We start from the raw sequence: 461,373 nt of genomic DNA, 5'->3' as shown, positions 1-461,373 counted from the left end.
CCGAGACTGCAGGTCTTGCGTCCTCTCACTTCCCATTCCGTGCGGATAAGGTTGGCACGATCGGTACGCCGCTTGCAGGGCTTGAGATCAAGATCACCGATGAAGGTGAGCTTCTCATTCGCGGGGACGCTGTGACCAAGGGATACTACAAGGATCCTGAGCTGACTGCTGAAACCATTGAAGATGGCTGGTTCCATACTGGTGACAAGGTTGAGCAGGATGCAGATGGGTTCTTGCGTATTACGGGCCGTGTGAAGGAAATCTTCAAATCCTCCAAGGGCAAGTACATTGCGCCGGTGCCGATTGAGGCCATGCTGTTTGACAACACGTATGTTGAGCAAGCCTGTGTGATGGGGTCCGATTTGGCGCAGCCTGCGGCGGTGGTGTTCCTCTCCAGCGAGATGACTCATGGTCTGTCGCGCGAAGAGGTGCGTACCAGCCTTGAAGAGACCTATCACAGCATCAACAGTGCCGTTGAAAGCCATTTGAAACTGAGCTCCATCATTGTCGCAAACGACATGTGGACCATTGAGAATGGTTATCTCACCCCGACCATGAAGATCAAAAGAACACGCCTTGAAGATCGCTATCAAGAGGTGGTGCAGGGTATGCCTGATCGCCCGGTGGTTTGGGAAGATGAATGCGGTGCTGCGGCTGGTGCGCCGGCCTGAAAGACTGACAATGGTTTGGGGTGACGCGGTCACCCCAAACCGGGAATTTTGAGGCGAGGGCCTCTGTTTGAATAAGCCGCGTAAGTGGCAGGGAGAATTTGGAATGAGCAATGAACCGTCCCGTTACGCATCAGTCCTGCGAGATGGGTTGTTTGATGGACAAACAATGATTGTGACTGGGGGAGGCAGTGGCATTGGTCGCTGTATCGCCCACGAACTTGCAGCGTTGGGCGCTCATACCGTTCTCCTTGGCCGCAAGCAGGCAAAGCTTGATGCGGTGGCTGATGAAATTTGTGAGGATGGCGGCGAGGTTTCAACTCACTCGCTGGACATTCGTAATGAAGAGGCTGTTGGCGAAACTGTTGCCAAGATTGTCGCGGAGCGTGGTGTGATCCATGGCCTCGTGAACAATGCGGGTGGGCAGTATCCAAGCCCTGCGGCCTCTATCAAGAAGAAGGGCTTTGACGCGGTTGTTGAGACCAACGTCACAGGCGGCTTTTTGATGGCGCGCGAAGTTTACAATCAGGGAATGCGTAAGAGCAAAGGCGGATCCATTGTCAATATCGTTGCGGATATGTGGCGCGGTATGCCGGGTATGGCGCACTCTGGTGTGGCACGGGCCGGTATGCAGAACCTGACCATGACGCTGGCTGTTGAATGGGCCGAGGCAGGTGTGCGGGTGAATGCGGTTGCCCCGGGCTGGATCGCGTCTTCCGGCTTTGACACTTACGACGAAAACTTCATCAAAACCATGTTTGCGCGGATGGCGGACAACAACCTCGCTCGTCGTCTGGGCACGGAAGCTGAGGTTGCCTCTCTGGTGAACTTTCTGCTTTCTCCGGGAGCTGCGTTCATGACTGGACAGTGTATTGGTGTGGATGGTGGAGCGCCGCTCTGGACCAACCTGATGCCGGTTGGCGACAACGCAAATATGAAGGAATACCAAGGGTTTCATCGCTATGAGAAGCCTAGGGCCCTTAAAGCTTGGGAGAAAGACAAATGCCCAAGTTAACCTCCTCAATCGATAGCGGCAGTGCTGCGTTTGCTCAGAATAAGGCCTTCATGGAAGCTCTCATTGAGGAGTTCCGTGGGTATGAGGCAAAGGTTCGGGAGAACTCCGAGAGCAAGCGCGGGAAGTTTGAAAAGCGTGGTCAGTTGTTGCCGCGGGATCGTGTGAGCCTGCTGCTGGATCGTGGATCTCCGTTTATGGAAATCTCCACGCTGGCTGGCCTGAAGATGCATGACGATGACGGCAAGAAGAATGTTGCTGGTGGCGGCTCGATTTCCGGTATCGGTTATGTTGCTGGAAAGCGCTGTCTTGTGGTGGCGACGGACTCTGCGATTAAAGGTGGCTCTATCTCTCCGATGGGCCTGAAGAAGACGCTTCGCCTGCAGGAAATCGCCAAAAAGCAGAAACTGCCGATTGTTGCGCTGACGGAAAGTGCTGGTGCGAACCTCATGTACCAGTCCGAGCTGTTTGTTGAAGGCGGACGGGCGTTTGCCAATCAGGCGCGTATGTCTGCGGCAGGCATTCCGCAGGTGACGGTGGTGCATGGGTCTTCGACGGCTGGTGGTGCGTATATGCCGGGGCTGTCGGACTACACTGTTGTGGTGCGCGGCAAGTCGAAGATCTTTCTGGCCGGTCCTCCGCTGCTGAAAGCGGCAACGGGTGAGATTGCGACAGATGAAGAGCTGGGTGGTGCGGAGCTGCATTACAACACAGCTGGCACAGCGGAATACATGGCAGAGGATGATGCGCACGGCGTCGAGACCGCGCGTGAGATTGTTGACCATCTGCCTTGGGATGCGCCGGTCGAGGCGGAAGGCGGCAAACAGCCGTTTTATGATGCCACGGATCTGCTGGGCATCGTGCCTGAGGATGCCAAGAAACCGTATGATGTGCGCGAGATTATTGCTCGCATCACGGACGGCTCTGACTTCCTTGATTTCAAGAAGGAATTTGGCGGAGCCACGGTTTGTGGTCATGCCCGCATTGACGGGCAGGCTGTTGGCATTTTGGGCAATAACGGCCCGATTGATCCGCAAGGTGCGGTGAAGGCGGCTCAGTTTATTCAGCTGTGTTGCCAAAGCAATACGCCGCTGCTGTTTCTGATGAATACCACTGGCTATCTGGTGGGCCGGGATGCGGAGACAGGCGGGATCGTCAAGCATGGGTCCAAGATGATCCAGGCGGTTGCCAATGCCACAGTTCCTAAAGTGACCATTGTGGTTGGTGGTGCCTGGGGTGCTGGTAACTACGGCATGTGTGGCCGTGGGTTTGACCCTGATTTCATCTGGTCGTGGCCATCGGCCAAAGTTGGTGTGATGGGACCGGAGCAGGCAGCGACGGTGATGAAGATTATCACCGAAGAGAAGTTTGCGAAGATGGGACAAGAGATTCCAGATGGCATGACTGACCAGATGGCTCAGAAGATCGTTGACCAGATGTCACCAGAGACCACAGCGCTGTTTGCGACGGCGCGGCTTTGGGATGATGGGATCATTGATCCAAGAGACACGCGCCGCGTTGTCTCATTGGCCCTATCTGTTTGTGCAGATGCCAGGAAACGTCAGCTTAATCCAACAGCATTCGGGGTCGCGCGCGGCTAGGCAGAGCAGCGCCATTCGGCTCTTTGAGTCCAGTTCAACATGAGGGTTTCACGATGGAATATACTGAAGAACATCGGAAAATGAAAAGTGCGGTGGTCAAGTTCGTCGAGGCCGAAATCAACCCGCATGTGCCGGAATGGGAAGAGGCAGGAATCTTTCCAGCTCATGAACTTTTCAAGAAAATGGGTGATCTCGGTTTTCTTGGTGTCAACAAGCCAGAAGAGTATGGCGGGATGGGCCTTGATTACTCCTATCAGGCCATGACCATTGAAGCGCTGGGCGCATGTGCCTGTGGTGGTGTGCCCATGGCAATTGGCGTGCAAACGGACATGGCAACCCCTGCGCTCTCTCGCTTTGGATCTGATGAGCTGCGCAAGGAGTTTCTGACCCCTGCGATTGCTGGTGACATGGTGGCTTGTGTTGGCGTTTCTGAAGCCCATGCCGGGTCTGATGTGGCGAACATCAAGAGTAACGCGATGAAGGATGGTGATGATTACATCATCAACGGCTCCAAGATGTGGATCACCAACTCCACGCAGGCGGACTATATGTGCATGCTGGTGAACACCAGTGAGGGACATAAGCACCAGAACAAATCGCTGATTGTTGTGCCGATGGACAGTGCTGGCATCACCAAGTCGGATCGCCTGAATAAGCTGGGTCAGCGCTCTTCTGATACGGCGCAGATCTTCTTTGATGACGTGCGTGTTCCTCAGCGCAATCTGATTGGCACTGAGGGTGCTGGTTTTATGTACCAGATGCTGCAGTTCCAGGAGGAACGCCTGTGGTGTGCCTTATCGCTTGTTGATGGCATGGACCGCATCATTCAGCTGACGGAAGATTATTGCCGTGAGCGTTCAGCCTTTAACCAGAGCATTCTGGACTTTCAGGTGGTGCACTTCCGTCTTGGTGAATTGCGTACTGAAGTGGAGTTGCTGCGTGCGCTTTCTGAGAAGTGCGTTGAATCCATGGTGCGTGGTGAGAACGTGACACGCCTTGCTTCTATGGCGAAGCTGAAGGCTGGCCGTTTGTCTCGGGAGCTTGCGGACTCCTGTCTGCAGTTCTGGGGTGGCATGGGTTACATGTGGGACAGCCCTGTGAGCCAGTTCCTGCGGGATAGTCGCCTGACGTCCATTGGTGGCGGTGCAGATGAAGTGATGCTCTCTATCATCTCCAAGCTGGATGGCACTTTGCCAAACCCAAAGAAGAACCGTGCAATGCAGAAGGAAGCGGCTGAATAAGCTGCTTTCGCAAGCCTGACTATCTTGGCACTGTGAAGGGAATTTTCGATGTTTGATAGCGTCCTGGTCGCCAATCGGGGGGAGATTGCCCGCCGAGTGTTCCGCACTGCGCGGCAAAAGGGCTATCGGAGTATTGCTGTTTATTCCGAGGCTGATGCAACGGCTCCTCATGTTGAAGACGCTGATATTGCAGCGTGTATTGGCGGAGCAACACCAGCAGACTCCTACCTGAATATTGAAGCTATATTGGAAGCTGCCCGTAAAACCGGCGCACAGGCTGTGCATCCGGGATATGGGTTTCTGGCAGAAAACGCAGAGTTTGCGCGCGCTTGTGCGGATGCTGGGTTGGTCTTCATTGGTCCGCCTGCGGAAGCGATTGAGTTGATGGGCTCCAAGCGGCTGTCCAAACTGCGGATGATTGAGGCGTGCGTGCCGTGTGTGCCGGGATATTCTGGTGCGGATCAGTCTACGGAGACATTGGCTGCAGAAGCGGCGCGTATTGGCGTGCCGTTGATGATCAAGGCGTCTGCTGGTGGCGGTGGGCGCGGTTTGCGTTTGGTTGAAGACCTGAGTGGGCTTGAAGACAAGCTGGCGGCTGCGGCTTCAGAAGCTGAAAATGCTTTTGGCAATGGTGAGCTTATTCTTGAGAAGGCGGTGATCAATCCGCGCCATGTCGAGATTCAGGTGTTTGCTGATAATCATGGCAATGTGGTGCATCTGGGTGAGCGGGACTGTTCTGTGCAGCGTCGCCACCAGAAGGTGATTGAGGAAGCGCCGGGGCCGTCGGTTACGCCGGAAATCCGCGAGGCAATGGGGCAGGCTGCTGTTGATGCGGCGCGGGCCATCGGCTATCGCGGGGCAGGGACCGTTGAGTTTTTGTTGGCTGTTGATGGCAGTTTCTACTTTATGGAGATGAACACCCGTTTGCAGGTGGAGCATCCGGTGACGGAAGAAATCACTGGTCAGGATCTGGTTGCCTGGCAGCTGGATGTTGCTGCTGGAAAGCCTTTACTGCTGAGCCAGGAGGATATTTCCTTTACTGGCCATGCCATGGAGTTGCGTCTCTATGCAGAGGATGCTGATGCTGGTTTTCTGCCGCAGACGGGTACTGTGCTGGCGTGGAATGGCAATGATCTTTCCGTGCGCGTTGATAGTGCCATTGAGCAGGGCAGCGAGATTTCATCCTACTACGACCCAATGATTGCCAAGCTGATTGCGCATGGCAGTGATCGGGATGAAGCACGGCGTAAGCTGCTGCGCGGGCTGGATGAGCTGGTTCTGCAAGGGCTGGTTCACAATGGCTCCTTTCTGAAGAGTGTGTTGCAGGATGATGTGTTTGCAGCTGGCAAAGCAACGACGGCGTTCCTTAATGATCGTGAACTTGGCTCTGTTGCAGCTGATGCAACGCGAGAGCTCATGCGGGATCTTGCCGTGTGTTTGTTTGCTCGCAGCAAAGGCCAAAGCCGCTGGACGACAGCGACACCTCTGCCTGTAAGGATCAAGCTGGATGGTGAGGAAATCTTTGTGCGGGACGACCTGCGGGTTCTTACAGGTGAAGATCGCGGCAGCATTGTTTTTGAAGCGGACGGCGTTCGTCGCTCTGCCTTTGTGAGTGAAGCGCCTGAAGGGGGGCTTTGGATCTCGTTGGAAGGGCAGACGCAGTTCTTCGAAGAGCAGAGTTTCAGCTCCAAGAAAGAAGACAATTCGGCTGCATCCAGCTCGATTATTGCACCGATGCCGGGAGCTGTTGTTGCTTTGAAGACAGAGCAGGGCGCACAGGTCTCCAAAGGAGATGTGCTGCTGGTTCTGGAAGCGATGAAGATGCAGCACGAGCTGACGGCACCGCGTGATGGTGTTGTTGCTGAACTTGGGACGCAGGAAGGTGCGCAGGTGAACAGCCGTGATGTGCTGGTTCGTCTGGAAGAAGAGACCGCCTGAGATCTTCTGCCAGTGATTTTGTGCCAGTGATTTTGTGAATGACCCGCAGGTTTTGCGGAGGAGAGTATGATGAGTTTGAGTCTTCCTGACTTCGGATTGAAGCGCAAGTCCACCATGTTCAACGAGGAGCATGAGGCTTTTCGTGATGTGCTTTCCCGTTTCATTGCCAAGGAGATCACTCCTTACGTCGCCCAGTGGGATGAAGCCAACGAGTTTCCTCGTGAGCTTTACAAAAAGGCGGCGGATGTTGGGTTGCTCGGCATCATGTTTCCTGAGGAGTATGGCGGGACGGGTATCGATTATCCGTTGTCTTATCTTTCTGCTGTTGAGCTTGGACGTGCGGGGAGTGGAGGCATCAATGCGGGCTTGATGAGCCACACCATTGGCACACCTCCAATTGCGCACCTTGGGTCTGATGAGTTGAAGGCGCGGGTGATCCCGGCAGTTTTGGCAGGCGAGAAAATTTCGGCGCTTGCTATCACTGAGCCAGGTGGTGGGTCAGATGTTCAGAACCTGAAGACGGTTGCCCGCCGTGAGAACGGTCACTACGTCCTTAATGGTGAGAAGACCTTCATCACCTCTGGTATGCGTGCGGACTACTATACGGTTGCGGTGCGGACTGGCGATACAGGCATGGGCGGTATTTCGCTGATGCTGGTTGAGAAGGGTATGGAAGGCTTTACGCAGACGCCGTTGCACAAGATGGGATGGTGGGCCTCTGACACTGCAACGCTGCATTTTGACAATGTGAAAGTACCAGTCGAAAACCTGATTGGCGGAGAGAATGCCGGCTTCATGGGCATCATGATGAACTTCAACAATGAGCGCCTGTTCCTTGCCTCTGCTTGTTACGGCCACATGCTGGGTGTGTTTGAAGAGGCGCTTGACTGGGCGAAGCAACGCGAGACGTTTGGCAAGCCGCTCATTTATCGTCAGGTCATCCGGCACAAGTTTGTTGATATGGCGATGAAGATGCAGGCCGTTCGGGCGGTGCTGGAAGAGCTGGCGCAGCGGCTGCAGTTGGGCGAAAGCCCGATCACCGAGATCTGTATGGCGAAGAACCTTGCTACCAGTACGCTGGAATATGTGGCCAATGAGTGCCTTCAGATCCTTGGTGGTGCAGGTTACATGCGCGGAACCAAGGTTGAGCGCATTTACCGTGAGACCAAGGTGATGACGATTGGTGGTGGTTCCTCTGAGATCATGAAGGATCTGGCCAGCCGGCAAATGGGTATCTAAGAAATCTATGCGCATTAAAAAAGCCCCGCTCATGAGCGGGGCTTTTTCTATTGTTTAGAGTCTGGTGCGTTCATCTACATTCCACACCAGACTCTAACTTTTTTGTTGGAGAGAATTCATATCGTTTGATTGAAGCCAATCAAACGGAACGCGCTCTAAGCACTTTCTTTAGAGACTGATTGTGCCATCTCATTTGGCGTTGCGCCGGAGATACCCAACTCTCCAAGGAGACTGTCGACCAATGGAGCCTGAGAGCGGTATCTCAGGGCTGAGTTGACCAACTGATCGGATAGACCGGCAGACCCTTCTGCTGGTGTTCCGTTTGCTGCTGGTGCTGCACCACCCAGACCATCGACCTGAAGGATTTTGATCTCGTCGATGTTCTCCATTGGCTTCACGCTCTCGCTGATGACCTGTGGCAGAGCTTCGATCAGAGCCAGTTTGACCTGCATGTTGATTTGCTCTGGTGACAGGAGGTTGGATGCCTCGTTGAGGATACGCTTACCCTCTGCTTCCACTGCAAGGCGGAGTTTGTCAGCTTCTGCACGGGTCGTGACGGCGTCGGCTTCCGCGTTTGCCGCAATACGGATCTGATCCGCATCTCCGCCTGCTTTCAGACGAACAGCTTCTGCATGGTCTTCCGCAGCTTGCTTTTCTGCTTCCGCACCAACTGTGACGGAGATTGCGGAGCGTTCTGCATCCTGAGCTGCCTGAACCAGATCGACCTGTTTCTGACGTTCGGCCACTTCGATCTCACGAGCGGTGATAACCTGTTCTTCAGCTTTGATAGCAACTGCACGGGCTTCGTTTGCAGCTGCATCAGCATTGGAAAGCGCCTTGGATTTTTCTGAAACTGCTATAGAACGGTCTTGCTCGATTAGTTCAAGGACCTTCTCTTTTTCGATGCGCGTTTCTTCGAGTGCGCGGTCCTTGAGAATTTCCTGCTCTTTGACCTGACGCTCGGATGCGATTGCTGACTGGCGGATTTCCAGCTGTGAAGTGATATCTGCCTGCTCTGCATCACGGCGACGCTCAGCTTGTTCCGTGGCAATCAATGCTTGTTGCTTGGCTTTGCGGATTTCCAGATCACGCTGCTGTTCCAGTGAAGCGTATTCTTCCTCACGGGCGATTTCGAGCTTATGTTGCTCGGCTTCAAGGTTTTTGCGGCGGATCAGAACTTCTGTGTCCTGCTCAATGTCGTTGCGCTTTCTGCGGCGCTCTTCAATTTCCTGAGTGAGCTTGGTCAGACCTTCCGCATCGAAGGCGTTGTTTGGATTGAAGTATTCCATGCGGGTCTGGTCAAGACCGGTCAGGGAGACGGATTCCAGCTCAAGGCCGTTTTTCAGCAGATCTTCGGAGACAGCTGCCTGTACCTTTTGAACGAAGGAAACGCGCTGTTCGTGCAGTTCTTCCATTGCCATTTCAGCAGCCACGGCGCGCAGAGCATCGACGAACTTGCCTTCAATGAGGTGCTTCAGGTCTTCCGGGTGCATGGTGCGAATACCGAGGGTTTGTGCGGCATTGGCAATGGATTCGATGGTTGGCTGAGCGCGTAGGTAGAACTCGGCGACCACATCAACACGCATTCTATCGCGGGTGATTAGTGCTGCTTCATCGGCTCTGCGCACTTCAAGGCGCAAGGTGTTCATATTCACCTGAATGATGTCATGAAGGACCGGTAAGACAATTGCGCCGCCGTTCATGATGACTTTTTGTCCGCCAAAACCAGTCCGTACAAACGCGACTTCTTTTGAAGAGCGAGTGTAGAGGCGGGAGAAGACAATGCCGATTGCGAGAAGGGCAATAAGGACAACAGCTGCCAGGACGAGCATCTCAGTCAGTCCAGTTGCTGACTCCAAGGCGGAGTTTTGATTTTCTGTAAACATATTGGGCCTCAAATAGAGAGATTAATCTGCAAGCGTGTCTGAGCGAGGTGATAAATTTTTGTGTGGGTTTGCAATTGCTGTGAAAAGGGAGCCTTTTAAGCCGACAAGCAAGACCTCGTCTCCCTGCATTAATGTGATGTCTGGCTGGTCTGGAATGACCTGCACGTAATGTCGTGTGCCAAAAGTATCCGTGACGCGGGCTTCTGCCTGCAAAGCCATGGTCGCATTGCCAAGTGTCAGGACTGCAACTTCGCCCACCAAGTTGTTTCGTGAGCGTGCGTCTGTCTCTTCCTTGGGCATGATGCGGCCAATGGCATGACCAGTTGTGGCGGTGAACCAGAAGCTGACAATCACTGTTGGGATGAGCGCCATCCAGAAGGGGATTGATGAGCCTAAGACAGATGTAGCGGTGTACTGTATCAGCACACCTATGATGCCGAAGCTGGTAAGCAGGATAATCAGCAAGACAATGAACGGGACCTTGCCCACGGCCAGCCATGCCAGAAACCCTTCGACAGGGCCAAGGCCTACTGCGTCAACCGAGACGTCGGCATCAATGTCTGCGTCTATATCGATGTCGGCATCGATATCCAGATCCGGCAGTACATCATCGACCAGACCGGAAAGAGAAAGTCCGAACACCATGCCGACAACTTCGAGCAACGCCAGAGCGAGCATGACGAAAATGGCGAGCGTGAAGAGATAGGTCTCGCTTGAAAAAAGTAGTTGTGCCAATTCATCCCCCAATGAACACTATGATTGCCGGTTGCTGTTATTCCAGTTCAGCTTCCAGCGCAGCAAGGCGCTCTTCTACGCGGTGGTCGCGGGTCATCTGATCCAGCTTTGCGAGCTTTGCATCGTCACCCATACTTCCTGAGTTTACGACACTCGGTACTCCTGTAGCCGCTTTCATTGCACGATCAAATGCAGAGTTGGCATTGTCAACGGCTGTATTGAGCTTGTGATCGCTGCCTCCATCTGCGGTTGCGCTTTGTGATGTTGCAGCATTTTTTTGCGTTATGTAAGCGTCCAGTTGGTCTGACATTTCGCGCTTGCGGCCCTGAAGAGCGAGGATGGAGTTGTTGAGCTCCTGTTCTTCATCACCAGCGTCGGCAATTGTCTTTTCCAGAACTGGAATTTGCGCTTCCAGATCCATCTGACGGGCAACAGCCGCGCGGGCTAGATCCTTCTCGCCAGCGCGCAGGGCAATGGCGGTTTTCTCGGAGAGTTCTTCGTGAGACTTGTTGGTCTCTGCGAGCCTCTGGCTTGCTACGTGCTTTTTGACGGCTGCTTTGCCAAGAGCGTCGCGGACGTCTTCAACAGCGCCGTCGAGTTCACGAATAGCCTGTTTCATTACTATGTCAGGTGCAGTGCTTTCGACGGCATCAACAATGGAGTTGGCAGTTCCGGAAACCAGACGACCGACGCGAGATAAAAGAGATTCAGACATTGAGTCCTCCAGTATTACTTCGAGTTTAAACGGTTGCGCAAAAGTTCAGTGGAGCTGCGCATATCATCGACAAGCTCTTTGAAGAGTTCTGGGTTTTGCAGGCGTGGATTACGTCTCAATCCGGCCTGAAGCACCAACTCAATGAGCTCAAAAAAATCTTCTGTAACTGCAGCTTCTGCGTCCTTCAGGTCTGTTTCGCCAGCTTTGCCAGCCAATTCCCCGAGAAGGAGCGGAAGACGATCAGTCAACAAACGTAGCACGTCAGACTGGCGATCGCTTTGGTCGAGCATATCGCTTGCTGGCTTTACCAGTTTCCGCGCTGCAAATGTGTGCGTGCCATCGCCCAATGATGCGAAGCTGTTTTCCGGTGCGGCTATGAGTGCCCGGATTTTATCACTTGGCGTTTTGGCTTCCGGAAAGTTCAACCGGGCCAAGCGCTCCGATTCCTCTTGCGTTAATCGCACGCTTAACGAAATGGATCTTGATGGCATGTAGCACCTTTGCATTACAAATGTAGTTCTAATGTAATTGCAATTTCTGATTGTTCAAGAGGGTAAGCTAAAGTTTGTTGATTTGCAGAAAATGACATTGACTAAAATGCGAGTGCTAGTTGGTTTTTTGGTGAATGAATTTTGAGATCTCACAGCAGCTGTCTGGATTGGTCTTCTTCAGGAAGGATGATGTTGGATAAGGTGAGATTTCAAAATGGCGAACTCGCGTGAGGATAGGTGTTATTGCGGCGTGGCAGGTGAACGTGGGGCTGGCGAGTTTGGTGATGCTGTGGAGCGCCTGCATGTGCGCAAGAGTTTGATCCCAGAGGGGGATAACACTGCCTTTGAGCGGATCATGGGTGTTTCTGACATCTTCCCCATCAACTACCTCAGCCGTGGGGTCGCTGCTGCACGGTCTATCTGTAAGGTTCAGCTCTATCGGGGTGGACGTATTCCGGCAGGGGCAGGGTCTGGCTTTCTGGTTGGGCCGAACCTGCTCCTGACCAATAACCATGTGATCCGGTCGCGCCAGTCTGCAGCGCAGGCTTCGGCTATCTTTCAATATGAGATGGATGAGGATTTTTCGCTTGGGCGGTCTGCCGAGTTCTCGGTTACGGATGAGATCTTCTTCACCAGCGCGAGTGACAATCTGGATTTTAGTTTTGTCTCAGTCGAAGAGGGGAATAAAGAGGCCAGATCCCTCTCTGACTTCGGATCTTTGAAGCTGCTGCCTCAATCTGGTAAGGCGGTGAAAGGTGAGGCTGTTTCAATCATTCACCACCCCAATGGCGGGCTGAAGAGCCTTTCGCTTCGCAACAGTCAAATCCTGAGCGTCCATGACCACTTCATAACTTACTCAAGTGATACGTTGCCGGGTTCTTCTGGTGCGCCGGTGCTGAATGACCAATGGTTGCCAGTGGCTTTGCATCACCGCAGTATTTCTCATCCATCCAATCGAAACCGCTGGATTGCGAACCGCGGTATCCGGATCAGTGCAATTCTCACCAACCTGAAGCTGCATGCGTCAAAGCGCAACACCGACGCAATGAGGATTACTGAGCGTCTTGGTTTGTAATTATGTAGCAAGATCAGTGCACTAACCAAAGTGTTATGTTGATATACGTAGTTCAAAGTGACTAATGGGCATAACGTATATATCAATCCTCTTTTTTCAGAATGCTGCTAGATAAGCGTCCATAAATAGAAGAATAAATCTACATGATAGATCGATGCAAAGCTCCGGCGTTATAAGCAAAACAATTTTAGGACTTCTGGGAAGCGTACTCTTTGGTGGCGTGGCTGTTGCACAAGTGTGCCCAACCGCAGACACGATGAAAACCGGAATGGTCCTCATAAACAGCAATATTCCCGCACGTTTGTTTGTTCGACTTGAAAAGGACGGGCAGATTACAGAGCTGCATTTGAATGAGCGATATGTGGTGGTGCGTGACCAGATACATGTTCATGAGAAGGGCTTGTTCCTTTCCTATGAACGAGGGGCTCACATCAATCGGACTTACGTGCCAGATATACCGTTTGCTGAGTTCTTTCCGCTTGAAGTTGGTAAGGTCTGGACAGCATCCATTGATGTGTTTGAGAACGAAGACCTTGTACGCAGAGACGTGCCCTACAAGTTTTCCGTTGGTGAGCCTGACCGCTTGCAGGTTGGGAGCTGCGCCTACGATGTACTTGATGTGACGCTTGAAACCGTCAGCGCAGAGGGTGAGGATATTGTTACCAAATATGCCTACAGCCCTGAGCTTGGGACCATCCTTAGAGGGGAAGGCAAGCATCTTTGGACATCCGAAAACGATGTGATGCAGTTTGATGAGCTGCGCGTTGTCCGCAACAAGCTGGTGCAATAAGCAAAAGGGGAGACCAAAGCCTCCCCCTGAAGAAGTTTAAGCTAGGACTTCGCGGCTGATCAGTTCCTTCATGATTTCTGAGGTACCGCCGTAGATGCGCTGGACGCGGGCGTCTACGAAGGCGCGGGAAACGCCGTATTCTCTCATGTAACCGTAGCCGCCGTGGAGCTGGAGGCAGCCATCTACAACGCGGCCCTGCATTTCTGTTGTGCCGAGTTTAGCCATGCTGACGGTGGTGTTGTCGAGCTTGCCTTCCAGGAACATGCGGCAGCATTCGTCAACGAACGCGCGGTGGGTGCGGACGTCGGTTGCCATTTCTGCCATTTTGAAGCGGGTGTTCTGAAGGGTAGCAACCGGGCGACCGAAGGCCTGACGTTCTTTGACGTAATCAGCCGTCATTGCCAGTACGCCTTCGGCACCTGCAACAGCGCCAACAGCGAGGGTAAGTCGTTCGCGTGGGAGCTCATTCATCATGATGTGGAAGCCAGCATCCATTCTGCCGAGGCAAGCGCTGGCCGGGACGCGAAGGTCCTCAAAGAAGAGCTCGGATGTGTCTGAGGAATGCAGGCCGATCTTGTCGAGGTTCTGACCGCGTTTGAAGCCCGGGTTGTCTGCATCAACGAGGAATAGGCTGGTTCCCTTGGAGCCGGAGACATCCAGATTTGTGCGGGCAACAACGATCACAACATCTGCATGCTGGCCGTTGGTGATGAAGATTTTGCTGCCGTTGATGATGTAATCATCGCCGTCTTTGCGTGCGATTGTGCGGATGCCCTGAAGATCAGAACCTGCTGCAGGTTCAGTCATTGCAATGGCGCCGACGCACTCGCCTGTCACCATCTTTGGCAGGTACTTTTGCTTCTGCTCTTCACTGCCGTGATTGAGGATATAAGGGGCAACAATATCGGAATGCACGCTGAGAGAAACGCCCAGACCAGAACAGTTGGCGCGGGTGAATTCTTCAATGATGACCATGGAAAAGAGGAAGTTGGTGCCGAATCCGCCATATGCTTCCGGGGTGTCTACAGAGAGCAGGCCCTGTTCGCCCATCTTGTTCCAGATGTCGCGCGGGAAGATATCTGCCTTCTCCCATTCGTCGTAGTGCGGGAGAATCTCTGCTTCGATGAACCGCTTTACATTATCGCGAAAAAGCTCAAGTTCACCTTTCAGGTCTTCGTCAATCATATCCATCCCTTTGTATTTCAAGCAGAAACGACGCTCTCCCAAATTCATCTCCCAACAGCGATTTAGGGTCGTTTCTTTACGTATACGGCAAGCCTAAGGGAGGTGATCAATCTGCGCAACTGGCGATGAGTATTAGGCGATTGGCATAATTGCTGTTGGTTGTGACTTGACTCTCCAAAACTGGCATTTATATATTAGTGAAAACTAAATTAGAAAACATACATTTTGACCATGGTATCGCGCATGCGTTGGTCAGTTTCTCCATCAACCGAACTTTCCTCTGCAGGGGAAAGAACGAGTATAAAACATGACTGAGTTTACCCCATATGCCTCGTTAGCCGGAGGCGTTTTAATCGGCTTGTCTACGGTCATCCTGTTGCTCGCCAATGGGCGGATTGCGGGGATTAGCGGCATTTACAGCCGTTTGTTTGAAACGGGTCCGCTTGCCAATGGCAAATCGGCCTGGGTGCATGGTGAGAAGGGCTGGCAACTGTCGTTTATTGTTGGGATCGTTCTTGCGCCTCTGCTGCTGATGGCAGGGGGATTTGAGATTGAGCAAGTGTTTACAGGAGACTTGACGCTGATCGCGATTGCGGGGGCTCTTGTGGGATTTGGCTCGGTGTTCGGAAGTGGATGCACGAGTGGGCATGGTGTTTGTGGTTTGTCGCGTCTGTCTGTTCGTTCGCTGGCCGCGACGATCACCTTTATGTCGGTCGGCATTGCCGTTGTGTTTGTCCTTCGCCATGTGGTGGGGGGATAACATGCAACGGATTATCGCTGGTTTTTTGGCTGGCCTGACCTTCGGGGCGGGGCTGGTTGTTGCGGGAATGAGCAATCCTTTGAAGGTGCAAAACTTCCTTGATGTGTTTGGAAATTGGGATCCAAGTCTCGCCTTTGTGATGGGCGGCGCCATTCTGGTGGCTTTTCCGTTTTTCCGTCTGGCGCGCTTTCTACCGCGTCCGTTTGTGGCGGATGACTTTCGGATTCCGACGTTTCAGCAGATCGATAAACGGTTGATTTTTGGGTCAGCTACATTTGGTGCGGGATGGGGATTAATCGGTCTGTGTCCGGGTCCTGCACTGGTTTCAGTTTCATTGCTGTCGCCTCAGGCGATTGTGTTTGTTTTATGCATGACGGCGGGGATGCTGGTCGCGAGACTGGTTGCCAACCTCTCAATGCGAAGAGCGTTGAAAGAGGCCTGATCTGTCATGTGTTTCATTGATAAATCATGGATTTAGGTGGGAGAAAGTTATGAGCAGCTATCCTGTGCAGATGGATCAGAAAGTGGAGATCAAGGATTTCTTTGATCCGGTGTCGAACACCATTACTTATGTGGTGACAGACCCGGAAACAAAGGCATGTGCGGTCATCGACAGTGTGATGGATATCGACTATCCGGCAGGGCGCATCAGCTTTGAGCATGCCGATGAAATCATTGCGTACATCCGCGAAAATGATTTGAAGCTGGAATGGCTGCTCGAAACCCATGTGCATGCGGACCACCTGTCTGCTGCGCCGTATATTCAGCAGAAGCTGGGCGGCAAGATTGGTATTGGTGAGCAGGTGACAGTTGTTCAGGGCGTGTTTGGTAAAGTGTTTAATGCAGGCACTGAGTTTGCACGCGATGGCAGCCAGTTCGACAAGCTGTTTCAGGACGGGGATACCTACCAGATCGGGAATCTGAAGTGCTTTGCGATGCATACGCCGGGGCATACACCAGCGTGCATGGTGCATGTGATTGGTGATGCGGCGTTTGTGGGGGATACGTTGTTCATGCCGGACAGCGGCACTGCACGGGCTGACTTCCCGGGTGGGGACGCATCTGTGCTGTATGCTTCCATCCATAAAGTGTTGAGTTTGCCTGACGAAATGCGTTTGTTCATGTGCCATGACTATGGTGCGAATGGGCGTGAGATTTTGTTTGAAACAACCGTTGCAGCTGAGAAAGCTGAGAACATTCACGTAGGTAATAGTACTAGTCGTGAAAAGTTCGTCGAAATGCGCGAAACTCGGGATGCAACGCTTGATGTGCCTATCCTGATTGTGCCGAGCATTCAGGTGAATATGAGAGCCGGTCGTTTGCCTGAGGCAGAAAACGAAACCGGTCAAACCTATTTGAAAGTGCCAGTCAATGTTCTCTAATCTACTTCAGAAAATTTCAGGCGGTGGTGGTGGCCAGCTGCGTGCGCGTCAACTTACCGAGGATTATTGGGTTGCCGGGCAGCTCTATCCTGAGGACATGGAGAAGGCACGTGAGCAGGGTTTCCGGTCTATCGTCTGTAACCGACCGGATGATGAAGCACCGAACCAGCCGACTTATCTGGAGGTTTCTGGAGCAGCTGAAGAGCAGGGTCTGGAGCACATTTACATTCCAATCGGACCGGGGACAGATTTTGCTGAAGCGGGTCAGGAACTGATTGATTTTCTGGCGGAAGCGCCTAGGCCTGTTTTGGCGTATTGCCGGAGTGGGAACCGGTCTACCATGTTGTGGCGCTCGATTAATATGTAAGCGTTGCCAATCGGTTAGATTTTATAATGCCAGTGAGGGAGACCTTGCTGGCATTTTTCGTAGGTGGTGGGGTTTGGGCTGGCTGGAGGGGGATAAGCTTTAAACGTTGAGGGCGATGACGCCCAATGCGATCAAAGTGATGATGGTGGCTGTGATGCGTACGCCGAGGTAGTTTCGCGATGTGATTTCAAGGTTCTGGAGATAGAAATCAACAAACAGCATGCCTGAGAACAGGATGATAAGTCCGAGAATGAAGATGATCGGAGCGGTAAACAGGAACAAGCACCAGCCGGAGAGTGCGACAAAGTTGCTCCATAGCAGCAACCATGCACGCCTTGGATGAGGGGCGATGAAGAACATGCCCCATTGGCTTCCCGCCATGAAGGAGAGGATGACAAGGGCGTACAAACTTACTGCGATGACAGTTGCGCCAACCAATGGGAGAAACGAGTAACCTACTGATAAACCTATAGCTCCGGCGATAAACGGAATGGTTCCGGCCAGAGCAAGGCATGCGTAGAGCAGGGGCAGTTCTCGGTTCATTAGGTTTCAGTCCAGCTCATTTCTACTCCTGATAAAGGCTAGCGGCTAAGGCTGAAGGTAGTCCTGATACGAAGTTGCTCTTTTGAATGAACTGCTCAATACCTTAAGGGCATAACCAGCGAAGGTGCCCGCCATGCAGCAAGAGATACTCACCACAGCCCGAATGATTGCAGAGGAGGCTGGTGCTTATGCTCTTGAGGTCTTTCATGACCGCGACAAGCTGCAGATTGGTAGCAAAGGCTTGTTGGATTACGTGAGTGAAGCGGACTGTGAAGTTGAGCGGCGCATCAAGCAGGCGTTGAGTGAAGCCTTTCCCGAGCATGGCTTTAAAGGGGAAGAAACGGGTGGTGAGCTGGAACCTCCGTGCTGGGTGATTGACCCGATTGATGGGACGACCAACTACCTTTATGGGCGGCCAGACTTTTGTATTTCCATGGCTTTTGTTGATGAGCAGGGACCAGCGGTTGCTGTTGTCCATGCGCCTTTTCACCGCCGGACGATTTATGCCGCACGGGGGATAGGGGCGTTTGAGGATGGCAAGAGATTGCGACCCAGACAGGCCTGTGACCATGAACTGGTGGTGAACCTGTGCTTTAACTACAAGCAGGAGAATAACCTCGATTTCCTCAACAAGGTCAATCGGCTGGTGTCAGAGCAGCATCAAATCCGTATTTGCGGGTCTGCAGCATGGGCATTGTGTCAGGCGGCGACGGGGCAGGTGGATGGCGCATACAATGGCTGCGTGAACAGCTGGGATGTGCTGGGCGGCCAACTCATTTGCGCTGAGGCGGGTCTTGAAGTTGCGCCTTACGTTTATGAACAGGGTAGCGTCTACGCCTATCCGAAGGGCTCTGTGCTTTCAGATATTCTAGTTCCCTACCTTTAGGCGAGGGCCTCTGGAGCGGGGATAACTGCTTTGCGTTGTTTTGTGCGTTCGTTTGCGTTGAATGCGTTTTTTCTGCGTTGCTCGGGGTTTCTGGTCCTGTGGTAGACGGGCAGCCCGTTTTGCTGGCTGCCCGAAAAGTTATTCCCGCCACTCTGTGCTGCGCTAGGTTGGTTTGAGGGCTACTTTCTGTCGGTGTTCCTTTTGCATCATGTAGAGAGCAGAGAAGATGATGAGTGCTGCGCCGATGAGGGTGAAGGTGTCTGGTAGCTCGGAGAAGAGGACAAGGCCGAGCAGGGCGGCGTAGATTAAGGCGACGTACTGGATTGTGCCGACTATACTGGCTTCGCCCAGCCTCAGGGCTTTGATTATGATCCACTGACCCAAGGTGGCGGTGAGTGCCATGGTTGTAAGCAGGAGCAAGCCGTAAAGATCTGGTGTCTTCCAAAGCCAGAACATGGGAAGGCCGGACATGAGGCCAACAAAGATCGCCTGATAGGCCAGTAACGTCGGCGTGGATTCTGTTTGCGAAAGCTTACGAACACATATGAGAGCAACAGCAGCGCCAAGTGCACCCAAAAGAGGGATGAGGGTGTAAAGGCTGGCAAAGCCGTTGAGACCGGGACGCATAACAACAAGTACGCCGCTGAAACCTAGCAGGATGCCAAGCACGCGGGTTCTGGTGAGCGCTTCTCCGAGGAATAATGCTGCCAGAAGTGCCACAAAGAAAACCTTCGCAAAACCGAGGGTGGTTGCTGTTGTGAGTGGGAGAACGGTGACTGCCCAAATGCCGGAGGAAAGTGCAATGAATGACCCTGTCAGACGGACTGCATGCTGGAGGGGGTTCTCTGTTTTAAACCCGTGTGGGAAACTATGCAGAAGGACTGGCAACGCCGAGGCGAAGACAAAGCACTGCCGAACAAACAAGATTTGCAGAATATGATAGTCCGTGGCCGCGATCTTAGCGAGTGCGGTGGTGAGGACGAACAATGCGGTTGCAAGGAGCGCCCAAAGGGCACCTTTGATGTTGTTTGACATGGGAAGATTGCCAATATATTAAATTTGAAAATATGGTAACTTGGTACCAATATACTATGTTGTGTTGTGATGTAAACTAATCAGCTTGTCGCAGTTTGCTCATCGCTGCCTGAGAGAGGGCCATGGCGTTGAGGGGCTTGTAGGGGCGAGCTAGGAGCTAATGTGGCTGAGCATAAGATTGAACGGGTGCAGACCGGAGTGCGGCTGGAAAAACGAGTGCTGAAGGTGCTCAAAGCCGTGGCGGCTCATCATGAGATGGGGCTGGGGGATCTGGTTGAAGGCATCGTGCTGCACAGCTTTGAAGGCAAGGCGCCTTTTGGTCCGGAGACGCTGGCCTTTATCGCAAATATGCGCGAGGCCTATGGGCTGGATCTGACTGCAGAAGACAGCCACAAGCTGATTGAGGCGGAAGAGTAGAGCGCTTTGTTTTGGGGAGGTCGCGGTACTCGGGAGGTACCTCGATGCGACCTGCGCCGAATGGAATGCAGCATGCTCCCAGATTGGCCGGGAGCATGCGTTTCATCGTGGTTACTTGTTCAGGAACGGGCGTAGCTTGCCGGCCAGCTCTTCTGGATTGTTGAAGTGCGGGAAGTGGGCCGCTTCTTCAATGCGTTCTAGCTTTGCCTGCGGGATTGCATCCTCATAGATCTCTGAGACTGCGAGTGGCTGGAAGTCTTTATCGCCATGGATGATCAAGGTATCAGCGGTGATGTTGCCCATATGTGAGCTCCAGTCATGGCGTCTGCCAAGGCCGAAGAACTGGGCGCGGGTGTACCAGCTGCCGAAGAGATCCTGTGAGATTGGTGGGGCGCCTTTGATGGTGTCGCCCGTGGCTTTGATGAAGTACGGCAGGAAGTCTGCATCCAGCTGTTGCAGGCTGGCTTCATCTTCTTTGAAGACCTGACCAAGGTCCAGATAACGGCGCTGCCATTTGTCGTAGGCTTTGTGGTCCCGCTCTGGCAGGAGCTCACGAACGTTCTCAAACAGGCCTTTGTTGCCAGAGGGGAAGATGAGCAGGTCTGCCGGGTTCAGCAAAACGAGCTTGTCGACATTCTCAGGGAACTCGGCGGCATAGAGGGAGGCGAGCAGGGCGCCGTAGGAGTGGCCCATGAGGATGAGTTTGTCATCGCCCAACAGTTTGCGGATGCGTTCAATATCTGCCAGTTGCTGAGAGATGCCGAGGGTGCTTTCCAGCAGTTGGATCTTTGTCCATGTGCTGTCTTCTGCGGGGAAGCGGTCGAAGGGGCGTGTGGAACGGCCTACACCGCGCTGGTCGTAGTAGTTGACGCGGTACTCGTCTGCGAGCAGGTCAAAACCCGGTGCGCTTGCCATTGTTGGAATGCCGGGGCCGCCATGAATGAAGAGGATGTTACGGCCTTCTCCGGTTGAGAAGTGTTTCAGCTTCACATCTGGTGCGACTTCCCAGAAGTCGTCGGAGATGCCGACGGGGGTCAGGTCAGTGCGCTGGGCAACGGTGCCCGGCTTGAACATGGGTTGTTGCATCATCCACCAGACAACAGCGCCGCCGATAGCAAACAGCAAGCCAACCAGAACAACGAGTAACAGAAGCATCTTTTTGCCGCTTACCCTCATAAAATCACTCCTTCATTGCAGCGGAGCCCAATGAATCATATGTGCACCCATCCGGTCTATAGCGAAGAGAACGTGCACGGCCAAATTTGTAGTATCAGGACTGTACTCAATTGAATTTGCACGTGCTTCGCAATTCTTGCGGAATTTGGCTCATGAATGGGTTTTGTAGCTTTTGTTCCGAAATCAGACTTTGTCTGACATATTCATGCGTCAATCGCGTTTGGAATGACCTGAAATTACATTTTCTTGCGCTTGCCTACGAAAAATCTCGTATTTCTCTTGCGATCTCTGGTTGAAGCGTGTTTTCTAATTCGCGTGAATATTTCTTGTTCACTTCATTACACCAGTCGAGCGTCCTTTTTGATTTTCCGGTGACTGCTCAGACTTCTCATAGTGTTTGGGGCAGACGATTTTATGGCGCTTATGCGCTGTAGAGTATCCTGTCTCTCGTATATTTTCCCGGGGGGGCTATGACGCTTCTATCTTCCATTACAAAATTGGCGACAGCTGCAGCTATTGTTGGCGGCGCGGCGCTGTTCTCTGGTCAGGCTTTGGCGCAGGACCTTAAGTTCTTTACCATCGGCACTGGCGGTACAGCTTACACCTACTACCCGGTTGGCGGTATGATTGCCAATGCGATCTCCAATCCTCCGGGCTCTCGTGCCTGTGATGCTGGTGGGTCTTGCGGTGTACCGGGTCTGATTGCTTCTGCTGTTTCTTCCCGTGGTTCCGTTGATAATGTGAATGCGATCAACTCCGGCCTGCGTAACTCTGGTTTCGCACAGTCTGACGTTGCTTACTGGGCGTTTTCCGGTACCGGCACCATGGAAGGCAAAGAGCCGATGAAGGATCTGCGTTCCATCGCAGCGTTGTTCCCAGAGCATATTCATCTGATTGCAAAGGCTGACAGCGGCATCAACTCTGTTGCTGACCTGAAAGGCAAGCGCGTGTCTCTGGATGAGCCGGGTTCTGGCACATACACGGATGCGAACCTGATCCTTGCAGCTTATGGCCTTTCCACCTCTGACATCACTGCTGAAGCGCTGAAGGGTTCTGCTGCGGCGGAAGCACTGCGCAACGGCAAGGTTGATGCGTTCTTTGTGGTTGCTGGTTTCCCAACCGGTGCTGTGGTTGAGCTGGCGTCTGCTGAAGACATCAAGATCGTTCCGATCACAGGTCCGGAAGCTGAAAGTCTGGTTGAGAAGTACGGCTTCTTTGCAAGCTCCGACATTCCATCTGGTGCCTACCAAGGTGTTGATGCAACAACAACTTTGACCGTTGGTGCACAGTGGATCACCAGTGCGAAAGAAGATGACGAGCTGATCTACAACATCACCAAAGCGATGTGGAACGACAAGACCCGCAAGCTGCTGGATGTTGGCCATTCCAAAGGCAAAACCATCACCATGGAAACTGCAACGGACGGTCTTGGTGTGCCGCTGCATCCGGGTGCTGAGCGTTTCTACAAAGAAGCTGGCCTGATCAAGTAAGGTCTGGTTGCCTTTGATGATTTTGCGGTGCCCGGTAGACATCTGCCGGGCGCTGCTGTTTTCAATCTAAATGAAACGCAGGGCTGATGTCTCAGGATACGACAGATCAATCCCTTGAGGATCTGGAACGGAAATACGATCCAGACCTTACCTTCCGAGCGGCTGGTCCGGTGCTTGCTGTTGTTATAACAGCGGCACTTGTTGCCATGTCGCTCTATCATTATTACGCGTCCGGCTTCGGGCTTATTCGAGAGCTTGTCCATCGCGGCATTCACCTCTCGTTTGTGCTGGGGCTGGTGTTTGTTCTTTTCAGCTTCATCAAGAGCACGAGCAGTCAGCCTGCACCTTCCACATGGTGGCGCCCGAGTGGTGTGCATCTGTGGGATATCGTGCTGGCAGTGATGGCTGTGGCTGCGGCAATGTATTTGCCATTGTTGCCAGCTGAGGCGGTTGCCTCCCGTGTTGGGGCTCCTGCGCCGATTGATGTGTTTATGGGCACCGTGCTGCTGGTGCTGGTGCTGGAAGCTGCGCGCCGGTCCGTTGGGCCAACGCTGCCGCTGATTGCGCTGATCTTTGTTGGCTATGCGGTGTTTGGCATGTACGCACCGGGCGCTCTGCGGCATCCGGGGGCGAGCTGGACGGGGCTTATCAATCATCTTTACATGACGAACCAGGGCATTTACGGCATCGCCATTGGGGTGGTTGCCAAGTATGTGTTCCTGTTTGTTTTGTTTGGAGTTTTGGCCACTCGCATTGGCCTTGGGCAGTTGTTTATCGATCTGGCCTCGGTGATTGCCGGACGCTATGCAGGCGGGCCAGCCAAGGTTGCGATCTTCTCCTCCGCCATGCTGGGTACGATTTCCGGCAGTTCCATTGCCAACACGGTGACGACAGGCTCGCTCACTATTCCTGCGATGAAAAAGGTTGGTTATCCGCCACACTTTGCGGGGGCTGTTGAAGCGACGGCATCAACGGGCGGGCAGATTACGCCGCCGATCATGGGGGCGGCTGCCTTCATCATGGTGGAGTTTCTGGAGATCCCATACCGCGAGGTGCTGCTTGCGGCGATGTTCCCGGCGATGCTGCATTACTTCGGCATCTTCGTGATGGTGCATCTGGAAGCCAAGCGCCTTGGTTTGCGTGGTTTAACCAAGGATGAGCTGCCGAAAGCATTGGTGGTGATGAAGCAGCATTGGCTCTCCGTGATTCCGCTGGGCATTCTGGTTTATTTGATCATCTCCGGCAAAACACCGGATTTTGCAGCGGTTTGGGGGATTACCGCTTGTGTGGTTGTTGGGATTTTAAACCCGCATAACCGGATGGGTATCAAAGACCTGATTGAATCGCTGGCAACGGGTGCCAAGTACTCGCTTGCTGTTGGGGCTGCCGCTGCGGCTGTTGGCATTATTGTTGGTGTGGTGACGTTGACGGGAACGGGCTTCCGGCTTTCGTTTGTGGTGACACAGGCGGCGTCTGATCTGGGTGGGTTTATTGCGTCCGGTATGCTTGCGGAGTATGTGACGCAGAATGGGCTGACGCTGTTCTTCACCCTGCTGTTTACGGCAGTTGCCTGCATCATCATGGGTGCGGGTATTCCGACAACGGCGACCTACATCATTCTGGTTTCCATTGCTGCACCTGCGCTTGCTTTGCTGGGCGTTCAGCCGCTGGTGGCGCACTTCTTTGTGTTCTACTACGGGGTACTGGCGGATATCACGCCGCCTGTGGCGCTGGCTGCTTATGCCGGGGCTGGTATTGCGGGGGCGAACCCGTTCAAGACAGGTAACACGGCGTTTCGTCTTGGTATCGCAAAGGCGCTTGTACCATTTGTGTTCGTTTACTCTCCAGCACTGCTGTTGGTGACGCCGGAGTTCACCTGGTACGATCTGACCGTAACACTGGCGGGTGCCATGTGTGGCATTGGTCTGCTGGGTGTGGCGTTCTCTGGCTATATGCTGGCTGGTCTGAATAAGCTGGAGCGGTATTGGACAGCCTTTGCGGCAATGTTCTTCGTTGCTCCGGGCTTGCAAACCATGGCCATCGGCGGTGTGCTTATGCTGCCTGTTGTGGTGCGGCAGGTGATGGCACGCAAGAACCAGCAACTGATGACGCAAGACGCTTAGCGGCGATGTTTTATGAGTGAGATAGCCCCGCTGGATGAGTTAGTTCGGCGGGGTTTTTAGACAAGGATATATTTTGGAGAGTGCTTATATATTCAAAGAGAAGTCGTGGGAACCTGTCGTCGAATGCGCAGGAGACACTCTGATCTATTCCATGCCAGTCTCTAGTGGTTTTCATGATAAGAACTTCAAGTTATTGATTTCTAGAGAGGAATTTGAGGTACTCAAAAGCGATGAAGAACGCCGGTATTTTCTGTATGCAGTTCTTCACAGCAGATACCAGATGCATCCGCCGTGCAGCGATCTTCTAGTTGATCACCATATCCAACTAATTTTGCTTGGTGTGGTGCCTGAAGTTGAAAGGTTATTGAGCTTACGAGATGCAGAGAGTAACGGTGCAGTTTCAAGTCTTGCCCAAAATTACTTGGGGCGTGACCTAAAGTTCCTTAAGAAAGGCTTTTGGTTCAAAAAACGATATGCTTTCTGGCCTTTCTCGAGATAGTATTGGCTGCGTCGCAATGACTAATCAAAACACCCCGCCGGATGCACCAATCCGGCGGGGTGTTTTGATTATGCGGCTTCGGTTGCCTCCTCCGGGTAGGCTTCTTTGATCCGGTTGGCGTAGGCGACAAGGTTGGGGAACTGCTCGACGGTTTTTTTCCAGCCGGAGAAGGGCAGGTTGGAGAGGGTGCAGAGGATCTGCGCGCCTACGGCAGCATCAGCAAAGCATGGACGATTGCCGAGCAGGTATGGTTTGTCACCGAGCTGAGTAGAGATGGCCTGCAGATCTGCGCGGCCCAGTGCGAGGCGCTCTTCCCATGTGTGCTGGCCGTAGCCGTGGTTGTTGACTTTGGCGATGACGCTTTTGCGAGACTCGTTTGCAAGGGAGCTGCGCATTTCCGGTGGCAGGATACCGAAGAACTGATCTTCTATGACAGCAAAGTTCTCATCTGGCAGCCAGCGGGTGCAGACGGTTACGAAGTACAATGAATGCTCAGCCATACGCATGAAAGCGTGGGCAACAGCCAGCTCTGCCTCAGAATAACCACCTGAGAAATCGGCGTTATAGTTGATCACCAAATGCCGTCTGATGAACTCGGAATCGGCGATGAGCTCTTCTTGGTCCTTCATCACTGGCAGCTTGCCTTTGGGGGCGGTTTGCAATGCTGCCGGTCCTTCCAGTACATCATAGGAGAGGCCTGCCATGGCGAGCAGGATGTCTACTTTCAGGCAAAACGGGCTTGCACTGACACCATCGAGTTTTGCGCTGAATTTGTGGTTTGTGAGCATTTGCTTTCTCCGCTTGTGTTTCGTGGGAGATTGGTAGCAAGGTGCTACTGACAGCATGGTGTCAGGAGTGTTTAGTAAATGGAAATTTATTGGAATAAACTGACGTCAAACTAAAATGCTTCTTCCCAATGTTCTACATCGCTTAGCCTTTTTGCAATCCTATTTTTGCAGTCCTTGGTTGTGACAAATGGGTCAGTTTCTGAGAGGATGATATATGCAAGTTTTGCTTCTTCATACTCTTCAAACTTGAAGGTGCATCTGAAGTCAACTCGTAGTCTTTTGTTATTGTGGGTCTTGAGTGCGGTTGTTGATGCAGGGTTAAGTACTTTTATTAATGCCAAGAGATCAGCCGGTAGAACTTCGTTCAGGCAGTTGAAAACATCTCCATTTGAGTTTTCGAAGAGGATCTTTCGCGAAGTGGTGCCTGATTTTTTTACTTGGACCGCCATTTCAACGTAAGGTTTCCAATAGGACCTGCAAATGTCATCAGCGGCATGAACTTGCAGGGTTGGCAATATACAAAAGCTTGCAATGCTAAGCGGGATTAATAGTTTGGAATTCATCTATTACCTCGAACTGAAAGTGCAAAATGATCAGACTAGTTTTTGTAGTCTAACAAGTAAATGATAGTGAAGGAATATGCGTAGAGCAGATCGGTTGCTGCAGGTCGTTCAACTGTTGCGGCGTCATCGAGGGCCGGTGACAGGGGATGCCATGGCGGAGGAGCTGGAGGTTTCTGTTCGCACGCTTTACCGCGACATTGTCAGCCTGCAATCGACTGGTGTGCCGATCCGCGGTGAGGCTGGTGTCGGCTATGTGCTGGATGAAGGGTATGATCTGCCGCCGCTGATGTTCAACAGTGATGAGCTGGAGGCGGTGATGATGGGGCTGCGCCACGTGCAGGTGCGTGGGGATGAACAGCTTATTCGCACGGCCAGTGATGTGATTGCCAAGATAGCAGCGGTGCTTTCTCCAGAAGCGCGGGATGAGTTTATTGAAGCGCCACTGTATGCGCCGGATGTGGGTGTGGAACCTATTCCCTCCGCGCGCATTGAGCTGAGTGACGTGCGCAAAGCGATCCGCGGGCAAAACAAACTGCGTCTTATCTATGAGGATGCGCAGGGCGAAATGAGTGAGCGTCTCATATGGCCGCTGAGCCTGACGTTCTTTGCGCAATCACGGATGATCGTGGCGTGGTGTGAGCTGCGCAAGGACTTCCGCGCGTTCCGGACAGACCGCGTGGAGCAGATGGACGTACTGGAAGAACGCTACCGCGAAAACCGCGTCGCCCTGCGAGACCGCTGGTGGAAAATGGAACTGGCACGGCGGGAGAGAGTTGCGGCGGAGAAGGCTGCTCTACGGATGTAATTTATACACCTTCAGGTTGTGTTTGGTTGTTTTGTAAGTAAGAATGAGGGCGTTTTGAAAATGCTATTAATTGCGTGCGGAATTCGCTTTGAATTATGCGATCTGGAACAGCCTTCTTTTGCTTGTTGCCACCTTTGCTTACACGGGGTTTGCTGAGCTGCTTATTATCGGGCGTGATGCTGAGAGATATTTCCGTTTTAACAAACGAGTACGAGTGCTGTTGTTTGCCGGTGCAATGACAGTATCGATTGGAACGACGCTCTGGGTGCTTGTTAACTACGGTTTTGCTGAGCAAAGCATGTACAGGGCGAATGGTTACCTGATCTTCTTTGCAGGTGTTTCCAGCTCATTTCTCGCTTATCTGGCGCTCTATCTGATTTATAAGTTTGTCGAGGATATCTTCAATTGATGAGAAGAAGCATCGCCTCTCCCTTCATGCTCACTCCGCCACCACTGCAGTGCCGTGAGAAACTGTGTCTCCGGGGAACTGGATCACGGTGTCGTTCTGGGTCAGGCCGGAGCGGACTTCGGCCATGTCCTGGTTGAAGGCGCCGATTGTCAGGAGTTGGAGTTGGGCTTTGCCACTGACGACTTTGAAGGTGGCCCAGTCGTTGCCTTCGCGGAAGAGGGCGGTCATGGGAATGAGCAGGACGTTTTGGCCGTGCCATGTCTCAATGGCGGCGCGCAGGTGGAAGCCGTGGCCGAGTTCCAGAGCCGGGGTGTCCAGATCCAGAATAGCGTTGACGCGTTGTTCTTCGATGCCGAGGGCTGAGACCTTGGTGAAGCCAGCCGGGTCAATGCGGCGGACGGTTGCTTTCAAGGTGTTGCCTCCCCAATCGACTAATGTTGCCTTTGCACCCTCTGTGATTTTGACTGCTTCAGTGGAAAGCAGGTCGACGACCACCTCGATATCTGCTGGGTCACCCAGTTCCATCAATAATGCGCCGGATTGGATGGTCTGCTCGCTTTCGACTGCCAGATTGAGGACGACACCGTTGATAGGGGTGATCATGCGGACGGCCAGCTCTTCAGACCGTTCGGGGTCTAGGGCGATGTGAGGCTCTATCAGGCGGGCTTTGGCGCTTGCAAGATCGCTGTTTCGCTGGGCGATTTGAGCTTCTGCGCTTTGCACTTTGGCGGCTTTCAGAGTGACGTCGATTTCCACGCGCTCCAATTGAGCGTCAGAGATGGTTTTGGAGCGGTTGAGGCGTTGGGCGCGGATGAGCTCTGACTTGGCCAGTTTGTGCTCTGCCTTGGCGGAGGCGAGCTCAGCTTCTGCCAGTGTGATGGCAGCCTTGGCGGTTTCAACGCCTGCCAGTGCCTCTGCTTTGGTGCGGGCGTTCATGAACGGGGTCGTGAGCGGATTGATGGTGGCAACGGTTGTTTCGCCGCGAGATACCTTGTCGCCGACTTCCAGCAGAGAACGGTCCACCCGTCCGGCGATGGGCGCGGAGATTTTGTAGATCTCTTTGACGCGGGTTTTGCCGTCTTCTTCCACAGTGACAATCAGGTCGCCACGGGTGACCTTAGCTGTTTCAACGGAGATTGGCTTTTCCTGCATGGCCCAACCAATGAGGAGGAGAACGAGCAGGGCGACAGCAATATAGGCGCCTCGTTTGACGTATTTACCGTTCATTCCTATTCCCTCGTTTTTAAGGTTTTGATGAGATCAAGCTTGCCCACACGGCGGCGCACGATAAGCGCACAGGCCAGTGCGGCAGTGAGAATGACAAAGCTGGCGATGGCGTAGGTGCTGGGCAAAACAACAAGTGGCACGCGGAAGAGATCGCTGGCGAAGCCCTGTATCATGCCTGCTGCCATGCCGTAGCCGATGAGCCAGCCCATGGGCTGTGCCAACAGAACGATCATGGCCATTTCCACCAGAATGACGTGGAACACTTCCTGCTTGGAAAAGCCGATGACGCGCAGGCTGGCGAGCTCGCGACCTCGTTCTGACAGCTGAATGCGGGCGGCGTTGTAGACCACGCCAAAGGCCACGATGACCGCGATGGTGATGTATGCGACCAGCATGGAGTTGACGCTCTGGTCCATGAGTTCACGGAACTTTTCGCGCGAGAGCATCTGCATGGCGATGCCACCAAGGCCCGGTGTTTCTTTCACGGCATTGTAGAGATCGTCGAGGCGTGTGCGGTCGATGTTGATGGCCAGATCAGAGATGCGCGGGCCTGTGGGCACAAGGGCGTTCAGCGCGTCGATGTGCATGGAGGCAGAGATGCCCATGTAACTGGTGACAGTGCCGGAGACGCGCACCTGCCGCAGGATGGAATTGTGCTTGGTGAGCTCAACTTCCACCATCTCACCCGGCTTTACACCCAGCTGGTTTGCAAGGTGGGTTGGCAGCATGAGGCCTGTACGAGGCATCTGGATGGCGCGCTCGTTGAGGTCCAAAATGCGAGAGAGGTTGGCATTGGTGGGACGGCCTGTGATCGCAACACGTTTCTCTCGTGAGCCAAAACGCAAGATGACGGGCTCGCGTCGGTAAGCCTCAGCGGTGAGAACGCCGGGCAGTCGCATGATGTCACCGAGCACGCTGGGGGCTTTGTCGTCGGCGAGTGTCAGGCGGGCATCTGCGGTTTCTGCTTTGTTGAAGGCCACATTGATCATGTGGTCCATGGAGTTGGTCAGGAACAGGGCTGAGACGAGCAGAGCGAGCGCGAAGGAGACGCCAAGGCTGGTGAGCAGGCTGCGCACCGGATTGTGCAGGAGATGACGCAGGCCCATAGTACTGAGCTGGGACAGGAGGCGCACGCGCTTTGACTTGAGCGAGAGGAAGCTGCGGAATCGCGGTGGAGCGGGGGGACGCATGGCGACTGCGGGTGGCAGGCGTGCAGCCTTCATGATGGATGAGAATGCACCGCCTAAAGCTGCGATTAGCGAGATAGCAGCTGCGATGAAGTAGAGTTCTGGGCTGTCATCGAACACGAGGAATGGGAACGAGAAGTATTGGGCATACATCTGCGTCATCAAGCGGCCCATGTAATTGCCTGCAATTGATCCAATGCCGACGCCGAGGAAAGCGATGATTGAGACCAGTTTGGCATAGTGGCCTGCAACGGACCAAGAAGAGTATCCGCAGGCTTTAAGGAGGCCGATTTGCTCGCGTTCCAAAGCGATCAGGCGGGATAGGATCATGTTGACAAGGAAGGCAGAGACCAGCAGGAATATGGGTGGCAACACTTTCGCCATGGCGGAGAGCTGGGTGAGTTCCGCATCCAGAAACGCATGCGATTGTTGGTCTTTGCGCTTATACGCGCCAGTGCCGCCGTATGGTTTGAGGAGGCGGTCGAGTTTTTCCAGAACACATGGCGTGCAGGCGCCTCTGAGTAGTCTCAAGGAGATGTCGTTGGCTGCGTTCTTCATGCCGAACAGGCCTTCCATGGCGGATTGGGCCATGAAGAAGACGGCGAAGCGGCGGTCGTCGGGGACCAGATCTCCCGGACCGAGGGCGTAGATGAACTCGGGCGAGAGGATGATGCCGGTGATTTCGAGGTTGAGCTTCTTACCGTTCAAGGTTGCGCTGAATGTGTCTCCGGGGTTGAGGCTATGAGCTTTGGCGAAACGTGAGTCGAGGGCGACCTGGTTGGTTCGGGAGCCTTCCGGCAAGCGACCTGTGCGTAAGTAGAGGCGGTTGACGGCGGGCTTTCTGCCTGAGGGCAAGGAAAGCGCGATGCCAGCGGCGGGTTCTGCCATCTGCGGAATGTCGAGGATGGCGGAGCGGACAATGCGCATTTCGACGGCGGCAACACCATCAATGGCTGCGATGCGCTCTTTCAGGTGATCGGGTGCGCGGACGGCCTGTGCGAAGATGTGGCCGAAGCGGTATTGATCGTAATAGGTTTCCTGGGTCTGGCTGAGGGAGCGGTAAGCGCCTTGTGCGAGGATCAGCGTCATCACTCCGCACGCCATGACCAAAGCAATCGCGAGCACTTGCGCCCACAGGCGTTTCAAGTCACGGATGACTTTTCGGTCAAGGACGGGCAGAGCTACCATGCAACCTCCGACGGTTGCTTGGGCCTCTCGTTTTCGTGCGTGCTCTCGATTGCGCCGTCTTTGAAGACATAAACACGGTTTGCCATTTGCTGGATTGCCGTGTTGTGGGTGATGATTGCGGTGGTCGTGCCAAGTTCCAGATTGATGCGCTGCAGGGCTTCCAGAACCAGCGTGCCGGTTTTGGTGTCGAGTGCACCAGTGGGTTCATCACAAAGCAGGACTTCTGGCCGTTTGGCGATGGCGCGGGCGATGGCGACGCGCTGCTGTTCACCGCCGGACATTTCCGCCGGGAAGTGAGAGGAACGGTTGCCGAGGCCGACCAGTTCCAACGCTTCCTGCGGGTCCATTGGGTTCCTGGCGATTTCGGTTGTCAGAGCCACGTTTTCCCATGCGTTGAGGCTGGGAATGAGGTTGTAAAACTGGAAGACGAAGCCGACGTAATCGCGCCGATAGCGGGTCAGTTCGCTTTCGCTGAAGTCCGTCAGGTTCTTGCCCATGAACGAGACTGTGCCGGAGGTGGCATTGTCGAGACCGCCGAGAATGTTCAGGAATGTGGATTTGCCGGAGCCGGATGGTCCGAGCAACACAACCATTTCGCCTTCAAAGAGTGTCATGGAAACACCCCGAAGTGCGTGCACCTCAACCTCGTTTGTGGTGTAAGTCTTGGTTACATTATCGGCAATGAATACTGGCGCTGGCATAGGGGCCCTAACCTGAATGTGCAGCTACATTACACTATAGCCTCAATTTCAAGTTGTATGGCAATGATCCCACTCAAGGAATTGAGTAAATTCCCTAGGTCAGGTGCTGCTGCGTGGCGGAGCGCCTACAGATTTGCGGAAAATAAGTTCCGGGTGCCACAGGCATTGCAGCTCTTTGATGTGTGTGCCCTTGAGGTAGTTCATTGCCATGATCGCGATCTCCCGACCTGCGTCGCGCAGTGGAGAACGGGTGACGGTCAGTGGCGGGTTCATGTCAGATGCTTGTGCGAGAGGCACGTTGTCATCATGGGCGACGATGGAGACTTCCGAACCAATCTTGATGCCGAGTTCGCTACAGGCTCTGTACGCTCCTTTTGCCATGACCACACTTGAGCAGAGCAGGGCAGTCGGGCGGTTTTCGAGCAGTAAGATTTCCATGGCGAAGGTGTAGCCGTTTTCCTCTGACATCGCGCCTGCACGCATATAATCCGGGTTTGGCGTGACGCCTCGTTCTTTCAACGCATCCTGCCAGCCGTTGAGGCGGTCAATGGCGTAGACACGGTTTGGATGGCCGTTGAGGATCGCGATCTTGTCGTGGCCCATTTCCAGCAGCATCTTTGTGGGCTCGTGGAAGACGCCGTAGTTGTCGATGTCGATGTACGAGTAGCTGTCACAGGTGGCAGTGCGGCCATGGACGATGAATGGCATGTTGAGGTCTTGCAGAAGACGGATGCGCTCTTCACTCAGATCCACATTGGACAGGATCACCAGATCAACAGTGCCTTTTTCCGCAAAGCGGCGGTAGACGTCCACTTCTTCACTTTGCGAGGAGGAGATCATGATGTCGTAGTCAAGCTCGGATGCCTTCTCAGAAAGACCTGTCAGAAACTCGATGAAATGCGGATCGAGAAACATGTTCATGTCAGTGGGGAAGGCGATGCCGATCACGCAGGAGCGTCCGGTTGCCAGACGGCGTGCGTTGACATTGGGGCGATAGCCATAGGTCTTTGCTGCTTCTGAGACCCGGTTTCGGGTGGCAAGAGACACGTCAGAATACCCGTTCAGAGCTCTGCTGACTGTGGTTTGTGAAAGGCCGAGATGACTGGCTAAACTCTTAAGATTCATAATAATTCAATGGCTCAAACTTGCTGTGCGCCTTGTTTATAGCCCCTTTTTCTCCCGCATGCTTGTGTGAAAGCTAGCCCAGAAGTCTCCCTAAAATCCAGTAGGACCTTTGTCTTTTCCAAAGCGCTTTGGGGACGGTAACGGAGTCAGTGGAAAACTGATATTTTTCAGAGATGCAGTAAAATACCACATATGATGGGCTCTAAACTTAGGAGAATTCAGCTGTTTCGTGGGTGGTGCGTTGCAAAATATGGTGCCAGATGGACAGCCTCACAAAAGTTCCTACGGATTTTTACTATTGACTTAGACCGGTGACTAAACTTTGCTTGTCTCAAAGCGCTTTGGGAATCTTTTGAAAGATGACCAGTGTTTGGGGAGCCCTTCGCTCTGGAGGGGTAATTAATGGCCGGACAACGATTGGGAATTCGTTGAATCAAGGGCCATGGACGAAACAGGGAGGCGTCCCATTATGGGTATCCGTCGTACATTATTAGGTTCTGCTGTTGCTATTGCTGGTATGGCTGGCGTTGCGGGTTATGCAATGGCTGCTGAAGTTACCGTTGTTTGCGGGAGCGTTGGTCAGGGCGCTAAGCTCTGTAAAGGTGCTGCAACCGAGTGGGCTAAAGAAACTGGCAACACCGTTAAGTTTTTCGCTGCACCTGCATCATCTACCGAGCAGCTGGCGCTGTACCAGCAGATCCTGAGCTCTGGTTCTTCTGATATTGATGTTTTCCAGATTGACGTTATCTGGCCTGGTATTCTGGGAAGCCACCTTGCTGATCTGAAGCCATATTCCAATGGCGCAGAAGACATGCACTTCCAGCCAATCGTTGCGAACAACACCTACAAAGGCAAGCTGGTTGCTATGCCTTGGTACACTGATGCTGGCCTGCTGTTCTACCGCAAAGACCTGCTCGAAAAGCATGGTGAAAAAGCTCCTGAAACCTGGAGTGATCTGACCGCAAGCGCGAAAAAAATTCAGGATGCTGAACGCGCCGCTGGCAACAATAAAATGTGGGGCTTTGTTTATCAGGCTAAGGCTTATGAAGGTCTGACCTGTGACGCTCTTGAGTGGGTCGACAGCTTTGGCGGCGGCGATGTTGTGAACGCTGATGGTGATATTACCATCAACAACGAAAAAGCTGTAAAAGCTCTGTCTCTTGCAGCAAGCTGGACCGGCACAATTGCACCTTCTGGTGTTCTTTCCTATCAGGAAGAAGATGCACGCGGTGTGTTCCAGTCCGGTAATGCAGTGTTCATGCGTAACTGGCCTTATGCATGGTCTCTCGGTCAGGCTGACGATTCTCCGATCAAAGGCAAAATCGGTGTGATGGCTCTGCCTAAGGGTGGTGAAGACGGAAAGCAGACCGGTACTCTTGGTGGTTGGCAGCTTGCTGTTTCTAAATACTCCAAAGACCCAGAAGCAGCTGCAAGCCTTGTAATGCACCTGACCAGTAAAAAGAGCCAGAAACAGCGCGCTATTGAAGGGTCTTACAACCCAACCATTGCTGAGCTGTACACTGATGCAGATGTTCTTGCAGCAAGCCCGTTCATGGGTCAATTGAAAGACACCTTCACCAATGCTGTGGCACGTCCATCTCGTGCAACTGGCTCTAACTACAACAAAGTTTCCAATGCATTTTACAATGCAGTGCATGACGTGCTTTCCGGTAAAACCGAAGCAGAGGCATCCCTTGCGAAGCTTGAAAAGAACCTGAAACGCATCAAGCGTAAAGGCTGGTAAGTCTCCTCCCTAGACTTGCGATCTGTGTTGCGGCCTCCCGATGGCCGCAACACTGAACCGAGCTCCTGGGTGGTTCCTTGGAGTTTCCCTGAAATAAAGAAACCAAGGATCAGAGGATGACCCTTGCTCTTCAGCAGGATGGTATAGCCACTCGTAAGGCAAAACGCTCCAATCTGAGTTCTGCCAGATTGCGCGCCGCGTGGCTTTTTCTCGCCCCCATGATGATTGCTTTGGCTGCTGTTGCAGGCTGGCCGTTGCTTCGCACCATCTGGTTGGGTTTTACCGACGCAAACCTCACAGATCTCAGCCAATCTCAATTCATCGGCTTTGAGAACTATCTCTCGTATTATGACGGAGAGGCTTATGGCGTTCTCGTTGATGCCGAGTGGTGGAATGCGGTTTGGAATACTCTCTGGTTTTCTGTCATCTCTGTTGGTTTTGAAACTCTATTCGGGCTTCTCATTGCGTTGATCCTGAATGCAGAGTTCAAAGGCCGTGGCCTTGTGCGTGCTGCGGTTCTGATCCCCTGGGCGATCCCGACTATTGTTTCCGCCAAGATGTGGGGCTGGATGCTTCACGACCAGTTTGGTGTGATCAACGAAATTCTGCTGAGTGTCGGCATTCTGTCTGAGCCGATTGCCTGGACGGCTGATCCTTCCACCGCGATGTGGGCCGTGATCATGGTGGATGTCTGGAAAACAACACCGTTCATGGCGCTGCTGACCCTTGCTGCCCTTCAGATGCTTCCGGGTGATATCTATGAGGCCGCCCGCGTGGACGGCATCAATCCAATCCGTGTGTTCTTTAAGGTGACGTTGCCGCTGATCCGTCCAGCGATCATTGTTGCTGTGATTTTCCGCAGTCTTGATGCGCTGCGTGTGTTTGATCTGATTTACGTGCTGACGTCCAGCTCCACCTCGACCATGTCCATGTCAGTCTATGCAAGGCAGCAACTGGTTGATTTCCAGGAGGTTGGCTATGGCTCTGCGGCTGCGACGCTGCTGTTCATTGTGATCGCTCTGCTGACGACCATTACCGTGGTGGCAGGCGGGCTGAAATCCGGTGAAGGAGAACAATCATGAACAGGCAGATGAAGTCTATTCTGTTTTACACACTCGTTGTTGTGGTCGTGATTTTCTCGGTCTTCCCGTTCTATTACGCGATTGTCACGAGCTTTCGCAGTGGGCAGGAGCTGTTCAACCCGTCCGTGTTCCCAACATCCTTCACGACGGGGAACTATTTCTCCATCTTCAAAGAACAGCCGTTTGGCCTCAATATTCTGAACTCGGTGATTGTGGCGACCTCGGTTGTGATCCTGTCGCTGATTATCGCAGTGACGGCATCTTATGCGTTGGCTCGCATCCACTTCCGTGGACGTGGCTTGTTGTTGATGACAATCCTGTCAGTCTCCATGTTCCCACAGGTGGCGATCCTTTCTGGCATGTATGAGCTGATCCGTTCCATAGGACTTTACAACTCTCTGCCGGGTTTGATTATCCCGAACACGGTGTTGACCCTGCCGTTTACTGTGTGGGTGCTGACCACCTTTATGAAGGAGCTGCCGAAGGAACTTGAAGAGGCTGCTGTTGTTGACGGGGCTTCTCCGCTGACCATTGTACGCCGGATCTTCCTGCCGCTGATGTGGCCTGCGATGGTGACCACTGGTCTGCTTGCCTTCATCGGTGCGTGGAACGAGTTCCTCTTCGCACTCACCTTTACTCTATCCAACGAAGTTCGCACCGTGCCTGTGGCGATTGCCCTGATGTCCGGCGCAACTGAATACGAGCTGCCATGGGGCAATATCATGGCTGCTTCTGTACTAGTGACCGTCCCGATCGTGGTCCTAGTCCTGGTGTTTCAACGAAAAATCGTCGCTGGTCTTACAGCTGGTGCGGTTAAAGGATAACTGGAATGAACCTCTCTACCCCAATAAATGAAAATACAAGCCATCGCGTTCTGGCGAACGATCCGGATTGGTGGCGGGGCGCAGTCATTTATCAAATCTATCCGCGGTCTTTCGCAGATAGCAATGGCGATGGCATTGGTGACCTTCCAGGCATTACAGAGAAGTTGGACTACATCTCCGATCTTGGTGCCGACGCGATTTGGATTTCGCCTTTCATGAAGTCGCCAATGGATGACTTTGGATATGACGTTTCTGATTATGAAGACGTTGATCCAATGTTCGGCTCTCTGGACGACTTTAAAGAGCTGATTGCCAAAGCGCATGGCAAGGGCATTCGTGTGCTGATCGATCTGGTGATCTCGCATACTTCTGATCAGCATGAATGGTTTGTTGAAAGCCGCAGCAATAAAACCAACAGCAAGTCTGACTGGTATGTGTGGGCTGATCCAAAGGCTGATGGGTCTCCGCCAAACAACTGGCTGTCCATCTTTGGTGGTTCTGCCTGGCAGTGGGACAGCCGTCGTTGTCAGTACTACCTGCATAACTTCCTGCGTTCTCAGCCGGATTTGAATTTCCATTGCGAAGAAGTGCAGCAGGCTGTGCTTGATGCAGGTCGGTTCTGGTTGGAGCTGGGTGTTGATGGGTTCCGTTTGGATACCGTGAACTTTTACGTTCATGACAAGCAGCTGCGTGACAACCCGCCTTATCCGGATCCGGATAGTCTTGCGGATGTGACTGGCGTGAACCCTTATGCGTTCCAGGACCACAAGTTCGACAAGTCGCAGCCAGAAAATCTGCCGTTCCTTGAGCGTTTGCGGGCTGTGATGAACGAGTATCCGAACACCACCACTGTTGGTGAGATTGGTGCGGGGCATGAAGCCAGCGAGATCATGGCGCAGTATACCTCTGGTGAGGGACGTCTGCACATGGCGTACAGCTTTGATCTGCTTTCCAACACGCCAACTGCAAAGTATGTGCGTGAGCGGGTGACCAACCTGCAGAACATTGTGACTGAGGGTTGGCCGAGCTGGGCGATGTCCAACCACGATGTGAAGCGTATGGGGTCGCGGCTTCCTGCTGATGTTGATCCTCAGGTGGCCACGCCAGCTTTGATGGCGTTGAGCGCATCGCTGCGTGGTAGCCCATGCATTTATCAGGGTGAGGAACTGGGCTTTAAAGAAGCTGATGTGGCTCTGGAAGACCTGCAGGATCCTTATGGCATTGAGTTCTGGCCTGAGTACAAAGGTCGTGATGGGTGCCGGACGCCGATTGCATGGACCAAGGACGGTGGTTTCACCACTGGCAAGCCTTGGCTACCAATGGCGCAAGACCATCTGGAACACAGTGCGGAAGCTCAGGCTGGAGATGAGGCTTCTCCTCTTCGCCGGACAGCGAAATACCTGCAGTGGCGTAAGGACCAGAAGGTTCTGCAAAAAGGGTCTTTGGATTTTGTTGATCTGGGAGAAGATGTGCTGGCGTTTGTGCGTGAGCATGAAAGCGAGAAAGTGCTTTGCGTCTTCAACCTGACAAATAATGATATGCGTGTTGCTCTGGGTGCGTACAGCTCTGCTGCGTTGCTGGAGGGGCATGGATTTAGTGCGGAAATGGACGGCGAGGCACTCAACCTGCCTGCATGGCAAGTGGCTTACTTGCAAATCTCAAAGAACTAAGCTGAGGGCAACACCATGGCAGATGTAACACTCAAGGGTATCGTCAAGGACTTCGGGTCAACCCGCATCATCCACGGCGTTGATTTGCAGATCAAAGATCGCGAGTTGATCGTGTTTGTTGGGCCATCCGGCTGCGGTAAATCGACTTTATTGCGCCTGATTGCAGGGCTTGAAGATATCACTGATGGTGACATGTTCATTGACGGAGATCTGGTGAACCAGCGCTCTCCTAAGGAACGCAAGATAGCCATGGTGTTCCAGAGCTATGCTCTTTATCCGCATATGAATGTTTATGAGAACATGGCGTTTGGCCTTGAGCTCTCCAAGCATTCAAAAGAGGATATCAAAGACAAGGTGATGGAGGCGGCTCGTATCCTTGAGCTGACTCCGTTGCTGGAACGTAAACCGAAGCAACTGTCTGGTGGTCAGCGTCAGCGTGTGGCGATTGGCCGTGCGATTGTTCGTAATCCTAAGGTCTTCCTGTTTGATGAGCCGCTCTCCAACCTTGATGCGGCGCTGCGTGTGCAGATGCGTATTGAGATTGCCAAGCTGCATCAGGACATGGACGCCACCATGGTGTACGTGACCCATGATCAGGTGGAGGCAATGACGCTTGCAGACCGGATTGTGGTGCTGAACGCTGGCCGGATTGAGCAGGTTGGTAGCCCGCTTGAGCTGTACCATCGTCCACGCAACAAGTTTGTGGCTGGCTTCATCGGATCGCCGAAGATGAACTTCATTGAGGCGCAGGTGACAAGTGTTGCTGAAGACGGTGTTGAGCTGTCGGTTATCGGCTCTGATCCTGTGAAGGTTGTCGTTGATCCGACTGGCCTTGCTGTTGGCGATAAGGTTGAGTTTGGTATTCGTCCCGAGCACATGGGCAGCGGAACGGAAGGCGAGCTTTCCGGGAAGGTCGAGGTTATTGAGGAACTTGGTGAGAGCCACTTCCTGCATGTGCGCTTGACCGATGGTTCTTTGATCACCGTTCAGGGCAGGGGTGATGCTACTGCGAAGGCTGGCGAGAGCTGCAAAGTGAAGCTGGATTGCAGCCATGGGCATGTGTTTGGCGGTGACGGATTCGCGTTTTCTAAATTGGGGACGTTAGGTCAACATGAAAAGACTGCAGCTCTTGAGGGTGCGTGATAAATAAAATTGCTCACAGGCTCACTCCAATTTGGCATAGTGTTCCAGCGCTGCACCTTGTGTGCAGCGTTTGCTTTTTCTGAGATGCCTCTTCAATTCTTAAAACGATTAAATAGCTGATTTTTTTAGACTGAATCAGGCCTGATCATACCAATTGACTAGTCCGATAGGGGAGGTTGGATTACTGGCAGAAACCGCAAGGTTAGCCGTCCAGGATCAAGCAGAGATTGAGCTGGTGCATGGTATTCTTTGGCTGAGCTCAACCAAGGGTACTTGTTCCCTTTCTTAAAAAGTGAAAGAATTTAATCAGTGATTGCACTTAGATGCGGTTACAATTCTTTCGCCTTCGCGCGACTAACGATGTGAAGGCATTTTATAAATAGGGGAGCATTTTTAAATGCAATTTAAGCGTAGTCTTCTCTCGCTGACGCTTGCTGCAAGCGTGGCGATGCCAATTTCCGGCGCTATCATCTCTGAGGCTGGTGCTGCAACACCACCTAACATGCTCATTGTTGCTGGCCGTATTGACGATATCATTTCCCTTGATCCGCAGGAAATGTTTGAGTTTTCCGGTACGGACATGGCGAACAACATGTATGACCGTCTGGTACAGCTGAACCCAGCTGACCTGTCCAAAGGTTATGAGCCAGGTCTGGCAACAAGCTGGGAAATCTCAGAGGATGGCAAGACCTTTACTTTTAAAATGCGTGACGGCATCAAGTTCCATACTGGCAACCCTGTTACCGCAAAGGATGCTGAGTATAGTATTCGCCGCGCAGTTGCGATGAAGAAAACACCGTCGTTCATTCTTACGCAGTTTGGCTTCACTCCTGAAAATATGAGTGAGACAATCAAAGCCGTCGATGAGAACACCTTCCAGATTACGACAGATAAGAAGTACGCTCCTTCTTTCGTACTGAACTGCTTCACCTCTGCAATTGCTTCTATCGTTGATAGTGAACTGGTTAAGTCCAATGAAGTTGATGGCGACTGGGGTAACGGCTGGCTGAAAACAAATTCTGCTGGTTCTGGCGCATTTAAGCTGCAGAGCTGGAAGCCAAATGAGTCTTATTCTCTGACTGCTGTTCCAGGCTACTGGCGTGGTGAAGTTGCGATGAAGCGCGTCATCGTGCGTCACGTGATGGAATCTGCTTCTCAGCGTCTGATGCTGGAAAAAGGCGATGTTGATGTTGCCCGTCAACTGTCTCCAGAAGATATTGCTGCGATCTCCACCAATGAAGACCTGAAGGTTGAAGACACGCTCCGTGGTCGTCTGATGTACATCTCTTTCAACCAGAAGGATAAGGCGCTGTCCCATCCAAAGGTTGCGGAAGCTCTGAAGTATCTCGTTGACTACAAAGGCATGACCGGTTCCTTCCTGAAGGGGCAGTACACAATCCAGCAGGCGTTCCTTCCGCAGACCTATATGGGCGAACTGAAGGACACTCCATTCTCATTGAATGTTGAGAAAGCTAAAGAGCTGCTCGACCAGGCTGGTTATGCCGATGGTTTCGATGTTGAGTTCATCGTTCGTAATGCGACTGAGCGTGTTGAAATTGCTCAGAGCTTGCAGAACACCTTTGGTCAGGCTGGCATTCGCGCCTCTATCACACAGGGAACTGGCAAGCAGATCCTTGGTCGTTACCGCGCACGTGACTTCCAGATCTACGTAGGTGCATGGGGTCCGGATTACCCAGATCCACACACAAATGCTGATACCTTTGCAAACAACCCGGATAACTCCGATGAAGGTAAGCATGTTGGTAAACTGGCATGGCGTAACGCTTACCCAGCAACAGAACTGACCAAGCTGACCGATCTGGCTGTACAGGAAAGTGACCGCGAAAAGCGTGCTCGCATGTACGTGCAAGCTCAGAAGACCTTCCAGAAAGAAGCTCCATTCTCAGTTATGTTCCAGCAGATTGAGCAGAACTCAATGGCTGCAAACGTAACCGGCTTCAACCCGGGTGGCGCTATCACTGGCGTATTCTTCTGGCCTGTAAAAAAATAAGATTGGCTAATCACAAATGAGCATCGCTGACTCTACAGCGACTGTGGCGCGGCGAGGGTTTACCTCGCCGCTCTACAAGATTTTAAAAGGTTTAATCGCTGGCCTTTTCTCCATTGCCATCACTATGGTGGGGCTTCTTTTCGTCACCTTCATTATTGCGCGTGTTATGCCAGTCGACCCGGTCCTCGCGGTTGTTGGTGAGCGTGCTTCTCAGGAAATCTATGAAGCTGCCTACAAAGCCATGGGTCTTGATCAGCCGCTTTATGTGCAGTTTTTGCTGTTCTTGAAACAGGTGGCGATGGGTGACTTCGGGATGTCGACGCTGACAGCGCGGCCCGTTGTTGAGGATATCGTCCGCGTTTTCCCGGCTACATTAGAGCTTGCAACTCTTGCGACGATCGCTGGTGTTGGTATTGGTGTGCCGATGGGAGTTTTGGCTGCTGTGAATGAAGGCCGCTGGCCTGACCAGCTGATCCGCCTTGTTGGCCTGTTTGGCTATTCCATGCCGATCTTCTGGTTTGGCTTGATGGGTCTCTTGATTTTTTACGGTGTTCTTGGCTGGGTTAGTGGCCCGGGTCGTATTGACATCTATTATGAAGACATTGTTCCTGTTGTTTCGGGCATGATCCTCATCGATAGCCTGATCGCAGGAGAGATTGAGATCTTCTGGAATGCGGTGAGCCACATCATTCTGCCTGCAAGTATTCTCGGCTATTATTCTATTGCTTACATTTCCCGTATGACCCGCTCGTTCATGTTGGAACAGTTCTCTCAGGAGTACATCACCACCGCGCGTGTGAAGGGTGTTTCTGAGACTGCTGTGATCTGGCGTCATGCGCTGCCGAATGTGATGATCCCGCTTATTACAGTGATCGCGCTTTCCTATGCGAACCTGCTGGAAGGGTCTGTGCTGACAGAGATTATCTTCTCATGGCCGGGTCTGGGCAACTACATCACCAATGCTCTGCTTTCTGCCGATATGAATGCGGTGCTGGGTGGAACAGTTGTGGTTGGTGCTATCTTTGTGGGCCTCAATCTCTTCTCTGACTTCATGTACAAAGTGGTTGATCCGAGGGCACGATGACAACAGCACCTGTAAAATCTAACGTGCCTGACAGAGCTGGCTTGAAAGCATGGCTCTCCTCTGATGCACCTACATCCCGCGGACATGCGCGCGCTGTGCAATTTTATATGGGGTGGATGAAACTCTATGAAAACAAGCTCGCGTTTCTCGGGTTCCTGATTATTCTGAGCCTGGTTCTGATGGCGATTTTTGCGCCTCTGCTGGCAACAACTGAGCCAAATGCCCAAGATCTTGCCAAGCGTTTGACTGCGCCGGGGGTGGATGGTCACCTGCTTGGAACTGATGAGCTTGGCCGTGATATCTGGAGCCGCCTCGTTTACGGATCTCGTATCACGCTTCTGATCGTGGGCATCGTTGCGTTCACAGCTCCGGTTTTCGGTTTGCTGATTGGAACTGTTGCGGGTTACCTGGGCGGCTGGGTTGATCAGGCGCTTATGCGTTTGGTTGATATCTTCCTGGCGTTTCCCAAGCTTATTCTGGCGCTTGCCTTCGTTGCTGCGCTTGGGGCTGGTATCGAGAGTGCGATTATTGCGATCAGCCTGACGGCATGGCCTCCGTATGCGCGTATTGCTCGCGCTGAAACGCTGACCATTCGTAATGCGGATTACATCAGCGCTGTGCGTTTGCAGGGGGCTGGTGTCATGCACATCATCATCGGGCATGTGTGGCCGTTGTGCCTGTCCTCCATCATCGTTCGTGTGACGCTTGATATGGCTGGTATTATTCTGACAGCTGCCGGCCTTGGTTTCCTTGGTCTTGGTGCCCAGCCTCCAGAGCCTGAGTGGGGTGCAATGATCTCTGCTGGTCGCAAGTTTATTCTGGATCACTGGTGGGTTGCTGCCATGCCGGGTATGGCGATCTTTATCGTGTCTTTGGGCTTCAACCTGTTGGGTGATGGTCTGCGCGATATTCTTGATCCGAAAAAGAGCCAGAGCTAGGGGAGAGAACCATGAGTGATACGCTTTTAAGCGTTGAGGACCTTTGGGTTCGTTTCCCAACACGTAGCGGTACCGTTGATGCGGTTCGTGGTATTTCGTTCTCTGTCGGGCGTGAGCGCGTTGGCATTGTGGGCGAAAGTGGCTCCGGTAAATCTATGACCGGGCGGAGTATTTTGCGTCTGATCCGGTCTCCGGGGCAGATGGAAGCCAAGTCGATTATGTTCAATGGTGAAAATCTGCTGGACTATTCGGAACGACAGATGCGGAAGATCCGTGGGCACCAGATCTCCATGGTGATGCAGGATCCGAAGTTTTCACTGAACCCTGTTCACACGGTTGGCAAGCAGATTTGTGAGGCTCTTCGCCTGCATACCAAGTCCTCTCGTCTTGAGGCTCGTCAGGGCGCTCTGGAGATGCTGGAGGCTGTTCAGATCCGTAATCCTGAGCGTGTGTTCGACTCCTACCCGCATGAGCTTTCAGGCGGTATGGGGCAGCGTGTGATGATCGCGATGATGCTGATCACCGATCCAAAACTGCTGATTGCTGATGAACCGACCTCTGCATTGGACGTGACTGTGCAGATGAAGGTGCTGGCGATTATGGACAAGTTGGTGCAGGAGCGCGGGATGGGGCTGATTTTCATCAGTCACGATCTGAACCTTGTCTCCTCGTTCTGTGACCGCATCATCATTATGTACGCTGGACGTATTGTGGAGACCTGTAAGGCCAGTGAGCTGCATAATGCGACACATCCTTATACACGTGGGTTGCTGAACGCGTTGCCACGCATTGAGGAGCCCAAGGGGCGCCTTGAAGCTCTGCAACGTCAGGACAGTTGGAAGCAGGAGGTCAGTGTCGATGCCCGGGTCTGATAGTGCTGTGATGGAACGTAAGCCATGGCTTGCGGAAGCAACAAAGAATGCTCGCCTCGAGATTAAAGACCTCAACGTCTATTTCGGTGAGGGAGCGGATCGCTTTCAGGCTGTCAAGAATGTGAGCGTCAAGGTTCAGCAAGGCGGCAGTTTTGGTATTGTCGGTGAATCTGGTTCAGGTAAATCAACTGTGTTGCGCGCTGTGTGTGGGCTCGTTGAGAGCTGGGATGGTGAGATCGATATTGATGGTGCACCTGTCTCACATAAGCGCGATAAGGCTTTCGCCCGTAAGATTCAGATGGTTTTTCAGGATCCCTATGCGTCCTTGCATCCACGCCATACTGTAGACAGAGTTTTGTCAGAACCCCTGAAATTACATGGGTTTGATGATGTTGATGGTCGTGTGCTTCGGGCTTTGGATGATGTGGGGCTTGGCGCCGATTTCCGTTTCCGGTATCCGCATCAGCTTTCCGGTGGCCAGCGACAGCGTGTGGCTGTTGCACGTGCTTTGATGTTGGAGCCGGAGATCCTGTTATTGGATGAGCCAACTTCAGCGTTGGATGTGTCTGTGCAGGCGGAAATTCTGAACCTGTTTGCTGATCTGCGTAAGGAGCATAACCTTACTTATGTGATGGTGACGCATGATCTGGCTGTGGTTGCGCATATGTGTGATGAGATTGCCGTGATGCAGCATGGTGAGGTTGTTGAGGTGATGGATGTGGAAGCGATGCGAAGCTCCACACCAGAGACAGCTTACACACAGGAGCTGCTTAAAGCCTCCATGGGGTATGATGCGGAGTTCTTCGGCGACAGCTGATCTGCAAGGCATATGACGAGACCTGAAAGCCCCGCCCATGTGGTGGGGCTTTTGTTATTTAGACTATATCGCCCAAGTCGTTGGGCGAGAGTCTTTGCCGAAGGGCAACGACACATTGTGAATTTCTGATAGGTCTCTGATTCTCTTTGCGTCTTTTTTTGATCTCACACTGGGTCGCTTCCACCTCTTCCTGAAGCAAATTTCCTTTCAGAAAACGGTTAAAAACTAACTCGTTGGTGGAGAAAAACGTAGCGCCTATATGATAGTTGGAACTCATGTGCAGAAAATGGCTTACACCAATGAGTTCACTGTGAATTTCTTAATGTTTTCTGTTATAACCAACCGGCTTAATCCTACGAGTACATAAGCTGAAACACTCGCAGATTGGCTTGGGTGTTTTCTAATTGATCTACGGTGTCTTCTTTGAGAAGTCTTGACGAAAATCTTATTTCCCATATTCCTCCGTTCCGAAAGCTGGAACGCGTTGATATCAGAGAGATTTTGGACGCAGCGACGCCAAAGCGTTTCAGCGCGGGTCAGGCTATTTTCGAAGAGCATGAGCCAGCGGAGCGGTTTTTCCTGCTGTTGGACGGTCATGTGCGCGTTATTCGCACCACGGCTTCCGGAGATCAGGTGATTGCGCGTCACATCGTCAGTGGCGAGCTTATGGGCATTGCCTCCGCAATTGGCAGGACGACTTACCCAGCCAGTGCTGTGGCGATTGATGACTGCCTTGTGCTGTTCTGGCCAACAAGTCTCTGGAAGACGTTTGTCGAAAAGTACGATGGATTTGCGACGGAAACCTACAAAACCGTCGGAGAGCGTATCTCTGAAGCGAACAACCACATTCTGGAACTGGCAACACAGCAGGTTGAGCAGCGTGTTGCACGTGCTTTGCTGAGGCTTGCAATCCAAAGCAGCCGCATCACCGATGAGGGAATGGAAATTGATTTTCCTCTCACACGCCAGAATATCTCTGAGATGACAGGTACAACTTTGTACACTGTGAGCCGTTTGCTAAGCGCTTGGGAAAAACAGGGAATTGTGAATAGCGGGCGCAAAAAGGTCATCGTGACGGAGATGAATAAGCTGAAGACTCTGGCTGATTTGGACCCAATGGCTGACTCTTGAGTACCGTTGAGCGATTGCCTGAGTGTTACTAGGCATAAATACCAGTATTCTCGATTTTATATCCTCTTGTTTTTAAATGTGTTTTTCTCCTATATCCGGTAATTACCGAATAGGTTGTTCTAGCACAAACTTCCCCAGTGGCGTCAATTTTATCATCTTCGGGACCGTAACCACGATAGGATTCCGTAGATGTCAGAATTCCTTACAAAATCGCGGGCACGAAATATTTTTTATGGGGGATCCTTATTCTTCATAGGCATATTTGCCGTGCTCTCAATCGACAGCCACCTTTACGTCGTCAATGAATCGACTTCAAAAGCTGATCTCACTGACGAGGTTGTCCTCGGAAAGCACGTTTGGGAAAAGCATGCTTGCATCAACTGCCATACGTTGCACGGGGAAGGCGCTTACTTTGCTCCTGAAGTCGGCAATGTGATGACACGTTGGGGCGTGCTGGATGATCCGGATGATGCAGCTGAGACCCTTGGCTCTTGGATGGAAGCTCAGCCGAGCCGCATCGAAGGTCGTCGCCAGATGCCTTTCTTCGATCTGACCAAAGAAGAAGTCCGCGGCCTCTCTGAATTCTTGCGTTGGGCTGACAAGACCAACACGCAAGACTGGCCACCGAACGACGCTGGTTAAGGGGTGGTATTATGAAATACAGTTCTCAAAAAGTCGCGTATGCCTACTTCGTAGCTGCGCTTGGCCTATTCGCAATCCAGGTTCTGGGCGGTTTGCTCGCTGGCTGGATTTATGTTGCACCTAACTTCCTTTCGGAGTTGCTGCCGTTCAACATCGTTCGCATGTTGCACACCAACGCACTGATCGTCTGGCTTCTGCTGGGCTTCTTTGGTGCGGCTTACTTCATCATCCCGGAAGAGAGCGAACGTGAGATCCACTCCGTTAAGCTCGCTTACATTCAGCTGATCATTCTTGTGGTTGGTACACTGGGTGCTGTTGTCAGTTACATCATGGGCATCCATGAAGGCCGTGAATTCCTTGAGCAGCCGCTCTGGGTTAAAGTCGGCATTCTTGTTGCTGCGTTGATCTTCCTCTTCAACATCTCAATGACTGTGTTGAAAGGTCGTAAGACTGCGATCACAAACATTCTGGTGATTGGCCTTTGGGCTCTTTCCCTGCTGTGGCTGTTTGCATTCTACAACCCAGACAACCTGAGCCTTGATAAAATGTACTGGTGGTACGTTGTTCACCTTTGGGTAGAAGGTACCTGGGAACTTGTGATGGCTTCCATCCTTGGCTTCCTGATGCTGAAACTCACCGGTGTTGACCGCGAAGTGATCGAGAAGTGGCTCTACATCATCGTAGCGACTGCTCTGTTCTCCGGTATTCTTGGTACAGGACACCACTATTATTGGATCGGCTTGCCCGGCTACTGGCAGTGGATTGGTTCCGTCTTCTCTACTCTGGAAGTCATACCATTCTTCCTGATGATGACCTTCTCCTTCGTCATGGTCTGGAAAGGTCGTAAGAACCATCCAAACAAAGCAGCTCTGCTGTGGTCACTTGGTTCTGCAACTGTCGCGTTCTTCGGCGCTGGCGTATGGGGCTTCCTGCATACTCTGCACGGTGTGAACTTCTACTCACACGGTACGCAGATCACTGCAGCGCATGGTCACCTTGCCTTCTTCGGCGCATACGTTGCTCTGAACCTTGCGATCTTCACTTACGCAATGCCATTGCTTAAGGGTCGTAATCCATACAACCAGGTTCTCAACATGGGCAGCTTCTGGCTCATGACTGGTGGTATGTCCTTCATGACCTTCGTGCTGACGTTTGCTGGAACCATCCAGACACACATGCAGCGTGTTGTTGGTGAAGACTTCATGTCCGTACAGGACCAGCTGACAGTGTTCTACATCATGCGCTTTGGTGCTGGTGCAGCTGTTGTGATTGGTGCTCTGCTGTTCATCTACTCCCTGCTCGTACCGCGCAAGGAATTGTTTACAGCGAACTCTGGTTCCAAACCAACGACCGGTAGTACTCCTGAAGCCCAAGCAGTTCTGGAAGGTGGTCGTTAATGACTGTACAGAACCACGTTTTTGATGTGCCCTATTATCAGCCTATCGCCGATGAATGTGCATTATTTGAAACGGCTTTTAACAAAGGTCTGCCCCTTCTTTTGAAGGGGCCGACGGGCTGCGGTAAAACCCGCTTTGTGGAACACATGGCCGCAAAGCTGGGTCGCCCGATCTACACCGTGGCTTGCCACGATGATCTTTCCGCAGCAGACCTAATTGGTCGTTACCTGCTTAAAGGCGGCGTGACTGAGTGGGTTGATGGCCCGCTGACCCGCGCTGTTCGCGAAGGTGCGATCTGCTATCTTGATGAAGTGATTGAAGCACGGAAAGACGTTGCGGTTGTTTTGCACCCGTTGACTGATAACCGTCGTCGTCTCATCATTGAGAGAACTGGCGAAGAGCTGCAAGCTCCACCGAACTTTATGCTCGTTGCCAGCTACAACCCCGGCTATCAGAACGTTCTGAAGCAGATGAAGCCTTCCACACGGCAGCGCTTCCTTTCAACCACCTTCGATTTCCCTGATGCGGAAACTGAAGTGCAGGTTGTTGCTAAAGAAAGCGGACTGGATGTTGAGCGTTCCAAATCCTTGGTTCGTCTTGCCGGCCATATCCGTGGTCTTTCCAGCCTGGATCTGGAAGAGGGTGTTTCCACTCGCTTGCTGATTTATGCTGCATCCCTGATTGCTGGTGGTATGCCAGTCGAGAAAGCACTGCAATACTCTGTTGTTGAACCATTGAGTGATGAGCCTGATGTTCAGGTTGCGCTTCGTGATTTGATCGCAGTTGTTTACGGGTGAGCCTGATGAAAGAGCAAATACTGGAGTTTTTAGAGCCTGAAGAAGCCGTAGGTAATCTGTGGCATGATTATGCTTCAAGCCTGGGTGCTCCAGTGCACCATGAGGATATGGAGGTCGAGCTGGCTAAGCTTCGCACCTCCGTGCAAGTGGTGTTTCGCGGGTTAGGTGGTGAAGCTAAAGTCGAGATCAGTCAAGCTCCGGCGACGGCTTCAACCTACCGCATGCCCGTAAAGCGTAAGCTTGGCAACGCTGCAGAAACAATCTTTCTGCCAGAGTTTGACGGCGAGCGTTTGAGGCTTCCTCCGGTTCTTGGCGTGTTTCCTAAGGCAGAAATGAACCGGGCCCATTACATCTGGCTTGCTGCATTTGCAGCGAACTGCGATGTGCAGGCAAAGCCAGAAGATCCATTACAGGCGGATGTTCAGGCATTGGCTTTGGCCAAACAAGCGATTGAGCGTGTTTGGGAAAAGTGCGTTGGTCTTCATGATTTTTTCCGTCAGTCCTGCGAATTCCTTTTACAAACCCGCAAGCGTCCAAGTCTTCCTGAGTGGGAAGCTGCGGTTGAAGCTATCGTTCTGGAATTGCTGGGTGGGCCGCGTGCCGTTTCCAGCACAAGCGCTAGCATCCGCAAGGCGATGGAATGTGTTGATGAGCGTTGGAAGCTGAAAGCTCCTAACGGCTATTGCCCCTTTGCGCCTGTGCCGATCTGGGTATCGAGCGAGTTGGTTAATGGTGAACGAGGCGAAGAGCGCTCGGATGAGCAAGCTCCGCCAACGCCGCAAGGATCAAGTGCTACAACGAAACGCAAGGCAAAGCGTGAAAAACGCGAGCAAGCGGATCGTAAAGACAGTTTTATTCTACACCGGTTTGAGGCCATCCTCTCCTGGGTAGAAAGCATGAACCTCAATCGTAGTACCGATGATGACGAAGAGGAAAATGCGCAGAAAGCTGCTGATGACCAAGATTATATCAGCCTTTCGAAAAATCAGCGGAAAGCAGCGACGCGTTTGCGTTTGCACCTGGACTTGTCTCCAGAAGATGCAGACCACGAACGCCTTTCCGACAAGTTCACATATCCTGAGTGGGATCACCGTCAACGTAAGTTTTTGGAAGATCATTGTCGTGTTCTGGAGAAGGATGCCGAGCCCGATTATGAGAGCGTGCTGCTGACTGATCCTTATCATAAGCGCCGTATTCGTCAGGTGAAACGCCAGTTTGAAGCCTTGCGTCCAAAGCGGATCATGCAGATGCGGCAGGCTGAGGGCAGCGAGCTGGATCTGGATGCTTTGGTGACGGCTCAGGTTGATCTGAAAGCTTCGGGTTATGCATCAGACCGTATTTTTCAGGATGCACGTGCTGTTGAGCGCGATCTTTCCGTAGCTATGTTGCTTGATACATCCCGTTCTACCGAAAGTGCGGTTGGTGATTCCAGTGTTATCGAGATTGCGGGGGCCGCACTTGCTGCTCTGTCTGGTGGTATTGATGCAAGTGGGGATCATCTTGGTGTCTGGGGGTTCTCCTCCCTGAAGCGAGATCGTGTTTTCATGAATAAAGCCAAAGACTTCAATGAACCGATGACTGATCAGGTGATCGCGAAGATTGGGTCGCTCAAGCCTTGCTATTACACCCGGTTGGGAGCGGCAATCCGGCATACAACTGCGCAGCTTGCCTTGCAGCAAACACAGCGGAAGCTTTTGCTTGTACTAACAGATGGAAAGCCGAACGATCTTGATCACTATGAAGGTATTCACGGCATTGAAGACAGCCACATGGCTGTTCGTGAAGCCCGCAAACAAGGCATGGCCGTTCATGGTGTGATTGTTGATGAGGATGGGCAGGATTGGTTTGCCCGTATCTTTGGCAAAGGTGGTTATACGCTCTTCCCAAATCCGGAGCGTCTTACACGCGCGCTGCCGGATATCTATAGAAGCCTGACAAGGGAGTATTAGATTATGAAGCTTTTCTATATGGTTATGGGCTTTATGGCAGGTCTGCTGCCTTTGTCCGCAATGGCTGCAATTTCTGGATACCAACGTCCTGTGCCTCAGCCACAAAGTGCGACTGCTGAGCTGTGGTTTGGTTTCGCTACCGTTATGCTGGTTGTCTCACTTTATGTCGTGCACAGGGTTGTAAAAGGCAGATGAGCGAAGAAGACCTCAGCAATCGCATCAGTGTAAGAAGGCTGGCACTCTATCTTTACCCGCTGGGTATTGGCGCGGTCGGTATCAACCTTTTCTTCTTGTCGCTGATTTTTTCATGGGTTGGATGGCCGGTGATGTCACCTTACATGGCGATGGCTGGTGGCGTTGTTTTGGGTTATCCGTTTGCGTATCCCTTTGCAAAACATATCCGGTACCTCATGGATAAATCGGATGGTTTGCTGGACTGATTAACTGCTTTGCGAGCATCGGAAGTCGAGCGCGATCTATATAGATCGCGCTTTTTTTTTTGTGCGCAGTGTTCATCTGATTGTTCTGACTGACAGTTTTATCAATTCAGAAGCAAAAATTAATATGCCAGCATAGTGTTGTTCTGCTGGAGTTGTGCTGAGTTCCATCTGATTTGGTGTTTCCTGACAGGAGAGACAACAGTTGCGAGCGTCTGTTGCCCCAATATCGCTAGCTAGTTTGATGAAGCAGGGCCGCCTTCTGCTTGCATGTCTTTGTTTTTGCGCGGTTTTCAATGGTATTGCGCAAGCGCAGAATTCTCGCTGGCCACTGAACTGGGGTGATTGGGAGACGGCGACCGGAGATTGGGGCGGATACCGGACGAAACTCAACGATATGGGTATCGATCCAGAGCTCAATTACACCCATGATATTATGGCAAATCCGGTTGGCGGCGAACGGCAAAGTGCTGCTTATGCAGGTGCGCTTGATGCAAGTATCGACTTTGATCTTCAAAAACTGCTGGGTTTGAATGGAACCAGCTTTAGCTTTGGTTTGTATCAAGGTTTGGGGCGGGATCTATCCGGCGAAGATATCAATAATGTTTTTGATGTTGCGCAGATCTTTATCGGAGATGTTTTCGGCATTTCGCAGATGAACATTTTGCAGAGGCTTGCGAATGATCGAGTGGAGATTGCGATAGGCCGCCTCTCTACGGGGACTGACTTCGCTTACAGCGATGCGTTCCCTCTCTACGTGAACAGTGGTGTCAACGGGAATCCCGTACAATTGTTGGAAAACTTGCCGTCGTTTACGACACCTCCTTTCAGTCAATGGGGTGTTAGAGGAACGCTTAAACCGCAGGAATCCCTTTATCTTTCTGTCGGTGCTTATAATGCGGACCTGAATGCGCAGGACAACGACAGTCAGGGACTTAACTTTAAGTTCAATCCTGAAGACGGTGTACTGGTGATTGCAGAAGGTGGTGTTTTGGTCGGGCAGGAGAAGACCAGCGCTTATTTACCGGGGCGGTATATGCTTGGTGGTTATTATGACACCAGTGACTACACGCCATTTACCGATGCCAATGCGACGGAAGAGGGTAACTGGGGGCTATACTTCATTGCGAACCAGATGGTTTATGAAGAGCAAGCGGATCAAGGTCTTAATCTTTGGGGGCTTTTTACATTTGCGCCACAACAAAGCATCAACAGTTTGCCTTATGGAGTGAGTGGTGGCGCTTACTACAAAGGGCTGCTTGATAGCCGCGATAATGACATCACGGCAGGTGCATTTTATCTTGGTTTCTTCAGCGATGATTTGCCGGGACAGACCTTTGAACTGGTGTTTGAGATCAACCATCGTTTCCAGTTTACGGAATGGTTCTATACGACAGTTGATGGGCAGTATGTGGTGAACCCAAATGGACAGACAAATATCTCTGATGCGTGGGTTGTTGGCTTCGAAATGTCCGTTGATTTTTAGGTCCAAAGACGTTGTTTTTTCAGAAAAATAGCTCGTTTTCGAGAGTGCAAATCACTTGCAAAAACCATCCATGCACGACAAAGAAAAAGTACGTGGAAATCCACTGTAATCTTTGTGTTTTTGTGTGCGCTCACTCGTTCTGCAAAGTGCTCTGGCCTTCAGAAAAGCAATACAAAATTTCAGCTTTAAAATAGTTGGTTTCAGGCCTGAATTTTGAGGTGCTCTGATGAACGCACTGACTTTACTTCAGGAATCACTAAATTAGTTTAGTTTGAAGTAATTTGAAATATGGATAAAAGCTAAATTATCACGGAAACGTGAGATGTAAACTCAAGTTAAATTTAAATCTTGAGTTATTCGTACTAGTATTTCTGAAGCATTCAATTTGATTGCAATCAAAATACAAAAGTAATCTCGTTGATATATTTTTCTCAGTTCAGTTGAAAAGTTGATTCTATCATGCAAACGCAGATGGGAAGGCGGCATTTTCTTGGTATGTCCAAGTATGCGGAGGATAAGCCGTGTCCGCCTTACAGTATTGGTAAAGTTGAATTTTCCGGTGTATGCACCGGTTGCGGTGACTGTGTTTCGGCGTGTCCTGAAAAGATCCTTCGAATTTCTGAGCGGAGTAGGTTGGCTGTTGTCGATTTTGGAGTGGGACCCTGCACCTTCTGTGAAGCGTGCGTCGACGTTTGCAAAGAGGGAGCACTGGTCAAGACCGGAGCCGCACCTTGGGCAATGAAAGCAACGATCGGCTCTAACTGCCTTTCTTATCAAAAGATTGCGTGCCGGGCTTGCGCTGACTTTTGTGAGTTGAGGGCAATCCGATTTCATCTTGGCCTGGGTGGCCAGCAAATTCCTGATTTGGACAGTGAAGCCTGTACCGGGTGCGGTGCCTGCCTTGTTGCCTGTCCCAATGGATCCATCGAAATGCGCGAAATTAAACTCCAAGAGGAGGTTCTATGAACATTTGTGGCGTTCTCGTTAGTTGTTTAGCGGGACAAACCCAAGAGGTTTCTGAAGCATTGTCCGCCCTGCCGGGCGTGGAAGTTCATATCACCAAAGAGGATACAAGCCAGCTCGTTGTGACTGCAGAGGATACGGAAGAGTCCTTCGCTGATCAGCAGGTGCTAGAAATTCACCGGACGCCGGGCGTCGTATCCGCTGCACTTACCTATCATCAATTCGAACCAAACACCGACCCTGACTTGAAGGCGGCCTAACGGGAGGCAAAACATGTCAATCACGGCATCTCGCAGAGATATTATAAAGTCAGCAGCGGTTGCAGCAACTGCTTCTGCGGCTGGCATCGCTTTACCAAAGTCCGCCGGGGCTCAGGGAAAAGCCTCCGATATACGCTGGGACAAGGCTGTTTGCCGCTTTTGCGGAACAGGCTGCTCTCTCCTTGTAGGTGTTAAAGACGACCGTGTTGTCGCCACACAAGGTGATCCTGATGCGCCAGTGAACCGCGGCTTGAACTGTATCAAGGGCTACTTCCTTTCCAAGATCATGTACGGCAAGGATCGCCTGACAACGCCGCTTCTTCGCAAAACCGCTGGCGTTTATGACAAGCATGGTGAGTTTGAGCCTGTTTCCTGGGATGAAGCTTTCACTGTCATGTCCGAGAAGTTCAAGGACGCATTGAAGGAAAAAGGCCCAACTGCAGTTGGTATGTTTGGCTCTGGTCAGTGGACCATCTGGGAAGGTTACGCTGCTTCCAAGTTTATGAAAGCTGGTCTGCGTTCCAACAACATTGATCCGAATGCCCGCCATTGCATGGCATCGGCTGTGGCTGCTTTCATTCGTACCTTCGGTATTGATGAGCCAATGGGTTGTTATGATGACATGGAGCTCGCCGATGCATTCGTGCTTTGGGGCTCGAACATGGCTGAGATGCACCCAATCCTTTGGTCACGTATTACCGATACCCGTCTGACCAAGCCGGGCTGTGAAGTTCATGTGCTCTCCACCTTCGAGCATCGTTGTTTTGAACTTGCTGACAACGGCATGGTGTTTACGCCACAGACGGATCTGGTGATCCTCAACTTCATCGCCAACTACATCATTGAAAATGATGCGGTGAACTGGGACTTCGTCAACAAGCACGTCAACATCACCAAAACCGCGACAGATATCGGTTACGGTTTGCGTCCGAATGATCCGCGCGAGCAGGCTGCCGAAAATGCAGGCTCCGGTAAGATCTCCAAGATTGACTTTGAGGAATATAAGCAGCTCGTTTCCAAGTATACGCTTGAGTATGCAGAAGAAATGTCTGGCGTTCCGGCTGAAAAGCTTCTGAAGCTGGCGAAGATCTATGCTGATCCTAACCGCAAGGTTATGTCTCTTTGGACAATGGGCTTTAATCAGCACTCACGCGGCAGCTGGGTGAACAGCCTTTGCTACAACATTCATCTTCTCACTGGTAAGATCTCTGAGCCTGGCAATGGTCCATTTTCTCTGACGGGTCAGCCATCTGCATGTGGTACTGCCCGTGAGGTTGGAACATTTGCGCACCGTCTGCCTGCAGACATGGTGGTCAAAAATCCGAAGCACCGTGAAATCTGTGAGACTGCCTGGAAAATTCCTGAAGGAACAATTCCTGCCAAGCCTGGTTACCATGCAGTTCTGCATCACCGCATGCTTAAAGATGGCAAGCTGAATGCCTATTGGGTTCAGTGCACGAACAACCTGCAAGCAGCCCCTAATATGAATGAGGAAGGCTGGCCGGGGTATCGTAATCCTGAGAACTTCATTGTTGTCTCTGATCCATACCCAACCGTTACAGCAATGGCTGCTGATCTTATTCTGCCAACGGCCATGTGGGTGGAAAAAGAAGGAGCCTATGGTAACGCAGAGCGCCGTACCCAGTTCTGGCGTCAGCAGGTGAAAGCTCCGGGTGAAGCCATGTCAGATGTCTGGCAGGTTATGGAGTTCTCCAAGTACTTCAAGACAGAGGAAGTCTGGCCTGAAGAACAGCTCGCCAAAATGCCTGAGTTGCGCGGCAAGACACTCTTTGAAGTGCTTTATGCAAACGGTGTTGTCGATAAGTTCCCGGTCTCTGAAGTCAAAGAAGGCTTCAATAACCATGAATCCGAAGACTTCGGCTTCTACGTTCAAAAAGGACTGTTTGAAGAATACGCCGGATTTGGGCGTGGTCATGCGCACGACTTGGCTGACTTTGACGTCTACCACAAAGCACGCGGTCTCCGCTGGCCAGTGGTTGATGGCAAGGAAACACTTTATCGCTTCCGCGAAGGATACGATCCTTACGTTAAAAAAGGCGAGGGCGTTAAATTCTACGGTAAGCCTGATGGTAAGGCGAACATCATCTTTGCGCCTTATGAACCGCCAGCAGAAGTGCCAGACAACGAGTACGACCTCTGGCTCTGCACCGGGCGTGTGCTGGAACATTGGCATACAGGTTCCATGACTCAGCGCGTCCCTGAGCTTCACCGGGCATTCCCGTCTGCTGTTCTGTTCATGCATCCGCAAGATGCACGGGAACGCGGCCTTCGTAGAGGGCAGGAAGTCACTATCTCTACTCGTCGTGGTGAAGTGCTGACGCGGCTTGAAACCAGAGGCCGGAACAAGGTTCCAAAAGGCTTGGTTTACATGCCTTTCTTCGATGCAAACCAGTTGGCCAACAAGCTTACACTTGATGCCACTTGTCCGATTTCGAAAGAAACCGACTACAAAAAGTGCGCTTGTAAGGTGGAAAGCGCTTAGAGCAACCCTCTGAGCAGCAATGGATAAGAACCATGTCTGATCTCAAAAAGACAGGCCTCAGCAGTGCAAAGCGTCGCCAGTTTCTTGGCGACGCGGCCCGCACAGCGTGTGGCTGCGCTGTTGCTGCGACGTTTCTGACGGTCTATCAGGCGCAGGCTAAGGCTTTTCCCGCCGACGCCATCAGACCGCCCGGAGCTCTTCCTGAAGATGAGTTTTTGAGTGCGTGTGTGCGATGCGGACTGTGTGTTCGCGATTGCCCATATGACACGCTGAAACTCGCCGAGCTTGGTGAAACTGGCCCGGCAACAGGAACGCCATACTTTACAGCCCGCGATGTGCCTTGTGAAATGTGTGAGGATATTCCTTGTGTTGCTGCCTGTCCGACAGGAGCACTGGATCATTCTCTTACTGATATCGATGATGCTGATATGGGTGTGGCTGTTCTGATCGATCAGGAGAACTGCCTCAACTTCCTCGGTTTGCGGTGTGAGGTTTGTTATCGGGTTTGCCCGCTGATTGATGAAGCGATCACGCTCGAAATGACACCAAACACGCGGACCGGTAGTCACGCAGTCTTTTCGCCAACAGTCTATGCAGACGTCTGCACAGGCTGTGGCAAATGTGAGAAGTCGTGTGTTCTGCCGGAATCTGCGATCAAGGTTCTTCCTCGCCGCATTGCCAGAGCTGAGAGTGCTGAGCACTACCGGCTTGGTTGGGAGGAAAAAGCCAAGGCAGGAAATGCGTTGGTACCCGGTGTGATTGATCTACCTGATCGTGTGCCGGATGCTGGTGGATTTGAGCCCGTATTCCAGCCAGGGAAGGGGCGGCCATGACTACTCATGCATTAGACGCTCATGTACCAAAAGAGAAGAAGAGAAGCTGGGTGCTGCGCAACAGATTTCTGTTGCTCAGACGGAGCACGCAATTGCTCATTCTGGCTCTCTTCCTTGCAGGGCCATGGGCTGGCCTCTGGATTGTTAAAGGAACTCTGACCTCCAGCATGACGCTGGATATCCTTCCTCTGACAGATCCGTTCCTGCTGCTGCAGACTATGGTGACAGGACATTGGCCTGAACTGACAGGTTTGATTGGTGTTGCCCTTGTGGTTGGCTTCTATGCCGTCTTTGGCGGTCGGCTGTATTGCTCATGGGTTTGTCCCATGAATGTGGTGACCGACAGTGCCAATTGGCTGCATCGCAAGCTTGATCTGAAGAAAGGATGGCAGCCGAAAAAGCATACCCGATATTGGGTGCTGGCAATGACGCTGCTGGTTGCTGCCGGATCTGGCTCTCTTGCTTATGAGCTGGTTAATCCTGTGACCTTGCTGCACCGCGGATTGGTGTTCGGCATGGGGTTTGCCTGGGCTGCGGTGCTGATGGTGTTCTTGTTCGACACCTTTGTGTCCCGGCATGGCTGGTGTGGGCATCTTTGTCCTATGGGAGCTGTCTATGGGCTGCTCAACACCAGGAGCTTGCTGCGGGTTTCTGCAAAAAACCGGGATGCCTGTGATGACTGTATGGACTGCTTCGAGGTTTGCCCTGAGATCCACGTGATCTCTCCGGCTTTACGAGGCAAAGGGGATGACACCCCGCTGATTGTAAATCGAGACTGCACGTCTTGTGGTCGCTGTATCGACGTATGCGATCTGGATGTTTTCAGTTTCACCCATCGTTTCGATACTCAACTTATTCAACCTACTTCAATCGAACCGGGCCCCCGCGATCCGGTCACGACCAAAGCTATGGGAGGTCACAAATGAAAACGGGAGTGCCTTGGAAGGCTATCACCATTATGGCGGTTATGCACCTTACCGGCTTTGCTGCCTTGAACGCACATGCAGAGGGGGTAAAGTCACTGAGGGGTGTACAGGTTGATGAACCTGTCTTCGTCGAGCCGATTGCTCGTCCGCAAAATACTCGGGTGAACCGTGAGTTTCGCCAGCAACCACCATTGGTGCCACACAAGACTGAGGCTTATCAGGTTGATCTGAAAGTCAACCAATGCCTGACGTGCCACGACTGGGCGAATGCAGGTGAGAAAAAAGCACCAACCCTGTCCATGACACATTATGCAGACCGTGAAGGACGTCAGCTGGACCGAGTTGCAGGTACACGCTGGTTCTGCACGCAATGCCATGTTCCTCAAGTCGATGCTGATCCATTGGTGGAGAATGAATTTACTCCGTCAAGCGAACGCTAGATGGCACTTCTGACTGGAGGAATTTAATATGAGCAATCAAGGCGCTATTCCCAGTAATGATCAGGGACCTGGCTTGTTCAAACGGATCTGGCGGTTTTTGAGGCATCCTGCAACGACAATTTCTGCAGGCGCTCTGTTGCTGATTGGTGTTGTTGTCGGTGTGGTTTTTTGGGGTAGTTTCAACTGGTCCATGGAGATGACAAATACCGAAGAGTTCTGCATCGGCTGTCATGAGATGGAAGCAAATGTTTATGCGGAATATACCGAAACAGCCCATTATGCGAATGCATCTGGTGTACGGGCAACGTGCCCAGACTGCCATGTGCCGAAAGAGTGGGTGCACAAGGTGGTTCGCAAAGTACAAGCTTCCAGAGAGCTATATCACAAAGCTCTGGGCTCCATCGATAGTCCGGAGAAGTTTGAGGAGAAACGTCTTCAACTGGCAACCAATGTTTGGACTGCAATGAAGAAAACTGACAGCCGCGAGTGCCGCAACTGTCATGAATTCAACTCCATGGACTTCGTTCTTCAGGAAGGTCGTGCCTCTGCCGCTCACTCTGATGCATTCAAGGAAGGCAAGACCTGTATTGATTGCCACCAGGGCATCGCTCACAGCCTACCAGCCAACGCGCTGGAAGCTTACAAAGAGAAAGTCTCTGCTGTTTATGATTAGGCATCGCTTAGGCTAATTGCATGGGACGCTAGAGTAGTAACCCACCTTTGAGAGTTCTCGAAGGTGGGTTTTTCTTTACTCCTACCAAAGTAAGTGAAGCGAATCAGCTGTTGAAGAAACTGCTGATTGTCATCTGCTCGAAGCTCTCATCTGTGTCGTTGCTTGATCCAAATCAAATGAGGCAAGGAGAAGCAGCCTGAGATGTGTTTAAAATGACACAAATATGAGTATTTTACTCATGTATTTTACTTAGGTGGACATTTTTACATTGATAGATTTCTCAACTCAATAATATGAGTAATTAACTCATATTAAAGGTTGTAGGGATGTCCAAGGGTTTTGTCTCCGGCTTGATGACCGGAATCTGCTATCTTGCACTGCAGTCAGGTGCATATTCTCAGGAGCAAACAGAGCCACAAGAGCTCGGGCCAATTGTCGTCACAGCTTCGCGTAGTGAGCAAAGTCTGGATGAGGTCACCCGCTCCGTCGCTGTGGTTGAAAGCGAGCAGATTGAGCGATCTGTTGCGGATAGCGTAACTGAAGTTCTGCGTGATGTGCCTGGTATTAAGATTATCGATAGCAAGGTTGCAGGTATGAAGCGGATCAGCATTCGTGGTGAAGAGTCTTCGCGAAATGTTGTGCTCGTAGATGGGCAAGAGATCTCTGATCACACTTCTTATGGTGCTGTATTCCTGATTTCTCCGTCTGATATCGAACGCGTTGAAGTCGTGAAAGGGCCGGGCTCGGTCCTACATGGCTCAAAAGCTATCGGCGGCGTTGTAAATATTATCACTAAGAAGGGTGCCGATCGTGCCGTGCAGGTTGAGGTCGGAACAGCCTTCGATTCCTCTACTGATGGTATTACGGGTTTCAGCTCAGCTGCTGGTACTGTTGATCAGTGGGACTATCGGTTTTCTGCTAGCAAATCCAAACATGGTGATCGCGAAACAGCAGATGGTACGCTGGAAGGCAGTGCTTTTGAGAACCAGAGTGTAACTGCCTATGTTGGTTATACTGGTGAACAACACAAATTTAGTATCAAGGCTGAGCGATTTGAGCAGGAAAGTGAGGTTTACACTGATCCGGCGAGCATCGGAAGTACGATGCGGCACTTTGATATGGACTTGCCAAAGCGTGATCGGTCTAAAGTTGGGTTATTCTATGACTTTACTGATGTAAATGAGAGTATTGCTAAGATCCAGTTAGATGGATATGTCCAGCAGATTGATCGTGTGGCTCTGGTAGACTATGAGCTAGCCCCTTCTGGAGCCGTTATGAAGCGTAAGAATAAGACTGAGAGCAAACTGCTTACATTCGGTCTGAATGGGCAGATTGATCTGACCCTGTTTGATAACGTGTTGACCTCAATCGGCTTCCAAGCTGTCCAAGATCAGTTGGATAAAGATAGCTTCAGTACTGGAACGAATACTTTCGGCATTCCTGGACCTGTTTTCCCGGTGAATATTACAGAGCGAGATGAGGCCAAACTTACGACTTTGTCTGCGTTCCTTCAAAATGAGTGGGATCTGAATGATGATCTTACGCTGACCGCTGGTGGCCGTTATTACTTCGTCACTAGTGAGAATAAAGGTACAGCGGGTGATCGTGATGAGAGTGATCAGGCATTTGTGGGGGCCTTGGGTGTAAACTATACGGGCTTTGAGAATTTTGCACTAAGAGCGCATGTGTCTCAGGGATATGTATATCCGACACTCCTACAAAGTACGCTGGGCTCAGTATTTTCTCCTGCTGGAAAAATTTATGGCAATGCTGACCTTGATCCGGAAACGTCAGTGACCGCAGAGATTGGTGCGCGTTACGACGGCGGGAACTTGATTGTTGATGCGAGCGCGTTTTATACCGATGCGAAGGATTACATCACATCGGTTAATTGTGATGCAGCAGTTCATGGTTCAAAGTGTACTGCAAACTCAGATATTTACGTGAATATTGATGCGGCTAAGACCTGGGGTCTTGAACTTGCTGCTTCCTATCAGTTTGCTGAGCTGGCAGTCACTCCATATGCCAATATCACTTTGATGCGGCGTCAATTTAGCTCTGGAGCAACCAACACCTTTGATACAGACACGCCGTTGGTATCTGGCCGTTTAGGCGTGATGAAGTCTTGGGCCTTTGATAACGGCGTTGAAGCCTATGCTGATCTTTACAGTCGATTCTCCAGCGAGCATCGGCAGAAGAGTAGCAGTGGTATTGATGAAGAGGATGGTTTTGCCACGCTTAACCTAGCAGGCGGCTTTTCCTACGACTTCGATGAAAAGCGCACGTTAAAAATGCAAGCAGCTGTCGAGAACATCTTTGACCAAGACTATAAACCGTCTGTCGAAGAACTAACTGCACCGGGCCGGGCGTTTAAACTTTCTGCGAGTGTCATCTTCTAATTTTCAAAGCCCTGCCCTTATTGCGGCGGGGCTGTATTTAAAGGATATCATCACATGAAAACCGTGCTTCTCATGTTTCTGCTAAGCTCAGCGGGGGCGAATGGTGAGGTGGGTGCTTCCTACGTTGAAAAAGACAGTGTTGAGGAATGTCAGCAAGGCATTGTTGCGCTGAAAGAAATTTTAGCGGAGCCACGCTTTAAGATCCATTATGCTGGTTGCCACCAAAGCTCTGCCCATATCTCCGAGTTTGAACATCCGGGTGCTGATGATGAAGGCGATAAGCCGGAGCGGTTCGTTTATCTCAACAGGATAGAAGAAGGTCAGTTGCTCGTTTCTGAGGCTGATAGCCTTTCCAGTTGTGAGGCGAGTATAAACAAAGGCGAGAGTTGGTGCGCTGTGAGCACGCAGAAGTTGTTGCGGCAGTAGTTAGACCTATGCTTTGCTCCTCCCATGTGAATTCTAATGTTGCTTTGGGGGGAGTGCGAATGACATCTCAAGAAAAGACAGTCTGGATTATTGGGGCAACTTCAGGGATTGGTGAGGAGCTTTGTAAGCTTTATGCGGATGATGGCTGGCAAGTTGTTGTGAGTGGCCGCCGCGTTGAGCGACTTGAGACGCTGAAAGAAACCTATGCTGGGGTGACGAGCTTACCGCTCGATGTGACGGATAATGAACAGATAGTTCAAGCCGCCCACGACTTTGGTGAAAATGCCAGCCTGCCTGATTTGACACTTTATTGCGCTGGCGTCTTCCACATTGGTGGCCTTTCGACGCTAACTGACGACGTGTGCGTCAATGCGATGGACACGAACTATTTCGGTGCAGTGCGGACCATACATAACTTGTTCCCACTGCTGAAAGAACGTGGCTCCGGGCAAATTGCCATTATTTCCTCGCTGAGCGGGTATGGAGGGCTGCCTTACGCTGCAAGTTATGGCCCTACAAAAGCTGCGCTCATCAATCTTTGTGAAGCGCTTAAGCCGAGTTTTGACCGGGCGAACCTCTCTCTTTCTGTTATCAATCCCGGGTTTGTAAAGACCGCGATGACTGAAAATAGCAAGTTGCCTATGCCTTTTATCGTGAGTGCAGAAGGGGCTGCCAAACGGATCAAGAAAGGGCTTGACCGTAAGAGCTTTGAGATTGCGTTCCCGTTTCCGCTTGTTGCGGCTTTGAAACTGCTTCGGTTTGTCCCTTATTGGGCATATTTCCGACTGGTTGGTCTTACAGCGGGTAAGCGAAATTCTTCATAGAGATAAGATTAGGAAGGTTGGAGATGGGGTGATCTCTGACCCTCCTTGGTTTCAGGTGCATGTGTCATTGCTTGCTGTAGCTCGGGTAGAAATGCCCAGATCTCTCGGTTGAGTTTCACAAGCTTCTCGATTGCATTTCCCATTTGTGTGATGCGCGCGTCGTCCACTGCCTTGATTTCACCGAGCTGGATCTGTCCGTTCTTGCGTTGGATGCGCATGGAATGGGTATGCGTGATTTCGCCTTGCTGGTTCTGTTTGAAAGTTGCGTGGCTAAACTCATTTCTTAGCCGGGTACTTTCGTTGAAGATGCGAAGAATGCGACGTAGCTTCTTTTTCAAAGCCACATCTTTCAGCTTTGCGTCGGCAAGACGTTCTATCAGCTCCAGCCTTGCTCTCGTTGTGTTGAGAGTGCCGAAGACTAGTGTTGCGGTGAGTTCGTCGGTCTGCATGAGATGCTGCAGGATGTAGATGAACGTGCTCTCATTGTTGGACCAGCTATAATTGATGTTCCCAATCAAAGCGAACAGGAGGTTGCGCCGCCCGGCTTTGTTGGGTGCAATTCTATCAAGCTCGTCAAAGTCAGGTGAATGGGAGATTTGATCGTGCATAAAGCGCGCCTGTCTGAGAATACTCGTTTTACAGCCTATAATTACGTTTCTAACGCTAGGGTAGCAAAGCTAAGGCGTTATTTATAGAGCGTGACGGGCAGGTTTTGCTTGGTGACTCTTTGATTGAACGTCTGAGGAGTGTTGGTGAAGTAAATGAGGCTTAGATTTGATGATTCCTGAGATTTAAAGGAGCATAAGCCACAGTGACTGAAGATATTCTTGAATTACCTGTGAAGAAATTTATGCGATGTGGGATGTGTATTACTGGGCGGATTGTGTCTTTAAATTAGAGTATCGCGTTCTTTTATTAGTCGGCAAAGTTTGGTTATAAACCTATAACTTTTACACTCAAACAGTGTTTAAGCTACCTTGAGAATTCACTGCATATTACATAGGTCACTGAAAACCTATTTCTTGATCAGGTTGCTATGTGATTTAGATGACACTGTCATTATTGAGACCAATAAACACTTCCCTGTTAGGAGTGCCTACCTGTTTTTTAGTGATATTTAAAACAATAATTTGCAAATACTAACGTTAATTAATTATTAATATCCTAGAATGCCATAGTAATTATTGTCTAGTTCAATTGAATGTATTGTTGATTGTTACCAGATATTACTCTTGGTTTGTCTGTTTTTTAGGCCGTGGTATAGCTTCCGCCGCTTCCAAGAAGAATATTATTTCTTATTTATTGGAAGTTTTGTTTGGAGGAATGGAGTCTATTCGTTTTAGCAAGAGCATTTAGTTAGTAATTAAGCCAGAATTCCAGAACCAGCGCATATTTTATCGGTTACTTCGTTTTCTGAAGCCGACGTGTTGTTTAGCGTACAGATTTTACATTTGTGCGATCTGGAATCTTGCGTCCAAATTCGGGGTTATCCGAGTTTATAAGCCATGTGCTTGTTCTGATCTTTGATCAAAAAGCTAAATCGAAAAGACAGCCTTCAAATCATGGAATGAAACATTTTTTCAATCCTCAGGAGAACCTGTGGCAACCAGCTGACGCAAATGATCGGCTTCTTGCAGGGCAGTTCTCCGAATATTTGGAGACGATATGTCTGGTTACAATCCATTTACTGATGGCACTGATACGCGTATCCGCGCGGAACAGGATAACACGCTCGGTGATAAGGATGTCGTTGAGCACAATGGTGACAGTAGCGCTGAGGTGCTTAATGACGGTTCGTTAGATCAAGAGGTCTTAGTGAACCGTGATGATCTGATTGATACAATTGCACAGGCTGGCGATGGCATTCAGGATATTAACGCTGCACTACAGATTGGCGACGACCTGACCGTTGATGCGAGCTCTTCCGCTTCAGCGAATGGCCAAGGTGTTGCGCTTGCCTTTGATCAGGGTATCGCGACCGGTGCGAACCTGCAGAGCAACGATGTCTCCGGCAGTGTAACTGGTGGAAATTTTGATGCATCTTCAGTTGGTGGTGACGGAACCGGTGTGAATGCGCATCAAGCCGGTGCGACTGCAGAAGATAATGACACAGACACACTCCTTCGTGCAAACCAGTCCAATTTCGCGAATGATCTTGATACGCTCGACAATGTTACAGTTACGAACGACGGTAATGCTGAACAGCGTGTGAAAGTGAAAGGCGGCGACGCTGACTCCGGGAACGGCATCATTGGTGCTGGACCAACTGATATTGCTGGCTCTAACGTTGGTGTTGGCGATGATGAAAGCATCACTGGTTCTACTGCTGCGCAAGCAGATGCTTCTGGCCTGGCGCGGAGCTTTAATCAGACACTACAGACTGGCAGCAACCAACAGGGCAACAATGTCGATCTATCGATCACAGGTTCAGATGTAGATGTTTCTGGTGCTGGTGGATCTGGTGCGGAAGCTGTTGTCGGTGGGACTGACTACACTTCTGGTAACTCAGATACCAACACTCGTGGGCGTGTCACTCAGTCGAATGAACTGAATGATGGCGTTGGTAGTGGTTTTGGTGGTGGCAACATTGACGGTGCTATTGCAAATCCTGAAGTTGCCAATCTTGATGACTCTTTGCAGGTTGTTAAAGCCAAAGCAGGTAATGCATCTAGTGATGATGGCATCAATTCAATTGACCATATCGGATCATCTGCGTCTGTTGGTGGTGACGGAAGTGTAAGCGGCAGTGCTGTTGCATCTGCTTCAGTAAGCGCTGTTGGTGTTGGTTTTCAACAAGATATTTCTGCAGGCAGCAATGCCCAAGGCAACTCTGCAAGTCTTAACATTACAGGTACTGGCGTTGGCCAGGCGACCTCTGGTGAAGATAATGCGACCGCCGGTATTCAAGTTGATGCTAGTGCCAATCCTCAATATAAAGATTCTGAAACTGGCACGAATGCTCGGTTTAATCAGTCTAATGATGCTTACGATGCCGACGCAGTTTTAGATCCTAGTCTTCATAATGAGGGACATTCCACTCAGAAGGTTGAAGCCTACGGTGATGATGCGACCGCTGGTGACGGTATTGACATGAATGGTGGCCGCCTAGGTGCGGAACACGTAGTCGATGATGGTTCCATCACTGGTTCGACGCTTGCCAAGTCTGACGCTTTGGGCGTTGCTGCAAGCTTTGAACAGAAAGTCAGCACTGGTGGTAACTCACAAAGTAATGCCTCTGAGTTAGGTGTAACTGGAGCAAATCAGGTTACTGCTTCTGCTGGTGAGGACGGTGCCACTGCGTCTCTAAATGCTGACAACCCATCAGTTTACGGCGATCACAGAACTGGGACACGCACTGAAAGTAATCAGTCTAACGCGCTTGGCGATAAAGATGAGATTGATGATGCGAATGTTTGGAATGAGCACGATAGCTCACAAAGTGCAGATGTAACTGGCGGCATCTCGAATGCTGGTAACGGTATCTCGTTTGATTCTGGTACTTCTGCTGCAGTGCATAGTAACTTTGACATGAGTGGATCTGCTGCGGCTTCTGCAAATGCTCAAGGTGTCGCACAGTCCTTTACGCAATCATTGACCACAGGCGGAAACGCCCAAGGTAACTCTGCTGAAGTCTCTGTGACTGGCGCAGAAATGACGGCCTCGATTGCTGGTGAAGACAATGCTGGTGCTGCTGCAGGCCCTGTTTCGCTTTTGGCTGGCAGTGGTGACACCAACACAAACACCCGATCCTTCCAGTCTCAAGAAAATGAGATGTACGAAGGCGACACTTTGTTCAGCCCTGATGTCATCAACACTGGTGGAGCAGATGCGGTGCAAACCGTCACAGTTGATGCTGGCAGTGCGACCGCAGGTAACGGTATTGAAGCTCTTGGTGGTAATCTCGGTCCTGATACCGTTGGTGATGATAGCTCCATCTCCGGCAGTGCTTCTGCAAGTGCGAATGGTGTAGGCGCTGCGATCAACTTTGGGCAAACGCTCAAAACTGGTGGCAATGCTCAATCAAACTCTGTCGATGTCGATATTACTGGTGGTAACAAAGCTGTTGCAGCAGCTGGTGAGAGCGGAGCTACTGCTGGGTCTGAGCCGATTGCACCTGTCGATCATGACACCACAACAACCTCGTGGAGTGATCAGAGCAATCAGCTTGGTGATGTTGATGAAATCGAGCATGCGGACGTCACTAACTGGGGCCATAGCACTCAGAGTGTTGATGTAGACGGTGGAACTGCTTCCTCTGGAGCTGGTATTGTTCAGACTGGTGGTAGCTCAACCAACATTGATGGAAATGAGAGCATCTCAGGCTCCAGTTCAGCATCTGCTGACGCGACAGGTGTTGCTCAGTCCTTCACTCAGACGCAGTTGACAGGTGGTAATGCTCAAAGCAACTCTGCATCTGTTTCTGTCACAGGCGCAGATGTAAATGTTGCTTCTGCTGGTCAGGACGTCGCGGAAGTAAACGGTACTTGGGTTGGAACTACGAACACCGATAGTTTTTCAGGTGGCCTACAAGGTAACACTGCTTACGATGGCGATACCATCTGGGATAGTGATGTTCGTAACTTCCATGATTCCACTCAAGATGTGACTGCTACTGGTGGAACTGCAACTGCTGGTGATGGCATTGCATCCAGTGGGGATGGTCAAATTGGTGCTCAAGGTGCTCCTGGTGTTGCGGAAGACAGCAGCATAAGTGGCCTTTCCAACGCTGGTGCTGATGCTACGGCTTCTGCAGCATCGTTTGAGCAGGTTCTTAGTTCAGGTAGCAATGGACAGAGCAATTCTTACGATGCAAGCATTGTAGGTGCGAACTCTGGCGTTGCTGCATCTGGCGAAGACAATGCAACACTTGGCCAGTTTGGTCAGGCAGCAGCTGCCGGTCAGTCTGATACCGACACAGCAGCTGGTGCGTGGCAGGAAAACACGCTTGGTGACAAGGATACCATTTCTGATGCTGATGTCGTAAATCGCGACATGGTTGATCAGGATGTCTCTGCTTCAGGCGGAACAGCCACAAGTGGTGCTGGCATCAGTGTTGCCGACTGGGATGGAGATGTTGGAGCTGCGAGTGTTGGAGATGACTCTTCCATCACTGGTGTTACGCAAGCAACTGCGGATGCGTCTGCTTCTGCGTCTTCCATGAACCAGAAGCTGTTTTCTGGTGGTAATGCTCAGAGTAATGATCTTGATCTGAGCGTAACTGGTGGAAGCAGTAATGTTCAGTCTGCCGGCGAAGACTCCAACGTAGCATTTGCATCTGTAACTGGTACTGGTCCAGCTAACAACGGCGGTGTAGATTCAACCGACTCCCTCCTTGGCGGGTATCAGAGCAATACCATTTATGATGGTGACAGTATTTCTGATGCGGATGTTGTTAACTACTCTAATGTTGAGCAGGATGTTACCGCAACAGGTGGTACTGCGAGTGCTGGTGTTGGTTCCGGTGGTATTGATGGCACAGATGTGAAGGGTGCGTTGAACGTTGGTGACAATGCTTCTCTCACTGGTAAAGCCTTGTCGTCTGCTGATGCTGTTGCGGAAGCCTCAGCATTCAACCAGGTAATATCTACCGGTGGTAATGCGCAGGTAAACTCTGCAGATGTCGATATTGTTGGAGACAACAAGAATGTCATCTCTGTTGGTGATGACAGTGAGGGTGGTGCTTCGAACTCAATTCGATCTGGCACCGTTGCTGGCAATGCTGACAGCCTTGCCTTGTTCTCACAAAACAACACTGCTGGTGACAATGATCACATTGACGAAGCCGATGTCGAAAACTTCGATGAGTTAACTCAGACTGTTACGGCAATTGGTGGTGATGCTGACTCTGGTGATGGTATTACAGATCCAGTGAGTTCGTTCGTTGCTAATGGTTCTGTTGGTGATGACTACACCGTGACTGCGGAAGCTGTTGCTTCTGCGGATGCTACGGCGAAGACATCTGCCTTTAACCAGAGCCTGTACTCAGGTGGTAACAAGCAGGTCAACTCGACTGAGCTGGATGTTACAGGTCAGAACGATACGCTTCTCTTCACAGGAGAAGATGACGGTCTGGGTGCATTGGACATCACACCTTCTGGCAGCCCAGATGTTGGTGGCGGCTTCTTTGGCAATCTGGATGCGAATGGCACTGACACCATCTTCGGTGCAGAGCAGGCAAATGCATTGTATGATCAAGATACGATCACCAATGTTGAAGTTCATAACCATGGAACGCTTGATCAGACTATCGTTGCTGATGGTGGTCAGGCCATGTCTGCGGATGGCATTCACGATGCAGAAAGTCTCTTCGACTTCGGTACTGGTGACGATTACAGCGTGACGGCTTCTACGGCTGCGACTGCTGATGCTCTGGGTGTGGCGAATGCCTTTAACCAGACTATCGTCATGGGTGCGAACGTTCAGGCCAATGCTGTTGATGTCAACGTCGTGGGCGGTTCCTCAACCGTGAACGTGGTTGGCGAAGACGACCTTGCATAATCCAAACTAAACAAGATCTGCGCGGAGTGATCCGCGCAGATTGTTTTATATATCCATATGAAATTGTTAGGATATTTTATGCTGTCGCAGGCTATAAATGAATTGAGCTGGCACTTTATCGGCTACATGAAGATTTTTGATAGTATCGCTACAGCTGAACAGAGCTTTGACGAAGCACGGTTTGCCCAAGACACTATTGTGATTACTCCGGTGGAAGTGGTTTATTCTCGCGGAGGTACCACAGACCTTCCCTATGAAAAGTTCTACAGTCTTCCATCGCTTTTGCCAGAAATTAGCGCGCTGTCACAAGCCCGTCTCCCATATTCGGTTGAGACGCTCGTAAATGCTTCTGAGCTTGTTCCACCTTCTGAAGTTGTACTGTTTGAAGACGGTACGGGCCCAGAGCTGCCGCAAGGTGGAGATAGCGGTCAATCACTGGACTACACGTATACTATCACCTTCACTTATCGCGATATTTATGCGCCGGACATTGAAATAAACCTCGCTCAGGAAAACGCCCTGACGGATGATGATTTGCTTTTGTCCAAAAGTGAGTTCGGGGATGATATTCCTGAGTGGAACTCAGATGAGGTGTTGGATCAACTGCTTGATGTAGCGAGTGACATTGAGCTGGATACACTTGACCAGATTTTTGATGATGGTGATGCGCAAAGTGCGGCTGATGCCATTGGCGAGATGCTGGTTCAAAGAGCGGAGAATGATGCACCAAATCCTTCTTTTACAAGTGGTGAGGATATTGGTGAACTGCCTGAGGACGAGCAGGCAGAAGACGACACCTCTGAAGATGAACAGAGCGATAGCAGCTATGTAACGACCGGTGACAATGAAGCGGTCAATGTTGCCTCAATTGTGGACCTGAGCGAGTTGAAATGTTCGACTGTTGTGATGGGGGACTACTACGCCACAAACTCGATCATTCAGAGCAACCTATATTATGGTCCTAGAGATCAGCCCGCGGACACTGTGGTCGGTCAGGGACTTGATGAGACGGTTGTCTTCAATGATGCCAATGTGACGTCCGAAGGCGAGTACATTATCTCCTCTGCGGTTACTTACGACAACCCTGACTACTCCATGAGCGTTGATGTGGTCAGTGGCAATTTTTATGATCTGAATATTGTTAATCAGAAGAATTTTCTTTCTGATGATGACTGCGTTTCATATCAGTTGAACAATAGTGGGTATTATGTTCAGACAGGTGACAACACCCAGGTCAACGCGGCGCAGTTGATTGATAATATTCAGAATTACGATGTGATTGTTGTTCTTGGAAACTACTATGACGTCAACTACATCAGTCAGAAAAATATCCTCTTGGATGCCGATTATGTTGATGCGACTGACGTATCTATCAATGGGACCGGACGGCACAATGTGCTGACCAATGAAGGTACGATCAAGAACATTGGTGGCGGGTCGCTGATGAAACCGATGACCTCTGAGGTAAACGGTTTGGTGGATGCGATGGATGGTCGGGCAGGAGACTACGAGTATACCGCCTCTTCAGCGACAGTTGGGTTGCCGATCTTACCAAGCACTGATCTGAAAGTTCTCTACATCACTGGCGATTATTACCAGATCAACGCGATCGAGCAGATCAATGTTCTTTCGGATGCGGACTATGTGAAGATCCATGAAGAGCAAGAGGGTGATGGTGTTCTCACGCAGGTTATTAATGGTGAGGTCGTTGAAGATGATCAAGATGGTTATCTGGACACTTCAAGCAACAAGACGAGCAACAAAGCAACCATCATCGATTATGATAGTCAGTCGGGCTTTCAATATTTGGATGGCGAATACTCAGAGGAAGACATTGTTATAAAAGTCAATATCGTAGTCTCTGAAGAAGATGATCTCGAAACAGCATTGAATGAAAATACAGATCTGGTTTCGGAAGTTGTTGCATTTACTGGCAATGACGGTGGTAGCGAAACCGGAACGTCGCCCGCGTTTGTTCCTTATGCGGGTGAGAGTGACATGGTCTCCGATATACTTGTTTGATTTTAATAGGTTTTTATAGAGAGAATATATGTTTAAAGCTCGAACGACAAAGAACAATAGCCGGCAACGTGGGGGGCAAGCGAGCAAAACATTGCAGGTGGATGGTGTTCAACAAGAGCCTGTACATGGAGAAAAACTCGCCAGCCAAAAGGGCAATTTCGCCTCCAGGAAGAATGGGGGGCCCTATGAAGATATCGATTTTCGCAAGTTGATGCAGAATGGATTGGCGCGTGCCAAGGTAAACCTGCTTTATGTTGGCTTCTTCTCGTTTTGCGCCAGTCTTCTCATCCTGTCTGTTCCAATTTACTTATTCCAGATTTCAGACCGTGTTTTGACGAGCCGGAGTGTTGATACTTTGGTGATGCTGACAGCCATCGTTATTGGGCTTGTGCTTGCACATGTGCTGTTGGATATGTTCCGGCGTTTTATGCTGATGCGGGTTGCTGTTGATGTTGAAACACGCCTTGGCGGGCCTGTGTTGAGTGCAGCGGCGCGAGCGTCTCACAACGGTAGTAGTCAGGAATTTCAGGCTCTTTCCGACCTTCAGCAGTTGCGAAGTTTTCTGACTGGTTCGGTTCTTCTGACCATCATGGATGCGCCGGTTGCTCCCATTTATCTGTTCGTTGTTTATCTGGTTCATCCGCATTTAGGGATGATTGTGACGACGACTATTTTATTGCTCCTTGTGCTTGCAAGGATCAATCAGAAGTTGACAGCCGTTCCATTTGGAAAGGCCAATGCGTTTTCTTCGCGTGCCAATCTGCAAGCCGAAGCAATGGCACGGAATGCGCAGGTCATGAATGCGATGGGGATGATCCCGGAAGGCGTGATTATTTGGGGTAAAGAGACTGCAGAGTCTTTGAAAGCGCAGATAATGGGACAGGACCGAAATGTCTTGATTTCGGCGATCTCAAAATTCATCCGCCTGTCAACGCAAATCACGATGCTGGGTTGGGGGGCATGGCTTGCGCTCTCAAATGAAATTACCGGAGGGATGATTATTGCGGCTTCTATTATTGGCGGTCGTGCGTTGGCTCCGGTTGAAGGCATTATTGATGGTTGGAAAAGTTATGTGGGCGCTAAAAGTGCATATGGGCGTATTCAGAAGCTGCTCCATACTTCGCCCCTCAATGTACATAGGTTGCGCCTGCCGAATCCTGCGGGGCGGTTGAGCGTCGAGCGCTTGCTTTTTGTTCCGCCGCCCAACAAGCGGGTGATCTTGAATGGTATTTCGTTCCAGCTTTCTCCCGGTGAATCTTTGGCGGTGGTTGGAGCTTCGGGTTCCGGCAAGAGCACGCTTGGGAAGATGTTGGTTGGTTCCCTTATTCCAACGGCCGGTAATGTACGCCTTGATATGATGGATCTGCGGAACTGGGATAGCCGGCAACTTGGTGAAAACATTGGGTATCTGCCACAGGATGTGCAGCTTTTCCCTGGTACGATCAAAGAAAATATTGCTCGTATGAACCGTGAAGCCAAAGATGAAGATGTCTTCAAAGCTGCGCAGATGTCGGACATTCATGAGATGGTTTCGCAGTTTTCGCAGGGTTATGAGACTCAAGTTGCTATGGATGGTGCGCCGCTTTCTGGTGGGCAGCGTCAGCGTATCGGATTGGCACGCGCGTTTTACAATAATCCGCGTTTGCTGGTGCTAGATGAGCCGAACTCTAACTTGGATACAATCGGGGAACAGGCACTCGCTCAAGCTCTTGAACGCGCCAAGCAAGATGGCATGACTGTTATTGCTATTACTCAACGGCCTGCTTTGCTTCGTTGTGTCGATAAGATCATGATGCTGAAAGATGGGACAGTTGCTGCCTTTGGCAGCCGCGATGAAGTGATGCCATTGATAACTGGTAAGCGGCCCGGCATTTCTCAGCATCAAAATGCACCGGGGCATAATCTGCCAGCAGCACAACCAGCTGAATAGTCTAAGCTTTTTTATTTGGTGATTTTTATGTCTACTAGAGCTCTTATACTTGATGGAAGTTGGTATGAGGATGTGCCCCGCACAACTCGTGCGCCTATGTTGGCTAGTTTTATCGTTATTGCCTTTACATTTGCCGGATTTGGGTATTGGGCTTCCAGTGCCCCTATGGCAGGGGCTGTAGTCGCCTCAGGCTCTTTTGTTGCCACTGGGCAAAACAAGATCGTGCAGCATTTCGAAGGTGGGATCATCAAGGAAATCCTTGTGAAAGAAGGGGATGTGGTTGCTGCTGGTGCTGTACTAGTGAAACTTGATGAGACAGCGGCAAAAGCTAACCTTGAACGTTTATTGATCCGGCAGGCACGCCTTCAAGCTATTCAGGCGCGTTTGACGCAAGAGGCCAAAGGTCAGAAGTCATTGGTGTTGCCGAAGGAGCTTTTAAGCACTGCACAGGAGCCCAAGATTAAGAGTATCATTCTGAACCAGTCGCTGACCTTCAAAGCCAGAACTCGAAAACTTCAGAGTGAAATTGATATTTTCACGCAAGGTATTGATGCGCTTAAGGAGAGGATACAAGGTGGCCAATCTCAGCTTGTTGCGGTGAAAGAGCAGATGGAGCTTTTTCAGGAAGAGCTGGATTCCAAACAGAAAATCCTCGGAAAAGGCCTCATTCGGAAATCTGACGTACTTCGAATTCAACGCTCACTTGCAAATCTCAAAGGTGAGGAAGGTCGTATCCTTGCTGAGATTGGAGATGCCACCGAACGTATCGCCAGGGCAATGGCACAAATCGTTAGGGCGGAGAATGAAGCCTCGCAAACCGCTGTTGGGGAGCTCCAGGTTGTTAATGCTGACCTGGATGATGTGAGTGAGCAAATACGTGCTGCGCAAGATGTTTTGCAACGCGTTGAGATCGTAGCGCCTGTGCGTGGGATTGTGGTTCGGATGCGTTATCACACGGCAGGTGGTGTAGTTGAGAGTGGTAAGGATCTAATGGAAATCCTACCTCTTCAGGATGAGCTTATTATTGAAGCATCAATCCAAACCACTGAGATCGACAACGTGAAAGAAGGGCAGAAGGCAATGGTTCGCCTGACGGCTTTGAACCAGCGTATTACACCTATGTTGGATGCAAAGGTCGTATACGTTTCAGCGGATGCGTTGCGAAGCGAGGATCCGATGAGTGTCTCAGCTGATGTATATAAGGCGCGTGTGAAGTTAGATCGTGAGAAAATTCCTGCATATCTAAACTTCAAAGCAACTCCAGGTATGCCTGCGGAAGTGTACATCACAACGAGAGACAGAACCTTCTTCGATTATCTCATGGAGCCCGTTCGCGACAGCATGTCGAGGGCCTTCAGGGAGCCGTAGCACAGGTGTAGTTTAGGGGCTTGTTGGGTTAAGCAGGTTCAATGATATGGCCTGTCTGTGAGACTATACTTCTTGGTAGAAAGTTTAATGCTCAGCAGCCTCTACTAAGAATGATTCAAAGGAGAATAGTAGGTCTGTACCTGCTTTCTTCATGAGACTCACTTTTGTTACTGCACTCTTATTTGCTTATTTGCTTAATTGTGCGGGTGTGCTAGCTTTAAGTGAGTGTATGTAGATCTATATTCACAACTGTTTAGTGCAATTTGAAGAAATTTTTTTATTGTGTTCTCAATGTTTCAGTAACTAATTAGGCAGTCCTTTGATTTGTTGTAGAAATCCCTGCAAACTGCCGCTTACGTTAGCTTTATTTCGTCGATGAAGGAAACTAAAGCGTCTGTGCACTGGCGGTGGACGATTGGTGTATGCCGATAGGTAAATAGAACCACAAGTTTGATACTAGGCATTTAATGATAACTATTTGGCATTTCTTAACACTGTCTCCTTAAGCGAAGATAACCATGGGGTGAATTTGTTCAACTGCTGCGGGTGTTTGTTGCCTTCGGCAGTTAGGCTCGTGGTGGTAGCTGCATGACAACAATCGTTATTGTCGATGACAGGGCAATTAATAGAAGTATCTTTGAAAAGCTTGCTCTCGCTGTAGATGCATCTGTCAAAGTGCACTGCTTTGCTTCGCCGGTTGATGCTCTCGAATACATGGAGAGCAGCGTCCCCGATTTGATTATTACCGACTACAGCATGCCGGAGATGGATGGTGCTGATCTAACGCAAAAGGTGCGCGCGCTTGAGCATTGCAGTGATGTACCGATCGTCGTCATCACCGTGTTTACGGATCGCTCGTTTAGAATTCGTGCGCTGGAGGCGGGCGCAACTGATTTCCTACAAAGTCCGGTTGACCATAATGAGTTCGTCAGTCGAGCCAGAAACCTACTTGCTCTGCGAGAAGAGCAAAATGCGGTCAAACGTCATGCACGCTTTCTTGAGCAGGAACTGGTCAACGTTGAGCAGCAGAGCAAGGAAGCTCTGCGAGACTCCCGTGAACAGCTGGCGCAGGTGATTGATAGCGTTCCGGCTATGATCACGACCAGCACACGAGATGGGCTTTGTGCGTTCTCGAATGCGGCTTGGGCGTGCTTTCTGGACTCGACCACAGCAGAACTTGTAGGTGAGGATACCTACGGCAAGTTTGATAAGTTTACACGTGAGAGAAATCGCCGTTTGGACCGCAAGGTTTTCATTACGGGCAGAGCTTTGCCGCCCTATGAAATTGAACAGCGAAACCATGCTGGTGATATCTTTCACTTTATCGTTACAAAAAGCCCTCTACTGGACGTTGATGGGAACACAACGCATGTTGTGACGACTGCGACCAATATTTCTGATCGCAAACGAGCTGAAGCGCACTTGCTTCATATTGCGCACCACGATGCGTTGACGGGTTTGCCAAACAGAACCATGCTTGGTGAGCGCATTGATGAAGAGATCTTCCAGTGCCGAAACAGCGGTCGTAGCTTTGCGCTGCATTTTATCGACCTGGATCGCTTTAAATCGATCAATGATGCTTTGGGTCACCGTACAGGTGATCGCCTCCTGGAGGTGCTTGCAGAGCGTTTATTGCGCTGTGTAGATGGCTCGGACCTGGTTGCGCGACTGGGGGGTGACGAGTTTGCTATTCTCCAGACTGATTTGAAGAGTTCAGAGGAGGCGCTGCGCTTTGCACAGCATTTGGTGAGTGTGGTCGAAGAGCCGTTCCATATCAGCGGGCGAGAGCTTCAGACGAGTGCCAGTGTCGGGATTACCAAATACCCTGAGGATGGTCTTAACAGCGAAGAGCTACTGCGTTGCGCAGATATGGCCATGTACCAGTCTAAAGCTGATGGTGGAAACACGTTCCACCTGTTCTCGACGAAGATGGATCACCACGTCAAAGAAACTGTCGCGTTGGAAGCCGAGCTGCGGAATGCCATTGAGCATGATCAGCTGGAGCTGTTTTATCAGCCGCAGATTGATTTGCGGACCCAAGAGATAGTTGGTGCTGAAGCTCTACTGAGGTGGAACCGACCAGATTATGGTGTGGTCGCTCCAAACGTCTTCTTGGGAACAGCTGAAGAAGTTGGTCTTATCCTGCCAATCGGTGAATGGGTGATTTTTGCAGCTTGTCAGCAGGCAAAGAAGTGGCTGGACCTAGGGGTGGCGACACCTCGGATTGCTGTGAACATTTCGCCGACACAATTTCGCAAACAGAACGTACCGCAGCTTTTGAAAGATGCTTTGGTTTCCTGCAGTTTGCCACCGGATAAACTTGAGATTGAGATTACAGAGAACATCGTTCTGCATGGTTCTGAAGCAACCGTGCGCGATTTGCGTGAGATCCGCGAGATGGGTATTGCGGTTTCGATTGATGATTTTGGAACGGGTTATTCCTCCCTCGCATACCTGAGCAGATACTCCGTTGATTGCCTGAAAATTGATCGGTGCTTTACGCGAGATATGATGACGGATCCGAACAACACGGTCATCATCAAGGCAATTGTTGGTTTGGGTAAGAGCCTCGATCTCTCCATCATTGCAGAAGGTGTCGAGACCCGGGAACAGGCTGAGTATCTCACCGATGCAGGTTGTGAAATGGCGCAGGGCTATCTGTTTGGCAAGCCAGCCCCTGCTGATGATTTTTTACGTCTCCTAGAAGAACAAGCGACAAACTTGCAAGGGAACGGGCAGCAGAGAGCGTTGGCTGGGGCGGAGTTTGAACTATGAACGACAATAGAAAAACGAAGCTGCAGCTGCTCCCGTTGAGCGGATTAAAAGATCTATATAAGCGCATCATTCAGTTGGGTGGCGGTGAAGGCGAGATGTCTCTGAACCGTTTTATGTTCACTTTGCTGATCACGCCTTATCTTGCTTCCAACATCACTTTTGGATCTCATGAGAATTTCCAAACCAATGTCATCATGACCACGTTCGGTGTTGGATCTCTAGTACTGCTTGCTCATTTGCTCTACTCGCAGAACATCAGTTCGCTTCGTCGCGTTCTCGCGATTTTTCTAGATGTCGGAGCGGTCTCTGCCGGGCTGTATGTGGGAGGGGAATACCTTTCAATCCTGTTCCCTATCTATCTTTGGGTGATCTTCGGTAACGGTTTCCGGTTTGGGTTGGATTATCTGGCATTGGCAACAATTGCCTCTGTGAGTGGGTTTGCAGTGGTGTTGACAACCCCATACTGGCAAGGTGAGTTCATTCTTGGCCTGGGTTTGCTTGGGTGCCTCGTTGTGGTGCCGCTCTATGCAAGCAAGCTCATCAGATCGATGACTGCAGCACAGCAAGCTGCTGAAACTGCTAATAGAGCGAAGACACAGTTCCTCACCGCTGTCAGTCATGAATTGCGGACACCGTTGAATGCGATCATCGGCATGGGAGATCTGATTCAGGATACGCAGTTGGACGCTGAGCAGCGGGATATGGCGAAAACCATCAAGTATTCCGGTAGCTCGCTCCTTTCCATGATCAACGGTATCCTTGACTTTAGCCGGATTGAAAGTGGCCGTATGATTGTCAGTCAGACGGTCTTTGACATGAACTCGATCCTGCGTGAGGTGACACAGATTGTGCAGGGGCAAGCGCGCGGTAAAGGGCTGATCATCTCGCGCTACGTGGATAGTAACTTACCTCCGCTCCTCGTGGGTGATGCACGTCATATCCGCGAAGTTTTGCTGAATATTGCTGGCAATGCTGTCAAGTTTACCGAAGAAGGCTCGGTTTCCATTCGCGCAGTTTGCAAGGAAACTGATGGTGGGGAAATTCGACTGCAGCTGGAAGTTAAAGATACCGGTATTGGCATTTCTGAAGATGCTCAATCGCGCATTTTTGACCGTTTTACGCAGGCTGATGACAGCATCGTGGATCGGTTTGGCGGGACAGGTCTTGGCCTTTCCATTGTGCGCGAGGTTGTCCGTGCGATGGGCGGTGAGGTGTTTGTCACCAGCCAGCCGGGGCAGGGCAGCACCTTTGTCATTGAGCTGAAAGTAGGCCGTGCCGTAAGTGACGAGACAATTCGGCTTGAAGTGGAAGATGGGGCTGTTGCTATTGTCTCCAAACGTAAGGATCTGCGGGATGTTTGCGCTGCTTCTTTGCAGGATTGTGGCATTGAGCATGAGTGTTTTGAGACAGTTGGCAGTGCCTTCAGTGCCTTGCGTCAACAAACGTCCAGTGATGGCGGCAAGATTGTTCTCTTCGTTGGTGAAGATGTTCTGGCAGCGACGTCGGATAGCCTGCACTATGCACTGAAATCGACTGGTCACCATCACAACGTCAATCTGATTCCAGTTTACTCAGCTGCATCGGAAAAAGAGTGCGAGGACGTTTTCCAGCCAAGTATTGTTTCTTCGATCAAAGTTCCGGTTTCCACGCAAGCGGTTGCCTGGGCTCTAAGGGCCGCAGGTGCGGAAGATGCGAAATCTGGCATGGAGCTTAAGGAAGAACTGCAAGCTTACTTCAGTCGCTATATTGGGCTGAACATTCTTGTTGCTGAAGACAACAAGACCAATCAGCGTGTTATTGAAAAAATCCTGCAAAAGGGCGGTCATACCTGCAAACTTGTCAGCAACGGCGAACTGGCCCTGGATGAGTTGGAAGATAACTCTTACGATCTGGCGATCATGGATATCAATATGCCGGTGCTGAACGGTATTGAAACCATCAAGTTGCATCGTATTACAGAACTTGGACAGGATCGCCTTCCGATCATAGCGCTCACAGCAGATGCAAGTCGCGCGGCTGCGCGAAATGCGCAGGAAGCTGGAGCGGATGCATGTGCCACCAAACCGATCGAGCCGCAAAAGCTTCTGACATTGGTTGATGATGTGATTGCAGAAAGTGGCGTTTACGAAAACATCACCCGCAAGAAGATTGCTAATAGTCAGGTAACGTCAATTTCCGAGCATCCTCGGTTTTCCTCTGAAGTTTCCTCTGGGATCGACTATGCAAGCCTGTCACAACTGAGAACACTTGGTGGTCTGGATTTCGTTATTGCTGTGATTGAAGATTATCTGAAAGACACCACACAGCTGCATCGCGATATTAAAGTTGCATTTGATGCTCGGGATGCAGAGCTATTTCGGGCAAGTGCGCATGCGCTTCGTTCTGCTTCAGTCAACCTTGGGGCGACGGAAGTTGCTAAACTGAGTGATGACATGGAGAACTTGCCTGCGCCGCAAATGCCGATCTTAGGTGAAGACATGCTGCGTAAGCTGTCAGGCAAGATAAAGCGTGATCATGAAAACCTGACCAGATATCTACAGCAGCTCAAGCAGGAAGGAAGTAATCCTATCAACCGCTTGAGCACACTGGATTTTTCTTAGAGCCAGTACAACTCTAGAAAGCTTGTTTACGTACAGATGGAGCACCGAGACGATCCTGAGCTTTTGTCAGGCGCTCCATCTTTTTCAAGTCTTGGTCGGACAAAGACATAGCGGCATCGACCCAGATCTCTACGACGTCAATCAGTTCTTCATAAGCAACAGGCTGAACGGTACGGCCTGCGCGGTAAATGGCAGAGTGAGCGGTGTGTTTGCGTGCGTTCTTGGTGATGTACTGCTGAACCGCAAACGGTGCTTCGCCTTCTTCTACAACCTCATGAACAATTCCCATTTCATGAAGCTCTTCAGCTGAGTAGAGACGACCACTCATAAGCATTTTTTCTGCAACACGGCCATCGACCATGCGTGACAGGAAGCTGTAAGCACCCATGCCTGGGAACAGATTGAACAGAACCTCCGGCAGTCCGAATTTGGCTTGACGTTCTGCGATGATCACATCGCAAGAGAGTGCGGTTTCAAATCCACCACCTAATGCATCTCCCTGAATCATACCGATCGTGACGATTGGCAGGTTTGAAGAGATGGCGTTGCGGTAAACAACATCAATGCAATCAACGGCATACTTGTGAAGCTTCTCGCGGTCTTTTTCTCGAATAAGCTGGATGAACAAGTTAAGATCACCGCCGAGATTGTAAACACCCGGAATGCGAGATGCGACGACCTTGAAGTTGATCGGGCACGGGTCAGCTGGTTGATAAGTCTCAAAAAGACGCTTCATCACGGCTTGTGACTGTGCAAGTTCGCTCAGTAACTCAGGTGTAAAACAAGGACGCCCTTCGCTTTTCATATAAAGCCAAAGAGCTTTTGTTGTTTCGTCGAATTCCAGATCAACCCAATTCAACTGAACAGACGCAAATTGCTGTGCAATTGAAACAGCGGCGACATCCACAACTGGATGTGTGCCAGACTTTAAGGATGGCTTTGTTGTTCCAATTAAGGAAGGAAAGTTGGATCTATGCCCCGTTAGATCAGACATCTCAGCCCCTACAAAATTTGCCTATGCGTTACAGTGGTTTTGGCACACCCCAGATCAGTCTATTTTTTGCTTTCGACTGTATTATGTGCAATCAAACATGGTAAATAATATATTAATACCAATATGTATGTCGAGTAAAAAAGTTTTTGCACTGCGTGTCTGAAGTAGTTACCCAGCGTCATTGTGACTAAAATTTTAGCTTTATTGTTAACCATGAATATTAACTGTTGGACTCTTAAAGCTTATAGATATGATTACTTAAGAGTTGGAGTGGGGGTTCCCAATAGGTAATATGAAACTAAGCTGAAGCTTGTAGTAAACAATTCAGTTATAAGTGGAAATGGATCGCGCATATACAAGCAAAAATAATCATCAGTTTTAGATCTCTCAAATTGTTACTTAAATCAAAGTATAATATTTAAAATATTAGTAATTCATACATTGCGAAAACTAGCTATCGTTTGCTTGTTGCTTGTTTTGTGAGCTGAGCAGACAATGTTCTCTGATTGAGATAGCGTATTTTATCACATGTTCTTCGTGCATAAGATCATCTTATGGACCTTGTGAGAAATCTGAGTTCCACATAAAATATAATAAATACAATAGTTTATGTGATGTATAGGGCGCTTTGTGGAATTGTTGTCGTTGATTGCTGCTATCACGATTTGCGGTTGCAATTATCAGGCTTAACTAATTTTTCTAAGATGTTTTGCCTAAAAAACCGGCATTTATATGCTTGATGAACTTTTACCGTCATAAGTATCGAATTTTTTGCACAAAGCGTGGAAAACTGCTGAATTACGCTGATTTTGAGGTGTTAAACAGCAAATCACTTGTCCGGCTTTACTCAAAATATGACCTCTCTTAAGCATCAATACTGTGAGGGCTGAGGCTTCTCCTGCCAACTTTGTTATGTCTATGAAGCGGGTGCTTGCGACAGTTTGCGTTCATCCGTCAGAAACGGTGAGTGTTTTTGTAAAAGCTACGTTGAAATGTGAAAAACACGCTCTCTTTTATCCATTCGCGCATCTTGCTTCATGGTCACTTTGAGCAACGTATTCGCAGCAGCATGGACATGATTGAGCTGCGGCACCAATGCTTCGTGCTAAGTCAGATGGAGGCTCTTGTCCCGAATGCTTGACTGAGCTTGTGAAAGGGAATGGGGTAGTGAGAAGGGGCGAGGTCGCAGGGTGAGTTTCTCTAAGTATTTGGAGTGAGAGAATGAGGGCATAACTGCGTCTCTGTATGACGCCGCAAGACAACGTGTCTCAGGGTGGAGGCTTGACCTATTTGTTGGGTATGGCTTCGTTGTTCTTTGCGCTCTACCTTTTTGGGGAGTTTGATGGGCTGCCTTGAGGAGAGAAATGCAGATGCGTTTGCGCCTGGTGCTTGGGGATCAGCTGAGTTTGTCTCTTCCCAGTCTGTGTGATGCCAAGCCGGGTGAGGATGTGATCTTGCTGGCGGAGGTGCGCGAGGAAGCGACTTATGTTCGTCATCACAAGAAGAAGATTGCGTTTCTGTTTTCGGCGATGCGCCACTTTGCTGAGGCGTTGAGGTCTCTGGGGCATCGCGTTGTTTACGTGAACTACGATAGCCCGGAGAATACGGGCAGCCTGTTTGGGGAAGTCCTTCGATTGATGGAGGCTGAAACTGTTTCTGAACTCATTGTAACGAAGCCTGGTGAATACCGCCTGCTGGATGAGATGGAGAGTTGGCAGGAGCGACTAGGTATGCCGGTTGAGCTGCGTGAGGATGACCGCTTTCTCTGTTCTACTGAAGGTTTTCAAGAGTGGGCATCCGGGCGCAAGAGCTTACGGTTGGAGTACTTTTATCGAGAGATGCGACGTGACCATGCCTTCTTGATGGAGGGTGACAAGCCACTGGGTGGACAGTGGAATTATGATCATGACAATCGCAAGAAGGCACCAAAGGAGTTGGGTGTGCCAGCTCCTTTTTCTGTTGAGCCAGACAGGGTTACAGAGGAGGTGCTGGCACTTGTTGCGGACCAATTTCCCGAACACTTCGGTGATTTACAGCCGTTTTCGCTTGCGGTCACGCGTGAGGATGCACTTAAGGCATTGGACCAGTTTGTTGCTGAGCGTCTCGGCAAGTTTGGGGACTATCAAGATGCGATGGTTCAGGGCGAACCCTGGATGTTTCACAGTCACATCAGCTTCTACCTCAACTGCGGCTTGTTGCTTCCTCTCGAATGTGTTCGGGCAGCGGAACGAGCGTATTTTGATGGAACTGCTCCGCTGAATTCTGTTGAGGGCTTTATCCGGCAGATTGTGGGCTGGCGGGAGTTCATTCGGGGGATCTATTGGCTCTCTATGCCTGACTATGCAGGACTGAATTATTTTGAGGCCTCTCGAAATCTGCCTGAGTTCTACTGGACTGGAGAGACACAGATGAATTGTCTGCACCAGTGTATTGTTGAGACAAAAGCGAATGCCTACGCGCACCACATTCAGAGGTTGATGGTGATTGGGAATTTCTCGTTGCTTACTGGGCTTGCCCCCAAACAAGTGAGTGAGTGGTATCTCGCAGTTTATGCAGATGCTTATGAATGGGTTGAGTTGCCCAATGTGAATGGAATGATCCTGTTTGCGGATGGCGGGCTGTTCGCTTCAAAGCCATATGCAGCCAGTGGTGCTTACATCAACAGAATGTCGAACTACTGTGAGCACTGCTCTTATTCTCACGCTACGAAGACGGGTGAGAAAGCTTGTCCCTTCAACTACCTTTATTGGAACTTTCTGGATCAGAATGAAGAGAAGCTCCGAGGCAATCCCAGAGTCTCGATGATCTACCGCAGCTGGGACAAGATGAGCGACAGCAAGAAGAACGAGATCAGAAGTGATAGCCGTCGTTTTCTTGCTCAATTGGATGGGACGCAAGCGTGATCTGAAAGTTTCCTCGCTGCGTAAGATCAATCAGAGAGGGCGTTATGGCAGAACATGAGAAGCTTGTTTGGATCATTGGAGCGAGTTCCGGCATCGGAGCAAGCCTTGCTCTTTTGTATGCGCGTTCTGGATCTCAAGTTATTATCAGTGCGCGGAATGAGAAGAAGCTTCAAGCTGTTGCTCAGGATGCCAGCAATGTTGAAGTGATGCCACTTGATGTGACTGATCGAGTGCAAGTTGCTGAGGCGTTGGAACGTTTTCAGCAGACCGGCAAACTGCCTGATCTCACGGTGTACTGCTCAGGCGTCTACTTTCCCGGTGGCATTGATGTGCTGAGTGAAGAGCACTCTGTGGCTTCCATGGATACGAATTATTTTGGTGCTGTGCGTGTGATTGCGGGGCTCTTTCCGTTGCTTAAACAGCAGGGGAATGGGCACATCGCAATTGTCAGCTCATTAAGCGGTTATTGCGGCCTTCCCAACGCTGCCTGTTACGGGCCAACCAAGGCCGCACTGATCAACCTTTGTGAAAGTCTGAAGCCTGACTTTGACAAGGCTGGGATTGACCTGTCACTTGTCAATCCGGGCTTTGTAAAGACACCCATGACTGACAAGAACACCTTTGAGATGCCGTTTCTTCTGGAACCAGAGCAGGCTGCCAAGGATATCTATAATGGGCTTGAGAAGCGTAAGTTTGAGATTTACTTCCCGTTCCGTCTTGCCGCTATCATGAAGATCCTGCGCTTGTTGCCATACGCTCTCTACTTTCCGGTTACGAGAAGGATGAGTAAACGATGACTGAGAGACCTGATCTGGAGGCTACTGCAAGACAGTATGCGCTTTTCTTTGAAGAGGTTACGCCGGAACGTATCGAAGACGTTCATGAACTCATCAGTGATGATGTGCACTTCATTGATCCCTTTAATGATGTGAAAGGGCGTGCCAACTTCGAAAAGGTCTTTCACAAAATGTATGAGGATGTTCAGGAACCGCGGTTCAAGATACTCGATTTGGCCTGGTCTGGTGATCTGTGTTTCATGCGTTGGGATTTTACCTGCAAGCAAAAACTACTTGGCAACTGGGGCGTGCGAGGTGTGACAGAGGTGCATTTTGATAAGGATGCAAAAGTTTGTGCGCACTATGACTACTGGGATGCTTCACGCCATTTCTATCGCAAGCTGCCGGTTATTGGTGCGATGATCAGGTGGATTGCTTCGCGTGCTGCGATCTAAAGGATTGGTTGGGCCTGTCTGGCCCAACTTCATCTTCTTCAACCTGGTTTCCTAATCTGAAACAAACCAACATTGATGGTTCCCTCAGCAAAGCCAGCTTCACAATATGCCAGATAATAATGCCACATCCGCTTGAAGCGGTTGTCGTAGCCCAGCTTGGCAATTTCTGGCCAACTCTGGAAGAATGACTCTCTCCAACGGACGAGTGTTTTCTCGTAGTCAGCGCCGAAGAACTCGCGCGTCACGAGTTGCAGTTTTTGTTGTTCAATTTGTCTTGCAAGTTCCTTGGCTGAAGGCAGTAAGCCTCCTGGAAAGATGTAGCGCTGAATGAAATCAACGTTCTTGCGGTAACAATGGAACTTTTCGTCCGAGATGAGAATTGCTTGAATGACAGCGGTACCACCCGGCTTTAAACGGGACTTCAGCTTTTCAAAATAACCGGCCCAGTTCTCTTCACCTACTGCTTCGATCATCTCGATTGAGACAATGGCGTCGTACTGTCCTTCCGTTTCGCGGTAATCGCGGAGTTCAAAGGACGCACTTCCCTCAGTTTCTTTGGATTGAAGGCGGGATTGGGCAAATCTGAGCTGTTCTTGTGAGAGCGTGATGCCGTGTACATCACGACCGGCGGTGCATGCATGTTCAGCAAAACCGCCCCAGCCACAGCCAATTTCCAAAATCTGCTGGTCTGGCTGTGTGTCGGTCATTTGCAAGACACGGTCGTACTTTCTGCGCTGTGCTTCTTCGAGTGTTTCGTGCTGTTTAAGCTTGTAGGCAGATGAGTACGTCATGGTTTCATCGAGCCACTGGCTGTAAAAGTCATTGCCAAGATCGTAGTGGAACGCGATGTTGCGTTTGCTGCCGTTCAAGGTGTTTGCATTTGCCAAGTGACGCAGGCGTGCGAATGCGCGTGAAAGGAAGCCGCGCTTGGTAACGGACTGCATTATCTGTTTGTTGGCCACCAGCAAATCGAACAGGGACCTCAGGTCGCTGCATTGCCAATCTTCTTCCAGATATCCTTCGGCCAGTGCGAGTGAGTTACCGGAAAGAAGCTTCCATAAAAGGCGAGTGTTTAAAATCTTTACGGTTACGACCGGACCTTTCCCGGACGGGTTGCCATAGGAAAGCATTTGATCATTGGGAAGGATGATCCACAAATGACCTTCTGAGAGACGGTGGAGCACACGGTCCAGCAATGTCTTCCAGAGTTTTGAGGAGAGGTTAAGCTCCGTCATTCTTGCGTGGGTTAATGGACTGAGGGAGGAGTGATCTCTGAGTGTCATGGTTGTCTCCCTGAGTGAATTTTTGTCTTTTTGAGTGCTGGAGCTTGCTTGTGCATACCCGTTACGATGGATGCAGGCGGTGATGGTCGCTTGTAAAAGCGGGCACCTTTGATCCAGAGCTTTAGAGCTTCAAAATGAATGAGGCCGAGGATTTTTGCCGAATTTTGGAAGTATTGCAGGCCAATCTTCAGGAGGTGCGTGGTTGTTGCTGCCTTTTGTTTTCCCTGAAAACTAGCGGTTAATACAGGCGTGCTGTCCTGTGTCAGCCGTATGATGAGTGACACATGATCTGTTGGAGGACGCGCAACAAAATGATAGTGGCCGGAGACTTCCAGAAACGGTGACACATGGAAGTTTTTTGGGCATGAGTGGCGGTAGGCCTGTTCAATGCCTTGATGTTTAGATGGCGCTATTTCAACGGCGTAATGGTGCATGTCACCAAAGGTGTTTCGAACCTGATAAAGAATGGCTTCCAATCTGCTCTTCGAATAGCAGTAAAACACACTGATTGGATTGAAAGCTCTTCCTAAAAATCTGGGGTAGGCGAGGAGCCGTATTTGCTCCGGAATGGTGGTTATCTGCGCTTGTTTCAACACAGCTTCTACATAGTCGCGCAGGGATGAATGACCATCTTCCATGTGATCTGATGGATGGAAGCTGAATAGGTTGAACCGGTCAACGGACAGTAGGCGTGACATCCGGTTCACGTCCTGCAATCGGTCGATGTCGATTGAGAAGGAAACAGCCTTATAACTGAGTTTGTGTTTGATCTGATCATGACGGCAGTGCACGACATCGCCCAGGTAGATCCTGAGCGGTGCATTTGTGGATTTCTGCTGTCGTCTTGTCAGGATCATTCCGCAGCCTCCTGATAACTTCCGTAGGGCCAGTCTTCAGGCAGGCCGATACGTTCGTTCGGATTTTCGCATGTCCATGGTCGCTGTACGTCGCCAAGTGCTTCGGCCACGGCCAATCCAGACTGCAATCCGTCCTCATGGAAGCCACAACCCAGGTAAGCCCCGCAGAACCAAGTCCGCCTTTCTCCCTGAATTTGCCAAAGTTGCCTTTGAGCGGACAATGCAGTTTGGTCAAAAACGGGGTGAGAATATTGGAAGGTTCGCAATACGGAACCTTCAGCAGGCTGATGGCTTGGGTTGAGGGTGACAAACACATCCTCAGAGGTGTTCAGTCTTTGAAGGGCATTCATCCAATATGTCACGCACAGAGCATTATTTCCCATCTGGTTGCCGATGAAGTTCCATGCGGACCAAGTTGTTTTGCGTTTCGGCATGAGGGAAATGTCGCGATGCAGAATGGCGATGTTTCGCTGATACCGGATTGATCCGAGGATCTGGCGTTCAGCCCGAGAGGCGTTGCCTTCCGCATTGAGCAGTGCAAGTGCCTGATCTGAGTGACAGGCAAACACGACATGGTCGTAGGAGGTTGGCTGACCGTTTCTCGCATAGACTGTGATTGATCCGGGTTTGCGCTGAATATTTGAAATGCCAGCATTCAAAATGATTTTGCCGGAAATCTCTGAGGCGAGTTTTTGAACGTAGTTGCGCGACCCGCCTGAAACTGTGCGCCATTGTGGTCTGTCGCGCACTTGCAAGAGGCCATGATTGTTGCAAAAGCCGATGAAAGCGCGGAATGGAAACTGCAGAAGTTGCTGTGGGGGCATGGACCAGATGGCTGCTCCCATAGGAAGCAGGTGTTCATTAATGAAAGTGGCTGAGTAGTTGTTTTGGCTGAGATAGCTGCCTAGTGATGTTGACTGGAGTTTTGGATCAACAGCGTCTTGAGGTGCTTCCTTATAAAAGCGGAGTGTCTGCGAAATCATGCGCAGGAAGCTGGGGCGGAAGAGGTTAGATTTCTGGGCGAACAGTCCTTTTAAACCTGAGCCAGAATACTCTCGCGATCCTTGCTCCAGAGAAACTGCGAAGGACATCTCGGTTGGGTCCGTCTGAACATCCAAGTGATTGAAGAGTGCAGTTAGATTGGGATAGGTTTTCTCGTTGTAGACGATGAAGCCGGTATCTACGGCGACGTCTTCGCCGGCAATTTTCACATTCTGTGTGTTGGCATGCCCGCCAAGGCGATCATCTTTTTCATAGACATCTACATTGTGGCTTTTCGAGAGAAGCCAAGCTGCGGAAAGGCCGGCAATTCCACTCCCAATGACTGCGATTTTCATAGCTCACATCCAATCTAAAGTTTCTCTTTTTAGGAGCGTTGATTGGAAATGGATCACCTTAGGCAGGAAAAAGTGATCCAATTGACAAACTGTTTGGTAAAAAGATTGTGTGAGACAATTTGGCGGTTTGCAGAGCGATGATTACGATGCAGCTTCAAAATAATGATGGTGAGAGCGAGAACAGCCTGAGTTCCTCAGATTTAAGCGCTTTGCTTTTATCTCTTGGTCAGGAGCGTTCGCGGGAGATCTTCCGACAGCTCTTCGAGTTTTTCGCTCCGCGTCTCAAGACTTACTTTCTGAAAGGTGGAGCAACTTCGGAGCTTTCGGAGGAGCTGGTTCAGGAAACTTTTGTCATCGTTTGGCGGAAAGCAGAGATGTTTGATAGTCGTAAGGCTTCCGCATCGACCTGGATTTACACGATTGCCCGTAATCTTCGGATTGATCGATTTCGTAAAGAGCGGCGGTATCTTTACAAAGATGATCAGTTTTTTGCCAATGAGTTGGTTGGAGAAGAGACTCAGATTGACGACCATCACCAATCACAACTCAGCGAACGGGTGAAGAAAGCTCTTCCCCTTTTGCCGGCGGAGCAATCGACCATTATCAAATTGGCGTTTTATGAAGATGCCAGCCACTCAAAAATTGCTCAGTACTTGGAACTGCCGCTAGGAACTGTCAAATCCCGGATGAGGCTGGCTCTGGCGCGTTTACGGAAACTTTTGGAAGGGGTGGACCTATGATCAACCATCACCTCAGCGATGAAATTGTATGGGCCTATGCGACTGGCTCTTTGCCGGCAGGTCATGCGTTGCTTGTCTCCTGTCATCTGGAGCTTTGCCAAGGGTGTAAGGCCCGCGTGGCTGAAGCGGAAGTTCTTGCAGGTGCTATGCTTCAAACGGGCGAGCAGCAAAAACCTTCTGACGACATGTTCGATCTTCTGATGGCCCGAGTTGAAAATGAACCAACCCTACCTGCGGGCGCATATCTGGCCGAGCCCAAGCCCGAGAAGGGCGTGCCATCGGCGCTTTGGGATGTGCTGGGGCATGGGTATAGCGGCATTAAATGGAAGATGGTTGGCCCGGGGATCAGACAGTTCATCTTGCCGATCAAGTCAAGTGAAGGCGAGAGTGCTCGCTTGCTGAAACTGTCTCCGGGTTTTGTCACACCTGAGCATTCACACCACGGATCAGAAATGACGTTGGTGTTGCAAGGGTCCTTTAGCGATGAAACCGGACGCTATAAGATTGGCGATGTTCAGGAAGCAGACGAGCATGTACATCATCAGCCAATCGCAGATACAGAAGAAGACTGCATCTGCCTTGCTGTGACTGACGCACCGTTGGACTTCAAAGGCTTCTTTCCCAAACTTCTGCAGCCACTCTTCGGGATATGATGTGATGTTGTGGCTGTAGCTGTTCTGGGCTGCTTTTGGGTGAGTTGACCTGAGAAATTTTCATAAGAAAGAATAGGCATAGCGTTGTGTTTTGTCTGCGCATAAGGTGTGGGGCCTGTTGCATGGAGCGCCGATGTTTTACCTCAGGTTTGTCCTCGCTGTTGTTGCTTTGTCTCCTGCTTTATTGCTTTTGAGTTGCTCCAGCGACAAGGTGGAAGAGATGCAAGCGCCGTTGAATGATGTTTCTCGCTGGGGCGTCCAACTGCAGGATATTGAGATCAAAAAAATTCATAGATCAGATCTTGATCTTGTGGTGATTGATTACTCCAAGGATGGCACTGCGCAGGGGCGGTTTTCCAGTTATGAAATTGCAAAGGCCAAAGAAAAACCGGATGGTTCGAGACGTCGTGTGCTTGCTTATCTCAGCATAGGTGAAGCAGAGGATTATCGGGATTACTGGAAAGATACCTGGCAGGAGAGCCCTCCCAAATGGCTTGGTGATGAAAACCCCAATTGGCCCGGTAATTACACCGTCAAATTCTGGCAACCAGAATGGCAAGGCCTCATCATGGCCTATCTCAAGCACATCATTTCTGCCGGATATGATGGTGTGTATCTGGATGGTGTTGATGTTTTCCAGCGGTATGATGAGCGTGATCTAGCGCAGGCCAGAATGGCGAAGTTTGTTGGCAAAGTTTCCAGGCTGGCGAAAGCGCAAGAGCCCGGGTTTATTATCGTTGCTCAGAATGGAGAAGAGCTGCTGAGGTTTCCAGAGTATCGCGATGAGATTGATGGGATCAGCAAGGAAGATTTGCTTTATGGCGCCTATAAAGATGGAGCCCGTAATAGCCCTCAACTGATTGATTGGAGTTGGGGTTTTTTAGCTGAAGCGCGCAGGGATGGCTTGTCTGTCTTCGTAATCGAGTACCTGGAGGATGGAGGCAAGCGCAGGCGTGCGCGTGAAGAACTTGATGAGTTGGGCGTGATTTCTCTCTTTACCCGCAGGCCTTTGGATACGTTGGTCGCCTTTTAACGAAGAGCTTCGTACCAGGTGTTGGGTCTCAAGGAGAGCCGTGCTTGAAAGAAGATGTGCTGGTCCAGCTTTCTGAAGGCATTTTGCAATGTCGCCACAGCGAGGAAACTTGCGGTCAGGCAGGCGACGAAGTAGCCGAAGCCAAGATATTCCCGAGGAAGAAACAAGGTTGCATAGGTGCAGGTGGCGTTGAGCACTAAAAACGCGAGCTGCAGCAGCATATTCTCCATGTTTTTATTGATGAAAATGAGTGTTGTTGACGCTGCGAAAAACAGGAATTGAAAGAGCACACTGATTGCCGCAATTCGGATAATCGCAGCTTGTCGGTATTCGAAATTCAGATATTCGACCACCATTGGAGAGAACAGAACTAGCAGCGCGCAGAGCGCTAGCTGGATTAGTGTGATGCGTCCCAATGTATAGATTGCTTCTGTTTTCAGGTTTTCTGATTTCTCGCGGATCTCAACAAGGGTGCCGTGTCCCGTGATTGTTTGGATGTAGGATCTGAAGTTTCGAAAGAAGTTGGTTTCGGCCTCAATCAAAAACAGCGCCAATGGCGGGATAAGAAGAAGCTGGGCTATGAATATTGAGCTGTCATAGGCGGGGGCATGCCGTAGGCCGCTGGGCAGAAGCTGGCTCTCAGCACTTTGCCAGATGATGACTTTGTCGACCCATAGGGCACTGATGTTGAATATTGCGGCCAATGTGAGGGGCCAGTAACGCTTCATGGCCCCTGCAACGTATGCCAGCGTTGCTTTGAAAGCGTAGTGTGATGTGGGGAAGGTGAAGAGGACTTCGATTGAAAGCCAGAGAAAACACAGCAGGAAACCCAGACTGAAGGCGCTCAACAAATGAAACTCTCTGGGGTTATGTGCTGTGCTGTAAATGATGAGACCGGTTGTCAGAAGTAAACCTGTTGCAAAAGAGAGGCTGACGCTTCTGTAGCTTTGCAAGCTTGAGCTAAAGCCAAGGGCAATCCAGAGCAGGCTGGCGATTACGCAGGAAATGATGATGCTTATCACGTCATGAAGGGGGACATTCAGGAGCATTATCAGGATTGGTGCACAGACAATTGCAGTCACCAATGCGCAGACATAGAGTGCGCCTAAATAGATTTGCGGAATAAGATGGAATTTTCTGAAATATATGGCGTCTGAGGCCATCCTTATAGCGATGATCAAGACGGGTGCGCTTGTGAGAAGCGATAGGCCGAGGATGTAAATCAGTTTTGTTCTGAAGCCGGTGAGCAGCGGCAAGCCTAGTTTCTGTTCAGTGAGAAGTGAGATGAACAGGACACACAGAATGAACATGAGCCAAGGGCCTGCGATGACCATGCTTGCATGGAAGACAGCCCGTACATGAGACGACAGATCGCCTTTGTGAGTTAGACGTTGCAGCTCAAAGCCGATGCCTGCCATTCAAAGTCTCCGGTTCCGTGAGGTGATCTTAAGTTTTATGCAAGCAAGTGCTTTGCTTTTGGGTGCTGTGTTTCGAAGTTTCGCTCATACAAGTCTCTGTAGGATTTGAGTGCTTGCTGCTCGTTGTAATCACGCTCTATGCGTTGCCGCAGCTGGGCTCCGTATTGCTGGCGAAGCTGATCGTCTCGGAGTAGTTTAGCCATGGCTTGTGCCGTTGCGGATGGGGACACGAGCTCTGTGATGATGCCGCCGGACCCGAGTGGGTGGGGATCATCTGCTCGCCCCTCCAGAACCTCTCTGCATGAGCCAACATCTGTTGCAACACAGGGAATTCCAGCGGCTCCTGCCTCTAGAAGAACGAGGGGTTGGGCTTCGCTCAAACTGGTGAGTGCGACGAGGTCGACGGCAGATAGGTACTCGGCGACGTTGACCGGGCCTGTGAATGTGATTGTTTCTTCTAGATTCAGCTGCGCTGTAAGCTTCTGACATTCCTCGAAGTAGGTGGGCTCTTCGTCTGTTGGGCCCAAGATGAGAGCAGTCACATCAGGTAGTTCATTTCTCAACAAGCCAACGGCATGAATGAAGCTTTTAACGTCCTTGATTGCGACCACACGCCCAATGAGTGCTACGGTTGGCTGGTGGTTGTTGTAGCCCGCTTGTATTGCCTTGAATTTGTTGAGGTTGATCCCGTTGGGGATGACTTGCATTTTGCTTTGGCAAGCTCCCTGAGACAGCTGCATCAGCTGGTTGTCTTTGTATAGTGTGGTGATATCTGAACAGCTGTTGTAGCAACATCTCGCAAATGCTTCGAAGGCCGAGATCCAGAGATCACGCAGGTCGAGGCGAGGGTCATCCAGCGAAAACCCTTTATTGATGCTGTCTTCGATCCAGTCTGCAAGCAGGATCTCAATGCGGCGTTCGTTGGTGTAGATGCCGTGCTCGGTGATGATTGCCGGTGCATGTGTGCTCAAAGCTGCTCTTGCTGCAAAGAGGCCAGCGTATCCCGTTGAAATGGTGTGGTAGACCTTGGCTTGTGGCATGGGGGCTTTGAGGATTGCGAACAAGCCGCCGAATAGTGTGTACCAAGCCCAGAAGAAGTGATGGAATGAGGTCTCTGGCAGAATTTCCTCGTACATCTGGCAGATGACGTTCCATGTGAGATCTGAGTTTGTCAGCTGGTTTATGGACCAGGGGTGCTTTGTGGAGTTTACGAGACGATCAAGATCATACAAGCGGGCTTTGTTGCCGTTTTTCAGGAAGGCGCGAAGCTCTCTTGAGATGCCTTGTGTGCTGGATGAACTGTAATCTGGTGCGGGTTCGGGATCGTGGATATCGAAGAGAGCGAGCTTCTGATAGTGCTTCACATTTGGGGGTAATTTGTATTTGGGTGTACCGTTTTGTGAGCTGGAGAGAACCGCAACAACAGAGAAGGTGAGATCTGGCAGGCCTGAGATAAGCCAATTGATCCAGGAGGATACGCCTCCCGCAACATAAGGGTAGCAGCCCTCAACGATTATGCAGACGTCTGTTGTTGACGAAGAATGCATACTACTCACCCTCTCAGTTGACCAAGGCCTGTTCGTGTGCGGGCAGAACTGCTCTTCGTTCAAGCCTTGTTTTTATTCGCTGGTTCATTGCACAGGCTTCCAGATCTTTGACGCGCGTTAACTGCTTCAGGCAAAGCTGTGCCTCTTTGAGAGCTTCTTTTTGAATGAGCCGGTCTGCACGCAAGAGGGTTAGGGCTTTCTCAGCTTCGGGGCGTACATCCGTTTTCAGGAACTTGCGCAGCGTGGATGTCATTTGTTTTCGCTGGGATATGTCGATGAGCTGAGAGAGAGCTGCAGCCTGTAAACGTGTGATTGCGTCACGTCGTTGCTCTGTTGATGCTTCAGCAGGGAGTGTGACGATCTCTGAGATATCGTTTTGAAAGCGTTGCTTGAGTTTGGTGTAAACAGCGGCTGCCTGAACGCGGATCTCGGGCTTTTCGTTTTTGAGTGCAGCCTGAAGGAATTCCAGCAACTCGGGCTTATATTTGAGCGTAATTATGGAAAGAGCTCTTTTGATATCCTGAGTGTTTCCTGAAGCAAAGATTTTCTGGAATGGCTTCGGTGAGCCATGTGTCATGTCCAGCGACCGGTTGCTTATGATCTTGCTGAAAACGTCGGCCTGCCTGGTTGGCGTATCTTCAAGCGCAAGAGTTGTGTGCCATCTGGCAAGCTTGGCGGTTTGTCTTCTGCCATCCAATTGCATCAGGACAGAAGCTAGCAATCCTCCAAAGGGGCCAAACAATGCGAAGAGAAAGATGCCATAATCAAAAAGCGCAAATCCGATGCTGTGTATGTTTCTCATGAGCAGAAGGCAGAGCATTACCGACAGGCAATGAAACGCAATAGCAGGACCGATTACCTTGGAGTTTTGGCCGATCTGCGAGACGAACCAAGCCTCGATAATCGTTGCGGTTATGACGACAACCGGCAGCAATACTATTGAGAGGCTGAAAGGTTGCTTAGTGGTTGGCGTATCGAGCAACGTATCCTGAACCATACTAGATCACCGAGTTGTCGAACCTGTTGCTCGTTTGGGGAGCGTTGATCGAATAGAAGGCGACGAGGTTATCTGGTGCTGGTGTTGTGTTGTGGTGAAGGAGGCTGTTTGAGATTGCGCTACTGATGGCTTCTAACAGCACAGTGGAGTCTTCTTCGAGCAGGTGCGCTTCCAGTTGATGGAAGATGATTGCTCCTTGTGGTGTCCTGGTGTCCGTCTGTGTGCCGCTGGAGCTTGGAGTTCCAAATAGAAACACCAGACTCCCTTTGGGTGTGTGAGACCTGATCAGTCTTTTATCATTGGCCAGAGAGATTGGTTTAGCTGTGTCCGGATGGTGGATCAGCCATGCTTGTTCTTGCTGTTCACGCGAAGGTTTCAGTTCAGATGATGTCGTGATGTTGGAATGGATAAGACCGAGGCGCTCATTTGAGCACTTGAAGAGGCTGTATCTGGTCGTGCCGATCAAGTTGGCGAGAATATTGTCCAGCTGTTTGGTGTTGCTTTGAATATCCAAAGTACTCAGCCTGTCAATTGCCCTGCACACGCTCACCGGGCTTGTGGTTTCCATCGAAGCAATACGACTTTGCAGGTTTTCGGCTTCAAGCGTGAGTGTGGTGCAGTAATCAGAGATTGTGTCTCGTTGTCCCAGGGCATGGGCCAACTGGCTTTGGAGCCTTTGATTTTTGCGAAGCAGTGATGTCCTGAACTCCCCGAAGATAATAGCTGTCAGAAGCCAGAGGGTTGGTTCCAAACCTGTATTTGTGAAGTACTCAAAGAAGCCTTGCCCGCCCATAGTTTGTGGTGGGATGTACCAAAGAGTGACTGCAAGTGCTGTCAGAACTGCAAGAATTCCGGAACGGGTTCCGAGAATGGAGCTGGCAATCAGTATCGGGATCCATACAGGGCTCGGCGAGAGGTTCCAGAGTGAGAGTTCGGGATGCAGCGTGGACAGTACCGGGAAGGGGAGGAACAGCAGGAAGACTTCCAAGACGTGGTATCGCTTCTCGGGTGCACGTTTTGTTTTCTTCTTTTTATGATGTCCAGTGTTACTTGAAAAATACTGATCCGAATACATCACGAATAAATAGTCCTATTGTCAAAAGTATCAGTATAGATTGTGTTTAAAATCTTTGTTTATGCCGGGAATATTTACTTGCTGTTTTATTTATATTCAACTCTATGGAAAGTTAGGGTATTAAGTTCGGGGTTGGATATAAAATGATTTGTTTGCAATAAGTATACAGTCTTAAATTACTTATTGGTGTCTTCAGGGTGCGTGAAGTGCGTAACGATTGTTCTTTGTACTCCTTCTTTATTGAAGGTAAGTGGCAATTGTTTTTAGGTGGAATTACTAGGCAGGTTCGCGCTCTTATTTTCTACGGTTTTGCGCTGTTTTGCTTTGTATGTTTCATCAATAATTCGCAGGCAGGTTTGGTGAAGCGAGAGATTATCGGGTTGTACGATAGCCTTCGTGAAGCGGAGCCATCTGCAACGGCAATACATGATTTTCTTGAGATGCCATTGAACCATCTTGGTTATTCGATCCGGTATGTTGACGTGAATGCGGGTTTGCCGAAGGTGAGCCAAGCGGAAAACGCGGCGGCTGTTGTGAGCTGGTTTCAGGGTGCATTGGTTGATCCTGCTTTATATTTTGAGTGGGCTGATAAGCAGGCGAGTTCTGGACTGCAGTTTCTTGTGTTTGGTGAGACCGGAATTCGTGATCTGGAGGAAGAAGGGGCAGCGTTGAATCTGTTTCTGCGGCATCTGGGGCTTCGGTTTGAGACGGGTTTTGTGATGCTGACAAGCGCCTCGTCAGAGCTTCGTCTGGATTCAGAACTGGTTGCCTTCGAGCGGCCCTTTTACAAGATACTTCCGGGATACTCACTGGTTACGCGCATATCCCCAGATGGGCTGTCGATTGCTTCCGTTCTGCCGCCCGTGCATGTCGCGGCGGAGAGAACACAGTTGGCGTTTATTGGAGCTGGAGGAGCTTATGTTCAACCCGGATTTGCGATTGCCACAGACGATGTACTTAACCGGCAGAAGTGGCTTATTGATCCGATTGGATTTCTTCAACGGGCGCTTAAACAGGAGCGCTTTCCTATTCCGGATACGTCGACGCTGATGGGGCGCCGAATTTACTTTTCGCACATTGATGGCGATGGTTGGAATAACGTCTCTTATTCCTCCAAGTATCAGGGACAAAAGGCATTATCCGGCGAAGTGATGCTGCGAGAGCTGATTGGGCCGTACCCTGATTTACCTGTCACTTATGGTCTGGTGACAGCGGATGTTGATCGGAGTGAGGGAGGGGATGATCGCAGCGTTGGGCTGGTCAAAGAGTTGTTTGCTCTCCCGCAGGTGGAAGTGGCCAGCCATACCCATTCCCATCCGTTTCACTGGGCTTTCTATCGAGATTATGACCGTGCAAAAGAGCTTGCGCTTATTCGTGAGAAGAATGTTGCAAAAGAGCCTACAGCTGAGGGACCTGTGAGCTGGCTCTCCAAGCGTTTCTTTGGTGAAAGTGGCAAGGCTTTTTTCAAGACTTATCTGGCGCAGAATGTGTCTATGCCGCGTTATTACATGCGCAAACCGTTTTCGCTTGTGGGAGAGATCGGAGGTTCTCTTTCTCAGGCCGAAAGCTTTGCGCCGAGTGGTAAAAAAGCGAAGTTGTTCTTGTGGTCTGGTGACACGCAGCCGTTTGAGGAAGCGCTTGCGCATACTCGTAAGCTTGGTGTTTACAACATGAATGGCGGCGATACGCGGTTTGACCGTGACTGGCCTTCTTTGAGTTATGTGGCCCCCTTATCCCGCCAGGTTGGCGCAGAGCGGCAGATCTATGCTGTCTCCAGCAACGAGAACACATATACGAATGACTGGACGGGGCCATTCTACGGATTTTCGCAGTTGCATCAGACCGTTGATAATACTGAGAGCCCGATCCGGCTGAGGCCCTACAATGTGTATTACCACGCCTATTCTGCGGAACATGATGCATCGCTGCGAGCGGTTCGGAAGCATTTGGATCGAGCGCGTGATGGGGCTTATTTGCCGATCTTTGCCTCGCAGTATGCTGCTATTGCAAATAGCTTTTTTGGGGTGAAGCTCTACCAGACGAGTGATCACAGCTGGCTTGTTTTGAATCGAGAGCGTCTTCAGTCGTTTCGCTTTGATGATGCAGAGCAGTGGCAGATTGATTTGGCGAAGAGCAACGGCGTTATTGGCTCAAAGCACCACCAGAACTCGCTGTATGTTTCGCTGGATCCGGCGGTTCGTGTTCCGGAGATTGTGCTGAAATCATCGCACAGTACAGGCGATGAGCATGTTGCCAGCATCACGGAAGCCCGGTGGCAGGTTTACGACTGGGTGCATAAGCCTTGCCGCATTGGTTTTCGTGCTTTTGGGTTTGGAGCTGGGGAGTTTCAGTTTCGTGGCCTGTCTTCGAGTCTTCATCGGCTGAAGGTGAGGAGAGAGGATGAGCTTATCTTGAGTGATGACGTTCAGGCTTTGCCGGATGGATCTTTGCGTTTGGATTTGGCTGTATCCGGGATGGAGCCGTTAGACATTTCATTGACATGTAAAAACTGGGCTTCGACGGCACGCATGGCGACGATGAGGAAGCAGCCATGATCCGCTTCCTCAAGTATTTGTCGCTTTATCTGCTGTTTATGGGGATCGGTTATGCGCTTGTTCCGGGGCAAACAGAGAAGATTGCTGTTCAGATCAAAGAGCAAAAGTATCATGAGGCTCGGGAGCATTTGCTGGCCTCATTTGAGGAGAATGACAGTAGCCCGGAGGAGTATCTTCAGCTGGCTGAGATTGCAGAGCAATTGGGGTTTGTTGAGGAAATGCACCGCATGCACGAGGCGTATATTGAACGCTCTCCCGATGACCTTTGGGTGTTGCGCAAGATTGAGCTCTACCATCGATTGGCAGGTGACTTTCGAGGATATGTGGAAACCTTAAAGGCGGTCGCACGGTTGAGCGCTGAGCCTGAGGACCGTGACAAGCTGCTCTCCACGTTGCAGTTTGAGGGGCTTTATGAGGAAGAGCTCTCAGAGCTTTCCTTCTTTGACGGTAAAGGAGTGTTGACACCTCAACAACTTGGCCGGTTGGGCATGTTGCATTTTCAGGGGGAGAGGATGGAAGTGGCTGCGGCGGCTCTTGCCAAGCATCACGAAAGTGCTCCTTTAACCCCCAAGCATTGGCCTGCACGTCTGGCTTATTTTCATAGCCTGCTTGAAATCGGTGACTTTCTGAAGGCCGAAAATGTTGCTCTCAGTTTGCGAGAGACGAACGAGCCTTGGGCTGACTTTGATTTCCGGAGCGAGTTTTTGCGGTATGGCCGCGATGAGTACATGCGGGAGGTTGAGGTGCCTGAGGGGCTAGCTGCGATTTTATCTTGTGTCATCAGGCCCAAGGAAGGCGATCAAGACTGTCCATGACATCGTGGTTTGCTAGGCTTTGGCTAATGCTTTTGAAGATGCATCAGCCTCAGTTGTTGGTGTCTTTACTGCTCTCAGTTACGCACTGCCGCGGATGACCAGTTCGGGTTCTACCACGACGGACATTTCCTGCTGATCCGGGTCTGCAAGGCGGGCTTCCAGTGTGTTCATGAGGTTTTGGACAATCTCGTCGATTGGATTGGTTGCTGCAGTCAGATCAAAGCAAGGCCAGGCAGCCATTGGCATGTTGTCTGATCCTACGACGGCGACATCTTCCGGAACACGCAGGTTCAATATGGATTTTGCTGCATTCAAAACCCCAAGAGCAGCAGCATCCGAGACACAGTAAAAGGCGTCGGGCGGATTATCGCTTTGCAGGAGGCTCAATGCGGCCTGCAGGCCGCTTTCGAAATCGAACCGGGTTTGTGAAATGCCGTGGGGTTGAAGGCCAGCTTCGCCCAGTGCTTCCAGATATCCTTCGCGTCGACCTGTGTCTGCTGTGATGCCTTCAATACCGCCGATGTAAGCGATCTTTTTACATCCGCGTTTGATTAGGTGCCGCGTGCCAAGCAGACCGCCGCGCTTGTAGTTTAACCACACACAGTCTGCACCTTTGACCATTGGTCCCAGCCCTGTGTAGATCAATGGCACGTGCATTTTCTTGCTGTTTTCGATCACTTGCAAATCAACTGTGCCGGCTCGCACGATGGCCGCTGAAACTGGATACATTAGTGCTTTGCCCAGAGTCTCGGCAATGTTTTCTTCTTCCTCGGAGCGTATTTGCAGGGCCCATTTTCCGCGTTTTTGCAAGGCGGTCGACAGGCGGTTGAAGAAATCTTTATCGTACATGCCATCGGTGTTTCCGAAGACGACAGCGACCAGATCTGATTCTTGTTTGATGAGGGAGCGTGCAAGTGCGTTGGGGCGATACCCCATCTCAGAAGCGACTTTTAAAATGTGATCGCGAGTCGCTTTGTTGAGGCGATTCTCTGCTGTGAACGCACGGGAAACAGCAGAGACAGAAACGCCTGCGGCACGTGCAACATCTTTACCTGTCAGTCTTTTCATCGCTTCTTACTATCTTAGATGATTGTCATTTTAACGTCAAAGAAGTCGCTTAGAAGACCTCTATTGCAATCGATTGCCAAAACTCATAGCATAATGCTTTGGTTGCTTAAAGGGGGGCAAGTTTCCGGAATGGTTGGCGTAGGAATCGAAATCGAAAAGCTTTGTGTTGGTTACGACAAGACCCGTGTTCTTCATGACATTGATCTTGAAATCAACTCTTCTGAGTTTGTTGCGCTGCTGGGTTCATCTGGCTGCGGAAAGACAACTCTTCTGAAAAGTCTCTCCGGTTTCATCAAACCCATGTCGGGGCAGATCCGCGTTAACGGGAATGATGTTGCACAGTTACCACCCGAGCAACGCAACATGGCGATGGTGTTTCAAAGTTATGCGCTCTGGCCTCATATGACGGTTCGTCAGAACATGGGGTATGGCCTGAAGCTGCGTGGGATGTCCAAGGAGCAAATCAACCGGAAGGTTGATGAGCTGTTGACGCTGCTGGGACTTGCTGACTTTGGGGACCGCAAGGTGCCCAACCTTTCTGGGGGTCAGCGTCAACGTGTGGCTCTTGGCCGGGCACTGGCTGTCGATTCCCCGATCCTGTTGCTGGATGAGCCGCTTTCCAATCTTGATGCACGCATTCGCTTGTCCATGCGGCATGAGATCCGTTCTCTGCAACAGCGTATGGGTTTGACGGCAGTGCATGTGACCCACGACAGGGAAGAGGCGATGGTGATGGCCGATCGCATTGTTATTCTCAATGGAGGGCACGTTGCGCAGGTGGGCACACCGCTGGAAGTTTATGAGCAGCCAAAGTCCAATTTTGTTGCGACCTTTATGGGCGCTGAGAACGAAATTGCCCTCAATGTTGAGCGTGCAAATGGAACTTTGAGCATTGCAAGGCAGGAGGCCGTCAAGGCTGCCAGCTTAAGCGTTTCAAACGAGATTGGTGATGGAGGTGTGAACTGGCAGGCATCAGCTGCCGGATCTGTACGGGGGCGTTTCCGCTCCAGTGCAGCACATTTGCGTGCCGATGAAGCCGTACCTGAGGGGCATTTGGCTCTGGCGGGTAGGGTGACACAACTCAGCTATCCGGGGGGGGTATTTCGCTACGAAATAGAAAGCGCCGGGCAGCTCTACATGATCGACGATCCTTGTCGATATGCGGTTGGCGATGTGGTGACGATCTGCGTGCCAGCTGGTGGGCTTCACCTTTATTCCGAGGCGGCCTGACACCTTTTTAAACGTGAATAGAACTTTTTTCTCAACGATCTTAACCCAGGAATTTTGAGTGATGACACTTAAGTCAGTTCTTACAGGTGCAATCTCAGGTGCTGTGATTGCTGTTGCTCTGCCTGCGTCGGCTGAAACCCAGCTGAACGTGATTACCGGCGGCTCCCAGAACATGGTTGAATATGTGACCGATTATCTGGGCCCGCTTTTTGAAGAAAAATACCCAGGCGTGAAAGTTCGCGTCACTGGGACCGGCCCGGGAGATGCTGGTTCTCAGAAAATTCTTGAAAAGCTGGAAGCACAGTCTGCTGCGGGTAAAGAGCAGTGGGACATCGACGTTATTGTTGCTGCGCAGAAGAAAACCGGCGAGATGAAAGAAAAAGGCCTTTTGGCTGATTTCCGCGACAACATCGAAACCGGCAAAATGGTGACGCGCGCGACGGCTGAAAATGCGCTTGGCGTTTATGTTGGCGGCTATGTGATGCCAATGTTCCATAGCCAGACGGCGATTGCTTACAACCCGGCTTTGGTGCCAAACCCACCTGAGTCTTATGACGAGCTGCGTGCATGGGTAGAGAAGTACCCAAAACAGTTCGGCTATAATGGCATCAAAAACGGTATGTCCGGCGTCGCGTTTGTGACTGGCTGGATGTACACCTACGCTGGCGATACCAAGACTTTGCAAAGCGGTCCGTATGATCCGGCGAAGAAAGACACCTGGGCGCAGGCTTATGCTGATCTGAAAGCATTCAACGAGAACGTGACTTTCACTCCGGGTAATGCTGGTACTCTGGACATGTTGAACCGTGGTGAGATCGTCATGGGTCCGGTTTGGGTCGACATGTTCTATTCCTGGCAGGGCGATGGCCGTATTCCACCAAACCTGAAGCTGAAACTGATTGCACCGGGTATGCCTGGTCAGCCTTACTACTATGCAACTCCAGCGAAGGCTGCGAACAAAGATCTGGCTGAAAAGTTCATCGAGTTGGCAACCAGCCCTGCTGTGCAGGCTGAAGGCATTGTGAACCGCTTCAACTGGTACCCAGGCATCGATGCAGACCATGTGAAAGCAGCTTTGGATGAGAAAGTGTGGACCAAGCTGTTCACTGACGTCACACCTCTTGAACTTGCTCAGAAGGGTAAACCGTTCCCGATTGGCCCTTACTTTGACGACATCAAAGAAGGCTACGAGAAGCAGGTTTCTAACTAAGCACATCTGAGAGAAACCGGGAGAGGCGGCCTGTCTCTCCCGGCATGTTTGGTTTTGGTGAGAGGTGGTGTCCATGAGTGGACAAAGTATGTCAGTTGGGCCGGGTCGGATGGGAGCAATATTACTTGTTGCACCCGCATTGTTGATGATCGGCTTTTTGTTTGTTTATCCCTTTGGCTATTCTGTGGTTTCAGCCTTCACAGACAATGGCGAAGGCAGCTGGCATATCGCCAATTTTACCAAGGCTATTGAATTCTATTCCAAAGATATTCTGTTCACGATTGTGATTGTCAGCCTGTCTACGGTTGTTATCGGCGTGCTGGCTGTTGCAATTGCGGGCTATCTGACGCTTGGCGAAAACCCGACGGCTGTTGCAGTCCTCAAGTGGCTTTATCGGTGGCCGTTGTTTATTCCGTTTATTGTGAGTGCGCAGTTGATGCGCACCTTCTTGGCAAAGAACGGGATGATGAACAACATCCTCACAAGCTCCGGCATCATTGAGCCATTGGCCGCCCAGAGCTATCTGGACTGGCGAGGGATTGTGATCACCTTTGTCTGGAAGCAAACGCCGTTTGTAGCGCTGCTTGTTGCGGGTGCTATGGCTTCCATTGACCGCACGACTATTGATGCTGGCCGTATCTTCGGAGCCTCGCGCCTGCGCATTCTGATTGAGCTCGTGGTGCCGCAGATTGCGACGACCCTGATGGTTGGGTTGATCCTGTCTTATGTGGTGATGCTGTCTGTTCTTTCTGTGCCACTCATGATCAACGCGCAGTCGCCGACTATGCTGACTGTTGATATGGCGTGGCGGATCAATTCCTACGGTGACTATGGGGTCGCTAATGCGCTGGGCATCATGTCCTATCTGTTCACCGGGGTGGTTGCGTGGTTCTATCTGCGTCAGAGCCTGAAAGATAAGGGAGCATAAGATGATGCAAGCTGCTCTTTCTTCCACTTGGGTGCGCACAGTTACCCGCGTTCTCACCATGAGCCTGCTGGCTTTTGCTATCTTTGGCCCAATCACCAACATGCTTTTGTGGGCTGTTGCTGAGGTTTGGTACTTTCCTTACAAGCTGCCTTTGGAGTACGGCTTTTCCTTCTGGGAACGGGTTTTCCGCCCTGAGGGCAATGCGACTGAAGCCTTGTTCTCCAGCATCTGGATTGCGCTGCTGACTGTGGTGGTGAGTCTGGCGATTGCCATTCCAGCTGGATATGCTCTGGCGCGTGGGAAAATGCCTTTCCGCTATCTCATCATGCTGCTGTTTCTATTGCCGCAGGCCTTTCCGGCGGTTGCTGTGCATATGAATGTTGCGCGCATTTTCTATGGGTTGGATCTGACTGGTTCAGTTGCTGGTGTTGTGCTGGTTCACGCCAGCCAGGGGCTTGTGTTGGCAGTGTGGATTGCAACGGCTGCCTTTGCTGCTGTGGATGCGGAACTGGAAGCTGCTGCGCGTAACATGGGGGCAGGGCGATGGCGCACGTTTGCCGATGTGACATTGCCTCTGGCTTTGCCGGGCGTTATGGCGAGTGCGATCTTTGTGTTCCTTATCTCCATGGACGAGTTCACCGGAACCTACTTTGTTGGTGCGCCGGACGTGGTGACGCTGCCGATGTTGCTGTTTACCTCCAGCATGGAAGGCAACTACCAGATCGCGTCCATCTCCTCTCTCATCCTGCTGGTGCCATCCGTCGGCTTCATGCTGTTTATTGAGCGGTTCCTGAAAGCGGACGTGCTTGCGAAGGTGGGGAACTGAGGGCGTTAATTACCTCAAGTTCTGCACTCAGAACCCAAAGCGGCGGCTTACGGTTTTATGGTTGCCGCTTTTATTTCGTTTGATTGAATTTATTTATTTTTCGGCTACTTACGTGATAACCGGGTCGTTACATCTGCTGTGAGATGTTCCGGAGATGTATCCTTCATAGGTGTAGTCGAATGTTTCAGCCTTTTTCACGGTTCAACCACCTCTTAATTTTGATCGGATACGATCAGAACCTCTCCCAGGTCTCGTAATAGTGGTCAGGCAAGGCTGAGTGATGCCGATGGAAATGAATGCACTGCTTGTACTTCTCATTGAAGACGACATGGATCTGGCGGCCACTGTTGGTGATTTTTTGTCTTTCGAGAATATCGAATGTGACTTTGCCTTTAATGGTCAGGCAGGCCTCGATAGCGCACTGAAAAATCAATATGATCTTATTTTGCTTGATCTCACGCTTCCTAAGGTTGATGGGCTATCGGTTTGTCAGCAGTTGCGGGCACAGAACATCACCTGTCCGATCCTCATGCTGACCGCGCGTGATGCGGTGAGTGATCGTGTTGCCGGATTTGAAGCGGGTGCGGATGACTACCTGATCAAGCCCTTTGCCTTTCCTGAGCTGGCGGTGCGTATTCGTGCTTTGCATCGCAGGAGTAAAGGCCATTGCAACGCAGTCACAATCGGGGATCTGGAAGTCAATTTGAATGCCCGGCAGGCGGTGCGAGCTGGGCGTCAGTTAAAGCTGTCACCGACTGGATGGATCTTGCTTGAGCAATTGGTTCGCAGCACCCCCAATGTTTTGAGCAAACAAGAGCTTGAGAGAGCTGTTTGGGGTGACCAGGTACCTGCCAGTGACAGTCTTAAAGTGCACCTTTATAAACTTCGCCGCCAAGTCCAGCGCCCTTTTGAAACGCAGCTTTTGCATACAATTGCGGGCTCCGGCTTTGTATTGAGGCCCTGAGGGAAGTGTCAGATGTTTCTATTTAGGCGAAAAAGAAAGAAGGCAAAGACCCTGAAGAGGGAGCTGCGCAACTGGCTGCTTGCTTTCGTTGGTTTGCTTGTCATCGTCTATACGATCGGTCTGTTTTCTTATCTGATTGCTGGGTTGAAGTTATCAAACAAGGTTGAGTTAAAGGGCTTTATCGTTGCCTACGAAAAAGCGCTGGAGAAACAATCTGAATACCGCCCTTCTCAAGATGCGAGGATCTTCTCTACCTTTAAGTATGAAGACCTGCCAGAGAAGGTAAAAAAGGCTTTTCCAAAGGATGAAATTGAACTTGGCCATGCGGAAGTCGAGCCAATTGGTGAGAACGGGGATGCTCCAGAAGTTGTCATATTTTTCTTAGCTGAGCGTCTTAGTGATGGCCGTACGCTCTATGTGGTTCGTATGTTGAAATTCAATAAGGATCTGGAAACAGGGGGGATCTTGAATTTTGATTTTCTTGAGCGTGTGATGTTTATTGGTGGCGCGACGATCCTTGTACTGGTGTTTTTGCTGTCGCAATTCCTCAACCGACGTATCAATCGGCGTATCGCTGCCTTACAAGAGTGGGCTGACACGTTGAATGAGACGAGTGCCGTCGAGCGGCGGCCAGATTTTCATTATGACGAACTGAATAAAATTGGTGACCACCTGAGCAATGCTGCACGGCGACTGGGGCGTTTTGTGGAAAGAGAACATTCGTTTTTGCGTCATGCGAGCCACGAGTTGCGGACCCCAATTACGATCATTTCTGGCAGCACCAGTGTCATGGAAAAAATTGCGACAGATGACAAACAACGCAAAGTAACAGCACGGATTAAACGTGCCAGCCATTCGATGGAGACCATTGTTGCGACGCTCCTCTGGCTGGGGCGAGAACAGGAACCGAACCCGGACCTTGAGAAAGTGGATCTATCGGCACTTCTGGATGAAGTGATCGAAGACCATAAATATTTGCTTTGCGGAAAGGGCATTGTGCTGAACGTGAACCTTCCAGCTCTTACGATTGATGCACCCAGAGTACCGCTGAGTATTATTGCTGCCAACATTATTCGAAATGCATTCCAGCACACACAACATGGTCAAATTGACATTTCGATCAGTGCTCAGGATATCGTCATTTGCAACCAGACTGCGGACCTTTCCGAACAGGAGAGCAAGATTGTCTTTGAGGAGAGCTATGGTGTCGGTCTTTCGCTCATTCGCCGGATTGCACGCCGTTTAAACTGGACTTTTCAGATAGAGCAAGTTGGCGATCACGTTACGACTCGTTTAACTTTCTAGTGAATACATTTGCGATATGCATATTTTTGATTGTTGTTATTTTATAGCAAGTTACGCCGTTACCCTGCGATAATCCTCACTGAGTTATTTCTCCCCTAAGAATTTATAGGGGATAGGACATGCGGTCTTTATCGCACATGCTCATTTTTGCAGCATCGGGTATTTTGCTGGCAAGTTGCACAACCGGGCTGAGCCCTCAGCGGACAACGTTTACGGAAGAAATGGCCGTGAAACAGACACCCGCTGAGTGGAATCAAGGTGTGTCGCCTCAAGCGCAAAACCTTTCGTCACTGCTTGCGTTGAGTAGTGATAAGAAGCTGAACACACACGTGGATGCGGTGTTGGCAAACAACATCTCTCTTCGTCAGTCAGTGCTTGATTTGCAAAAGGCAGAGCTGGAGCGAGATAAGACATCTGGTTCACTCTGGCCAACACTAACATTCAACAGCAGCACGGATCGACAACGCTCAAAATCTGCCCAAGGAACGTCCTATGCCAACTCTGTTGGCGGAGACCTCACCATCAATTGGGAAGCTGATCTTTGGGGCAAACTTTCTGATCGCGCGCGTGCATCTGGCCGGAGCCAAACCGCGAGCGAGCATGATTTGCAAGCAGCGCGGGCTTCCCTTGCAGCACAAGCAATGCGGAACTGGGTGGAGCTCACTGCACTTGAAAAACTGGCAGATCTGGATCGTTCCCGCATTTCCAGCCTAGGTAATACTGAGCAGATTATCTCTGATCAGTTTACGCGTGGCATCGGAGAGTTGAGTGACTTAGAGGCGGCGCGTTCTGCCACTGCTAATGCGCAATCTGACCTGGCTGATCGTAAGTTGCAGATTGATCAACTCAAACGGCAAATGCAGGTTGCTGCCAGCCAGATGCCGAATACTCATTTTCGAACTGGTAGCTTGCTCCCCAACGTCAAGCTGCCTAAAGGCGCCATGCCAGCCACCACACTTGGACGGCGGCCAGATCTTTTAGCTGCTTATGAGCGGGCTGCAGCTGCGGACCTGCAACATAAGGCGGCTTATAAGGACTTGCTTCCGTCTTTTTCTGTCAACTTTACTGCAAGCGATCAATCCGCAAGTCTTGCAGATTTGTTGAATGGTGGTCCGGCATGGCGTCTCCTTGGTTCTCTGTCTGCACCAATACTGGATGGCGGCAACCGCCGGCTCACAGCAAAACAAGCTGATCTGGATGCTGCCCGCCTTTGGCTGACTTACCGTCAGACGTTATTAACGGCTGTTATGGAGGTGGAAAATGGCCTTCAGAATGAACAAACATTACGTAGCCGTGAGCAGATTCTAGGCCGAGCGCTGAAACATTCTCAAAGCAACTATGAGCAATACGAGCGAAGGTATCGTGATGGCCTGACCGATATCGTGACCTTGCTGTCGGCGGAGCGTGATGCATTTGCTGCCCGACAGGCGGTGGTCAACATCCGCAGCAGCAGAATGCAGAATCGTGTTGATCTGGCTGTTGCTTTTGGCATCGGCCTCTAGGCGGGCACTTTTATTCCTTCTCAAACTAACAAGCAGTTCCCAATATGCGTAGTACCCTTCGACCATTTTTGGCTTTCGGAGCATATCCTTCGAAAGCACTTCAGGCTGTTTGCCTTTCGATGCTGGCTCTTCTGGTTGGGTTGGCAGCTTCACAGCCTATTATGGCACAGGAAGCCACAACACCTACTTTGCCACGGCCTTTGGTTTCAGTGGTCACACGAGAGGCCAGCCCCGAGGCTGTTGAGTTTACAGTCTTTGGTGCTGTGAGTGCGCACTATCAGCAGCAATTGACGAGTGAGGTGACGGGCCGGGTTGTGGGTCTATCCTCGCAACTCGAACCGGGTTTGATGCTCAAAAAAGGTGATGTTCTGGCTGAGATTGAAGATAGCAGCTATCGGGCAGCACTGGCGACTGCTGAGGAAAATGTTGCTAGTTCAGAGCTCTCCTTGCTGCAGGAAGAGCAGCGCGGCAAGCAAGCGGAACTGGATTGGGAACGGGCGAACATCAAAGGAAGAGAAGCTTCTCCGCTGGTTTTGCGAAAACCGTTTTTGAAGCAGGAGCAATTGAAGCTCAAAGCTGCTGCTGCCAATCTGGTAGAAGCACAGCGTAACCTTGCAAACACCCGCATTGTAGCTCCGTTTGATGCTGTCGTGATCTCGCGGAGCATTGCGCCTTCCAGCTACGTTACTGCAGGTACGCAAATTGCCGAGATTTATTCGACCGACACATTGGATGTTGAGGTGGCTCTGACGCCTGTTCAATGGCAATTGCTGCTGACCGAGAAGGGTAATTCTCTCAGTGTCAATGAGATATCGGCACGCGTGTTGAATGAGGCTGGTGTGGAATGGCCCGCCAAGATCACTTCAATTGGGGCAACTGCGAATGCTCAAACACGTCAGCAATCCTTGCGATTGCAGATTGAACCTCGCAATGCACAGGGCACTGTCATGCGCCCGGGTACATTCGTGCGTGTGATGCTCATCGGACGAGAGATTCCAGACATAGTCATGGTTCCAGCATCCGCCATAACCTCTCAAGGGTATGTCTGGACAGTTTCTGATGACAGCCAGCTGGAGCGGCATCTTGTGACGCCTTTGTTTACTCGTGTTGACGAGGTGGCTCTGGATGTGAGTGCGTTTCCGTCTCGCGGGCCCTGGGAGATCGTGGTGAACCCGATCAGTCGTTATCTGCCACAGCAGATTGTAACCACTCAGGCTGCGGAGTAAGCCATGCAACAGAGTAACCATAAAGGGTGGATCGCCTGGTTTGCGCACAACCCGGTTGCGGCGAACCTGCTTATGATCTGCATTTTTGTTGCTGGTGTTTACACGGCAATGAACATTCGCACTGAGGGTTTCCCGGGATTTGAAGCCAATCAAGTCACCATCAGCGTTGAATACAAGTCAGGTGCTGCGCAGGAAACCGAACGTGGTGTGACGGAGAAGATTGAGCGTGCATTGACGGGGACCGAAGGTATTAAAAAGGTCACCAGTACCTCCACGGCGAGCAACTCTTCGATTGTAATTGAAAAGTCTTCCGGCACTGATCTGGATAAGCTTCTTTCGGACATCAAAACCAAGGTGGATGCTGTTTCTCTTCCTTCCACTGCTGAAAAGCCAGTTGTGGTGCGCGCGGAGGAGATTGAAGACGCCATTCAAATTGAGCTCTATGGTGATGCGGATCCAGACGTTCTGGATACTGTTGCACGACGTATCAAAGATCGCTTACTTGAAGATGCACTGATCCCTTCTGTCACCATCAGTGGCGAGCGGATACAGGAGATATCGATTGAAGTGCAAGAAGAAGCATTGCAACGGTACAAGCTCAGCTTCGATGAACTGGTTCGACAGGTTGGCAACTTCTCGCTCATTTCTCAGCAAGGCAGTTTGAAGAGTGAAAACGGTAGGATCCTAATCAAAGCTGACAGGCAGGGTTATTTTCTGCAAGACTTTGAAAGCATTCCGGTTGTGACTCTTTCTGATGGCACCGTTGTGCGATTGCAGGATGTTGCAAAGATTACGGATGCTTACACGGATGATCGCTCAATCTACCGCTATCAAGGACTACCTGCCAGAAAGCTGAGCGTGCAGCTGATCGGGAAAGCCAATCTTATTCCTGCTGCAGTGCGAGCACGTGAAATTATCAATGAGGTTGAAGCCGAAGACAGCTTGCCCACGAACATCAAGTTTGATTTTTGGGAGGACGAGAGCGAGAACATCTCAGACCGTCTTTCGCTGATGATGAAAAACGGCCTGATGGGGATGGGGCTTGTACTTGTCACTCTAGCGCTATTTCTCAACTTACGTACGGCTTTTTGGGTTGCGATGGGACTACCAATCGCTTTCGCTGGCGCACTCACTTTGATGGGAGATTCCTTTTGGGGGATGACACTCAATGAGATGACCACGTTTGGGTTCATCATTGCGCTTGGTATCGTGGTTGATGATGCGATTGTGGTTGCTGAGAGCGCGCATAGTGTGACTGAGAAAGAAGGCGATGGGATTGATAACGTCATCAAGGGCGTCAAACTGGTCGCGACACCTGCAATCTTTGGCGTGCTGACAACAATTGCTGCTTTCTACCCAATCACGCTGGTGACTGGACGGCTGGCGGAAGTGTTCTCGGTGTTCTCTTGGGTGGTGGTCTTCTGCCTTGTGTTTTCGATCATTGAATCCAAGTTCATTCTGCCTGCGCATCTGGCTCATCTGAAGCATAATGCAAAGCCTGCTAATCCGCTTTCTCGTGGTTGGAAGGTTATTCAGAACGCTGTCAGCGGCGGCTTGGAGCGGTTTAAGCAAAGTGTTTATCGCCCCTTGGTGAAGCTCAGCCTCCGAATGCGTTATCTGTCTGCCTTGTGCTTTGTGGTGCTCTTTGTGGCGGTGGTCTACATGGTGCCCTCTGGGATTGTGCGTGTTGTGTTCTTCCCAGAGATCCCACGTCAAATCGTGACTGCGACCTATAAAGGCGAGCCTGACCTTGGTTATGGGCGACTGTTTGCTGAAGCGAACCGGATTGAAGCGGCGGCTCATGAATTGAAAGCGCAGCTGGATGCTGAAGTAACGTCTGGTGTTTCTCCGATCACTGGCATTGAGATGCAGGCCAGTGACGATGGAAACGTGACTGTGCTGGCAATTGCTACACCGCCAAGCGAGCGTGACATTACCGCAAATGAGATTGCAGAGCGGTGGCGTAAGCTGGTTGGGCCTGTTGAAGGGGCGCAAACGATTAAGTTTGCGGCTGATGACTTTGATTTTGCTGATTTCAGAGTAGAGCTACTGCTGGATGATGTTGATCAGTTGATTGCGGCTAGCCAGTACGTTGAGGATAGGTTCTCAACCCAGAACGGTGTTTTGTCGGTTACCAATGATTTCAGGGCTGTGCGTGGGCGATTGAATATTGAGCTCACTGATTACGGACGCTCCGTTGGCCTGACGACCTCTGCCATTTCTGAGCAGGTGTTTCAAGCTATCGGCGGCGCAGAGATACAGGAGTTCCAGCGGAACCAGCAAGAAGTTAAGGTGAGGGTGCGTTACCCAGAGGCGCAGCGAAGCTCTGCTGCAGCCTTGCAAACGCTCTATGTTCGCACTCCGGCTGGTGATCCTATCTTGCTGTCCTCCGTTGCAAACTTGCATTCTGACCTGACTGTAGATGAGATCTATCGCAGTTCACGCAAACGGGTGGCGACGCTAGATGCGCAGATCAATAAAGACGAGATAGCTGCTGATGCATTGGTTACCTATTTCAATCAGAAAATCTTGCCAGAACTACAGGCAATGTATCCCGGTGTTGCCGTTGATTTTGGGGGAGAGGTTGAACAACAACGGGAAGCAATTGGTGGTTTGATGACCGCCTTTGGAATTACGATCATCGCGATCTATGTTCTGCTTGCGGTGCCGCTCAAGTCTTATACCCAGCCGATTGTGGTCATGATCGCTATTCCGTTTGGTATTACGGGAGCGATTATCGGGCACTGGATTGTTGGTATCCCTGTTTCCATCCTCAGCATCAACGGGATACTTGCTCTCAGCGGTATTGTGGTGAACGACAGTCTGCTTCTGGTTTCTGCCTTTAATGACAACAGGGCTGTCGGTATGCCAATGCGTCAGGCTCTTGTTGCAGCAGGAACTCAGCGCATGCGTGCCGTGATCCTAACCTCGACGACCACGTTTGCCGGGCTGGCACCAATGATCTTCGAAACTGCTGAACAGGCTCAGTTCCTCATTCCTGCAGCGGTGTCCTTGGGCTTTGGGATTCTATTCGCAACCTTGATCACCTTGTTCCTGATCCCAACGTTCATGATGATCCTGGCTGATGTCGGGAGATTGAAAGCGGGGTTGATGAGGCTGTTCTCTCCAAGGCCAGAAGCTCTGAAAACACCTGAAGTTTCGGTTGTAGGTGAGTGAATGCAGGAAGCCTGAGGTTGATCTCAGTTAAGAATACTAGTGCAAGCAAACGGTGTAAGCTGTTTGCTTGCTTTTTTGCATGGCATCACTAGAACTAAGAAACTTGAGTGCAATAATCATAATAATGTTGTGCTATTAGGTGATAAAGATATTTGATCAGTTTGGCTGCAGAAGTTGCCGCACTCCTCCTTTCTGGGAAAAGAATATGCTGAAAAAAGCAATGAATGCGTTTGTGTTTGCGATCACCTACGGTGCACTTACTCTTGCCAGTGAAGCTGCTTCTGGGCAGAGCGGAGGCAATGAAAGTAAACTGGCTGAGAAGGTTCCGGTTGAGCTTTTGATGACAGATCATCCACTCGTGGATACGGTCTGGGATTTGAAAACAGGCAAGCAAATCTCTCAGGCTGAACTGTGGAAGCGTGCTGCTGACAAAGATCATATTTTGGTTGGCGAAAAACACGACAATCCGCGGCATCATGAAATTCAAGCTGAAGCTGTCAAGCAAATGGGTGGTGCTGGCCGTAACCCATTTATTGTTATGGAGATGATTGAGCCAAAGTATCTTAAGTGGTTGAAAGAGCTTAAGCCTGAAGATGTTGCAGGATTAGCCGAAAAGCTGGAATGGGAACAGCGCGGTTGGCCAGCATGGCATATGTATGAGCCGATCTTCAATGAAGCGGCAGAGTTTAGCATGCGTGTTGTGCCAGGGGCACCTGAACGGGAGCTGCTTCTTAAGGTCGGTCAAGGGAAGCAACCTTCTGAAGAAAACGCCAAGAGCCTCAGATGGAACCAGCAATATAGTGAAGAGCAGAACAACAGTCTGCTGGATGAGCTTGAGCGCTCGCATTGCGGCGTTGTTCCTCGCGAGAGCCTAGGACCAATGGTTGGGATGCAACGCATCAAAGATGCTTCGATGGCATCGTTCATGCGGACAGCAAAGAACTCTGAGCGTGGTTCCATTCTGATTGCAGGGAATGGCCATACCCGTAAGGACCGCGGTGTTCCATGGTGGCTTGATAGCAAAGATAGCACACTGAATCTTGCGGCTGTGGAGGTGGGCGCTGGCAAAGATCAACTGAGCGACTACAGCCTCGCTGATGTAAACCGGTTTGATTACGTCTGGTTCACCGGCAGAGTAGAGACGACTGATCCTTGCGAAAAGTATGCTGAACTGCTGGAAAAAATGGGTAAGAAGCATTCTCCGAAGAAATAGCATTCAGGGTTGGCTTGAGGTTTAGTGAACTGGTTGTAAGCGAGAAGCAACAAGTTATCAGCAGTGCAAGTTAACTGGAAAAAAGGCTGCAATTACAGAACTGCTACAATTTGAATTGACATGTTCTATTTATGCAACTCTAGATGGTGCTGTTTTGTCAGTTCTAATTTTGGTTATGGAATGAAGTATACACATTCGTTTGTTTTAGGTTTGGCCCTGCTTGTTGCTGGTTGCCAAACGGTGACGGTTCAGCAAGTCCAATCAAATAAAAAGCCAACTGTCGCGCATAAAAAGCTTCTTGTTGAAGCAGTAAAAGAGAATTTCTACGACCCTTACAGTATCAGAGATGCAGAGCTCTCTAACCATATGAATTTTCCGAATGGACATAGCGGGTATTGTGGTCGGCTGAACGCGAAGAATTCTGTTGGTGGTTATAGTGGGCGTCAGTATGTGCGGGTTGTGATCAGGAGTGGTTTTATCACGTTCTATCAACCTAACAGCTACTGGTGTAAAGCAAACCAAAATCAGATTAAGTGGAACAGGTTCCGGGAGTTGGAGAAACTCTAGTTCTATTGCTAAATCTCTGAGGGTGCGTGTCTGGCGCACCTTTTTTGTTTGATGAGATTTAAACACCCCCGTGTATGGGGATTAGAGACATTAATCTTGCTTTTAAGAAACTCCTTAAAGAGCCGTTGCAACTAAAAGCAATCGTATCCAGCTAGAAAGTCGTCTAGTCGAGAACAAAAAAGACACCTTGCGGTGCCTTGTCGTCTCGATCTTCGTTTGAAGAGAGATGGTAGCGAGGGAGGGACTTGAACCCCCGACACGCGGATTATGATTCCGCTGCTCTAACCAACTGAGCTACCCCGCCATCCGGTGCGCTATGTTGCGGTGTTGACCGCCGCGCTGTGAAGGGGTGTATAAGGCCACAGAGGTGTGGCGTCAAGCGTTCTTAGGTAAGTTTTGTGGAAATATGATCTCTTGTGAAAAACTCCATGAAAACCTAGGGTTAATGCCAATTTCGTAGAGCAATAACTGCCAGTTGCAGTTGTCAGGAACAAGAAAATCTCATTTTTTGCTAAGTTGGAAATTCCGGAGTGGCTTTTCTGGGATCTGTGGAGTGATGTCGTGTTGGAGTTGAGCAAGGCACAAGCTGGAGAGATCAAAATAAAACGCCCCGGTGACGGTCAGGTCAGGCGGGGCGTTTTGAATAATTCGGTCAGTTTGGCAATGCTTTAGCTTGCAGGAAAGCCTGCCGCTTCCCAGCCTTTTCCGAGTAGTGCTTTGAGGGCTGTTTCTGCGCCTTCCTGCTTTTCGGCACGCTGAATCCAACCGCCGCCGAGAACACGCGCTTCCTGGCCGTCTTTGTCGAAGAAAACGCAAGCCTGTCCTGGGGCCACGCCGAATTCGCCTGCTACTAGCTCGACAAAAATGTTTTCGCCACTCTTGCGCAGAATGGCTTCTGTTGGTGGGCGGGTAGAACGCACCTTTGCATAAACTGTGATGCCGTCTTCCGGCAGATCATCCAGCGTACCTGGGCCAATCCAGTTTACTTCGCGCAGCAGCAGGTTGTGGGTTGCTAATGCTTCTTGCGGACCGACAATCACGCGTCGCCCATCTGCATCCAAATGCACAACATAGAGAGGATCGCCTGTTGCAACACCAATACCGCGGCGCTGACCGATGGTGTAATGGATGATGCCGTTGTGTCGGCCAAGAACGCGGCCATCTACATGCACGATATCACCCGGTTCTGCCGCGTGTGGGCGAAGCTTGGCAATAACGTCTGTGTAGCGGCCTTCTGGCACAAAGCAGATGTCCTGACTGTCATGCTTGTCAGCAATTGCCAGTCCAAACTCATGTGCAAGTTCGCGGACTTCTGGTTTGGTCATGCCACCTAATGGGAAGCGTAGGAAATCTAGCTGTTCCTGCGTTGTTGCGAATAGGAAGTAGCTTTGGTCACGGTCCAGATCGACAGGACGGAACATGGCAAGCTGGTTGCCTTCCATGCCTGTGCGGACATAGTGGCCTGTGACCAGAACATCAGCGCCCAAATCCTTTGCCGTTTCCAGTAGGTCTTTGAATTTGACGGTCTGGTTACATGTTACGCATGGAATAGGTGTTTCGCCATTGATATAGCTGTCCGCGAAGCGCTCGATGACCTGCTCTTTAAAGCGGGATTCATAATCCAGAACGTAATGCGGAATGTCGAGTTTTTCTGCGACACGGCGGGCATCGTGGATGTCTTGCCCTGCACAGCAAGCGCCCTTGCGTTGGATTGCTTCGCCATGATCGTAGAGCTGTAGAGTGACGCCGACCACATCATAGCCTTCGCGTTTCATCATTCCGGCAACAACCGATGAATCAACGCCGCCTGACATGGCAACAACCACCCGTGTGTCTTCTGGGCGGCCGGGCAGGCCAAGACTGTTTAGCATTCCAATTACCTCATCCTGTAGGCGCGTTTAAGTGAGAGCCGTATCTATAACATCACGAGCAGATTTCAATCTTGGGAGACATTGAAGTCTGAAGCGCAGATTAGTTTCTTTTGCTTGCTTAGTGCTTGCTGCGCTCTGGCGATGGCTAAACGCGGGCTCTCTTTTTAAACGCTTCGCATGCGTACGCTTCGAGCGTGCTAGTTGGCGGGAATATACCTAAAACTCGACGGAAGGCCAATCTTTTTGATTGATGTTTTTACTTGCTGGGCATTTGTTGCCGAGGCGAGGGCAATAAGTGATCTTGTTGCCTGTTCTTTGAAATGTTGATTTGAGTTTATCTAGTTGAAAATGCTTGAATATTTTTGATTTTATGACTGGCCCGCTATTTGCATATCTGCGCGCAAGATGTCTTGACCATCGTTGCTGATGGTGTGTGCTGCGTAGTTTGAGGAATATATGTCGCAATCTGCTTTGCTGAGTTTAACCGGTCCTGTTCAGCCGCAAACGCCTTTAGGCCCCGTTGTAGGGCAAGGTGGTAATGCGCTGCTTGGTGAGAGTGTGCTCGGTCAAAATGCCGATACTTTCTCCGGTCTGCTCGCCAAAGCTTCTGAGGGAGATGGGGCAGCAGCGACTGCGGTGGATCTCTATTCTGGAGCTTTAACGACTGGCGGCGATCTCTCGGTTTTGAGCCCAAGTCTCATCAAGGATGAAAATGGAGAGAGTGCGGTTGCTGGTTTGGCTGGTGAACTGCCGCTTTCCACTGTTTCCCAGGTGCCAGTACCAGTGTCAGGTGTGGTTCCGGGATTGGTTGCAGTTGCGACAACTAATGATGAAGCGCTTCTTCTCAATGGCGGCGAAGGGAAAGCGAAAGCGCCTTTTGTTGCTTTGCCACAAAATGTCCAGGAGGCAGGCAGTCAGCCAGCCTTAGCGGAGAAAGCAGGCGAAGCGAAAGTTGCTCAGGCGGTCGCTAATGTTCAAAGCGCTGCTCCTGTTGCGGGTGAGGGCGAGGCCATCTCTTCCAAAACAGTAGAGAGTGCTGTTGCAAATCTTGGTGCTTTACAGCAAGCCGAGCGTGGTGGGCAGATCTTGCCGCCGGCGGATGATGGACCTGTAACAGCTCAGACGGGTGCTGTTGCTCAAGAGACAGACGTCGCTGGAACCGTACAGGAATCTAAAGGCAACGCTCGTAATGCTTCAGATACGCAGCAGCGCGTGACGTCCGAGCAGCAGGGTGCTGTTGTTAAGCAAGCTGGTTCATCTGAGCCTCAGTTAAATGCGCTGGAGCTCCCGGTTTCAGATCAAGTGGCTAAGGTTTCTCCCGAGCTGATTGCACGTTCTTCAGTGGTATCTGAGCAGTCCCAGAATTCTGCTGCTTCACCGCAAGTTCAGCCAGCGAACAATGCGGTTAAGGCAGAGCAAGTTGCAAATATAGCTGGTAATCGTGCTGTCACGACTTCAGAGAGCGGAAGCGTTGAAACAACCGTTAACTCAGTCAGTGCTCCTGTCGAAAAGACCACTGCAGCGGCTCGTGTTGCGGTTGAGGCAGATGTCCGGTCATCTCAATCTGTCGCTAGTCGTCAGGTTAGTGAACTGGCAACAGCGTCAGAGGTGAAGAGCCTCAAGGTTCAATCCGAGCCCGTGCAGGCACAATCTGCTGAGGGTAAGGGAGTTGTTCAGTCTACTCGCGGGGATGTTCTTGTTGCTGCCGTTGAGGGTGAGGCTGACGCTTCCTTAGAAAAGCCGGTGCTTGTTCGACAAACTGATCGTGCAGCTTCAAGCTTTGTAGGAAACCAGCAACGAACAGCGCAACCTGCATCTGTTGACGGTGATGGTGACATCATTTTCCCGAATGTGACTTCTAAGCCTGATGCTTCTTCAGAAAAGAATAGCCAAGTTTCGCAGGTGCAGAAGGTTGTTGAAGTTGCCTCTGCTCAAGATAATGAAGCAGGCGTTCGTTCTGCGGAACAGGTGAGCCGGACTGCTGCTGTGACCACAGCTGCGGCACCGATGGTTGGGAAAGACAAAGCCGCTGGTGGAGTTGTGCAAGCGACATCTAGCTCTGAAGCCGTCGCCGCGGTCGGTGATGCTCCAGAGACCGATGACCTTACTAGTGCTCTGACCAAGCCTGCAGATCAGACAGCATCTGCTGAAAAGAAAAATACTGCGCCTGCTGTCAGTATTCAGGTGAAGGTACCACAGGCAAATGAGCAGGTTGCTTCAACAACGGCAATCGGTTGGGGGCTTGCTGCTGGTCCGTTGGATGGATCTGAAGCTGAGCTTGATTGGGAAAGTTCTGAAGCAATCTCCAGTACTGCTACACGTTCTGACACTGCATTCCGTTCAATGGGCTCTCTGCCAACCTCTACGCTGAGGAATGTTGCGAATGCTGTGTGGCCTGAGATTGCCCGGCAGGCAAGTGGCGGCGTTGATCGTTTTGAAATCCGGCTTGATCCCAAAGAATTGGGTGGAGTCGATGTTTCTCTTGAATTTAGTAAGGATGGCCGCGTACGGGCGCATTTGATTGTTGAGAGACCTGAAACTCTTGAACTTTTGCAGCGAGATCAACGTGGGTTAGAAAAGGCTCTTCAGGAAGCTGGGATCGAAAGCGATAAGAGCTCTCTTCAGTTCTCACTTGGAGGGCGTGGCTCGCAGACTTCAGATCAGCAAGAGAACCGACAGGCCAATGTCGGGCAGCCGGATCGAGCGTCAGAAGGCACTGAGTTGCCAGACGAAAATTATCTCGCACATAACAACTTAAATAGTGCTGCCCGCGCTGGTGGACTGGATATCTCGGTTTGATGCCGCGCACGAGGATATAGACAATGACTACAATTAACGCTCTGACACCGAATGCAGACACCTCTGGCGCAAGCACCCAGAACAGCATCAATGCAAACTTCGATCTGTTTATCTCATTGCTGACCACACAGGTGCAAAACCAGGATCCGTTGGAACCTCTCGATTCGGCTGAATACACGAATCAGTTGGTTCAATACACGATGGTTGAGCAACAGGTTGCAACTACAGAGAAATTAGAGGAGCAGCTCACTCAGCTGAAAACGCAAAGTGCGAGTCAGTTTGTAAACTATATCGGTAAGGAAGTGACTGCTCAGAGTGCGTCAGCGCAGCTCAAGGATGACAAAGCATCTTGGAACCTTGATGCAGTTTCCGAAGGTAAGGCAACCATTACTGTTAAAAATAGTGAAGGTGCTGAGGTCTATCAGGAAGAGATTGATCTAAAGGAAGGTGACAACACCTTTGAATGGGATGGTGTGGCGACAAACGGCACAAAAGCTGGCGATGGCGCCTATTCCATTGATATTATTACCAAGGATGCCAACGGTGAGCCTTTCGCAGTTCAGACTGAAGTGAAAGGGAAAGTGGACGCTGTCGACTTCAGTACTGGTGACATTATTCTGCATATGGGCGATCTCAAAATTCCCGTGGGTGAGGTCACTGGAGTCAATGGAATTCTGTAGTAGTTAATATCCACTAAGATCCCCGGTTATGAATCTTACCAAAACATTGATGGGGGCTTAGCCAAATTTTAAGCGCCTTGTTCTATTCTCATCCTCAGCTTGGTCATGGTTTGTGTGAGAGTAGAATGACCGAACATATACGTTCACGAGTAAAATACGTCATCGGCCCCGATGGGAGCCCTCTGACGATAGCGGATCTTCCTCCTACCTCTACAAAGAGATGGGTTATCAGGAGAAAAGCTGAAGTGGTTGCGGCTGTGCGTGGAGGCTTGTTGTCTCTGGATGAAGCATGTAACCGGTATACTTTGACGGTTGAAGAGTTTCTGTCTTGGCAGAACTCGATTGACCGACACGGTTTAGCCGGCTTGCGCGCTACACGCGTTCAGGACTATCGCAGCAACTAGTAAGCTTCAGGCAAAAAGGGTGTAATACCCAAACAGGTTTGAGGTTCTGAAAAGGCCGGCTGTCTCAGCCGGCCTTTTTGTATGTGGAAGCCACATTTTGTACAATTTTACAGATTAACCATGATGTCTTAACTGCTTCGGCAAAATCTGCCGAACAGGCCGCACAAGATTCATTCGACTCTTCAAAAGCCTAGTCAAAGGCCTTTCCTGCGATATTCCACAATGCTTCTTTGTGGGTAGATTTCCCGTTTACCGATTATTAGGGTTTTATTAACCTTTTGTTAACTCTAAGGCGGGCAATTTTTACCTACCAGCAAATCAGGGGCAATTCACGCCGATTTCCAAGGTGTTGAGAGTATTGCTGGTACATTTTGAATGAGTGATTTGAACGTACGGGGCGGCAACTGTGAGTGGAATCCTTGACTTCTTGAAAGGACTTGGGCCCGCGCGACTGGCAGCGATGGGGGCGATGGCTGTTACGTTGATCGGCCTGTTCGGTTTCATCATTGTTCGTGCGACAGCACCGCAGATGGTGCCGCTCTTCACGGACCTTACTCTTGAAGATGCTGCAGCGATTGTTAGCCAGGTTGAATCTCAAGGTGTTTCATATGAGTTGGGTGTCAACGGACGTAGTGTTCTTGTCCCTCAGGAGAACGTTCATCGCCTGCGCATGACAATGGCGGAAGCTGGCCTGCCATCTGGCGGTGGTGTTGGTTATGAAATCTTCGACAAGACAGATACGCTTGGTGCAACCAGTTTTGTGCAGAACCTGAACCGCCTCAGAGCTCTTGAAGGGGAACTTTCCAGAACCATTCGCAGCATTGGCCGGATTTCTTCTGCGCGTGTTCATCTGGTGATCCCTGAAAAGCAGTTGTTCCAGCGTGATCGGGAACCGCCAACAGCTTCGATTGCAATTAAGGTGCAGGGTTCTTTGTCTGGTGGGCAGATCCGTGCCATTCAGCATCTTGTTGCAACAGCAGTTGAAGGACTGGAACCGTCCTACGTCTCTATCGTTGATGAGCGCGGCACTTTGCTCGCCAGCGGAACCGGCGATAAAGAAGGGCTTGCTGGCGGTTCTTCGCTGGATGAACGACGTTCGACAATGGAGGCTCGCCTGCGGCAACAGGTTGAAGAGATCCTCAATAACGTCGTTGGAACCGGTCGCGCTCGTGTCCGAGTTGCTGCAGAAATCAACTATAACCGCAAAACCGAGACACAGGAGCTTTATGACCCTGATGGGCAGGTGTTGCGTTCTTCTCAGAGTAAAGAAGAGAATGCGTCTTCCACCAATGGTGAGGAGACGGTTTCTGTCGGCAACCAGCTGCCGAATGCAGACGCAGCTGGCAGTGCAACCGGGTCCAAGGATGCCTCGAATGTTTCCGAGGAAATCCTGAACTACGAGATCTCTAAGAGTACAGTGACGGAGATCTATGAAGCAGGTGGTCTGGAACGGCTGTCCGTAGCGGTTCTGGTTGATGGTACCTATACAACCAGTGAGGATGGCACGCAGACCTATCAACCGCGCAGTAAAGATGAGCTGGAGCAAATTGCTACTCTGGTTCGAACTGCTGTTGGTTTTAACAAACATCGCGGTGACAATGTTGAAGTGGTCAACATGCGTTTTGTTGAAGCTCCTCTTCAGGACTTTGGTGATAGCGAAGGTGGGCTGTTCGACTTTACACGCGCTGACATCATGAAGTTTGCTGAGCTGGGTGTTCTGTTTGTGATCACCATTCTGCTGTTGATCTTCGCAGTCTCTCCGCTGATGAAGCGTATTCTTGCTAAAGAAGAAGAGAGAGCGGCGGCGGCAGAAGGCGGTGTTCAGATGTTGCCAGATGGCACATTGGTCGCTGAAGGTCCTGCGCAAATTGGAGGTGTTGTTGGTGAAATGGAGGAGGTTCCTTCTGAAATGCCAACAGCAGAATGGATTGAAGATGCCAAAATGCAGGCAGCTCTCCATCAAAGCTCAATTCAGCAAATAAGTGAGTTGATTGAAGATTCCCCGAGCGAAGCGGTCAATATCGTTCGCGGTTGGTTGAACGAGGCAGCGTAGGATGAGTGAGGAGATACAGCCGCAGGAATCGACAGCGCAAGCCTTATCAGTCTCATCCGGAATAGCTGAACGAGAGCTTGGAGGAGCAGAGCGCGCAGCCGTTCTGCTCTTGGCGCTTGGGCAGGAGTATGGGAAGGCCATTTGGGCTGGGTTGGATGAAATTGAAGTGCGTCAGGTTTCTAGTGCAATGGCGAGCTTGGGTCCTGTTACGCCGACCATGCTTGAAGAGCTGTTTGTTGACTTCCTGAAGCGACTTTCCACCCGTGGTGCGTTGAACGGAAACGTGGATGTTACAGAGCGCCTGCTGAACTCTTTCCTGCCAACTGATCGTGTTGCGATCATTATGGAGGAAATTCGAGGTCCTGCAGGTCGGAACATGTGGGAGAAGCTTTCCAACGTTCCTGAAAACGTTCTGGCAAACTATCTGAAGAATGAGTATCCGCAGACCATTGCAGTGGTTCTTTCCAAAATTCAGAGTGACCATGCGGCTCGGGTTCTTGCGCTGCTGAATGAAGAGCTGGCGCTGGATGTGGTGAACCGCATGTTGCGCATGGAGTCTATCCAGAAGGATATTCTGGAGAAGGTTGAGCAGACATTGCGGGTCGAGTTTATGTCGAACCTGTCTCAGACCAGCCGTCGTGATAGCCACGAGATGATGGCCGACATATTCAATAATTTCGACAGGCAGACCGAAGGCCGCTTTTTGGCAGCATTGGAAGAAGATAGCCGCGAGTCTGCAGAGCGTATCCGCAATTTGATGTTCACCTTCGAGGACTTGTTGAAACTAGATTCCGCTGCCTGTCAGACCTTGCTTCGCAATGTTGAGAAGGATCAGTTGGCCATGGCTCTCAAAGGAGCTTCTGAAACTGCTGTTGTGTTCTTTACCGCCAACATGTCATCGCGTGCAGCAAAGATGCTTCAGGAAGACATGGAAGGTATGGGACCAGTTCGATTGCACGATGTAGATGAGGCGCAAAGCTCACTTGTACTGAAGGCGAAAGATTTGGCAGCCACTGGTGAAATCAGCATTAACAAGAAGAAAGGAGAGGAAGAGTTTGTCTACTAATCGTTCCTTTTCTTCGCGATCACTGGAGGCTCGCTGATGGTTACTGTGATGCCTCAAGGTGCTGTGCGGCGACGCTTTTTGTTTGATACTAAATCGATCGATGAAGCTGAGGCCGCTGCAACAGTCGAAGACGCCCCTCCGCTGGAGCCTACTATTACAGTTGCTGAGCACAAGAAGCTTTTAAAAGCTGCTGAAGAGGCTGCGTTTGTTCGTGGTGAGATGCAGGCCCGGCAGGCCATTGCCGAGCAGCAGAAGTTGAGTGCGCAGGAAGAACTGGTGGTGTTGCGAGAGCGACTTGAAGTTGCTCTGGGTGATCTTGAAAGCCAGATCCGTGCTCAAGAGCAGAACCTGGTTTCTATGTGTTTTCTGATTGCGCGTCGTCTTTGCAGCCACCTTATTGCGCGTGAGCCGCTTGCTGAAGTTGTGGCATTGCTTGCTGAATGTTTGGCTCCTTTGCGCAAGATCCCTCAGATTTTGATTGAGGTGCCGACAGAAGATACGCATGCGCTGGAAGACATGGTTGATGGTCTGGTTCTGAACAGCAGCTTTGAGGGCAAGGTGCATGTTGTGAAGTCCGAGAGCATGTCGCGTGGCGATTGCCGGATTGAATGGCCGGATGGTGGAATTATTCGTGATCGTCGCAAGACGGTTGAGCATATTGAACAAGTCATAAAATCCCATTTCGACGCCCGTGAGCGGGCCAGTCGAGCGGCGTGATTTTAGTTTTTGCCTATGACCGTGCTGGCTATGGCCGGTGCGGGATCAGAAAGGTTGATTATGAGCAGTGATGAACAGGGAATGGTGCTGGACCAACACCAGAGTACCCAGCGCGCTGGTGGCCTGGATGAAGAAGGTGCAGGCGGCATTAAGGCAGCTGAGGATTTGGAAGCTGTTTTTGATGTTCCTGTCCAACTGGCTGCTGTGCTTGGGCATACAAAGATGAAGGTTTCCGACCTTTTGCATTTGGATACCGGGATGGTTATGGAACTCGACCGGAAAGTGGGTGAGGCCATCGACGTTTACGTGAATAACAGGCTAATCGCGCGCGGAGAAGTTGTGCTCGTGGAAGATAAGCTTGGTGTCACCATGACTGAAATTATCAAGGCGGATAAGTGATTGTCATGGGGCGTAATGGAAAGGAACTGACATGCGGCTCTTGATCGTTGGGACCCTTGGCGGTCAGCTGACGACCGCAACCAAGATCGCGATGGAGCGGGGGGCCTCTGTTACCCATGCACCTGGCGTTCCTGAGGCCATGAAAGTCTTGCGCTCTGGTCAGGGTGCGGATCTTCTGATGGTGGATGTCAATGAAGATATCGGTCAGCTGGTAGAACTGACAGAACGCGAGCGTATCCATGTGCCACTCGTTGCGTGCGGGTTGGGAACGGATGCGCGCGCGGCTGTGTCTGCCATTCGGGCTGGAGCAAAGGAATACATTCCGCTGCCTCCTGATCCGGAGCTGATTGCTGCTGTACTGGCTGCTGTTACAGAAGAGCGCGAAGATCTGATCTACCGCGACGCGGCCATGGCAAGCGTGATCAAGTTGGCGGAGCAGGTGGCTCCTTCTGATGCATCGGTTCTGATTACGGGTGAGTCCGGGTCTGGTAAGGAAGTGATTTCCCGCTTCCTGCACGCTAAGTCCAGTCGTGCTGATAAGGCGTTTATCTCCATCAACTGTGCTGCAATCCCTGAGCATCTTCTTGAATCTGAGCTTTTCGGCCACGAGAAGGGTGCTTTTACCGGAGCTGTTGCGCGCCGTGTTGGTAAGTTTGAGGAAGCCAATGGTGGCACCTTGATGCTTGACGAGATTTCCGAAATGGATGTTCGTCTGCAAGCCAAGTTGTTGCGCGCTATTCAGGAGCGGGTGATTGACCGTGTTGGCGGTAGTCGTCCGGTTCCCGTTGATATTCGCATCATTGCGACATCCAACCGTGATTTGGCTGAGGAAGTGCGCAATGGCGGCTTCCGCGAGGATTTGCTGTACCGTCTGAACGTGGTGAACCTGAAGCTGCCAGCGCTTCGGGAACGTCCTGCTGACATTCTGGAGCTGGCAAGCCACTTCATTGAAATTTATGCCAAGGCGAATGGTACCAAGGCACTGCCGGTTTCTCAGGAGGGCCGACAGCTTCTGTTGGCCAACCAATGGAAAGGAAATGTACGCGAGTTGGAAAACACCATGCACCGCGCTGTTCTTCTTTCCTCTGGTAGCGAGATTGATGCAGACGCTATTCGCATGCCGGATGGATCTCCAATTGCCATGGGGGCTGGACAGCAAACGGCTTCGCGCGCGGCCCATGCAGCTGAAGCTGTCTCGCGCGATATGGTCGGGCGTACTGTTGCTGATGTGGAGCGTGATCTCATTTTGGATACGCTGGATCATTGTCTGGGGAACCGTACGCATGCTGCAAAGATCCTTGGCATTTCGATCCGCACGCTTCGCAACAAGTTGAATCTTTACACCAAAGAAGGTGTTGAGGTTCCAGGGCCAGGCGAAGCACGCGCTGGCACTGCAGACGCATAAGAACGGATAGGGCGCGGCGATGTCTGAAGAGACAAATACAAAAGCGGCTCAAGGAGGAAGCGACAGCGCTCCTTCTGCTGCTCGCGTGCCCGGACTAGGTACAGCTGGTAGTTCAGCCTTTTTCCAAGACCTTTGGGGCGCCATAAAGCAAGGCGACCTTGGGCTTGCTGCAGGTGTGATGGTCATCCTTGTGATGCTCATTGTTCCGATGCCTGCGATGCTGCTGGATATGTTCCTCGCGATTTCGATCATCTTTTCAGTGATGATCCTGATGGTGGGGCTATTCATTCAAAAACCGCTGGAATTTTCCGCATTTCCGACTGTGTTGTTGATTGCGACCATGTTGCGACTGTCGTTGAATATGGCGTCGACGCGACTGATTTTGGCGCATGGACATGAAGGAGCCGACGCAGCCGGCAATGTGATTGCAGCGTTCGGCAGCTTTGTGATGGGCGGTAATTTCGTGATCGGGATTATCGTCTTTGCAATCCTTGTGATTGTGAATTTTATCGTTATTACAAAGGGTTCTGGGCGTATTGCTGAGGTTTCTGCCCGCTTTACGCTGGATGCAATGCCCGGTAAGCAGATGGCGATTGATGCGGATCTGGGTGCCGGTCTGATTGATGAGGAGACTGCACGGACCCGTCGTAAAGAGCTGGAATCTGAATCCACCTTCTTCGGCTCCATGGATGGTGCCTCCAAGTTTGTGCGAGGTGATGCGGTTGCCGGTCTGATGATCACGTTCATCAACGTGATTGGCGGTATTGTTATCGGTGTGATGCAGCAGAACCTGACGTTCGCTCAAGCTGCCGAAAACTATACGCTGCTGACGATTGGTGATGGTCTGGTCTCTCAGATCCCCGCGCTGATCGTTTCCACCGCTGCGGGTATTCTTGTTTCTAAAGCGGGCGTTGAGGGTGCTGCCGATAAGGCCCTTGTCCGGCAGTTTACCGGTTACCCAAAAGCGCTTGGCATGTCTGCCTTTGTGATGGTCGTGCTGTCCTTTTTGCCGGGTATGCCAATGTTGCCGTTCCTGGCATTGGCGGGTGCTGCTGGTTATCTGGCGCGCCAAGCAAGTAAGAAGCATGCTCGCGAAAAAGCGGTGGAAGTGGCTGCAAAAGTTGAAGCCGAAGTGCCGGATGAACCGCAGGAAGCGCCGATTTCCGACAGCTTGAAAATGGATGTGTTGCGGATTGAGCTTGGCTATGCGCTGCTGCCAATCATTAATGGGCGCAATAAGCAGGAAACGGATCAGGTTACCGAGCAGATAAAAGCGCTGCGTCGTCAGATTGCCTCTGATATGGGCGTGATCATGCCGTCTGTGCGCATCCTTGATAACATTCAACTTGGCGCGAATGACTACATGATCAAGGTGAAGGAAGTGGACGCAGGTGGCGGGTCCCTGTTCCCGAACCAGTTTATGGTGATGGATCCTGCTGGTGGGCAGGTTCGCCTGCCGGGGACACATACCACTGAGCCGACATTTGGTTTGCCTGCGACCTGGGTGGAAGCGCAGTATCGTGAAGAAGCCAATCTGCTTGGGTATACGGTGGTTGACCCGGCAACGGTTATTTCTACGCACCTGACGGAGACCATCAAATCTCATATCTCCGAGCTGCTCACATATGCAGATGTTCAGGTTCTGTTGAAGAAGTTGGATGAAGAGCAATCCAAGCTGGTGGAAGATATTGTTCCGACCCAGATTTCTATCTCTGGTATTCAGCGTGTGCTGCAGGCTCTGCTGGAAGAGCGCATTTCCATTCGTGATCTGGGAACAATTCTGGAAGGGATTGCGGAAGCGATTGGTTCAACGCGGAACCCGAATGCCATTGCGGAGCATGTTCGTACTCGTCTGGCACGCCAAATCTGCTCTGCCAATCAGGCGCCCGGTGGTTATCTGCCTTTGATCAGTCTGAGCCCTGTATGGGAGTCTGCATTCCTTGAAAGCATCATTGGGGATGGAGATGATCGTCAGTTGGCTATGGCACCTTCCAAGCTGCAGGAGTTCGTTGGTTTGGTTCGTGATGCTTATGATGCGGCGGCTAATCAGGGTGAAGTCCCTGTGTTGTTATGCTCAGCTCAATCACGTCCATTCGTGCGGTCCATTGTTGAGCGGTTTAGAGCGCATACGTTTGTTATGAGCCAGAACGAAGTTCACCCGCGTGCGCGCCTGAAAACAGTGGCAAGCATATAGGATCTCAAGTGTTTCGTGAGATTGGGACACTTGCGGCCTTTCTTGCTTCCAGTTACCCAGAGTGAATTGTTTCTTCCGAATTTGAGAGAGCGAGATGGCGCATATTCAACTGGATCTTGATGGATACACAGACTTACCAGACGGCAAAGTCGCGACTGTGGTGACGCATCTGGAGATGTTGGAGAAGCCCGCTCTCAAGCCGATTGAGCGGCCTGACCTTACGCTGGAACGCGCTGTAAAGATCGACTGCGCGGAATATCGAGCCCTCTTTAAACGTGTGGGCGAGCCATGGCTTTGGTTTGGTCGTTTGGTGATGAATGATACAGAGCTGGAAGCGACACTGAGCAAGCGGACAAATGAGTTCTACTGGGCTGTGAAGGACGGCAAGCCTGTTGGTATGCTTGAGCTGGATGTCGCCAAGGAAGACGAAGTCACACTGAGCTATTTCGGGCTTGTGCCAGAAGCTGTTGGCGGTGGGGCTGGTCGTTGGCTGATGAACCATGCGATCAGCAAGGCTTTTTCACGCCCTGAGGTGAAGCGCTTCTGGTTACACACATGCACAGGGGATAGCCCACAGGCACTGCAGTTTTACCTCCGCAGTGGCTTTAAGCCCTTCAAGCGGTCCATTGAGGTTGCTGATGATCCGCGTCTGAATGAGATTCTTGATCGATCCTGCGCTCCTCACATTCCTTTTTTGCCATAGGGCAGAGCAGGTTGATGGGCTGGACCTTTCGGTTCGCTTGGTAGACGCGTACATGCTTGCATTGGTTTTCTCACCTAACCTTGGGGTTGTGCGGCAGAAACCCCTCAGGGTTGGTGTTGGAAAAGTGGCCCAAAACGGGACAGTTAATGAGGTTTCATTAGAGTTTTATCTAGGATGTGTTAGTTTCCTTTTACCATGTACCTTTGATTAATCGTGGACGATGTGTGAGGGCTGCACGCAAATCGATTGGTTGTACGTAGGTTGAGGGGCGGTTGAGACGGGGTGTGTTCAACCGGATATTCGGGAGCTGCCATGTCAGAGCTACATGACAACGTTGTGCCTCATGAGAAGGTGCGGTCGCTGAGAGATAGTATTCGCAAAGTGCGCGTTGCGGAGATGGAACGGACAGACGTTGTTGTGAGCCTTCAGGAGAGCGAGAAAGCACGCCTTGAACTGCTCAGCGAAGAGCTGATTGATGTGTTCAAGGAAGTCCCTGAAGACGATGACCAGTTTGCCTTCCAGATTGTTCCCGGTACCCAGCCTCGCCTATGGATCGACATGACCAGTCATGTGTTGATGGGCCGTGACCGCCACTCCTATCGCTTTGTAAAGGAGACCCGTCTGGGACGGATGGTCTTGCTTGAGACTGCTGATATTGATGATATGGCGGACTGCATCACCGAATATATTGCCGAACGGATTATCGAGAAGGAGCGTGCGCTGGAAGCAGACTGGATGCTCAACCGTATTCGTCAGCAGGATGTTCCAACTGGTAAAGGGCTGGATCAGCTTAAGCAGGAGAATGCGCGTAAAGCTGTTACAGTCAAGCGTAATAAGGCGCGTGACTTCTTTATTCTGATTTGCGGGCTTTTATTGGGAACTGTTATCGGGGCAGCAGGGCTTGTTGCGCTGGCTCTTTATGCCAACCCATTTGCGGGTTAAGCGCCTTCTTTGAGAGAGGCACCAGAATGCCTCTCTATTTTCACGCGTAATCTTGATCTGAAAGCAGGACCCATTTCTAGCATGCAGGCTCTACGCTGCCTGCCTTAAACTGGGTATGGACAGGTCGTGCTGTGCGATGTGATGCACGCCTTCTTCTGCCGTCGTAAAACCGCGTTCTTCCATAATGCATGACCAGCCATCGCCATCTTTTTCAATGGTGAAGAGGTTGTAGCGAGCGGGTGGCTTATGGCCACTCAGGCCATTTGATGCGGATGGAACGCAAATCACCGGCACCGGACCTTCTGGTCCGTTGATTTCCATGCGGGTTGCCCGGTGGGTGTGGCCATGGAGAACCAACTCTGCGCCATGTTCTGCAATGACATTACGGAAGCGGCTGGAGCCTACAAGGCGCTTGTACCACGCTGTGGCGTTGCGCACAGGCGGATGGTGCAACATGACAACACGGAAGTCTCCACGCTCTTTTGCGCGTCGCAACTGGTCTGCCAGCTCGCGCAGCTGATTGCTGCTGATGTGGCCGGTTGCCATGAAAGGGCCGGTGGCTTTGGCAGTGGAGAGGCCTATAATCGTGACGTTGCCTCGTCTGCGTGCAAACGGGAAGTGCGGATCAGATCCCAGAGGTGGTGTCAGCCCCAAGCCCGGATCGCTTTGCATATATGGGCGCCAAGCGCCATAGGCTTGCTTTAAAGCGCCAGGGACATAGGCATCATGATTGCCTGGTGTCAGGGATAAAGTCTCGGGAGAGCCAACGGTTGCGAGCCAGTCTTTGGCTCCAGCAACCTCTTTGGGCAGTGCGATATTGACCAAGTCTCCGCAAAGCGCGATATGATCGGGCTGTTGCGCGTGGATATCGCGGATCAGCGCATCAAGATAAGAGTTGGTCATTGCATGGGCGCGGTTGCGCCGCCAATTTATGTAGCCAAGAATACGCTTCGAGACCAACTGGACTGGCTGAACGTCCGGCAATGGACCCAGATGTGGGTCAGATATGTGTACAAGCTTAAACATAGCCTGCGCATCATCGCTGCATTGCGCCTGAGGTCAAGGAGTTTTCCTTAATTCTGGGAATTACCCTCAAGCGCCTTTAACAGATCGGCAACGCTACCTTCCAATTTGCCTTAAAGGCAAGAAGATGGACGCAAAACAGCAGTGTCGTGGGTGTTTGCAGAATTAACTGCTGGTGCCCAATGGAAGCGTTTTGTACGACGGAAACGAGCGAGAACTTTAGTAAGCATGACGTGTTACTCCTGCGATCTGGGAAACGCGGATTGGGTGTCTATTATAAGTAGGTGATGGGGCCGCCCTGATTAATTTTTGGGCGTATGCTTATTCTTTGATCTCTTTCTACGCCTATCCTGTGGGTTGTGTAGTGTTAGTTTTGCAAGGGTGGTATGCACTTTTTGCATGAATGATATTTCAGAATATAGTGCTGTTATATCAGTGTTTTATATTGATTGTGAGGCCAGACGTGGCAAGCTTTAAGACGCGAATTATCAATATACTGGTGCAATCGATGGCTCTTTTGAGTCGTGGAATGACGATGGGTGCGCGCGTCGCGGCATTTGATGCTGAAAACCGAGTCCTTCTCGTACGTCATCAATATCTGCCGGGCTGGTATTTTCCTGGTGGAGGTGTCGATTCTGGGGAGACGATGGCGGAGGCAGCTCGCAGGGAACTGGCGGAAGAAACAGGATATGGATGTGGACCAGATGTGAGGTTGCTTTCTATGCATCTTAACCGTGGTGGAACAGGTCGGGACCATGTCGGCTTCTTCAAGGTGAACCTGACTGAGCAAGATCCAAACTGGAAAAGACCGGCTCTGGAAATCTCAGATCTACAGCTGTTTGCGTTGGATGCTTTGCCTGATGATGTGAGCCCGGCGACGCTGCGTCGTCTGCAGGAAATCGCGGGGGAAGCTGAGCCTGATCCCTATTGGTAGTTGTTTTTCAAGGACCTACATGAAAGTGGCCTACAACTAACGAATACGCATCTGCACTTAGTTTTGTGCTTTACGACAGAAAATTTGCGTGTTAGTTAGTCAGATGAAATTATATTTCGTGTGCGCTGGCATGCGATGAACCGAGAAATTGGGGTACGGGCCTTATGGCTATCTGCTGGGAACAGCGACGACGAATGAACGCGCGGGACTTGCTCTCGCGTGGCGCATCGTGCCGTCCTTCTCTCAGTGTGCTCTCAACATCGGTCTAACTGCCCGAGCCACACGGATCGACGGTCTTCCTCCTTCGATTTGTGGTATGTGACATGATAGTTTCAAAATGGCTGGTGCGGCAGGAAACCCCAGCAGATTTCTCCGAGATTGAGCAGATGCAAGCAGAGGCGTTTGGCCCTGCGCGATTTGAGCGGACGGCGTTCAAGATCCGTGAAGGCGTTCAACAAGCTTCTCAGTTATGTTTTGTTGGAGAGCTGAACGGCGAGATTGCCGGGTCTGTGAAACTCACTCCCATCATGATTGGCAATAGTCAGAGCATGTTGCTGGGGCCGTTGACCGTGAAAGCTGCCTATAAAGGGCAAGGGCTGGGTCGTCTTCTGCTGACGACAGTTGCGGCTGAGGCCAAAGCGCAGGACGTTCAATCCATCCTGCTGGTTGGTGATCATCCTTATTATGGGCCTCACGGTTATGAGCAGGTGCCTCATGGCCAGATCACTTTGCCGGGACCTGTTGATCCGGACCGGTTGCTTGTTTTGAAGTTGCAAGGTGGGCAGATGCCGACTGGCACTGTGGTTGGTGGCTATGTGAAGCCTGCGTTGGTCGCCACAAAGCAGAGCGATAGCCAGCTGGTTGACGTAATGCAGGGCTCGCTGGCAATGGCGACATGAAAGGCTGAGCAGGAGAATTAGATCATCCTGTAGATTACTTTTCCGTCTAAGATGCTTTTCTATCGTCCTTCGCGGTACCAGGTGAAGGACAACAGCCCTAACAGCAAGGCGAGGCCGAGGAAGCCGATGAGAAGCGGATAGCGGTCTATGCCATTCAAGATGCTGGCATCTGTTCGTTTGATGCCGATCCAGCCATTCCCATGATATTGAGCGGATGAACGTTGTGCGATGACATTGGGTAGCGATAGGGATGCACCGTCGTCGTCGCCGATCCGCAAAGCTGTCCCGCCTGTCTGTTCAGTGATGCCGGACAGTTTGTCTGCGGTGGAGACCACCTCGAGAAACTCTTTCGGATTTGGCGGGCCGACGTTGATCAGTGCGGTGTGCGCACCATCAGTTGCTGAATAGAGGCCGAGTTCATCTGCTTTGACGGATGCGGTCCAGTGTCCTGACGTATCCTTTATCAGTTCCAGCTGTTCTGTTTTGCCAGAGGGAGTTGTGAGGGTGACCGGATCAACCAGATTTGCAAGGGTTTGTCGTTCTGTTAGCAGATTTGAACCGCGCAAAGACAAGCGAAGGGCTTCTTCTTCAAGATCGGGTTCTTTCATGAGCCAATGCGCTAGCCTACGCAGAAGAGGGACGTGTGGGCCTCCACCTTCATATCCTCTTGCCCAGAGCCAGACATGATCAGAGAGCAGGGCGGCAACGCGGCCTTTGCCGACGCGGCTGAGGACGAGCAGAGGCTTGTCGCCCAGCGCAGTCATGATGGGCTGACCTTCTTGCACATTTGCGCCGACGAGGCGGAACCATTTGCTCCACTGTGGCGGGCTTTCGCCTGCTCCAGGTAAGTCGCGTGTTACGGGATGGCGGAGGCCGAGCTCTGAGACATTGGCAAAGAAGGGTTCTTCAAAGACCTCACCAGTTGGAGATGCTGGAAGCACACGGCCCAGCGGTGTTCGGAAGATGCTGTTGGCTTCTGCATAGTCAGGGCCACCTGCAATGAGGACTGCACCGCCGTCACTGACGTATCGTGCGATGTTGTCGAAGTAGAGCAGGGGCAGGACACCGCGGCGTTCGTAGCGGTCGAAGATGATGAGGTCGAACTCGTCGATTTTGACAGAGAACAGCTCACGGGTTGGAAAAGCGATCAGAGACAGCTGGTTGATTGGGGTTCCGTCCTGCTTTTCCGGTGGGCGCAGAATAGTGAAGTGGACGAGGTCCACGGAGGCATCTGATTTGAGCAAGTTGCGCCATGTGCGCTCGCCTGCATGAGGAGAGCCGGAAACCAGCAGGACGCGAAGATTTTCGCGGACGCCATCAATGGTGACGAGTGCGCGGTTGTTCAGCGGTGTCAGCTCGCCATCGAGTGCTTCCACCTCAAACTCATAGATATTCTGGCCACCGTGTTCGATCTCAACAGCGATCTCAGCTGGATAGCCTGAAGCGATAAACTGTTTGGACAGGATATCGCCATTGCGGCGCACTATGATTTCAGCGCGATTGCCGAACGGCTGCGGGGTTCCTTCCTCAATCAACTCCAGCTGGACAACCTGTGTTGAGCCGACCAGACCAAAGCGTGGGGCTTTGGCGACTTTCAAGCGGCGGTCAAACTCGCCTTCACGGCCTGTGATGAGTGCATGGACCGGAGCGGAGAAGCCGAGTTTTTCAGCTGTGACTGGCACATCGTGTATCTGACCATCGGTGATCACGATGGCTCCAGCTATTCTTTCTGGTGGGACGTCTGCCAGCTCATTGGAAATTGCGGTGAAGGCGCGGGTGCCATCGCCGCTTTCCATGGAAGTATCATTGAGGGAAACCTGGCGCAAATCAATGCCATCGAGGGCTTTAAGCTGATTGACGATACCCTCTCGGGCAGCCTCGGTCAGCTCTGCACGGTTTTCCAGTTGCTGGCTTTGACTGTTGTCGGAGACGACGACGACAGTACTGGGCAGATACTCCCGATCCTCTCGTAAGACTGCTGGGTTGAGCAGGGCCAGAACCAGCAAAGCCAAGGCGGCGGAACGGACCAGAGCACCGCGCATACCGACGAAGAGGAGGTAGGCACAGACCAGAGCTATGATCACTCCAAGCGCGATAATTGCCGGAAGGGGCAAAAGCGGGTCGATGGAAAGAGACCATGTCATGTGTGTAGCTGTGCTCCGCGTCTTGTTTACTGGCTTACTATTGGCCGATACGTTCCAGCAGGGCAGGGATGTGAACCTGATCTGCCTTGTAGTTGCCTGTCATGGTGTACATGAGGATGTTGATGCCTACACGCGCCGCCATCTCACGCTGATTTCCGTCTGCGGGAATGGTTGGATAGAGATAGTTCCCTTCCGTATCGATGGCCCATGCTGCGGCGAAGTCATTGCCACTGATCATGATGGGCGAAACGCCATCGCCTGCACGCACGGGGCGGCTGCCGTCAGAGGTGGTTGCGCTGGCCTGTACCCACATGGGGCTTTGTTTGTAGCGGCCCGGGAAGTTATCCAGAATGTAGAAGGTTTTGGTCAGTACATGATCTTGCGGAACAGGTTCCAGACTAGGGATGTCCAATCCGCGTAAGAGCTGCTGAAGCTTCAGCTTGTTTGGTGAGTTTGAGCCGGTTCCAAATGCATCTCTGGTATCAAACAGGATTGTGCCGCCATTACGCATGTAAGCGCTGATCCGTGATATGGCTTCTGGGCTTGGCATCTGCATGCCTGCATCAATGGGCCAATAGATGATTGGGAAGAAGGCCAGCTCGTGGTTTTGCAGGTCCAGACCAATTGGAGCTTCAGGTTCTAATGCAGTTCTGTCTGTGAGCAATCTGGTGAGTCCGAACAGTCCGGAACGGCTGATTTCGTCCACCTCTGGCACGCCTGTTAGCACATAAGCAAGGCGTGTATCTAATGAGGCGTCAAGGGCGAACTGTTCTGCGTTGTCTTGTGCCCGTGATTTATCCGCGCCTGTCAAGCTCAGGCTGGAGGTGATGAGCAGCAGAATGGCAGCGTGCGTGAACTGGCGGCGGCGCAGTTTGCCGGAGAGCCAGAGAAGCGCGAGGGTGTCCAGCAAGGCAAGCAGGATTGCGATGGAGAAGAACCAACCACGAAGGTCCAGCGGTTTTTCTGAGGGGTAGTCGAGTATCTTTGCCATGGACAGAGGCTTCAGATCGAGTGGGATCAGGTTGTCCTCATCTTCCATGAGGTTGAGTGCGCGGGCTGCATCGTCGGTGCCGTAGAGACCCGGGGGGGTGTTGCGGCCCGGGTGAGTGGTTGCAAAATCGCGCTCCAGAATAGGTTTATGATTGGCAGAGGGCGGCGTGAGTTTGCCATAGCCATCCAGCATTTTAAGCAGAGGCAGGGCAGATGCAGATGTTGTTCCCTCTTCGTCATCCGGATTGAAAACCGCGGTTGATGAGATGCTTGTGATAGCCCTCAGCATATCCACAAATCCACCGGAAAGAGGCAGGTTGGACCACTTGGTATCAGGTGTCACATGGAATAGGACAATGGTTCCGTTGCCATGTTTCTTAGCTGTGACGAGAGGTGTTCCGTCTTCCAGAGAAGCCCATGTTCTTTCAGGTAGGTCAGCAGTCGGCTCTGCAAGCACCTGGCGATTGACTGTGACGTCTTTGGGCAAGCTGATTGAGCGGAACGGGCTGTTTTCAGAAAAGGATTTGAGTGCCTGTGGCTCTTTCCAAGAGAGAGACCCACCCAGTTTACGGTCACCCAGTCGGAGGGCAACCGGGATGAGCGAATCTTGCTTCTCCGGGAGTTGCGGGCCAGCGAAGCGTATCAGTGTGCCGCCTTTGGAGACCCAGCTGGCAATGTCTGCCTCTGTGGTTTTGGGCAGGGTGCCGACTTCGGCAAGGACCAGAACGGAGATGCCTTTGTCAAAGTAGTCGGAAATGGCCGTGGTGATGTCTGTACTTTTTGCTGGTGGAAGGTCTGCGAAAGGGGCCAGCGCGCGTTCCAGATAATAAAGTGGTGAGAGTAAAGGCTGAGAGCGGTCGGCAAAACCGCCGGCGAAAAGGCCAACCTTACGGCGCCGCCATTGTTCATCTACGAGTACAGTGCTGCCAGCGCTGGCCTTGCCTAAAATGGAGAGCTTAGTGATGTCGTTGCGTAGCTCTGATGGCAGTTCCAATGAAATTTCGGCGGCGCTTTGACCAGCTTTCATTTCGATGGTTTGTTCTGCAATAGCCCGTTGCTTGCGATCAAAGGCTCGGACCGTCAGTGTCTCAGCCAGTGGTGCAGGATGGCGGAGGACTGTGGTGGTCATGGCGCCAGCGGTGTTTTGTAACTGTTTGAGCGCGTAGACCGGGGTGTCGGAGCGATAAATGAGGAATGAGCTTTCGCGCACGTCTGAGGCTCTGGCAATGCTGGCCAATCCCCGTGCAAAGCTTGTGGTGGATGGTTCTTCTAAGGGAGAGGAGAACCACAAAATTGCACCGGGAGCGTTCTGTTCTGCTTGCTTTTGCAGGGCTGGAATGAGCTCTGACCGGGCAGCTTGCCAGCCTTGAGGCGTTAGGGCGCGAAGTTGGTCGGCAACCTCCTGCGCACTGGAAAGGCGCATGGGCTGAGCTGGGCCATCTGCGGTGGTGACCAGCATGACGGTTCTGTTGTTCTGCGCTGCGCCGTCAACCATCAGCTCTGCCATGCGGATTTGGCGATCCCAATCTGCTGAGGCATCCCAGCCATTGTCGACAATGAGCCAGAGTGGGCCTGTTTTAGGCTCTGCAATATCCAGCGGTTTCCAGACAGGGCCAGCCATGGCGATGATCAAGACTGCTGCCAGCATGAGGCGCAGCAGGATCAACCACCACGGGGTGTGCTGCGGGGTTTCCTCTTTATTGCGAAGAGAAAGTAAGAGACGCAGAGGCGGGAATTTGACGTGTGCTGGCTGTGGAGGCGTGGTGCGGAGCAGCCACCAGAGAACGGGAAGAGCGGCAAGAGCGGTGAGAACCCACGGTGCTGCAAACCCGATTGGGAGAAGAGAGCCCATCATTGATGATCTCCTCTCATTTTGTGTTGTGGTGCGTCTGCCAGACGAGAATGAAGCAACATTAACGGCTCGACCGCTGGGCGGTCTGTGTGGTGCAACGTATAGCTCCAGCCGAATTTACGGGCGAGAGAGTTGATCTGGTCTTTATGCGCAGCGAGGCGATGCAAGTATTCTTGTTGCCAAGTTTGCGCGCGACCTGCCTTAAGTTGCTCTCCATTCTCTGGGTCTTCGAACTGGGTAGGGCCAGTGAAGGGAAAGGTTTCTTCAATCGGGTCCAGCAGTTGAATGAGATGACCCTTGGCGCCTGTGCCGGCGATGTTGGACATCCACTCTTCCAGCTTTTCCGGCGGGTCGAGCAGGTCAGAGAAGAGCACAATCTCTGAGAAGCGGCGGATTCCTTCAGGGTTGGGTAGTGTTGCCTCTGGGTTTTCGTGGGCCAGAGTTTCGGCGATGGTTTGCACCCCATTTCTGCTGGCAAGTGGTCTTGTCAGACCAGCCAGACCGACACGTTCCCCTGCTTCATTCAGAGCATAGGTTAGCGCCAGCATGAGCAGCAAAGCGCGGTCGCGTTTGGAGGCGGTGGCTTGTCTGCTCTGGAAACGCATGGAGGCGGAGAGGTCTGCCCAGACCCAGATGGTTTGGGCTGCTTCCCATTCGCGCTCACGCACATACAAGTTGTCGTCGCGAGCAGAGCGGCGCCAGTCAACTTGCTGGGCGGCTTCACCAGAGAGGAAAGGGCGGAATTGCCAGAAGGTTTCGCCGGGGCCTGCGCGACGGCGTCCATGCCAGCCTGCGGTGACATTGGCTGCAATGCGCCTCGCCTCAACCAGCAGCGCTGGCAGGGTATCAGCAAGGGATTGCGCTTCGCCCGTTAAGCCGAAGATGTTTTCCTGTCTGTCTTGAGGAGCGGTCCTCGAAGATAACATATGCGATCCTGTCGGCTTGTTGTTAGGCGATGCGTTCTTTTATGTCTTTGAGCAGTTGTGGAATGGTCTTTCCGTCGGCTCTGGCGGCAAAGGTGAGCGCCATGCGGTGTTGCAGCACAGGTTCTGCCAGTGCCATGACATCATCAACGCTTGGAGACAGGCGCCCGTCCGCTAATGCGCGAGCGCGAACAGTCAACATGAGTGCCTGACTGGCGCGCGGACCGGGACCCCATGCGATATAGGGCGTGAGGTCTTCAAAGCCATCGGCTTCGCCGGGGCGGGCTGCTCTGACCAGTTTCAAGATGGCGTCCATAACGGTTTCACCCACCGGAATGTGACGCACGAGTTGTTGCATCTCGCGCAGCTCTTCAAGTTGCAGCACCTGTTTGGATTTGGCTTCCGTTGCACCTGTGGTTTCGAGCAGAATACGGCGCTCTGCATCCATGTCCGGATAATGGACATCAATCTGCATGAGGAAACGGTCGAGCTGGGCTTCCGGCAGAGGGTAGGTGCCTTCCTGTTCAAGCGGGTTCTGAGTGGCCAGTACGTGGAAGGGGGCAGGCAGGTCGTGGTGATGGCCTGCGATTGTAACATGGTATTCCTGCATGGATTGCAGGAGAGCGGATTGTGTTCGCGGGCTGGCGCGGTTGATCTCGTCTGCCATCAACAGCTGGGCGAAGACCGGGCCGGGAATGAAGCGGAAGGAACGCTTGCCGTCCGGGGCTTCCTCCATCACTTCTGAACCCAGAATATCAGAGGGCATCAGGTCTGGTGTGAACTGGATACGGCTGGAATCGAGGCCGAGCACTGTTCCCAGAGTTTCCACCAGTTTGGTTTTTGCAAGACCGGGAACGCCGACCAGCAGGCCGTGCCCGCCGGAGAGAATCGTCACCAATGTGCGTTCGACAACGCTTTCCTGACCAAATATGGAACGGGCGATTTCCTCTTTTGCCTGTCGGATTTTCTCACAAGCCGCCTCTGTACGTGCGACTATATCCTCTGGTTTGGGGGGCATGCCTGTCATATTGGTGTTCATCGCTGCTCTCTTTTCGTCGCGCGTTGCAACCCTGCCTAGCTCACCTTTGCATCATACTCGGTTTTAAAAAAGGCGATCCCTAGCAAATTTATAGGCCTGTACTTTTCAGCAATAGGCTGACTATGCAGGCAGAAGTGCAATGCAAGGCGCGAAAGCCAGTTTCAAAATGTTTTGATATGATCGGGGTCAGAGCATCCCTGGGTTATAGTTTGGTTGGCTCTACCCTAACGGCATTTCTGTGAACAGATAGTGAGTCTGAGGGCTGAGAATCTGTTAGCCCCTGAGAATTGAGAGCATTGCGTGCTGAGTTGAGGGCGCCAATGACGTTTCTATCTTGCAGCCTTGGTGCTTATCGCAAAGGTATAACTTGGCGCGGGCTTTGGGGGAGGGTAGCGTTAGAGCTTGCGTGACACCATATTACCCCAATAGTGGTGTGTTCCGATGTATTGGTAGAATGACCGTGGTGAGCGAACTTAAAGAAAAGAGCATTCCGGAAATCAAAGAGATGCCCAAAGGGCTTCAGGCTTTGATTTCGCGTGCAGGACAGTCCAAGAGCCTGCCTCCCATCCATCTTTGGAATCCGGAGTTCTGTGGTGATCTGGATATGCAGATCAAACGGGATGGATCCTGGTATTACATGGGCACGCCCATTCTGCGTGAGGCTCTGGTGCATCTGTTTTCGACTGTGTTGAAGCAGGAAGAAGATGGGAAGTACTATCTTGTAACGCCAGTTGAGAAGATTGGTCTAACTGTTGAAGATGCCCCGTTTGTAGGCGTGGAGATGGATATTCACCAGCAGGATGGCGAGCAGGTGATTACCATCCGGACCAATTGCGGTGACGTTGTTGAAGCAGGGCCCGATAACCCGATCCGGTTTGTGCAGAGGCAAGAAGATGGTGGGCTGAAGCCTTACATCCTTGTGCGTGATCGGCTGGAAGCATTGTTTGCGCGGACACTGGTTCATGAACTCGCACCGCATTTGCAAGAGCGTGAAGGCGAAGGCGGACGGGTTGTTGGCATTGAAAGCCATGGTGCATTCTTTGTGGTGGATACGGTCCAGAACCTTGGATTTTAGGAAGAGACATTAGGACGGCGTATTATCTTGTCTGAGTTTACAGCAGAGAATTTCAGGTCTCGGGTGATGGATCGGCTGACCGACCAAGCCTATGAACCTGCAGGAGATCATATCCTTAATCCGGATCTTCCTGATTATGGTGAGGATCTGGAGCAGGTGCGGGATGCTGCTGTTCTGATCGGTATTGTTGACCGGGGGACAGAGGCGTCCATTCTTTTAACCCAGCGTACCGCGCACTTGCGTTCTCATGCAGGGCAGATTGCGTTTCCTGGTGGCAAAATTGATGAGGATGATGACGGGCCTGTGGGTGCAGCCTTGCGAGAGGCGCATGAAGAAGTTGGCTTGGAATCTGACTTAGTAGAGATTTTGGGTGATCTTGGCGATTACTACACGGGCTCCGGGTATCGGGTCGTGCCGGTTCTTGCAACAGTCAAACCTCCGTTGATCCTCTCTCCCAATCCGGCAGAGGTGGATGAAGTATTTGAAGTGCCTTTGTCTTTTCTGATGAACCCTGAGAACCACCAGAAAAAAAGCGGAGAATTCAGAGGCAAAACGCGTTACTATTATGCCATGCCGTTTGAGCAGCGTTACATATGGGGTGTCACCGCTGGCATCCTGCGCGTGCTTTACAATAGGGTTTATGCCTGATGATACGAATGCTCCTGACACATGGGTTGTTGTTCTTTGTTCCTTTTATCGCCTACGCGGTGTGGGTGATGGTGGTACGCAAGGCAAAGAAAGACAAGCGATTTCGCGATGGCCCGATGTTGTGGTTGAGCATTACCGGAATAGCTCTTGTCATCGCCAGCCTGGTACTGCTTGCAGAAAACAGCCGCGCACCTCTTGGCTCGCAATACAGACCAGCGCAGGTGGTGGATGGTGAGTTTGTTCCAGGTGGATACGAGACACCTCAGAAATGACCAGATTACAACAGAGCGGCTGGCTGGACAGTGCTGCTGTTCAGCGGGCTTTTGACGTTCTGGAACAAGACGGTGATGTTGCGCGTGCAGTTGGTGGGACTGTGCGCAATTCCCTACTTGGTGAAGTGGTGGATGATGTTGATATCGCCTGCACTGCCTTGCCGGATGTGGTGCTTGCCAGAGCGGAAGCTGCTGGTGTCAAAGCCATCCCAACTGGTGTTGACCATGGAACGGTGACGCTGGTTATTGATCGCCAGCCGATTGAAGTGACCTGCCTGCGTGAGGATATTGAAACGCACGGACGCCATGCAACAGTTAAGTTTGGGCGGGATTGGACGAAAGACGCGCAGCGCCGTGATTTCACAATGAATGCGCTTTATGTTGACCGTCATGGTGAACTGTTTGATCCGCTGGGCGGTCTGGACGACTGCCTCAACCGGCATCTGCGCTTTATTGGAGATGCGCGTGCGCGTATTCGTGAGGATTATCTGCGCATCCTACGGTTCTTCCGGTTCTTCGCGACTTATGGGCAAGGGGAGATCAATGCGGATGGGTATGCTGCCTGTGTTGAACTGAAAGACGGTCTTTCTCACCTTTCCAAGGAGCGTATCACTAAGGAAGTGCTGAGAACGTTGTCTGCACCGCGTGCTCTCGGTTCTTTGCTTCTGATGGAGCAGGGCGGAATCTTGCAACTCATTTTGGGTGGAGAGGCTAAGAGCTCTCGCCTGGCGCGTCTTTTGGACCTTGAGGATTTGCCTGAGACAGCTCTCCAGCCAGTGTTGCGGCTTGGTGGTGTTGCGGGGCCGAAGGTTGCTGAGCTTCTGCGCCTTTCTAATGCGCAGAAGAAGCAGATTGAGGTTGCTGCTGATATTGCAGAAGCCTTGCGTTTACACGGGCAGAGCAAGCAGCAGTTGAAAGCGTTGTTGGTTGCTCACGGTACAGATGCTGTTGTTGATGGTGTTTTGACTGCCTGGATGAGCGACATCGTGCAGAGTGAGGCGGAGCTGAAAGAGCTGTTGGCCTTTGCGCAGAACTGGGTGATACCGAATTTTCCGCTGACTGGTAAAATGATGCTTGCTGGCGGTATTCCAGCCGGACCTGATATGGGCAAGGCGATGCGGCTGGCACAGCAGATCTGGGCTGATGCGGATTATCAGCAATCTGCTGAGAGTTTACTGGAGCAGGTGAAAGTGCTGCTGGCTGATGAGGTGAAGTGATCATGAGTGTCAAGCTGCGTGGTCATCACTTGCTATGCGTGCTTACATTCATTGGGCACGGCTATTCTCCTGCGTTTTCCAAGAACTACGAGGCTGTGGTGAAGCGCCTGAATGCGGGAGAGGCTGCCCTACTGGTTGAGGGACCAGATGAGATTTGTGCGGTTCTGATTAGTGAAGAAGAGCAGCCACATTGCTTTAATTGCAGTTTGGTGGAGCGTGATAAAGCGGCTGTGACGTTGATCTCTCGTCTGCTTGGGACTGAGCTGTGTGTTGGTGATGAGATTTTCCTGAACTCGCATTTGGTCACCAAAATGCGGAAAGCATATGCTGAGGGTGTTTTTAAGACAGCCTGCCAAAACTGCGAGTGGGTGGAGTTTTGTGATGAAATCTCCTCATCTGGCTTTGAAAAAGTCCATCTTCGCAATCCAATGAAACTTTGAAGTCGTTTGCCTTTGTTTTGAGGGGCTTAAGCTGCTTCAGCATTTTTCATTGGCGCGTATTCTTGTCCGAAAACCGGCTTCCACTTTTCGGGGATGCACTTTGGTCTTCAAATTTTAACAGAATGCCCCCATATGGAGAGCAACATGAGTTTAAGGGCAGGTTTAGGGGTTACATGCTTGCATTGAATAAGTTTCCAAAGTTTCTCACACTCTTGGTGTTTTCGATCGGTCTGATCTTTGTGACGGCTGACTTTGCAGAGGCAAAGCGTGGGTTCAGTTTCGGTAGCCGCGGTTCACGCAGTTACTCAGCTCCAAAAGCGACCAAGACCGCACCAAAGACAGCTCCGGTTCAGCGGACCATGACACCTAACAACGGCACCAACACAGGTGCGCAGCAGCAAAATGCGGCTGCAGCCTCCAAGGCAGCTGCTGGTCAGCGTCGTGGTCTGTTTGGCGGTGGTTTCCTTGGCTCCATGCTGGGCGGTCTGGCGCTAGGCGGATTGCTGGGCATGTTGTTCGGTTCAGGGTTCGGCGGTATGGCCGGGTTATTCGGCATGATCATGCAGGTGTTGCTGATCGGCGGTGGTATCATGTTGTTGATGCGGTTCTTGCGGGGACGCCAACAGCCACAGGCCGCTGGTGCTGCCCATGGATACCAGCAGGAGCCACAGCAGAACCAGTCGTTCAGCTTTAATGATGCGGGCGCGCAGGATGCGCCGCGTCGTTCAGGATCTTCTGGCATTCCGAACACCGGTTTTGGTGGTGGTCAGGCGCCTCAGTTTGAAGAAAAGCCTGTCTTTTCTACCGAAGCGGATGATGAAATCGGACTGACTGCGGATGACTTTGATGCCTTTGAAGCGCTGCTGACAACCGTCTGGACTGCTTATGGCTCTGAGGATTACGGTAAGATCCGCGAAATCGCGACGCCTGAAATCATGGGTTACTTTGCTGAGGAACTGGGCAAGGCTGCGTCCAACGGTCTTGTCAATGAAGTGCGCGGCATCAAGCTGCTTCAGGGTGATCTGAGTGAAGCATGGCGTGAAGGCGACAAGGACTATGCGTCTGTCGCAATGCGCTATGAGGCCATTGATGTGATGCGTGAGCGGGCCAACAACAAAGTGGTTGAAGGCAATCCGGATGTACCGGAAGAGCGGACAGAGATCTGGTCGTTTGTTCGTGATGCCGGTGAGAACTGGAAGCTCTCAGCTATTCAACAAGCTGATTAATCAGAGCAGATAACAAAAATTGGAAAGGGGCCTCATGGGCCCCTTTCTCTTTAATGGTTCGATGGGTCTTGTGCTGCTAAAACAGTTCGCGTTTTAACTGAAACGCCTGATCTGCTTTAGCTTTTGCGTATCACCGGTGTTCAATTTTCGAAGACATGCTTTAGGTTGCGACAGAAAGCTTTACATCGATGTTGTTGCGGGTTGCGTTGGAATATGGGCAGACCTCATGCGCCGCAGCGACGAGCTCTTCTGCCTTGGCTTTGTCCATGCCTGGTACGGTAACAGCGAGAGCAATTTCCAGACCGAAACCACCTTCTGAACGTGGGCCAATTCCAACGGTTGATTCTACGTTTACGTCTGCAGGCAGATCGATGTCTGACTGCTGAGACGCTACGAACTTCATAGCTCCGATGAAACATGCAGCGTATCCAGCAGCGAAGAGCTGCTCTGGATTGTTGCCTTCACCACCTGCGCCGCCCAGTTCTTTTGGGGTTGCAAGTGTCAGTTCCAGAGCACCGTCCTTTGTTTTTGCAGTGCCGTCACGGCCACCGGTAGCAACTGCGCTTGTTTCGTAAAGAACGTTAACTGGCATTTGGTATTCCTCGTTGTTGTTATGTATCGTGCACGATTAAATCCTATGCGATATAGTTAAGGAGAAATATGGGGTGCTGTCAATCAAAACGTGAATTAATCGTGTACGATTTAGTTTGACGGCTTTTATCCTGATGGGTAGAACGGGGAAAGAAGATGTTACTCAGGACTGGAATACGGTAATGGCCGAGAAGAAATCTGAAGAATTTCAAGGCTTTGGTTTAGATCAGCATTTGTGCTTTGCCATCTATAAGGCCAACCATGCCTTCAATCGGTTCTATAAACCGGTGATGAAGCAGCTTGGTATTACCTATCCGCAGTACATCACTTTGCTTGCTCTTTTAGAAAAAGACCATCAACGCGTGTCTGAGCTGGGGGAGCGTCTGTTCCTTGAGTCGAACACTCTGACTCCGCTGCTTAAGCGCCTTGAAGAGATGGGCTTTATTGCTCGCGAACGCTCCAAAGAAGATGAGCGGCAGGTCATTGTCAGCCTGACGAAAGAAGGGCGAGATCTGAGTGATGGCGTGATTGACGTGCAGCACTGCGCCTTTTCCAATCTGAATGTGCCGGTGGAGACCATCGGTCAGCTGGTTGAGCAGCTCAACGATATTCAAGAGATGCTGACGGATGCCAAGGAAAAGGTTTCCGGTTAGCGGTCAGCTGCCGGGTAACATTTCCTTTTCAAAAGGATCACGGCCATGCTGGTCAAACAGGCAGCACAGTTCCTGCACTTCTTCCTTTAGCAAGACAAACTGAGAAAAACCGACGAGCTCTCCCTCTATATGGATGGGAGAAACGGTGACGAGTATGGTTGTGGTTCCATAAGGATTGGCCACGTAGCGCACCGGGTCTTTGCGGCCATCTCTGAACAGCTGCAGCATTGCATCAAATCGCGGGTTGGTGATGGTCCGGCGATGGTTGTCCTTCACGTTGTGCCCAATATGCCGGGGCTTGCGATCCAGATTTTCTGAGGCCCATTTGTTGTAGTAAAGCAGCTTGCCATCTTTATCGATGATGGTGACACCGATACCAGCCTCTTCCAGCAGGCGGTCCGCCCAGCCGGATAACCTCCATGCCTCCAGAATGCGTTGTTCAGTGACTTCCGGCAGTTCGTTTTTATTGTCAGTCATGCCTGCTTACTCGCTGTTCGCCGAAACTCTAGCGAAGGCGAGTAAGCAATTGCTTTCAGAAATATGCGGGTTTTCTAAAACTATGAGAATGCAGCTGCTGTTTTGAACTTGCGCTGGCGTGCCCAGAGAATGCCCAGTGATCCGGCTGTCATGATGACGCCTGCCAGAATGGCGATTGGATCTGGTACGGTTTGAGGCAGGTAGCCAGCTTTGTCAGCGATGAGCTCAAACAGCAATGAGGTGAACGGCAGAGCGGCGATTGTTGCAACATAATTCTGACTACCAACCAGATTGATGGCCTGCATGGACAGGAACATGGACACACCACGTAAGGAGATGCCGACAGCGATTGCTGCCACCCACATGGTTGGGCTCCAGACCTGTGTCAGGTCGATGAGTGGTAGATTGCTGGTCCAATCTGCTGCTTGTTGCGTTGCAGCAGGGCCATCGGTGATGAGGGAGAGGGCGGCGAGGGCGATGAGCATGATCAACGCGCTGGCAACCAGCATCACGCCGCTGAGCGAGGCGCGTTTTTTGAGATCATCCCCCTGATTTTGCGGATGAAATTCAGCAATGATGACTGAGGCAACCACAGCGAATTCTGAGAAGATCATCAGATAAACGGCGGGATTGGAGTAGGTGCCTTCCAGAGATGAGATCAGCAGGATAACGCCGAGAATAATGACCAGATGACCGGGAAGTTCCAGAGCGGTGGGCAGCCGGAAAAACAGGAGTGCAAATGCGAGTGCAGAAAACGGGACGGACACAAGGCCGAAGAAGCCTGCGTTTGCCGCACTGATGTAAAGCAGAGAGGCTGTGAAACAGGCTGCGGAGAGGACACGGGCAACACCATAAGCCCAGGTGTATGGGCTCTTGAGTGCGTCCATGGTTGCGCCCAGCTTTCGGCTGACAGCGATGAGGAACAGGCCGCCAAACATCAACTGAATGATGGTGAAGATCCACGGATCTAGATTGTAGGTAAGCAGCAAGCCTTTGCTGATAACAATAAGAAACGCCCAGCTTACCATGGTGGCAAGGCAGACAATCAAGCCCTTAGGGGTCAAACTCAGTACTCCTCTCCGACGAACTCGCCGGTGATTTTCAGGCCATCAATTCCGGTCTGGCCGTTTTCTTTATAAATGCGTCTTGGATACGCCCCTGCGTGATTGGCAATATGATCAGCAAGTTGCTCAGAATGGGTGACGAGCCAAATCTGGCTTCTTTCTGAGGCTTTGGCGATGACTTTTGCCAGAGGTTCCAGCAGATCAGGGTGCAGGCTTGCCTCGGGTTCGTTGAGGGCGATGAAGGAAGGCAGGCGGTAGGACAACATAGCGCCGAGCAAGGCCAGATACTGCAATGTGCCGTCAGATAGTTCCTGAGAGGGGAAGGCGCGCCGGATCTCTGGTGTTTGCAGAGCGAAGCGACAATCCTGGCCGTTGGCCTCAATGATCAGCTGGCTGCCGGGGAAGGCATCATCCACGGCCTCTTGCAGATAAAAGGTATCCTTGCGGATTTCCTTGAGGGTGGCGAAGACCGCTGCCAGATCATTTCCGTCTGAGGAGAGCGTGGGGGTGGTGACATTGGGGCTTGGACGGCGCAGCAGGCTGTCTCGGTCACTGCGGAAGGTGTGATAGAAACGCCAGTCTGCAATTGCGCGGCGGACCAGATCCAACTCCGGAAACTGACTGCCATCGCGAATACTGGCGAGCGCTGTTTCGGAAGGCAGAAGCTCGTTGTCGTAGGTTACTCTGCTGCCGTTGCTGGCGCGCAGAAAGGCACTTGGGCCTTTGCGGTTCATCAGCACGATAGACTTGGCGCCCGTCATCAGCGTCAGTTCTTCTTCTCTCACCATGGTCTCATAGGGAAGAGCGGGATCGGAGATCGGGTTGGGCAGACCCAGCTGGATGCGATAGGAGAGGTCTCCCAGATCAGCGCGCAGGATGATGCGTTTTTTCTCGTGGGTCTTCAGGTCACCTGCCCACATGACGCTGTCTACTCCGCCTTCCTCTGAAACGGCGCGGGTGATACGGCCCAGCGCAGCCTGTTGCAGAAGCTCGAGTGACTTGTAGAGATTTGTTTTGCCTACGCCATTGTTGCCGACAAATACATTGACGGCACCAACACGCATGAAAAGCTTATGTACGGACCGGTAATTCTCAATACCGATCGCCGAGAGAGGGGGCATAGACATCTGGTGAAACTTTTTTGATATATCTTCGGTAGGTATGATTGAGAATAAGCAGGTTGGCTCACGAATGTAAATTGAACCGCGGCGTTCATGCACCGGAAATTCACGTTTTGTTCGCCTGTGGTTGATGAAGCCCTGTGCTTCATGGCAGGGTTGTCTAAACTGCTTTATGGTTTCGTTGTCGTGTGTTCTCGCCTGAGAGGGATCGTTCCTTTTTCGGGACTGCGCTTGAGAGGAAAGTGTCAATGTCTGATCAAAATTCTGATGGTATACGGCAGGAATCCGATAGTTTTGGTGTGCTGGATGTCCCCATTGGCAAATATTGGGGCGCGCAAACCGCACGGTCTCTGATCAACTTTCCAATTGGCCGGGAGCATCTGCCACCTGCGCTGATTCATGCATTGGGCGCGGTGAAATTGGCTGCCGCCAGGGTGAACATGGAAGAGGGGCGTTTGTCAGAAGATCTGGGCAAGGCCATCTGTCAGGCCGCGACTGAGGTGATTTCTGGCAAGCTGGACGCGCATTTCCCGCTGATGATCTGGCAGACGGGGTCTGGCACGCAATCCAACATGAACACCAACGAGGTGATTGCCAACCGAGCCATTGAGTTGCTTGGCGGTCAGATTGGCACCAAATCTCCTGTGCACCCCAACGACCATGTGAATATGGGGCAGTCTTCCAACGACACCTTCCCGACGGCCATGCACATTGCGGCAGCTTGTGAGATCAACAAGGTGTTGCTGCCCGCGCTGACACATCTGCACGACACGATGGAAGCCAAGGTGGCGGCCTTTGCGGATATCGTAAAAATTGGCCGAACCCATACGCAGGATGCGACGCCTTTGACATTGGGGCAGGAGTTTTCTGGCTATGTTGCGCAGTTGGAGTATTCCAAAGAGCGTATTGAGCAGAGCCTTGTGGGGCTTTATCGGCTTGCGCAAGGTGGTACGGCTGTAGGGACTGGGCTCAACTCAACGCCAGAGTTTGCCAGTGCTTTTGCTACCCATGTGAGTGAGGTTACTGGTTTGCCGTTTGTGACGGCGGTCAATAAGTTTGAAGCACTGGCCACGCATGATGCGGCTGTGTTTGCACATGGTGCGTTGAATACATTGGCGTGCTCACTGATGAAGATCGCCAATGACATTCGCTTCCTTGCCTCTGGTCCGCGTTCTGGTCTTGGTGAGATCAGTCTGCCAGCAAATGAACCGGGTTCCTCCATTATGCCGGGTAAGGTGAACCCGACCCAGTGTGAGGCTGTGACGATGGTTTGTGCTCAGGTGATGGGCAATCAGACAGCTGTGAGTGTGGCCGGTGCGACAGGGCATTTTGAACTGAATGTGTTCAAGCCTGTAATTGCCAACAGCCTGTTGCAATCCATCGAGCTGCTGGCAGATTGTATGGTGAGCTTTGCGGACCGCTGTGTTGTTGGCATTGAGCCAAACATGGAGCGGATTGAAGAGCTGCTGGAGCGGTCCTTGATGTTGGTGACAGCGCTTGCGCCCACCATTGGCTATGATAAAGCAACCGAAATTGCCAAGTCAGCGCATAAGAACGGCACAACGTTGAAGGAGGAGGCTCTTCGTCTTGGCTATGTGTCTTCGGAGGAGTTTGACCGTGTTGTCCGGCCAGAAAAGATGGTCAGACCTGGGTAGGGTGGTTGCCGCCTATCATGATGTCCAACACGTGTTTCAGGCAGGCTCTTGCGTCTGCCTCCTCTAACTGTTGAGCCCCAATGAGCGTTGCGTAAAGGATCTGGCTGTTGGTCTTTGCATGCTTCTTGGTCTGCGGGATTTGTGAGAACAGGTTTTCGACGTATTCCAGACGCCGCTGATCTATCTTACTCATATAGGTGCTGGCGAGATCATCAAACTGTGCCCAGTTGCGGATCGCGGCAGAAACACCGTTTGCGCCATACTCCAATGAGACTTCCTGTGCTGCGATCTCAATCAGATCAAAGAGACGCTGTTTGGGGTCGGGGCTGCCTGCATCCACTTGCGCGATGATTTGTTGTGTGGCCAGTTGCTCCCAATGGTCCAGCATTGCTTTTTTCAAAGCAGCCACATCCTTGAAATGCCAATAGAATGAGCCCTTGCTCACCTTCAGTGTTCTGGCAAGCGCTTCTGCCTTCAGGCTTTGGGGCCCTTTGGTTGCCAAGGACCGAAAGCCACCTTTGATCCAGTCCACTGCTGCGAGTTTGGTTTTCTCTGTCATTTTGCTACCATACGCTACCGTATTGACATGGTCCAGCTTTAAGTTACCATACGCTACCGTATGGAATCAAAAATGAGAGAAGTCCTATGAATAAATGGCTGTTCGCTTCTGGTATCTTGTCGTTGCTGTTGATGCTGGTACATGTGTTTTTAGGTGGGCCAGAGATCCACAATCCTGTACTGGGCAGTACTCTTAATCCGAGAGTTATTGCGGTGCTGTCGGTGGTCTGGCATGGGATCACAATGGTGATGCTGGTGAATGGTGTGTTGTTGCTGGCGGCGGCATATCGACCACAGTTGGTTATCGGTGTCGTCTGGGTGGTGATCGGCCAATATGGCGGCTTCGCCCTGCTGTTTATCTTTTACGGCCTCTCTCATCTGGGAAACCTGATGGCTATGCCGCAGTGGGTCGCGTTTACGACTATCGCTGGCTGTGTGGCGATGGGGATGCGAAGAGCTGGGAAACAGAATGCCATAATGGGTGTTGCTGTTTAAGCTTCTGAAGCTGTTGCATTGCGAAGAGAGCTATTTGGCCTTGGGTTATTGCACGGTAATTGAGATGGATCAGATTACAGACAGCAGGAACAGCTGCCTCCCTTGGAAGCCCGCAATCTGACCAGTCGTTTGAAGATGAGGCGGGGCGTTTATGCTCTGATTAGGTAAGATGCTTCCCGACCCTTAGGCCGGGGAGCTTGTTGTGTTTGGTCTGGCTTAAGGCCACTTTACCACTGGTGGCATGGAGGACAGGATGGAGGAGACGTTTCCGCCTGTCTTGAGGCCGAAGATGGTGCCGCGGTCGTAAAGGAGGTTGAACTCCACGTAACGGCCACGACGGACCAGCTGCTCTTCGCGTTGTTCGACTGTCCATGGGGTCAGGAAGTTTTTGCGGATCAGCTTTGGATAGATATCGAGGAAGGCATTGCCGACGGATTTGGTGAGGGCAAGGTCCGCATTCCAGTCGCCGGTGTTGTGGCGGTCGTAGAAAATGCCGCCGATGCCGCGTGCTTCGTTGCGGTGAGGCAGATAGAAGTACTCGTCACACCACTTCTTGAAGTGATCGTAATCTGCGCCCGGATGGTCTGCACAGGCAGCCTTCATGGCCTCATGAAATTCGACTGTGTCTGGATCTTCCTGCGTGCGGCGCGCGCTGAGTACAGGTGTCAGGTCCGCTCCACCACCAAACCACTGCTTGGTGGTTACGACCATACGGGTGTTCATATGCACGGCTGGTACATTTGGATTGTGCATGTGAGCGATCAGGGAGATGCCGGAGGCCCAGAAACGCGGGTCTTCGCTGGCACCAGGGATCTGGTCGCGGAATTCAGGTGAGAACTCGCCGTGTACACTGGAGACGTGAACGCCAACCTTCTCAAAGACACGTCCATGCATCAGGGACATGACACCGCCGCCACCGTGACCGCCGCTGTGATCTGTGCGTTCCCATGGGGTGCGTTCAAAACGCCCGGCAGGCTGGTCTGAGAGGGGGCCGTCCTTTTCCCCGACTTCTACTTCCAGCTGCTCAAAGGCATTGCAAATGTTGTCACGCAGCTGGCTGAACCACGCGGATGCTTCTTGTTTTTTGTCTTCCAGATCTGCTGGAAGCGTGTTTTGTGTCTCGCTCATAGTCCCTCCTTGAGCGCAAAGCGTTCTTTGCTGTTCTATGTAAGGGAGCGCAACTGAGAAGTACAGGTGAGGAGGACCGCGCTATTTGGATCTGTCGAGGATGACCGTATACTTTTCCGGCTGGACGTAGTTGCCGTCACATTGGGGCTTGGCGCGGAACTCTATCAGGTGCGGGTAACCGTCAGATGAGAACTTGTGAACCTCTTAGGTGCCACAATCTCCAAGCCCGCGGCCTTTCATAAAGCTGGTCAGATCTCCGGTTTTGATGTCCCAGACACCGTTGAAGACCACATCCGGGTCGCTGTTGTCTTCTTGTTTTGGGCGTTCGAAGGTCAGCAGTTTGGCTTTGTTGGGCTGTTTGGAATCTACACGAATATAAAGGTGCGCCATATTGTAGGGGCTTACGGAACAGGCGAATTCGAGAACCTGCACATCCTTGCTGAACTGTAGGACGTAGTTGCCGGTCAAGTCGTAGGCGTCTTCCCAATCACAGGGATAGGCTGCATCCAGCATGTTTATGTAGCGGTTCAGAACAGACGGGCCATGCTGTGTGACGGGTTCGACAGGTTCGGCGTGTAACGAGCTTGTCAGTAGAGCTGCGAAGAGAACAGTTGCTGCAAAACAGGCTGCGAACATTCGGGGCAAGGTTTGGAACACGGCGATCTTCCTCTTTGGACAACCCTAAAGCAGTTCGCATTTAAGTTGAAACATATGAACTGCTTTAGTCTTTGTTTTTGCGTATCTTTATCCGAAAACCGATTTCCACTTTTCGGAGATACGCTGTAGTCTTCTGGCTGTATTTTTGAAGATGCCTTGCTCGCCTTACTCTTGTGCTAAAACTCTTGGTTTCATCACGCTTACCAAGAAGCCTCGGGCTTTAAGTGTTTTGTTGGTTGCTCTTACTTAGCGGGGAAGATCAGCGGGTAATCCGTTGGCTCTCGGAATTTGCCATCACACTCGCGCTTAGCGCGATACTCCACGAGTTCCAAATAGCCCTGGGATGTGAAGCGGTGGATTTCAAAAGAGCCGCAATCAGAGAGGCCGCGATCCACTGTGAAACTGGTGAGGGCGTTTCGATTGTGGTCCCAAAAGCTGTTGAACAGAATGTACCGGCTGGTGTTGGGCTGGCCCTTTGGTCGGTCCAGAGAGATGAGTTTTGCAGGCTGCTTGGTATTGCTGGTGCGGCGGATATAGAGGTTTGCCAGATTGTGCATGCCCACAGTGCAGGAGAATTCCAGTACCTCGACGCCATTGCCAATGTCATAGAGGTTATACCCGCTACGTGTGTGTGCATCATGCCAATCGCAGGGGTATATCTCGTCCAACAGGTGGAGATATGGTTTCAAGACGGCTTCGTCATGCAGGTTGGCATGGAGGACGGGTTCCACCGGTGCACCTGCGAAAGTGGACTGTGGAACTGATAGCAAAAGTGCAAAGCAAAACAGATGAGCGAATTTTCTCGAAAAACTCTCAAACATCGCAATAAAAACCTAAATCGCGCAAAGCAACGCATTCAATAACGCAACTAGTTTAGGTTGTGTTTTAATCAAAAACAATCTGTTTGACGAAGGGCTTCTCCTATGACCATGCCAGTGGAAACAGCCATGTTGAGAGACCGCATGCCGTTCTTCATAGGAATCAACAGTCTTGCATCTGCAATTTGATGGATATCTTCCGGAACGCCGGAACTTTCGCGGCCCATCAGGATCAGGTCATCTTTCTTAAACGCGAACTGCGTATAGGGGCGTGATCCTTTGGTGGTCATGAGGATAAGTCGGCGTTTTTCGGCTAACTGCCATTCACGAAAACTCTCCCAATCCATATGGCGTTGGAGTTTGGCGCGCTCGATGTAATCCATCCCTGCACGTTTAAGTGCATGATCTGACAGCGGGAAGCCTGCCGGTTCGATCAGGTGCACCGTTACATCCATGCAAGCGGCCAGCCGTAACAGGGTTCCGGTGTTCTGCGGAATGTCTGGCTGGTAAAGGGCAATATCTGGCATGTTGTCGGGTGCTCGCGTTGGTTCCTAAAAGAATGGCTTATGGAAGCATCTCTTGGGCATCTAGAGGAACCCGGTGAAAATCTCCAGAAAAATCATAGAGTTTGTTGATAGGTGAGGCGTTCCGCTGGGCGAAACCTAATGGAAATCAAGAGGTTTCATCGGAATTCGTGATATATGTTGCGAAAAAGATACACCACATCCTAAAGTGGTTTTCCGTATTTTTTGGGGCTAGGCATCTCTCCGCCTTTATGAGTATAAGCATCTCGCACCGGCCGAGAGCCCTCATCTCACTTGACGAGACTCTCCGAGTTGCTGATCGCCCGATCAGCTATTTTTTAACGTTGGAACTAGGGAGACATACATGAATACTGAATTTGTGCTCGTGAACGTAAATGTTCTCCCAGCGACTGGCGCATGCGCTATGCATCCCGCCAAAAACGCAGGCTACGCCGTTTCCGCTTAGAAGGCGGATTTCCAACACTTTCTAGCTCGTATTTTCTTAATGCAGCCCCTTTCACAGACGTATTGCGTCTGCGGTTGCATGCATATGTTGTCGGAGTATCTCCAATGATTACGTCATTTATCTGGGCGCAGATCGCGTCCCGTGACGGTTCTGCATCTCAAATTCCGGTCGATGGTGGCCGGTATGTGCGCTCGGCTGATTCTGAAAAAAGATCATTTTCTCAAAGCCTGGGGCACGCGTTCTGGTTCTTGATGATTAGTGCCGGAGTCGCATTTTTTACAATTATTCCAACGCTTTACGCTGAGTTGGCGTCGGTTGAAATTGTAAGAGCAAACGGAATCGATGAAGCTGGCTCTCTGTTTCAGGGACGTCTGGTGGATACCCTGGTTGGCGCTTTTGCGGTTGGGGTTGGAATTGCCAGTGTGATCTGGACTTTTTCCGGCTCTCCGAGAGACAACCGGGATCCTTATGATCGAGATGAGCGGCTGCAGTAAGCAGCCGTCATCCTCTTACCATGTTGACGTGGTAGCGCACCTCGCAAACCAAATATCTTAATTGGGATTTGTCATGTTCTCTTATTTTGAGAAGCTTATTGACCCATTCAAAATGGAAGAGATCGAGACCCCTCCAAGTAAATTTTGGGGCTTTATCTGGTATTATACCAAGCCTGTTTCAATATTACTTGTTGTAATCGCCTTTTTCGCTGCGGCTATTGCCGTTCTTGAAGTGGTCATCTTTACGTTTATGGGTGATTTGGTGAACTGGTTAGGCACCGAAGACCCGGAAACGTTCTTCGCTGACAACTGGGGCCATCTGATCTGGATGGGTGTCGTTCTTCTTGTAATATCGCCAATCATGTCAGCAGTTTGGGAGATGTTCTTCCATCAGGGGTTGGTTGGTAACTATCCAATGCTGATTAGGTGGAAGGGGCACCGGCAGTTACTTCGGCAAAGCTTGACTTTCTTCCATAATGACTTTGCAGGTCGCATTGCTAACAAGCTGATGCAGACCTCTCTTGCTGTGCGAGAAGTTATTACGCGTATTGTCGATATCTTTGTCTATGTGATTGTTTATTTCCTGGCTGCGCTTGTTGTGCTTGCTAGCGCGGATTGGCGTCTTGCATTGCCTATGATTGGCTGGCTGACTTCTTACTTCCTCGTCATGTACGTGTTTGTTCCCAAGCTTAAGCGTATTTCGAAGAAGCAAGCGGATGCCCGGTCTGTGATGACTGGCCATATTGTTGATGCTTATACGAATATCTCGACCGTAAAGCTGTTTTCACATGCATCGCGCGAAGAAGATTATGCCAAAGGCTCCATGAGCACCTTCATGGATACCGTGCATAAGCAGATGCGGAATGTGACCAAGCTGAACATCTGCCTGACACTGATCAACAATCTGCTCTTGTTGTCTCTTGGTGCTCTGTCCATTTGGCTTTGGCAGAGGGCTTTGGTGACGACTGGTGATATTGCGATTGCGATTGGTCTTGCCTTGCGTTTGCAGGGTATGTCTCAGTGGATCCTTTGGGAAGTTGCTGGTCTGTTTGAGAATATCGGTACTGTGCAGGACGGACTGGGTATGTTGTCCCGACATACAGAGGTCACTGATAAGCAAGATGCGAAAGCGCTTGTTGTTTCTGATGCGGAAATTCGCTTTGAAGGTGTGAAGTTCCACTATGGCAAGGGCAGTGGCGTTCTGGAGAACCTGTCGCTCAACATTAAACCGGGTGAGAAAATCGGGATTGTTGGTCGCTCTGGTGCGGGGAAATCTACCCTGATGAACTTGTTGCTGCGCTTCCATGACTTGGAAGGTGGGCACATTGCCATTGATGGTCAGGATATTCGCGGCGTGACGCAAGAGAGCCTGCGCCAGAATGTTGGTGTGGTTTCTCAGGATACTTCTTTGCTGCACCGGACTATCCTGGAAAACATCACCTACGGCAAAGACGGTGCAACACTGGAAGAGGCAACTGAAGCGGCGAGACGGGCTCATGCTCTGGAGTTTATTGACGGCCTAAAAGACCCGGAAGGGCGGACTGGCTTTGATACTCTGGTGGGCGAGCGCGGTGTGAAGCTCTCTGGTGGTCAGCGTCAGCGTGTCGCTATCGCGCGTGTCTTGCTGAAGGATGCTCCGATCCTTGTTCTGGACGAAGCAACGTCTGCTTTGGACTCAGAAGTGGAAGCTGCGATCCAAGAAAGCCTGTTCGAATTGATGGAAGGTAAGACAGTTATTGCAATTGCCCACCGACTTTCCACAATTGCGGCAATGGATCGCCTCATTGTCATGGATCAAGGCAAGATCGTTGAGATGGGTACCCATGAGGAACTTCTGAAATCCGAAGGTATCTATGGAAACCTCTGGAATCACCAATCTGGCGGTTTCCTTGCACAAGTTGCCGCCGAATAAGGATTCCTGACAGGGAATCAAGCGGTTTAAACCAAAAGTGGTTCGGGGAGAGTTTGCGTCCTATGGTCCCCGAACTACTCGACTTTTGACTCATATTTGCGTGTCAAAATCTCAATTGATCCCGTTTTTTTCCTCTTATGCCCAAGTTGTCTGCGACAATAAGTCCGCAAATTTTTAACCAGTCTAGACAAGTGCGACCATTGGTGGCAGATAGCATCCGTCAATATAAGTGCGTATTTAGCGCATTTTCACCTATGTCTTCTTTGCGGTGTATAGACAGTGACCGGTTTTGACTGGTTGCGGGCCTGTCCTCACAGAAGAGATCGTAGGTGTTCTCTTTCAATTTTGTTTCGAGAGGACGCGACCTTGGAACACACGGACACGGCTGAACCGTCACGCCGCGATTTTCTTTACATCGCGACCGGTGCCGTGGGCGCGGTCGGTGCGGGAGCTCTGGCTTGGCCCTTTATCCATCAGATGAACCCCGATGCATCTGCACTGGCTTTGGCTTCTATCGAAGTTGATGTTTCTGCGGTTGAAGTTGGGCAATCCATCACTGTGACCTGGCGTGGTAAGCCGGTCTTTATCCGTCAACGTACGGAAAAAGAGATCGCTGAAGCGACAGAAGTGCCTATTGCTGATCTACCAGACCAGTTTGCACGTAATGCTAACCTAGAAGATGGTGCGGACGCATCTGACGCAAACCGCGCTACGACAGGCAAAGAAGCCTGGCTCGTTATGGTTGGCGTTTGTACGCACCTGGGCTGTGTGCCTCTTGGTGAAGCTGGTGAATACGGCGGCTGGTTCTGTCCATGTCACGGCTCCCACTACGACACTGCTGGTCGTATTCGTAAAGGCCCGGCTCCAGAAAACATGCTCGTGCCGCCTTACAAGTTTTCCGGCGACGACGTTGTTGTAATCGGCTGACGAGGCCCTTTCAGGAGGCAGCTATGGCTGGTCATTCTACTTATGAACCGCAAAACGCTGGCGCCAAATGGCTTGAGCGTCGTTTGCCGGTACTCTCCCTTGTACATGGGAGTTTTGTTGCGTTTCCTACCCCGAAGAACCTGAACTACTGGTGGACCTTCGGCGGTATCGCATTTTTCGTGCTCGTTGTTCAGCTCATTACCGGTATCGTTCTGGTAATGCACTACACGCCGAATGATGCGCTCGCATTTGCATCCGTTGAGCACATCATGCGCGATGTGAACTACGGATGGTTGATGCGTTATCTGCACTCAAATGGTGCATCCATGTTCTTCTTCGCAGTGTACATCCACATCTTCCGCGGTATGTACTACGGTTCTTACAAAGAGCCGCGCGAACTCGCATGGATCCTGGGCGTGCTGCTGTTCTTCCTCATGGTGCTTACCGCATTCATGGGCTACGTGCTTCCTTGGGGCCAGATGTCTCTTTGGGGTGCAACGGTTATTACGAACCTGTTTTCTGCAGTTCCAGTTGTTGGTGAAGCAATCACCACATGGCTCTGGGGTGGTTTTGCAGTTGGTAACCCAACACTGAACCGCTTCTTCTCACTGCACTATCTGCTGCCGTTCGTGATCCTTGGCGTTGTGATGCTGCACATCTGGGCGTTCCACGTTGCTGGTAACAACAACCCAGTTGGTGTTGATCCTAAGTCCGATAAAGACACAGTTCCATTCCATCCGTACTACACGTTGAAGGATCTGTTCGCGATCGTTGTCTTTATGATCCTGTTCTCCTGGTTCGTGTTCTACCTGCCAAACTATCTGGGTCATGCTGATAACTACATTCCAGCGAACCCAATGGTGACACCAGCGCACATCGTTCCAGAATGGTTCCTTCTGCCATTTTATGCGATCCTGCGTGCGATCACTTTCGATATTGGTCCAATTCCTTCCAAACTCGGTGGTGTGATTGCCATGGGTGGTGCGATTGCGATCTTGTTCGTGTTGCCTTGGCTTGATACTTCCAAAGTTCGTTCAGCGAATTACCGTCCTGTTTACCGGTTCTTCTTCTGGCTCTTCTTCTTCACCACAATCATGTTGGGGTGGCTTGGATCTAAGCCTGCTGAGCAGCCATACATTGCCTGGATCCAGTTCTTTACGGTCCTCTACTTCGCACACTTCCTGATCGTTCTTCCAGTTCTCGGACTGATCGAAACGCCTCGGAAAGTTCCTGACTCAATCAACGATGCAGTGCTGGGTAAGTCCAGTGATGCGGCTTAAGGGCAGGGGATTTTAAAGATGAAAAATCTAATGTTCAAAAGCGCTCGTGCTCTGGCTGTTGTTGCAGGTCTTGCTGTAGCTGGTCCGGCTCTTGCAGCTGGCGAAGGACCTCACGTCGAAAAGCAGCCTTGGTCTTTTGCTGGCCCATTCGGTCAGTTTGACAAAGCCCAGCTCCAGCGCGGCTTTCAGGTGTACAAGGAAGTTTGCTCTTCCTGTCACGGTCTGAGCTACGTCGCATTCCGTAACCTTGCTGAGGAAGGTGGGCCAGGCTTTTCTGTCGATGAAGTGAAGGCTCTTGCTGCTGAGTACACTATCGAAGATGGTCCGGATAACGAAGGTGAGATGTTTGAGCGTGACGGTAAGCCGTTCGACAAATTTCCATCTCCGTTCCCGAATGAGCAGGCTGCTCGCGCAGCGAACAACAGCGCTTATCCACCGGACTTGTCTCTGATTGCAAAGGCACGCGCAGTTACGCGTGGGTTCCCATGGTTTGTCCTGGACGTTGCTACGCAGTATCAGGAAAATGGCCCAGATTACCTGTACGCTTTGCTGACAGGTTATGAGGAAGAGTTCCCAGCGTGTGCTGGTGAACAGGATGGCTACTTTAACCCGAAGTTCATTGGCGGTTCTTTGCCTGAGAGTTGTAAAGATGCCCATCTGACAGGTGGTGCTATCCAAATGGCGCCTCCGCTTTCTGATGAGCTGGTTGAGTACTCCGACGGTTCTCCAATGACTGTCGATCAGTATGCTCGTGACGTTTCTGCATTCCTGATGTGGACTGCTGAGCCTCATCTGGAATCACGCAAGCGTATCGGCTTTGGTGTGATGGCATTCCTGATCCTGTTCGCATCGCTGCTGTACTTTACAAAGCGTAAGATCTGGAGAGATGTTGACCACTAAGGTCACATTTATAAATTCAAAAAGGGCTATCCTAATCGGGTAGCCCTTTTTTTTGGGGTTGCGGGCTGGATTTGATGTACCGCCAACTTCCTATCAGTGAATCAGGTAAGGTTGCGCCGACACAGGCAAAGCGGAGAGAGCGATATGCAGGCGGTTCTGGGCATTATCGGAGGTTCTGGCCTCTACAATATCCCTGGTTTTGAAAATGCCCGATGGGAACGGATCGAAAGCCCGTGGGGTGAGCCAAGTGATGATGTTTGTATCGGCGAGATTGGCGGCCTGAAGGTTGTCTTCCTGCCTCGTCACGGTCGTGGACATGTGCACTCTCCAACCGAGATCAATTATCGTGCAAATATTGACGTGCTTAAGCGGGCTGGTGTCACAGACCTGATTTCCGTTAGCGCCTGCGGGTCCTTGAAAGAGGAATATGCACCGGGAACTTTCGTTCTTGTTGACCAGTTCATCGATCGTACGTTTGCGCGCGAAAAGAGCTTTTTTGGAACTGGCTGCGTGGCGCATGTCTCCGTTGCTGATCCTATTTCGCCACTGCTGGTGGATGTTATTGAAAGCGCCTGTCAAGAAGAGGGCCTTACGTATAGCCGCGGCGGTACTTATCTGGCTATGGAAGGGCCTCAGTTTTCTTCCAAGGCGGAAAGCCTCCTCTACCGCTCCTGGGGCTGTGACGTTATTGGCATGACAAACATGCCGGAAGCCAAGCTGGCCCGTGAAGCGGAAATCAGTTATTCAACTGTGGCGATGGTAACGGATTACGACAGTTGGCATGCCGACCACGGAAACGTAGATATCAACGCGATCATCAAGGTTCTACACGAGAACGTGGAAAGTGCTCAGAAGCTTGTCCTAGCTGTTGCTCGGAAACTGCCGAGAGAGCATCAGCAGTGCCCGGTTGGTTCCAACACGGTACTTGATTTTGCGATTATGACTGCTGACGACAAAAGAGACCCGGCACTGCTTGCAAAGCTTGATGCTGTTGCTGGACGTGTGCTGCGTAAATAATCGAGCACAGATCGCTTATGGGGCTCTCATTGAAGGGCCTCTGACAGAAACAATGCAATTCAAACGCGGAAATGACCATGACTGACAAATTTAATACAATCTCAGAGGAGCTGATTGCGTCCATCCGGACCATCCCAGATTATCCGAAGGAAGGTATTCTGTTTCGCGACATCACCACTCTGCTGAGTGAGCCTCGTGCGTTCCGCCGTGCCGTCGATGCATTGGTGCAGCCATGGGCTGGTTCGAAGATTGAACAGGTTGCTGGTATCGAGGCGCGTGGTTTCATTCTTGGTGGCGCCGTTGCACACCAGCTCTCCGCCGGTTTCTTGCCAGTGCGCAAGAAGGGTAAACTGCCGTTCAAAACCATCGAGCAGGAATATGAGCTGGAGTATGGTACCGATACCATCGAAATCCACTGTGATGCTGTGAAGCCGGGCGACAAAGTCATTCTGGTTGATGACTTGATTGCGACTGGCGGAACTGCAGAGGCTGCTGTGAAGCTGCTCAGAAGCGCTGGTGCTGATATTGTGGCTGCGTGCTTTATTGTCGATTTGCCAGAACTGCAAGGACGTGCAAAACTGGAAGCACTCGATATTCCTGTCAGGACATTGGTGGAGTTTCCCGGTCATTGAATGACGCCTTTGTAGAGAATGGCCCGCAATTTTCTGAGGCCTTCAACCACGATTTTGAATTGCTTTTGAAATGGCGCCGGGATGTGCGCCATTTTAAGCAAGACATTATTGATCGCGAAACCGTTGACGAGCTTTTGCGATTAACTGATCTTTCCCCGAGCGTCGGCAACAGTCAGCCCTGGCGCTTTATAGAGATGAGCCAGCCTGCGAACAGAGAGGCTGTTTATCTCAATTTCCAACAGGCAAGTTCAGAGGCTTTGAAAGGCTATAAGGGTGAGCGTGCGGAGAGCTATGCCAAACTCAAGCTGCAAGGTTTGACCGATGCTCCGCTGCAATTTGCCGTTTTTTGTGATCTTGATCCAACACAGGGAAGTGGGCTCGGGCGGCAGACTATGCCAGAGACGCTGGCTTATTCTTGTGTTAGCGCAATTAATTGCCTCTGGCTTGCTGCTAGAGCAAAAGGCATTGGCGTCGGTTGGGTGTCTATTCTCAACCCGGACAGTATCGGGCAGTTGTTTGGTGTTCCTGAACACTGGAAGTTTGTTGCCTATCTTTGCATAGGTTACCCCTGTGAGAACAACGAAGTTCCCGAACTGCAGCGCACTGGCTGGCAGGCACGTACTGCCACTGAATTGCGAATGTTAAAAGATATTGATTTAGTCAGGCCAGAAGCCAAACAGGAGTCTTCTTCGTGTCAATCCAAGTAAGAGCAATTGAACCAGAAGATCGAGAGCAGGTTGTTGAACTGCTCGTTAACCGGTGGACCAGTCCTGAGCAATTGCTTGATGGTGAAATGGTGGACGCCTCACGTCTGCCTGGATATCTCGCTCTAGATGAAGGGCGTCTTGTGGGGATGATTACCCTGATCAAACGTGATCAGGAATGGGAGATCCTCACGCTCGATTCGCTGCAGCGTTGGGGCGGCATTGGTACGCTTCTGCTGGATGCTTCCGTCGATGCTGCACGGCAGGAAGGCCTTGGCCGGATTATGGTGCGGACTTCAAACGACAATCTGGATGCATTTCGGTTTTATCAAAGACGCGGCTTTCGTTTAGAAAAAGTGGTGCAAGGCGTCATTGACGAGGAACGTAAGTTAAAGCCCGAAATACCAGTCACAGGCTTGCACGGCATCCCGCTACGTGATGAGGTGATTTTTGGCCGCGACATCACCGGAAATCGATCTTAGCTTTACATTCAAACGGTCTTTGATTAATTTTATGAAAGATTGAATAAAATTGTACATGAGGGTTGTGTTGTGATCGTCCGCATAATCGAATTGGTGCGACGCTATAGAACGATACGGCTCTCCTTACTGGCCACTGTACTGGATTGCTCTGTCGATGAGATCCTGTATGCCGTTGATGGCCTGGAAAACAACAGTATCATGCGCGTGCGAGGCAGTTCCCTGGTTTCGAATGAGGCCATTGCAGAGAGTGATATCAGCGTGCGCATGCATTCTCGGTTTGCCGAGAAGAATGCCATTGGCAAACTTGCAGCCAGTCTGATTAAGGATGGTGAGCGTTTGCTGATTGAGGCGGGCAGTACGCTTTCCCTTTTTGCCAATCATCTGAAAGAGAAAAAAGATCTCTCCATCGCGACGACGAGTCCGCTGATAGCGGAGAGTCTTGTCCGCCATAGTCGTACGTGTAGCGTTGAGCTGATTGGCGGTAGGCTGGAAGCGCATACCACTGCGCTTCATGGTGAAGAGACGCAGGCGCGTATTCGCGACCTGCAGGTGGATTGGACCATCCTGAGCCCTACGAGCATGTGTATTCAAAAAGGGGCCTGCTACTTCCACAAGGTTGATGCTGAAACCAGCTTACTGATGCAGCGTAGTGCGAAGAAAACCATGATGCTGAGCGACAGTTCTAAGTTGGGTGTTCCTAGTCGTTACACAGCGCAAACAATGCAAGGTGTTGATGTCTTTATTACTGATAATAATGGGGAATTAGGCTTTGCTGAAGTGGACCATCATCTTAGAAAAGCACGCGTTTTTCATGCGATTTCAGAGGATGCTGACAGCGAAGATTTCATTCTTCTGAATAGTTGATAAATTTTAATCTTTTTCGATAAAAATGAACGTTGTTTACTACCGGAATAGTATCTTGGATCTAGGCCAATTTAGATGATTAATGACTTAATGGTGGACGTTCTTGCCAATCTGGTTAAGCGCCACAGACGTATTTCATTGACTGCCGCGGCAGATATTTTAGGAATGGATTTTGAGGAGCTCACCAGTCTGGCAAAGGTCCTGTCGGGTCGTGAGGAGTTTGAACTCTTCGACAATTCTATTTGCTTCCTCATGCCACGAGACCAGGATGCCTATCGGGTAAGGCTTCGCAGCCATTACATTGAGAAGTATGCAATTGGCCGACTGGCAACCTCCTTCTTTAAGACTGGTGACCATGTGGTTGTTGAGTCCGGAAGCACAATGACAATCCTGGCGCAGCATCTTGCTCAGGTGCAGCAAATCAAGGTTTCGACCAACTCATATGCAGTCGCCTCTATGATGATTGGGGCTGAGACGGCTGCAGACATCCATGTGATTGGCGGCAATCTCTACACAGACGGGCAGGGGGCTTTGGGGCCGATTGCCCTGGATACTGTTGAGAGCCTTGAGGCGGACTGGGGGATCATTTGTCCCGTCGGTTTGTCCACCGAAGGGGATCTCATGTACTACGTGGAAGAGGAGGCTAAGTTTGCGCGGGCGGTCATGGCGTCTTGCAAGCGAACTATGGTGCTGTGTAACTCCAGTAAAATTGGAGTCCCGAGCAGGTTTGTTGCCAATTCATGCGCTCAGGCAGATATGCTGATCGTGGATAGTGGTGTCGAGCCGAGTATTCTTGATAAGCTGATTGCGCAGGGCGTGAAAGAAGTCCATGTGGCTGATGTGGAGGCTGAGGCTTCCAGCGAGATCGTATTGCTGGATATCTGATTTTTTTCTCATTGTTTTTTCAATAAAAAAGGCGCTCGATTGAGCGCCTTTTGTTTTATAGCGATTGTGCCATAAACCTATGTATTGAATTTGAAGAGCAGCACATCGCCATCCTGAACGATGTATTCCTTGCCTTCATCGCGTGCCTTACCCGCTTCTTTAGCTGGGTTTTCGCCGCCAAGCTCAACGTAGTCGTTGTAAGCGATGGTTTGCGCGCGAATGAAGCCGCGTTCAAAGTCCGTATGGATGACACCAGCAGCCTGAGGGGCTTTGGTGCCTCTTGATACGGTCCAGGCGCGTGTTTCTTTCGGGCCAGCTGTGAAATAGGTGATCAGGTGCAGCAGGTTGTAGCCTGCGCGGATCAAGCGGTCGAGACCAGGCTCTTCCAAGCCCATGTCAGCCATGTACTCACGCTGTTCTTCGTCTTCCAACTGTGCAATTTCAGCTTCAATCGCAGCTGAGATGACAACAGAGGCTGCGCCTTGCTCTTCTGCCATAGCCTGAACCTTAACCGACAGGCTGTTGCCTTTGTCTGCAGATTCTTCTTCCACGTTACATACATAGAGAACTGGCTTGGATGTGAGCAGGTTCAGCATTTCCAGCTGTTTGACGTCTTCTGGGTCGGTCAGGCCAAGTGCGCGTACTGGCTTACCATCCTGAAGAATTGCGAGTGCCTGTTCCATGATCGGAAGAGCCATCTTCGCGTCTTTGTCGCCAGACTTCGCTTTTTTAGCGAGCGGCGCAATACGCTTTTCGAGGCTTTCCATATCAGAAACCATGAGCTCGGTTTCTACGGTTTCTGCATCAGCGATTGGATCGATCTTGCCATCAACGTGCGTGATGTCATCGTCTTCGAAGCAGCGCAGAACGTGTGCGATAGCGTCTACTTCACGGATGTTTGCAAGGAACTGGTTGCCCAGACCTTCGCCCTTGGATGCACCACGTACGAGGCCTGCGATGTCTACAAAAGTCAGGCGGGTCGGGATGATCTCTTTGGAGCCCGCGATTGACGCGATCTTGGACTGGCGTGGATCTGGCACAGCAACATCACCAGTGTTTGGCTCAATGGTGCAGAACGGATAGTTTGCTGCCTGTGCCGCTGCTGTCTTTGTCAGAGCGTTGAAGAGGGTAGACTTACCAACGTTAGGTAAGCCGACGATACCGCACTGAAAACCCATTTACTCTTGTCCTTTCGATCCAAACAGCTGCTCAAGCGCTGACGCGAGCGGCCCTTTTTTGTTAGCTTCTTTGTCTTGGTAGCCCGTTGCCTTTGGAGCTGGCTTTTTTTCTGGTTCAGGCTTGGCGGTGTCCTGCTTCTTTTTAGCAGCAGCCTCGCGAGAATCATCCTTTTTGTAAGGTTTGCGAGAGCCTTCCGGGCGTGTTGCCAGTGTCACCTTATTGGCGAACTGGTTGTCGTTATGTTGTGCAAGCAACGGAGCGTTATCTGCAACGGCCTCCAAAAGAGGCTCCAGCCACTCCTGATCCGCTTTTGCAAAGTCACCCAAGACCCATTGATGTACGCGGTCTTTATGGCCGGGATGGCCAATACCAAGGCGTACACGACGATAGGCATCTGTGATGTGTGCTGTGATGGAGCGCAGGCCATTGTGGCCTCCGTGACCGCCGCCATTCTTCATGCGAAACTTCGCAGGAGGCAGGTCCAGCTCGTCATAGAGCACGACAACATCTTGTGGGGTGAGCTTGTAGAAACGGAGTGCTTCACCTACGGAACGACCGGATTCGTTCATGTAGGTCATTGGCTTCATCAGCAGGACTTTTTCACCTGCCAAAGTGCCTTCAGAAACCTGAGCCTGAAAGCGAGCCCGCCACGGGCTGAATGAGCTATGGCGGCGATGAATTTCATCTGCCGCCATGAACCCGATATTGTGACGATTACTCTCGTATTTAGGGCCTGGATTACCGAGGCCGACTAACAGCTTCATAGGTATTGTCCCAAGCCCTAGTTAGAGAATTACTCTTCGCCTTCACCTTCTTCAGAAGTGTCGTCGTCTTCTTTTAGACCAGCTGGTGCAACAATCGTGGAGATTGTGAAGTCGCGGTCTGTAATAGTAGGAGCACAACCAGCTGGGAGCTTAACAGCAGAGATATGCTGAGAAGAACCGAGGTCAGCTTCACCAAGATCGATTTCGAGAGCTTCTGGGATAGCGTTCGCAGGAACAGTCATTTCAACGGTGTGACGTACAACGTTGATAACACCACCGCGTTTCAGGCCTGGGGAAGTTTCTTCGTTCAGGAACTTCACTGGGATTTCAACGGTCAGAGTAGCATCTGCAGAAACACGCAGGAAATCAACGTGCATCAGAGTGTCTTTAACTGGATGCAGCTGGAAGTCTTTTGCAATTACAGAAGACTTTTCGCCGTTCAGGTCGATTGTACCGACGTGAGACAGGAAACCGCCCTTATGCAGGGTCATGGTTGCTTCTTTAATTGGCAGGCTGATAGACACTGCTTCTTTTTTGTCGCCGTAGATTACTGCTGGTACAAGACCTTCACGACGAGCTGCACGAGCGGCCCCCTTGCCGGCCCGTTCACGCACCTGTGCTTTCAGCTCATAGCTGTTTGCCATGGTGGAATCTCCTAGTTTGATTATAAAAGTAAGGCCGCGGGAGCGACAGATTTCTGCGCTCAACTACGGCCAACTTCGCACGCCTCCTCCAAGGGTGTCGACGTACGCGGCTCGTATAACCGATACTCCCAGAAAGAGCAAGGGCAACTGCTGAGCCTACAATAAGAAAAACCGGGGCGTACCCCGGTTTCTCAAAGCTTGTGATTAGAGCTCGTTATGAATCGAACAGGCTGGAAACAGAGCGTTCCTGCGATGTGCGGTTGATCGCTTCGCCCATGAGTGGGGCGATAGAAATAGTGCGGATGTTTGGAGCAGCCTGAACAGCAGCCGTTGGCTCGATAGAATCAGTGATTACCAGTTCTTTGAGCTTGGATGCTGAAACGCGCGCCACTGCGCCACCTGAGAGGACACCATGTGTGATGTAGGCCGTGACGGACTTAGCACCAGCAGCAAGAAGTGCATCTGCTGCGTTGCAAAGGGTTCCGCCAGAATCGACGATGTCATCCACAAGGATACAATCGTAGCCGCTCACATCACCGATGATGTTCATGACTTCGGATTCACCAGGCTTGTCGCGGCGCTTATCAACGATGGACAGAGGAGCTTCAATGCGCTTTGCTAGTGCACGCGCACGAACCACACCGCCAACATCCGGAGAAACAACCATGACGTTGGTTGTGTCATAGTGCTCTTTGATGTCACGGGTCATCACCGGCGCACCGTAAAGGTTGTCGGTTGGGATGTCGAAGAAGCCCTGAATCTGCGCAGCATGCAGGTCGAGTGTGAGCACTCTGTCTGCACCAGCATTGGTGATCAGGTTGGAAACAAGTTTCGCAGAGATTGGCGTACGAGGCGCTGACTTACGGTCCTGACGGGCGTAGCCAAAGTATGGAACCACTGCGGTAATGCGACGTGCTGAAGAACGGCGGAGTGCATCAATGATGATCAATAGTTCCATGAGGTGGTCATTTGCCGGATAGCTTGTAGGCTGAATGACAAAGACGTCCTCACCGCGCACGTTCTCCTGGATTTCAACGTAGATTTCTTGGTCTGCAAAGCGGCGAACCTGGCACTTCGACAATGGTACATCAAGATACTTTGAAATTTGCTCGGCCAGCGCGCGATTGGAGTTACCCGCGACGATTTTCATAACCCGCAAGTCCTTCTTGGGCTTTGATCTCACCCTGTGACATTTGTCGGTGGTGAGGTGGAAATTTGCGTCCCTTGGTGGAACCCGATTTCTTCTGGTAAGGCGTCCTGACAGGTCGCCTTGCGCGCCTTTTAGCAACCTCGTCTTAAGCCGACAATAGCCAGAACGCACAGCAGCTCAGCTTTTTTGCAAAAGCTGAGCTGCGTAATCGTGTATCTATTTGATTTTATTAGGTCACTTGCTGTGTAACCATGCTTCTAAAGATGCAATTGTTCTGGTCGCAATTCTTTGCAGCGCATCACCTGAAACAGACGCCCATGGGTCGCCAGAGTTGCCGCCAGTTTGCTCCTGGCCATCAATTCGGTGAACGCGATTGCCATTTGCGTCAATAATATCAAATACATAGAAGACGGTGGTGGTATATTGGTCGCCAGCTGCGGTCAAGAATCCTTTGACTCGGTACGTTGCTGGTGCACCAACGCGTCTGACGAGGTTGAGATTCGCTGCTGCTGCGCGATTCCCCAGTTCCTCAGAGAGATCGTCGGCAATATTGCCAGGCAGTCCGGTCAGCTGCTCAAATGCAAAAGTTGCTTTTGCCGGAGAGACAGTCGGAGGAGCTGACTTGGTTTCAATCATGTCCCCGATGCTGGAAGGGGGAAGAGGGTTTGCCGCACAGCCTGCAAGAATTGCCATAGCGGCAATGATTAATACCCGAGGTAAAAGTACGAGCTTCAGCATGTCAGTCCTTAAAGTCCACTCAGAGAATCAGCGTGGGGTGCCCCCAATAGATTCGTAAAGGTTAATTATGGCAGTCTTTACCCTGCCTTCACAGGGAGGTCGAGAGAAAGCTGTGATAAGCTTTCAGGCCCATCTGCGTGTGTGATGTAAGTTTGGCCCAAAGTCATAGCGGTTTCGCTGTCTGAATCCATGATGATCATGTGCATAAACAACACCATGTTTTCATGAATTTCATGTGCATTTTCTTTGAAAGCGATGTAGGGCGGCTCCATCCAGCTTGGTGTGAAGCGGGCACCAAGTGAATATCCGCAAGCATTCAGGCGGTGTGGCATCAGGCCGCGATCATCCAGAATGTTGGCGTGTGCAGCAAACAGATCGCCAAACGTGTTGCCCACCTGCATGGCTTGTTCAACAGCCAGAAGGGCATCTTTTGCGGCGCGATGGAGCTCCAGATGGCGCGGCGTTGGCTCACCCAGAATAACTGTGCGGATGGAGGCTGCGTGATAGTGGCGGTAAACCCCCGCCCATTCTATGGTGAGTTGATCGTTTTCTGAGAGGGTTCTGCGACCAGATTTGTAGCGGCAGAGAAGGGCGTCAGGGCCAGAGCCAATGACGAATTCGTTTGCCGGATAGTCGCCGCCGCCTTCAAACACTGCGCTTTGCATCTTAGCCAGAATGCGGCCTTCGTCGGCTCCGGGTTTGATTTCCTCCATACCAGCAAGGAAGGCGGCATCGGCAAGCTTGCCGGCTGTGCGCACATATTCCAGCTCTGTTGGAGATTTAACCAGACGGAGCTCCTTTATGATGTCGGAAGCGTCATCGACGTCTGCAAAGGAGTGCAGAGATTCGTCCAGCAACCGGCCATTGGCAGCGGTGAGGCCGTGGGTGTCATATTCCACGCCGATGCGGGTGCCGAGCAGGTCGAGATCAAACAGAAGCTCTTTCACCTGACCAACCGGAGATTTGCCTGCGACGTCCATCCAGAGGCGAATGTCTTTGAGGTTGGAGGTGTTACGGGCTTGCCGCAGATCAGCGGAGCGGGTGAGAAGGATAGGTTCTTCACCGGGGCGGTAGATCAAGCACTGAAAGAAGCAGTAGCCGAAGGTGTCAAAACCTGTCAGCCAGTACATGCTCTCCTGTGCGAAGATCAGCAGGCAATCGAGATGACGCTCTTTGAGTTTGGCGTCCAGAGCAACACGGCGCTCAGCAAATTCTTCCGGTGCAAAGTGCAGGGCCATGGTCTTCTCCCAATCCATAGTTTGCAAAGCAATGTGAAACAGAACTTACTCTTGCTCGTCCGTCAGCACAATCAGGCGGTCAACATGATAGTTGATATCTGGCGTCCGTAATCTGGTTCTTTGTTATGGGTGGTTCTTCGGTAGGAGAAGAACCTGTCCGCATCCGCATAGGTGCATAGTTTGAGATCAATGACGTCTTTGAGGCCAAGTTTGTCCAGTTGGGCTTTGATGAAAGCCGGTAGATCAAACATACTGTGCAGTGGTTTTTGTGAAGGAACGAAGAAGCGCTTGTTGTCCTGAGACTGTTCGAGGAAGCGCACCACAAACTCCGGGCCAACCTCATAAGACTGCTGTGAGATCATCGGGCCCATCACCACTGTGATGTTCGATGGATTTGCACCCAGTTGTTGCATGGCTTGAACGGTGTTGGGCAGGATGCCATCGACGGCGCCTTTCCAGCCTGAGTGGGCTGCGCCGATAACTCCGTTGTCCGGATCAGCGAACAGGATTGGGCCGCAGTCTGCAGTCAGGATGCCAATCGCGAGGCCGGGGGTGTTGGTGACGAGAGCGTCTGCGCGCTTGTCATCTTCCTCAGCAAAGGGGGCCGATACGCTCAGCACCTTGGACGAGTGGATCTGGTAGGGCGTAACCATTCGTTCAGGTGTTGTGCCGAGTTGCTCGGCGACACGGCGGCGGTTTTCCAGAACGTCTTCACGGACATCGCTTGAGCCCAGGCCGACGTTGAGGCCTTTGTAGATGCCGGAGGAAACGCCGCCTTCGCGGGTGAAGAAGCCATGTGAAAGGCATGGCATTGCTTCAAGCTCTGGCACTTTAATCATTGGCTTCTCCCTGTTTCGATGCGTTCAATTCTGGAAAGGAATTGGTTTTTTTGAGGTGTTGGTGATGCTAAGGACTTTGAAGAGCGTGCCCATCTGGTCATCGGCTGCGAGGCGCTCCACGTCTTTGCGGATCTGGTCCTGATCCAGTGTGGATTTGCCAGTCCCAAGTTGTCCAGCGCGCTCCAGCAGCCCAAGGCCGAGCAGAAACTCGCCCTGACCGATTGGGCCGTGCACGTTTGCCCCTTCTGCAGTGGCTGCGCTGGCGAGTGCCTGAAAGTTGACGTGAGCGGTTAAGTCCGCTTCGCCGCAATGTTCCAGCGTGGAGACGTATTCGTGCTTCTTGAGGGCCTGAAACGTGTAGCCTGTGGCCGTCTTTGCATAGCCGTAATCTATGAGCAGAGCAGCACCGCCGTCTGCCTTGAGGCGCTGACCGATTTGTGAGGCAATTGCGGTGGAGGCTGGAGACAGCTCCAGCGTATCGCCCAGTTTTGCCTGTAAACCGGCTTTGGCGACGTCAGCCGGAGACAGAGTGCCTGAGCCGATGCCAAATGTCAGATTGCCGTCGTCATCCAGCCCAACACAGCGCTCACGCCAGCCTTGCTCGGTGAGCTGGTACTGGTGGATTGGGAGAGCATCGAAAAGTTCATTGGCAACGAGCAGGGTTGGTCCATCCGGGATGGTCTCCAGCGTGTCGTGCCACTTGATTGTGTAGGCTTTGAGCAGTTTGCGCTGTGCTTTGCGTAAGGATGGGCTGGTTTCGACCAGGTGAATCTGAATGTTAGCGAGCATCTGCGGGCGTAACGAGATAACGCGCAGGATGTCTTTCATTAAAGTGCCGCGGCCCGGACCCATTTCGACCAGATGCACTGGGCCTTTCAAATCCTGCGACAGCCATTGATGCATAAGCCAGGCGCCAATCAACTCGCCGAACAGCTGTGAGATCTCCGGCGCAGTGGTGAAGTCACCTTTCGTCCCGAAGGGCTGCTGGCGCATGTAGTAGCCATGCTCGGGATCAGACAGGCACATGCCCATGTATTCGGCAAGGGTCATTGGACCATGGTCCGCGATGCGCTTTTTGATTTTTGCCTGAAGAGGCGTGGCCGCAGAGCTGGTCATTTTGCTTCTTTGTTTTCTGTGTTTCTTTTGAGTGCCCAAATCACAACGACAATGCCGATCAAAACCATTGGCAGGCTCAACAGCATTCCCATGGTAAAGAAGCCTGCGAGGTAGCCGATGTGGGCATCCGGTACGCGGTAGAATTCTACGAAAGTGCGTGCCAGACCATAACCGATGGCGAAGCTGCCCGCGAGTACGCCGGGTTTTTGCAGCAGTTTGAAGCGGTGAGACAACAGGCGCAGCACGAGGAACAGAAGTGCTCCTTCCAGTGCCGCTTCATAAAGCTGGCTTGGGTGTCTTGGTTCTGGTCCGCCGGTTGGGAAGACCACGGCCCATGCAACATCTGTCGGGCGGCCCCAAAGCTCTGAGTTGATGAAGTTGGCGATACGCCCGAAAAAGAGACCGATTGGGGCGGCGATTGCGGCCAGATCAAACATGGTCCAGCCGGACAGGCCACGTGCTCTGGAATAGATGATCAGCACAACAATCATACCCAGCAGGCCACCGTGGAAGGCCATGCCTCCCTCCCAGACAGCAAGAATGTCTGCTGGATTGGCGAGGTAGTAGGGCAGATTGTAAAACAGGACGTAGCCGAGGCGACCACCCAGAACAATGCCGAGCGTTGCCCACATGACGAAGTCGTCGATATCTGCTGCTGTTGGATGAGCTGTCTTGTTCCAGAGTGGCGAGTTGCGGACGGTTACGATCATGTAGCGCCATGCAAGAAGAATTCCGGCGATATATGCCAGTGCATACCAACGGATGGCTAGTGGTCCGAATTCAATCAGAACCGGATCAATCATCGGGAAAGGTATTGCTAAGAGCGGCATATGAAACCCTTCTGCTATTAAAGTGCCCTGCGCTCAGAGATCCTCACGCACTTTACTCTAATTCGGTTTGTTTGAGCGCATTGCAAGTGTTTGATCGGAGGCAATCAAACCGAACGCGCTTCAGTTCAGCGAGCATTCCGACAAGTGAAGGATTAGGTCAAGTGGTTTGTGGCAGGTGTTCAACACAAGCTTTCGACATCTTACTGACAGGTTCTTTAGGGTTCTGGGTGCAAATCAGCTCTCAGCGCTTGAAACTGACGGGCCGGACCAATACTTGTTTGTGAGAGAGAAATTTAAAGAGGACGCCATGAGCCAGTCTCCAAATCGTATGTTTGACGAGTTTGCAAAGCTGATGACCGATGCCGCTGGTGTTGCGCAAGGTGCCAAGCGGGAAGTAGAAACCGCATTCCGAGCGCAGGCCGAGCGTTTCATGTCGGATATGGATCTGGTTTCGCGTGATGAGTTTGACACAGTCAAAGACATGGCGATCAAAGCGCTTGATGAAGTTGAAAAGCTTGAAGAGCGCCTTGCAGCAGTAGAAAAGCGCCTTGCCGATCTAGATGAAAAAGCTGCGCCAGAAGACAAAGCATAGGTTTGGCTGAAAATTACATGTGAATATGCTGTGGGCGGCTTTGAGTCGTCCACAATTTTCGCAATGATCTGTCTATTCCCCCTATAGGGGAAAGGCCAAATCTATCGGTATATTGGCAAAAAAGGGATTCGATGTCCTGCATCAATAGTTCCGGTCTGGAACTTCCTTTGTAGTGCATGCTTCTATCCAAGAGCACGTAAGTGTCTGGTCCATGATCACTCAACCCGCATCCGTCTGGAGTGGGTAGATAAACCATTCCTCAAACGGAAAGAGGACCGGAAATGAGCCTTATTGAGTTCGGCACGGAACGCCCCCTGAATCCGGTTGATACCATTGAAAACCTTGCAACCGGTAATGACTGGTGCTTTGAACGACTTGGTGATGATGAGATTTCCATATCGGTTACAGGGACTTGGTGTGATTACCACGTAACCTTTTCATGGATGGAAGAGTTGGAAGCACTGCATATGGCAAGTGCGTTCGACCTCAAGGTTCCTGCTCCCAGAAAAGATGAGATTGTTCGTCTGCTTGCGCTCATTAACGAGCAGCAGTGGATGGGGCATTTTGATATCTGGGGTCGTGAAGGTGTTGTTATTTTCCGTCAGTCGCTTTTGCTGGCTGGTGGTGCAGAAGCCAATTCATCTCAGATAGAAGTCCTATTCTCTAATTCTCTTGATTCATGTGAGCGGTATTATCAATCGTTCCAGTTTGTCGTGTGGGCTGGCAAGACAGCACAGGAAGCGATGGAAACTGTGATGTTTGAAACTGCCGGTGATGCATGAAACTAACGAATGAACGCCCGCTTGTTCTGATTGGAGCAGGCAAAATGGGTGGTGCCATGCTTGCTGGCTGGATGAAGCAGAGTATGGCACCTGAGCATGTTGTGGTTGTTGACCCCAACCCACCTTCAGACACACTTGAAACCATCACTGCAAACAGCATCACCTGGCACAAGAGCGTGCCAGAAGGTGTTGTGGCCGGTGTGTTGCTGATGGCTATCAAACCGCAAATGATGGAAGCTGTGCTGCCAACACTCACCAATGTGGCAGATGAGAGCAGCATCATCCTTTCTGTGGCAGCTGGTACAACGATCAAGCGTTTTAAAGATACGTTTGGAGCTGTGCAGCCTGTTGTGCGCGTGATTCCGAATACACCTTCTCAGGTAGGGCGGGGTGTTACTGCAGGTTATGCATCGGTTGAAGTTCAGGATGAGCAAAAAGCTTTGATGAGCTCCCTGCTTGAAACAATTGGTGCGTTTTACTGGGTGGATGCTGAGGAGCAGATTGATCTGGCAACAGCTGTCAGCGGTTCCGGTCCTGCTTATGTGTTCCATCTGGTTGAGGCTATGAGCGAGGCTGGTCAGCGATTGGGACTGGATGCCGAACTTGCAGAGGCTTTAGCCCGCGGAACAGTCGCAGGTTCTGGTGAGCTGCTCCGCCAATCTCCCGAGAATGCTGATGTTTTGCGCAGGAATGTGACCTCTCCCGGTGGGACGACGGCTGCTGCGCTTTCCGTATTGATGGGAGACGATGCTTTGACAAACCTGATGAGTGAGGCTGTTGCAAAGGCAGCTCATCGCGCCACAGAACTTGCTGACTAAAGCAGCGCCTGTTTGTGCTGGTTCTGCTGCACTGCTTTAGGTTTTGCTGTCGCGTCTCTTTAGCCTAAAACCGTTTTCCATTTTTTGGAGATACGTTTTCAGCAGGTTCCAAAATTGCTTGATATTGAAGTAAAGCCTCGGTTACTAGACTGAGGCTTTTTCTTTGTATCTGTGCTGCTCCTGTGTGTATGATTAGGTGTTGATGCGTAGTTAGAGCAGGTCGCGTTCATTTACATTCACGCTCCGCACTCTAACTTCTTTAGTGGAGCGATTTCTACGTGTTTGATTGGCGCCAATCAAACGGAACGCGCTCTGGAGTGTTGGCCATACAGGAGCGTGCCATGCCCACCGAAAAGACCCATCAGAAAGTCATCGCAAGTTTTATTGAGTTGCTGGAAACACACCGGATTGAAGAGATCACTTATACAGCGATCGCAGATAATGCTGGTGTGAAGATTGAGGTGGTGCGGGCGTGTTGCAATGGAAAGCTGGATCTGCTGGCAGCCTTTATGCAGGACATTGATCAGAAAGTTTTGAAAGAGCGTGATCCTGACCTTATGGATGAAACACGGCGTGATCGGCTGTTTGACGTCCTCATGTGCCGGCTTGATATTATGGAGCCGCATAGAGAGGCGATCCGTAACCTACGGAAGACAGTGGTGAAGGACCCGGCTTTGGCCATGCATATGCACAAGCTGGTGACACGCTCGATGAAGTGGATGCTGGTTGCAGCAGGCATTGAAGAATTTGGTTTGCGTAGTGTCGGCATGTCCAATGCTTTGGCTTTGGGTTTTGAGCGGTTGGTGCGTGTTTGGCTTGAGGATGATGCGCCAGGGCACCCGAAAGTTATGGTTGCCGTTGACGATATGCTGGCGAACGGTGAAAAATGGGTGGGCCGCGCTTGCCGCGTTGAGAAAGTGGCAGCTCCCTTTATTGAAGGGCTGGGACGTTTGTGCCAGAGACCTTCGCGCCCAGCAGGTAAAAGCACACCTCCACCTGAAACTGCAAATGGTGGGGCTGAAGCCAGTCCCTAAAGCCGTTTGTCGTTAGGTTGAAACACGCGAACTGCTTTAGCCTTTGTTTTTGTGTATCTTTATTCAAAAATCGGTTTCCACTTTTCGGATAAAGATACGTTGTAATTTGAGTTATTGAGAAGAATATGGACCAAAAAGAAGATACGAAAACCATCGGTATTGATGATTTTTTGAATGTGGATGTGCGTGTTGGCACTGTTGTTGAAGCAGTTGATTTTCCCGAAGCCCGCAAGCCCGCGTACAAACTGAAGATTGATTTTGGTGATGATATTGGTGTGAAGAGAACGTCTGCTCAGATCACTGCTCACTATACGCCTGAGGCGCTTGTTGGGCGCCAGGTCATTGCTGTTGTGAACTTCCCACCACGCCAGATCGGGCCATTTATGTCTGAAGTTTTGACGCTTGGACTAGCGGATGAGAATGGAGATATCGTTCTGCTTCATCCCGACAGCAAGGTGCCTAACGGCGGCCGGATGCACTAAAGCAGTTCGTATTTAGGTTGAAACATCTGAACTGCATTAGCCTTTGTTTTTGCGTATCTTTATCCGAAAACCGGTTCCCACTTTTCGGCGGTACGCTGTAGAACACGCTCTAGGTTTGTCGGTACTTTATGGCGTGAGGGGATAAACTTATCCCCCTCCAGACTTCCTCCCATATTCTGAACCTATGCCTACGTAACGGGCTGCTGGCGGAGCGACCGTCAGTTTGTCGTAGGTTGGGCGGGGCTTCTGGAAGACGTAACGCACCTTTCAGAGGTCCGGTGAACCGAACTTCAAACGTGACCGCATGGTTTGAGGGGAAGGGCCCAGGACTATAGGGTATCACGCGGTGATAGATGCAAGAGCACCGGTGAGGGAACTCACTTTTGCAGAAGTGTTTGTCAAAGACGGAGGAACTGTCTGGTCAGGGAAACCTGACTGGATAAGCCATTGTCTTTCCGGGAAACCGGCTATCGTGCCTTATAGGCAAAAGAGGCGACGTAGTTCATTCAAAGAAAGCCCGGGCGAGGCGAGCAGCCACTGCCGAAGACTCATTACTAATAAATAGCGCAGGCATTGTCTGCCGCCTTGCTCATCTCGACTTTCGGGAACTCTGGTTCAACACTGCATGACAGGTCACGTGGTGCTCTTCGCATGTCCTGTACATTGTTGGCTAGATCGGAATGCGTATACGAACGCGCAGGCCGCCCAGTGGAGACTGGCGCAAGAAGATTTCCCCCCCATGACTTCTCACAATATCCCTTGCAATCGCCAGACCGAGACCTGAGCCACCGCTGTCCTGATTGCGGGCCGTATCAAGCCTGTGGAAGGGACGAAAGACGTTCTCCCGCTCTTCACGAGGGATACCCGGACCGTCATCATCAACTGTGATAATCAGCCAGTCGGGCGTTCGATTGCCCTTGATGCGCAGCGTCTTGCCATAGCGTGCAGCATTGGAAATCACGTTCAGCAGACAGCGCCGAAAGGCTCGGCCTTTGACAATGACGAGTGGATCTCCGTCGAAGGAGGATGCAACGTCAGCGCCAACAACCTCTGCCTCGACCTCCAGATCCTCCAGCATGAGCGAGATATCGACAGGAGCAGGCGGCTCGTCACCATAGCCTTTGGAGAAGGAAAGATAGTCCTCCAGCATGCGGTTCATTTCGTCGACGTCTTTACGCAGAGCATCCGCCTCAGGAGATTGAGGAAGAAGGGCCAGCTCAAGACGGAACCGCGTGAGGATGGTCCGCAGGTCATGGCTGACACCAGCAAGCATGGTCGTACGCTGATCAACATGGCGCTCAATTCTGCGGCGCATATCAACGAAAGCAAGAGCCGCACGGCGGACTTCACGAGCGCCATGTGGACGGAAGTTGGAGACTTGCCGACCCTTGCCAAACTCCTCAGCAGCATCTGCCAATTGCTCGATTGGCCGGATCTGGTTTCTGAGGAACAAGACCGCGATGATGATCAGAACCAGCGAGGTGGCGACCATCCAGACGATGAAGATATGGGAGTTCGACGCATACGTCTGGCTGCGACGGGCGATGATACGAAGCGTTTTGTCTTCGAGCTGGATGCGGATTTCGACGTACTTTGAAGCGCCGACGGTATCAATCCAAAACGGTTTGCCAATGCGTGCAGCAATTTCACGGGTCATGTACCGATCCACCAGATCAAATAGCGGTCTTGGTTTTGGTGGTGGTAGAGGCTCTTTGGGAAGAACTGTAACGGATAGACCCAGTGCACCTGCGCTGATTTGCTTAAGTGTCGCATAGTTGTCGTCATGATTGTAGGTTTCAGTCATGTCGACAACAGCAGCAATTTGCCGAACCACCGCCTCAGACAGGCGGCGCGTGACCAGATCGTAGTGTCGCTCCATGAAAACGAAAGCGAGGACTGATTGCAGGATCAGGAAAGGGATGACGATGATCAGCAGCGCACGGACATAAAGGCCTTTCGGTAGCCGATAGTGCAGCCAGCTTGTCACCGCGAAGTAGGGCTTTAAAAGCGTTCTGATCCATTGTGGGAGTGTGAACCGGTTTGAAAAGCCCATCGTCCTCTCGCTGATTGCGTGTATGCTGGCTGATATAATGGCAGCTAGTTGGTAATAAGCCGATAACCTATCCCACGCACAGTCTGCAGGTACAAGGGATTGCCGGGGTCTTCCTCAATCTTTCTTCTCAAGCGGTTCACCTGAACGTCGATTGTGCGCTCGCCAAGTGCAGCATCTGCTCCCACCAGATCAGTTCGTGCTACAGTTTGACCAGGCTTTTCTGCGAAGGTGTTGAGGATCTGCTTTTCACGATCTGTCAGGCGGACATGCTCGTCATTGCGTTTCAGTTCGCCGCGTTCTGCGTTGTATTGGAACGGGCCGAACGCCAAGACTTCGAGCTTCATTTTTGGCTTTGGGCCACCTCTGCGGAGGATGGCAGAAATTCTAAGGAGCAATTCGCGCGGTTCAAACGGTTTTGAGACATAATCGTCGACACCAGCTTCCAGTCCCTCAATCCGATCTTCAATATCGGAGCGAGCTGTAAGCATGAGGATAGGGACAGCTTTGGAACGGCGCAGGTCTTTTGCGAGCTCAATTCCGCTTTCGCCTGGCATCATGACGTCCAGAATGAGTAGGTCGAACTCCAAGCCGGATAACCTGCGGCGGGCTTCTTCTGCGTCTCTTGCGACGGTTACCCGAAATCCACTTTCACCGAGAAACCTTTGGAGCAGGTCGCGGATACGACTGTCATCATCAATCAGGAGAATGTGAGGTGCATCATCTTCCAGAAGAGCAGAGCGGGCCACGGTAATTCCTCAATCTGTTTGTTTGGTGATGAGACGGGCAACTTCGCTACGTTCATTCTCATCAATCATAAGATATAAAAACTGGCGGACAATCTCATCACTGCCATCTGGCATCAGTGAGATCGCCTTATTAATACGTTGGGACTGGAGTTTGGATAGCCGGGCACAAAATTCTGTACCCTTTTCAGTGGTATAAAGCAGGCGCTGACGGCGGTCCAACGCTCCTGGTTCCTGACAAATGAAGTCATCATCCACCAACTGTTTCAAAACACGTCCCAAACTTTGCTTCGTGATTTTTAAAATGCCGAGCAGGTCAGAGACTCTGATTCCGGGGTTTCTGTGCACAAAATGAAGAACACGGTGATGGGCACGACCAAAACCCAGCTCATCGAGAAGCACATCCGGATCACCCGTAAAATCGCGATAAGCGAAGAAAAACAGTTCAATAAGGTCAAACCGTGGTGAATCGCTGTCTTTTTTATTCATTTCCCGTCCCGGATAACTGCCTATTTTTTAATCTTACAAAAAATACGTCAGTCATGTTGACTTATTTCAGAATGATAGTTACAAGTTACTCATCGCTGAAGAAAGGAAAGAACTCAACACGTCGCATGTGCGCAATAGTTGAAAAATTAATTTCTTCATCGGTTTTACATCGTGGATAGGTATTGATCATCTGTAGTTGTAATACGGCTGCTCTGTACACCTATCCTTTCAGAATTCATTGATTTAGCTAGAACACACCTTGACTGGCAAGGCCTTGCTTTGCCTGCACCGTGAATTGTTCGCCATATGGAGAAGAGAAATGGCGGGTATACCCTTTGATCAACTAGAAGGCTCAATCTGGTTGGATGGAAAAATTGTTCCGTGGTCAGAGGCCAAGGTGCACGTGCTCACGCACGGTTTGCACTACGGAAGCAGTGTGTTCGAAGGTCAACGCGCCTATGGCGGCGAGATCTTCAAGCTGGAAGAGCACACCAAGCGCTTGCATGCGTCTGCAGAAGTTCTGGGCTTCACTATTCCGTGGAGCGAAGAACAGATTAACGGTGCGTGTAAACAGATGCTGACTGAGAACAATCTGACAGACGCTTACCTGCGTCCGGTTGCTTGGCGCGGCAGTGAGATGATGGGTATTTCAGCTCAGTCCAACACTATCCATCTGGCAATTGCTGCCTGGGAGTGGCCAAGCTACTTCTCTCCAGAAGAACGTTTGAAGGGTATTCGTCTGGATTTGGCGGAGTATCGTCGCCCAGATCCAAAGACTGCTCCGTTCAAGTCGAAGGCAGCTGGCCTTTACATGATCTGCACGATTTCCAAGCATGCAGCGGAAGCCAAAGGTTATTCCGATGCGCTGATGCTTGACTGGCAGGGCCGTGTTGCTGAGGCTACTGGTGCGAACGTGTTCTTCATCAAGGACGGTGCAATTCATACTCCGATTGCTGATTGCTTCCTTGATGGCATTACGCGCCGCACTGTGATTGATCTGGCGCGTGCTCGCGGTATTGAGGTAATTGAACGCCGTATCATGCCAGAAGAGATGGAAGGCTTTGAACAATGCTTCCTGACAGGATCTGCTGCTGAAGTAACACCGGTTTCCGAAATCGGACCGCATAGTTTTGCTCCGGGTGAAATCACTAAGCTGATGATCGAGGATTACATGGCTGCGGTGCAGCCTGCGAAAGAAGAGTTGCTTGTAGCAAGCTGATTTCTTCGCTGCATAAAAATTCAAAGCCCGCTGCTCTGACTGAGTAGCGGGCTTTCTTGTTTTATTCGGCTGCGAACTGCTGCTCGTGCTGCGGTTTGAACAGTTTGCCGTTTTCTGTGATCAGCACGCAGATCAAGCCAAGTATTGAGAATAGCGCCACACCATAGACGAGGGGTAGTTCGGTCCCGTCATATAGCTTGCCAATACCAGCGCCGAGTAAGGCTCCGATCAGGGTCGTAATGAAGCCAATCATGGCTGAACCTGCGCCAGCAACGCGGCCCAATGGTTCCATTGCCATGGTGTTGAAGTTTGGGCCAATGAAGCCGAAGAAGAACATTGCCAGAGATTGAATTGCGATGAACGAAACAATGGTCAATGAACCGCTGTAGGCGATTGCTGCTGTCAGGACTGATGTTGCCGTGAAGCCGAGAAGTGCCATGTGAGACATCTTTCTCAGACCATACTTCTCGACCATCTGGGAGTTCAGGTAGGAGGAGAGGGCCATTGCGATTGAGATGGCTGCGAAAACTATTGGGAACAGGTCAGCGAGTGCAAAGCGTTCCATGAAGACTTGTTGTGCGGAATTGATGAATGCGAACAGACAGGCAAAGATGAATGTCATTGCCATCATGTAGCCAAGGGTCACACGTGTGGTGAGAGCTAACCGATATGCACTGAGGACAGAACGCAATTCCAGTGGGCGCTGGTTCACTGGGGCGAGGCTTTCAGGAAGGCGCATGGAGCACCATACAAGAAGGAGTACGCCAAATAGCGTGAGGGCGGCGAATACGCCTTGCCACGGAGCGACCCAAAGGACGATCTGTCCGAGGAATGGAGCGATCACTGGGGCAATCTGGAAGGCAACCATGACCAGGGACATGACCTTGCCCATTTGACGACCACTGTACCAGTCCCGGATCATTGAAATGGATGCAACGCGCGGTGCTGCAGCCCCTATACCTTGAAGAGCTCGAGCCGCGAGCATGTGCTCATAGCTTACAGCGAACGTCGAGTACACTCCGCCAATGATGTACAGGCTGAGGCCGATTAACAGTGTGGTTCGGCGACCGATCGTATCCGAAAGCGGACCGAAAAAGAGCGAAGCAAAAGCGAGACCAAGCATGTAGGCTGTGATCACCAATTGGCGATCATTGTCGGCGACAGACAATGCAGCGCTCATGGCCGGAAGAGCCGGGAGCATCATTGACGTCGCAACCGCGTTCAACGCCATAAGCGCTGCAACAAGGCTGACAATTTCCCATAAGGAAAGCCCAGGATGAGGTGCTCGCTCATGCTGCAGATCAGAAACTGCAGACATCAGAGACCTGTTTGTTGGGTGCAAAAAAGGTAAGAGGTCGCGATTGCGACCTAATAAACTCAAATTAGCTTCTATTTGAACTGGCAAACATGGCTATGTCAAGGCAAGTGCCAGTTCATTGTTGCGTGCTGCATGTTTATGGAATGCTGGAGCTATTTGGTTTTCGTCTTATCCCAGCGCGCTGCATCGGTATCATCAACTGCCTTGGCCTCGACCCAAGTTCCCTCGGATGCCTCTTTGAGATGCTCTTTCTTCCAAAATGGTGCCTGTGTTTTCAGGAAGTCCATTAGAAAGTCAGAAGCTTCGAAGGCGGCTCGACGATGCGAGCTGGTTGCTATGACCAAAACAATGTTGTCGCCTGGAGGAATTTTGCCAAAACGATGAATGATCGTGAGGCCTGTCAGAGGCCAACGTTCAACGGCTTGCTGCGCAAACTTTGAGATCTGAGCTTCGGCCATGCCTGGATAATGTTCCAGTTCTAGCGCCTCAAGTGTACCGCCTTCATCGCGGCAGAGGCCGGTGAAGGTAACGATAGCTCCGACATCCTTACGGCCTTTGGTGAGGATGTCGGTTTCCGCTAAAACGTCGAAATTTTCAGCCTGAACGCGGACTGTAAATTCTGTGGTGGTGCTGTTTGACATGGTACTCGCAGACTTTGAGATATGCTGGAGGGAAGGTGTTCCTCAACCGCCTGTCATTGGCGGGAAGAATGCAACTTCTTCAGTTCCAGACAAAACGTGATCTTCTTCCACGTGTTCCTGATTGACTGCAATGCGAATGGTTTCTGGTTGTTCGAAGGCAAATGCATAACCTTCATCACGAGCTGCGAGCCAACTCATCAATTCGCCCGCGGTTTTAACAGTTTCTGGAAGCTCAATGGTTTCCTCAGAGGTTCCAGTGCGCTCACGCAGCCAGGCGAAGTAACGAATTTTCATGAGATTGAGCCCCGGTATTGTATGGCTTCCTTTTCGTGGAAGCCTTGTCTTTTACTGGAATTAGTCTTCAATCAGATGGCCAATTCCGGCGCGGAAGTAGTCATACCCCGTATATAGGGTCAAAATCGCTGCGACCCAAAGTAGCACTATACCAGTTGATGTGGTGTAGGGGAAAACAACATCGCCAGCATCACCTGCGAGCAAAAAGCCCAAGGCAACGAGTTGGACAGTGGTTTTCCATTTAGCCAGTTTGGTAACAGGGACTGATACACGAAGCTCAGCAAGGAACTCACGCAAGCCGGAAACAAGGATTTCCCGGCAAAGAATGATGATGGCAGCAAAAATGGACCAGTTTCCGATTGTTTGATCCCATGCCAATATTAGGAGACAAACAGAAACAAGAAGTTTGTCGGCAATTGGGTCCAGCATGCGACCGAGAGCAGACTGTTGCTGCCAAATTCGGGCGAGGTAGCCGTCAAAGAAATCTGTGATTGCAGCTATGAAGAAGATACTTAATGCAATCCAACGGGCGGTGTGGGTTGGGAAATAGAAACACACAGCCAGAGCTGGCACAGCAGCAATACGGCCGTAAGTAAGAATATTTGGAAGCGAAAATATAAGCTTACGGGACATATGAACCTTCAAGTTTACGCGGCTAACAAGCGCTCATACGCAGGGTGTGCACATCCAAGTGCGTCCTGTCAATTGTAGCACGCTTATTTGTGCAGGACTTCGGGGGAGTATACGGGATTATGTAAACATCCCGTCACCCATTTCCTTAATGATCTGCTTTGCCTTGCGCGAAGAGAACTCTTTTGCTTCATCCTCAGAGCCATGTGTGTCTGCGCGGATAAAGGTATGCTCTTTAGTCTCTTCACCAAATTGCTTGGTGATGCGACCCGCAGTTTGCCACTGTCCACCACGGCGAGAAGGTTCAGAGTAAATCAGGTAGCCTTCAAATTCTTCTGCCTTTGCAGCTGGCGTTGATTTTTCATCTTTGTTGCTGCCAAACAGATTTGAGAAAAAGCCCATGTTTATTCTCCCAGACTAAACGTAGTTTTATTGGTCTACAGGTTCGCACATCATGTCGGCGAGCGCATCCTTGTTTTCACCGTTAGGTTCCCCAAGTTTGCGCATGGACCAGTGTTTTCTGCAAAGTGAGATGTAGGATTCCTCACCGCCGATGACAACCTGATCACCTTCTTCGACAATGTTTCCGCTTTCATCCACGCGGGCCACCATTGTTGCTTTGGATCCGCACCAGCAGATGGTTCTCACTTCGCGGAGGATATCTGCAATGGCGAGGAGTGCGGCACTGCCTGGAAACATCTTGCCCTGAAAGTCAGTTCTCAAACCGTAAGCCATTACAGGAATACGAAGATGGTCCGCAACATGGGCCAGCTGCCAGACCTGTTCTTCTGTCAGGAATTGTGCTTCATCGATGAAGACCGCGTTGAACTGGTGCTCTTTGAGTTGTTCCTCAATACAAGCGAACAGATCAAGCTTTGTGTCGTAGATGAGGGCGTCTGATTTCAAACCTATACGCGATGAAATTTCTCCGACCTTGGTGCGATTGTCGAGGGCTGCTGTGAACAGCAAACTGCGCATGCCGCGCTCCTGATAGTTATAGGAGGCCTGCAGCAGCAGAGTGGATTTACCAGCATTCATTGCGGAGAAATTGAAATATAGTTTTGCCATTGGCCCTTCGCGGCGCGGCGCGCCTCATCGCGTTCAATCTGATTAGGTCTTCATACATGGATTCGTGAGAGAGGCCAGAACCCTGGGAGGTTACTCACAAGGTTCCACGGCAAACTTTTAACGTGAGGCGTATCCAGCAACCAAACTTGGCAATTCACGCATACAGGCTATGGAATGATCCGGCAGAACAGGGGATCGATTGGCATGCTGCAGAGGGTTAAACCAGACAGAAGTGGCGCCGATATTGTTTGCGCCTGCGATGTCGTGCTCCAAAGAGGCGCCGACATGGATGAGTTTGTCGGGGCTCATACCAGCCATTGAAAGCATGGCATCAAAGAGACGGGGATCCGGTTTTTTGTAGGGGTACTCTTCCGCCATCACCACGAAATCGAAGAGGTGGGCGATACCTGCGCTTTTGGGGCATGAGTTGCCGTTGGTGATGAGCGCTGTCTTGTAGTTTCGCTTCAGCGTTGCGAGCGTTTCTTTGACATGAGGGTAAAAGTAAGGGTCTCCGAAGCGGACTTTTTTGAAGATTTTCAGCGCTTGCTCAGACAAATCCTTAGCATTACTCAGTGGATTAAGTGCTTGTTCAAATGAAGCTCTTCGAATTTCCAGATAGCGAATGTTGTTGGGGTCTGCGTCTTCAACGAGGGATTTATGTATTTTTTTGAGGCGTTTGGGCGTGATGGGTTTGTCGGAGTAATGGCTTAAAAAACTTGCGGTGGTGATGAGGGCTTCGTCCAGAATTCGTTGAAAATCAAAGAGGGTTTGGTCTGCATCGAAGGATATAAGCAATTCTCGTGGCATTCCAAATTTCCCTCCGGACCGATCCCTAGAAAGTTATTATATGCTTACTTTAGGGTAATATGTGAAGTGTCGCGAAGATTGGAAAATGGTCTGAGCCGACATCTTCGTCAATTATGAGGTCTTTGATTATAATTTCTTCAGAAGAGGTGATGTGATCGACTTTTGATCCCAACACTTTTCCAAGAAAAGGATTGATAAAATATCGAGTTGTCTGCGGAATGAGGCTGGTGAACGTTGTTTTCAGCTTCAAATCTGAAAGCAGTTTCTGAAAGGTATCTGACCAGACAGGGGTGTTCCAGTCCCCTAAAACCATAATGGGTGAATCTGTCTGCTGTTCCCGGATGTAATTTGACACGTAATTCATGTAGGTCGTCCGTCCGTCCAGGCGACGTTGACTGCGTGGACTTGCCGGGTGGATTGCATAGAGCTGGATCAGGGTGCCGTTGATGTCGACATTTGCGCTCAGGAACTCGCGTGGGATGTACCCGTTTTGCCCAAGGCCAGGTATATGAACTCGTTTTGAGTTCTCTAGCGGAAATTTGCTGAAGACTGTGAGATCAGTGTCGCGCTTTGCTGGTGGCAGGATAGCGTATTGATAATTCTCTGTAAGGAATGTTTTCAGGCGGGGAGTTGCGCTTGCGGTTTCCTGAAACGCGATCAGGTCTGGTTGACGTTTTTCAATCAGCTCTTGCAAGGCCTCCTTCTCGAACTGCATATGCAGGAGATTGAGGCTCATGACGTTGAACGTCTTGCTCTTGGGGTGGTTATCCAGAATTGCGACAGGTTGAGTGACGAGACGGATGCTGGTGACCATCCAGAAGCTGGAGATGATCAATCCTAAGAGACAGAGTAAATGGAGCCAGTGCAGCTTTCTGGCCAGTACGAGCCAGAGAAGGAGACCGACAAAACCTACTGCGATAAGCTGAGGGATGAAGAAAGCTACCGCCTCGCTCAACAGGTTTCCGGGAGCGAATAAAGAGGCGAGGAGCAAGAAGGTGACCGCAAGTGTTCCTGCGCGCACCAGATGAAGCAAGATCGGAGTATTTGGTTTTTTCTTTGATAATACCCTGTCTGAACGCACTGCTCTCACCTTTGGTTATTAAGTTTTGATGAGAATAGCGTATAGTCGTTTTCTATTTGTGAAAACAATGCGTTATCCCGTGATTATTCGTGGAAGTGGTTGTAGATCAGTTTTGCAATGCTTTCGGAGATTCCTGAAATAGCTCGCAAATCTTCGATGCCAGCTTTTGAAACTGCTTTTGCTGTGCCGAAGTGACGAAGCAGAACGCGCTTTCTTGTCGGACCAATACCTGCAATTTCATCCAGCGGATTTGCGACGATTGCCTTCTTTCGGCGGGCTCGGTGGGAGCCGATCGCGAAGCGGTGTGCCTCATCTCGCATGCGTTGCACAAAGTACAGGACCGGATCACGTTCAGGTAACATGAAACTTTGTTTGCCCGTGACGAAGAACTTCTCGCGTCCTGCATCGCGGTCTGGGCCTTTTGCAATGCCGACCAATGGGATGTCCGTGATGCCCATCTCTTCGAGTGTTTCGCGGACGGCGCTGAGCTGGCCTTTACCGCCATCGATCAGCACCAAATCAGGCCATGGAGGGATGTCAGCATTGGATGGCGCAACATCCTGCTCTTCTTCACCGGTTTTTTGCTCAGTTTTTGATTGTGTGGTGAAACGGGCAGCTTGCTCGTAACCTTCCGGGTTCTCCTTCATCAGGCGGGCGAAACGGCGTGAGAGCACTTCTCGCATCATGCCGTAGTCGTCGCCCGGGATCAGGTCTTCCGACTTGATGTTGAACTTTCTGTACTGGCCTTTTGCAAAACCATCTGAGCCCGCAACAATCATTCCGCCAACAGCATTGGTGCCTGAGATGTGGGAGTTATCGAAAACATCGATGCGACGTGGCGTACGGTCCAGATCGAAGGCTTCGGCGACGCCTTTCAAAAGCTTCAGCTGGCTGGATGTCTCAGCAAGCCTACGGCCAAGAGCGCCCTTGGCATTCGTGAGCGCATGCTCCACCAATTCGCGTTTTTCGCCGCGCTTTGGTATTGCAACTTCGACCTTGCGATTGGCCCTTGCAGAGAGGGCTTCTACCAGTAGTTCTTGCTCTTCCAGTTCATGTGAGAGCAAGACCATACGTGGTGGCGGTTTATCCTCGTAGAACTGGGAGAGGAAGCTCTCCAGAATTTCCGCGGGTTCGTAGCTTTTATCCGCTTTAGGAAAGTATGCGCGGTTGCCCCAGTTTTGTCCCGTGCGAAAGAAGAAGACTTGCACGCATGTCTGGCCGCCTTCCTGATAGGTGGCGAAAACATCTGCTTCTTCAATGCTCTGCGGATTGATGCCTTGATGGCTCTGGACATGTGACAATGCAGAAATGCGGTCGCGATAGACAGCCGCCTGTTCAAAGTCGAGGTTCTCTGAGGCTTTCTCCATAGCGACTGCCAGGTCTTGCTTGATGAGCTGGCTTTTGCCTGAGAGGAAGGATTTTGCTTCAGCGACAAGTCCTTTGTAGTCCTCAATGGAGATCTCGCCAGTGCAGGGTGCTGCACAACGCTTGATTTGATAAAGCAGGCAAGGGCGTGAGCGATTGGAATAGTAGCTGTCGGAGCAGTTGCGGATGAGAAACGCCTTTTGCATGGCGTTGATGGTGTCATTGACAGCGCCAGCGGATGCAAATGGTCCGAAGTAATCGCCTTTGCGAGCCCGAGCTCCGCGGTGTTTGATCAGGGCAGGGGCTTCATGGTCAGCACTGATCAAGATGTATGGAAAGGACTTGTCGTCACGCAGGAGAACGTTGAAGCGAGGGCGTAAACGCTTGATGAGGTTTGCTTCCAGCAGCAAGGCTTCTGGTTCTGTGCGGGTTTCAACGAACTCCATGGCAGCAGTTGCCATGATCATCCGCATAATGCGGTTGGACTGGCCCTGAAGCCGAGTGTAACTTGTGACGCGCTTCTTCAGTGACCGAGCTTTGCCCACATAGAGGACTTCGCCGTCCTCATCAAACATGCGGTAGACGCCGGGGCCAAGGGGCAAGCGTTTTACGAAGTCCGCAATGACTTCAACGCCCTTTACGCCAGGTTTGCGCGGGGCGGCGTTGCTTTCAAACTGGATGTCTGGATTGCTTTGGGGCACATCGACATTGTCTTCTGCTTGAGCAGGCATGTCAGATGTGTCTTTAGCCATGATCCAATTACTCTCGGTGTATGCTGAAATAAAATATGGAAACGCACCTTATCCGATTCAACGGCAGGTGCGGTCTCTCAGAAGTGTTTTAGTTGTGTGTCCTAGATGAAATCCAGAGCAAATACGCCGTAGATATAAGCGACATAGGCAACGCTAAGGAATATGCCCCATGCTTTGCCGAGGCACAGACGCCTGGCGGCAAAGATATAAAGCAGTACGGCACAGGCTAGCATGACCCAGATGTCGTAGACGAGGATCTGTTCTGGGATCGGAATTGGAATGATTGTGACCGTAATGCCCATGATCGCCAGCAGATTAAATACATTTGAGCCAATGACGTTGCCGAGAGCCACTGCTGAATGCTGACGGAGGGCTGCCATGACGGTTGTTGCAAGCTCTGGCAGCGAGGTGCCAAGAGCAACGACAGTCAGGCCGATAACAGCATCGGACACGCCCCAAGATGATGCCACATCAGTTGCCCCGGAGATCGTCAGCTGGGCTCCAAGCGGCAGGCCGATCAGGCCCAGAACGAGAAAGAGTGCTGCAATCGCTTTATTTTCTGGAACGGAATCGACGTCGAGATCGTCTTCTTCATCTCCATCAGAAGCCGTTACACAGCAAGAGCCGTTCTCTTTTTTATGCTTCTTGGTTGCGCGTACTGAATCCCCCAGAAAGATTAGAAGCAAAACAAGAAGGCCGATACCTGCATAATGGGTTAGCGTGCCCATGAAGCAGAGTGCTGCAAAAATGACGGAGACCACAAGCATGAACAGAGCGTTTCTGTGAGCTCCATTTTCATCGCATGGCGTTGTTGCGATCAGAGCAGGTACACCAAGAACCAGTAGCACGTTTGCGATGTTGGAGCCGACAACATTACCGATTGCAACGCCGCTGACTCCGTCGAGGGCAGCTTTCAGAGAGATAAAGAGTTCTGGTGCAGAGGTACCAAAGGCGACAATGGTCAAACCGATGATGAGAGTTGGAATTCCCAGAGCCTGAGCAATTGACACAGCGCCGCGTACAAGCAAGTCACCGGCAAAAATCAATAGTGCGAGACCTCCGAGGAGGGCAGCATATGAGAAAAGCATAGGCTGAAATTCCAATTATGTAAGGTTATTTGCTACACCAAAGGGGGCATACAGGAGTCTGACCGGGTATATAGACAGGTTTGCAGCGTTCTTGAAGTGTCTCAGATCACTTTTGACAGCAGATCTCTGCAAAAATTTCAGTTGGTAGAATTGATCACAGCCTGTGTGTAGTAAAAAGGCCACTCAAATAGTGTATATTACCTAGCGTAAACAACAGGTTGTCAAATGCGCCATATTCTTTCTGTAGTTTGCCTTGAATTAACCAGAATTCGTGTCAGATCCAGCCACAAAGTCAAATCATACCTTTCTCCATCCCGGGGCGGTCTCATTTGATCGCCTTCCCCCAGCGGATGCGTTTCATGCGCTCCGTTTATAATTTGTTGGAGAATGATACATGCTGCGTATTGCGTCTTGTACCGCTATTGCTTTCGGTCTGATGGCCGGCACTTCCCTTGCTGCTGACCTCCCTCAGCCAGTACAGCCAGTTCAGCCAGAAATTTCTTATGAAACACCAGCGACCTTTTCTGCGTATGACTGGTCTGGTGCTTACATCGGTGCCAACGCTGGTTGGGGATTCCTCGGCGCTGATGGCAAAAGTGGTGCATCCGGTGCATTGGATGACGACCAGAATGGTGTAACTGCGGGCGTTCATGCCGGTTACAACTTCATGGTTGCTCCAAGTGTTGTCCTGGGTGCTGAAGCTGACATTCAGTACAATGACCTTGAAGAGAAAAGCGCTGGCGTAGAGCTGCAGTCCGACTGGAACGCAACTGTTCGCGCTCGTGCAGGTTATGCTCTCGACCGTACGCTTGTATACGGTACAGGTGGTGCTGCATTCAAAGACCTGACTGCAAAATCCTCTTCAGGCAAGGATGAGAAAACCGCTATTGGTTACGTTGTAGGTGCTGGTGTTGAACACGCTGTAACCGACACTCTGACTGCTCGCCTTGAATACCTGTATCAGGACTTCGGCGATCAGAAGTTTGACTTCGGTGGCGACACTGAAAAAACTAAGATTGATGAAAATCTGGTACGTGCAGGCGTTTCCATGAAGTTCTAATTGAACTGATTTTCTGCATTAAAGGCGCATGCTTCCGGCATGCGCCTTTTTTGCTTTCAGCTTCTTTCAAGCATTTCTGGTGCCTGTGTTTCGTTGTAGGCCGGAACCTGCGCAACAAAAGCTTCATGCCATCGAACCAGTTGCGGGTTGTTCTGCCGCCAATCCCCATTCGCTCGTAAATCGAGATAACCTAATGAACAAGCAAGTGCGATCTGGGCACAGTCCGGAATGACATTGGTTTCGGCTGGGGTTGGCAAAGGATGGTCATTGAAGGCTTTCAAAGTGCGATCAACTTTTCCTTGCTGGCGGTCTATCCAGGTCCGGTTCCAGTGCTCTTCCGGGTGGTTCCTTGTTTCAATCTGAGCCTGAATGGCGGCATCACTGATGCCATCCGCCATTGCTTGTTTTGTCAAGATTGAGATGCGGGTGTCATCTGCAGGGATAATCTTGCCTCCGCCAGCCAGAGTGTCGAGCAGCTCCAGTGCGACGCGGCTGTCATAGACGATGTCGCCGTTTTCCAGCAAAAGTGTCGGGACTTTTGCAAGTGGATTCTGCTCGTACAAAGAGCCCTCGGATGCTCTTGTGTCAGCCCAATCGACTTTCACCAGTTCCTGAAGTCCCAGAACTGCAGCAGCGATACGCGCTTTTCGTCCATAAGGGGAAGTTGGTGATGTGCGGAGGATGACCATTTTGCCTAAACTCCCGGCTCAGCTTTGGTTTTGTCAAATGACGGTACGCTTGAAGCGAAGTCATCCAGCCATGCAACGAGTGTTGGATATGATTTTCGCCATTCACCAGCGAAACGAAGATCAAGATACCCAAGAGCACATGCGAGTGCGATCTGAGCTGCATCAGGTGAGTTGTGTTGGACTTTTGGCAATGGGTTGTTTTCGAAGGCTGTCAGCGCGCGATCAACCTTGGCCTGTTGATAATCCACCCAGTCCTGATGCTTCTTCTCTTCAGGACGCATACGGCTTTCATAAACGATCTGGATTGCCGCATCACAGATACCATCTGCAAGAGCTTGTTTGGTCAGAATTTCAAATCGTTCAGCACCTGCTGGAAACAGCTTCTCGCCACCAGCCGTATAGTCCAGATATTCAGTGATGACGCGGCTGTCGTAGAGTACGTTGCCGTCTTCAAGGACAAGACATGGAATTTTGCCGAGTGGGTTTTGCTGGCGGAGCGTGTCATTGGGATCGAGTGTCTGTGCAACTTCAACATTCACTTTGTCTGCGAAGCCTAGCACGTATAGTGCGAGCTTGATTTTGCGACCAAATGGAGAAGCGCTGGAGGAACGGAGAGTTTGCATGGCAGCCACCTGTAAAACACTAGATCATGTTGCAACGCGCATCCTTATCCGAAACCCGGAGGTGCATTCGGTGATACGCTCTAGGAGAATTGAGTGGTCTGCACGATATCCGTGTTTCTTCCAATAATGCAAGGGACTTCGATTTGATTGTGTCAGAGCTTGCGGTTACTGGATGAGTTCCTTTGCAAAATGCTCGACAGCATTCCAATCTGTAAATTCGACAGTGAGTTTGGGGTCTGTCGGGCCATTGGTCATCTTCATGATGAGTTGGATCATTACCCGATCCCACGGCTTGTAGTCAGGATAGTTGAGAGCACCTGCAAAGACAGCAGCCTTCTTTGGCTCAAACTTCGATTTCTCCAAGTATTTCCTGAGGTATGCGTTGGTTTGCGGGGTGCTCTTCTCCGGCTTTCGGGCCGTTAGGTTGACTGAAAAGAAAGCCGTATGTGCCTGATTCAGTTCGGCCAAATTGCGGCTGACAAACTGGCGAACCTGACGTAAGTGGAAGCCATAGCGGATAGGGGCTCCAATGAGAATTCGGTTGTTCTTCAAATCAGTTGGGAGCTGTTCCACCCCCGTTACAAGAGGGAGGAAGACGATCTTTTCTCCATTCTTTTCAAGAAACTCTGAGATCTTGCCAATTATTTTTTTAGTCTGGCCGTCATGACTGGCGTAGGCGAGATAGTATTTCATCAGTTGTGAACCCGTAGGACTGTGCTGAGATCGAATATAAATCTCATGTGCACATAGTCCTAGGAGGCATGATGTAGCAAGGCGTTGCGTTAGCGGGGTATGATTTCCTGCTCTGGCCTAACCGTCCGGCATTCGCCATCGTAGACCCTGAACTTGTCGAGGCCGTCAAGGCAAGCTTTAACGCCCCATGAAAGGCCAAGGAAGCCATCATACTGCACCAGTGCGTAATAGATGCGGTGGCGGGTGTCGTCGCTTAGTGTTGCTACGCCATTGCAATAGCGGCGGCCCACTGGGCTTGGCCGCCTGATCGTGAAATCCGACTCGCGAATTTCTTCGATCAGTTTGATCTCTAATCCGTCATAATAACTTGGAACAGCACGTGCGATTTGTCGTGCGACGGCTCTTTGTGCCGAACCGGAGTCACAAGCTGGCAGATAGTCGCCGGACCATCCGAAATAGACTTTCTCATTTGGATCAATGAAATCCTCTTCGTCTATCTGCGGGATGGTCGTGTCATAGCTCCCCGGAGAAACCAGATCAGCAGCAAACGTCGTTCCGGTGGCAACACTCAGTACAGTTGCAGTCAACAGAGTTAGGATTGATCTCGCGCGCATTAACACTCTCCACGGAAAGGCTGGCTGGTCTGAAGCAGCGGATAGCTGCCTGCAGGAAGCGTTTATGCACCAGCCTCTTTATGAGGCGCGACGAGATACTAAAAGCGCATGAGCTTTGGCCCTGCGCTTCTAGCAATCAGTGATTTGCTGTTTTGGGTCAATCAAAGGTTCTGAGGGGTTACTCAGGAATAACCTGCTCCACGTTCCATGACGGGTTGATGCCTTGCGTCAGAGTTTTGCAGAGCCATGGCAGGGCGGCGTTCATGTCTTTTGTGAGTGTCCAAGGAGGATTGATGACCAACATCCCGCTGGCCTTCATTGGCGCGTCCTTGCTGACTTTACCAGCCGACAATTCGATTTTCATAGTGTTGCGGATGCCAGCTTCGTCAAGTGTAGCAATGAGTTGGCGAACTGCGCTGAAGTTTTTGACCGGATACCAAATAGCAAATGTTCCGGTTGGCCATCTCTTCCAACCACGGATAACACCATCTGCAACGCGTGCGAATTCATCTTCCACTTCGAACGCCGGATCGATCAAGACGACACCGCGTCTTTCTTTTGGGGGGAGGAAGCTACCCAATGCGAGCCAGGCATCCAGTGCAATGACCTTGACCTTTTTGTCCCCGCCGTAATTGTTTTTCAGCTCTTCAAAATCTTCTGGATGAAGTTCTGTGAGCGTCAGGCGGTCCTGCTTTCTGGCTAGCATGCAAGCAATTTCAGGGGAGCCAGGGTAAAATTGTACACCACCGCCCGGGTTGAGATTCTCGACTGTTTCCAGCCAGGGAGCGAGAACTTCCTTCACTGGATCTGGCGCATCGCCAAGGTTTTCCAGCACTTTGCCGATGCCTTGCTGCCACTCTCCGGTTTTCTGGGCTTCTTCAGAGGTCAGATCATACAGGCCAATTCCGGCATGCGTGTCCAGTACTCTGTAGGCTCCATCTTTTTTCTGGAGGTACTTCAAGATGTTGGCGAGGACGATATGTTTGAGTACATCGCCAATGTTGCCTGCGTGGTAAATGTGCCGATAGTTCATGGTGGGCGCCTGTTGGCCTTTATCGCGCGCTGCTGCCAGGGTGGAGTTCTCTAGAGGCGCTCTTGTTAATAGGTTTGTTGTCGGCCTTATAGTCTGATGGTGGGCAGGGACACAAGGCGCAAAGCACTCTACTGAGCCCAAAACTAAAGGCAGCAAAGTGCTGCCTTTAGTAAATCGACAGTGCAGGTCCAAGGTGGTTAGTCCTGGCCTATGCTGTCAAAGTCGTCGCGCATCTCTGGCTGAGATTCAGCTGTGTCAGATGAGGCTGTACCGTCTTCCAGTCGCAGTTCAACTGCCTTTGGACCTTTGCCCCGGCGATCAGGTTCTGTCTCAAAGGAAATCCGCTGCCCGCTATCAAGCGTCGTCAGACCGGAGCGCTCAACAGCTGAGATATGGACGAATACATCGCTTTCGCCATCATCTGGTGTGATGAAGCCGAAGCCCTTATCCAGCTTGAAGAACTTGACAGTGCCAGATTGGCGAGGTCCCCGTTCAACAGGTGGATAGCTGCGTCGTCCGCCGCCTCCACCGTTTGGTCCGTCCCGGAAGCCACCGCCTCCGCCACCACCACCACGGTTGCCATACCCGCCGCCACGGTCATTGTCGCCATGCCCGCTCGCGCGATAGTCGTTATTCCGGTCTCCGCCGTATCCTCCCGGACTGCGGTTACCGTAGGGACCTCTGCGTTCATTTTCCACCACAGGAGGCGCGTAGGCGCCGCGCTCGGAATCTCCTGGAAAATATGCTGGTGCCCCAAACTCCGGGCCGAAATTCTGCGAATCCCCAAATTCGCGCTTGCCGCCTCGCTTGCTGCGTGGACGACGACCCGAATTCCCATTATGCATTACAATATCGCCTTTCCTGCGGATTTAAACCTGCCAGTATCCGCATGTACTCGCTTTCTCAAAGCCAATTGCCCGTCCGAAAACACACAAAAAATAAATCAAATGTCTTAGTGGGGCTTTGGTTAAGAGCTCCTACCTGCCTTGCATCGCAAACACTCCTTAATTGCTTGGCCGGGTAATAATATTGGCCAGTTCAACATAGGCAGTCTTTACGTATGCGCGGCATATCATAGGGTTCAGTTTGGTAATAGGGCAAGCTTTTCCTAGGGAAGGTGGAGGTAAAACCCTATGAAATTGGGGGTGTAGCCAGAAATGGGAGGATAAAATCACATTATTTACATCTAAAATATCGAATAATTTTGCGAAGACAAATGATATTTGCATGTTTGACTGTCGCTGCAATTATAAATGGTATTTGCTGGGTCTTAGTTTGGGAGTTGTATTTGAAAGTCGTAATATTAGCAGATTTCTGAAAGGGCTGAGAGTAGCCCAGCATATCTGATTACTGTATGGTGCGAGGAATTCGGAATTTGGAGATGAAGCACTTATGAGTGATGCCAGCAATAAAGCAGATCTGACGGGAATTCAGATAACTGTTGTACCGGTTACTGCCTTCCAGCAGAACTGTAGCATCGTCTGGAACAAGAATACGCATAAAGCTGTTGTTGTTGATCCTGGTGGGGATGTGGATCACATTCTTGCAGCACTTAAAGAGCTGGATGTGACGGTAGAGCATATTCTCATCACTCATGGGCATATCGACCATATTGGCGGTGCTGCTGAATTGGCAGAAACATTGAATGTTAAAGTGATTGGCCCTCATGAAGATGATCGCCCACTGATTGATCGTGTTGAAGATCAGGCCAAACAGTTTGGTTTAGACGCCGTCAAGAAAGTGGAGCCAGATCAATGGCTTGTTGAGGGTGATGTGGTCACTGCTGCGGGTGCTGAGTTTCAGGTTCTACACTGCCCAGGTCATGCTCCAGGGCATGTGGTGTTTTACAACAAGGACCTGAAACTGGCGATTTCGGGCGATGTTCTGTTTGCAGGATCGATTGGGCGAACTGATCTGCCGGGTGGTGATCATGATACGCTTATCGCCTCAATTAAGGAAAAGCTCTTGCCGCTGGGTGATGATATTACTTTCTTGCCTGGGCATGGGCCAGCTTCTTCGCTTGGCCACGAAAGGCTGAACAACCCATATCTAAAATAACCAATGGTTATCTGAGAGCGTGAAGGGGAGTTTGTGCTCCCCTTTTTAACGAAGGATTGCCTGGAGTTCGTCGATGCGCTCGTTGATGAGCCAGCCGTAGTAATTTTCTCGGGGCAAATGTGCAGGGGTCATTCTACGTTTGTTTCGGTAGGAAATGGCACGTTCCCAAGGGTTTCCGAGATTATATAGGGTCGACGTGAGGCCCGGGTTTTCGGAGATATCGACGTTAGCGACCTTTTTGTAGGCGTTTATGGCGTCTCTTAGTACTGCAGCGGTGTAGTGAATTGATTTGTTTGGATTCATCACCGTTTTGTAAAGGCCTGACGCATCTTTGGAGCTGAGTTTTGGCAGGCCGCTGATGCTGCTGACCATGTCATTCATCTTTAATGCGGTGAGCGGCGTTATCTGGCCTAGTCCAAAGCTTTGCCCTGCGAACATTGGTCTGAAAAATGCTCTGTGAAAGGGTTCCTGCGGGTAGCGGACTGCACCGATTGTCTTTCCCATGAATCTTGTGTTCCAGACGAGTTCGTAGCATCTCCACCGACTGTTGCTGGTTTCCGCTCTGCGGCATGTGTTGAACTGCGGACGCTCTACAAAACTCCAGACTTTCTCGCCATCATGTTGGAAAGAAATAGGAATTCTCGCGTATTGCAGGGCCTTCATGTAATAGCCCTGAGCACTGTCGAGGCTATCGTAATTGTAGGTATGCTCTCCGACGATCGCTCCCAGGATATGCACCGGGTCTATGTTGTAAAGGCTGGCGACCTTCTTGATGTTCTTGATCAGGCGGCCTTCTCGTTTAAGCACTTTGAGAATGCGTTGAAACTTTTTTTCATAGGTTCGTTTGAAGGCTTTGGTACGCGTTGCAGATGCGCTGGGGATGGTCGGCTGGCTTTGAAGGCGATTGCCAGAGGGAACCACAAGCGGAACATTTGCCTGTGCTGAGCTTAGCAATAAGTCAGTTGAAGATAAGATTAGGGTCGATACTAAAAAGAATGTACTTGCTCTTCTAGGTATTATCATAGCAATCGAACTCTGCACTATTAATCGCTGTTGATTTTGATTGCTTGATAGGTATCTGAATTGTCCTAAAAATTTATTCAGATAGTATGTTTTGCTTTCTAGCATAAGTAAGTTGTTGTTTTTTACAACTATGACCACTTAGGTATTGCTTGAATTCATTGGCAACAGAGATGCGCACTTGTATTACGCCGCTTTGAATAAAGCCGAGTTCTGCAGCAGCAGCTTTGGAAAGATCAATCAGACGATTTTGGGCATATGGACCGCGATCATTGATCCGGACCGTCAAAGACTTGCCGTTTGACAGATTGGTTACAAGCACTCTTGTGCCCATTGGCAATGTCAGATGAGCGGCTGTGAGCTTTGTTGGGTCCATCTTTTCCCCATTCGCTGTTTGAGAGTTGAGGGCATACCAGGATGCTTCTCCACATTGGGCGGTTCTTTTTATTTCCACCTGATGAGGGCGCAAGATGAAGGCGATAGACACTATCAAGATAGCGGCGATGAACAGAAGGAGAGCAGAGATGCGACTGCCACTATGGGCTAAGCCTTTATTGTTCCAAGACATTCTGAGGCCTATTGGCAATTTAGCTACGCCAATTATACAGGGTTTCCCTTGTTTTAGGGACCAGAGAGATTTTCTGTGTTGGTGAGTTGGTTTATGTAGATTGAAAAAATTGATCACGTTTGTAGCGGTGCGTACCGCGCGAACATATTCCGGATAGGGGAATAAAGTGCAGCAAAAGCCATTGACTGGAAGACTTATCCTTGCGGATGTCGCCCGCGGCCTCGCGCTCCTGACAATGGCAATCTATCATTTCTCCTGGGACCTTTCTTGGTTTGGTGTTGTCGACTGGGATGTTTCCGGTTCGCCGGGGTGGCGGTTGTTTGCGCAGTTGATCGCGGGCAGTTTTCTGTTTCTGGTTGGGTTCAGTCTGGTGCTGGCGCATAAAAACGGCATCCGGTGGGAAAGTTTCTGGCGCCGGGAGATAAAGGTGGCAGTTGCTGCACTTGCGGTTTCTGTTGCGACTTACTTTATCTTTCAGGATCAATGGGTTCGCTTTGGAATTTTGCATTCCATTGTTGTGTCCAGTCTTCTTGCCCTGCCGTTTTTGCGCGTTCATTACGTGTTTGCGTTGCTATGTGGGGCAGGGGTGATCCTTCTCTACCACTGGCTCGGGGATTATGTGCTGCCATATCGCCAGTTTTTCTGGCTTGGGCTCAACTCTCTGCCCGAAGTTTCCGTTGATTATGTGCCACTTATTCCTTGGTTTGGACCTGTGCTACTGGGCATTGGGTGTGGGGATATCCTGCATCGCTATGACCTTTTGCGGCTTTTGCGCGGTTCTGCGTCGCCAAGCGTTATTTCGCGTTGTTTTGCGTGGTTCGGTCGACATTCCCTTGCGACTTACCTTCTGCACCAACCGATCCTGTTCGGGGTTGTTTGGGCTGGCGTGACTGCTGGGGTGCTTAGTACCAATGCGGGGGATGTTCAGGTCAGAAGCTTTCAGCAATCTTGCGTGATGGCTTGTAGTCAGACCGTGGATGCTAGCGTGTGTGAGCAGGCGTGTCGTTGTACCTCCTCTGAAATGATGAATCGGGGTGTTTGGGAGGATCTGTTGACCAGACCGAATGATGCGGATGTGCGTGAAATTGCACAGCAGGTCTTTCAGGTGTGTCTGCGGCGCTAGGTTCGATATTCTCTTTGTGAAGTAATTTTATTCCCCTGCCTTCAAACAGATTTGCCGGATTTGAGTGATCTGTTTGTGAATCGGTCAGCCGAAGCTCTCTGCGCTTTCCGGGTGCTGAGCATCAACTATTCTGTTGCGTATCTCTTCCGCTGGAAAAATATACATTTTCTGACCGCTGAAATCTCGGGGGGCAGTTCTGTGATCTTCTTTTCCAAAAAAGGCGCGATCTAGGCGCTATTACCTATACGTAAGTTTTGGAATTGCATGAGATTTTTACGATCCAGGTTGAGATGTCATTTCTATGAGTAAGTCATAATTTGCTCAATTATGCAGCTGACATAAAGTTATCTTCAGAAGAAAAATACCCAAAACTACAGATAGATGGTATTGACCACGCTAAATGTACGGATAATATATCACTCGGTAAATATACGCAGTTATTATGAAGTGATGTTGGGATTTTCGTGCTTGTGGGGGAAGTATAGTCACAATCTATGCTCAAATAATGTTTTAAACATAGCGTCACCTTTATGAGGTGAGCTCTTCTTTCACGACATATCTTCGCATCCCTTCAGGAGTGAGCTCGGTTTTGGGGAATTACCCGAAGCTCACGAGTATGGGGGAAGAGAATGCGGGTTTTGAAGAATGCAGGCCGCGGCCTTGCAGCAGGCTGCTTCGTGTTGGCCGGATCAAGTGCTGCCTTTGCGGGTGCGTGGGATAATATGGGAGTTGGATCCCTTGATCTGCTGTTCGCGCCAGAAAAATTTGTGGTTGAAGGTGGGGCGACCTACTTTGACCGGAATGTTGATTACAAGGTGAAGAGTGCAAAGGCGCAAGGCGGGGCTGATGTTGGCGTTGGCCCTATCGCTTCCAATTCGACCAACGAACGTACCACTCCAAATATTTGGAACTATCAGGTCGGCGTAAAGGCCACTTTGATGGAAAATCTGGATTGTCTTGGGCGCACATATAATCCATTTGGGATTACAGAAGAAATGGATCCTACCTGGGCGGGCCGTTATGGGGGGTATAAGACTGAGGCAGGTACATTCGGATTAGATGCAACTTGCGCGTATAAGTTTCAAATTGATGGCAGTAGTAATTTCAGGGCGATTGTTGGTGTTAAGGCTTTGGACTTAACTTACGATTCTGATGGAATGGTCCTTGGTGTTGCTTTAGCAAGTGGTCTTGTTGGGACACCTCTAGAAACTGCTCACGATCTTGGAAGCCGTACAGCTCCAAATGGAAATACATATAGTGATTTTGTCTCTGGTGCTTCTTTAAAATCCAAGGGCATGAGTTGGGGATGGCGTGCAGGCGTTGCTTATGAAATTCCTCAATACGCAATGAGAGCCAGCCTTGTATACGATTCAGAAATTGAATTTGACCTTGAAGGTGAAACCTACGTCAATGATGTTCCGTTGAAACCTATTGCTGGTGGAGGAACGACCAATATTCCTGGAACGGCTTTTGCTTCTCTGACGTTGCCTCAATCAGTTGAATTGAATGTTCAGTCAGGCATAGCGCCTGGGTGGTTGGCAACTTTCGGTGTCAAATGGATGGATTGGTCTGTCATTGATAGTCTTGTTTTGACGGATGCAAAGGGCGACAAAAAGACTGATCGGGCTCTGAACTTCAAAGACGGATGGACTGTTAAGGCAGGTGTCGGCCACAAGCTCAATGAAAAATTGAGTCTTGGCAGCTCAGTGCAATGGGACCGCGGTGTCGGGGGGAGTTATTCTGATACCTACACACTAGGGCTTGGTGGGTCTTATGCACTCAATGATAAGGTCAAGGTCATTCTCGGTGGTGCGGCAATCTATAAAACCTCTGGTGCGGGTGATGCTAACAATCTGGCTAGTGGGGCTGAAAATAACTATGAGTATGATTCTTCTTGGAATTACGCGCTGAATACAAAATTGCGCATAGCGTTCTAAGTAAGTTCAAAAAACTCAAATACAAAGCCGGGGGCGTTGTCTCCGGCTTTTTTTGTTTTGGGTGCTCGTGCCGGGATTTTAGGGGAATCCCTCATTGTGTGTGATTTGTGCAAGATGCAGCTCAATTTGTGCTGTTTATGCAACAGTTTTGTGGAGAAATGAGCATGTTGGATTGTTGGAAAACCTATCCCAAAACTCTTAAGTAACTTACGTATAGGTAAGTTTGACTATCGTCTAATGCTTAGTCGTTCTTTGCGATTAACTGGTCTTTGTTTGAGACTAGTAAATATAACATCATAATTTACCTTGGGTCACATTAAAGTCTAGAAAAGCTTACCCAAGCGAAATAGTGTAGTATTTATACTATGGGAGGGGTGATTATTTCTCCCGATGCGTTATGCATGCAGTCAGAACTATATCAGTTTGCTCTGCAAATTGGTGGGATTGCACTGGCGCGAGGCACGTTGATGCTCGTTAAGTGCGGATAGCATGTGTGTCGCATTGGGGTGAAACGCGTTGCAATTTCCGTATCTTAAGCAAGTGCTCCTAACTGAATGAACCTAAAATCAGTGTTTTAAACACTGTGTACGGGGAAACATAAGGGGGAGAGGGCATGCGTGTTCTCAAGACATTGGCTCAGACAACCGTTCTGGGCTGCGCGGTATCCATGATTCCTGCTGCTGCATTTGCAGGCGGCTGGTCGACCGAAGGCATCGCTGACTACGATTTGCTGTTTGCTGATGGCAAGTTCGTTTTTGAAACTCAGGCGACTTACGCTGATCGTAACGTTGATTTCAAGAACGCTGAGACAACGCAGACTAGCGGACTAGGTTCGAGCACAGATTCGGCGAATTCTTCGGCTGACGACATTGCTCCAAATATTGCGGTATTTTCTGGTGCTGTCAAAGTAGAGCTACTGGATAATCTGGACCTGTATGCACGTCTCAACCAACCTTATCTGATCCGCGAACAGCCTGGCTTTGATTGGAATGGACGTTTTGCTATAGGTGAAACTAATGCAGATGCTTTAGGCTTCGATGCAATGTTGAGCTACAAACATGAAGTGAGCGAAGGTAACTTTGTTCGTGTGTTTGGTGGTCTTCGGTCTGTAACCGTCGACTATGAGCAGCTGTCGAAGACCGATGCTTCTGCGCTTGGTTTTGGTGAGCTGGACACTGAGATTAATGTCGATTCAGAGCGTGAGTACGGCTTCCGCATTGGTGCGGCATTTGAGAAGCCTGAGATCGCTTTGCGGGCGTTGGTTGCATATGAGTCTGCGATTGATGTTGAGCTTGATGGTGCTTTGAGTATTCAGAACTTAGGTAGTCATAACTCAGTTGCAAAAGCGACCCTCCCTCAGTCTATTGAAGCTAAAATTCAAACTGGCATTGCTCCAAAATGGCTGGCTACTGTTGGAGTAAAATGGACAGATTGGAGTGTCCTCAATGAACTAGCTGTCGATGTAGATGCTCCTGGTGGTGCTCTTCCTTTGGGTGCTGTTCCGCACAAGGTAGTTCGACATCTTGGGTATTCTGATGGCTGGATTGTTGAAGCTGGTGTTGGTCACCAACTAACAGAAAAGCTGAGCCTTGGCAGTAGTGTGACTTGGGACAAAGGCATTGGAGGCCCGTATTCCGATACATACTCCCTCAGCCTTGGTGGTAGCTACGATCTGGCAGAGAACGTTAAGTTTACACTTGGTGGCCGTGCGATTTACAAGACATCTGGCGAAGGCGTCTATGAGATCGATAAGAGTGCAGCTGCTACTGGTGACTCTTCAGTCAGAACTGATTACGAATACGACTCCTCCTGGAATTTCGCGGTTTCTTCTAAACTTCGCGTTGCGTTCTAAGCTTTTGTGTCTTTGAGAATTATGGGGCCGGGGATGGTGATCTCTGGCCCTTTTTTATTTTGGGGTTGAGGCGATGAGGTGGCATTCGTAGCGGTTGTTGTTGCTGAAGCGGATTTCGACGGATGGCTGTTTGAACTTGTTGTTGATCCGAAAGATCACGGCTTGAGCCCCGAGGCTTGAGAGATGGTCGGGTAGTTTGTTGCTGAAGAATTTGTAGTGCGCTTTGATCGGGTGGGCTGTCATTTTGATGACTTCCCCTGCAACTGCTATTTCAGCAAAGGCGTAGGTTGAGCTGGTGTCGATTTCATAATCTACGAACACTGCCGTTCCACGAAACTCATCATAGATTTCCTGACAATGGTCGGTCATGGCTGAGGAGGCTGAGCCCGCGCTCACTGCTGTTCCAAAGTGGGCGATGGGCAGCATGAGTTCTTCTGTGACCAGTCGTGCATTTGCCATGCCAGCTGAGCCCAAATGGACTGCAGCAGCAATGCACAGCACTGCCGCTTTCTCGCGAAATGGTCTGTTCTGACGGGCGATTGCTGGGAAAGGCATTTGCCTTACTGTCTCAGCTTGAAGGCTTCAGTGCTCAAAAAGCATTTGTCTGTTGGTTGGTCTCCTGCCGCGATGATGTGCACCACTTCATCGTCGAAGTCGTCTTCCATCGTATAGATGACCCTCAGAAAGCCTTTGCTTTTGAGTACATCGGGCATCTTGTCTGAAGTGAAGGAGTAGGTCTCCGGTATACCCAGAGGTGTGAGGCGGACTTCGGTGTCTTCCACCAGAGCGATTGCTCTGTTTTGGGTTGGGCTGATCTGGTATTCGACGAAGATCTCCTTGCCCATGCCGAATTCGTACTTTTTCTCGCAGGCCTCTGTCACAGCCGGGTCTGATGAACCGTCTTCCTTTAAGCCAATGATGTAGTTGAGTGGAACGAGCACTTCGCCCTTTACGTTTTTTGGGGGTGCGGCCTGGGAAGCTGTGGTCAGGAAAAGAGCTGTGGCAATGAAGGTGACTGTACCAAGTCCGAAATGTACGTTTTTCATTCTTGTTATTCCTGCTCGGTATGAGAGATGAGCGTCAAGCTGATGTCAGAGTGATTTCCTCACTAGTTTTATTGAGTGGAACACGCTCTGGCTGTTGTGGCGCAGTCTGCGGCAACCTCAGGCACCACTCAATTCAATGCGGTCAGTCTGGTTAAGAGAAGGCAACGGGTTCTTTTAAAACTAAAGCTGTTTGCTTATCCCGTGTCGTAGGGAGCGGGTTCCCGCTTTTCGATGAAACGCTTTGCTGAGAAATTAAGAGGATGAATAGGCGAGAGTGATGGAACGAACTAAGAACATACTTTCTTTTCCAAATGACTCACGGCATAGTGCACCCATGACTAAGCGCCCTACAAAATCTTCCAGTTCTTCTTCACTGCCTGAAGCTGAGGGGTCCTCCTCTGGCTTTGGGGAAGCTCCGCAGCCTGCACTTTCCGGCAGTCCGTTGTCAGGTTCCGTTTCTGACTGGGCGGACCAGATTGCTGATGAAGATCTTTCCGGTCTGAAGGCTCGTAAGGAAGCAGAGCAGCCGAGTGAAGAAAAGGTTGCTCCGAAGAAGAAAGCTGCTGCGAAGCCAGCTGCGAAAAAGCCTGCTGCCAAGGCGAAGAAAGCACCTGCCAAGTCTGCGCGGGGCACGTCCATGGGGGCCACGAGTGATCCGCGTGAGCGGGCCAAGGGTGGTTTGAACCCGGTCGCGGGGCTGGATATTTCGCTCGAAGATGCTGAGAAGCTTCTTGATAGTCACGTCAAAGAGACGAAGAAAAAGAAGAAGAAGGCCAAGGAAGATACGATCACCGGAGCGACAGCGACTGTTCAGGCGCTGGCACGGCTGATTGAGCAGGGGCGTTCTGATGAATCTGGAGAGGATGCCTGGGTTCCGCACCGACCGGAGCGTCCGTCAAAGTCCGAGGGTGGGGTTCCGATTGTTCTGGAATCTGAGTTTGAGCCCAAAGGGGACCAACCGACAGCGATTGCGGATTTGAAAGCCGGTCTTGAGGATGGCGATAATACGCAGGTTCTGCTGGGTGTTACGGGTTCCGGTAAGACCTTCACCATGGCGCAACTGATTGCGCAGACACAGCGCCCGGCGTTGATCCTTGCGCCCAACAAGACGCTTGCGGCGCAGCTTTATGGCGAGTTCAAAAGCTTCTTCCCGAACAATGCGGTTGAGTATTTCGTTTCCTACTATGACTACTATCAGCCCGAAGCCTATGTGGCGCGGACGGATACGTTCATTGAGAAAGAAAGCTCCGTCAACGAGCAGATTGACCGGATGCGCCACTCCGCAACCCGCTCGCTGCTGGAACGTGATGATGTGATCATCGTGGCGTCGGTCTCCTGTATCTACGGTATTGGATCGGTTGAGACTTATACGGCCATGACCTTCCAGCTGGAGGTTGGTGAGAAGGTTGAGCAACGCCAGCTGCTCGCCGATCTGGTGGCGCTGCAATATAAGCGCAATGATGCAGCTTTCCAGCGTGGGACGTTCCGCGTGCGGGGGGATACGATTGAAGTGTTCCCGGCGCACTATGAAGACCGGGCATGGCGTATTTCCCTTTGGGGTGATGAGATTGAGAGCATCACCGAGTTTGATCCGCTGACGGGTAAAAAGTCCGGTGAGCTTCAGCTGGTGAAGATCTATGCGAACTCGCACTATGTGACGCCAAAGCCGACGCTGAACCAGGCCACCAAGTCTATCAAGGCAGAACTCAAGCAACGCCTTCAGGAGCTGAATGACCATGGCCGCTTGCTGGAAGCGCAGCGGCTGGATCAGCGCTGTACGTTTGATCTGGAGATGATGGAGGCGACCGGTGCCTGTGCGGGCATTGAGAACTACTCCCGATATCTGACTGGTCGTGCACCGGGTGAACCGCCGCCAACGCTGTTTGAATACCTGCCTGACAATGCGCTTGTGTTTATTGACGAGAGCCATGTGACTGTGCCGCAGATTGGCGCGATGTACCGAGGTGACTTTAGGCGTAAGGCGACGCTGGCGGAGTATGGCTTCCGCCTGCCGTCATGCATGGACAACCGGCCTTTGCGGTTTGAGGAGTGGGACGCGATGCGGCCCCAGACGGTTGCGGTTTCAGCCACGCCGGGCAACTGGGAGATGGATGAGAGCGGCGGCGTGTTTGCCGAGCAGGTTATCCGCCCGACCGGCCTGACTGACCCTGATATCGAGATCCGTCCAGCCAAGACGCAGGTGGATGATCTGCTGGGCGAAGTGCGCGAGAAGGCAGCCAAGGGCTTCCGTACGCTGGTGACAACGCTGACCAAGCGTATGGCAGAGGATCTGACCGAGTATCTACACGAGAACGGCGTGCGGGTACGTTACATGCACTCCGATATCGACACGCTGGAGCGGATTGAAATCCTGCGTGATTTGCGCCTTGGAGCGTTTGATGTACTGATCGGGATCAACCTGTTGCGTGAGGGGCTAGACATTCCTGAATGTGCTTTGGTGGCTATTTTGGATGCTGATAAGGAAGGGTTCCTGCGTTCTGAAACCTCGTTGATCCAGACCATCGGTCGTGCTGCGCGTAACGTAGATGGTAAGGTCATTCTTTATGCTGACAGAATGACTGGCTCTATGGAGCGGGCTATTGCGGAGACCAACCGTCGCCGGGCGAAGCAGGAAGAATACAACGAAGAGCACGGCATTACGCCAGAGAGTGTGAAGCGCTCTATCGGCGATATCATGGAAAGCGTTTACGAGCAGGATCATGTTTCGGTCGATGCCGGCTTTGCCGAGGAAGGGGCCACGATTGGTCACAACCTCAAAGGCCATATTGAGGATCTTGAGAAGAAAATGCGTGAAGCTGCAGCTGATCTTGATTTTGAGATAGCGGCGCGGTTGCGCGATGAGATCAAGCGCCTGCAAGAGACCGAGCTTGCAATTGCCGATGACCCCATGGCACGACAAACTTCTGTTGCGCAGCAAACCGGTGGGTTTGGCGGGAAGAAGAAATATGGTGCAGCAGGCAACCTGCCCAAGGCAGAGGCGGATAAAGCTGATGCTGGCAGCAAGGTGCATAAGCCACGGCTGGGTGAGATGGGGCCCGGAACAGACCTGCCGACACCCGCTGGAGCCACAGGTGAGAAGAAACCGCGCCGTACCTCCTCGGGTCGCAGTTCAGGCGGGCGACCGGGCACGCGGACCCATCGAAAGAAGAACTAGGGCAGACTTAATTGATGCTCGTTGAACTTTGGTTCGGCGAGCATTCGTTTTATGCTGCCAGTGTTGCTCCAATCTACGCAAGATTTTAGCGTTAGAGCTAAACGTTACCTAAAGGCCTTCGCTTACCTTACACTCGCCTTTCAAAAAGGCCGATGTAATTGTGAGGAAAAAACACATGGCCCCAACGTCAATTGGACTTTCAAAACAAGCACGGGAACAGACTGCGAAGCATTTGAACAATCTGCTCGCAGATGAGTTTGTGTTATTGATGAAAACGTGGAGCTGTCACTGGAATCTCAAAGGCCCCAACTTCATTAGTCTCCATGAACTGCTCGATGAGCAATATCATGCGCTTGTTGATTTTGTTGATGATATTGCTGAACGTGTCCGGGCGCTGGATTGTATAGCTTTGAGATCTCTGCATGATTGCCATGAGCATACACGGCTTAAAGAAATGCCTTCCGAAGTAGCTCTTCCAGATCAAATGGGTATGATTGCTGGTTTGCTGGCTGATCATGAGTCCGTTGTTCGAGAGCTGCGGATTAATCACGACAGTGTTGAAGAATATGAGCATGATGTGGGGACTGTCAGTTTGATGGAAGACCTCATTATCAAACATGAGAAAATGGCCTGGTTCCTCAGAGCTCATCTTGAAAAGTAAGTGCGGTTTGCTTCTCGGAGGGACTGAATGGTGACGCCTGGAAACTGATCGGGCAAAGTTTGTGTTCTTTCGCGCTGGCCTGCTTTGGATAAATCATATAGTGCTCTCAGTAGCCTGAGTGCGTACTGATAGCAGTCGCATCTGATCAGCTATAGTGGAATTTGTAGTAGTAATTGGCGTTGCATGACAAAGCACATTGTTTGGGACTGGAACGGTACCCTACTGGATGATTTCGAAATCACTGCGCAATATGGCATCGACTATTTTGCAAAGGCTGGATTGAGCGGTGTGACGTTTGAGGATGTTCGCCAGCATCATACCCGTCCATTTGCGGATTATATCAAGTCGCTGATGGGGCGTGCCGCTACTGAAAGCGAGCTTGCCAGCTTCTACAGTGATTTCAGCAAAGTCTACGAGCCTGCGATGTATGATTTGCCACTGGCACCTGATGCGTTTCATGCTCTGGAGACGATAAGTGGGGCTGGTAAGAGCCAGTCGATCTTGTCCATGGCTCCTCATGAGGAGTTGGTCTCGCTTGTTCGGCACAATGGTATCTACGAGCACTTTACCCGTGTTGATGGCGCACGGGATTTGAAGAAGCATTTCAAAATCGACGCACTCAAAGCGCATTTTGATGAGCTGGGAGTGGAACCTGCCAGCGTCTGCGTGATTGGTGACAGCATTGATGATTTTGATGCGGCCAACGGTCTTGGGGCTTCTGCTGTTCTGGTTTCAACCGGCATGTACTCCCACGACCGCCTCGTCGCCACAGGCGCCCCAGTCGCCACCAGTCTTACCGGTGCTGTCGCTGAGGCGCTGAAGTAGCGGATTATGAGCAGTGGTTACAGGCCGTCGATGAGATCACGACCTGCGAGGATCTGGAGGGATGAGCCTTCCAGGTCGTTTCCGACTGCCTCCTGCTGGCCGCCCAGATGTTTGGCGAGAAACAGTTCTACCATGGCATGATAGGCTCGACGGTTGTGCATTTTCTGAATGCCGTGGCCTTCGTCCGGGAAAAGGCCGTAGGTGACTGGGATGCCGTGGTCTTGCATGGCGGAGACAATTTGCTCTGACTCTGGTGGCTTGACGCGTACGTCTTTGCCACCCTGAACGATCAGCAACGGTTTTTCGATCTTCTCGACATGGGTGAGAGGTGAGCGTTCCTTCAGGAAGGCGCAACCTTCTTCAGTTGTGAAATCTCCTAGCCTCGTCTTGAGGATGGATTTCCCTGACTTCGTATATTCGGGGAGCGCATCGAGAAAGCTGAGCAGGTTTGAGATCCCAAGCAAATCAATCCCGCATGCAAATTTCTTCGGTGTCTGGGTCACGCCAGTGAGTGCTGCGAAGCCACCATAACTACCGCCCATAATCGCGATGCGGTCCGGGTCAGCGATACCTTCTTCAATGGCCCAGTCCACTGCGTCCAGCAAATCGGTTTGCATTTTGCCACCCCATTCTTTGTTTGAGGCATTTACGAATGCCTTTCCAAAGCCGGTGGAGCCTCTGAAATTGACGGATAACACCGTATAGCCGCGGCTGGCCAACCATTGGTGTGTTGGGCTCATACCCCAAAAATCTCTCCACCAAGGCCCTCCATGTACGAGTAGCACCATAGGACAGGGCTTTTCTGCATTAGGTGGCTGTGACAGATAGCAGACCAGATTGAGGCCGTCCCTTGCTTTTACTTCTATGGGAGACATGTCGGTTAAAGGCAGCCTTGCGAGGTCCGGTTGGCAGGAAAACAGGAAGGTGCTTTTTTCAGCTGATCTGTCGTAGCAGTAGAACTCTAAAGGCACGCTGTCCTGCACATGCGTAAGAATGAGCTTCTCAGCATTTTCTGAGAGGCTGTTGACCTCTATATCCCCCGAGAATTGCTTCTTGAATGAAGCGAGAACTGACTCAAACTGTGGATCTATGGCAGTCCAATTGCTGCGAGTAAATGTTGCTGTCGCTGCTATGGGGTGATGTGTATGCGGGTGGAGTAACAGGTCGCTGATGTCTGCCTGCGGGTCCTCTGCGAGCACCGTGGAGGTTCGTGTCTGGAAATCTTCTGCTACGGCGGCGGCCTTGTCTCGTTCACGACTATCAATCCAGAACAAAGTTTGCCCATCCTCACTGAATTCAATGGGTTTGGTGGTCAAACTGTCTTCAAACGGGATGAGGGTGTAACGCTGCCATTCTTTGCCGTCAGGTCGATGGAGAAATTTAACCTCGCCGTCATCGGTGTAGCGGCGGACAAGGCGGATGTTAAAATCGCTGTCGGTCACGAAACCTGAGAACTGGTCATTTTGCTCAATGAGCTGGCTGTGCCCGGTAGTGAGGGAAACTTTGTACAGGTCGAAGTACTTTGCTGACCTTTCATTGTGAGCAATCAGGATTTCGTCCGGGTGTTTTCTCGATACCTCTTGCAGGTAGGCTCTTACACCGTGTGTTGGTGTTAGATATCTGGGATCTGTGCCATCAATGGGGACGCTCAGGATACAGAAGGTTTCGTCACCAACTTTGTCTCGCGAAATCAGGATGTGACGGCTGTCGTAAGTCCAGTGGATTGTGAAACCGATGTGGCGGTCTTCAAAGTTTGTGAGGGGGCGGGCAGATTGTGGGCTTTCAGTACTGGCGAGCCACAGGTTGTATACGCCGTTGACTGGTGCCAGGAAGGCGATCCAATGACCACAGGGACTGATTGCGACCAACGCTCGTTCAACAGGATCGAAGAATGTCTTGCGGGGGATGAGGCGAGTTCGTTCCTTAAGCTGCATGGTCAGAAGCCTTAAATTTATTACAGAAAAAAGCAGATCAGGCCTTGGAATAGGTGGCCTTGAAAAACGGTAGAAGAGAGCTAAGCGAAAGTATTGCAGGTGCTTCTGACCCTGTCCAATCTCTGAATGGTGCACAAACCACAACCGAATGTCGATTGCTGAAGGCTGTTTAAGGAAAGAGCATAAGCCATAGATAGTTTTTGCTTAGGAGGCTGCGTTAGATCAATGCAGACTGCCAGTTACGGACGCATTGTTGATAATAATTCCGAATTGCAGGTGGACGTTTCTCGATGAAAAGAATTCTCTCAACCCTTCTTGTGAGTGTATTGATGGCGGGTGGTGCTCTTGCTGGGGAGGGCAAGACGTATTCCGTTAATCAGGTGACTGATGCCAGTGCGAACACACCTTCTCATATGTTCCGCTTTGAGCCTGATCTGCTTGAGGTGCCGTTGGGCGCTACTGTGAAGTTTGATAATTTTGATGGAAACCATACGGTTATTTCGATCAAGAAGATGACGCCGGATGGCGGGCCGAAATTCAAGTTCAGCAAGATGTCTCCTGATCGGAATGTTACCTTTGATACACCGGGAATTTATGGTGTGACCTGCGGTATTCATGGCCGTTTTGGAATGGCGATGATCATCAAGGTGGGTGAAGACAGTGCCGAGGATTTAGAGGGCGCTCGTTCTGTGGTGCCGGGTGGCCGGATGGGCACCAAGATCTCCCAGATTTTGGATCAGCTTGAAAGCAAGTGAGCGTGTAGAGCTTGCGCGGAAGTTAGATAAAATAAAGGCAGCCGGTTGGCTGCCTTTTGTGTTTTGTGCTGATGTTTTTTTAAGCTCTATTCGGCCTGCGCCATGCTTCGTCGGGATTTGAGGTAGTGAGGTCCGACTTCAACAAGCAGGATACCGCTGAAGATGAGGGCGCAGCCAACCAGTCCGATTGGTGCGATGCGTTCGCCCAGAATGACGGCTGCAGCCAGAGCGGCGAAGAGGGCTTCTGATGACAGCATGATGGCTGCATCGGACGGTGTGGTCCACTGCTGACCAAATGCCTGGAAGGTGAAGGCCACGCCTCCGGACAATGCGCCTGCGAAGAAGATCTCGAACCACGCATCCTGAAGGGCTTGCACGGAGTAGGTCTCGAAGAAGAGTGAGGCTACCACACACACCACACCGAGGAAGGCGAACTGGATGACGGCAACCGTGATCGGGCGGCCAGAGGAAGTTGCAAGGCGTCCAACGAAGATCACTTGCAAGGCCCAGAAAACTGCGCACAAGAGCATGAGTAAGTCGCCGCCGTTCAAAGCTGTCAAACCACCACCGAGCAGGTAAATGCCGAGGAGGGTGAACAGGCTTGCAGGCCACACGAGGAAGTTCGGCCTTCCTTTAAAGAACAGTGTGACAAGGATTGGCGTCAGCACAACGTAGATCGCGGTTAGAAAACCGGCGTTGGTGACGGATGTTATCACGATGCCATACTGTTGCAGGACAGTGCCTAGTGTGAAGGCAACACAAACCATCAACAGCGCAGGCAGGTGGGCCTTGCCAAGTTTTTTGGTGCTGTGAATGCGGCGCTCGCGCAGCGCGAACGGCAAGATCACCAAGGTGGCGAGGAGAAATCGCAGGCCAGAAAACTGCAGGGGTCCAAGACTTTCCATTGCAGTTGATTGCGCGACAAAGGCCATGCCCCAGATGAGGCCGGCCATGAGAAGAAGTATGTTTGCAGATGCCCTAGTCATCCCGCAGCTGTACTGCAAGCGAATAGGTGCTGCAAGCGGTCTATCAACGCTTCCGTTGAATTTCTCTCAAGGCGATTTTGAGCTTCTTGACGGTGTCAGAAACGTAGCGTTTGTTTTCACTCGTGCTGCGTGTGCTGGCATTTGTCTTTTAGGATTACGCTCTAAAAGACAAACAAGACCATGATCATTATGCCAACGAAAGCGGCGATGACTGTTGCCGCAACAGGCCATGGTGATTGGGCGTGGCTGACGTGCTCTTTACGATGGTAGTCAACTGGCGAGGTTCTCATTGTGCTCCCCTGCGGCCCTGGTCAGTTGTTTTCCTGAGTAGGGGCCAATAGACGCGGATTACATCGAATACAGAAAGTATATATTACTGGATTTTGGTGTGTTCGAGATACCACAGGTTGAGCTTAAGCAGATCGCTCAATTGCAAAACTGCTATTGCCCATATTTTCTTATAGATTCAGAGCTTCGAGACCAGCCTCGAGATAATCAGGCAAGAGGGGGAGGCCCAAAAGGTATGTTGAGACCGGAGACGTGGATCGTTCGCGTGCTTCAGAGAAAGCAATATCCAGGTCGTTCTGGTCATAATCACCGCGACCTATCCATGCGATGGCGACAAGTTCTGTCGCTTCGTCGATGTTGAGGTCGTCGATAATCTCTCTCAGTTCAGACTCAGAAAAGTCGTCATGCTCTTCTTCTGCAAGTCCGTCGTGATGGTGAACGTTTTCCAGCTTTTCCGTATCGAAGGAGAGGTCACCTTCGTGCCCGTCCTCGTAAGTGTCTGGCAGGCTTTCGGAAACAGCGCGCGCTTTCTGTACGATCAAGCGAACAGTTTCTGCAGATAGTGCTAGTTCTACGGCCATCGTTCGTCCCCGCTTATTGCTGTAACAGAACGTTACTCCTGTTCGGAATTATTCTGCAAGTGGAACTTATGGAACACCTGCCTGCAGTCCATTCGGGCTGTGCAGCAGTATGACGCTGGTGAGAGTAATAGGCGATTTAAGCAGCGGAAAAGAAAAGGGAGTTGGTTAAATGAGCGTTATTGAGCAGCTAAAACTTATCCTATGTAGTTCTACTGAGCGGAATACTGGATATCGTTATGGTTAAAAAAAACAGTATATACCGTTAGGGTAGGGGTTGTTTGTGCGCTGCACCTACGAGTAGCATTTGATGTAAGGGCGAGAAAACAATCAAATCTCCCAGAATTTCTAGGTGCTGGCGGACCTGAGTGCTTTGTGCTGGCAGGGGTGTTTCTTACCCTGTCGGCACATCCAAATGCAGCGCCTCTTTCCTGAAAATCCAAGCTTAGTTTTTGAATGCGTAGATTTTTGAAAGCACGAAGTTGAAGGTCATAGACACCAGTGTGGCGAGGATGACAGCCAGATAGGTGGAGAAGCCCTCGATCAGGGTGATCAGTGCGCCATAGGTGCTGTAGTTGATGACCGCCCCCACACTGTTGACCAAAACGAATCTCACATACTCCCCAAACGGACTTCCTGCCGAGCGGAAGGTGAAGATGCGATTCCAGAACCAGTTGTTGGTCATGGCAATCCAGATGGAGAGGATTCGCGCAATGAGGGGATCAAGGCCAACCACCTGCCAGAAAAAGGCGAGGGCGACCAGATCGACCACAAGACCGGAGCCGCCAACCATTCCGAAGCGAATGAACTGATTTTCGAGTAGTTTTCGCAGCAGGCTTTTCACGGAATTCGGGCTCTCATTTCTGATGGGACCAGCTAAATAGTCAGGTCTTTAGCTTCAGAGGCTGCTTAGCTTTGTTCCTTTGGAAATACAAGAGACGCAGCGTCACAGAACCTCTAATTATATCTGGGGAGTAATATTTGAAAAAATCTGCAGTCTTTGGCGAAATTTGAGCGGAAAAACTGGCGTGTTTGCGCTTGCCAAGCTTTGGTCTGCGCCTTAGGGTCTGCGCGCACTTATTTTGCGAAGAACGTACCCGCTTCTATTGGAGGGCATTATGGGCTTTATCGCTGACTCGCTGTCTCGTGTGAAACCATCTGCAACGATTGCAGTGACCACGAAGGCACGCGAACTGAAAGCCGCAGGCCGCGACGTTATCGGCCTTGGTGCTGGTGAACCAGATTTTGATACGCCAGACAACATTAAAGCTGCTGCAGTTGCAGCTATTAATGAAGGCAAAACAAAATATACAGCGGTTGATGGCACTCCTGAGCTGAAACAGGCAATCAGCGCCAAGTTCCTGCGTGACAATGGCCTGAAGTATGAGCCAAACCAGATTACTGTCGGAACCGGCGGTAAGCAGGTGCTCTACAATGCATTGATCGCAACCATCAATCCTGGCGATGAAGTGCTCATCCCAACGCCGTACTGGGTGTCTTACCCAGACATGGTGCTGCTGGCTGGTGGTGAGCCTGTTGTTGTTGAAGCGGATCAGAAGACCTTCAAGATCACACCTGAAGCGCTGGAAGCGGCGATTACGCCTAAAACCAAATGGTTGATCTTCAACTCACCGTCCAACCCGTCTGGTGCTGGTTATACCCGTGATGAGCTGAAAGCTCTGACCGATGTGCTGCTGAAGCATCCGCATGTCTGGGTCATGTCTGACGACATGTACGAGCACCTTGTCTATGATGACTTTGAGTTCACGACACCTGCTCAGGTTGAGCCTCAGCTTTATGACCGCACTCTGACCGTGAATGGCGTTTCCAAAGCGTATTCCATGACGGGCTGGCGTATTGGTTATGCGGGTGGCCCTGCTGATCTGATCAAGGCGATTGCCAAGGTTCAGTCTCAGTCCACCTCCAACCCATGCTCCATCTCTCAGGCAGCTGCGGTTGAAGCGCTGAATGGGACACAAGACTTCATCCCGATCAACAACAAGGTCTTCCAGGATCGTCGTGATCTGGTTGTTTCTATGTTGAACCAGTCTTCCGGTCTTGAGTGCCCGGTTCCAGAGGGTGCGTTCTACGTGTTCCCATCCTGTGCTGGCACCATTGGCAAGACTGCACCGTCCGGAAAGGTGATCGAGACTGATCTGGACTTTGCAGGTGAACTTCTTGAGACTGAAGGTGTTGCTGTTGTGCCGGGCTCTGCGTTCGGTTTGGGTCCAAACTTCCGCGTTTCCTACGCGACTTCTACTGAAGCTCTGACTGAGGCTTGTACTCGTATTCAGCGCTTCTGCGGAAACCTGAAGTAAGCTTATCTGGAAAAAGAGCGCCGAAGACCTCTTTGGTGCTCAGCTTTCAATACAAAAAAGGCGCTGCATCACGCAGCGCCTTTTTTGTTTTAGGTGTTTCGCGAGACTAGATGCTTAGTCCGGGAGGAGAGCATCCAGAATGTAACTGTTGTTGACGAATGTGCCGCGGCTTTCCTCAACCAATGTCTGTGCATCGGCGAAGGAGAAACGGACGCCTGCCATGATAGAAGCGTTTTCGAGCTTCTCAGAGCGCAGGTCTGCGAACATTGTCATGCCGTTGGCGGTTTCTGTGCCTGGCTTGAACTCCATACCCATTGCGTAGATATGGCTGTCGCGCAGATAGCGGTAACCCGCGTAAAAGCGTGCGTTTTCGCTGGCGTAGTAAGATGCGGTTGCACCACCCATGACAGAGCCCGTATCGTCGATCATCTGAACGCCGATGAGGCTGTCAACAGACAAGTTCTCAAAGTGAACCTGTGCTTCTGCACCTACGTAGCCGAGGGAACCGGCTCCACCGTTGATTTGCGCTGCAGAGCCAACAACACCGAAGTAGTTGTAGTCCTGCGTGCGGAAGCCCATGCGGCCTGTGCCAGCATAAAAGCCATAGTCTCTTGTTCCGCCTGCGGTCGCATCAAATTGTGATGCAAAGCCTGGACCCTGCCCGAAAGCAGCTGTTCCTGACAACAGGCCCAGCATCTTGCCTTCGAGTGCTCCGAAAGCAGTGGTAATGCGGGCATTGATGGGATTTGCCTGCGCGATCGCTGGAAGAGTTGCAATGGCTATTGCACCGGTTACGCCAAACAAAAGTGTCTTCAAATTTGAGCGCATTGCTGATTCTCCGTACTCAATTTCTGAGTGGAGAGTCTCGTGTTTTATTTAAAACATTGTTCTAAAGTGTCCCAAAATGGGTCAAATCATTAGGCTTAACATCTATGGTTAATAATCGGTTTACAGCTTTATGAAACCTTCCCGGAATGTAGGGTTTATCGATTATTTCGCTGTAAGTCCTTCTGCATGCAGGACTTCTCGCAATTTGCTCTAAGCGACTTAAGAGAAGCTTAGGGTTAACACGGTGATGTGACGGGCAGCGCAGGTGGGCCTGCAATACGTTTATGGTGAAAATCCTAATCACAAATTCTAACGCATATCACTAGGTAAAAATAACGCCGGAACTAAGCGGAGTGTTCACTCTGATCACAGCAAGGCTTTGACAGTCTGCATGCTTTGGTTTCCCATTGTGAAAAGGTCGTAGAGCCTGAGCACTGGAGAATAATAATGAGAAAATGCCTTGCTTTTGCTGCTGTCGCCGCTCTTGGTTTCAGCACTTCCGCCTATTCTGCAGACACACCCGCAGCTCCTGCTGAAGAGCCAAAGAAAGATCGCCCAGGTGTTGAAGTTGGATCCTTGACTTGTGATCTGGTTGCTGGGACCAACTTCATTGTTGGCTCTTCTCACGAACTTTCCTGTGTCTTTAAATCGCCAAGTGGCAAGCGCATCGAAGGATATACCGGTACGATTAATAGCTATGGCATCGATATTGGACCCGTCACATCTGGAACGTTGGTGTGGGGTGTTGTTGCACCGAAGGCTAACCTGAAGCCGGGTTCTCTTGCCGGGAGTTATGGCGGTGTGTCTGCTGGTGTCACACTGGGTGCCGGTGTGCAGGCGAATGTCCTGCTGGGTGGCTTGAACCGCTCCATCGCTTTGCAGCCTTTGAGCTTGCAGGGGCAGACCGGAGCGAACATCACAGCGGGTGTTACAGGGTTGCGGTTGACCAAGCAGTGATCCCTTAAATCTTAGGGAGATTGAGAATCCTAACCCTTTGATCTTTATAAATAGCGCCGGTTCATATTGTGCGGCGGACTGTCACGCTTCAGTCCGCCTTTGTTTTGGCGCTTGCATATCACTGTGTTTCCGAGTGACGATACTTATCCAGAGTCTTATAATACTCTGGAAGGCGCGTGTGATTTTGCGCCGCCGTGGCGCAAGCGCCCGTGCCTGCTTCCCAACCCAAACAGGGAGTATGGATCATGGGAGACAAGCATGTCGGAGTTGCCGGAGGCAGGGTTCGCAGCCCTCGTTCGGTTGCCATAATTGGACCTTTCGCAAGTGGCAAGACCACACTGCTGGAAGCTCTTCTCGCACGAACGGGGGCTATTGGGCGACAGGGAAGTGTTGACGCGAAAAGCTCACTGGGTGACAGCAGTGACGAAGCGCGTGATCACAGCATGAGCGTTGAGGCGAACATTGCCACCTGCACCTACAAGGGCGATCACTTCACATTTATCGACTGCCCTGGATCCGTAGAATTTCTTCACGAAGGCAACAGTGTCTTAAATGGCGTAGATATCGCCGTTGTGGTTGCTGAGCCAGATGAAAAGAAGACAGCAGCTCTTCAACTCATTCTCAAATCACTCGAACAGCGGAGCATCCCGCATGTTCTTTTCCTGAATAAAATAGACAAGGCAACAGGCAGTGTGCGCGCGATGCTTCAGGCATTGCAGCCAGCTTCGAGCCTTCCAATGGTGCTGCGCCAGATCCCAATTTGGGAGAACGGCGTTGCGACAGGCTTTATTGATCTGGCGCTGGAGCGGGCCTTTGTCTACCAGGAAGGTAAGCCAAGCAAGACCATCGAGATTCCAGATGATGAGCGTGCCCGTGAGGTGGAAGCGCGCTATGCCATGATGGAAATGCTGGCAGATCACGATGACGTTCTTATGGAGCAGCTTTTAGAAGACGAAGCGCCTGAGAGTGAGGTCATTTTTGATGATCTTGTGCAGGAAATGCAGCGCGGTGAAATCTGCCCTGTATTCATTGGCAGTGCGATCAAGGGCAATGGCATCCGGCGCTTGCTGAAGGCTTTGCGTCATGATGCTCCAGGTATTGTTGAGACGCGCAAGCGTCTTGGGCTCAAGGAAGATGACGCCGTTCTTCAGGTGCTGAAAACCTATCACACTTCGCATGGCGGCAAGCTCTCTGTTGCTCGTCTGTTTGGTGGGTCTGTGAAGGAAGGTGCGCTTCTTTACGACAGACATGGGGAAGAGTATCGGCCATCTGGTCTGTTCCAGATGCAGGGTTTGCAGCCAAAGAAGATTTCGGAGGCTGTTGCTGGTGATCTGGTGGCTCTTGGCAAGCTAGATAATATTGAAACCGGCATGACACTTGGTGTTGGTGCCAAGCCTTCGCAAAGTCTGTTTATCGTTGATACTCCCGACGCTGTTCTTTCCAAAGGGATCACGGCGACAGAACGTAAGGATGAAGTCAGGCTCTCTACGGCGCTTTCCAAGTTGGTGGATGAGGATCCATCCCTGAGTATTACCCAGGTCCAGAGCACGGGTGAGACCGTTCTGGAGGGACAGGGTGAAATGCATCTGCGGGTTGCTCTTGAGAAATTGACAGGGCGCTATGGTCTGTCAGTGAAGAGCTTTGAACCTCGCATTCCATACAAGGAAACCATTCGCGGTACGACTGAGCTGCGCGGACGCCATAAGAAGCAAAGTGGTGGCCACGGTCAGTTTGGTGATGTCGTGCTGTCAATCCAACCTATGCCACGTGGTGAAGGGCATAGCTTCAACGACACGATTACCGGTGGTGTGGTGCCGAAACAGTACATTCCATCTGTCGGTGATGGTGTGAAGGAAGCTCTGGAGAAAGGGCCTTTAGGCTTCCCGGTTGTGGATGTGGCTGTGACGCTGAAGGATGGCTCCTATCACTCCGTTGACAGTTCCGATCAGGCTTTCCGCATGGCAGGTATTTTGGCCATGAAAGATGGTTTGAAGGAATGTAAGCCAGTTCTTCTTGAGCCCGTTGATAAGGTTGTTGTGGCCTGTCCATCAGATACCACAGCCCGTATCAATGCGATTGTTTCCGGTCGCCGTGGACAGATCCTTGGATTTGATGCCCGCGATAACTGGGATGGCTGGGATGAAGTGGAAGCGATGATCCCTGAGAGTGAACTCAGCGACCTTATTGTAGAGCTTCGCTCTGCAACAGCTGGTGTGGCAACGTTCTCTCGTAACTTTGACCATCTGGCCGAGCTTTCTGGTAAGGCTGCGGACAAAGTGATTGAGGGTGCAACAACACCAGCCTGATACTCCAGAGCTTGCGAGCGTATTCTTGTCCGAAAACCGGAACCACTTTTCGGGAATACGCTCTAAAGTGAGACAGAAAAAGAACCCGGGGCCGTGCTCCGGGTTTTTCTTTGGTGGTAATGCTTAGGCGGTCTCAGCTTTGCTGGTCAGTGCGTTTAGCTCTTTTATGAAACTTGCCATTTGCACCTGCCCACCCTTTGGGGCTTCAGGCCACTCGGAGACTTTGATGCCCCAGTATTCTCTAGGCGTGCCTTTGTAGCGTGGCATGAGCCAGACATGGAGGTGTGAAACGGCATCTCCAAATACCCAAGTGTAGACATGCTCGATTTGAGAATGAGCATAGAGAGTGCCAGTTACCCGCCCAATGAGAGACCAAAGCTGCGCTGCTTGTTGTGGGTTGAGTTCTGACCAGTTTTGCACATGAACGCGTGGCTCAATGATCAGGGTGCCAATCAGGTTGGTGCTGTCCGCAGTGCGATCTGGCGCGTGGGCCACCACGAAATCGTTATAGCCGTCAATGTTCATCGCCAAGTCGGGTGAGAGGGTTTTGTGTTTGGTACAGACAAAGCAATCAGTCATGGGACACTCAAAACAAAATAACGTGGATCAAAAGAATGATGCACCATAACCTCTTGTGATCAATCCTGTCATCTTCGTTTGATGGGTGGCAGGGAGGCTGTTTGGGCCATGAGGCGGGCGAGGATGGACCAGTCTTCGTCTGCGTACCCTGCAGCGATTGCGGTACGGAGTTGGTTGGCGATGACTTCTGCTGTGGGGAGAGGTACTCTGAGGTCCCGAGCTGTTTGCTGCGCTAGATTGACGTCCTTCAAGCCCAAGGCGGTCTTAAAGCCGGGAGTGGGGTTTTCCTCGCGGGCGATGAGGGGGGCGTATGCTTGATAGATGGGCGCGCTGAACAGTGTCTCTGTTATCAGCGTGAGGAAGGTTTCCGGATCTATGCCAGCTTTTCTTGTAAGGGTGAAGCTTTCGGCCAAGGCTTCTACTGCCGCCGCTATCATGAAATTCATGCCTAGTTTGGTGACCGCAGCTTGGCGCGGTGTTGGACCCATCCAAAAATGCCGCATGGATATGGCTTCCAGCACAGAGCGGGCATCGTCCATTGTACTGCGCTCGCCTGCTGCTACCGCGACCAGTTGCCCTTCTGCGGCTTTGTCTGGCCGGCCAAGTACTGGCACACACAGGAACCGGACATTGGCACGGTCATGGGCAGCAACTAGACGGTCTACCATTGGTGGGCTGATGGTGCTGTGGGAGATGGAGATGCTGTTTTCTTTGAGTGGGAGTGCCAGAGTGTCTCCGGAAAGATAGACGGCCTCAACAGCTGCATCGTCTGATAGCATTGAGCAAACCATATCGCAGTCTGCAAAGTCTTGCAGGGATGTGGCTTGCTGTGCTCCCTCCGCGACAAGATCAGCGGCTTTTTCCGGAGAGCGGTTGTAGACCTTCAGAGCGTGTTCTTTGTTGATGCGCTGGGCCATTCCAAGGCCCATGGCGCCCAGGCCGATAAATCCGATTGTCATGGTGCCGTTCCTTTGCCCTGTCTGACATACGCTGCGCGTTTCAGAATAAGCTGGAGGCGTATTTGAACGGGTGTCTTGAACCTGCTGAATTTAAAGAAATCTAATCTGATTGGGTGTTGATGGCGGCTTTGAACCGAGTGGTCTGACAGTTCGTCCTGTGCCCGCCTTCCGTGATCACGAAAAGGATCACGGGGGGTTTACTTGAAGTTTAAGGGGTTTCGCCGCTAAGTCATAGGCCAATATTGATAGACATTACCGTAACCCTTACCTGCTTGGAGATGGCAGCATGAACATTATTCATAGGCCTGAATGGATTATTCCGGAAAGAGAAGCGACACCTGAGGATGTGTTCTTCAACCGGCGCAGGTTTATGAAGGGCTTGGGCGCTGTTGGCCTTGGTCTGGCTGCTGGTGGTACCGGTTTGGTGAGCAGTGTGTTTGCGCAGGATGGCAAAGACCCAACCCTTGATCTCTACCCAGCTGAGCGGAACCCTGATTTCACCCTGAAAAGGGCAATTACGCCTGAGAGCGTGACGTCTGTTTACAACAACTTCTATGAGTTTGGCTCACACAAGCGCATTTCCGGTGCAGCGCAGGCGTTGAAGACACGTCCGTGGGCGATCACCATTGACGGTATGGTTGATAACCCGCAGACCATCGATTTTGATGATCTGGTGCGTAAGATGCCTTTGCAGGAGCGCCTTTATCGTCACCGCTGTGTTGAAGCGTGGGCGATGGCTGTGCCGTGGACTGGCTTCCAGCTATCCGAGCTGGTGAAGTACGCTGGTCCGCAGAATGGTGCTAAGTATATCCGTTTTGAGACCTTTGAAGATTCCGACGTGGCCAGCGGCCAGCGTCAGTTCTGGTATCCGTGGCCTTACGTTGAAGGCTTGACCATGGATGAGGCCATGAACGACCTGGCATTCGTAGCGACGGGCATCTATGGCAAGCCGTTGCAGAAGCAGTATGGTGCGCCGATCCGTTTGGTGATGCCATGGAAGTACGGCTTCAAATCCATCAAATCTATCGTGAAGATTACCTTTACTGATCAACGTCCGGTCAGCTTCTGGGAAAAGATTGGCCCGAGCGAGTACGGTTTCTGGGCGAATGTGAACCCTGAAGTGCCGCATGCTCGCTGGTCGCAGGCTTCTGAGCGTTTGCTGGGTACGGATGAGCGCGTGCCAACACAGCTTTACAATGGCTATGCGGAGCAGGTGGCGCACCTTTATAAGGATCTGGAAGGGCAGAACCTCTACCGGTAAACGCTTGCTGATAAGCTTTTAAAAGGCCTGAGTGGTTTGATTGCGAATGAGCGACAAAGCCACTCGGGCTTTTTTGTGCGCGTTGTGATGTGGTGTTGGGTTTGGCGAATTAGCCTATTCACTCAATGGATTTTTAGAGCTGTAGGATTAGGCAGGATTGAACTGGAAGGATAACCTGCCGGTTGTTGTGGATAACTGAAAAGCGGCTTGTCCTCGTTAAAAGAGGAATCAAAGTGTGCCGCTGTTATTCTGCTGGAATGTGCAAAGTGATTTGACTGCCGAGCCGTTCCGCTCTGTCAGCTTCGCTTATGGCGTGGGAGATTTCGCCATAGATTGCGAAAAGTGCGCAGGCAACCAGAGTGTAAAATGCTTTTCTCAGGTCATTCACATCCATTACCTCGGATATTTGCCAATAGGTATGATTCGATAAGTAAAGGATGCAAGCTGATTTGTAATTTCGCTGATTAGAGGTGGTGAAATTTCACTGTTTGAAGATTTACCTAGGAAAAATATAGTTAATTTGAGTAAGGATTGCAGAAACTACTAGTTTATGTGAGTTGGGAATACCTTGAATCTGATGGGTTTTCCCAAGGTGGTGCTGCGCAATAGCCTGATGAATCCGCATGTCTCTGCGTGTATCCGGGATTGTTGATTTTTTAGTGTGCCCAAGAAGTAAGCGACCTTAGGTCTGTTTTTAGGCAGGGCGATTTTGAGCATGTCATGCGTGTTTGTCAGCGGCTGTAACTGCTCAGCAAAAGGCCTTTCAAAACAGCTTTATAGCGCGTCAGGTGCGCTGTTAGCTTTGTGTGCTGCGAGGTGCTTGGAGAGGTTTGCTGACTAAAAGACTTAGGGAGACCCTTGGTCATCTTTGGCATTTGGCAAAAAAAAACCGGACCATGCGGTCCGGTTTCGAAGTGATGAATGATAAAGCACCTAATGGGTGCAATCACCTTCCAGAGGGGAACAGTTGATCGGATGTTGATGTCACTGGGAGGAGAGGTGTGACAACAACTGATCAACAGCAGGTGTATATATGCAGTGCAGCGCCGAAACAGCAATCCTTAATTTTTGCATTGCAGCTATGCATTTTTAAGGGGGCTCAAAACCCTCGGAACTTCATTGCAGGATTTGACAACTATCAGAAAGCTAACTCTGCGTAAGATATTGTCATTTCGGGATGGGATGGCGGGAAAAAGGCCTCACAGACGGTCTGAGAGGCTTCAAAAGAGATCTGGAATATTATTTATTTTGCAGTGCAAAACTTAGGGTTGAAACTCCTGAGCTGGCTCATCAAGCCAAATCAGTTCTTTTGCAGAGTTCCAGCCTAGTGTGTCCAACGTTCTGCATAGGAGACGAGGAAGTCTCTGAATGCGGTCACGCGAGCAGTGTTTTTCAGCTCTGATGGATATACGAAGTAGGTATCAAAGCTTGGCAGCTCTTCCTGTGTCACAGACATAACGCGTTTGATGCCTGCACCGGGCTCAACCATATAGTCCGGTAGAATAGCGATGCCGACGCCGGTCTGTACGGCTTTCTTGATGCCAGACAGGTTGTTCACGCGCAGGGAAACATCGCGGCGCTCGCCGTTTGGCAAACCGGCTGTTGCAAGCCAGTTCATCGCGCGCAGGTAGGAGGCCATGTTGTCACCGATGGTGATCAGACGGTGGTGGTCCAGATCATCGATGGTGCTTGGGCTGCCAAAGCGCTCAATATAGGTCGGTGAGGCGTAGACGTGGAAGTGCACCGTAAACAGCTTGCGCTGTATGAGGTCTGGCTGTGTTGGCTGGCGCAGGCGGATGGCGACATCTGCCTCACGCATGCCCAGATCCAGCTCATCATCCATGCAGATGAGTTCCAGACGCATGTCCGGGTAAAGATCCACGAACTCGTTGACACGGGCGGTGAGCCAAGTGGAGCCGAGGCCCACTGTGGTGGTGACACGAAGCGTGCCGCTTGGCTTTTCCTTGGTGTCTGTCAGGCGGGACTGAACGGTTTCCAGTTTCAGCAGAACTTCACGGGCGGTTCTGTAAAGAAGCTCGCCTTGTTCTGTTGGAATCAGCCCGCGCGCATGACGGTGGAAGAGGGGGACACCCAGCTCTGCCTCAAGTGCACTGACCTGACGGCTGACAGCCGACTGGCTCATGTTGAGAGCTTCGCCTGCGTGGGTAAAGCTTCCTGCCTGTGCTGCTGCGTGGAAAATTCGCAGCTTGTCCCAATCCAAAGAACGGCCTGGCATTTGCTTTCCCCCCATCTTCCCGGTTTCTTATTCTGCTGCTTCGGTTTCAGATTCCAAAGCTGCCAGGTAGCGTTCTGCTTCCAGTGCAGCCATGCAGCCCATTCCTGCAGCGGTCACGGCCTGACGGTACTGCTCATCAGTCACGTCACCAGCTGCGTACACACCCGGAATGGATGTCTGAGTTGAATCAGCTTCGGTCCAAATGTAACCGGATTCCTTCATCTTTACCTGATCTTTGACAAGGTCAACCGCTGGAGCGTGTCCAATAGCGATGAATACGCCGTGTGTGGACATTTCTGTGGTTTCACCGGTCTTACGGTTTTTCAGGCGGATGCCAGTCACAACAGCTGGATTTTCGGTGCCGAGGATCTCATCCACTTCACTGTCCCAGACCACGTTGATCTTTTCGTTTTTGAAGAGGCGTTCCTGAAGGATCTTTTCGGAGCGCAGAGCATCACGACGGTGAACCAGCGTGACTTTTTCTGCCAGGTTAGCGAGGTAGAGCGCTTCTTCAACAGCGGTGTTGCCGCCACCAACCACAACAACTTCCTTGCCACGGTAGAAGAAGCCATCACAGGTTGCGCATGCGGATACGCCGCCAGCCTGATACTTTTCCTCAGAAGGCAGACCGAGCCATTTTGCCTGTGCACCGGTTGCGATGACGAGCGCGTCTGCGGTGTAGAGGGTGCCGCTGTCGCCTTTCAGCTCAAACGGGCGCTTGGAGAGGTCAGCTTCCAGAATAGTGTCGTAATCGATCTTGGTGCCGACGTTTTCTGCCTGCTTGCGCATTTCTTCCACGAGCCATGGACCCTGAATTGGATCTGCAAAGCCTGGGTAGTTTTCAACGTCGGTGGTGATGGTCAGCTGACCGCCAGTCTGCACACCTGTGACCAGAAGCGGTTCCAGCATAGCGCGCGCGCCGTAGATTGCGGCGGTGTAGCCAGCAGGGCCGGAGCCTACGATCAGGAGTTTGGTGTGCTTAACAGTCATTTCCTCAGAACCTCAAATTTCGTGCGCGCTTGGATAGTACCAGTGCCGTGTTAGGGAGGGGTTCTATCCGCTCGTTTGCTTTTGTTCAATCGCTTTGGATATGGCATCCGCAATATCCGGTGTAGCGTCTATCGGTTCATAAGTAGGTGCTAATATGTCTCCGGGGAAGGGATGAAGTACTCCCAAATCCTCCATTCTTGATAAAAACCTATCAAACTTTCTGTGACTACCTGTTGGGCGGAAGCCGTAGATAGGCTTTCCGGTGGCTGAAGCTTCCCCCACCATATTGGTGGAATCTGTTGTAACCACTGTGATTTCTGCGTTGGCCAGGTACTGGGCGATGGGGTTTTCACCCTCTCCATTCCAGAAGAGATGACCTTCTGATCTGCCCAGATCATGCAGCTGCGTCGCCAGCTCTCTTGGGGTGCGGCGGGAGCAGGTGATCATGAGCGAGTGGGTTTGCGACAGGTTTTTAAGTGCGGCGAGAAGCGTGTTGATATTGTCGGGCGTAAAGGTGTGATGCTGGGAATTGCCGCCAATCAGGACTGCTGCTTTGGGTTTTGGCAGCGCTGCGATTGCCTCAAGCGGGTTGTCGCGCGCGTCCTGCAGTTTTTGCGCTGAGAAACGGTGAGGTGACGTAAGTGTTGTTACTATGTTTTTCCCAGAAATTCCGTCATGTTCCGGCGCCCAGACAAAATCAGCAAATTTGCTGTTGATCTTTGGGTCCTTGAGGAAAACAGTAAAGGTCTGGCCCTTGGAAAGCCGCTTTAGTGCGCGTAAGTAGGGCACCGCTCTGCGCCCGGATGCAATCGCGACCGCGGGATATGGGGGTGCAAGCGGGCTTTCTAGCTTGTGTGGTGCGTCTTTGGGATCGATTGGTCCCCAAGGCATTGCGTAGGTAAAGAGCTTGCGGGGGGCAACTAATCGAATTTCGTAGGGCAGTCCCAACGCGTCGGCTACACCGATGCATTGTGCTACGTCTCCGATCTTGCCATCTGTTAAAACCCACAGGTTTTGCGACATTTTGTTCCCCCAGCTTTCGGGAAGTGTCTGCAAAATGCTATTTGTTGATATAGTCTGTCGCAAATAAGCAATAAACTAGCATTTCGCCTAACTTCGTGTTTTAGGCAGTGTTGTAAAACAGGTTAACTGTTAATCCAATAGGACAAGCAAAGGAGACGAGCTTGAAAGCGCGTCTGGATTCGATCGACTGGCAAATTTTGAAGGAGCTGCAGGGAGACGGCCGCATTACCAATGTGGAGCTGGCTCGTCGTGTAGGAATTTCTGCGCCCCCATGTTTGCGCAGGGTTCGAGCCCTGGAAGAAGCAGGACTCATTCGCGGCTACCGCACGCTACTTGATGAGAAACAACTGGGGTATGAAGTCACCGCCTTTGTCATGGTTGGATTGCATAACCAAACAGAGAATGACCTCGTCTCATTTGAAGCGCAAGTCAAGGAATGGCCGTTGGTTCGGGAGAGCTACATGGTGTCCGGTGAAGTTGACTTCATCATGCGCTGTACGGCTAAAGATCTGGAAACCTTCCAGAACTTCATTATTCGCGATGTGACCTCCACAAAGAATGTGGATCACGTTCGCACTGCACTGACCATCCGTCGTATCAAGGATGAGCCAAACGTGCCGATTGATAAGTCTGAGTATTTCTAGGCTTTCGATCCGGGAGAATTTGCAAACGGCCTTCGCGTAGGAAGGCCGTTTTTTTTATGCGTGGTTTTGCATGCGGGCAACTGGGTTATGTCCACTTGCCAACGGTTATGGTGACTGTGCCAGATTTCACATTGTCGGTCGTTTTTGAGGGCACTTCTGGGCCGTCATAGGGGCCAACCGGGTTTTCATCCATGCTGAAGCCATAGGCTGCCTGATTGAGCATGAGGGATGGTTTGCCGGAAAGGCGTGAGTCGTTTCCATCACTGTCGCTGTAGTGCAAGAACTTTGAGTAATAGTGGCATGTCTTGCCTGCCTCGTACCACTTGCTCCAATCGTTCCATTTTGTGGTGCTAAAGGCTGCCTGCGCGCTTTCTGTTGTTTCTGCGGCCAACACGCCGTCTAGTGCTACACCGCGGCACAGCGCTTCCCAGATGCTGTCCTGGAGCAGGCCTGCATCTCCTGCAGCCCCTGCCGGAGTTAAACCGACACCGAAGGACTGTTGGAAGACGTATTGGCTGCTCGTCAGGCCGCTTTCCGGCTTGTAGAAGTGGAAAGTGCCAGCTGGGCCTGTCAGCGTATAGACTTGGGTTTGCTCGGTTGAACCAGAGCGAGCCTGTGTGGTGCAGCTTCCTTCATACAAGCGAGGAGCCGCTTTTGAACCGAGATTGATGCTCAAGACGTTTCCCGGTGAGAAGAAACGGTCGAGGGTTTCATCCCAATAGGTTGCCAAGGGATCATCCGTCGTTTTCTGGTAGTTGCCGGATTTTGAAGCGAGCCAGTCGTTGGGATCACAGATGGCAAAGAACTGATTGTCGACAATGGGTGGCTGGAACCCGCCTTTTGTGAGCGGCGTAGAGTATAGCAGAGGAAGGAAGTGAGCAGCTGCCGGATCTGTCTTTGCTTCGTTCTTCATGAACTTTGTGAAAGCCTCGGCAATCTGAGACCGTGTTACATCTTTGCGCATGCCATATTGTGGGCCATCCGGGCCTTCGACATCGAAGCGAAGGTTGAGGCCAAAGCCGCTCACAGCGGAGAGATTTAGCTGAGCATCCAGACCAAACTCGAAAACGTCAAACGGGCCGGGAGCCTCTACGCCCGGTGTGTTGGCATAAGGGTACTGGGTGTATTGGATTGGATTGTTGTTTGTGACTGTGAGGTCCTGCGGCTTGTCTTTGGAGACAACAAACAGGAAGCGGTCATCACCGTTGGTTTTGTCCTCTAACACTACATCACCGATATCCGAGAGCTTTTGAAACGGAACGCTGGTTGGTGCGTTTGTCGTGCTGGGTCTTGTGAAATTGTTTCCTTCCAGGACCTTGAAGTGTTTCTGTGACCCTCCGTTGATCCAGCCTGCGACCCAGATATGTGCCGTGGAGCCGGGCAGACCGCTTTCATCGACCAGTTTGAACTTGATGGACATTGCGTTCCCTTTTTTGTTTTTCTTCTTGGTGTTTAGGGACGTGTGCCAGCTGGTTTTGTGAGCGGCGATTCTGGATTGCAGATGCAAAAACGGCCCTCTTGAAGAAGGCCGTTCTGGAATGCTTGAGCTGTCGCCGCGACAATCAAAGGCAGCGGATGCTTGAGAAGAAATGAGAGATTTCTTCTGAAATTGCTTCGCTCTGCTGGCTGAGTTCTGTCGCAGCGGATGTTGCCGTGGCAACAGCACGTTTGGATTCGTCAGCAGTTGCAAGGATGTTGCTTAGCTCGCTTGTCACGCCCTTCGCATTTTGAGAGGCGGACTGAATGCTCGAAGAGATTTCGTTGGTTGCGATGGCCTGTTGATCCACTGCATCAGCAATTGCAGTTGCGGTTGAACTGACCTCCTCAATCTTTTGGGAGATAGCTGAAATCTCTTCCACACAGCGCTTGGTTTCACTCTGAATAGCACTGATTTTGGAGGCGATCTCGTCAGTTGCCTGACCTGTCTGGCTTGCGAGATCTTTCACTTCGCTTGCCACAACGGCAAAGCCGCGGCCTGCATCACCTGCACGGGCTGCCTCAATGGTTGCGTTGAGGGCCAGAAGGTTGGTCTGTTCCGCAATCGCGCTTATGAGCTCTGTCACTGCGCCAATCTCGTTGGTTGCTGTCTGCAAGCCGAGGACGGTGTCGTTGGTGCGTTCTGCATCTTTGGAAACAGTCTGTGCTGTTTCTGCAGAGCGGGTCACTTGCGAACCGATTTCGGCGACGTTGGCAGACATTTCTTCAACCGCTGCCGCACCGGAGTGGACATCTGAGGCTGTGTAGTCAGCAGACTGGCTCGCAGCTTCTGCAGCCATTTTGCTTTGCTCGGATGTCTCGCGGAGAGTGAGTGCAGAGTTTTCGACGCGATTGCCGGCTTCTGCCGTCTGCTCTATCCGCTTGGTGATTGTCCGCTCAAAAGCGTTGATGGCATCTTCAAGCTGATGGGTGCGCTCATCACGCTCTTCTGTGTAGTGACGATGGTAGGCGGAGACTGCCTGGCCCATGTCGAACATAACTGCTTTTTGAAGAGCAATCAGGCTGCGTGACAAACGCCCTGGCGAAAAGCGCATCTTGCTGGCGAGCACTTTGGTCAGCTCTTCCAGAATAAACGTATAACCACCGATATACCAATCCGGCTCAAGGTCAGTGTACACGTGGGCGCGGCCAATCTTGTCAACGCGCTCCATGTAGGTGGAGTCAAAACCGCCGGTGAACAGGATCTTCCAGTGGCTTGCTTGAGCTGATTTCAAGCCATCAACTTTGCCGGATACCTTTTTCTTCAGTTCCGGATCACGCTGAACGTGGTTGTAAAAGTCACTCAAAATCTGTGTTAGGTGGCCCTCAACACTGGGCCAGAGATCTGAAAGTGTTTGTATGGTCTGACTATCAATTTTGAAAAAACCGAGCTGGCTTTTCAGACCTGAAAATGAATTGGTGGTCATGGCAGCAAATTTCCCGTCAATTTGTCGAGATCATTTGCATTTACAAGGGTTAACAGTAAGTAGATTTATCCATGCAAAATGCCGAATATATACTTATAATTGTGTTAGTAAGCGCAGATTGTGATGTGATATGAGCTTTTTAGGCAGGGATACGTGCCAGATTGTCGCAGGGTTTTGCTGCTTTTTCAGATTTTTGAAGTAAATACGTTAACTTATCGAAGAACCGATTGTTTGTTCTGTAATTAGTGGATAACTCGTGTGGGTTGCATAAAAAATGCCGCTCAGAGCGGCACTTTCATTTCTTGAAATCATATGGTTCTGAAATTCGGCAAAGATTATCTCAGTTCATGAGAAGTCTTGAAACGCTGAATTCAGCTCTACAATTTACTTAACCGAATTGGACTTCAGTAATCTCGTAACCGCGTGCGCCACCTGGAGCAGTCACTTCGACGCTGTCACCAACAGACTTGCCGATGAGTGCGCGTGCAATTGGAGAGGAGATAGAAATGCGTCCACGTTTTACGTCAGCTTCAACATCACCAACGATCATGTACTTCTTTTCTTCCTCGGTATCTTCGTCAATGAGAGATACGGTTGCACCGAATTTGACAGTATCGCCGCTGAGTTTGGTCAGATCGATGATTTCTGCAAGTCCCAGAAGAGCTTCCAGTTCGTTGATCCGGCCTTCGTTCAGGCTCTGCTGTTCCTTCGCTGCGTGGTATTCCGCATTCTCTGAAAGATCACCGTGAGCACGTGCTTCGGAAATGGCTGCGATAATGCGCGGGCGTTCTCCGGTCGTGCGATGCTTAAGCTCTTCTGTGAGCATCACATAACCTTCCGGCGTCATAGGTACCTTTTCCATGGCTCGTACACCTTTCTTACGTTGTGGTGGTGTGGCCCATCACACTAAAAAACTGACCGGGCTGAGAAGCCTCAACCCGGACCTGTTAAACTATCTTAGCAGAAGTAAGATTGTAGGGACCTTACTTCAAGCGTTTTCGCTCGGAAAGCTTCGATGCCTTGAGCTGCTGCTACGGCTCCTGCCACAGTTGTGTAGTAAGGAACCTTGTTCATCAGCGCAGCTTGACGAAGTGACCGACTGTCGGAGAGTGCTTGTGCGCCTTCGGTTGTATTGAAGACGAGCTGAACTTCTCCGTTCTTGATAGCATCAACGATATGAGGACGCCCTTCAAGCACCTTATTGACCTTTGCGCACGGGATGCCTTGGTTTTCCAAGTATCTTTGCGTGCCTTCGGTGGATATAATGGAAAACCCTGATGCTACAAGTTTTTTAGCTGCTTCAAGAATTTTCGACTTATCTGCATCTTTCAATGAGATGAAGACTGTCCCACCTTCCGGAATAACGGTGCCTCCGCCGAGCTGTGACTTGGCGAATGCGAAGGAGAAGTCGGTGTCCAGACCCATGACTTCACCGGTAGAGCGCATCTCAGGACCGAGAACCGTATCAACACCCGGGAAGCGAGCAAACGGGAAGACCGCTTCCTTCACTGCGACATGGTCAAGCTGTTTGGGCTTGAGGTCAAAGCTTGACAGTTTCTCGCCTGCCATGACGCGGGCTGCGATTTTTGCAATCGGCACGCCAATGGTTTTTGCAACGAACGGCACTGTTCTTGATGCACGCGGGTTCACTTCCAGGACGTAGATCTCTCCGTCCTTGATTGCGAACTGCACGTTCATGAGGCCAACAACGTTGAGCTCCAGCGCGAGTTTGCGGCCTTGCTCTTCCAGTCTGGCAAGTGTTTCATCATCCAGCGTGTAGGCTGGCAGAGAACATGCGCTGTCGCCGGAATGGATGCCTGCTTCTTCGATGTGTTCCATGATGCCACAGATGAAGACGTCTTCACCATCACACAGAGCGTCCACATCCACTTCGATCGCGCCGTCGAGATAGCGGTCGAACAGAAGCGGGTTGGTGCCGAGCAGGGTGTTGATCTGGCCGGTTTTATCGTTCGGGTACTTGGCACGGACATCATGTGGAACCAGCTCTGGCAGTGTGCCGAGCAGGTAGTTGTTGAGTGCTTCCTCGTCGCGAATGATCTGCATTGCACGGCCACCCAGCACGTAGGACGGGCGGACGACGAGCGGCAGGCCAAGCTGATTGGCAATGAGGCGGCCCTGTTCAACAGAATAGGCGATGCCGTTTTCTGGCTGTTTCAGGTCAATTCTGTGCAGCAGACGCTGGAACCGGTCACGATCTTCAGCAAGGTCGATCATGTCTGGAGATGTGCCGAGGATTGGGATGCCAGCTTCTACGAGTGCCTGTGCCAGTTTCAGAGGTGTCTGACCACCGAACTGAACGATAACACCCTTCAGTGTGCCCTTGGAGTTTTCAAGGCGGAGGATTTCCAGCACGTCTTCAGAGGTCAGAGATTCGAAGTAGAGACGATCTGAGGTGTCGTAGTCTGTTGAGACTGTTTCCGGGTTACAGTTGATCATGATGGCCTCAAAACCAGCATCTTTCAACGCAAACGCAGCATGGCAGCAGCAGTAATCGAACTCGATGCCCTGACCGATCCGGTTTGGACCACCACCCAGAATGACAACCTTTTGCTTCTCACTTGGGTTTGCTTCGCAGGAAGGCAGACCCGGTGTTGGTGTCTCGTAGGTGGAGTACATGTAAGGCGTTGGAGACGCGAATTCTGCGGCGCAGGTATCAATGCGCTTATAAACTGGCTTCACGTCGAGCTCAGCCCGCAGAGCTGCTACTTTGTCAGCAGTCGTCTGGGTGAGAACCGCAAGACGGCTGTCTGAGAATCCCATAGCTTTGACCATGCGCATGGCGGCTGCGTTGTCCGGCAGGCCGTGCTCGATGATCTTTGCTTCCATGTCCACGATTTCTTGCATCTGCTCCAGGAACCACGGATCAATCTTACAGATGTCGTGGATTTCTTTTGCAGAGGTGCCCAGGCGCATAGCCTGAGCCACGTTGAGCAGGCGATCTGGTGTTGGGACAGCCAGAGCTTTGCGGATCGCGGTGTAGTCTTCGCCTTGGCCAAGACCTTCGACTTCGATTGGGTCGAGGCCTGTCAGACCTGTTTCCAGACCACGCAGAGCTTTCTGGAGGCTTTCCTTGAAGGTACGGCCAATGGCCATCACTTCACCAACAGACTTCATAGCTGTTGTCAGGGTTGGCTCAGAGCCGGGGAACTTTTCAAATGCGAAACGTGGGATCTTGGTGACGACGTAGTCGATTGTTGGCTCAAACGATGCCGGTGTTGCTCCGCCGGTGATGTCGTTTTCCAACTCATCAAGGGTGTAGCCAACAGCGAGCTTTGCCGCGATTTTCGCAATCGGGAAGCCTGTTGCTTTAGATGCCAGCGCGGAAGAACGGGACACACGTGGGTTCATCTCGATCACAACGAGACGGCCATCTGCCGGGTTGACCGCGAACTGAACGTTTGATCCGCCTGTTTCGACGCCGATCTCACGTAGAACCGCAATCGAGGCGTTCCGCATGATCTGGTATTCTTTGTCGGTGAGGGTCAGGGCAGGGGCAACCGTAATGGAATCGCCCGTGTGGACGCCCATCGGGTCGATGTTTTCAATGGAGCAGATGATGATGCAATTGTCCGCTGTGTCGCGAACCACTTCCATCTCGTATTCTTTCCAGCCGAGCAAGCTTTCGTCGATGAGCACCTGACCGTTTGGAGACGCATCGATACCGGAGCGAACAATTTGTTCAAACTCTTCACGGTTATACGCTACGCCGCCGCCTGTGCCGCCGAGCGTAAACGCAGGGCGAATGATAGCTGGCAGGCCGATGCTGTCGATCTGGCGCATGGCTTCAGCATAGCCTGAACCGCGATCATACCCAGTGATGTTGCCTTCATCATCAAGGATTGGCGGAGAGGATGCGATTGCGGCGCGTGGATTTTCCAGCCCGATCTTGTCCATGGCCGCGCGGAATTTTTCACGGTCTTCAGCCTTGTCGATGACGTCGGCTTTTGCTCCGATCATCTCAACACCGTATTTCTTCAGCACGCCTTTGCGGTCCAGTTCGAGCGCGCAGTTGAGTGCGGTCTGTCCGCCCATGGTTGGCAGGAGCGCGTCCGGCTTTTCCTTGGCGATGATCTTTTCAACGGCGTCCGTGGTGATTGGCTCGATGTAGGTTGCATCAGCCAGATCCGGATCTGTCATGATGGTCGCCGGATTTGAGTTCACCAAGATAATTCGGTAGCCCTCATCTCGCAGTGCCTTACAAGCCTGAGTTCCAGAATAATCGAACTCACAGGCTTGACCAATCACGATGGGGCCAGCCCCGATGATCATGATAGATTGGATGTCATTGCGTTTAGGCATGGTGACTCACATGTGCTCGCGTTTAAGCACCAGTGCACCCGATCGGTGCTCTGGTGGTGCCCTCTTTAGGAGTATGTCGGCTGAGCGCGCGTTATAAGAAATATTCGCGTAATGATAAACCCCGACGAACGCCTATTTCCGAAATAATCCGGTTTTTTTTCTCAAGACTTAAGGGGAGTTTATTCAGCTAAAGTCGCATTCTCTGTGGTTTTCTCACCATCAAAGTCAGCAATACCAGTGCTTAAGGCATAGCAAGCCAGCCGGACAGACTTCGGAATTTCTACCGGTTTACCGTCACGATTGCCGTTTTCATAATACTGAATCATTCGTTTTTTTAAGCCGAGGCGTTCCGCTGCCTCTTTTTGCTTATAGCCCATCGACTTGCGCCAAGCCCGAAACTGAGATGGTTTCATGATACTAACCTAATGATTCCCAGACTGAAAATTCATTGTACAGACTGATGCATAATAATCTGCATTCGTACCATTGCATATAACAGAATGCAAAAGGCGCAAAAATTGCGTCATTTACCTTGATGAGGTGCAATTAGTGCGCTTATAATTGTGGCGTTTCAGGAAAACTCCCGTAAGCCTGTGTGATTTCTTTGCATAGAACTGAGGTGGCTTTCCATTCCCGTGGCTCATCAAGGAGATAATCATGTTAAACGAACTCATCCTGTATCGGGCTAATCTGAAGGGCAAGAAGATGGATGTTCATCGTCATGCGACTTTCAGATTTCAAATCAGACGGATCGTCAATGGCCTGTTGAAGGGCTAAGCGCAAGTACGTGTTTGATGGTAAATTGAGTTTACCTGCTGAATGCGGTGTCTTTCTTCTGGCTTGCACATGCTGAAGATGTTTCAATTAATGAAATTGGGTGGCCAAAATTGTGCAATGCGCACAATCTGGCACTTTTGGCTTAGTGAATCTTTGGGGCATCTTGCCTTTTAATGTGACAGATTCCACATTATCCCCTCTGTACGCGACGGCAGTTCAAAGTTTTGCAGCGCGAAAAATGAACATCCTGTTTAAAAAATGTGCAGAGTGATCATTTGGTCAGCCAATTTTCGTTTTACTGAGAAAGAATAAAGTCAGAGCAGATCTAAAGAAGGAGAGTAGTTAGAAGTTATATTGCTCACTCTCGCTATCTCTTCGTCATGTTCACATATTATAGACAATATGTAATTGACGCTTCTATAGTATATTAGCTCAGATAACGCAGGAACATCTTTGGAGATTTGCCGGAAAATGTAGAATAAATCAGCGGAACTGCAAAAGTAGGTGCCGCTATTTTTTTATAATACTTATCTAGTATAACTACTTATGATGTTAATTCTCGGATGTCCTAGTGTATACGTTGCATTTACGAAGTAAAAAATGCGATGTCGGGCTATATTTTATCAGTTTCCTTGTGTAGATTATCAATTGTCCAATATGAATTATCATAGATTTCATTGAGGACTTTGAAAGTGGGGGTACTCATTCCTCACTGGGGATGCATTGAAGATTGTTCAAATGAACATCGAAAAGCTTCCGCAGTGTGAGTGGGTATCAAATGCTACTGCATAAGCTAGTACAGAAGTGGGGGAGTACAAAAGTTATTAGGGGAATTCATGGAGGCACCGGGTGGGGAGCTGAAATGATGAGCTTTTGTAACTCTTCTAAGGTTTAACATACAAACCACCGGGCAAATGGAAATGAACAGTATTCCTAGTAAGCTAGATGTCGCTGCGGATATCGCTGGACCTATTCGTGAGGACGATGGGGACGGTCAACTGCTCGCAATCTCTGAAATGTCAGAGTTGTTTAGCGTCACTCTGCGTACACTTCGATTCTATGAGGAGAAGGGACTTCTTAACCCAGTACGTCGTGGAGCACGCCGCTTCTACAGAGGTCGTGATGTGAGCCGTATGCGGGTCATTTTGCAGGCCAAGAAGATCGGTCTGACGCTGGCAGAAGTTCGTCGTATTATCAAGCTCGTTGAGGGTTCCAGCCCTCGTCCTGAGCAACTTAAAGAACTTCAGGAAATTTGTGGTGCGCAGGAGCAGCTGCTTCATGAGCAGGAGCAAGCGCTTCAGGAACAGATTGCAGAAGTTCGCGGTGTGTCTCATGCACTGAGCAGCATGCTGGAAACAGAAGCGGCTTAATTGCTTCTGATAAGAGTTACGGAACCCGGCTCCCTTGGTGCCGGGTTTTTTGTTGTCCTGACGTTGCTGAAGCGGTGTCTCCGGTCACGTTCTGCTTACGGTCGGGCAAAAGAAAAGCGGGGTACTGGACCCCGCTTTTATTCATTCTGCTGTACCGTTTTGCTTAGAGCACGTCGCGTTCTAAGCGGCGGCAGGTGTTTTGTGGTTCTCAATCAGCTCAATGAAGCGAGAGAACAGGTAGTGGCTGTCTTGTGGGCCTGGAGACGCTTCCGGATGGTGCTGTACTGAGAAGACAGGTGCATCTTTTACACGCAGACCGCAGTTGGTACCGTCAAACAGGGAAACGTGTGTTTCTTCCACGTTGTCTGGCAGGCTGCCAGCACTCACAGCAAAGCCGTGGTTCATGCTGGTGATTTCAACCTTGTTGGTGGTGTAATCGTGAACCGGGTGGTTTGCACCATGATGACCCTGATGCATCTTTGTGGTGGTACCACCAAGTGCAAGCGCGAGCATCTGGTGACCCAGACAGATACCGAAGACTGGCAGACCTGATTTCACGAGGCTGCGGATGGTTGGAACTGCATATTCACCGGTTGCAGCTGGATCGCCGGGGCCGTTGGACAGGAATACTCCATCCGGCTTAAGAGCGAGGACGTCTTCAGCAGAGGTGGTTGCAGGCACAACAGTCACGCGGCATCCAGCATCTGCCAGAAGGCGGAGGATGTTACGCTTCACGCCAAAGTCCAGAGCAACCACATGATGGCTTGGTTTGGTCTGGGCGCCAAACCCGTCATCCCAATCCCAGGTGGTTTCGTTCCAGTCGTAGGTTTTCTGAGTGCTTACGCCTTTTGCAAGGTCCATGCCTTCCAGATCCGGGAGGCTGGCTGCTTCTGCTTTCAGCGCTTCCACATCAAACTCACCATCAGCGTTATGAGCGATAACGGCGTTCTGCATGCCTTTTTCGCGAATGAGGGCTGTAAGTGCGCGGGTGTCTACGCCGGTCAGTCCAACAATGCCTCGTGCCTTGAGCCATGCGTCGAAGTGGTTGCCAGAGCGATAGTTGGAAGGAGTGGTGATGTCGGTTCGCAGAATTGCGCCACGTACGCCAGACGTGCCTTCCATATCTACAGTCTCAACATCATCTTCATTCGAGCCCACGTTACCAACATGAGGGAATGTGAAGGTGATGATCTGTCCTGCATAGGAAGGGTCTGTGAGAATCTCTTCATACCCGGTCATTGCCGTATTGAAGCAGACTTCGCCGGACGCTTTTCCAAGAGCTCCAACGCCTCGGCCTTCAATGACTGTACCGTCTGCGAGAACGAGGAGGGCGGTAGGTTTAGGTGCTGACCACGCGTCTTGAGCTTTCATCACTTGCTTTCTTGATACGGTTGATGACAGTATGCGTCCATCTGAAACGCACCGAAGGGACTTGACTTTGGCGCGTCACAGTCGCATCAAGGCCGGGACCATAGGAGAAGGGGTTCCTCTGGTCAATATCACTCGTGTAGAAATAATAGCGCTCGAGTTACAGGAAATCAGCCCAAATCGGACGGATGAGACGTATTATCCGGGATTTGGAGAGCCTCTTTTAAAGTTTCCGCGTCAGGGTTCCTTTAGTATGTTGCGAGACAAAATAGCGAATGCGCTGAAAGCCGCGCAAGAAGACACTAACAAAAGACGTGCCGCCACGTTGCGCCTGATCACCGCTGCCATTATGGACCGGGATATGGCTGCTCGTGAGCAAGGCCGTGATGGCTTAAGCGACGAAGAGCTGATGGACCTCCTGCACACCATGCTTGTCCAGCGTGAACAGGAAGCGGCGCATTGTGAGGCGAGCGGTAAAGTAGAGCTTGCTGTGCAGGAGCGTGAAGAAGCGGAAATGATCCGTGAGTTCTTGCCGTCTCAGCTCAGCGAGTACGAAATGAAGCTTGTTTGTCAAACAGTTGTCGAGTGCGTTGAAGCGCGCGGACTGCGTGATATGGGCCGCTGTATGGCTGAACTGAAAGAACGTTATCCGGGCCAGATGGACTTTGCGAAAGCCAGTTGCATGGTGAAGCAGATGCTGCGTGCTCCGCAGTAAGTCAGCGTTTTTGGAGCACTTACAGGCCGCCGCGTCGTCGTGATGCGGCTTTTCTTTTTTCCTGAAGCGATTAATTGAGTTAAGCCAGCGCAAATGGGGGTTTTGCTGGCTTCTTGGGGCCTTCGCGGCTATATAATACCCAGCTCAGCTGCTTTCAGGCCACTACGACAAATTGGACCACTATGCGTTTCGATCAGCTCTTTCTTGATGACATTCGCAACCGCGTCTCGCTTACAGATGTGGTGGGGCGGCGTGTAACCTGGGATCGGCGTAAATCGCAGCCCGGAAAGGGTGATTACTGGGCGTGTTGTCCCTTCCATTCAGAGAAGTCTCCCAGCTTTCACGTTGATGAGCGCCGCAACCGCTACAAGTGCTTTGGCTGTGGTGAAAGTGGAGATCATTTCAAGTTTCTGATGGAGACTGAGGGCCTCAGTTTCCCCGAAGCTGTGGAAGAACTGGCCGGTGTGGCCGGAATCGCCATGCCTGCACCCGATCCTCAGGCGGCAAAACGAGCTGCAAAGCGCAATTCTCTGACCGATGTCTGTGAGATGGCGGCGCGCTATTTCCGGCATGTGTTCCAGTCTGCTGACGGGCGTGCTGCGCAAGAGTATGTGCAGCGGCGCGGTTTGAGCGCTGAGACGCTGAATGAGTTTCAGTTCGGCTTTGCACCTCCGGGACGTGATAATCTGAAGAAGGCTTTGATGGCGAAAGACGTCACTGAAGCTGAGCTGATTGAAGTGGGTTTGCTCATTAAACCCGAGGACGGACGTCCGTCTTATGACCGGTTCCGCAATCGTCTGATGATCCCGATCCATGATGACCGGGGTAGGGCGGTTGCTTTTGGTGGCCGGACCATGGATCCGGATGGCCAACCGAAATATCTGAACTCACCGGAGACACCCGTCTTTCACAAAGGGACGATGCTGTTTAACGCGCATCGTGCGCGGCAGCCTGCTTATGAGAGCGGGCAGGCGATTGTGGTGGAAGGGTATATGGATGCCATTGCCCTCTGGCAGGTTGGCATTAAGGCGACGGTTGCGAGTTTGGGGACTGCGTTTACCGAAGACCAGATTATGCGGCTTTGGAAGTTTGCTGATGAGCCTGTGGTCTGCTTTGACGGTGACGTTGCCGGTATTTCTGCAGCGCATCGGGCCGTGGATCGCATTCTTCCGGTTCTCACCAGCGGCAAGTCCTTCCAGTTTGCGTTTTTGCCTGACGGGCAGGATCCGGATGATGTGATTAATGCTGGCGGCACTGCTGCTATGTATGGAGAGATTGAGAAGGCTTTGCCTCTCTCCGAAGTGGTTTGGCGCCGTGAAAGCGAGCAAGCCCGGATAGATACGCCTGAGCGCAAGGCTGCGCTGGAAAAGGCCGTTGAAGATCTGGTTGGCACCATCAAGGATGAGCGTGTCCAGAAGCGTTACCGGATGGATCTGCGTCTTAAGCTCTCCAACTTGTTTTACGAGGAGAGCCGCCGGAACCGTGGCAAAAGCGGCGGCGGTCGTGATGAGGGCTGGCGCGGAAACAAGAAACAAGGCGCGGATGATGAGTGGGCATCCCGTGCCCGCGTTGAAGCGCCCGACACGCCATCTTATGGGGTGGAGCGCAGCTTCTGCACCATGTGCCTGATGTATCCGGAGCTGTTTGACCGCCACTTTGAACGGATTTCGCAGCTGACGTATTCCAACGAGCTGCACTCCATGTTTATGACGGCGTTGGTTCGGATTGCGACGGACCTTGCTGAAGGGGCTGTTACGCAGATCTACAACAAGCTGGATGAACGGTTCTATCAAATCCTGCAGGAAGCCATCGTGAGTGCTAGCTCTGAAAGCGATGGCAGCAAGGCAAGTACCTTGCGCCGCTGGGATGCGCTGACCAACCGTCTGCAGGTTTTGAAGGAAGACCCACCCGAGGATTTCGTGGAGATGCTGTTCCTGAATTATGCAGATATGCTTGAGTTGCGCATGTTGGAGCAGGAGCTTGAACATGAAACGCGGGCCATGGAGCAGGATCTGACCGAAGAAAGCTGGGGCCGGTTTCAGGCCCTCACACAGGATTTGGCTCGTCGGCGTGAGGATTGTCTGCGTGATGAGCAGGAGCTGGCAGAGCGTGCTGCGAAAATGCGCTCCTCAAAAGGATCTATTCTAGTCTGATCTGAGAAGAGGGATTACAGGTCTGCTAATCTGCTTGCCTCAGAGGAATTGCTGACGGCAACTTGAGATGGAATTGTGATGGAAGAACTCTTGTTTTTCAAAGTTATCCAGAAAAACAGGCAATGAACTGTCCAAAATCCCCCAGAATCAGATTGACCAAGCCGAATCGCCCTTGCGAATCACAAAAGGCGGGCTACATACACTAAGTCAGACAGCCGATACGAGCGCCCGTAGACCTTAGATGTCTTTAAAGCGGCGATATCATAATCGGATAATCAGCGCTGTCGATGCCTGGAATGTGCCGGATACGGCCTAAAACGGTAGGGATGCCGGTGAGTAGTCCTGCCCGAATGAGTTTTGGGTTTTCAATTCCGTGAAAACATTTTGATACCAGGGTTAAGTCAGGTTTAAGGGACTTTGCGTTAAACCCCAAAGTCAAATGTGATTCAAATGCCGCCTGTGTGGTCCAAACACGGGGGTGATTGATTGCGTAACGCGATAGTTCGCTGGAGCACGACCAGCGACTTTGGAGCAGAATATGGCGACGAAGGCGACACAAGCTGAAGATACGCAGGAACCGGCAGGCGCAGAGGGACAAGATGGTCCTCTCTTGGATTTGTCGGTCGCCGCCGTCAAGAAAATGATCAAGTCCGCGAAAAAACGCGGATACATCACTTATGACGAACTGAATGAAGTTCTTCCACCTGATCAGGTGAGCTCTGAGCAGATTGAAGACACCATGTCGCTTCTTTCTGAAATGGGCATCAACGTTGTTGAGGCGGAAGATGCAGAAGAAGGTAAAGAGGAAGAGGAAGCTCCACCCGCTGTAGACGGCGGTGAGTTGGTTGTTGCTTCTTCTACTGCTGTTACCAAAACCACGACTGCCAAAGAACCTACAGACCGTACCGATGATCCGGTGCGTATGTACCTGCGCGAGATGGGCTCTGTTGAGCTGTTGTCCCGCGAAGGCGAAATTGCCATTGCAAAGCGTATTGAGGCTGGCCGTGAGGCTATGATCTCAGGTCTTTGTGAAAGCCCACTGACCTTCCAGGCGATTATCATCTGGGGTGAGGAGCTGGCTGAAGGCAAGGTTCTGCTGCGTGACATTATTGATCTGGATGCAACATATTCCGGACCTGATGACAAGAACGGTCCATCTGATGATGACCTTTCTGAGCAGGAAAACGCTGGCGAGGGTGAAGTTCCTGAGGCCGTGCGCCTTAAGGAAAAAGAAGAAGCCCGCAAGCGCAAGGAAGAAGAAGCCCGCAAGCCTAACGGTGCTGCGGCTCCTGCCGCTGCTGCACCAGGTGATACCGCTTCGGGTGCGCCGGGTGAAGCACCTGCAGAAGGTGGTGAAACCACTGATGACGATGACGACGAGTACGAGGCAAACGTTTCTCTTTCTGTAATGGAAGCAGAACTGAAGCCTATGGTCGTTGAGATCTTTGACAAGATCACAGAGGATTACAAGAAGCTGCGCAAGCTTCAGGATCAGCTGGTTGAAAACAAGCTGGCTAACAAAACTCTGTCTCCGTCTCAGGAGCGTCGTTACAAGAAGCTCAAAGAAGACATCATTGTTGAAGTGAAGAGCCTGCACCTCAATAACAACCGTATTGAGACGCTGGTTCAGCAGCTTTACTCCATCAACAAAATGCTGATGGGTTATGAAGGTCGCTTGCTGCGTCTTGCAGACAGCAACGGTGTTAACCGCGCTGACTTCATCAAATACTATCAGGGTTCTGAATTGGATCCGAACTGGATCCGCAAAGTTGCAAACCTTTCTGGCCGTGGCTGGAAGAAGTTTGTGACTAATGATGGCGATATGATCCGCGAACTGCGCGGCGAGATTCAGACGCTTGCGACTGAGACTGGTCTTGAGATCACCGAATTCCGTACCCTGGTTTCCATGGTGCAGAAGGGTGAGCGCGAAGCACGTATCGCGAAGAAGGAAATGGTGGAAGCGAACCTTCGTCTCGTTATCTCCATTGCCAAGAAATACACCAACCGTGGCCTGCAGTTCCTGGATCTTATTCAGGAAGGTAATATTGGCCTCATGAAGGCGGTAGACAAGTTTGAATACCGCCGCGGTTACAAGTTCTCCACCTATGCGACCTGGTGGATTCGTCAGGCGATCACCCGGTCCATCGCGGATCAGGCACGCACCATCCGTATTCCGGTGCACATGATCGAGACGATCAACAAGATCGTTCGTACCTCTCGTCAGATGCTTCACGAGATTGGCCGTGAGCCAACCCCGGAAGAGCTCTCTGAAAAGCTGCAGATGCCGCTTGAGAAGGTTCGCAAGGTGCTGAAGATCGCTAAGGAGCCTATCTCCCTTGAAACACCGATTGGTGACGAGGAAGACAGCCATCTTGGTGACTTCATTGAGGATAAAAACGCCATCCTGCCGATTGATGCGGCTATTCAGGCGAACCTTCGTGAGACCACGACCCGCGTTCTGGCATCGCTGACACCTCGTGAAGAGCGTGTCCTGCGCATGCGCTTCGGCATCGGCATGAACACCGACCACACTCTGGAAGAGGTTGGTCAGCAGTTCTCCGTTACCCGTGAGCGTATTCGTCAGATTGAAGCGAAAGCGCTGCGTAAGCTGAAGCACCCAAGCCGCTCCCGCAAACTGCGGAGCTTCCTGGACAGCTAACCCGCTGCATTGGTTGAGAATTAAGAAAGCCGGTCTCTGTGAGGAGACCGGCTTTTTTGTTGGGTTGAGACTTTCTGGCTGGAGAGTGGACGGGCTTTCCTGCATTAATTGAGAGTTATGCTGCTACCGTTTTCTCTTTCCTATTTTCTGTCACCATCTTCTGGATCGACAGAATATGCGCTGTCAGGAAGAGGGGGACGAAGAAGGCCGGGACGAGGACGAGGGGGTAGTTGTCTATGATGTTGGGAGCATCTGTTGAGAGCAGGTGGAAGTAGCCGTTTGAGGTGAGGACACCTGTGCCGATTGCGGCCACGAAATCCAACAGGCCGAGAATGTGAACACGGATCATGAGAGTGCGGGCGTTGGCGGCGTTGCTGCGGGCTGCTTTATAAGCAAACAGGGCCAGAATGCCTGTTGCGATATCTCCAAGACCTGCTGGCATGGCAAATTCCCATGGCACTGGCCCCATTGCCCATCCCACTAGAAACACAAAGCCGATCACACGCAGGATTTGAACTCTCATGAAGATGCTTTGGTCTGTGGCTTCCAGAATCTTGCGTCCTGCTGCCGTGAAGTTTACCAGTGCCCATACGGTGAGGGAGCCGCCCAGAAGCAGAAGGATCAATCGTGGAACCTGTGGGACTTCGGTGGGCAGCGTGAACAGATCTGCCTTGGCAAGCAAGACGGCAGCTGCAAACCACACCCCAAGCAATGTGATGAAGACGCCGACGGCCCAACATTGAGCGGGAGGGGATAGCTGCGCGTGGTTGGCTCTGTTTGCGACGATAGCAACAAGTGTAGCAGGGAATATAACAGCAAAGGCTAAAACAATGAATTCCAGAATGATTGAAGTCATGGGAGTTCTCCTGAATAACTTCAATATTAGTAGTGACTTCAAATATAGGAGTCAATTCCATTTTTGAATTTACTATGCTACCTCTGCTTTTATGACTGAGTTTGACCCTTCTCTTCTGCCGCCTGAACTTGCTGGAATTGATCGCGATAACTGCCCCATCATGCGCTCGCTTGGCGTGCTGGGTGATCCGTGGAGTCTCTTGATATTACGAGAGTTTTTTCTGGATGGGCCGCGTAAGTTCAAAGACCTTGAAACGAGTTTGAAGGTCAGTCCCAACACGCTCTCAACTCGCCTGAAAAAGCTGGAGGAACACGGTGTCCTCAAAAAGCGCTTCTACTCTTCCCACCCTCCACGTGCCGACTACGTCCTGACCGAAAAAGGCCAAGCCGTCGGCCCCATCCTGCTGGAACTGCTGAAATGGGGTGAGACGTTTGCGTGAGGTGAGAGGCTTTCGGGAGTGCATCAATTGTGAGCGATTGATGTAAGTTGGTGTTCCGGTGTTTCTGAGAGGATTGTTCTATCGTTTTTGATGGAGCAGGATATGGAACCGGAAGATATGCGGCGTGAGCTGGATGGGTTGAGGGCTTCGATTGGGCGGAAGCCGAGCAGGGGATGGGTGATTGCGACTTCGATCATCACGACTCTGCTGGTTCTTGTGGTGATTGCCGTGATTATGATGTTTGCGATGATGAACCGCATGCATGGTGTTGGTTGGCGTGGGCATGGACCTGACAGGTATTTTGATCAGCCTTTGCGACGAGCGCCTCCGCCACCACCGGGTCAGCCGCTTCCACGCTGACTTACTTTCCTGCGTGTTCTGATCCGAAAATCGGTACTCACTTTGGCAAGTTGCGATTTAAGCACCGGCCAGTGCCTGAAGCTTTGGCGGATCACGTCCGGGGTTGTCTCCACATTTGCGGCACATGTTTGTCCTCCCTTCAATGTGACTAGACCATTCTTGGCATCTTGAACGCCAATAGAGCGGCAATGCTTGCGATGCCTGCCATGATGAGGAACAGGACCGGGCCGGACTGCGCTGCATTTTCCAGTGTAATCAAGTCTTCAGCACCTGGAACGGAGAAGCCGGAGAGGCCAGCCAGAAGGCCTGCCAGCGCTGCGCCAATGGCCATGCCTGCGGATTGCAGAGGCCCGATGAAACCGGAGGCTCTGTCACGCTCGTCATCGGTTTCAGCGTAAATGATTGCTTTTTTCAAGAACTGGCTGCTCATGCCAAAGCCTGCTCCGTTAAAGACGGAGGAGAGCAGGAAGATCCATAGGGACATGGTGTAGAGCGAAACAACGGTGAGCAATGTGCCAGCGATGATGTTTAAGGTTCCCAGACGGATCAGAGAGGTTTGTGCGTGCGGTGTCTGCACGCGGGCGACAATCCATGCTGCGGCTGTCCATGTGAAGGCTGTGATGGCCATGGCATAGGACGCCTGAGTGACGGAAAGCCCCCAAAGAACCTGACCCATAGCAGCGCCATAGACAACGCGAGCCGCGCTGGCGATGGACAGCAGCAGCGTGACCCACATGCCAAGGCCTAAAATGCCAGTGAACTTGAATGCGCTGCGAGGAATGAATGGACTGGTGCTTTTCTTATCCCATTTCACGGCGAGGAACAGCAGGATCAAGCCAATGCCTAGAGCGCCAGTGATGCGGGGAAGGCTGCGCAGTTCGCCCACATACGCAATGAGCAATACCGCCACAGCCAGAAGTCCGAGGCGGGGGAACATGCTCATCTTATCTGAGGATTGCGTCGTTGTGGCTTTGTCTCTGGTGGTGGACGGGATGACGGTGATTGCCAGCAGGAGCAGCATCAAAGACAGAGGCAGGTTGGCGTAAAACACTGCACGCCAGGACCAGCTTTCTGTCAGGATACCTGCGGTGAGGGGGCCGATGCCTGCGGAGACAGCCCAAACTCCTGAGAGCAAAGCGAAGACCGAGGAGACGGCGTTTTCCGGATAAAGGTCTGAAATCAACGTATAGCAGAGGGAGACAATCATGCCTTCGCCCAGGCCCTGCAGCATTCTGCCAAGCAGCAGGTGTTCCAGTGAATTTGCAGCGCCGCCAACGAATGAGCCTGCCAGAAACGACAGGGCCGCCGCGATAAAAAGGGGGCGTGCGCCAATGCGTGCTTTCAACGAGCCTGTGACCGTGCCTGCCAGAATGGAGCCGATCTGAAACAAGCTGAGGACCCAGAAGGCGCGTTGCTGGCCGCCAAGATCGCGGATGATATCTGGCATGATGGCAGAGGAGAGGAAGTTGTTCATGCTTGCCGACCCAACACCCAAAATCATGATGAGAGACGCAAGCCAGCGACCATCCATGGTCAGCTTTTTGAAGGGCGATAATGGGATTGTTTGTGCCGGGCTGGATATGGTCATGAGTATCGCCTATTTAAAAATATATCACTTATTTAATTTGAGGTATTTAATAAGTAAAGTCTTTTCTTATTAAATCGTGGCGTACCTGCTATCTCAATAAATCGATTTTGCAAAAATTGGCCCAACATAAATTGGCGGATTGTTCCTTTTGTTTCGCAGGCTTAGCTTTCTTACAGCACGAGGAGGTCCTTTTTTCGGCAGATGTGAAGGCAACTTGAATAGCTAGGTTTATGCGGGCACTTGGCGGTCGCCTACGTGAAGCCTGGCGCGGTTTTGAGTTGTTGAAACGATGAAAAATGCTGCGTGCTTTGTGAGGTGTACTGAAACGAGGCGGCTTCAGAATATGCATAAATAATGAATGTCTGGGGGAGCCTATCAGCCCCCGATATAGAAGCACTCGTGGGAGTGTGCATGTTGCCGGACTATGATGGTTGTCGGCATTAAAAAAGAAAACCCCGCTTGGGGCGGGGTTTTGAGAGGTTGCATTGGAGGCTTGTGTTACTGCACAAGTTCGTAGGTTATTGTAACTGATGACGAGAGGGTCTCCTGACCTGCTGCAATTGGCGGGGCACTGTCCATTTTTGCAGCTCTCATGCCCATCATTTCCGGGTAAGGGCGCGGGTTGTACCCGGCTTCGGAAATGCTGAGAATTTTGCCGAGGCTAACACCGGCAGCTTTCGCGTAGGTTTCCGCCTTGGTGCGGGCGTCTTTCACGGCGCTTTCGCGGGCTTCATCAATATATTTTTCAGGATTGGATACGCCGAACTGGATCTGGCCAACATCGTTGGAGCCGTTTTGCACCAGCATGTCCAGTGTGGTGCCCAGTTTGGTGATGTCCTTCAGACTGATGCGGATGCCGTTCTGCACGCGGTAGCCAACAATCTCAGGAGCTTTTGGCTCATTGTTTTTGAGGCGGCGGTTGTCATAGATCGGTGAGATGTCAAAATCGGTGGTCTGGATGTTCTTTTTTTCGATGCCTGCGTCTTCAACATCCTGCAGGATGGCGCGCATGGTGACGGAGTTTTGCTGAAGGGCGGACTTTGCATCATCACCCTGTGTGATTACGCGGGAGACCAGCGTCGCCATATCAGGCGCCACGTTGACCGATCCCTGGCCTGAGATTGTGATCTTGCCAGTTTGTTCAGCAGCCTTGGCATTGACACCGCTGGATACAACAAGAGCAGCGGCAACAAGACCAGCAACTGCCAGCGCGCTTATACTTGGAAGACGCAATTTCTTCTGTTCGCTCTGCATTAAATTCTCCAGTTTCAAATTTGTTGAGGCTGATGCCTGATCCGTGCTGCGGACTGTCATTCTTGATCAGCCGAATATCGAGAAATGCAATTAGAAGTTACAATTGCGGCGGCTCTCAGGCGTGATCATGTCAATTCACGGGTTTGATTTTGATGATCCAGATTTATCGGATCGCCGACATTGCCATCCCCCGACAACAGGATTGCAATGGGGCGCGAAGATGGGAATTGGGCGCAAATGATGATGGCAAGCACGACAAGTGGCACGCACAGCACCATTCCAATGACGCCCCATAATGCCCCCCAAAAGCTCAAGGAGATCATAATGACGAGGGGTGAAATGTTAAGTTGTGTGCCCATCAGACGTGGTTCCACCAGATTGCCGAGAATGAACTGAACTGCTCCCAGCCCAAGAGTAATCGCGATAAATGGTGTGAGGGTGTCGAAATAGACCAGTGACAGCAGGCTTGGGAAAATGACGGCAATCAGAGAGCCGATGGTCGGGATGTAGTTGAGCAGGAAGGCGATGAACCCGAAAAGGGCCGCGTAGGGCAGGCCCGCCCATGACGTGATGCCGTAGGTGAGGAAACCGGTGATGATGCTGACACCGGTTTTGATGCCCATGTAGTGGCGCATGCGACGACCAATCTCTCCACGGATGGCGAACGCAAGCTGTACGCGGTCGGAATCTTCAAAGAGGGCAGCGAGCTTTTTGTCAAAGGTTGCCGCCTCAAAGATCATGAAGAGCACGTAGATGAACACCAGTGAGCTGGACCCGGCCAGACTGGTGAGAACGGATGCTCCGGTGCTGAGGGCTGCGCTTAGCGAGAAGTTGGGCAGGATGTCGGAAAGCTGGAGCGGCTTTTCCATATTCAGTTGGTTGGCAAGCTTGAGCAGCAGCTCATCAAGCCGTCCCTGATAGGTCGGCGCATCGAACGCCAGCTGCTGCAGGTTGACTGAGACGATGTTGAACAGGATGCCGACGACATAAAAGATCGCGAACAGGGCCAACAAAATGGTGAGCGGGCGCGGCAGATACGGTCCAACCACAGGCAAATGTCGCAGGGCAGAGGACATGGAGTTGATAATGTACCAAAGCACTAGTGCGATAATCAGGGGTATAATGAGGGAGCGCCCTATGAAGAGTAGCCAGCCAATAATGACAAGAAGGAACAAAGAGGCGGTGAACTTAATGAGAGGCTGGCGCATCATGCACTCCAAGGGGTCAGGCTGCCGGAAGCTGTTAGTTTTCACATAGTCTCTTAAAATCAGGTATTTATAAAGCTTTGTGATGAATGCTCTGTTGATCTGCCGGGGAAAAGGCGCATCCCCAAGTTTCAACAGGATCTGCCTTGTTCACTGCTATAAACAATTTACTCACCCGTGGTTGTTGGTGTAGAACCTGTCTTCGGTAAGGGCCTGTAGCTCAACTGGTTAGAGCCGTCCGCTCATAACGGACTGGTTGGGGGTTCAAGTCCCTCCGGGCCTACCATTCCTCATTCAATGTTGTTTATTTTCAATTAGTTAAGTTGCAATGTGTCCCATGAAAAAACAGGCGTGGGACACTTTACCACTCTAGCCCCTTCAGGGTCTCCATTGCGGAGCGGGCGAGATTCCAACGTTCAACACCTTCAGTATAAACTTCAGAGGTTCGCGCTTCGGCGTGGCCGTGGATTGCCATGATCTGATATTGAGAGCAGCCTTCAAGGGCTAAGAGGTGACCTGCTGCTTTACGAATTCCATGAGAGCTTCGGTTTTCAAGTCCAGCTGCTAAGCACCATTTCCTGAAGCGATTGCGTAGGCTCTCTGGTGAAGCAAAGGATTTGCCGTGCTCAGTAAGAAGGTAGGTGCGTCCTTGTACAGTGGCCGCTCTGGTCGCCTTCATCAAAGGTGGTAGCATTGGGATCTCAACAAAGGCTGATCCTCGCTTGCGGGGTTGCCAGCCAAGACCTTTGATTCCGCTTCGGTCAAACTCATTCTCTCTACCTAGCCAAATCACATCCGAGATGCGGCAAGCGGTGAACATAAAAAGAGTAAGGCATAGGTGGGCAGTCGTTCCAGCGGGATGCGCTTCTCTGAACTTCCTCAGGTCTTCAACTGTCCATGGGATAGCGCCCTTTGAACTCTTGTTGAGCTTGCTAATTCCAGTTGCCGGATTGAAATCTTTGCTGCAGTCTCCGATCTCGCCTGCCCATTTGTACATGGCTCGGATTGCTTTCATCATGTTGTCGGCAGCTCCGGGGGTGGATTTCATATTGTTGCGAATTTGCAAGACAGCCTGTTGCGGCATCTGGAAATCGTATTCACCATACTCTGCATGTAGTCGGCTCAAGAGATTGTTTCTTTGCTTGAGCGTGTCCTCAGAATACAAGTTGTTCTCTACGTCTGATTTTAGATTTTCAAGATAACGATAGATCAACCAACTTACAGAACCTCTGATTGCTTTTTCTTCTGGTTTGGATTCTGGTTTGACCTCTATGCCGCGTCTTGCTGCGAGGTAGCATTCGAGGAATTCTTTGTGGTCAGGTGAGACGTGAAGAACAATTCGACGTGCCTTTTGGCCTTCTACTCTCACGCGCCAACGGGTGTTTCCAGAAGGCATTGTTTCCTTGATTAGACCGGGAAACTTGAGTTTCATGTCATGTGCTCTGGCCATTGCTTCGGTCCCGCAGTTTGCGACTTAGCTGTCTTGGCGTCAACTTTTGAGAATACCAAGCGTGTTTCGGCGCTTGTTATGACGCATTCGTGCAGTGTCAGTCCGCAATCCTGAGCGGCTTTGATTGCTCGTTTCATCTGGGCTTGTGTTGTTTTCGATGGCTGCGTCATAACAAACCTTCGTTTATAGAGCGGGTATCCAGAAAACAGACTTAGCTGGATAATTCGAGTGAGAAGACAAACCCGCGCATTTCTTCTGCGTGGCCTTGTGCTTGAGTTGCCGCGTCCATGAAGTCGTCAGCGTATTCGATCTTCACTTCTTCCTCCCATTCATCTGGCCCGACGCCCCCTTGGATGATTGCTAGAAATTCCATTTCAAGCTCCAGCGTTAAATGGGGTACGTGGGTTGCTTGAGAACAGCGTCGAAGCGCGCTTGATCGAGGATGATCACTTGCTTCCAGTTGGGGTAATAGGTCTTGCAGTGCTGCTTGGTGTTCCATTCTTTGATGAATGCGAAAAGCTCATCTGCTGCTTCAATCTGGTCGTGGGCATCCTCATGCATGTCGTCTGCAGCGTTTAAGAGGATGCTCTCGGGGTCGATCTGAAGTAGCTTCTCGGTGCATGTAAACACATAAGCTGGTTCGGTTTCATCGTGGCCGTGACAGTGCTCGCTGATTTCGCCAAGGTCTGAGAAGTAACCTTCGCCCCAGTCGCCAGAGTTGGTCTCCGATTGTACTACGCCATGGTAGTCTTCGGCCTTAACAACCTGGGCTGCTTCAAGTCGTTTTCTCTCTCGGCACTTCTCGCATGCGGTGTAGTGCGATTTTCCAAGCTCAACGCCACACTCACAAACCTTTGGCTTGCAGCAGTCCTCGGCAAAGCGGTGGGCTGTTGCATGGGCCTTTTCGCTATCGCATGCATAGATCGTAGGAGAATGCAGGAGTCCGCAAGCACCGCAAGCGTAAAGCACTGTCTTCTCACTGCCCTTGAATGTAAGCTCTTTCACTTCCATTGGATCTCACCTCGTCGGTTTAGATGGTTATTGCGATCAGCAACTTCTCAAGAAAGTTGGATGTTTGATCGTGGAGCGCTTCCGGCATGTGCTCTTTGACTTGCTCGACAAGCTCAGGAGGAGCATTCACGGCGACAGCAGTCAGGATCTCTGCCAAGGCTTCAGGCTTTGTTGTGAGCTTGATGCCGATGTGAATAGGGTTCATGTCGGGCTCCAACTGCATTACTCGCTCCCGTCTTCCTCAAACTGCTTAGGGTACCCGCGTAGTTTGATGTTGCGGACTTTAGGGCCGCGTAGCCAAAGCGAGTAGCTCACATAGCTGTTGCGTAGTTTGTGGATTCGGTGCTCAAGTTCGGGGCGGACAATCCCGATGTTGCCGGGCTTCCATTCGCGGAATTCTCCGTTGCCAAGCTCTTCGATGTAGCCGCCTCGAAGTACAATGCGAATGGCCCATGCTGGATGTGTGTGAAACGAGCCTTCATTGTCAGCTCTAATGAACTTGTGAAGCTGCATCTTGCAGCCAAAGAGTGACACGATGCGCTTGATGAGAAGGGTTGGACCCTCTTCGAGCGATCCTCTGATCTCGTGGTATTTAAGGGAAATACGGAACATGGCTCAATCCAGTGTTTGAAGTTCAGAGAATGAAGAGGTCGTGGCATTCAGGAACTGTAGCCATGCCGCATGCCGCGATGTCGCCAGTGTCTAGTAAGCGTTGCAGGCGACCTCTGATCCGTTCCAGTTTCTCGAAACGTTCCAGTTGTGTGGCTGTGCAGGACGGCAGGAGGTACGTTTCAGCTAACTTGAACTGATACTCTTTCTTGCTCTTCGCGATGGCCACTCGAAGCATGCTGACGTGTCCGTCAAAGCTCACAAAGACAGCGTAGTCGGTTGCAAGATTTGCTTTATAGGCGAGAGACATGATCTCGATGATCAGGGTGTCGTCCTTCGAGAGTCCGTTTGCAGCTAGGTCGATTGCCATTGTGGTGGTTTCCTGATTAGAGGAGATGGGAAGCGGCTCAGGTGCGCCTTTCCTGAGCCGCTCATGCCGAGGCGACGCATTTGCGCTTGGGAGGAGTAACCTCGGCAATTAGATTGAACGGCCTGTAACTCGCGGTAGCGGAATGTCTGCTCCCGTACGACGCGAAGCTATTTCAACGGCTTTGTCTTCCAGCTTCTCAATTCGTTCAACGTCGAACCACTGGCCGTCGTTCAGTTTATTATCTTTCTCTGAACTAGGGAGCACGAACAGTTGATTGCAGCCTGTAATGTGTTCTGATCGTGCCAGAACAATGCCAGTGAAGCCTGACAATGTATCTTTTACTTTGTCGCCTAACCCTATGCCGCAAAAAGCGTCGTTCTCTGTTGATCTGCCACGTCCGAATATCTTCAGCATCTTGGTGTCCTTGAGTTTGGTTTACAGTTCAGTCATCACGAGGTTTGATTTGCTTCGTCGCGTTCTTGGTAAGCGAGAATGACCTTCGCAGCGTGCCAAGCTAGGTTGATTTGATTGTCAGGCGTGAGAACATCAAAGGGCTGGTGTTCGCTCACGGGCAGGGTAGACCAGTAGGCTCGTGTTGCCGACTTCAAGGCAGATGGATTTAGGTCTTCAATCGGGAGTGAGCCGGTTCCGTTGCAGCGTTCGCACTCGCTTAATGCAAGGTGGAAATAGTCATCGCGTCCGGTTCCTACGCAAGTTGGGCACTTCATTGCTCGTTCTCCTGCGGCAAAGTTGAGCCGTAGTGAACTGGCTCCTGACCAAACCAGTAGAGCTGCCACATGCGGATAGTGTTCACTGTGAGGATGAGAGGGAAGAAGGTCATGCGACGGCCTTGCTAGTTAGCTCGTTAATATTGCAGCGATGCACTTTGAACTCAGTCACGGTCACCCATGGGTTCGCGTTCCAACCGAAGCCACGACTTTCATTGAGGGTGTTCCAGAGATTGCGAAACTTGTTTCGGAGAACTTCGCCTTCGCGTTCAACACCAATATCGTGTTCTGGATAGTTGCCAGTTATCCAGTGCTTCAGCTGCACGCCTTCAGAAACAGCATCCTTGGCTGAGATTTTTTGAAGTAACTCAACGCGCACGTTGGTCACTTCCAGAGTGATACGTGAATACTTGCGTGGCATGAATATTGAGGGTTTCCAGCGCCGTTCATCATCACCGACAGTTGCCCGATAACGAACTTCACCAACTTGCGGGCATCCGCATATCTCAGAGCAACCACATTCAACTTCCTCGATCCGTGCCCATGTTTCACGGACCCATAACAGGTCGCCGGGGGCTGGTTTAAGCGGGTAGGCTTTGAGGTAGCTTTCTGGTGGATGGGGCTTGCAGCTCACTGTGAAGCAACCATGCTTTCCGGTTGGCCAGCTATAATCACTCTCGTAAATTGCGCCGGGGAATTTTCCACCACATGCGGTTGGTTGCGGTTTTAGTATGCGCCGTGTGTGTGTCTTCCGCCCTTCGAGTAGGGCTTGGATCATCGGGCTGGAAAAGAGGATAGGCCTATCAGTCATGCGACTACCTCCTCAGCCTCGTGCTCCCAGATCGGGAAGGGCTTCTTTGTTGGGAAGTCACCCATTTTCATCGGCATGATGACGCCGAATGCTTCAGGTGCTCTGTCAAACGTTACCAGTGCAGGATTAGGTTCGCAGTTGGGATGGATGTGGCAACTGCGCGCTTGAAGGATTTTGCTGATCTTATTGAAAAGCAGAGCATACTTGGGGTCGAACTTCGCAACCGAATTTTCGTAGTCATCGCTTGGGATAACACGGCGCCAGTTGGGGTACTCATGGCCTTTGGTGGGCTCCCAGCCAAAATTCAATACTGGTCCACGTACTGTGGTTGGCGACAGATGGAAAAGCTCATTCCTGCTGCCTTCTGTAAGCTTAGGAAGCAGGTCAAGGATTTGACCGGGGATTTCAAAGCTCCCCCGTCCACCGTTGGTGCCAAGTGCTTCGGATTGTGCGAGTAATGCATGACCGTTCGTGGCGATCAGAAGAGCGTCTTCGTCTTTCACTTCAACCCTGAGGCAGTTGATGTAGGGCCGCAGCTTGTCGACGGTTTTGATGAGTTCGAGAGCTGCCTTGAGCTTGTAGAGAGGCACGGCAACAGGGGAAAGTAAGGCCTGGGAGTTCGCTTCATGTTTCATTGGCGCATGAACCTTCTAGCGTTCGTTTAGGACGTCAAAAGAGGAAAGCTGGGTGCTGATGAACTCAGAGGAGATGCTCTGTTTTGCCTCGATCACTGTTTCATCAAGAGCGGGGGCGAGGAACAGCAGCACTATGGCGAAGACCACCAGAACGGATAGCTTCGCGGCCTCGTTCACGTGGAACAGGATCTCGCGGCAGAGATTACTAGATACGACTTTCTCAATGCTATTCATGGGACTGTTCCTCTTGCGAGATTGCTAAAGGCGGATGAGGGAATTTAAGAGCGAGGGGGGAAGGCGTCGTAGAACAATTGGTCTTTTAAGTCCTCAAGAAGTTCAGCTGTGGTTTTCTCGCGGCTCTTTTCATGAAGGTGAATGAACTCTTGGCGTTCCACCTGTCTCGCTTTGTCTCTGGCTTTTTCTCTGCGGTTGGCCAAGATGCGGTTTTTCTCGATCATCTCCAGACGGTGGATGGCCGTGCTGAGTTCTCTGATTTGCTTCTGGATTACGGCGATTTGCTCAGCGCTCTTTGGGGTGCTGGTTGCTTGCGCGGATTTTGCAGCAGCATCTAAGATTGCTGTGTTTGGTATGCTGATCTTGTCGAGATAGGGGCGCAGTTTCGCTCTAACTTCTTTTGCTTGCTTCGTATTTTTGGCGCGCTGTTTGTTGATGCGCTCCAACTCGGCGATGCGTTTGGTTAGGTTCTGATTTTCCTTTTTTAGCTTCTGTTTTGAGATTGGCATTTGCTTTCTCCTATTGAGGCTGAGTTCGTGAGTGGAAATAGTTTCGTTAGCTGGCTTCTGCTGGGGTGGCGGTCCGCATTTCCTGCAGGAGCTTTACGAGCTGCAACTCAGCTTCTTTGAAGGTCTCGCGTAAGGCGAGGATGCGAGCCGTGATCTGTTTGCGGTCGTTAGGGGTGCGCTCCAGCATGAGGCGCAAATCAGAGCGAAAGATGCAGATGTCTCCGTGGGCTTCGCCTGTGCGGGCAAGGGCATCTTCACCTACGTCCTGTACGGATTTTGTCGGTTTGGGGTGCTGCTTCACCTTAGGAAACTGAACGACTTTGGAGGTTTGCATCGAAGTGCTCCGTTCTGATGATTGAGAGACAAAGCGGCGCTCTATCTCTCAACTCAAGTGATTAGTGGCATAAGGTTATTGAAGTTGTTTGTTGACTGTTTGTAATAAAATCACCGTAAAAGGTTAATGTCAAACAAAAACATTAGAGATTTTTCAGGTTCATTTCCAGAACGCAGATTTTATCTCCGTCACTGCCCTCTACAGTTGGCCCAATTGGATGTGTCGCTAGCCCGATACGTGATAGCCAACGGGCGAACCCTGGGTGCATCAGTGCTATTAGTCGAGAGGCTCCCAGTTCTTGAGCCGCCTCAGCTAAGCTGAGTGCATTGTGCTCTAATGCTCTGGATCGATCATGTTTGGAAAGCAGGGGATCAGTAGTAAAGCGAGTTGCTTCGTATGTGACAGTGTCGGTGGGGAGTGCGTCAATCTTGAGATTAGGAAAATTGCTCAAGCGACCTAATTGAGCGTCCCTGATCATGTATGAGCGTCCGCATGCATCATGATTGCACGGATTAAATCTGGACGCGGCAACAACCTTGCCATCCTTGTGTGAGATGACATAGCGAGTGTTGCCAGTATCGTACTCATCCCACTCAATAAGATTGTTGTGTGGGATCTTCCAGCCCATTTGGTCGACAAAGAGAGCTTTTCGAAGCTTTAGGTGTTGAAGCCACAAATCGCCGTGTTTGTGGATAGTCTCGAAACTGAGGCAAGTTGACTGCATGTCTATCTCCGTAATGTTGTTACAGAGATACAATCGCCAAAATTGCCGATGGTTTCCTCTAGTTTATTGGGTGAAATGCAAAGCCGACTCTAGCAGCAAGAGCGGTGACACAAGTGAAATTATTTACGCCAATCAACTTTTGGATTTTGCTTTTTCTCTGCTTGATGGCCTCTTCAGATACCTCAAAATAATGGGCAATCTCTTTGCTTCTACATCCCTGTGCACTCAGTTGAACTAGCGTCTTTTGAAGTGGATTGAGCTGCTTGGTCTTCTCACAAAGCTGGTTGAGGTGATGTTTTCTTAAGTTGGTCTGAATAGCCGTCCTCTCAAGTAGAGAAAAGCCCCTACTGCGAGCTACTCCCGCAATTAGCTTGCTACCTGAAATTGCATTGCTAAATGCAACACCGTGGCAAAGATTATGGTCATGAGCAGCTCTCAAGAAATCAGTCTTCGGACTAGAGTTGTCCCAAGTTTGAAGCCCAGAGCTCCGTAATCCGAACTGAACGACGGGGTCTTTGGCTAAACCACCAAGATTGAAGTACTCTTGTTGCCAGTCTGGAGCGTAAGTCGTTTGTAAGTCGAAGTCATTTTCGACAAAACTCCCGATGCCTATAGCGAAGCCGTGATCGGCAATAGCGTGAAAACGTTCATCTAGCATGTGCTTACCTTTCACCTTATGAGGTGAATATAAGCGTATTTGTATTTACACGCAATGCAATGTGTGCATGTATTGTTTATAACATCCCCTGCGTGAGGAAGTCATGAAAGATACATCATTTACTTTTAGGGAAAAGTTAATCGATAAAGTGAGTCAAATGTCTGATCAAGAAGCGGAAAACCTTCTAAAAAAGATTAGAGATGTTAGATTAAAGAATTACTTTAATTCATCAAGTAGTGATTTGGCGTCTTCTTCTGACATTTCTTTAATTAGCTCATAGAGTTTATTTTTTGTTGTAGACAGTGGATTATCTTCATCCAGAATGGATGCATTTGGAAGATCCAAGACCTGACAAATTTTCTCCAAAGAAGACCATCGTAGGGTGTGGGTTTCACCGCGCACAAACTTTGACACTGTATTGATGCTGAGGCCAGCTTTTTCGGAAACCTGCTTAGCGTTAGTTCGCTTGTACGCCATAAGAGCGCTTAGGTTCCTTCTGCGGTGGTCCCACAGATCTAGCTCATCTTGGTTGCGTTTCTTGTCTGCCACTTTGGGTTGAATCCTCAAAATTTCCTAATGTAGGCATACTCACCTTAAACGGTGAAAAAGGGAATATGCCAAAAAGTGATTTCATCAATCTTATAATTAATATATAACCACAAAAGGTGAATATAGACCTTTTGGAGATTTTGATGAGCATCGGCGTAGCAATCCCGAAACCAGCGGGCTTTCGTGTTTGGGTTATTCGGGTCACAGAACTTCTTGAGTTGTCGCCTTACCAATGGTCAGTTGGCTCCGGTATCGGGCAGAATGCATTATCAAAGTTCATTAACGGAAAACAACGGGATTTGCGTCTTGAGACTGCCTCACTGTTGGTCGAGCACGCCCAAGGAATTGCGCAAGAACGGGGAATAACGCTACCTGCTTTACCTGCAGGAATAGCAGGGCAATCGTTCTGTTCAAGCCCTATCAAGGTAGCCTGAAATGGCGGGGCCGAAAGTAGCAAAACTAGTCGATGAACTCATAGTACAAAGCAGAACGAATAATCTGAGTACAATGGGCCGTCACTTCGCTAGGCGCCATAGTGTTGATGTCGTGTTTTGCGACTCTGATCGAACGACGCAAGTTGTCTGCAAATTCCATATCATTTGGGGGTACGTGCTTTGTCACATAATCGGAGATAGCCTTCAGGCTGTAAGTGAGCAGGCAGATTTCTTCAGATGCAATCAAAAGGCCAAGTTCCCGAGCAACTTTAGTGCTTGGTTCGGCATAAGTGTTACTTGTGCCAATCAATATTGCGAATGTTGTTACGATGATGCGCAAGAAGGTCATCATGCATGTCCCCTGTTTAATAGCTTGAATTTCATCACGTATGTGCGAACTCATCGATACTTAGTTGTCTCAATCTCATCATCACTCATGCTGGCTGTTCCTTTCCTGCCAGTGTGCGCAGAGAGCTTTGCTATGTTGGCGCATCCGGCAAGGCTCTCTGCATCTTTTTGCGATGCCGATTGCAACACGCATTCACCTAGGCGTCGATCTACGGAATTCCTCGGGAGGGTTGCTGCATGAGCGCTCCTGAAACCCTCCACATTAGCGACTTACCATGCGAAATCCGGTTGGGCGACGTGCTCGACCGTTTGCGTGAGATGCCTGACAACTCCGTTGATTGCGTGGTGACCTCGCCACCCTATTGGGGGCTGCGCGATTATGGGGTTGATGGGCAGCTGGGGCTTGAGCCGACGCTAAAAGAGCATCTCGACAAGATGGTTGAGGTGTTCGAGGAAGTTCGGCGCGTGCTGAAACCAGAGGGCACTTGTTGGATCAACTATGGCGATTGCTATGCGACCACTCCGGCAGGGCATAAAGCGGGTGCAGATGGGCGGATCCGGCGCGAGAATGATGATCGGACATTTACTCAAAAGCCCTTCTCGACCATCCAAGGCACCTTGAAGCCTAAAGACCTTTGCATGGTACCGAACCGGCTCGCAATTGCATTGCAAGATGCTGGATGGTGGGTTCGTGGCGAGATCATCTGGGCAAAACCCAATCCGATGCCGGAAACCGCTCGCGATAGACCAGCGGTGGCCCATGAGAAGATCTGGCTTCTGACTAAGTCGCCTCGCTACTTTTACGACAAAGAAGTGGTCAAGCAACCTGTTTCAGGCGGAACAAAATCTCGCGGTAAAAAGCGGAAACCACCAATAGATCAAGCAGGTCAGGGCCATAAGGATTGGTGCTCTTACATGCGAGAGGATGAAGATGTGCAGCAAACGCATCGCAATCTCCGCAATTATGAGCCTGCACCTGTCGCCGTCTGGAAGGTGGGCTCTCGACCTTTCCCCGGTGCGCACTTTGCAACCTTTCCACCAGAACTAGCGCAACGCTGCATTGAGGCGGGATGTCCGCGAGGCGGTGTTGTTTTGGACCCGTTCGGCGGCGCTGGCACGACTGGTTTAGTCGCGCTGCGGCATGGCAGGCGAGCGATCCTGATTGAACTCAATCCAGAGTATGCAGCGATTGCGCAAGAGCGCATCGAGAAGGACTGGATGGGGCCTGCCGAGTTGAAAGTCAATCAAGCGGTGCCTGAGCCTGATGTGGGTCCGTTGTTCACTAACCTGGAGCCGATGGAGGTTTGTAGTGTGTGAATTTCAGAATGTTGAGGAGTGGCATCGCGAGGTTTCGCGGAGCGACTTGGAAGCAAGCACTCGGCTCGTGCTGTTTGCGCTGAGCCTTTTCGCAAATCGTATGGGCGAGGGTGTTTGGGCATCCGTTGGGACGCTGGCAGACCGAACCGGACTGAGTAAGCCATCGGTGATTAAGCATCTGAAGCTTGCAGAGGTGTCCGACTGGATCGTCGTGAAGCGTCATGATGCCGACGGGGCAAAGCTCACGCGAAACGAATACTCGCTCAAATTTCCTGAAGTGGGAGGTGTGACATGAATGATGGTCGCAGGGCTTGGAGTTGGAGGCAGGCGTTTAGCAAGTCAGACCTCGCACCAACAACCAAGCATGTGTTGCATACTCTGGCGCTGTTCATGAACGAGATGGGCGAGAGCTGTTACCCGTCAATCGACCAGTTGATTGAGCATAGCAGCCTGAGCAAAAACGCAATCATGAAGCACCTTGAAGTGGCAAGAGATGCGGGTTGGGTCTCGATCTCTCAGCATGGTTTTAAAGGGCAAAGATGGAAGCGAAAAGACTATGTCGCTCGATGGCCAGAGAGGAAATTGGATGCACCAAGCTTAACTGAGCGTATTGTTAATACTGCTGAGAGTGAAGAAGAAGGCGGTGCATGTGGTGGACTACCTCCCTTAAAAAAGGTGGTGCACGAGGTGGACGAAGGTGGTGCACGTGGTGGACCTAACGTGGTCCATGAGGTGGACCAAGATAAGAACAACCCACTTAACAATCCAATACCAATCCATATGAGAGAGAGCGCGCGTGAGAGCGAGAATGTAAAAAATGACAATAAGGGCAAAGTCTCTCATGAAACGTGGGTTCGAAGGCTGAAAAAGGTTCATGCAAGCTGGTCGACGTTTGCATCGGATAGTGCCGACTCCGCTGAGAAGGCTTGGTTTGATCTGACCGAGGATGAGCGGTTGCAAGCATCTTCGAAGGCAAGTGCTTACGAGCGGCACTGCAAGCAAATTGGTCGAACCAAAATGTGTGCGTTTGCCGTCTATCTCAAGGAAAAACGCTGGGAGAAGCTTCCATCGAAAGCGACTGGCAGTGGTACGGCAGAGCCCGCCAAACCGTTCGGCAAGCTCTGGGGTGTCTACCGCTTTGCTGATTTGCTCCAGCCTCACTACGGCAACTTTCCGAAACCTTCGGCTTTTCTTGCTGGGCTTTTGAAGGGAGACGGGGAGGCGGCTGAGCGAGAGAAGCGGCAACGCAGGGCACAATATGGATGGCCTCGGGTCAACGCCATGCAGCACCGGGCGCAGACAAGCTCGAAGGGTGTGACGGTTGCCAATGAGCTGGTTCCCCTTGCGGATGAGTTCTCTCAGGTGAAAGTCGGCTCTGAACTCTGGAAGGCTTGGGAGAAGCTGCATGAGGAGCGCGGCTGGCCTTGGTTTGGTGTTGATCGCGATTTGCCTGAGTGGGTCTACATGCCGAAGCTCGACGGGACTGATGTGGGGCTCATCGATGATAATAAACCTGAGGCTTTGCTTGGGGCGGTGAAGAGGGCTCTTGAAAACTTTGAGGCTGTGCACGGCCAAATTATCAATACCACAACAGCAACTCAGGAGGCTGCTGAATGAACGGACCAAGGAACATTGGTGGGAACGCGATCTGTAGAGTTTACTCGACTGTTCAAGCCTTGGTTCGTATTGCCGAGCTTGATTGGATTGTGGTTCAGACTAATCCTCGCTGCGAATTGCGGGCTTGTTCCAGCATTGATGCGACTGGAGCGCTTACTTACCTGCCGATGATTCCTGCGCTACGAAAGCGGAAACGAGGAAAGAAGGCGATTGAGACAAGCAAGCCAATGTTCTCGCGTTACTTGTTTGTCGGGTTGAACCGCAAGGCGGGAATGACCTGTGATCAGGTGCGCAGCTGTGATGGTGTGGAAAAAATTCTTGCGGTTGAACCTGAGGCTCCCGCGTACTTGGTGCCAGCTCGGGAAATGGAGCTGATCATGGAGGCTGAGAAATCTGCGCAGCTAGAGAAGAAAAGCGTAGAAGGTCAGGCATTTGAGATTGGTGACAACGTAGTGCTGATCGCTGGTGCGTTCGTTGATTGCAGGGGGCAAGTTCAGGACATCAAGCCAAATGGAGAGAGCCTGCGAGTGGAGCTGGATGTGTTTGGACGAAGCACAAACGTGATCGTACCACTTGACAAAGTGGCACTGCGTTAACCATCATGTCGCTCAGGATGACCACCGTGGATCTCCGGAGCCTGGGCAGGCCAAGGGCCGCCATACCAAACAGAGCGAGCTGGACGCGGGGCCCAGTCAACACAAGACGCCGAATGGCGGAGTTGGCGCGAAGAGTTTCTATGGAATTTTGACACGCATGCGGTGCGTTTAACTGGTTCGCTGATGAGGCGGGCCTTTTTTCTGTTTGGGTCACGTTGGCAGATTACGGACGCTCACAAGAGGCTCAAGCCTATCGCAAGTGGTACAAGACTGCGCGATGGAGGCGGCGGCGGGCTGATCATCTGGCAGAGAATCCTCTCTGTGTGATGTGTTCGAAAGTTGGCATCCTCAATGACGGGAGCAAGAAACTGGATGGCTCTCCTCAACCACACAAGCGGCGGCGGTTCCTAGTCTGCGACCACATACAGCCACACCGTGGCGATGAATACCTCTTCTACTTTGGCGACGTTCAAACCCTCTGTCCTGATCATCATGACATCGTGAAGCAGCGCGAAGAGCAGCGCGGTTACAGCTCCGAGGTCGATGAAAGCGGATGGCCAGTCGATCCCAACCACCCGGCGAACAGGTAGGGGGTGGGGTCGATTTCTCCCACCGCGAAAGTTGAGGACCGGAGGGGGAGGGTTTTCTCACAAAAAGTGGGAATTGGAGACAAAAAGCCACTTGGAACAAGGGTTTGAAGGAGCTGACAGGTGAAGGGCAGAACACCCAACGGCAATGAAAACGTTGTTCCACTCACGGGGACCAACAACCCAGATGCTCTGCGCGAACGTGGCAAGCAGCTCGCCGCTGATATGAAGCCAGACCACCTGACCAAGGGTGGCAGTAAAGTTTATGATCGCATTGCACCTCATGTGTGCAACCCGCTTGTGTCTCGGCTCAACTTCTACAACATGGAAAGTTTCGTTCTCATGTGTGAGGCACTTGCCAGACATGAGACCTTGCGCAAGTACCTGATCACTCCCGGCGTTGGTGAAACCTATATCTCCGAGACACGCAATGGGGAGCAAATCAAGAACCGGCCTGAGGTTGCTCAGCTCAATGAGACCTTTCGCCAGTTCCTCACGGTAGCACGTGACTTCGGATTAACTCCTGCAGCAGAGCGCGGGCTTAAAGCCAATCCAGCTCAAGGCCAACTGGATCTCGATGAAGACGACTTTGCTTGATGCGAACCAATCCTGAAATAGATCCAGTTACCGCGTGGGCTGAGGATGTAGTCGCGGGGCGCGTGATTGCAGGTCCCCACATACGTCACACCTGTGAGCGCCACTTGCGCGATCTGGATGAAGCAGGCAAGCGCGGATTCTATTTTGATCGCGAAGAAGCTCTGAAGGTCATTGAGTTTTTTCCCAAGCGGTTGCGGCTCAATGGCGGCGACTTTGAAAATAAGCGGTTCCATCTTCATCCATCACAGCAGTTTCGTGTTGGGTCGCTGTTTGGCTGGAAGAACAAAGAAACCGGGATGCGTCGGTTTCGGCGCATGTACGATGAAGAGGGCAAGGGAAACGGCAAGTCTCCAATGCTTGCGGGCGTTGGTCTGGTCGGACTTGTCAGGGAAAGGGAACCGCGAGCAGAAGTCTACGCAGCGGCTTCAAAAAAAGATCAAGCGCAAATTCTGTTCAAAGATGCTGTTGCGATGGTGCAGCAATCTCCTAGCTTGAGTAACCGCATAAAGACGCTGGGAATCGATCCGGTTTACTCTCTGGTCTACCGCGCGAAAGATGGTGGCAAGCGTGAGTTTAAACCGCTCTCCTCCGATGAAGGGAAGTCAGGGTTACGCCCCAGTGTTGCACTTTGCGATGAGGTTCACGAGCACAGAAACCGCGAGACCATCGATATGTTGGAGCGTGGGTTCAAGTTCCGTAAGCAGCCGTTGTTGCTTATGGCAACCAATGCCGGGGTAGATCGTAACGGGATTTGCTATGAAGAAAGAACTCAAGCCATCAATGTCGCTTCTGGTCTTGTAGAAGATGACACGACTTTCTCATTTGTCTGCGGACTGGATGAAGGCGACAATTGGTTGGATGATCCATCTTGCTGGGTCAAGGCGAACCCATTGCTTGGCACGATCCTGACTGAGGATTATCTCCAGCTCCAAGTTAATCAAGCCAAGATGATGCCGGGGAAAAAGAACGGCATCGCCAGACTTCACTTTTGTGTCTGGACAGAGGCGGACAATGCGGCATTCAAACAGGAAGTATGGCGCTCGTGTCTTGATGCAGAGCTGACAATCGAAAGCCTGATCGAGGCGGGCTATCCGTGTTACGGCGGTTTAGATCTTTCCCGCGTTCGTGACTTCACTGCGTTTACGCTGACCTGGGTTCTTGATGACACCCCAGACAAGGAAGTGTTTGCTTCCTTCACTTGGTTTTGGACACCAGAGGACACGCTTCGTGAGCGGGCAGCAGAAGATCAAGCGCCATATGACATGTGGGTCGAGCAGGGCTTCATTGAGGCGGTGAAGGGCAAGCGGATTTCTTACAGGTGGGTAGCTGAAGCGCTAAAGGAGATTTGCGCAAAGGCCCATCCAGAGGAGATTGGCTGCGACGAGTACGGCTTGGAGCAACTTCAGGACCACTTAAACGAGATCGGTGCAGACCTGCCTATGACGGCACATCCGCAAGGCTTTCAAAAGCGGATTCTCGACAGAGACAAGGAGCAACCTGAGGGTGCTCAGGAAGTCTACTTGTGGATGCCCGATTCCATAAACAAGTTGGAAAATGCTGTGTCTGAGGGCCGTATTCGAATTGCCTCTAATCCCATGATGAACACTTGCGCAGCAAACGTCGCTTACAAAGAGAATAGAACCGGACACCGGATGCTCGACAAGCAAAAAGCAACGGGTCGCATCGACGGCATGGTTACTCTGGCGATGTCGATTGGTGTTGCTACATGCCGCGAGCGTTTTGATAGCGGACCTGCTGCGACGCCGTGGGACAATGACCCTAACTTCAAATTGGTGGCTTCATGAAAATCCCAACGATCAAGCGGGCTGAAAAGCGCAGCACACTCGAAGATCCTAGTGTGTCGCCAACTGCTGAGAATTTTCTGCAGTCCTTCGGGATGGCCAATTACACTTCAAAGGGCGGAACGGTTGTTACCATTGATGCGGCTTTGAGTATTCCAGCGATCTGGTGTGCGGTGAATTTCATTGCGTCCACCTTGGCGAGTTTGCCGCTGCATGTTTATGACCGGACAGGGGATGACCGTAAGCGTGTAAGAGATGGCATCGCAGACATTCTCGGTTTTGCAGTCAATGATGAGACAACCTCGTTTGAGTGGCGCTATCATTTTTTCATGAACGTGCTGACAGGTGGTAGAGCATTTACTTTTGTCGAGCGCAACAAACGGGAGCAGGTCATCAATCTATGGCCGCTTGATCCTTCAAAGGTGACAATCGTTCGCCGGGTTGGTCGCACCTTCTATGAATATCGTGATGGTAAACGTACGCTGGTCTATGAAGCGCGTGAGATCATCGACCTGGCATTCATGATGCAGGGCAACTTGCTCAAGCATCGCGGTCCGCTTGCTGCATGTGCTCAAGCTATTGGCCTGATGATTGATTCCAACAGCTACGCCAGTAACTATTTCAATAATGGTGGTGTGCCGCCTTATGTGGTGACTGGTAACTTTCAAACCAAGGAAGCTATCAAGCGTGCGGCTGAAGAGTTTGAAGGCACAATCTTAGATGTGCTGGCCAAGCGTCGGAATGCATTCACTTTGCCCAATGGCATGGAGATCAAGACGGTTGGTTCCGATCCAGACAAGAGCCAACTCATCGAGACTAAACGATTTGGGATCGAGGAAGTTGCTCGCATTTACCAGTTGCCACCCGCATTCCTGCAGGATCTCACAGGTGCAAAGTTCAACAATGTTGAACAGCAGGACTTGCATCTGACGAAGCACACCATCCGCCGATGGGTGAACCAGCTTGAGCAAGAGCTAAACCTAAAGCTCTTTGGCCGCTCAAACCGTAACCAGTTTGTTGAGTTCAATATGGATGGCCTGCTGCGCGGTGACTTCAAGACCCGCATGGAAGGCTATGCGACAGGCATCACGCACGGCGTGCTAATGCCAAATGAGGCGCGTCGGCGTGAGAACTTGAGTGATGCTCCAGAAGGCAAACATCTCTTCATTCAAGGCGGAACATTCCCAATCAACTATCAACTCAATCTGCCAGCGCCGAAGGCTGGTGCTGCGCCTAAGAAAGAGGGCGACGATGAAGCATGAAACTCGCATGGGGCAAGCCGTTGAAGTCCGTGAAGGTGACGATGGCGAGGGCATCCGCGTAACTGGATATGCGGCGGTCTTCAATCAAGAAACGGATATTTGCGGATTCTTCAGAGAGCGAATTTTGCCGGGGGCTTTCTCGGATGCAATCGGAAAAGACGATGTTGTCTTTCTGGTCAATCATCATGGGTTGCCTCTCGCTCGGACACGCTCAGGCACCTTGAAGTTGTCCGAAGATGATCACGGCTTGAAGATAGAGACTGAGCTTGATCCAAATGATCCCGATGTGCAGGCGCTCATTCCCAAGATGCAGCGCGGTGATCTGGATAAAATGTCGTTCGCTTTTTCGGCTGTCAAAGAGACATGGGACGAAACGGTCGATCCTCCGATGCGTGATGTTGTGAAGGCCGCACTCTATGATGTCTCGGTTGTTACGAACCCCGCTTATGAGGGAACAGAAATTGGCCTGCGTAGTTTGCAGACCCATCGTGAGAACCTTTCCCCGCAACGAAAATCATCCGCTGTTTCTGTGAGTAAGCGGCGGATGCAGTTGGGCCTTGTTCAAATGGAACAGGCAAACAGCAAATAGGCTGCGCCCATTTGCTTTCTCTCGCGTCTAGTCGGCGCTTTCTTCAAAAAACTGGAGCTATGAAATGAGCAAGCTTAAAGAGCTGCGCGAGAAGATGGCGCGCATTGCCACGAACGCTCGTGCAAAACTTGATGAAATTAAAGACGATACAACAGAAGAACGTGCAGCCGAGATCGAAGGTGAATTCGATACTATGATGGCTGATCACGCAAAGCTGGAAAAACAGGCTGAGCGTGAAGAAAAGCTAGAAAAGGCTGAGCGTTCTGCCAACGCTGGTGATGAGCGTCGCCCTCATGGTGATGGTGATGAAGGTCGCGGCGTTGATGAAAATGAACCCGTAACTTATCGAAGCGCGTTTGGTGAGATGCTGCGCAGTGCTGGTGATCTTTCTGCGTTGCCGCAAGAGGTGCGCGAAGTGCTGCGGCAGGGCATTGCTGAGTTTCGTGCGCAGTCAACGGCAACTGGTGCTGCTGGTGGCTTTACCGTGCCAGAAGAGCTGGAATCTGGCCTCATTCAAGCAATGGCAGACTTCGGCCCTATGTACGATGAGGACATCTGTACTGTTCTTACCACCACTGGCGGCAATCCTATCCCGATGCCAACGATTGATGACACCGACAAATCAGGTGATGCCCATACAGAAGGTGGCGAGCCGAAAGACGATGGCAGCGGCGATATCGAGTTCGGTCGCTTCACGTTGAATGCGTATGCGTTCAACACGCCATTTGTTAAGTTTTCACTGGAACTGGCTCAGGACAGCATTCTTGCGATGGAAACCCTGATCAAGACGCTGCTCGGTGAGCGTCTTGGTGTCATTGCAAACAGACAGCTCACCTTGGGTGCTGGTGGTGGTGGTGTCGCGGGTATTGTTCCTGCGGCTCCTTTGGGCAAAGAGACTGCTTCCAATGCTGCAATTACCTCGGATGAAATTCTGGAATTCATTCATTCGGTAAACCCAGCTTATCGCCGCTCCCCGAAAGCTCGTGCAATGTTCAATGACAACACTTTGCTGGCGGTCAGAAAGCTGAAAGACGGGCAGGGCAACTACCTGATCACCGAAGCTCCAGATGGTACGGGGCGGTTGCGGGTTGGTGCGGTGAGTGTTCCTTACTCAGTGAACCAAGAAATGCAGAGCATTCAGGCGAATGCGAAACCAATGCTGTTTGGCGACTTCTCCAAGTACTACGTGCGCAAGGTCGGAAGTCCGATCCTTGGCGTGATGAAAGAGCGGTTCTGGCCGAATGTTGGCATTGCAGGTCTTATTCGCTTTGACGGCGGCTTGGGCGATGAGCGTGCAATCAAGCATCTGGCGATGCCGGGTTAATCAACCTGGGTGTTGAAACAGTCGGGCGGTGATGCCGTCCGACTTTTTTGAATTGGAGAACGTCATGCAAGTTAAGCTTTTGATTTCTCGATCTGGTCCAACTCTTTCCCAGCAAGCTGGTGAGATCGTTGATGTGCCGATCAAGGAAGGTAATCGAATGATCGCGGCTGGTCAGGCTGTAAAGATTGCACAGGCTAAGCCTCGCAAGGCAGCGCGTCGTACGCGTGCTCGCAAAGCTACTGCCAAGGCTGATGCATCTAAGTAACGGGCTATCAGATGACAACTCATTTTGATGATCGCGGATATTACGAGCGAGTGAGCGGACCAGTTGAGGCGCTGCTCTCTTTGCAAGACGTAAAGCGACAGGTCTGCGTGAAGCACTCGGATGATGACGATATTCTGCAGCGCTTGATTGGGACGGCAACAGAGTTTCTCGATGGTCCGTCCGGTTGTCTTGGTCAGGCGCTGGTCACGCAAGTCTGGCGCTGCGCGTGGTCGCGGCCACCTTGCGGCAATCAAAAACTGAAGCTGCCTTGTGGTCCGGTCCAGAAAATCGAGAGCGCTTCTTACTTCGATACTGATGGCAATGAACACTCAATTGATCCCGCCAAGCTCTGGCTGCTTCGCAGGTCAAGTGAAACCAAAGTGTTTCCGGGAACTGGCTTTGCATGGCCGTCTATGTCGGACCACCCAGAGGCATTGAGCATCACGTTCACTGTTGGATATGGTTCATCTGCTGACGTTCCCAGCGATATCATTCATGCCGCTCATTTGATGGTTGGGAACTGGTACGAACACCGTGAACCTGTTGTGGTGGGCACCATTGCCAGTGAGCTGCCTTTGAGCGCTCAACGCTTGATCGACAAGAATCGTGTTGGCTGGGTAAGCGGTTAATCTCTTCAAGGATAATTTGATATGCGGGCAGGCAAGCTCAGAGACACCGTGATCTTTCGGCGCAATACTCCTGTGCCTGATGGCAGGGGCGGTGCTGAAGATAAGTGGGGTGATTTGTTTGAGACCTGCTGTGAGCTTCAGATGTCCAAAGGTCGGGAGCGGGTAGCGGCTGGTACGATTAGTGCTCCTGCCTCTGGGGTTTTGCATGTCCGTTATTGCTCTCAAGCAGCAAGCCTGAGCGAAAAAGATATCGCTGTGATCGATAGTGAGATCTACAACATCCGCTCAATCATCGATCCAGATCGGCGTAAGCGGCGCTTGGAGCTGGTTGTTGAGCGCGGGGTCGCGGTCTGATGGCTGACGGCATCAAGATTGATACGCGAGCTATTGAGAAGCATCTAGCTCAAGCTCGCCAAATGATCCCAGCTATCGACGACGAAATGAAAAAGGCCAACAAAAAGAGTAGCAAAGAGTTCGTTGATCTTGCCAAGGGCCTTGTCACTAGAGATCATGGTGATCTCGCAGAGTCCCTTGAATATCGTGAGGTCGATGATGGCATCGCAACCTTCACACAAAAGGGCGGCAAGACTTCCAAGTCATATGCGACTTCGAGCGCGTGGGGTGTTTACGGCTTATGGCGCTGGTTCCTCATTGAGTATGGAACTGTGAAAACTGCCGCGCAGCCATTCATCAATCCAGTTCGCAGGCTGCTCAAGCGTCGTCATCAACGGCGTATGAGCACTGCGCTCAATCGAGCCTATAAGAGAGCTTTCAAAAAATGATGGAGTTCGCCGTTGCGTTGCAGGACTGGCTATATCGCACTCTGACCACTCCAGTCATTGAAGGGGTTCGAGGTGTTCATGACCACAAACGCAAAGATGGTTCTGACTATCCGTTGATTGAGATGGGTGAAGTCAGCGATGTTCCAGATGATGCGCATGGTGCACTTGGTGGTGAGCATGTCATCACGCTTCACATCTGGTCGCGCTCACCTGGGCAAACGGAATTGAAGACAATCATGGCTGAGATTTATCAGCGATTGCATGATGTGGGCGTTGATATCAATGGGCCTTCAACCTGCTTCTCGTTGGTAGAGCATACCCAATCGCTAGAAGATCCTGACGGGGTCACACGCCATGGCGTGATGGCGGTTCAATTTACTATCCGAAAACTGGAGAGCTAAGCATGGCTGGTGCAGAATCCCAAGGCAAGCTGATGTTGATTCAGCTTGGCAATGGCGGTGACCCTGAAACGTTTGAAAGCGTGTGTGGGGTTAAAGATAAGAGCCTTTCGATTAACAACGAAGTGGTCGATACCACGCGGCCTAATTGTGATAATCCAAGTGCCCCTCTTAACTACTCAGGTGCTTACGGTATCCGAACAATTTCCCTCAGTGGCAATGGTGTGGCTACCAGTTCTGAGACTTATCAGCGAGTTGTACAACACGCTGTTGGGCAGGTGTATGCCAACGCAAAAATTATTGTTCCTTTATGGGGCACTTTTACTGGGACGGTGGTCTTCAACAAGGTTGATGTGAGCGGTCCGATGCAAGGTGAGTTGGAGTTCTCTCTTGAGCTAACCATGACTGGTGACATCACCTTTGAATTGGATGTGCTCACATGAGAAAACCCAACAAATCGCGAGGTGAAGTGGCTTGCACCTTCAACGGCAGTGATGTGATTTTGTGCGCGAACATGCAAGCGCTCGATCAGATTGATGCTGAACTTGATCTCTCCATCTCTGAAATCATGGCTGGTCTTCAGAGCGGAAAGATCCGCGTCATCAAATCCTGCTTTGAAGCCATGATCGTTGAAGGTGACGCGGACGCGGCGTTAAAAAAAACGGTTGGCATTCTGGGTTTTTCTGATCTTGCCGGAAAAATTGTTGAGGCTCTTGTTCCTGAGGCTGATGAAGCAGATGCGGCGGGAAAGGGCAACGCAGCGGAGAGCGATCACTAACGCGCTTTCCGCTGCGTGAGTGGATGCAGTGGATGCCTGTGCTCGGATGGACGCCAGAGGTTTTCTGGAAGGCGTCCATCAGTGAGCTGTATGCGGCAATGGATGGATACAACAAAGCGAATGGGCTTGGGCCTGATGAGAGTGACATCACCGAAGATGATCACGTCGAGCTGAGAGAGTTGGTAAATCGATATGGCTAGCAAGGTTGAGCAGAAGCTAATCACAACTTACGAAGCTCGCGTGACCGACGTAGAGCGGCAGATGAAAAAGGTTGAGCGTGCTCAAAAGAAAGCGTTCAACGATAATCAGATCAAGAGGTTTAACAAGTCTATCGGTCAGTCTGGCACTGCTGCTGGAAAGATGCGTAATACCTTCTCTCAAGCAGGTCGTTCTGTTGCTATCCTTGAGGGTCCGCTTGGTGGTGTCTCCGGTCGTCTCGGTGCGGTCGGTGGTGCTTTGGGCAGCGTCAATCCAGCACTGGTTGCGGCTGGTGTCGCAATGGCTGCATTCGCTGGTGTTTCTGTTAAAGCTGTTAAAGCCTTTGAGGCGTTTGAAGTGCAGCAAAAGCGTACTGATGCGGTGCTCAAAGCGACGGGCTTTTCTGCTGGTCGTACATCCAAGCAGCTAGAGCAGCTTGCTCAAGGTGTCGGACTTGATACGCTTGCCAGTACAACTGGTGTTCGAGATGCAATTGCTCAGCTCTTAACATTTCGATCCGTAGCAGGAACAACCTTTGATCGCACGATCAAGCTTAGTCAGGATCTGGCGGCTGTTGGCTTTGGAACTCTCTCAAGCTCTGCGGTGCAGTTGGGTAAGGCTCTGGAAGATCCGGTGACTGGCTTGTCTGCGCTTCGCCGTGTTGGCGTATCGTTCACTCAAACTCAGAAAGATATGATCAAAAACTTCATGGCCACGGGGCAGGTCGCGAAGGCACAAAACGCAATCCTTGATGCGGTAGAAAAGCAAGTCGGTGGTGCTGGTGCAGCTGCTGGCGGTGGATTGGCTGGGGCTTACGATGGTCTTGCGGAATCCACTCAGATCTTGCTCGAGCGTTGGGGGCAGCAGATTGCAAGCGCCACTGGTCTAACGGATGCAATCCGAGGCATTGCCGGGGCGGTTGATGAGGTCAATCAGAAAGCTACTCCTAAGGGACAGCTTGAAACTGTCAATAACCAGATTGCGCGTACTCGTGAAGTGATTGGTGCGTACAACAGCAATCCACATACTGCGCCATGGGTGAATGCAGCGGAAGGTGAGGAGAAGCTACTCAACGAGTTGCTCGCAAAGCGCCAAGAGATTTTGAGAAAGATCGATCAAGATAGCGTTGATGCTTATGGAGCTTATTCCAAAAGCTTGAAGGTTCAGGAGTTGGCGGCGACTGAGCGCATTGAAAGCGTGATTGCTGCCCAGCAGAAGATACTTGAGACAGCCAAGAAAACACCACTGCAACGGGTAATCGACACGAACCTAAGCAGTGCCGGGGTGACTGCTGACAGTGATGAAGGCAAGCGGATTGTTGACATTACAAAACGTGCCTTTGCGATGCAGACAGAGAGCAAGGCGCGAACCAAAGTTGCCAGTGCTGCCAAGAAACAGTCGGACAAAGTCAAGGAAGTTATCAAAGCGCTTGAGATAGAGCGCGAGCAGATGGGCATGAATGCAACTCAGCGTCGGGTGCAAAATGCGCTGCTCAAAGCTGGAAGTGCTGCAACTGAAGAGCAGAAGGAAAAGATTGAACAGCTCGTTGTTGCTAACGAGAATTGGACAAAGAACAATGAGATGGCAATGGAAGCCGCTTCATTCATGGGGCAGCATGTCCAAGATCAGTTTTCTGCTATCACCAGTCAGATTGAAACTGGCAACGATGCTCTGGATAGCTTCATTCAATCCATGCTCGATGCGACGATGCAGGCTTCGTTGTTTGGAACTGGTCCGCTTGGCTCGATGTTTGGCGGTGGTGGTCCCGGTTCTACTGGTGGCGGTCTGGTCTCTAGCCTTGCATCCATAGCAACTTCATTCCTTGGATTTGATAAGGGTGGTTGGACGGGTCCGGGGGGCAAGTACACTCCTAAAGGTATTGTGCACGGTGATGAGTACGTGTTCTCTAAAGAGGCGACTAGGAAGCTTGGTGTTGCCAATCTTGATGCGCTGCATAAAAGCGCCAAAGGCTTTGCAAGAGGCGGCTTCGTCGGTGGTCCTGTTCCCATGATCCCGAAACCTGCTGCAATTCCTGCACCAGCAAACCGCAATACTCCTTCTGAGATCCGGTTGGTGGTTGAGGGCAGTTCTGAGTTTGATGTCAGAGTGGCCGGCGTTGCTGGTCCTGTTGCTGTGCAAATCGTCGATCAAGCTAAACCTGGCATCATCAAAGCAGCCACTGCTCAGTCCCGTGGGAACGTGGTCAATGACCTGAATGCTTACGAGCAAAACAAGGGGGGAGGCTGGCTTGGCTAACTTTATTCATTGGCCATTCAAGCTGTTTGCGATGCGGGGTAAACCAGCCTTTCACCAGCGGCCTTTCACAAGACAGGGTGGTGCTACGCTGGGTGGCCGCGATCTTGTAACGCAAACCGACTTAGGTTTCTGGCGGGCTGTGTTTCCAAACATCATGGTGATGTCAAATGATATGCACCACGAGGAAGCTTGGAATGCAATCCAAGTTGCATTGCAGGGGCGAACTGGCTTGGTGATCGTTCCGGCTTACTGCACGGGATCACGGCTGCAGCAGCTCGCAAAGACACAAAGTGCTCTGGCAACCCACTCTGATGGGTCCACGTTTTCCGATGGCACGAAGTATTCCAGTGAGCCACCTTTGGTTCAAATGGAAGAAGACGCACAGATCGGTGCAACTGTTGTGAAGCTTCGCGCTTTGCGTGAAGGGTTGAGCCTGACGGGCATCAAGTACAGTTACTTTCATGCGCTTTACCAAACGGGTCCGGTAATCGCAAAAAAGGGGAACGTGGTTCAAGTCCCAATCTTTCCTGCGACGCGGGCTAAAATTCCGGCAGGTTCTATTCTCACAGTGAAAGAGCCAACGTGCCTGATGCATCTTGCCTCAGATAATGAGATGGACATTGTTCACGGTGTGTCACCGATCACAAACAAGACGCTGAACTTTGTCGAGGCAATCGATTACTGGGATAAGGTCGCAGCTGAATGAGTGCCCGCAAAGTGATGATCCTGATGAAGATGGATTTTCCTCAAGGAACCTCTCGCTTCTGGTTTGGATCTTGCCCTTACATTGATGCAAATGGTGATCACTGGCGAGCTGCCGGGGAACTCCCGGAATCAGCTTTAAGCACGCTGCAATATTCCTTTTCTGGTGAGGCCGTGGTTATGGAGGTTGGCCTGTCTGGCGTTCCTCAGGACATTGCCGACCTGGCTTATGAAGAAACTCAGGAAGATGATGTCATCGGGTCTGAAGTGCAGATTTTATTGCAATCTTGTGATCAGTACTTTCAGCCTGTTGGAGATCCAATCGTCAAGTTTACAGGTGAAATCATTGATCTGAATTTTCACAAAGCAGCGACGGGTGATCAGGCTCAACCTCACATCAAGCATGAAGTGATCGTAGTTGTTGCGAATGTGTTCCATGCCCGCAAATCGCGGCGCAATGCTGTGCTGTCGGATTCAGATCAAAAAGCGCTGTCGCTTAAACTCAATCCTGACCTTCTTCCAGATCTGTCATGTGAACGAGTGACCCTCATGAACGAGCAAACTATCACATGGCCACGTGCCTGAATAACCTGCAAGGTTGGCTGTCAGATCGACGTGACATGCGCTTCGATCCCGGCAAGGCTGACTGTTGCTTGGTCCTTGCCGATTGGGCGTGCTTCAACGGCTATCCCGATGGTGCTCAGTTTCTGCGCGGCACCTACTCAACCACTGAAGAGTTGAATGAACTGCTCACAACATCTGGCGGGGCTTTAGGTTTGGTTGAAGGTTGTGTTGCAATCGCGGGCCTGCTGGAAACGCGCTCTAGGAAGATCGGTGACATCGGGGTTGTCGGCAGTTTGCATAACCCGCTCCGGCAGTGGGGAGCGATCTGGGACGGGCTCAACTGGCAGGTTCATTGGCGGGATGGTTTTGAAACCATTCACGCACCAGCTCTGAAAATCTGGAGTGTTTGATGCCTCATGCTGTTGCATTGGGTGTTGCGTTCGTATTGTCGAACGGAGCGGCCATACTTGGTGCATCCGTTGCGACGCAAGCTATTCTTGCGGGTGCTGCGGTGTCCTCTGTTGGTGTTGGGATTATCGGTGTCGGCTTGTCAGCCGGTGTTGGTTATGCCGTCAAGGAGTTGGCGGGCACTCAGCGTCGGCAGAGTAATGCAGCTCCCTTGCCAAGTGTTGCAGATGGCAAAGTCAATCAACGGCAAAGCGTACCGTCTCGGTCGTTTGCTTATGGGTTGGTGCGCAAGGCTGGAGACATGATGTTTCTGGAGGAGCGTGACGGGACTGCTTACATGATCATCGCGCACGCTTCTCATGAGATAGATGGGTTTGTTGAACACTACCTGAGTGATGCAGCGGTGGAGATTGATGAAGATGGCAACGTCATAAAATCGCTGAGCAATGATGAGGATGCATCTAAGTATTACCGCCTCAGTGGTAAAGCTAAAGTCATTATCAAAGAGAGGTTGGGCACTCCGGTTGGTGAGCCGTATTCCGAGCTGGTCACGAAGTTTAGTGACATCTGGAGCGACGACCATCGCGGCGACAACATCGCCAGCACGCTTGTGATTTGTAAGAGCGTCAGCGCTCAGCATCATAGAACGGTGTATCCGCATGGATATCCGACAGTGACATCTTTGGTTCGGGCTAAGCGCGTTTTAGATCCTCGAACTGATGAGGTTGCCTTTAGCAGGAACCTTGCGCTTCACCGTCTTGATCTCTTGCTATCTCCGTATGGCGGTGCTTTGAAGGCTGACCGGATTAATCTTGAGAGTTGGGCTAATGCTGCTGCTGTCGCTGATGAGCAGGTCACCAACTTCCAAGGGGATCAAGAGCCTCGATATCATGGTGGTTTCAGTGGCCGTGAGAACAATGACCCCACTGAGGTTGCAAGGTTGATTGATGAAGCGGGTGAACTGCTGCTTTATGTTGACCCGCAAGGCAAGGTGGCGGTGCATGCCGGGGAGTGGGTAGAGCCTGACATTCACTTGAAAACAGCAGACATCAAGGAAGTGACCTTCCTGTCAAACCGGAATCCAAACTCGAATGTGAAATCTGTTCGGGGCCTTTGGACCAATCCAGAGCTGAACTATACCGAGGATGATGCAGTCATCTGGGGTGATCCGTATGTGGATGAGAACGATCCCAGGTCGCGAACCGTTGATAACGAATGCATCCAAAGTCACAACCATATGCGGCGCAAACAGAAGCTCAAATACACTCGTGCGACGGCTCCGCGAGTGCGGATTGTGTGTGACTACTTTGCATCTGAGAACCTGCCGTTTCGACGCTTTATCAAGATCACAGAACCGCCTCATCTGGTGGATGCCTATCTGGAACTTATTGGAACTCCGATCTTGGATCTCAACAATTTTACCCACCAGTTTGAGGCAATCGTTGTTCCTAAGAGCCTTTACGATTTTGAACCTGAGGAGGAGGGCGAAAAGGGTGATCCTCCTCAGCGCATTGGTTCCTCTGCATTGCCGATTGTCACCAGCTTCACGATTGCATTTGAACAGCAGGGGCAGAGCTTGATTGCTGAGGCGAGCTTCTCGCGTAACTCCGAGGCTCTCACCTACGAGCTTGAGTACATGAAAACCAGCGGCGGCGCTGCCAAGTACGCGCAGGCAAACGATGGTGAAGAAACCATCGAGACAGAAAGCTTGACTGCTGGTGTGGAGTATCGGTTCCGCATGCGAACCCGTTCGGTCTTTGGGCAAAATAGCAGCTGGTCCAATCCGGTTGTGCTTCAGGCCTCTACCTAATCTCTTTTCAAAATCTGGAGTTGGCTATGAACTTCCTCACCAAGGAAACTGTTTGGCGTGATTTTGCGACGCTCGGTCTCGGTAGCACCACTGAGCACAAACCAGTCAAAGCTGAGATTAGAGCGTATCTGGGGCAGCTTGAGATCGGTTCTACGCTTGGAGCCGTGATCGTTAAGACCAAGGCCGAACTGGATACTATAACAAACAAACCAGACTACACGCCTGCCATAGTCGGAGCTGACACCAACCACACCTTAAGCGGCTACTATCAGTGGCTGGGCGGTACCTGGAACTATGTGCGAGACCTTGCTGACAGTATCACGCGGCTGATCGATATCGATGGGACGGGTAATGCGATCAGGGCGAAACTTCGATTGGGTGTCAGCCTCTCGGCAGTTGAGTTTGCAGTCTTCGTTCCCATTGCAAACAACTCAGGCGCTGTGACCATCAAGGTTGATGATGTGCTGTTGCCAATTCGAAATGGCCTCGGCAATGAACTTGACCCTGATGACCTGCAAGCAGGCTACCCGGCGATGCTCACAGTGATTGAGGGGCAGGATGGCTATGTGCTTCTCAATCCGGCAAACGTTGAGGCTGTGGTGCTAGCAGCAAAACAAGCCGCAATAGATGCTAGCGGTCAAGCTCAATCAGCAAGGGAAGCAGCAGAGCAGGCGTTGAGTAATTTAGAGACGGCTGTTGAGCAGGCTTCTGAGTTGGCGTTCCAGCGGTTCAATAAGATCTATCTTGGAGAATTTAACGTAGATCCATCTGAGGATAATCAAGGTGGTCCGCTTAAGGACGGCATGCTCTTCTTCCATACCGTTGCAAAGAAGGTGAAAGTCTACTCAGAAGATGAGGTTGGTTGGCTTCTTGCGACGCCAGACACGAGCGATTTCTTTCACAAGTCAAACAACCTGAGTGATCTGCTTAGTAAGTCTGCAGCGCGGTCTAATCTAGGTTTGGGTGCCATTGCCATTCTGAGTAAAATCAGTGGCGGCAACATCAATAGCCGGACAATACCGGGGAGTAAACTGCAACAAGATACGGTGACAGATGCCGAGATCAACTCGGCCATCCTGAATAACCTTAAGAATCGGCCTCAGGTCGTGGCGCTGTACTCTGATATTGGTGACGATGCATCCTTTAACCTAACTCGTTCGGGGGGAACCTACACTTTCGAAACACCTCAGCCAGATACGAGTTATGTCGTTGATGCGATTGGTCAAAGAACCGTCCAAGGTAACTTGAGTTACGTTAACATCATAGGGTTGAGTACCAAATCCAAGGCGAGTTTTTCGCTTAGCGGTCTGAGGATGAATAGCTCGGGAGTCATAAGCGGTTTGTCTGGAAAAATTGATGTAATTGTGTATCGCGTGGCCAACTAAGCTCCTTCCATTAATCGAAATTTCCAATCTCTAAAACAGCACGACAACGTGGCAACGGCTCCCTGAAGGGAGCCTTTTTTGTGAGGTGATCTATGGACTGGTTACGAGTGCAAAAAGCATTGAACGCTCATGGTTTCAATCCCGGTCCTTTGGATGGGGTTGTTGGTCCTCGAACCATGGATGCTCTTCAGCGTTTCCAAAAGGCCAATGGATTGGTGGTTGATGGTATTGTCGGACCTAAAACAAGCAAGGTTCTCTATAGTGGCGAGCTGGATGATGAGGTTCACACTGCGCGTAGTCCGGTTGCTGGACTGAAGCGCATTGTGATGCATTGGACTGCGGGTGCTGATGGTGTGAACAGCCTCGAACGCAATCATTACCATGTGATTGTGGATCGTGCAGGCAAGGTTCACATGGGGGCACTGAAGCCAGAGGCAAATGTGGATTGCCGTGATGGTCAATACGCAGCGCACACCAGAGCGTTGAATACTGGTTCCATTGGCGTGGCTGTTGATGCGATGGCAGGGGCGACAGAAGCGCCCTTTTATGCTGGCAAATATCCGATCACAGTTGCGCAGGTTCGGGCTTTAACAGAGACCGTGGCCGATCTTTGCGAAACCTACCAGATTCCAGTCACACGCCAGACGGTTCTTACCCATGCTGAAGTACAGCCAACGCTCAAAGTTCGGCAGCGCAGCAAGTGGGACATTACTTGGCTACCGGGAATGGAGAGTCCCGGTAAACCGATTGAGGTTGGCGACAAGCTGCGTGAGCTGATCTCGGCTGCTTCTCTCTCCTGATAGACCTTTCCTTAACAAAGCTAACGGTGGTTCCAATGGACACTTCGCTTATTGATTTTACCCCGCTTGTCGGGATGTTTTTGGATGGCTTGTTTACCGCGTTGCTTGGCGGTGCAGTGTATCTAGGGCGGCGCGGTCTTACCGCGCTCGAAGAGAAGACGGGGCTTCAGTTTGACGACCAGATGAAAGCTCGTGTTGATGATGCGATCATGCATGGCGTTGAGTACGCAAAGACCAAAGTCAAGCTGATGACGCCCAAAGAGATTGTCTATAATCCGAGATCGGCTGCAGTAGGTATCGCTGCGGATTATGTGATCGAGTCTGTGCCGTCCGCTTTGGCTTACTTCGGAGTTACTCAGGACGCTTTGCTAGACAAGATTGAGGCGCGTCTCGGTATCGACCTGGATCTTGATGGTGACATTGGGGGTAAGCCCATAGCAGATCCATACAAGGCAGCTCATGAAAATGCTGCTTGAGTTCGTCGCGCAGATTGCTGTGAAGTTTCTTCGCGGTTGGCTGCGCGACAAGCAGCATGATCGATTAGTTCGTGATGCTGCTCTCAAGGAAAACGTAACCCGAATGCGAAAGGCGAGCACTGATGCGCAGAATAGGGTTCGTGAGCGCCACTTGTCTGACACTCGCAGGCGCTTGCGTGAGCACGCACGGGCTTGATCCGTGCACGCTTCCAATCCAATGGAAGCCAGAAGATGGAGATGTGATTTCAGAGCCGTTGGCGCGCTCGCTTGATTGGGTGTTGGAAGTTCAAGATCAGGCAAAGTGTCCAAGTCCACCAGTAGATCTAAAATCTTGAGCGGGGCTAAAATGCAGAAATCAGAAGCAGGAACAGTGTTGACTTTTGTAGTTGCTTGGATTGCTCAGAACTGGACTTCCTTTCTTGAGCCGATCCTTCAAGCTTGCCTCATCATCTTGACTGTGATTGCTGCGTTTTTCATGGCGTGGAACAGGATTTTAGACAACCAGCTTAAGCGGAAAGAAATCAGAGACAGCAGCAAGACTTGCTCTGACTGATAACTCTTGCCGCTCATTTCTTAGGGAGAAAAACAATGGCTTTTCTAGCTGACAGCGTATTGGATGCCGCGCTTTCGGAGATCTCCAGCAACGCTGTGGCGCTGCATATCTGCAAGCAAGCGCCAAGCTCTTACACTCAGGCAACATCCACTCACAGTCTTGGTAATAAGTCCGGGCTTAGTTTTGATGCTGCGGCAAACGGCAGTCCCAATGGACGGAAAATCTCAACCTCTGTGTCGAATGGATCTGTCTCAGCATCTGGTGATGCTACGCACTGGGCAATTGTGAGTGGAAGCGTGCTGTTGGCTCATGGCCTGTTGCCCGCGTCCCAAGCGGTGACTTCTGGTAACAAGTTCAATATCTCAAGTCTTGATATCCGCATACCAGACGCAGCCTAAATCTGCGTTGCATTAATGAAGGCTCTCAGTTTGCACTGAGGGCCTTTGCTTGTTGTTGCCCTTCTGCTGCAGGTGATCAGATGGCTGTTCCTGTTATAGAGACTTTTAGTACTGGGGAAGCCCCTGCGTACAATGAGACTCAGGTTGACTTACCTGTAGGAGTCCAAGCTGGAGATTTGCTTCTTCTAGTGACTTCTTTTGCGGTGGGCGCTGAATACGCAGGTAGCGAAGAGTTCTTGAATGTTCCGGGCATTACAAGAGACGCAAGTTCTCACACAATATCAGTGCAGTACAAAGTTGCTACGGCTTCGGAGCCTTCGTCCTATGCGGTAAAGAGGCTAACAACTGGTAGTTTTCAGACCGCTTGGTATCAAAGTGTATTGTTTCGAATTAGCGGCGTAGATCCTGTTAACCCGTTCGATGGTGTTGCAACGAACGTTGAGAATGGGGCGGCGAAGAATAACGGGATTTTTCCATCTGGTGTTTCGACGACCACAACCGATGCTTTGGTTCTGGCAGTAGTCTCAGCACGGCGGCATTCTGGCTATGATTCGGGTACCATATCCAATTGGGTGCAGGGGTGGCCGGAAGCTTATGATGACAATATCGTAAGCTCGGTTACTAGACCGGGGTTGGCTGTTGCGTACTTTACGCAGGCCACGCCGGGGGGATTGCCGGGTGGTTTGCAAGGGAGCGGTCCGAGTGATGTTCAAAAAACATTAAGCTATATAGCTCTGCGATCTGACACAGCGACTGAGCCGCCTCCACCACCTCCATGGGATGGTCCATTCTATGAGGCGCTCTCCACTGGTCATGCAGATAACACCTCGACTGGTTCTCTCACTTTGCCTTCTGGAACTGAGGCGGGTGACTTGCTGTTGTTTCTTGGTGACTGCGATGGGGTGGCTGGTTTCTTGACGCTTGCAGGCTTTCAGGACTTGCATGGTGGTCCGGTTGTCGGTGCTGCTGGCTCATCTCATCGGGGTGGCTGGCAATACCGCATAGCAGATGGAACAGAGCCTGCATCGTACTCGGTGGGGTTTCATAGCGGTAGTGAGCGGGCGGCATTCTCGTTACTTCGTTATAGCAATGTTGATCCAGACAATCCGATTAGAGCGAGCGCGACAAAGGTTGGCGGGAAAAACCAGATCGTGGAGTTTCCTACAGGTCTTTCAACTGATGTAGATGATTGCCTGATCGTTGGATCTATCGCAGTAGAAAGCGGGAATAGTGGTAGCCCAATTGTGCCAGATGTGAACTGGCCCTCTGATTGGACTGAGGTTTACGATAACTTCGGCGGGCCTCCCGGTGGTGGTGATGCTTCAGCATCTGCGGCGGCGGCTGTGTTTACGATGGATTCTGCGGGCTCAATCCCAGCAGAGAGCGCCACGATCATAGGCGGCAACACCTACTGGATCTCAAGTTATATCGCGATCGCGCCTGCGCCTTCATCTGGAGGAGGTACGCACGATCTTGGATTGATCACCTTAGAGTTCTCGGTTCCAGAGATCACAGTGAATGGCTTCTCCCAGGTTCATGATCTGGGAGGTGTTTCACTTGGTACCTCGGCACCTGAGTTGGGGCTTAGTGGATTTGCTCAGTTGCATGAGTTTGGCTCTGCTGAGCTGCTGGCTTCATCTGCCGAGATCTCTGTGGTGGGCTTTTCCGTGACGGTTCCGAGCACCACCTATGAGCTTGGATCGATCTCTGTTGAGTTCTCGGTGCCAGAGATTGAGGTTGGAGTATTCACTCAGGTCCATGGTCTTAGTTCTCTTGATCTAGCTCTTCAGCCTGCTGTAATTCAATGCGGTGCGTTTACTCAGCATCACGAGTTTGGTGCTGCTGCAATTGCTCTTCAGGCTCCCGAGATTGAGCTTGATGGCTTTACGACCTTTGATCCGACGATCACGCAAGAGCTGGGCTCTATCTTAGTAACCTACGCAGTGCCAGAGATTACGGTGGTAGGGTTTTCTCAGGTTCATAATCTGGGATCTGCTGACACGGCCCTTGAGCCTGCTGCAATCCAGTGTGGTGCGTTAACTCAACATCATGAATTTGGTGCTGCTGAGTTAACGCTTCGTAGTCCAGAGGTCGCGCTTGGCGGTTTCTCTCAGGTGCATGAGTTCGGTGCGGTTAGTCTGGCGGGTCTATCTCCTGAGATCGACGTTGGTGCCATATCAGTCATTAATCCAAGTACCACTTATGAACTTGGTCCGGTCTCCGTTGGGCTTCAGCGTCTGGTGATCGTGGTTGGCAGATTCTCTCAAGTTCATAATCTGGGAGCTGTTGAGGTGGCTCCTGAGCATGCTGCAATCCAATGCGGTGCATTCACTCAACATCATGAGTTCGGAAATGCTGAGTTAGCGCTTCGTACTCTAGACGTCACGCTTGGTGGTTTCACTCAAGTGCATGAGTTGGGCTCTGCTTCGTTGGTGGGGCGTGCAGCTGAGGTGGGCGTTGCACAGTTCAACACATTCAATCCGGGTGCCACTCCGCTTGAGCGGATTGTTTTTGTGCCCGCTGAAACGCGGGTAGCGTTTGTCGAGACTGAAGATAGGACGGCGAACGTTAAGCCTGAGGATAGGGCTTTGGTCCTCTGATCTCTTCTAGGAGAACGGCTAATGACTTTGACATGGAAAGCTCCCAAAGATCCTGATGACGTAAAGGATTACAAGTTGGATTGGTCCGCTCGTCTCGGAGACATGGAGGAGATTACAAGCTCTGAATGGTTGGTGCCTCTGGGTGTAACCAAGGGTTCAGACAGCCACACTCAGCATGTTGTTACTATCTGGTTGCGAGATGGAACGGCAGGCGAGAAATACAGGATCACAAATCGTGTTCAAACATCGCAGGGGCGGACCTATGATCAATCGGTCGTGCTTCACTGCTACGAGAGCTGATCACATCATTATATCTAGTTGTCTCTCTGGCTAATTGTCAGGGAGATAGACGTGTTTGCGTCACGTCCATCCACGGTCTGTCTGGTTGCTCAGTCCGTGAGAGCTTGCATCAATGCTGAAAGGCTCTTCCCCACCTGATACTATATACCCGTTAATCAGTAGGGTTGGGAAAAATGCCAAAGCCTGAAAGCTATCCTCTATGAATTTGTTTGGAGAAGTTGAGCCGGTCAAGGCGGAACCTGTCGCGCCTTACCTTGGAGGTAAAAGCCAGCTTGCTAAGTCGATTGTTGGCAAGATCCAGCAGATTGAACATGTGACGTTTGTTGATGTGTTTTTCGGTATGGGCGGGGTGTTCTTCCGCCGAGTATCTCAGCCGAAAGCTGAGGTAATCAATGATATTAATGCTGAGTTGGTCACACTCTTTCGTGTGCTTAGGAGCCACTCGGAGATATTGCTGCAGGAGCTAAGCTTCATGCTCGCGTCAAGGATTGAGTTTGATGCGCTTAAGAAGGCAGGCACTACCCATATGACGGACATCCAAAGGGCGGCGCGTTTCTACTACTTGCAGCGTTTGTCGTTTGGTGGAAAGTCAACAGGGCGTTCTTTCGGCGTCTCCCCAGATCGCCCATCACGCTTTGATATAAACCAGTTGAGAGAAAACCTGAGGCTGGCTGCATCGAGGCTTAGTTCTGTGACTATCGAGAGCCTAGATTGGCGAGAGGTAATATCTCGCTACGATTCCGCTGGAACGCTCTTCTATCTTGATCCTCCTTATTGGGGAGGTGAGACAGATTATGGGAAGGGTGTTTTTAAGCGAGAGGACTTTGCTGAAATGGCTGAGGTGCTATCTGAGATAAAGGGTAGGTTTCTGCTCTCGTTAAATGACCGAGAGGAAGTCCGGAAAACCTTTGAAGGCTTCGACTTGGAGCAAGTGCATCTCAATTACTCCATCAGCAAGGAAGCTGGAAAGAAAGTGGCAGAGTTGATTATCTCCAACTAACTCCACCACCCAATCAATATGAGAAACCTTGACGCTCGCAATCATCGATTGCGGGCGTCAAGTTCTTTGTAGGTGGGGATCTTCAATCCGTCCTCGCGTAACAGGTGGTAGAAGTATTCCTTCTGATCCATGTTCAATTCAGCAGCGCGAGCTTTGAACATGTCAACGATAGGCTGCGGTACCAGCGAAAAGCCAATCCGGCTTCGGTCAGCTTTCCGCATAGCCTCTACCTGGGCTTGATGCTCGCTCGCTTTGCCTTCGACCAGGTGAGAGATTGCTGCGCGCTTGTCGTCCTCTTCATCCTCTAGGGGAATCATAGAGGGTTTCTGTTTTTTGTATTCAGCCATCTACTAAACCTACGCAGCGCTCTTAATTTTGAATGGTGCTGGGAGCAACTTCTTTGCTCGCAACTCGGTGATGAGGTCGTGTGTAAGTTTCTTTGCACGACCTTGAGGGGATGCGCCAGTGTTCAAGGCGTCTTTAAAGCTGGTGGCATGCCAGAGGATTGTGTCAACGAACTCAAGTTTTCCATAATCCGCAAGCAGTTCATTGACAGAGGCCGTTGCATTAGTTCCTTTGTCAAAATCAACTCTTACTCCAAGAGATGGGATGTCCCTTCGAATGCTGTTTGCAGTTGCCGACACATACTTGTTTGTTGAGATAGCACCTTGTGCGTCTGCAACAGTGGCCTTGCAGGGGATGAGGACAAGATCACTTTCAATCGTGATAAAGCCTGATATGCGGCTATCAAAACCTGCCGTGTCTACGATGACATAATCGTATTGGTTTCGAAGCTCGCGTAGCAGCTCAGTGATCTCAACATCAGATAGTTCAGAGATGTGATCGATGTGACCACGCCCTTCAACTTCCTGCTTTGCCCACTTTGTTGCAGTCTCTTGCTTATCTGTGTCTACAAGGATGACGCTTGCACCCTCTGCCGCCAGAGAGCTGGCACTAGAAACGGCGAGCGTAGATTTTCCAGCGCCACCTTTGCTTTGTAAAATTCCTAGGATATGAGCCATTCCGGTGAAACTCCTAGTGTCTGACAATGAAAGTCTATCGTGCAATGTCGGTCGTTATACAATGAAACACAGACAATAGACAACTAACGATTGATGTATGTGCTAACTACATAGAGATGGCCTGTCCTACATGAGCGACTGTGAGATGGTGAGTAGTAGGATTAAGAAAATAGATTCCGAACCCACCAATTTTAATGGTGACAGCTTCCATTGGTGTGACTGATCGCGATAAATGGGGCGGTCAGATCGTGGGACACCTCCAATTTAACCCATTGATTTGTAAAGAGCGCTATCTGCAGTCATGCGGGATACTTAATCGTTGAATGTATTGAGGTTTATGGGTTTTTTGTAGCTCCTCCGGGCCTACCACCTTTCCTATCTTGTTCATTTCCCTTTTAGAACAGTTGCCTTGATGTAACTTGCATTCAAGTTATGAATTTATGCTATCTGCATGATGTAATCGTGTGGGCTCTATTAGAATTGATATTTATACCACTATGAATTTATAGGTGATATATTCTATCAGGCATCTACTGGGTGAAATTGGTTTAAAGTAATCACTTGGTTCTTACCTTGTTAAAAGAAACTAATACCTCGATATGTCGAGAGATGACACAATAGTATTCCCCCAATATACCAAAGCTACATCGATACAACTGACACTTTCTTTCTCAGAAATTTATCGTGAAGTCCTCGTTAGATTAGGGGTTGCTATGAGACTAAATTCTGCTCTCGGGCTTATGCTGGGGTGTGTCCTCAGTGTTGGCTCCTCTCACGCACAACAACTTGTTTATCAGCCGACTAATCCGAGCTTTGGCGGATATGCGGCGAACACTACCCACCTGTTTGCAACAGCGAATGCCCAGAAAACTGCGACTGTTGGAGGAAGCAACAAGTATGGTTCCGGGTCTGGTAGCGGTGCTGATGGTTCTGGCAGTAGCCTGGCTGATTTGTTTGTACGCCAGCTGCAGAACCGATTGATTTATGCTCTGGCGGATCAAGTATCCCAGGCGATTTTTGGTGATGATCCGAAAGACAGCGGCACTGTGAGCTTTGGCGACCAGAAGGTTTCGTTTGTTCGCGGCACAGATTCCATTCAACTGCAGATTATTGATGAAAGCACGGGTGCCATTACCGATATCACGGTTCCTGTCCTGCAGGACGGTACTCCCATAAATTAATGCCAGGTTATTGATATGATGAAGAAATCCATTGTTGTTGCCATGGCGTTGTCGTTGTCTGCCTGCGGGCCGGTAACACGCATGGCATTTAGTCCCGGACCTCAACTTGCAACGATTTCGGTGCAAGCCAGCAAGCTGAAAAAGCTGCCACCTCCGAAAGAACCAGTTTACGCTGCGGTTTACAGTTATCAGGATCTGACGGGTCAGTATAAGCCATCTGATAAAGTCCAGACGCTGTCACGATCTGTGACGCAGGGCGCTGACACGATGCTGGTGCGTGCGCTTCAGGATGCCGGGGATCGCAAATGGTTCCGCGTGGTTGAACGAGGCAATCTTGATGCCTTGCTGAAAGAACGTCAGATCGTCACGCAGATCCGCAAAATCTATCTGGGTGAGGACAAAGTTGATCCGAAGGTTCTGCCACCGCTGCTTTATGCGGGCGTTCTGTTTGAAGGCGGTGTGGTTGGCTATGACAGCAACACCCGGACCGGCGGCGCAGGGGCTCGTTATCTGGGCATTGGCGGAAATGCTGATTACCGACAGGATGACGTGACCGTTTCCCTGCGTGCTGTCAGCACGCGGACCGGTGAAGTCATGGCCAACGTGATGGTCCAGAAATCCGTTGTCTCCGTCGGGTTGAAAGGCGGCGCGTTCCGCTACATCGCTTTGGATGAAATTTTAGAAGCCGAAGCTGGCATCACCAAGAATGAGCCTGTCACCCTTGCCGTGCAGCAGGCCATTGAGAAGGCGGTTTATTCTATTGTTATGGAAGGGGCGCGTGTTGGAGCCTGGAGTTTTGAGAACCCGGCTCAAGCCAATGCTTTGTATCAGGAATACACATCTGAGAAGGCACAGGTCACCCAGCGTGTAAAGGTTAAAAAGGCTCGCCCCCCATCGAATATGGGTCCTTACAGAGGCAGTGTTCCACTGGCACGGTCAAACCTGTGGGCGAATAAGAAATCTTAGGATGTTGCAAAATGTTCAGCAGTTCTAGAACAACATCCATCTTTTTCCTCTTGATCCAAAGTTTCTCTAAGCCATTGAAAATAAGTGACTATGAGAAATGGTAGCAAGAGATCTCGGTTACCGTAAAAACGGTAATAGAGGGTGTGCGACCTCGCAAAAACTCACACACCCTCATGTCGCAACGGAGCAAATTTGATTGGTTACAATCTCCTTTGCTCACCCGAACTATTATAGGTGAAGGTTCGAAATTATGAAGCAAATTCTTATTTTGTCATGTTCAGCTTTAGCATTTTCAGTTGCAGCTGCACATGCAGGAGATGGTAATGCATCTTCTCTGAGCCAGGTAAATCTTGCTGGTGCAGGCAACACGGGTACAATCACCCAGATTGGCGACAGCAACGACGCGATTGTAGTGCAGACCAATACTGCAGGTGGCGGAAACACTGCGACTGTACTGCAGACTGGCAGCAACAACATTGCGGGTAACAACCGCACTGCTAACACCAACCATCATGGTCAAATGGTGCAGAATGGCGCCAGCAACACTCTTTCCGTCAACCAAGATAACAATCAGATGGTAAAAAATGTCACTCAGTCTGGTGACCAGAACACTGCAAGCATCTTGCAGCGTGCAAATGGTTCTCCTTCTGATCGTACTCCTGATCATCGTGTCTGGGGTGTGAGCCAGACCGGTCAGGCTGGTGCTGTTGCCTTGCAGAACAGCCTGACAATTGACCAGCGCGGTGATACCAACGTTGTGGCTCGGGTTACTCAAGAAAACACCAATGCTGTTGGTGGAGTTAACACCGCTTCAATCCGTCAGCGTGGGGAACTTAATGGTGCCAATATCGATGATGTTCCACCAGATCCAACGGGAACGGGTACTCCTGTTGTTGAAGGTCCATCCCATGGTGCAAAGCTGATTCAGGTTGGTTCTGCCAACGACACATCAGCTCTTCAGAATGGTTCACGCAACAATTTCTGGCTTGAGTCCAGAGGTGTCGGCAATATGGTTGATCTGGTTCAGGATGCTGGTTCGAACCAGTCCTACACCAAATCTGTCATTGAAGGTGACATGAATGATGCTGGATACCGCCAGACTGGTGACATGCAGGATATTGATGTCAGTCTAAACGGCAGTAACTTTATGATCCGTGCGCGTCAGGCTGGAGACTCCAACACAGTTGACTACGTGGGTGCTGGTACTAACGGCAAAGTTTCCATTCAGCAGTCTGGGGCTGGCAATGCCTTCTCCGGTTATTCATGGGGCGATCGGCAATATATTGCTGTGAAGCAGTCTGGTGATAACAACGGTGTTTACATCGATGGCTTGAATGGTCCTAACCTCAACAAGTTCTATGTGTTGCAGACGACAAGCGACAACGGCGTAACTGTTGGTGTTGTTGATGGTAGCTATAACCGCCTGCAGTTCATTCAAAAAGGTGGTGATGACAACAACATCGATTTTGAAGACGTTAATGGTGATCAGAACAAGATCTTCCTCACTCAGAACGGTACCGGCAACTCTATCACCGGCAATGTTGGTAATCGGACTGACGCTTCTACCAGCAATGATAACCACATTCAGGTCGGGCAGATCGGTGATTACAACCAAGCGGGCGTTTCTGTGATGGGAAGCCACAACAGAGCAATGGTTGGTCAGAAGGGTGACTTCAACGTTGCTAATGTCAGCCAGACGGGTGACAGCAACTCTGCGACCATTAATCAGGGGGCTGCCAGTGTGGGAGTTCCAGCTATCGTGACTGACAGTTCTGTTCCGTTCAATACATTGATGGGCTCCAACTGGTAAGTCTTTTTCCCCCGGCCTACGGGCCGGGGTCTTTTCAGTTTTAGTGACTGAATCCAGAAAAAATAGAAACCGCTGTGATGTGATGGGAGTGGAGTAGTCCACTTCCGGAGCATTGCAATGTTGTTTGGGCGTGTTGGTTTTTTCGTTTTTGGCAGTGTTGTTTGTGGTGCTCTTTCTGGAGTTTCTGCCCAGGAAATGGCGGTTATTCCGCAAGTCGATGTCTCTGGATATCAGCAGGATGCTTCAACCTCTCAGTTACTGGGGGGTAAGAGCGCTCAGGTGTTTACGGGTAACATTCCTCAAGTGACGGAATTTGGTGGGAACACCATCAGTCTTCGGGGGCTGGAAGAGAGTTACGCCACTTTGATCGTTCCCGTGATGCCGGAGCTTGTGAGTGATGTACCTAACTCTCCGGTTGCCGGGCAGGGACTCATTATCGGGACTGGGAATACGGTGCTTTATGAGGCTGAAGGAACGGGCAATGGCTTTGGGTTTATCCAATATGGATATGGCAATGCACTTTCCGGTAGAGCTTATGGGCACAACAACAATGCACTGGTGGGGCAGTTCGGGAACAACAACCGGGCGCTCTTCAATCAATTTGGAGATGGAAATTCTCTGAGTATCATGCAGGGGCAATAGCCTTCAGTGGGCTCCTCGCTCCGAGTTTTCGAGTGATGGATATGTTTAGGAAATTAGCTGGTTTTATTCTGGCATCTGTTTTGATGCAGTCTGCGGCTTTTGCAGGTGATGGGAACACGGCTCTCATCCGGCAGGTGGGGGACAATCACGAAGTTCAAGTTTCGCAGAGTGCGAGCAACAGTGAGGCTACTGTTTTGCAAGGTGGAGACACTCTTGCTGCAGGTTTGGGTCAACAGGCTTTGCGCGGAACATGGTTTGTTGGCAAGATCTTTGGTGCTTCCAAAAACACGTTGGATACAGCAGATAATGTTGCTGCGCTTGCAGTGCGCAACAGCTTTCTCGCACCTTCTGCTGCTGGTGTTGGCAATGAGGCGAGTGTTGTGATTTCGGGTGATAATTCAACCGGTAACCTGTTCCAGACGGGGGATGGCAATCAGGGGGCTGTGGAGGTGTCTGGCAGCAATTCCAAGGGTACGTTGTGGCAACAAGGCAATAACAACGAGGCCGGGCTTGCTGTGACGAGCAGTGGAACCAATGTGCTTTACACGCAGCGTGGCAATGGGCTTAAAACCTCTGACATCAGTTCAGGAAATACGCTCACAGTTCATGCGCCCGGCAACACTGTTATGGTGCATCAGCAGTAATTAGGTCGCGCGTTTTGCGATTAGGTGTTCAGGGCGTTTTCACGCTCTGCCATTGCCAGGGCACCGCGCAAGGCGTCGTTCTTGGCGGGTACGAAGAACTGCTTCAGGTCTGGGGGCAGAAAGGCATCGTAGGCGTGGCTCAGGCCACCGAGTAAAGCGATGGGGAGTTTGCCATCGTCGCTTAAAAGTCGCAGGGCTGAGGCCACGTAGGTGGTGCCTTCCTCAACAATGTCGAGGGCGAGCCGGCTCTGTTGCTTGGCGTAGATGAGGATGATGGGCATGAACTCGCCGAAGTCTTTTGGCTTTGCGGTGCGTGCAAACTCGGAGAGCTTACGCGGATCATCATCAAACTGACGCAGAATATGCTCCGTTAGCGGGCACAGGCTGCGCAGGCCGTCATGGGCGAGCAAGGCTTCTTCCAGTGCGCGTTCGCCCATTTTGGCGCCGCTGCCCTGATCTCCGCAATGGAAGCCCCAACCGCCGAGGTAGTAGTGCTTTTCGCCTTTACGGGCCATGAAGTTGGATCCAGTACCGAGGATGCCGATGACGCCGTCGTCGGAACCGTGGGCGCCTTCCAGCGCAATCAGGCTGTCTGAGACGACCTGAACGGCGGCGAAAGGCAGGTTTTCTGCAAGGCCGATAGGGTCGTTGTGGGCGTTTGCGCCTGCCAGGCCCAACACTGCGAATGTTTGTTGCAGAGCTTCTTCGGTCAGGCCCGCGTCCTTGCAGGCCTCTTTGGCAGCGTGGAGAATGGAGCTGAGGCTCTGGGTCGGATCGCTGTAGATGTTGGCTGATCCGGCTTTGCCGCGCCCCAGCAAACGTCCATCCGCCGTTGCGATTGCGGCACGACAACTGGAGCCGCCGCCATCAACACCCAGAATGTAATCCATGAAGCTCGCCTCTGTTCGTTCCAATCCCACACCTGTGTATGGCAGCAGGTGTTTAATGCATGGTTGAGACTTGTCAGTTTTAGCGGCAGTGGTTTGGTGATGAGTGGTGGTTCGAGTTGCAAGACTGCAAGAGTCCTGATCTTCTGGAGCAATAGCATTGAGAAAGGGCCGGGGTGAACGGGTTGTCCATTCATGTTTTCAGAGAGGATGAGATTGATCGGCAGCGTGAGGCTGGGATTACGACGCTGTTAGATAAGTGCTTTCCTGAGGTCTTTGAGGGCCGAACCTTCTTTAAGCAACTTCCTCATTTCAGGCTGATTGTTGAGGAGCGAGATGAAATCATCGGACAGGTCGGCGTTGATCACCGCGTCATTAAGGTTGGTGAGCAGCGGTTAAAAATATACGGATTAATTGATCTGTGTGTTACTGAAGCACGTCGCAAACAAAGCTTAGCAAGTATGTTGTTGCATACTGCAGAATGTATGGCGAAGCGAGCTGAAGTTGATTTCATCGTGCTCATGGCTGATGATGACGCATTGTACCAGAAACATGGATTTCTGCATGTTTCACCAGCTCTTACAAAATGGTTGGCTATAGAAGATTTGGCTAGCGTGATGTTGCTCGAAAGAGATTTGTCTGATTGCTTTATGGTCAAGCCAATTGGCGATACGCAGCGGCCGGAAGGGCAGATCGATATGTTGGGCTATCTTTTTTAATAGTCACCTTCACAATGGTCCTGCTTAGGCAAGCGAGAGAAAGCTGTTTGCGTTCTATCTTGGCAACGCAAACAGCTTTAACTGTTCTTTTCTTCGCAGGTTTGCACTTCAAACGAAGTGCTTGGAGGAAGATGGGAAATCGTGCCTGTCTTACTTCGTGTTCACCCGTGCAGAGAGTTCGGCTGCGGTTTCTTTGCGTTCGGAGTAGCGGTCGGTCAGGTAGTCGGAGTGGCCGTGGGTGAGGTGGGTGAACTTCATGAGTTCTTCCATGACATCCACCACGCGGTCGTAGAGGGGCGAGGGCTTCATGCGCATCCAGCGGCCCAGAACGCGCATCTGGTTGAGGGCGTTGAAGCTTTGGGAGCCGCCGCTGACTTGCATCAGAGCGAGTGTCTTACCCTGAGTTGGGCGGACTGCGCCGGCGGAGAGAGGTACCCAGTCAATCATGGTTTTCATGATGACGGTCATGGAGCCGTGGCGCTCTGGGGAACACCAGACCTGACCTTCGGACCACATCATCAACTCGCGCAGTTCCTGCACCTTGGGGTGATCAGGCTCTGCGTCATCAGCCAGTGGTAGGCCGCTTGGGTTGAATATGCGCGTCTCGGCGCCGAGTTGCTCCAGAATGCGCTGAACTTCCAGCACCGCAAGGCGGGAGAAAGATCGTTTGCGCAGGGAGCCGTAGAGCAGCAGGATGCGTGGGGCGTGGTCCGGCGCATCGTCCTTGCGCAGGGCGTCAGTCTTGATGGGGTGGAAGCTGTCGGCCTCCACCTTTGGCAGATCTGTCAGATCGAAAGAAGTCTCAGACACGGCTTAACCCTTTGCCGGAATGACGACTTCGCCATCTTCCTTGGTGAATGCGCCTATCTGTTCCTCATCCAGAATTTCCAGCAGGACTTCGGAGGGGCGGCAGAGGCGGGTGCCTTTGTCGGTGGTGACGAAGGGGCGGTTCATGAGGATTGGGTGTTGCTCGATGAAGTCGATGAGTTGGGTATCGGTCCACTTTTCATCGTCGAGGCCGAGTTCCTCGTAGGGCGTGCCTTTTTTGCGCAGGATTTCGCGCACGGTGAGACCGCTGTCTTTGATCAGCTTTTCCAGTGTAGCGCGGGAAGGCGGGGTTTTGAGATACTCAATAACCTCTGGCTCCATGCCTGCTTGCTTAAGCATGGCAAGGGTGTTGCGGGAGGTGCCGCATTTTGGGTTGTGGTAGATGGTCGGGTTCATTTGGTCTCTCCGATGGGGTCGGTCAACGACAAGGGAACGGGTTGAAATCCAGACACAGGGTAGGATCGCCGTTGCAGCAATCCTGCGTGAGGAAGTGAAGCAGGCCGCGCATGGTGTGCGGGGCAATGGCATAACGCACGACACGCCCTTCGCGCTGGGCGGTGAGGAGCCCGGCGCGTTCAAGCGTTGCGAGGTGGAAGGACATACGTGTGGGGGCGATGGACAGGTCCTTGGCGATCTGTCCAGAAGGCAGGCCCTCAGGCATTGCTGTCAGGATGAGGCGGAAGGCGGCAAGCCTGTCCTTATGCGCTAGTGCGGCGAGTGCTGCGACGGCGTCGTCTTCCTGCAGATCTGTGGCGGTATCACCCTTAGAATTCTCAGTCATGTGAAAATACTACAAATATCCTTGTAGTATTGCAATGAGAGTTTTTAGAGGAAGAAGGAGAGGGAGGCATTTATTGTTTTTTGAGGAGTGCCTCCCTCCCTTTAAGCCAATGCCAACCTGTCAGGCATTGGGTGGTCCAGATGGGGGATGTGCGCTGTGTTTAGCTGCGTGGTGACAGGTGGAAGAGAATGACCTCTGCGCCTTTGCCGTTGGTCAGCTCCAGTGTGCCCTGGCCTTCTGCTTCAATGGCATCGCCATCTGTCAGCGTTTGGCCGCCTATCTGCACTTCGCCCCGCGCCACGTGCACGTAGACGGCACGCTCATCTGCCAGCTCAAAACTGATGGTGTCAGCACCATCCAACTTGCCGGAATAGATATCGGCGGCGGCCTCTGTGCGGATGGAGCCGTCACGGCCATCCTGAGAGAGGAACAGCTGGAGTTTACCGTTGCGGGCCTCTTCGCTCAGCTCCAGCATTTCATAGCGGGGCGTGGTGTTTTTGCGGTCCGGGATCAGCCAGATCTGGAGCAGGTGCGTTTCGTCCGTGCTGGATGGGTTGAACTCGGAGTGCTGCACACCGGTGCCGGTGCTCATGAATTGGATGCCACCTTTGTGCACGGTGCTGCCGTTGCCCATGGTGTCTTTGTGTTCCAGTGCGCCTTCCAACATGTAGGAGAAGATTTCGAAGTTCTCATGAGGGTGCATGGGGAAGCCGCCATCCGGGCCGACCCAGTCATCGTTGATGACGCGCAGATTATGGAAGTTCATGTTATTGCGGTCAAAATAGCTGGCGAAGCTGAAAGAGTGGGCGGACTTCAACCAGCCAGCATCGGCGTGGCCACGCTCCTGAGCTGGGCGAATTTTGACTCTTAAATCAGTTGCGATCGTAGACATGGGGCTCTCCTGATTTCTTAATATTTACAGTGGTGTCGTCATGCCCTTAAAGATATTCTAGTGTTCAGAATGAACAAGGTAAGCTTTGGTGATCTGATTGTTCGTCATTAGTGAACGAACAGATTCGGCATGTGTTTGCGGAAGCTGCGAAAATCCCCTCTTAATTTCACGAAAATTTCGCAGGGAGAGGTGCCAGAACAGATTCCTGTGCGCTACTTGTGCCAAAGCCCCTAAATCTGTGGGTTAGCGCCACGCTTTAAAGACTTCTGTGTAAACCCTATGCCTAATTTGCGGATTGGTTAATGAAACATTTCCGAGTCATGATGCAGCTGTCCTTCAAAATGGCTGCACTCAAGCCTTGGAGCGTGGAACAGGTAGTATGGCGTTGAAAATCCTGCACACAGCAGACTGGCATATTGGCCAGAGTCTGAACGGCTGGTCGCGCACCTATGAGCATCAACAATTCTTCATGGAGCTTGAAGAGTTGATTGAACGCCATAAGGTGGACGCGCTGGTTGTGGCAGGAGACGTGTTTGACAACCAGAACCCATCCGCAGACGCCACGCAAATGCTGTATGAGGCTTTGGCCCGGTTTCGGGAAAAGCGCCCGCATCTTGTGACGGTGCTGACTGCTGGCAATCATGACCCTGCCGGACGTGTGGAAGCGCCGGGTGTGCTGTTTCAAAAGATTGGCGTGCAGGCGGTTGGTATGGTGCGCCGACAAGACGGTGGGCTGGATCTTTCCCATCATCTTGTGCCGCTTCAAGACAGTGATGGCGCTGTGAAAGCCTATGTGCTGGCGCTGCCGTTTCCTCGTGCAACAGACTTGCCGGGGCTGAGCTTTTCCTCCTCTGAAGAGGGCTCACCGGTGGTGCGGGCTGTGGCGGAGCTTTATGAGGCGGCTGTTCAGCAGGCTCGTGAGCAGATTGGCGAGATGCCCCTTATCGCGACGGGCCACTTGCATGTGGCTGGTGGTTTGGAATCAGAAGGGGCGGAGCGCCGTATTCTGATTGGTGGTGAGCACGCCATGCCATGGGAGCAGTTTCCTGATGATCTGACCTATGTGGCGCTTGGGCATTTGCACAAGCCACAGAAGGTGGGCAAGGAGACCATCCGCTATTCCGGGTCTCCGTTTCCTCTTTCTGTCACCGAGCAGTATTATAAGCACGGCGTTAATCTGCTGAGCTTTTCCGATGCTGGTGTGCTTTCCATTGAGCGGCTTGAGTTGACGCGGCCTGTGCCATTCCATCGCTTGAAGGGCGATGGTGGTTTGCTGCTTGAAGAGCTGGTGCCTGCGCTGGATGCATTGGCGCTGGATGCGGACCTGCCAGTGGAGCAACAGCCGTTTGTGCATGTGGACTTGCGACCGCAGGTTTCCGCTGGTGGCTTGAAAGCTGAGGTGGATCAGATCCTTGCGCAATATCCAGTGCGCAGTGCTGGTGTTTCGGTGTTGCGGCAAAAACCGCAGGAGCCAATAAGTGCGGAGGCTGAGAGCCTTATTCGCCTTTCGGAAGTTCAACCGGATGAGCTTTTTAAATCTGCTTTTGAGCGGGTGCACGGTGTCGAGCCGGAAGCCAAACATCTGGACTATTTTTATCGCGCTATCGCAGAAGCGGAGGTTGAGTAATGCGTATTCTAGCGGTGCGTGGCGAAAACCTTGCCAGCCTGGCGGCTCCGTTTGAGATTGACCTTGAACAGGAGCCTTTGAACGGGGCTGGTTTATTCGCGATTACCGGAGAAACGGGAGCGGGCAAGTCCACATTGCTGGACGCCCTGTGTCTTGCGCTGTTTGGGCAATGCCCGCGTTTGAGTGCTGCGGGAAGCAGCGACAGTGTGCCGGATGTTGCCGGTGCTGAGCTTCGAGAAACAAATCCGCGTACGGTGCTCACACGTGGTGCTGCCTCTGGCTTTGCCGAGGCGGACTTTGTTGGCGCGGATGGAACGGGATACCGCGCGCGTTGGACTGTGCGCCGGGCTCGTAACAAGGCGTCAGGACGCCTGCAGAACGTGGAGCGCTCGCTGGTTCGCATTGAAGACAATGCTGCGGTTGAGGGCGGCATCAAGCAGGTGGATGCCGCTGTAGAAGAGCGGTTGGGACTGACCTATGACCAGTTTAAGCGGACTGTGCTGTTGGCGCAGGGCGATTTTGATGCCTTCCTGAAAGCCAATGACAATGAGCGCGCTGCCTTGCTTGAAAAAGTGACGGGCACGCAGCGCTACAGGGATATTTCCAAGCAGATTTTCCAGCGCTTTACTGATGCGAAGGATGTAGCCTCAAAACTGGAAGAAAAGTCTGATGTGGCTGGTCTTTTGGAAGAGGAAGAGCGTACTGCCCTTGTGGGGCAGTCAGAGGAGCTGGAAACGCAGTCCAAGTCTGTTCAATCGGACATGGATGCGATTGCCAAGTCGCTGGGCCATTTACAGAAGCTGGATGAAGCGAGGACAAAGCTGGCGTCAGCGCAAGATGAGTTTGTAGCTTTGAAGGCCCGCCATGAAAACGCGAAGGCCAAGCGGGATCTGAAAGCACAGTTTGAGCGCATCAAGTCTTTAGAGCCTGTGAACCACCGTGTGGTTGAGGCCGAGAAGGATGTTGCGGGCACGCGTGCAGCTGCTGAAAAAAGCCAGGTGATGCTGGAAGGCGTTCGTAAAGACCTTGCCGGCAAGGAAGAGCAGGCCAAACAGGCTGATGCGGTTTTCAATGAGCTGGAAGCTGAACTTGCCAAGTTGACACCGGAATGGAGTGCGGCAGAACAGCTGGACACCAAGCTGGGCGAGCTTGAGGATGAGGGCAAGCAGCTGCGGGAGCGATCTGACACAGCTGCGGCGGAGGCCAAGCAGGCGGAAGCAGCGCTGGCAGAGCATACAAAATCGCTGGAAGAGCAGAAGGCGTTGCAAGCCACTGTGAAAGAACAGATGGGACGGCTGAGTGCGACCAAGATTTTGAAGGACCGTCAGGATAGCCTGATTGCGGATCTAGATGAGTTTGAGCGGGTTCAGGTTGCGCTTACGAATGATGCGACCCGTCTTGTGGAGATGCGCAAGCGTGAGAGCGAGCTTAGCGAAATCCAGAGTACTCTTTCCGCTCAACTGGAGCAGTTTGTCTCTGATCTGGAAGGATGTGAAGGAGAGTTCGCTGCCAAAAAGGGCGAGGTTTCAGCTCTTGGTGCAGATAATGCCCGTAAAAGCATGGAGCAGCTTTCTGCGTTCCGTCAGCGGGCTGAAAAGTTGCAGGAGAATTCTCGCCACTTTTTGAAAGCCAAGCGCAACAAGCAGGCAGAGAATGAGACCTGGCAGAAGCTGGTGGACCAGATGGCTGGTTTGCAGCAGGCAAAAGGCAAAGCGGCCAGCGAGCTGACGCTTCGAGGGGAAGCCCTTGAGAAAGCGCGCGGCCTTTCCACTCTTGCTGAGGCGGCGCAGGGTGATCAGGTGAAGCTGTTGCGCGCCGAGCTGGTGGACGATGCACCTTGCCCAGTTTGTGGCTCTGACCATCACCCCGTAGATACACAGGAGGGCCGGGCTGCGTTGGACACGCTGTTCGGCGACGTGTTTCTACAGCGCAAGGAAGCGGAAGAAGCTCGCGCAGCTGCGCAGCGAAACCTAGACGAGATCAACGGCCAGATTGCAGCCTGCGAGGCATCGCAGACGAATGCGTCTACCCTAATGGCTCGCTATGGCAGTGAGGCAGATGCGCTGCAGGCTGAGGCCGAAGGATTATGGAGCGCATTGGACGCACCATTTGCTCTGGACCTGACGCTTGATGGTTTGCTTGAGGCACCAGATATGCTGGATGCTGTGCTTGCGCAGGTGGCGACACAAGCCGATGCGTTGCGGGCAGTGCTGGTTCGCGATGAAGTGTTGCGCAAAGAGCTGGAGCTGCTGGATACCAAGCTGCGTGGTTTGCGGGATGCGCACCAGAAAGCCGTTGGTGATCAGGTTAGTAAGGCTGAAGAGGTTTCATCTATCAAGGTGGCGCTCTCTGGCGTGCAAGGTCGTCACAACGAGAATTCTGAGGCACAATCACGACTGGAACAGCGGCTTGGCGAAACGCTGCTGGCTGGTGGCATGGTGTTCGGGCCCCTTGGTGCCGAGTTACCAGCGCTAAAGGCGAGTTTGCAGGAGCGAATCTCGACCTGGGAACAACTGGAGCAGCAGGAGGGAACAACTTCTGCCGCGCTGCAATCTCTGGACCAGAAGACGAGTGGTTTGAGTGAACGGCGAGATGGGCTTGCCAAGTCCTCTGGTGAATTGTTGCGACAGTTGGAGCAGCTGCGCGTGTTGCATCAGCAGCGGTCTGCTGAGCGGAAATTGCTGCTGGGTGGGACGGCGACTGGGACGCATCGTGCCGCGTTTTCTGAAAAACACAGCAACGCAAAAGAACGCAAAAATAACGCTAGCAACGCACAAAACAACGCAAGAGAAGAATTCGGACGCATTGAGGCTGGATTGGCAGCGGCAAAAGCTGCGGAGGCAAAAGCAGCCTCTGCGCTAACTGGCTGTGCTGACAGGTTAAATGCGGAACTGGCGAGCTTGGGGCTGACGAAAGAAGCCTATGACGGATTGCAGGAGCGGAGCTCTCAGGAGCTGGATGCGTTGGTCTCAGAACTGAAAATGCTGGATGATGCTTACTTAGCAACGCAAACGGCTGTTTCTACCTGGGAGAAGGAGCTTGTTGCTGTTCAAGCGCAGCCATTGCCAGAGAAGCCTCAGGCAGAGTTATCCTCATTGTTGGAGACTTCGAAGCAGGCGCTTTCTGAGCTGCAGGTAAGCAAGGGCGCTCTTTCTGAAAGGCTACGTGCTGATGCCGTCGCCCGAGAAAAAGCTCAGCAAATCATGGGCTTGCTGCTGGAAGCGAAAGAAACTGCCAAGACGTGGGGCGCGATTTCCGAAGCGATTGGCTCTGCGGACGGCTCCAAGTTCCAGAAGGTGGCGCAGGGTGTTACTCTCGATTTGCTGGTGGAGCTGGCCAACAAACAGCTGCATCAACTGAAACCGCGGTACCAGCTGAAGCGGGCTGACTTTGGCCTTGGCCTTTTCGTCATCGACCGCGATATGGGCGATACACCACGCTCTACACGATCGCTAAGTGGCGGAGAACGCTTCCTTATTTCACTCAGCCTCGCACTTGCTCTGTCCGGTTTGGAGGGCCGTCAATCGTTCGTTGATACGCTCTTTATCGACGAAGGTTTCGGTTCTCTTGATGCTGAAAGCCTCGACCTTGCCATTGATGCGCTGGAGATGTTGCAGGGGCAGGGGAGAAAAGTTGGCGTTATTAGCCATGTGGAAGCGCTGAAGGACAGAATTCCGGTTCAGGTTCAGGTGGTTAGGCAGGGTGCCGGACGGAGCCGTGTGGCTGTGAATGCACCAGCAGGATGGTGATAAGTCCTGCTGGCTGCCTATTGTCTTAGTGCTGAAATGCTGCGCTAGTCACCTGCATCTATCATGCCCAGAGCCTTGTCAGCTGCTTGTTTTTCTTTCTCTTTCAGCTTCAGAGAGGTTTCTTGCAGGGCTGCGATATACTGATCTAACGCCTGAATTTCCAGATTGGCATTGCTGACATGTTTTGCCATCTCGCTATCCAAAACTTGCGGGCGACCAATCAGGAAGCCTTGCACTTCATCGCAGGATTCATTGCGTAGCAGCTCTAATTCTGGTTCAGTTTCAACACCTTCGGCGATGACTTCCATTCCCAAAGCCTGCCCGAGATCGATGACAGCACGGATGATTGCTGCCAGTTCTGGCGTCTGTGTTACTCCACTGACGAAGCTACGGTCGATCTTCAGACGATCAAACGGGAAGCGGCGCAGATAGCTGAGGGAAGAGTAGCCGGTACCAAAGTCATCAAGCGCGATGGTGATACCTAACTCCTTGAGTTGCCTCAGAGTATTGAGTGCGCGGCGGTCATCGTGGATCAGCACGCTCTCAGTAATTTCCAGTTCCAGACGCTCAGGAGACAGCCCACTTCGCGCCAATGCACCCTCAACTTCTTGTATGAGGTACTCATCACAGAACTGCACCGGACTGAGGTTTACACCTACACGGTACCGCTCCGGCCACTGAGAAGCTTGCGCACAGGCTTCATTCAGAACCCAACGGCCAATCGGAATGATCAGACCACTTTCTTCCGCAACCGGAATGAAGTTGTTCGGCCCAATTTGGCCTTTCTCCGGATGGTTCCAACGCAGAAGCGCCTCGAAGCCGACGATGGAACGGGTATCAGAGCGAGCCTGCGGTTGGAAGTGGAGCTGAAGTTCCTCATTTTCCAATGCGTTACGCAGGTCGCCTTCCATTGTTCTTCTCAGTAAAATGGCTTCTTCCATCTTGTCTTCGAAGAACGCGAAAGTGTTTCGGCCTGCTTCTTTTGCTTCATACAGAGCGATATCTGCCTTGGACATCAGCTCATCCGGATCTGTCCCATGGTCTGGAATCAACGCGATACCAATGCTGGCGCTCGTTCTGACCGTGATGTTGTTGCCAACATGGATCGGCTTGGACAGGACTTCGAGTATTTTGTTGGTCAGCAGACCGACTTCAGCCGTTGTTTTCAGGTTGACCTGAATGATCGCGAACTCATCCCCACCGAGACGGGCAACTGTGTCGTGGTGGGTTACACATGCATTGAGGCGTCGGGCAACTGTCTGGATGAGTTTGTCGCCGATTGGGTGACCATATAAGTCATTGATATCTTTGAATCTATCCAGATCCAACAACATGACTGCAGAGATCGATTCTTCTGCGTTTGCCTGGTTTTCGATTGCTTTCTGGAAGCGTTCGCGGAAGTAGGTGCGGTTCGGCAGGCCAGTCAACATATCATGCTGAGCAAGATGGAGAATGCGTGCTTCGTCTTCCTTCTGCTTGCGCATATCACGCACAGCTGAGACACGAAGGTTCTCGTCCGCCACTTCCATCAAGCGACCACGAACTTCAATCGGGATGCGCTCGCCAGACTTGCTCAAAAGCATGACTTCGTTCGGGGTCGGCTCATTGGCGAGAATGCTCTCACGCGCTTTTTCGCGAAAATCTGGTGCGACATGAGACAGCAAACTGGTTCCACGCATCTCTCCTGCCTGATAGTCCAGCAGCTCGTAGAGTACGTGGTTACATTCTACGATGATACCATCTGTCGAGATGGCGAGGCCTTCGAATGCGCCTTCTGCAAATGTGGCAAGTTTGCTGAGTTCTTCCTGCTGCTTACTATTTGATGTTTCACTGATTTTACGTCGTTTCTCATCGCTCTGCAGCTTGTCGAGGAACGTGTTGAAGAGTGAAGCAAGGCGCTCTTGCGGGTCATTGTCCCGTACCGGTAAGCGCTCATCCAGCTTGGCGTCATGCCAAACCAGCTTGCCGATCAGGTTCTCCATCTGGCTGATGGTGCTGACAATCGGAGTTTCATTCAGGTCGATTTCGTCGGCTTTGCGGAACTGCTTCGTAAATTTGAAGGACGTAAACAGGAGCAGGCCTGACAGGAAAGCCCAAAAGATGGTCAGTAAAGCTCCAACGGCCTGAAGTATAAAGTTATCAAGACTGAACCCAGCCAACGCATGGTCTGCTGGTAGTGCGGTTGTGAAACCGAAGAGGCCAATCAGAGAGCCAATTCCAAGACTGGTGTAGTAAATGATGACCTTGTGGGTCTTAGACTTTGCATAGATGATGCGTGCAACTGCAATAGAAGCTACTGAAGCTGTCAGAGCAATAAGAGCGACGCCCGCTACGGTCAGATGCTGGGCATTTCCGAGAACGGAGGACAAGCCGCCAATCATGCTCAACAGAATGGTTGGGTACATGACCTTGCGAGGTGCGAAGAAGCCGAGGGCAACGCCCAATGTTACCGAGACACCAGTTGCGACAAGAACGTTGAAGATCGCACTGCCCAACTCACCTGAATAAATACTTGTATTACCAACTGAAAAGCCAATGCCGCCAACGGCCATCAGTGCCGCGCCTGCTTTGATCCGCAGGACATTGTAGTTTTGTGTGTTGCGCAGAATGTACTCAGGTAATGCTGGAGAGTTTCGCAACCCGGTCACGAACATGCCGGAAAAGGCTACAAATGTCGCGAGCAACGTGACCACGGTGCCGCCGCCAATCTGTTCGAAACCGACAGATAGCACAGTGTTTTGGCTAATTGGATGAAGCAGTAAACCCTGAACGCCCTTCAGATAAGCAGGGTAGATGACACTGCCGATGGACAGTGCGAGGATGATCGTCGCCCGCAGTGTCAGCTGATGCGACAAAGGCAGATAAGCCACGACCGCGATCATTGCCGCCATTGCAGCGTGGATTGCAGCGGCGTGGATGTCTCCTTGTGGTCTGAACTCTACTTCAGACTGCCAGAGGATCAATTGTGCAGTCACATCAGGCAAGTTCAACGTTGTGTCGATGAGCAGGCATGCTGCCGAACTGATGGCGATAAGGAGAAGGGCACGGTTGAAAAACCGGGTTGCCCGCATGCGCTCCTGAATAAACAGACTGGAATAGACGATTAGTATCCCAAGGACACCAAGCGCGAACAATCCTACAGACAATATGGTCCATAGGTTCTGCTGCTGAGTGAGCAGCTCAGCTTGATTGAGCTGATTGTGCAGGCCACCTGTCGCAGGATCAAAAATCGACGCATACGACGACGCTGACATGAAGTGTATCGATAAACCAATTAAAACGAAAAGGAGCAATACAGGAAGTATGAGGGCTCGAAAATGCATTTGGGTACCCCAGGAAATTCCTCGGCATAATTGTTTGAAATTATTGCCCATTTATTAAGAATTCTAGGGATGAACCGTGTTTAATTCTAAAAAATATCGAAAAGTGCGGTGCATATGACGTTTATCTGACACTTTCAAAGCAAGTTTATGAAAATTGTAAGTAAATGTTTCGTTGAACGAAATTCTTTATATACGTGAATACTCGTATTTGCCTTCAAGTTGAGAGAAAAGGGAGGTTGGCTGTCAATTATGATTCTCTTCTCTTTTCATAACAGTATTTAGTTCATTTTTTATGGGCAATTGATGTGCATTGTAGTTCACCATCTTACTGAAACAACTTTCAGGTGGTTTTGAGTGATGCAGTGGTCCAGCTTGTTCTTATACTCAGCGGTTTCGGTCTTGCAGCCAACTGGCGGTGAGCGGGATAATATCTTGCCGAGTTGGAGCTCAACCACAGCGCGGCATGGTATCGTGGAAAGCATTGAGCGTATGGCTCGGGCAGGGAGTCCGGAGTATGTGAAACTCGATGACCGTGTTGCTGTTTTGGTTGGCGATGGTGCTTTGTGGAGTGAGGTGCTGGCTGGCGCAGACAATGAAGTTATGCCACCCAAAGCTGGCGATAATTTTGGTAGCTTTGCTGATTATTCTGAGAGTGTGCGTGCCCATCTGTCATTACACGGGCCAAAGGCTGTTGGTGCAACGTATAGAGAGTTCGCCTTCCAGCCTTTGAAAGAGTTGGTGGGGTTTTTGAAAGAACATCACTTCCAGATCTGGGTTTTAAGCTTTGGAGACCATGAAGTAGATCGCACTATGGCGGAGTTGAACTACGGGCTTCCGAGATTTCGAGTTATCGAGGTTACTCCCCACGCGACTGCAGTGTCCTCAACAGATCTTGCTCGAACGATTTGGGAGAGGATAGGTACAGCACCTCAGATTTTTCTTGGACGATCTCACAGTGATCTTGGCTTTCTGAGACTTGCGGGCAAAGGTGAGGGGGTGCTTAAAATCCAAATTTCTGCCAGCCAAAATACTTCTACTCACACACCAGATTCAACTCCTGATGAATCTGGAGAGCAGCAAAACTCATGGAGCTTTGTGATTTCTCCTAAGGAGCATTGGCTAAGGAAATATTCGTGGCAGGCTCCTTCGGAGAGAACTTATAGTAAGAACTAATAGAAAATACTGAGACCTTCGTTGCAACCTGCATGAGATATATTTGATCTATTCTAGTTTTAATCGATTGAAAATCTGAGTGCATTTGTAATGTTAAATAATATCCGATGCTTCTGAGGTAATTTTATTTATTTTGATGAAGATCAATGAAGAGGTGGGGCACTCTGATATTTCTAAATACAGCTTCGGCTGGCACTCGGATGGGGGAGTGTCAACTTTCTTAAAGGCGTGTACCAACGGGTACACGCCTCTTTTTTTGCCCGCAGCTTTGGCGGGTTAAAATGGCCATTGCATTCCTCTGATTGTTGCTTATCCCAACTGCCTCTTATTTCTAGTTGTGTCTTCTCCTATAATTTAGGATATTCCCGCTGTTGGGTTCTGTAGAAGCCAAGCTTCTTGGATGAAAAGGGAATGCGGTAGGGATGACCAAAGATGGGCCCGAGCCGCAGCTGCCCCCGCAACTGTTACGTGGTGCGTTCTTCTTAAAAGCCACTGGAGATGATCTCTGGGAAGGCGGAGAACGCAGAAGCCATGAGCCAGGAAACCTGCCCGACACGACATAAACTCATGACCGCACGGAGGGTGCGAAGAGGAGCATATTATATGCATATTGAACCGGGTTACGTTTCCGCCGCCAAGGTTATTGCTGCCAATGCAGGTGCAGTCGGTGTTATTGTGTGGGGCTGCAAAGAGCAGGCCTCAGAATTTATGAAAGATCCGCTGATTCCTGTAAAAACGCTGTTGGCTGCGGTTTTCTTCTCTATTTTCATGCAGAGCTTCCATATGTCCGTTGGAGCATCCGAACTCCATTTTATCGGTGCAATGGCCATGTATCTGACACTGGGATTTACACCTGTTCTTCTTGGGTTTGCGCTCGGCTTGCTGTTGCAAGCGTTCGCGTTTGATCCGCAGGACATGTACCATTTGGGGGTCAACAGCCTATCTTTGATGCTGCCGCTTATCTCTGTACATTATTTGAGTGGCCGTCAGTTGTTCGCTAAGGATCTGACCAAACGTTTGACTTTTGCGCAGATCCTGAAGTTAGATGCGATGTATTATGCTGGTGTAACCGGCATGGTTGGTTTCTGGCTAATGATTGGTGACGTGGCTACGCCATTTACAGCTTGGGCGCAGTTTGCTCTGTCTTATCTGGCACTTGTTGCCTGTGAGCCATTGGTCACCTTCATCGCAGTGAAGGGACTTAAGGCCGTTGAGGGCAATGCAATTGTTCGGAACCTGACCGTGGTTCCGCAGCTGAAGCTGGCATAAGTTTTTTCAAGTTTGTTTGTTAATAGGGCGGTGGTGTAAATCTGCTGCCCTTTTTTCTTGCGTGTAAGTGATCAATCGTTGCCGTGAAATTCATCGTTTGAGGAGAAAAAGCGACGGATTTGATCGTCGTTGAAGTGTTATGGATTGCCCCATGGCGCTGCTTCCACTATGAGTGCTCTCCAGAGATTTCATTATTTACACAGATCAGGAGATGCAGGCAGTCCATGGCGCGCCAGTTCATCTATCACATGCACGGGGTCTCCAAGGCCTACGGTGCAAAAAAAGTACTCGACAATATTCACCTGTCTTTCTACCCGGATGCGAAAATCGGTATCCTTGGTCCAAACGGTGCAGGTAAGTCTACTCTTTTGAAGATCATGGCTGGTCTTGATAAAGAGTACACTGGTGAAGCATGGGCTGCAGAAGGTGCCAAGGTTGGTTATCTGCCGCAGGAACCAAAGCTGAATGAGGACAAGACTGTCCTTGAAAACGTGATGGAAGGCGTTGCACACAAGCAGGCTCTTCTGGATCGTTATAACGAACTGATGATGAACTACTCAGATGAGACAGCCGATGAAGGTGCTCAGCTGCAGGACATCATTGATGCGCAGGATCTGTGGAACCTGGAAAGCCAGGTTGAGATGGCAATGGAAGCGCTTCGCTGTCCTCCATCTGACTCTCCTGTAAACAACCTTTCTGGTGGTGAGCGTCGCCGTATCGCGTTGTGTCAGCTGCTCTTGTCCGAGCCTGACTTGATGCTGCTTGACGAACCAACCAACCACCTTGACGCTGAGACCGTGCACTGGCTGGAACGCCATCTGCGTGAGTTCAAGGGTTCAGTTCTGATCATTACCCACGATCGCTACTTCCTTGACAACGTGACTGGCTGGATTCTGGAGCTCGATCGCGGTCAGGGCATTCCTTATGAAGGCAACTACTCCACTTACCTTGGTCAGAAAACCAAGCGTATGGAGCAGGAAGGCCGTGAGAACATGGCTCGTTCCCGTGCTATCAAGCGTGAACAGGAATGGATGGGTATGACGCCAAAGGGCCGTCAGACCAAGTCAAAAGCGCGTATCAATGCTTATGATGCTCTGTTGACCGCTCAAGAAGAGCGTATGCCTTCTATTGAGCAGATCCTGATCCCTGTTGGCGAGCGTCTGGGTAACAACGTTATCGACGTTCAAGGCGTTTCCAAAGGCTTTGGCGATCGTTTGTTGATTGATGACCTGTCCTTCAAACTGCCGCGTGGTGGTATTGTTGGTATCATCGGTCCAAACGGTGCTGGTAAGTCGACACTCTTCAAAATGCTGTCCGGGCAGGAAAAGCCAGACAGCGGTGAAGTGGTTGTGAGTGACCGCGTACACCTTGGCTATGTGGATCAGTCCCGCGATAAACTGGATGACAGCAAGACCGTTTGGGAAGAGATTTCTGAAGGCGCTGAAGTGATCTATCTTGATAAGAAAGAGATCAACTCACGCGCTTACTGTTCCTCTTTCAACTTCAAGGGTGCTGGACAGCAGGCGAAAGTTGGTGATCTTTCCGGTGGTCAGCGTAACCGCGTGCATCTTGCTAAGGTTTTGAAGTCAGGCGCAAACGTTCTTCTGCTCGATGAGCCGACCAACGATCTTGACACTGAAACGCTTGCAGCGCTCGAAGATGCGCTTGAGAACTATGCTGGTTGTGCCGTGGTTATCTCGCACGATCGTATGTTCCTCGACCGTCTTGCAACGCACATGCTGGCCTTTGAAGGTGATAGCCACGTTGAGTGGTTTGAAGGTAACTTTGAAGACTACGAAAAAGACAAGGTTCGCCGCCTGGGTGCACACGCTGCAGACCCAAGCCGCATCAAGTACAAGCCACTTACTCGCTAAGTTTCGCTTGCTTGAAAGAATTAAGGCCCGCATTTTGCGGGCCTTTTTGTTTTCTGATCAGATGGTTAATAACTCGAAGACAGGTTCACGCCGCAGAGCTTCTGTCTGTGCGGCACCACCTTCGCGGTCGCTTCGAATTTCGTTGCGATAACTGGCAAAGTCCCAGTGGTGAGGGGCAACATCTGATGCTGGTCGTTCACCTGGTTGGATTCCTGCTTGAGAGAGTTTCTGCTCGACGCTTTCGACAAAGGATTTGTCATTCTTCAAATCTTGTGCCGTGTATTGGGAATCCTCAGCAGTTGGGCGCAGGTAAAGAGTAAACTGGGCGCCGACCTGTACGCGGGAACCTTCTGTCACGCGTGACATGTCGGTTACTTTCCATTTGTCGACCGGCGAGTCTTCAGAAAAGAGAAGTGTGTTAATGGCATCAAAGGCTTGTGGTACCTGACTAGGCTCGATGCTTAAATGAATTTTGTCGCCAGCAAACTCACCTTTTGCGTTGGCATCAATGCGCTTGGTGTGGATGAAGCTGTCTTGGCTCTCAATGTTGAGCGTTCGCCAACCACTGTTCTCTGAACCCCAGCCACTGTTCTTTGCTGCTTCGAAGCTTGGTGGGTTTGCTGCAGGGCGGAATACTGATGCCGGCAGGTCTTTCACTTGCTGCGCAATCGCGTCCTGCTTACCAGCCAAACCTCCTGGTTTGTTGGCTTGGTGGTTTGTAGCAGCTTGTTGCTGAGGTTGGTTGAGCTGCAATGGTGGGACTTGCAGTTTAAGAGACAGTCCGAACTTTGGCATGAGATCCTCTCCTCGCTTGAAAACTTGAAGGTTGCGTCATCAGACAGGGCTGTCTGGTTCCTGTGCTGCTGCAACCTTTGAGGGAGAAACTAGGGAATGTGCATCGTGCATTACGTGCTGCTCGACACTGATCACGAAATTGTTTTCAGATCGGTTGTTTTGAAGTTGCTTGTCTGGGAAACCGCTATTTGATTTTAGGCGGGATTTTGCTGCTGAGTGGCGGAGCAGGGCATGCTCCGCCGTTCGCTGATAGCTCGGGATCAGTTACCAAGCGCCTTTGCCATGGTTGCTGCCCATTCATCAGTGCCTGTATCTGAACCGTATTGAGTGGGATATTGCCACCCCATCACGCCGGCAAAGTCAGGTTCTTTTGCGAGTAGAGGTGTGATGAGGTTGTCTACGATCTCATCAGCGGGCAGGTAGCCGTTTACTGCGACAGAGCCTATGACATTTTGCAGCGTGGTCGGTTTGCCGAGAATAAGCTTGGAGATTGGAACACCGGTTGATGCGATTCCGATAATGCTGGAAGGAAACGTACTTCCGTCAACCAGCTCAGTACCCGCGACTTTTCCTGTTTCCTCTTCAGCTGTTTCACCGACATACCACTGATTGTTGTAGTACTGGATGTTGTAAAGATCGACTGCGTCTCCGGCATTCTTGGCCACATCAACGTACACTTGTAAGTACCCGGATCCACCATAAAAGTATGGTGCTTGCGGTGCATGTGTTACGAAGTTCTGGTCTTCAGGAAGTTTTGATTTTAACGCCTTGGATAGATCAACCAGAAAAGTTGGGGCGTCATATCCAGAGTAGTTGGTATCCTCCCAATCGATATCAACACCATCAAGGCCATGGTCGGTTACCATCTTAGTCAGCTGTTGAGCTGTGTTGTCGAGATTGTTTGCAAGGGCGGCCCAAGCAGTAGTTGTAAAGACTTCGCCACCGATTGAAATCAAGACACGTTTGCCAGCTTTTTTCAGATTGCTGATCAAGTCCGGTGCATTGAACATGGCTTGAAGTTCTGTGCTTGGGGAGAGATTTCCGGCTTCATTGCTCACGACAAAGCAAAGAATGACTGTTGTATAATCGCTCTCTGCCATCTCAGCGATGAGCTGTGCATTTGTGCTGAGAGCGTAGCCGACAATTTCTTTATTCGACATCTGATTTCCTTTTTTCTCTTGTGCTCAATGAGCTCGCGTTTAGCTGACGAAAATCAGGAGAGGTCGTGATCTGGTAAGTGTGTCTTAGTTAATGCTTTTAGAGCTACACGTGAGACTTCGGCCCGGTGATGGGAGACGAACCATCATCTATATTCATGCCTCATACGTAGATGTGCTGATGTGACGCATGCGTGTGACTGTTAAATTGATGTAAGTCAACTCTGTGTTCTTCCCCCATCAATCAATAACGGGCACTGTAATGAGCGATACAACTTTGTCTTCTGCTGAAGCTCAGCAGGATAATGATCCATTCTTCTTTAAGCTTCTTTTTCTTGTTCCAATCATCGGTTGGTTGTTCAAAGATGCTGTGCATGGCAACAGTGAAGCAAAATACTATTTCTGCGCGAACTTCTTTGTTGGATGGGGTTTAGCAATTGCATTCTTCGGGTATGCTGCGATCATCATCCCTGCTCTGTGCCTCGTAGCGCTTGCATTTACTTGGATTATTGGTGTTTGCCGATAATTTATAGAGGCTGATCTTGCTCGCCGCTTTCATTGGGAGCGGCAAGCAGCTCTTCAGCGGTAATGCTTCCGCCCCATGATGTGATGGTGGCTTCCATCTCATCCGCGACGCAATACCGGGCGGCATCCCGATCCAATCCTTCCCTCAGCAGATCATCATAGTCCGTGTATTGATGACGGACGTAGCTGGTGGTTGCCAGGAAAACAGCAATATGAGCTGGTAGATGGCGTAGATGTTGTTGGTTGGCTTTAATTCGGATTTCAGAAGCATCCAGAAATGGAACATGCGGAATAAGCGTGCCGAGGGCGTCGCTGATCGCTCGTTGTCTTTTGGTTTTGCTCACACATGATCTCTTTGCGCTGGTGTTGTGCGCTAATTTATCATGGATGATGGCAGGCGCGACATTCTTCTGCGTGCCATGTTTGTTTTTACTCTCTGGATTGGATCTGGCGAGATGCCAAGCACGTGTTTCTTGTAAATCTCCGAAAAGCGTTGCTCTGGGCCATAGAATGCGCCTTGAACGTATTCTGCTCCCAACTTTCTCAGTTTCTCTTCTGTATTTGCATTTTTGATTTCCGAGAGGATGATCTCGATGTTCAAGGCATGTGCGAACTCTGTTGCGGCAGAGAGCAATCGTGCTGTTTTATCATCTGCAAACAGCCGTTCCACAGAGCCTGCGTGTAGTTTGATGTAGGAGATTTTCAGCTTCTGGAAATGCTCAACCTTCAGTCCGCCGGAGTCAAAGTGATTGATGCACAACTTGACGCCTGTGTTTGTTAGTTCATTCAGCTGGCCAATGAGGATATGAGCGTTGGCTCTCAAGAGAACACGCGAGGGGATCTCCAGTGTGAACTTGTCTGGTGATACATTATTTTCCTGCAGAAGGTAGCTGAGGTCATCGCAGAACCCTTCCTTCAATAGGGAGGGAACGGGGACACGGAACAGGAACTCCCAATGTTGCATTGGAGTGTTCTGGCAGGCACGCATGGTGTGAATGATGGCTGCAATTGTTGTCTCGCCAAGAACATTGCTAAAGCTGGCGCTGTCAAAGATGTTTGAGAGGTCGCTTCCCCGAGCAATTTCTAATATCTGAGAGGGCCATTCCGGGCGTGCCTCCAGCATTCGTATTTGGCTTGTTTGGCCGAACCTTATGGGCTGGAAGATTGTTCCGACCTGGTTTTGCAAGAGTGCCTGTTTCGCGGTTTGCTGAAGGGTAACCTGTCGCTCCAACCGGGTACGCATGACCTGATTGAACAGACTGGCGCGATTGCGGCCCCTCTTTTTTGCATGATACAGAGCTGTGTCGGCACTATCTTGCAGTTCCTTCACAGTGTTTGCATGGCGTGGGAACACCGCAGCGCCGATGCTGACCTTGGGCCGTATTTCGCTGTGGTCATGATAAATCGGGTGGCTGAGAGATACTGGCAACTCTTCAAGCAATACTCTGATCTGATGACATGTGGTGTCTTCCATGAGCAGGGCGAACTCATCTCCGCCCAATCTGAGGGCCGTGACGTTTTCACATTCCATCTGCTTCAAACGGTCTGAAATGGCCACCAAAGCCGCGTCGCCAGCGGCATGTCCGTGAGCGTCGTTGATGACTTTCAGATGATCCAGATCGACATAAAACAAAGCCACGCGTTGATCTGGGTTTGTTACGCTCTCAATGGCGTCCGAGATGAGTTGCTCAAAGCTTTCTCTGGTTCGTAGGCCGGTCAACGGATCAATATTGCAGACTGTGAAGATTTCTCGCGGAGTGGTTTGCTCTGGTGGTAGCAGGTATTTTGTTGCTGCTGCGCCATTGATTGGGAGTGTCCCGCTCAAGTCGTTTGTTGAAAGGATGCGTAACAGACCGGGAACCAGAATTCTCGCCAGATTTCTGAAACTTTTGAGTTTCTTGCTCAGATCTACGTTTATGAGTTGATCTGAGGTTGTATCTGGCTGGAAATGTGCTCTGGGAAAGTGGGTCGTATTGTTTGCGTCGGACTTGCAGAGAATACCTACGACGGCGATTATTTGTGCGTGTAGATAAAGAGGCATGAGTGCAATGAACTGCGTTGCAAGACGTGGTGATCTGACAGTGGAAGGCGTGTCTTCGCTTTTAAACCTATGTGGGAAAATTTGGACATCATCTCCGCAGATTGGGGGCTCTGTAATCTTGGAGAGCAGACTGTTGAGTTGGTTCTTATAGGGCTGAATGCTATCTGAAACGAAGAGTTCTGAGCCGTTCACTTTCTCTGAGTGATTGACCATTATGAAGGTGGGGAGTTCGAATAACTTCTCGTAGACGCGCAGGACTGACTGGGCGAATGGCTGCGGGGGCATCTCTACTGGATGCAGGTTCGTTTTATATGCCGGGTACTCGATATTGTATTTTGTGTTGCCTGCTTCAGACATCATTCCCACCACTATCAACCAATTATTTACCACGCCCTTATTGATAGGGATTATGTGCTTTTACGCAAAAGGAAAGCGGGGGGCTCTGTGAGAATTAAGGGGCAAGGTTTATGTGAATACTATAAAAATACTAGGTAAATTTTAGGAAAATGGGGATAAGCACCTTCTATTTTTCTGATTTATATGAAAAGTGAAATTTCTTATTTGTGCATTACATATGTAGAAGAGTAATTATGATGCATAATCTCTTATAGTTCAAAGACAATACTATTTTATGGGTAAGTTATCAGTGATTCCTTCGCGTTGTTTTCTGATGTTGGTGCACTACAGCTTTTACTTTATTAGGAAAGCTAAAACTTTTCATATAATTTCGATTGTGCTATGAGATGCCTATGAGTGACCGTACGAAAGATCGTTTGATGTACGCGCTGAAATCGCGCGGACCGAACACAGCTGCAACCATGGCCAAACACTTGGGCGTGACGGCTGTGGCCGTACGTCAACATCTTGATGCGTTGCTGGAAGCTGATCTTGTTGAGTTTGAAGACCTGAAAGGGACTGTAGGGCGACCACGCAGAACCTGGCGTCTTTCTGAGACAGGCAACAGGAAGTTTCCTGATAATCATAGCGGTGTACTGGTTGACCTGCTTGGAAACATCAAAGACCTTTATGGGGAAGATGGACTGCAGCGTCTTATTGATGCGCGTGCCGATCAATCCCGGAAGTCTTATCTGACTGCGATGAAGTCTGCAAAGACTCTTTCTGATAAGCTGCATTGTCTTGCTGAGCAGCGCAGTGAAGAAGGGTACATGGCTGAGGTTCTGAAGGATGGCGAGAATGGCTATCTGTTTGCAGAGAACCATTGCTCTATTTGTGTGGCAGCCCGGTCTTGCCAGCACTTCTGTCGGTCAGAGCTAGATCTGTTTCAGGAGGTTTTAGGAGATGATGTGCGCGTCGAGCGTGTTGAGCATATCCTGAAAGGCGATCGGCGTTGTCTCTATAAGGTCTCACCCAACTAAACTGCTCGCGACCTCGCGTTCTTCCTAGACCAGAATTGACAGAAGCATTGCCAGCTCCACGCGGCTGCTCACGTTGAGCTTTGCGTAGATGTTTTTGCGGTGTGTGCGCAGTGTGTTCTTTGTAATGTCCAGATCAGCAGCAATCTGAGGTTCTGTTTGCGTGCCAGACAGCTGTTCCAGCACGATTGCTTCTTTATCCGTCAGGCGGAAGAGGGCGGTTGCCTTCTGGATGTTGATTTGCTGCTGGATTTCCAGATCCGTGACGAACAGAAAGAAGAGATCGTCGAACTCAGTATCAACCAGACGTATGTCGATATGGATCGGGCGCAGAAATGCTTCATCTCTTCTGAGGACGAGTTCTTGCTGAACATCAAGATCAATTGTTGCGGTAGCCAGACTTTGTGCGTTCTGGAATTCGCGCTGGTGGCTAGGGTCGGTGAACTCTAGCCTTCCGGTGCTGACCTTGATCTGGGGTGTTTGCTCAAACAGACGCTTTGCAAACTCGTTGCATTGCAGGATGGTTCCATTGCCCTGAATGATGGCCACGCCCTTTTGTAGCCGGTCAAGGCTGTCTGCAAGGAACTTGCAGAATGCTTGGTCTACAATTTGGGCGGTCTCTTGGTTCAAGGTATTGGATTCCTGTTTTACACCAAGCAACTAAAATCGGCTGATGGCGTAATAGTGTGCATTTGAGTGGAAGGAAGTTCATCTTAAAAAGAGTCGTTCTTCTAATCCATATTCTATAGCTTAGTGAGAAATCGATAATACGTATGCAGTTGCACGGTATATTTTTCGGTTATTCACAGCAACGGGTTAAATTAACTCGTTTCATTAGTTGGTGACGTTACGCAAACACCTTGCAAGTGCCATGTAATCCTCGCTTTTAGGTGAAGTTTTTCGCCAAATTAAACCTATCCTACGGGAAGGTTGAGGCTCTGCAAACCGCAAAAGTGTTATGCGATCGTCTGCGATTTCTGTATCTGCGCAAATTTCAGGCAGGACCGTGACACCATATCCGGCAGCAACCATGTGCAGGACAGTTGCTATACTTGTTGCGCCTACGTTAGCTGATTGATTTTGACCAATTGCTCCACAAAAGCTCAGTGTTTGATCTCTGAGGCAGTGCCCTTCTTCAAGCAGCAGCAGGTTCTCACCATGCAGGTCATCTGGTCCCATCCTCTTACGCTCATCTATTTTGCGTGAGCTGGACACAGCTAAAAGGAAATGATCTTCAAAGATAGGTACTTCTTCAAGCTCCGGTTCTTCGATGGGCAGGGCTGCGAGAACAACATCCAGGGTGCCGTGCTTTAGTTCGCTCACCAGAGATGCTGTCAAAGTCTCGCGGAGATTGAGCTGAAGATCAGGATATTGCTTGATAAGAGCGGGTAGCAGCTTGGGCAGAATGTATGGTGCAAGTGAAGGGATGACACCGAGGCGTATGATACCACTCAGCGGGGATGCTGCGTGTTTGGCATAATCCTTAAGGTCCTGCATTTCTCGCAGGATCTGGTTGGCTCTTCTGGCAATTTCTTCGCCCTCCGGTGTGATCCGGATTGAACGTGCGTTTCTCTCGACAAGGCAAAGGCCTAGCTCTTTTTCGAGATCCCGGATCTGCATGGAGAGTGCAGGTTGGGAAACACAGACTTCTTCTGCGGCATTGCCAAAGTGGTGATGCTGTTGCACGGCGAGGAAATAGCGGAGTTGTTTGAACGTAAGCATAAGGATCAGGATATCTTATCAATATAAGAAATTGAATTCACATGTTCTGATCTAATTATTACTGGATTACTGACTTGAAATCATGAAGGGGTGTTGCACTCCATGGTTGCTGGCATGGTGCGACTCAAAACGGCTGGTTTTACGAAATTGACCTTTTGGTAAGGAATTGGGTGAGTGACAGGCCTTAAAACGTTGATGCTGTTACTCATAATTTGGGGACGCTTTGATAAAAAGAACGCATGTCGCAAACAAGTCATTAACGAGTGCGGGTCTGCTCGCAACATAGATGAAGCTTGTTAAGTCTCCGTGATATTTTTGTAACTCGTTGTTGTCACTTACCTTTTTAATTAAATTTCTGAAATCTGTTCTAACGGGAGAAAACTTATTGGTTTTTCCGCTTTTTGAAGCATGCAAATCGCATGTTATTTTTTCTAAATTAACTAAAAATAGAATAGATTGAGTTAGGTTTTGTTTAATCCTGTTCCATAGGTTTTTATCAGTTTGCGTATCCCATCGGTGTTTTAAATGTCATCTGACTTGGCTTCTCATATCGTTGATTTCAAATCTCTCGCGCTTGAGAACAATATTGAGCGACGTTCGGAGCTTGCGCGTCATGTTGCGCTTTTGTTTGCGCGAACATGGGAACGGTGTTCTGACGACCAGATCGATATTTACGATGGTGTAATGCTTAGGCTCTCAGAAATGGTTGAGCGGCATGCGCTGAGTTATATGGCGGAACAGCTTTCTGAAGTGCGCCGTGCGCCTGAGCAGACTGTTCGCAAGCTTGCTTTCGATGAAATTGAAATTGCAGAGCCGCTTCTTCGGAACTCTAACGTTCTGCGCGAGAGTGACCTGGTGAGCATTGCGCGCAGCAAGAGCGATGATCATCGTCTGGCGATTGCGAAGCGGGATGTCATTTCCGAGAGTATCAGTGATGTGCTGGTAAATCTTGGAAATACCGAGGTGAAGCAGACTGTTGCTGCGAATGATGGTGCAGTGCTTGGTCAGCGCAGTGTGAACTCGCTGATGACCGACGCGAAGGGGGACGAAGTCCTTCAGCTGGCCCTTGGGCAACGCGCGGATCTGGCAGATGCTCATATTGAAGCGCTTATCAACTTCGCTAGTGAGCAGGTTCGCAAGCTTCTGATCAAAGAAGGCGCGACTGAAGCTGCCGGGAAACTGCCGAAAGCTGCTCGGATTGCAGCTGGCAAACTTTCTAACGAATTCTGGCTAGGCCGGTATGATTTTGAGACTGGTCGTGGCCGTGTCATGGAGCTGGTCCGTGAAGGCAAGCTGACTGAGAATGCTCTGCGTGCTTATGCTGAGGAAGACCGGTTTGCTGAAGCGGTTGCTGCGTTTGCGATGCTGGCTGGCATTGGTCATGCAGAAGCGCAGCATTGGACCGTGCGGAATGACACTGAGCCTTTCCTTGTAGTGTGTCGTGCCTCTGGTTTTGGGATGATGACTGTTCAGGCTCTCCTGAAGATTGGGCCATGGCGTTACCGCCTTTCAAACTCTCAGCGGCAGACTGCGTTAAAGAGTTATCAGGCGCTTGACCAACAAGAAGCCTATAAGCAATTTATTACCTGGAAAGAGCAATGGATGGCCTGATCCATTCAAAAATTTAAGTGGTTTTGTGAGGGTCGCGTGTGCGGCCCTTTTCTTTGGTCAATTTAGTCCAAAAGTCGAATGTTTCTGCCAAAGCAACTTTAGGTGCTGTTCGTGTTTACTCCTGCTGATTGGGTTGAGTAGCCAAAGCAGGATTGATGCAAATAAGAAAAAGCAAAAAAGTTTCTTCTGACAGTTCTAAGGCGGATCGCTTTCTTAATTTCCTTATCTCCTTTCTGACACTCTCTGTTTTGGTTGGTATGGGGCTTTTGCTGCACATCAGTTTTGTTGTTGCGCAAACGCCAGAAACCCAGAACTCAGTTGTTGCAGACCCTATGGTTGATGCTCAGGAAATGGTGGTGCAAAGCGAGCCAATTCCTATGGAAGGGGCACCGCTTGTTTTTGGGCTATCTAATGGACTGGAGCTGTTCTCGCTGGAGAACATTGATCGCTCCAGCCAGTCTCTGAATGCTGTTTTGAAGGATCTTGGGAACTTTCCCAGGCACGTCCACAATGCACTCGAGCGGGCGCGGCCCGATACGAGTGTTTCGTGGGTGTGGCAGATATTTGCGCTGACGCTGTTTGCAGTCACGCTTGGTTTTGTGGTTGAGCTGTTTGCAGACAAGTTGTTTGCCAAGAGGCTTTTGCGATTTTATCGCGGGATGCCGGAGAGCAGGGCTGAGAAGATTGGATTTCTGTTCTCAAGATCACTGGTGCAGGTTGCTGCGATCTTTCTGCATGTGATTGTGACGTTTGGACTCATTCTTGTTATTTCCGGTAATACAGAGAGTGTTCGTCATGCTGCGCTGATCTTTGCGAGTTTTTACTTCTTCTTTCGGCTTCTGATGGTTTTCACGCGGAACTTTCTGGCTGTTGGGAATGAACATCACCGTGTCGTGCCATTGGATGATGACGTCGCCCGGTCATTTCTGAATGCCATTATTCTGTGCGGCGGGGTTGCCTTCTTCCTGCTGGCATTTGGCAGGTGGATGAGCCATTTGTCTCTCAATGCCAATGCTCAACGTATTCTTGACCTTCAAAGCGGGTTGTTTCTGGCCGTTTCTGCAGCGTTGATTTGCTACATTTTTCGTAGGCCCATTGGAGGCTGGTTTTCCGGAGAGTATGCGAGCACTGAGAGGCGGCGGGTTTGGCGGAGATTGTTCAGTCAAAACTGGCATTTGGGTGCTTTGGCGTATTTTCTGGTGGCGTGGCTGGTGTTTGCCCACCGCCTGCTCTTAGGACTGAGCTATGACAGTCTTCTGTTACTGGCGCCGATTATGGCGATTTTGGCCAGTGTCTTGCTCTACGGTATTCTGCTTCTTGTCATCGATAAATGGTTGTTGCCTCCGATCAATATCGACAGGCTGCAGGATGCTTTTGTTGAAGAGATTGTGCTGGTCGAGGAAAAGGCCGGGCACACCTACAATCAAGAGGAAGTTAAAGCGGAAGCTCGGGCACATGCTGCTGAGAAAGAAGCTGGACGACAGCCTTACCGCCAGTTGCTTGATCATGGTGCTCGGCTTGTGACGCTGATGTTTGGTCTTGCGGTGATCATTGAGGCGTGGGGGATCAATCTTTTCAAGCAGGATGGGTTGTTTGGTAATCTGGTGGAAGTCGCGTTGATCGTGTTCTTTGGCTACATGGCCTACCAGGCCGTTCACATTACTATTCAGCGACAGATTGAAATTTCGGAGAGTGATAAGAGTGGGCAGGCCAAGATGGGGCGGCTGGCGACGCTGTTGCCGATCCTGCGGAACTTTCTGCTGATCTCCATTGTGGTGCTCTCCGGCATGGTTGCTCTTTCTGAGATCGGCGTGAACATTGGTCCCTTGTTTGCCGGTGCGGGCGTTGTTGGACTTGCTGTTGGCTTTGGTGCGCAGACACTCATCAAAGATATCTTCTCAGGCGCGTTCTTTCTGTTGGATGACGCCTTTCGAACAGGTGAGTACATTTATGTCACCAACAATGTAGAAGGGACCGTTGAGCGGATCTCCATAAGATCCATGCAGCTGCGACAGTCAGATGGCCTCTTGAATACAGTTCCGTTTGGCAATTTATCGTTTGTGAAGAACTCATCACGCGACTGGACCATGATGAAGTTGGCTTTTCGGGTCACATACGACACGGATGTCGACCGGATGCGGGAGTTGATCTCACAGTTGGGAGATAAACTCCTCGATGATCCTGAGCTGGGTCCGAAGTTTCTGGAGCCTCTTCAATCTCAAGGCATTACGGCGCTGGAGGATTCCGCGATGATTGTGCGGGTCAAGTTTACGACGCGGCCCGGGGATCAGTATGTTCTGCGCAAGGCTGTATTTGCTGGCATTCGGGAGATTTTCAACCGCGAGGGCATCACTTTTGCCCACCGTGAGGTGAAAGTTAAGATCGATGAAGGGGGTGCTGGTGGGCGAACTTTCTCTGACTCACAGAAAAAGGCAGTGGGTGGTGCTGTTTTGCCGTTGATTGAAGATGATGACACGAACCGCTCTGCAAAGGCTTAAACGCTGTAATTACTAGCTTTTTTGCTCTGTTTGCCCTCTGGGAATGTCAGAGTTGATTTTTGATCAGCCAATTTTCAAGGAAAACTCAGAAAAACTATTCCTCTTTTGGTGCGAGAAGGGAATGTTCCTTCTTGTCATCGAGTTCTTATACGTATAAAGATATCTTTATATTAGATTATTCGATCAGTTGGCGGCGGTAGTAGGCTTGATAAAGACAGTGAACAATGAACCGGAAGGGAAACTCCCTGTAGAGGACCTGGTGGGCTGCTTGCGTGCCTGTGGAGAGACGACACGTATTCGTCTGCTTGCTTTGCTTGTGCTTGGTGAGCTGACCGTGAAGGATCTCACAGTCATTCTTGGGCAGAGCCAGCCTCGGATTTCGCGACATCTCAAGCTTCTTTGTGAGGCAGGGGTGATTAAGCGTTATCCGGAAGGGGCCTGGGTTTATTATCGTCTTGGTGAAGGTGGGCCGGCTGAGCTGGCGCGACGTATTGTTGCGCAGAGCGAGCAGGACGATCCGGTGCTTGCCGCCGATCATGAGCGATTGGTTTCGTTGCGCCGTGCAAAGGCTGAGGAAGCGGCGGCTTTCTTTGCTGCACGTGCCAACAACTGGGACAAGGAGCGTAGCCTTCATGTGCCGGAAGTTGCCGTTGAAGCTGCGATGCGTGCACTCGTAGGGGCCAAGTCCTTTGATACCCTCCTAGACCTTGGGACTGGAACTGGCCGTTTGCTGGAGTTGTTCAGTGAACAGTACGAGCGTGGCATTGGGATTGATGCAAGCCAGAACATGCTTTCTGTTGCGCGGGCTAATCTGGACCGTGCAGGCTTGCAGAAGGCTCAGGTGCGGCAGGGCGATATCTATGCGCTGCCGGTTGCGCCAGACACAGCTGATCTGACTGTGGTTCATCAGGTTCTTCATTATCTGGAAGAGCCTGGGCGGGCAATTTTGGAAGCTGCCCGTGCTTTGCGGCCAGGTGGTCGTCTGTTGCTTGTAGATTTTGCTCCTCACGAACTGGAGTTCTTGCGGGAAAAGCATGCGCATCGTCGTCTTGGCTTTTCTCAGGGACAAGTAGGCAATTGGCTTTCCGAGGCTGATCTGGAGCTTGTTTCAACGAATGATCTTACCCCGGGCGCGGGGGAGAAAGACAAATTAACCGTTACCCTTTGGCTCGCTCAGGATCGTCGGGTTGTGACCGACCTGCCTGTAGCGGATCAGACCAAGGAGCTTGCTTAGTTATGAGCGAACATAGTATCGATCGCCGTTTTAGGCTCAATGGAGCCTCTGACATCTCCGTTTCTTTCGAGTTTTTTCCTCCAAAGAGCGAGAAGATGGAGCAACAGCTTTGGTCGTCAATCAAACGGCTTGAGCCTTTGGGCCCAAGCTTTGTTTCTGTCACCTATGGTGCTGGCGGATCTACCCGTGAGCGTACTCACTCTACGGTTTCGCGTATTGTGAATGAGACAGCTTTGAAGCCAGCTGCCCATTTGACCTGTGTGGATGCCACCAAGGAAGAAGTGAATGAAGTCATTCGCTCTTATTGGGATGCCGGTGTTCGCCATATTGTGGCACTGCGTGGTGACCCGGCTACCGGGCTCGGTGAAACCTACCATCCACATGAAGGTGGTTACCAGTCTACCGCTGATCTGGTGGCTTCCATTCGTTCCATTGGTGATTTTGAAGTTTCTGTTTCAGCCTATCCTGAGAAACACCCGGAATCTCCTAGCTGGGAAAGTGAACTGGATGTTCTGAAGGCGAAGGTGGACGCTGGGGCGACCCGTGCGATCACGCAGTTTTTCTTCGATAACGACCACTACTTCCGTTATGTGGATCGGGTTCGGGCTGCTGGCATCAATATTCCAATCATTCCGGGTATCGTTCCTGTGACCAGCTTCAAGGGCATTTCCGGTTTTGCGAAGAAGACCGGAGCTTCCGTTCCAGGTTGGTTGGCACACCGGTTTGACGGTCTTGATGATGATCCTCGCACCCGTGAACTGGTTGCTGCAGCTGTTGCTGCCGAGCAGGTGATGAGCCTGGCGGATGATGGTGTTGAGGACTTCCACTTCTACACAATGAACAAAGCAGACCTCGTTTACGCGATCTGCCACATGCTTGGTCTTCGGGCAAAACAGGATGTGAAAGCATCTGTCGCTGCCTAAACCCAATCCACGTACATAAAAAGATATTTGTCGGATTACGGTCCCCAATCGTGACCCGCAAAAAATAAAGACTAGAAAAGATCGGATCCCATGAGTTTGCAGGTGAAAAAGACCGGTTCGGACATTTTTGCAGCCCTAGAAGCAGCCGCCAAGGAACGTATCCTTGTTTTGGATGGCGCCATGGGAACTATGATCCAGAATCTTCAGTTCAATGAAGCGCAGTTCCGAGGTGAGCGCTTCAAGAGCTGGAACCAGGATCTGAAAGGGAACAACGATCTTCTGATCCTGACCCAGCCAGATGCCATTCGTGATATCCACCTGCAGTATCTGAAAGCGGGCGCAGATATCATTGAGACCAACACGTTCTCATCGACTTCTATCGCGCAGGCTGACTATGCGATGGAGAGTATTGTTTATGAGCTGAACAAGGAAGGTGCCCGCCTTTGCTGTGAAGCTGTTGAGCAGATGAAGGCAATTGATCCGTCCCGCCGCCGGTTTGTGGCTGGTGGGCTTGGTCCAACAAACCGGACGGCCTCGATCTCTCCAGACGTGAACAATCCGGGTTTCCGTGCAGTTTCCTTTGATGATCTGAAGGATTCTTATGCTGAGGCGACCCGTGGTCTGGTTGATGGTGGCTGTGATCTCATTCTTGTTGAGACCATCTTTGATACCTTGAATGCAAAAGCGGCTTTGTTCGCGATTGATCAGGTGTTTGAAGAGAAGGGCATCAAGCTGCCGGTCATGATCTCCGGCACGATTACAGATTTGTCTGGTCGTACCCTTTCAGGTCAGACACCGGAAGCGTTCTGGAACTCTGTCAGTCATGCTGAGCCGTTTACGGTTGGCTTGAACTGTGCGCTGGGTGCTAAGGAAATGCGTGCGCACGTAGATGAGATTTCCCGTGTTGCAGATACTCTTGTTTGTGCCTATCCGAATGCGGGTTTGCCGAATGAGTTTGGTGAATACGATGAGAGCCCAGAGTACATGGCTGGCCTCATGAAGGAGTTTGCCGAGTCTGGATTGGTCAACGTGGTTGGCGGGTGTTGTGGGACTACGCCGGATCACATCAAGGCCCTTGCTGATGCGATGGAAGGCTTGAAGCCGCGTGCCTTGCCAGAAGTGCCGCGTCTGATGCGTCTGTCTGGTCTGGAGCCATTCACCTTCACCAAGGAAGTGAACTTCGTCAACGTGGGTGAGCGTACCAACGTGACGGGGTCTGCGCGGTTCCGCAAGCTGATCAAGAACGATGATTATAATGCAGCGCTTGATGTTGCCCGCTCTCAGGTTGAGAATGGTGCGCAGATCATTGACATCAATATGGATGAGGGGCTTCTTGATAGTGAAGAAGCCATGGTTATCTTCCTCAATCTGATTGCGGCTGAACCGGACATTGCAAAAGTTCCAGTGATGATCGACAGCTCCAAGTGGACTGTCATTGAAGCTGGCCTGAAGTGTGTGCAGGGTAAGGCTGTGGTGAACTCTATCTCCTTGAAAGAAGGGGAAGAGAGCTTCATCGCGCAGGCTAAGCTGATCCGCCGTTATGGTGCTGCTGTTGTTGTGATGGCGTTTGATGAAACGGGTCAGGCTGACACGTTTGAACGCAAGATCAACATTTGCAAACGTTCCTATGATGTGCTGGTTGATAAGGTTGGTTTCCCGCCTGAAGATATCATTTTTGATCCGAATATCTTTGCGGTTGCGACTGGTATTGAAGAGCACGACAACTATGGTCTGGACTTCATTGAAGCGACCAAGTGGATCTCTGAGAACTTGCCACACGCTCATATTTCCGGCGGTGTTTCCAACCTGTCGTTCTCCTTCCGCGGGAATGAGCCGGTTCGTGAAGCGATGCACTCTGTATTCCTGTACCACGCCATTCAGGTTGGTATGGACATGGGCATTGTGAATGCTGGTCAGCTGGCTGTTTATGATGACCTTCCTGCTGAATTGCGTGAGCTTTGTGAAGATGTGGTCATGAACCGCCGTTCAGATTCCACGGATCGTCTGCTTGAAGCTGCTGAGAAGTTTAAAGGTCCGGGTGGAAAGAAGCGTGAGGTTGACCTGCGCTGGCGTGAGGCAACTGTTGCAAAGCGTCTTGAGCACTCGCTGGTTCACGGTATCACGGACTTTATTGTTGCGGACACGGAAGAAGCTCGCCAGAACTTTGATCGTCCGCTGCATGTGATTGAAGGTCCATTGATGGACGGCATGAACGTGGTTGGTGATCTGTTTGGGGCTGGTAAAATGTTCCTGCCACAGGTGGTGAAGTCTGCTCGTGTGATGAAGGCAGCTGTTTCTTATCTGATGCCATTCCTGGAAGAAGAGAAACGTCGCAGTGGCTTGGATGAGAGCTCGTCTAACGGCAAGATCCTGATGGCAACTGTTAAAGGGGATGTGCACGACATTGGTAAGAACATCGTTGGCGTTGTTCTGCAGTGTAACAACTTTGAGGTTATCGACCTTGGAGTGATGGTGCCAACGGCCAAGATTATTGATGAAGCGCGCAAGCACGATGTTGATATCATTGGTTTGTCCGGCCTGATAACACCGTCGCTTGATGAGATGTGCCATGTGGCCTCTGAGATGGAGCGTGAGGGGCTGGATATTCCGCTGCTGATTGGCGGTGCGACGACTTCTCGTGTTCATACAGCGGTGAAGATCCATCCGAACTACTCCAAGGGTCAGGCGATTTACGTCACTGATGCTGGACGCGCGGTGGGTGTTGCGTCCCGTCTGGTGAGTGAAGGTGGTCGCGAGACACTTTATGATGCAACGCGTATTGAATATGCAGATGTTGCTGAAAAGCACGCGCGATCCCGGAACAAGAAGGTTCGGGCGACCATCGAGAAGGCTCGTGAAAACCGCTTCAAGCCGAACTTTGACGGATATGCTCCAACCAAGCCTAAGTTCATCGGCACCAAGACATTTACCAATGTCTCCTTGGAGGAGTTGGTGAGGTACATTGACTGGACACCTTTCTTCTCTACCTGGGAGATTAAAGGGGCCTATCCTGCAGTGCTGACAGATGACCGCTATGGTCCGGCAGCTCAAGCGCTTTATAATGATGCGCAGGAGATGCTGAAGGAGATCGTAGAGGGTAAACTGCTGCAAGCGAATGCTGTTGTTGGGTTCTGGCCTTGTGCGCAGGACGGTGATGATCTGGTGCTTTACACCGACGAGAGCCGTACAACTGAGCTGAACCGTCTTTATACCCTTCGCCAGCAGATGGACCGGAGTTCCTCTGATCGCGGTAACGTGGCCCTTGCGGACTTTGTTGCGCCGATTGACAGCGGCATTCCGGACTATGTTGGCGGGTTTGCTGTAACTGCAGGTATTGGTGAGGATGAAATTGCCAAGCGCTACGGCGAAGCTGGTGACGACTACAACAAGATCCTCAGTCAGGCGATTGCTGATCGTTTGGCAGAAGCACTTGCAGAGCGGATGCACGAACTGGTGCGTACTGAACTTTGGGCCTATGCGCCGAATGAAGGTCTGTCCAATGTTGACCTGATTGCAGAGGACTACGATGGTATCCGTCCTGCACCGGGTTATCCTGCGCAGCCTGATCATACTGAGAAGGGTACTCTTTGGGAGCTGCTTGATGCGGAAGCGCAGACAGGTATCTCATTGACTGAGAGCTACGCGATGTGGCCGGGGTCTGCTGTGTCTGGTCTCTACTTCTCCCACCCTGACAGCCACTACTTCGGCATTGGCAAGATTGAGCGGGATCAGGTGGAAGATTATGCAAAGCGTAAGGGTTGGGAGCTTGCAAAGGCTGAGCGCTGGCTGGCTCCGATTTTGAACTATAACCCAATGGCTCGCGAGGCTGCTGAGTAACCCTTTGAAAAACTGAGATTTAGAAGGGCTGCGGATGTTTTCGCAGCCCTTTTTCTTTGTCGGATTGTCGCTGAGGCGTGCAAAGACTGTTTCCAATTATTGATCTAATCATTCGTTGTGGTTCCATTATGTATGTTCAGGAGAAGACAATAGCTCCTGTTTGGGGCATAGGAGACGACCGATGAAAAAGACAATTTTGAAGATCCATAGCTCAGCGGCAACTGCGACATCCATAACCCGCCAGCTTTCTGATGAACTTGCCTCCAAGATCATCAATGACGGTGACACCGTTATCGAGCGTGATCTGAACTCCCCGATTTCGTTTATCAACGAAGCATGGATTGGTGCTGCTTACACCCCTGACGAGCAGCGTAGTGAAGAACAGAAAGAAGGCCTTGCGCTTTCTGATACACTCATCGCGGAGCTAAAAGCGGCGGATGTGCTGGTTATTGGTGCGCCGATCTACAATTTCTCTGTGCCAGCTGTTCTGAAGGCATGGGTTGACCAGATTGCACGTGTGGGTGTGACCTTCAATTACACCGAATATGGCCCACAGGGCTTGCTGACAGGCAAGAAGGCATACATCGTTGCAGCAGCTGGCGGCGTGCCTGTTGGCTCTCCAGCCGACTTTGCAGTGCCTTACCTCAAACAGGTGCTTGGCTTTGTTGGTGTGAGCGATGTGGAAGTTGTTGCAGCGGAAGGTGTTGCTGTTGACCGTGACGCAGCAATTGCACAAGCGCAGAACACAATGGTTGGCCTGACATCTGTGGCCGCGTAACTGATACGCAAAAGCAATTAATCAACAGTAGCCCACCTTGGTAACAAGGTGGGTTTCTTTGTGCGTCTGGTGAAGTCTTGCCTTCGATTTTTGTTTTGTGAAGGACTTTGTCAGTGTGGGGGAGGGGGACTATAGCAAGCCGATAACGACAGCACCAACAAATGCAAATGCAAGTGTGATTGCGACGGCGTTAAAGCTTCGTGTGACAGTCATGGATTTATCTCCCGTTACTCACTAGCTGTTTAAAGCTTATGTGACGGAAGCCACGTTAGGAAGCAAAAAAATGCCATTTTTCATGGCACTGCTAGAAAAGCACCTAGGATCACTGAAAATTTCTGTAGCGAATAATATGTGTAAAGCCGGAGGATACTTTCTGGTTGTTTTGTGAAAGACCAAGGGAATTCTTGCGTTTCCTCTGTCAAATCAATATGCAGGTTTTCTGCAGCTTCGCGAATACTCGTCGGGCTATACTCATGCTTTTCCTGGGGTGAATTGGGCGTGGATAGTTTAAAACATTCATGACAATTCAGGCGGGAAAACGGAAATATTCAGCATTGAATCAGGAACAGCGCCGGGCAAACGTCTGTTCAAATCGGGGATTTCTAGGTGGGTTACAAGACAGGTGGGAACGCTGCCGGAAGACTTTTGTCTGCCGCTTTGGTTATCGGTATGTGCATCGGCGCTGCACACGTTAGTGCTACCCCGATGCCAAAAGCTCGTCCTTATGTTGGCAATGTAACCTTATTGCCTCCGATGCCTCTTCCTCAGAGCAAGGTGAGTGTTCAGCCTTCACCTGTTCCAGTAGGCAAACCGCTTTCTCTTGTTCCGGTACCTCTTGAGAACCAGCGCGTTTTTCCTCCAGCAAGTAATGCGAAGATGTGTGTGCTCCGTGGCTGGAGTGTTGAGATTTCAAGTGCAGTTGATGGACCTGGCGGGTGTGGGATTGATCAGCCTGTTTCTTTGCGCTCTGTTGTTGGGGGCGGTCAGGAGATTGGACTGACGATGCCGGTGCAGATTGAATGCGAGCTTGCGCAAAAGCTGGATGGTTGGATGCAAGATGTGGCGGTGCCTGCTGCTCGGCGGGAGCTGGGTGTTTCAATCACGCGCATTCGCACCGCTGCGGGGTATGCTTGTCGTGGCCGGAATAACAAACGCGGTGCGAAGCTCTCAGAGCACGGCAAGGGTAACGCCATCGACATAGCAGGGTTCCATTTGTCTGATGGGCGGGAAGTGACCGTCGAAGAGGGCTGGGATGGCTCTTCAGCTGAAGTTCGTTTTCTGAGCAGCTTGCATAAGGGAGCATGTGAGCGTTTCACGACTGTGCTGGGCCCAGAGGCCGATAAGTATCACCAAGATCACTTGCATTTCGATCAGGGTTGCCATGGCAAAGGCTGCAAGTATCGCGTCTGCAAATAGAGCAACCGGCTTGCGAACTGCTGGCGGGAAGCCAGATGTGGGAACGCCCACCTGATCGAGACGGGGCTTTATCTCTTTCAAGCGGGCGTGTTCTGTGATGACAGGGCTTACTGGCAGAAACGGTTTTTGCCAGAGTAGGTGCGATAGGTGCCGGTGTTCGGGTTAAAGCTTCTGTATTTGTTGGTGCAGTATGCAAACCAAGCCGGGGACCACGGGGCTGGGGCTACAGCCTGAGCGTGATAAACCGGTGCTGGTTGGTGATGCACCACTGGCGGACGGTATGCCGGTGGGCGATACGCTGGTGCTGGTGGACGGTAGGCCGGGCGTGGTGGTGCAACGTACTGGGGTTGCGGTGTCACTGCATTGCCGATGATGAGACCTGCTGCCAGACCGATAACGCCGATTGCAGCTGCTTCACCTGCATTGATGCCGTGCTTCTTATGCTTTCTCTTCTTACGCTTATGGTAATAGTTGTTTTCAACGTAAGTGTTGTTCTCAATGTACGTATTGTTTCGCGGGCCTGCCTGAGCTGCAGAAACGACTGGCAACATCATTGCCCCTGCAAGTGCTACTGAAATTACTGCTGATGCTTTAGCCATTTTCGTCTCCGTAAACGGTATTTCGTGTTTGTTGAGACTAATTAACCAGAGATGGCCTGAACCTTCTTTGAGAGCGCCATTCATCTTCTGTTCATGTAGATGAATAGGTCAAAAAAGTTATATAAATCAATTTATTAGATGCTTGAAAAAATGTTTAAGACACCAATTTCTTGCTGAATTTTAAGTTGAGTATGTTATTCACCTTACTTAAACAGGGTGTTGTCCTCTCCAGATTAAGGAGGCCACTTTTCGGGAATACGCTTAAGTGGAGATAGACAAGATCCAAGAATCTGAGCAGGGTCAGATTGGGAAAAGTGAGGTTGGTATGGAAAAGAAGATAGATCCAATTCGTGAGACCACCGATGAAGCACGCGCTCTTGCCAAGAAGCTGATCAGATCTGTCAGATTTGCGTCTCTTGCTGTTCTGGAGCCAGAGACCGGCTACCCAATTGTCAGCCGTGTGGGCGTCAGTTCGGATGTTGTTGGTGCGCCGTTTATGCTTGCCTCCAGCCTTTCCAACCATTCTCAATGCCTTGAACAGGATCAGCGGGTGTCTTTGCTGATTGGTGAGCCGGGCAAGGGAGATCCACTGGCTCATCCGCGACTGACTGTCATCGGGCGCTTTGAGCGCCTGAGCAAAGGGGACCCGCTGTGCATTGAGCTGCGCAATCGCTATCTGATGCGGCATCCAAAGGCCAAGCTCTATGTCGATTTTGCTGATTTTGACTGGTACCGCCTGCATGTTGAACGGGTGAATATGAACGGCGGATTTGGCAAAGCTTTCTTGCTGGATACTGAGGATGTCCTGTCTTCTGACGAAGAACGTGAGCAGCTTGCGGCAACTGCGCATGATCTTGTTATTCGCATGAATGAGCGACACGCTGATGATATTGGTGGGTTTGCCTCGCAAACCTTCAAGGTTGGCGCGTCAAAATGGGGGCTGGTGAATGTTGATGGTGAGGGAGCTGATTTCTTTGATGGAGAGGCTGTTTACCGCCATCCCTGGGATCAAACAGTGCCAGCTGCAGAGCTTGAAAAGCTGCTAATGCAAACTCTCGGTTGTTCTGTGTAAAACCATGACGTAGGGTTTTGCTCATGTTGTTGTTCTAGTATGGCAACTGTGCATGCGTGAAGCAAAACAGGATTGGTGCGGAAATGAACAAAGAGAATTTGGATAGCGCGGCTGGGGCAGAGGTGTACTCCGATAAAACTCTGCGTATTTATGACTTGCTGGTTCTGCGGTTCTCCAACACGTTTCTGTGGCGCTGTTCCGCTTCAAAGGCACTGAGTTTCTTCAACCGAAATGTCAGTGCCAATCACCTCGATGTGGGGGTTGGCAGTGGCTATTTTCTGGAGCACGGGCGTTTTCCGGATAAGACGCGTCTGGTGCTGATGGATCTTAATGAAACCTGTCTGGACTATGCCAAGGCTCGCTCTGTGGTGGCGGATGTCAGTACAGCGCAGACTGATGTGCTTGAGCCGATTGAGTGGACCGACGCCAAGTTTGACAGCATCAATCTGGGTTATCTGCTGCACTGCCTGCCGGGGTCCATGAAGCAGAAGTATATGGTGTTTGAGAACCTCAGACCGCTGCTGAATGACGGTGGGATCTTGTTTGGCTCGACCATTTTAGGTGAAGGGCAGAAGCCAAACTGGGCCGCGCGCAAACTAATGGGTTTTTACAACAGCAAGGGCATCTTCTCGAATGCTCAAGACAACCTTGATGATCTGCGGTCCATTCTGGAGACATACTTCAGGGATGTCACGATCGAGGTTGTTGGCGAAGTTGCGCTGTTTAAAGGACGTGTGTAGCTGCTTCTTGCGGGAAGAGCACAAGGTCATCCTCGGGTGACCATGGCGTCCATTTTGTACCAAACACAGTTTGAAAATCCGGCTGGTCGATGCGTTCGCCCAGCCATTTTTTTACGCTTGCAGGAGCCTCGCGCTCAAAGCGTTCTTTATCAGCATTGGCGAACTGGCGCACGAACGGGAAGAGTGCCTGATCTGCGAGCGCCGGGCGGTTTCCGAACAAATACGCTGAGCTTTCAAGGCGTTTAGAGAGCTTGGAGAGTTCGTGAATGGCAAGTGTGTAGTGCTCGTCTGGATCAGCACCTTCGTAGCGTGTGGAGTACTTGTATCTGTCCAGATTGCGTTTGAAGTCGCCGTCCATCTCTTCAATCAGCTGCAGCATTTCCTCCAGCGTTCCGCTCTCTGGTGAGAGCCAGCTCTGAGGGTCGTTTTGCTGCAAAGCCCAGAGCATGATCTCAAGGCTTTCCTCAATGACGGTTCCATCAGTCAGTTGCAGAACGGGAACGGTTCCCTTGGGCGAGATTCCCAGCATGTGGGCTGGCTTGTTGCGCAGTACGATTTCGCGAAGGGCAACGGTTGTCTGGCTTGCGACCAATCCCAGTCTTGCGCGCATTGCGTAGGGACACCGACGAAATGAATACAGGATCGGGAGGGAGGTCTGCTCAGCCATGCTTTCTGTTGTCTGCCTTTGATTGATCGTTTTCAGCAGCTGGTATTTCTAATGAATCTACCGGAGCAATACCAGCGGATTTGCGCTCATAGGCCTGAATTGCCTTCTCTTCTTTCAAAAACGCTTCGATATGCGGCTGCAGTGGGAGCTTTGTAGCCAGCGTTTCGGTCTCTTCCAGCACTGCTGTAGTTGGAACAAAGGCTTTTTGTGCGCGGTCGTACATGCTGACGCGCACCAGGCCAGTGGCGGCAACGATGCCTTTCTTCGGGCCCTTGGTGAAGATGAAGCGTTGTTCCATCACGCAGGCCTCATCCGTCCAGTACACAATCTCGCTTTCGAGCTTGAACGGCTCGCCAAACGGGAGCTCGCGCCGAAAACGGACGGTGGCGTGGTTGGCCAGTGGTGTCCATTTGTTGCGGAATATCGCTTTGCCGAGCTTGGTGCGGCTCATGTGGTCCACACGGCCAAAGTCCATCATGGCCAGATAACGGCTGTTGGTGAGATGGATGTTCATGTCAATATCAGAGGGGAGAACACGCAGGCAGACAACAGACTTGCTGAACATATCTGCTAGTTTTTCCTGAAAAGGGAACTTAAGGAAATAAAGTATAAGTCTAAACCAGAGTTGCATTTCTTCTCCACGTGATAGCTCACGGGCTCTCACAAAAATCTAATGGATTTTCCAATAGGGAATTAAGTTTCCTATTACGTTAGGTGTGTTGTGCCAGATGTTTGAAGATTTTTCTAGTTATCTCTTTGTGTGGGAGATTGCGTATAGCTCAACGGAACTTGCTGCAATTGCGGGCGCTTTTTTCTTCGCGGCATTCGTTAAAGGCGCGACAGGCCTCGGGTTTTCAACGACTTGCCTGCCGTTTCTGGTTTACGCGGTGGGGTTGAAAAGAGGAATTCCGCTCATCTTATTGCCGAGTATTACCAGCAATATTCTGGTGATGGTCGATGCCGGATCTTTCAGGGAAATGGTGGTCCGTTTTCGCTGGATGTTGCTTGCAACTGTGCCGGGGATTCTGCTCGGCCTCTGGTTTTTGGATATTGCACCTGCTCAGGAAGCCGTGGTGGTGCTGGGTTTTGTGCTTATCAGCTATGCCTTGTTTGCTTTTTTCACACCGCACCTGAAACTTTCCCACGAGATGGAGCGGCTTCTTGGGCCTGTGAGTGGCTTTTTTACGGGCGTGGTGAATGGCATTACCGGTTCGCAGATCATGCCTGTGATGCCTTATCTGTTATCGCTTAATCTGAACAGCGAGCGTTTTGTGCAAGCGATCAATTGCTCCTTCACGCTGTCTTCTTTTGTGATGGCGGGAGGGCTTTACTATCTTGGCCTGCTTGACCTGAGTGCGCTGGGTGTTTCTGCATTGGGACTGGCGTTTGTATATCTTGGCACCAAGCTGGGCTCGGCGGTGCGTCAGCTGATGTCGCCCTCGGTCTTTAGGGCATCAATTTTGCTGCTGTTGTTCGGGCTTGGGTTGAGTTTGTTGGTAAAAGGATTTTAGCGGCTCCGCTCTAGGCTAACTGGTGGTTGATGGATCCCTTCAGTTTGCCGCTGGAGATGATAGAGATTGTTGCAAGTTCGCGCCTAGGCTCTGCTTCATGATGGACATGGATGCAGACATGGCAATGGCGGCGGAGTATCTTGGCTATACGGCCTTTGAGATTGCCGTCATCATGTTTACGTTCTTCTTTGCAGCTTTTGTGAAAGGCCTTGCCGGGCTTGGATTTACAACGATCTGTCTTGCTATCCTTGCCTACACGGTTGGCCTGAAGAAGGGCATCCCTCTTATTGTGGTTCCGGGGCTCATCAGTGATCTCATACTGGTTTATGAGGCCGGGTATTTTCGGGAGACGTTTTCTCGCTTCTGGCGGATCTATCTTTATTCGGTGCCGGGTGTTGTCATTGGTCTCTGGTTTTTGGGGTGGGCCTCCACGCATTGGCTGACGATCCTGCTGGGGTTCGTCATCATGGCGTTTGTTGGATACGCGTTGTTGTCCAAGAACCTGAAGCTGAGAACGCACTGGGAGAAGATGGGGTGTTCGCTTTCCGGCTTCTCAACCGGGTTGCTGACAGGGATGACGGGCTCACAGTTGATGCCGATTACGCCGTTTCTGGTATCTCTGGATCTCCCGCGTAGCCATTTCATCCAGACGATCAATAGCTTCTTCACGGTTGTGACAGCCACGATGATCCTGGGTCTGACCTATATGGGCTTGCTGCATCTGGGTGCTTTTGCCATCTCCATCACCGGGCTGGTGTTTGTCTATATCGGCACCAAAAGCGGCAATTATATCGGTCGATATTTCAGTCCGGCACTGTTCCGCTATTGCGTGTTGGTGATGATGTTTTTCTCCGGTCTGGGGCTCATCATCAAAGAGCTTTGGCTGAATGTAATGTGATGTGCACCATGCTTGTAAACCGCTCAAGGGATCCCCAATTGCATAGCAGTCTTAACCGCGAGCGCGACCTGTGCTTAAGGAAAGTTTTCTGACATGGTGATCCTTCAGTTGATTGGAGGGCTTGTGCTGCTGCTTGTTGGCGGCGAAGCCCTTGTGCGCGGCAGTGTGGCTGTTGCGACGCGTCTGGGTGTTTCAAAGCTGTTTATTGGCCTGACGCTTGTTGGTTTTGGTACGTCCATGCCAGAGCTTGTGGCCAGTTTGCAGGGGGCACTTGCCGGTTACCCCGGTGTTGCTGTCGGCAATATTGTGGGCAGCAACATTGCCAATGTGCTGCTGATATTGGGTGTCACGGCATTGATCCTGCCGATTGCTGTGAACCGGGAAGCGTTCCAACGTGATGGTGTTGTGCTTGTTGTGTCCAGCTTGATTTTGCTGGGCGTTATCCTGACGGGTTATTTGTCCCGATCGGCTGGTTTCATTTTGATTGGCCTGCTGCTGTCCTATACACTCTTCAGTTATTGGTCGGAACGTAAAGCGGGAAAGGCAGCGGCTCAGATTCATGAGGCTGAAGCTGATCAGGCGAGCTATCCGAACCTTTCCATTTGGGCGGGGCTTGCGATTTTTGCTGTGGGTGTGGTTGGCATCGTTATTGGAGCGAGTTTGCTGGTGTCATCCAGCGTTGAAATTGCTCATCATTTTGGGGTTTCCGATGCGGTGATTGGCTTGACGCTGGTTGCGATCGGTACTTCTTTGCCAGAGCTGGTCACTTCGGCCATCGCTGCGGTGCGAGGCCATGCTGAGGTTGCGTTTGGCAACATTGTTGGCAGTAACATCTTCAACATATTCGGCATTGGCGGTGTAACAGCTCTTGTTGTGCCAATCCCGGTGCCCTCTGAGATCGCGCAGGTGGATATCTGGGTGATGGTGGGCACAGTCGTGCTGATGGCGATTGCCTGCATTACCGGCTGGCGAGTGAGCCGCAGGGAAGGTGTGTTCTTCCTGTGCTGTTACGCAGCTTATATGGCTTTTCAGCTTATGCCCGGCCTGCGCGCTGCAGTTGGTATTGCGTGATGCTGCAAAGAGTTTTTGGAAAAACTTATTCCCCTCCTGAATTCCTCCCATACTGTGAACCTATGCCTACGTAACGGGCTGCTGGCGGAGCGACCGTCAGTTTGTCGTAGGTTGGGCGGGGCTATTGGAAGACGTAACGCACCTTTCAGTGGTCCGGTGAACCGAACTTCAAACGTGACCGCATGGTTTGAGGGGAAGGGCCCAGGACTATAGGGTATCACGCGGTGATAGATGCAGATGTACCGGCAGTAAAACCTGCTTTTGCAGATGTGTTTGTCAAAGACGGAGGAACTGTGCGGGCATGGAAACGTGTCTGGATAAGCCACTTTCTTTCCGGGAAACCGGCTATCGTGCCTTATAGGCAAAAGAGGCGACGTTGTTCATCCCAAGAAAGCCCGGGCAAGGCGTGTAGCCAATGCCGAAGAAACTAACTTACTCACACTGCGCAGGCACTGCCTGCCGCCTTGCTCATCCCGACTATCGGGAACTCTAGCTTCACCACTGCATGGGATGCCATGTGGTGCTACTGGTGTTTGAGGAGTGGTTTGTTGATGAGTGTGCTCCAAGTATATGGCAATCTACCTGTTGTTGATGGCGTTCCAGTGCGTGTCATCATAGAACCTGCTGGCGAAGGTATTATCACATCTTATCCGAAATATTGAAAATGAATCAGAAAATCAAAATTGCCGTCATCGAAATCATCGAGTTGTTTAGAGGACGATTAGGTGAAGAGTGGCTGAATGCGTACCGTTGTGATGCTGAGCACGGTGAATGGGGTATGGCTTTAGAAAATTTGTGCATGCAGATTGAAGAGTTTGATGTTCATCTTAATGAGCAAGAATTCCAAGCTGTATGCACTGCGGGTGAAAGTATGGGAATTGATCCGCAAAGATGGAAATTTCTAGCTCCCCAAAAGAGTTAATTGTGTTTCGGTGCGTGCGTAGTTTCATCAACTTGATCGCTATGATGTTATTTTCAGCATTATGCGCCTCAAAGATATTGCGACCTATAAAACAAAGCACCAGTACTATCGCCCTTTGGAGTGAACCATGACAAAAAAGATGAGTAAGGTCTAGCCGAGGTGAAGTGTCATGAAAATTACCATGCATGAAGCAGTATCTTATCTTTCTTATCTTGGTGAGAGGGTTTGGAAAGGTGAGCGTGTCGTGATTGCCAAAGCGGGGAAATCTTATCTGGATCTTATGCCACATAAGGAACAGCTGAAACCGCGCAAACCGGGGCGTTTCAAAAGTCAGATTACTTATGCTGATGACTTGTATAAAAAAACGCCCGGCTGAGTGAGCCGGGCGTTGGTGGGTTCAGTGGCTTGTTTGCCTGTTATGGGGTGCCCCAGCCGCCGCTGGTTGGTGGGACGACTGTGATGGCTTCGCCGGCTTCCAGAATTGTCTGGTCGCAGCCTTTCAGCTCTTCCATTTGACCGGAGTTGCGGCGCACGTAAGTGCGGCCTTTCTGACCATCTTCGCCGCCCTGCATGCCCTTTGGTGCGATGGTTCTGTGGGATGCGAGGATTGCGCAGTCCATTTTCTCCAGGAAGCGGATGGTGCGTTTGGTGCCGTCACCCGCATGCCACTTGCCTTTGCCGCCTGTTTCCTTGCGGATGTGGAAGTCTTCCAGCAACACAGGATAGCGGAACTCCAGAACCTCAGGATCAGTGAGGCGGGAGTTGGTCATGTGGACGTGAACACCGTCCGTTCCGTTGAAACCGGGACCAGCCGGAGAACCGGAGCACAGGGTCTCGTAGTACTGGTAGGTGTCGTTGCCGAAGGTCAGGTTGTTCATGGACCCTTGTGAGTTTGCCATGGCACCAAGGGCTGCGAACAATGCGTTGGTGATGTGCTGTGAGGTTTCCACGTTACCTGCCACAACAGCTGCCGGATAATGCGGACGCAGCATGGAGCCTTCTGGCACCACAATGTTGATTGGGCGCAGGCAGCCTGCATTCATCGGGATGTGACCTTCGACCATGACGCGGAAGCAGTAGAGAACTGCAGCACGGGTGACGGGTTCCGGTGCGTTGAAGTTGTTTTCTTTCATCGGGCTGGTGCCGGTGAAATCAACAGTTGCTTCGCGCTTGTCCTTATCAACGGTGATCTTGACTTTAATGGTTGAGCCTTGATCCGTTGGGTACTCGTAGGAACTGTCTGCCAGTGCTTCGATCACGCGGCGGACGCTTTCTTCGGCGTTGTCCTGCACGTGGCCCATGTAGGCTTGCACGGTTTCCAGACCGAAATGGTCTGTCATCTTGCGCAGTTCCTGAACGCCCTTTTCGTTTGCTGCGATCTGGGCTTTCAGGTCAGCCACGTTCTGGTGAACGTTACGAACCGGGTATTTGTGGTTGGTGAGCAGCTCGACCAACGCTTCTTCACGGAACTCGCCCTGATCCACCAGCATGAAGTTGTCGAACAGGACACCTTCTTCATCCACTGTTGTGGCGAGCGGGGTCATGGAGCCTGGAGCGGAACCGCCGACATCAGCATGGTGACCACGGGAGGCTGCCCAGAACAGGATTTCGCTGTTGGCATCGTCGAAGACCGGAGAGACAACGGTGATGTCTGGCAGATGGGTGCCGCCATTGTATGGGGCGTTGAGTGCGAACACGTCGCCCGGTCTGATCTTGCCTTTGTTGAGAGAAATGATCGCCTCAACAGAACGGTCCATGGACCCCAGATGCACCGGCATATGTGGTGCGTTGGCAACCAGCGCGCCGTTCTGATCAAAGACTGCGCAGGAGAAGTCGAGGCGTTCTTTGATGTTGACGGAGTAGGCGGTGTTCTGCAGGGTCACACCCATCTGCTCTGCAATGGACATGAAGAGGTTGTTGAATACTTCCAACATCACCGGGTCGGCGGTGGTGCCGAGAGCGACTTTCTTCTCCAGCGGGATGGTGCGGGTTAGAATGATGTGGTTTTTGGCGTTGACCTCAGCATGCCAGCCCGGTTCCACAACGATGGTGGCGTGTGGTTCCATGATGAGAGCAGGGCCTTGCAGCTTCATGCCCGGCTGGAACGCATCGCGCTTGAGGATGGACGCATCCTGCCATTTGCCGTTCGCGTAGAACCGGGTTTGCTCTGCAATGGCAGGGGCGTTTGCTGCCAGCGCTACGTCTGGCTCCTGCAGGCCAGCGCCACCGCCAATGGCTTCCACTTCGAGCGCTTCGACCACGATGGTCTTGTTTTCGTAGGCAAAGCCGAACTGTTTGATGTGGTTTTGGGTGAAGGACGCGATCATGGCGTCGAGATCACCTGTGTTCAGATCCACAGCGATTGGTGTGTCGGTGCCGTCATAACGCAGGTGCGCGCGTGGGAGGATAGAGAGTTCGTCTTCTGCAACGCCCTGATTTGCGACTTCTGTTTTCGCATCTGTCGCAAGGCGCTGAGCGAGGTCAGCAAGAGCTGCCAGATTGTCAGTGTTCAGGGGTTTGACGACCGCTTGCTGGCGGGTTGCGCGGATGTCCGCAAGGCCCATGCCGTATGCAGAGAGGATACCGGAAAGCGGGTGCACGATGACGGTTTTCATGCCGAGGCTGTCGGCAACCATGCAGGCGCTCTGGCCGCCAGCACCGCCAAAGCAGGTGAGGGCGTATTCGGTTACGTCATATCCGCGCTGCACGGAGATTTTTTTGATGGCGTTGGCCATGTTCTCTACGGCGATTTTTTGGAAGCCTTCTGCGACTTCCTCGCCGGTTCTGCCATCACCGATCTGGGCTGCCAATGCGTTGAAGGCCGCTTTGACTTCTTCGATTGCCAGAGGCTCGTCCTGATTTGGACCGAAGATTTTAGGGAAGTAGGAGGCGTTGAGCTTGGACGTCATGACGTTGGCGTCGGTGACCGTGAGTGGGCCACCGCGGCGGTAACATTTCGGTCCGGGATTTGCGCCAGCGGAATCTGGGCCAACCTGGAAGCGACCGTCTTTGTAATGGAGGATGGAACCACCGCCAGCTGCAACGGTGTGGATCATCATCATTGGCGCACGCATGCGAACGCCAGCCACTTCGGTTTCAAAGGCGCGCTCAAACTCGCCGTCGAAGTGGGAGACGTCAGTAGAGGTGCCGCCCATGTCGAAGCCGATGAGTTTTTCGAAGCCTGCCATTTTGGAGGTTTCAACTGCGCCAACAACGCCACCAGCCGGGCCGGAGAGAATAGCGTCTTTGCCCTGGAAGAGGGAGGCGTCGGTCAATCCACCGGAGGACTGCATGAACATGAGACGGCAGTCGGTGTTCTGGATATCGAGCTCATTAGCAACCTGATCCACATAACGGCGCAGGATTGGAGAGAGGTAAGCGTCAACCACAGTCGTGTCACCACGGCCAACCAGCTTCATGAGCGGGGAGACTTCATGGCTGACGGAAATCTGCGGGAAGCCGACTTGTTTGGCGATGTTCGCCAGCTGCTTCTCGTGCTCAGGGAAAGCGTAGGCATGCATCAAAACGATGGCGATGGAGCGTGTGCCATCAGCGTAGGCTGCTTCGAGCTGGGCTTTGATCTGGTCAAGGTCTGGAGCTGCTTCAACAGTGCCATCAGCGCGGATGCGTTCATCCGCTTCCAGAACCTGATCGTAGAGAAGCTCTGGTTTGATGATTTCTTTGGCGAAGATGTCCGGGCGGGCCTGATAGCCGATTTCCAGAGCGTCGCGGAAGCCTTTGGTGATGAGCAGAAGGGTGCGGTCACCCTTGCGTTCCAGCAGTGCGTTGGTTGCGACTGTGGTGCCCATCTTTACTGCCCGGATCTGGTCGGATGGGATGCGGGTGTCTTTGGCAACACCCATGAGGTCGCGAATGCCTTGAATGGCTGCGTCTTTGTAGGCCTCAGGGTTTTCGGAGAGGACTTTATGGGCGCGTATTTCTCCTTGAGGTGTGCGTGCAACGATATCTGTGAAGGTGCCGCCGCGGTCGATCCAGAAGTCCCACTTGCCCATTGTCATGTTTTGTCCCACCTCGATTTGAAATCTTATTCTGTGATACATCTACAAAATGTAGACATATTGTCAATGTGAATATGTGAGAGTCAGGAGAAACGCGGCGATTGGTATTGAAATTTACGTGGATCGGTCTTTTAAGAGAGGTTGTGTGATCTACGTAAACTCTCGACATTATGTTGCGCGAGATGGTGCGAATCTGCGCAATTCTAACTTGGTGGTTGTGAGGTCAAGAATGAGTGATGCTTTAGAGCAGAAAAATACTGGTGGGCTGGGCGTTGGACCGGTCGTGTCCTCATCGCACCTTGCATCGGGTGAATTGCCTGCACTGTCTGAGGTGGAATTTGCGGTGACGATGATGGTGAATGCCTATCACCGCTGGATGGTGCGCTGCATGGCCGCTGCGGGGCAGGAGGGCTTATCTCCTCTGGAAACGCTGGTGCTCCACTCCGTCAATCACCGTGAGCGTTCAAAAACACTGGCTGATTTGTGTCTTGTTCTGAATATCGAAGATACTCACACGGTGTCTTACGCTCTGAAAAAGCTGGAGAAGGCAGGCCTTGTGCAATCCGGTAAGCGGGGCAAAGAGAAAATTGCCGAGATTACTGAGGAGGGCCGTGCGCTTTGTGATGCTTACAAGCAGTTGCGTGATGCCTTGCTGGTGAAGCCTGTGAAAGAACTTGGGCTTGATGAAGCCGAACTGTCCCGGCTTGCATCTGTTTTGCGCAGTGTGTCAGGTCATTACGATCAGGCCGCCCGTTCTGCCGCAGCGATGTAATGTGATCGCAGCGGTAACCTGTTATCGGTTACTCAATCGACATGCTCATTGTGAGCGAGGCCTGTGTCTCCCATGAGCAGTTTGATCCATCCGGGCATCTTTCCGGTTCTGCGTAATGCGCCATCTATGGAGAATTCTCCCCCTCCTGTGGTGGTGAAGCTAAGATAAGACGCAAACAGGATCAGCGGCAGCTCCCATGAGACGGCTGTGGCGAAGGAGACGAAGCCGTGCTCCAATGCCCCACTCAGCGTGGCTGCAAACAAGATATAGGCTGCAGCGAAGAAGCAGGAGAGGCGGGTGAGCAGCCCGAGGCCGATGCCAATTGCAATGGCCAGTTCTGCCAGACCTGCTGCATCAATGATCATGGCAGGGTCGGGATAACCGAGTAGGGAGAAGAATTCCACGTGCTCCATGTAAGGGAGAGACCCGGCAAACAGCTTGTCGGTGAAGTGTGGCACCATCACAAAGCCAACCAGAATACGGAAGAAGGTGAGTTGCCATTGCCAAAGCGTGAGGCCACGGCCTGCTGTCTCAAATGAGTTGCGCTGGATAGTGCTGAGGAACCAGATGAGATTGACGAAGAAGGCAAAGGCAAGAGGCCAACTGAGCAGATAGGCATAATAGAGTGAGGCAATCCGCCAGGCGACAAGTTGGCAGAGCAACATGCACAAAAAGCCGAGTGTGAAGTTTTTCGGCACGACGATCACGACGAAGAAGAATGCCAGTGCAAGCCAGATCAGCATGGGCCGGAGTGCAGATTCTGGAATGGGTGACATGAGCACTTCCAGAGAGATGAGTGCTACGACGCCCAGCAAGAGAGCTGTAATGAGGGATTGAAGCAGTTGGAAGAAAGACAAGTAGTGGAAGGGCCGTGCAATCTCCGCAAGATCCTCCTCTTCGCTCATGTCCTCAGTATTTGCATTGCTCTTGTCTGCCATAGCTACCTCACAGCGAATCCCAAGCGTGGGTCATTTGTGTCAAGGTAGCGTGCTGCACCTAGCGAGAGATATCCTGCTATTCTCGCTAGGCTTATTTGAGAGGTTATCCGACGTAGGCAGCTTCAATCTGCTTGGCCTCTTGTGTTCCAAGCGTGCAGCGGACATTTGCGTGCGGATTGGCCGGATCAACGTTGGATGGTTTGCCGAAGTAATAACCCTGAACGATATCGCAGCCGCCGGCTCGCAGGATTTGGGCCTGCATTTCTTCTTCAACGCCTTCTGCCGTGATCAATACGTCAAGTGAACGGCCAAGACCGATAATCGCAGCAACGATAGCATCAGTGTGGGCATCCTTGCCGATGTTCATGATGAAGCTGCGGTCGATCTTAATTTTGTTGAACGGGAAGCGAGAAAGGTAGCTTAGGGAAGAATAGCCAGTGCCGAAGTCATCCATGGCGATGGAAACGCCCATGTTCCCGATTTTCTTGAGTGACTTCACCACGCTGGTGGTATCGGCAATCAGAAGGCTTTCGGTGATCTCGATCTCAAGGCGCTCAGGTGCCAGACCAGATTCTTCGAGGGCTTCTGAAATCTTCTGCTCGATCAATCCGGTCTTGAACTGCGCAGGCGAGAAGTTGACGGCGACTTTCAGGCTTGGGTCAGCCCAGCTTGCCGCGTCAGTACAAGCTTTTTTGAGCACATATTCGCCGAGCGCTTCAATAAGGCCTGTGTCTTCCGCGATCGGGATGAAGACTTCTGGTGAGATGCGGCCCTTTTCCGGATGGACCCAACGTAGCAGGGCTTCAAAAGCTTTGAGTTTGTTGTCTGCCAGACCAACCTGAGCCTGATACACGACTGAGAAGCCGTCTAGCTTGAGCGCACGGATCATCTCTGTTTCCAGCTCGCGGCGGCGTTCCAGCTCTTCATCCATGCTGGACTCGTACCAGGTGTAAGTGGAGCGGCCACCGTTCTTGGAGCGGTAGAGCGCCAGGTCAGCGCAATGGAGAAGGCGGGAAGACCGCCATGCGGCATCGGTTGCCTGAGCGATGCCCATAGATAAGGAGATCTGGATTTCTTTGCTGTCGATGACGCAGCTGGAATTGGTGGTTGCCATGGCGCGCTGGGCGAGCACGGTGATGTCGTGACTGGTGTATTCCCCTTCGATCATCACGGCGAATTCATCGCCAGAAAGACGCGAGACGAGGTGATCAGTGAAGACGAGCCGTAATCGGTCCGAGATGATTTGGAGGAATGTATCGCCAGCTGCATGGCCGTGGTTGTCGTTCACTTCCTTGAACTTATCAACGTCGATGGCAATGACGTAAACATTGGAAGCTGTAATGGATGCTTTGCGGAGTGCCTTGTTTAACTCGTCAGAGAAAACAGCGCGGTTTGGCAAGTGGGTCAGTGGATCGTTGTGCGCGAGGAAGCGGATCGTTTTGGAGGTTTTCCAGCGATCATGCAGTCCTTTCCAGGCGAACATGATAGAGGCAATTGCCACGACGAGCACCAGCAGGAATGCAAAGGCCGACCCAAAGGCGATTGCGTCCATAAACACGACGGTGTTGAGCGTTGGTTTGGTGGTGAAGATAAAGCCGCCACGCGCTTTGTTTTCGTCATTTACATAAGGAATGACGACGCCAAATTTTGGTATCCGCCATTCAAGCCAGTTGAAGTTGGAGTAAATCACCAACTGTCCTGAGTTGAGTGCAGAGTGCCAGGCGTCATAAGCAGAGGGATCGGACAGAATTTCGTTTACGCGGTCATTGGTCATATTCCGCGGATGGACAGCCAATGGACGACCGGGAGCGTTGACGACCAGCAGTTCGAACTCTTCAAACTGTTCTACCAGTGCCTGCTTGACTGCGGTGGCTTTGGTTGCAGGCAGCTTCCAGCTTGAAGAGATGATTTCTGTGGTTGGGGCAGAGCTGGACCCGCGCAGGCCGAAGTTTAACGGGGAAGAGGAATCCTTTTGTCCCGTGTCTTCATTGGAAGGGGCCTCGAAAGGGTGGTGTGAATTGATGATGTTGTTCGCAGTATGGAATTCTTTTTGAGCTTCACTCTTGAATAAATAATATAAAGTCGCTTGATCAATGGCATAAAAGCTTGTGGCAATGGCACCAATCACAGCAAACACTATGCCGGCGTAAAGTAATTTACGATGTGGAGGTATCGTTTCCACTTGAAATCCCCATCCCGAAACGCACGAAATAATGTGCGCTGGCAGCAGGCAACTGAGAAGTTAGTTGGCGCTGTCGCCTGTATGTGTACTTAATTAATAGCGAATATATCTGTAAAACATTACCCATGTGTTTCATGGGGCGATATTTTGAGATCAAGCTTGACTGAGGCTTGAACTGAAATCATGCAATGGGCACTTATAGATAGCAGTGGGCAAATAAAACCCAAGGGAAACAAACTATTCAGATTGATAAATAATTTGTTAGGTATAAACCTGATTTGCGGTGACTAATTATTTTGCTGTCTTTTCCGGCGAAATTGTCAAGCAGATTGAACTAGAGAGCAGGATGCCAATGAATTTTTGGGGCAGCTTTGACAAGATTGTAGGTGCACTGCAAACCGGTGGTGCCCAGTTGGTTGACCGGCTGCAGCAGCTTGTTCAGTCAGTTGGTGAAGCGCGCCGGAATGTTGCCTTTACAGTCGCTATGATCGCCTTGTCTGCGAAAATGGCAAAAGCTGATGGTGTTGTGACCCATGACGAAGTGATCGCATTTTACGATCTGTTTGAGATGCCAGCGGGTGAGGAGCGCAACGTTTCGCGCCTCTTCCAACTGGCTCAGCAGGACGTAGCGGGCTTTGAGATCTACGCTTCCAAACTCTCTGTGTTGTTTGCTGAAGATGAGACGACGCGTACGGATGTGCTGGATGGCCTCTTTTATATAGCCAAGGCAGATGGCGTTATTCATGAGAGAGAAGTTGCCTACCTGAGCCGGATTGCTGAAATCTTTGGAATCGATGCTGTTGGCTTTTCGCAGATTAAAGCCCGTCATATAAGAGGGGATGGAGATCCCTATCTGGTTCTCGGCATTGATATGGTGGCGAGTGATGAAGATGTGCGCTCCTGCTATCGCAAGCAAGTCCGGGAGACACATCCTGATCGGTTGATTGGTCGAGGTGTCCCCGAAGAGTTCGTCAAGATCGCCAGCGATAAGCTGGTTGCATTGAATAAAGCGTATGAGCAGATCTGCGCGGAACGAGGAATATGAGCGTTAAAACTGAATGCGCAGTGCCTGCGCGTCTTCGTCCATCTCCCAATCACAACGAGCGCCGCGTTCCTGCCGTTGATATGCTGATCTTGCATTACACGGCGATGGAAAGTGCTGAGAAGGCTGTTTCCTGGCTGTGCGATCCGCGCTCAGAAGTTTCCTGCCACTATCTGGTTGATGAACTGGGCATGGTTACGCAGATGGTGCCGGAAAGTCGCCGGGCCTGGCATGCCGGTGTTTCCAGCTGGAAAGGTGAGGATGACCTTAACTCCCGCAGTATTGGAATCGAGATTTCCAATCTGGGAGATCAGGAAGCGGGTACGCAAGGCTATCCTGATGTGCAGATTGAAGCTGTGATTGCTCTCGCCAAGGATATCTGTGAACGCAACAATATTTCACCAGAGCGGGTGCTTGGACATTCTGATGTTGCTCCGTCCCGTAAACAGGATCCGGGCCGTCATTTTCCATGGGCGCGGTTAGCTGAGGCTGGTGTCGGGCATTTTATTGAGCCGGTGGTGCTTGAGGCTTCGAGCTTCTTTCAGGAGGGGGACGAAGGACAGCCGATTGAAGCTCTACAGTCGCTTCTGGGGCTCTATGGGTATGATGTGTTGGTCAGTGGCGTGTTTGATGAGAAGACCAAATATGCTGTTGAGGCGTTTCAGCGCCACTTCCGTCCTGCAAAAGTCGATGGAATTGCTGATGCGCAGACCATTGCGACACTGCATAGCCTGCTGAAAAAGCTAAAATCCTTCTGATTGTGATAGATGTCATTGAAATATCAGTAAAATAGGGTCTAATACGTAATATGAATACGATTTGATTACGTAGGGGAATGACTCTGTTTTGCTGAAAAGTTTCCTTAAGTAAGGCTGATGTGCCCTGCATCAGCCCTTTTTGTGCCATAAACTAAGGTTTATGCCAGTTTTTAAACATTAAAATTGTAACTTTTCGTGATCAGACCTGTCTGATTTTCGTCTCATCTTCTGAAGATAAACACTCCTGCTCAAAACATGATTGCCAGGAAATGAAGATGAACCTTACAAAAATAAAAAATAACGTAGTAATCCCCGTTCTTGCTGCAAGTGTTATGCTCGGCGGTGTTGTGAATACCAATGTCTTCTCTGATGAAGCTGCAGCGGCTACTAAAAAGGGTAGCTACGTTAAGCTGATCGAACAGAAAGCCAAGAAGCACGGCGTTCCGCACCACATTGCGAAGGCTGTTGTTGAAGTGGAAAGTAACTTCAACGCAAGAGCGCGTGGCCGTGCCGGTGAAGTTGGTCTCATGCAGATTAAGCCATCTACCGCACGTGGTATGGGTTATCGCGGTTCGACCAAAGCTCTTTATAAACCAGAGAACAACATCGAATGGGGCATGCGATATCTGGCTGGTGCTTATAAGCGCGCTGGCGGAGATCTGTGCGGAACCATTTTGCGATACAACGCTGGCCACTATGCCAAGCGTATGAACCGGATTAGTGCCAAGTACTGCAAGCGCGTTAAGGATATTATGGCACGCAGCTAAATGCATCTTGCATATTCGGGCGGGGGACTGTAAGTTCCCATTCAAAGTTTCTTAGAATTTTATGAATGTCTGACCGACGGTCAGTCTGTCTGCAAGGACATATCAGGGTGGTTGACCGGGCAAAGTCAACCACCCTAACTCTTAAAATTTTAGGCGAATTCCCCGAAAATTAGGCGAACTTTCGAGCTGCATTTGTTGGCGAAGCGGGCACCTTCACGCCATCCAGTAGTTTCCCATCATCAATCGGTTGACCGAGTGACGTTGTGACCGGAACAACGCCAGCCCAATAGGGTAGCGCGTAATCCTCCGCATCGTCGACCGGAGCGCCCTGACGGATTTTTGCTGAGGCGTGTTCGATCTCGATTGCGATGACCCCAGTTGAGATCTGTTCCTTCTCCGTCATCGGGCGGACCTCATCCCATCTGCCAGGCAAAAGGTGTTCGGTGATTGCCTTGAGTGAGTCCCATGCTTCCTGATGGTCGGTGACAAGGCGGGCCGTGCCGTGAATGACGGCGGTTCGGTAGTTGACGGAATGGTGGAAAGCTGACCGCGCAGCAACAATGCCGTCAATGAGTGTGAATGTGAGACAGACTTGGGAGTCTTTGCTCATCTTCTTCACGATCCGCGCTGCTTTCGCGCCGTGAATGTAGATAGTGCGGTCCATAACTGCAAAAGCCATGGGAATGACCATTGGGCGGTCTTCATCCATGAAGCCGACATGGACGACGAGGGAGCTCTCCAGAATTGGGAGGATTGTGTTCCAATCATAATCCGCGCGCAGACTTGTTCTGACACGAGCAAATTTAGGTGGCTTGGTTTCACGAGTGCTAGTGCTTGGCGCTGCTTCAAGTGTCATTTCTGCTGTCATTGTCTTAACCGTTTCTGGTCCCCGGTTTTGAGCGAAAACGGCAATATGGGACCAGTTAGCCCGGCAAGTGGTTTGAGTTTGTGCTCTGACTGCTTGCCGGGTTTTCTGTTTCATTTGTGCACGTTACCCCCGCTGCGGGGCGAAGAAGTATTGTGCTGATCTGTATTCTCTGCAAAACTGGTTCCTCATATAGATCCGCTTAATCAAATTGTGGGGTGCCAGTTGTTTGAGTATGTTGTGATGATCAATCGCGAGGTCAGCACTCCGCTGTCGAGCCAGATTTATCAGCAGTACCGGGATGCAATTCTGAAGCGGCGTGTTCCTGAAGGAGAGCGGTTGCCCAGCTCACGTCAGTTGGCGACCAGCCTTTCCGTTTCTCGCAACACAGTGAACACGGCCTATGATTTGCTGCGGTCCGAAGGGCTGGTGGACGTGCGGTCTGGTGCTCGGCCTGAAGTGGTGGCCTTGCCTGAGGTTGAAGGGGCTGTTGTTGCAGGTCCTGTTCGTGAAACGACACCTCCGCTTTCATCGCGTGGCAAGCGATTTTCTTGTAATCACCGTTACACGAGCCCGTCGGGAAGGGGCGTTTCCATGCAGCCGGGTGAACCTTCGCGAGAGTTGTTTCCCAAAGAGCAGTGGGCACGGAGTTTGCGACGTGCAGCGCGATTGCTCAATGGCAATGCGCTTGGGTATGAACACACTTCTGGCCTGCCGGAGTTGCAGCGGGTGCTGGCGCAATATTTAGCGCAGGAGCGCGGCGTGGTTTGCTCACCGGAGCAGGTTCTTGCATTCCCAACCACACAGTCGGCACTCTCGCTCATGTCCCAGTGTTTCTCTGAGGAAGGGGACATAGCACTGCTTGAAGAACCGGGGTATTTGGGGGCGCGATCTGCCTTCTTTGCTGCCGGACTAAAAGTACGGGCTTTAACAGAGATTGATCAGACTGAGCGTGCCTCGTTGATCTACGTGACGCCCTCGCACCAATACCCAACTGGCCGACGTATGGAAATGGGCGAACGGTTGATGCTGTTGAAGCAAGCTCATGACAAAGGTGCGGTGATTCTGGAAGATGATTATGACAGTGAGTTTTTGTTTGAAGGGCGGCCTATTGCAGCATTGCAGGGGCTGAGCGACCGTCACTCCGTGATCTATATAGGAACCTCTGCAAAGTCTCTGATGCCGGGGATTCGGCTTGCTTATGCTGTTGTTCCTAAAGAGCATGTGGTGGGGTTGGAGCTGGCGCAGCGGGCATCGGGTGCACTGGCTAATGTTCATGTGCAGATGGCTTTTGCAGACTTCATTGAGAGTGGGCACTTTCGGGCGCATCTGAACAAGATCCGCAGTGCGTATCATGAAAACGGTGCTGCTCTTTGCCAACTTATTGGAGAGCGTTTTGGTAATCAGGTTGGTGTGTCCATGCCAACGGGAGGTCTGCAAACCTGCCTTTATCTGCCAGAGACCTGTGATGATGTTGCGGTTGCAGACCAGATGAACCAGAAAGGCTTCGGGGTTAATCCGCTTTCCGTGTTTTATCTGGGTGCCCCTCAAAAGGGGCTTGTTGTCGGGTTTGCTGAGGCTAATGAAAAACTGCGGTACGGGTTTGTTCAAGCCCTTGAGCAGGCGATGGAAACAGCTTGAGACCGTGTGCAAGCGTAATTCTTTGCTTGACCTTTTTCCTTAGGCTCCGTAGTTCAAGTGCACCAGTCGGCCGGACGGTTGCTGCTACAAGTGCTGAAAGGCCGTAGTGGAGGAAAGTCCGGGCTCCATGGAGACACGGTGCCGGATAACGTCCGGCGAGGGTGACCTTAGGGAAAGTGCCGCAGAAAGCAAACCGCCAGTGCATGCATTGGTAAGGGTGAAAGGGTGGGGTAAGAGCCCACCGCGTTTTTGGCAACAAAAACGGCATGGTAAACCCCACCGGGAGCAAGACCGAATAGGGGCGGCGCGGAAGTTTACTTCCAGTCATGTTTCCAGACCTGACCGCCCGGGTGGGTCGCTAGAGGTGTTCAGTAATGGGCATCCCAGATGAATTGCCGTCGCGTACAGGGATAACACCTTGTGCCTTACAAAACCCGGCTTACAGGCCGACTGGTATTTTCTTTTAAATGTCGCTTGAGAGCAATTTGTAACCTGCGAAGGTGAAGAAGCTGCCGAGCAATCCTTCGATCCATCTTCTGGCTTTTCGGTAAGTGCTGACCATGGTTTGGGTCGAAAACGCGTAAGCGTAGATGAGATGACCAATGGCAGAGAGGATTGTTGTTCCAACAACGACGGAGAGTCCTACCCACCACGGTGCGGTTTGGTCCAGTGCTATTGAGATAACTGCGATCCAAGTAAGTGCGGCTTTGGGATTTGTCATCTGAATCAAGAGGCCGCGCCGATAATAGGCCCAATGATCGCCTTTCAAGATAATGGAGTTCAACTCTTTTGCCTGACTTTTGCCAGCGGACTTAAAGGCTTTGAATGCCAACCAAAACAGGTAGCAAGCGCCAGCAGTTTTAATCACTGCCATCAGTGAGGCATAGAATGTGAGGAGGCTGGTGAGACCTATCAACGTTATCGTACCCCATAAGAATGAACCGGTGGCGATCCCAAGTGCCAGCGATTTTCCAGAGGGTCTGCTGTGAGCCATTGAAGTGCCGATGATTGCCATGATGTTGGGGCCGGGACTGAATAAGCCGATGGCAAACGCAGCATACGCTAACAAGATTCCTTCCAGATAGGTCTCTTGCATTTTCTAGCTCCCCCTCAACGTTAATAGGCTAGGTGATTTGAGTTCTTGAGGCAACGTGCAGGGGAGGCTTTGAAAGCATGAGCAAAAAAGTAAGCACCGCTTTGGGGAGCGGTGCTTTGGAAGGTGGTGGCAAACGTTGAGGGCTTTGCCACTGTGTTTGATCGGAAATTGACTTTTCGTCAGAGGCTTAGATGCGGATAACCAGCTTGCCTTGGTTGGAGCCGTCGAAGAGTTTGTTGATGGCTTCTGGAGCTTGTTTCAGTCCGTCAACGATATCGAGGCGGTACTTGATCTGGCCTTTTTGCGCATATGAGCCGAGCTTTTCGAAGATTTCACCAAAGCGGTGTTGCTGATCGATGATCACGAGGCCTTTCAGGGTGAGGCGCCGGGCTATGGCGCGGACCAGATGTGGGCCGACGGACGGTTCTGTGTCGTTGTAGGTGGAGATCAGGCCACATAAGGTGATCTTGCCGCCGATCTTCATGTTATCGAGAGCAACTTCAAGAATTTTGCCGCCCACGTTCTCGAAATGACGATCGATGCCATCCGGTGCGTATTTTGCAATCATCTCTTCGAGGTTTTCGGTCTTGTAGTTGATGACTGCGTCGAAACCTAGTTCGTTTAGGAGCCAGTCTTTCTTCTCATCTGAGCCGGTGACACCGATGACCTTCAGGCCTTCTGCTTTTGCGATCTGACCGACGAGTGAGCCGACTGAACCTGCTGCACCGGACACCAGAAGAGTTTCGCCTGCTTTTGGTGTGTCGATCAGCTCCATGAGGCCATGATAGGCAGTTGCGCCGGGTAGACCGAGGAGGCCCATGAAGTGTTCCAGTGGGATATCGTCAGGAAGTGGGATCAGGTCTTCGCCAGTGGTGATGTAGTATTCGCTCCAACCAAACATACCGTTTACGCGGGAACCTACTGCGAAAGCTGGGTTGTTGGAGGCTTCTACGATGCCTATGCCGAAGCTGCGCATGGTTTCGCCGATGCGGACTGGCGGCATGTAACTGCCTTCATCATCGTCCAGCCAGCCGCGCATGGCGGGGTCCAGAGACATGTAGACTTGTTTGACCAGAACTTCGCCGTCTTTCAGTTCTGCCAGGTCTTCCTGCAGTATGTCGAAATCGGTTGGCTTGATCATACCATTTGGGCGGGATGCTAATGTAACTCGAGTATTGTTCATTTTATTTTTGCGCACAGTGCGCACCTAATTGTTTTATTAGAAGATTTAATTGAGCCGGCACGAAAAAGCGTGTCAGATTCAATCTGTTCGGAGGTGTAGGGACGATTATGCTGCTACCCTGAGGCCAGAGTATTTTTCTACATAGTCAGCATTGCTTTTCAGAAGGCCACGGAGGCCTTTCTTGAACTGGAATTTCATGAAAGGTGTCAGCAGTTTGCCGAGGATGCCCATCTTTGGCGTAAAGCTCATGGTCATGGTGACACGAGTTTTGCTTGGGCCTTGTGGTGTAAACTCAAAGATGGCCTGACCATCTTTAAATGGTGCGTTGGTGTCATAGATATCGATGGTTATGCGCTGGTTCTCCAGATACTCGGAGATGCGCTCTTTAAGGAAAGTCTTGCCGTCGGTGAAGTCGCATTGACGTACTGCGCCAACACCGGTCTTCTGCTTTTTGCCTAACAAGTATGAGGCGCGCAGGCCGGGGTGGAACTTGTCGATGTTGCCGTAGTCATTCCAGGTGTTCCAAACAGTGGAGATAGGGGCATTTACGGTTTGGTAAACTGCAATCGAAACCATCTGAGCTCTCCTCATATGTGAAGGTGGAGGCAGACAAAACAGAGGCCAGAAACCCTCTTGTGTCGTTGGGGGACAGGTCTTGTCTGCTTCCTTGAGAGAATAGATAGCGTGGCTGATTTTGATCCGGTAGATAGATAAATATGGACATGGTGGTTCAAAAATGAACCATAGGTCAGTGGCGTTGCTGTGAAGGTCTGATAATTTAGGCAGATTGCCGTGTTGGGGTGATCACCAGTTCTCGGATATTCACGTTTTGCGGCTGATTGTAGGCAAACAGTGTTGCGTCGGCTACATTTTGTGGGTCAAGTGCCCCGCCGATTTGTCGCTTCTGTTCTTCATACTCTTCGCGGATTTTTGGATCGCGTGTGCTGGAGGGGAGAGGCGTTTCTACCAGACCCGGCACGACGGTGACGACACGGACGTTGTGGCCTGCCACTTCTTGCCGCAAGGCTTCGCTAAGACCGTGGATTGCGATCTTGGTGGCGCCGTAAGCGGCGCGCATTGAGAAGGGCTTCTTGGCAGTCATGGAACCTATGTTGATGATGGTGCCAGAGCCGCGTTGGTACATTGCTGGCAGTACTGCGTGGATGCCGTTGAAGACGCCGCGCAGGTTCACGTCGATCATGGTCTCCCAGTCTTCGGGGTTCTGGTCTTTAAGCTCGCTCAAGAACATGCAACCTGCGTTGTTGATGATGGCATCTGCCGGGCCTAACGCCTGCTCTGCATGGCGGATCGCTTTGATCATGTGCTCGCGGTTTGTAACATCAACTTTGCTGCAGATCGTATTGGGAAGGTCCATTGCCATCATGGGTTCCTTGTACAATGCCAAGAGCAACAAGGGGTGTCCGTCTTTGCTGAAGGTTTTTGCAAGGGCTGCGCCAATGCCTGAACTGGCACCTGTGATCACAACAAGAGGCTTTGTCATAGGTCTGCTTATGTTCCGGTCATAGTGAGCGAGATGATCCTTCATTTCATTAGTCAAAATTGTTTTCTGAAGCTTGCTGCAAGCGCCTAAAGTTTGCTTCTATTCGTTGGTGTGCCACACTCGGTGCGTCGAGATATGGAAGGTTGGAAAGTTGCTGGGGGAGTTGAGTTCCACTTTAAAGCCAGAGATGGTGCTGATCCCTGCTGGTGTTCTTCTCCAGAAAGATGATCGCAGAGGGGAGCGATGGACAGCTCAGGTTCAGTCGTTTGTTGCCTCAAAATATCCAGTTACGCAGCAGCTTTATGCTGTTGTTTTGGAGGAGCGACCTGCTCAGTTTACTGGCGTTGATCTACCCGTTGAATCTGTCAGTTGGTTTGATGCAATCAGGTTTTGTAACGGTCTTTCTGAAAAATGCGGCCTGAAGCCATCTTATCTTGTGCATGAAGATGGGGCGGTTGAGTGGTGTGCAGTAAGTGATGGGTTTCGCCTGCTCACTGATGCTGAGTGGGAGTATGCCTGCCGAGCTGGCTCTCAAGGGGCAAGCTATGGTCCGCTTGAAGATATTGCGTGGTTTGCTGGAAATTCGGCTGGAAATCCGCAGACTGTTGGGTGCAAAGAGCCGAATGAGTTTGGGCTCTACGATATGCTGGGCAATGTCTGGGAGTGGTGTTGGGATCTCTATGATCCAGCTGTTTATGGAGACTACCGCGTGTTCAAAGGTGGTGGTTGGGCAGATGATGAGCGCGGCTGTCTTGTCACCAACAGGCGGCGTAGTCATCCAACCTTTCGTGTTGAGGACCTGGGCTTTCGTGTCGCACGGTCAATAAGGTAGGCAGTTTGCTTTGCTTGCCGAGAAGGTGAACCCTGATCCAAGAAAATACAGATATTGTCTTGTTTGGTTGACTGTCTCAATCCGATCAAGTACCCAAGATCTAACTTGTGTATACAATGGAATACAAAAATGGATTTTTGGGTTTGGGTTTCTTTTGTGCTGATTTCTGCAGCGAATATTGTCACGCCGGGGCCAGCGATCCTCAACACGGTGCGGCGGGCTGCGCAGTTGGGGATGGGCCGGGTTTTCCCGACTATCCTAGGTAATACGCTGGGGCTTGCGATTGCAGGTGCATTTTGCGCGGGCGGTGTGGTGAGCTTTGTGCTCACCTCTGAGGTTTTGTGGAGCTTGTTCCGATGGTTGGGCGTTGGGTATCTGGTCTGGCTTGGGCTGAAGTTTGTCTTCAAGCGCGAGGAGATTGATTTGTCAGGTGATGTCAGCGTTTCTGTTTCTGGACTGACACTGTTCTGGGAAGCGTTTTTGCTTGCGGTGACCAATCCCAAAGCGATCCTGTTTTTTGTTGCGTTGTTCCCGCAAGTCATGAGCTCTGAGCTGGCGTTGCTGCCACAAGCGAGCATTCTGGTTGCAACATTTTGCGGCATATCTGTTCTGTCTTTGAATGGCTATTCTGCGTTGGCGTCATTGTTGCGGGCGCGCTTTATCACTCAGGCGCGGTATCGCCGGTTTCGTGTTTTGTCGGGCTTCGTTCTTTTTGGGTTCGCGGGAAAAATTGCGAGTGAAGTGCGGTAAAAGCGGTTTGCTTTTGCTCTTATGGCAGTGTTCCAACTTGAAAGTTGAGGGGGCTTCGCGCAGATAGAAGGTAACTGCAAGGAGATCTTCTATGAGAACAGAATTTGATCAGGAACTGGAAGAACGCCTCGTTCGCTACGCGGCTATTGATAGCCAGAGTGATGAGACGTGCCCTGAGTCCCCAAGCTCTCAGATCCAGCTTGATGTGCAAAAGGTGCTGCGTGCTGAGCTGATGGAGATTGGTGCCAGTGACGTTGAGCTGACCGAGTACGGCGTTGTTCTTGCCACTATTCCTGCGACTATCGAGACGAATGGGCCCGTGATTGGCTTGCTTGCGCATGTGGATACGGCCCCAGCCTACCATGCTGAAGGTGTGAAGCCGCGTGTTCATCGTGCTTATGATGGCTCAGCAATTTCCTTCCCGGATGCCTCTGAGCTGTCCCTGTCTCCTGAGAACTCCCGTTATCTTGGTGAGAAGATTGGTGATGACATCATCACTGCCAGCGGAAGCACTTTGCTGGGCGCAGATGACAAGGCTGGTGTTGCGATCATCATGTGTCTTGCACGTCATCTGCTGGCAAACCCGCAGATCCCTCATGGCAAGCTTCGTATTGCGTTTACGCCGGATGAAGAAATCGGGCGCGGTGTGCATGACAAGTTGCCAGGTGCTCTGGGTGCGGATTTTGCTTACACGCTGGATGGCGGCAAAGTGGGCGAGCTGAACTATGAGAACTTCTGCGCTGATGGTGCGACAGTAAAGATCACTGGTGTTTCTGTGCATCCTGGTTATGCGAAGGATAAGCTGGTCAATGCGTTGCATCTGGCAGGCAAGATCATCACCATGCTGCCGCATGCGACGATGACACCTGAGACCACTGATGGTCGTGATGGCTTTATCTTTATTGCCGACATGGTGGGGAATGCAGCTGAAGCGGAGCTACATTTTGTGCTGCGTGATTTTGAGCTGGAAGGTCTGGAGGCGAAAGCTGATCTGCTGGAGCAAGTATGTGCTGCAGTTCAGGCTACTGAGCCGCGGGCTTCCATCTCTTGTGAGGTCAAAGAACAGTATCGCAACATGCACCATTGGCTGCGTGATGATATGACCCCAGTTGAGCTTGCAAAGGCAGCTTATGAGGACATGGGCTTGAGCGTTTCTTCCAAGCCGATCCGTGGCGGAACCGATGGGTCTGTGCTGACCGCGAAGGGGACATCCTGTCCGAACATCTTCACCGGCATGCAGGAAATCCATGGGCCGCTGGAATGGATCAGCGTGCAGGATATGGCATGCGCGACACAGGTGTGCCTTAAGCTTGTTGAGCGCGCTGCGAAGTAAGGGGCTCCTAAAAACCGCTTCATGAGAATAGGAAACCGCCGGCTACTTGGTCAGCGGTTTTTTCTTTGCTGGTTTCCGTCTGTCCGATGCCTTGAGCATGCGTTGGAAGGAAGGGCACTCCATATGGCTTGGGGCAGGGCAGTCGGCCACGTGATGCAGGACATCGCGTAAGGCTGTGAGTTCCTTGATCTGCTCATCTATCAGATCAGCACGTTCACGGATCTGCTCTCGCGGGATCTGAAGCTGCCCTTTTTCTGAAAACATGCCTGCAATCTCTGTCAGCGAAAAACCACCTGCCTTGGCGAGTGTGATCAGAGAGAGTTTCGTCAGGATTTGCGGCTCGTACTGACGTCGGAGACCGTGCCGCGTTATGGACTGAATGAGCCCGACTTCCTCATAATATCGCAGTGTGGAGGGCTTCACGCCTGAGCGTTCGGTGATCTCTCCAATATCCAGCAGTTTCATACTTGACCTCAAGTTGACTTGAAGTCGTATCCTGATCTCAACAGGGTAATTTTGCAAGAGGATAAGCAAATGAAACAAGTGCACGTGGAGCCCGAACAACAGGTCTGGAAAGACCCCAGAGCGATTGCTCTTTTAATGGCGGCTACTTTAACAGTCATGGCGAACGCAACGATCAGTCCTGCACTTGCTGGATTGGAGGAGATGTTCCGGGATGATCCGAATGTTCTTTGGTTGTCCCGGCTTCTGGTCTCAACGCCTTCGTTGACTGTTATTATCTGTGCCCCGCTGGCTGGAGTGATTGCAGATCGCTACGGTCGGCGGGCACTGTTGCTTGTAGGTGTTTTGCTGTTTGCTGTGATGGGAAGCGCTGGCATGATCCTGCCGGATCTGACGAGCATATTGGTGAGCCGGCTGGGACTTGGCATTGCAGTTGCCATGGTGATGACGGCGCAAACAGCTTTGATCGGTGACTACTTTGTCGGCAACCAGCGCAGCTCGCTGATGGGATTACAGACTTCTGCTCGCAACTTCGGCGGTTTTCTCTTTATCTCAATGGCTGGCTTGTTGGCTGTTACTTCTCCGCGTTTGCCGTTTGCGATTTATGGGCTTGCGTTGCTCATGGTGCCGTTCTTGTGGCGCTATATCAGCGAACCGATGAAGCATTCTGCTGTTGCAAAGAAGGTTGCAAGTGCAGAAGACGATGGATCTCCGGCTTGGGTCTGGTTGTTGGCAGCGCTGGCTTTGCTGCAAATGCTGACCAATATGATCTTCTTCCTCATGCCGACACAGCTGCCGTTCTTTTTGGATGCTCAAGGTTATGACAGTGCGAGTATGACAGGTGCTGCGCTGGGCGCGTTGATGTTGACTGGTGGCACGGCGGCTCTGCTTTATGGGCGGATTAAAGCGCGTGTTGGTTACAGTGGTGCATTTACGTTGGCCTATGGGTTTATGGCTATTGGGTTGATGTTGCTGACCTTGCAGGAAACCTGGAGCGTGTTCCTGGGGACCGCTGCGATGGGTGCCGGGTATGCGTTTGCGATGCCGAATTTTCCGGCGATTGCGCTTCAGGTGGCTCCGAGTTTCCGGCGTGGTATGGCAGGTGGGGTGCTGACTTCCTCCGTTTTCCTTGGCCAGTTCCTCTCTGTTTTTGTCAGCATTCCTTTGATTGCTGCGGTTGGATTTGCCGGGACGTTTCGGATTGTGGCCACTGCGCTGACCTGTATGGCGCTTATCGGCTTACTCGTCTTTATCTGGCGTTCGGTCCGCCGTGCGGCAACTGCGTTTGTGCGGATGGAAAACTGAATGTGACGAGCTTACGAGAGCGTCAGCTTTTGAATGTGTTATGCGCATTTTTTGTTGATGCTCTCGCTCGCTCTGGAATAGTACGTAGACCGCGCAAATCGAAGCTGTCATGGTGCTCCGATTGCCGCAAAATATATGCGGCGGGATGAGCGCTTAAAGCAGTGAGAGCGAGCCGGAATAAAGGTAAGCAGCTTTAGGCGATGTAATGCCTTTGACATGCAAGACATGTAAGAGCAAAGGCATAACTGAAAGCAGTGCCTTTTGAGGCCTTATCTTGGAATAGCCGCATGAGTGATTTGCCGGTTTTAGGCGCAGCAATGTGCGTCAAACATCTTCCCCAACATCGTGAATGGTTGCTGGAACTGCCTCGGGACCTTGAGTTGCAGGATTTCTATAATTGGAACTTGCTGGACAACGGGTGTGATGATCTGGTCGCAGAAGCAAAGAAGCTTCTGGATGGACATGAGGGGCGTCTTGGTCTGCATGGCCCGTTCTGGAACATAGACTTATCTGCGGCTGATCCGCTGTTTCAGCAGGCTGTTCGCAAGCGGTTGGATCAGGGTATCGAACTGTGCGCCAAGATGGGTGCAGACCAGATGGTGCTGCACAGTCCTTACACGATCTGGGATCATAACAACCTCGATCTTTATGACAATGGTCGCCAGATGAAGCTGGAAATGATCCATGCAAACCTGAAGGATGTTGTTGCCAAGGCGGAGGACATGGGTTGTGTCATCGTGTTGGAGAACATTGAAGATCTGGACCCGTCCTACAGATTGGAGATCCTGAAGAGTTTTGAGAGCGCAGCTCTGGCGCTTTCGATTGATACTGGCCATGCTCACTACATGCACTCCTGTTATGGCGCGCCACCGGTTGATTACTTCATCAAGTCAGCGGGCGGTGCTTTGCAGCACGTGCACATTCAAGACATTGATGGCCATGCTGACCGTCACTGGAATCCGGGTGAGGGGTCTATTCCGTGGGCGCCTCTGTTTGCGGAACTGGCAAAACTGAAAAGCAACCCACGCCTGATCCTTGAGATCATGGATGAGACCACTTTGCGCAAGGGTGCAGATTATCTGGTTGGGCTTGGTCTCGCCAGATAACGGCTTAGTTTGCGTCTTCTTATGAGGTTTGAGGTCGGCAGAGCTGCCGGCCTCCTTTGTTTGAGCGATCAAAATAACCAACAAAACCAATTGTGATCGTGGTGCGTGACGTGTCTTTCCGGCAGAAATTATCGACTCAGGACAATCGTGGGTAGGTATGGGAAATTGCCCCACCGTGCTCTGAATGGGCATGGAATTTCATGGTCCGACATGGGAAAAACGGAGTTTTGCCAAGGCTGATAGGTTAAAATCACTAGAGCTAATCGGCGAAATTCTTTCTTCGGCCTTTGTAAAAACTGTGAGTACTTCTGGTTGTAATCGCAATTTGGATGCGTGTAACTCGCAGAAATCCCTGCGTAAACTCCTATCAATACTTCGTTTACCATAATTGGTGATAACTACCAGATGTTAAGGGGCATTCTTTTCGGTTTGGGCTGGTGGGTTCATTGACGTCCCATGGCATCCCATGGTATCCCATAGGCTCCCGGGATATTCCGGTTTGTACTTCAGTAATCTTGTTGTTTTTGCCTGATTTGAGCGCTGACTCTCCAAGGAGTGGAGAGTTGTTTGATGTGCCGATGACAGATCAAGAAGATCTGGCTCATTAAAGAGAGGACCAATGGCTGGTTTTGTTTCGCACTTCACCAATCGGGTGGATGCAAAGGGTCGTGTATCGATCCCTGCGCCCTTCCGTGCGGCGTTAGCGAAAGACGGCTTTGAGGGACTCTACTGCTTCCCATCTCCTTTTCAGGAGGCGGTTGATGCAGGTGGTAACGGACTTACAGCTGAAATCCAAAAACGACTTGATGCGTTTTCGACGCTCTCAATGGAGTACGACGCTCTGTCCACGGCGCTTTATGGCGCCAGTGAAACCCTGAAGATTGATCGGGATGGCCGGATTGTTCTTTCTGAGATGATTCGCAACCACACCGGCATTGATGGCGAAGTCACCTTTGTTGGGCAGGGGTTTAAATTTCAGATTTGGGAACCTGTGAGGTTCGCCAAGCACCGCGACGAGGCCATGAAGCGGGCGCTTGCAGTATTGTCCTCCGGCGGTGCGTCGGGGACAGCAGCCGGAGGGGCACTATGATGACGGGCGGCGACGGAGACAAATCCGGTATCGCTGGCGGACCAGCGCGTCACATTCCAGTCCTTCTGGAACGGGTGCGGGAGGCAATGGCCCCCGCGCCGGGTGATGTGATTATTGACGGCACGTTCGGTGCTGGTGGTTACTCCAGGGCTTTTCTTGAGGCTGGAGCCAGCGTGATTGGCGTTGACCGGGATCCGGATGCGATCCGTGACGGTCGCGTTCTGGAACAAGAGTCTGATGGGCGCTTGCAGCTGGTCCATGGTCAGTTTGTTGATCTTGAAGACCATGCACGTGCGCTTGGTTATGATGCTGTTGACGGCGTGGTGATGGATCTTGGCGTGTCTTCCATGCAGTTGGATCAGGCGGAGCGCGGTTTTTCGTTCCGGTTTGATGGGCCGCTGGATATGCGCATGGAGCAGGATGGTCCAAGTGCGGCGGACGTGGTGAATACCATGGAGCGCAAGGACCTGACACGTATCATCGGAATGCTTGGTGAGGAGAAGCGTGCTTCCAGTGTTTCCCATGCCATTTGTCAGGCACGTGAAGAAAAGCCTTTCGAGACGACGCTTGAGCTTGCTCGCGTTATTGAGAAGGTGGTGAAGCGTAATCCTAAGAAGGCAAGCATTCATCCAGCAACGCGGACCTTTCAGGCACTGCGTATCTATGTGAATGGTGAGTTGCATCAGGCGGCTGGTGCTCTTGCTGCGGCAGAACGGATTTTGCGTCCGGGTGGGCGTCTGGTTGTTGTGACGTTCCATAGTCTGGAAGATCGTATTGTGAAGCGGTTCCTTGCAGATCGCTGCAAGACCCGCGGTGGCGGATCTCGCCATATGCCAGAGGTGGATATTCCGCCTCCGACTTTCGAATTTATCGTGAAGGGCAATCAGGATGCCAGCGTTGAAGAGATTACTGATAATCCTCGCGCGCGTTCTGCTCGTTTGAGAGCTGGGCGCCGACTGGATGCGCCTTCGCGGGAATTAGATATTCATGCGGCAGGCGTTCCGCGCCTTGCTTCATTCCACGGTCTAGGAGGCTAAGCTATGCTGCGCTTCGTAAATCTGTTCTTTGTTGTTGCGGTGGTTATTGGTGCTGCGCTCGTTTACGACATCAAGATGTCTAACGAGAACCTTGCCGATCAGGTGCGTCAGCTTTCTGCTGAGATTGCCAAGGAAAAAGACGATATCCGTTACTACAAAGCCCAGTGGAGTGTGCTTAATCAGCCCGGGCGTTTGCAGGGTATCGTTGATCGTTACAACGATATTTTGAAGCTTGAGCCACTGCGTGCGGAGCAGATCACGACACTGAAGGCGTTGCCGGTTAGACCTGTTCTGATGGAGCCAGTCTCTGCTGATGCGATGAGCGGTTACGCCAGTCGCGTTACATCCGTGCAGTAAGGGAGGGGCTCGTGGCCAGGAAAGCTGACAGTTCCTTTTTGCGGCGGTCTAATGTGACCCAAAAGCATGGCACAAGTGCGATCCGGCTTCGTGGTCCGGGACGCTCGCGCATTTTCTTTGCGATGACCATCTTTGTGTTTGTGTATGGGGCTATCGCTGGTCGTCTGATCCTGCTTGGGTTGCAGGACAGGGACCCTGCTGAGGGGTTCCTTGCTGCGCAGAGTTCTGTTACTCAGGCGCGCCCTGATATTATTGACCGCAATGGTGAAATTCTTGCGACCGATATCAAGAGTGCTGCGCTTTATGCTGAGCCGCGCAAGATCCCGGATACGGATGAAGTCTTTGATGGACTGATCTCTATTCTGCCGGAGCTCGATACGCCTGTCATCAAGAAGCGCCTTGAGAGCAATGCGCTGTTTACGTGGCTCAAGCGTGAGATCTCCGTTGAGCAGCGACAGGCCATTCATGCGCTGGGTCTGCCGGGTGTTGGCTTCCGTGAGAGCAATAAGCGGTTTTATCCGGGTGGTCAGACGGTCAGTCACATTCTTGGAACTGTGAATGTCGACAACCAGGGCCTCTCTGGCATGGAGAAGTATGTCGATCAGGCGTGGTTGAAGGATCTGCAAGATCTTGGCTTTACGCAGGATCGGACCATGGAGCCCGTCAAGCTTTCGGTTGATCTGCGTGTTCAGCATGCAGTGCGTGATGAGTTGCGCCGTTCCATGGAGTACTACAAGGCCAAAGCGGCCATGGGTGTGGTGCTGAAAGCGGACACCGGTGAAGTGATCGCCATGACGTCGCTGCCGGATTTTGACCCGAACAACCGTCAGCAAGCGCTTGAAAAAGAACGCATGAACCGGGTGACTGGTGGTGTGTTTGAGATGGGCTCCATCTTCAAGGGTATTACCATTGCGATGGCGCTGGATAGTGGCAAGGTGAAGTTGGAAGATGGCTTTGATGCCACCAAACCTATCCGTGTTGCAGGTCAGAAGATCGATGACTTCCACGGGAAGCGCCGTGTTTTGTCCGTGCCTGAAGTTTTCATTTACTCCTCCAATATCGGCACCATCAAAGTCATGCAGAAAGCTGGCATTGAGGAGCAGAAGGCGTTTTTGAAAAAGATTGGGCTGACCCAGAAAATGAAGACCGAGATACCGGGCGTTGCGCGGCCTCTGCTTCCACCGAAGTGGAATGACCTTGCTGCAATGACGATCTCTTTTGGTCATGGCTTGGGCATCACGCCGCTGCAGATGGCTGTTGCGGGTGCGACGCTGGTCAATGGCGGTAAATATCTTGAACCAACGTTCCTGCCTCGCAGTGAGGAAGAAGCTGACAAGCTTGCTAAACAGGTTCTGAAACCACAAACCAGCGAGATCCTTCGGTATCTCAACCGTGAAAATGTCCTGCGTGGATCCGGGCGGCGTGCTGCTGTGCCGGGTTATGATGTTGGCGGTAAGACTGGAACAGCGCAGAAAGTTGTGAATGGCCGTTATGCTGAAGGGGTTTATCTGAACTCCTTTATGTCGGCGTTCCCGATGTCCAATCCTGAGTATCTCGTTTTGATTGTTTTGGATGAGCCGCAAAAAGTGGAGGGGCAACGTTATTCTACTGCAGGGTGGAATGCTGTGCCAACCACTGCATCTGTTATCCGCAGAATTGCACCAATGCTCGGCGTGGTGCCTGATTTCGCAGATGACGCAGAAACAATTCCGGTTTCCTATCAGAACCGGAACTAAACAGGAGAATTGAATGAGGCAATACACGGAGATTTTGGGGAAATATGAAGACAATTGTTCTCCAAATCTGGTTTGCCACATTCATGTCTCATAGGCCGGACATATCGACGCTATGTTGCTTAAAGACCTTACAAAACAAGAGATAAACTCCGCCGAGGGCGATGGGCCAGACGGGGTTGATACTCTTAATATTTCAGGGCTTACTGCTGATAGTCGAGCAGTGGAGCCCGGTTTTGTTTTTGCTGCCCTCAAGGGCGCGAAAGTTGATGGTGCGCAGTTTATCGAGCAGGCGGTAGACGCGGGTGCTGCTGCCATTTTGATTGATGCGGACAGACTTTCTGATGATATTCGCAAGCAAGCCAAACAGGTTCCGCTGATCGCTGCACAAGATGCGCGCCGGGAGCTTGCTTTGATGGCTGCGGCTTTCTCTGGCAAACAGCCGGAGAAGATGGTTGCTGTGACCGGTACTGCGGGAAAGACGTCTGTTGCCGTTTTCGTGCGTCAAATCTTTGAGTATGCCGGGCTTGTTTCCGCCAGTCTTGGAACTATTGGAACCGTCACATCGACAGGGCAGAGCTATGGTGGATTGACCACACCTGATCCTGTGTCTTTGCATGAAGACCTTAAGCGTCTGGCTGAGGATGGGATTACCCATGCTGCGCTGGAGGCGTCCAGTCACGGGTTGGACCAACATCGTCTTGATGGCGTGCGCCTTGTTGCAGCTGGTTTTACCAATCTTGGCCGAGACCACATGGACTACCACCCAACGGTGGAAGATTACCTTCAGGCAAAATTGCGTTTGTTCCGCGATTTGCTGCCGGATGATGGTGTGGTTGTCGTTGACCCGGAAACGCAATTTGCTGACCGCGTTCTGGCGATTGCAGAGGAGCGCGGCCTTAAGACGTTTACGACGGGTGTCTTCGGCGATGATCTGAAGGTGCTTAGCGTTCAGCCGGAAGGGTTTAGTCAGGTTCTTGAGCTGGAAACGGCTGAGGGCGTGTTTTCTGTCGCCTTACCGTTGGCTGGTGATTTTCAGGTAAGTAATGCCCTGATTGCTGCGGGTCTGGCTATTTCTGCTGGTGTGGAGCTTCAAACTGTTCTTGAAGCGCTGACTGTGCTGCGTGGTGCGCCGGGCCGGATTGAGCATGTGGGCACACGTGAAAACGGTGCTTTGGTATTCGTCGATTATGCTCATAAGCCGGAAGCGCTGGAGAATGTACTTACAGCATTGCGCCCCTTTGCGGCTGGTCGCCTGATCAGTGTGTTGGGGTGTGGCGGTGATCGTGATGCGGGTAAACGTCCGTTGATGGGCGAGATTTCTGCCCGACTTGCCGATGTTTCCATTGTGACTGATGATAATCCGCGCACGGAAGATCCTGACAAAATTCGCGAAGAGATTGTTGCTGCTTGTCCTGCCGCTCTTGAGATTGGAGATCGTGCACTTGCCATCCGCCAAGCGGTGAAGATGCTGCAAGAAGGCGATGTGCTTTGTGTGGCCGGTAAGGGGCATGAAACAGGGCAGATTGTTGGAACAGAAGTTCTGCCTTTCTCTGACCATGAAGAAATCCAGAAGGCGCTTGCAGAAGCTTCTGCGGAAAATGGTGACTCTTCTGTTGCTGAGGCTGATCTGTCTGAGATCTCTCTTGATCTGGATGAGATGGACCTGCTGGCTGATGAAGGTGATGAGCTCGCAGCTGCAGAAGTGCTGGATGATGATGACCTGTTGGCTGCGGTGCAGGCTGGCGTTGAGGAGCTGGAAGCTACTCTGCCGGAAAATCCTGATGATGAACGTGATCAAGAGGAAGAAGACTGGCTGGCGCTGGAAGAAGACGTTCTGGGCGCTGACGATCTTGCAGATGCGGAACTGGCTGATGTTGAAAGCCATGATCCTGATTTTGGCAAGGATGGCTTCCCGAATGTTGCGGAAGACACCCCGGATGCACTTGAAGACGAGCTGCTGGGTGATTTAGCGGCTATCGAAGCCGAAGCCGAAGCCGAAGCCGAAGCCGAAGCCGAAGCCGAAGCCGAGGAGAAGGTTGAGGCAGATGCAGACGCTGAGAGTGCTCCTGCGCCGGAAGAAGAGACAAACGCGGATGCGGATGCATTTCTTGCGGATGAAGGTCTCGAAGAGGTTGCTCCCAAGGTCGCAGAGGATGTATCGCAGTCCACTCAACCGGATGAGCAGGACAGCACAGAAGCATTAGGTGGATTACCTGCTTCTGAGGAGCCTGTTGAGACGGCTGAGACCGCTGCTTTTGAGGGCAAAACCGAAGAAAAACCAAAGCTCAAGTCAGCGATAGACAAGCCTGAGTGGACTATCGTCCCCCATATCAACCTATTGGACCCGGACATTAAGTCGGAATATGAGCGGCAAATGATTGAACTGCCTGAAATAGACCGTGGGCCGCTGTGGCTGCTTAACGATTTTCTGGAGGCAGTAGATGGGGATGTTTACGGTGATCTGAGCGATGACGTAACCGGAATCTCCATCGATAGTCGGGTGATCCAACCCGGAGAAGCCTTCTTTGCGATCAAGGGCGAGAACTTTGATGGTCATGCATTTGCCGGAACAGCTGTTGAGGCTGGTGCCGCTGTAGCTGTTGTTGCGCGTGACAAGCTTGCGGAGTTGCCGGAAGGTGGCCGCTATGTGGCTGTTGATGATGTGCTTCAAGCGTTGGAGCGCCTTGGTGTGGCTGCCCGCGCTCGCTCCAAAGCACGGATCATCGCGGTCACTGGTTCTGTAGGCAAGACAGGCACGAAAGAAGCTTTGCGTCTTTGTCTGTCCAAGTCTGGCATCACGCATGCGCCTGTGGCGAGCTTTAACAACCATTGGGGTGTGCCGCTTACATTAGCGCGCATGCATGCTGATACTGAGTTTGGCATCTTCGAGATTGGCATGAACCACCGGGGTGAGATCACTCCACTGGTGAAAATGGTTCGTCCGCATGTGGCAATCGTAACCACTGTGGAACCCGTGCATCTGGAAGCCTTTAACTCAGTTGAAGATATTGCGCGTGCAAAGGCTGAGATTTTCAGTGGTATTGAGAAGGGCGGCGTGGCGATCCTGAACCGGGATAACCGCCAGTATGACCTGCTGCGTTATCTGGCCGCTGTGGCCGGGGTACGGAACATTGTCAGCTTTGGCATGCGGCCGGGTGCTCAGTCTATCGCCAAGAAAGTAGCTGCAAACCCAGATTGTTCTTGTCTGAATGCCAATATTCTCGGACAGGAGATTTCCTACAAGATCGGCGCTCCGGGCGCACACCATGTGATCAACTCTTTGGGCGTGCTGACTGGGGTCATGGAACTGGGGGCCAATCTTGCGTTTGCTGGTCTGGCTCTGGCGGAAATGTCTGCCCCGAAAGGGCGTGGTGCGCAGACCGTTCTTGATGTGAATGGTGGCACGGCGTTGCTTGTTGACGAGAGCTATAATGCCAACCCGGCGAGTATGCGTGCAGCCATCGAACTGGTGGCTGGTCTGCCCGTTGCGAAGAATGGCCGTCGCATCGCCGTATTGGGAGATATGCTCGAATTAGGTGCAGATTCCGACAAGTTGCACGCAGACCTTGCGCGTGAACTGGAGCGCGCAAAGATCGACGTGGTTTATTGTGTGGGTACTCACATGAAGGTGCTCTGGGACCTGTTGCCTGCACAGACCAGAGGCGCCTATTCAGAGACCTCCGACAAACTGGAAAAAGACCTGTTGTCGGAAGTGCGTCCCAACGACATCGTGATGGTAAAGGGCTCCCTTGGAACCTGTATGGGCCCACTTGTGGATGCCTTGAAGAAACGTTTTCCTGAACCGGCTGCAACCGGTAAGTCCTGAGGTTGACTAAATGCTATATTTGCTGGCGGAGCTTTCAGAGGTTTATCCTTCCCTGTCTGCGCTGAATGTTTTTAAATACATTACGTTCCGTACCGGCGGCGCGATTATGACTGCTTTGCTGTTTGTGTTCCTGTTTGGCCCACGCATAATTGATGCACTGCGTTCGCGTCAGGGGCATGGGCAGCCTATTCGCGAAGATGGGCCTGCGAGCCATCTGCTGACAAAAAAGGGTACGCCTACCATGGGCGGCCTGATGATCCTTTCCGGGATGATTGTGGCGACGCTGTTGTGGGCTGACCTTCGCAATCCCTATACTTGGATCGTTCTGGGTGTGACTGTCGGTTTTGGGCTTATCGGTTTTTATGATGACTATCTGAAAGTCACCAAGTCTTCGCACAAAGGCTTTGGCGGTAAAGCGCGTTTGGGTCTTGAGTTCCTGATTGCGGGTCTTGCGGCTTTTGCGGTGACGCTTCTGGATGCCGAGCCATTTTCCACCAGTATCGGCTTTCCGTTCTTTAAAGAGCTGACGCTGAACCTTGGTCTGTTCTTCATCCCATTCGCTGCCTTTGTTGTTGTTGGCGCTGGCAATGCGGTGAACCTGACTGATGGTCTGGACGGTCTTGCGATTGTGCCGGTGATGATTGCTGCAGCAGCTTTTGGTCTGGTCGCATACCTGACTGGTAATGCTGTGTTCTCCAGCTATCTGCAGATCCACCATGTCGCGGGCACTGGTGAACTTGCTGTTGTGTGTGGTGCCGTGATTGGTGCTGGGCTCGGGTTCTTATGGTTCAACGCTCCACCTGCTGCGATCTTCATGGGTGATACAGGCTCTCTTGCTCTGGGCGGTATGCTGGGCGCGATTGCTGTTGCGACCAAACACGAGATTGTTCTGGCGATCATCGGCGGCCTGTTTGTGCTGGAAGCGGTTTCTGTGATTGTGCAGGTGGCGTCGTTCAAGCTGACTGGCAAGCGTGTGTTCCGCATGGCGCCAATTCACCACCACTTTGAGCATCTGGGCTGGACTGAGAGCCAGGTGGTTATTCGTTTCTGGATCATTGCTGTTGTGCTGGCTCTTGTTGGTCTTGCCACACTGAAGCTGCGCTAGGAGGTTCGACACATGATCCCTATCCGTCATCTTGCAGGCAAAGAAGTCGCGTTGTTCGGGCTCGGAGGGTCCGGGCTCGTGACTGCGCGTGCGCTTGAGGCTGGCGGGGCTCGGGTTGATGTGTGGGACGATAACGAAGCCAGCGTTGCAACGGCTGAAGAATACGGGCTTGCTGCGATCGATCTGCGTGAGGCGGATATGTCCCGCTACGCAGCACTGGTGGTTGCGCCGGGTGTTCCGCTGACGCATCCGACACCGCACTGGAGTGTGGAGCGGGCGAGGCAGGCTGGTATCCCGGTGATTGGGGATGTGGAGCTTTTCGTGAATGAGCGGGAAGCGGTTTGTCCTGAGGCGCCATTTGTTGCCATCACTGGGACGAACGGCAAATCCACCACGACTGCGCTGATCTCGCATGTACTCAAAGAATGCGGCATGGATGTTCAGATGGGGGGCAATATTGGCCGTCCGGTTCTGGATCTCGAAGAGTTTTCCGAGGATCGTGTCTATGTGGTTGAGGTCTCCTCCTACCAGATCGATCTTGCGCCAAGTCTTGTGCCGGATATCGGGGTGATGATGAACCTGTCGCCGGACCATCTGGACCGGCATGGGAACATGGAGAATTATGCGTCCATTAAAGAGCGGATCGTTAAAGCGGCGCGTCTTGCTGTTGTTGGCGTGGATGATGAATTCAGTGCAGCTATTGCGCAGCGCCGGGCAGAAAGCGGTGAGCCGGTTGAGCTGATCTCTTGTCTGGGGCCTGTCGAGTTTGGCGTTTATGCTGAAGACGGTAAGGTCTTTGAGGTTTTTGATGAAGAGCAGGTGGTTGTGGCTGACCTGTCTTCCTCCAACACTTTGCGTGGCTCTCATAACGGGCAGAATGCATCTGCTGCTGTTGCGGTTTGTGCCGCGCTTGGGCTGGAGCTTGACGAGATTGCGGCTGCGCTTGCGACCTTCCCGGGTCTTGCGCATCGTTTGATGCTGGTTGCTGAAGCAGGCAAGGTATTGTTTGTGAACGACAGCAAGGCGACCAATGCGGAAGCTGCTGCCCACGGGTTGGCGGCGTTTGACCGGATTTATTGGATTGCTGGTGGTCGTCCTAAGGCGGGCGGTATTTCTTCGCTTAAAGCCTACTTCCCGAAAGTCGTGAAGGCTTATCTGATTGGGGAAGCGGCGGAAGAGTTTGAGCAAGAGCTTGCCGGATCTGTTGAGGCGCACAAGTTTGGCTCTCTGGAGCTGGCTGTTGAGGCTGCGGCGCGTGATGCTGCGCGGGATAAGAGCGGTGAGGCTGTGGTTTTGCTGTCACCAGCTTGTGCCTCGTTCGACCAGTTCAAGAGCTTTGAAGTTCGCGGGGATGCATTTGTGAGCGCAGCTGTTGCTGCTGCCAAAATGCTGAAGGGTGAGGGAGCACGCTGATGGTATCACGTACGGATCGCAGTGCATTTGCAGAATGGCTCTGGACGATTGATCGTTACATGCTGATCGGCATCTTCACGCTGATGGTGTCTGGTCTGGTGTTGTCTCTTGCCGCGAGCCCTCCTGTTGCTGAACGCCTTGGGCTTGAGAGCTTTTACTTTGTGAAGAAGCAGGCGCTTTTCCTTATCCCAAGCGCCGCTGTGATGCTGGGCGTTTCTGCGCTGTCGCCGCGCTATATACGCCGCGTGGCGTTGGTGGTGTTCTGCGTGATGCTGGTGCTGTTGTTGGGCACGCTGTTTTTCGGGTCTGACATTAAAGGTGCGCGGCGCTGGGTGAGCTTGTTTGGTATTTCCATTCAGCCGTCAGAGTTTATCAAGCCAGTGCTGGTGGTAATCATTGCGTTTCTGTTGTCTGAGGGGCGTAAAGCCCAGGACATTCCGGGGCAGCTGATCTCCATTCTTCTGTTTGGCATTGTGGCCGCCATGCTTGTGGCACAGCCTGACTTTGGGCAGACCATGCTGCTGACCATTGTGCTGTTTGCGCTGTTCTTCCTGAACGGGTTGTCCTGGCTGGCGATTGTGCCGCTTGGGATCATGGGCATTCTTGGCGTTGCAGCTGGCTTTACGTATCTGCCGCACGTTCGCGGGCGTATCATGCGTTTTCTGGATCCGTCTTCCGGTGACACTTACCAGATCGACAAAGCGATCGACTCCTTCATTGCCGGGGGGTGGCTAGGCCGCGGTGTGGGTGAAGGTACGGTGAAACGAATTTTGCCCGATAGTCATACGGACTTCATTTTTGCCGTGGCTGCGGAAGAATACGGCATCATTGTTTGTGTGGTGCTGGTGACCGTTTTTGCGTTTGTTGTGCTGCGTGGCCTTTACATGGCAACGCAGGATCAGGACCCGTTTGGCCGTCTGGCGTCGTCCGGTCTTATCGTCATGTTTGGTCTGCAAAGCACCATCAACATGGCGGTGAACCTCAATCTAATGCCTGCGAAGGGAATGACCCTTCCGTTGATCTCATCAGGTGTGTCGTCGTTGATGGCGATCTCCCTGACGATGGGTTTTGTGCTGGCGTTGACGCGCAAACGTCCGCAGCCGCGCAAGAACCCGATTATTACCGTTACCCGTGCTGCCCCTGTGCAGCCTGCCTAAAAGAGTTTTGCCTGTGTCGGAGAGTGAAATGAAGCCAAAGATTATGCTCACTGCTGGAGGAACGGGTGGTCACCTGTTTCCTGCACAAGCGCTGGCCTGTGAGCTGAAGCGCCGTGGGTATGGTGTTGAGCTGATCACGGACAGTCGCGCAGACAAGTACGGCAGTGCTTTTCCAGCAGATAACGTGCATCTGGTCAAAAGCGACACCATTCGTGGCAAGAACCCGATTTCTCTCGCCAAAACGGCGATTAAGCTTGGCTTGGGTACGTTGCAGGCCATGAAGGCAATCCGCGCGGCGAAGCCTGCTGCGATTGTTGGCTTTGGTGGGTATCCGACCTTTCCGCCAATGTTTGCTGGCCGTCTCTTAAGTGTTCCTTCCATTTTGCATGAAGCCAATGCTGTGATGGGCCGGGCGAACCGGATGTTGGCCAAAGGCGCAAGTGCCGTTGCAACCAGCTTTCCGCTTAAAACATTGCCTGCTGATCTGGCTGCCAAAGCGACCATGACCGGCAATCCACTGCGTGACAATGTGATCGCGGTATGTGGTCAGGCCTATAACGCACCAGAAAAAGGTGGCGCTTTTCATCTGCTGGTGTTTGGTGGCTCGCAGGGTGCGCGCGTGTTCTCTCAGATTTTGCCAGAGGCGTTGAAGCTGATGGCGCCGGAAGATCGCGAGCAGCTGGTCGTTGTGCAGCAGGCGCGACCTGAAGATCTGGAAGGACTTGAAAGCTCCTATCGCGAGATGGGTGTTGCGGCGCAGGTTGCGTCCTTCTTTACTGATTTGCCTGAGCGTATTGCGGCGGCTCATCTGGTTATCAGCCGTTCCGGTGCTGGTACTGTATGTGAGCTGGCAGCGATTGGGCGTCCTTCTATTCTGGTGCCTTTACCGGGTGCTCTTGATAACGATCAGGGCATGAATGCGAATGTGCTTGCTGAGGCAGGTGGCGCATGGCCGATCCCACAAAAAGAACTTGATCCGCAACGACTGGCCCGTGAGCTGAAAGAACTCATGGATAATCCGGGCCGTCTTGCACAGGCAGCACAGGCAGCGCAGGCGCAGGGCGCGCCGGAAGCTGTACAGCGCCTTGCGGATCTGACCGAAACACTTGTCGGTGCTGCACCGGCGAATGAACAGAGAGAGATTACCTCATGAAAATGCCAGTAGACATTGGGGGAGTGCACTTCGTCGGTATCGGCGGCATTGGAATGAGCGGTATTGCCGAAGTGCTGCATAATCTTGGCTACCGTGTTCAGGGCTCTGATATGTCCGAGAATGCAAATGTGCAGCGTTTGCGTGATAAGGGCATCAAGGTCATGGTGGGTCATGCTGCCGAGAACCTTGACGGCGCTGATGTTTGTGTCATCTCTTCCGCGATCAAGGGTAGCAACGTTGAGCTGAAGGCTGCACGCGAAAATAACATGCCTGTTGTGCGCCGCGCTGAAATGCTGGCGGAGCTGATGCGCTTCAAGCAGGCGATTGCCATTGGCGGCACACACGGCAAGACGACGACGACCTCCATGGTTGCGGCGCTGCTGGATGCGGGCCACATGGACCCGACTGTTATCAATGGCGGTATCATCAACGCTTACGGCACCAATGCCCGCATGGGTGAGGGTGACTGGATGGTGGTTGAAGCGGACGAGTCCGACGGGACATTCGTCAAGCTTCCTGCTGATATTGCTGTTGTGACCAACATCGACCCTGAACACCTTGATCACTACGGTGATTTTGATGGTGTCCGCGCTGCGTTTGCCCAGTTTGTTGAGAACGTTCCGTTTTACGGTTTTGCGGTTATGTGTCTGGATCACCCAGAGGTGCAGAGCCTTGTGGGCCAGATTGAAGACCGCCGGATCATCACTTACGGCACCAACCCTCAGTCTGATGTTCGTTTTACTGATGTCTCGACTAAGGGTGGCAAGTCCATCTTCACCGTGATCATTCATGATCGCCGCGGGGATAAGGTGACTGAGCTCAAGGATCTGGTGTTGCCTATGCCGGGTCTGCACAACGTTTCCAATGCGACAGCTGCGATTGCTTTGGCGCATTCTCTCGGTATTTCTGATGCGAACATCCGCAAGGGTCTGGCAGGCTTTGGCGGAGTGAAGCGTCGCTTTACGCATACCGGGACGTGGAACGGTGTGGAGTTCTTTGATGACTACGCGCACCATCCGGTGGAGATTAAGTCCGTCTTGCATGCGGCGCGCGAGGCAGCTGAAGGTAAGGTGGTTGCTGTGATGCAGCCCCACCGCTTTACACGCTTGCAGAGCCTGTTTGATGATTTCTGTGCCTGCTTCAACGATGCAGACAAGGTGGTGATTGCGCCTGTGTTTGCAGCTGGCGAGCAGCCGATTGAAGGGGCTGATCAGGCTGATCTGATTTCTGGTCTGCGTGCTGGTGGTCACCGTTCGGTTCACAGCATTGCCGGTCCTGATGAGCTGGCTGGCAAGATTGCAGAGTTGGCGGAGCCAGATGATCTGGTGATTTGCCTTGGTGCAGGGAACATTACTCAGTGGGCTTACAAGTTGCCTGTAGAGCTGGAAGCGCTTTCTCCCAAAGGAGAGACTGTATGAGCCAAACTGTAACCTACCCTGATCTGCTGCCATTGCTGGGTGATGCTGTGGAAGACATTCGCGGTCGTCTGATCCCGAACCAGCTGCTTTCTGCGGTGACATGGTTTCGGGTGGGTGGTCCTGCGCAATTGATGTTCCAGCCTGCTGATGAGGCTGATCTGGCTGTGTTCATGAAGGCGCTGCCTGAAGATGTGCCTGTGACTGTGGTTGGGCTTGGCTCCAACTTGCTGGTTCGTGATGGCGGCATTGAAGGTGTTGTTATTCGTTTGCCAATCCGCGGGTTTGGTCAGGTAGAGTATCTGGGTGGACATAAGCTGCGGGCAGGGGCGTGCGTTCCTGACAAGAAGCTTGCGGAAGAAGCGGCTAAGACTGGTACGGGTGGGTTTGCCTTCTACACCGGTATTCCGGGTGCTGTTGGCGGCGCGCTGCGCATGAATGCAGGGGCTCACGGCACCGAGACAAAGGACCGCGTTGTTAACGTTAACGCGGTGACACGATCCGGCGAAATCCTCACTCTTTCCAATGAGGAAATGGGCTATGCGTATCGCCATTCTTCTGCGCCAAAGGACCTGATTTTTACCAGTGCGGTGTTTGAAGGTTTTGCTCAGAGTGAAGACGAGATCCGGGCGGAAATGGCTGAAGTTGTTGCTCATCGTGAGAAAGCACAGCCCATTCGCGAGAAAACCGGTGGCTCTACTTTCAAAAATCCTGAAGGCAACAGTGCCTGGAAGGTGGTTGATGCAGCTGGATGCCGTGGATTGCAGATCGGCGGCGCAAAAATGTCGGAATTACACTGCAACTTTATGTTGAACGTTGCAGACGCTACCGCTCACGATTTGGAAATGCTTGGCGAGACTGTTCGCCGGGATGCTCTGGCAAAGACAGGGACGCGTCTGGAATGGGAAATCAAACGTCTTGGGGCGTTTGTGGACGGAGCGGCGATTGAGCCGTTTTTGGGTAAAACGGGTTAACTCCGTTCACGTGTTGTTTTAGGCGTTTAAATCAGGATTGGGTTTTGTGATGACCAAGCATGTTGCAGTTTTGATGGGTGGATGGGTTGCTGAGCGACCTGTTTCTCTGTCTTCAGGCAAAGACTGTGCGGACGCTCTGGAAGCGGCTGGTTATCAGATCACGCGTGTGGATGTTGACCGCAACATTTCTGCTGTGCTTCAGGAGCTGAAACCAGACGTGGCATTCAACGCGCTGCATGGGCCGTTTGGTGAGGATGGGGCTATTCAGGGTATTCTGGAAGTGCTCGATATTCCCTACACCCATTCCGGGGTGATGTCGTCTGCGCTTGCCATGCATAAGGAAAAGGCGAAGGCCGTGATGAAGGCAGCTGGTGTTCCTGTTGCCAATGCCGTTGTGGTCAGCCGCGCTGATGCTGCGCGCCGTCATGTGATGGAACCGCCTTATGTGATCAAACCAATCAACGAAGGATCGTCCTTCGGTGTGCTGATTGTGAAGGAGGGGCAAGAGCATCCTCCGCAGGAATTGACACGCGAAGATTGGCAGTATGGTGATTTGCTCATGGTCGAGCGTTACATCCCTGGCCGCGAATTGACGTGCGCGGTGATGGGTGATGTGGCGTTAGGGGTACTAGAAATTGTACCGCTGGGTCACACTTATTACGATTATGACGCAAAATACGTCCCAGGCGGTTCACAACACATACTTCCTGCGGAAATTTTACCATCTGTTTACCAAGAAATACAAAAATCAAGTCTCAAGGCACATCAGGCTCTGGGGTGTCGCGGCGTTACACGCGCCGACTTCCGTTTTAACGAAGGACCCGGTGGCCTAGGAGAACTGATTTGTCTTGAGGTGAACACTCAACCCGGCATGACGCCAACATCACTGCTCCCGGAAATCGCGGCACATGCCGGACATGATTTTCAAGAATTGGTGAGTTGGATCGTGGAGGACGCAAGTTGCGGAAGATAAAGGCAAAATTTGATGCATTGCGGGAACGCACAGGCGTCTGGAGCTATCGCTTCAGAAGTCGTGGCGTATCGCGTTTGCACCAGAGACCCGCTTGGGGGGTCACTGGATTTTTTGCACTTATCCCATCCTGGGCACCAACAGCGGGCGCTTTTGGCTTCCTTGCATTGTCCGCTGCTTATGGCATTACGCTGGGTGGACACGCCCGTAATGTGAGCGAATCAGTTACATCCTCCGTCGGTTTCGCGGTGAATGAGATCAAAATGGAAGGTTTGCAGCGTGTTACCGAGTTTCAGGTGCTGGAAGCGCTTGAACTTCACGAACGTCCTTCTTTGATGTTGTTTGATGCGGCTGACGCAAAAGAGCGTCTGGAAGGTATTGCCTGGATCCGGAATGCGGCCATCCAGAAGTTCTACCCCGGTACGCTGCGTGTGATGATCAAAGAGCAAGAGCCTTATGCGCTCTGGCAGCGTGGGGACATTACGTCTGTCATCACCAAAAAAGGCGAGGTCATCACCGATGAGGTGGATGGCCGTTATGCGAATTTGCTTCGCGTGGTCAATCACGGTGCGCAGCTGCGTGCTGGTGAGATCATGAGCGAGCTGGACAATTTCCCAGGTATCCGTGCCCGGGTGCGCGCTGCAAAGCTGCGCTCCGAACGACGCTGGGATCTTGCCCTGGAAAACGGAATTACAGTGCGTCTGCCAGAATTTGATGTTGGCGATGCGCTGGCTGAACTTAAGAAGCTAGATGATCAAGGTGGTTTGCTCTCCCGCGATATCGTTGCGGTGGACCTGCGTTTGCAGGATCGCGTTGTGGTGCGTCTTTCGGATGACGCCGCCATTCGCCGCAAAACCACCATCGAGCAACGGGGTACGCCCTCCAACTCCGGGAGGGACACATGAGCTCGAATAAGAACGTGATTTTTCTGCCGCGGATGCGGCCTTTGCCAAGCCGCAGATCTGTTGTGGTTTCTGTGCTGGACGTCGGCTCCACGAAAGTGTGCTGTATTATCGCGAAATTGGTGCCTGGTGATGAGGAGGACCTGATGCCGGGCCGTTCGCATGGCATTGAGGTGCTGGGATACGGCTATCAGGCGTCTACTGGCATGAAGTCCGGCGTTGTTGTGGACATGGATCAGGCTGAGCAGGCGATCCGCCGCGCGGTTGATCAGGCCGAGCGTATGGCCGGTGTGATGGTGGAAACGCTGCTGGTGACTGTCAGCTGTGGCCGTCTGCAGAGTGAGATTTTCTCCGCCACGGTGCCGCTTGGAACTGAAGGTGTGACTGAGGCCGATATTCAGCGTGTGCTGGCGGCAGGTTCTACCCATACGGCGACCGAGGGACGGGCGGTGATGCATGCGCTGCCGATCTCCTACGGGCTGGATGGCAACCGCGGCATTCGTGATCCGCGTGGCATGATGGGCCGCAAGCTGGGCGTGGACATGCAGGTGGTTTCTGCAGAAGTGCCGCCGGTGCGTAATCTGGAGCTTTGTATCGAACGTGGACACCTGCAAGTGGAGTCACTGGTTGCGACGCCTTACGCAGCAGGCCTTTCCACGCTGGTAGAAGACGAGATTGAGCTGGGTGTGGCCTGTATTGATATGGGTGGTGGCACAACCACGCTTTCGATTTTTGTTGATGGGCAGATGGTGCATCTGGATGCGCTGGCTGTCGGCGGTAATCACGTCACCATGGACGTGGCGCGCGCGCTCTCCACACGGATGGAAGCTGCTGAGCGTTTGAAAGTTTTACATGGGTCGGCCCTGCCAAGTGTGGTGGACGACCGTGATTTTATTCAGGTGCCGCCCGTGGATACGGATGGAGATCTGCCAACGCAGATCCCCCGGGCGATGCTGACGCGGGTTATTCGCCCGCGCGTTGAAGAAATATTGGAGATGGTGCGAGACCGGATTGTCGCTTCTGGTTTTGCAGGCCGAGTGGGCAAACGTGTTGTGCTGACAGGTGGGGGCAGTCAGTTGACTGGCCTTTCTGAAACGGCACGACGCATTCTTGGACGCAGTGTGCGTCTGGGGCGTCCGTTGGGTATCTCCGGTTTGCCAGAGGAAGCCAAGGGTCCGGCGTTCTCTGCAGCTGTGGGCCTGCTGATTTATCCGCAGGTGGCACAGATTGAGCAATTCGAACCCCGGCACCAACGCCGTGGCCTTAAAGGGCGCGGGAGCTATCTGGCTCGGGTTGGTCAGTGGATTAGAGAAAGTTTCTAGTGGGGAAGCGCATAACCCCCACTATCACGAGTTTCGCCAGATGCGGCGGACGCACGAGAGGAAGAACGACATGCCCGACTTCGGGCATGTTATTAGGGTCGCGAGGTTAATATGACAATCAACCTGAAAATGCCTGATATTCAGGAATTGAAGCCCAGGATCACCGTATTCGGTGTTGGTGGCGGTGGCGGAAACGCCGTAAATAACATGGTAACGAGCGGTCTTCAGGGCTGTGACTTTGTTGTTGCTAATACGGATGCACAAGCATTGGCTCTTTGCCAGGCTGAGCGTGTTATCCAGATGGGCGTTGCTGTTACGGAAGGCTTGGGCGCTGGTTCCCAGCCTGAAGTTGGTGCAGCTGCTGCTGAAGAAGTTATTGACGAGATCAACGATCACCTGTCCGGCTCGCATATGGTGTTTATCACCGCGGGTATGGGTGGTGGCACCGGTACCGGTGCTGCGCCAGTTGTTGCTCGTGCTGCGCGTGAACAAGGTATACTGACCGTCGGTGTGGTTACCAAACCCTTCCAGTTTGAAGGGTCCAGACGTATGCGTGTTGCCGAAGCCGGCATCGAAGAGTTACAGCGTAATGTTGATACTCTTATTGTTATTCCAAACCAGAATCTGTTCCGCATTGCGAATGCACAGACCACCTTTGCTGACGCCTTCTCCATGGCTGATCAGGTGCTGTATTCCGGTGTAGCGAACGTCACTGACCTGATGGTCAAAGAAGGTCTCATCAACCTCGACTTTGCTGATGTACGCTCCATAATGCGTGGCATGGGTAAAGCGATGATGGGTACCGGTGAAGCATCCGGCGAACAGCGTGCCATTCAGGCTGCTGAAGCTGCGATTGCGAACCCGCTGCTTGACGAGACTTCTATGAAGGGCGCGCGCGGTCTGCTTATCTCCATCACTGGTGGTAACGACCTGACGCTGTTTGAAGTTGATGAAGCTGCAACTCGTATCCGCGAGGAAGTAGATCCAGAAGCGAACATCATTCTTGGTGCGACCTTCGATGAATCTCTGGACGGTATTATCCGCGTTTCTGTTGTTGCCACTGGCATCGACAAAGAGCTGCGTGAAGATATCTCTCCTGCAGAGGTTCGTATGGCTGAACTCACAGAGCGTCTGCAGAGCGCTACTACGCCTACGCCCAGTCCAGCGGTAGCTGCGCCGGTAGAAGTAGCTCCTGCACCCACCCCAGTTCGTGCGATGCGCGCGATGGGCTCCGCAGCAGCCGAAACACTTATGCACTCTGAGCCGGTTGCTGTTGCAACTGACCCGGAAGTGGAAATTTCTCCTTATCAGTCTCGTCGTTATGAGCCTGTGCAGGAATATGATGCACTTGAGGAACCAACGCAGGCTTTTGATGAGCCTACCAATATTCCTGAGCCATTTATTCCACCTGTTGCACAAAAGGTAGAGCCTCAGACACGTATGCCACGTGTTGAAGACTTTCCGCCGATTGCACAGCGTGAAATTCGTGCGCGCACGGATGCTCCTGCTGCAGCGCCTGCACCACAGCCGGCATCTGCAACTCCTCAGCCAGCACCAGCCACTATGGCCCAGCAGGTTGAAGAGCATGATGAGCATCATTTGGAAGAAGAGCGTCGCCCAATGGGTCTTCTGCGCCGTCTGACTGGTGGTCTTGGCCGCCGTGAAGATGAGCACATGGAGCACCATGAGCCAGTACAGGCAGATGCGTTTGCTGAGGCTCCACGCCAGCCAGCAGCGCCTCGTTCTACCGAGCCTCAGAATCACGGTGCAGCCGGGACTCTGGACGCTGGTGGACGCCCTGCACCAGCACGCTCACAGATGATCGAAGATGATCAGTTGGAAATCCCGGCGTTCTTGCGCCGCCAAGCCACCTGATTATCAACAGAACTCGCGCCTCTCGAGCAGCAATCCGGATTTTTCCGGGTTGCTGCTTTGCGTTTTTAAGTGAAACTGTCGGTAAATGTACCTAAAATTTTCAGGACGTTACAAACCGTAATAAAGCTTTATTTTATTTGGTAAGCTCCAAGAGCTATGTTCCAGCCAACCCGCAGAGGGTATTCGAAAGTAGTGGCTCGTGAGGTTCAGTATGTACCTGGAGCGGAATGATAAAGGCTGGAACAATATGGGAATGCGTGTCGAAAAACAGACAACGCTTGCAGACAGTGTAACCTTGAATGGTATTGGGGTTCACTCCGGCGGTCCAGCTTCCATTACTCTTCACCCTGCAGACGCTAATTCCGGCATTGTTTTCCATCGTAGCACCAAGGGCGGCTACGTGCAGACGGAAGCAAACTGGAAGGAAGTCACTGCAACATCTTTGTGCACCGTACTTGGTGATCCTCATGACAGCGGCATCTCTACCGTTGAGCACCTGATGGCTGCTCTGCGCGGTATGGGCGTTGACAATGTGACCGCTTACATTGACGGACCTGAGATGCCAATCATGGATGGTAGCTCCGAAGCATTCGTTGAAGCTATCGACCGTGTTGGCCTGAAAACGCTTGGCACAAAGCGTCGTTTTATCCGCATCAAAGAAAAAGTTCGTTACGTTTCCGGTGATCAATGGTGTGAACTCAACCCGTTTGACGGCACCCGTTTTGACATCACCATCGATTTCGATCACGAGAAAATTGGTTGTCAGCAGCTCAAGTTTGACCTGACACCTGATTACTTCCGTGACGAGATTTCCCGTGCCCGTACCTTTGGTAGCGTGCAGGATGTTGAGAAGCTCTGGAAGCTTGGCTTTGCCATGGGCTCTTCCCTAGAGAACTCCGTCGCTCTTGACGGTGATCGCGTTCTGAACCCTGAAGGAACCCGTTGGGCAAACGAATTCGTACGTCATAAAAGCCTTGATGCGATCGGTGATCTTGCTCTTGCTGGTCTGCCTATTTTGGGCGAGTACCGCTCTTACAAAGGCGGTCACCGTATGAATCACTGCATCCTTGTGGAGCTTTTCAAGAACCCGGATGCTTTTGAAATTGTCGAAGCTGATGTTGCTCTGGTAGATCGTCACGCACGCGAAAAAGGTCATGCCGAGTTGATTGGCGGACTGCAGGCTGCAGCATTTGGCCCTAACGTCTCCTGAGGCTAAAATAGTTATTCAACGGTTTTTGCCTCTATTCCGACATAAATTCGAGGCAAATGCTGTGGTACTACGTGACGTTATCCAAACATTGAGATAGAAGCGTGAACTGGGAGGGATTTTACCCGAATCCCAACACGATAGGAGTCGGAAACATTGCTGCGTTCAGATGCTGCCGGGACTGCTTTGGGGGCTAATCGCCTCAAAAGAGCGATTAGATATACCTCTTTGGCGATGGCACTCGTTATTGCGGGCTGTGCAACCAAGGATGATGTTGATGATCTTGCGCTGGATGAAACTCCTGCGGAAGTAATGTTCAATGAGGCTTTGGCTCTTCGTGCATCTGGCGACGTTCAAGCGTCTGCGAAAAAGTTCTACGAGCTTGACCGCATCTATCCTTACTCCGAATTCGCGCGTAAATCGCTGATCAACATTGCTTACCTGAACTTCAAAATGGGTAAGTATCCTGAAGCGATTTCTGCTGCTGAGCGCTTTACCTCGCTTTATCCTGGTAACGATGATTCCGCCTACGCGCTCTTCATTATTGGTGAGTCCTACTTCCGTCAGATCCCAGATGTGGGTCGTGACCAGGCTGTGACTGCCAAAGCATTGGATGCAATGCGTGAAGTTGTTCAGCGTTACCCAGATTCTGAATACACCAAGCAGGCTCGTCAGCGTATCCGCGCGACGGAAGATCAGCTGGCTGGTAAGGAAATGGAAGTTGGCCGCTACTATCTGGCACGCCGTAACTACCTTGCCTCTATCAACCGCTTCAAGACTGTGGTGAGCAATTATCAGACCACCCGTCACGTTGAAGAAGCGCTCTATCGTCTGACCGAAAGCTATTATGCACTTGGTGTGACGAACGAAGCACAGACAGCTGCAGCGGTGCTGGGACACAACTTCCCGCAGAGCCAGTGGTACAAAGATGCGTTTTCTCTTTTGAAAAAGGGCGGTCTGGAGCCACATGAGAACAAAGGCAGCTGGCTTAGCAGGGCATTTGGGGATATGAAACTCCTTTAAGCCTTTCAAGGAATCGGAGTTTCCTAGACTACCATGCTGGCATCGCTTTCTATTCGGGATATCGTTCTCATTGATAAGCTGGATTTGCATTTCAGCGACGGCATGAGTGTTCTGACGGGTGAAACCGGTGCAGGTAAGTCTATTCTTCTCGACAGTTTAAGCCTCGCCCTTGGTGGGCGAGGAGACGCCGGACTGGTTCGGCATGGTCAGGACCGCGGTCAGGTGAGCGCGGTTTTCGACGTTCCAATGGCGCATCCTCTGCGCACCCTTCTTCAGGAAAATGAACTAGAGCACGACAGCGACATCATCTTGCGCCGTGTTCAGGCATCGGATGGTCGTACCCGTGCGTTTGTGAATGACTCGCCCGTGAGTGCTGGTTTGCTGCGGCAGATCGGAGAGTTGCTGGTTGAGGTTCATGGACAGCATGACGACCGCGCCCTGATTGATCCTGAGAGCCATCGTCAGCTGCTGGACAGCTTTGGCGGGCTGGAAGGTGATGCTGCGAAGGTGGGGCAGAGCGCGAAAGCGGTTCGCACTGCCGAGAAGGCCCTGAAAGATCATGTTACCCGCATTGAAGAAGCCCGCCGTGAGGCGGATTATCTGCGCTCCAGTGCTGATGAATTGAGCGCGCTTGATCCTCGTGATGGGGAAGAGAACGAGCTTGCTCTGCGGCGTCAGGATATGATGCAGGTGGAGAAGATTGCAGGCGATCTGCGCGAGGGTTATGAGGCACTTGACGGACCAGCCTCTCCAATTCCTGAGCTTTCCAGTTTGTTGCGCCGTCTTGAGCGCAAAGTTGATCTGGCGCCGAACTATCTGACAAGTGTTGTTGAAGCCATCGGCGGGTCTTTGGACCAGCTGGAGGAGGCGCGCGGTGGTTTGGAGCAGGCGCTGCGTGATACGGATTTTGACCCGCAAGAGCTGGAGCAGACGGAAGAACGTCTGTTCGCATTGCGGGCTGCGGCTCGCAAGTATTCTGTACAGCCGGATGACCTTGCTAAGCTGCGGGCCCAGATGGAAGGTGATCTTTCTGATCTGGATGCAGGTGAAGAGAAATTGCAGGCGCTGGAAAGCGCTGTGGAGGCCGCCAAGCAAACTTATGACAAGTTGGCGATTGCGCTCTCAAAGAAGCGCCAGAAGGCTGCTAAGGGACTTGAGGCTGCTGTTCATGCTGAGCTTCCAGCCCTGAAGCTGGAACGGGCGCGGTTTATCATCAATATTGAGAGTGATGTTGAGCAACGCGGACCGTCTGGTATCGACACTGTCGAGTTTTGGGCGCAGACCAACCCGGGGACCCGTCCGGGGCCGATGTTCAAAGTTGCTTCTGGTGGTGAACTCTCCCGCTTTCTATTAGCGTTGAAGGTGTCGCTGGCAGACAAAGGGTCTTCTCCGACACTGGTGTTTGATGAGATTGATACCGGTGTGGGTGGTGCAGTGGCTGAGGCGATTGGCGTGCGTCTTGCCCGCCTTGCGAACAGTGTTCAGGTGCTGACGGTAACGCACGCACCGCAAGTGGCAGCGCGTGCCAATGGTCACTTCCTGATCCGCAAGGATGAGGTGGAGAAAGACCGTGTTGCGACCCGTGTCACTGAGATCGCGGAGAGCGACCGCCACGAAGAGATTGCCCGGATGCTCGCTGGTTCCACTATCACCGAAGAGGCCCGTGCCGCAGCCAAGCGTCTTATGGGCCAAGAAGAGCTGATTTAACGCGCTCTTCCTCTTTCCCGACATGTGTTCCCCTTTAAATTTGCCTTCTTACCACCAGTAGGCGGGATAGGCTGAGCGTTTGCTGAGTTTTAGGAAAACCCACGCCACGATCACCAGTAATACAGCGCCCGTTAGTGTTGGAAACAGCAGGAAATCCCAGCCTGGCTGAGCCAGAAAGATGATGACCGGGTTTGAGCCTGCTGGCGGATGAACGGTGCGCGTTGCCATCATCAACGCAATTGCCAGCCCTGCTGCCAAAGCAAGTGCCCACCAAGTGGGACCGAACAATGTCAGGAGCAGCAGTCCGACAAACGAGCTCAGACCATGGCCTGCGATTATGTTTCTTGGCTGTGAGAAGGGCGCTTCTGGAAATCCAAAAATGAGGACACAGGATGCGCCAAAAGAGCCGAGCAGCAAGGCGGCTTCGAGGCTACCATCCATCAATGCCAGAATTGCGATGGCAACAATCCCGCCAAGCCCTCCAATGAGAATGTGACTGAGTGGATGTTTTGCAGGCAAAGGGCTGCCAGAGGATCTGAAGATATTCTCGAACTGTGCCATTGGGATATCCGTGCATTTATGTCGTTTTAAGGAGACCGATTGGTCTACTTGTGTTAGTAGACAATTCGGTATACCTCTGTCAATCAGATTTGAATATGGAGTATCTGGTATGACCGCGAAGCGTCAGAATTTGGTGCTCGGTGCCTTTGAATTGTTTTATGAGAAGGGCGTGCATGCTGTGGGCATCAACGAGGTCCTTGCGGCCTCGGGCGTCGCCAAGAAAACGCTCTACAACCACTTTGCCAGCAAGGATGAGTTGGTATTGGCTGTGCTGGACTATCGAAATGATGCCTACTTGAAGTGGTTGGGCGAGCGTCTGGAGCGCGTCGACACCGGTGCTGGCAAAATCGATGAATTATTTGATGCTCTTGATGACTGGTTCAATGACCGAGAAGAGGCGCTGCATGCTTTTCGTGGGTGCTTCTTTATCAATGTGAGCGGTGAGTATGGGCAGCCGGAGAGTGCGATCTATCAGAAATGCGTGGAGCACAAAAAGGCCGTCGAGGAGCTGATTCTCGCTGCTGTTGCGCTTCTGGGTTTGTCTGAGGATGACAGTGTGGAATTGACAGATGCGCTCAGTGTTTTGAAGGATGGAGCAATCACCAGGGCACGTGTGCAAGCGGATCTTGGTGCGGCTCAGCGGGCAAAGAAGATCGCCCGTCGTTTGCTTGCTGGTTTTCTGGGGGCTTGAAGCTTAGCTGGATGTGCTCTTCTGGTGTTGATCAGCACTCGTACTCCGCTTCCATATAGATGGTGAAGCGGAGGGCTAGAATGATGGCGAGGGTTTGGGTGGCGGAGATGCCGAGCATGATGGCGATCTGGTACTGAACGGCCTCGATCGGGTTGAAGCCACCGAGGATCTGACCTGTCATCATTCCAGGCAGCGAGACCAGTCCCAGTGTTGCCATGCTGGCGATAACGGGAGAGGCTGCGGCGCGCAGGGAGGCCTTGACGAGTGTCCTTCTGGCTTCGAGCTTGGTAGCGCCCATGGTGGTGAGCAGCTCGATGTGTTCCTTGTCTTCCGGTGTTCTCAGATTAAAGCGGCGCAGGGCAATGACCAGTGAACCCAGAGCATTGCCGAGCAACATGCCTGCAATGGGGATCGTTATCTGTGCCGAATACCACGGCACAGGGCGGCTGAGGATGAGGATGAACATCAGCAGCACGGGCAGGATGGCAATCAGGACTGCTGCGGTGAGTGGTGCTGCTGATTTGAGACGGGGCATCTGAGCGCGGCCAGCCGATGTGATCGCGGCGATTGTCGCCATGGCAACCAGCCAGAGCAGGTTGAGGGCCAGATTGTCCAGATCGAAGACGGTTTGCAGATAAAACCCGATGACCAGCAGCTGAATGCTCATACGGGCGATGGAAATTGCCAGATCCCGGGAGAGGTCCTTCAGACCCATGGTCCAGAGTAGGGACAGCGGGATGATCGCTATGAGATAAAAGAGAGCCAGATCACTCCACGCGACATTTGAGGTCAATGCACATGCTCCTGTGGGCCTGACTGTGCAGGTTCGGGCAGTTCAATTACCTGATCAATCTTGCTTTGAAGATGGGCGTCGTGGGTGACAGCCAGCAGTGTCCCAGCGTTTTCCATCAGCAGGTCGCCACAGGCGAGGGCATGTGCTTTGTCGAGGGCAGCTGTGGGTTCGTCTGCAATCCATAACGGGCGCTGGAGGAGAAGTGCACGGGCGAGTGCGAGGCGTTGACGTTCCCCGCCAGAAAGGCTGCTTGTTGCCTGATCGAGTGCTGCGTTGGGCAGACCTGTTGCTGTGAGAGCCTCCAGCATCTGAACATCTGATGGCCTGCGTTTGTGGTTGGCTTGCAGCTCAAACGGGGCCAGCAGGGCATCGCGAATGTGATCTGCCAAAGGGCTGACGCGTTGAGGGAGCCAGTTGAGCTGTTTGTGAAGCTGTGTGCGTCCACCTGCTGTGTATGAGATGTCGTTGAAGAGCATCTCTCCTGCATCTGGTTTATCCAGCCCTGCGAGAATGCGAAGGAGAACTGTTTTACCACGACCGGAAGGGGCGCTGAGGCACAGTTTGTCGCCTTCATAAAGCTTGAAAGAATAGGCGTAAAAGAGCTGGCGCCCTTGCTTGGTGACTGAGATGTTTCGAGCCTCAATGAGAGGCACACGCGTCGCGTCCTGAGGGGCAGTCATTGGAACTCCTGATTGCAGGAGGGAGAGTTCCCTAGTTACCGCTGAAAATCAAGGAGGGAGTGGTGGGCAGAGCGTTTTGGGAGTGGACCTTATTTGGATGAGCCAAGGTCATGTGCTTATTGAATGTGAGGGGCATGGTCTGAGCCGATGCCCCTTACAAAATCGCCCAATTAAGAAGTTGGGGTTTTAGCTTTGTTCATCAGCTTAATCTCAGCAGGGGTCAGCTTACGGGAGCCTTTGCCGCGCTTAAGATTGAAAGTAACCGGGTTTGGATAGTGATCCAGAGTTGCGCCAGTCGCTGCATCAACGCCTACGCCGATGATGCCGCCGATGAGAACGTTGCCAGCCATGCCAGCTGCACCCTTGCCGCTCACGCGGGTCTGAACATCGATAACCTGAGACTGGTAGCCCGGTGCAGATGCAGTCAGAGTGAATTCTTTTTTACGCGGTACGTTGATCACGCAAGGTCCAACACAAGTATGCGCTGTTGTTGATGTGATCTTCGCGTTCGCTGGCTTTACATCGATCTTGATGTCTTCAGATGTGCCGCGAACAACTGTGCCGCAACCGGCCAAGAGAATGCTGGATGCTACGACGCCAGCTACAAAATAGGATTTCATTTCCCAACTACCCCAAATTTACGTTGAGGCTAATTAGGCAGATGTCACAATTCAGTCAAATTCCTTAATGAATTTTTCTGGTGATATCTTTACCGATAGGTTGCATGTTTATAATCTGTTAAATTTTTAGGAGACTCTGAAATGAGTAGAATTTCTCATCCTTTTCTCGCGAACACTTTTTCATTTCCCTAAAATAATCTTAAATTACGTAGCGTATTCAATTAATTAACTTGGTATCTTTTAAACTCTCCGGCAACCAAGAGTTCGCGTTTGCGCAAAACCCAATCTGAAAACTGAAAGCAACTTAGGGTACGCGCATAAATGGAGGCCGGTAGATGTTTATCTCGTTCGCCCGCTTACAGATCTATTTTGTCATCGCGCTGCTGCTGATTGCGGTGGTCTATCCGCTGTATCTGTTTGGATCAGTGATGGGCCTTGATGGATTCGATTTGCGCAGAGTGGGGGGCGACTTCTATCAGTTTTTGCTGGCCTCTCGCATGGCTGTGGCAGGGCAGGCGGCGCAGCTTTATGACTTTGGCTGGTTCTATGGCGAGGTACAGCGCAATGTGGCTGGTGGCTCTGGCTTTTATGCGTGGGTGCATCCGCCAAGTTTGCTGGTCTTTCTGGTTCCGTTGTCTGGATTGACTTACCTGCAGGCTTACAGCCTCTGGATGGGAATGGGAGCGTTGCTCTCGTTTGGTGTTGCTTTCAGCCGTAAAGCACCTATTCGTGCTTTCACCTTCTTCATTTTTGCCCCAGCAACTCTGGTGAACCTGTTTTACGGTCAGTTTGGGATGTTGGCTGGCGGGTTCCTTTATGGCGGGTTGCGCTTGCTGGATCGGCATCCGGCGTGGGCGGGTGTGCTGCTTGGGTGTGTTTCCATCAAACCTGAGCTGTTTATGCTGATCCCGATTATACTGATTGCCCACCGCAGTATTATCGCGCTGTGTGCCTGTGTGGCGACGGTTGCGTTTCTCGTTGATGCCTCTGCTGTGTTCTTCGGCTCCGGTCTTTGGTGGATCTATCTGGATACGGTTCCGTCCTTGCTGGCAACTGTTATGGACCAGGGTGATGGCAGTTTCCTTTATCTGATCCCGTCTGCATTTGGTGCTATGCGGGCGCTCGGGTTTTCTGCAACGGCTGGATATCTGGTGCAATTGCCCTTTACGGTTTTGGCGTTCGTGGTGGTGTTCTGGCTGTTTATGCGTGAGCGTGAACCGATTGCCCGCAATCTTGCCGTGACACTTTGTGTTTTGCTGGCAACGCCTTTCCTGTTCCTCTGGGACTATGCTGTGCTTTCTCCGGCGCTCTATCTTTATGCGACACGGACCGGTCTGTTTGATGATGATGCGGATTCCCCTTTTGTGGCGCCGCTCCTTTTGTTTGCGGTTTATCTTCTGCCAATCGTCAATATCGCGCTGGCGGCCCATGGCTTCCCGGTGGGACCAATCTTTACGGCGCTGGCACTGGCTGCGGTGCTTACGCGGCTGGTGGGTGTTGATGACATGCAAGTTAGTGTAGCGGACGATACTGAGGAGGGGGATAACTCCCTTTCTGCCGAGCGTAAAAAGGATGAAGGGTTTGGGGCTACCTGAGCCTGTGCCGCCCTTTACATAGGAACGCAGGTTTCACGTAAAAAACGCAGATCAACGCAAAATCACGCAAAGCAACGCAAACTGCGTAAACTCATGGGCCAACTTTTCTTGGGCTCAGGGTAATTCCTGTCTAAATCTTGGCTGTTCCGGGTGGTGTGTTATTCCCGGTGGCGATAAGACTAATCCCCAGTTGATGATTAAACAGGTGAGTAGACCGGTGAGCCTTGCTGATACCTCTCAAAAAGAAATTGAAGCCCTGAACGCGGCAGAAGCTGCGCTGGAGCTGGAGCGGCTGGCGGGGCTGATAGCTGAGTATGACGCAGCCTATCACACCAAAGATGCGCCGATTGTTGATGACGCGACCTATGATGCGCTGCGCCGCCGGAACGAGGCTTTGGAAGCTGCTCACCCGGACCTGGTTCGGGCAGACAGCCCGAGCAACCGGGTTGGTGGTGCTGTTGCTGACGGGTTTGGCAAGGTCACTCATGCGGTGCCGATGCTCTCATTGGACAATGCGTTTTCTGATGAGGATGTGCAGGACTTCATTGGCAAGGTGCGCCGCTTCCTGAAATACGATCCGCTGATGGGTGCCCTCGCGGTGACGGCTGAGCCGAAGATTGATGGTCTTTCCCTTTCCTTGCGCTATGAGAGCGGCAAACTGGTTTATGCGGCGACCCGTGGTGATGGTACCACGGGTGAAAATGTGACTGCTAACGCGCTGACCATTCAGGATATTCCGCAGGAGTTGCCTGCGGGTGTGCCGGATGTGGTTGAGGTGCGCGGCGAAGTTTACATGAGCCATGCGGACTTTGCGGCGCTGAATGCGCGTATGGAAGCTAATGGCGGCAAGGTGTTTGCTAACCCGCGCAATGCGGCGGCAGGATCTTTGCGCCAGCTGAACTCCGAGATCACCAAGACACGTCCGCTCAAGTTCTTCGCCTATGCCTGGGGCGATATGAGTGAAGTTCCTGCGGATACGCAGATGGGTATGGTAGAGCTGTTTGGCAAATGGGGTTTCCAGATCAACCCGCTGATGAAGCGTTGCGAGAGCGCCGAGGAACTCTTGCGCGTCTATCATGGGATTGAGGAGGATCGCTCCGGTCTTGGCTATGATATTGACGGCGTGGTTTACAAGGTGGACCGGCTGGATCTGCAGGGACGTCTTGGTTTCGTTTCGCGCTCACCGCGTTGGGCAATTGCTCATAAGTTTCCTGCAGAACGCGCGTTTACAACGCTCAATGCCATTGAAATTCAGGTAGGCCGGACAGGTGCTCTGGCGCCGGTTGCGAAACTAGAGCCTGTCACGGTTGGCGGTGTTGTGGTCTCTAATGCCTCTCTTCACAATGAAGATTACATCAAAGGCATTGGTCAGGATGGTGAACCCATTCGAGATGGCAAGGACATCCGCGTTGGTGACACGGTAATCATCCAGAGAGCCGGTGATGTTATCCCACAAATCGTGGATGTGGACTTGGGTAAACGGGCTGAAGGTGCAGCTCCGTTTGAATATCCCGAGAAATGCCCGGCCTGCGGTTCTCATGCTGTTCGGGAAGTCAACCCGAACTCCGGCAAGGTGGATGCTATTCGGCGTTGTACCGGTGGCTTGATTTGTCCTGCGCAAGCGATTGAGAAACTTAAGCATTTTGTTTCTCGCAATGCCTTCGATATTGAAGGACTGGGCGAGAAGCAGGTGGAAGCGTTTTACGAATATGACATGGATAAAGGTGGTATTCGCACACCAGCGGACATCTTCACGTTAGCGGAACGGGACAAGGGGTCTCTCAATAAACTGCGGTCTCGTGAGGGGTTCGGTGCTGTTTCTGCGCGCAAGCTGTTTGAAGCTATTGATAGCAAACGGCAAATTGAACTGAATCGTTTGATTTTCGGGCTTGGTATTCGCCATGTTGGTGAAGGAAATGCCAAGCTTCTGGCTCGGGCGTACTCTTCCTGGAGTGCCTTTTCTGATGCCATGATTGCAGCAACTGATGCAACTTCAGAAGCTTACCGTGAACTCAATGACATTGACGGAATTGGCGGTACGGTTGCCAATGCTCTGGTCGAGTTCTTTGCAGAGGAACATAACCGTGACGCGCTTACTGCGCTGATTGACCAGATCACTCCGCTTGATGTGGTTGTTGCTGATAGCTCTGACAGTCCCGTTGCTGGAAAAACGCTTGTGTTTACAGGTAGTTTGGAGCGCATGAGCCGTGATGAGGCGAAGGCACGTGCGGAAAGTCTGGGCGCGAAAGTGTCTGGTTCTGTTTCCAAGAAAACTGATCTGGTGATCGCGGGTCCAAAAGCCGGGTCCAAACTCACCAAAGCGCAAAGCCTTGGTGTTCAGGTCATTTCAGAGGATGACTGGTTCGAGCTGGTCGGCGATCAATAAGAAGAGAGCGAGGGAGCTGCTAGGCTCCTCTCGCTGCATTGGTAGACTTGCGGCGAGCCTACTTCTGCGCCAGTGTTGCTCTTAGGCGGACAGATGCTTCGGCGCGTCCGCCGATATAGAGCATCATGTTCTTGCCATCTGTTTGCACGCTCATGGGGATGGTTTTCTCGATCTGCTTTTTCAGCGGGTCGTAGTCTGCTTCAGCTTTTTCAAGTGCTGTCAGAGCTCTGTCGTATTCCTGGATCTTCTTTTTGACTGCAGGCTGGAGTTTGAGCAGCTTTTTGAGCTCTTTCGCTGTATCGCGATAGTTGGGATCAGTTTTGGGGTCTTTTTCCTGCTGCTTCAGCTGGCTTTCGAGCACTTTGAGCATTTTGTGTTTTGTTGAGATATTCTCTTCCAGTGACTTTGAGGCCTGAACAAAGCGGAAGGTTCTTGCTTTCTCTTTTTCAAGTGCGGCAATGTTCGTTCTGGCTTTCTTCATATCCGGCGCGTCTTCTACATGGTTGTCGTAGGTCAGCCGGATGGCTGCCTTGCCCTGGAAAATGAGTTTGTCGAAGCTTGCAGTGTCCGTCGCATGGATGTTCATCCGACGTCTGATTTCAGCCCAGATGCTTGTGCGGTTTTTATAGAAATCATCGTAGTTCTTATATCTGCAAATGACCTTCGGCATATCTCAAGCTCCATTCCAGTTGCGGTCAGATGTTCTCCAGAAGCAACATCCTTGGCTAAGAGAGTGGGCAGGAAATCTTAGCAAGATCTCTCGGGAGACCGCGATAATTGAGCCAAATTTGAAGATGTGATCGATGGGTTGGCTGAATTTGACAGGAAAACACCAGTGGGGCCGGAGCGCACCACTGGTGTTTTCTGAGATGTTTGAAGGAGTTGCCTAGCCGATTTGCTTGCGGATCTCTGCCAGCATGGTCAGATGAGTGTGAATGAAGGCAACCAGAATTTGGGCGGTCGCCACATCTACGTTCACGGGCTTTTTACCGGATTCTGGCTCCTGATATGTCAAAAGCTTTTCATGTCCATGGATTTCGGCTTGAATATACTGCCTGTCGAACTCTTCACCTTCGGCAGCAAGCAGTGCCTGATAGTCTTTTTCCAGGTCATCTGGACGTGGAGGAGGTTTTACGCCAGTTGATTCAATAACATAAGAAACGGCGGTTTGCTCTTCACTCTCGAGCACAGCAAACTGGCGCACCAGCGGGTTTTTGGTCTTCGTGATCGCCATCTTGCTGATGGCGAGAGAGAGCTGGCTGATTATGAGCGTCCCGTCGGTGTACACCGTTGAGACGTGGTTATCGGCAAGGGCGGAGGACACCAGAGCAGGTGCTGCCAGTAAAGAGCCGGAGATGCCAATGAGGGCGTTTCGGCGTGTCATGTGTAACTTACCAGTATTCATAGTTTTTCTTTCAGGTTGTTACAGTGTTGTTTGTCTTTCGGAAGTGAAGGTATTCCCGTTGCTAAGCTGAGTTATTCTCGTTGGCAGGTATACGCATACTTCCTCTTTAAAACACTAAAGGGCCTCCCGGATTTCAAGTAACTCAGAACAAGCTTGATAAAACATCACAGAGCAAAGCTGGCGTGAGGCAAGAGTTACTGAGTGAAGATGCCTTGCCCTACAAAACGATGTGTATCTCTTTGCTGATGCCTCGCTTCTTCAATGTTGTTGCTATATTGTTCCTCGTTAAGTATTGGAGATTCTCCCTCTGATTTGAGAGGGGTATGCGTTCAAAGGATCTAACGAGCTCAATGGCAAACTCTTCTGGCCCACTTCATCGCGGAATACCTGCTCACCCTGCTGATCCTCTGGCTGCACCACAGCCCAAGGCAGGTGGTATCGCAGCGAGGGCCATGGCTGCACGGCAAACCAACGCCCCAGCCTACATGGAAGGATTGAATGCAGAACAACGACTTGCTGTTGAAACGATCAACGGACCAGTGCTCGTTCTTGCAGGAGCCGGTACTGGTAAGACCCGTGTTCTGACAACGCGTATTGCACATATTCTGGCAACGGGTCATGCCACTCCGGGGCAGATCCTTTCTGTGACCTTCACCAACAAAGCTGCCCGTGAGATGAAGACGCGCATTGGCGCTTACATTGGTGATGGCGTTGAAGGCATGGCGTGGCTCGGCACGTTCCACGCGATCTGCGTGAAGATTTTGCGCCGCCATGCTGAGCTTGTTGGGTTGAAGTCCTCGTTCTCCATTCTGGATACGGACGATCAGGTTCGTTTGATCAAGCAGATCATTCAGGCAGAAGGTCTGGATGAAAAGCGCTGGACGGCAAAGACTTTTGCCGGACTACTGGACAGCTGGAAGAACCGCGGGCTTACACCCTCACAGATTTCAGCTGGTGACGCACAGGCCTTTGCTAATGGCTTGGGGCGCAAGCTTTATGAGACCTATCAGGAACGACTTAAGATCCTGAATGCCTGTGATTTTGGTGATTTGCTGCTGCACTGCATCACGATCTTCAAAGAGCATGATGACGTTTTGAAGAGCTTCCAGCATCGCTTCCGTTACATGCTGGTGGATGAGTATCAGGATACCAACATCGCGCAGTACATGTGGTTGCGTCTGCTGGCGCAGGGCAATCCGAACGTGGCCTGTGTTGGCGATGATGACCAGTCCATTTATGGCTGGCGTGGTGCTGAGGTCGATAACATCCTGAGATTTGAGCAGGATTTCCCGGGTGCTGTTGTGGTTCGTCTTGAGCGGAACTATCGCTCGACCAGTCACATCCTATCTGCGGCTTCTCATCTGATTGCGCACAATCAGGGCCGTCTTGGTAAAACCCTTTTCACTGATCAGATGGGATCTGAGGAAGAAGAGAGGGTGCAGGTTACCTCGGCCTGGGATTCTCAAGAGGAAGCCCGCTCCATTGGTGACGAGATTGAAGCCCTTCAAAACCACGGGCATTCCCTTAATGAAATGGCCATTTTGGTGCGTGCGTCGTTCCAGATGCGCGAGTTTGAAGACCGGTTTGTCACGCTTGGATTGAACTATCGTGTCATTGGAGGCCCGCGCTTTTATGAGCGTATGGAGATCCGCGATGCACTCGCCTATTTCCGCTGTGTGATGCAGACGTCAGACGATCTGGCTTTTGAGCGCATCGTGAATACGCCGAAGCGTGGGCTCGGTGAAGCGACGCTGAAAATCGTTCATGCTTATGCACGGGAACGCGCTATTCCGCTGATGATCGCTGCGGAAGAGTTGGTTCAGACCAATGAGCTGCGTCCGAAAGCTCGTGCTGCGCTGGCGGATGTTCTTGGCATGTTGGAGAACTGGCGTAATCAGGTTGAGACCATGAGCCATACGGAGCTGGCGGAGATCATTCTTGATGAGAGTGGTTACACCCAGATGTGGCGTCAGGATCGGTCGGCTGAAGCGCCGGGACGTTTGGACAACCTGAAAGAACTTATCCGCTCGATGGAAGAGTTTGAGAGCATGGCTGGGTTCCTTGAGCACATCTCGCTGGTGATGGATAAAGACAGCGATGCGGAAGAGGATGCGGTCTCGATTATGACACTACATTCTGCAAAAGGCCTTGAATTTGATAGTGTTTTCCTTCCCGGTTGGGAAGAAGGGGTGTTCCCGAACCAGCGGGCATTGGATGAGACAGGGCAGGCTGGTCTGGAAGAGGAGCGACGCCTTGCCTATGTGGGTCTTACCCGTGGCCGCAAGCGTGTGAAAGTGTGGTTTACCTCTAACCGCCGCATTCATGGCTCGTGGCAGTCCTGCATTCCTTCGCGGTTTCTTGATGAGCTACCTGCAGACAGTGTTGAGGTTGTTGAGGCCTCCAGCTCTTACGGTGGGTATGGTCTGAATAGTGCTGGTGGTGGTTATGGCGCCAGCCGGTTTGACAACAGCGATCCGTTCCAGAGCAAGTACTCTACGCCGGGTTGGCAGCGGGCGCGTAAGGCGCAGGCGTCTGGTCAGCAGTATGGCAAAATGCATGGCGGGAACCAGAGCCGCCGTGCCAAGAAGGCTGGTCCGATGACCATTGAAGGCGAGCTGGTTGCCAAGAGCGTTACTGAGGCAGGAAGCGATTTTGCGATTGGTGAGCGGATTTTCCATATGAAGTTCGGTTATGGATTGATCGGCGATATCGAGGGGAACAAGCTTACCGTCGATTTTGAAAAAGCTGGCCAAAAGAAAGTGCTCGATAGCTTTGTTGAGCGAGCTTAAGCTGCAACGCAAGCGTTAATTACCTTTAGGGTAGATTGTGCTATCTCTCTTCTAAGTTGTGTTGGGAGGTGGCAATGAATGAGGTGGTTCTCGCGCTTGCGATGATTGGTGTGGCGGGCGTTGGTGCACAATGGCTTGCCTGGCGATGGTCTTTGCCTGCGATCGTTCTTCTGCTTGTTGCTGGCTTTCTCATTGGCCCTGCCACGGGTGTTCTCAGTCCAACTGCGTTGTTCGGTGATTTATTGCGTCCAACTGTTGCGCTTGGTGTTGCCGTTATTTTGTTTGAAGGCGGTCTTTCTCTTAACTTTCAACGTATTGGCGGTGTTGAGAAGGCGGTTTGGCGGCTCGTTCTTTTGGGCGCTTTTATCGCGTTTTTGTTGGGCGCATTGAATGCCCACTATATCGCAGAGCTGAGCTGGCCTTCGGCGCTGGTGTTTGCTGCTATTCTGATTGTTACCGGTCCTACTGTCATTATTCCCCTTCTGCGTCAGGCGCGGTTGGAGCGACGGGTGAGTTCGCTGCTGCGCTGGGAAGCGATCCTTGCTGATCCGCTTGGTGCGCTGCTCGCGGTGTTCATGTTTGAAGGGTATCTGGTTTATCACGGCGACCATGGCTTTTGGGTGCTGGCGATCCGAGCTGTGGCTGGGTTGCTGATTGGCGGTGTTGGTGGCTGGGCGCTGGGGCGTGGATTGATCTGGCTGTTTGTTGGTGGTCGCGTTCCTGAATTTCTCAAAGTTCCGCTGATTTTTGTGAGTGTGATGGGCGCTTATGCGCTTTCTGATTTGGTATTGGAAGAATCTGGTCTGCTGACAGTGACGGTTCTTGGGCTGGTGCTTGGTAACTCTCGTCTTGCCAGTCTCGAAGAGCTGAAGCGATTTAAGGAAGCAGTCACGATCATTCTGGTGTCTTCGGTATTCATTGTTTTGACGGCTTCAGTTCAGCTTGGCAGTCTTGCGGAGTTTGGGTTGGAGGATTTGGCATTTATTCTGGTGCTGTTGTTCGTGATCCGGCCTATTTCGGTTTGGGTTGGAACCATTGGTGCTCACTTGAGCTGGAAAGAACGTTTGCTGGTTGGGTGGATTGCGCCACGCGGTATTGTGGCTGTCGCGGTTTCCGGCTTGTTTGCTAGGTCGCTTGTTGAACATGGGGCTCCTGATGGAGAGCGGTTGGCGGTTTTGTCGTTTGCGGTTGTGGTTGCCACAGTGTTTGCGCACGGGTTTTCGCTTGGGCCATTTGCACGGTGGCTGGGGCTTTCCAGCCATACGGGGCCAGGATTGCTGATTGTTGGGGCGAGCCGGTTTAGCGTAGCGCTTGCGACCAAGCTGAAAACGCTGGATGTTCCGAGCCTTACCGTTGATCGCAACTGGGGTAAGCTGCGGCTTTCGCGCAATGCCGGGCTTACGAACCATTATGGCGAGGTTCTTTCTGAGGAAGTTGAGAACGAGCTTCCGCTTGAGAATTACAGCGTTTTGCTCGCCGTGACTGACAATGATGATTACAACGCGCTGGTGACCACAAACTTTGGACCGCTTATGGGACGAGGGGAGGTGTATCAGTTTGCACCCTCAGAAGAGCAAAGCGAGAAGGAAAAGTTTCGCCGTGTTGTGACACTTGGCGGGCGTCCCTTCCTGACACCAGAACACAGTTATAACGACCTTGAAACGAAGATCCGTGAAGGCTGGTTCATCAAAGCCAGTGAGCTGACAGATACTTATGGCTGGACCGAGTTTCAGGAGGCTTTGCCAGAGACGGCTATTGTGCTGATGTTGATAGACCCGACCAGGAAGCTTCGACCGCTGAATGGCACCAAGCCTGCGATGCCGATTGCTGGTTCAACAATACTTAGCCTTGTTCCCTGCGAATATGCGGCAGAGCGCGAGAAAACCTCGTGAGTACTGGCTTTTCGTTGCTGCACCTTCTATACGCCTAGGCAAAGGTTTTCACTGAGTTTTGATAGCTCATCGTAACTAAGGGATTTTGCATGGACACGATCCGGGTTCGCATTCCGGCACCTGAGGCTGAAGCAAAAGCACTCTCCGATATTATGGAGGCACGCTTTGAAGATGACGGGTTCCCAGTTGCCGTCTTTGAAAGCTCCAAGGACGGAAAAACTTGGACCGCTGAAGTGCTGGTTCTGGAATCTACGGTTGATGACGCAATCAATCTGGTTGAAATGCGTTTGTTTGATCAGTTTGAAGGCGGCGTTATTCCAAGCTTTGCTGAAGTTGAGGCGCTGCCTGACATCAACTGGGTTGCCAAATCTCTTGAAGGTTTGAAGCCGGTTCGTGCGGATCGGGTTATCGTTCATGGTGCGCATGATCGTGATGCTGTCGGCCAGTCTGACATTGGTATCGAGATTGAAGCAGCGCAGGCTTTTGGTACCGGTCACCATGGTACGACTGAAGGTTGCCTTTTGGAGCTTCAGCGCTTGTTGAAGCGACACAAATACCACCGTATGCTTGATTTAGGCACCGGAACGGGTGTTCTGGGCATTGCACTTGCTAAGCTGACCAGCTCTGAAGTTCTGGCGACCGATATCGATCCTATTGCAGTGGAAGCTGCGATTGATAATGCGCGTAAGAACAATGTAGGGCCTCACTTCAAAGCCTTCACCGGTGCTGGTGTGGATGACCGCCGCTTTAATGAATTTGGCCCGTTTGATCTGGTTGTTGCCAATATTCTTGCAAGACCGTTGATGCAGATGTCCGCTAAACTGTGCGCTCACCTTGCGCATAAGTCTACGCTGGTTCTATCCGGCTTGCGGATTGAGCATGGTCCACGGATCATCTCAGCGTATGGACAGCAGGGACTGAAGCTTGTGCATCGCCGCGAGATTGAAGGATGGCTGACGCTGACCTTTGCAAAAGGCAACTGGGACTCATAAGGTCTGACAGACTGCTAAAGCAGTTCGCATTTAAATGGAAACGCATGAACTGCTTTAGCCTTTGTTTTTGCGTATCTTTATCCGAAAACCGGTTTCCACTTTTCGGAGATACGCTGTAATAATTCTGAACCCTCAATGCTGATGCAGTGAGGGTTTTTTGATGTCTGATTGAAATGCAAAAAAACAAAAAACCTTTGCTTCCTGATCCGGCAAATTGGGAGGAAATTGCCGGGGAAGCAAAGGTTTTTTTGTGTGCCAAGCAACTGGGAGGAATTTGCTTAGCTTGCTAGATACTGGGAGGAGGTATCCAGCTGTATGAGTGGCATTTCTAGCGCTTTATCAGCAGCTGATGGATGCCGGCCATTTTTGTCGTGCAGATCACTTTGGGAGGAGGTGTGATCCACCGGTTTGCTTTGGGAGGGAAGCGCCCCGTCGACAAGAGGAGTTATCTATTATTTTAGTTTGTAAAAAAAGAGATAGTTTCGCATGACACTTATGCATTTTTTGCATATCTCTGTATTGTCATGATCTGAAATTGCATGGAGTACATAGCAGATCTGCGTATAACGCATGGATTGTGTACTTCTGTATCCTCATCGCCTGAATTGAGAGTATAAATTCCTCTTAGGAGCCGTGTTTGTGTGGTTGAGTTGCGTGACGATCGGCATTAGCCTTCCGGCATGTTTCAAAGCTTTGACACAGTAAATGATAAATCTCGTGGGCCGGTTCGGTTGGCCGCTCTGCGAGACGAGCTGGCCTCGCGTGGGCTTGATGGCTTTTTGGTGCCGCGGGCAGATGCTCACCAAGGTGAGTATGTTCCTGATAGTGACTGCCGCCTTGAGTGGCTGACAGGTTTCACCGGCTCTGCTGGTATTGCTGGTGTTCTCAGTGACAAGGCAGCTGTTTTTATTGATGGCCGCTACACCATTCAGGTGCGAGATCAAGTAGACGAAGAGGCGTTTGCCTATCGTCATCTGATTGATGAGCCGCTGACGGGCTGGCTTCGTGAGAATGCGGCAGAAGGCCAGAAGATCGGGTACGATCCGATGTTGCATCCTGTTCGTCAGGTGCGCTCCTTGAAAGCTGCCTGTGAAAAGGCTGGTGCACAGCTGGTTGCTATTGAAAGCAATCCTGTCGATGCCGTTTGGAGTGATCGCCCGGAAGCGCCGCTTGGTGCCGTGAAAATGCACGGGATGCAGTTTGCTGGTGAAAGTGCTGCAGACAAGATCAAGCGTATTGGTGAGTTGATTGCTGGAAAAGAGGCAGATACAGCGCTTCTGACACAGCCAGACTCCATTGCGTGGCTGTTGAACATTCGCGGTAGCGATGTGATGCATACGCCGCTGCCACTGTCTTTTGCTTTGGTACCGACCAACGGCAAGCCATCTCTGTTTATTGATGGGCGCAAGCTTTCCAATGAAGTGCGTGATGAGCTGAGCGCTCTTGCTGATATTGCAGGACCGACAGAACTTGCACCTGCATTGAAAGCATTGGGTACTGAAGGCAAACGGGTGCTCATTGATACCGGTCTTGCGGGTCAGGCTCTTTATGATGCGGTTGCCGACAATGGCGGCCATGTTGTGGAAGGGCAGGAGCCAACTCTGCTGCCCAAGGCTGTTAAAAATCAGGCTGAGATTGAGGGCACAAAAGCTGCGCACCTGCGTGACGGTGTTGCCTATGCTGGTTTCCTTGCATGGTTTGAGAAGACGGCGCCTCTTGGTGGCCTGACTGAGGTTGTTGTTGCTGAAAAGCTTGAGGAGTTCCGCCGTGAGACGGGTGCTTTGAAGGACATTTCCTTTGACACTATTTCAGCGGCTGGTCCTCACGGTGCGATCTGTCACTACCGTGTGAGCAACGATAGCAATCTGCCGATTGAGCTGAACAGTGTGTACCTGATCGATTCTGGTGCGCAGTACGAGGATGGCACGACAGACATCACACGTACGCTTGCTGTTGGAGCTGTGACTGCTGAGCAGTGCAAGCACTTTACGCTTGTTCTGAAGGGCCATATTGCTATTGCGACCGCGCGTTTCCCTGTTGGGACGACTGGGTCTCAGCTGGATACGCTGGCTCGCATCGATCTTTGGAAGCAGGGGCTCGACTTTGACCATGGCACTGGCCACGGTGTCGGCTCTTATCTGGGCGTGCATGAAGGTCCGCAGCGGATCTCCAAAGCTCCAAACAGCATCGCGTTGAAGCCGGGTATGATCCTTTCCAATGAGCCGGGTTATTACCGGGCTGATGAGTACGGCATCCGGATTGAGAACCTTGAGCTGGTGACGCCTGCTGCTGCCATTGAGGGTGGTGATCAGAAAATGCTCGGTTTTGAGCCGCTTACACTGGCACCGATTGACCTGCGTATGGTGGATACCAAACTTCTCTCCGCGTTCGAGCTGAACTGGCTGAATGCTTACCATGCTCGTGTGCGGGAACTGGTTGGGCCACTGCTGGATGGTGAGACCAAAGCATGGCTGGAAGAGGCGACCCGTCCGGTTTCTTAAACCGCTCCTGCTTCTCTTTGAGATAAACAAAAACCCCGCTTCATGGAGCGGGGTTTTTGTTTAGATGACAGTAAGCGCCAATCTGAGTACGACAACACTGACGACGCCGAGTGTCATGGCTGCAAGCATTGGTAAGCGCAGGGCTGCAATCGCGGTGATCGCTGTTGCGGCGGTCTCTGCGATGCCGGTTGCGAAGGCTGTTGGGGCCACGACCGACATGAGGATTGCTGGTGGAACGGCCTGTAATGCTGCCTCAGTTCTACCCGAGAACGTGACGAACTTTGTCAGCACCAGCCCTGCTATGCGGGTTAGGTAAGTTCCTGCTGCCATTGCCACAATGGTGAAGAGGACGAGTGGATCAACTGCGAAGACTTCTGACATCATGACTGAAGGGCCTCCGCAGGTTTCTGGATTCCGTTGGTTTTTTCGTCATACTGGACTGCTGCGGCGATGACGCCTGCGATTGCGCCCGCGATTATGTACCAAGCGCCTGGAACGAACTTATGAGTGAGAACTGCAGCTAAACCGCTCGCTGCGAGGACTACGCCAGTTTTGCGGCCTTGCCAGAAGCCCATAACCAGACAGATGAAGAGGGCGGTGAACGCAAAATCCAGACCATAGCGGGATGGATCGCCCATGACTGCGCCTATCAGGCTTCCGACCACTGTTGCGACTTGCCAGGTGATGAACAGGGTCAGGCCAACACCGAGATAAAAGCTGAAAGTGGTGTGATGCTTGATGGCGCGCTGTTCAGACAGAGCCCAGACCTCGTCTGCCAATATGAAGAAGCCGAGGTATTTTTGCAGGGGTGTCCAATGGCCGAGTTTAGGGGCAAGGGACGCACTCATAAGCACATGGCGCAGGTTGATCAGGAAAGTGGAGAAGGCAATGGTGAGCCACGGGAGCGGGTCGGCCCACAAATCCAGTGCGAGAAACTGAGAGCCACCTGCAAATACGAAGGAGCCCATCAGCAGGACTTCCAAAGGAGACATGCCCTTTTGTGCTGCGAGCGCGCCAAACAACAGGCCGATGGGTGTTGCGGCGAAAATCAACGGGAAGAATGTTGTTACACCGAGGAAAAATTCATTGGGGTCAGCGTTGATCGCTGATTTATTCTGATTGCTTTTCACAAAACCCTCCTAGAGCGTGTTGTGCTCATTTACATTCACGCCTCACGCTCTAATTTCTTTACTTTCAGCGAATTCTTATCGTTTGATTGAATTCAATCAAGCGGAACGCGCTCCAGAGCATGGAGTGCTTTTAAGTCAGAGAGGCCGATGTCGTCTTGAATGAAATTGCGCTTCTGGTATGCCGCTGTGATTAAATGGAAATCACAGATCGCTGGAAAGCTGCTGGCGTGGTGCCAACGCGGGATTTGAACTGCCGCGTGAGGTGGGCCTGATCTGCAAAGCCGCAGAGTGACGCCGTCTCGCTTGGAGAGGTTCCGCGCACGAGCAGGCGTCTGGCATTTCGTACCCGCACATCAGTCAGGTAGGCGTGCGGTGTTTGTCCAGTCGCTTTCTTGAAGGAGCGGATGAGGTGGTACTTTGAGCGGCCTGAGATGTTCACCAGATCATCCAGATGCACGCTGCCCATGAAGCTTTCTTCCAAATACTCCCGCGCTCGTTTGATTGCGACGGGATCTTTTGATCCGGTCATGTTGTCAGTGAAGCTGCCGTGTTTCGCGAGCATTTTGGCGAAGATCATATAGAGCGGTTCTTCGGCTTCCAGATCAATGGAGCGGTTCTGTATAGACTTATGTGCTTCAACGAATTCCTGACAGAGCTCTGGGTCATGGACACAGGCCTCCGGGAAATAAAGTGTTCCGCTTTGTGGCTTGTCCGTCAGGTCTTCGGCGATCTTCTGCAACAGTGAGATGCTGGGGTAGGTCATCCGGTAGGTGTAGCCGTAGCCCTCCGGTATGCCGTCATGAAGCTCGAATGGGTTGACGAAGACCAGATCTCCGGGACCAGCGAATATCTGCTGTCCGCGTTGCCAGTAGCACTGACAACCCGAGAGAATACCACCGACAACGAACGTATCGTGAGTGTGAGGTTCGTACACATGGGTTTTGAAACTTGCCGCAAGACATTCTAATCCATCAAAGCGAGGCGCACACCAGAATTGTGCGTTCTCTCCCGAATTGAGCGGAGTTGCTTCTAAGGCAATTTTTTGTGTGACCGGCTTCATAGACCCAATTTATCCAGCGAAGACAAGGATGTCTTGAATGAGATTGCTGTTTTTTACGATTGGGTCAATGGAGATTATCTGGGGTTTGGCTAGCGGTGCTCCTCAACATTCGCCTGAATGAGTGCTGAATTGAAGTAACGCAGAGCCTTCACGTGACTTGCGTAACCAATAACTTCCGCCGGATTCTTTGGGTCAATGACTGGCAAGGTGGACTTACCTGCATCATCGAAGGTCCTGAGCGCTTTTTCGAGCGTATCCAGTGGTGCAAGGAACGGTGCTTCTGACTCTGGGTTGAAGGTAGTATCGGAGTCTGGCCTTGGCGGATCTGCGAAATCTTCAACATGAACGATGCGGACGAGCCATTTGTGGGCGCCGTCTTGCAGCATGACACCGCGCATTTCCAGCTGCCAATGGAAGTAGGAGCGGCCATGGATTGCCTGATTGAGGCCGGTTGAAATGGAGACAGCGATCAGTAGTGCAATGGATAACTCGTAACCACCTGTCAGCTCGAACACGATCATGGTGGTTGAAATTGGTGCGCCAAGGACGGCTGAGGCGACCGCTCCCATGCCTAAAATAGCGTAGAGGCCGTGGCTGGAAGCCATTTCGGGCAGGTGATTTGCCGCGATCAGGCCAAAGGCGCCACCCGTCATAGCGCCCAGATACAGCGAGGGTGAGAAGATGCCGCCGCCGAAGCGGGAGGCGAGCGTGATGGCTGTTGCTATTGTTTTTACAACGAGCAATGAGAGCATCAACGTGAGCGGCAGTTCTGAGTTGAGCGCTCCATCGGTTGCCTCGTAACCAACGCCAATGATTTCCGGATAGAAGACAGCGATTGAGCCAACCAATGCGCCGCCGATGATCGGGCGGAGCCAGATTGGCATTTTGATGTTTCTGGCAAGCCAATCTGAGCCGATCAGTGCAAACTGGAAGGAGATGGCAACAATTGCGCAGATGATGCCGAGCAGCACAAAAGCCGGGAATTCCCAGTATGTGTTGATCTGGTAGTGAGGCAGGATGAAAGCCACTGCTTCGCCGAAATAGAGGCGAGACACCAGCGTTCCCATGGCTGATGAGAGCACGATTGGAACGAAGGCGGACATTGCGTAGTGTCCGAGGATGACCTCATGCGCGAACAATACGCCTGCGATTGGTGCGTTGAAGCTTGCAGAAACTGCACTTGCGACACCTGCGGCGAGCAGGATACGCATTGTTGAATCCGGGAGTTTCAGTTTGGAGAAGACTGAGGTTCCGAGTGTGGCGCCCAGGTGAACCATGGGGCCTTCACGGCCAGCACTGGCGCCGCTGCCGAGTGAGATGACTGTGATGAGCGCGGAGCTGAGGCCGGGCCAAAAGGGCAGGCCGGTTCCGCCATGGGCCCGTGCTTCAATCACGTCTGCTACGCCGCCGGCACGTTGCTTCTTCTGGATCGTTTGCAGCAGGAGGCCAACAATTGCGCCGCCTATCACAGGTGCCAGAACAATCACATACCATGGTTGCGCGTTTGCCGCGCTGATCATGCGTTCGGAGACGGTTCCGAGCGATAACCATTGAACCAGCCCAATGCCAATGCGAAACAGGATCGCAGAACCGCCCACAGCAGCTCCGATGATCAGCGCAAGGAGCCAGACAAGCGGGAGCCGCGATGACATGAACAAACGTAAGTTAGGTTCGACCCATTTATAGGCTATACGCATTGCGATTTTCAGCGGGTTAGCTTGGTTTGGCATATTAGATTAAGCGATACGACAATGAATGATTGGCACTGTCTTTAACGAGATTCCCCGGCAAACGCTAATCAGGATATGCTCTGATCTTCGGATTTCGGATCATTATTTTCGATAAGCACTGAGAAACACTTAAGGAACCTCAAGAGGCCGCAACGTCAAGGTGGGTTCAGCCTTGCCAAAAGCTCAATTATGCTGGGCATGCAGAATACTATAATTCCAATAAATGCCGAGGTGTGTCTCGAAGTTTCGACTATATGCTTGGAAGTGTGCTTCCGGGGGGAAGTATCTGGAATATAAGGGAGGTCTGTCATGTCTCTGACGGGGATGCAGCTGAATGTTACACGTAATGCCGAGGGGATCGACAAAGCGATTGCGCTCTTGAGTGAGAAGTTTGGCGATCGTTGCCAGACATCCATGAGCTTGCGGGAGCAGCACGGGCATACGACATCATGGCTACCAAACCAACCGCCGGATGCTGTTGTCTTTGCGCAGTCGACCGAGGAAGTCTCTGAAATCGTAAAGCTTTGTGCCGACCTGCATGTGCCGATCATTCCGTTTGGCAGTGGTTCTTCTCTCGAAGGGCATCTGAATGCACCGGGTGGCGGTATCTCGCTGGATCTCTCTCAAATGAATGAGGTTGTCTCAGTTCATGCTGAGGATTTGGACTGTGTGGTTCAACCGGGTGTGACGCGCAAGCAGCTCAATGCTTATTTGCGTGATACTGGCTTGTTCTTTCCGATCGATCCGGGCGCTGATGCCACCATTGGCGGCATGACAGCGACACGTGCTTCAGGTACCAATGCGGTGCTTTATGGGACGATGAAGGATATGGTTCTGGCGCTGACAGTCGTCATGCCTGACGGGACCATTGTGAAGACTGGAAGCCGTGCCAAGAAATCATCTGCGGGATATGACCTGACGCGCTTGATGGTTGGCTCGGAAGGCACGCTCGGGGTGATCACTGAGATTACGTTGAAGCTGAAGGGCATACCTGAAGCAATTTCAGGTGGAATTGCTTCTTTCGATAGCATTGCAGATTGCTGCAACACGGTTATCGAGGCGGTACAGTATGGCATTCCCGTTGCTCGTATGGAGCTATTGGACACACTGACCGTGCAATCCGTCAATGCTTACTCAAAACTGGATTTGCCAGAATCACCGTTGCTGCTTGTGGAATTCCACGGCTCTGAGGCTGGTGTGAGAGAACAGGCTGAACGGTTTGGTGAGATTGCGGCTGAAAACTCTTTGAAAAAATTTGAATGGGCGACGGATCCTGAAGAACGCAACAAGCTTTGGGCCGCGCGGCATGACGCTTATTGGGCTGGCCTTGGTCTGGCACCTGAGCGAACCGGATTGTCGACAGATGTCTGTGTTCCGATCTCTCGTCTGGCCGATTGCGTGACTGCTACACACGATGACATCGAAGAAAATCGCTTGATTGGTCCGATAGTTGGCCATGTTGGTGACGGCAACTTTCATGTGCTTGTGTTGACGGATCTGACTGATCCTGAGGACATTGCCAAGTCTGAAGCGTTTGTTGAACGTTTGAATTACCGTGCGATTGAGCTGGGTGGAACCTGTACTGGTGAGCATGGTGTGGGGCAGGGCAAGATGAAGTATCTGCCAAAGGAACATGGGGCAGGGGTGGCTGTGATGGCTGCGATCAAGCGTAGTCTTGACCCACTGAATATAATGAACCCTGGTAAGATTGTTGCCTTAGATACCGAGTAAAGAAGTGCCATAAATACGCACTTGCTTCGATCCGTTCGGAAACATTGCCTTAAGTCGTTGCTGTCGTCTTGTTCCTGCTGTAATTCACATAGACAAACAAGTGTTTGCATGCAGCTCATAGGCGGACAGCGCGGCAAGGCGTGAGGTTCGAAGTGGGTAAAGGAGCTTAACGTTGAATTCGGTTTACATCACCGTCGGTGGGACTTTGATCTTGGCGCTGGTCATCGCGCTTGTTGGCCCTTTGGTCATCGATTGGTCAGCTTATCGTTCCCTGTTTGAAAGCTATGGTGAGAAAGTTCTGGGGCATCAGGTGACGATCCTCGGTGAGACCGATGTCCAGCTGCTGCCTGCTCCATACGTGAAACTCTCTGACGTTCGTGTTGGTTCGGTCGAAGATCCGCTGATGACTATCAAAGGATTTGAAGGCCGTATTGAGTTGCCTTCGCTTTTGCGCGGCGAAGTGCACGTCACCGAGATGAAACTCAACGCGCCAGAACTTAACCTTTCTCTTGATGAGGAAGGCCGTCTTGATGTTTTGCAAACCAACTCCCGCCGTTCCGTTATTTCTGAAATCGACCCGACCTCGCTTATTCTGGAAGGCGTGAGCGTTCAAAATGGATCTGTCGTGCTGACTGATGCACGGACGGGAGAAGTACGCCGCGCAGGCAATGCGAACCTTGAGCTTTATGCTGGCGGTTTGCAGGGGCCTTTCAAAGCAGAAGGCGCAATGCTTTATGAAGGTGTGCCTTACACGCTGAAAATCGGTAGTGGCCGAGTGGAGCGCAATGGTCAGATCCGGGTTAAGACGCAGGTGTCTCCTGCAAATGTTGCGGCTCAATTTTCAACTGATGGTTTCCTGACACACCAGAACGGTGTGGTCTCCTATTACGGAGATGCCGAGGTTCAATCTGTTGTCAGTGAAGGCTCTGATGCGCTGGAATGGGCCGGCAAGAGTAAGTTTAATCTGGACGGTGAGCGACTGGAACTGACTGAGAGTACTTTGCGTCTTGGCTCAGAAGATCGTCCGATTACCGCTGAGGGTGGCGGGATTTATAGTTTTGGGCCAGAGCCAGAATTTCAAGCTGTTGCTCAGTTCAAACAGGTTGATCTGGACCGGATGATCGGAGGTGGGCCACAGCGTCCGCTGGTCCCGACCGATGCTGTTCTCACGCGACTGGCTGGTGGCTTGAAGTCGTTGCCGCTGCTGGATGTGAAAGTCAATATGGATCTGACCGTTCCTGTTGTGGTGGCGGGTGGTTCTGTTGTTTCCAATCTGAGTGCCTTGCTTGAATCGACAGGAACCGGCTGGAAGATTGATGAGCTCTCTGGAGAGCTGCCGGGTCGTAGCTTGTTCAAGACCAGCGGTTATCTGGAGCTGCGGGGTTCTGCCGGATATCAGGGTGACTGGGAAATCTCTTCCCGTCAGCCACATCAGCTGGCGCATTGGTGGTTGGGTGAGCGTAAGGACGCTTCCAAACGGTTGTCTCCCGTTGCGTTGAGAGGTCGTGTTGAAGCTGGTTCGGGTGCTCTGCGACTTCCTGATCTTCGGATTGATGCAGGAGATGTACGCAGTGTGGGCTTAATTTCATTTGAGCATCCGCTGGATCGCAGTCCATTGATCACCGTTGATATGGATAGCGACCGAGTCAATCTGGATGAAATCCAGCGGTACGTGGAAGCTTTTACAGGCAAAAAGATCAAGCCAAGCGCAGTTGATATGTCAATGCGGCTTTACGCAGATGAGCTTGTTGCCAGTGGTGTCAAAGCAAAAAGCATGGCGGTGAGTGCGAGCCTGAGTAGGGATACGCTTTCCATTGAGCAGTTGAAAATTCGCGACTTTGCTGGTGCGTACATTGATATGAAGGGTCGGATTGATGACCTGAGTACAACGCCACAGGGGAATATCAAAGGCACGCTGACTGCGTCATCTCTCAGTGGTGCGGTTGCTGTTTTGGAAGAATATGCGCCTGACCATCCGTTGATCGAGCGCTTGAAAACGGCTGCTCCGGATCTTGCGCCTGCCAACCTTAAAGCAGAGCTTTCTGCTTATGCTGAGAAGGGGCGGACCGATATGTCTTTGAACCTCTTTGGTGAGGTTGGTGTCAGTGATCTGGATCTGAATGGCACCTTTGAAGGCCGCATTGATGACTTCGCAGAAGGTGACCTTTATGCGGAAATGACGCTTGGTGGCAAAGATGGCGTTAAAGTACTTCGTCAGCTTGGGTTCGAGGCTATCCCAATTACGCAACTGCAACCGGGAGAGGTTCGTCTTTCCTTGTCTGGTAGCCCTCGCGATCAACTGGCTTTTGGTTTTTCCAGTGACCTTGTTGGGTTGAAGATCCTCTCCGATGGGACCGTGCGAATTCCTAACCGATCTGCTGCTGTCTGGTCTGCCAAGGTTGCGTTGCAGTCTGATGATTTGGCGGATTATGGGTTGGCATTTGGTAAGATCTATCCAATCTACTCTGGTCCTCTCAAAGCGAACCTGAGCGGTCAGTTTGAAGGGCGGGGGCGAGACTTTAAGGTTTCAGACCTGAAAGGCCAGCTGGCTAATATGGATCTTTCTGGTGATCTTGAAGGTACTTTGAAAAAGGGTGGACCTTTAGAGGCATCTGGCAAGCTGGAACTGTCTGAACTTGATATGCGCAGTCTGAGCGAGCTGCTGCTGGGGTCCAATGTTTGGGCTGGTGTGCTTCAGGAAGATTCTGTCTGGTCCTCGCAGGCGTTGGGGCAAGGCCTTGCTGATGGTGTGGATTTGACGCTTGATGTGAAGAGCGACCGCGCTTTGTTCAGTGATGAGTTCCGACTGGATGCCGCCAGTGGTCAGCTTCGGCTACGTTCAGATCAGCTGTCTATCAATGAAGGCACTGGTCGGTTTGCAGGTGGTGAGTTTTCTGGTGCCTTCGATCTGCGGAGGGATCAGGGACAGGCGACTCTGTCTGGCCGGTTCCGTTTGGATGACGCTGACTTTGAAGAGTTGGCCTGGACTGATGAAGGTCGCGCTTTAGCCACTGGTAAGTTGCAGGCAATTGCTGAGTTTGAAGGAAGCGGGCGTACGATCTCCGGTCTTGTGGCAGGTCTTTCAGGTGGTGGTACTTTCAGCGTTACTGATGGTGAAATTCGCCGGATCAACCCAGCGGCCTTTGACCTTGTGATCAAGGCAGCGGACGCGGGTCTTGAGCTGGATGAGGCTGCTATTCAAAACACCTTTGCGGACCATCTGGATGCAGGGTCTATAGCGTTCAACCGGGTTGATGGGTCCTTGGGCATCGCGAGTGGGCGGATCCGGGCGCGTAACATCTCCGTTGATACTGCCGGAACCACATTGTTTGGCTCTGCGCTTATTGATCTGGAGAAGTGGGCGTTGACAGGCGATGTTTCCATGAAGACCCGTGATGAAGCACAGAAAGTTGCCGGTGCTGAACCTCAGGTCGCTATCTTATATTCTGGTCCGCTGGAAAACCCTGTGCGCAAGTTGGATACAGGGCCGTTGCTCTCCTACCTCAATCTTCGTGCAATTGAGTTGAATGTGAAACGGATTGAAGAAGAGCAGCGCAAGATTGCTGAGCAAGAGCGCATGCTTGATGAACTGAAGAAAAAGCGGGAAGAGGAAGCCGCCCAAAAGGCGCAGGCTGTTGAGGACGCGGAAAAGGCTCGGCAAGCCGAGGCTGCTGCTGCCGCTGAACGTAAGCAACAGGCGCAGGCAGACAAAGAGGCGAAAGCCCGTGCCGCCCGCTTGGCTGCTGAGGAAGAAGTGCGCAAGGCGAAAGCTGCTGAGGCTGTGAAGCGGGCTGAGGAAGCTCATAAAGCGGCAGATGCGAAAGCTGCTGCGGAGGGCAAAGCTGCGGCTGAAGCGCAAGCTAAGGCCGATGCTGAGAGCAACAAGAGCACTGTACAGGACTTTAGTGCGCGTATTCGGTCTGTTCTTGACGGAGACGCCACCGTAAAAAAGCCCGTTAGCCCCTCTGTTGCAATCGTTGACCCGCCCAAACCGCGCGCGAAATCCAGCCTACCTGCATTGGAAGCTCCGGTGACTATTGGTGGCGTGAACGAGGCGACGGTGCCAGCGGGAGAGGTTGACCTGCTTGGGCCTATCATCCAGTCAGGTGCTCCGAAAAATCTTGGTGTGATTGAGGCAGGCAATGACAATCAGGTCTTGCGTGGACCACTACCGGATTTGCAGACTGATGAGCGGGGAGCGCCTAAATTCATTGAGCTGCCAGGTGGTCGCTTGCTGCAGGTTAACTGACCAGTTGGGTCTGAAAGTGTTTGAGCACGGCGACGCGGATGCAGCTTGAGAGATTGTTTTCCGGGTTTCGCTCATCATCAATTGAAGCGATGGTCGCGGTAATATTTTTACCCTGACTTCGCGCAAAGTCTTCCAGCCCAGACCAGAACTCCGGCTCCAGCGTGATGCTGGTTCTATGTCCGTGTAGGGTGATCGAACGTTTCTTGAGGCTCATAAGGATGCCTCACTCTTTATCTGCTGGTGATGAAGAGGAGACGGAGGTCAACTTATGACCTTCAAAGCGTTTTGTCTGCAGGTCTGCTTCTGCATTTTCCTGAGATTTTTCGGCTTTTGAACGCCCGAACTTCCGGCGGTTTTCCGCAGCGGACTGGGCTTTACTGTCTCTGGCCTTTTGTTTGCGGGCCTGACGCAGGTTAACAACGGTCGCGCTCATACAATCACCCATTATATGACGTTGATGAGCCGACCGCTCTTATCTTGATCGGAAGGATCAGCTCTTCTTGCGGAAAGCATCCAGAGAAACAACCTGCGCACTTCCGTTGTCATCTTTGGAAGTCTCGTCAGAGTCAGTTTTCTCTTTCTCTTCCTCAGAGTCTGAAGCTGTCTCTTCTGTTTCGGAAGCAGCTGCGTTAGCTTCTTCTTTTTCGTCCTGTTCGACAGCCGATTCCAGACGTGCATGGAACTCTTCTACAGAGTCCAGATCACGTTCCGCAATGCGGAATTCTGCAGGCAGTTCTTCACCGGTCTTGCCAGGCTCAAACTCAAGAGCAAACTGGACAGACGGGTCGAAGAAACCCTTGATTGCAGAGAACGGAACATACAAATGCTCCGGAACACCACCAAAGGACAAACCAACCTCGAAAGCGTGCTCAGTGATCTGCAGGTCCCAGAACTGGTGCTGCAGCACGATCGTCATTTCTTTCGGGTAACGTTCCCTTAAGCGGTTTGAAATCTTGACGCCAGGGGCCGTGGTTTCAAAGGCAATGTAAAAATGGTGCTCTCCGGGAAGTCCTGCCCGGTTGACCTCAACCAATATCTTTCGGACTGCGTTTCTCAACGCGTCCTGAATGATGATGTCATAGCGGATTAAATCTTCAGCCATGTCCGGCACCGCTCATCCTTTGCGTTCTTATTCGGCCTAACTATAGCGTAGAGGCGACAAAAAGGCCTGTCTTTTATTTCTATACCTTGAATAGGCGTAGAATAAGGAAAGAGCCTTTTAACACTAAAGTGGAGGCTTCTGTTGCCAGGTGCCTCCGAACCCCGCCTGAAGGTGCTAACCAACGGGACTTAGTGGACTACCGGAACTGCATTACGCAGCTACAGCGTTGTCCATAGCGTAGTTGTCATTTGCAACTATCATTTTGGTCCGATAACGGTGGTACCATGCCGAGCAAAAACAAAGCCTTTACGCCCTCGTCGATCCTGTTTCGCCCCCCCGAAGACCGCTGGAGTACAACGGGCTTTGGTGGAGGCGCCGGGTACCGCCCCCGGGTCCGAATGGTTTATTGCGCTTGCAATTTATTGCCGTAGCCAGCGAACTGGCAGGGGGAATATAGGTGCACGCACTGGCAAATGGAAGGGCAAAAGCTATCGGTTACTGTCGCAGGGCTAAGAGAACCTGTTGACAAAGCGGCATATTCACAGGCCAATTTGAACAAGTGGTGGTGTTGAAGATTTGTAAATGACGCTTTTGCGGGGATTTGCCTAAGGCGGAAGCGCTCAAGCTATTTTCCCGGTCTTTTTATCGACGGAAGCTTGGGGTAAGACCCCGTATGCAAGATGGCACAGAGGCGACTTTCGGTAGATTGGCTATACTGTGCGCGACTCGAATCGTAAAACAGGAGATGATCCTTCGTGCAGCAATATCTAGAGCTGATGCGCCGTATCATGGATGAAGGTGTGGTCAAGGAAGATCGCACTGGAACAGGCACCAAGTCTGTCTTTGGTCATCAGATGCGGTTTGATCTGTCCAAGGGCTTTCCGGTTGTTACGACCAAGAAATTGCACCTGAGATCTATCATTTATGAACTGCTCTGGTTTTTGGCGGGTGATACCAACATCAAGTACCTTAAAGACAATAAGGTGCGCATTTGGGATGAGTGGGCAGATGAGAATGGCGACCTGGGGCCAGTCTATGGTTATCAGTGGCGCTCCTGGCCCAAGCCTGATGGTGGCTCTATCGACCAGATTGCCAATGTGGTGCAGCAGATCAAAACGAACCCGGATAGCCGCCGGTTGATCGTTTCTGCCTGGAACCCTGCGCTTGTTGACGATATGGCGTTGCCGCCTTGTCATTCGCTGTTCCAGTTTTACGTGGCAAACGGCAAGCTTTCCTGTCAGCTCTACCAACGTTCTGCAGATGTGTTCCTGGGTGTTCCGTTCAACATCGCATCTTATGCATTGCTGACCATGATGATTGCACAGGTTTGCGATCTGGAAGCTGGTGATTTTGTTCATACGCTTGGTGATGCGCATCTCTACTCAAATCATATGGAGCAGGCTGAGCTTCAGCTTTCCAGAGAGCTGCGGGCCTTGCCTGTTATGCATATCAATCCAGAAGTGAAGGATATCTTCGGGTTCTGCTACGAGGACTTTGCTTTGGAAGGTTATGACCCGCATCCACACATCAAAGGTGTTGTTGCGGTCTAGTTGTCTTTGGTTTTTTTAAAGGAGTTCCCATGCGAACCCTTATTTGCGTTCCGGCGCGTATTGGATCAACCCGTTTCCCGCGCAAGCCGCTACACCCAATCAGTGGCCGCAGCTTGTTGGAGCGTGTTGTACAAGTTGCTCGTGTTGCTGCGAAACAAACTGGTTCTGACTATGTGGTCGCGGTGGACCATGAAGAGGTTGCCGAGCATTGCCGCCATATCGGTGCGCCCTTCGTGATGACTGATCCGGAGCATCCATCGGGTACGGATCGGGCACTTGCTGCCTCCAGAGTGCATGGCACGCATCCTGAGTTCGTTTTGAACCTGCAGGGTGATGCGCCGTTTACACCGCCTGAGCATGTTTCTGCGTTGATCCAGGCTGCTGCAATGCGCCCTGATGCGGACGTGTTCACGCCTGTTATTCGACTGGACTGGAACGGGTTGGACGAGCTCCGTGAGCACAAGAAGGCTCATCCGTTCTCCGGCACAACTTGTGTGCGCAGGGATGATGGAACGGCTCTTTGGTTCTCCAAGAATATTCTTCCGGCCATTCGTAAAGAAGAGAAACTGCGGGAGAGCGACAAGCTTTCTCCTGTCTTCCGCCATATCGGGCTTTATGGCTACCGCGTTGACGCGCTTGAACGCTTCAACGAGCTTGGGCTTGGGTACTACGAGCAGATGGAAGGGCTTGAGCAGCTTCGTTTTCTGGAAAACGGTATGGTTGTTCATGCAGAAGAAGTGCAGCCGCCTAAACTTTCCATGTCTGGTGTGGATACGCCAAGCGATGCGGAGCTTGCAGCACAATTGATTGCTAAATTTGGCGACCCGTTTGATCATCTGGAGACTGGCCTTTGACGCGCGTTTATATTCTCAGACACGGCAACACTTTTGATAAGGGTGATGTTGTCACTCGTGTTGGTGGCCGCACAGACTTGCCTCTCAGTGTTTCTGGTCTGGGTCAGGCTGAGAAGCTCTCTGAGCACTTTGCTGATCTGGGTGTGAGCTTCGATATGGCTTTTTGCTCTCCACTGCAGAGAACCAAGCAAACGGCGCAGATTGCACTGAAAACGCAGGCTGAAGAGGTTGATCTGAAGGTTCTGCCGTTTTTGGTGGAGATCGATTACGGCCCGGATGAAAATAAGCCTGAGGAAGAGGTTCTGGCCCGGATTGGTGATGAGGCTCTTCGTGCATGGGAAGAAGAAGGTGTGCCGCCGAATGGCTGGCACATTGACCCGCACGCTGTGATTGGACGCTGGCAGGAATTCTTTGCTTCTGCTCCCAAGAAGTTCCCAGGCAAGACCCTTCTTGTGGTGACCAGTAACGGGATTGCACGCTTTGCATTGAAAGCATTGGCTGATCAAGGTGCTGGTGCTGACTTGAAACTGAAGACAGCAGCCTATGGTGTGTTCGATGTTACAGACGAAGGCCAGCCGTTAATGCTTAGTTGGAATGTGAGGCCGTAGGTTCTTTCCTGCTGCCTGAACTGGTTTAGATGGGAGCTTGATGCTCTCATCAACTGAGTACGACTTGTCTCTTGCCGATTGAGGATAGGATGAAGCAAATTTCGATGATCTCAGCCGTGGCTGAAAATGGTGTGATTGGCGCAAACAATGACATGCCATGGTCTGTTTCTACCGATCTGAAGTTCTTTCGCAAGACGACAACAGGTAAGCCCGTGATCATGGGGCGTCGGACCTTTGAGAGTATTTGCACGACGCTTGGCAAGCCTCTTCCAAACCGCAAGAATGTCGTCATTACGCGTGATCCGAACTACGCTTATGAAGGTGTTGAAGTGGTCAGCAGTCTTGGTGATGCGCTCACGCTTGCAAATGACATTGCTGAGAATGATGGCGTCGATGAGATCATGATTGTGGGTGGTGGGCAGATTTATAAAGAAGCGATGCCGAAGGCTTCCACTCTCTACATTACCCGTATTCATGCGCAGCCAGACGGTGACACGAAATTCCCGGATATCTATGAGGGCGAATGGGAGCTTGCTGAGCGCACGCCGTTTGATCGTGGGGAAAAGGACTCTGCTGATTCCTCACTGGAAATTTATCGTCGCAAGCTTTGATGCAGCCTGTTAGTTGTTGCGCGTTGATGACTTTGTTGTGAGGTCTGCGCGCAAAGCAAGGCGGTGGGCTGTATGGGCATTGTGCGCGTTGTTGGTGCTTGGCAAACGGCCATGGAAACCTGAGCGGTCCATAATCAGCAGTGTGTTGGCCTCTACCTTTAAAGGCAAGAGAGGTGGCATATCCAGCTCTTGCAGATCACTCAGCCCTGTGATGGGCTCATCGTCCTCTTCTTCCATTTCTGTATAATCAAGATGGCGCTGGTACTCCCAGAAAATACGTTGTTCTGTCATGCGATGTGAGCCGGGGATGAAAAACATTGCGCCGTCTTCTGGTGTAATTTTTTCCAGAAAAAGCAACGCAATCGCACCGGGCGAGAATGCATCGTGTTCAATTTCAAAAGGTGGTGTGTTGTGGCCTTCCGTTTCAAAGCGGAAGGACGGCGTGCATTGTGCCATTGCCTCGATATGGTACGCAGGCTTGGCTTTTCTGCCTGCTGCGAACTGTAGCGGCGGTGGAATAAGCTCGTCTGTGATGGCAGATTGCAAAAAGGGTTGCCTGAGAAGGTGTGTATAGTTCAACGGCAGTGTGAAGCTTTGTGCGTTATGCCAGTTGGAGAGAAGCCGCTTATTCCGATCTCTCTGCCCGACAAAATAGTCAAAGGCTTCAAACTTGAGCCTGCGAAAGAACTCTCGCGGCAACACATCATGTTTGATCCAGATGCCATGGGTTTGCAAAGCCTGAGCGCAAGAGAGAGGCAGGGTTGAATACAGTTTCGCCTGCTTTTCGATCTTCTGGCTATGAAGATCGGTCAGCTCGCTATGAAACCAATTGGGTATCGTTTCTTCGTCCCACTCCGATTGATGGGAGGACGAAGGCAGGAACCTGCGCTGCAAGCTGTTCATGAGGTATTTTGGCTTTATTGCCCGCATTTGCATCCCCGCCGCTCTTCATTAACGAGAGGTTAAGGGGATCGGTGCTTTGGGTCTTTCCTTCTGTTTCTGCTTGTGAAATCTGCCTAAAGATTAGTTTCTGGCAGTAATTGACTTGCAATTTGAACGCTGACCACCAAGATAAATAAGGGTTTGAGGCTTGCTTTTCGGGAGTAAGCCGCGAAATTTTTGAGGTGGAATGTCCCAGTTTCTTGAGCTTAAAGACTTCAACGAGTTCAGCGTTGAACAGCTCTATGCTTTGCTAAAGTTACGTAGCGATGTGTTTGTTGTTGAACAGCAGTGCGCATATCCAGATATCGATGGGCTCGATCCTGTCAGTAAACACATTCTCGTGATGAATGATGCCGGGCATATTCTCGGGGCGCTGCGAATCCTCCTGAAATACGAAGATGGCGATGTGTTCAAGATTAGCCGTGTGTTGGTCTCAAAGGATGCGCGCGGGCAGGGTATTGCCGGCAAGTTGATGAATGCTGCACTTTCTTACTGCGCAGCGACCAATGATGATGCGCGCGTGGAGCTGCAGGCACAGGACTATCTGAAGGACTTCTATGGCGGACTTGGCTTTTACGCCACTTCGGAAACTTATCTGGACGATGGTATTCCGCATATTGATATGCGTTTAAGGGTGCCGCCTGAAAGCTGAGGGCTTGAAACTCTGCACGTTTCCGCTGTGTGTTGGCTTGGTTTACGTTTTGTTGAGCAAAACAGCAAGAATTTGCCTGATTGTGCCTCTAATTCTTACAGCTGAAATTTGCAGGTAGGCTCTTGTACGTCGGTTGAAACGTGCGAAAGAAGGCTTATCTTCTTCAATAATGTCCGGTTTCTGTGGGGTTTTGGTGTTTTTCCATAAAGTGCAGCCTTTTGGCGTATCTGCATTCGTTGAAAGGCGCTGGTAACTTGCCTATAACCCTAATCAAGTAATAGTTGGCTTAGTCTAACTCTCATCTATTTGTCGGTTTGTCCGGCAGCATACCTAGTAAAGGGATCTCTCTATGCCTTGGAGCAATCAAAGCGGAGGTGGCGGCAATAACGGCGGCCCTTGGGGGAACTCCGGCGGCAACAAGGGCGGTGGTGGCCCTTGGGGTGGCGGCGGTGGCCCACAGCGTGGCGGCGGAAACGGTGGCGGCGGTAATCCACCTGATTTTGAGGAAATCCTCAAACGGGGTCAGGATCAGCTGAAATCCGTTCTTCCTGGTGATGGCGGCGGCCTTGGTTTTAAAGGCATTTTGTTCGCTATTCTTGTTGCCGTTGTTATCTGGCTTGCTACCGGTATCTACCGCGTTGAACCAAGTGAAGTTGGTGTGGAACTGGTATTCGGTAAGGTCGTTGGACAAACCGATCCAGGTCTGAACTACAACTGGCCATATCCGGTTGGCGAAGTGCGCACTCCAGAAGTGCTGCGTGTTCGCGAATTGACTGTTGGTATGGAAGAGTTCGTTCGTGGCAGCTCTATCAACCAGCGTGATGTGCCTGAAGAGAGCCTGATGTTGACCGGCGATGAAAACATCGTTGACGTAGACTTCAAAGTTCAGTGGCGCATTCAGAATACTCCTACTGGTGTTCAGGAATACCTGTTTAACATTCAGAATCCAGAAGGTACCGTGAAAGCAGTGGCTGAAAGCGCGATGCGTGAAGTTGTTGGCAGCTCCCGCATTGATTCAATTCTGACTGAAAACCGTGCCCCAATTCAGATTGCAGTGCAAAAACTGATGCAGGAAACTCTCGATAACTACAAAGCTGGTATCGAGGTTACTCAGGTTCAGATGCAGAAGGTTGATCCTCCTGCGCAGGTTATTGAAGCGTTCCGTGATGTTCAGGCAGCTCGTGCTGACCAAGAGCGTATCCAGAACGAAGCACAAGCTTACGCTAACAAGATCGTCCCTGAAGCTCGTGGTAATGCGGCTCGCGTTTCTGAAGCTGCACAAGCGTATCGTGACAAGACTATTGCGAATGCAAATGGTCAGGCACAGCGCTTCAGCAAGATTTATGAGGAATACGCGAAATCTCCTAATATTATTCGCCAGCGCCTCTATCTTGAGACCATGGAAAATGTCTTGAGCAAAAATCCGAAAATCATCATCGACGGAAATGGTCAGCAAAATGGTGTTGTGCCTTATCTGCCGCTTGACCAGCTGAACAAACGTGCTGGAGGAAACAACTAATGAAAAGCGGTCTTCTTGGCATTGTTATAGCTGCTATCGCTCTGGTTCTTTACTGGTCGGCTTACATCATTACCCCAACTGAGCAGGCGCTTGTTTTGCAGTTTGGTGAGGTGAAAGCACAGGAAACTGAGCCAGGTTTGAAATTCAAGCTGCCTTGGCAGAACGTTATCGTTCTGGATAAGCGTATCCTTGATCTCAACATGCCTCCTTTGGAAGCAATTGTTGCTGACAAGAAACGTCTGACTGTTGATGCGTTTGCTCGTTACCGTATCACCAACCCAGTGCGCTTTTACCAGTCTGTGAACAACGTAAATGAAGGTGCACGCCGTCTTGCGACGTTCCTACAGTCTTCTCTACGTTCTGAGCTGGCAAAAGCAACCTTCGTACAAGTGGTGCGTGATGACCGTTCTGATCTGATGGAAAAAATCCGTCAGGACGTGGATAAGAGCGCTGCTGCGATTGGTATTGATGTGATTGACGTGAAGATCCGTCGTGCGGATCTGCCAGAGGCAAACTCTCAGGCGATTTTCCGTCGTATGCAGACAGAGCGTCAGCGTGAAGCGACTGAAATCCGCGCACAGGGTGAAGAGCAGTCTCGCCGTATTAAGTCTCGTGCTGATCGTGATGCAACTGTTCTTGTTGCTGAAGCACAGCGTGATGCTGATATCATCCGCGGTGATGGTGATGCGGCTGCCAACCAGATCTTCGCAGAAGCTTATGGCAAAGACCCTAGCTTCTTCGAGTTTTATCGTTCCATGCAGGCATATACCAATGCTCTGGAAGGTGGCGATACGTCTCTGGTGCTGTCTCCTGACTCTGACTTCTTCCGCTACTTCAACGATCCAGCAGGAACGCGGAGTGCTCCGGCGGTTGGTGCACCACAGTAATGAATGATTTTATTGTGGCTCTGGGACTTGTCCTCGTTGTTGAGGGAGTTGTTTATGCTCTAGCCCCAGGCCATTTGAAGGAATTCATGCGGAAAGCTCAGGAAATTCCTGATCAGTCTCTCCGTCTTGGTGGTGTTGCTGCGATGGGGCTGGGTGTGTTGATTGTATGGTTGGTGCGTTCGCTCAGTGGCTAGACGCAGATTTGCCAATGATACAACTGCGAGAATTCAGCCTGACGCAGTTAAGAAATAAATGTTAGTTTTGCCCGCGCTTTATTAACCAAGCGCGGGCATATTTGTTTTCAGTATGCGTTCTGGTGAAGTGTTTGTGTTCACCTGATAATCTGAGGAGTTGGCTTATGGCCGGTGTTTTCCCTCGCCTTGAGCTTGGACGATCGATCAAGGCAATTGTTTTTGCGAGTGTGCTTGGAGTTGCGGCTGTGACCGGCAGCTTGGATAGTGCTCGCGCAAGCGGCCCAGAATCTCTGGCAGACCTTGCTGAAGAGCTTGGTGATGCCGTGGTCAACATTTCGACTGCGCAAAGAGTGAAAGCTAAGCGGTCTCTCCAACTGCCAGATGTCCCTGAAGGATCTCCTTTTCAGGAATTTTTCGAAGAATTCTTCAACGGGCAAGAGCCTGAAGGTGAAAGCCCACAGCGTGTTCAATCGCTTGGTTCCGGTTTTGTCATTGACGGTGAAAAGGGCATCATTGTTACCAACAACCATGTGATCGAAGGTGCGGATGAGATCACCGTTAACTTCAATGATGGTACCAAACTGTCAGCACAGTTGCTTGGATCTGATGAAAAGACGGACCTTGCTGTTTTGAAGGTTGAGCCTCAGTCGACCTTGGACTCTGTGAAGTTTGGTAGCTCCGAAGTGCTGCGTGTTGGTGACTGGGTGATGGCGATTGGTAACCCGTTCGGTCTTGGCGGCACAGTTACAGCAGGTATTGTTTCGGCACGAAACCGCGATATCAACTCCGGCCCTTATGACAACTTTATTCAGACCGATGCCGCCATCAACCGAGGCAACTCGGGTGGTCCGCTGTTCAACATGGATGGTGAAGTTGTTGGGATCAACACTGTTATCTTCTCACCTTCCGGTGGGTCTATCGGCATCGGCTTTGCCATTCCTGCAGAGACTGCTACCCGTGTGATTGCGCAGCTGCGTGAGTTTGGCGAAACCCGTCGCGGCTGGCTTGGTGTGCGTATTCAGCATGTGACTGAAGAGATTGCTGAAAGCCTCGGTATGGATAGTGCGCGTGGCGCTTTGATTGCTGGCGTGACTGAAGGTGGACCAGCGCAGGAAGCTGACATAATGCCTGGTGATGTTGTGCTGAGCTTTGATGGTCGGAACGTTCCTGAAATGCGTGATCTACCGCGCATGGTTGCGACCACAACGATTGGCAGTACTGTTCCGCTTATGGTTTTGCGCCGTGGTGAAGAAGTCGAGCTTGAGGTTACTCTCGGACGTCTTGATGAAGTGGCTGAAATTGAGAAGGTTGAGGAAGAGCAAGAAAGTCCGAAGAGCAAAGCGGATGAAACCGTTGTGCTTGGATTGTCTCTGGCTAAAATCGATGAGCCTTTGCGTGAACGTTTTGCCCTGTCAGATGAAATCGAAGGCGTTGTGATTACCCGCGTTGCTGAAGGCAGTTCTGCTGAAGACAAACGCGTTCGCGCTGGTGACGTGATCGTTGAGGTGGCTCAGGAGCCTGTTGCCGCGCCGAAAGATGTGGTTGCTATGGTTGAAGCTCTCAAGGCAGACAAACGTCGCTCTGCCTTACTGCTGCTCTCCAACGGATCAGGGGAACTGCGGTTTGTGGCGGTCCGTATCGAGGACTAGTCTGTTTAAACCAGACATGAAAAAAGCCGATTCCAGATTGGGAGCGGCTTTTTTATTTGAAGGCAAAGAAACTTAGTTCTTTGCAAATTCGTCGTGGCTGTAGCCTTGAATGTAGAGCAGGGCTGTCAGGTCGCCGTAGTTGATCTTAGCGCGAGCTTCAGCGGCCACTTTAGGCTTTGCGTGGAAAGCAACGCCAAGACCGGCAGCGCAGATCATGGCCAGATCATTAGCGCCATCACCCACTGCTATGACGTCTTCCAGCGTGATGCTCTTTTCCTCTGTTAGCTCGTTGAGGCGGTCCAGCTTTGCTTGTTTGCCAAGGATCGGTTCAGCAACCTCACCAGAAAGTTTGGCTTCTGCTTCCAGAAGGATGTTGGCCTTGTTTTCATCGAAACCGATGACCTCCGCAATCCTTTGCGTGAACGAGGTGAAGCCACCGGATACCAATGCGGCATATCCGCCATTGGCTTTCATGGTCTGCACGAGTTCTCGTCCACCAGGTGTCAGTGTGATACGGTTTTTGATGGTCTTGCCGATGACGTCTGTGCCCAGGCCCTTAAGCAGGGCAACACGCTGGCGCAGAGCTGGTTCAAACTCAATTTCGCCACGCATAGCGCTCTCGGTGATCTCGGAGATTTTCTCTTTCAATCCCAGCTCAGCTGCAAGTTCATCAATGCACTCCTGTTGGATCATGGTGGAATCCATATCTGCGATCAGGAGTTTCTTTCTGCGGCCATTCTGGGGTTGAATGAAAACATCAACTGGCGCATCTGCAAGGTTTGTGCGAATAGAACTTTCGAGTTCTTCAGGTTCTGCGTGGCCCTCAATTGTCAGGTCCACTGCGATGTGTGGGTTGAGAACCTTAACCTGAGGGGTTGTAGGCAGAAGGGCACTGACCTTCTCAACGAGATCCTCAGTGACAGCGGGTTTGGCTGGATTGGAAATGAGCGTGACAACAAACGACATAAGCAGCTCTCGGACTGTGCAAGTGAATGGCACTGGAAAAAGGCCTGTTGCGGTGTTGATAGCCGGACCAACGGCCAGCGGCAAGACAGCTCTTTCCATTCAGCTGGCAAAAGAGCTGAATGCGTGGGTTGTTAATGCAGATTCCATGCAAATCTATTCTGATCTGCACATTTTGAGCGCGCGTCCAAGTGCGGAAGAAGAATCGCAGGCATCGCATCACCTGTTTGGCCATGTGCCCAGTGACCAGCCTTACAGTGTGATGAACTGGCTGACGGAGTTTGAAGAACTGTTGTCTGACGCGCGGCAGGCGGGTCGCCCGCTGGTTGTTGTCGGCGGGACTGGTCTTTACTTTAGGTCTGCGCTGGAAGGACTGTCCTTGATGCCCGATATCCCTGAGGATGTGCGGCAGCATTGGAGGGTGTTCTCACAGGATGCAGCAGCAGGGGCGCTTCATAACGCTCTGGGAGAGCGCGATCAGATTATGGCTGACCGTTTGCATCCATCAGATACGCAGCGCATTGTACGCGCTCTGGAGGTTATTGAGGGGACAGGTAAGTCTCTATCAGTCTGGCAGAATGAGCGCAGTACTCCTTTACTGAGCACAGATGAATCCGTGAGAGTGGTGTTATCGCCAGATCGCAAGGTGCTGCATGACCGGATCCATCGCCGATTTGATTTGATGGTGGAGCAGGGGGCTGTTGAGGAAGCGTGCGCGCTTTGGGCCAAGGGTCTTGATCCAAACTTGCAAGTAATGAAGGCGATTGGCGTAAAGCAGCTTGCAGAAGCCACTCAGGGACTCACCAGCATGGACTGGGCAGTTGAGAAAGCTAAGACTGAGACGCGTCGCTATGCAAAGCGACAATCCACGTTCTTCAGGGGACAACTTTCGACCTGGCAAAATATCGACCCGCTCAAAACAAGCGAAATTGAAGCCTTTGTTGAAACTGTGAAGACTGCATTTTCTCATCGATCTTAATGCTGGCTTTTATTGATTGGCGAAAAACCCTGTTAAAATTGGCAGATAGATAGTTTTACTGATGAATTTCTGAGTGACATCTTTCTATGGTTTCTTTAAAGAGAGGCGCACGTTTGGCAGAGGCCGCCAAACAAGCCATACTATTTTCCGAGAAATTTAATTTGCGGCGGAGCTGAGGCTCCTTAGAGCTCTGGTCGGTGTGAGAATACTCCACCGACCAGTACTAATTTTAAGTGATTGTGATGAGTTGTATAAGACTAGGTTTACCTTAAGTCATTGTGCGGCTCGCATAATTGGCGTTATCCGGCAAATCTGTGGTATCTAAAGATCGTAATTTCGCCTTATTAAATGTTGTCTGCATACTTTCTTCGAGAAAATCCTACTGAATTTCAAAGGATTGCATGTAGCAGGACTTCTGACGCTTTTTAGACATAATGAAGTGCCATCAAGCATTCGGCTTTGAATTTTGATGGTATTTAAAAGCATATTGCATGCATTAAGGCGGTTGTAATCTGTGGGAGAACTCTCCAGATGTGACCTGAGGCTGTTGGTCTTACGTGGCTGGTTTTTCTGGCTGGCTGGCGTGTGATTATAATGGAGGAAGCAAGCGTGACACTCCCAATCCTGGAAACGAAACGGCTGCGGGCACGACCTTTTACCTCTGATGATCTGGCAGATCTTGTAAGCCTTCATAGCAATCCAGAGGTCAATCGTTACTTACAGCCCACTAATGTGGCCTGGGATGTTTCGATCGTGAAAAAACGATTGGCAAGCTTTATTGAGACTCAGGAACTGATGGGTTTCAGCCAATGGCATCTGTCGACGCATGAGGGTGAGTTCGTTGGCCGTGCTGGTTTCTCTCTTTACGAGAAAACCGCCGAAGTCGAGATGGACTACACTTTGTTAGAGCACTTCTGGAACAAACGTTTTGGCAGTGAGATTGCGCAGGCGCTGGTGGAGTGGTTCTTCGAGAACACCTATTACTCTCACCTTTTGGCCTTTGCTCATCCAGAAAATCATGCTTCCAAGAAAGTCATGAAGCGTGCAGGCTTTGAGTTTCGTGAGACGCGTCTGGTTGATGGGTTGCCATGCGAATTTTATCAGGTGCTTAGCCCAAGCTGTCAAAAGCTTGCTGTTCCGGCCTGAACTGGCACAAAAAAAGCGCGGGGCTTTCGACCCGCGCTCTTTCCGTGAAAATTGAATGACTTAAACGGTGATTGCGTCTTCCACGTTGACCTGACGCTGACGTCGGATTGTCAGTTTGTTCAGTGCAGAGACGTAGGCGCGGGCAGAGGCGACCAATGTATCTGTGTCTGCACCTTTACCAGTTGCGATTTTGCCGTTGTCTTCCAGACGAACGGAAACTTCAGCCTGCGCATCGGTGCCTTCTGTTACTGCATGTACCTGATAAAGGGACATGTTCGCGTCATGCGGCCAAATTGCCTTGATCGCGTTGAAGGTGGCATCAACCGGGCCGTCGCCTGTGGCTTCACGGGTTTCGTGCTTGCCGTTGACGTCCATGGTCAAGATGGCTTTCTGAGGTCCACCAGTACCAGCAATCACTGTCAGAGCGATAACCTTGACGTTCTCGCTCTCAATTGTGATCTGGTCTTCCACCAGCGCTTCAATGTCTTCGTCGTAAACGTTTTTCTTGCGGTCTGCCAAGTCCTTAAAGCGGCGGAAGGCTTCCTGCAACGCGTTGTCGCCCAACTCATAACCCAGCTCAGACAGCTTGTCTTTGAAGGCATGACGGCCAGAGTGCTTGCCCATAACCAATGAGGTTGCACGAACTCCAACATCTTCCGGACGCATGATTTCGTAGGTTTCTGCGTGCTTCAGCATGCCATCCTGGTGAATACCGCTTTCGTGGGCAAATGCGTTTTTGCCGACGATTGCTTTGTTGTACTGGACGGGGAAGGAGGACACTGCAGAGACCAGCTTAGATGCGCGGGTCAGATAGGCTGGATCGATGGTGCATTCATATGGCAGCACGTCGCCACGTGTGCGCAGGGCCATGACGATTTCTTCCAGCGCGGCGTTGCCAGCGCGCTCGCCCAGACCGTTGATGGTACACTCGATCTGACGTGCGCCGCCTGCGACACCAGCCAGAGAGTTTGCTGCAGCCAAGCCCAAGTCGTTGTGACAATGCGCTGAGAATATTGCCTTATCTGAGTTCGGAACATTGGCGATGACCTGCTCGAACATGGCTTGATACTCAGCAGGTGTTGCGTAACCAACGGTATCCGGCAGGTTGATGGTTGTTGCGCCGGCGTTGATGGCGGCTTCAACACAACGGCTCAGGTACTCGATGGAAGTTCGGGTGGCGTCCATTGCGGACCACTCGATATCGTCGATCAAGTTGCGGGCCTGTGTTACCGTCTTGGTGATGATCTCCAGAACCTGCTCTTCTGTTTTGTTCATCTGGAATTGCAGATGGATTGGAGAGGTGGAGACGAATGTATGGATACGGCCTTGATTTGCCTGCTTAATTGCTTCGCCAGCGCGGTCAATATCCGCTGGGATTGCACGGGCCAGGCCTGCGATTACGGAGTTTTTAGAGCGTTTGGCGATTTCGCTGACCGCTTCGAAGTCACCCTGAGAGGCAATTGGAAAGCCTGCTTCAATGATGTTGACGCCCATTGTGTCAAGTAATTCTGCGACTTGCAGCTTTTCTTCCAAGGTCATGGAAGCGCCGGGAGATTGCTCTCCGTCGCGCAGAGTGGTGTCGAAAATAACTACTTGGTCTTTAGCGGATGCGGTCATTGGTGATGCCTTCAACTTTGCCCCGACAGCTTATGTGTCCTGAATAGCGCCTGGGGATTTTTCTTCATTCTCAGATATTTAAGAGTGATCCCCTAAGTGCCCGCCCAGATACGGGGCCGCCGACGCCTAGGGGCATCTAAGTAGAAGGAGCGCGCGTAGGAAGAGGCCGCCATGCGGGCGCATGGTGCTGTTTTCATTCAGATTGTCGCGGTTCGCGATCATTATCTGTCAGCTGCCTTTTCGTCGCTATGGCTTGGAATCAAAGTTTTCCAACTACTTACGTGTCAGATACCTGTTTGAAATTACAAGCCAAATCTTCTTGTAGCGTTACCGAGTAAGTCTCGTTTTTGCCTAATCTGTAATTTTCCTAGCGGATATGAGGATTAAACGCAAGAATTTTACTCAAAGACAGGGCTCTGATTACTCAAAAGTATATGCAGCTCACGCTGAGATAATCTCAATTGGCTCACAGAGCAGTCCCAATATGCGGGAGATGCGGAGGAGGCGGAGAGCTCTCCTCCAGTGTTATCGATCAAAGGAGCAGTTCGCCTCGGGCGAGGATAACTGCCTGCCCACCTATGCGGTGAGCGTGAATGGCGCCAGACCGCATTTCCATTTCCAGTGAGATGGAGGAGGGGCGGCCCATCTTGAAGCCTTGCTCAATGAGGTACTTGTGTGTGCCGTCCAGTGGCTGGTCGAATTCTGCGATGGACCCGGCAAAGGCGGCGACTGCTGACCCTGTTGCAGCATCTTCGCGTGGCAAGCCGTTTTCCAGATAGACCATGCGCGCGTGGAATGCGCTGTCTACGTGGATGGTCTGGCGGCAGTACGCAAAGGCATTGTTGTGGTCGATGGTGCCGAATGCCTCTTCCCAGTATTTATGAACTGGCTGGATACGGTTGATCGCGTCCATATCTGCAACTGGAACAAATGCAAATGGCAAACCTGCTTCCCAGGCTTTCGGCTTGTGGTTTTCGAATGTGATTTCATTCGGTTCCAAAGACAGTGCTGCAGCAATCACATCTTTTTCGCCGAGCTTCTGGGCTGGCTTTGGCAGTCTTGGAACATCAAACTCGGCAGAGGTGGCCTTGTCTTTTTGCAAGGCGACTGCACAGCGTACCAGTCCGACTTTTTCCTCTAGCAGCACCAGAGCATCCATATCGTTATCTGGCGCACCGAAGCGGTTTTCGGCCATCAACACGGCGGTGCCTACGGTTGGATGGCCTGCAAATGGCAGTTCCATGGACGGAGTGAAGATGCGGATTGAAGCGTTGTGAGCGATATTGTCTGGTGGCAGAACGAAGACAGTTTCGGAGAGGTTAAACTCACAGGCGATATGCTGCATCTGAGCGTCTGACAATCCCTTTGCATCCAATACAACTGCAAGCGGATTACCTGCCAGCGCCTTATCAGTGAAAACGTCTAGCAGGGCATAAGGTCTGGCCATTTTTGAAGTCCAATTATCTCAGTTGGGTGCTGCGCTTGTGGTCTTGCGTCACAAGCGCAACTTGCGAAAAATGTTTGCTTGAGCGCCACTCAAGATTGTTTTGGCGCTAAATACAAGTCTGCAAATGAATATAGCTCGTTAATTTAACAGATGTGCGGTGAGCGCCAAGGCATATGGGGGGACGCTGTATTCCTTCAGGTCGGCAAGGGATTTCACGATAACTGCTTCTTCCAACTCAGGTTTTTCCTGGTTTGCGTTGAAATGTGCAATTTTTGAAAGGATTTCGTCTGAGGTGAGTTGCAATGTTAAAATACGCGCGATTGCGAGGCGTGGCCCATCTTCGATTGCGAAGACGTCCTCCAGCTCTCCCTGATCCAATGTGAGGCCTGTTTCTTCTTCCAGCTCGCGGGCGATGGAGCCGAAGATATCCACCTTCCCAGTGGACGTGATATCGTTGAGATCAAGATTGCCGCCGGGTGGGTATACCTGACCTGCCGTTGCGGTGTTTGCTGCCATTTTGCCAAATACGAGATGGCCCTCGCTGGAACGGAGGACTGCGCAGCCAAATAGATTTTTGGCACTTCTGTCAGGAAAGCCCCAATCGCGCCATGCGAGGAATTCGGAGTAGTTGATTTCTACCAGATCACCGGAAAATTGCTTCTGGTCCAAGGAGTATTGATACAATGATAGAACCTTACCATCCCAAAGATCCGGGTTATTGGAAATCAATGTCTGCCAGTTTTCTTTAATAGCCACTTGGTTATTAGTGGCGAAATCCCATTCGTCTGAGGCATTGAGGTTCAGGCTGATATCTGCGATCTCGTGGATTTGTGGGGTGAGATCTTTTTGCATGTGCTCAATCGGGCCAGCACCTTTAAAAGCACTCGGCCTGTTGCTTGTGCTGTGATAGCCGTGGTGTGCATAGAAAGGCGCTGCGTTTGCGTCTGACTCTAAGCGCATTCGGGTGCATTGCATGCGTTTGGCAGCTTCTTCAGCGCCTTCCAGCAACCAGGCTCCGTGGCCTTTGCCGTGTGCCTCGGGCAACACAAACAGACAATCCAGCAGAGCGGTCTCTGCGTTTTCCTTGGTGATGCGCGCAAAACCAAGAGGTCGTTCCTGATCGGTGATGACAAGGATCGGATCTGCCTCGATCATTTCCGGGGTGATCTTCCAGTGGTCCCGAAACTCCCGCATGTCTTGCGGGTCATACCCCCAGTGGCCTTTGGCAGCGTGCATAATATCTGTAAGGGCAATGGCTTGGCTTTTTGCGGCGAGCCGCATCTGGCAATGCATTCTTTTTAATTCTCCAAATTCAACCAGCACCTGTTGTGCTTAAGCCCGAGGAAGTTGAGGCTAAAGATTTGCCAGTCTTCTTTTCGGTCTAGTTGAAACAACCAGCCAATAGTGGCCCAAAAGAGGAAATGGTTTCAAGTGACCAATGTGATTTGAAGGATATCCAACCCGAAAAGATTAGAGATTAACTATTTGCATGAGGTTCGTAGGCTGACAAGAGCTTTCCGGGCAGGCATGGCCTGTTTGCCCAATCGCATTGCGCTCTTTTTGACCCGTGACAATCACAGTTGAGAAGGTACTCATGCGCATTTTATTGTCACTCCTTTGCTTGCTTGCGGTTGCCTCTGGCCTGCCTGCCTATGCGGTGAGCTGGCAAGCGAGTGGGAGTGAAAAAGAACTGCTGCTGACCAAGGGGGTTGGCGGGTTGACGCTTCTTCATAACCGGGCAGGGAAAATCCATCGTTCCACACGATCGGAAATGTCCAAGAGCGCCCTGATTAATTCGCTGAATGCAGAAGCACTTGCAGGTAATGCAGAAGCAGTCTTCGGGTTGGCCGTGGCGCATGAAATGGGACACGGTGTGCCGCGTGATCTACCCGTTGCCATGGAGCTTTATGAAAAAGCTGGTGAGATGGGGCTTGCGGCTGCCTACAACAATCTGGGTGAGATTTACCGGCAGGGAAAACATGGTGCACCGGATGCGGAGAAAGCGCGCGAGCTTTATCAGATCGCCGCTGATTGGGGCGATGCCTGGGCGCAGAACAATCTCGGCCTTCTTTATCTGCATGGCATAGGTGTGGCGCGGAACCCGAAGCTGGCTTTTTATTGGGTCAAAGGTGCTGCCATGGCTGGGTTGATGCAAGGCATTGAAAACCTTGCTGGCCTCTATCGCGATGGTGTTGGTGTTGAACGGGATACGATGCGCTCTCGTACACTCTATCGCAAAGCTATCTCTCTTGGGTCCATTGACGCGCATGTGCCACTTGGCGAGCTATTGGAGAATGGAGATGGCGGCAACACAGACCTTGCTGCTGCTATCCGGCATTATCGTGTTGCGGCCAACGAAGGTCATTTGCTGGGCAATCATTATCTCGGTACGCTTTATGAAGATGGTGTCGGGGTTGATCGTGATCTGGAGCTGGCTTTCTTTCACTATGAGCGGGCCGCGCGGCGTGGGCTGGCACGGTCTCAATTTGCTCTGGGGCGGTTCTATCTATTGGGGCAGGGAACAGAACCGAACTTGCAAAAGGCGATCCGGCTTTACAAAGCATCAGCCAAGCAGGGCAACGCGCAAGCGCTGAATGATCTGGGTGTGCTTTATGAAAATGGGCGGGGGGTGCCGCAGTCCTATGAGTTGGCGCTGGAGTTCTATACGGCTTCATCGGCTCGTTTTCCGTTTGCATTGACCAATGCGGGGTTGCTGTATTTGAATGGGCGCGGTGTGCAGCAGGATGTCGACTTGGCGAAGAAGTTGTTTCAGCAGGCCTCTGAACGAGGGGAGCCTGTAGGGGACGTGCTGCTGGGTAAAGTTTATTTGCAGGGCTTCAATGAAGAACCTAACCCCGGTGAAGCTGCGCGGATGTTTCTGCTTGCTGCGTCCAAAGGGGTGCCAGAAGCGTTCTATCTGCTTGGGTATTGTCATGAAAGCGGGCGATGCTTGGGGCGTAATCTTGTAAAGGCTCGTGATTTTTACAAGATGGCTGCTGAGCAGGGGTATCCTGAAGCAGAGAGAGCATTGCGTCAGCTTGAATGGCGCCTGAGAACTCAGAGCAACAATTAAACACAAAAAGAGCCGGTTTTGCGCCGGCTCTTTTAGGTATTGGTGCAAGCATGCTATTTGCTTGGCGTACTCTGGTTGGCCTTGTCCAGTGGAACGGGGCGCACGATGTTGAACCAGAAATCAAAGCTGTCCAGCATTGCGAGCAGATCAGTCAGCTTGGAGGCTTCGCCGTCCACTGTGATCATGCCGGATTTGATGGCCTCATCAAATGTTTCGATGCCCAGCATAATGTTGTCGAGCGTGCTTCTGTCCAGTGTGACGGTCGCGTCTGCATTGTCCAGCTGATAACCTTCAATATGGCTAAGGGCCGCGTTTTGCAGCTCCATTGCATATTTCTGATCCGTATCCGGGAAGATCCAGTTCAGCTTGATTTGCTGATCACCAGCCTTGGTGTTGTTCAAGCGCATGGCCGCGTAATCAAAGAGCAGATCGACATCCATGGAGCGGATGATGTCCGGGCTTGCCGTATCTGGTGAGGGGAGTTCCTTGATACCAGAGCGGAGCTCCTTTGCGCCGGAAAGGTAGAAGTTGCGCCATGGCCCGGATTCTGCCTGATAGCCGAGTTGCTCCAAAGCATCGGCCTGCAGTTGTGCTGCATCCTCGTTATCTGGTTGCGCGAAGACAAGATGATTGAGAACCTCTGCTACCCAGCGGTAGTCGCCTTTATCGAAGGATTCCTGTGCTTTTTGGAGCAGAATCACCGGGCCACCCATGAACTCGACGTATTTGGGGCCAGAGAGGCGCTCTGGGTATTCATGCAGTGTGGCGGGGTTGCCGTTGAACCAGCCTAGGTATCGCACATAGGTGGATTTTACGTTGTGGTTGAATGAACCATAATACCCGCGGGTGCTCCAGTCATTCTCCAATGTTTCCGGCACTTCCAGCATCTCTGCAATCTCGGTCATGCGGAAGCCATGATTTGCCAGACGCAGCGGCTGATCATTGATGTAGCGGTAAAGGTCACGCTGATTGCGCAGGTGCTTTAAGATGGCGTCATTACCAGACAGATGCCAGTGGTGCGGGGCGAAGAGGACTTCAACATCCTTGCCGTACTTGTAGATGGCCTCATTGATGTATTTCGACCAACCCAAAGGATCTCTGAGTTTTGCACCACGCAATGAGTATGTGTTGTGCATTGTATGGGTGGCATCTTCTGCGGTGCAGAGGGCTTTGAATTCCTGAATGTAGAAGAAGAATTCTGAAGGGGCCTCGGAATCTTGTGCCATCCAGAAATCAAAGTTGAGACCGTCAATTTTATGGGTCTCGCCGTTGCTTGTGATGATGTCAGTTGGCGGAATAAGCGTGACTGTTCCGGTTGATGTGGTTGGGCCAAGGCCAGCGCCAACTTGTCCTTCAGCAGAGTGCGGCAGAAGGTTGCCATACATGTAGGAGGCGCGTCTGCTCATGGCGTTGCCAGCCATCACGTTTTCTGCAACAGCATGTTCCATGAAGCCTTCAGGTGCATAGATTTTCACCTTCCCGCTTTTTACGTCCTGCTCATCAACAACACCGCGTACACCGCCGAAGTGATCGACATGGCTGTGGGTGTAAATGATGGCTTTGACCGGTTTTTTGCCACGCTGGGCGTAGTAAAGCTCCAGAGCGTAGCGGGCGGTTTCTTCTGACAGCAACGGATCAACAATGATGATGCCTTCGTCGCCCTCAATGAAGGTGATGTTGGACAAATCTGCGGCTCGCACCTGAAAGATGCGCTCAGAGACCTGGAAAAAACCACTCAGCAGAATGAGCTGGGATTGACGCCAAAGGCTTGGGTTGACCGTTTCCGGCGCCGTTGAACCTTGCATGATGAAGTCAAACTTGGAGAGATCGTAGACGATTTCGCCCTTGGCGTTTTTAACCACACCGCCATCTGGCAGCGGGGCGAGATAGCCAGCCTGCGCATCCTTGAAGTCTTGCTCATCGGCAAAATGCAGCTGCTTCAGGATGTTCTCGTAAAGATCTCCAGTGAAGCGTGTCGCCGGTTTGGTGATGGTCTCTGCTGTGGTCGCGGTGAGCGACAGAGACCATGCGATGCTTACGGTGGCAGTTGCGCACAGGATTTGGCGGGCAAGGGATTTCTTGGTTTTATTGAGCGTCATTCCCGACCTCCAGAGTAGAGTTGCCCTTCTCCTTATAGACGTGCGGTTAAAGCCTCAGCTCAACCACTGTTTGAAATGAGGTTTTTGGTTGCTGAAGGCCTAATTTTGCGGGAAGTCTGGTCCTGGACCTCAGTGTTGTTGGTAAGCCGCCTTGTTGTGTCGTTCCATCATGCGGTCGGGCGCGCCAAGTGGGGTGAAACCGAATTGTTTGTAGAGGTCGTGCGCATCTGCTGTTGCCAGCAGGATGCGTCGGAGGCCTTGCAGTTCGTGGTGGGCGTCGATTGCTTGCATGAGCTGTTTGGAGAGGCCTTTGCCTCGATGAGCAGGAGTTACAAAAACGTCGCCCAGATAAGCAAAGGTGGCTTTGTCTGTGATGACGCGGGCGAACGCAACTTGCTCTCCATTTGCCAGATACAGCCCGAAGCACAGTGAGTTTTCTATTGATCTGTCAAAGACATCCCGCGGCAAGCCTTTGCTCCAATAAGAAACTTCCGAGAGGAACTGATAGATCTTGTCGCGCTGAAGTTTGTCTTTGTCGGTTGAGATTTCGATTTCCAGAATTTGGGTCATTTTCAATTGCTTACGTCTGTCGTTCAGGAGGTTTGGAGACTGGTTTCAGGCTTTGGAGCCCGGACGAACATCAAAATTGCGGCGGAGAGCAGCGTGAGCAGAGCGGAAAACTGGATGGTGTTTCCGAAACTGGTGATGCTTGCCACTGTGCCGGTCATCATGTTGCCAACCAACGCTCCAGCAAAAATGGCGTTTGTGTAGGACGCCGTCGCGATCCCCGGTCGATGCGGTGCATATGCCTGGATGAAGGTGAGGCCAAGCCCAACGTTGATGCCGTAGTACAGACCTTCCAGTGCGCAGAGCAGGTAGATTTGTGACGGCTCTGTTACGCGTACAATCAGTAGGAAGAAGAGTGTTCCAAGCAGAGCCGAGAACAGCATAGCGTTCTTCTGACCCAGCTTTTGAGCAGGTTTAACGACAATAAAGATGACTAAGACTTCGACGAAGCATTTGACTGAGAAGGCGAGGCCCGGTGTTGCTGTTGGGAAGCCCATCTCCTCGATGAAGAAGACGGGACCTGCGGATACAAAGATGACGTTGGCCGAGGTGAGTGCGAATATGGGCAGGCAGGCAAGGATGAGGGCGAACGGAACTGGCTCAATCCTGCCATTCTCACTGGTCTTGATCGGATGGTGGGTGGTGAAGCTTTTGGGAACGATCCAAATGCCCATTGCCAGCCAGCAGATGCTGATAACGCCGGCTGTCGGGAAAATGGAGCTAACGCCGAACATGCCGTAGAGCGTGAAGGCCAGTGGCGTGCCGACCATCCAGCCTAACGACATGGCAATGCGCAGGTGTGAGTTGAACTTGGCGGGTTCCCGATTGGTTTGCTCTGCGAACAGGCGGCCAAAAGAGAACATGGTGGAGAGCACGCCACCTGAGACACCCATGAGCGGCACACCCATCAGCAACATCCAGTAGGCTGGTACCGTTGATTGAAGGCCCATGTTGAGCATGTAAAGCGTGGAGCAGAATATCAAGATAGGTTTCAGCCGTGCTCCGGCATCAATACGTGCGCCGAAATAGCGGTTTGAAAACAAAGTGATGGCGGTTGAGCCAACGATGTAGACCGCGAGTTTCCATGCTGGCTCGCCTAGCTCTGTGACAACATAAGAGCTGTAGAGCGGGATGAGGCAAGCAATCGCCAGAGAGCCAATGAGCATGTAGGCGTGAATCAGTATTGGGAAACGATCCAGCATTGCCAGAGCCGCAGGAATAGAGCGCATGGGGCATCCAAAGGTGAGGGGAAAAGGCTTATGGAGTCACGAGGGAATGTGCGTATTGATACATCTCCTTGAAGGAATTGCAAGCAGGAGATGTTGTCGTGCATTTATGCGCGCTGTACCGGCCAGCGCAAATGCTCAGGATGTTTGTGCGAGCTGCTGGTGTTGGGGGGGCTTGATGACCAGCAGGATCAAGGTGGCCAGGGCTGCAAGGACCACGCTGCTCAGGATTGTGTTCTGGAAGGTGGTGTAGGATGCAACAAGCCCAGTGAGAACGTTGCCCGCCAAGCCGCCGACGAAGATGGCATTGACGAAGTATGAGGTCGCGATGCCGGGCTTGTGACGGGCATAGTTCTGGATGAACGTGATGCCCACACTGGCGCAAATGCCATAGTACATGCCCTCAATGATGCAGAGCATGAGCACTTGTCCAACGGAGGTAGCGCTTGTGATTGTTGCAAAGAAGAGCATGGCGCCAAGACCAGAAAGTAACATCATATTCCGCTCGCCAATCCGCTGTGTAGGCTTGATTGCAAAATAGATGATGATGACTTCAAAGAGGCTTTTGGTTGCAAAAGCCCAGCCGGGGACGGAGACCGAGAGGCCCATCTCCTTGATGAAGTAAACGGGGCCTGCCGAAAAGAAAACGCTGTTTGCGGCGGACAAGGCAAATACGGGAACACATGCGATCACCAACATCATGGGAACTGTGTTGGCAGTGCTGCTTTCCTGAGCATGCTTCTTGATGTGAGTTTTCAGCGTTGCGGGGATGAACAGCAGGCAAAGGGTGAGCCAGATGAAGGCTGAAATGGCTGCTGCCATATGGATTTCCTGAAACCCATAGGTGCCATAAAGCAGGAAGGCCGCAGGCGGACCAAAGACCCACCCAAGCGACAGGCAAATACGCATGTGAAGGTTGAAGGTGCCCGGATCGCGTCCGGTCTGCTCTGCAATCAACCGACCCGTGGAGTACATGGTGGAGAGAGCGCCAGCACTGATGCCGATCAACGGAATGCCGAGAATGACGAGAGACAGGTAGGAGGGGGCAGTCAATTGGATGAGAGCATGAACAGTGAAGGCGCAAATGTTGATGAGAAGCAATGGTTTGACGCGGTTACCACCATCAATGAGCCCACCAAAAATGCGGTTGGTGACAAGAGACACAACCGAAAACCCGCCGATGACTAGCGCAAGATTAAACGCGGGTTCCTGTAGTTCCTCGATGATATAGGTGCTCAATAATGGGATTACGAAGGCAATCGAAAATGCGCCGAAAAACATCACTGCGAAAAATAAAATTGGGAACTTATCAAGTCTTTGTAATGGACTGCTAATAGGATTCAAGAAAAACTCCACGCCCTAACCTTGCAAAAGATGGTTTCGGGCCAATCGCTCTAATACTACGTAAATTACCTGATGAGGGTGTCGTGTAAAGTGAGCAATTTTAAGCACAGAAAAACACAGTGAAGGCCCGGGTTTTTCTGGATGTCATGTATCTCTAAGCCTTTGGAAGATTATTGATTATTGTTGATCGGATAAAGGTGAGCTGGATTTATTCTGTTTGAGCATCGCTGCTTTGCTTCTCGAATATTGACGGTTGGTTTTTTTGAATTGGCTGGGATATTTTTGGAGTGGTTGGTGGGAGGTCTGCATGCTCTTTGCCTTTATTCTTGCTCTTACGGGTATTTTATTCGGTGGCCTTATCGCCATCTTGTCAGTCTATGCGCTGATTAAAGAAAAGCGATTTGTTGACAATGAAGGGCGCGTTGTAGAGCTTGAACTTCCATTTTTTGGCAAGCTGAAAACAAATGCGGCGCCGATTGCTGTGACATTCATCGGTGGAGGATTGATTGTCTTTTGCCTACAGCAATTTGGCAATTCTCCCAACCTGACTGAGCTTGTTGCTACGGTCAGAATTGAACAACCGCACTCTGTCAACATGGTTGCGCTGGCTGTTGTCAGTGATGAATGGGATTCCGTGGAGAGCTGGGGCAACGAGGAAGAGCTTGAGATCAAGTTAACCGTTCCCAGCAACTGGAAGTCTTACAATGGGTATCTGGTCCCGTTGGGCGATCCGGATGTTGCTCCCCGATTTTTTAATGCAGGCGAGAAGTTTAAACCGACCGTTGTTTTGAGCAAAAACCGCTAAGGAGGAGCGTAGATGATGATCCGCCATTTCGCTCGTTTTGTGATGTTTTTCGCCTTGGTTTTGGTCAGTATACCAGCGTTCTCGATGGGGGGATGCGAGGGGAGTGATGCCGTGACAGGTGCTCCTGCGGCCTCGGTGTGTGGGCAGGCGGTTGATGATCAAAATGAACCTATTGCGAATGCTCCATTGCTGCTGAAAAACAAGGATAGCGATAAGGCCATTACTGTGTTCACGGATGATCAGGGTTTTTTCAGAGCCTATAATCTTGATAGCGGCGAATACTCAATTGAGCTGCCAGAGGGTTTAGCAAAAGAGTTTTCGGTTGCTCCCTCTGATGAAGCGTTGCCTGCCAGCAGTGTTGCAAGCCGACGAGACAAGAAAACTATAGAGATTAAAGAAAAGAGCTTCTTTCAGAACATGCTCAGTTTACAGCCTGAGGCCGTTGATGCCGGAAAAATCCAGCTTGAAGTTGAACCGAACCTGCAGAGATAAAACCGGGTGACCAGGTCTTCAGTGCATTGATCTTTATAAAAACAATCAGAGCGGCAGTTGAGGTAAAGTTCAACTGCCGCTCTGATTTTGTTTTATGCGTATCCTGCGATGAGGATCAGATTAGTTCTTCGCTTTGTCGACCAGCTGGCCAGCGGAGATCCAAGGCATCATTTCGCGGAGCTTTGCGCCAACTTCTTCAATTGGGTGCTCGTCGTTCAGGCGGCGTGTTGCTTTGAATTTCGCGCCACCAGCCTTGTATTCCTGGATCCACTCAGAGGTGAAGGTACCGTTCTGGATTTCTTCCAGTACGCGCTTCATTTCTGCTTTGGTCTCGGATGTCACGATGCGTGGACCGGTCTGGTACTCACCCCACTCAGCAGTGTTGGAGATGGAGTAGTTCATGTTCGCGATGCCACCTTCGTAGATCAGGTCTACGATGAGCTTCACTTCATGCAGACACTCGAAGTATGCCATTTCTGGTGCGTAACCAGCTTCGGTCAGAGTTTCAAAGCCCGCGCGGATCAGCTCAACCAGACCACCGCAGAGAACTGCCTGCTCACCGAACAGATCGGTTTCACACTCTTCGCGGAAGGAGGTTTCGATGATGCCGGAACGACCGCCGCCAACGCCGGATGCGTATGCCAGACCGAGGTCTTTTGCGTTGCCTGTTGCGTCCTGATGAACAGCGATCAGACAAGGTACACCGCCGCCTTTCTGGTATTCGCCGCGTACGGTGTGGCCTGGGCCTTTTGGTGCAACCATGAGAACGTCGATGGTGGACTTAGGCTCGATAAGACCGAAGTGAACGTTCAGGCCGTGTGCGAAAGCGATTGCTGCGCCATCACGGATGTTGCCTGCGATATCTTCTTTCCAGATGTCTGCCTGCAGCTCATCAGGAGTTGCCATCATCATCAGGTCTGCGTCTTTTGCAGCTTCAGCAACAGTCTTACAAGTGAAGCCGTCTGCTTCAGCTTTCAGGCGTGTTGTGGAACCTTCGCGCAGAGCGATGGTGATGCCTGCAACGCCGCTGTCTTTGAGGTTCATTGCATGTGCACGGCCCTGAGAACCGTAGCCGATGATGGTGATGTTCTTGCCCTTGAGCAGGTTCAAATCGCAATCGCGGTCATAATATACGCGCATGGTACTACCCTTTGTTTCGCCCGTGCCTTTCCCAAAGCACGTATGGTCTAGTTTTTGGTTTGCGTATCCCTGAAAATCTGTTTCCACTTTCCAGAGAGGCGCTTTAATTCTGTGCTCCGTAGAGCTGTATGAACTGTTTGACTGCTGTTTGGGCAGCCAGTTCCAAGTCTTTTGCCGATGCCTGTGCGGTGCCGCCCAAAAGCATGCGGATGTGCTGATCGCGGACGACCAGCCCGTAAAGTGTGCTGTAGGCTTCCTGCGGGTCTTCGCAGTGCAGGTAGCCAAGTGTGCATCCTTTTTCCAGCAAAGCTGTGGTCTGTCTGCCAATGCGGGCGCGGCCACTCTTTTCGAGGATGGCGCCAAGGCCGGTTTCAGATTTGCTGGCTTGCCCGATGGCAAGTCTGTTCAGGGCCAGAGAAACGTCGCCGGAGATGGTCTCCAGCAGGTTTCTGGCAAATTCTTCCAATGCGGCGCGCAGGCCGTCTTCGCTCATGTTTGCGGCTGGATCAGCACCCGGAATAACCTTAGAGGCCTGACGGGTAACGATTGCAGCAAGCAATCCATCGCGATCCCCAAACCACTTGTAGAGGCTCTCTTTCGAGCACCCCGCAGCGCGAGCGATGGCGGCTGTTGTCAGCGCTTTTTCGCCGCCTTCCACCAGCAGCTCCAGCGCTTTGTCCAGTACCGCGCGCTGGCGGTCTGTAAAGTCTGGTTGTTCTGGCTCAGTGGACATATGCGGTTCTAATTCCAGCGGTTCGGCTTGTTTGATTTTCTGTACCGTACGGTACGGTTCGGTTATGCCGTAGAATCGAAATGGATGCAACAGGAAAGTGAGGGAAAATACAGCGTGGGCGCAATAAAATTAGGTGTCTTAAGGTGAGTTTGAATTGATCCTTTCTCATTCACGCAAAAAAATGCCCCGAAGGTCTGTGCTCCTCCGGGGCATTACTGATCTGAACTAAAGTCAGTTCAGTTGGGGGCTCTTAAATTATGCATGTGCAGCATTTGATCTGGCAGATGCATCGTTGTTCTGGTCCATGCCACGATCCACTTTCCATGGGCGATACATTTCCAGCGCAGTCATGACGACGACGAGGGCAGCAGCGGTGATGAGACCGAGCATCCAGAAGGGCAGGGATGGGAACAGATCCGCGTAGGTGATCTTGCCAAGGCTGCCCATGTCCAACACGCCGTCAATGAGGGATTTGTTGTAGCCATAAAACGCTGCACCCATGATGCCGCCGATGATGGTGAGCCATGCGTCTTTGTAGCCGCGGCCAATCTGAGCGAAGACTGTGCCCGGGCACGCACCTGCGATGGCTATGCCTGCGCCGAGGATGGTGCCGCCGACAATGATGTTGCCAACAACAAAGCTTTTCGGGTGCAGCTCTGCAAGGCCGAGTGCAGTCAGGCCAGAGAGGACGACCAGACCAGTTGCTGTTGCTGCGAGGAACATTTTAAGCATGGTGTAGTCTTTGAAGAGGAACTGGCCGATGAGCACGCCGGGTTCCATGACACGAGACTTTTCCAGTGCGACACCGAAGATGATGCCCATGGTGAGGCCGAGGATAACAAGCCAGAAAATTTCCATATGACCTCTCCTTAGGATGCGCGTTTGTAAAGAAGGTTGGCGGTGACGATGCCACCTGCGAACATGGCCGCAACAGCGACGCTGGAGCCGACGCCGAGCTGTGCAAGGCCGGAGATGCCGTGGCCTGATGTGCAGCCGCCTGCGATGCGGGCGCCAACCAGCAGAACGAAGCCACCGATGAAGCCTTGCAGGAGACGAATAACCGGGGCTGAGCTTGCACCGATGGTCTTCCAGCTGGCAGAGGAGAAGCTGGCTTTACGGCCACTTGCTTTGTAGGAGATCAGAGCGCCCAGGGCGATGCCGATCACCAATGCGCTTTGCCAGAAGTATTTGTCCTTGGACATGTATTTGGCGAAATACTTGATCTCCGTGATGCTGGAATCAAACAGCGAGAAGATGAAGCCGGTGCCGGTGACGAAAGAGGATGATGCCCCCAGTGCGGTATCAACCAGCAGAAATGCCGGGATTTGCAGGAGCCCAATAATTATGCCCGCCAGGTAGGGGGACCAAACGTTTTGCCTGAGAAGATCCAATTGATTGCCCTCCGATCTCTCCTTAATTTAGCATATTAATATATACTAATAAACTAATATACAAGAGGGATTTGTAGGGGAAGCGTGATTTAGATGAGCTGAATGAATTTGTTCTTCCAGCAAGATCATCCAGATATAACGCAATAGTTTCATTGGCGTTGGTTAGGTTACCTGTTGTTTGCTGGATGAACATCCATCCGCATTTCAAATATATGAAATATGGAATTCATAGTCCTACTATTGGTTATTGTGAGACCGGCGTTTTCCTTCAGGATGTAGTTGCTTTGCATTCGGGAGGGATGATGTCTTTATTTGAGTATAAAGGGAATGACGCGCGAAAGCTCATGTCTGATGCTTTGGACTTGATGCTTTATAGTTATCACGGGCTGGATGATGCGCTTGGGAGTGCGTATCAAGCCAACGGGTTCTCGCTGGGAACACTGGTCGGAACTCTTTGGGGAACTGAAGATCAAGCCGGATTGTTGAGCGGGGAGAGTGAACAAGCGGCACGCGACAGGATTGAGGAGAAAGGATGGACGGTCCTTTCTGCTGCTGATCTTGGCTATGATGGTGCAATCGTTGATCACAACGGGACGTTTCAGGGGGAGACGTTCAAGTTCAAAGATGCTCAGGCAGACGTGCTGGCCAAGTATGATGAACAAGGCAACATCACGCAGGTCGCGCTGGCGTTTCGTGGAACGACGGGGACATTGGACAACATTGTTACCGACACGATTGGGGATGTGATCGACTATCTTGAGTTCTTCAAGGATGAACCGCATTACGTTGAAGAAGCGTTCGGCGGGCTGCTTGCTGCGCTGAAGGATTTCATGGTTGGGCATGGACTGGATGGCAGCGATCTGGTTGTGACAGGCCATTCGCTGGGTGGCGGTGCTGTTGCCAACATGGCAGAGCGCAGCAATGACTGGCTGGATGGCTTCTTTGTGGATGCCAACTACATGGCATTTGCCAGCCATTATACGCCGGAGGATGGTGCGGCTGTTCTAGACAGCGGGGCTGAGCTTTTCAGCTTTGATCTGGAAAACGATCCGGTGCCCTCGACGATCTCGTCTGATGGTCTGGATTTGACGGGTAACGATACGGACTACGGCTACGACACCAGCAATATCGTCATTTTCAATGATTGGTATGATACACCGTTGTTTTGGGATGGGGGCGGATTGCTCAACCTGCCGAGCTGGTCGGCGCATCTGCCTTTCAACTACAGCACGGCATTCAATGCCATCAACGCCTCCGCGTTCTATAGCGAGATGAACCGGGACAGTGTGGTGATTATCTCCGGGCTTTCTGATCAGAAACGTGATGATACGTGGGTTGAGGATCTTCCAATTTTGCTGGACCCAACCGGTCACCATGGACAGGATGCCTACATCCTCGGATCAACCTCCAATGACCTGCTACGCGGGAATGATGGTGATGATGCCCTGGAAGGGTTTGCTGGTGATGATCATCTGCGCGGGGAAGATGGCAATGACCAGCTGCTTGGCGGTTCCGGTGATGACATTCTGGAAGGTGGAGATGGTAACGATGTTCTGCGGGATGGTGCGGGCCGTGACTTCCTCGTTGGGGGAGATGGTGCCGACACGTTCTGTTTTGCGGATGATGGTGTGAAGGATGTGATTGATGACTTCGACGTTGGCGAGGACACCATTGATCTATCTGCAGCTGGTGTGAGCTCATTTTCAGAGCTGGATATCGATGAGACAGTTTTGGGAGGATGGATCACCATATCCTACGGCAATGATGTGCTGGAGGTGGATACGGGGTGGTTGTTCACTCATAGCCTGAGCGCTGAAGACTTTGTCTTTGCGTAGCAGTTGATTGGCTTCTCTCGCTGAAGAAGGTGAGGGGAGCCTAACTTGCGTTTTCTATGGCGCGTGTTTGTGCCCGATAGGCGCGTTCGTTCTTCAGCAACTGAGGGGCATTGAGAGTGCTGATCGGGACGGATTTGTCCTTTGGGATATCCTCTGTCACCTGTAACGAGAGATAGCGGAGGCAACATACACGCAGGAAGCTGGTGAAGTTGCCCAGGTCATGTCTTGCTTCGATGGATTCATTGTGCAGACGTGTCAGAAGCTGGCCAACGGACATGTCGTCACGCTTAGCGATCTCTTCAAGGATGGTCCAGAAGTAAGTTTCCAACCGCACGCTGGTGACCATACGGTCAATGCGAAGGGAGCGTGTTGTACTCTCCCACAGGTCAGTATCTGCTTTGATGAAAAGCTCGCACATGGTCCCCTCCGCAATTGTCTAGTGCTGCTTCTTAAGCATAAGCAGGCTGGTTCAGCAGAGCAAGGAACTGCTTGAGCCATGCTGGATGAGCAGGCCATGCTGGCGCTGTTACAAGGTTGCCATCAGTGACTGCGTCAGCCACGTCGATGTCAGCGAACTTGCCGCCGGACATGGTGACCTCTGGTGCGCAGGCCGGATAAGCGGAGCAGGTTCTGCCCTCTAGCACGCCAGCAGCAGAGAGAAGCTGAGCACCGTGGCAGATGGCTGCGACCGGTTTGTTCTCTTTGAAGAAGTGACGCACCATGTCCAGAACGGCTGGGTTCAGGCGCAGATATTCTGGTGCACGGCCACCGGGAATGACGAGTGCGTCATAATCGGCCGGGTTAATGGCGTCAAAGCTGGCGTTGAGTGTGAAATTGTGACCACGTTTTTCGGTGTAGGTCTGGTCACCTTCAAAGTCATGGATGGATGTTGCGACTGTATCGCCTACCTTTTTATCCGGACAAACGGCGTGAACATCATGACCAACGGCGCCTAAGGTCTGAAACGGCACCATGGTTTCGTAATCCTCGGTGAAGTCACCGGTGATCATAAGCACTTTTTTGGCAGACATGTTTCCCTCCCAGATTTGGCTGCGAGGGAAACGTAGCAAGGGAAGAGGCTGAGCGGGTAATAGCGTATTACTACATAGCCCAGCCTAATCTCGAAGGCTTAGTCGACTTCGTTGGTTGAGAGGGAAATCCAACGTTTCAGCTGTGGCAGATCAGAGCCTGCTGCTGTGCGGTCGTTTTCCTGCAATGTTGTGGTGCCGAACTGGAAGAATGCGCCAAAACGGAACTCATGAATGACCGGTTCGTCGGATTCATCACCTTTGATCTGGAAGTCATGACCATTGTAGGAAGCGCTGAGACCAACTGGCAGAGCGGTGAAGCTTTGTTTAAACTCCGCACCCCAGCTGAAGATGTTCACTTCACCGTTGCGTGCTTCGCGCGGGTTCGGGTGATTGTAGCGATCACCACTGACGTAAGACAGAGAGCCGGTCAACTTGGTGTTTGGTGTGAAGTAGTAGCTTGCGCCACCACGGGCAAACAGGCCGTTGTCGATGGTCTCGTTCTGGTCGTCATCACCATCAAGGAAGCCAGCCTGACTGAACAGGGTGATGTCCTGAAGGTAATACTGGCCTTCAACGCCGATGAACTGGAAGGTTTTGGTGGAGGTGTCGTCTCCACCGTCAACGGTTACACCGCCGCCACCGAAGACACCGAACAAGCCTTGCTGTGGGTCTTTGTAAGCAAAGTGGACTGCTCCCAGACCGTCGCGGAGGGTGTTGTCACCGTCCTTGATGTCGAACTGGTAGTATTCGAGATCTCCATCTACCTGCAGGCTGAACTGCTGGAAGAGTGGCAGAGCGTAAGATCCATAGAAGCCAAGGGTGTTTGGTTCCTGATCTTTCGTGTCGATCTGATCAGCCTCAAAGAAAGAGCGGCCAACGTTGACGCCGACAAAACCGCCTGCGTTAAGCTCTCGTGGAGCTTCTGTTTGGTGGTTGGCTTCTTGTGCACTGAGTGGATGTGCGGCAAGAGCCATGGGGATAGCCAGGAGGTATAAAGAGCGCATGTTTCTATTATTCTTGATGGGGTGTCCTTAGGGAATGTCCAACCTAGCAGAAATCCGTATCCTTACAATTTTCTGGCAATAAACTATTAGTTATCTCTACGAGTGTTGCTGATCTGCACAGTGGGTTTAGGCACTATTATTTTCATCATTTCATGGGGTTGATGTGATTTTTGTCGATTATTTGCGTTTGGGTGCCTGTGTATCAATTGTACTGCCTAGGTAGTCTTGATGCTTTACTTGCAACTTCTGCGGATAATGGATTTAGTTTAAAGGTCGCCAAATTCTTCCACGCTTTGCAATCTGCGTTGACTTTAAGGTGCTTGGTACATCTTGGAGTAGATCAGGCATGATGACGTTTTCAGAAGAGCAAGCCGTCTCTAAGGAGGCGTTGGCCAAGCAGATCGCGCAGTTGAAGCAAAGGGGCGTACGTTCGGTCATCACGCAGGTTCCGGATATGAACGGGCTTTTGCGGTGCCGACTTCAGCCTCTGGATGGGCTGGAGAAGGGATGTTCCACCAATTCCTCGCTTTACCTCATCCCTCACGGTGACGGGCAGCCGGCAGGTGAGCAGATCTACGAGTCTCCGCATGTCTGGTATCATACAGGCTTTGGCAACTTGCACAGTTTGGCAGATGGTAACACCCTGTGCCAACTGGGGTGGCGGCCTGAGGTCTCTGAGGTTTTGCTCAACTGCTATGAACGGGGTGGAGAGCGCTTTTCACTGGATGTGCGGCGCTCGTTGGCAATGCTGGAAGAGAAACTTGCCGAGCTGAAGCTCACCATGAAAGTTGGGATGGAGTTTGAGTTCGGGATCTTTCACTTTGACCGCGCATTGGTTGAGGCAGGCGAGCATCATAAACTCAAGCCGTTTGGTCATTCACTGCAATATGACTCGGTCAATCGTGACCCGGATTACATGGATCTGATGGAAGCGTTTCGTGTGCGTATGGACTCGCTTGGCATCGGGGTGTCCTCGATGGAGAGTGAGATTGGTTGGGGCATGTATGAGGTCGCCTTGTCACCAACCTCGCCGTTGCAAGCTGCTGATAATGCAGTGCGGGCACGTCATCACCTCAAAGAGCTTTGCCGGGAGCATGATCTGATTGCGACTTTTATGGCGCGTTATCAGCCGATGGGGCAGGATTCTGCGTGCGGAACCCATGTGCACATCAGCCTCTACGACGAGATGGGGCACAATGTGTTCTATGATCGGGAGGCGGTGTTGAGTGAGCGGGGGAGGTTCTTTGTGGCGGGGCTTCTGGCGCAGATGCAAGCGTCTCATCTGGCGTTCCGGCCTACGATCAACTCGTACCGGCGACTTTCGCGATTTACCGGGTGTCCTGAAGAAGTGTGTTGGGGAGACGAGCACCGGGTGAGCGCGGTGCGCGTTATTTCCAGTCCTGATCCGCAAGCGATCCGTTTGGAGCATCGGTGCCCGGGAGCTGATACCCATCCGTATATTATTGTGCCGTTGATTGCCTCCGCTGGGCTGCTGGGTCTGAGCAAAGGAGAGGAGCCACCAGCAATGCTGATTGGTGATCCGGGCAAGGATGAAACTTTGGAGAAGCTGCCTCGGTCTCTGGAAGCGTCATTGGAACTCTTCCGGGAAAGTGATTTTGTGAAGGGAGCGTTGGGTGCGTCGCTGGCGGATCAATATGCACGTAGCCGGGAGAACGAGCTAAAGGCGTTCAAAGCGTGGATTGAGAAAGACATCACCAGCTTCGAGTTTCTGCGATATTTTGAAGGGGTTTGAGCTCTGTAGTGGCCTACAAAAAAGCCTGCTGTAATGGATCACAGCAGGCTTTTTCTTAAACTCGGTGGCTCTTATAGCTCTACAGGCTCACCAAGGGCGTGACGGAAGCGGCGGACGCTTTGGGTGAAACCGTGTTCCAAGGCATCGGCGGTGAAGCCGTGGCCAATAGAGACCTCTGAGATGTATGGCACGCGCTCAATTAGAGCAGGCAGGTTCTCAACGGTGAGATCGTGACCTGCATTGACCAGAAGGCCTGCTGCTCTTGCCGCTTCTGCGGTGGCAACGACTTTTTCCAGCTCGACCTTTTCTGCTTCCTTGTCAGAATGACAGGCACCGTAAGGGCCGGTGTAAATCTCGATACGCTCAGCGCCTGCTTCAGCTGCAAGAGCTGGCTGGCTTGGTTCCGGATCCACGAAGAGTGATGTGCGCACGCCCCAGGACTTTGCAGTGCTGATGGCCTCTTTCAGGAGATCCATGTTCTCGGAGAAATCCCAGCCATGGTCGGAGGTCTGCTGGGATGGGTCGTCCGGCACAAACAGAACCTGCGTCGGGCGGGTTTGTTCCACCAGTTCCATGAAGCGCTCATCCGGATAGCCTTCGAGGCACAGTTCTTTGCCATGCAGCTCTTCGCGCAGCATTTTGGAGATGTCTTCAACATCTGTGCGGCGAATATGGCGCTCATCCGGGCGTGGGTGCACGGTGATGCCTTTGGCGCCTGCATTGAGGGCAAGTGCTGCCAGATGCGTCACGCTTGGCCACGGAACGTCGCGGCGATTTCGCAGAACTGCTACAGCGTTTACGTTGACGGATAAGCGGCTAGGCGTCTTCATGGGGCATACTCTTTTTTGAGTCAGGGCATGTCGCCTTTATACGCCATGCTCTGACTTTTTTATTCTTCACGTACCCTTATCCGAGAACCGGTTCCCACCTGTCGGGGATACGCTCTAGATTATCAAAATAAAACGGCGTCTTCACAGACTTGCAAAAGACGCCGCTCAATATCAATAGGACAAAATTGTCCTCTAACTGTTAAATTTCATCCTGCAAGTCTTTAAGACCTTGGGACCCACGTGAAAGTGCGGCAACGCCCGTACGTGAAACCTCAACAAGACCCAGTGGTGTCAGGATTTCGATGAACTGATCGATTTTATTGGTGCGGCCTGTGATCTCGAAAACGAAGTGATCAATGGTTGCATCAATGACAGTTGCCCTGAAAGCTTCTGACAGCCGCAAGGCCTCCAGACGTTTTTCTCCTTCACCACGCACCTTGATCAGTGCCAGCTCTCGCTCAAGCGGCTTTTCCTGATTGGAATTGCGTGCTGCAACGGTCAGATCCCGGACGATATGCACCGGTACGAGACGATCCAGCTGGTGACGGATCTGCTCGATGATCTGAGGAGTACCTGTGGTCACAATCGTGATACGGGAAACGTGCTTCTCGTGCTCCGTTTCAGAAACACTGAGACTGTCAATGTTGTAGCCACGGCCAGAGTACAGGCCAATCACGCGGGCAAGAACACCAGGTTCGTTGTCTACAATGATAGATAGGGTATGTGTTTCGAGGACATCGCTGGTTTCGGCTAGGAAATAAGCCGATAGAGCGTCTGTTTTCTGTGCGTTCATAATGGTTCTCCCAGCTTACCTATACCAATGACTTGCCAGCGGTGTCGATGGCGTTTGCAACGGCTTCATCAGTTGCTTCATCTGGCAACAACATTTCGTTGTGGGCTTTGCCTGATGGGATCATTGGGAAGCAGTTGGTCAGCTGAGCGACGCAGCAATCAAACAGAACCGGGCCAGGTGTTTCAATCATTTCCTGAATGGCGTCATCCAGTTCACCCGGTTTGGTGACACGAATGCCTTTGCCGCCGTAAGCTTCTGCCAGTTTTACGAAGTCAGGCAGGCTGTCCGTGTAGGAGTGGGAGAGGCGGTTGCCGTGCAGCAGCTGCTGCCACTGGCGAACCATACCCATGTAGGAGTTGTTCAAAATGAACGTTTTAGGAGCCAGACCATGCTGAACGGCTGTCGACATTTCCTGAATGTTCATCAGGATGGAAGCATCGCCTGCAACGTTGATGCACAGCCCGTCTGGATGAGCAACCTGTGCGCCAATAGCTGCTGGCAGGCCATACCCCATTGTGCCGAAACCACCTGAAGTCAGCCAGTGGTTTGGAGATTCAAAGCCAAGGTACTGCGCCGCCCACATCTGGTGCTGTCCAACCTCGGTGGAGATGTAAACATCCTTACGGCCTTTGATGGCTGCGTTCAGACGCTGCAACGCGTACTGAGGCATGATGACATCATCGCTGTGGCGGTAAGACAAGCAATCGCGTGCGCGCCATTTGGCGATCTGTGTCTGCCATTCCTTCAGCTCTGGCTGAGAGCGGAAGCTGGAGGCGCGCCAGATGCGAACCATGTCTTCCAGAACGTGAGCCACATCGCCAACAATCGGCAGGTCAACATGAACGATCTTGTTGATGGAGGATGGATCGATGTCCACGTGAATCTTGGTGGAGTTTGGTGAGAAGGCGTCCAGACGGCCTGTGATGCGATCATCAAAGCGTGCACCGATACAGATCATCAGATCACAATCGTGCATAGCCATGTTGGCTTCATAGGTGCCGTGCATGCCCAGCATGCCGAGCCACTGCTCACCGGATGCCGGATAAGCGCCCAGACCCATCAGGGTGGATGTGATCGGGAAGCCTGTCTGGTCCACCAGTTCACGCAGCAGCTGGCTTGCAGCCGCGCCGGAGTTGATGACGCCGCCGCCTGTATAGAACACAGGGCGTTTGGCTTTTGACATCAGCTCAACAGCTGCGCGAATGGCAGTCATGTCGCCTTTCAGCTGCGGGCGATAGCTTTTGTGGTTGCTCGGGTTTGCCTGCGGGCCTTCATAGGTGCCGGTGGCAAACTGAACATCCTTTGGAATATCGACAACAACAGGGCCTGGACGACCAGATTGTGCAACATAAAATGCTTCATGGAGAATGCGCGGCAGATCATCAACGTCCTTCACCAGCCAGTTGTGCTTGGTGCACGGGCGGGTGATGCCAACGGTGTCACATTCCTGGAACGCATCTGACCCAACAAGGTTGGTTGGTACCTGACCGGTGATGCAGACCATGGGGATGGAGTCGAGCATGGCGTCTGTCAGGGCAGTCACCATGTTGGTTGCGCCCGGACCAGAGGTCACCAGAGCAATGCCGGCTTTGCCGGTAGAGCGTGCATAGCCTTCAGCAGCATGGCCTGCGCCTTGCTCGTGACGGACAAGGATGTGCTGGATCGCGTCCTGCTGGATCAGCTCATCATAAATGGGTAGAACTGCACCACCAGGGTATCCAAATACATGTTCCACCCCGTTGTCCTTCAGCGCCTGGAGAACCATTTCAGCGCCTGTCATCTCCCGTTGCATCATCAAGTCCTTGTTGCCTGTATCTGCTCGTTTTGCCTGATTGAAGGGTGTGCAATCAATCCGACTGTTTGCTTTTGCAGAGGTGCTCTTTTAAACATCACTGCGAATTAGCCATAAAAAAAGGAGCCGTTTGGCTCCTTGTGCGCGTCTAACCGTTCCGAGTGAGCTTGCTCACTCCGGCGACGCACGTCCCACCACGATAAGAAGAATTGAAGTTTGCATTTTGGTATTGGGAGCCTCAGGGCTCCACTCTCCCTTAACATAATTCCAACCGTGAAAGAGATTACCGCGCTTCACCATTGAATCGCTCAGGTAAACTCTGAAATTCGGGGAGAGATTAGGCTTAGATACGTAAAAGCGTCAAGTGGCTTCTTCTTAATGTTGCGCCGCAAAGACCTCTCGTTTTCTTGAGTTATCTGCAACAGTCAGCGTGCTTTGCAGAAGTTGCGTCACGGAAAGTTATACCCGCTCTGTTTGCATTGGCTTTTCTAAGCGCAATTGTTGCGCTTGAGCGAACCCGCAGAAATACGGGATTTTGCAGTGCGATGATGGTGGAACGACTTTAGCTGCAGTGCACGCCTGTGACTGCTAAGAAGATTGGAGATAGACCGTGGCAGGGAGATCTGTGAAACTTTTGCGTTGGACTAATTGATAAGAAGGCAGTTTTGCGAAAATTGCGGTGTTTTTTCGCGTTTCGCACTTCTGAATTGTGTTTGTGCTGCGAAAATTCGTAGATTTGCATAGGTTAGTCTGGGATAAGTTTACTTTACACAAGACATTTTCGAAAAGTTGCACGTAGGGCCTTGCGCTCTCGCAAAAGGCTTTATATACACCCGCCATCGCTTCGGCGGGAAACGTTTTGGGTGTATAGCTCAGTTGGTAGAGCAGCTGACTCTTAATCAGCCGGTCTAGGGTTCGAATCCCTATGCACCCACCAACAGACGTCTCGTGTTTAGTGAGCCCGTAGCTCAGCTGGTAGAGCAACTGACTTTTAATCAGTAGGTCCACGGTTCGAACCCGTGCGGGCTCACCATTTAACCTCATGGTGAATAAAGAGGTTTAGCAAAGCTCCCCTCCGGGAGCTTTTTGCGTTTAGGCTTCGTGTCAGCACTATGTAAGCAAATGAGAGCGTTTGAAAGCACGATTTCACCCCTCTTAGTTCCTCCCAATACCCTTTCAAATTAATTCAGGAAAAGCTGTTAATGTCGTCACTGGTCGTCAGTACACAGGCTTCCCATAAGGCTTGAGCTCTGAAGAGTTGTCAGAGAACTGTAACGTGTCGTCAGAGTGCAACTTTAATGCTTCTTGATAAAAGGCATGCCCGCTTCAAGCGAATATCAAAAATGGCCTGAGAAGCATCACGCTTCCCAAGCCAGAATATTCCATGAGAGGCGAAGCCTCTCTTCATTCCGTATTTTTAGTCTTTGGAGACTTCCAGCGCGCAAGGTTCGAGCAGCTCGGAGATTTTCTCGCTACTTCCCTGCACATCTTCAATGTGATTGCGCACAGTATCAAACAGCGTCAGCAACGCTTCATATTCCTGTGTGTGCTCCATGCGTTCACTCAGAACCACACTCATGGAATAAACCAGATTTTTGAGGTGGTTGGTTGCTAGGCTAAGCTGGTCCACTTCATTGCGAAGGGATGTATGGGCACATTTCTCTTTACCAGTATCAGTCATTACGAAGCCCTCTTCGTTGGCTTGTTGAACAAACCACTCGACAGAGAGCTTTCGACAACCCACTGGCGAGCGGGAGGTTCGAAACCTGACGAAGACAGGCGGGTTTATTCCCCCGCAAAGGGTATTTTATTCACCGCCCTCCCGCCCATAAGCGAGAGTTTGCGTTTGGAGAGCTAACTCCAGACACAAAAAAACCGCCAATAAACGGATGCGGTAACCGCTTCGTAGAGGTTTCGACGCCTCAAAGTGAGCATGCGATGATTGGGACAAGGTGTCAATGCAAGGAAACTGAATTCCTCCACAAACCCATAGGATTAGCGGGGTCAATAACTGATAACAACAACATGAACATAAACACCAAGCCCTCGTGAAAACCACATAGCCGCTTGAACCATGGTCCCGAACTACCCGTAGGCAGACAAGGGCCTGGAAAGGACCCGCGATATCCAGAAGAGGGAGACGCTAGATCGCATTCAGATAAATCAGTCGCTTTAAACCCGTCACCTTCTTCAGCACTTGAATCTGCTTCTGCCTCAACAGCGGAGAGGCTTGATCTACCGCATTGCCAATAGAATTTACCTTTGCTGGCCAGAAACGTGAGCTTTCCCCACAGAAGTGGTCCACGTTTATGATTGGGAAAATGGAAGATTAGATATGGGAAGCAAGAGACCAAAACCAGAGGAAATTGTCGTTAAACCGCGACAGGTTGAAGTCCTTACCTAGTGAGAGATATCGCGTGTTGACGCGATCAGGCGGGTTGGTGTGACTGTGCAAACTTAATTCGAGTGAGGTCATCGACGTGTTGACGGATCTGTTCATCCTGCGCCGCGCACCAGCCCAAATTTGTTCTGGCAACGGCCCGGAGTTTGTTGCCAAGGCCACAAGGAAATAGACAGAGGTTTTTTGAGGGGCAAACTGCCTACATCGAAATTGATATTGCGAAAGTTTCAATGAGTGAATGCAGGATGAGCTACGGAATGTGGAAGCCTTCTACTCGCTGCGTGAAGCCCAAACTATCATTGAAAGCTGGAGGAAACACTACAACATCAAACGATCCTAAAGTGCTCTGGGTTACCGTCTGCCGGCTCTGGAGACCAACTATGCATTATCTTTTAATTTAGGCCACTCATTAGAGGCTGCTCAGCTTCACTCATCTCATCCTGATCAGACAACAATCTCTTGAAAGCATCTTTGAAGTAGCGGTCAACATCATGAATTCTCAGTTGAACAATGGCGTAGACAGCTGTGTTTTCTTCTTTCTGTGTCATCTGATAACTCCTCGGATTAAAGGGAATGGAACAAACTCTTCAGCGGGTAGATTTAAGTGCACTCATCACCACAATTGTCAGACCAACGCCGACGGTCGCGAGGCCGCCCCATTGAATGACTGATGGTGTTTCTCCGGTAAGGGGAACTCCGATAATCAACGCAAAAACAGGAACTAAAGCAGGAAACATGGCAGCTTGGGCTGCACCCAATATCTGGACCGACTTAGCAAATGCAATCATAGCTACAACACCAGACAGAACACCTTGCACAATGAGCTGGGTCACCAGAATGTCTGCTGACTGCGCAGTGAAAACATCAACACCACGAGAGCTGAGATAGATTGGCCCAACGGTCAAAAGTCCTGCGATTGAAACAACTGTAGTCACATCGAGCGCGTTCAGTTTCCAGTGCTGCTGCAACACACTAAAGCCAGCCCAAAGCATTCCTGCGACAATGAAAAATGTATCACCAATGAAAATCTCAAGAGAACTGGTCATGGCAGCGGGACCAGCAATGAGAGCAAGACCAATAAGTTTTATCAGTGTCCCAAATATGCGCTGCAGGCCAAGTTGTTCACTCAGGAAAATACGAGCAAGCAAAAACCCGCCAAGCATCATGGAGGCCGGCACAATAACGGCACCGTGCGTCAATGGTGCATAAATATAGCCGCCTACACCGAGCAACACGAAGGGAGGCCCTAACAGGACAGACACAACAACTGCTTGTAAGAGGGAGATGCGCTTGAGGGGATTACGTCGCACGATCAAAAGAAACAGCAGCATGAGCGGGCCTGCCACAATATAACGAAGAAATGCGATATCAAACCCATCAAGGCCTGCGGTGACTCCGACACGCGAGAGTGAGAGATACGCTCCCCAGATTAGACTGGCGGTGAACCCGGCAATAATCCCTGGAACGAGACTTGGGATTTTCTTGACAGGGCATTCCAATAAGACACTGCTCATTTCCGTTTTAGTGGCCTGAACATGAAACATTTTGTTTCTCCTTCGCAACCGGTCTACTTGTTGACCAATATGTTGAGCAGGACCAAAGCGGATGAGGCAGCGTATAGGTTTATCCCGGAAGATGCTGAGATTTACGTGGCTAACACGACAGATTAGAAATCAAGGCGATCTCATTGTGTGACGTCTTTCGCAGAAGCAACTCATCGACAAAATAGCAGGATGTCTGAGAGGGCAACGCCACTTCCTCATTAACTGTGAGAGTGTCTGCGGGGAGCAGTGCTCACTGGAGTTCTCAGGATTGATTAGGATAACTGAGCCGTGACAGGCCCAACTTGCCGACTTATGTTTTTGTTGTTCGCTGTGGTCCTTAATGGATCGGTTAAGGAATATATGGCAGTACTGGCACGCGTGATAAATCGGTTATCCGGTCAACGCACTATTGCTCAGGAGCAACAATGAAAGAGCTTGATGGGTTGATGGAGTTTTGCGCTGTCGTTGAAAACGGTGGTTTCAAAAGAGCTGCAGAGTCTCTTGATGTATCGACATCATTCATTAGCCGCCGAGTTTCCAACCTCGAAAATCGCTTAGGTGTGTTATTGCTGCATCGGACGACACGCAGCGTGAACCTAACAGATATAGGGGAGCAATATTACCTGCGTTCAAAAGCGATATTGGCAGACATACACGCACTATCAGCTGACTTAGCTGAACAGCAAAACTTGGTAAAGGGGCGTATCCGAGTAGCCGCTGGAGGAATATTTGGCGAGACTTGGGTGGCCAGTGCTCTTGCTGATTTTGCCAGATCGCACCCTGAGGTTGAACTTGACTTGGAGATAAGTGACCGGCCTGTAGACTTGGTCAGAGAAAAATTTGACCTCGCTATTCGTCATGGAATGCCATCAGACCCGGATTTGACAGTTAGCAGGATAGGAAGCCGGCGGATGATGGTTTGTGCTTCTCCAGATTATCTGAAAGAACATGGCGAGCCAAACGAACCCGAGGATCTGGTATCTCATTCTTGTTTAATCACGCCCGGCCTGCGCTGGCTCTTTGCCAGGAATGGCGACACGTTTGAAGTCCGGGTTTCTGGGCGTTGGACTAGCAATAATGGGCGAGCGCTAATGATTGCTGCGTGTGCAGGTTTGGGGTTCACGAGGCTTGCTGAGGGATATCTGACCAGCGCATTAAAGTCGGGTGCTTTGGTTGCCGTCCTCAAGCTCTATGAGATATCACCACAGGAAACCCTCTTGGTATATCCCTCTCGTGCATTCCTTCCCTTCCGGGTACGCTCGCTCGTAGAGCATTTGAAGAAATACTAAAGTCAAACAAAGCCTACCAATTGTTCTTCATGAAGCTCACTTCTTAAGCTGTCGTTTGAATCCACTGCATTCAAAAGTAATACAATGCTCTAGTAACTCAGACCACGCTGAGATTGTTGCTCCTGAGCAATAGTGCGTTGACTGACCAACCAGTTTATCACACCTGCCAGTACTGCCATATTTCTCTCATCCGCTCTCTTCAGGACCAAAGCAAACTAAAGAATATTTGTCCGGAGTCTCGGGTTGGCACTGTCCAGCAAATTGATAGATATCGTGTCCGTCTCATCTTCATGACCTGAATTGAGTCTCGATTTAGCCCCGACTTCCAGTCTTTGGTGATGCAGTGCTCGACCTAAGCGATCATAATTCAACTAAGTAGAGGAAACATCCACAATGGCTTTACATGAAAAAATTGCAACTTTAAAAGCTCAAGTCGAAAAAAAACTACCTCAGAAAACTCGCGATGTCATGGACCGAGCCACTGCAGATCTGGCGGCATCAGGCATTTTGAATGGCACTATTAAAGTTGGTGATACACTTCCTAGTTTCACCTTGCCCAATCAGAATGGCACACCAGTCAACTCTAACGAGTTGCTCAAGAACGGCCCATTGGTGATCAGTGTTTTCCGAGGAGCGTGGTGCCCTTATTGCATGTTAGAGCTTGGAGCTCTGGAAGAAGCTTCACGGCAGTTCCAAGAGGCTGGTGCGAACATATTGATTATTTCGCCACAAACTCAAGCAGCTTCGCTCAAAACCAAAACTGAGAAAGGTCTATCTTTCGATATCATTTCGGATCTTGGTAGTCTTTATACCCGCAAGCTCGGTCTCGTTTTCTCTCTACCTGAGGATCTGCGTAAGGTTTATAAAGGGATCGGTATCGATCTTCCAAGTTTTAACGGAGATGAAAGCTGGGAATTACCTATGCCGGCGCGCCTGATTATTAGCCAAACAGGTGAAGTCATGAACGCTGACATTAATCCAGACTACACCAAGCGTCCTGAACCAGCAGACACTCTGCAGGAACTTCTTGTTAGCGCGAAGCAAGACCTAACCAACGCATAGCCTGAAAGCGATTGGCGGCATGCGATGGCAGGACATGCCGCCACAACAATCATAAGCTGATTTCGCTGCACCTATTTAAAAACTCAATGAGCAAGTTTTCACAGGATTAAGAACAGGACTTCCTGCTGCCTTAGTCACAACGCCGTGAGGAGCTGAAAAGTAGATTATTTGCAATTGAATTGTTGATCTGGCTGCATACATAGGATTGATCAGTGTTGTTCTGTTATTCAGGGCATATTTTATGAAGTAATAGAAGGTATACTTGTATGAACACAATCACTGTGCCTAAATCTCCTTTAATATGGTCTCTTTTTAGCTTGCGTTTAAGCATATCGGTTGTGTTTATCCTCTGGACTCTAAATAAAATCCTCAATCCAGATTCGACGGCAAAGACTTTCGAAGCTTTCTATGGTTTTTCAGCTATGAGCGAGGCTCTCTCGTTTATACTCGGCGGAATCCAAGCGCTCATCGTCATCTGCTTTCTTGTCGGATTTAAGAAACGTCTTTCAATAGGCGCCATTTTGATCATGCATGTCATATCGACTCTTGTCTCTTACGAGCGATATCTCGATCCGTTCACAAGCCCCAACCTCCTATTCTTCGCAGGATGGCCCATGTTAGCCGGACTTCTCACTCTCTATCTTCTGCGAGATTACGATACCAAGTTTTCAATAGAGCGCGGCGTTATGACGTAAATCAACGATGACGGTGTTGTTAGATAACCGGTGGGGTAAGTTCGATATTCTTGCGATTAGTTTGTTCCCAACGAGGAGGCAACCATCTCTTCAAGATCGTTTCTGCTGGTGGTAGTAATCCGTGAATGGCAGCTTCTGACCCCTTGCGCAGGCGATTTTGTGATGAAGTCGAATCTCACCCAGAGTTTGACGAACCTACTTTAGCATGTCCTCCTGCAGAGCAACTTTGATAATTGATCAATTTTAGGGCTCAAACTCTTCAGAGAGCCTCTGGATGTCTGACTTAGACATTAGGCTTTGTGTCTTCAAAGTAGGTCCAAATCATCCGACCAACTGGTCCTAAGGTTTGGTTGGCTCGTTTTGTTAGGCACAGAGGGAGCGATAGGTCTCCGAGTGTTGGCAGGATAATCAGGTCACCACGTGCAATCTCCTTCTCGACCATATGGTCTGGCAGGCGGCCCCATCCCAAGCCAGAGGTGATGAGTTGCTTTTTCGTGCTCATATCCGTCACATACCACTTAAGGGTCTCATCCAATATGTTGGTATCTGGGGTTTTCTCGTCGCTGGATTTAATGATCACCTGCGGGTAACGGGAAAGATCAGATTTTGTCAGTTTTTCAGGATCAGAGCCAACCAACGTACCTGCGATAACTAATGGGAACGACATGGTGCCGATTGGACGGTAGTCGATGAAAGGGCTACGGGATGGCGCTGCAAAAATGGCAATGTCGACCTTTCCCGCCATAAGCTGCCGTTCTCCAGAAGCAGTCTCTACCTCTAAATGGATTGTAGTCGATGGGAAGGATTGTTTTAGATCCTTCAAAAGGTCAGCTATTCGAGCGACCGGAAAGTTACTGCTGACACCAAGGCGCAGCTCGGTTTCGCTTTCACCTTTCAGGTCTCTTACGAACTCTTCAAACTGCTGAGCATGGGCCAATAATGGACGAATTTGAGTGAGTAGTGCGCGCCCATCTGGTGTTAGTTCTGGGCGATACTTGGATCGATCAAAAATCTGAACTTGATAGAATTCTTCTACCTGTTTGACGGAGTAAGACACCGCTGAACGAGCCTTGTTCAGCCGCTCACTGGCAAGTTGAAAACTGCCTGTGTCAGCAATAGCTGCAACAACATGAAGATGATCTAGATTGGTCATGGTCAAATTATCTGACCATTATGGGTGAAAAGCTATTCTTTTTTTGATGGAGAGGAGGAGTTATCCAGTTTCCAGAGGCGAAGCGTTTCTGGAGAGGATCAGATATGTGCGATGAAAGTAATTCAGCAGACTTTCACTTTACGTCCCTAAGGGTCGACGTACTGGGAAATTCCATCCATTACATTGAGGAAGGAGCTGGAGATCCGGTGCTTTTCATTCACGGGAACCCAACCTCCTCTTACATCTGGCGCAATATAATTCCGCATGTCAGCCCATACGCCCGCGCCATCGCAGTCGACCTCATCGGGTTTGGAAAGTCTGCAAAACCTGACATCGCCTATGGCTTTGACGACAGCTACGCTCATCTTGAAGGCTTCATAGAAGCGCTAGGACTAACCAACATCACGTTGGTTGTTCAAGATTGGGGGTCAGGTCTGGGCTTTCATTACGCCAACCTTCATCGAGAACGCATAAAGGGCATTGTGTTTATGGAGGCTATGCATCGCGAAATCGACTTTGATGCCATGGCAAAAGGCGACAAAGCACTCATGCGCATGATCCGTTCTCGGTTTACCAGCTGGCTGCTTTTGGGAGTCATGAACAGTTTCGTCAAACGCATGCTTCCAGATTGGGTACAGCGGGATTTGGGTAAAAAAGAGATGGCAGCATATTTGGCTCCATTTCCTACCGTTAAGAGCCGGAAACCCATCTATGTCTTCCCGCGTGATGTCCCTGTTCAAGGCAAGCCGGTACACATTTCCAATGCAGTGGCAAACTATTCCAAATGGTTGACTGAAACGCCGATCCCAAAACTGTTTTTCCATGCAGATCCGGGAGTTCTGATCCGCAAGACTGACGTGGCGTGGATTGAGCAGAAATTCCCAAACCTAACCAGTGTGGATTTGGGAAAGGGCCTGCACTTCTTGCAGGAAGATTACCCTCATGAGATCGGCAAGGCACTGGCAGATTGGTATCAAGCACTTAACGAAGGAGAGTACCATGCCCTATGAGTTTCCAGAGATGCAGCCACACGGGAAAATTCGTGAAGTTTTTCCGGATGTGTTCCACGTAACCGGTAGTGTTGAAATGGTATCGGGCATGCGCATCAGTCGCGCAATGACAATCTTGCGAGATGGTCAAACTCTTACCCTTGTCAGTCCTATTCGTCTAAATGACGAAGAAACCCAAGTCCTTGATGGTCTTGGGCGGGTAGAGAACATCGTCAAGCTTGGTGGCTATCATTTAGGAGCGCAGAACGGTCTGGATGACCCTTACTATGTGGATAGGTACGGTGCAAAACTTTGGGCACTGGAGGGTATGGAGCATAAAGGAGGGCTTGCGCCTGACCGGTTCTTACGGGTTGGCGGGGAGATGCCAGGTCATTCGCTCAGTTTGTTCGTCTACGATAGTTCTAGGTTGCCTGAGGCCATGTTTCTACTGGACCGCGAAGGGGGCATTCTGATTACCGCCGATAGCTTACAGAACTGGATTGAACCAGACGAGTTTTTCACTGAAATGGCCGCCGAGCGGATGGCACAGGCTGGCTTTTTCAAACCTGCGAACATTGGACCTGAATGGCGCCGGGTCTGCCAGCCGGATGCACAGGACTTCCTTAAGGTTGCAGAGTTGGAGTTCCAGCATTTGCTGCCGTCCCATGGAACACCACTTTTATACATCGCAAAGCAGAACCTGATGACTGGCTTTGCTGAATTACTAGGGCGTTAAGCCTCTGTATTATCAGGAGTAATACCATGAAAATTCTTATAATTGGAGCGTCCGGTATGATCGGGCGAGCAGTTTCTGACGCCTTGAAGAACCAGCATGAGGTGATTACTGCCTCACGGACTACTGGAGATATTAAGGTAGATATGTCTAATCCAGCGTCCCTTCGGGAGCTGTTTGCTCAGGTAGAGACGTTAGATGCGATTATCTGTGCTGCAGGTAACGGTGCAATGGCACCAGTGGCTACCATGAGCGATGACGATCTTAACCGTACCTTGGACAGTCAATTGAATGGGCAGATGAATGTGTTGCGGTTGGGTCGCACGGTAGTAAAGACGGGAGGGTCTATAACGCTGACATCTGGCGTGGCATCCCAAGAGACTATTCCTGCTACTAGTGTGATTTCTGCGGCCTGCGCGGGTATCGAGGCATTCGTGCGGGTTGCTGCTTCTGAAGAAAGCAGTCTTCGCTTGAATGTGGTTTCTCCCATCTTTGTTAAGGAAAGCATGGAGCTGTTCGGCATGCCAACAGATGGCGGCCTGTCAGCTAAAGATACCGCCAAAGCATACCTGGCTGCGCTAGCCGGCGATATGCATGGCCAGACACTGGCGACACCGACTTATGCCGAGATGGAGAGTTTCCTATGAGCAATTTTCAGCACCCAAAATTCGGCGAAGTCCTGCGTACACCAGATAGTGCTTTCGAGAACTTATCCGATTATCCATTTCAGCCCAACTACATGGACGTGGATGGCTTGCGAATGCACTACATTGACGAGGGGCGTGGTAACGGGGAAACCATCTTCTTGTTACATGGCCAGCCATCGTGGAGCTATCTTTATCGTCATATGATCCCGCAGTTGGTAGCTGCTGGGTACCGTGTTATCGCACCTGACCTTATTGGATTTGGCAAGTCAGACAAGCCAGCCGCAGCCAGTCCGTATTCCTATCAGGCTCAGGTAGACTGGATGAGCGAGTTTGTGGAGAAGCTTGGGCTCGATGGTGCCCATGCTTTTATGCAGGATTGGGGCGGTATGATAGGACTGCGTGTAATGGCACAAAAGCCATCCTGGATATCTCGTTTGATTGTCGCCAACACCGCACTGGCTGATGTGAAAGGCCCAGCAGCTTTCTTCCTACCAAAGATCTTGAAGACCCTGAAGTTTCTCGCTGGTAAGGCTTCGCTGAAAGCTCTTGCCCGTAAGCAATCCTACGGGAATTGGGCTTCCTACTTCCATTGGGCAGAAGCCATTGAGATTGGCGAGATAATGCAAATTTTGACAACACGTCATCTGAGCGAAGAAGAAAAGGCTGCATATGATGCACCATTTCCCGAAAATCGTTATCACGTAGCAACACGCGTCATGCCCCAGATTGTGGCAATTCAGCTACCGCAAGCACGTCTCGCATGGGATGATTTGCGCAAGAGCGCTACTCCTGTGATGACGCTATTTAGCGATAAAGATCCGTTCTTGGCTGGGCAGGGAATTGATAAGCAGTTCCAGAGCCTTCCAGGTGCTCAAGGACAGCCGCATCTGACCATTGAACATGCCTCCCACTTCTTACAAGAGGATAAGGGCAACGAGTTGGTCAAAAGAATATTGGCTTGGTCACTACCAAACCAACTAGCTAAGCAGGCAGAGCCGTCTGTTTAGGCAACTTACAAGGCCTTTAATCAACACGACTTCTGAAGGCTTCCACCATAAGAGAAGAAGTACCCAGATTAACCCGCCCGGTTTTCAATTAGTCGAACTTGAGGCTACTCAAACCAATCGGCTATCGAAAATGAGTTTGTATCGGGCGTGAACAATGGCTACTTTTTCTCTATTCAAAAAATGTAGGTGGCCGAGAACTTGAAGAGTAAATAAGTCTCGCTGATATCCCCTTGATTGAAACAACTGAATACCAGCTCGAGCTCATTTTGTTTGTCGGCGACGCCTTATGGACAAATCGATCGATTTGAGTAATGGAGTGTTTTGGCCCATGATCACTAGATTAGGAGTGAACAATGGGGCAATACACAAGGACCGCCAGCGCTGCAGCTGAGAAGGCGGTTAAAGACATCCGGCGCAAGACCCGAAAGCGCTATTCCACTGAAGACAAGATCCGTATCGTTCTGGCTGGACTGCGCGGTGAGGACAGTATTGCCGAGTTGT

General features: G+C 51.4%; 419 protein-coding genes, 4 tRNA genes, 2 other RNA genes, 2 pseudogenes and 1 riboswitch (1 of these 428 only partly in view). Of the genes and pseudogenes, 253 read left to right on the top strand and 174 right to left on the bottom strand.

Going from position 1 to position 461,373, the window contains the following annotated elements:
• The 6 genes from PsAD26_RS25880 to PsAD26_RS25855 all read left to right on the top strand — a co-directional run.
• A protein-coding gene (locus PsAD26_RS25880) for an AMP-binding protein (protein WP_063290133.1) crosses the window boundary here: on the top strand, positions 1-671 show its 3' end. It extends 1,015 nt beyond the left edge of the window; 671 of the gene's 1,686 nt are visible here — the last part of the coding sequence; its start codon lies beyond the left edge, outside the window; its stop codon occupies positions 669-671.
• A gap of 103 nt (positions 672-774) precedes the next feature.
• Positions 775-1,683, top strand: a complete 909-nt coding sequence (locus tag PsAD26_RS25875; RefSeq protein ID WP_063298419.1) for an SDR family oxidoreductase — start codon at positions 775-777, stop codon at positions 1,681-1,683.
• Complete coding sequence (locus PsAD26_RS25870; protein ID WP_063312682.1) at positions 1,671-3,281, top strand: carboxyl transferase domain-containing protein; 1,611 nt, start codon at positions 1,671-1,673, stop codon at positions 3,279-3,281. Before PsAD26_RS25875 ends, PsAD26_RS25870 begins: the two co-directional genes overlap by 13 nt.
• A 53-nt stretch (positions 3,282-3,334) precedes the next feature.
• On the top strand, positions 3,335-4,522 hold the full coding sequence (locus PsAD26_RS25865; RefSeq protein WP_063312681.1) for an acyl-CoA dehydrogenase family protein: 1,188 nt from the start codon (positions 3,335-3,337) through the stop codon (positions 4,520-4,522).
• 48 nt (positions 4,523-4,570) lie between these two features.
• Positions 4,571-6,460, top strand: a complete 1,890-nt coding sequence (locus tag PsAD26_RS25860) for a biotin carboxylase N-terminal domain-containing protein (RefSeq protein WP_063312680.1) — start codon at positions 4,571-4,573, stop codon at positions 6,458-6,460.
• Positions 6,461-6,526: 66 nt separating this feature from the next.
• Entirely contained in the window at positions 6,527-7,699 is a 1,173-nt protein-coding gene (locus PsAD26_RS25855; RefSeq protein ID WP_084403834.1) for an acyl-CoA dehydrogenase family protein, read from the top strand.
• 155 nt (positions 7,700-7,854) lie between these two features.
• Here the strand turns inward: PsAD26_RS25855 and PsAD26_RS25850 are convergent, their stop codons facing one another.
• From PsAD26_RS25850 to PsAD26_RS25835, 4 genes are read right to left on the bottom strand one after another with little or no spacing between them, the layout of a single operon-like run.
• The gene (locus PsAD26_RS25850; RefSeq protein ID WP_084403833.1) at positions 7,855-9,585 is read right to left on the bottom strand and encodes a flotillin family protein; all 1,731 of its coding nucleotides are present in this window, start codon (positions 9,583-9,585) and stop codon (positions 7,855-7,857) included.
• A gap of 21 nt (positions 9,586-9,606) precedes the next feature.
• A complete protein-coding gene (locus PsAD26_RS25845) occupies positions 9,607-10,320 on the bottom strand; it encodes an OB-fold-containig protein (protein WP_063312679.1) in 714 nt (237 codons plus the stop codon).
• 37 nt (positions 10,321-10,357) lie between these two features.
• Positions 10,358-11,035, bottom strand: coding sequence for a PspA/IM30 family protein (locus tag PsAD26_RS25840; protein ID WP_063312678.1), 678 nt, complete (start codon positions 11,033-11,035; stop codon positions 10,358-10,360).
• A 14-nt stretch (positions 11,036-11,049) separates the two neighbouring features.
• The gene (locus PsAD26_RS25835; protein WP_208860197.1) at positions 11,050-11,469 is read right to left on the bottom strand and encodes a hypothetical protein; all 420 of its coding nucleotides are present in this window, start codon (positions 11,467-11,469) and stop codon (positions 11,050-11,052) included.
• Between the two features lie 271 nt (positions 11,470-11,740).
• On the opposite strand from PsAD26_RS25835, the gene PsAD26_RS25830 reads away from it, so the two are divergent.
• Both PsAD26_RS25830 and PsAD26_RS25825 read left to right on the top strand, forming a co-directional pair.
• Positions 11,741-12,601, top strand: coding sequence for a serine protease (locus tag PsAD26_RS25830; RefSeq protein WP_063312677.1), 861 nt, complete (start codon positions 11,741-11,743; stop codon positions 12,599-12,601).
• A gap of 154 nt (positions 12,602-12,755) precedes the next feature.
• The gene (locus PsAD26_RS25825) at positions 12,756-13,391 is read left to right on the top strand and encodes a hypothetical protein (protein WP_063312676.1); all 636 of its coding nucleotides are present in this window, start codon (positions 12,756-12,758) and stop codon (positions 13,389-13,391) included.
• Positions 13,392-13,427: 36 nt separating this feature from the next.
• On the opposite strand, the gene PsAD26_RS25820 is transcribed toward PsAD26_RS25825, so the two are convergent.
• Positions 13,428-14,576: an acyl-CoA dehydrogenase family protein gene (locus PsAD26_RS25820; protein WP_063312716.1), complete on the bottom strand. Its 1,149-nt coding sequence runs from the start codon at positions 14,574-14,576 to the stop codon at positions 13,428-13,430.
• A gap of 307 nt (positions 14,577-14,883) precedes the next feature.
• Here PsAD26_RS25820 and PsAD26_RS25815 point away from each other — a divergent pair, with 307 nt between their 5' ends.
• The 4 genes from PsAD26_RS25815 to PsAD26_RS25800 are packed head-to-tail and all read left to right on the top strand — an operon-like array spanning position 14,884 to position 17,085.
• Positions 14,884-15,336, top strand: coding sequence for a YeeE/YedE thiosulfate transporter family protein (locus PsAD26_RS25815; protein ID WP_063312675.1), 453 nt, complete (start codon positions 14,884-14,886; stop codon positions 15,334-15,336).
• Between the two features lies 1 nt (position 15,337).
• Positions 15,338-15,778, top strand: a complete 441-nt coding sequence (locus tag PsAD26_RS25810) for a DUF6691 family protein (RefSeq protein WP_063312674.1) — start codon at positions 15,338-15,340, stop codon at positions 15,776-15,778.
• A gap of 49 nt (positions 15,779-15,827) precedes the next feature.
• Positions 15,828-16,718, top strand: coding sequence for an MBL fold metallo-hydrolase (locus PsAD26_RS25805; protein WP_084403832.1), 891 nt, complete (start codon positions 15,828-15,830; stop codon positions 16,716-16,718).
• Positions 16,708-17,085, top strand: coding sequence for a TIGR01244 family sulfur transferase (locus tag PsAD26_RS25800; protein ID WP_063300172.1), 378 nt, complete (start codon positions 16,708-16,710; stop codon positions 17,083-17,085). The genes PsAD26_RS25805 and PsAD26_RS25800 overlap by 11 nt, the downstream gene beginning before the upstream one ends.
• 99 nt (positions 17,086-17,184) lie before the next feature.
• Here PsAD26_RS25800 and PsAD26_RS25795 read toward each other — a convergent pair whose 3' ends face one another.
• Positions 17,185-17,628 carry a DUF3429 domain-containing protein gene (locus PsAD26_RS25795; protein WP_082826966.1) on the bottom strand — a complete coding sequence of 148 codons (444 nt, stop codon included), beginning with the start codon at positions 17,626-17,628 and terminating at the stop codon, positions 17,185-17,187.
• A 133-nt stretch (positions 17,629-17,761) separates the two neighbouring features.
• Between PsAD26_RS25795 and PsAD26_RS25790 the strand changes: the two genes are divergently transcribed.
• Positions 17,762-18,514, top strand: coding sequence for an inositol monophosphatase (locus PsAD26_RS25790; RefSeq protein WP_063312673.1), 753 nt, complete (start codon positions 17,762-17,764; stop codon positions 18,512-18,514).
• A 162-nt stretch (positions 18,515-18,676) separates the two neighbouring features.
• On the opposite strand, the gene PsAD26_RS25785 is transcribed toward PsAD26_RS25790, so the two are convergent.
• Positions 18,677-19,549 (bottom strand): DMT family transporter, encoded by an 873-nt coding sequence (locus tag PsAD26_RS25785; RefSeq protein ID WP_063312672.1) that lies wholly within the window; start codon positions 19,547-19,549, stop codon positions 18,677-18,679.
• A 162-nt stretch (positions 19,550-19,711) separates the two neighbouring features.
• On the opposite strand from PsAD26_RS25785, the gene PsAD26_RS25780 reads away from it, so the two are divergent.
• Positions 19,712-19,966, top strand: coding sequence for a hypothetical protein (locus tag PsAD26_RS25780; protein ID WP_063312671.1), 255 nt, complete (start codon positions 19,712-19,714; stop codon positions 19,964-19,966).
• A gap of 111 nt (positions 19,967-20,077) precedes the next feature.
• Here the strand turns inward: PsAD26_RS25780 and PsAD26_RS25775 are convergent, their stop codons facing one another.
• Positions 20,078-21,142, bottom strand: a complete 1,065-nt coding sequence (locus tag PsAD26_RS25775; RefSeq protein ID WP_063312670.1) for an alpha/beta hydrolase — start codon at positions 21,140-21,142, stop codon at positions 20,078-20,080.
• Positions 21,143-21,612: 470 nt separating this feature from the next.
• Between PsAD26_RS25775 and PsAD26_RS25770 the strand changes: the two genes are divergently transcribed.
• Both PsAD26_RS25770 and PsAD26_RS25765 read left to right on the top strand, forming a co-directional pair.
• Positions 21,613-22,632, top strand: a complete 1,020-nt coding sequence (locus PsAD26_RS25770; RefSeq protein WP_057461241.1) for a TAXI family TRAP transporter solute-binding subunit — start codon at positions 21,613-21,615, stop codon at positions 22,630-22,632.
• An 86-nt stretch (positions 22,633-22,718) separates the two neighbouring features.
• Positions 22,719-24,755, top strand: coding sequence for a TRAP transporter permease (locus PsAD26_RS25765; RefSeq protein WP_063312669.1), 2,037 nt, complete (start codon positions 22,719-22,721; stop codon positions 24,753-24,755).
• 567 nt (positions 24,756-25,322) lie between these two features.
• Here the strand turns inward: PsAD26_RS25765 and PsAD26_RS25755 are convergent.
• The gene (locus tag PsAD26_RS25755; protein WP_063312667.1) at positions 25,323-26,042 is read right to left on the bottom strand and encodes a glutathione S-transferase family protein; all 720 of its coding nucleotides are present in this window, start codon (positions 26,040-26,042) and stop codon (positions 25,323-25,325) included.
• A 110-nt stretch (positions 26,043-26,152) separates the two neighbouring features.
• A complete protein-coding gene (locus PsAD26_RS25750) occupies positions 26,153-26,605 on the bottom strand; it encodes a hypothetical protein (protein ID WP_063312666.1) in 453 nt (150 codons plus the stop codon).
• A 76-nt stretch (positions 26,606-26,681) separates the two neighbouring features.
• Here PsAD26_RS25750 and PsAD26_RS25745 point away from each other — a divergent pair, with 76 nt between their 5' ends.
• Together PsAD26_RS25745 and PsAD26_RS25740 are read left to right on the top strand one after the other, a co-directional pair.
• The gene (locus tag PsAD26_RS25745; protein ID WP_063312665.1) at positions 26,682-27,410 is read left to right on the top strand and encodes a YafY family protein; all 729 of its coding nucleotides are present in this window, start codon (positions 26,682-26,684) and stop codon (positions 27,408-27,410) included.
• 88 nt (positions 27,411-27,498) lie between these two features.
• The gene (locus tag PsAD26_RS25740) at positions 27,499-27,819 is read left to right on the top strand and encodes a hypothetical protein (protein ID WP_208985859.1); all 321 of its coding nucleotides are present in this window, start codon (positions 27,499-27,501) and stop codon (positions 27,817-27,819) included.
• Between the two features lie 30 nt (positions 27,820-27,849).
• Here the strand turns inward: PsAD26_RS25740 and PsAD26_RS25735 are convergent, their stop codons facing one another.
• The 4 genes from PsAD26_RS25735 to PsAD26_RS25720 form a co-directional block, all read right to left on the bottom strand.
• Positions 27,850-29,046 (bottom strand): HlyD family efflux transporter periplasmic adaptor subunit, encoded by a 1,197-nt coding sequence (locus tag PsAD26_RS25735; RefSeq protein WP_063312664.1) that lies wholly within the window; start codon positions 29,044-29,046, stop codon positions 27,850-27,852.
• 2 nt (positions 29,047-29,048) lie between these two features.
• Positions 29,049-31,421 carry an FtsX-like permease family protein gene (locus PsAD26_RS25730; protein WP_063312663.1) on the bottom strand — a complete coding sequence of 791 codons (2,373 nt, stop codon included), beginning with the start codon at positions 31,419-31,421 and terminating at the stop codon, positions 29,049-29,051.
• Positions 31,415-32,122, bottom strand: coding sequence for an ABC transporter ATP-binding protein (locus tag PsAD26_RS25725; protein ID WP_063312662.1), 708 nt, complete (start codon positions 32,120-32,122; stop codon positions 31,415-31,417). Before PsAD26_RS25725 ends, PsAD26_RS25730 begins: the two co-directional genes overlap by 7 nt.
• A 99-nt stretch (positions 32,123-32,221) precedes the next feature.
• Positions 32,222-33,247, bottom strand: coding sequence for a substrate-binding domain-containing protein (locus PsAD26_RS25720; RefSeq protein ID WP_063312661.1), 1,026 nt, complete (start codon positions 33,245-33,247; stop codon positions 32,222-32,224).
• A 469-nt stretch (positions 33,248-33,716) separates the two neighbouring features.
• On the opposite strand from PsAD26_RS25720, the gene PsAD26_RS25715 reads away from it, so the two are divergent.
• The 27 genes from PsAD26_RS25715 to PsAD26_RS25580 all read left to right on the top strand — a co-directional run bounded on the left by PsAD26_RS25715 (position 33,717) and on the right by PsAD26_RS25580 (position 63,518).
• Positions 33,717-34,991 (top strand): ABC transporter substrate-binding protein, encoded by a 1,275-nt coding sequence (locus PsAD26_RS25715; protein WP_063312660.1) that lies wholly within the window; start codon positions 33,717-33,719, stop codon positions 34,989-34,991.
• A gap of 116 nt (positions 34,992-35,107) precedes the next feature.
• Positions 35,108-36,073, top strand: a complete 966-nt coding sequence (locus PsAD26_RS25710) for a sugar ABC transporter permease (protein WP_063312659.1) — start codon at positions 35,108-35,110, stop codon at positions 36,071-36,073.
• Positions 36,070-36,897, top strand: a complete 828-nt coding sequence (locus tag PsAD26_RS25705; RefSeq protein WP_063312658.1) for a carbohydrate ABC transporter permease — start codon at positions 36,070-36,072, stop codon at positions 36,895-36,897. Before PsAD26_RS25710 ends, PsAD26_RS25705 begins: the two co-directional genes overlap by 4 nt.
• Positions 36,898-36,902: 5 nt before the next feature.
• Positions 36,903-38,567 carry an alpha-glucosidase family protein gene (locus tag PsAD26_RS25700; RefSeq protein WP_063312657.1) on the top strand — a complete coding sequence of 555 codons (1,665 nt, stop codon included), beginning with the start codon at positions 36,903-36,905 and terminating at the stop codon, positions 38,565-38,567.
• A gap of 15 nt (positions 38,568-38,582) precedes the next feature.
• Positions 38,583-39,710: a sn-glycerol-3-phosphate ABC transporter ATP-binding protein UgpC gene (ugpC, locus tag PsAD26_RS25695; protein WP_063312656.1), complete on the top strand. Its 1,128-nt coding sequence runs from the start codon at positions 38,583-38,585 to the stop codon at positions 39,708-39,710.
• 397 nt (positions 39,711-40,107) lie between these two features.
• The gene (locus PsAD26_RS25690; protein ID WP_063312655.1) at positions 40,108-41,721 is read left to right on the top strand and encodes an ABC transporter substrate-binding protein; all 1,614 of its coding nucleotides are present in this window, start codon (positions 40,108-40,110) and stop codon (positions 41,719-41,721) included.
• Positions 41,722-41,737: 16 nt separating this feature from the next.
• Positions 41,738-42,805: an ABC transporter permease gene (locus PsAD26_RS25685; protein WP_063312654.1), complete on the top strand. Its 1,068-nt coding sequence runs from the start codon at positions 41,738-41,740 to the stop codon at positions 42,803-42,805.
• Positions 42,802-43,743 carry an ABC transporter permease gene (locus PsAD26_RS25680; protein WP_057461258.1) on the top strand — a complete coding sequence of 314 codons (942 nt, stop codon included), beginning with the start codon at positions 42,802-42,804 and terminating at the stop codon, positions 43,741-43,743. The genes PsAD26_RS25685 and PsAD26_RS25680 overlap by 4 nt, the downstream gene beginning before the upstream one ends.
• 11 nt (positions 43,744-43,754) lie before the next feature.
• Positions 43,755-44,615, top strand: coding sequence for an ABC transporter ATP-binding protein (locus tag PsAD26_RS25675; RefSeq protein ID WP_063312653.1), 861 nt, complete (start codon positions 43,755-43,757; stop codon positions 44,613-44,615).
• A complete protein-coding gene (locus PsAD26_RS25670; RefSeq protein ID WP_063312652.1) occupies positions 44,602-45,432 on the top strand; it encodes an ABC transporter ATP-binding protein in 831 nt (276 codons plus the stop codon). Before PsAD26_RS25675 ends, PsAD26_RS25670 begins: the two co-directional genes overlap by 14 nt.
• 414 nt (positions 45,433-45,846) lie before the next feature.
• Positions 45,847-46,563, top strand: coding sequence for a Crp/Fnr family transcriptional regulator (locus PsAD26_RS25665; protein WP_057461262.1), 717 nt, complete (start codon positions 45,847-45,849; stop codon positions 46,561-46,563).
• 189 nt (positions 46,564-46,752) lie between these two features.
• On the top strand, positions 46,753-47,205 hold the full coding sequence (locus PsAD26_RS25660) for a cytochrome c (protein ID WP_057461263.1): 453 nt from the start codon (positions 46,753-46,755) through the stop codon (positions 47,203-47,205).
• Between the two features lie 11 nt (positions 47,206-47,216).
• Positions 47,217-48,602, top strand: a complete 1,386-nt coding sequence (locus PsAD26_RS25655) for a cbb3-type cytochrome c oxidase subunit I (RefSeq protein ID WP_057461264.1) — start codon at positions 47,217-47,219, stop codon at positions 48,600-48,602.
• Positions 48,602-49,399 carry a CbbQ/NirQ/NorQ/GpvN family protein gene (locus tag PsAD26_RS25650; RefSeq protein WP_063312651.1) on the top strand — a complete coding sequence of 266 codons (798 nt, stop codon included), beginning with the start codon at positions 48,602-48,604 and terminating at the stop codon, positions 49,397-49,399. The genes PsAD26_RS25655 and PsAD26_RS25650 overlap by 1 nt, the downstream gene beginning before the upstream one ends.
• A gap of 5 nt (positions 49,400-49,404) precedes the next feature.
• On the top strand, positions 49,405-51,348 hold the full coding sequence (locus tag PsAD26_RS25645; RefSeq protein WP_193758358.1) for a VWA domain-containing protein: 1,944 nt from the start codon (positions 49,405-49,407) through the stop codon (positions 51,346-51,348).
• 3 nt (positions 51,349-51,351) lie between these two features.
• Positions 51,352-51,543: a hypothetical protein gene (locus PsAD26_RS25640; RefSeq protein WP_063312649.1), complete on the top strand. Its 192-nt coding sequence runs from the start codon at positions 51,352-51,354 to the stop codon at positions 51,541-51,543.
• Positions 51,540-51,788 (top strand): hypothetical protein, encoded by a 249-nt coding sequence (locus PsAD26_RS25635; RefSeq protein WP_063312648.1) that lies wholly within the window; start codon positions 51,540-51,542, stop codon positions 51,786-51,788. The genes PsAD26_RS25640 and PsAD26_RS25635 overlap by 4 nt, the downstream gene beginning before the upstream one ends.
• A gap of 241 nt (positions 51,789-52,029) precedes the next feature.
• Positions 52,030-53,271 (top strand): carbohydrate porin, encoded by a 1,242-nt coding sequence (locus tag PsAD26_RS25630; RefSeq protein WP_153041578.1) that lies wholly within the window; start codon positions 52,030-52,032, stop codon positions 53,269-53,271.
• Between the two features lie 962 nt (positions 53,272-54,233).
• A complete protein-coding gene (locus PsAD26_RS25620) occupies positions 54,234-54,494 on the top strand; it encodes a chaperone NapD (RefSeq protein ID WP_063312646.1) in 261 nt (86 codons plus the stop codon).
• 13 nt (positions 54,495-54,507) lie between these two features.
• Complete coding sequence (gene napA / locus PsAD26_RS25615) at positions 54,508-56,997, top strand: nitrate reductase catalytic subunit NapA (protein WP_063312645.1); 2,490 nt, start codon at positions 54,508-54,510, stop codon at positions 56,995-56,997.
• Positions 56,998-57,029: 32 nt separating this feature from the next.
• Positions 57,030-57,830 carry a ferredoxin-type protein NapG gene (gene napG, locus PsAD26_RS25610; RefSeq protein WP_063300194.1) on the top strand — a complete coding sequence of 267 codons (801 nt, stop codon included), beginning with the start codon at positions 57,030-57,032 and terminating at the stop codon, positions 57,828-57,830.
• On the top strand, positions 57,827-58,756 hold the full coding sequence (gene napH / locus PsAD26_RS25605; protein ID WP_063312644.1) for a quinol dehydrogenase ferredoxin subunit NapH: 930 nt from the start codon (positions 57,827-57,829) through the stop codon (positions 58,754-58,756). Before napG ends, napH begins: the two co-directional genes overlap by 4 nt.
• Positions 58,753-59,196 carry a nitrate reductase cytochrome c-type subunit gene (locus tag PsAD26_RS25600; RefSeq protein WP_208985858.1) on the top strand — a complete coding sequence of 148 codons (444 nt, stop codon included), beginning with the start codon at positions 58,753-58,755 and terminating at the stop codon, positions 59,194-59,196. The genes napH and PsAD26_RS25600 overlap by 4 nt, the downstream gene beginning before the upstream one ends.
• 28 nt (positions 59,197-59,224) lie before the next feature.
• A complete protein-coding gene (locus PsAD26_RS25595) occupies positions 59,225-59,869 on the top strand; it encodes a NapC/NirT family cytochrome c (RefSeq protein WP_063312643.1) in 645 nt (214 codons plus the stop codon).
• A 326-nt stretch (positions 59,870-60,195) separates the two neighbouring features.
• Positions 60,196-62,268, top strand: coding sequence for a TonB-dependent receptor (locus PsAD26_RS25590; protein ID WP_063312642.1), 2,073 nt, complete (start codon positions 60,196-60,198; stop codon positions 62,266-62,268).
• A gap of 54 nt (positions 62,269-62,322) precedes the next feature.
• Positions 62,323-62,694: a hypothetical protein gene (locus tag PsAD26_RS25585; RefSeq protein WP_063312641.1), complete on the top strand. Its 372-nt coding sequence runs from the start codon at positions 62,323-62,325 to the stop codon at positions 62,692-62,694.
• A gap of 59 nt (positions 62,695-62,753) precedes the next feature.
• Complete coding sequence (locus PsAD26_RS25580) at positions 62,754-63,518, top strand: SDR family NAD(P)-dependent oxidoreductase (RefSeq protein WP_063312640.1); 765 nt, start codon at positions 62,754-62,756, stop codon at positions 63,516-63,518.
• Between the two features lie 8 nt (positions 63,519-63,526).
• Here PsAD26_RS25580 and PsAD26_RS25575 read toward each other — a convergent pair whose 3' ends face one another.
• Positions 63,527-64,126, bottom strand: coding sequence for a hypothetical protein (locus PsAD26_RS25575; protein ID WP_063312639.1), 600 nt, complete (start codon positions 64,124-64,126; stop codon positions 63,527-63,529).
• 1,057 nt (positions 64,127-65,183) lie between these two features.
• Here PsAD26_RS25575 and PsAD26_RS25570 point away from each other — a divergent pair.
• The 6 genes from PsAD26_RS25570 (at position 65,184) to PsAD26_RS25545 (ending at position 80,711) form a co-directional block, all read left to right on the top strand.
• The gene (locus PsAD26_RS25570; protein ID WP_063312638.1) at positions 65,184-70,016 is read left to right on the top strand and encodes a hypothetical protein; all 4,833 of its coding nucleotides are present in this window, start codon (positions 65,184-65,186) and stop codon (positions 70,014-70,016) included.
• Between the two features lie 78 nt (positions 70,017-70,094).
• Entirely contained in the window at positions 70,095-72,038 is a 1,944-nt protein-coding gene (locus tag PsAD26_RS25565) for a hypothetical protein (RefSeq protein WP_063312637.1), read from the top strand.
• Between the two features lie 91 nt (positions 72,039-72,129).
• Entirely contained in the window at positions 72,130-73,968 is a 1,839-nt protein-coding gene (locus tag PsAD26_RS25560) for a type I secretion system permease/ATPase (RefSeq protein ID WP_063312711.1), read from the top strand.
• A 27-nt stretch (positions 73,969-73,995) separates the two neighbouring features.
• Complete coding sequence (locus PsAD26_RS25555; protein WP_208985856.1) at positions 73,996-75,336, top strand: HlyD family type I secretion periplasmic adaptor subunit; 1,341 nt, start codon at positions 73,996-73,998, stop codon at positions 75,334-75,336.
• Positions 75,337-75,924: 588 nt separating this feature from the next.
• The gene (locus PsAD26_RS25550; RefSeq protein ID WP_063312636.1) at positions 75,925-78,111 is read left to right on the top strand and encodes an EAL domain-containing protein; all 2,187 of its coding nucleotides are present in this window, start codon (positions 75,925-75,927) and stop codon (positions 78,109-78,111) included.
• Positions 78,108-80,711: a hybrid sensor histidine kinase/response regulator gene (locus PsAD26_RS25545; RefSeq protein WP_063312635.1), complete on the top strand. Its 2,604-nt coding sequence runs from the start codon at positions 78,108-78,110 to the stop codon at positions 80,709-80,711. Before PsAD26_RS25550 ends, PsAD26_RS25545 begins: the two co-directional genes overlap by 4 nt.
• Positions 80,712-80,724: 13 nt before the next feature.
• Here the strand turns inward: PsAD26_RS25545 and PsAD26_RS25540 are convergent, their stop codons facing one another.
• Positions 80,725-81,705, bottom strand: a complete 981-nt coding sequence (locus PsAD26_RS25540) for a crotonase/enoyl-CoA hydratase family protein (protein ID WP_063312634.1) — start codon at positions 81,703-81,705, stop codon at positions 80,725-80,727.
• 1,370 nt (positions 81,706-83,075) lie between these two features.
• Here PsAD26_RS25540 and PsAD26_RS25535 point away from each other — a divergent pair.
• The 3 genes from PsAD26_RS25535 to PsAD26_RS25525 are packed head-to-tail and all read left to right on the top strand — an operon-like array spanning position 83,076 to position 85,839.
• Positions 83,076-84,608 (top strand): cryptochrome/photolyase family protein, encoded by a 1,533-nt coding sequence (locus tag PsAD26_RS25535; RefSeq protein WP_063312709.1) that lies wholly within the window; start codon positions 83,076-83,078, stop codon positions 84,606-84,608.
• 44 nt (positions 84,609-84,652) lie between these two features.
• Positions 84,653-85,405 (top strand): SDR family NAD(P)-dependent oxidoreductase, encoded by a 753-nt coding sequence (locus tag PsAD26_RS25530; RefSeq protein WP_063312633.1) that lies wholly within the window; start codon positions 84,653-84,655, stop codon positions 85,403-85,405.
• Positions 85,402-85,839: a nuclear transport factor 2 family protein gene (locus PsAD26_RS25525; protein ID WP_063312632.1), complete on the top strand. Its 438-nt coding sequence runs from the start codon at positions 85,402-85,404 to the stop codon at positions 85,837-85,839. The genes PsAD26_RS25530 and PsAD26_RS25525 overlap by 4 nt, the downstream gene beginning before the upstream one ends.
• Before the next feature lie 38 nt (positions 85,840-85,877).
• Here PsAD26_RS25525 and PsAD26_RS25520 read toward each other — a convergent pair whose 3' ends face one another.
• Genes PsAD26_RS25520 through PsAD26_RS25510 form a run of 3 tightly spaced genes read right to left on the bottom strand, consistent with a single transcriptional unit; the run spans position 85,878 to position 89,316 of the window.
• Complete coding sequence (locus PsAD26_RS25520; protein ID WP_063312631.1) at positions 85,878-87,122, bottom strand: cyclopropane-fatty-acyl-phospholipid synthase family protein; 1,245 nt, start codon at positions 87,120-87,122, stop codon at positions 85,878-85,880.
• Positions 87,119-87,979 carry a DUF1365 domain-containing protein gene (locus tag PsAD26_RS25515; protein WP_063312630.1) on the bottom strand — a complete coding sequence of 287 codons (861 nt, stop codon included), beginning with the start codon at positions 87,977-87,979 and terminating at the stop codon, positions 87,119-87,121. Before PsAD26_RS25515 ends, PsAD26_RS25520 begins: the two co-directional genes overlap by 4 nt.
• Complete coding sequence (locus tag PsAD26_RS25510) at positions 87,976-89,316, bottom strand: FAD-dependent oxidoreductase (protein WP_063312629.1); 1,341 nt, start codon at positions 89,314-89,316, stop codon at positions 87,976-87,978. The genes PsAD26_RS25515 and PsAD26_RS25510 overlap by 4 nt, the downstream gene beginning before the upstream one ends.
• A gap of 146 nt (positions 89,317-89,462) precedes the next feature.
• On the opposite strand from PsAD26_RS25510, the gene PsAD26_RS25505 reads away from it, so the two are divergent.
• From PsAD26_RS25505 to PsAD26_RS25495, 3 genes are all read left to right on the top strand, one after another.
• Complete coding sequence (locus PsAD26_RS25505; RefSeq protein ID WP_063312628.1) at positions 89,463-90,056, top strand: sigma-70 family RNA polymerase sigma factor; 594 nt, start codon at positions 89,463-89,465, stop codon at positions 90,054-90,056.
• Positions 90,053-90,709 carry a ChrR family anti-sigma-E factor gene (locus PsAD26_RS25500; protein WP_063312627.1) on the top strand — a complete coding sequence of 219 codons (657 nt, stop codon included), beginning with the start codon at positions 90,053-90,055 and terminating at the stop codon, positions 90,707-90,709. The genes PsAD26_RS25505 and PsAD26_RS25500 overlap by 4 nt, the downstream gene beginning before the upstream one ends.
• Before the next feature lie 133 nt (positions 90,710-90,842).
• Positions 90,843-91,742: an MJ1477/TM1410 family putative glycoside hydrolase gene (locus PsAD26_RS25495; RefSeq protein WP_063312626.1), complete on the top strand. Its 900-nt coding sequence runs from the start codon at positions 90,843-90,845 to the stop codon at positions 91,740-91,742.
• On the opposite strand, the gene pelG is transcribed toward PsAD26_RS25495, so the two are convergent.
• Genes pelG through PsAD26_RS25475 form a run of 4 tightly spaced genes read right to left on the bottom strand, consistent with a single transcriptional unit; the run spans position 91,739 to position 96,692 of the window.
• Complete coding sequence (gene pelG, locus PsAD26_RS25490) at positions 91,739-93,160, bottom strand: exopolysaccharide Pel transporter PelG (protein ID WP_063312625.1); 1,422 nt, start codon at positions 93,158-93,160, stop codon at positions 91,739-91,741. The two genes, PsAD26_RS25495 and pelG, sit on opposite strands and share 4 nt — an antisense overlap.
• Positions 93,161-93,195: 35 nt before the next feature.
• Positions 93,196-94,707: a GT4 family glycosyltransferase PelF gene (gene pelF / locus PsAD26_RS25485; protein WP_063312624.1), complete on the bottom strand. Its 1,512-nt coding sequence runs from the start codon at positions 94,705-94,707 to the stop codon at positions 93,196-93,198.
• Positions 94,708-94,720: 13 nt separating this feature from the next.
• Complete coding sequence (locus PsAD26_RS25480; protein ID WP_063312623.1) at positions 94,721-95,704, bottom strand: hypothetical protein; 984 nt, start codon at positions 95,702-95,704, stop codon at positions 94,721-94,723.
• 1 nt (position 95,705) lies between these two features.
• On the bottom strand, positions 95,706-96,692 hold the full coding sequence (locus tag PsAD26_RS25475; protein WP_208985854.1) for a hypothetical protein: 987 nt from the start codon (positions 96,690-96,692) through the stop codon (positions 95,706-95,708).
• 446 nt (positions 96,693-97,138) lie between these two features.
• On the opposite strand from PsAD26_RS25475, the gene PsAD26_RS25470 reads away from it, so the two are divergent.
• A complete protein-coding gene (locus tag PsAD26_RS25470; RefSeq protein WP_208985853.1) occupies positions 97,139-99,334 on the top strand; it encodes a hypothetical protein in 2,196 nt (731 codons plus the stop codon).
• Positions 99,331-100,149: a hypothetical protein gene (locus tag PsAD26_RS25465; RefSeq protein WP_063312621.1), complete on the top strand. Its 819-nt coding sequence runs from the start codon at positions 99,331-99,333 to the stop codon at positions 100,147-100,149. The genes PsAD26_RS25470 and PsAD26_RS25465 overlap by 4 nt, the downstream gene beginning before the upstream one ends.
• 78 nt (positions 100,150-100,227) lie before the next feature.
• Here the strand turns inward: PsAD26_RS25465 and PsAD26_RS25460 are convergent, their stop codons facing one another.
• Entirely contained in the window at positions 100,228-101,217 is a 990-nt protein-coding gene (locus PsAD26_RS25460; protein WP_063312620.1) for a LacI family DNA-binding transcriptional regulator, read from the bottom strand.
• Positions 101,218-101,346: 129 nt separating this feature from the next.
• Here PsAD26_RS25460 and PsAD26_RS25455 point away from each other — a divergent pair, with 129 nt between their 5' ends.
• From PsAD26_RS25455 to PsAD26_RS25405, 11 genes are all read left to right on the top strand, one after another.
• Entirely contained in the window at positions 101,347-102,447 is a 1,101-nt protein-coding gene (locus PsAD26_RS25455; protein ID WP_057463649.1) for an ABC transporter ATP-binding protein, read from the top strand.
• Between the two features lie 61 nt (positions 102,448-102,508).
• Positions 102,509-103,657, top strand: a complete 1,149-nt coding sequence (locus PsAD26_RS25450; protein ID WP_063312619.1) for an extracellular solute-binding protein — start codon at positions 102,509-102,511, stop codon at positions 103,655-103,657.
• Between the two features lie 109 nt (positions 103,658-103,766).
• Positions 103,767-104,585, top strand: a complete 819-nt coding sequence (locus PsAD26_RS25445; protein WP_063290166.1) for a sugar ABC transporter permease — start codon at positions 103,767-103,769, stop codon at positions 104,583-104,585.
• A gap of 1 nt (position 104,586) precedes the next feature.
• A complete protein-coding gene (locus tag PsAD26_RS25440) occupies positions 104,587-105,411 on the top strand; it encodes an ABC transporter permease subunit (RefSeq protein ID WP_063312618.1) in 825 nt (274 codons plus the stop codon).
• Positions 105,412-105,697: 286 nt separating this feature from the next.
• Positions 105,698-106,375, top strand: a complete 678-nt coding sequence (locus PsAD26_RS25435) for a response regulator transcription factor (RefSeq protein ID WP_063290165.1) — start codon at positions 105,698-105,700, stop codon at positions 106,373-106,375.
• A gap of 93 nt (positions 106,376-106,468) precedes the next feature.
• Positions 106,469-107,680, top strand: a complete 1,212-nt coding sequence (locus PsAD26_RS25430) for a HAMP domain-containing sensor histidine kinase (RefSeq protein ID WP_208985852.1) — start codon at positions 106,469-106,471, stop codon at positions 107,678-107,680.
• A gap of 119 nt (positions 107,681-107,799) precedes the next feature.
• Positions 107,800-109,182 carry a TolC family protein gene (locus PsAD26_RS25425; RefSeq protein WP_063312616.1) on the top strand — a complete coding sequence of 461 codons (1,383 nt, stop codon included), beginning with the start codon at positions 107,800-107,802 and terminating at the stop codon, positions 109,180-109,182.
• A 44-nt stretch (positions 109,183-109,226) separates the two neighbouring features.
• Positions 109,227-110,408: an efflux RND transporter periplasmic adaptor subunit gene (locus tag PsAD26_RS25420; protein ID WP_063312615.1), complete on the top strand. Its 1,182-nt coding sequence runs from the start codon at positions 109,227-109,229 to the stop codon at positions 110,406-110,408.
• A gap of 3 nt (positions 110,409-110,411) precedes the next feature.
• Positions 110,412-113,585 carry an efflux RND transporter permease subunit gene (locus PsAD26_RS25415; RefSeq protein WP_063312614.1) on the top strand — a complete coding sequence of 1,058 codons (3,174 nt, stop codon included), beginning with the start codon at positions 110,412-110,414 and terminating at the stop codon, positions 113,583-113,585.
• A gap of 205 nt (positions 113,586-113,790) precedes the next feature.
• Entirely contained in the window at positions 113,791-114,798 is a 1,008-nt protein-coding gene (locus PsAD26_RS25410) for a ChaN family lipoprotein (protein WP_063312613.1), read from the top strand.
• 180 nt (positions 114,799-114,978) lie between these two features.
• Positions 114,979-115,365, top strand: coding sequence for a hypothetical protein (locus PsAD26_RS25405; RefSeq protein WP_063312612.1), 387 nt, complete (start codon positions 114,979-114,981; stop codon positions 115,363-115,365).
• Between the two features lie 227 nt (positions 115,366-115,592).
• Here PsAD26_RS25405 and PsAD26_RS25400 read toward each other — a convergent pair.
• Together PsAD26_RS25400 and mnmA are read right to left on the bottom strand one after the other, a co-directional pair.
• Positions 115,593-115,669, bottom strand: a tRNA-Met gene (locus PsAD26_RS25400).
• Between the two features lie 364 nt (positions 115,670-116,033).
• Entirely contained in the window at positions 116,034-117,236 is a 1,203-nt protein-coding gene (gene mnmA, locus PsAD26_RS25395; RefSeq protein WP_063312611.1) for a tRNA 2-thiouridine(34) synthase MnmA, read from the bottom strand.
• A 456-nt stretch (positions 117,237-117,692) separates the two neighbouring features.
• Between mnmA and PsAD26_RS25390 the strand changes: the two genes are divergently transcribed.
• From PsAD26_RS25390 to PsAD26_RS25340, 11 genes are all read left to right on the top strand, one after another.
• Positions 117,693-120,035 carry a flagellar hook-length control protein FliK gene (locus PsAD26_RS25390; RefSeq protein ID WP_063312610.1) on the top strand — a complete coding sequence of 781 codons (2,343 nt, stop codon included), beginning with the start codon at positions 117,693-117,695 and terminating at the stop codon, positions 120,033-120,035.
• A gap of 23 nt (positions 120,036-120,058) precedes the next feature.
• Positions 120,059-120,715 (top strand): flagellar hook capping FlgD N-terminal domain-containing protein, encoded by a 657-nt coding sequence (locus PsAD26_RS25385; RefSeq protein ID WP_063312609.1) that lies wholly within the window; start codon positions 120,059-120,061, stop codon positions 120,713-120,715.
• Between the two features lie 125 nt (positions 120,716-120,840).
• On the top strand, positions 120,841-121,119 hold the full coding sequence (locus tag PsAD26_RS25380; protein WP_054784903.1) for a DUF1153 domain-containing protein: 279 nt from the start codon (positions 120,841-120,843) through the stop codon (positions 121,117-121,119).
• Positions 121,120-121,525: 406 nt separating this feature from the next.
• Positions 121,526-123,172, top strand: coding sequence for a flagellar basal-body MS-ring/collar protein FliF (gene fliF, locus PsAD26_RS25375; protein WP_082596906.1), 1,647 nt, complete (start codon positions 121,526-121,528; stop codon positions 123,170-123,172).
• A 1-nt stretch (position 123,173) separates the two neighbouring features.
• Positions 123,174-124,238 (top strand): flagellar motor switch protein FliG, encoded by a 1,065-nt coding sequence (locus PsAD26_RS25370; RefSeq protein ID WP_057463631.1) that lies wholly within the window; start codon positions 123,174-123,176, stop codon positions 124,236-124,238.
• Between the two features lie 36 nt (positions 124,239-124,274).
• The gene (locus PsAD26_RS25365; RefSeq protein WP_063312608.1) at positions 124,275-124,955 is read left to right on the top strand and encodes a FliH/SctL family protein; all 681 of its coding nucleotides are present in this window, start codon (positions 124,275-124,277) and stop codon (positions 124,953-124,955) included.
• An 81-nt stretch (positions 124,956-125,036) separates the two neighbouring features.
• Positions 125,037-125,354: a flagellar motor switch protein FliN gene (gene fliN / locus PsAD26_RS25360; RefSeq protein ID WP_063298377.1), complete on the top strand. Its 318-nt coding sequence runs from the start codon at positions 125,037-125,039 to the stop codon at positions 125,352-125,354.
• Between the two features lie 31 nt (positions 125,355-125,385).
• Positions 125,386-126,759, top strand: coding sequence for a sigma-54 dependent transcriptional regulator (locus PsAD26_RS25355; protein ID WP_063312607.1), 1,374 nt, complete (start codon positions 125,386-125,388; stop codon positions 126,757-126,759).
• A gap of 19 nt (positions 126,760-126,778) precedes the next feature.
• Positions 126,779-128,953 (top strand): flagellar biosynthesis protein FlhA, encoded by a 2,175-nt coding sequence (flhA, locus tag PsAD26_RS25350; RefSeq protein ID WP_063312606.1) that lies wholly within the window; start codon positions 126,779-126,781, stop codon positions 128,951-128,953.
• A gap of 94 nt (positions 128,954-129,047) precedes the next feature.
• Positions 129,048-129,656 (top strand): GNAT family N-acetyltransferase, encoded by a 609-nt coding sequence (locus PsAD26_RS25345; RefSeq protein ID WP_063312605.1) that lies wholly within the window; start codon positions 129,048-129,050, stop codon positions 129,654-129,656.
• A 312-nt stretch (positions 129,657-129,968) separates the two neighbouring features.
• Positions 129,969-130,598 carry a hypothetical protein gene (locus PsAD26_RS25340; RefSeq protein ID WP_063312604.1) on the top strand — a complete coding sequence of 210 codons (630 nt, stop codon included), beginning with the start codon at positions 129,969-129,971 and terminating at the stop codon, positions 130,596-130,598.
• A 90-nt stretch (positions 130,599-130,688) separates the two neighbouring features.
• Here PsAD26_RS25340 and PsAD26_RS25335 read toward each other — a convergent pair whose 3' ends face one another.
• Entirely contained in the window at positions 130,689-131,624 is a 936-nt protein-coding gene (locus PsAD26_RS25335; RefSeq protein ID WP_084403831.1) for a metallophosphoesterase, read from the bottom strand.
• A 505-nt stretch (positions 131,625-132,129) separates the two neighbouring features.
• Between PsAD26_RS25335 and PsAD26_RS25330 the strand changes: the two genes are divergently transcribed.
• Positions 132,130-132,555 (top strand): NUDIX domain-containing protein, encoded by a 426-nt coding sequence (locus tag PsAD26_RS25330; protein WP_206600040.1) that lies wholly within the window; start codon positions 132,130-132,132, stop codon positions 132,553-132,555.
• A 323-nt stretch (positions 132,556-132,878) separates the two neighbouring features.
• Entirely contained in the window at positions 132,879-133,454 is a 576-nt protein-coding gene (locus tag PsAD26_RS25325; RefSeq protein WP_063312602.1) for an N-acetyltransferase, read from the top strand.
• 59 nt (positions 133,455-133,513) lie between these two features.
• On the opposite strand, the gene PsAD26_RS25320 is transcribed toward PsAD26_RS25325, so the two are convergent.
• From PsAD26_RS25320 to PsAD26_RS25305, 4 genes are read right to left on the bottom strand one after another with little or no spacing between them, the layout of a single operon-like run.
• Positions 133,514-135,598, bottom strand: a complete 2,085-nt coding sequence (locus PsAD26_RS25320; protein ID WP_063312601.1) for a hypothetical protein — start codon at positions 135,596-135,598, stop codon at positions 133,514-133,516.
• A gap of 37 nt (positions 135,599-135,635) precedes the next feature.
• On the bottom strand, positions 135,636-138,443 hold the full coding sequence (locus tag PsAD26_RS25315) for a DUF4159 domain-containing protein (protein ID WP_208985851.1): 2,808 nt from the start codon (positions 138,441-138,443) through the stop codon (positions 135,636-135,638).
• Entirely contained in the window at positions 138,440-139,366 is a 927-nt protein-coding gene (locus PsAD26_RS25310) for a DUF58 domain-containing protein (RefSeq protein WP_063312600.1), read from the bottom strand. The genes PsAD26_RS25315 and PsAD26_RS25310 overlap by 4 nt, the downstream gene beginning before the upstream one ends.
• A 22-nt stretch (positions 139,367-139,388) precedes the next feature.
• Positions 139,389-140,402: a MoxR family ATPase gene (locus tag PsAD26_RS25305; protein ID WP_063312599.1), complete on the bottom strand. Its 1,014-nt coding sequence runs from the start codon at positions 140,400-140,402 to the stop codon at positions 139,389-139,391.
• A 505-nt stretch (positions 140,403-140,907) separates the two neighbouring features.
• On the opposite strand from PsAD26_RS25305, the gene PsAD26_RS25300 reads away from it, so the two are divergent.
• The 6 genes from PsAD26_RS25300 to PsAD26_RS25275 all read left to right on the top strand — a co-directional run bounded on the left by PsAD26_RS25300 (position 140,908) and on the right by PsAD26_RS25275 (position 145,280).
• The gene (locus PsAD26_RS25300; RefSeq protein WP_244278337.1) at positions 140,908-141,477 is read left to right on the top strand and encodes a DUF1285 domain-containing protein; all 570 of its coding nucleotides are present in this window, start codon (positions 140,908-140,910) and stop codon (positions 141,475-141,477) included.
• A gap of 27 nt (positions 141,478-141,504) precedes the next feature.
• Positions 141,505-142,125 (top strand): CoA pyrophosphatase, encoded by a 621-nt coding sequence (locus PsAD26_RS25295; protein WP_084403830.1) that lies wholly within the window; start codon positions 141,505-141,507, stop codon positions 142,123-142,125.
• Complete coding sequence (locus PsAD26_RS25290) at positions 142,125-142,397, top strand: DUF6111 family protein (RefSeq protein ID WP_208985850.1); 273 nt, start codon at positions 142,125-142,127, stop codon at positions 142,395-142,397. The genes PsAD26_RS25295 and PsAD26_RS25290 overlap by 1 nt, the downstream gene beginning before the upstream one ends.
• Positions 142,394-143,614, top strand: coding sequence for a CCA tRNA nucleotidyltransferase (locus tag PsAD26_RS25285; RefSeq protein ID WP_063312595.1), 1,221 nt, complete (start codon positions 142,394-142,396; stop codon positions 143,612-143,614). Before PsAD26_RS25290 ends, PsAD26_RS25285 begins: the two co-directional genes overlap by 4 nt.
• Before the next feature lie 2 nt (positions 143,615-143,616).
• A complete protein-coding gene (locus PsAD26_RS25280; RefSeq protein WP_063312594.1) occupies positions 143,617-144,054 on the top strand; it encodes a DUF1284 domain-containing protein in 438 nt (145 codons plus the stop codon).
• Between the two features lie 173 nt (positions 144,055-144,227).
• The gene (locus PsAD26_RS25275) at positions 144,228-145,280 is read left to right on the top strand and encodes a Tim44 domain-containing protein (RefSeq protein WP_063312593.1); all 1,053 of its coding nucleotides are present in this window, start codon (positions 144,228-144,230) and stop codon (positions 145,278-145,280) included.
• A gap of 160 nt (positions 145,281-145,440) precedes the next feature.
• On the opposite strand, the gene PsAD26_RS25270 is transcribed toward PsAD26_RS25275, so the two are convergent.
• Positions 145,441-145,872, bottom strand: coding sequence for an organic hydroperoxide resistance protein (locus PsAD26_RS25270; RefSeq protein ID WP_063312592.1), 432 nt, complete (start codon positions 145,870-145,872; stop codon positions 145,441-145,443).
• A 181-nt stretch (positions 145,873-146,053) separates the two neighbouring features.
• On the opposite strand from PsAD26_RS25270, the gene PsAD26_RS25265 reads away from it, so the two are divergent.
• On the top strand, positions 146,054-146,524 hold the full coding sequence (locus PsAD26_RS25265) for a MarR family transcriptional regulator (RefSeq protein ID WP_208860181.1): 471 nt from the start codon (positions 146,054-146,056) through the stop codon (positions 146,522-146,524).
• Positions 146,525-146,527: 3 nt separating this feature from the next.
• Here the strand turns inward: PsAD26_RS25265 and PsAD26_RS25260 are convergent, their stop codons facing one another.
• From PsAD26_RS25260 to PsAD26_RS25250, 3 genes are all read right to left on the bottom strand, one after another.
• Positions 146,528-147,001 (bottom strand): PAS domain-containing protein, encoded by a 474-nt coding sequence (locus PsAD26_RS25260; RefSeq protein ID WP_063312591.1) that lies wholly within the window; start codon positions 146,999-147,001, stop codon positions 146,528-146,530.
• Between the two features lie 80 nt (positions 147,002-147,081).
• Positions 147,082-148,065, bottom strand: a complete 984-nt coding sequence (locus PsAD26_RS25255) for an EamA family transporter (RefSeq protein WP_063312590.1) — start codon at positions 148,063-148,065, stop codon at positions 147,082-147,084.
• A gap of 2 nt (positions 148,066-148,067) precedes the next feature.
• Entirely contained in the window at positions 148,068-149,192 is a 1,125-nt protein-coding gene (locus PsAD26_RS25250; RefSeq protein WP_063312589.1) for an AAA family ATPase, read from the bottom strand.
• Between the two features lie 242 nt (positions 149,193-149,434).
• Here PsAD26_RS25250 and fumC point away from each other — a divergent pair, with 242 nt between their 5' ends.
• Positions 149,435-150,841 (top strand): class II fumarate hydratase, encoded by a 1,407-nt coding sequence (gene fumC / locus PsAD26_RS25245; protein ID WP_063312588.1) that lies wholly within the window; start codon positions 149,435-149,437, stop codon positions 150,839-150,841.
• Here the strand turns inward: fumC and PsAD26_RS25240 are convergent.
• Positions 150,828-151,400 carry a TetR/AcrR family transcriptional regulator gene (locus PsAD26_RS25240; RefSeq protein WP_063312587.1) on the bottom strand — a complete coding sequence of 191 codons (573 nt, stop codon included), beginning with the start codon at positions 151,398-151,400 and terminating at the stop codon, positions 150,828-150,830. The genes fumC and PsAD26_RS25240 overlap by 14 nt on opposite strands.
• Before the next feature lie 86 nt (positions 151,401-151,486).
• On the opposite strand from PsAD26_RS25240, the gene PsAD26_RS25235 reads away from it, so the two are divergent.
• A complete protein-coding gene (locus tag PsAD26_RS25235) occupies positions 151,487-151,894 on the top strand; it encodes a hypothetical protein (protein ID WP_063312586.1) in 408 nt (135 codons plus the stop codon).
• A 216-nt stretch (positions 151,895-152,110) separates the two neighbouring features.
• Here the strand turns inward: PsAD26_RS25235 and hemF are convergent, their stop codons facing one another.
• From hemF to PsAD26_RS25215, 4 genes are all read right to left on the bottom strand, one after another.
• Positions 152,111-153,022: an oxygen-dependent coproporphyrinogen oxidase gene (gene hemF, locus PsAD26_RS25230; RefSeq protein ID WP_063312585.1), complete on the bottom strand. Its 912-nt coding sequence runs from the start codon at positions 153,020-153,022 to the stop codon at positions 152,111-152,113.
• A 204-nt stretch (positions 153,023-153,226) separates the two neighbouring features.
• Positions 153,227-153,679 (bottom strand): DUF1176 domain-containing protein, encoded by a 453-nt coding sequence (locus PsAD26_RS25225; protein WP_208985849.1) that lies wholly within the window; start codon positions 153,677-153,679, stop codon positions 153,227-153,229.
• Between the two features lie 242 nt (positions 153,680-153,921).
• A complete protein-coding gene (locus tag PsAD26_RS29195) occupies positions 153,922-154,410 on the bottom strand; it encodes a DUF1176 domain-containing protein (protein ID WP_208985848.1) in 489 nt (162 codons plus the stop codon).
• 158 nt (positions 154,411-154,568) lie between these two features.
• A complete protein-coding gene (locus PsAD26_RS25215) occupies positions 154,569-155,024 on the bottom strand; it encodes a tRNA (cytidine(34)-2'-O)-methyltransferase (protein ID WP_063312583.1) in 456 nt (151 codons plus the stop codon).
• A 567-nt stretch (positions 155,025-155,591) separates the two neighbouring features.
• On the opposite strand from PsAD26_RS25215, the gene PsAD26_RS25210 reads away from it, so the two are divergent.
• The 11 genes from PsAD26_RS25210 to PsAD26_RS25160 all read left to right on the top strand — a co-directional run bounded on the left by PsAD26_RS25210 (position 155,592) and on the right by PsAD26_RS25160 (position 165,584).
• Positions 155,592-155,981: a hypothetical protein gene (locus tag PsAD26_RS25210; protein ID WP_063312582.1), complete on the top strand. Its 390-nt coding sequence runs from the start codon at positions 155,592-155,594 to the stop codon at positions 155,979-155,981.
• Positions 155,982-156,054: 73 nt separating this feature from the next.
• Positions 156,055-157,893, top strand: a complete 1,839-nt coding sequence (locus PsAD26_RS25205) for an ABC transporter ATP-binding protein (protein WP_063312581.1) — start codon at positions 156,055-156,057, stop codon at positions 157,891-157,893.
• Positions 157,894-158,259: 366 nt separating this feature from the next.
• Positions 158,260-158,820, top strand: a complete 561-nt coding sequence (petA, locus tag PsAD26_RS25200; RefSeq protein ID WP_063312580.1) for a ubiquinol-cytochrome c reductase iron-sulfur subunit — start codon at positions 158,260-158,262, stop codon at positions 158,818-158,820.
• Between the two features lie 23 nt (positions 158,821-158,843).
• Positions 158,844-160,100 carry a cytochrome b/b6 gene (locus tag PsAD26_RS25195; protein WP_063312579.1) on the top strand — a complete coding sequence of 419 codons (1,257 nt, stop codon included), beginning with the start codon at positions 158,844-158,846 and terminating at the stop codon, positions 160,098-160,100.
• A gap of 18 nt (positions 160,101-160,118) precedes the next feature.
• Positions 160,119-161,000 carry a cytochrome c1 gene (locus tag PsAD26_RS25190; RefSeq protein ID WP_063312578.1) on the top strand — a complete coding sequence of 294 codons (882 nt, stop codon included), beginning with the start codon at positions 160,119-160,121 and terminating at the stop codon, positions 160,998-161,000.
• A gap of 144 nt (positions 161,001-161,144) precedes the next feature.
• On the top strand, positions 161,145-162,017 hold the full coding sequence (locus PsAD26_RS25185; RefSeq protein ID WP_063312577.1) for an S-methyl-5'-thioadenosine phosphorylase: 873 nt from the start codon (positions 161,145-161,147) through the stop codon (positions 162,015-162,017).
• 77 nt (positions 162,018-162,094) lie between these two features.
• Entirely contained in the window at positions 162,095-162,649 is a 555-nt protein-coding gene (locus PsAD26_RS25180) for an adenine phosphoribosyltransferase (RefSeq protein WP_063312704.1), read from the top strand.
• A complete protein-coding gene (bluB, locus tag PsAD26_RS25175; protein ID WP_063312576.1) occupies positions 162,646-163,356 on the top strand; it encodes a 5,6-dimethylbenzimidazole synthase in 711 nt (236 codons plus the stop codon). The genes PsAD26_RS25180 and bluB overlap by 4 nt, the downstream gene beginning before the upstream one ends.
• On the top strand, positions 163,341-163,835 hold the full coding sequence (locus PsAD26_RS25170; RefSeq protein ID WP_063312575.1) for a GNAT family N-acetyltransferase: 495 nt from the start codon (positions 163,341-163,343) through the stop codon (positions 163,833-163,835). The genes bluB and PsAD26_RS25170 overlap by 16 nt, the downstream gene beginning before the upstream one ends.
• Before the next feature lie 69 nt (positions 163,836-163,904).
• A complete protein-coding gene (locus tag PsAD26_RS25165; protein ID WP_063312574.1) occupies positions 163,905-164,699 on the top strand; it encodes a DeoR/GlpR family DNA-binding transcription regulator in 795 nt (264 codons plus the stop codon).
• Positions 164,700-164,774: 75 nt separating this feature from the next.
• Positions 164,775-165,584, top strand: coding sequence for a DeoR/GlpR family DNA-binding transcription regulator (locus tag PsAD26_RS25160; RefSeq protein WP_208985847.1), 810 nt, complete (start codon positions 164,775-164,777; stop codon positions 165,582-165,584).
• A 77-nt stretch (positions 165,585-165,661) separates the two neighbouring features.
• Here PsAD26_RS25160 and ychF read toward each other — a convergent pair whose 3' ends face one another.
• From ychF to lgt, 9 genes are all read right to left on the bottom strand, one after another.
• Complete coding sequence (gene ychF, locus PsAD26_RS25155; protein ID WP_063312572.1) at positions 165,662-166,762, bottom strand: redox-regulated ATPase YchF; 1,101 nt, start codon at positions 166,760-166,762, stop codon at positions 165,662-165,664.
• The gene (gene pth / locus PsAD26_RS25150; RefSeq protein ID WP_063312571.1) at positions 166,763-167,527 is read right to left on the bottom strand and encodes an aminoacyl-tRNA hydrolase; all 765 of its coding nucleotides are present in this window, start codon (positions 167,525-167,527) and stop codon (positions 166,763-166,765) included.
• Positions 167,528-167,556: 29 nt separating this feature from the next.
• Positions 167,557-168,171 (bottom strand): 50S ribosomal protein L25/general stress protein Ctc, encoded by a 615-nt coding sequence (locus tag PsAD26_RS25145; RefSeq protein ID WP_063312570.1) that lies wholly within the window; start codon positions 168,169-168,171, stop codon positions 167,557-167,559.
• 214 nt (positions 168,172-168,385) lie between these two features.
• Positions 168,386-169,321, bottom strand: a complete 936-nt coding sequence (locus PsAD26_RS25140) for a ribose-phosphate pyrophosphokinase (protein WP_057463594.1) — start codon at positions 169,319-169,321, stop codon at positions 168,386-168,388.
• Between the two features lie 234 nt (positions 169,322-169,555).
• Positions 169,556-170,059 carry a hypothetical protein gene (locus PsAD26_RS25135; RefSeq protein ID WP_063298317.1) on the bottom strand — a complete coding sequence of 168 codons (504 nt, stop codon included), beginning with the start codon at positions 170,057-170,059 and terminating at the stop codon, positions 169,556-169,558.
• Between the two features lie 77 nt (positions 170,060-170,136).
• Complete coding sequence (locus PsAD26_RS25130) at positions 170,137-171,297, bottom strand: Xaa-Pro peptidase family protein (protein WP_193758356.1); 1,161 nt, start codon at positions 171,295-171,297, stop codon at positions 170,137-170,139.
• A gap of 71 nt (positions 171,298-171,368) precedes the next feature.
• The gene (pgeF, locus tag PsAD26_RS25125) at positions 171,369-172,136 is read right to left on the bottom strand and encodes a peptidoglycan editing factor PgeF (RefSeq protein ID WP_063312568.1); all 768 of its coding nucleotides are present in this window, start codon (positions 172,134-172,136) and stop codon (positions 171,369-171,371) included.
• Between the two features lie 24 nt (positions 172,137-172,160).
• Positions 172,161-173,252 (bottom strand): class I SAM-dependent methyltransferase, encoded by a 1,092-nt coding sequence (locus PsAD26_RS25120; RefSeq protein WP_063312567.1) that lies wholly within the window; start codon positions 173,250-173,252, stop codon positions 172,161-172,163.
• On the bottom strand, positions 173,249-174,082 hold the full coding sequence (lgt, locus tag PsAD26_RS25115; protein WP_063312566.1) for a prolipoprotein diacylglyceryl transferase: 834 nt from the start codon (positions 174,080-174,082) through the stop codon (positions 173,249-173,251). The genes PsAD26_RS25120 and lgt overlap by 4 nt, the downstream gene beginning before the upstream one ends.
• A gap of 307 nt (positions 174,083-174,389) precedes the next feature.
• Between lgt and PsAD26_RS25110 the strand changes: the two genes are divergently transcribed.
• From PsAD26_RS25110 to PsAD26_RS25090, 5 genes are all read left to right on the top strand, one after another.
• A complete protein-coding gene (locus PsAD26_RS25110) occupies positions 174,390-174,674 on the top strand; it encodes an accessory factor UbiK family protein (RefSeq protein ID WP_057463662.1) in 285 nt (94 codons plus the stop codon).
• A 281-nt stretch (positions 174,675-174,955) separates the two neighbouring features.
• Positions 174,956-175,456: a YbjN domain-containing protein gene (locus PsAD26_RS25105; protein ID WP_063293981.1), complete on the top strand. Its 501-nt coding sequence runs from the start codon at positions 174,956-174,958 to the stop codon at positions 175,454-175,456.
• Positions 175,453-176,274 (top strand): pyrroline-5-carboxylate reductase, encoded by an 822-nt coding sequence (proC, locus tag PsAD26_RS25100; RefSeq protein ID WP_063312565.1) that lies wholly within the window; start codon positions 175,453-175,455, stop codon positions 176,272-176,274. The genes PsAD26_RS25105 and proC overlap by 4 nt, the downstream gene beginning before the upstream one ends.
• Before the next feature lie 341 nt (positions 176,275-176,615).
• On the top strand, positions 176,616-177,308 hold the full coding sequence (locus tag PsAD26_RS25095) for a hypothetical protein (RefSeq protein WP_063300241.1): 693 nt from the start codon (positions 176,616-176,618) through the stop codon (positions 177,306-177,308).
• A gap of 125 nt (positions 177,309-177,433) precedes the next feature.
• The gene (locus tag PsAD26_RS25090) at positions 177,434-177,790 is read left to right on the top strand and encodes a tRNA-binding protein (RefSeq protein ID WP_057463587.1); all 357 of its coding nucleotides are present in this window, start codon (positions 177,434-177,436) and stop codon (positions 177,788-177,790) included.
• Between the two features lie 670 nt (positions 177,791-178,460).
• Here PsAD26_RS25090 and PsAD26_RS25085 read toward each other — a convergent pair.
• From PsAD26_RS25085 to PsAD26_RS25075, 3 genes are read right to left on the bottom strand one after another with little or no spacing between them, the layout of a single operon-like run.
• Positions 178,461-179,843, bottom strand: a complete 1,383-nt coding sequence (locus PsAD26_RS25085; protein ID WP_063312564.1) for an ATP-binding protein — start codon at positions 179,841-179,843, stop codon at positions 178,461-178,463.
• Positions 179,844-179,887: 44 nt separating this feature from the next.
• The gene (locus PsAD26_RS25080) at positions 179,888-180,589 is read right to left on the bottom strand and encodes a response regulator transcription factor (RefSeq protein WP_063298291.1); all 702 of its coding nucleotides are present in this window, start codon (positions 180,587-180,589) and stop codon (positions 179,888-179,890) included.
• Positions 180,590-180,598: 9 nt separating this feature from the next.
• Positions 180,599-181,075, bottom strand: a complete 477-nt coding sequence (locus PsAD26_RS25075; RefSeq protein WP_063312563.1) for a MarR family transcriptional regulator — start codon at positions 181,073-181,075, stop codon at positions 180,599-180,601.
• 319 nt (positions 181,076-181,394) lie between these two features.
• Here PsAD26_RS25075 and PsAD26_RS25070 point away from each other — a divergent pair, with 319 nt between their 5' ends.
• Positions 181,395-182,294 (top strand): branched-chain amino acid aminotransferase, encoded by a 900-nt coding sequence (locus PsAD26_RS25070; protein ID WP_063312562.1) that lies wholly within the window; start codon positions 181,395-181,397, stop codon positions 182,292-182,294.
• Between the two features lie 61 nt (positions 182,295-182,355).
• Here PsAD26_RS25070 and PsAD26_RS25065 read toward each other — a convergent pair whose 3' ends face one another.
• From PsAD26_RS25065 to PsAD26_RS25020, 10 genes are all read right to left on the bottom strand, one after another.
• Positions 182,356-183,612, bottom strand: a complete 1,257-nt coding sequence (locus tag PsAD26_RS25065) for a multidrug effflux MFS transporter (RefSeq protein ID WP_063312561.1) — start codon at positions 183,610-183,612, stop codon at positions 182,356-182,358.
• A 152-nt stretch (positions 183,613-183,764) separates the two neighbouring features.
• Positions 183,765-184,253, bottom strand: a complete 489-nt coding sequence (locus PsAD26_RS25060; RefSeq protein WP_063312560.1) for a molybdenum cofactor biosynthesis protein MoaE — start codon at positions 184,251-184,253, stop codon at positions 183,765-183,767.
• A 42-nt stretch (positions 184,254-184,295) separates the two neighbouring features.
• Positions 184,296-184,547, bottom strand: coding sequence for a molybdopterin converting factor subunit 1 (gene moaD / locus PsAD26_RS25055; RefSeq protein WP_057463580.1), 252 nt, complete (start codon positions 184,545-184,547; stop codon positions 184,296-184,298).
• A 60-nt stretch (positions 184,548-184,607) separates the two neighbouring features.
• Positions 184,608-185,180: a CDP-diacylglycerol--glycerol-3-phosphate 3-phosphatidyltransferase gene (pgsA, locus tag PsAD26_RS25050; protein WP_057463579.1), complete on the bottom strand. Its 573-nt coding sequence runs from the start codon at positions 185,178-185,180 to the stop codon at positions 184,608-184,610.
• Positions 185,181-185,297: 117 nt separating this feature from the next.
• Positions 185,298-185,579, bottom strand: coding sequence for an HlyU family transcriptional regulator (locus tag PsAD26_RS25045; protein ID WP_063312559.1), 282 nt, complete (start codon positions 185,577-185,579; stop codon positions 185,298-185,300).
• Positions 185,580-185,606: 27 nt separating this feature from the next.
• Complete coding sequence (locus PsAD26_RS25040; RefSeq protein WP_057463577.1) at positions 185,607-186,245, bottom strand: thymidine kinase; 639 nt, start codon at positions 186,243-186,245, stop codon at positions 185,607-185,609.
• A gap of 117 nt (positions 186,246-186,362) precedes the next feature.
• A complete protein-coding gene (locus PsAD26_RS25035) occupies positions 186,363-187,052 on the bottom strand; it encodes an HAD family hydrolase (RefSeq protein ID WP_063312558.1) in 690 nt (229 codons plus the stop codon).
• Between the two features lie 49 nt (positions 187,053-187,101).
• On the bottom strand, positions 187,102-188,133 hold the full coding sequence (locus PsAD26_RS25030; RefSeq protein ID WP_084403828.1) for an endonuclease/exonuclease/phosphatase family protein: 1,032 nt from the start codon (positions 188,131-188,133) through the stop codon (positions 187,102-187,104).
• Between the two features lie 83 nt (positions 188,134-188,216).
• Positions 188,217-190,229, bottom strand: coding sequence for an excinuclease ABC subunit UvrC (uvrC, locus tag PsAD26_RS25025; RefSeq protein WP_244278336.1), 2,013 nt, complete (start codon positions 190,227-190,229; stop codon positions 188,217-188,219).
• Between the two features lie 122 nt (positions 190,230-190,351).
• Positions 190,352-191,338 (bottom strand): calcium/sodium antiporter, encoded by a 987-nt coding sequence (locus tag PsAD26_RS25020; RefSeq protein ID WP_063312555.1) that lies wholly within the window; start codon positions 191,336-191,338, stop codon positions 190,352-190,354.
• 394 nt (positions 191,339-191,732) lie between these two features.
• Here PsAD26_RS25020 and PsAD26_RS25015 point away from each other — a divergent pair, with 394 nt between their 5' ends.
• Entirely contained in the window at positions 191,733-192,398 is a 666-nt protein-coding gene (locus tag PsAD26_RS25015) for an outer membrane protein (RefSeq protein WP_063312554.1), read from the top strand.
• A 56-nt stretch (positions 192,399-192,454) separates the two neighbouring features.
• Here PsAD26_RS25015 and PsAD26_RS25010 read toward each other — a convergent pair whose 3' ends face one another.
• From PsAD26_RS25010 to PsAD26_RS30380, 6 genes are all read right to left on the bottom strand, one after another.
• Positions 192,455-193,087, bottom strand: a complete 633-nt coding sequence (locus tag PsAD26_RS25010; RefSeq protein WP_063312553.1) for a glutathione S-transferase family protein — start codon at positions 193,085-193,087, stop codon at positions 192,455-192,457.
• Positions 193,088-193,092: 5 nt separating this feature from the next.
• Complete coding sequence (locus PsAD26_RS25005; RefSeq protein ID WP_063301233.1) at positions 193,093-193,710, bottom strand: glutathione S-transferase family protein; 618 nt, start codon at positions 193,708-193,710, stop codon at positions 193,093-193,095.
• Between the two features lie 165 nt (positions 193,711-193,875).
• Positions 193,876-194,403 carry a menaquinone-dependent protoporphyrinogen IX dehydrogenase gene (gene hemG, locus PsAD26_RS25000; RefSeq protein ID WP_063312552.1) on the bottom strand — a complete coding sequence of 176 codons (528 nt, stop codon included), beginning with the start codon at positions 194,401-194,403 and terminating at the stop codon, positions 193,876-193,878.
• Positions 194,404-194,492: 89 nt separating this feature from the next.
• Positions 194,493-195,017 (bottom strand): hypothetical protein, encoded by a 525-nt coding sequence (locus PsAD26_RS30080; protein ID WP_208985846.1) that lies wholly within the window; start codon positions 195,015-195,017, stop codon positions 194,493-194,495.
• 178 nt (positions 195,018-195,195) lie between these two features.
• On the bottom strand, positions 195,196-196,050 hold the full coding sequence (gene rlmJ, locus PsAD26_RS24990; RefSeq protein ID WP_063312551.1) for a 23S rRNA (adenine(2030)-N(6))-methyltransferase RlmJ: 855 nt from the start codon (positions 196,048-196,050) through the stop codon (positions 195,196-195,198).
• 197 nt (positions 196,051-196,247) lie between these two features.
• Positions 196,248-196,895 (bottom strand): cold-shock protein, encoded by a 648-nt coding sequence (locus PsAD26_RS30380; protein ID WP_063312550.1) that lies wholly within the window; start codon positions 196,893-196,895, stop codon positions 196,248-196,250.
• A gap of 547 nt (positions 196,896-197,442) precedes the next feature.
• Here PsAD26_RS30380 and PsAD26_RS24980 point away from each other — a divergent pair.
• Positions 197,443-198,108 carry an MBL fold metallo-hydrolase gene (locus PsAD26_RS24980; RefSeq protein ID WP_063312549.1) on the top strand — a complete coding sequence of 222 codons (666 nt, stop codon included), beginning with the start codon at positions 197,443-197,445 and terminating at the stop codon, positions 198,106-198,108.
• 45 nt (positions 198,109-198,153) lie between these two features.
• Here the strand turns inward: PsAD26_RS24980 and PsAD26_RS24975 are convergent, their stop codons facing one another.
• Both PsAD26_RS24975 and PsAD26_RS24970 read right to left on the bottom strand, forming a co-directional pair.
• Entirely contained in the window at positions 198,154-199,062 is a 909-nt protein-coding gene (locus tag PsAD26_RS24975) for a DUF1402 family protein (protein WP_244278333.1), read from the bottom strand.
• Positions 199,063-199,204: 142 nt separating this feature from the next.
• The gene (locus PsAD26_RS24970) at positions 199,205-199,696 is read right to left on the bottom strand and encodes a septal ring lytic transglycosylase RlpA family protein (RefSeq protein WP_063312547.1); all 492 of its coding nucleotides are present in this window, start codon (positions 199,694-199,696) and stop codon (positions 199,205-199,207) included.
• 181 nt (positions 199,697-199,877) lie between these two features.
• Here PsAD26_RS24970 and PsAD26_RS24965 point away from each other — a divergent pair, with 181 nt between their 5' ends.
• From PsAD26_RS24965 to PsAD26_RS24950, 3 genes are all read left to right on the top strand, one after another.
• Complete coding sequence (locus tag PsAD26_RS24965; RefSeq protein WP_208985845.1) at positions 199,878-200,819, top strand: heparan-alpha-glucosaminide N-acetyltransferase; 942 nt, start codon at positions 199,878-199,880, stop codon at positions 200,817-200,819.
• A 629-nt stretch (positions 200,820-201,448) separates the two neighbouring features.
• Positions 201,449-202,756: an outer membrane protein transport protein gene (locus tag PsAD26_RS24955; protein WP_063301240.1), complete on the top strand. Its 1,308-nt coding sequence runs from the start codon at positions 201,449-201,451 to the stop codon at positions 202,754-202,756.
• Positions 202,757-203,369: 613 nt separating this feature from the next.
• On the top strand, positions 203,370-204,608 hold the full coding sequence (locus tag PsAD26_RS24950; protein WP_063312544.1) for an outer membrane protein transport protein: 1,239 nt from the start codon (positions 203,370-203,372) through the stop codon (positions 204,606-204,608).
• 54 nt (positions 204,609-204,662) lie between these two features.
• On the opposite strand, the gene PsAD26_RS24945 is transcribed toward PsAD26_RS24950, so the two are convergent.
• Both PsAD26_RS24945 and PsAD26_RS24940 read right to left on the bottom strand, forming a co-directional pair.
• A complete protein-coding gene (locus PsAD26_RS24945) occupies positions 204,663-205,163 on the bottom strand; it encodes a hypothetical protein (protein WP_063312543.1) in 501 nt (166 codons plus the stop codon).
• A 5-nt stretch (positions 205,164-205,168) separates the two neighbouring features.
• Positions 205,169-205,654 (bottom strand): hypothetical protein, encoded by a 486-nt coding sequence (locus PsAD26_RS24940; RefSeq protein WP_057461141.1) that lies wholly within the window; start codon positions 205,652-205,654, stop codon positions 205,169-205,171.
• 334 nt (positions 205,655-205,988) lie between these two features.
• Here PsAD26_RS24940 and uvrB point away from each other — a divergent pair, with 334 nt between their 5' ends.
• The 3 genes from uvrB to PsAD26_RS24925 all read left to right on the top strand — a co-directional run bounded on the left by uvrB (position 205,989) and on the right by PsAD26_RS24925 (position 210,315).
• Positions 205,989-208,829: an excinuclease ABC subunit UvrB gene (gene uvrB / locus PsAD26_RS24935; protein WP_063302619.1), complete on the top strand. Its 2,841-nt coding sequence runs from the start codon at positions 205,989-205,991 to the stop codon at positions 208,827-208,829.
• A gap of 175 nt (positions 208,830-209,004) precedes the next feature.
• A complete protein-coding gene (locus PsAD26_RS24930; RefSeq protein WP_063301242.1) occupies positions 209,005-209,490 on the top strand; it encodes a DNA starvation/stationary phase protection protein in 486 nt (161 codons plus the stop codon).
• Between the two features lie 183 nt (positions 209,491-209,673).
• Positions 209,674-210,315, top strand: a complete 642-nt coding sequence (locus PsAD26_RS24925; RefSeq protein ID WP_063312542.1) for an HAD-IA family hydrolase — start codon at positions 209,674-209,676, stop codon at positions 210,313-210,315.
• A 17-nt stretch (positions 210,316-210,332) separates the two neighbouring features.
• Here the strand turns inward: PsAD26_RS24925 and PsAD26_RS24920 are convergent, their stop codons facing one another.
• Positions 210,333-212,249 carry a S9 family peptidase gene (locus PsAD26_RS24920; RefSeq protein ID WP_084403827.1) on the bottom strand — a complete coding sequence of 639 codons (1,917 nt, stop codon included), beginning with the start codon at positions 212,247-212,249 and terminating at the stop codon, positions 210,333-210,335.
• A gap of 290 nt (positions 212,250-212,539) precedes the next feature.
• Here PsAD26_RS24920 and PsAD26_RS24915 point away from each other — a divergent pair, with 290 nt between their 5' ends.
• The gene (locus PsAD26_RS24915; RefSeq protein WP_208985842.1) at positions 212,540-213,004 is read left to right on the top strand and encodes a plastocyanin/azurin family copper-binding protein; all 465 of its coding nucleotides are present in this window, start codon (positions 212,540-212,542) and stop codon (positions 213,002-213,004) included.
• Between the two features lie 86 nt (positions 213,005-213,090).
• Here PsAD26_RS24915 and PsAD26_RS24910 read toward each other — a convergent pair whose 3' ends face one another.
• The 4 genes from PsAD26_RS24910 to PsAD26_RS24900 form a co-directional block, all read right to left on the bottom strand.
• On the bottom strand, positions 213,091-213,990 hold the full coding sequence (locus PsAD26_RS24910) for a DMT family transporter (RefSeq protein ID WP_084403826.1): 900 nt from the start codon (positions 213,988-213,990) through the stop codon (positions 213,091-213,093).
• A gap of 161 nt (positions 213,991-214,151) precedes the next feature.
• Positions 214,152-214,280, bottom strand: coding sequence for a hypothetical protein (locus tag PsAD26_RS30375; protein ID WP_256387170.1), 129 nt, complete (start codon positions 214,278-214,280; stop codon positions 214,152-214,154).
• 168 nt (positions 214,281-214,448) lie between these two features.
• Entirely contained in the window at positions 214,449-214,859 is a 411-nt protein-coding gene (locus tag PsAD26_RS24905; RefSeq protein ID WP_063293957.1) for a DUF3775 domain-containing protein, read from the bottom strand.
• 442 nt (positions 214,860-215,301) lie between these two features.
• Positions 215,302-215,700 (bottom strand): GtrA family protein, encoded by a 399-nt coding sequence (locus tag PsAD26_RS24900; protein ID WP_109316978.1) that lies wholly within the window; start codon positions 215,698-215,700, stop codon positions 215,302-215,304.
• Positions 215,701-215,974: 274 nt separating this feature from the next.
• Here PsAD26_RS24900 and PsAD26_RS24895 point away from each other — a divergent pair, with 274 nt between their 5' ends.
• Positions 215,975-217,174, top strand: a complete 1,200-nt coding sequence (locus PsAD26_RS24895) for a pyridoxal phosphate-dependent aminotransferase (protein WP_063312540.1) — start codon at positions 215,975-215,977, stop codon at positions 217,172-217,174.
• Between the two features lie 114 nt (positions 217,175-217,288).
• Here PsAD26_RS24895 and PsAD26_RS24890 read toward each other — a convergent pair whose 3' ends face one another.
• On the bottom strand, positions 217,289-218,002 hold the full coding sequence (locus PsAD26_RS24890; RefSeq protein WP_063312539.1) for a hypothetical protein: 714 nt from the start codon (positions 218,000-218,002) through the stop codon (positions 217,289-217,291).
• 447 nt (positions 218,003-218,449) lie between these two features.
• Here PsAD26_RS24890 and PsAD26_RS24885 point away from each other — a divergent pair, with 447 nt between their 5' ends.
• Both PsAD26_RS24885 and PsAD26_RS24880 read left to right on the top strand, forming a co-directional pair.
• Positions 218,450-218,959 (top strand): DUF992 domain-containing protein, encoded by a 510-nt coding sequence (locus tag PsAD26_RS24885; protein ID WP_063298258.1) that lies wholly within the window; start codon positions 218,450-218,452, stop codon positions 218,957-218,959.
• A gap of 245 nt (positions 218,960-219,204) precedes the next feature.
• On the top strand, positions 219,205-221,265 hold the full coding sequence (locus tag PsAD26_RS24880) for an elongation factor G (RefSeq protein ID WP_063312538.1): 2,061 nt from the start codon (positions 219,205-219,207) through the stop codon (positions 221,263-221,265).
• A gap of 123 nt (positions 221,266-221,388) precedes the next feature.
• Here PsAD26_RS24880 and PsAD26_RS24875 read toward each other — a convergent pair whose 3' ends face one another.
• Together PsAD26_RS24875 and PsAD26_RS24870 are read right to left on the bottom strand one after the other, a co-directional pair.
• Positions 221,389-221,844 (bottom strand): hypothetical protein, encoded by a 456-nt coding sequence (locus PsAD26_RS24875; protein WP_063312537.1) that lies wholly within the window; start codon positions 221,842-221,844, stop codon positions 221,389-221,391.
• A gap of 68 nt (positions 221,845-221,912) precedes the next feature.
• Positions 221,913-222,803, bottom strand: a complete 891-nt coding sequence (locus PsAD26_RS24870) for an NAD(P)-dependent oxidoreductase (RefSeq protein WP_063312536.1) — start codon at positions 222,801-222,803, stop codon at positions 221,913-221,915.
• Positions 222,804-223,089: 286 nt separating this feature from the next.
• On the opposite strand from PsAD26_RS24870, the gene msrP reads away from it, so the two are divergent.
• Positions 223,090-224,064, top strand: coding sequence for a protein-methionine-sulfoxide reductase catalytic subunit MsrP (msrP, locus tag PsAD26_RS24865; protein ID WP_057461130.1), 975 nt, complete (start codon positions 223,090-223,092; stop codon positions 224,062-224,064).
• A gap of 1,324 nt (positions 224,065-225,388) precedes the next feature.
• On the opposite strand, the gene PsAD26_RS24860 is transcribed toward msrP, so the two are convergent.
• The 3 genes from PsAD26_RS24860 to PsAD26_RS24850 all read right to left on the bottom strand — a co-directional run bounded on the left by PsAD26_RS24860 (position 225,389) and on the right by PsAD26_RS24850 (position 228,313).
• Positions 225,389-226,300, bottom strand: a complete 912-nt coding sequence (locus PsAD26_RS24860) for a LysR family transcriptional regulator (RefSeq protein ID WP_057461129.1) — start codon at positions 226,298-226,300, stop codon at positions 225,389-225,391.
• Positions 226,301-226,327: 27 nt separating this feature from the next.
• On the bottom strand, positions 226,328-227,290 hold the full coding sequence (trxB, locus tag PsAD26_RS24855) for a thioredoxin-disulfide reductase (protein WP_063290001.1): 963 nt from the start codon (positions 227,288-227,290) through the stop codon (positions 226,328-226,330).
• 63 nt (positions 227,291-227,353) lie between these two features.
• Positions 227,354-228,313: a mitochondrial fission ELM1 family protein gene (locus PsAD26_RS24850; protein ID WP_063312535.1), complete on the bottom strand. Its 960-nt coding sequence runs from the start codon at positions 228,311-228,313 to the stop codon at positions 227,354-227,356.
• A gap of 161 nt (positions 228,314-228,474) precedes the next feature.
• On the opposite strand from PsAD26_RS24850, the gene PsAD26_RS24845 reads away from it, so the two are divergent.
• Positions 228,475-228,957, top strand: a complete 483-nt coding sequence (locus tag PsAD26_RS24845) for an Lrp/AsnC family transcriptional regulator (protein WP_063312534.1) — start codon at positions 228,475-228,477, stop codon at positions 228,955-228,957.
• 85 nt (positions 228,958-229,042) lie between these two features.
• On the opposite strand, the gene PsAD26_RS24840 is transcribed toward PsAD26_RS24845, so the two are convergent.
• From PsAD26_RS24840 to PsAD26_RS24820, 5 genes are all read right to left on the bottom strand, one after another.
• Complete coding sequence (locus PsAD26_RS24840; RefSeq protein WP_153041577.1) at positions 229,043-230,377, bottom strand: hypothetical protein; 1,335 nt, start codon at positions 230,375-230,377, stop codon at positions 229,043-229,045.
• Between the two features lie 142 nt (positions 230,378-230,519).
• A complete protein-coding gene (locus PsAD26_RS24835) occupies positions 230,520-231,860 on the bottom strand; it encodes a globin-coupled sensor protein (protein ID WP_063312532.1) in 1,341 nt (446 codons plus the stop codon).
• A 388-nt stretch (positions 231,861-232,248) separates the two neighbouring features.
• Entirely contained in the window at positions 232,249-232,722 is a 474-nt protein-coding gene (gene greA / locus PsAD26_RS24830; RefSeq protein WP_057461124.1) for a transcription elongation factor GreA, read from the bottom strand.
• A 95-nt stretch (positions 232,723-232,817) separates the two neighbouring features.
• Positions 232,818-236,180, bottom strand: coding sequence for a carbamoyl-phosphate synthase large subunit (gene carB, locus PsAD26_RS24825; RefSeq protein WP_063312531.1), 3,363 nt, complete (start codon positions 236,178-236,180; stop codon positions 232,818-232,820).
• A gap of 179 nt (positions 236,181-236,359) precedes the next feature.
• Positions 236,360-236,593, bottom strand: coding sequence for a helix-turn-helix transcriptional regulator (locus tag PsAD26_RS24820; protein ID WP_063298249.1), 234 nt, complete (start codon positions 236,591-236,593; stop codon positions 236,360-236,362).
• 1,284 nt (positions 236,594-237,877) lie between these two features.
• On the opposite strand from PsAD26_RS24820, the gene PsAD26_RS24815 reads away from it, so the two are divergent.
• On the top strand, positions 237,878-238,327 hold the full coding sequence (locus tag PsAD26_RS24815; protein ID WP_208860172.1) for a MerR family transcriptional regulator: 450 nt from the start codon (positions 237,878-237,880) through the stop codon (positions 238,325-238,327).
• 180 nt (positions 238,328-238,507) lie between these two features.
• On the opposite strand, the gene carA is transcribed toward PsAD26_RS24815, so the two are convergent.
• The gene (gene carA / locus PsAD26_RS24810) at positions 238,508-239,698 is read right to left on the bottom strand and encodes a glutamine-hydrolyzing carbamoyl-phosphate synthase small subunit (protein ID WP_063312530.1); all 1,191 of its coding nucleotides are present in this window, start codon (positions 239,696-239,698) and stop codon (positions 238,508-238,510) included.
• 250 nt (positions 239,699-239,948) lie between these two features.
• On the opposite strand from carA, the gene PsAD26_RS24805 reads away from it, so the two are divergent.
• From PsAD26_RS24805 to rpoD, 3 genes are all read left to right on the top strand, one after another.
• Positions 239,949-240,410, top strand: a complete 462-nt coding sequence (locus PsAD26_RS24805; protein WP_057461119.1) for a GatB/YqeY domain-containing protein — start codon at positions 239,949-239,951, stop codon at positions 240,408-240,410.
• Between the two features lie 182 nt (positions 240,411-240,592).
• Positions 240,593-242,563, top strand: coding sequence for a DNA primase (gene dnaG, locus PsAD26_RS24800; protein WP_063312529.1), 1,971 nt, complete (start codon positions 240,593-240,595; stop codon positions 242,561-242,563).
• Between the two features lie 538 nt (positions 242,564-243,101).
• On the top strand, positions 243,102-245,222 hold the full coding sequence (rpoD, locus tag PsAD26_RS24795; RefSeq protein WP_057461117.1) for an RNA polymerase sigma factor RpoD: 2,121 nt from the start codon (positions 243,102-243,104) through the stop codon (positions 245,220-245,222).
• Positions 245,223-245,337: 115 nt separating this feature from the next.
• Here rpoD and PsAD26_RS24790 read toward each other — a convergent pair whose 3' ends face one another.
• The gene (locus PsAD26_RS24790) at positions 245,338-246,078 is read right to left on the bottom strand and encodes a hypothetical protein (RefSeq protein WP_063312528.1); all 741 of its coding nucleotides are present in this window, start codon (positions 246,076-246,078) and stop codon (positions 245,338-245,340) included.
• 91 nt (positions 246,079-246,169) lie between these two features.
• Between PsAD26_RS24790 and PsAD26_RS24785 the strand changes: the two genes are divergently transcribed.
• A complete protein-coding gene (locus PsAD26_RS24785; RefSeq protein WP_057461116.1) occupies positions 246,170-246,517 on the top strand; it encodes a helix-turn-helix domain-containing protein in 348 nt (115 codons plus the stop codon).
• A 102-nt stretch (positions 246,518-246,619) separates the two neighbouring features.
• A complete protein-coding gene (locus PsAD26_RS24780; RefSeq protein ID WP_057461158.1) occupies positions 246,620-246,877 on the top strand; it encodes a hypothetical protein in 258 nt (85 codons plus the stop codon).
• 148 nt (positions 246,878-247,025) lie between these two features.
• Here the strand turns inward: PsAD26_RS24780 and PsAD26_RS24775 are convergent, their stop codons facing one another.
• The 3 genes from PsAD26_RS24775 to PsAD26_RS24765 form a co-directional block, all read right to left on the bottom strand.
• Complete coding sequence (locus PsAD26_RS24775; RefSeq protein ID WP_208985841.1) at positions 247,026-248,465, bottom strand: MFS transporter; 1,440 nt, start codon at positions 248,463-248,465, stop codon at positions 247,026-247,028.
• 498 nt (positions 248,466-248,963) lie between these two features.
• The gene (locus PsAD26_RS24770; protein WP_063312701.1) at positions 248,964-249,719 is read right to left on the bottom strand and encodes an SIMPL domain-containing protein; all 756 of its coding nucleotides are present in this window, start codon (positions 249,717-249,719) and stop codon (positions 248,964-248,966) included.
• Positions 249,720-249,844: 125 nt separating this feature from the next.
• Positions 249,845-250,927 carry an AI-2E family transporter gene (locus PsAD26_RS24765; RefSeq protein ID WP_057461156.1) on the bottom strand — a complete coding sequence of 361 codons (1,083 nt, stop codon included), beginning with the start codon at positions 250,925-250,927 and terminating at the stop codon, positions 249,845-249,847.
• 206 nt (positions 250,928-251,133) lie between these two features.
• Here PsAD26_RS24765 and PsAD26_RS24760 point away from each other — a divergent pair.
• A tRNA-Ile gene (locus tag PsAD26_RS24760) sits at positions 251,134-251,210 on the top strand.
• Positions 251,211-251,285: 75 nt separating this feature from the next.
• Here PsAD26_RS24760 and PsAD26_RS24755 read toward each other — a convergent pair.
• From PsAD26_RS24755 to PsAD26_RS24685, 17 genes are all read right to left on the bottom strand, one after another.
• The gene (locus PsAD26_RS24755) at positions 251,286-252,356 is read right to left on the bottom strand and encodes a tyrosine-type recombinase/integrase (RefSeq protein ID WP_084403837.1); all 1,071 of its coding nucleotides are present in this window, start codon (positions 252,354-252,356) and stop codon (positions 251,286-251,288) included.
• Positions 252,353-252,544, bottom strand: a complete 192-nt coding sequence (locus PsAD26_RS29545; protein WP_153041576.1) for a hypothetical protein — start codon at positions 252,542-252,544, stop codon at positions 252,353-252,355. The genes PsAD26_RS24755 and PsAD26_RS29545 overlap by 4 nt, the downstream gene beginning before the upstream one ends.
• A gap of 41 nt (positions 252,545-252,585) precedes the next feature.
• The gene (locus tag PsAD26_RS29790) at positions 252,586-252,747 is read right to left on the bottom strand and encodes a hypothetical protein (RefSeq protein ID WP_193758355.1); all 162 of its coding nucleotides are present in this window, start codon (positions 252,745-252,747) and stop codon (positions 252,586-252,588) included.
• Between the two features lie 14 nt (positions 252,748-252,761).
• Positions 252,762-253,385, bottom strand: a complete 624-nt coding sequence (locus PsAD26_RS24750; protein WP_063312526.1) for a hypothetical protein — start codon at positions 253,383-253,385, stop codon at positions 252,762-252,764.
• Positions 253,386-253,404: 19 nt separating this feature from the next.
• On the bottom strand, positions 253,405-253,608 hold the full coding sequence (locus PsAD26_RS24745; RefSeq protein ID WP_063312525.1) for a hypothetical protein: 204 nt from the start codon (positions 253,606-253,608) through the stop codon (positions 253,405-253,407).
• Positions 253,608-253,997: a hypothetical protein gene (locus PsAD26_RS24740; protein WP_063312524.1), complete on the bottom strand. Its 390-nt coding sequence runs from the start codon at positions 253,995-253,997 to the stop codon at positions 253,608-253,610. The genes PsAD26_RS24745 and PsAD26_RS24740 overlap by 1 nt, the downstream gene beginning before the upstream one ends.
• 22 nt (positions 253,998-254,019) lie before the next feature.
• Positions 254,020-254,364, bottom strand: a complete 345-nt coding sequence (locus PsAD26_RS24735) for a hypothetical protein (RefSeq protein ID WP_057464050.1) — start codon at positions 254,362-254,364, stop codon at positions 254,020-254,022.
• Between the two features lie 108 nt (positions 254,365-254,472).
• Complete coding sequence (locus tag PsAD26_RS24730; RefSeq protein WP_063312523.1) at positions 254,473-254,778, bottom strand: hypothetical protein; 306 nt, start codon at positions 254,776-254,778, stop codon at positions 254,473-254,475.
• A 35-nt stretch (positions 254,779-254,813) separates the two neighbouring features.
• The gene (locus PsAD26_RS24725; protein ID WP_063312522.1) at positions 254,814-255,092 is read right to left on the bottom strand and encodes a hypothetical protein; all 279 of its coding nucleotides are present in this window, start codon (positions 255,090-255,092) and stop codon (positions 254,814-254,816) included.
• A gap of 109 nt (positions 255,093-255,201) precedes the next feature.
• The gene (locus tag PsAD26_RS24720; protein WP_063312521.1) at positions 255,202-255,903 is read right to left on the bottom strand and encodes a hypothetical protein; all 702 of its coding nucleotides are present in this window, start codon (positions 255,901-255,903) and stop codon (positions 255,202-255,204) included.
• Positions 255,900-256,538, bottom strand: a complete 639-nt coding sequence (locus PsAD26_RS24715; protein ID WP_063312520.1) for a hypothetical protein — start codon at positions 256,536-256,538, stop codon at positions 255,900-255,902. Before PsAD26_RS24715 ends, PsAD26_RS24720 begins: the two co-directional genes overlap by 4 nt.
• A gap of 15 nt (positions 256,539-256,553) precedes the next feature.
• Entirely contained in the window at positions 256,554-256,772 is a 219-nt protein-coding gene (locus tag PsAD26_RS24710) for a hypothetical protein (protein ID WP_063312519.1), read from the bottom strand.
• Between the two features lie 44 nt (positions 256,773-256,816).
• Positions 256,817-257,281, bottom strand: a complete 465-nt coding sequence (locus tag PsAD26_RS24705) for a hypothetical protein (protein WP_063312518.1) — start codon at positions 257,279-257,281, stop codon at positions 256,817-256,819.
• Positions 257,282-257,327: 46 nt separating this feature from the next.
• The gene (locus PsAD26_RS24700) at positions 257,328-257,615 is read right to left on the bottom strand and encodes a hypothetical protein (protein WP_063312517.1); all 288 of its coding nucleotides are present in this window, start codon (positions 257,613-257,615) and stop codon (positions 257,328-257,330) included.
• Between the two features lie 142 nt (positions 257,616-257,757).
• Complete coding sequence (locus tag PsAD26_RS24695) at positions 257,758-258,339, bottom strand: acyl-homoserine-lactone synthase (protein WP_063312516.1); 582 nt, start codon at positions 258,337-258,339, stop codon at positions 257,758-257,760.
• Positions 258,340-258,397: 58 nt separating this feature from the next.
• Positions 258,398-258,997: an autoinducer binding domain-containing protein gene (locus PsAD26_RS24690; protein WP_063312515.1), complete on the bottom strand. Its 600-nt coding sequence runs from the start codon at positions 258,995-258,997 to the stop codon at positions 258,398-258,400.
• A gap of 216 nt (positions 258,998-259,213) precedes the next feature.
• The gene (locus PsAD26_RS24685; RefSeq protein WP_063312514.1) at positions 259,214-259,546 is read right to left on the bottom strand and encodes a helix-turn-helix transcriptional regulator; all 333 of its coding nucleotides are present in this window, start codon (positions 259,544-259,546) and stop codon (positions 259,214-259,216) included.
• Positions 259,547-259,689: 143 nt separating this feature from the next.
• Between PsAD26_RS24685 and PsAD26_RS24680 the strand changes: the two genes are divergently transcribed.
• Positions 259,690-259,980 (top strand): hypothetical protein, encoded by a 291-nt coding sequence (locus PsAD26_RS24680; protein WP_063312513.1) that lies wholly within the window; start codon positions 259,690-259,692, stop codon positions 259,978-259,980.
• A gap of 25 nt (positions 259,981-260,005) precedes the next feature.
• Here PsAD26_RS24680 and PsAD26_RS24675 read toward each other — a convergent pair whose 3' ends face one another.
• A complete protein-coding gene (locus PsAD26_RS24675; RefSeq protein WP_063312512.1) occupies positions 260,006-260,332 on the bottom strand; it encodes a hypothetical protein in 327 nt (108 codons plus the stop codon).
• Positions 260,333-260,565: 233 nt separating this feature from the next.
• On the opposite strand from PsAD26_RS24675, the gene PsAD26_RS24670 reads away from it, so the two are divergent.
• The 31 genes from PsAD26_RS24670 to PsAD26_RS24525 all read left to right on the top strand — a co-directional run bounded on the left by PsAD26_RS24670 (position 260,566) and on the right by PsAD26_RS24525 (position 286,321).
• Positions 260,566-261,645 carry a site-specific DNA-methyltransferase gene (locus tag PsAD26_RS24670; RefSeq protein WP_063312511.1) on the top strand — a complete coding sequence of 360 codons (1,080 nt, stop codon included), beginning with the start codon at positions 260,566-260,568 and terminating at the stop codon, positions 261,643-261,645.
• On the top strand, positions 261,638-261,940 hold the full coding sequence (locus PsAD26_RS24665; RefSeq protein ID WP_057465652.1) for a helix-turn-helix domain-containing protein: 303 nt from the start codon (positions 261,638-261,640) through the stop codon (positions 261,938-261,940). Before PsAD26_RS24670 ends, PsAD26_RS24665 begins: the two co-directional genes overlap by 8 nt.
• A complete protein-coding gene (locus PsAD26_RS24660) occupies positions 261,937-263,262 on the top strand; it encodes a helix-turn-helix domain-containing protein (protein ID WP_063312510.1) in 1,326 nt (441 codons plus the stop codon). Before PsAD26_RS24665 ends, PsAD26_RS24660 begins: the two co-directional genes overlap by 4 nt.
• The gene (locus PsAD26_RS24655) at positions 263,259-263,858 is read left to right on the top strand and encodes a transcription termination/antitermination NusG family protein (protein WP_063312509.1); all 600 of its coding nucleotides are present in this window, start codon (positions 263,259-263,261) and stop codon (positions 263,856-263,858) included. Before PsAD26_RS24660 ends, PsAD26_RS24655 begins: the two co-directional genes overlap by 4 nt.
• Before the next feature lie 215 nt (positions 263,859-264,073).
• Complete coding sequence (locus PsAD26_RS29185) at positions 264,074-264,448, top strand: hypothetical protein (RefSeq protein ID WP_084403825.1); 375 nt, start codon at positions 264,074-264,076, stop codon at positions 264,446-264,448.
• A gap of 120 nt (positions 264,449-264,568) precedes the next feature.
• Positions 264,569-265,042, top strand: coding sequence for a P27 family phage terminase small subunit (locus tag PsAD26_RS24650; RefSeq protein ID WP_063312508.1), 474 nt, complete (start codon positions 264,569-264,571; stop codon positions 265,040-265,042).
• Complete coding sequence (locus PsAD26_RS24645; protein WP_063312507.1) at positions 265,042-266,847, top strand: terminase large subunit; 1,806 nt, start codon at positions 265,042-265,044, stop codon at positions 266,845-266,847. Before PsAD26_RS24650 ends, PsAD26_RS24645 begins: the two co-directional genes overlap by 1 nt.
• Positions 266,844-268,106: a phage portal protein gene (locus tag PsAD26_RS24640; RefSeq protein ID WP_063312506.1), complete on the top strand. Its 1,263-nt coding sequence runs from the start codon at positions 266,844-266,846 to the stop codon at positions 268,104-268,106. The genes PsAD26_RS24645 and PsAD26_RS24640 overlap by 4 nt, the downstream gene beginning before the upstream one ends.
• A complete protein-coding gene (locus tag PsAD26_RS24635; RefSeq protein ID WP_063307709.1) occupies positions 268,096-268,695 on the top strand; it encodes an HK97 family phage prohead protease in 600 nt (199 codons plus the stop codon). Before PsAD26_RS24640 ends, PsAD26_RS24635 begins: the two co-directional genes overlap by 11 nt.
• Positions 268,696-268,759: 64 nt before the next feature.
• Positions 268,760-270,019, top strand: a complete 1,260-nt coding sequence (locus tag PsAD26_RS24630) for a phage major capsid protein (RefSeq protein WP_063312505.1) — start codon at positions 268,760-268,762, stop codon at positions 270,017-270,019.
• Positions 270,020-270,083: 64 nt separating this feature from the next.
• Entirely contained in the window at positions 270,084-270,284 is a 201-nt protein-coding gene (locus tag PsAD26_RS24625; RefSeq protein WP_153040795.1) for a hypothetical protein, read from the top strand.
• 11 nt (positions 270,285-270,295) lie between these two features.
• Entirely contained in the window at positions 270,296-270,913 is a 618-nt protein-coding gene (locus PsAD26_RS24620; protein ID WP_063312504.1) for a hypothetical protein, read from the top strand.
• A 21-nt stretch (positions 270,914-270,934) separates the two neighbouring features.
• Complete coding sequence (locus PsAD26_RS24615) at positions 270,935-271,267, top strand: phage head closure protein (protein WP_057465661.1); 333 nt, start codon at positions 270,935-270,937, stop codon at positions 271,265-271,267.
• Positions 271,267-271,695, top strand: coding sequence for an HK97 gp10 family phage protein (locus tag PsAD26_RS24610; protein ID WP_063307704.1), 429 nt, complete (start codon positions 271,267-271,269; stop codon positions 271,693-271,695). The genes PsAD26_RS24615 and PsAD26_RS24610 overlap by 1 nt, the downstream gene beginning before the upstream one ends.
• On the top strand, positions 271,692-272,096 hold the full coding sequence (locus PsAD26_RS24605; RefSeq protein ID WP_084403823.1) for a DUF3168 domain-containing protein: 405 nt from the start codon (positions 271,692-271,694) through the stop codon (positions 272,094-272,096). Before PsAD26_RS24610 ends, PsAD26_RS24605 begins: the two co-directional genes overlap by 4 nt.
• 2 nt (positions 272,097-272,098) lie before the next feature.
• A complete protein-coding gene (locus PsAD26_RS24600; protein WP_057465664.1) occupies positions 272,099-272,536 on the top strand; it encodes a phage tail tube protein in 438 nt (145 codons plus the stop codon).
• Positions 272,533-272,871, top strand: a complete 339-nt coding sequence (locus PsAD26_RS24595; RefSeq protein WP_153041575.1) for a hypothetical protein — start codon at positions 272,533-272,535, stop codon at positions 272,869-272,871. The genes PsAD26_RS24600 and PsAD26_RS24595 overlap by 4 nt, the downstream gene beginning before the upstream one ends.
• Positions 272,872-272,903: 32 nt before the next feature.
• Positions 272,904-273,071 (top strand): hypothetical protein, encoded by a 168-nt coding sequence (locus PsAD26_RS29785; protein WP_193758354.1) that lies wholly within the window; start codon positions 272,904-272,906, stop codon positions 273,069-273,071.
• Positions 273,064-275,325, top strand: coding sequence for a phage tail length tape measure family protein (locus tag PsAD26_RS24590; protein ID WP_063312501.1), 2,262 nt, complete (start codon positions 273,064-273,066; stop codon positions 275,323-275,325). The genes PsAD26_RS29785 and PsAD26_RS24590 overlap by 8 nt, the downstream gene beginning before the upstream one ends.
• On the top strand, positions 275,318-276,031 hold the full coding sequence (locus PsAD26_RS24585; RefSeq protein WP_063312500.1) for a hypothetical protein: 714 nt from the start codon (positions 275,318-275,320) through the stop codon (positions 276,029-276,031). Before PsAD26_RS24590 ends, PsAD26_RS24585 begins: the two co-directional genes overlap by 8 nt.
• Positions 276,028-276,612: a hypothetical protein gene (locus PsAD26_RS24580; RefSeq protein ID WP_063312499.1), complete on the top strand. Its 585-nt coding sequence runs from the start codon at positions 276,028-276,030 to the stop codon at positions 276,610-276,612. Before PsAD26_RS24585 ends, PsAD26_RS24580 begins: the two co-directional genes overlap by 4 nt.
• Positions 276,597-277,001 carry a hypothetical protein gene (locus PsAD26_RS24575; RefSeq protein ID WP_063312498.1) on the top strand — a complete coding sequence of 135 codons (405 nt, stop codon included), beginning with the start codon at positions 276,597-276,599 and terminating at the stop codon, positions 276,999-277,001. Before PsAD26_RS24580 ends, PsAD26_RS24575 begins: the two co-directional genes overlap by 16 nt.
• Positions 277,001-278,809, top strand: a complete 1,809-nt coding sequence (locus tag PsAD26_RS24570; RefSeq protein ID WP_063312497.1) for a hypothetical protein — start codon at positions 277,001-277,003, stop codon at positions 278,807-278,809. Before PsAD26_RS24575 ends, PsAD26_RS24570 begins: the two co-directional genes overlap by 1 nt.
• 26 nt (positions 278,810-278,835) lie before the next feature.
• Positions 278,836-280,194 (top strand): hypothetical protein, encoded by a 1,359-nt coding sequence (locus tag PsAD26_RS24565; RefSeq protein WP_063312496.1) that lies wholly within the window; start codon positions 278,836-278,838, stop codon positions 280,192-280,194.
• Between the two features lie 92 nt (positions 280,195-280,286).
• Entirely contained in the window at positions 280,287-280,994 is a 708-nt protein-coding gene (locus PsAD26_RS24560) for a peptidoglycan-binding protein (protein ID WP_063312495.1), read from the top strand.
• A gap of 35 nt (positions 280,995-281,029) precedes the next feature.
• Positions 281,030-281,470: a hypothetical protein gene (locus tag PsAD26_RS24555; RefSeq protein ID WP_063312494.1), complete on the top strand. Its 441-nt coding sequence runs from the start codon at positions 281,030-281,032 to the stop codon at positions 281,468-281,470.
• Positions 281,454-281,666, top strand: coding sequence for a hypothetical protein (locus PsAD26_RS24550; RefSeq protein WP_063312493.1), 213 nt, complete (start codon positions 281,454-281,456; stop codon positions 281,664-281,666). Before PsAD26_RS24555 ends, PsAD26_RS24550 begins: the two co-directional genes overlap by 17 nt.
• Before the next feature lie 392 nt (positions 281,667-282,058).
• Positions 282,059-282,421 (top strand): hypothetical protein, encoded by a 363-nt coding sequence (locus PsAD26_RS24540; protein WP_063312491.1) that lies wholly within the window; start codon positions 282,059-282,061, stop codon positions 282,419-282,421.
• Positions 282,422-282,609: 188 nt separating this feature from the next.
• Positions 282,610-285,021 (top strand): hypothetical protein, encoded by a 2,412-nt coding sequence (locus PsAD26_RS24535; protein WP_153041574.1) that lies wholly within the window; start codon positions 282,610-282,612, stop codon positions 285,019-285,021.
• Positions 285,022-285,042: 21 nt separating this feature from the next.
• Positions 285,043-285,321, top strand: coding sequence for a hypothetical protein (locus PsAD26_RS24530; protein ID WP_063312489.1), 279 nt, complete (start codon positions 285,043-285,045; stop codon positions 285,319-285,321).
• A 199-nt stretch (positions 285,322-285,520) separates the two neighbouring features.
• Positions 285,521-286,321 carry a DNA adenine methylase gene (locus tag PsAD26_RS24525; protein WP_057465676.1) on the top strand — a complete coding sequence of 267 codons (801 nt, stop codon included), beginning with the start codon at positions 285,521-285,523 and terminating at the stop codon, positions 286,319-286,321.
• A gap of 41 nt (positions 286,322-286,362) precedes the next feature.
• On the opposite strand, the gene PsAD26_RS24520 is transcribed toward PsAD26_RS24525, so the two are convergent.
• Complete coding sequence (locus PsAD26_RS24520; RefSeq protein ID WP_153041573.1) at positions 286,363-286,638, bottom strand: hypothetical protein; 276 nt, start codon at positions 286,636-286,638, stop codon at positions 286,363-286,365.
• A 39-nt stretch (positions 286,639-286,677) separates the two neighbouring features.
• Entirely contained in the window at positions 286,678-287,343 is a 666-nt protein-coding gene (locus PsAD26_RS24515; RefSeq protein WP_063312487.1) for an AAA family ATPase, read from the bottom strand.
• A 713-nt stretch (positions 287,344-288,056) separates the two neighbouring features.
• Between PsAD26_RS24515 and PsAD26_RS24510 the strand changes: the two genes are divergently transcribed.
• The 5 genes from PsAD26_RS24510 (at position 288,057) to PsAD26_RS24490 (ending at position 292,586) form a co-directional block, all read left to right on the top strand.
• A complete protein-coding gene (locus PsAD26_RS24510; protein ID WP_208860170.1) occupies positions 288,057-288,524 on the top strand; it encodes a curli assembly protein CsgF in 468 nt (155 codons plus the stop codon).
• Between the two features lie 15 nt (positions 288,525-288,539).
• Positions 288,540-289,490: a CsgG/HfaB family protein gene (locus PsAD26_RS24505; RefSeq protein ID WP_063312486.1), complete on the top strand. Its 951-nt coding sequence runs from the start codon at positions 288,540-288,542 to the stop codon at positions 289,488-289,490.
• Positions 289,491-289,740: 250 nt separating this feature from the next.
• A complete protein-coding gene (locus tag PsAD26_RS24500) occupies positions 289,741-291,300 on the top strand; it encodes a curlin (RefSeq protein ID WP_063312485.1) in 1,560 nt (519 codons plus the stop codon).
• Positions 291,301-291,417: 117 nt separating this feature from the next.
• On the top strand, positions 291,418-291,942 hold the full coding sequence (locus PsAD26_RS24495) for a curlin repeat-containing protein (RefSeq protein ID WP_063312484.1): 525 nt from the start codon (positions 291,418-291,420) through the stop codon (positions 291,940-291,942).
• Positions 291,943-291,983: 41 nt separating this feature from the next.
• Positions 291,984-292,586 carry a curlin gene (locus tag PsAD26_RS24490; RefSeq protein WP_063312699.1) on the top strand — a complete coding sequence of 201 codons (603 nt, stop codon included), beginning with the start codon at positions 291,984-291,986 and terminating at the stop codon, positions 292,584-292,586.
• Between the two features lie 20 nt (positions 292,587-292,606).
• On the opposite strand, the gene PsAD26_RS24485 is transcribed toward PsAD26_RS24490, so the two are convergent.
• On the bottom strand, positions 292,607-293,476 hold the full coding sequence (locus PsAD26_RS24485) for a BadF/BadG/BcrA/BcrD ATPase family protein (RefSeq protein WP_063312483.1): 870 nt from the start codon (positions 293,474-293,476) through the stop codon (positions 292,607-292,609).
• Between the two features lie 173 nt (positions 293,477-293,649).
• Between PsAD26_RS24485 and PsAD26_RS24480 the strand changes: the two genes are divergently transcribed.
• Positions 293,650-294,192 carry a GNAT family N-acetyltransferase gene (locus tag PsAD26_RS24480; RefSeq protein ID WP_063312482.1) on the top strand — a complete coding sequence of 181 codons (543 nt, stop codon included), beginning with the start codon at positions 293,650-293,652 and terminating at the stop codon, positions 294,190-294,192.
• Positions 294,193-294,342: 150 nt separating this feature from the next.
• Here the strand turns inward: PsAD26_RS24480 and PsAD26_RS24475 are convergent, their stop codons facing one another.
• From PsAD26_RS24475 to PsAD26_RS24460, 4 genes are all read right to left on the bottom strand, one after another.
• Positions 294,343-295,002: an NAD(P)H-dependent oxidoreductase gene (locus PsAD26_RS24475; protein ID WP_063312481.1), complete on the bottom strand. Its 660-nt coding sequence runs from the start codon at positions 295,000-295,002 to the stop codon at positions 294,343-294,345.
• 3 nt (positions 295,003-295,005) lie between these two features.
• Positions 295,006-295,416, bottom strand: coding sequence for an arsenate reductase (glutaredoxin) (gene arsC / locus PsAD26_RS24470; protein WP_063312480.1), 411 nt, complete (start codon positions 295,414-295,416; stop codon positions 295,006-295,008).
• A 22-nt stretch (positions 295,417-295,438) separates the two neighbouring features.
• Positions 295,439-295,801, bottom strand: a complete 363-nt coding sequence (locus PsAD26_RS24465; protein ID WP_063302099.1) for a helix-turn-helix domain-containing protein — start codon at positions 295,799-295,801, stop codon at positions 295,439-295,441.
• A 160-nt stretch (positions 295,802-295,961) separates the two neighbouring features.
• The gene (locus PsAD26_RS24460; protein ID WP_063312479.1) at positions 295,962-296,693 is read right to left on the bottom strand and encodes a pirin family protein; all 732 of its coding nucleotides are present in this window, start codon (positions 296,691-296,693) and stop codon (positions 295,962-295,964) included.
• Between the two features lie 379 nt (positions 296,694-297,072).
• On the opposite strand from PsAD26_RS24460, the gene PsAD26_RS24455 reads away from it, so the two are divergent.
• Both PsAD26_RS24455 and PsAD26_RS24450 read left to right on the top strand, forming a co-directional pair.
• Entirely contained in the window at positions 297,073-298,320 is a 1,248-nt protein-coding gene (locus PsAD26_RS24455) for an exonuclease SbcCD subunit D (protein ID WP_063312478.1), read from the top strand.
• Positions 298,320-302,069, top strand: coding sequence for an AAA family ATPase (locus tag PsAD26_RS24450; protein WP_063312477.1), 3,750 nt, complete (start codon positions 298,320-298,322; stop codon positions 302,067-302,069). Before PsAD26_RS24455 ends, PsAD26_RS24450 begins: the two co-directional genes overlap by 1 nt.
• A gap of 44 nt (positions 302,070-302,113) precedes the next feature.
• Here PsAD26_RS24450 and PsAD26_RS24445 read toward each other — a convergent pair whose 3' ends face one another.
• The gene (locus tag PsAD26_RS24445; RefSeq protein ID WP_063312476.1) at positions 302,114-305,323 is read right to left on the bottom strand and encodes an EAL domain-containing protein; all 3,210 of its coding nucleotides are present in this window, start codon (positions 305,321-305,323) and stop codon (positions 302,114-302,116) included.
• Between the two features lie 426 nt (positions 305,324-305,749).
• On the opposite strand from PsAD26_RS24445, the gene PsAD26_RS24440 reads away from it, so the two are divergent.
• From PsAD26_RS24440 to ettA, 3 genes are all read left to right on the top strand, one after another.
• Positions 305,750-306,565: a hypothetical protein gene (locus tag PsAD26_RS24440; RefSeq protein WP_208985839.1), complete on the top strand. Its 816-nt coding sequence runs from the start codon at positions 305,750-305,752 to the stop codon at positions 306,563-306,565.
• 356 nt (positions 306,566-306,921) lie between these two features.
• A riboswitch (cobalamin riboswitch) is annotated at positions 306,922-307,133 on the top strand.
• A gap of 35 nt (positions 307,134-307,168) precedes the next feature.
• Positions 307,169-307,834, top strand: coding sequence for an energy-coupling factor ABC transporter permease (locus PsAD26_RS24435; RefSeq protein ID WP_063312475.1), 666 nt, complete (start codon positions 307,169-307,171; stop codon positions 307,832-307,834).
• Positions 307,835-308,058: 224 nt separating this feature from the next.
• A complete protein-coding gene (gene ettA, locus PsAD26_RS24430; protein ID WP_063302094.1) occupies positions 308,059-309,708 on the top strand; it encodes an energy-dependent translational throttle protein EttA in 1,650 nt (549 codons plus the stop codon).
• Between the two features lie 57 nt (positions 309,709-309,765).
• Here ettA and PsAD26_RS24425 read toward each other — a convergent pair whose 3' ends face one another.
• Both PsAD26_RS24425 and PsAD26_RS24420 read right to left on the bottom strand, forming a co-directional pair.
• Complete coding sequence (locus PsAD26_RS24425) at positions 309,766-310,503, bottom strand: hypothetical protein (RefSeq protein WP_063312474.1); 738 nt, start codon at positions 310,501-310,503, stop codon at positions 309,766-309,768.
• Between the two features lie 260 nt (positions 310,504-310,763).
• On the bottom strand, positions 310,764-311,663 hold the full coding sequence (locus PsAD26_RS24420; RefSeq protein ID WP_063312473.1) for a glycosyl hydrolase family 18 protein: 900 nt from the start codon (positions 311,661-311,663) through the stop codon (positions 310,764-310,766).
• 259 nt (positions 311,664-311,922) lie between these two features.
• Here PsAD26_RS24420 and PsAD26_RS24415 point away from each other — a divergent pair, with 259 nt between their 5' ends.
• Positions 311,923-312,186 carry a hypothetical protein gene (locus tag PsAD26_RS24415; RefSeq protein ID WP_063312472.1) on the top strand — a complete coding sequence of 88 codons (264 nt, stop codon included), beginning with the start codon at positions 311,923-311,925 and terminating at the stop codon, positions 312,184-312,186.
• A gap of 1 nt (position 312,187) precedes the next feature.
• On the opposite strand, the gene PsAD26_RS24410 is transcribed toward PsAD26_RS24415, so the two are convergent.
• Both PsAD26_RS24410 and PsAD26_RS24405 read right to left on the bottom strand, forming a co-directional pair.
• A complete protein-coding gene (locus PsAD26_RS24410; RefSeq protein ID WP_063312471.1) occupies positions 312,188-312,529 on the bottom strand; it encodes a DUF2293 domain-containing protein in 342 nt (113 codons plus the stop codon).
• A gap of 29 nt (positions 312,530-312,558) precedes the next feature.
• The gene (locus tag PsAD26_RS24405) at positions 312,559-314,586 is read right to left on the bottom strand and encodes a diguanylate cyclase (protein ID WP_063312470.1); all 2,028 of its coding nucleotides are present in this window, start codon (positions 314,584-314,586) and stop codon (positions 312,559-312,561) included.
• A gap of 389 nt (positions 314,587-314,975) precedes the next feature.
• On the opposite strand from PsAD26_RS24405, the gene PsAD26_RS24400 reads away from it, so the two are divergent.
• Positions 314,976-315,602, top strand: a complete 627-nt coding sequence (locus PsAD26_RS24400) for a metalloregulator ArsR/SmtB family transcription factor (RefSeq protein ID WP_063312469.1) — start codon at positions 314,976-314,978, stop codon at positions 315,600-315,602.
• Positions 315,603-315,626: 24 nt separating this feature from the next.
• Here PsAD26_RS24400 and PsAD26_RS24395 read toward each other — a convergent pair whose 3' ends face one another.
• On the bottom strand, positions 315,627-316,229 hold the full coding sequence (locus PsAD26_RS24395; protein WP_063312696.1) for a helix-turn-helix transcriptional regulator: 603 nt from the start codon (positions 316,227-316,229) through the stop codon (positions 315,627-315,629).
• A gap of 204 nt (positions 316,230-316,433) precedes the next feature.
• Positions 316,434-317,321 carry a LysR substrate-binding domain-containing protein gene (locus tag PsAD26_RS24390; protein ID WP_063289973.1) on the bottom strand — a complete coding sequence of 296 codons (888 nt, stop codon included), beginning with the start codon at positions 317,319-317,321 and terminating at the stop codon, positions 316,434-316,436.
• A gap of 525 nt (positions 317,322-317,846) precedes the next feature.
• On the opposite strand from PsAD26_RS24390, the gene PsAD26_RS24385 reads away from it, so the two are divergent.
• From PsAD26_RS24385 to PsAD26_RS24355, 7 genes are all read left to right on the top strand, one after another.
• Complete coding sequence (locus tag PsAD26_RS24385) at positions 317,847-318,932, top strand: DUF2336 domain-containing protein (protein ID WP_063293928.1); 1,086 nt, start codon at positions 317,847-317,849, stop codon at positions 318,930-318,932.
• Positions 318,933-319,087: 155 nt separating this feature from the next.
• A complete protein-coding gene (locus PsAD26_RS24380; RefSeq protein WP_063312468.1) occupies positions 319,088-321,430 on the top strand; it encodes a mechanosensitive ion channel domain-containing protein in 2,343 nt (780 codons plus the stop codon).
• 259 nt (positions 321,431-321,689) lie between these two features.
• Positions 321,690-322,664: a metalloregulator ArsR/SmtB family transcription factor gene (locus PsAD26_RS24375; protein WP_063312695.1), complete on the top strand. Its 975-nt coding sequence runs from the start codon at positions 321,690-321,692 to the stop codon at positions 322,662-322,664.
• 2 nt (positions 322,665-322,666) lie between these two features.
• On the top strand, positions 322,667-323,587 hold the full coding sequence (gene metF / locus PsAD26_RS24370; RefSeq protein ID WP_063298221.1) for a methylenetetrahydrofolate reductase [NAD(P)H]: 921 nt from the start codon (positions 322,667-322,669) through the stop codon (positions 323,585-323,587).
• A 90-nt stretch (positions 323,588-323,677) separates the two neighbouring features.
• The gene (metH, locus tag PsAD26_RS24365; protein ID WP_063312467.1) at positions 323,678-327,424 is read left to right on the top strand and encodes a methionine synthase; all 3,747 of its coding nucleotides are present in this window, start codon (positions 323,678-323,680) and stop codon (positions 327,422-327,424) included.
• 181 nt (positions 327,425-327,605) lie between these two features.
• A complete protein-coding gene (locus PsAD26_RS24360) occupies positions 327,606-328,202 on the top strand; it encodes an NAD(P)H-dependent oxidoreductase (RefSeq protein WP_063312466.1) in 597 nt (198 codons plus the stop codon).
• Between the two features lie 606 nt (positions 328,203-328,808).
• On the top strand, positions 328,809-329,618 hold the full coding sequence (locus PsAD26_RS24355) for an extensin family protein (protein WP_063312465.1): 810 nt from the start codon (positions 328,809-328,811) through the stop codon (positions 329,616-329,618).
• A 107-nt stretch (positions 329,619-329,725) separates the two neighbouring features.
• Here PsAD26_RS24355 and PsAD26_RS24350 read toward each other — a convergent pair whose 3' ends face one another.
• Positions 329,726-330,217 carry a BA14K family protein gene (locus tag PsAD26_RS24350; RefSeq protein ID WP_084403835.1) on the bottom strand — a complete coding sequence of 164 codons (492 nt, stop codon included), beginning with the start codon at positions 330,215-330,217 and terminating at the stop codon, positions 329,726-329,728.
• A gap of 325 nt (positions 330,218-330,542) precedes the next feature.
• On the opposite strand from PsAD26_RS24350, the gene PsAD26_RS24345 reads away from it, so the two are divergent.
• Both PsAD26_RS24345 and PsAD26_RS24340 read left to right on the top strand, forming a co-directional pair.
• A complete protein-coding gene (locus PsAD26_RS24345) occupies positions 330,543-331,289 on the top strand; it encodes a pyridoxamine 5'-phosphate oxidase family protein (RefSeq protein WP_063312694.1) in 747 nt (248 codons plus the stop codon).
• Between the two features lie 83 nt (positions 331,290-331,372).
• A complete protein-coding gene (locus tag PsAD26_RS24340) occupies positions 331,373-332,029 on the top strand; it encodes a class I SAM-dependent methyltransferase (protein ID WP_063312463.1) in 657 nt (218 codons plus the stop codon).
• On the opposite strand, the gene PsAD26_RS24335 is transcribed toward PsAD26_RS24340, so the two are convergent.
• Together PsAD26_RS24335 and PsAD26_RS24330 are read right to left on the bottom strand one after the other, a co-directional pair.
• A complete protein-coding gene (locus tag PsAD26_RS24335) occupies positions 332,013-332,696 on the bottom strand; it encodes a glutathione S-transferase (RefSeq protein WP_084403822.1) in 684 nt (227 codons plus the stop codon). The two genes, PsAD26_RS24340 and PsAD26_RS24335, sit on opposite strands and share 17 nt — an antisense overlap.
• Positions 332,689-333,261 (bottom strand): thioesterase family protein, encoded by a 573-nt coding sequence (locus PsAD26_RS24330; RefSeq protein WP_208860166.1) that lies wholly within the window; start codon positions 333,259-333,261, stop codon positions 332,689-332,691. Before PsAD26_RS24330 ends, PsAD26_RS24335 begins: the two co-directional genes overlap by 8 nt.
• A gap of 163 nt (positions 333,262-333,424) precedes the next feature.
• On the opposite strand from PsAD26_RS24330, the gene PsAD26_RS24325 reads away from it, so the two are divergent.
• The 5 genes from PsAD26_RS24325 (at position 333,425) to PsAD26_RS24305 (ending at position 337,474) form a co-directional block, all read left to right on the top strand.
• The gene (locus PsAD26_RS24325) at positions 333,425-334,207 is read left to right on the top strand and encodes a sulfite exporter TauE/SafE family protein (RefSeq protein WP_063312461.1); all 783 of its coding nucleotides are present in this window, start codon (positions 333,425-333,427) and stop codon (positions 334,205-334,207) included.
• Positions 334,208-334,304: 97 nt separating this feature from the next.
• On the top strand, positions 334,305-335,105 hold the full coding sequence (locus tag PsAD26_RS24320; protein ID WP_063312460.1) for a sulfite exporter TauE/SafE family protein: 801 nt from the start codon (positions 334,305-334,307) through the stop codon (positions 335,103-335,105).
• Between the two features lie 93 nt (positions 335,106-335,198).
• Positions 335,199-336,176, top strand: a complete 978-nt coding sequence (locus PsAD26_RS24315; protein WP_063312459.1) for a calcium/sodium antiporter — start codon at positions 335,199-335,201, stop codon at positions 336,174-336,176.
• Positions 336,177-336,840: 664 nt separating this feature from the next.
• Positions 336,841-337,098: a MafI family immunity protein gene (locus PsAD26_RS24310; RefSeq protein WP_063312458.1), complete on the top strand. Its 258-nt coding sequence runs from the start codon at positions 336,841-336,843 to the stop codon at positions 337,096-337,098.
• A 169-nt stretch (positions 337,099-337,267) separates the two neighbouring features.
• On the top strand, positions 337,268-337,474 hold the full coding sequence (locus tag PsAD26_RS24305; protein ID WP_063312457.1) for a hypothetical protein: 207 nt from the start codon (positions 337,268-337,270) through the stop codon (positions 337,472-337,474).
• A 40-nt stretch (positions 337,475-337,514) separates the two neighbouring features.
• On the opposite strand, the gene PsAD26_RS24300 is transcribed toward PsAD26_RS24305, so the two are convergent.
• Complete coding sequence (locus PsAD26_RS24300) at positions 337,515-341,111, bottom strand: hydantoinase B/oxoprolinase family protein (protein ID WP_084403821.1); 3,597 nt, start codon at positions 341,109-341,111, stop codon at positions 337,515-337,517.
• Between the two features lie 235 nt (positions 341,112-341,346).
• On the opposite strand from PsAD26_RS24300, the gene PsAD26_RS24295 reads away from it, so the two are divergent.
• Positions 341,347-341,889, top strand: coding sequence for a winged helix DNA-binding protein (locus tag PsAD26_RS24295; protein WP_057465707.1), 543 nt, complete (start codon positions 341,347-341,349; stop codon positions 341,887-341,889).
• A 32-nt stretch (positions 341,890-341,921) separates the two neighbouring features.
• Here the strand turns inward: PsAD26_RS24295 and PsAD26_RS24290 are convergent, their stop codons facing one another.
• The gene (locus PsAD26_RS24290; protein WP_063289959.1) at positions 341,922-342,827 is read right to left on the bottom strand and encodes a DoxX family protein; all 906 of its coding nucleotides are present in this window, start codon (positions 342,825-342,827) and stop codon (positions 341,922-341,924) included.
• Between the two features lie 103 nt (positions 342,828-342,930).
• Positions 342,931-345,009 carry a bifunctional diguanylate cyclase/phosphodiesterase gene (locus PsAD26_RS24285; RefSeq protein ID WP_208985837.1) on the bottom strand — a complete coding sequence of 693 codons (2,079 nt, stop codon included), beginning with the start codon at positions 345,007-345,009 and terminating at the stop codon, positions 342,931-342,933.
• A 346-nt stretch (positions 345,010-345,355) separates the two neighbouring features.
• Between PsAD26_RS24285 and PsAD26_RS24280 the strand changes: the two genes are divergently transcribed.
• From PsAD26_RS24280 to PsAD26_RS24270, 3 genes are all read left to right on the top strand, one after another.
• Positions 345,356-346,054 carry a DnaJ family molecular chaperone gene (locus PsAD26_RS24280; RefSeq protein ID WP_343229009.1) on the top strand — a complete coding sequence of 233 codons (699 nt, stop codon included), beginning with the start codon at positions 345,356-345,358 and terminating at the stop codon, positions 346,052-346,054.
• On the top strand, positions 346,051-346,809 hold the full coding sequence (locus tag PsAD26_RS24275; RefSeq protein WP_063308012.1) for an N-acetylmuramoyl-L-alanine amidase: 759 nt from the start codon (positions 346,051-346,053) through the stop codon (positions 346,807-346,809). Before PsAD26_RS24280 ends, PsAD26_RS24275 begins: the two co-directional genes overlap by 4 nt.
• Positions 346,810-347,078: 269 nt before the next feature.
• Positions 347,079-347,576, top strand: coding sequence for a lytic transglycosylase domain-containing protein (locus PsAD26_RS24270; protein ID WP_057465711.1), 498 nt, complete (start codon positions 347,079-347,081; stop codon positions 347,574-347,576).
• A 169-nt stretch (positions 347,577-347,745) separates the two neighbouring features.
• Here the strand turns inward: PsAD26_RS24270 and PsAD26_RS24265 are convergent, their stop codons facing one another.
• Entirely contained in the window at positions 347,746-348,432 is a 687-nt protein-coding gene (locus tag PsAD26_RS24265) for a pyridoxamine 5'-phosphate oxidase family protein (protein ID WP_208982028.1), read from the bottom strand.
• A 234-nt stretch (positions 348,433-348,666) separates the two neighbouring features.
• Here PsAD26_RS24265 and PsAD26_RS24260 point away from each other — a divergent pair, with 234 nt between their 5' ends.
• Both PsAD26_RS24260 and rnpB read left to right on the top strand, forming a co-directional pair.
• A complete protein-coding gene (locus PsAD26_RS24260; protein ID WP_208985836.1) occupies positions 348,667-350,082 on the top strand; it encodes a PLP-dependent aminotransferase family protein in 1,416 nt (471 codons plus the stop codon).
• 62 nt (positions 350,083-350,144) lie between these two features.
• An RNA gene (gene rnpB / locus PsAD26_RS24255) (RNase P RNA component class A) lies at positions 350,145-350,540 on the top strand.
• A 5-nt stretch (positions 350,541-350,545) separates the two neighbouring features.
• Here rnpB and PsAD26_RS24250 read toward each other — a convergent pair.
• From PsAD26_RS24250 to PsAD26_RS24235, 4 genes are all read right to left on the bottom strand, one after another.
• Positions 350,546-351,178, bottom strand: a complete 633-nt coding sequence (locus PsAD26_RS24250; protein WP_063312455.1) for a LysE family translocator — start codon at positions 351,176-351,178, stop codon at positions 350,546-350,548.
• 187 nt (positions 351,179-351,365) lie between these two features.
• A complete protein-coding gene (locus PsAD26_RS24245) occupies positions 351,366-352,361 on the bottom strand; it encodes an NADP-dependent oxidoreductase (RefSeq protein ID WP_084403819.1) in 996 nt (331 codons plus the stop codon).
• 105 nt (positions 352,362-352,466) lie between these two features.
• Positions 352,467-352,937: an SRPBCC family protein gene (locus tag PsAD26_RS24240; protein WP_063312454.1), complete on the bottom strand. Its 471-nt coding sequence runs from the start codon at positions 352,935-352,937 to the stop codon at positions 352,467-352,469.
• A gap of 202 nt (positions 352,938-353,139) precedes the next feature.
• Positions 353,140-353,862 carry an SDR family oxidoreductase gene (locus tag PsAD26_RS24235; RefSeq protein ID WP_063312689.1) on the bottom strand — a complete coding sequence of 241 codons (723 nt, stop codon included), beginning with the start codon at positions 353,860-353,862 and terminating at the stop codon, positions 353,140-353,142.
• A 163-nt stretch (positions 353,863-354,025) separates the two neighbouring features.
• Here PsAD26_RS24235 and PsAD26_RS24230 point away from each other — a divergent pair, with 163 nt between their 5' ends.
• The 3 genes from PsAD26_RS24230 (at position 354,026) to pepT (ending at position 356,777) form a co-directional block, all read left to right on the top strand.
• A complete protein-coding gene (locus PsAD26_RS24230; protein WP_244278332.1) occupies positions 354,026-354,694 on the top strand; it encodes an SUMF1/EgtB/PvdO family nonheme iron enzyme in 669 nt (222 codons plus the stop codon).
• Positions 354,695-354,823: 129 nt separating this feature from the next.
• A complete protein-coding gene (locus PsAD26_RS24225; RefSeq protein WP_063312452.1) occupies positions 354,824-355,444 on the top strand; it encodes a LysE family translocator in 621 nt (206 codons plus the stop codon).
• A gap of 91 nt (positions 355,445-355,535) precedes the next feature.
• Positions 355,536-356,777, top strand: a complete 1,242-nt coding sequence (gene pepT, locus PsAD26_RS24220) for a peptidase T (protein WP_063312451.1) — start codon at positions 355,536-355,538, stop codon at positions 356,775-356,777.
• 42 nt (positions 356,778-356,819) lie between these two features.
• Here pepT and PsAD26_RS24215 read toward each other — a convergent pair whose 3' ends face one another.
• Positions 356,820-357,242, bottom strand: a complete 423-nt coding sequence (locus tag PsAD26_RS24215; RefSeq protein WP_063312450.1) for a helix-turn-helix domain-containing protein — start codon at positions 357,240-357,242, stop codon at positions 356,820-356,822.
• Between the two features lie 69 nt (positions 357,243-357,311).
• On the opposite strand from PsAD26_RS24215, the gene PsAD26_RS24210 reads away from it, so the two are divergent.
• From PsAD26_RS24210 to recN, 20 genes are all read left to right on the top strand, one after another.
• Positions 357,312-358,544, top strand: a complete 1,233-nt coding sequence (locus tag PsAD26_RS24210; RefSeq protein WP_063312449.1) for an MFS transporter — start codon at positions 357,312-357,314, stop codon at positions 358,542-358,544.
• A 287-nt stretch (positions 358,545-358,831) separates the two neighbouring features.
• The gene (locus tag PsAD26_RS24205; protein WP_063312448.1) at positions 358,832-359,650 is read left to right on the top strand and encodes a sugar phosphate isomerase/epimerase family protein; all 819 of its coding nucleotides are present in this window, start codon (positions 358,832-358,834) and stop codon (positions 359,648-359,650) included.
• 619 nt (positions 359,651-360,269) lie between these two features.
• Positions 360,270-360,740: a cell division protein MraZ gene (locus tag PsAD26_RS24200; RefSeq protein WP_063312447.1), complete on the top strand. Its 471-nt coding sequence runs from the start codon at positions 360,270-360,272 to the stop codon at positions 360,738-360,740.
• Entirely contained in the window at positions 360,740-361,777 is a 1,038-nt protein-coding gene (gene rsmH, locus PsAD26_RS24195; protein WP_193758360.1) for a 16S rRNA (cytosine(1402)-N(4))-methyltransferase RsmH, read from the top strand. Before PsAD26_RS24200 ends, rsmH begins: the two co-directional genes overlap by 1 nt.
• Positions 361,778-361,780: 3 nt before the next feature.
• On the top strand, positions 361,781-362,134 hold the full coding sequence (locus PsAD26_RS24190; protein ID WP_063289946.1) for a hypothetical protein: 354 nt from the start codon (positions 361,781-361,783) through the stop codon (positions 362,132-362,134).
• 11 nt (positions 362,135-362,145) lie between these two features.
• On the top strand, positions 362,146-363,870 hold the full coding sequence (locus PsAD26_RS24185) for a penicillin-binding protein 2 (protein WP_063312445.1): 1,725 nt from the start codon (positions 362,146-362,148) through the stop codon (positions 363,868-363,870).
• 112 nt (positions 363,871-363,982) lie between these two features.
• A complete protein-coding gene (locus tag PsAD26_RS24180) occupies positions 363,983-367,696 on the top strand; it encodes a UDP-N-acetylmuramoylalanyl-D-glutamyl-2,6-diaminopimelate--D-alanyl-D-alanine ligase (protein WP_063312444.1) in 3,714 nt (1,237 codons plus the stop codon).
• A 10-nt stretch (positions 367,697-367,706) separates the two neighbouring features.
• Complete coding sequence (gene mraY / locus PsAD26_RS24175; protein WP_063289943.1) at positions 367,707-368,801, top strand: phospho-N-acetylmuramoyl-pentapeptide-transferase; 1,095 nt, start codon at positions 367,707-367,709, stop codon at positions 368,799-368,801.
• A gap of 12 nt (positions 368,802-368,813) precedes the next feature.
• Positions 368,814-370,214, top strand: coding sequence for a UDP-N-acetylmuramoyl-L-alanine--D-glutamate ligase (gene murD, locus PsAD26_RS24170; RefSeq protein WP_063312443.1), 1,401 nt, complete (start codon positions 368,814-368,816; stop codon positions 370,212-370,214).
• Positions 370,214-371,371, top strand: coding sequence for a putative peptidoglycan glycosyltransferase FtsW (locus PsAD26_RS24165; RefSeq protein ID WP_057465725.1), 1,158 nt, complete (start codon positions 370,214-370,216; stop codon positions 371,369-371,371). The genes murD and PsAD26_RS24165 overlap by 1 nt, the downstream gene beginning before the upstream one ends.
• 28 nt (positions 371,372-371,399) lie before the next feature.
• Positions 371,400-372,524: an undecaprenyldiphospho-muramoylpentapeptide beta-N-acetylglucosaminyltransferase gene (gene murG / locus PsAD26_RS24160; RefSeq protein ID WP_063293902.1), complete on the top strand. Its 1,125-nt coding sequence runs from the start codon at positions 371,400-371,402 to the stop codon at positions 372,522-372,524.
• The gene (gene murC, locus PsAD26_RS24155) at positions 372,521-373,942 is read left to right on the top strand and encodes a UDP-N-acetylmuramate--L-alanine ligase (RefSeq protein ID WP_063312442.1); all 1,422 of its coding nucleotides are present in this window, start codon (positions 372,521-372,523) and stop codon (positions 373,940-373,942) included. Before murG ends, murC begins: the two co-directional genes overlap by 4 nt.
• A complete protein-coding gene (gene murB, locus PsAD26_RS24150) occupies positions 373,939-374,913 on the top strand; it encodes a UDP-N-acetylmuramate dehydrogenase (RefSeq protein ID WP_063312441.1) in 975 nt (324 codons plus the stop codon). Before murC ends, murB begins: the two co-directional genes overlap by 4 nt.
• 49 nt (positions 374,914-374,962) lie before the next feature.
• Positions 374,963-375,886, top strand: a complete 924-nt coding sequence (locus PsAD26_RS24145) for a D-alanine--D-alanine ligase (RefSeq protein WP_063312440.1) — start codon at positions 374,963-374,965, stop codon at positions 375,884-375,886.
• Complete coding sequence (locus PsAD26_RS24140) at positions 375,874-376,788, top strand: cell division protein FtsQ/DivIB (RefSeq protein WP_208980678.1); 915 nt, start codon at positions 375,874-375,876, stop codon at positions 376,786-376,788. Before PsAD26_RS24145 ends, PsAD26_RS24140 begins: the two co-directional genes overlap by 13 nt.
• Positions 376,785-378,107 (top strand): cell division protein FtsA, encoded by a 1,323-nt coding sequence (gene ftsA, locus PsAD26_RS24135; RefSeq protein WP_063312439.1) that lies wholly within the window; start codon positions 376,785-376,787, stop codon positions 378,105-378,107. The genes PsAD26_RS24140 and ftsA overlap by 4 nt, the downstream gene beginning before the upstream one ends.
• 111 nt (positions 378,108-378,218) lie before the next feature.
• The gene (gene ftsZ, locus PsAD26_RS24130; RefSeq protein WP_063312438.1) at positions 378,219-379,982 is read left to right on the top strand and encodes a cell division protein FtsZ; all 1,764 of its coding nucleotides are present in this window, start codon (positions 378,219-378,221) and stop codon (positions 379,980-379,982) included.
• Positions 379,983-380,229: 247 nt separating this feature from the next.
• Positions 380,230-381,192 carry a UDP-3-O-acyl-N-acetylglucosamine deacetylase gene (lpxC, locus tag PsAD26_RS24125; RefSeq protein WP_057465827.1) on the top strand — a complete coding sequence of 321 codons (963 nt, stop codon included), beginning with the start codon at positions 380,230-380,232 and terminating at the stop codon, positions 381,190-381,192.
• 153 nt (positions 381,193-381,345) lie between these two features.
• Positions 381,346-382,212: an outer membrane protein assembly factor BamD gene (locus PsAD26_RS24120; protein ID WP_057465730.1), complete on the top strand. Its 867-nt coding sequence runs from the start codon at positions 381,346-381,348 to the stop codon at positions 382,210-382,212.
• A gap of 33 nt (positions 382,213-382,245) precedes the next feature.
• Positions 382,246-383,919 carry a DNA repair protein RecN gene (recN, locus tag PsAD26_RS24115; protein WP_063312437.1) on the top strand — a complete coding sequence of 558 codons (1,674 nt, stop codon included), beginning with the start codon at positions 382,246-382,248 and terminating at the stop codon, positions 383,917-383,919.
• A gap of 48 nt (positions 383,920-383,967) precedes the next feature.
• Here recN and PsAD26_RS24110 read toward each other — a convergent pair whose 3' ends face one another.
• Positions 383,968-384,480 carry an HPP family protein gene (locus tag PsAD26_RS24110; RefSeq protein WP_063312436.1) on the bottom strand — a complete coding sequence of 171 codons (513 nt, stop codon included), beginning with the start codon at positions 384,478-384,480 and terminating at the stop codon, positions 383,968-383,970.
• A gap of 109 nt (positions 384,481-384,589) precedes the next feature.
• On the opposite strand from PsAD26_RS24110, the gene PsAD26_RS24105 reads away from it, so the two are divergent.
• Complete coding sequence (locus PsAD26_RS24105; protein ID WP_063312435.1) at positions 384,590-385,171, top strand: TetR/AcrR family transcriptional regulator; 582 nt, start codon at positions 384,590-384,592, stop codon at positions 385,169-385,171.
• Positions 385,172-385,202: 31 nt separating this feature from the next.
• Here PsAD26_RS24105 and PsAD26_RS24100 read toward each other — a convergent pair whose 3' ends face one another.
• The 3 genes from PsAD26_RS24100 to PsAD26_RS24090 form a co-directional block, all read right to left on the bottom strand.
• Positions 385,203-385,964, bottom strand: a complete 762-nt coding sequence (locus PsAD26_RS24100) for an ABC transporter permease (protein ID WP_063312434.1) — start codon at positions 385,962-385,964, stop codon at positions 385,203-385,205.
• The gene (locus tag PsAD26_RS24095; protein WP_063312433.1) at positions 385,961-386,644 is read right to left on the bottom strand and encodes an ATP-binding cassette domain-containing protein; all 684 of its coding nucleotides are present in this window, start codon (positions 386,642-386,644) and stop codon (positions 385,961-385,963) included. The genes PsAD26_RS24100 and PsAD26_RS24095 overlap by 4 nt, the downstream gene beginning before the upstream one ends.
• A 170-nt stretch (positions 386,645-386,814) precedes the next feature.
• Positions 386,815-387,264 (bottom strand): hypothetical protein, encoded by a 450-nt coding sequence (locus tag PsAD26_RS24090; protein WP_063312432.1) that lies wholly within the window; start codon positions 387,262-387,264, stop codon positions 386,815-386,817.
• Between the two features lie 335 nt (positions 387,265-387,599).
• Here PsAD26_RS24090 and PsAD26_RS24085 point away from each other — a divergent pair, with 335 nt between their 5' ends.
• A complete protein-coding gene (locus PsAD26_RS24085) occupies positions 387,600-388,859 on the top strand; it encodes a glycosyltransferase family 87 protein (protein ID WP_063312431.1) in 1,260 nt (419 codons plus the stop codon).
• 193 nt (positions 388,860-389,052) lie between these two features.
• Positions 389,053-391,245, top strand: a complete 2,193-nt coding sequence (gene ligA, locus PsAD26_RS24080; protein ID WP_193758359.1) for an NAD-dependent DNA ligase LigA — start codon at positions 389,053-389,055, stop codon at positions 391,243-391,245.
• Positions 391,246-391,303: 58 nt separating this feature from the next.
• On the opposite strand, the gene PsAD26_RS24075 is transcribed toward ligA, so the two are convergent.
• On the bottom strand, positions 391,304-391,915 hold the full coding sequence (locus PsAD26_RS24075; protein WP_063312429.1) for a hypothetical protein: 612 nt from the start codon (positions 391,913-391,915) through the stop codon (positions 391,304-391,306).
• A gap of 216 nt (positions 391,916-392,131) precedes the next feature.
• Positions 392,132-392,629 carry a DUF4142 domain-containing protein gene (locus PsAD26_RS24070; protein ID WP_208985834.1) on the bottom strand — a complete coding sequence of 166 codons (498 nt, stop codon included), beginning with the start codon at positions 392,627-392,629 and terminating at the stop codon, positions 392,132-392,134.
• A 371-nt stretch (positions 392,630-393,000) separates the two neighbouring features.
• On the opposite strand from PsAD26_RS24070, the gene PsAD26_RS24065 reads away from it, so the two are divergent.
• From PsAD26_RS24065 to PsAD26_RS24050, 4 genes are all read left to right on the top strand, one after another.
• Positions 393,001-395,439, top strand: coding sequence for a UvrD-helicase domain-containing protein (locus PsAD26_RS24065; RefSeq protein ID WP_063312427.1), 2,439 nt, complete (start codon positions 393,001-393,003; stop codon positions 395,437-395,439).
• Between the two features lie 74 nt (positions 395,440-395,513).
• Positions 395,514-397,331 carry a sodium:proton antiporter gene (locus PsAD26_RS24060; RefSeq protein WP_063312426.1) on the top strand — a complete coding sequence of 606 codons (1,818 nt, stop codon included), beginning with the start codon at positions 395,514-395,516 and terminating at the stop codon, positions 397,329-397,331.
• An 89-nt stretch (positions 397,332-397,420) separates the two neighbouring features.
• Positions 397,421-398,323 (top strand): 50S ribosomal protein L11 methyltransferase, encoded by a 903-nt coding sequence (locus tag PsAD26_RS24055; protein WP_063293890.1) that lies wholly within the window; start codon positions 397,421-397,423, stop codon positions 398,321-398,323.
• 680 nt (positions 398,324-399,003) lie between these two features.
• A complete protein-coding gene (locus PsAD26_RS24050) occupies positions 399,004-400,824 on the top strand; it encodes an aminopeptidase P family protein (protein ID WP_063293889.1) in 1,821 nt (606 codons plus the stop codon).
• A 60-nt stretch (positions 400,825-400,884) separates the two neighbouring features.
• Here the strand turns inward: PsAD26_RS24050 and PsAD26_RS24045 are convergent, their stop codons facing one another.
• The 4 genes from PsAD26_RS24045 to PsAD26_RS24030 all read right to left on the bottom strand — a co-directional run bounded on the left by PsAD26_RS24045 (position 400,885) and on the right by PsAD26_RS24030 (position 404,744).
• Positions 400,885-401,208, bottom strand: a complete 324-nt coding sequence (locus PsAD26_RS24045) for an AzlD domain-containing protein (RefSeq protein ID WP_063312425.1) — start codon at positions 401,206-401,208, stop codon at positions 400,885-400,887.
• Positions 401,205-401,954 (bottom strand): AzlC family ABC transporter permease, encoded by a 750-nt coding sequence (locus PsAD26_RS24040; RefSeq protein ID WP_063312424.1) that lies wholly within the window; start codon positions 401,952-401,954, stop codon positions 401,205-401,207. The genes PsAD26_RS24045 and PsAD26_RS24040 overlap by 4 nt, the downstream gene beginning before the upstream one ends.
• A 190-nt stretch (positions 401,955-402,144) precedes the next feature.
• The gene (locus PsAD26_RS24035; protein WP_063298179.1) at positions 402,145-403,014 is read right to left on the bottom strand and encodes an AraC family transcriptional regulator; all 870 of its coding nucleotides are present in this window, start codon (positions 403,012-403,014) and stop codon (positions 402,145-402,147) included.
• A gap of 89 nt (positions 403,015-403,103) precedes the next feature.
• Positions 403,104-404,744, bottom strand: coding sequence for a chloride channel protein (locus PsAD26_RS24030; RefSeq protein WP_063312423.1), 1,641 nt, complete (start codon positions 404,742-404,744; stop codon positions 403,104-403,106).
• Positions 404,745-405,053: 309 nt separating this feature from the next.
• Here PsAD26_RS24030 and PsAD26_RS24025 point away from each other — a divergent pair, with 309 nt between their 5' ends.
• Together PsAD26_RS24025 and PsAD26_RS24020 are read left to right on the top strand one after the other, a co-directional pair.
• Complete coding sequence (locus PsAD26_RS24025; RefSeq protein ID WP_063312422.1) at positions 405,054-406,475, top strand: FAD-linked oxidase C-terminal domain-containing protein; 1,422 nt, start codon at positions 405,054-405,056, stop codon at positions 406,473-406,475.
• A gap of 172 nt (positions 406,476-406,647) precedes the next feature.
• Positions 406,648-410,724, top strand: a complete 4,077-nt coding sequence (locus PsAD26_RS24020; protein ID WP_063312421.1) for an AsmA family protein — start codon at positions 406,648-406,650, stop codon at positions 410,722-410,724.
• On the opposite strand, the gene PsAD26_RS24015 is transcribed toward PsAD26_RS24020, so the two are convergent.
• The 4 genes from PsAD26_RS24015 to ssrA form a co-directional block, all read right to left on the bottom strand.
• On the bottom strand, positions 410,717-410,938 hold the full coding sequence (locus PsAD26_RS24015; protein WP_063289922.1) for a ribbon-helix-helix domain-containing protein: 222 nt from the start codon (positions 410,936-410,938) through the stop codon (positions 410,717-410,719). The genes PsAD26_RS24020 and PsAD26_RS24015 overlap by 8 nt on opposite strands.
• Positions 410,939-410,947: 9 nt before the next feature.
• On the bottom strand, positions 410,948-411,157 hold the full coding sequence (locus PsAD26_RS24010) for a DUF4169 family protein (protein WP_063312688.1): 210 nt from the start codon (positions 411,155-411,157) through the stop codon (positions 410,948-410,950).
• Positions 411,158-411,214: 57 nt separating this feature from the next.
• Positions 411,215-411,826 carry a ClpXP protease specificity-enhancing factor SspB gene (locus PsAD26_RS24005; protein ID WP_063298175.1) on the bottom strand — a complete coding sequence of 204 codons (612 nt, stop codon included), beginning with the start codon at positions 411,824-411,826 and terminating at the stop codon, positions 411,215-411,217.
• Between the two features lie 127 nt (positions 411,827-411,953).
• Positions 411,954-412,309, bottom strand: a transfer-messenger RNA (tmRNA) gene (gene ssrA, locus PsAD26_RS24000).
• Between the two features lie 272 nt (positions 412,310-412,581).
• Here ssrA and PsAD26_RS23995 point away from each other — a divergent pair.
• From PsAD26_RS23995 to PsAD26_RS23980, 4 genes are all read left to right on the top strand, one after another.
• On the top strand, positions 412,582-413,376 hold the full coding sequence (locus PsAD26_RS23995) for a thymidylate synthase (RefSeq protein ID WP_063312420.1): 795 nt from the start codon (positions 412,582-412,584) through the stop codon (positions 413,374-413,376).
• Positions 413,377-413,405: 29 nt separating this feature from the next.
• Positions 413,406-414,230, top strand: coding sequence for a manno-octulosonate cytidylyltransferase (locus PsAD26_RS23990; protein ID WP_063289919.1), 825 nt, complete (start codon positions 413,406-413,408; stop codon positions 414,228-414,230).
• Complete coding sequence (locus PsAD26_RS23985; protein ID WP_057465751.1) at positions 414,227-414,838, top strand: histidine phosphatase family protein; 612 nt, start codon at positions 414,227-414,229, stop codon at positions 414,836-414,838. Before PsAD26_RS23990 ends, PsAD26_RS23985 begins: the two co-directional genes overlap by 4 nt.
• Before the next feature lie 89 nt (positions 414,839-414,927).
• A complete protein-coding gene (locus tag PsAD26_RS23980; RefSeq protein ID WP_057465752.1) occupies positions 414,928-415,449 on the top strand; it encodes a dihydrofolate reductase in 522 nt (173 codons plus the stop codon).
• A 9-nt stretch (positions 415,450-415,458) separates the two neighbouring features.
• On the opposite strand, the gene PsAD26_RS23975 is transcribed toward PsAD26_RS23980, so the two are convergent.
• The gene (locus tag PsAD26_RS23975) at positions 415,459-416,379 is read right to left on the bottom strand and encodes a phytanoyl-CoA dioxygenase family protein (RefSeq protein WP_208985833.1); all 921 of its coding nucleotides are present in this window, start codon (positions 416,377-416,379) and stop codon (positions 415,459-415,461) included.
• 199 nt (positions 416,380-416,578) lie between these two features.
• Here PsAD26_RS23975 and PsAD26_RS23970 point away from each other — a divergent pair, with 199 nt between their 5' ends.
• The 5 genes from PsAD26_RS23970 to PsAD26_RS23950 all read left to right on the top strand — a co-directional run bounded on the left by PsAD26_RS23970 (position 416,579) and on the right by PsAD26_RS23950 (position 421,292).
• Positions 416,579-417,043, top strand: a complete 465-nt coding sequence (locus tag PsAD26_RS23970) for a GNAT family N-acetyltransferase (RefSeq protein WP_063312418.1) — start codon at positions 416,579-416,581, stop codon at positions 417,041-417,043.
• A gap of 349 nt (positions 417,044-417,392) precedes the next feature.
• Positions 417,393-418,562, top strand: a complete 1,170-nt coding sequence (hflK, locus tag PsAD26_RS23965) for an FtsH protease activity modulator HflK (RefSeq protein ID WP_057465755.1) — start codon at positions 417,393-417,395, stop codon at positions 418,560-418,562.
• Entirely contained in the window at positions 418,562-419,449 is an 888-nt protein-coding gene (hflC, locus tag PsAD26_RS23960; protein ID WP_057465756.1) for a protease modulator HflC, read from the top strand. Before hflK ends, hflC begins: the two co-directional genes overlap by 1 nt.
• Positions 419,449-419,643 (top strand): DUF2065 domain-containing protein, encoded by a 195-nt coding sequence (locus PsAD26_RS23955; protein ID WP_057465757.1) that lies wholly within the window; start codon positions 419,449-419,451, stop codon positions 419,641-419,643. Before hflC ends, PsAD26_RS23955 begins: the two co-directional genes overlap by 1 nt.
• 164 nt (positions 419,644-419,807) lie before the next feature.
• Positions 419,808-421,292, top strand: a complete 1,485-nt coding sequence (locus PsAD26_RS23950) for a Do family serine endopeptidase (protein WP_063312417.1) — start codon at positions 419,808-419,810, stop codon at positions 421,290-421,292.
• A 72-nt stretch (positions 421,293-421,364) separates the two neighbouring features.
• Here PsAD26_RS23950 and serB read toward each other — a convergent pair whose 3' ends face one another.
• Positions 421,365-422,258 (bottom strand): phosphoserine phosphatase SerB, encoded by an 894-nt coding sequence (gene serB / locus PsAD26_RS23945; RefSeq protein WP_063312416.1) that lies wholly within the window; start codon positions 422,256-422,258, stop codon positions 421,365-421,367.
• Here serB and miaA point away from each other — a divergent pair.
• Together miaA and PsAD26_RS23935 are read left to right on the top strand one after the other, a co-directional pair.
• Complete coding sequence (miaA, locus tag PsAD26_RS23940; protein WP_193758353.1) at positions 422,236-423,234, top strand: tRNA (adenosine(37)-N6)-dimethylallyltransferase MiaA; 999 nt, start codon at positions 422,236-422,238, stop codon at positions 423,232-423,234. The genes serB and miaA overlap by 23 nt on opposite strands.
• Positions 423,235-423,843: 609 nt before the next feature.
• Entirely contained in the window at positions 423,844-424,380 is a 537-nt protein-coding gene (locus tag PsAD26_RS23935; RefSeq protein ID WP_208980682.1) for a GNAT family N-acetyltransferase, read from the top strand.
• A 60-nt stretch (positions 424,381-424,440) separates the two neighbouring features.
• Here the strand turns inward: PsAD26_RS23935 and PsAD26_RS23930 are convergent, their stop codons facing one another.
• The 3 genes from PsAD26_RS23930 to PsAD26_RS23920 form a co-directional block, all read right to left on the bottom strand.
• Entirely contained in the window at positions 424,441-425,997 is a 1,557-nt protein-coding gene (locus tag PsAD26_RS23930; RefSeq protein WP_057465761.1) for a 2-isopropylmalate synthase, read from the bottom strand.
• Between the two features lie 532 nt (positions 425,998-426,529).
• Positions 426,530-427,444 (bottom strand): PhzF family phenazine biosynthesis protein, encoded by a 915-nt coding sequence (locus PsAD26_RS23925; RefSeq protein ID WP_063312414.1) that lies wholly within the window; start codon positions 427,442-427,444, stop codon positions 426,530-426,532.
• Between the two features lie 138 nt (positions 427,445-427,582).
• Positions 427,583-428,737, bottom strand: coding sequence for a GNAT family N-acetyltransferase (locus tag PsAD26_RS23920; protein WP_208985832.1), 1,155 nt, complete (start codon positions 428,735-428,737; stop codon positions 427,583-427,585).
• Between the two features lie 301 nt (positions 428,738-429,038).
• Here PsAD26_RS23920 and PsAD26_RS23915 point away from each other — a divergent pair, with 301 nt between their 5' ends.
• A complete protein-coding gene (locus PsAD26_RS23915) occupies positions 429,039-430,517 on the top strand; it encodes a tetratricopeptide repeat protein (protein WP_063312413.1) in 1,479 nt (492 codons plus the stop codon).
• A 53-nt stretch (positions 430,518-430,570) separates the two neighbouring features.
• Here the strand turns inward: PsAD26_RS23915 and PsAD26_RS23910 are convergent, their stop codons facing one another.
• The 4 genes from PsAD26_RS23910 to PsAD26_RS23895 form a co-directional block, all read right to left on the bottom strand.
• Complete coding sequence (locus tag PsAD26_RS23910) at positions 430,571-432,616, bottom strand: alkyl sulfatase dimerization domain-containing protein (protein WP_063312412.1); 2,046 nt, start codon at positions 432,614-432,616, stop codon at positions 430,571-430,573.
• Positions 432,617-432,745: 129 nt separating this feature from the next.
• Positions 432,746-433,186 (bottom strand): GNAT family N-acetyltransferase, encoded by a 441-nt coding sequence (locus PsAD26_RS23905; RefSeq protein WP_063312411.1) that lies wholly within the window; start codon positions 433,184-433,186, stop codon positions 432,746-432,748.
• Between the two features lie 23 nt (positions 433,187-433,209).
• Positions 433,210-434,412, bottom strand: coding sequence for an MFS transporter (locus PsAD26_RS23900; protein ID WP_063312410.1), 1,203 nt, complete (start codon positions 434,410-434,412; stop codon positions 433,210-433,212).
• 135 nt (positions 434,413-434,547) lie between these two features.
• A complete protein-coding gene (locus tag PsAD26_RS23895) occupies positions 434,548-435,753 on the bottom strand; it encodes an MFS transporter (RefSeq protein WP_208985831.1) in 1,206 nt (401 codons plus the stop codon).
• A 307-nt stretch (positions 435,754-436,060) separates the two neighbouring features.
• Here PsAD26_RS23895 and PsAD26_RS23890 point away from each other — a divergent pair, with 307 nt between their 5' ends.
• Together PsAD26_RS23890 and PsAD26_RS23885 are read left to right on the top strand one after the other, a co-directional pair.
• On the top strand, positions 436,061-436,558 hold the full coding sequence (locus tag PsAD26_RS23890; protein WP_063298157.1) for a hypothetical protein: 498 nt from the start codon (positions 436,061-436,063) through the stop codon (positions 436,556-436,558).
• A 12-nt stretch (positions 436,559-436,570) separates the two neighbouring features.
• Positions 436,571-437,050 (top strand): carboxypeptidase-like regulatory domain-containing protein, encoded by a 480-nt coding sequence (locus PsAD26_RS23885; protein WP_063312408.1) that lies wholly within the window; start codon positions 436,571-436,573, stop codon positions 437,048-437,050.
• 120 nt (positions 437,051-437,170) lie between these two features.
• Here PsAD26_RS23885 and ilvC read toward each other — a convergent pair whose 3' ends face one another.
• The 4 genes from ilvC to PsAD26_RS23865 all read right to left on the bottom strand — a co-directional run bounded on the left by ilvC (position 437,171) and on the right by PsAD26_RS23865 (position 440,314).
• Entirely contained in the window at positions 437,171-438,190 is a 1,020-nt protein-coding gene (gene ilvC / locus PsAD26_RS23880) for a ketol-acid reductoisomerase (protein ID WP_057465770.1), read from the bottom strand.
• A gap of 103 nt (positions 438,191-438,293) precedes the next feature.
• Complete coding sequence (locus tag PsAD26_RS23875; RefSeq protein ID WP_057465771.1) at positions 438,294-438,923, bottom strand: TetR/AcrR family transcriptional regulator; 630 nt, start codon at positions 438,921-438,923, stop codon at positions 438,294-438,296.
• A gap of 255 nt (positions 438,924-439,178) precedes the next feature.
• On the bottom strand, positions 439,179-439,781 hold the full coding sequence (locus PsAD26_RS23870; protein ID WP_063312407.1) for a YeeE/YedE thiosulfate transporter family protein: 603 nt from the start codon (positions 439,779-439,781) through the stop codon (positions 439,179-439,181).
• Between the two features lie 11 nt (positions 439,782-439,792).
• A complete protein-coding gene (locus PsAD26_RS23865) occupies positions 439,793-440,314 on the bottom strand; it encodes a YeeE/YedE thiosulfate transporter family protein (RefSeq protein ID WP_063312406.1) in 522 nt (173 codons plus the stop codon).
• A gap of 302 nt (positions 440,315-440,616) precedes the next feature.
• On the opposite strand from PsAD26_RS23865, the gene PsAD26_RS23860 reads away from it, so the two are divergent.
• A complete protein-coding gene (locus tag PsAD26_RS23860) occupies positions 440,617-442,149 on the top strand; it encodes a hypothetical protein (protein WP_208985830.1) in 1,533 nt (510 codons plus the stop codon).
• Positions 442,150-442,189: 40 nt separating this feature from the next.
• On the opposite strand, the gene PsAD26_RS23855 is transcribed toward PsAD26_RS23860, so the two are convergent.
• From PsAD26_RS23855 to PsAD26_RS23845, 3 genes are all read right to left on the bottom strand, one after another.
• Entirely contained in the window at positions 442,190-442,567 is a 378-nt protein-coding gene (locus PsAD26_RS23855; protein WP_063312404.1) for a ribbon-helix-helix domain-containing protein, read from the bottom strand.
• Between the two features lie 31 nt (positions 442,568-442,598).
• Entirely contained in the window at positions 442,599-443,180 is a 582-nt protein-coding gene (locus PsAD26_RS23850) for a DJ-1/PfpI family protein (protein ID WP_063312403.1), read from the bottom strand.
• Between the two features lie 98 nt (positions 443,181-443,278).
• Positions 443,279-444,154 carry a hypothetical protein gene (locus PsAD26_RS23845; RefSeq protein WP_208985829.1) on the bottom strand — a complete coding sequence of 292 codons (876 nt, stop codon included), beginning with the start codon at positions 444,152-444,154 and terminating at the stop codon, positions 443,279-443,281.
• 376 nt (positions 444,155-444,530) lie between these two features.
• Between PsAD26_RS23845 and PsAD26_RS23840 the strand changes: the two genes are divergently transcribed.
• A complete protein-coding gene (locus PsAD26_RS23840) occupies positions 444,531-445,937 on the top strand; it encodes a glutamine synthetase family protein (protein WP_063312401.1) in 1,407 nt (468 codons plus the stop codon).
• 71 nt (positions 445,938-446,008) lie between these two features.
• On the opposite strand, the gene PsAD26_RS23835 is transcribed toward PsAD26_RS23840, so the two are convergent.
• The 3 genes from PsAD26_RS23835 to PsAD26_RS23825 all read right to left on the bottom strand — a co-directional run bounded on the left by PsAD26_RS23835 (position 446,009) and on the right by PsAD26_RS23825 (position 449,352).
• Positions 446,009-446,767 carry a pyridoxine 5'-phosphate synthase gene (locus PsAD26_RS23835; protein WP_063312400.1) on the bottom strand — a complete coding sequence of 253 codons (759 nt, stop codon included), beginning with the start codon at positions 446,765-446,767 and terminating at the stop codon, positions 446,009-446,011.
• A 199-nt stretch (positions 446,768-446,966) separates the two neighbouring features.
• Positions 446,967-447,560, bottom strand: coding sequence for an acetolactate synthase small subunit (ilvN, locus tag PsAD26_RS23830; RefSeq protein WP_057465780.1), 594 nt, complete (start codon positions 447,558-447,560; stop codon positions 446,967-446,969).
• Positions 447,561-447,579: 19 nt separating this feature from the next.
• A complete protein-coding gene (locus PsAD26_RS23825; RefSeq protein WP_063290139.1) occupies positions 447,580-449,352 on the bottom strand; it encodes an acetolactate synthase 3 large subunit in 1,773 nt (590 codons plus the stop codon).
• Positions 449,353-450,213: 861 nt separating this feature from the next.
• On the opposite strand from PsAD26_RS23825, the gene PsAD26_RS23820 reads away from it, so the two are divergent.
• Both PsAD26_RS23820 and PsAD26_RS23815 read left to right on the top strand, forming a co-directional pair.
• Positions 450,214-450,289 (top strand) — tRNA-Lys (locus PsAD26_RS23820).
• A 20-nt stretch (positions 450,290-450,309) separates the two neighbouring features.
• A tRNA-Lys gene (locus tag PsAD26_RS23815) sits at positions 450,310-450,385 on the top strand.
• 384 nt (positions 450,386-450,769) lie between these two features.
• Here the strand turns inward: PsAD26_RS23815 and PsAD26_RS23810 are convergent.
• Entirely contained in the window at positions 450,770-451,033 is a 264-nt protein-coding gene (locus tag PsAD26_RS23810; RefSeq protein ID WP_063312399.1) for a hypothetical protein, read from the bottom strand.
• A gap of 775 nt (positions 451,034-451,808) precedes the next feature.
• On the opposite strand from PsAD26_RS23810, the pseudogene PsAD26_RS30290 reads away from it, so the two are divergent.
• Positions 451,809-452,090 (top strand): annotated as a pseudogene (locus tag PsAD26_RS30290) (integrase core domain-containing protein); the annotation flags it as partial.
• Between the two features lie 55 nt (positions 452,091-452,145).
• Here PsAD26_RS30290 and PsAD26_RS29780 read toward each other — a convergent pair.
• Together PsAD26_RS29780 and PsAD26_RS23805 are read right to left on the bottom strand one after the other, a co-directional pair.
• Positions 452,146-452,301: a hypothetical protein gene (locus PsAD26_RS29780; RefSeq protein WP_193758352.1), complete on the bottom strand. Its 156-nt coding sequence runs from the start codon at positions 452,299-452,301 to the stop codon at positions 452,146-452,148.
• A gap of 39 nt (positions 452,302-452,340) precedes the next feature.
• Complete coding sequence (locus PsAD26_RS23805) at positions 452,341-453,297, bottom strand: DMT family transporter (RefSeq protein WP_063312398.1); 957 nt, start codon at positions 453,295-453,297, stop codon at positions 452,341-452,343.
• Between the two features lie 425 nt (positions 453,298-453,722).
• Here PsAD26_RS23805 and PsAD26_RS23800 point away from each other — a divergent pair, with 425 nt between their 5' ends.
• Both PsAD26_RS23800 and PsAD26_RS23795 read left to right on the top strand, forming a co-directional pair.
• On the top strand, positions 453,723-454,586 hold the full coding sequence (locus tag PsAD26_RS23800) for a LysR family transcriptional regulator (protein WP_063312397.1): 864 nt from the start codon (positions 453,723-453,725) through the stop codon (positions 454,584-454,586).
• A 393-nt stretch (positions 454,587-454,979) separates the two neighbouring features.
• A complete protein-coding gene (locus tag PsAD26_RS23795; protein WP_063312396.1) occupies positions 454,980-455,648 on the top strand; it encodes a peroxiredoxin-like family protein in 669 nt (222 codons plus the stop codon).
• A gap of 978 nt (positions 455,649-456,626) precedes the next feature.
• Here the strand turns inward: PsAD26_RS23795 and PsAD26_RS23785 are convergent.
• A complete protein-coding gene (locus PsAD26_RS23785) occupies positions 456,627-457,496 on the bottom strand; it encodes a LysR family transcriptional regulator (RefSeq protein ID WP_063312394.1) in 870 nt (289 codons plus the stop codon).
• Positions 457,497-457,600: 104 nt separating this feature from the next.
• On the opposite strand from PsAD26_RS23785, the gene PsAD26_RS23780 reads away from it, so the two are divergent.
• The 5 genes and pseudogenes from PsAD26_RS23780 to PsAD26_RS29530 all read left to right on the top strand — a co-directional run.
• The gene (locus PsAD26_RS23780; protein ID WP_063312393.1) at positions 457,601-458,506 is read left to right on the top strand and encodes a haloalkane dehalogenase; all 906 of its coding nucleotides are present in this window, start codon (positions 457,601-457,603) and stop codon (positions 458,504-458,506) included.
• The gene (locus tag PsAD26_RS23775) at positions 458,496-459,221 is read left to right on the top strand and encodes a hypothetical protein (protein ID WP_063312392.1); all 726 of its coding nucleotides are present in this window, start codon (positions 458,496-458,498) and stop codon (positions 459,219-459,221) included. The genes PsAD26_RS23780 and PsAD26_RS23775 overlap by 11 nt, the downstream gene beginning before the upstream one ends.
• Positions 459,222-459,247: 26 nt before the next feature.
• Positions 459,248-459,865, top strand: a complete 618-nt coding sequence (locus PsAD26_RS23770) for a short chain dehydrogenase (RefSeq protein WP_063312391.1) — start codon at positions 459,248-459,250, stop codon at positions 459,863-459,865.
• Positions 459,862-460,872: a haloalkane dehalogenase gene (locus PsAD26_RS23765; protein ID WP_063312390.1), complete on the top strand. Its 1,011-nt coding sequence runs from the start codon at positions 459,862-459,864 to the stop codon at positions 460,870-460,872. The genes PsAD26_RS23770 and PsAD26_RS23765 overlap by 4 nt, the downstream gene beginning before the upstream one ends.
• Positions 460,873-461,225: 353 nt before the next feature.
• Positions 461,226-461,373: pseudogene (locus PsAD26_RS29530) on the top strand (IS3 family transposase); the annotation flags it as partial.

The organism is Pseudovibrio sp. Ad26, assembly GCF_001623285.1.
In the GTDB taxonomy this organism is placed as follows: Bacteria; Pseudomonadota; Alphaproteobacteria; order Rhizobiales; family Stappiaceae; genus Pseudovibrio; species Pseudovibrio ascidiaceicola.
The sequence above is the reverse complement of the archived record's forward strand: the minus strand, read 5'-3'. Positions and strand labels throughout refer to the sequence as shown.

Coding starts and splice junctions, on each gene's coding strand:
- PsAD26_RS25875 (WP_063298419.1), top strand. CDS start 775: ATGAGCAATGAACCGTCCCGTTACGCATCAGTCCTGCGAGATGGGTTG.
- PsAD26_RS25870 (WP_063312682.1), top strand. CDS start 1,671: ATGCCCAAGTTAACCTCCTCAATCGATAGCGGCAGTGCTGCGTTTGCT.
- PsAD26_RS25865 (WP_063312681.1), top strand. CDS start 3,335: ATGGAATATACTGAAGAACATCGGAAAATGAAAAGTGCGGTGGTCAAG.
- PsAD26_RS25860 (WP_063312680.1), top strand. CDS start 4,571: ATGTTTGATAGCGTCCTGGTCGCCAATCGGGGGGAGATTGCCCGCCGA.
- PsAD26_RS25855 (WP_084403834.1), top strand. CDS start 6,527: ATGATGAGTTTGAGTCTTCCTGACTTCGGATTGAAGCGCAAGTCCACC.
- PsAD26_RS25850 (WP_084403833.1), bottom strand. CDS start 9,585: ATGTTTACAGAAAATCAAAACTCCGCCTTGGAGTCAGCAACTGGACTG.
- PsAD26_RS25840 (WP_063312678.1), bottom strand. CDS start 11,035: ATGTCTGAATCTCTTTTATCTCGCGTCGGTCGTCTGGTTTCCGGAACT.
- PsAD26_RS25830 (WP_063312677.1), top strand. CDS start 11,741: ATGGCGAACTCGCGTGAGGATAGGTGTTATTGCGGCGTGGCAGGTGAA.
- PsAD26_RS25825 (WP_063312676.1), top strand. CDS start 12,756: ATGCAAAGCTCCGGCGTTATAAGCAAAACAATTTTAGGACTTCTGGGA.
- PsAD26_RS25820 (WP_063312716.1), bottom strand. CDS start 14,576: ATGATTGACGAAGACCTGAAAGGTGAACTTGAGCTTTTTCGCGATAAT.
- PsAD26_RS25815 (WP_063312675.1), top strand. CDS start 14,884: ATGACTGAGTTTACCCCATATGCCTCGTTAGCCGGAGGCGTTTTAATC.
- PsAD26_RS25810 (WP_063312674.1), top strand. CDS start 15,338: ATGCAACGGATTATCGCTGGTTTTTTGGCTGGCCTGACCTTCGGGGCG.
- PsAD26_RS25805 (WP_084403832.1), top strand. CDS start 15,828: ATGAGCAGCTATCCTGTGCAGATGGATCAGAAAGTGGAGATCAAGGAT.
- PsAD26_RS25800 (WP_063300172.1), top strand. CDS start 16,708: ATGTTCTCTAATCTACTTCAGAAAATTTCAGGCGGTGGTGGTGGCCAG.
- PsAD26_RS25795 (WP_082826966.1), bottom strand. CDS start 17,628: ATGAACCGAGAACTGCCCCTGCTCTACGCATGCCTTGCTCTGGCCGGA.
- PsAD26_RS25790 (WP_063312673.1), top strand. CDS start 17,762: ATGCAGCAAGAGATACTCACCACAGCCCGAATGATTGCAGAGGAGGCT.
- PsAD26_RS25785 (WP_063312672.1), bottom strand. CDS start 19,549: ATGTCAAACAACATCAAAGGTGCCCTTTGGGCGCTCCTTGCAACCGCA.
- PsAD26_RS25775 (WP_063312670.1), bottom strand. CDS start 21,142: ATGAGGGTAAGCGGCAAAAAGATGCTTCTGTTACTCGTTGTTCTGGTT.
- PsAD26_RS25770 (WP_057461241.1), top strand. CDS start 21,613: ATGACGCTTCTATCTTCCATTACAAAATTGGCGACAGCTGCAGCTATT.
- PsAD26_RS25765 (WP_063312669.1), top strand. CDS start 22,719: ATGTCTCAGGATACGACAGATCAATCCCTTGAGGATCTGGAACGGAAA.
- PsAD26_RS25755 (WP_063312667.1), bottom strand. CDS start 26,042: ATGCTCACAAACCACAAATTCAGCGCAAAACTCGATGGTGTCAGTGCA.
- PsAD26_RS25750 (WP_063312666.1), bottom strand. CDS start 26,605: ATGAATTCCAAACTATTAATCCCGCTTAGCATTGCAAGCTTTTGTATA.
- PsAD26_RS25745 (WP_063312665.1), top strand. CDS start 26,682: ATGCGTAGAGCAGATCGGTTGCTGCAGGTCGTTCAACTGTTGCGGCGT.
- PsAD26_RS25735 (WP_063312664.1), bottom strand. CDS start 29,046: ATGAACGGTAAATACGTCAAACGAGGCGCCTATATTGCTGTCGCCCTG.
- PsAD26_RS25730 (WP_063312663.1), bottom strand. CDS start 31,421: ATGGTAGCTCTGCCCGTCCTTGACCGAAAAGTCATCCGTGACTTGAAA.
- PsAD26_RS25725 (WP_063312662.1), bottom strand. CDS start 32,122: ATGCCAGCGCCAGTATTCATTGCCGATAATGTAACCAAGACTTACACC.
- PsAD26_RS25720 (WP_063312661.1), bottom strand. CDS start 33,247: ATGAATCTTAAGAGTTTAGCCAGTCATCTCGGCCTTTCACAAACCACA.
- PsAD26_RS25715 (WP_063312660.1), top strand. CDS start 33,717: ATGGGTATCCGTCGTACATTATTAGGTTCTGCTGTTGCTATTGCTGGT.
- PsAD26_RS25710 (WP_063312659.1), top strand. CDS start 35,108: ATGACCCTTGCTCTTCAGCAGGATGGTATAGCCACTCGTAAGGCAAAA.
- PsAD26_RS25705 (WP_063312658.1), top strand. CDS start 36,070: ATGAACAGGCAGATGAAGTCTATTCTGTTTTACACACTCGTTGTTGTG.
- PsAD26_RS25700 (WP_063312657.1), top strand. CDS start 36,903: ATGAACCTCTCTACCCCAATAAATGAAAATACAAGCCATCGCGTTCTG.
- ugpC (WP_063312656.1), top strand. CDS start 38,583: ATGGCAGATGTAACACTCAAGGGTATCGTCAAGGACTTCGGGTCAACC.
- PsAD26_RS25690 (WP_063312655.1), top strand. CDS start 40,108: ATGCAATTTAAGCGTAGTCTTCTCTCGCTGACGCTTGCTGCAAGCGTG.
- PsAD26_RS25685 (WP_063312654.1), top strand. CDS start 41,738: ATGAGCATCGCTGACTCTACAGCGACTGTGGCGCGGCGAGGGTTTACC.
- PsAD26_RS25680 (WP_057461258.1), top strand. CDS start 42,802: ATGACAACAGCACCTGTAAAATCTAACGTGCCTGACAGAGCTGGCTTG.
- PsAD26_RS25675 (WP_063312653.1), top strand. CDS start 43,755: ATGAGTGATACGCTTTTAAGCGTTGAGGACCTTTGGGTTCGTTTCCCA.
- PsAD26_RS25670 (WP_063312652.1), top strand. CDS start 44,602: ATGCCCGGGTCTGATAGTGCTGTGATGGAACGTAAGCCATGGCTTGCG.
- PsAD26_RS25660 (WP_057461263.1), top strand. CDS start 46,753: ATGTCAGAATTCCTTACAAAATCGCGGGCACGAAATATTTTTTATGGG.
- PsAD26_RS25655 (WP_057461264.1), top strand. CDS start 47,217: ATGAAATACAGTTCTCAAAAAGTCGCGTATGCCTACTTCGTAGCTGCG.
- PsAD26_RS25650 (WP_063312651.1), top strand. CDS start 48,602: ATGACTGTACAGAACCACGTTTTTGATGTGCCCTATTATCAGCCTATC.
- PsAD26_RS25645 (WP_193758358.1), top strand. CDS start 49,405: ATGAAAGAGCAAATACTGGAGTTTTTAGAGCCTGAAGAAGCCGTAGGT.
- PsAD26_RS25640 (WP_063312649.1), top strand. CDS start 51,352: ATGAAGCTTTTCTATATGGTTATGGGCTTTATGGCAGGTCTGCTGCCT.
- PsAD26_RS25635 (WP_063312648.1), top strand. CDS start 51,540: ATGAGCGAAGAAGACCTCAGCAATCGCATCAGTGTAAGAAGGCTGGCA.
- PsAD26_RS25630 (WP_153041578.1), top strand. CDS start 52,030: ATGAAGCAGGGCCGCCTTCTGCTTGCATGTCTTTGTTTTTGCGCGGTT.
- PsAD26_RS25620 (WP_063312646.1), top strand. CDS start 54,234: ATGAACATTTGTGGCGTTCTCGTTAGTTGTTTAGCGGGACAAACCCAA.
- napA (WP_063312645.1), top strand. CDS start 54,508: ATGTCAATCACGGCATCTCGCAGAGATATTATAAAGTCAGCAGCGGTT.
- napG (WP_063300194.1), top strand. CDS start 57,030: ATGTCTGATCTCAAAAAGACAGGCCTCAGCAGTGCAAAGCGTCGCCAG.
- napH (WP_063312644.1), top strand. CDS start 57,827: ATGACTACTCATGCATTAGACGCTCATGTACCAAAAGAGAAGAAGAGA.
- PsAD26_RS25600 (WP_208985858.1), top strand. CDS start 58,753: ATGAAAACGGGAGTGCCTTGGAAGGCTATCACCATTATGGCGGTTATG.
- PsAD26_RS25595 (WP_063312643.1), top strand. CDS start 59,225: ATGAGCAATCAAGGCGCTATTCCCAGTAATGATCAGGGACCTGGCTTG.
- PsAD26_RS25590 (WP_063312642.1), top strand. CDS start 60,196: ATGTCCAAGGGTTTTGTCTCCGGCTTGATGACCGGAATCTGCTATCTT.
- PsAD26_RS25585 (WP_063312641.1), top strand. CDS start 62,323: ATGAAAACCGTGCTTCTCATGTTTCTGCTAAGCTCAGCGGGGGCGAAT.
- PsAD26_RS25580 (WP_063312640.1), top strand. CDS start 62,754: ATGACATCTCAAGAAAAGACAGTCTGGATTATTGGGGCAACTTCAGGG.
- PsAD26_RS25575 (WP_063312639.1), bottom strand. CDS start 64,126: ATGCACGATCAAATCTCCCATTCACCTGACTTTGACGAGCTTGATAGA.
- PsAD26_RS25570 (WP_063312638.1), top strand. CDS start 65,184: ATGTCTGGTTACAATCCATTTACTGATGGCACTGATACGCGTATCCGC.
- PsAD26_RS25565 (WP_063312637.1), top strand. CDS start 70,095: ATGCTGTCGCAGGCTATAAATGAATTGAGCTGGCACTTTATCGGCTAC.
- PsAD26_RS25555 (WP_208985856.1), top strand. CDS start 73,996: ATGTCTACTAGAGCTCTTATACTTGATGGAAGTTGGTATGAGGATGTG.
- PsAD26_RS25550 (WP_063312636.1), top strand. CDS start 75,925: ATGACAACAATCGTTATTGTCGATGACAGGGCAATTAATAGAAGTATC.
- PsAD26_RS25545 (WP_063312635.1), top strand. CDS start 78,108: ATGAACGACAATAGAAAAACGAAGCTGCAGCTGCTCCCGTTGAGCGGA.
- PsAD26_RS25540 (WP_063312634.1), bottom strand. CDS start 81,705: ATGTCTGATCTAACGGGGCATAGATCCAACTTTCCTTCCTTAATTGGA.
- PsAD26_RS25535 (WP_063312709.1), top strand. CDS start 83,076: ATGCGTTTGCGCCTGGTGCTTGGGGATCAGCTGAGTTTGTCTCTTCCC.
- PsAD26_RS25530 (WP_063312633.1), top strand. CDS start 84,653: ATGGCAGAACATGAGAAGCTTGTTTGGATCATTGGAGCGAGTTCCGGC.
- PsAD26_RS25525 (WP_063312632.1), top strand. CDS start 85,402: ATGACTGAGAGACCTGATCTGGAGGCTACTGCAAGACAGTATGCGCTT.
- PsAD26_RS25520 (WP_063312631.1), bottom strand. CDS start 87,122: ATGACACTCAGAGATCACTCCTCCCTCAGTCCATTAACCCACGCAAGA.
- PsAD26_RS25515 (WP_063312630.1), bottom strand. CDS start 87,979: ATGATCCTGACAAGACGACAGCAGAAATCCACAAATGCACCGCTCAGG.
- PsAD26_RS25510 (WP_063312629.1), bottom strand. CDS start 89,316: ATGAAAATCGCAGTCATTGGGAGTGGAATTGCCGGCCTTTCCGCAGCT.
- PsAD26_RS25505 (WP_063312628.1), top strand. CDS start 89,463: ATGCAGCTTCAAAATAATGATGGTGAGAGCGAGAACAGCCTGAGTTCC.
- PsAD26_RS25500 (WP_063312627.1), top strand. CDS start 90,053: ATGATCAACCATCACCTCAGCGATGAAATTGTATGGGCCTATGCGACT.
- PsAD26_RS25495 (WP_063312626.1), top strand. CDS start 90,843: ATGTTTTACCTCAGGTTTGTCCTCGCTGTTGTTGCTTTGTCTCCTGCT.
- pelG (WP_063312625.1), bottom strand. CDS start 93,160: ATGGCAGGCATCGGCTTTGAGCTGCAACGTCTAACTCACAAAGGCGAT.
- pelF (WP_063312624.1), bottom strand. CDS start 94,707: ATGCATTCTTCGTCAACAACAGACGTCTGCATAATCGTTGAGGGCTGC.
- PsAD26_RS25480 (WP_063312623.1), bottom strand. CDS start 95,704: ATGGTTCAGGATACGTTGCTCGATACGCCAACCACTAAGCAACCTTTC.
- PsAD26_RS25465 (WP_063312621.1), top strand. CDS start 99,331: ATGATCCGCTTCCTCAAGTATTTGTCGCTTTATCTGCTGTTTATGGGG.
- PsAD26_RS25460 (WP_063312620.1), bottom strand. CDS start 101,217: ATGAAAAGACTGACAGGTAAAGATGTTGCACGTGCCGCAGGCGTTTCT.
- PsAD26_RS25455 (WP_057463649.1), top strand. CDS start 101,347: ATGGTTGGCGTAGGAATCGAAATCGAAAAGCTTTGTGTTGGTTACGAC.
- PsAD26_RS25450 (WP_063312619.1), top strand. CDS start 102,509: ATGACACTTAAGTCAGTTCTTACAGGTGCAATCTCAGGTGCTGTGATT.
- PsAD26_RS25445 (WP_063290166.1), top strand. CDS start 103,767: ATGGGAGCAATATTACTTGTTGCACCCGCATTGTTGATGATCGGCTTT.
- PsAD26_RS25440 (WP_063312618.1), top strand. CDS start 104,587: ATGATGCAAGCTGCTCTTTCTTCCACTTGGGTGCGCACAGTTACCCGC.
- PsAD26_RS25435 (WP_063290165.1), top strand. CDS start 105,698: ATGGAAATGAATGCACTGCTTGTACTTCTCATTGAAGACGACATGGAT.
- PsAD26_RS25425 (WP_063312616.1), top strand. CDS start 107,800: ATGCGGTCTTTATCGCACATGCTCATTTTTGCAGCATCGGGTATTTTG.
- PsAD26_RS25420 (WP_063312615.1), top strand. CDS start 109,227: ATGCGTAGTACCCTTCGACCATTTTTGGCTTTCGGAGCATATCCTTCG.
- PsAD26_RS25415 (WP_063312614.1), top strand. CDS start 110,412: ATGCAACAGAGTAACCATAAAGGGTGGATCGCCTGGTTTGCGCACAAC.
- PsAD26_RS25410 (WP_063312613.1), top strand. CDS start 113,791: ATGCTGAAAAAAGCAATGAATGCGTTTGTGTTTGCGATCACCTACGGT.
- PsAD26_RS25405 (WP_063312612.1), top strand. CDS start 114,979: ATGAAGTATACACATTCGTTTGTTTTAGGTTTGGCCCTGCTTGTTGCT.
- mnmA (WP_063312611.1), bottom strand. CDS start 117,236: ATGCTAAACAGTCTTGGCCTGCCCGGCCGCCCAGAAGACACACGGGTG.
- PsAD26_RS25390 (WP_063312610.1), top strand. CDS start 117,693: ATGTCGCAATCTGCTTTGCTGAGTTTAACCGGTCCTGTTCAGCCGCAA.
- PsAD26_RS25385 (WP_063312609.1), top strand. CDS start 120,059: ATGACTACAATTAACGCTCTGACACCGAATGCAGACACCTCTGGCGCA.
- PsAD26_RS25380 (WP_054784903.1), top strand. CDS start 120,841: ATGACCGAACATATACGTTCACGAGTAAAATACGTCATCGGCCCCGAT.
- PsAD26_RS25370 (WP_057463631.1), top strand. CDS start 123,174: ATGAGTGAGGAGATACAGCCGCAGGAATCGACAGCGCAAGCCTTATCA.
- PsAD26_RS25365 (WP_063312608.1), top strand. CDS start 124,275: ATGGTTACTGTGATGCCTCAAGGTGCTGTGCGGCGACGCTTTTTGTTT.
- fliN (WP_063298377.1), top strand. CDS start 125,037: ATGGTGCTGGACCAACACCAGAGTACCCAGCGCGCTGGTGGCCTGGAT.
- PsAD26_RS25355 (WP_063312607.1), top strand. CDS start 125,386: ATGCGGCTCTTGATCGTTGGGACCCTTGGCGGTCAGCTGACGACCGCA.
- flhA (WP_063312606.1), top strand. CDS start 126,779: ATGTCTGAAGAGACAAATACAAAAGCGGCTCAAGGAGGAAGCGACAGC.
- PsAD26_RS25345 (WP_063312605.1), top strand. CDS start 129,048: ATGGCGCATATTCAACTGGATCTTGATGGATACACAGACTTACCAGAC.
- PsAD26_RS25340 (WP_063312604.1), top strand. CDS start 129,969: ATGTCAGAGCTACATGACAACGTTGTGCCTCATGAGAAGGTGCGGTCG.
- PsAD26_RS25335 (WP_084403831.1), bottom strand. CDS start 131,624: ATGTTTAAGCTTGTACACATATCTGACCCACATCTGGGTCCATTGCCG.
- PsAD26_RS25330 (WP_206600040.1), top strand. CDS start 132,130: ATGGCTCTTTTGAGTCGTGGAATGACGATGGGTGCGCGCGTCGCGGCA.
- PsAD26_RS25325 (WP_063312602.1), top strand. CDS start 132,879: ATGATAGTTTCAAAATGGCTGGTGCGGCAGGAAACCCCAGCAGATTTC.
- PsAD26_RS25320 (WP_063312601.1), bottom strand. CDS start 135,598: ATGACATGGTCTCTTTCCATCGACCCGCTTTTGCCCCTTCCGGCAATT.
- PsAD26_RS25315 (WP_208985851.1), bottom strand. CDS start 138,443: ATGATGGGCTCTCTTCTCCCAATCGGGTTTGCAGCACCGTGGGTTCTC.
- PsAD26_RS25310 (WP_063312600.1), bottom strand. CDS start 139,366: ATGTTATCTTCGAGGACCGCTCCTCAAGACAGACAGGAAAACATCTTC.
- PsAD26_RS25305 (WP_063312599.1), bottom strand. CDS start 140,402: ATGAACACCAATATGACAGGCATGCCCCCCAAACCAGAGGATATAGTC.
- PsAD26_RS25300 (WP_244278337.1), top strand. CDS start 140,908: ATGCCCAAAGGGCTTCAGGCTTTGATTTCGCGTGCAGGACAGTCCAAG.
- PsAD26_RS25290 (WP_208985850.1), top strand. CDS start 142,125: ATGATACGAATGCTCCTGACACATGGGTTGTTGTTCTTTGTTCCTTTT.
- PsAD26_RS25285 (WP_063312595.1), top strand. CDS start 142,394: ATGACCAGATTACAACAGAGCGGCTGGCTGGACAGTGCTGCTGTTCAG.
- PsAD26_RS25280 (WP_063312594.1), top strand. CDS start 143,617: ATGAGTGTCAAGCTGCGTGGTCATCACTTGCTATGCGTGCTTACATTC.
- PsAD26_RS25275 (WP_063312593.1), top strand. CDS start 144,228: ATGCTTGCATTGAATAAGTTTCCAAAGTTTCTCACACTCTTGGTGTTT.
- PsAD26_RS25270 (WP_063312592.1), bottom strand. CDS start 145,872: ATGCCAGTTAACGTTCTTTACGAAACAAGCGCAGTTGCTACCGGTGGC.
- PsAD26_RS25265 (WP_208860181.1), top strand. CDS start 146,054: ATGGCCGAGAAGAAATCTGAAGAATTTCAAGGCTTTGGTTTAGATCAG.
- PsAD26_RS25260 (WP_063312591.1), bottom strand. CDS start 147,001: ATGACTGACAATAAAAACGAACTGCCGGAAGTCACTGAACAACGCATT.
- PsAD26_RS25250 (WP_063312589.1), bottom strand. CDS start 149,192: ATGTCTATGCCCCCTCTCTCGGCGATCGGTATTGAGAATTACCGGTCC.
- fumC (WP_063312588.1), top strand. CDS start 149,435: ATGTCTGATCAAAATTCTGATGGTATACGGCAGGAATCCGATAGTTTT.
- PsAD26_RS25240 (WP_063312587.1), bottom strand. CDS start 151,400: ATGACAGAGAAAACCAAACTCGCAGCAGTGGACTGGATCAAAGGTGGC.
- PsAD26_RS25235 (WP_063312586.1), top strand. CDS start 151,487: ATGAATAAATGGCTGTTCGCTTCTGGTATCTTGTCGTTGCTGTTGATG.
- hemF (WP_063312585.1), bottom strand. CDS start 153,022: ATGAGCGAGACACAAAACACGCTTCCAGCAGATCTGGAAGACAAAAAA.
- PsAD26_RS25215 (WP_063312583.1), bottom strand. CDS start 155,024: ATGCCAGATATTGCCCTTTACCAGCCAGACATTCCGCAGAACACCGGA.
- PsAD26_RS25210 (WP_063312582.1), top strand. CDS start 155,592: ATGATTACGTCATTTATCTGGGCGCAGATCGCGTCCCGTGACGGTTCT.
- PsAD26_RS25205 (WP_063312581.1), top strand. CDS start 156,055: ATGTTCTCTTATTTTGAGAAGCTTATTGACCCATTCAAAATGGAAGAG.
- PsAD26_RS25195 (WP_063312579.1), top strand. CDS start 158,844: ATGGCTGGTCATTCTACTTATGAACCGCAAAACGCTGGCGCCAAATGG.
- PsAD26_RS25190 (WP_063312578.1), top strand. CDS start 160,119: ATGAAAAATCTAATGTTCAAAAGCGCTCGTGCTCTGGCTGTTGTTGCA.
- PsAD26_RS25185 (WP_063312577.1), top strand. CDS start 161,145: ATGCAGGCGGTTCTGGGCATTATCGGAGGTTCTGGCCTCTACAATATC.
- PsAD26_RS25180 (WP_063312704.1), top strand. CDS start 162,095: ATGACTGACAAATTTAATACAATCTCAGAGGAGCTGATTGCGTCCATC.
- PsAD26_RS25160 (WP_208985847.1), top strand. CDS start 164,775: ATGATTAATGACTTAATGGTGGACGTTCTTGCCAATCTGGTTAAGCGC.
- ychF (WP_063312572.1), bottom strand. CDS start 166,762: ATGGGTTTTCAGTGCGGTATCGTCGGCTTACCTAACGTTGGTAAGTCT.
- pth (WP_063312571.1), bottom strand. CDS start 167,527: ATGAAGCTGTTAGTCGGCCTCGGTAATCCAGGCCCTAAATACGAGAGT.
- PsAD26_RS25145 (WP_063312570.1), bottom strand. CDS start 168,171: ATGGCAAACAGCTATGAGCTGAAAGCACAGGTGCGTGAACGGGCCGGC.
- PsAD26_RS25140 (WP_057463594.1), bottom strand. CDS start 169,321: ATGAAAATCGTCGCGGGTAACTCCAATCGCGCGCTGGCCGAGCAAATT.
- PsAD26_RS25135 (WP_063298317.1), bottom strand. CDS start 170,059: ATGCTGAAGCTCGTACTTTTACCTCGGGTATTAATCATTGCCGCTATG.
- PsAD26_RS25130 (WP_193758356.1), bottom strand. CDS start 171,297: ATGGCCCTGCACTTTGCACCGGAAGAATTTGCTGAGCGCCGTGTTGCT.
- pgeF (WP_063312568.1), bottom strand. CDS start 172,136: ATGATTAAAGTGCCAGAGCTTGAAGCAATGCCATGCCTTTCACATGGC.
- PsAD26_RS25120 (WP_063312567.1), bottom strand. CDS start 173,252: ATGACCAGCTCTGCGGCCACGCCTCTTCAGGCAAAAATCAAAAAGCGC.
- lgt (WP_063312566.1), bottom strand. CDS start 174,082: ATGCCGCTCTTAGCAATACCTTTCCCGATGATTGATCCGGTTCTGATT.
- PsAD26_RS25110 (WP_057463662.1), top strand. CDS start 174,390: ATGAGCCAGTCTCCAAATCGTATGTTTGACGAGTTTGCAAAGCTGATG.
- PsAD26_RS25105 (WP_063293981.1), top strand. CDS start 174,956: ATGAGCCTTATTGAGTTCGGCACGGAACGCCCCCTGAATCCGGTTGAT.
- proC (WP_063312565.1), top strand. CDS start 175,453: ATGAAACTAACGAATGAACGCCCGCTTGTTCTGATTGGAGCAGGCAAA.
- PsAD26_RS25095 (WP_063300241.1), top strand. CDS start 176,616: ATGCCCACCGAAAAGACCCATCAGAAAGTCATCGCAAGTTTTATTGAG.
- PsAD26_RS25090 (WP_057463587.1), top strand. CDS start 177,434: ATGGACCAAAAAGAAGATACGAAAACCATCGGTATTGATGATTTTTTG.
- PsAD26_RS25085 (WP_063312564.1), bottom strand. CDS start 179,843: ATGGGCTTTTCAAACCGGTTCACACTCCCACAATGGATCAGAACGCTT.
- PsAD26_RS25075 (WP_063312563.1), bottom strand. CDS start 181,075: ATGAATAAAAAAGACAGCGATTCACCACGGTTTGACCTTATTGAACTG.
- PsAD26_RS25070 (WP_063312562.1), top strand. CDS start 181,395: ATGGCGGGTATACCCTTTGATCAACTAGAAGGCTCAATCTGGTTGGAT.
- PsAD26_RS25065 (WP_063312561.1), bottom strand. CDS start 183,612: ATGTCTGCAGTTTCTGATCTGCAGCATGAGCGAGCACCTCATCCTGGG.
- PsAD26_RS25060 (WP_063312560.1), bottom strand. CDS start 184,253: ATGTCAAACAGCACCACCACAGAATTTACAGTCCGCGTTCAGGCTGAA.
- moaD (WP_057463580.1), bottom strand. CDS start 184,547: ATGAAAATTCGTTACTTCGCCTGGCTGCGTGAGCGCACTGGAACCTCT.
- pgsA (WP_057463579.1), bottom strand. CDS start 185,180: ATGTCCCGTAAGCTTATATTTTCGCTTCCAAATATTCTTACTTACGGC.
- PsAD26_RS25045 (WP_063312559.1), bottom strand. CDS start 185,579: ATGGGCTTTTTCTCAAATCTGTTTGGCAGCAACAAAGATGAAAAATCA.
- PsAD26_RS25040 (WP_057463577.1), bottom strand. CDS start 186,245: ATGGCAAAACTATATTTCAATTTCTCCGCAATGAATGCTGGTAAATCC.
- PsAD26_RS25035 (WP_063312558.1), bottom strand. CDS start 187,052: ATGCCACGAGAATTGCTTATATCCTTCGATGCAGACCAAACCCTCTTT.
- uvrC (WP_244278336.1), bottom strand. CDS start 190,229: ATGCCTGCTCAAGCAGAAGACAATGTCGATGTGCCCCAAAGCAATCCA.
- PsAD26_RS25020 (WP_063312555.1), bottom strand. CDS start 191,338: ATGCTTTTCTCATATGCTGCCCTCCTCGGAGGTCTCGCACTATTGATT.
- PsAD26_RS25015 (WP_063312554.1), top strand. CDS start 191,733: ATGCTGCGTATTGCGTCTTGTACCGCTATTGCTTTCGGTCTGATGGCC.
- PsAD26_RS25010 (WP_063312553.1), bottom strand. CDS start 193,087: ATGGTCATCCTCCGCACATCACCAACTTCCCCTTATGGACGAAAAGCG.
- PsAD26_RS25005 (WP_063301233.1), bottom strand. CDS start 193,710: ATGCAAACTCTCCGTTCCTCCAGCGCTTCTCCATTTGGTCGCAAAATC.
- hemG (WP_063312552.1), bottom strand. CDS start 194,403: ATGAAATACTATCTCGCCTACGCCAGTCATGACGGCCAGACTAAAAAA.
- PsAD26_RS30080 (WP_208985846.1), bottom strand. CDS start 195,017: ATGCGCGCGAGATCAATCCTAACTCTGTTGACTGCAACTGTACTGAGT.
- rlmJ (WP_063312551.1), bottom strand. CDS start 196,050: ATGAACTATCGGCACATTTACCACGCAGGCAACATTGGCGATGTACTC.
- PsAD26_RS30380 (WP_063312550.1), bottom strand. CDS start 196,895: ATGCATAATGGGAATTCGGGTCGTCGTCCACGCAGCAAGCGAGGCGGC.
- PsAD26_RS24980 (WP_063312549.1), top strand. CDS start 197,443: ATGAGTGATGCCAGCAATAAAGCAGATCTGACGGGAATTCAGATAACT.
- PsAD26_RS24970 (WP_063312547.1), bottom strand. CDS start 199,696: ATGTCTTGGAACAATAAAGGCTTAGCCCATAGTGGCAGTCGCATCTCT.
- PsAD26_RS24955 (WP_063301240.1), top strand. CDS start 201,449: ATGCGGGTTTTGAAGAATGCAGGCCGCGGCCTTGCAGCAGGCTGCTTC.
- PsAD26_RS24950 (WP_063312544.1), top strand. CDS start 203,370: ATGCGTGTTCTCAAGACATTGGCTCAGACAACCGTTCTGGGCTGCGCG.
- PsAD26_RS24945 (WP_063312543.1), bottom strand. CDS start 205,163: ATGCCTTTCCCAGCAATCGCCCGTCAGAACAGACCATTTCGCGAGAAA.
- PsAD26_RS24940 (WP_057461141.1), bottom strand. CDS start 205,654: ATGAAAAACGTACATTTCGGACTTGGTACAGTCACCTTCATTGCCACA.
- uvrB (WP_063302619.1), top strand. CDS start 205,989: ATGACTAAGCGCCCTACAAAATCTTCCAGTTCTTCTTCACTGCCTGAA.
- PsAD26_RS24930 (WP_063301242.1), top strand. CDS start 209,005: ATGGCCCCAACGTCAATTGGACTTTCAAAACAAGCACGGGAACAGACT.
- PsAD26_RS24925 (WP_063312542.1), top strand. CDS start 209,674: ATGACAAAGCACATTGTTTGGGACTGGAACGGTACCCTACTGGATGAT.
- PsAD26_RS24920 (WP_084403827.1), bottom strand. CDS start 212,249: ATGCAGCTTAAGGAACGAACTCGCCTCATCCCCCGCAAGACATTCTTC.
- PsAD26_RS24915 (WP_208985842.1), top strand. CDS start 212,540: ATGAAAAGAATTCTCTCAACCCTTCTTGTGAGTGTATTGATGGCGGGT.
- PsAD26_RS24910 (WP_084403826.1), bottom strand. CDS start 213,990: ATGACTAGGGCATCTGCAAACATACTTCTTCTCATGGCCGGCCTCATC.
- PsAD26_RS30375 (WP_256387170.1), bottom strand. CDS start 214,280: ATGAGAACCTCGCCAGTTGACTACCATCGTAAAGAGCACGTCAGCCAC.
- PsAD26_RS24905 (WP_063293957.1), bottom strand. CDS start 214,859: ATGGCCGTAGAACTAGCACTATCTGCAGAAACTGTTCGCTTGATCGTA.
- PsAD26_RS24895 (WP_063312540.1), top strand. CDS start 215,975: ATGGGCTTTATCGCTGACTCGCTGTCTCGTGTGAAACCATCTGCAACG.
- PsAD26_RS24890 (WP_063312539.1), bottom strand. CDS start 218,002: ATGCGCTCAAATTTGAAGACACTTTTGTTTGGCGTAACCGGTGCAATA.
- PsAD26_RS24885 (WP_063298258.1), top strand. CDS start 218,450: ATGAGAAAATGCCTTGCTTTTGCTGCTGTCGCCGCTCTTGGTTTCAGC.
- PsAD26_RS24880 (WP_063312538.1), top strand. CDS start 219,205: ATGGGAGACAAGCATGTCGGAGTTGCCGGAGGCAGGGTTCGCAGCCCT.
- PsAD26_RS24875 (WP_063312537.1), bottom strand. CDS start 221,844: ATGACTGATTGCTTTGTCTGTACCAAACACAAAACCCTCTCACCCGAC.
- PsAD26_RS24870 (WP_063312536.1), bottom strand. CDS start 222,803: ATGACAATCGGATTTATCGGCCTGGGCGCCATGGGCCTTGGAATGGCC.
- msrP (WP_057461130.1), top strand. CDS start 223,090: ATGAACATTATTCATAGGCCTGAATGGATTATTCCGGAAAGAGAAGCG.
- PsAD26_RS24860 (WP_057461129.1), bottom strand. CDS start 226,300: ATGCCAGGCCGTTCTTTGGATTGGGACAAGCTGCGAATTTTCCACGCA.
- trxB (WP_063290001.1), bottom strand. CDS start 227,290: ATGACTGTTAAGCACACCAAACTCCTGATCGTAGGCTCCGGCCCTGCT.
- PsAD26_RS24850 (WP_063312535.1), bottom strand. CDS start 228,313: ATGTCGCAAAACCTGTGGGTTTTAACAGATGGCAAGATCGGAGACGTA.
- PsAD26_RS24840 (WP_153041577.1), bottom strand. CDS start 230,377: ATGTCCATCAAGTTCAAACTGGTCGATGAAAGCGGTCTGCCCGGCTCC.
- PsAD26_RS24835 (WP_063312532.1), bottom strand. CDS start 231,860: ATGACCACCAATTCATTTTCAGGTCTGAAAAGCCAGCTCGGTTTTTTC.
- greA (WP_057461124.1), bottom strand. CDS start 232,722: ATGGAAAAGGTACCTATGACGCCGGAAGGTTATGTGATGCTCACAGAA.
- carB (WP_063312531.1), bottom strand. CDS start 236,180: ATGCCTAAACGCAATGACATCCAATCTATCATGATCATCGGGGCTGGC.
- PsAD26_RS24820 (WP_063298249.1), bottom strand. CDS start 236,593: ATGAAACCATCTCAGTTTCGGGCTTGGCGCAAGTCGATGGGCTATAAG.
- PsAD26_RS24815 (WP_208860172.1), top strand. CDS start 237,878: ATGAACAGTATTCCTAGTAAGCTAGATGTCGCTGCGGATATCGCTGGA.
- carA (WP_063312530.1), bottom strand. CDS start 239,698: ATGAAAGCTCAAGACGCGTGGTCAGCACCTAAACCTACCGCCCTCCTC.
- PsAD26_RS24805 (WP_057461119.1), top strand. CDS start 239,949: ATGTTGCGAGACAAAATAGCGAATGCGCTGAAAGCCGCGCAAGAAGAC.
- dnaG (WP_063312529.1), top strand. CDS start 240,593: ATGCGTTTCGATCAGCTCTTTCTTGATGACATTCGCAACCGCGTCTCG.
- rpoD (WP_057461117.1), top strand. CDS start 243,102: ATGGCGACGAAGGCGACACAAGCTGAAGATACGCAGGAACCGGCAGGC.
- PsAD26_RS24790 (WP_063312528.1), bottom strand. CDS start 246,078: ATGACTTCAATCATTCTGGAATTCATTGTTTTAGCCTTTGCTGTTATA.
- PsAD26_RS24785 (WP_057461116.1), top strand. CDS start 246,170: ATGACTGAGTTTGACCCTTCTCTTCTGCCGCCTGAACTTGCTGGAATT.
- PsAD26_RS24780 (WP_057461158.1), top strand. CDS start 246,620: ATGGAACCGGAAGATATGCGGCGTGAGCTGGATGGGTTGAGGGCTTCG.
- PsAD26_RS24775 (WP_208985841.1), bottom strand. CDS start 248,465: ATGACCATATCCAGCCCGGCACAAACAATCCCATTATCGCCCTTCAAA.
- PsAD26_RS24770 (WP_063312701.1), bottom strand. CDS start 249,719: ATGCAGAGCGAACAGAAGAAATTGCGTCTTCCAAGTATAAGCGCGCTG.
- PsAD26_RS24765 (WP_057461156.1), bottom strand. CDS start 250,927: ATGCGCCAGCCTCTCATTAAGTTCACCGCCTCTTTGTTCCTTCTTGTC.
- PsAD26_RS24755 (WP_084403837.1), bottom strand. CDS start 252,356: ATGAAACTCAAGTTTCCCGGTCTAATCAAGGAAACAATGCCTTCTGGA.
- PsAD26_RS29545 (WP_153041576.1), bottom strand. CDS start 252,544: ATGACGCAGCCATCGAAAACAACACAAGCCCAGATGAAACGAGCAATC.
- PsAD26_RS29790 (WP_193758355.1), bottom strand. CDS start 252,747: ATGGAATTTCTAGCAATCATCCAAGGGGGCGTCGGGCCAGATGAATGG.
- PsAD26_RS24750 (WP_063312526.1), bottom strand. CDS start 253,385: ATGGAAGTGAAAGAGCTTACATTCAAGGGCAGTGAGAAGACAGTGCTT.
- PsAD26_RS24745 (WP_063312525.1), bottom strand. CDS start 253,608: ATGCAGTTGGAGCCCGACATGAACCCTATTCACATCGGCATCAAGCTC.
- PsAD26_RS24740 (WP_063312524.1), bottom strand. CDS start 253,997: ATGTTCCGTATTTCCCTTAAATACCACGAGATCAGAGGATCGCTCGAA.
- PsAD26_RS24735 (WP_057464050.1), bottom strand. CDS start 254,364: ATGGCAATCGACCTAGCTGCAAACGGACTCTCGAAGGACGACACCCTG.
- PsAD26_RS24730 (WP_063312523.1), bottom strand. CDS start 254,778: ATGCTGAAGATATTCGGACGTGGCAGATCAACAGAGAACGACGCTTTT.
- PsAD26_RS24725 (WP_063312522.1), bottom strand. CDS start 255,092: ATGAAGTGCCCAACTTGCGTAGGAACCGGACGCGATGACTATTTCCAC.
- PsAD26_RS24720 (WP_063312521.1), bottom strand. CDS start 255,903: ATGACTGATAGGCCTATCCTCTTTTCCAGCCCGATGATCCAAGCCCTA.
- PsAD26_RS24715 (WP_063312520.1), bottom strand. CDS start 256,538: ATGAAACATGAAGCGAACTCCCAGGCCTTACTTTCCCCTGTTGCCGTG.
- PsAD26_RS24710 (WP_063312519.1), bottom strand. CDS start 256,772: ATGAATAGCATTGAGAAAGTCGTATCTAGTAATCTCTGCCGCGAGATC.
- PsAD26_RS24705 (WP_063312518.1), bottom strand. CDS start 257,281: ATGCCAATCTCAAAACAGAAGCTAAAAAAGGAAAATCAGAACCTAACC.
- PsAD26_RS24700 (WP_063312517.1), bottom strand. CDS start 257,615: ATGCAAACCTCCAAAGTCGTTCAGTTTCCTAAGGTGAAGCAGCACCCC.
- PsAD26_RS24695 (WP_063312516.1), bottom strand. CDS start 258,339: ATGCAGTCAACTTGCCTCAGTTTCGAGACTATCCACAAACACGGCGAT.
- PsAD26_RS24690 (WP_063312515.1), bottom strand. CDS start 258,997: ATGCTAGATGAACGTTTTCACGCTATTGCCGATCACGGCTTCGCTATA.
- PsAD26_RS24680 (WP_063312513.1), top strand. CDS start 259,690: ATGAGCATCGGCGTAGCAATCCCGAAACCAGCGGGCTTTCGTGTTTGG.
- PsAD26_RS24675 (WP_063312512.1), bottom strand. CDS start 260,332: ATGATGACCTTCTTGCGCATCATCGTAACAACATTCGCAATATTGATT.
- PsAD26_RS24670 (WP_063312511.1), top strand. CDS start 260,566: ATGAGCGCTCCTGAAACCCTCCACATTAGCGACTTACCATGCGAAATC.
- PsAD26_RS24660 (WP_063312510.1), top strand. CDS start 261,937: ATGAATGATGGTCGCAGGGCTTGGAGTTGGAGGCAGGCGTTTAGCAAG.
- PsAD26_RS24655 (WP_063312509.1), top strand. CDS start 263,259: ATGAACGGACCAAGGAACATTGGTGGGAACGCGATCTGTAGAGTTTAC.
- PsAD26_RS24645 (WP_063312507.1), top strand. CDS start 265,042: ATGCGAACCAATCCTGAAATAGATCCAGTTACCGCGTGGGCTGAGGAT.
- PsAD26_RS24640 (WP_063312506.1), top strand. CDS start 266,844: ATGAAAATCCCAACGATCAAGCGGGCTGAAAAGCGCAGCACACTCGAA.
- PsAD26_RS24635 (WP_063307709.1), top strand. CDS start 268,096: ATGAAGCATGAAACTCGCATGGGGCAAGCCGTTGAAGTCCGTGAAGGT.
- PsAD26_RS24630 (WP_063312505.1), top strand. CDS start 268,760: ATGAGCAAGCTTAAAGAGCTGCGCGAGAAGATGGCGCGCATTGCCACG.
- PsAD26_RS24625 (WP_153040795.1), top strand. CDS start 270,084: ATGCAAGTTAAGCTTTTGATTTCTCGATCTGGTCCAACTCTTTCCCAG.
- PsAD26_RS24620 (WP_063312504.1), top strand. CDS start 270,296: ATGACAACTCATTTTGATGATCGCGGATATTACGAGCGAGTGAGCGGA.
- PsAD26_RS24615 (WP_057465661.1), top strand. CDS start 270,935: ATGCGGGCAGGCAAGCTCAGAGACACCGTGATCTTTCGGCGCAATACT.
- PsAD26_RS24610 (WP_063307704.1), top strand. CDS start 271,267: ATGGCTGACGGCATCAAGATTGATACGCGAGCTATTGAGAAGCATCTA.
- PsAD26_RS24605 (WP_084403823.1), top strand. CDS start 271,692: ATGATGGAGTTCGCCGTTGCGTTGCAGGACTGGCTATATCGCACTCTG.
- PsAD26_RS24600 (WP_057465664.1), top strand. CDS start 272,099: ATGGCTGGTGCAGAATCCCAAGGCAAGCTGATGTTGATTCAGCTTGGC.
- PsAD26_RS24595 (WP_153041575.1), top strand. CDS start 272,533: ATGAGAAAACCCAACAAATCGCGAGGTGAAGTGGCTTGCACCTTCAAC.
- PsAD26_RS29785 (WP_193758354.1), top strand. CDS start 272,904: ATGCCTGTGCTCGGATGGACGCCAGAGGTTTTCTGGAAGGCGTCCATC.
- PsAD26_RS24590 (WP_063312501.1), top strand. CDS start 273,064: ATGGCTAGCAAGGTTGAGCAGAAGCTAATCACAACTTACGAAGCTCGC.
- PsAD26_RS24580 (WP_063312499.1), top strand. CDS start 276,028: ATGAGTGCCCGCAAAGTGATGATCCTGATGAAGATGGATTTTCCTCAA.
- PsAD26_RS24575 (WP_063312498.1), top strand. CDS start 276,597: ATGGCCACGTGCCTGAATAACCTGCAAGGTTGGCTGTCAGATCGACGT.
- PsAD26_RS24570 (WP_063312497.1), top strand. CDS start 277,001: ATGCCTCATGCTGTTGCATTGGGTGTTGCGTTCGTATTGTCGAACGGA.
- PsAD26_RS24565 (WP_063312496.1), top strand. CDS start 278,836: ATGAACTTCCTCACCAAGGAAACTGTTTGGCGTGATTTTGCGACGCTC.
- PsAD26_RS24560 (WP_063312495.1), top strand. CDS start 280,287: ATGGACTGGTTACGAGTGCAAAAAGCATTGAACGCTCATGGTTTCAAT.
- PsAD26_RS24555 (WP_063312494.1), top strand. CDS start 281,030: ATGGACACTTCGCTTATTGATTTTACCCCGCTTGTCGGGATGTTTTTG.
- PsAD26_RS24550 (WP_063312493.1), top strand. CDS start 281,454: ATGAAAATGCTGCTTGAGTTCGTCGCGCAGATTGCTGTGAAGTTTCTT.
- PsAD26_RS24540 (WP_063312491.1), top strand. CDS start 282,059: ATGGCTTTTCTAGCTGACAGCGTATTGGATGCCGCGCTTTCGGAGATC.
- PsAD26_RS24530 (WP_063312489.1), top strand. CDS start 285,043: ATGACTTTGACATGGAAAGCTCCCAAAGATCCTGATGACGTAAAGGAT.
- PsAD26_RS24525 (WP_057465676.1), top strand. CDS start 285,521: ATGAATTTGTTTGGAGAAGTTGAGCCGGTCAAGGCGGAACCTGTCGCG.
- PsAD26_RS24520 (WP_153041573.1), bottom strand. CDS start 286,638: ATGATTCCCCTAGAGGATGAAGAGGACGACAAGCGCGCAGCAATCTCT.
- PsAD26_RS24515 (WP_063312487.1), bottom strand. CDS start 287,343: ATGGCTCATATCCTAGGAATTTTACAAAGCAAAGGTGGCGCTGGAAAA.
- PsAD26_RS24510 (WP_208860170.1), top strand. CDS start 288,057: ATGAGACTAAATTCTGCTCTCGGGCTTATGCTGGGGTGTGTCCTCAGT.
- PsAD26_RS24505 (WP_063312486.1), top strand. CDS start 288,540: ATGATGAAGAAATCCATTGTTGTTGCCATGGCGTTGTCGTTGTCTGCC.
- PsAD26_RS24500 (WP_063312485.1), top strand. CDS start 289,741: ATGAAGCAAATTCTTATTTTGTCATGTTCAGCTTTAGCATTTTCAGTT.
- PsAD26_RS24495 (WP_063312484.1), top strand. CDS start 291,418: ATGTTGTTTGGGCGTGTTGGTTTTTTCGTTTTTGGCAGTGTTGTTTGT.
- PsAD26_RS24490 (WP_063312699.1), top strand. CDS start 291,984: ATGTTTAGGAAATTAGCTGGTTTTATTCTGGCATCTGTTTTGATGCAG.
- PsAD26_RS24485 (WP_063312483.1), bottom strand. CDS start 293,476: ATGGATTACATTCTGGGTGTTGATGGCGGCGGCTCCAGTTGTCGTGCC.
- arsC (WP_063312480.1), bottom strand. CDS start 295,416: ATGAACCCGACCATCTACCACAACCCAAAATGCGGCACCTCCCGCAAC.
- PsAD26_RS24465 (WP_063302099.1), bottom strand. CDS start 295,801: ATGACTGAGAATTCTAAGGGTGATACCGCCACAGATCTGCAGGAAGAC.
- PsAD26_RS24460 (WP_063312479.1), bottom strand. CDS start 296,693: ATGTCTACGATCGCAACTGATTTAAGAGTCAAAATTCGCCCAGCTCAG.
- PsAD26_RS24455 (WP_063312478.1), top strand. CDS start 297,073: ATGGCGTTGAAAATCCTGCACACAGCAGACTGGCATATTGGCCAGAGT.
- PsAD26_RS24450 (WP_063312477.1), top strand. CDS start 298,320: ATGCGTATTCTAGCGGTGCGTGGCGAAAACCTTGCCAGCCTGGCGGCT.
- PsAD26_RS24445 (WP_063312476.1), bottom strand. CDS start 305,323: ATGTCAGCGTCGTCGTATGCGTCGATTTTTGATCCTGCGACAGGTGGC.
- PsAD26_RS24440 (WP_208985839.1), top strand. CDS start 305,750: ATGCAGTGGTCCAGCTTGTTCTTATACTCAGCGGTTTCGGTCTTGCAG.
- PsAD26_RS24435 (WP_063312475.1), top strand. CDS start 307,169: ATGCATATTGAACCGGGTTACGTTTCCGCCGCCAAGGTTATTGCTGCC.
- ettA (WP_063302094.1), top strand. CDS start 308,059: ATGGCGCGCCAGTTCATCTATCACATGCACGGGGTCTCCAAGGCCTAC.
- PsAD26_RS24425 (WP_063312474.1), bottom strand. CDS start 310,503: ATGCCAAAGTTCGGACTGTCTCTTAAACTGCAAGTCCCACCATTGCAG.
- PsAD26_RS24420 (WP_063312473.1), bottom strand. CDS start 311,663: ATGTCGAATAAAGAAATTGTCGGCTACGCTCTCAGCACAAATGCACAG.
- PsAD26_RS24415 (WP_063312472.1), top strand. CDS start 311,923: ATGAGCGATACAACTTTGTCTTCTGCTGAAGCTCAGCAGGATAATGAT.
- PsAD26_RS24405 (WP_063312470.1), bottom strand. CDS start 314,586: ATGATGTCTGAAGCAGGCAACACAAAATACAATATCGAGTACCCGGCA.
- PsAD26_RS24400 (WP_063312469.1), top strand. CDS start 314,976: ATGAGTGACCGTACGAAAGATCGTTTGATGTACGCGCTGAAATCGCGC.
- PsAD26_RS24390 (WP_063289973.1), bottom strand. CDS start 317,321: ATGCTTACGTTCAAACAACTCCGCTATTTCCTCGCCGTGCAACAGCAT.
- PsAD26_RS24385 (WP_063293928.1), top strand. CDS start 317,847: ATGTCATCTGACTTGGCTTCTCATATCGTTGATTTCAAATCTCTCGCG.
- PsAD26_RS24380 (WP_063312468.1), top strand. CDS start 319,088: ATGCAAATAAGAAAAAGCAAAAAAGTTTCTTCTGACAGTTCTAAGGCG.
- metF (WP_063298221.1), top strand. CDS start 322,667: ATGAGCGAACATAGTATCGATCGCCGTTTTAGGCTCAATGGAGCCTCT.
- metH (WP_063312467.1), top strand. CDS start 323,678: ATGAGTTTGCAGGTGAAAAAGACCGGTTCGGACATTTTTGCAGCCCTA.
- PsAD26_RS24360 (WP_063312466.1), top strand. CDS start 327,606: ATGAAAAAGACAATTTTGAAGATCCATAGCTCAGCGGCAACTGCGACA.
- PsAD26_RS24350 (WP_084403835.1), bottom strand. CDS start 330,217: ATGGCTAAAGCATCAGCAGTAATTTCAGTAGCACTTGCAGGGGCAATG.
- PsAD26_RS24345 (WP_063312694.1), top strand. CDS start 330,543: ATGGAAAAGAAGATAGATCCAATTCGTGAGACCACCGATGAAGCACGC.
- PsAD26_RS24340 (WP_063312463.1), top strand. CDS start 331,373: ATGAACAAAGAGAATTTGGATAGCGCGGCTGGGGCAGAGGTGTACTCC.
- PsAD26_RS24335 (WP_084403822.1), bottom strand. CDS start 332,696: ATGGCTGAGCAGACCTCCCTCCCGATCCTGTATTCATTTCGTCGGTGT.
- PsAD26_RS24330 (WP_208860166.1), bottom strand. CDS start 333,261: ATGTTCAGCAAGTCTGTTGTCTGCCTGCGTGTTCTCCCCTCTGATATT.
- PsAD26_RS24325 (WP_063312461.1), top strand. CDS start 333,425: ATGTTTGAAGATTTTTCTAGTTATCTCTTTGTGTGGGAGATTGCGTAT.
- PsAD26_RS24320 (WP_063312460.1), top strand. CDS start 334,305: ATGATGGACATGGATGCAGACATGGCAATGGCGGCGGAGTATCTTGGC.
- PsAD26_RS24315 (WP_063312459.1), top strand. CDS start 335,199: ATGGTGATCCTTCAGTTGATTGGAGGGCTTGTGCTGCTGCTTGTTGGC.
- PsAD26_RS24310 (WP_063312458.1), top strand. CDS start 336,841: ATGAATCAGAAAATCAAAATTGCCGTCATCGAAATCATCGAGTTGTTT.
- PsAD26_RS24305 (WP_063312457.1), top strand. CDS start 337,268: ATGAAAATTACCATGCATGAAGCAGTATCTTATCTTTCTTATCTTGGT.
- PsAD26_RS24300 (WP_084403821.1), bottom strand. CDS start 341,111: ATGGGCAAGTGGGACTTCTGGATCGACCGCGGCGGCACCTTCACAGAT.
- PsAD26_RS24295 (WP_057465707.1), top strand. CDS start 341,347: ATGAGTGATGCTTTAGAGCAGAAAAATACTGGTGGGCTGGGCGTTGGA.
- PsAD26_RS24290 (WP_063289959.1), bottom strand. CDS start 342,827: ATGGCAGACAAGAGCAATGCAAATACTGAGGACATGAGCGAAGAGGAG.
- PsAD26_RS24280 (WP_343229009.1), top strand. CDS start 345,356: ATGCCAATGAATTTTTGGGGCAGCTTTGACAAGATTGTAGGTGCACTG.
- PsAD26_RS24275 (WP_063308012.1), top strand. CDS start 346,051: ATGAGCGTTAAAACTGAATGCGCAGTGCCTGCGCGTCTTCGTCCATCT.
- PsAD26_RS24270 (WP_057465711.1), top strand. CDS start 347,079: ATGAAGATGAACCTTACAAAAATAAAAAATAACGTAGTAATCCCCGTT.
- PsAD26_RS24265 (WP_208982028.1), bottom strand. CDS start 348,432: ATGACACTTGAAGCAGCGCCAAGCACTAGCACTCGTGAAACCAAGCCA.
- PsAD26_RS24250 (WP_063312455.1), bottom strand. CDS start 351,178: ATGCAAGAGACCTATCTGGAAGGAATCTTGTTAGCGTATGCTGCGTTT.
- PsAD26_RS24245 (WP_084403819.1), bottom strand. CDS start 352,361: ATGAACAATACTCGAGTTACATTAGCATCCCGCCCAAATGGTATGATC.
- PsAD26_RS24240 (WP_063312454.1), bottom strand. CDS start 352,937: ATGGTTTCGATTGCAGTTTACCAAACCGTAAATGCCCCTATCTCCACT.
- PsAD26_RS24235 (WP_063312689.1), bottom strand. CDS start 353,862: ATGACAAAGCCTCTTGTTGTGATCACAGGTGCCAGTTCAGGCATTGGC.
- PsAD26_RS24225 (WP_063312452.1), top strand. CDS start 354,824: ATGGATTTTTGGGTTTGGGTTTCTTTTGTGCTGATTTCTGCAGCGAAT.
- pepT (WP_063312451.1), top strand. CDS start 355,536: ATGAGAACAGAATTTGATCAGGAACTGGAAGAACGCCTCGTTCGCTAC.
- PsAD26_RS24215 (WP_063312450.1), bottom strand. CDS start 357,242: ATGAAACTGCTGGATATTGGAGAGATCACCGAACGCTCAGGCGTGAAG.
- PsAD26_RS24210 (WP_063312449.1), top strand. CDS start 357,312: ATGAAACAAGTGCACGTGGAGCCCGAACAACAGGTCTGGAAAGACCCC.
- PsAD26_RS24205 (WP_063312448.1), top strand. CDS start 358,832: ATGAGTGATTTGCCGGTTTTAGGCGCAGCAATGTGCGTCAAACATCTT.
- PsAD26_RS24200 (WP_063312447.1), top strand. CDS start 360,270: ATGGCTGGTTTTGTTTCGCACTTCACCAATCGGGTGGATGCAAAGGGT.
- rsmH (WP_193758360.1), top strand. CDS start 360,740: ATGACGGGCGGCGACGGAGACAAATCCGGTATCGCTGGCGGACCAGCG.
- PsAD26_RS24190 (WP_063289946.1), top strand. CDS start 361,781: ATGCTGCGCTTCGTAAATCTGTTCTTTGTTGTTGCGGTGGTTATTGGT.
- PsAD26_RS24180 (WP_063312444.1), top strand. CDS start 363,983: ATGTTGCTTAAAGACCTTACAAAACAAGAGATAAACTCCGCCGAGGGC.
- mraY (WP_063289943.1), top strand. CDS start 367,707: ATGCTATATTTGCTGGCGGAGCTTTCAGAGGTTTATCCTTCCCTGTCT.
- murD (WP_063312443.1), top strand. CDS start 368,814: ATGATCCCTATCCGTCATCTTGCAGGCAAAGAAGTCGCGTTGTTCGGG.
- PsAD26_RS24165 (WP_057465725.1), top strand. CDS start 370,214: ATGGTATCACGTACGGATCGCAGTGCATTTGCAGAATGGCTCTGGACG.
- murG (WP_063293902.1), top strand. CDS start 371,400: ATGAAGCCAAAGATTATGCTCACTGCTGGAGGAACGGGTGGTCACCTG.
- murC (WP_063312442.1), top strand. CDS start 372,521: ATGAAAATGCCAGTAGACATTGGGGGAGTGCACTTCGTCGGTATCGGC.
- murB (WP_063312441.1), top strand. CDS start 373,939: ATGAGCCAAACTGTAACCTACCCTGATCTGCTGCCATTGCTGGGTGAT.
- PsAD26_RS24145 (WP_063312440.1), top strand. CDS start 374,963: ATGACCAAGCATGTTGCAGTTTTGATGGGTGGATGGGTTGCTGAGCGA.
- ftsA (WP_063312439.1), top strand. CDS start 376,785: ATGAGCTCGAATAAGAACGTGATTTTTCTGCCGCGGATGCGGCCTTTG.
- ftsZ (WP_063312438.1), top strand. CDS start 378,219: ATGACAATCAACCTGAAAATGCCTGATATTCAGGAATTGAAGCCCAGG.
- lpxC (WP_057465827.1), top strand. CDS start 380,230: ATGGGAATGCGTGTCGAAAAACAGACAACGCTTGCAGACAGTGTAACC.
- recN (WP_063312437.1), top strand. CDS start 382,246: ATGCTGGCATCGCTTTCTATTCGGGATATCGTTCTCATTGATAAGCTG.
- PsAD26_RS24110 (WP_063312436.1), bottom strand. CDS start 384,480: ATGGCACAGTTCGAGAATATCTTCAGATCCTCTGGCAGCCCTTTGCCT.
- PsAD26_RS24105 (WP_063312435.1), top strand. CDS start 384,590: ATGACCGCGAAGCGTCAGAATTTGGTGCTCGGTGCCTTTGAATTGTTT.
- PsAD26_RS24095 (WP_063312433.1), bottom strand. CDS start 386,644: ATGACTGCCCCTCAGGACGCGACGCGTGTGCCTCTCATTGAGGCTCGA.
- PsAD26_RS24090 (WP_063312432.1), bottom strand. CDS start 387,264: ATGAAATCCTATTTTGTAGCTGGCGTCGTAGCATCCAGCATTCTCTTG.
- PsAD26_RS24085 (WP_063312431.1), top strand. CDS start 387,600: ATGTTTATCTCGTTCGCCCGCTTACAGATCTATTTTGTCATCGCGCTG.
- ligA (WP_193758359.1), top strand. CDS start 389,053: ATGATTAAACAGGTGAGTAGACCGGTGAGCCTTGCTGATACCTCTCAA.
- PsAD26_RS24075 (WP_063312429.1), bottom strand. CDS start 391,915: ATGCCGAAGGTCATTTGCAGATATAAGAACTACGATGATTTCTATAAA.
- PsAD26_RS24070 (WP_208985834.1), bottom strand. CDS start 392,629: ATGACACGCCGAAACGCCCTCATTGGCATCTCCGGCTCTTTACTGGCA.
- PsAD26_RS24065 (WP_063312427.1), top strand. CDS start 393,001: ATGGCAAACTCTTCTGGCCCACTTCATCGCGGAATACCTGCTCACCCT.
- PsAD26_RS24060 (WP_063312426.1), top strand. CDS start 395,514: ATGAATGAGGTGGTTCTCGCGCTTGCGATGATTGGTGTGGCGGGCGTT.
- PsAD26_RS24055 (WP_063293890.1), top strand. CDS start 397,421: ATGGACACGATCCGGGTTCGCATTCCGGCACCTGAGGCTGAAGCAAAA.
- PsAD26_RS24050 (WP_063293889.1), top strand. CDS start 399,004: ATGTTTCAAAGCTTTGACACAGTAAATGATAAATCTCGTGGGCCGGTT.
- PsAD26_RS24045 (WP_063312425.1), bottom strand. CDS start 401,208: ATGATGTCAGAAGTCTTCGCAGTTGATCCACTCGTCCTCTTCACCATT.
- PsAD26_RS24035 (WP_063298179.1), bottom strand. CDS start 403,014: ATGAAGCCGGTCACACAAAAAATTGCCTTAGAAGCAACTCCGCTCAAT.
- PsAD26_RS24030 (WP_063312423.1), bottom strand. CDS start 404,744: ATGCCAAACCAAGCTAACCCGCTGAAAATCGCAATGCGTATAGCCTAT.
- PsAD26_RS24025 (WP_063312422.1), top strand. CDS start 405,054: ATGTCTCTGACGGGGATGCAGCTGAATGTTACACGTAATGCCGAGGGG.
- PsAD26_RS24015 (WP_063289922.1), bottom strand. CDS start 410,938: ATGAGCCTCAAGAAACGTTCGATCACCCTACACGGACATAGAACCAGC.
- PsAD26_RS24010 (WP_063312688.1), bottom strand. CDS start 411,157: ATGAGCGCGACCGTTGTTAACCTGCGTCAGGCCCGCAAACAAAAGGCC.
- PsAD26_RS24005 (WP_063298175.1), bottom strand. CDS start 411,826: ATGGCTGAAGATTTAATCCGCTATGACATCATCATTCAGGACGCGTTG.
- PsAD26_RS23990 (WP_063289919.1), top strand. CDS start 413,406: ATGCGAACCCTTATTTGCGTTCCGGCGCGTATTGGATCAACCCGTTTC.
- PsAD26_RS23980 (WP_057465752.1), top strand. CDS start 414,928: ATGAAGCAAATTTCGATGATCTCAGCCGTGGCTGAAAATGGTGTGATT.
- PsAD26_RS23975 (WP_208985833.1), bottom strand. CDS start 416,379: ATGCGGGCAATAAAGCCAAAATACCTCATGAACAGCTTGCAGCGCAGG.
- PsAD26_RS23970 (WP_063312418.1), top strand. CDS start 416,579: ATGTCCCAGTTTCTTGAGCTTAAAGACTTCAACGAGTTCAGCGTTGAA.
- hflK (WP_057465755.1), top strand. CDS start 417,393: ATGCCTTGGAGCAATCAAAGCGGAGGTGGCGGCAATAACGGCGGCCCT.
- hflC (WP_057465756.1), top strand. CDS start 418,562: ATGAAAAGCGGTCTTCTTGGCATTGTTATAGCTGCTATCGCTCTGGTT.
- PsAD26_RS23955 (WP_057465757.1), top strand. CDS start 419,449: ATGAATGATTTTATTGTGGCTCTGGGACTTGTCCTCGTTGTTGAGGGA.
- PsAD26_RS23950 (WP_063312417.1), top strand. CDS start 419,808: ATGGCCGGTGTTTTCCCTCGCCTTGAGCTTGGACGATCGATCAAGGCA.
- miaA (WP_193758353.1), top strand. CDS start 422,236: ATGAGCGTGACAACAAACGACATAAGCAGCTCTCGGACTGTGCAAGTG.
- serB (WP_063312416.1), bottom strand. CDS start 422,258: ATGTCGTTTGTTGTCACGCTCATTTCCAATCCAGCCAAACCCGCTGTC.
- PsAD26_RS23930 (WP_057465761.1), bottom strand. CDS start 425,997: ATGACCGCATCCGCTAAAGACCAAGTAGTTATTTTCGACACCACTCTG.
- PsAD26_RS23925 (WP_063312414.1), bottom strand. CDS start 427,444: ATGGCCAGACCTTATGCCCTGCTAGACGTTTTCACTGATAAGGCGCTG.
- PsAD26_RS23920 (WP_208985832.1), bottom strand. CDS start 428,737: ATGCATTGCCAGATGCGGCTCGCCGCAAAAAGCCAAGCCATTGCCCTT.
- PsAD26_RS23915 (WP_063312413.1), top strand. CDS start 429,039: ATGCGCATTTTATTGTCACTCCTTTGCTTGCTTGCGGTTGCCTCTGGC.
- PsAD26_RS23910 (WP_063312412.1), bottom strand. CDS start 432,616: ATGACGCTCAATAAAACCAAGAAATCCCTTGCCCGCCAAATCCTGTGC.
- PsAD26_RS23905 (WP_063312411.1), bottom strand. CDS start 433,186: ATGACCCAAATTCTGGAAATCGAAATCTCAACCGACAAAGACAAACTT.
- PsAD26_RS23900 (WP_063312410.1), bottom strand. CDS start 434,412: ATGCGCTCTATTCCTGCGGCTCTGGCAATGCTGGATCGTTTCCCAATA.
- PsAD26_RS23890 (WP_063298157.1), top strand. CDS start 436,061: ATGCTCTTTGCCTTTATTCTTGCTCTTACGGGTATTTTATTCGGTGGC.
- PsAD26_RS23885 (WP_063312408.1), top strand. CDS start 436,571: ATGATGATCCGCCATTTCGCTCGTTTTGTGATGTTTTTCGCCTTGGTT.
- ilvC (WP_057465770.1), bottom strand. CDS start 438,190: ATGCGCGTATATTATGACCGCGATTGCGATTTGAACCTGCTCAAGGGC.
- PsAD26_RS23875 (WP_057465771.1), bottom strand. CDS start 438,923: ATGTCCACTGAGCCAGAACAACCAGACTTTACAGACCGCCAGCGCGCG.
- PsAD26_RS23870 (WP_063312407.1), bottom strand. CDS start 439,781: ATGGAAATTTTCTGGCTTGTTATCCTCGGCCTCACCATGGGCATCATC.
- PsAD26_RS23860 (WP_208985830.1), top strand. CDS start 440,617: ATGTCTTTATTTGAGTATAAAGGGAATGACGCGCGAAAGCTCATGTCT.
- PsAD26_RS23855 (WP_063312404.1), bottom strand. CDS start 442,567: ATGTGCGAGCTTTTCATCAAAGCAGATACTGACCTGTGGGAGAGTACA.
- PsAD26_RS23850 (WP_063312403.1), bottom strand. CDS start 443,180: ATGTCTGCCAAAAAAGTGCTTATGATCACCGGTGACTTCACCGAGGAT.
- PsAD26_RS23845 (WP_208985829.1), bottom strand. CDS start 444,154: ATGGCTCTTGCCGCACATCCACTCAGTGCACAAGAAGCCAACCACCAA.
- PsAD26_RS23840 (WP_063312401.1), top strand. CDS start 444,531: ATGATGACGTTTTCAGAAGAGCAAGCCGTCTCTAAGGAGGCGTTGGCC.
- PsAD26_RS23835 (WP_063312400.1), bottom strand. CDS start 446,767: ATGAAGACGCCTAGCCGCTTATCCGTCAACGTAAACGCTGTAGCAGTT.
- ilvN (WP_057465780.1), bottom strand. CDS start 447,560: ATGAACGCACAGAAAACAGACGCTCTATCGGCTTATTTCCTAGCCGAA.
- PsAD26_RS23825 (WP_063290139.1), bottom strand. CDS start 449,352: ATGCAACGGGAGATGACAGGCGCTGAAATGGTTCTCCAGGCGCTGAAG.
- PsAD26_RS23810 (WP_063312399.1), bottom strand. CDS start 451,033: ATGACTGATACTGGTAAAGAGAAATGTGCCCATACATCCCTTCGCAAT.
- PsAD26_RS29780 (WP_193758352.1), bottom strand. CDS start 452,301: ATGACACAGAAAGAAGAAAACACAGCTGTCTACGCCATTGTTCAACTG.
- PsAD26_RS23805 (WP_063312398.1), bottom strand. CDS start 453,297: ATGTTTCATGTTCAGGCCACTAAAACGGAAATGAGCAGTGTCTTATTG.
- PsAD26_RS23800 (WP_063312397.1), top strand. CDS start 453,723: ATGAAAGAGCTTGATGGGTTGATGGAGTTTTGCGCTGTCGTTGAAAAC.
- PsAD26_RS23795 (WP_063312396.1), top strand. CDS start 454,980: ATGGCTTTACATGAAAAAATTGCAACTTTAAAAGCTCAAGTCGAAAAA.
- PsAD26_RS23785 (WP_063312394.1), bottom strand. CDS start 457,496: ATGACCAATCTAGATCATCTTCATGTTGTTGCAGCTATTGCTGACACA.
- PsAD26_RS23780 (WP_063312393.1), top strand. CDS start 457,601: ATGTGCGATGAAAGTAATTCAGCAGACTTTCACTTTACGTCCCTAAGG.
- PsAD26_RS23775 (WP_063312392.1), top strand. CDS start 458,496: ATGCCCTATGAGTTTCCAGAGATGCAGCCACACGGGAAAATTCGTGAA.
- PsAD26_RS23770 (WP_063312391.1), top strand. CDS start 459,248: ATGAAAATTCTTATAATTGGAGCGTCCGGTATGATCGGGCGAGCAGTT.
- PsAD26_RS23765 (WP_063312390.1), top strand. CDS start 459,862: ATGAGCAATTTTCAGCACCCAAAATTCGGCGAAGTCCTGCGTACACCA.